A 452,348-nucleotide genomic window follows, 5' to 3' on the forward strand; every position below is an offset into this window, starting at 1 on the left:
TTTCCCCCGAAGGGCACATACGGTATTAGCCCAAGTTTCCCTGGGTTGTTCCGTACCTAAGGGCACATTCCCACGCGTTACTCACCCGTCCGCCACTGCTCCGAAGAGCCGTTCGACTTGCATGTATTAGGCCTGCCGCCAGCGTTCGCTCTGAGCCAGGATCAAACTCTCAGGTTGAGTTGACGTTCTGACTTCAGCGTAACCAGTCCCTTGCGGAACCGGCTGGCATAGTCTGCGTAGTTCTTGACGAGTTCCCACAAATCTTGGCCAGGCCAAAGCCCAGCCATATTCATGGTGTCTTCAAGAGACCGCAGTCACAGTCAGCGTCGAGATAGAGTGGTTAGCTCCATCGCCAGGACGCCGCCGCCTGCGTTTCTCTTTCCTAATCAACGATGTCAAAGACCCGACCGCCTTTCGGCGACCCCACTGTTTTTCGCCGGTGGGCGGCGGAGGCGGCTATCTAGTGACCGGCCCCTTTAGTGTCAATCGGCTTTTTCAAGCTTCTTGCGGAGCTTCTGGACCTCCGAGGAAACCCAGAAATTTGGCCGCAAGAACCGCCTCGGGCCACCCAGGGGTTTGCCCCGAAAGTCCGTAGCGATTCGATTGAGGCTCGGGAAGATACGCATTTGGAAGAGAAAATCAAGCGGCTTGTTCAGCCTCTCGCCTGCTCTTCCGCGAGGGAGAGATCCGACGCCGCAAGGCCCCGTCTCGCTCTCTCGTGCGCCCCACCCCGAGTGGGAGGCGGCTAGTTAGTGACCGCTTCCCGGGGAGTCAACCGGCCCTTTGCAGGGCTTTCGACCGATCCACGCAAGCTCCGCTTCTTCGGGTCGAACCGGCGTCGAAACCGCCTGAAAGCCTAGACCTTCAGGCCTGTTCCGGCGTCGCGGCCGGTGCTCGGTGATGTGGCGATTTTTGGACGCGATTTCAAGTGCTTAGAGACTCGATTTCGCGTCTTCGTCGCCCCGCCCCGAGCGGGAGGCGGCTATCTAGTGGCCGGCCGCCGGCCCGTCAACCGGCTTGCTGAAACTTTCGGCGGACCGCCGCTATCGGGACCTCGGGAGCGCGCCGCTTCAGCCTTCTCCAATGCGGCTCTTGGCGCCACCGAAATCACGGCTGCGACGCGCGCTTCCTTGCGCACCCAGCGCGCGCCGGTCACAACGCGCCCTACTAAGGAGGTGGCGCACGCATGCTGTCGCAGAAGGCCAAGTATGCGCTCCGGGCTCTGGTGGAGCTCGCCCGGGGCGATGGTCAGCTTTCGGCCGGGGAACTCGCCGCGCGCTCAGGCGCGCCACGCAAATTCCTGGAGGCCATCCTTCTGGAGCTGGCGCGCAACCAGGTGGTGGTCAGCCGACGCGGAAAGTTCGGGGGCTACACCCTCGCCCGCCCGGCCCCCGAGATCGCCTTCGCCGAGATCATCCGCATCATCGACGGCCCCCTGGCCCTGGCACCCTGCGTCTCGCCGCGGCTGGGCTACCGCAAATGCGCCGACTGCCAGACCCTTGAGGGTTGCACCCTGCGCGAGGCCCTGGCCCGGGCGCGCGACGCTACGGCTGACGTACTGGAGGGCTACAGCTTGGCCGACGCCGCCCGCACCGGCGAGCCCGCGCAGCCGCTCCTCGCCTGATTACCAAGGCCAGATGAAAATGGGCGAGGAAGACGCTCGGCGCCTCCTCGCCCTTTCACCGGCGGGCAGCCGGCGTCCAGCCCTCACGCAGAGGGTATCTCAGCTCGCGGCGATGTAGGCCTTCAGGCCGTCGGCCTCGGCCTCCACCTCGGAAATCTTGGACTTCACCAGGTCGCCGATCGAGACGATCCCCACCAGCCGGTCGGCCTTGCAGATCGGCAGGTGACGGATTCGCCGGTCGGTCATCCGGCCGAGCAGGCTGTCCACGGTCTCGCCCGGCTCGGCGAACAGCACATCGGCGGTCATGTAGTCGGAGACCGGGCGCTCCAGCGCCGTCGGGCCGTCCCCGGCCACCGCCCGCACCACGTCGCGCTCGGAAACGATTCCGACCACCCGCTCCGCGTCCATCACCACAAGAGCCCCCACGTTCCGGGCGCAGAGCAGCTCGGCCACAGCCGCGAGCCGCTCGGTCGGCCGCGTCGTAAAGACGCTGTCGCCCTTGGTGCGGAGAATCTGCGAGACCAGCATCGGGCCTCCTGTTCTGTTGCGCCCGCTCGCGCCCTTGGAGAACAGCGTTGCGCAGAACCGCAAGGGGCGCAACGGCGCCGACCGGCGCCTCACACACGCGTGAAATGGCCGAGCTCAGCGCCGGCGGGCGATCCAGGCGATGGGCGACATCAGCAGCACCCCGGCCGCGAAGCCGGCGATGTGCGCCTCCCAGGCGACGGCCGCACCCTGCGCACCGGGCAGCAGGCCGGATCCCAGTACGCCGATCACCGCATTGATGGCGAACCAGATCGCCCCCATGCCCAGCACAGTCCGCGAGAGGATCGGCCCCACCCGGCCGTGGCCGGCGATCAGGCGGGCCGCTGCGCCCATCAGCCCCGAGACGGCCCCAGAGGCGCCCACCAGGGCGCTCTGTTCGCCCGCATGGAGCGCTGCATAGCCCAGGCTCGAGAGCGCCCCGCATGCCAGATAGAAGCCGAGGAACAGGACTGCCCCTGGCAACCGGTCGCCGAAGTAGCGGGCCACCGGCGTGCCGAAGGCCAGGCAGAAGCCGGCGTTCATCAGGGCGTGCGGCCAGTTGCCGTGCAGGAACAGGGCCGTAAACAGCCGCTCCCAGTGGCCCTCTTCCAGAAGGGCCGGGGAGAAGGCGAAGTCCATCGCCACCGCATCCAGGGGGAACCGGCTCTGGATGGCATAGCCGCCCACCAGCACCGCGGTGAGCAGAAGCACGATCCACGGCGCGTTGAACACCGGCTCGGGCGTGCCCCGGCGGTCCGGCTGCTCGCGATAGGGCGGCAGGTGCGGACCTCCGTCCGCCGGCGCTTCGAAACGGGCGACGTGCATTGCTCCCATGTAGGCGGTCTTTTGCGGTGAGGCGAGCAGCCTTGGCCAAGCCGGTGCTTCCGCGTCGATCTTCCCGGCCGGACCTTCGCCTTGCGATGGCCACGACGGTCCGCAATGGTGGCCCCGCCTTGAAGGACTTCCCGGAACACGCCGTATGACCCGTCCCCTGCGCGCAGCTTTCGCGCTTGGCGCCGCCTTGCTGCTCGCCGCCCCGCCCGCCGTCGCCCTGCAGCCCGCCTCGCCGCCGGCCGCAGTCGGCTGGCCTCAGGCGACCTCGAATCTCAAGGCTGATCCCGCCATCCGCTTCGGCGTCCTGCCCAACGGTATGCGCTACGCCATCCGCCGCCAGTCCGTCCCGGCTGGCCAGGCCTCCCTGCGCCTGCGGATCGATGCGGGTTCGCTGATGGAGACCGACGCCCAGCAGGGCCTCGCCCACTTCCTCGAGCATATGGCCTTCAACGGCTCGAAGAACGTGAAGGAAGGCGAGATGACCAAGATGCTCGAGCGCCTGGGCCTGGCGTTCGGGCCCGACACCAACGCCTCCACCAGCTTCGGCCAGACCATCTACATGCTGGAGCTGCCGAAGACCGATGACGAGACCGTGGACACCTCGCTCATGCTGATGCGCGAGTCGGCCTCCAACCTTCTGATCGAACAGGCCGCCGTGGACCGCGAGCGCGGGGTGGTGCTGTCCGAGGAGCGGGCCCGCGACACCCCCGGCTATCGGATCGTCAAGGAGCGCCTTGGCTTCTGGCTGAAGGGCCAGCGCCTGCCCCAGCGGATGCCCATCGGCACGGTCGAGGTGCTGAAATCCGCCCCCGCCGCCGAGGTGGTCGACTTCTACCACCGTTACTATCGCCCAGAACGGACGGTGCTCGTCGCCGCGGGGGACTTCGACGTCGACGCCATGGAGGCCAAGATTCGCGCCCGGTTTTCGGACTGGCAGGGCGTTGGCCCGGCCGGCGCCGACCCGGTCCAGGGGCAGGTCCAGCCCCGCGGGACCGAAGCCCGGCTGGTCGTCGAGCCCGGCGCCCAGCTAACCTTGCAGATCGCCTGGGTGGCGCCGCCCAACCTCGCCCCCGACACCGTGGCCCGCCGCAAACGCGAGGTGATCGAGAACCTGGCCCTGGCCGTGGTGAACCGCCGCTTCTCGCGCCTGGCGCGCGGCGCCAATCCGCCGTTCATCGCGGCCTCGGCCCATGCCTTCCAGCAGGAGGACGAGGCCGACCTCGCCGTGGTCAGCGTCGCCGCCGAGCCCGACCGCTGGGCCGAGGCCCTGGCCGCCGCCGAACAGGAGCACCGCCGCGCCCTCGCCTATGGCGTCCGCCAGGACGAGCTGGACCGGGAGATCGAGGAGATGCGGGCCCTGCTGCGCACCGCCGCCGCCGGCGCCGCCACCCGACGCCCCTCCGAACTCGCCAATGAGATCGTCGCCTCCCTGGCCGACGACATGGTGGTCACCTCGCCCGCCGACGACCTCTCCCTGTTCGAGGAAACCGTGAAGGGGCTCACCGCCGAGCAGGCTTCGGCGGCGCTGAAAGACGCGTTCAAGGGATCTGGCCCGCTGGTGTTCATGGCCACGCCGCGTCCCGTTGAGGGCGGCGAGGCCACGCTGATGGCCGCCTTCGACGCCTCCCGGAAGACGCCCGTGGAGCCCCTCCCCGCCGCCGGTCAGGTGGCTTGGCCCTACGAGAGCTTCGGCCCGCCGGGCCACGTCGCCGAGCGTCACGAGATCGCCGACTTGGACGCCACCTTCGTGCGGTTCGCCAACGGCGTGCGCCTGACGGTGAAGTCCACCCGCTTCCGCGACAGCGAGGTGCTGGTTCGGGTCAATGTGGGCGACGGCCTGCTCGATCTTTCGCCCACCCGGCAGAGCCCGGGCTGGGCCGCCAACGCCTACATTGAGGGCGGCCTTAAGAAGATCGAGACCGACGACATGGAGCGCGCCCTCGCCAGCAAGGTGATTGGCGCCCGCTTCGGCCTGGGCGACGACGCCTTCGTCTTCTCGGGCTTCACCCGGCCGGAGGACCTGGCGACCCAGATGCAGGTGCTCGCCGCCTATGTGTCCGAGCCGGGCTTCCGCGAGCAGGCCTTCCTGCGCCTGAAGGCCGCCGGCAAGACCATCCACGACCAGTACGAGGCCACCGACACGGGCGTCCTGAACCGCGAACTCTCCGGCCTGCTGCACGGCGGCGACCGCCGCTGGACCTTCCCCAGCCGCGAGGAGATCGCCCAGGCCAAGCTCGACGACCTCGTAGACCAGGTGGCTCCGCATCTGGCGGACGGCGCCGTCGAGGTGGTGATCGTCGGCGACATCAGCCTCGATCAGGCCATCGCCGCCACCGCCGCCACCTTCGGCGCCCTGCCGCCCCGGCCCGAGCCTGCGCCGATCCCGGAGAGCGCCCGCAAGGTCGGCTTCCCCAAGGGCGGCGGCGAGCCGGTGGTGCTGACCCACAAGGGCCGCCAGGACCAGTCCATCGGCTATGTCGCCTGGCCCACCACCGACTACTGGGCCGATCCCCAGCGGGCGCGGGTGACCGCGGTGATGGCCGAGATTCTGAAGCTCCGGCTGCTGGAGGAGCTGCGCGAGGCCCAGGGGGCCACCTATTCGCCGAGCGTGGGCGTCAATCACAGCCTGGTCTGGAGCGGCTGGGGCTATGTGGCCGCCAGCGTCGAGGTGCCGCCCGAGAAGCTGCAGAGCTTCTTCGACGACGTGGCCAAGATCGTCGCCGACCTGAAGGCGAAGCCGCCCACCGAGGACGAGATGCAGCGGGCCAAGTCGCCTCGCATCGAACGGCTGCAGAAGGAGCGGATCACCAACCAGTACTGGCTGGCCACGCTCTCAGGCGCCCAGCGCGACCCGCGTCGCCTGGACATCGTGCGCGAGATCACTCCCGGCACCGAGAAGGTCACCGCCGAAGATGTGCAGCGCGCCGCTCAGACGTGGCTGAGGGACGAGACCGCCTTCCGCCTGATCGTCCGGCCCGAGGCGACAGCCGGCTGAGCCGGCATGGCCCGGGCGGACAGCCGCCGCTAGGCGACCGCCCGCCCGGCCTGAACGCCATAGCGCCTGGAGCGGCCTAGGCCGCCGCCTTCTCGTCGCCGTACACTGGGGCGTCCACGGCCGGCAGATAGGCCCGGCCGCGGATGGCGTCCGAGATCTTCTCGGCGATCATGATGGTCGGGGCGTTGGTGTTGCCCCCCACCAGCGTCGGCATGACCGAAGCGTCCACAACGCGCAGGCCGGCCAGGCCCTGAACCCGACATTCGCCGTCCACCACCGCCATCGGATCGCCCGCCACGCCCATCCGGCAAGTGCCGACCGGGTGGTAAATCGTCTCGGCCGCGCGGCGGATCCAGGCGTCGATCTCGGCGTCGGTCTTCACGTCCTTGCCCGGCGCATATTCGTCGCCCCGATACGGGTCGAGAGCGGACTGGGCGGCCACCTCGCGCATCATCTTCACGCCCTCGCGCATGGCCCGGCGATCCTCCTCGGCCGACAGGTAGTTGGCGAAGATTGCGGGATCGGCCAGCGGGTCGGCGCTCTTCAAGCTGACCTTGCCGCGGCTCTCCGGGCGCAGCTGGCAGACATGGAAGGTGAAGCCGTCCTTCGGCACCTGCACCTTGCCGTGATCCTGCATGATGGCCAGGACCGTGTGCACCTGCAGGTCCGGCCGGTCGAGGTCAGGCCGCGAGCGGAGGAAGGCGCCGCTCTCCAGGAAGTTCTCCCGCCCGATCCCTTTGCCGAAGAGCAGATAGTTCAGCCCCACGAAGAGCTGCTTGAGGCCCTTGCGCTGGGAATAGACCGTGATCGGCTTGGGGCACTCCCAGGACAGGCAGGCGTCCAGGTGGTCCTGCAGATTGGCGCCCACGCCCTTCAGCTCGTGAACGGCCTTGATACCGTGCATGGCGATATCGTCGGGATCGCCGATGCCCGACAGTTGCAGAATGTGCGGCGACTGCACCGCCCCGGCCGCCAGCAGCACCTCGGCCTCGGCGTAGATCGCCCGGGCCGGCTTCTTGCCTTCGACCACCTCCACGCCCACGGCCCGGCCGTTCTCCACCAGGATCCTCGTGGTGCGCGCGCCGGTCAGGCAGGTGAGGTTCGGCCGCTGCAGCACCGGATGCAGATAGGCCCGCGCGGCGCTCCACCGCTGGCCGTCGCGGATGGTCATCTGGTACGGCCCCCAGCCTTCTTGCTGGTAGCCGTTGAAGTCGCTGGTCACCGGGTGGCCGGCCTGGGCGCCCGCCTCCACCGCGGCCCGGTAGATCGGATTCGGCGAAGCCGCCCTGGACACGTGCAGAGGCCCCTCGCCCCCGTGCCAGGAATCGGCGCCGCCTTCGAAACTTTCCGAGCGCTTGAAGTACGGCAGCACGTCCGCGTAGCCCCAGCCGGTCAGCCCCATCTGCCGCCACTGGTCATAGTCCCGCGCGTGGCCGCGGATGTAGATCATGCCGTTGATCGACGAGGAGCCGCCCCAGCCCTTGCCCCGCGGCCACCACAGGCGGCGGTTGTCGAGATGCGGCTCGGGCTCGGTCCAGAAGCCCCAGTTGTACGGCCCCTGCTTGCCGATCAGCGCTCCGACGCCCGCCGGCATCCGCACCAGCAGCGAGGCGTCCTTGCCGCCAGCCTCCAGCAGCAGCACCCGGACTGCCGGATCCTCCGTCAGGCGGTTGGCCAGTACGCAGCCGGCCGACCCCGCGCCGACGATGATGTAGTCGTAGCGTTCCATCGGACGCGTCCTTCCCTTGACCCTTGTTCGTTGGGCGCAAAGGTGACGCAGGCGTCACGTTCGTGCAAGGCCGCCCCGGCGTCAGGCCGAGAGCAGGGTCACCGTCAGGACGAAGAGCACCAGGGCGAAGCCGCAGAACCACAGCAGGAACCAGGTTCGCCACAAGCCCGAGAAGAGGCCGAGGCCGTAGGCGCCCTTGAGCTGGAAATACATGTGCGCCGGAACCGCGAACGGCAGGATCGTCCAGGCCAGCCCCGAAATGGGGCCGCCAATCCGCGTGGCGATGGCCAGGACCATGCCCAGCCAGGACATGAAGGTCAGCGAATAGAGAACGAACACCCCGTGGTCGTAGAGGGTGAAGCCTCGCTTCCAGAGGAACAGCAGGGCCACGAACGGGATAGAGATCGGGATCAGCAGGAACGAGAACTTGTAGAACGCCTGCTGCAGCTTGTAGAGCGCCAGCTCCGGGTTCTTCAGCTTGTACTTGATCTTCTCGTCCAGCTTCTTGTTGCCCGTCTCGATATTGAGCTGGCTGAGTTGCTTGGCGAGGTCGGCATCGACCTCCGTTCCTGCCTTGCCGGCGGCGGCGCCAATCTTGAGACTGGCGCTCTCCACCGCCTTTTCGGCCTCGGCGATGCGGACCTGGGCCGCGGCTTTGGCCTCCGGCGTCGTCGCCGCCTCGAGGGCCGCCTCGGCGTTGGCGAGGTCGGTGTTCCGCCGCGCCAGTTCCACCGTCGCCAGGGCCTGCTCGCCCACCACATCCGAGCGGTGACTGGCCGGGAAATAGCTCAACCCCATGAACAGCACGAACATGGTGAAGAGGAACATCGCCAGCGGCGAGACGTAGCGGGTCCGCCGCCCGTGCACCCACTCCCGCGTCAGCCGCCCGGGACGGAAGATCAGCAGCGGCACGGTTCGCCAGACGCGGCTGTCGAAGTGCATCACCCCGTGCAGCACCTCCTCGCCGAGGTGTGCGAGCGTCCGGTGGACGTGGGCTGGCTGGCCGCAGTTGGCGCAAAAGCGGCCATGCACCTGCGCGCCGCAATCGAGGCAGACGTGCTGCGCCTCGCCGGCTCTGCCGGCCGGAGCCTCCACCGTAGCGCCTGCGAGCCCGCCATGGGCGGCCCCCGCCACCACGCCCGTCGCGTCAACGTCCACCATGCGCCACGTCCCCGTCGAAGCGCCGGAATGTGACGGGACTGCCGCTACGTCACAAGCCGCCGATCAGCGGCCCTTCCACTGCGGCGGCCGCTTCTGGGCGAAGGCCAGCGGCCCCTCTTTGAAGTCTTCGGAGGTGAACAGCGCGCCGATGGCCGGATACTTGTTCTGGCCGCGGATCGCCGCCTCCAGGCTGGGCTCGTCGAGCCCGCGATAGACCGCCTCCTTCGACGCCCGCACCGACATCGGCGACAGCTCGCAGATCTGCCGGGCCCACTCCCGGGCCGTGCGCATCAGGTCCTGGGGCGCAGTGACCTCCGCCACGAAGCCCAGCTCCTTGCCCTCGGCCGCCGAGACCCGGCGGGCGGTGAGGATCATGGCCATGGCCCGCTTCACCCCGATGGCGCGCGGCAGACGATGCAGCCCCCCGGCCAGGGCGGCTAGGCCCACCCGCGGCTCCGGCAGGGCGAAGGTCGCCGTCTCTGAGGCGATGATGATGTCGCAGGCCAAGGCGATCTCGAATCCGCCGCCCATGGCGACCCCGTTCACCGCCGCGATCAGCGGCTTGTTCAGGTCGAAGCGCGACGTCAGGCCGGCGAAGCCCGACGGCGGGCTCTTCATCGCCCCGCCCGAGGCCTGGTGCTTCAGGTCGTTGCCGGCCGAGAACGCCTTGTCGCCCGCTCCGGTGACGATGCCGACCCACTGCTCCGGGTCAGCGGCGAAGGCGTCGAACGCCTCATGCAGTTCGAAGTGCGCCGGCGAGTGCAGCGCGTTCATCACCTCCGGCCGATTCAAGACGAAGGTGGTGACCGGCCCGTCCCGCTCCACCTTGATGAACTCGTAGGCCATGGGCCGCCTCCCCTGTCTGTTTGTCTAGGGAGGCGATCCGACCCGGGCGCCGTGGCGTCCGTCAAGCGACGGCGGTGAGTTCCCGTCGGTAGCGCTTCCAGTTCTCCACATAGTGCTGAGCGCCGGCGGCGATCACCATGGCCTGCTGGTCGCTGATCTCGCGCACCACCTTGCCCGGCGCGCCCATGACCAGCGAGTTGTCCGGGATCTCCTTGCCCTCGGTGATCAGGCAGTTCGCGCCGATCAGGCAATTCTTCCCGATCTTCGCCCCGTTCAGGACGATCGAGCCGATGCCCACCAGGGTGTTGTCGCCGATGGTGCAGCCGTGGAGCATGACCATGTGGCCGATGGTGACATTGGCGCCGATGGTGAGAGGCGAGCCCAGATCCGTGTGCAGCACGCTGCCGTCCTGCACGTTCGAATTCTCGCCGATGATGATGGGGTCGTTGTCTCCGCGCAGCGTGGCGCCCCACCAGACCGACGCATTCTTCTTGAGAATCACATTGCCCATAACGGCGGCGGTCGGCGCGATCCAGTATTCGCCATCGCTTGGCAACTCAGGAGCCACATTGCCCAAGTTGTAGACACTCATGCACAGACCTTATTTCTTGATGCCGCCAGGGCGTTTAACGACTCGAAAACGTCGTTACGATCATTCTAGTCGGGCGATTCGGAAGTACGAAAGTGCTCTCGATCGCCGCCGCGGAGCCCCAGGCCCCGCGCCTCGCGCTGGACGGAGTTGGATGGCGCCTGGTCCATTGTCCTTCCGGGGATCGCGCCCCGGCCCCGCAGAGCCCCCGCGCCGCGCCGCGGCGCATCGGGACGCGCACCCCGCCGCCAATTTCGCCTTCATCCACCATCCGAAGGGCGCTCCCGTCTCGGGACGCCCTTTTTTCTTGCCCCTTGAGGAGGCCCTGATGAGCAAGCGAGCCCTGAAGCGACAGTTGCGCGAAGGCGCGTTCGACGCTGGTCAGTTCGACGGCGACGACAAGGTGCGCCGGCTTCCGCTCGACCGGGGCTGGTCGCCCCTCGCCCATCACAACGACGACCGCGACCAGGGCTACCTCAAGACCGTCAAGGCCAAGTCGCCCGGCCAGCAGCAGCTCATCGAGGCCATCGATTCCCGCAACCTGGTGATGGCCCTCGGCCCGGCCGGCACCGGCAAGACCTACCTCGCCATCGCCAAGGCCGTGGAAGCCCTTGAGAACGGCCGGGTCGGGCGGATCGTCCTCTCACGCCCGGCGGTGGAGGCCGGAGAGTCCATCGGCTTCCTGCCTGGTGACGCCGAGGACAAGCTCGCCCCCTATCTGCGCCCCCTCTACGACGCCCTCTCCGACCGCCTGTCGATGAAGCGGGTGCGGGCCCTGATGGCCGAGGGCGCCATCGAGATCGCCCCCGTGGGCTTCATGCGCGGCCGGACGCTGAACAACGCCTTCGTGGTCATCGACGAGGCCCAGAACTGCACCTATGTGCAGCTCAAGATGCTGCTCACACGCCTGGGCTGGCACTCCACCATGGTGGTGACGGGCGATCCCAACCAGTCCGACCTCCTGCCCGAGCTCTCCGGCCTGGGCCCTGTGGCCGAGCGGCTGGAAGCGGTGGGCAACATCGCCGTGGTCCGGCTGGACGAGCGCGACATCGTCCGCCACCCGCTGGTGGCCGAGATGCTGGGCGTCCTCTAGCCGGGCGCGGAAAATTCACGCCGCGTGAGAACGGCCACGCTTTTCTCAACCCCTGGGTGTGGTAGCTTCGCGCCCAGGGCGAGAGGGCGTCATGGCCGACTACCGGCTCTATTTCCTGGATCAGGCGAACCACATCCGTGGGGTGTTGGAGTTCGAGTGCGACGACGATCGCGCCGCCCTTGAGCACGCTGCCGCCCAGGCCGACGGTCGGCGGATGGAGCTGTGGAGCCGCGCGCGCTTCATCCGCCGCTTCGACTCCGCGGCAGACTCGGGCGCCGCGAATCCGCAGGCCGCGGCCTCCGCCGGAACCGAGCCTCAGGCGCTGTAAACCTGCGGCCGCAGGGGCTGGATCCGCACCGGCTGGCCCGCGGTCACGCCCGGCGGCAGGATCGACCCGTGGGTCTGAAGCTCCAGGAGCTGCCCCTGCACCTGGCATTCGATGCGCACGTCCGGTCCCCGGGCGGCCACCGCCCGCACCTCGGCCAGCAGACCAGGGCCGTCGGCGGGCGCGAAGGCCACCTCGTCCGGCCGGAAGAACACTTCCACGGCGCCCTGCGGCGCGCCGGCCGGCGCCGCTGTCTCCCAGGACCCGATCCGCAGCCGCTCGCCCGCGACGACGCCGGCCATCCGGCAGGCGGCGCCCAGGAAGTCGAACACGAACGGATTGGCCGGGTGCTCATACACCTCGTTCGGCGTCCCCAGTTGCACCAGCTGTCCGTCCTTCAGGATCGCCACCCTGTCGGCCAGGTCCAGGGCTTCCTCCTGGTCGTGGGTGACGAAGACAGTGGTCACGCCGGTGCGCTCGTGCAGCTCCCGCAGCCAGCGGCGCAGCTCGCGCCGCACCTGGGCGTCCAGCGCCCCGAACGGCTCGTCCAGCAGCAGCAGCCTCGGCTCGATGGCTAGGGCCCGGGCCAGGGCCACGCGCTGGCGCTGGCCGCCCGACAGCTGCGAGGGATAACGCTTCTCCAGGCCCTCCAGCTGCACCAGCGACAGGAGCTGGCGCACGCGCTCGGTGATCTCGGCCTTGGGCGGACGCTCCGAACCCTTCCGGACCGTGAGGCCGAAGGCGATGTTCTGCGCCACCGTCATGTGCCGGAACAGGGCGTAGTGCTGGAACACCATCCCGACGCGGCGCTTGCGCACCGGCAGGGCCAGGAAGTCCTCGCCCCCGAACCGCACCTCGCCAGCGTCGGGCTTCTCCAGCCCCGCCAGCACCCGCAGCAGCGTGGTCTTGCCCGAGCCCGACGGCCCGAGCAGCGCCAGGAACTCCTTGTCCCGCGCCTGCAGCGAGACGTCCCTCAGGGCCGGGAAGCGCCCGAAGGCCTTGGAGACGCCGCGGATGTCGAGGGCCAGGGCTTGGCCGGCGGCGCGGTCAGTGTCGTCGACGGGCCGAAAGTTCACCGGAATGACGCCATTCGAGGATTGTCTTGAGGACGAGGGTGACGAGTCCGAGGCCGGCCAGGATGGAGGCCGCCGCGAAGGCGCCGACGAATTCGTAGTCATTGTAGAGCACCTCGACATGCAGCGGCAAAGTCGTGGTCAGGCCCCGGACGCTGCCGGACACCACCGAGACGGCGCCAAATTCGCCCATCGCCCGGGCGTTGCAGAGCAGCACCCCGTACAGCAGGGCCCAGCGAATGTTGGGGAGGGTCACGCGCCAGAAGGTTGTCCAGCCGCCGGCGCCCAGGGTCAGCGCCGCCGCCTCCTCGTCCGAGCCCTGGTCCTGCATCAGCGGGATCAGCTCCCGGGCCACGAACGGCAGGGTCACCAGCACCGTGGCCAGCACCAGGCCCGAGGTGGCGAAGATGATCTTGATGTCGTGCTCGCGCAGCCACTCGCCGAACCAGCCCTGGGCGCCGAACAGCAGCACCCAGACGAGGCCCGAGACCACCGGCGACATCGAGAACGGCAGGTCGATGAAGGTGACCAGCAGGCTCTTGCCCTTGAACTCGAACTTGGCGATCGCCCAGGCCGCCGCCACCCCGAACACCGCGTTCAGCGGCACCGAGATCGCCGCCACCAACAGGGTCAGGCGGATCGCCGCCAGAGCGTCGGGCTCTTTCAGCGGCTCCAGATAGGCGCCCAGCCCCTGCGAGAGGGCCTGCTGGAACACCACGCCCAGCGGCAGGACGATGAGCACGCCCAGGACCGCGACGGTCAGGGCCAGGAACAGCGGGGCGAGGCCCGGGAGACGGACGGCCGGGCTCATGCGCGCCCCCGCCTGGCCAGGAACACCTGCAGGGCGTTCACCGCCAGCAGCGCCCCGAACGAGATGACCAGCATGGCCAGGCCCACGGCCGCCGCGCCGGCGTAGTCGTACTGCTCGAGCTTGATGACGATCAGCAGCGGAGCGATCTCGGACTTCAGCGGCATGTTGCCGGCGATGAAGATCACGCTGCCGTACTCGCCCACCGCCCGGGCGAACGCCAAGCTGAACCCCGAGAGCAGCGCCGGCGCAAGACCCGCCAGGACTACCCGCCAGAACCGCTGCAGGTGGGTCGCCCCCAGGGTCAGGGCCGCCTCCTCCACCTCCGCGTCCATGTCCTCCAGAACCGGCTGCACCGTCCGGACCACGAACGGCAGGCCGATGAACACCAGGGCGATGAACACGCCGATCGGATTGTAGGCCGTGCGGATTCCCAACGCGGCGAGCGGCTCGCCCAGGGTGCCCGTGGGCGCGTAGATGGCCGTCAGGGCGATGCCCGCCACGGCCGTCGGCAGGGCGAACGGCAGGTCCACAAAGGCGTCAAGCACGCGCCGGCCAGGAAATTCGTAGCGGGTCAGGGTCCAGGCGACGAGCAGGCCGAGCGGCACGTTGGCCAGGGCCGCCGCCGCGGCCGCGCCGAAGCTCAGCCGAAGCGCCGACAGCACCCGAGGCTCGGTCAGGGTCGCCCAGACGCCGTCCAGCCCCAGTTCCCAGGGCCGCAGGATCAGCGCCGCCAGCGGCAGCACCAGCAGGAGGCCGAGGTAGGTCAGCGTCCAGCCCATGGCCAGGCCGAAGCCGGGCAGGATGCTGGGCTGCTTCCAGCGGCGCCGGACCTTGGGCGGCCCGGCTACGGCGGCGATCGTCATGGCCCGGAGCGTCCTGGACCTAGCGCCGGTAGATGCGGTCGAAGACGCCGCCGTCTGCGAAGTGCGTGGCGTGCGCCTTGCGCCAGCCGCCGAACTGGCCGTCCACCGTCACCAGCGGCAGCTCGCGGAACTTGCCGCGATACTTGGCCAGCGCCTTCTCGTTCCGCGGACGGAAGTGGTTCTTGCCGATCAGGTCCTGCGCCAGCGGGCTGTAGAGGAAGTTCAGATAGGCCTGGGCCTGGAGGCGGGTCTTCTTCCGGTCGACGTTGCGGTCGACCAGCGCCACCGTCGGTTCGGCCAGGATCGAGAGGCTGGGATAGACGATGTCGAACTTCGGCCCGAACTCCGCCAGCGACAGATAGGCCTCGTTCTCCCAGGCGATCAGCACATCGCCCAGGCCGCGCTCGGCGAAGGTGGTGGTGGCGCCCCGGGCGCCGGTGTCGAGAACCGGCACGTTGCGGAACAGCTGACGCAGATAGGCCTCCGCCGACTGCGGCGAGCCGCTCGGCCGTTTCAGGGCCCAGGCATAGGCCGCCAGATAGTTCCACCGCGCCCCGCCCGAGGTTTTCGGATTTGGCGTGATGACCTTCACGTCCGGCCGCACCAGGTCGGACCAGTCCCGGATCCGCTTCGGATTGCCCTTCCGCGCCAGGAACACGATGGTCGAGGTGTAGGGAGCCGAATTATGCGGCAGGCGGCTCTGCCAGTTGGCCGGCAGCAGCTTGGCTCGGGCGGCGATCTCGTCGATGTCGTAGGCCAGCGCCAGGGTGACCACATCGGCCTCGAGGCCGTCGATCACCGACCGCGCCTGCTTGCCCGACCCGCCGTGGCTCTGGTTGATGGTCAGCGACTGGCCGGTGCGCTCGCGCCAGTAGCGGGCGAAGGCGGCGTTGATGTCCTTGTAGAGCTCGCGCGTCGGATCATAGCTGACGTTCAGCAGCGACAGTTGGCGGGCCCGAGACTGGGCCTCGGCCATCTGCGGCAGGATCAGCGCGCTGGCGCCGGCGGCGCCCGCGGCCAGCAGGCGGCGGCGGTTCAGGTCCGAGTGGGTCATGGCGTCAGGTCCTGTGGGCTCGGGCTTGGAACGCATCATGTCGCGCGGCGTCGTCGCCACGGATCTTGGTCACGTATGGCAAGTCTACCCCGCCCGCCTCGAACTTCGGATAGGTGCGCGACACGGCCCTCGTCGTCCCGCCTTGGTTACGGCGGGTTACATACGGCCCGAACTCCGATCGAGTAAGTTGGATTTGTTGCGGGGCGCGCCAGAATTTCTGCGGCCGGAACCTGGTGTGGTTCCGGCCGCAGCGCGCCTCTCGCCGGTACGCCGCTAGAACTCGGCGCGGATGGTCACGCCGTAGGTGCGGGGGTCGCCCGGCTGGCCAGCGATCAGGCCCGTGTTGCTCGGCCCCACCACCAGCACCTCGAAGTAGTCTTCGTCGAGGGCGTTGCGCACCCAGCCGAACACATTGAGGCCGTCTGGCGTGCGGAAGCCGGCCCGGAAGTTCGACAGGGCGTAGCCGTCCACCCAGGTGTAGATCGACGGCGAGGCGTTGGACGAGAAGTTCGACCGATAAGTCCCGTCGTAACCCAGGTAGAACTGGCCCTCCCTGCCCAGGAAGGCGCCCGGCGCATTGACCTCGCCGCCGAACGAGAAGCTCCACTTGGAGACGCCCGGCAGGCGTTGGCCGGAGATGTCGCAGTTGGCGGGGCTCAGCCCCCCGGGCGTGCCCGGCGCGCTGGGCGTCTGGCCCGGGCCCACCGTCGTGCCGCCGGCCAGCTCCGGCGGGCACGGGGCGTCGACGAAGCGCACGTACTTGGCGTCGGTGTAGGCGCCGTTGGCGTAGGCCTTGAACCGCTCGCTCGGCTGCACCTGGAAGTCGAACTCGACCCCCTGGCTGCGCACCTTGCCGGCGTTGGCGAGGTAGCCCCGCAGCACCCCCAGTTGTCCGTTGGTCACGGTGGCCTGGTAGTCCTTGATGTCGGTGCGGAAGGCCGAAAGGTTCAGGGTCGCGCGACGCTCCCAGAACTGGGTCTTCAGGCCGGCCTCGAAGTGGTTCACGTCCTCAGGCTTGATGGCCCCGGCCGACAGGATCGGCTGGCCGGCCGCGTCCGTGGGCAGGCCGTTCTGGTTGATGCCGCCGGTCTTGAACGTCTTGGCGTAGGTCGCATAGCCGAGAATGTCGGGCGCGAAGGCGTAGCTGGCCGTCAGGTCGTAGCTGAAGTTCCAGTCGCTGAACTCGGGCGTGCTGAGCTGCGGCGTGAAGATCGCCAGTTGAGCGACGCGGACGGCGCTGGTCTCCCCGGCCAGAACGGGCTGGCCCTGGCCATCGAAGACGCGGCGCTCGTAGTAGCCTTCCTTCTTGTCGTAGTTCAGGCGCACGCCCGGTTGCAGCGTGAAGGCGTCGGTGATCTTCCAGCTCGCCTGCCCGAAGAACGCCAGGCTCTCCGCCTTCAGGTACTGGGTGTTGATGGCCGTCAGGCCGGCCAGGACGCTGGGGTCGTTGGCCAGGGCGCTGGACGGATTGATGTTCCAGCGGCTGGAGGCCGGGCCGTGCTGCTCGGTGCCCTGGGTGTCGATCCGCTGCTTGAAGGCGAACAGGCCCGCCACAGCGTCGATGCGGTCGTTGGAGTAGTTGTACCGCAGCTCCTGCGAATACTGGTCCTGCTGCGAGGGATTCTGCGACTTCGAGACGATGGGCAGGCCCAGGTAGTCGCGGTCGTTCTCGGGCTTCCAGTCCCAGAACCGCCAGGCAGTGATCGAGGTCAGGGTTCCCGGGCCGACGTTCCAGACAACCCGCGCCGAGGCGCCGCCGATCTTGTTGCCGGCGTTCAGGCTGGCGTCCACGTCCGTCACCCGGTCGAACGGATTGGTGCTCGGCGCCGCGTAGTTCTGGGCGGCGGCCAGGGCTTCATACTGCCGGTTCAGCGGCCGCTGGGTGGCGCCGGTGCGCACATAAATCTGCGCGCAACACTCGGCGTCCTGCTTGTTGTAGTCCCCCGACAGCGTGATCTTCAGGTCGTCGTTCGGCTGGTACAGCAGCTGGCCGCGCAGGCCGAGGTTGTCCTGACCGTTCACGTACTGGTCGCTGGTGACATTGTAGATCGTGCCCCGGCGGGTGGTGGTGGTCACCGCGAAGCGCGCGGCCAAAGTCTCGGTCAGCGGGCCAGAGACCGCCGCCTTGGCCTGCTTGAAGTCGAGATTGCCGAACGTCACCTCGGCGTTGGCCTCGAAGTCGAAGGTCGGCTGATTGGTGGTGATGTTCACCGCCCCGGCGGTGGTGTTCTTGCCGTACAGCGTCCCCTGCGGCCCGCGCAGCACCTCGACCCGCGCCACGTCCAGGAAGTCGAACGTCGCCGCCGAGACCCGCGAGTTGTAGACGTCGTCCACATAGATGCCGACGCCCTGCTCGAAGCCGTCGCTGGTCAGGCCGAAGGGCACGCCTAGGCCGCGGATATTCAGCGACGTGTTCCGCGGGTTGGTCGAATAGTACTGCAGGGTGGGCGCGAGCTGCGTCAGGCGGCTGACGTTGAAGGCCCCGGTATCGGCGAGCTGCGTCCCGGCCATCACCGAGACCGCCAGCGGGATGTCCTGCACCGTCTCTTCCCGCCGGCGGGCGGTGACGATCAGCTCCTCGACGCCTACCGGCGCGGGCGCGTCCGCCACGGTGGAAACGTCCGCCGCCGCTGCGCCCGCGTCCACAGCGCCGGCCGTCTGCGCCAGGGCTGCCGGCGCAGCGCTGCAGAGAAGGCTCGCCAAGGCGAACGATCGGATCGCTCCGCTGAGCGCGCTGCGAGACATGGCTTATTCCCCCAATTCCTATCTGGTCTGGGGGATAAACACCGTTATTCCTATTGGCGCACTCTGAATAAGCTGGAGCGCGCCGCAGAAATTCTGAAAGCTACTCGGCGGCCAGCAACGCCCGGCCGGGCGTGAAGGACGTTTTCTCCGCCAGTTCCGCCTTGGCCTTCTCGTATTCCTCGGCGAGCCGCGCGATCAGATCGGCCGCCGCGGGCACGTCCTTCACCACCCCGATGCCCTGGCCGCAGCCCCAGATGTCGCGCCAAGCCTTGGACTTCTGATTGCCGCCCGAGCCGAAGTTCATCTTCGACGGGTCGCTTTCGGGCAGGTTGTCCGGATCCAGCCCCGCCGCCCGGATCGACGGCGCCAGGTAGTTGCCGTGCACGCCCGTGAACAGGTTCGAATAGACGATGTCCGTCGCGCTCGAGGCGACGATCATGTCCTTGTAGGCCTGTTCGGCGTTGGCCTCCTTGGTGGCGATGAACACCGAGCCCATGTAGGCTAGGTCCGCGCCCAGGGCCTGGGCGCCTAGGATGGCGCGGCCGCTGGCGATGGAGCCCGACAGGGCGATCGGCCCGTCGAACCACTCGCGGATCTCCTGCACCAGGGCGAAGGGCGACAGGGTGCCGGCATGGCCCCCGGCCCCGGCGGCCACCGTGATCAGGCCGTCGGCCCCCTTCTCGACCGCCTTGCGGGCGAAGCGGTCGTTGATCACGTCGTGCAGGACCACGCCGCCGTAGGAATGGACGGCCGCGTTCACATCCTCCCGGGCGCCCAGCGAGGTAATGACGATCGGCGCCTTCCACTTGGTGGAGGCCTCCAGGTCATGCTCGAGCCGGTCGTTGGTCTTGTGGACGATGTGGTTCACGGCGAACGGCGCCGAGGGGGTGTCCGGATGGTCGCGGTCCCAGGCCGCCAGTTCCTCGGTGATCCGGTGCAGCCACTCGTCCAGCAGCGAAGCCGGCCTGGCGTTCAGCGCCGGAAACGAACCCACGATCCCCGCCTTGCACTGGGCGATCACTAGGTCGGGGTTCGAGATGATGAACAGCGGGCTCGCGATCACCGGCAGACGGAGGCGGTCGCGCAGGACGGGCGGCAGGGCCATGGAGTCACCTCGAACGGTTGTTAGATTTACAGCGTATGGTCGCCACGCCCCATGGGCAACACGCATTTGTCGCTGGACTGACGCTACGGCCGCCGGAGAACTGTCGCGCCGAATTTGAGGGGAGGAACCCGTATGCCCGAAGCCCTGATCATCGACGCCTGTCGCACTCCGCGCGGCATCGGCAAGGTCGGCAAGGGCGCTCTGGCCGACCACCATCCGCAGCATCTCGCCGCCACGGTGCTCAAGGCCATCGCCGAGCGCAACAATCTCAAGACTGAGGAAGTCGACGACATCATCTGGGGCACCTCGTCCCAGCGCGGCAAGCAGGGGGGCGACCTCGGCCGGATGGCCGCCCTCGACGCCGGCTTCGACGTGCGCGCCAGCGGCGTCACCCTCGACCGCTTCTGCGGCTCCGGCATCACCGCCGTGAACCTCGCCGCCGCCCAGATCATGTCCGGCATGGAGGACCTCGTCATCGCGGGCGGCACCGAGATGATGAGCTACACCGCCGCCACCGCCAGCACCCAGGGCCCCGACGGCGGCCCGGCGCTGATCGATTCCGGCAACACCCGCCTGCGCGCCAAGCATCCGCAGTCGCACCAGGGCGTCTGCGCCGACGCCATCGCCACCATGGAGGGGATTTCCCGCGAGGCGCTGGACGAGCTTGCCTATGTCTCCCAGCAGCGCGCCGCCAAGGCCATCGCCGAAGGCGCTTTCGACCGGGCCCTGGTGCCGGTCTATCGCGAAGACGGGACCGTGGCCCTCGACCGCGAGGAGTTCCCGCGCCCGCAGACCACCCGTGAGGGCCTTGCGGCCCTTAAGCCCTCGTTCGAGGCCATGGCCCATGTGCCCCTGGACGAGCAAGGCACGACCCTCGCCGGCCTCATCAACCGGGTCTATCCCGATCTGAAGATCAAGCACTTCCACCACGCCGGGAACTCGTCGGGCGTGGTCGACGGCGCCGCCGCCGTCCTGCTGGCCTCGCCGGAGTACGCCAGGAAGAATGGCCTGAAGCCCCGCGCCCGGGTCGTCGCCATGGCCAATGTCGGCGATTCCCCGACCCTGATGCTCAACGCCCCGGTGCCGGCCGCGACGAAGGTGCTCAAGAAGGCCGGCCTGACGCCCGACGACATCGACCTGTGGGAAATCAACGAGGCCTTCGCGGTGGTGGCGGAGAAGTTCATCCGCGACCTCAACCTCGATCGCGAGAAGGTCAATGTGAACGGCGGAGCCATGGCGCTGGGCCACCCGATCGGCGCCACCGGCGCCATCCTGATCGGGACTGTCGTCGACGAACTGGAGCGCCGCGGCCTCAAGCGCGGCCTGGTCACCATGTGCGCCGCCGGCGGCATGGCTCCGGCCATCATCGTCGAACGGATCTAGGCGTTTCGCCCCGCGGGGCGGTCAGCCTGACGAACAAGGGGCCGCGCGGAGATGTCCGCGCGGCCCTTCTTCGTTTGGCCTAAGGTCAGGGCCTCGGCCCGCCCCTGGTCCACTTCTCCAGCAGCCGGGCAGCCGCCTCCCGCCCGCCGATGCCGAAGGCCAGGGCCGCGGCTACGGCCGCCGAGCCCAGGATCAGGCCGAAGGCGAGAATCACGATCTCGTCGGCGATGCCCATGAAGCGCAGGCCCATGGCGGTGGCCAGAGCGATGGTGGCCCACTTCACGATGTCCGAGGCGAAGCCGTCCGCGCCATTGGTCGACCGGTCGATCAGGCCCGACAGGAAGTTCGCGATCATCACCCCGATGGCGATGATCACCCCGCCGAAGAGCACATGGCCGGCCAGTTCCAGAATCTCGGTGAGCATCACGGCGATGGCGGCGAAGGCCAGCAGCCGGGCGGCCTCCACGGCCGAGAACAGCATGATCGCCACCAGCGCCAGCCGCGCCACCACCTTGGAGGGCGTGAGCCTCACCGGAGCGGCACCGGCCGGGATCTCTGCCTCCGCCCCGGCCTCAGCCTCGGCCGACGGTTCGGCGGGACCGACGCCGAGGGCCTGCAGGCTGCGGTCAAAGCCCAGCGAGGGCAGCAGCTGTTCCAGCAGGCTCGCCACCCAGCGGCCGATCACGAAGGCCACCGCCAGCACGATGGCCGCCGCCAGCACCCGCGGCAGGGCGTCCAGCACCGTGGCCAGCACCGCCACCGCCGGATCGGAGATGGCGCTGAGGCCCAGCTGCTGCAGGGCGGCGATGGTCACCGGGATGATGATCAGCACGAAGACCAGGGTCCCCACGGTCCGCGACAGGCCCGAGGCGCCAGTGACCCGCGACAGGCCCGCCCGCTCCAGCCAGCTGTCCATCCGGGCCGCGGCCAGGCCTGCTTCCACCACTCGCCGGGCGAGGGTCGCCACGATGAAGCCCACGAAGAAGATCACCACCGCCCCGATCAGGTTCGGGATGAAGGCGGTGACCTCGATCAGCAGGCCGTTCAGCGGCGCCACGATGGTGGTCAGCTCCAGCACGGTCAGGGCGCCGATCATCCCCACCAGCAGCACCAGCCAGTAGGCCAGCTGGCCAAGCTGGTAGCCCACTGTTTCCTTGGGATCGGCCTCGGCGTTGTGCTGCTTGGCGCCGGGCATCCGGTCGATGACGCGCGCCAGTCCCCACTGGGCCGCCTTCGCCAGGAAATGGGCGACGATGAGGATGACGATGGCCACGGCCACCCGCGGCCCCCAGTCGATCAGGATGTCCTGGGTTCGATAGTCGACGGGCATGGTGTTCCTCCCGGGCTTGATTGCCGAATTTGCGCCGAGTCGCCCGTCCTGCCGATCAAGCCTCCGTCACGCTGGGTGAACTTGACGCGCCCGCGCGTGGGGGCCCATCTGCCCCCATGTCGGACGCACGCCTCCTGGACCCCGGTTTCACCCCTGCGGGCGAGGACGCCTGGCGCGCCCTCGTCGCCAAGACCCTCGGGGACAAGCCCTTCGACAGCCTGGTGAAATCCACGGCCGAGGGCCTGGCGATCCAGCCGCTGTATCCGCAGGCCGCCAAGGCCGCCGCCTTCCCGCCCCGGCCGTTCGACGCCGAGCGCCCCTGGGACTTGCGCACGCTGACGGCCCATCCGGACCCCGCCCGCGCCAACGCCGAATTGCTGGCCGACCTGTCGGGCGGCGCGGCCTCGGTGACGGTGAAAATCGATCCCACCGGCCAGGCGGGCGTCGCCATCGGCTCGGCCGACCATCTCGCCCTGGCGCTCAAGGACGTCATCGTCGAACTGGCCCCGGTGGGCCTGGATGCGGGCTTCCTTGGCCCCAAGGCCGCCGACTGGCTCCACGCCGTCGCCAAGTCCTCACCGGGAGCCAAGCTCAATTTCAACCTCGATCCGTTGGGCGCCTTCGCCGAGACGGGCGCGAGCCCCGGGCCTATCGAGAGCCATCTGGTCAGCGCCGCCACCGTCGCCGTGCGCCTCGCCCAGCCCTATCCCAACGCCCAGCTGTTCCTGGCCTCGGGCCGCGTCGCCCACGAGGCCGGCGGCGGCGAGGCGCTGGAGGTGGCGTTCGCAGCCGCCTCCGCGATCGCCTACGCCAAGGCCCTGGTGCGGGCCGGCCTGCCCATGGCCGAGGCCTTCGCCCGCATCACCCTCGGCCTCAGCGCCGACGCCGACTACTTCCTGGTCATCGCCAAGCTGCGCGCGGCGCGGGTGGTCTGGGCCCGCATCGCCGGCGCGTGTGGGGCCGATCCCCTGGCGAGGATCGAGGCCCGCTCCTCGCGCCGGATGCTGGCGGCCAAGGACGCCTACACCAACATGATCCGGCTTACCGCCGCCGGCTTCGGGGCGGCGGTCGGCGGGGCCGATGCGGTCCAGCTCGGCGCCTTCACCGATGCGGTCGGCCTGCCCACCGCCTTCGCCCGCCGCCAGAGCCGCAACACCCAGCTCGTGCTGATGGAAGAGGCCGCCATCGGTCGCGTCGCCGACCCGGCCGCCGGCTCGGGCTATATCGAGGCCCTCACCGACGAGATCGCCCGCGCCGCCTGGGCGAGGTTCCAGGCCATCGAGGCCGCCGGCGGCCTCATCGCCGCCCTCGAGAAGGGCGACATCGCCCGTGAGGTCGAGGCCGCCAACGCCGCCCGGGGCGAGCTGAAGATCGTCGGCGTCACCGCCTTCCCGCCCGCCGAGGACGCCCCGGTCGAGGTGGAGCCGCCTGCGGCCCAGCCGGTCTCGGCCCCAGATCCCCGCCTGCCCGGTCCCGACGGCCGGTGCGTGGCCCTCAAGCCCATGCGGCTGTCCGAAAAGTACGAGGCGGCGCAATGAGCAGCTTCCCCGATTTCGCATCCCTGCCCTTCGAGGCCGAGAGTCCGACCTGCCCCGCGCCCGCCGGCGCGGCCTGGGAGACGCCCGAAGGCGTGGCGGTGAAGCCGGCCTACGGCCCGGCCGATTCCGCGGCCTTCGCCAAGCTCACCGGCTATCCGGGGCTGGCGCCCTACGTCCGCGGCCCCTACCCGACCATGTACGCCACCAACCCGTGGACCATCCGCCAGTACGCGGGCTTCTCCACGGCCGAGGACTCCAACGCCTTCTACCGCCGCAACCTGGCGGCCGGTCAGATGGGCCTGTCCATCGCCTTCGATCTCGCCACCCACCGGGGCTACGATTCCGACCACCCCCGGGTCACCGGCGATGTCGGCATGGCGGGCGTGGCCATCGACTCCATCCTCGACATGCGCACGCTGTTCGACGGCATCCCGCTCGACCGGATGAGCGTGTCCATGACTATGAACGGCGCCGTGCTGCCGATCCTGGCGCTCTACATCGTGGCGGCCGAGGAACAGGGCGTCCCGCACGAAAAGCTCACGGGCACGATCCAGAACGACATCCTCAAGGAGTTCCTGGTCCGGAACACCTACATCTATCCGCCCGGCCCCTCGATGCGGATCATCGCGGACATCTTCGCCTACACGTCGAAGGAGATGCCGCGGTTCAACTCGATCTCGATCAGCGGCTATCACATCCAGGAAGCCGGGGCGACGCTGGACCTGGAGCTCGCCTACACCCTAGCCGACGGCATCGAATACGTCCGCGCGGGCGTCGCCGCCGGCATGACGGTGGACCAGTTCGCGCCGCGCCTGTCGTTCTTCTGGAACGCCGGCATGAACGTCTTCATGGAGATCGCCAAGCAGCGGGCCGCGCGCCTGCTCTGGGCCAAGCTCATGAAGCAGGAGTTCGACCCCAAGGACCCCCGCTCGCTCTCCCTGCGCGCCCATACCCAGACCTCCGGCTGGTCCCTCGCCGCCCAGGACGTGTTCAACAACGTCGCCCGCACGGCCATCGAGGCGATGGCGGCCACCGGCGGCCAGACCCAGAGCCTGCACACCAATTCGCTGGACGAGGCCCTGGCTCTGCCCACCGACTTCTCGGCCCGCATCGCCCGCAACACCCAGCTGTTCATCCAGCTGGAGAGCGGCCAGACCCGGGTGGTCGACCCCTGGGGCGGCAGCCACTACGTCGAGGCCCTCACCGCCGCCCTCGCCGAGCGCGCGCTGGCCCACATCGCCGAGGTGGAGGCCCTGGGCGGCATGGCCAAGGCCATCGAGGACGGCTTGCCCAAGCGCCGCATCGAGGAAGCCTCGGCCCGCACCCAGGCCCGCATCGATTCCGGCCACCAGACCGTCGTCGGCGTGAACCGCTACCGGCCCGAGGTCGCCGACGAGATCCCGGTGCTGAAGGTGGACAACTCGGCCGTCCGCAACGCCCAGATCGCCAAGCTCGCCCGCCTGAAGGCCGAGCGCGATCCCGAAGCGGTCGCCGCGGCCCTCGACGCCCTTACCGCCGGCGCGGCGGGCAATGGCAACCTGCTCGAACTGTCCGTGGCCGCCGCCCGGGCCAAGGCCACGGTGGGCGAGATCTCCTACGCCCTCGAGAAGGTGTTCGGCCGGCACAAGGCCCACGCCGACGCCGTGCGGGGCGTCTATCTACGCGAGGCGGGCGATACGCCGGCCGGCCAGCGCGCCAAGGCCATGGCCGAGGCTTTCCGGCAGGCGGACGGCCGCAAGCCTCGCGTGCTGGTGGCCAAGATGGGCCAGGACGGCCACGACCGTGGCCAGAAGGTGATCGCCTCGGGCTTCGCCGACCTCGGTTTCGACGTGGATATCGGCGACCTGTTCCAGACGCCGGCCGAGACCGCCGCCCAGGCGGTGCGCGACAATGTCCATGCGGTGGGCGCAAGCTCCCTCGCCGCCGGCCACCTGACGCTCGTGCCCGAGCTGAAGGCCGAACTCGCCAAGCTGGGCCGTCCCGACATTGTGGTCTTCGTCGGCGGCGTCATTCCGCCCGAGGACTTCAAGGCCCTGGAGGAGATGGGGGTGGCGGCGATCTTCCCGCCCGGCACCGTCGTCCCCGAGGCGGCCATCGAGGTCCTGGAGCGCCTGAACGAACAGCTCGGCTACGCCCAGGAGACGGCCGCGCAGTAGACGCCGGCTCCGCCGTGGGGCGGGCGTCTCCCCCTCATCGACGCCGCCGCCTCCGGGCAGAAACGGCCCGCGCCGGCCCATGTCCCGGGCGCGCATAGCTGCGAGTCGATCTCAAGTGAAGGGAAGAGGTTTCCCTCGGAGGCGACATTGACCATTTAACCGGAACGCCTCGGCCATTCCGCGGTTGAATCGCCGACCGGCGGCATTCCTGTTCCTTTTATCAGGGGAAACCCGACATGTACGTCCTGCCCGAGCTTCCGTACGCCCATGAGGCCCTTGAGCCGGTGGTCTCCGCCGACACCCTGCGGACCCACCACGGCAAGCACCACAAGGCCTACGTCGACAAGACGAACGAACTCGCCGCCCAGGCAGGGCTTGCGGATCGCCCGCTCGAGGACGTGGTGCGCGAGGCGCGCCGGACCGGCGACCAGAAGCTGTTCAACCAGTCGGGCCAGGCCTGGAACCACGCCTTCTTCTGGCAGTGCATGACCCCCGACTACCGCGCTCCGCAGGGCGAGCTCGCCGCCGCCATCGAGGCCTTCGGCGGCCTCGCCAAGCTGAAGGAAGTCTTTGTCGCGGAGGGCGTCGGCCACTTCGCGTCGGGCTGGGCCTGGCTGCTCGCCGGTCCGGACGGCCTGAAGGTCACCTCCTACCACGACGGCGACACCGCCCTCGTCCATGAGGACGGCTTCCCGCTGCTCGTCTGCGACGTGTGGGAGCACGCCTACTATCTGGACTACAAGAACGACCGGAAGGGCTTCCTGGAGCGCTGGTTCGACGAGGCTGTGAACTGGGCCTTCGTGGAAGCCCAGTACGCCGCGGCCAAGGGCCAGGGCGAAGGCTACCGCTACCCGGCGCCGACCGCCGGCTAACGCCCGGCGCTCAGGTCGAACATCCCGAGATCGACCTGTTCATCCAGACTGCGCGAGATCAGCCCCCGGCCGTCGGGCCCGGCGCCGATCTCGCCGGTCATCGTCGGGACCTCGGCGATCCGCCGGGCCGGGCCGCTCCAGGGCTGGAGCCAGACCGCCGCCGGCCCCTTGCCCCGGGCGCGCTTGATGAAGATGCCGTCTCGCCCCACCGCCCAGGAATCCGACGGGCCCAGGGTTGCTGACGGTCCGCCGCCGTCCAGGGGGCCGGCGCTGGCGCCCCCTACGGTCTCACCGAACAACCGCCCATCCGGCCCGATCTTCAGGGCCCATACGCCGTCCTGGCCCGTAGGCATCGGCCCGCCGCGGCCGTCCGCCGCGAGTTCCATCACCCGGTAACGCCGCGCCTGGCGCTCCACATATCGGATGCGCCCGTCCGCCCCCCACACCGGGTCCAGCTTGTCACGCCCGTCCGAGGTGATGACCCGCAGCCGCGAGCCGTCCCGGCCGACGGTGTAGATCTCGGCCCGCCGCCCCTTCACGCCCACGAACACCAGGCTCTGCCCGTCCGGCGACCAGGACGGGGAATGGACGTACGAGCCGCCCATGCGGGTCAGCCGCACCGACTGGCCGTCCGGCCGGGTGACCCACAGCTCCGCCCCGCCGCTGCGGTCCGAGGCGTAGGCCACCGTCCCATCGGGCGCGGCCTCGGGATCCCAGTCGCTGCCCATGGCGTCCGTGACCGGATGGATCGCCCCGTCCGGCGCGACCGCGGCGATGTTGGTGCGGCTGCGCGGCGCCTCCACCACCAGCCGGTTGCGCCGGTCGATGGACATGCGGCTGAAGGTGACCCGGCCGACTGCCAGTCCGATCCGCTTCGGCGGTTCGTTGCGAGCGGTGTCGATGGTCCACAGGCCGAACTCGCCGCCCCGGTTCGACGAATAGAAGATGTGCCGGCTGTCCGCCGACCAAACATAGCCTGCGGCCTTCCAGCCGTCGGTGGTCAGCGCCCGCTCGCGGCCGGTCTTCAGGTCCTTGAGGTAGAGGTCGTCGGCCCCGTGCAGGAGGCTGCGGCGGAAGGCGATGTATCGCCCGTTGGGCGACACGCTCGGGTCTGCATCGCCCAGGGTGTCCACCGGCGGCGAGGTCAGGTCGCGCATCGCCCCGCTCGTCAGGTTCACCGCCCGGATGCGGTAGAGGAGATCGCCCCTGGGCCGGTCGCCGATGGCCAGGGTGTCGTCGTCCAGCCAGCCCACCCGGGTGTAGGTGGAGGATTCGCAGCGCGCCGCCACGCGCTCGGGGCCCAGCGGAACGGGCGCCACCACCAGGGCGCAGGCGCCGTCCGGATAGCTGCGCACGAACACCACCCGGTCGCCCCGCGGCGACCAGGCGCCGCTGTGGTCGTCGGCGGGGTCGGTGGTGATCCGCACCGGCGTCCCCTGGTCCACGCCCCGGATGTAGAGGTCGCGCCCCACCGTGGAGTCCGGCCGCTGGGCATAGACCAGCTGCTGGCCGTCGGGAGAAATCGCCGGGTGGGTTTCCATGCCCAACTCCGCCGTCAGCGGGCGGTAGGCCTCCGTGGTCCACGCCACCGGCCGCGGGCTCAGCGCTAGCCAGGCCGCGCCCGCGAGCACGACCAGCACCGCGCCCCCCGCCGCGATCCAGCGCCAGGGCGGGACTCGCCGCACCAGCGCAGCCTCGACCACCGCCGGGCGCGGCGCCATCGGCCCCGGTCGCGGGCGGGTCTCGTCCACCTGCAGGCGGTAGCCCACCGTGGGGATCGTATCGAGCCGGATGCACGGATTGTCCGACAGCGCCTTGCGCAGTTGCGCCACGCAGCGGTTCAGCGCCCCCTCGGTGACGATGCGCCCTTCCCAGCAAAGGTCGATCAGTTCGTCGCGGCTGACCGGCTGGCCGCGGGCGCGATGCAGCGCCACCAGCACCTTCATCACCCGCGGTTCCAGGGCGGTGACGTGGCCGTTCGTCTCCACCTCAAGGGCGGAGGGCCGCACCAGCGTGCCGGCCAGCGCGAAGGGCAGCTCGCGGGCGAGCGCCAGCTTCGGCCACAGGGCGACATGCTCGTTCATCGCGAAACCATCACGAATAAATCACGTCCGCCGCCACGCCTTCCCCGCGGCAACATCCGACAACCCGGCCGGTCTGAACACCCCAGTTCGCCCGGATTACAGGGATGTCACGTATCATCGTTCCGATTTTCGCGGGAGCCGCCATCGCCGCCCCCGCCGCCGCCCAGGACAACGCCCTCCGCTCAGCAGCCGACGCCTTCGGCGAGCGCGTGGGGGTCGAGCAGATCGGCCTCTACAACGAAGGCCAGGTCCGGGGCTTCGACCTCAACAACTCCGGCGCCTACCGGATCAACGACGCCTACTTCGCCCGGAGCGCGGGTCTGAACGACCCGGTGCTGGCGGGGGTCAGCGTGCGTGTGGGCGTCAACGTCACCCGCCTCGCCTACCCCGCGCCGTCGGGCGTGGTGAACTATCGCCTGCGCGAGCCCACGGGCGCGAACGGCTTCAGCGTCGGCGCCGGCCTGCGCGACTTCGGGACTCACACCGTCGAGTTCAACGGCTCCTGGCGCGACGAGGCCGACAGGTTCGGCCTCGCCGGCGGCCTGGTCTGGCGTCCCGTAGTCCGCTGGGCTCCGGGCACTGAGGGCAAGGCCCTGGACGGAGGGCTCGTCGGCCGCTGGCGGCTCTCGGACCGCCAGACGCTCCGCGCCTTCGCCACCGCCTATGTCCGCGACTATGACGGCGACTGGGCCGCCAAGCCCGCGGACGGCGCTACGCCGCCCAAGGTCCGCCGGCAGCACAACTATTCCCCCGACTGGGCCCGGGTGGATGCGACCAACGCCAACTTCGGCGCCCTCTACTCCGGCGCCTTCGGGCCGTGGTCGGTGGACCTGTCGGCCGTCCACTCGGTGTTCGATGTCCGCCGCAGCGACTTCACCCTCCTGGAGATCCGGGCGGACGGCTCCGCCGAGGCCACCACCTTCCTCAACCCGGCCAAGACCAACACCGCCGATTCCGCCGAGGCCCGCGTCGGCCGTGTCTTCCAGACCGGCGACTTCAGCCACCTGGTCAGCGCCTCGGTCCGGGCTCGCCGAAGTGACGTAGAACTTGCCAGCGGCCTCGCAACGCCCTTGGGCCCGCTCACCCTCGCCACCGACGTCGCGCCGTCCTCCGAGCCCGAGTGGCGCGGCGATCACGGCCGGGACGTGGTGGAGCAGGACACCGCCTCCGTCGGCTACGGCCTCGTCTGGGCCGATCGGCTGCAGGTCCGCCTGGGCGCCCACCGCACCCGCTACGACAAGCAGGTCCTCACCGTCGACGGCGTCCACACCCGCGCGATCGAGGAGAGCACGCTCTACAACGCCTCGGCCGTCTGGAGCCTTTCGCCTCGCACCAGCCTGTTCGGAAGCTGGGTGACGGGTCTCGAGGAATCCGGCGTCGCGCCCCAGAACGCCACCAACGGCAATGAGGTCCTGGCCCCTGTGGAGGCCGAGCAGTTCGAACTCGGCGTGCGCCACGCCTTTGCCGACAACCTCACCATCATCGGCGCCGTTTTCGAGGTCTCCAAGCCCACCACCGGCATGCGGCCCGACGGCTCGTTCGGCTTCGTGGGCGAGGTGCGGCACCGGGGCGTCGAGGCCTTCCTGGCCGGCCGCCTGGACGGCCGGACCAGCGTCGTCCTGGGCGCCGTGGCCTTCCAGCCGAAGGTCTCGGGCGATCTGGTGGACGCCGGCCTGGTGGGCGACCGCGCGGCGGGCGTCTCAGATTTCGTGGCCAACGCCAGCATCGAGCGGCAGCTGGGCGACGGCTGGTCGGTCGACGCCCAGCTCAGCTACGATAGCGCCCGCTGGGGCGACGTGCGTAACAGCTTCCGCACGCCCGGCCAGGCGCTCCTCAATCTGGGTGCTCGCCGGCGCTTCGAGCTCGGTGGCCGCCCGGCCCAGTTCCGGCTCCTGGCGTCCAACGTCACCGGCAGCGCGGGCTGGTGGGCCTCGCGCTCCGGCCTCTTCTATCCGGTGGCGCCGCCCACCGTGCGCGCCATGCTGACGGCGAACTTCGGCGGCTAGTCGGCGCCCGCCTGGGCCTGGAGCTTGCCGCCCTTGGCCGAGACCATCAGCTTGACCAGCTCCTCGGTGACGCGCGGCTCCAGGCCCTCGGTGTGGCCCTTGTCCATCCGCACCACGTCGGCCACCACTCGGCCGTCCTGGCACTTGTCGAAGGTCCAGGCCTGGGCGACGCCCGGCCGGGCCTTCATGCCCCACACCTTGTAGCCGGCGCGCTCATAGTCCCAGACGTGGCCCGGCTTGTCGTCGACGATGTCCTGACGCCGCACGCGCGGGCCGCAGCCGAACCGCTCCGCCAGGGGCGAGGTCTCGGGCAGGCTCTCGATCTCGTACTCGCCCACGGTGAAGATATGCGAGAAGTCGCAGGCGGGCGGCGCCTGCGGCGGCAGCGCGCCCCATGGACGCGCATCCGGCGGCGAGCCGTCGGCCTTCGGCGGACCGAACCGCGCCACGAAGGGCGCCTGCCCCACGCGGCCGCCCGACAGGCTCAGCCAGCCGTCCACCTTGTCCTTGAAGTAATCGCTGCAGACGATCCGGCTGGAGGTCATGCCCCCCTGGCTGTGGCCGGCGAGCCAGAAGGCGCGGATGTTCGACCGCCCGAAGGTCCCCAGCACCCATTCGGTGATGTTCTGCAGGTGCGCATCGTCCGCCGCCGCGTCCCACCGGCGCACGGGCGTGGTCGTGGCCGCCGTCGGGGTCGCCACCACCAGCCGGTACTTCTCCTTGTAGTCGGCCACCGGGAAGTAGTGACGCTGCCAGTTGCCCACCGATCCGGCGCCGTGGAGGTTCAGGATGAACACCACCTTCTCGCCGGGCTTCAGGTCGCAGGGATAGTCCAGCCAGAACTTGCGGCCGGTCTTCTCGTCCACGGCGTTACCGAAATTCGCCAGGTCCCCGCTCGTGACGCAGGCCTCGCCTTCGCAGCGGGCAGGCGGCGGGTTGGTGCAGGCCACGCCCGCCACATCCCCGGCCAGCGCCGGCCCGGCCCAAAGCGTGAGCGCTCCGACGGCGGCGCCCCAAACGGTCTTCGACATGGTCTTCACTCTCCAGAAACGCCGTTCGATGCGGCGCTTTGGGGAGGAAAATCGGGGCGCAACCTTGCAGACGTATTTCAGATCATTCCCACCAGTAGCGGCCACGCTTGCGATCGCCGGTCACCACCTCGTTCAGGGTCGCCGGGTCGTACAGCCGCCCGCCCAGCATCACCCGGTGGATCTTCTCCGAGTTGCGGATGTCGGCGACGGGATCGGCGTCCAGCACCACCAGGTCCGCCAGCTTCCCGGCCTCCAGCGAGCCGATGTCGGCGTCCATGCCCAGCGACCTGGCTGAGACGATGGTCCCCGCCGCCAGCGCCTCCAGCGGGCTCATCCCGCCGCGCACGAACGACCACAGCTCCCAGTGCGAGCCGATGCCGGCCTGCTGGCCATGGGCGCCGATCGAGACCAGTACGCCACGCTTGGCCAGCTTGTGGGCCTCCCGGGCGTTGTCGTCGTCCACATAGTCCTCTTCCGGGGCGATCGGGCGCCGGGCGTTGTCCGCGGCGAGCTGGGCCGGCGGAATATGGGCCTTCAGCAGCGGCTGCTCCCAGACATTGGTGTGCGCGCGCCAGTAACGGTCGCCGTCGAGGCCGCCGAAGGTGACGATCGGCGTCGGCGTGTAGTTGGTGGTGGCCTGGCTGAAGTAGCTCAGGACGTCCTCGTACAGCCGCAGCTGCGGGATGTTGTGCTCGAGGGTGGAGTTGCCATCGGCGACGATGGTCATGTCCTGGCCGAACATCGCCCCGCCCTCGGCCACCACCTGCATGTTCTCCCGGCGGGCGGCCTCCACCACCATCATCCGCTGGTCGCGGCGCGGCTGGTTGTAGTTCTTCACGCTGTGCCCGCCCTGCGCCTTCAGGCGCCGCACATGCGCGATGGCGTCGTCCAGGGTGTTGATCTCGGCATAGCCGCCCGGCGCCTTGGCCCCGTAGACCACCTCGCCGGTGGAGAAGATGCGCGGCCCCAGGATCAGCCCCGCCCGCTGCATCTGCTGGGCGGCGAACACCTCGGCGGCGCGGCTCGACGGGTCGTGGATCGTGGTGGTCCCGAGGGCCAGGTTGACCATCAGCGACCAGTTCTGCTGCGGCACCAGTTCGTCGACGCCGTACGGGCCGTGGGCATGGGCGTCCACCAGCCCCGGGATGATGGTCTTGCCCGCCAGGTCGACGGTCTTGGCGCCCGCCGGAACCTGCACCTGGCCGCGCCGCCCCACGGCGGCGATCCGGTCGCCCTGGATGACGATGACGCCGTCCTCGATAATCCCACCGTCGGGCCCGGCCATGGTGACGATCCGCGCGCCGGTGAGCGCAATCGTCCCCGTGGGCTTGTCGGCCGCCACCTCGATCGCCAGCGAGACGCCAGTCGTCGGGGGCTCGAACTTCGGCGCGTCCTCGCCGGCCGGGGCCGAGCGGAACAAGGCCGGCGTCGAGACCGTGTACACGGTCGGCCCCACGCTCCAGTGGAGCTGCCCGCCGTTCTGCGACCAGTGCATCCAGTTGGCGCCGCCGAAGCTCGCCCGGGTCACCGGCAGCGGCCCGCCCTTCTGGTCCACCGCCACCTCCTGGCCGCCCGGCATCAGCGGCATGACGTGGACCTCGTAGTTCTGCCGGAAGGCGAAGTACTGGCCGTCGGGCGAGACCGCGTAGTCGTTCACCAGCTCGCCCTGGGCGTGGACCCGCCGGGCCTCCCCGTTCAGGTCGGTGGAGACCAGCTGCTGCTTGCCCTTCTCCGAACCCACCATGAACACGCGGTCGCTCGAGGCGCCGAAGTGGGGCGAGCTCATGTCGCGAGCGATCCGCTCGGGCGTCCCGCCGCTCGCCGCGACCCGGTAGACGCCGGGGTTCTCGGACCAGGCGCGGGCGGTGAGATAGCCGCCGGCGTTCTTCTCGAAGACGATCGTCTTGCCATCCGGCGAGAACTGTGGCCGGGCGTAGTGCCCGGGCTGTTCGGTCACATCCTTGGGCGTCCCGCCCGAGGCGGCCACGGTGCGGATGCGGCCCAGCCCGGCATCGGTCCAGCTCACGAAGACGATGCTCCGCCCGTCTCGCGACCAGGCGGGCCACAGCTCGAAGCTGTCGTCATTGGTGCGGGTCAGCCGCCGCGGCGCGCCGCCGGCCATCGGCTTCACGTAGAGCTTGCCGAGGTTCTCATAGACCACCTGCCGGCCATCGGGCGAGACGGCGGCGAAGCGCGTCATGTGGGTGGTGAAGCGGTCAGCGGCGACCTCCACCTTGGGATGCGGGGCCTCGATCACGGTGCGGGTGTCGCTCACCCGAAACGGGATCACCTGCGCTCCCGTGCCATCGGCGTTCACCCGGCGGATCTTGCCGCCGGCCCAGAACACCAGGCTCTTGGAATCCGGGGTCCAGGCGAGGTTCGGATAGAGACCGATGACCGCCCAGGTCTCCTGCATGTCCGGGTCGAGGTCGGCGTAGACCTTCCGCTCCACGCCCGAGGCCAGGTCCTTGACCCACAGGGCGGACTTGGTCCGCTCCCGGCGGATGAAGGCCAAGCTCTTGCCGTCCGGCGAGGGCGCCGGCCGCACCGAGCCGCCCGCCCCGGCGGCCACGGTCGAGACCTCGCCCGTCGCAAGGTCGTAGCGCTCGATGTTGAACAGGTCGGTGTTGGAGTCCTGGGCGTATTCGAAGATCGGCCCCGGGGTGATGTTGCGGGTGTAGTAGATCGCCTTGCCGTCCGGCGCGAAGACCGGCTCGCCGAGCTCCTTCTGATGCTGCTCGTTCGGCCGCTTCACCAGCGGCACGCCGCCGCCGCCCGAGACGTGGTAGAGCCACACCTCGCCGGTGCCGAGCGAGCGGCCCGTGGTGAAGTGCTTCTTGGCGGCGATGAAACGCCCGTCCGGGCTCCAGGTGGGCTGGTTCAGGAGTCGGAAGTCCTCCTTCGTCACCTGCCGCTTGTCCGAACCGTCGAGGTTCATCACCCAGATGTTGTCGCCGCCGCCCCGGTCCGAGGTAAAGGCAATGCGCTTGCCGTCGGGGGAGAAGCGCGGCTGCACCTCCCAGGCCAGGCCCTCGGCGATCCGCGTGGGCGCGCCGCCGGTGATCGGCATCACATAGATGTCCCCCAGCAGGGCGAAGGCGATGGTGCGGCCGTCTGGGCTGACGTCCAGGTCCATCCAGGTGCCTTCGTCCACGTCGATGCGCACCTCGCGGAGGCGTGCCACCGTGGGCGGGTTGTTCACGTCCCAGCCGGCGGGCTTGGCGCTCGCCGTCGGCGCCGCCGCCGGACTGGTCGCGGGCGGCTGCTGGGCGAACGCCGGCGTGATGCCGATCGAGGCGGCGACGAACAACGCGAGCTTGGACTTCATGGGGTCCCCCTTGTGGCGGCGTCATTGGTAGCAAGCCGAGCCTTGCGCGCAACGCCCGCAAGCCCGACGGTGCCCGTCGCCAATCGGGAGAGTCGGGAAAGATGATCCGCCAGATCGCCGTCGCCGCGAGCTGTCTTGTGCTCGCCGCCTGCGCCACACAGCCCACGGCGGCCCCGCCTGCCGAAGCCGCGTCCATGGATCCGCAAGGGCGCTGGGAGCAGGGCCAGGCCGCCTATCTCGCCTGGAACGCCCGCCGCCCCGGCTGGAAGACCACCGACAGCGGCCTGCAGTACAAGGTGGTCAAGCGCGCCCGGGCGTCTGCCCCCAGGCCGGCGCCGGGGGCCACGGTCACCATCCACTACACCGGCACGTTAATCGACGGGCGGACGTTCGACTCGTCCCGCGACCGGGGCGAGCGGGCCACCTTCCCCCTCGACCGGCTCATCCCGGGCTGGCAGGAGGGCGTGCCGATGATGCGGGTGGGTGAGCGCTGGCTGTTCGCCATCCCCGCCGACCTCGCCTACGGCAATCGCAACCGGGCGCCGATCCCCAACGGCAGCGCCCTGCTCTTCGACATCGAGTTGATCGCCATCGAGGGCGAGAGCTGAGCCCTCGCGCCTTCAGCCCTTACCTGCCGCTGGGCTTGTAACCCTTGGGCGCCCGGCCGTGCGTGCCCGTGCTTTCCCAGCGGGCCTCTTCGGCCCGGTGCACGTACTGCTCGGCGACCATCCAGGCCTTCACCGGCCGCAGGGCGCCAAGGCAGCCGATGATCAGCGCCGGGAACACCACGGCGAGCTGGGCCCAGATCGGCGGCTGAGCCATCACCGCCCAGACGCCCCAGAAGGTCGTCACGATCACCGCCACGCCGCTCATCACGAAGAAGGCGGGGCCGTCCGCCGGATCGGCGAAGCTGAGGTCGAGGCCGCAGTTGTCGCAGGCGGGGGCGACCTTCAGGAAGCCTTCGAAAACCCGGCCCTCGCCGCAGCGCGGGCACCGGCACCGCAGGCCGGCGACGATGGTGGGGGGCGACGTGCGCTCCGACATGACAGGCCCTTCCATACAATCCGGATTGCAGTCCGTACAATCCGAACATAATGTATGGATCGCGGATGCCTGATACAAGCCCCACGCCTGACCGCCCTGCAGCCGAGACCTGGCTGTCCCGGGTACGGCGCGAAGGGCCGCTCTACCTCGCCATCGCCGACGCCCTTGCCGAGGCCGTGCGGAGCGGCGAACTCCAGCCCGGGGAGCGGTTGCCGCCCCAACGGACCGTCGCCGAACGCCTGGGGATCGACCTCACCACCGTCACCCGGGCCTATGCCGCCGCCCGCGACCGCGGCCTGCTGGAGGGGACCGTCGGCCGAGGCACCTTCGTCCGCGCTCGCCCCGAGGCCGACGAGGCTGGGGTGGTCGACCTCTCCATGAACCTGCCGCCCCCGCCGGAGGGGCTCGCCATCGGCCGCCTTCTCCAGGAGACCGCCGCGGCGATCCTCCAGCGTACTGATGCGGCGACGCTGATGGCCTATCACCCCGGCGCGGGCGCCCTCGGACAGCGGCTGGCGGGCGCCCGCTGGCTGGCCCCGGTCCTGGGCGAGGTTCCGGCGGACCGGGTGCTGGTCAGCCCTGGCGCCCAGGCGGCGCTGGCCGCCGTCCTCGCCTGCCTCTGCCGCCCGGGCGATACGGTGATCGCCGAGGCCCTCACCTATCCCGGCTTCCGCGCCGTGGCGGCCCAGCAGGGCCTTCGAGCCGTCCCCTTGGCGTCCGACACCGAGGGCCCTGACCTCGAGGCCCTGGGACGGCTCTGCGCCGAGCATCGGCCTGCCGCCCTGTACCTCGTCCCCACCATGCAGAACCCCACGGCCACCAGCCTGGGCCTCGATCGCCGGCGGGAAATCGTCCGCATCGCCGCCGCGGCGGGGACACGCATCATCGAGGACGACCCCTACAGCCGGCTGGGCGAGGCGCCGATGCCAGCGCTGGCCGCCCTCGCGCCGGATCAGGTGATCCATATCGCCACCCTCTCCAAGTGCCTGACCCCCGGCCTTCGCATCGCCTATGTGGTCGCCCCGCCGGACGAAGCGCCGCGGATCGCCGACGCCCTTCGGGCCGTCGCCCTGATGGCCGCCCCGCTCATGGCCGCCATCGCCACCAGCTGGATTCGTGAAGGGACCGCCGAGACAGTTCTCGCCGCGGTCCGCGCCGAGGCCCGCGCCCGTCGGGCCCTGGCCGCCGAAGCGATCCCCCAGGCCCTCGGCGCGCCCGAAAGCCTGCATGTCTGGCTGCCGCTGCCGGCCGGCGCCTCGGCCGATCGCCTGCGCGCGGCGGCGCAAGGCCGGGGCCTTGCCCTCACCACCGCCGAAGCCTTCGCCCTTTCCGACACAGCCCCCAACGGCGTGCGCATTTCCCTGGGCGGGGCGCCCCGCCGGGCGGTCCTGGCCGAGGCCCTGCGCACGGTGGGCCAGCTCGCGAATGCGCCGCCCGGGACCGGGCCCACTGTCGTCTAGGGCGGGAAGGTTTGGTGCGGGCGGCCGGGATCGAACCGGCACGAGCCTTGCGGCCCTACGGATTTTAAGTCCGTTGCGTCTACCAGTTTCGCCACGCCCGCATCGGCTGCGACGCCAGAGGCCTAGCCGACAACCTCCGGCCGGTCGATAGGCCTCAGATCGGCGGCTCTTCCGATGCGGCAGGCGCCGGCGCAGCCGATGGCCGGGCAGGCTCGGGCGCGGGCGTGGGAGCTGCGGGCGCCGACGGCGGGACGGTGATCTCGGGCGCCGGGGCAGGCGCCTCGACCGGGGCCGCCTCGGTCTTGGCCGCGGGGGCCTCGGGTTCCGCCGTCTCGGCAGGCGCTTCGGTCTCCGGCGCGGACGTCAGCGGCGCGGACGTCGGCGGCGTCGCTTCCGAGGCCGGATCTGTGGGCGCTTGCGGTGGTGGAGCCGCCGGCGGGCCCGACTCGCCCGGCCAGCGCAACTCCACGTCCCGGAACACGCCGTTCACGAAACTGCCGACCGCCAGCAGCCCCAGCACCGTCAGCGCCAAGCGTTTTGCGCGCGGATTCGCGAACCGACCGTCCACATAGCTCATGGACCGCCACCTTAAGGCTCCGGCCGCCCCCCGCAATGGGCGCCGCACCTTGACCGCAGCGCCTTAGCCTGCGACCTCGCCCCCGCGATGATCCTGACGCTTTCCTGTCCCGACCAGCCCGGCATAGTCGCCCGGGTTTCCGCCCTGCTCTTCGAGCGCGGCGCCAACATCCTCGACGCCCAGCAGTTCAACGACGCCGAGACCGGCCAGTTCTTCATGCGCGTGGTCTTCGATCCGGGAGCCTCCGACGCCGAGGCCTGGCGCGCGATCTTCGCGCCCCTTGGCGAGCAGTACGGCATGCGCTGGAGCCTGCGCGGCCGCAAGGAGCGCCGCCGGGTGATGATCCTCGCCTCGCAGCAGGACCACTGCCTGGCCGACCTCATCTGGCGCTGGCGCCAGGGCGAGTTGCAGATGGACATCACCGCCGTGGTCTCGAACCACCCGGCCTCGACCTATCCGCACACCGACCTGCACGGCATCGCCTTCCACCACCTGCCGATCACGCCCGAGACCAAGCCCCAGCAGGAGGCCCAGCTCTGGAAGCTGATCCAGGAGACGGGGACCGAGCTCGTGGTCCTCGCCCGCTACATGCAGATCCTGTCGGACGACCTGTCGCGCAAGCTCGAGGGGCGCTGCATCAACATCCACCACTCGTTCCTGCCAGGGTTCAAGGGCGCGCGCCCCTACCACCAGGCCCACGCCCGCGGCGTGAAGGTGATCGGGGCCACCGCCCACTACGTCACCGCCGACCTCGACGAGGGCCCGATCATCGAGCAGGACGTGGAGCGGATCAGCCACCGCGACACGCCGAGCGCGCTTATCCGCAAGGGCCGCGACATCGAGCGCCGGGTGCTGGCCCGGGCGGTCCGCTGGCACATCGAGGACCGCGTCCTCCTGAACGGCCGCAAGACCGTCGTCTTCACCGACTAAGGCTTTTCCCTCGGGAGGAGCCCGAACCCGGAGGGGCTGCGTCCGAGCGCTAGCCCCCGAAGGCCTCCCACAGGAGCTGAGCGCCCACCACGATCATCAGCAGATAGATGATCGTATAGAACCGGTCCGGCTTCACCCGCCGCACCAGCCAGACCCCGGCCAGGGTCGAGGCGATGGCCACCGGCGCCAGCGCCGCCGAGGTCGACAGGTTCTGCGGCGTGAACTGGCCAAGGGCGATGTAGGCCGGAACCTTCACCCAGTTCACCACCGCGAAGAAGATCGCCGTGGTCCCCACCAGGCTCGCGGGACTCAGGTTCTTGGGCAGCACCCACATCTGGAAGGGCGGCTGGCCCGCGTGGGCGATCTGGCTGGTGAAACCCGAGGCCACGCCCAGCAGCGCCCCCAGCGGCCAGGGGGCGTTCGACGGCGCCGTCACCCGCCCGCCCCGCTGGCTCCACAGCCTATGGGCGGCGAAGAGGATCGAGATGGCGCCCAAGACCGCCAGCACCACGGTCGCCGACACCTGTGCAGCCAGCAGATAGCCCAGGAAGATTCCCACCGCTGCGCTGGGCAGCATCAGCGCCAGCACGCCCCGGTCCCAGGTCTTACGGAAGGCCCAGACGCCGACAACGTCCTGCACGATCAGGATCGGCAGCAGGATGGCGGCCGCCTGCACTGGCGAGATCGCCAGGGCCAGGAGCGGCATGGCCACGGCGCCGATGCCGGCGAAGCCGCCCTTGGCCAGCCCCATCATGATCACCGCCGGAACTGCCAGGGCGTAGAAGAACGGGTCGGCGATCACGGGGCCTCTGCTCGCACGGCGCGGTGAGGGACGTCCAACGGAGCAGAGGGGCATCCGCCGCGGCGCGAGACGCTGGCGGCGCGGACCTTGAGAGATCCGCGCCGCTCCCCTGCCCCGATCGGCGGGCGATCAGAAGATCGTATAGCCGCCGTCGATGACGAAGCTGTCGCCGGTATGGAACTTCGAAGCGTCCGACGCCAGGTACACGGCGATGCCAGAGAAGTCGTCGCCCTGGCCCCAGCGCCGCATAGGCACCCGGCCGATGGCCTTCTCGTTGAAGGTGTCCCAGGCCTGCAGCCCGGCGGTCATGTCGGTGGCGATCCAGCCCGGCAGGATCGAATTGGCCCGGATGCCATAGCGGGCGTACTCCACCGCCAGGCCTCGCACCATCGCCAGCACCGCCCCCTTGGTCGAGGCATAGGCCTGGTTGCGCGGCGCCCCGTGGATGGCCGAGGTGGAGGACGTCACCACCAGCGAGCCGCCTGGATCGCCGGCCTCGGCGCGGGCGATCATGTGCTTGGCCGCCTCGCGGAAGGTCCAGAACACCGCATCGAGGTTCACCGTCGTGACCCGGCGCCACTTCTCGGTGGTCATTTCATGGAACGGCCCGCCGCCGCCGATGCCGGCGTTGGCGGCCACGAAGTCCAGCCGGCCGAACGTCTTCAGGGCCTCGGCCACGCCGTCGACAACGGCCTGCTCGTCGGCCACGTCCACCTTCTGGACCAGCACCTCGACGCCGTAGCTCTTCAGCGTCTCCTCGGCCTTGGCGTTCTTCTCCGGGTTCTGGCCCCAGATCGCCACCTTGGCCCCGGCCGCGGCCAGGCCCTCCGCCATGCCGAGGCCGATCCCTCCGTTGCCGCCGGTGACCAGCGCCACCTTGCCGGTCAGGTCGAACGGTTTGAACGCCATGCGTTGTCTCTCCCCTTGGTGTTTCCCGGCCACTTGCGCGGGCGACCCAGGGGAGGTCAAGCCGCTCCAGCCCTACTCGGCCGGCGCTCCGACGGCGTCCGGCGCCCGTCGGCGGCGCGGCAGCCGGTCCGACAGGGCCCGGCACAGCACATAGAACACCGGGGTGAAGAGCAGACCAAAACCGGTCACCCCGATCATCCCGAAGAACACCGCCGTCCCCAGCGCCTGACGCATTTCCGCCCCGGGTCCGCTGGCCACCACCAGCGGCAGCACGCCCAGGATGAAGGCGAAGGACGTCATCAGGATCGGCCGCAGGCGCGTGCGCGCCGCCTCCACCGCCGCCGCCCAGCGGTCGAGGCCGCGATCCTCGGCCTGCTTGGCGAATTCGACGATCAGGATGGCGTTCTTGGCCGCCAGGCCGATCAGCACCACGAGGCCGATCTGGGTCAGGATGTTGTTGTCCTGGCCGCGGAGGTTCACTCCGAGGATCGCCGCCAGCAGACACATGGGCACGATCAGGATGATCGCCAGGGGCAGGGTCACGCTCTCGTACTGCGCCGCTAGCACCAGGAAGACGAACACCACGGCGAGGCCGAAGGCGATGGGTCCGGTGTTGCCCGCCTCCTTCTGGGCGTAGGCGAGCTCGGTCCATTCATAGCCGAAGCCCTCGGGCAGCCGCTCGTCGGCCATCTTCTCCACCGCCGCCAGGGCCTGGCCGGACGAGGCGCCGGGCTTGGTGTCGCCCTGCAGCTCGGCGGCCGGATAGAGGTTGTAGCGGACCACTCGGTAGGGGCCGGAATCGTCCCGCACCGTCGCCACCGCCCCCAGCGGCACCATGGCCCCGCTGTTCGATCGCGTCTGCAGCCGCTGGATGTCCGAGGCCTCGTCGCGGAACGGGGCGTCGGCCTGGGCGGTCACACGGTAGGTCCGACCCAGGTAGTTGAAGTCGTTGACGAAGGCCGAGCCGAGATAGGTCGACAGGGTCTCGAACACCCGCTCGGGCGGCACACCGGCCAGTTCGGCCTTGTCCCGGTCGATCTCGGCCCACAGCCTGGGGGTGGAGGTGTTGAACAGGGTGAAGACCGAGGTCAGCTCAGGCTTCTGGTTGCCCTCCATCATCAGGTCGACGGCCACCTGCTCCAGCGCCCGGTAACCGGCCCCGGACCGGTCCTGGACGATCAGCTTCCACCCGCCGCCGGTGCCGATGCCCTGGACGGGCGGCGGCTGGATCACCAGCACATTGGCCCCGGGGATCGTCCCCAGCTTGGCCCGCAGGGCGTCGAGCACCGCCTGGTCGTCGATTCCCTCCTTGCCCCGCTCATGGAAGGGCGTCAGGCCCAGGAAGATGGTCCCGGCGTTGGGGGCGTTGGTGAAGGTCGCCCCGTCCAGGCCCGCGAAGGCCGCGGCATGCACCACGCCCTTGGTGTCCAGGGCCGCATTGGTCACCCGCCGGACGACCTCGTCGGTGCGCGCCAGGGACGAGCCCGGCGGCAGCTGCACCACGGCGATGAAGTAGCCCTGGTCCTGGGGCGGAATGAAGCCGGTGGGCGTGGCCGCGAACCGCCACACCGTCACCAGCAGCAACACCCCATAGACCACCAGCATCAGCGCCACGCGCCGCACGGTATGGGCCGTCAGCCGGCCGTAGCGGGCGCTGAGCACCTCGAAGGTGTGATTGAACCAGTGGCCGAACCGCTGGAACGGCGCGCGCCAGCCGCTGGGCGCCGGCGGATGCTCCGGATGCGGCTTCAGCAGCAGCGCCGCCATGGCCGGCGACAGGGTCAGGGAGACGATGCACGAAATCACCGTCGCGCTGGCGATGGTCAGGGCGAACTGCTTGTAGAACTGCCCGGAGATGCCGGTGATGAAGGCCGTGGGGACGAACACCGCCACCAGCACCAGGGCGATGGCGATCAGCGCCCCGCCCACCTCCTCCATGGTCTTGTAGGCGGCCTCCTTGGGCGTCATGCCGGCGGCGAGGTTCCGCTCCACGTTCTCGACCACCACGATGGCGTCGTCGACCACGATGCCGATGGCCAGGACCAGGCCGAACAGCGACAGGCTGTTCAGCGAGGCGCCGAAGCCGGCCATCACCGAGAAGGCCCCGATCAGCGACACCGGAATCGCCAGCACGGGAATGATCGCCGCCCGCCAGGTCTGCAGGAAGACCACCACCACCAGCACCACCAGCAGCACGGCCTCGAACAGGGTCTTGCGGACCTCCTTGATGTTCTCGGCCACATATTCGGTGGGGTTGTAGATCACCGTGTAGGCGAGGCCCGGCGGGAAGCTCTTGCTGGCCTCCTCCATGGTCTTCAGCACCCCGTCGGCGGTGGCCAGGGCGTTGGAGCCCGGCCGCTGAGCGATGCCGATCGCCACCGCCTTCTGGCCCCGGTCCAGATAGGCGTTGAGGTTGTAATCCTGGGCCCCGAGCTCCACGCGCGCCACGTCGCGCACGCGGACCACCCGGTCGCCCTCGGTCTTGATGACCACGTTCTCGAACTGGGCCGGCTCCACCAGGCGGCCCTGGGTGGAGACGTTCAGCTCGAAGGCTGCGCCATTGGCCGAGAACGGCGGCGCCCCGATGGAGCCGGCCGCCACCTGCACGTTCTGGTTCCGCAGGGCCTGGACGATCTCCCCGCCGGTCAGATTGTGGGCGGCGGCCTTGTCGGGGTCGAGCCACACCCGCATGGCGTAGTCCCGGGCGCCGAAAATGGTGGCGTCGCCCACGCCCGGCAGGCGGGCGATCCGGTTCCGCAGCTGCAGGGTGGCGTAGTTCGAGATGTATTCGGCGCTGCGCGAGCCGTCCGGCGAATAGAGGTGGACCACCAGCAGCAGGTCCGGCGAGGCCTTCCGGGTGACGACGCCCAGCCGGCGAACCTCCTCCGGCAGCCGGGCCTCCGCCGAGGCCACCCGATTCTGCACCAGCACCTGGGCCGCGTTCAGGTCGGTCCCCAGCTTGAAGGTGATGGTGATGGTCAGCCGCCCGTCCGAGGTCGACGACGAGGACATGTAGAGCATGTCGTCGACGCCGTTGATCTCCTGCTCCAGCGGCGTGGCCACCGTGTCGGCGATGACCTCGGCCGAGGCGCCGGGATAGACCGCATTCACGGTGATCGTGGGCGGGGCGATCTCCGGATACTGGGCGATGGGCAGGGTCGGATAGGCGAAGGCGCCCACCAGCACGATGACCACCGAGATGACCGCCGCGAAGATCGGCCGGTCGATGAAGAAGCGCGAGAAGCGCATGGGATCACTCCGCGCTGGCGGCTTGGGTGGCCTGGGCGGCGGGCGGCGTTACGACGCCGGGCGGCTTCGGGGCGGTAGGCACGGCGGGCACGATGCGGCCGGGCTGCGGGATCACCTTGTCGCCGGGACGGACATGTTGCTGGCCTTCGACGATCACCCGGTCGTTGCGCGAGAGCCCGGCGCGGATCACCCGCAGGCCGTCGACGATGGGGCCCAGCTCCACCTTGCGCTGCTGCACCGTGTTCCCGGGGCCGACCACCAGCACGATCTTGTCCGACTGGTCGGTCATCACCGCCGCGTCGGGCGCCAGCAGGGCCTCATAGGTCCCCGAGCCCAGCAGCCGCATGCGGCCGTACATGCCCGGGGTCAGAAACAGGTCCGGATTGCGCACCACCGCCCGGCCGCGGATCGTCCCCGAGCCCACGTCGAGGGCGTTGTCCACGAAGTCCATCTGGCCGCGCCAGGCGTAGTCGGTCTCGTCCTGGAGCTGGATCTCCACGGGATTGGAGGCGTAGCGCGAGCTGATCCGCGTGCCCTCGCGGTTCTGCCGCTGGTACTTCAGATAGACCCCTTCCGCGCCCGAGAAGGTGAAATGGATCGGGTCCAGCGAGACCACCGTGGTCAGCAGGGTGGGCTCGGCGCCGCCGGCGCTCACCAGGTTGCCCACGTCCACCCGCCGGTCCGAGACCCGGCCCGAGATCGGCGCGGTCACGCGGGTGAACTGCACGTCCAGCTCCCGGGCCTGTTCGGCCGCCCGGGCTGAGGCCACCGCCGCCTCGGCCGTGCGGTATTCCGCGAGCCGGGCGTCATAGGTCGCCTTCGACGCGAAGCCGCTGTTCAGCAGGGATTCGGCCCGCTCCAGCTCCAGCTTGCTGCGGGCCGCCTGGGCTTCGGCCTGACGCACCTGGGCCCGGGCCTGGGCGAGCTCAGCCTCATAGGGCCTGGGGTCGATAACGTAGAGAAGCTGCCCCGCCTTGACGATGTCGCCGTCCCGGAAATGGATCGAGCGGACATAGCCCGAGACGCGGGGGCGGACTTCCACCTCCTCCGCCGCCTCGAAGCGGCCGACGAACTCGTCCCAGTCCACCACCTGCCGGACAAGCGGCGCCGAGACCGCCACTGGAGCGGGCCCCTGGACGGGCTCCGCCTGACGCGCGCCGCAGGCGGCGAGCACGAACAACACCACGACCGCCACGGCCGACCGGACCGATCCGAGCATGCGCACTCCTAGGGTCAGGAGGATGCGCGCCCCCGCCCGACGCGGCGGCGCTCGGGCTTAGCTGGGAGCCGGGCTCCTGGGTTTCCAGACCTCGGAGCTGACGTGACGTAAATTTATCTTACATCGGTCATCGACCGATGCTCTCCGACTTCAGCCGGCGGGGACAAGGTCCTTGGCCGATCGGCCGAGATCGTCATTGGCGCTGCGCAGGGCCGGCGGCGCCACGCCCTTCAGCTGCCGCCACACATGGGTGAACAGCTCGCGCACCTCGTCGGCGGCGGAACCGCCGGGGTCCATTTCGAGCACCGAGCGGGCCTGGGCGAAGGCGGTCTGGTAGATTACCCGCGAACGCAGGGGGACCGGCGCCACGGGCAGGCTGGCGAACCTGAGCGCCTCGAAGGCCTTTAGCACCGTTGGCGGCTCGACGCCCGCCCGCGCCGGGGCGCACTGGTTGAGCACGATCAGCCCTTCGCGCCCCAGCCGCTGGATCACCGCCACCGACATCACGGCGGCGGCAAGGTCCAGATAGGTGGGCCGCGCCACCGCCAGGCACAGGTCGGCCACCTTCACCGCCTCGGCCACGTCAGCCTCCGGCGCTGCGGGAGTATCGATAATCAGCAGCTCCACGCCCGAGCGGGCGCAGGCCTGGCGCAGGGTGAACAGCTTGGCCGCGCTGGTTTCGAAAAGGACCGAGGCTGCCTCTTCCCGTCCCCGAAGCACCTCGCAGGCGCTGCGCAGCGGATCGGCGTCGGCCAGGACCGCCTTCACGCCCATGGCGCGGGCGGCCAACGTCAGGTTGACGGCGACCGTCGTCTTTCCCGCCCCGCCCTTGCGGGACATCACGGCAAGAGTCTTCAACGTCGAACGCCCCGCCCAAACCACTGGGGCGTTCCTTTAGCGGTCGCCCTCAAGCTCCGCCATTTGCGCACATCTTATCCACAGGGAAAAGAGGGCCTTTCCAAACCCTCTGAATCACCTGCGGAATTTGTAGTTTTGCCTATTGGCCGATCATCGGCCGGACGCGCTGGCTCTTTTCCAGGTTGTCGCGGTCTTCCTGTTTCCGGCGCTCCCACTCGCTCTTCGCCGCGCACACCTTCTTCGGCAGGCGCGATCCCGGAGCGGGTTCGTTCTTGCAGATGATGGGATCCTTTTCGGCCGCATCAGTCTGGGCCGACCCGGCGGCCGGCGCGCCCTGGACCATCAGCAGGCTCGCGGCCAGCATCGAGACGATCATGTGGTTCTCCCCAACAGGAACTTTGGTCGACCAACGATAGCCGAACGGAAGTTGCGTAACAAATTAACCCGTCGTCACGCGACCACTTCGTGGGCGCCGGTGATGCCCGCCGCTTCCAGCGCGGCGATCAGCTCGCCAACCACCGCCTCCACCTCGGCCGGGTCGCGCCCGCGCAGCACCAGGTTCGAGCCGTAGCCTTCGGGCGTGAAGAACGGATAGCTGCCCAGGGACATGGCGGGGTGCGCCTTGGCCACCGCCTCCAGCGGCGCGGCCAGCGCCCCTTCCCCCGAGCCTGCCACCCGGACCGTGCGCGAGATCACGGGCCGACCGCCGCGCAGCCGCGGCCCCACGTCCTCCAGCATCCCGCGCATGATCTGCGGCACCCCGGCGAGGACAAAGACATTGCCTATGGTGAAGCCGGGCGGCCCTTGCACCGGGTTCTTCACCAGGGTCCCGCCCACCGGCACCCGCGCCATCCGCCGCCGCGCCGCGTTCAACTGGTCGCCGAAGCGGGCCTCCAGCATGGCGATGATCTCCGGATGCTCCTCCAGCGACACGCCGAAGGCCGCGGCCACCGCATCGGCGGTGATGTCGTCATGGGTCGGCCCGATGCCGCCGGTGGTGATCACATAGTCGTAGCGGGTCCGCAGGGCGTTCAGCGCCTCGACGATCACGTCCAGATCGTCCGGCACCGTGCGCGCCTCGGCCACGTCCACGCCCAGGACGCCCAGGTGCCGGGCGATGTCCCGCAGGTTGGTGTCCTGGGTCCGTCCCGACAGGATCTCGTCGCCGATGATCAGCACCGCGGCGGTGACCCGCCCTTCCTCCAGCCCGCTCGCCATCCGCGCCGCCCCGTCCTACATCCGGTCCCGCATCATTCGAGAACCGGACTAAAGCCTTCCATGGACTTCCCGCAACCGCTCGTCCGCGGCCGCCTCGTGCAGCGTTACAAGCGCTTCCTCGCCGACGTGGTCCTGGACGACGGGACCGAGATCACCGCCCACTGTCCGAATCCGGGCGCCATGCTGGGCCTGAACACCCCCGGCTTCACCTGCTGGCTGTCCAGGTCCGACGATCCCAAGCGCAAGCTGCCCTATACGCTCGAACTCATGGAGGCCGACGGCGGCATGGTGGGGATCAACACCCTGCATCCCAACCGGCTGGTGGCCGAGGCCCTGGCGGCGGACGCCATTCCCGAGCTGTCCGGCTACGCCTCCCACCGCCGCGAGGTGAAGTACGGCCAGGCCAGCCGCGTCGACTTTCTGCTGGAGGCGCCCGGCCGTCCCCGCTGCTGGCTGGAGATCAAGAACGTCCACCTGATGCGCGAACCGGGCTTGGCCGAGTTCCCCGACTGCGTCGCCGCCCGCTCCACCAAACATCTGCGCGAGCTCGCCGAGATGGTCCGCCAGGGCGACCGGGCCGTGGCCTTCTTCGTCGTCCAGCGCACCGACTGCGACCGCTTCGCCACGGCGGCGGACTGCGATCCCAAGTTCCACGCCGCCCTGCAGGAGGTGGCCGGTCAGGGCGTCGAGGTCCTGGTCTACGGCTGCGACATCGACCCTGCCCGCGTCGCCCTCGCCGGCCCCATGCCCTGGCGCGACCGGCCGGTCTCGGCCTGATAGACGGCGCGATAGCCGGCGAGAGCAGCGCCCCCGCCGGCCGCCGCCCGCTACTTCACCCCCAGCTGATCCAGCAGGAAGGCGTAGTATTCCGCCGTTTCCTCGTAGCGCTGGAAGCGGCCCGACTTGCCGCCGTGGCCGGCCTCCATATTCACGCGGAAGATCAGCGGATTGCCATCGGTCTTCCGGTCCCGCAGGCGCGCCACGTACTTGGCCGGTTCAAAGTACTGCACTTGGCTGTCCCACAGGCCGGTGGCCACATACATCGCCGGATAGGCCTTCGCTTCGATCTGGTCGTACGGCGAATAGGCCAGCATGTAGCGGTAGTAGGCGGGGTCCTTCGGATTGCCCCACTCGTCAAACTCATTGGTGGTGAGCGGGATGCTCTCGTCGAGCATGGTGGTCACCACGTCCACGAACGGCACCTGGGTGATGATCGCCCGGTAGTCCTGCGGCGCCATGTTGGCCACCGCCCCCATCAGCAGCCCCCCGGCCGAGCGGCCCATGGCGGCCACCCGGTCCTTGGCGGCGTACTTCTCGGCCACCAAGTAGCGGGTCACGTCGATGAAGTCGGTGAAAGTGTTGGTCTTCTTCAGCAGCTTGCCGTCGTCGTACCAGCGCCGGCCCATCTCCTGGCCGCCGCGGATGTGGGCCAGGGCGTAGACCACGCCCCGGTCCAGCAGACTCACCGTGGCCAGGTTGAACGCTGGATCCTGTGAGATGCCGTAGCTGCCGTAGGCGTACTGGAAGAGCGGCGCGGTCCCGTCGCGCCTGAAGCCCTTTTTGTAGACGATCGAGACCGGAATCTTCGCGCCGTCCCGGGCGGGGGCCCAGACCCGCTCGGTCACGTACTGCTCGGGGTTGTAGCCGATCACCGGCGTCTGCTTGAGCAGGGTCCGCCGCCCGCTCGCCACGTCCAGTTCGTAGGTCGACAGCGGTGTCGTCAGCGACGTGTAGGTGTAGCGCAGGGCCGTCGCGTCCGCCTCGGCGTTGACGGCGAAGTCCATGGTGTAGGCCGGCTCGTCCGCCGCCACGAACGCCGAGCCGCCGTCGGCCTTCAGCACCCGCAGCCGCTTCACCCCGCCCGAGCGTTCCTCGGTGGCGGTGAACCCCCTGAACAGGCGGAAGTCCTCGATGAACACGTCGTCGCTGTGGGCGACGAAGTCGGTCCAGCGGCTCTTGTCGCCCAGCCGCCCGTCGGCGACCTGGGCGAGCCGGTAGTTGGGGGCGTTCCAGTTGGTGCGGATCACCCAGCGCCCGTCCAGGTGATCGGCCTCATAGAGGTGATCCCGCTCGCGCGGCGCCACCACCTCGAACCGGCCCGGCGCCGCCGCCGGGGTGCAGCGCTGCTCGGTGGCCGCGGTGCTCTGCAGGAAGATGCAGACATAGGCGTCCGACCGGGTGCGCAGCAGGCGCATGTAGAAGCTGTTGTCGGCCTCCTCATAGACCAGCCTGTCGGCGCCGGCCGGGGTCCCCAGCACATGCGCCTTCACCCGTTTGGACAGCAGGGTCACCGGGTCCTTCTCGATGTAGAACAGGGTCTTGCTGTCATCGGCCCAGACGATGTCCGGCTCCACGTTCTCCACCGCGTCCGACAGCACCTTGCCCGTGGCGATGTCCTTGACCCGCAGCACGTACTGGCGCCGGCCCACCGTGTCGTCCACCCAGGCCAGCAGGCGGTTGTCCGGGCTCGTCACCGCCGCCCCGACGCTGAAATAGCCCTTGCCGGCGGCCATGGCGTTCTGGTCGAGCAGCACCTCCTCTGGCGCGCTCATCTCCCCCTTGCGGCGGGCGAGGATGGGATAGTCCTGACCAGGCTCGAAGCCGGTATAATACCAGTAGCCCCGCTCGCGATACGCGACCGAGGCGTCGTCCTGCTTCACCCGGGCCACGATCTCCTTGTGCAGCGCCTCCTTCAGCGGCTTCAGCGGCGCCAGCACCGCGTCGGCATAGGTGTTCTCCGCGTTCAGATAGGCGAGCATCTCGGGGTTCTTCCGCTCGTCATCCCGGAGCCAGTAGTACTCGTCCGTCCGGCTCCCGGCCGGCGCGGTCACCTCGAACGGGCGCTTGGCCGGCCTGGGCGGAACCGGGGCCTCGGCCTGCGCGGCGGCGCCCGTCAGGAGGCTCGCCGCCACGGCGAGCGAAAGCATGCGCATCTGGATTCCCCCTTCTCGCGGCGGGGACGCTGACACGGGGCCCGCGGCGTCACAAGGCCGCTCCGGGTTGAATTTCCGTGCTAGGATCGCGACATAGGCCCCCACGCCACCCGAGTATCCGATGACCGACATTCTCGAGGCCGAGCACCGCACCGGCCAGATCAAGCTGCACACCGCCGAAGACTTCGAGGGCATGCGCCGCGCCGGCCGCTTGGCCGCCGAGTGCCTGGACATGCTGACGCCCCACGTGGTCCCGGGCGTGGTGACCGAGAAGCTGGACGATCTGGCCCGCGAGTTCATCCTCGACCACGGGGCGCTGCCCGCCTGCCTCGGCTACCGCGGCTACACCAAGACCGTCTGCATCAGCCCCAACCACATCGTCTGCCACGGCATCCCGGGCGAGCGCGTCCTGCGCGAGGGCGACATCGTCAACATCGACGTCACCGTCATCGTCGACGGCTGGCACGGCGACACCTCCCGCATGTATGGCGTCGGCGAAGTCTCCCCGCGGGCCCGACGGCTGGTGGACATCACCTACGAGGCCCTGGAGCGCGGCCTGGCGGCCACGAAGCCCGGCGCCACCACCGGCGACATTGGCTACGCCATCCAGAGCTATGTGGAGAGCATGCGCTGCTCGGTGGTCCGCGACTTCTGCGGCCACGGCCTGGGCCGCGTCTTCCACGACGCCCCCAACATCCTGCACTTCGGCCAGCCCGGCACGGGCCCGGTCCTGAAGCCCGGCATGTTCTTCACCATCGAGCCGATGGTGAACCTCGGCAAGCACCCGGTGAAGCTGCTGTCCGACGGCTGGACCGCCGTCACCCGCGACAAGTCCCTGTCGGCCCAGTGCGAGCATTCGGTGGGCGTCACCGAGGACGGGCTGGAGATCTTCACCCTCTCGCCGGCGGGCCTGTTCAAGCCGCCGATCCAGGGCGGCTGATCCCGTCGCGGTGATCGGCGCGCGCCCTAGGTTACAATTCCCTCACTTGCTACCGTAACGCGCGCGTTGCAGCCTCGTCGCCGAGGACGGGGTGGCAAATCATGCTCACGATCAAGAACCTGACGCACGTCTACGCCAACGGCGCCCGCGCCCTCGACGGCGTGGACCTTGAGATCGGCAAGGGGATGTTCGGCCTGCTCGGGCCGAACGGCGCCGGCAAGTCGACGCTGATGCGCTCCATCGCGACCCTGCAGACGCCTAGCTCAGGCGAGATCCGGTTCGGCGACATCGACGTCATCCGCGAGCCCGAGAAGCTGCGCCGCACCCTCGGCTACCTGCCCCAGGACTTCGGGGTCTATCCGCGGATTAACGCCTACGACATGCTCGACCACATGGCGGTGCTAAAGGGCGTCGCCGGCAAGGGCGAGCGCAAGGCCACGGTCGAGGCCCTGCTCCACCAGGTCAATCTCTGGGACGTGCGCAAGAAGGCGGTGGCCGGCTACTCGGGCGGCATGCGCCAGCGGTTCGGCATCGCCCAGGCGCTCATCGGCCGCCCGCAGCTGATCATCGTCGACGAGCCTACCGCCGGCCTCGACCCCGAGGAGCGCAACCGCTTCCTCAATCTCCTGGCCGAGATCGGCGAGAACGTGGTGGTCATCCTCTCCACCCACATCGTCGAGGACGTGGCCGACCTGTGCCCGCGCATGGCCATCCTCGCCAGCGGCAGGATCCTCAAGGAAGGCGCCCCGGCCCAGCTCATGGCCGAACTCGCCGGCCGCATCTGGACCAAGACCATCGACCGGCACGAGCTTGAGGCCGTGCGCCAGGCCCATCAGGTGATCTCCACCCGCCTCTCGGGCGGACGCACCGTCGTCCACGTCCTCGCCGACGCCAACCCCGGCCCGGGCTTCGCCCCCGTCGAGGGCGGCCTGGAGGACGTCTACTTCTCGACCCTCGCTGCCTCCCGGCGTGCGGCCTGACGCCCAGGGAGCCGCGCCCATGTTCGGCAAGATCGCGGCCTTCGAGCTGCGCTACCAGATCCGCCAGCCGATCTTCTGGATCGCGGGCCTGATCTTCTTCCTGCTGGTCTTCGCCTCGGTGACGATCGACCAGATCCAGATCGGCTCGGGCGGCAACGTCCACAAGAACGCGCCGCAGGCCATCGTCGAGACGGTCTTCATCATGTCGCTGTTCTTCATGTTCGTCTCGACGGCGTTCGTGGCGAACATCATCGTGCGCGACGATGAGACGGGCTACGGCCCGATCATCCGGTCGACGCCCATCCGCAAATTCGACTACCTGTTCGGGCGCTTCACCGGCGCCTACCTGGCCACGGCCCTCAGCTTCCTGTTCGTGCCCCTGGGCATCCTGGCGGGCTCGGTCATGCCCTGGGTGGACCCCGAGACGCTCGGGCAGAACAACCCGGTCTACTACGCCTACGCCTATGTCCTGATCGGCCTGCCCAGCCTGTTTCTGGTCTCGGCCATCTTCTTCTCCCTGGCCACCGCCACCCGCTCGATGATGGCCACCTATGTGGGCGTGGCGCTGTTCCTGGTCCTGTACCTGATCACCATCGGGGCCCTGCGCGATCCCGAGCGGCTACAGATCGCCGCTCTGGCCGACCCCTTCGGGGCGGCCGCCTTCGCCCTCGCCACCCGCTACTACACCGCCGCCGAGGCCAACACGCTGCTGCCCGCCTTCGAGGGGGCCCTGCTCTACAACCGGCTGATCTGGCTGGGCGTCGCCGCGGCCTGCCTCGCGATCGCCTATTTCGTCTTCCGCTTCGAGGTCCAGGGGCGCCGCGGGCGCAAGGCCGAGCGCCGGCGCGCCGACGCAGAGGCCGGGACGGCGCCCGCCTCCGCTCCCTTGCCCGCCCCTGCCTACGGTCCGGCCACAGCCTGGGCCCAGCTCGTCAAGCGCACCCGCTTCGAGATGGCCCAGGTGTTCAAGAGCCCGGCCTTCGTCGTCCTGCTGCTGCTCGGCCTCTTCAACTCCATGGGCACGCTGGTGTTGGGGGCCGAGCGGGGCGGCTCCGACATCTATCCGGTGACCACCTGGGTCATCCAGACGCTGAACGGGGCCTTCACCCTCGTCGTCATCGTCATCGCCGTCTACTACGCGGGCGAACTGGTCTGGCGCGAGCGCGAGCGCAGGACCCACGAGATCATCGACGCCACCGCCGTCCCCGACTGGGCCTTCCTGGTCCCCAAGACCCTGGCCCTGGCCCTGGTGCTGATCTCCACCCTGGCGGTCAGCGTCATCGCCGGCGTCCTCGTCCAGCTCGCCAAGGGCTACACCGATGTCCGCCTCGGCCAGTACTTCCTCTGGTACCTCGTCCCGAACGCCGTCGACTGGACCCTGCTGGCGGTGCTGGCGATCTTCTTCCAGGCCATCACCCCCCACAAGTTCGTCGGCTGGGGGCTGATGCTGCTCTACCTGATCGCCTCGATCACCCTCGGCAACATCGGGCTGGAGCACAACCTCTACAACTATGCGGGCTATCCGCCCGTGCCGCTCTCCGACATGAACGGCCAGGGCGACTACTGGAAGGCCGCGGCCTGGTTCCGGGCCTACTGGAGCGCCTTCGCCCTGGTCCTGCTGGTGCTGGCCTACGGCCTCTGGCGGCGCGGGACTGAGACGCGCCTTGCGCCGCGGCTGAAGCGCCTGCCGCGCCGCCTCGCCGGTCCCGCCGGGATCATTGGCGGCCTGGCCCTCGCGGCCTTCGCCGGCCTCGGCGGCTTCATCTACCTGAACACCAACGTCTGGAACGAGCACCGCACGGCCCAGGACGGCGAGAAGTGGCTGGCCGACTACGAGAAGGCCTTCCTCCGGTACGAGCGGCTGCCCCAGCCCTCGATCACCGACGTGGTCCTCGACCTCGACCTTGATCCCCATGCGCCGCGGCTGGTGACCCGGGGCCGCTACGCCCTGGTCAATGACGGCGACGCCCCGATCCGCGACGTTCACGTCCGCCTTGACCGGGACACCCGGGCCGAGACCCTCGCCCTCTCTGTCCCCGCCAAGGTGAAGACCGACACGCGCTTCAACTACCGCATCTTCACCCTCGCCCAGCCCCTGCAGCCGGGCGAGAGGGCGACGCTCGCCTTCACCACGGTGATGCAGCAGAAGGGCTTCCGGAACCGGGACAACACCACCCGGCTCGTGGACAATGGCGCCTTCGTGAACAACTTCGAGTTCGCGCCGGTCATCGGCATGGATCGCCAGCAGCTGCTGCGCGACCGCGCCAAGCGCCGCAAGTACGGCTTGCCCGCCGAGCTGCGCCCGCCCAAGCTCGAGGACCGCTCGGCCCAGGCGCGCAACTACCTGGTCAACGCCGACTGGGTGAACGCCGACATCACCATCACCACGGTCGCCGACCAGACGCCGGTGGCGCCTGGCTACCTGGTGTCGGACCAGACGCGCGGCAGCCGGCGCACGGTCCGCTACCGCACCGATGCGCCGGTGCTAAACTTCTTCTCCGTGCAGTCGGCCCGCTATGCGATCCGCAAGGTCGACCACAAGGGCGTGGAGCTGGCGATCTACTACGACCCGCAGCACCCCTATAACGTCGACCGGATGATCAAGGCCCTGCAGACCGGCCTCGACTACTACCAGGCCGAGTTCGGGCCCTATCAGTTCCGCCAGGCGCGGATCCTGGAGTTCCCGGGCTACGCCACCTTCGCCCAGGCCTTCGCCAACACCATGCCGTACTCCGAGGCCATCGGCTTCATCGCCGACAATCGGGACCCAGAGAAGATCGACTTCGTCACCTACGTCACCGCCCACGAGCTGGCCCACCAGTGGTGGGCCCACCAGGTGATCGGGGCCGACATGCAGGGCGCCACCATGCTCTCCGAGACCCTGGCCTCCTACTCGGCCCTGAAGGTCATGGAGAAGCTCCACGGCCCGGCCGGCATCCGCCGCTTCCTCAAGCGCGAACTCGACCAGTATCTGCGCAGCCGCGGCGGCGAGGTGATCGAGGAACTGCCCCTGATCCGAGTCGAGAACCAGCCCTACATCCACTACCAGAAGGGCGGCATCGTCATGTACCTGCTGGCCGATCGCATGGGCGAGGGCAAGGTCAACGCCGCCCTGCGCAAGCTGCTGGCCGACTACGCCTTCAAGGGCGCGCCCTATCCGCGCTCCCAGGATCTGGTGGACGCCCTGCGCGCCCAGGCAGGCGACGATCCGGCCGCCCAGGCGCTGATCACCGACCTCTTCGAGAAGATCACCGTCTACGACCTCAAGACGCGGAGCGCGGTGGCCAAGGCCCGCCCCGACGGCCGCTGGGACGTGACCCTGACGGTGGAGGCTCGCAAGCTCTACGCCGACGGCCAGGGCAAGGAGACCCCCGCCTCCCTCGATGGCCAGCTTTTCGACATGGGGGTCTTCACCGCCGAGCCGGGCAAGGCGGGCTTCTCCGCCAGGGACGTGGCCTACTTCGGCCTGACGCCCCTCAGCACCGGCAGCCAGACGATCACCGTCACGGTCGACCGCAAGCCGGCCTTCGCCGGGGTCGATCCCTACAACAAGCAGATCGACCGCAACTCCGACGACAACGCCATCCGCGTTGCCGTCGACTGAGACCAAATTTCGGGAGCCCGGGCCCGGCTGCTGCTGCGGGCGGGCCATCCTGGGACAGGCCGCGCGAGCGCGGCTCGACCGATCGTTGAAATCCTCCCGGCTTTTCTACCGGAGGCATTTCTATTCTGGTCGTAAACCCTTGGAGTCTTACTCAAACTGGGTGTTTTCCCTTAGTTTCGCTGGCGCGGAACTTGCCGGTACATCGGGAGCAACGTAATCCCACCTCGCGTTCCCGACCCAATTCGGGACGCGCCACTACCGGAGTTGGATTTGATGTCGAAGTTCGCCCGCGCCATCCCGGCTATCGCCGCGCTCGCCGCCGTCGCCGCGGCCGCCCCGGCTTTCGCCACCGAGAACGGCACGTCGGTGACCGCGACGGCCAGCCTGAACATCTCCTCGCCGCTGACGGTGAGCAAGAACTCGGACCTGGTGTTCGGCACCGTCACCCGTCCGAGCTCGGGCAACGGCCAGGTCGTGATCGACGCCCAGAACGGCAACCGGAACGTCACCGGCAACGCCACCGCCGTGACGGGCGGCGATAACCCCACGCCGACCCGCGCTCTGTTCACCGTCTACGGTGAAGCCAACCGCAACATCACGGTCACCGTGCCCAGCAACATGACCATGACCCGTCAGGGGGGCAGCGAGACCATCCCGGTCACGCTGAACTCCAGCATGGGCGGCGGTCAGGTGGGCTCGAACGGCTCCGCCACCTTCGGCGTCGGCGGCCAGCTGACCCTCAGCAGCTCGACCGTGCCCGGCGGCTACAGCGGCACCTTCCAGGTGACCGTCGCCTACAACTAAGGCGATCCCGGCGGCCGCCCGGCGCGGCCGCCACCTCTCTCCAGACTGGGCTTGCCAAACCGGAACGCATGGGGAACATTCTCTCCATGCGGCTCCAGCCCGGCATCGCGGACGCCTCTTCGCCCGACCTCTTCGCGTCGCCGGCTCCGCATTTCCTCGGACATCGTGAACGCCTGCGCGAACGCGCCCTGGCCGGCGGCCTTTCGGCCCTGCCCGACTACGAGCTGCTCGAGCTCTTCCTCTTCCGCTCCATCCCCAAGCGGGACGTCAAACCTCTGGCCAAGCAGCTGCTGGCCCGCTTCGGCTCGCTCGGCGGCGTCCTCGGGGCCACGCGCGAGGAGCTGCGCACTGTCAAGGGCGTGGGCGAGGCTGTGGCCCTCGACCTCAAGCTGCTGCATGAGGCGGCCCTGCGCACCGCCAAGGAGCAGGTGGCCCGCCGTCCGGTGATCTCCTCCTGGAGAGCCCTGCTCGCCTATGTGAAGACCGCTCTCGCCCACGAGAGTCGCGAGCAGTTCCGCATTCTCTTCCTCGACAAGAAGAACCAGCTCATCGCCGACGAGGTGATGAACCGTGGCACGGTCGACCATGCCCCGGTCTATCCCCGCGAGGTGGCCCGCCGGGCGCTAGAGCTGTCGGCCAGCGCCGTGATCCTGGTGCACAACCACCCGTCGGGCGACCCGTCGCCCTCCACCGCCGATGTGGACATGACCCGCCAGGTGGTCGAGGCCGCCCGGGCCCTGCGCATCGCCGTCCACGACCACCTCGTCGTCGGCCGCGACGGCGTCGCCAGCCTCAGGGCCCTCGGCCTGATGTGACTCTCGGCCCGGTTGACGGGATCGCCGCCGGGTCGCACGAGCCCCTGCGCCCGCCGGCTCCGCCACGGGCGCGCGCAAAGAGGAGCAAGGCGCCTGGTGCAGCCGCCCGATCATCATTCCGGCCCGGAAGGCGTCGAGCCGCAGACCCGTCGGGGGGCCATCGCGCGGCGCCTGCTCTCTCGCCGCCAGTTCCGCGAGAGCGTGGCCCTCGCCCGGCAGCCGTCCCTGATGGTCTCCTTCCTGGCCGGGCTGCAGGCGGCCCTCGCCGCCGTCGTGGCTCTGCCGCTCACGCACCTGTCGCCATGGCCGCATCTGATCGGCTTCGCCGCCCTGGGCGCTCTAGCCGCCCTGTTCGGCCGCTTCGCTCCGCCGGCGCGCCGGGGGCGTATCGTGCTCCTCAGCGGCGTCTGCCTGACCGCTGCGGTGCTCGGCATGTCTCTGGCAGGCTGGCTGGGCGCTCCGCCGCCGCTGCAGATCGCCCTGCTGGCTCTCGCCTGCGGAGTCTTCTTCCTCGTCAGCGTCCGCGGTCAGTTCGGCCCGCCCGGCGGGCTGATCTTCATCTTCGCGGCCTCGGCGGCCATGAGCCCGCCGGCGCCCCTGGGCGACGTCGCCCAGCGGGCCTGCGCCACCGCCGTGGCCGCCCTTCTGGCCTGGGCCGTCTGCCTCGCCACCGAGCCCCTCCGGCAGCGCGCCGCGGCCGCGCTCGCCCTCCCCCAGGAGTCCCCACGCCCCCTGCGGGACCAGCTGATCGCGGCCCTGCGCATGACCTTGGCCTCGGGGATCGTGGCCTTCGGCGCCTGGGTGGCCGGCGCCCCGCATCCGGGCTGGGCGGCCATGGGGGCGGTGGCCGTTCTCCAGGGCGCCCACCTCCACATCAACATGAACCGGGCGCTCCAGCGGACCGCCGGCACGATAGTCGGGGCAGCGCTCGTCTGGCTCATCCTCGCCCAGGCGCCTTCGGCCTGGACCGTCATCGGCCTGCTGCTCGTCCTGACCGTCGCCACCGAAGTCGTCATCGGCACGAACTACGGTCTTGGGCAGATCCTCGTCACGCCCATGGCCTTGCTGATGACCTATCTCGCCGCCCCTGAGCGCGCCGGTCCGGACATGGCGCCGGAACGGGCCCTCGACACCCTGGCCGGGGCGGCGGTCGGGATGCTGTTCGCGGTGATCTTCTCCACCCTCGACGACCGCCGCCATCTCGCCCGCCACCATGCGTCCGGCGATGGCGCGCCCGGCGCCCGCTAGGCCTTACGCGGCTTCCACCTCGAACGTCAGCCCCGCGTTCTGCGACAGCCGCTCCACCAGCCGCCCCTGCAGGGCCGCCCCCGGCGTCCAGATTCCACCCGCCACGTCCGGGGCGTTCACCAGCGCCAGGGCCGTCTCGGCGAGCATCTTGGAGGTGGAGCCGTAGCCCGGATCCTTGTCGCCCTTCACGCTGGTCCGCACCTGCCGGCCGTCGGCGGCGATGGCGATGAACAGCACGTCGTAGAAGCCGGCCTCCCGCTCTTCCGGGGTTGGGCCCTCACCGGGCTTCGGTCCGCCGCCCGGCATGGCCCCCAGGTCGGTGAAGGTGGCCGGACCGGCCGGACCGCCCATCACCATCTCGTCGTAGGTAAAGTCCCGCCCATAGGCATGGCCCATCAGGAAGTTCGAGCGGTGGACGTTCTTGGTGTTGATCACCGCCATCATGAACGGCGCCACCGGCCCCACGTCCGGGTCCTCTCCGGGCGCCGTCCCCTGCGGCTGCGGCGGCCCCTCGAAACCGGGCGTCAGGCCGAACGGGCTCATCATCACCGCCAGTTGCGACGGGTCCTTCTGCACGGCCTCCATCGTCGCCTTGCCGCTTGCGGCCGTACCGCCCGACAGACCTCCGCGCATGGCCCGCACCCGGCCCTTGATGCGCGGGACCGGCCCGCCCAGCTTCGCCTTGGCCGTCTCCTGGGTGAAAAACACCCCGAGCTCGAAGGGGATGGAGTCGAAACCGCACGAGAACAGGATCCGCGCCCCGCTGGCCTTGGCCGCCGCCTCGTGGGCGTCGATCATCCGGCGCATCCAGTTGGGCTCGCCGCACAGATCCAGATAGTCGGTCCCGGCCTCGGCGCAGGCCGCCACCAGGTCCGAGCCATAGAGCTGGTAGGGCCCCACCGTGGTGATCACCGCCTTGGTCCGCCGCACCAGTTCGCGCACCTGGGCCGGATCGCCGGCGTCGGCCACCACCAGAGGCGTGTCCTGCGGGGCGCCGATCTCGTCGCGCACCTGCGCCAGCTTGTCGGCCGAGCGCCCGGCCATGGCCCACTTCACCGCCCCGCCCACGCCGTAGCGCTTGGCTAGGTGCTCGGCGACGAGCCGGCCGGTGTAGCCGGTGGCGCCATAGACGATCAGGTCGAACTCGGCGTTCGGGTTCATGGGGCGCGTCCTCGTGTCTGTTGGCTGTTCTGGTTCGGCCGGCACCCTTACGAATTTACAGCGTTATCGCAACCAGGACCTTATGGTCCCGCCATGCCTGCGCCGTCCCTGGGAATCATCGAAGGCTTCTTCGGCCGCCCTTACGCCTGGACCGAGCGCGCCGATCTCGTCCGCGCCCTCGCCCCCGCCGGCTACGGCTTCTACCTCTACGCCCCCAAGGCCGACGCCTTCCTGCGCAAGCGCTGGCGCGAGCCCTACGCCGACGCGGACCTGGCCGCCCTCGGCGACTTCGCCGCCGTCTGCCGCGGCGCGGGCGTCCGCTTCGGCGTCGGCCTCAGCCTCTACGAGCTCTACCTGGACTTCGACGCGGCGGCGAAACAGGCCCTCGCCGCCAAGCTCGACCAGCTCACCGCCCTCGGCCTCGATGATCTCGGGGTGCTCTTTGACGACATGCGCGGCGACCTGCCGGACCTCGCCGCCCGGCAGACGCAGATCGTCCACTGGATCGCCGAGCGCGCCCCGAACGTGCGCCTCATGGTCTGCCCCAGCTACTATTCCGACGATCCCGTCCTCGACCGCGTGTTCGGCCGGCGCCCGCCCCGCTACCTCGAAGACCTGGGCGCCGCCCTCGACCCCGCCATCGACGTCATGTGGACCGGTGAGGAGGTGTGCAGCCTCGAGATCACCGCGGCGCACCTCGCCCGGGTCGCCGACCAGCTCGGCCGCCGACCGTTCCTCTGGGACAACTATCCGGTCAACGACGGCCCGCGCATGAGCCGCTTCCTGCACCTGCGCGCCTTCACGGGCCGCCCCGCCGCCATCGGCGAGCATCTCGCCGCCCACGGGATCAACACCGCCTCCCAGGCATGCCTCAGCCGCATCCCGGCCCTGACCCTCGCCGACAGTTACGCCCAGGGCGAGGCCTACGCCTATGCCGACAGTTTCCGCCGGGCCGCCCGCCAGGTGCTGGGCGAGGCCTTCGCCGCCCTCATCGAGCGCAATCTCCTGGCCCTGCAGGACTCCGGGCTCGACGGCATGTCAGACGAGCTGAAGGGGCGGCTGCGCGAGCGCCTGGCCGAACACGACCATCCCGCCGCCCGGGAGATGGAGGCTTGGCTGGACGGCGCCTACGCCATCGGCGCTGACGAGCTTCAGACCCAGTAGCGTCGCCGAACCCTCCGCCGCCCTTCTTCCGCCCGACGGTTGCGGTTAGAGACGGGGGGTGATCTCCCGCCGCGCCCTTGTCTCGCGCCTTGGCCTGCTCGCTGCCGGTGGGGCGGCGCTGTACCTCGTGCGTGATCGCATCCCCTGGCCGCCGCCGAAAGTCGCCTTCGCCGCAGGCGAAGCCACCCCCTGGATCCCGTTGCCGCCCGACGCCCGCCTGATCGAGATCGAGGGCGAGGCCGCCGGCCATCCGGTCCGCATCGTGGTTGATTCCGGCGCCCAGTTCTCGGCCATCGACCGGGGCCTCGCCGAACAGCTCGGCCTGCCCCAGGCCCTGACCCTGCCGATGATGGCCTATGGCGTCAGCGGCGAGCCCAGCCTCACCCACACCGTCCGCTTCGACCTGTCCCTGCCGGGCCTCTCCATCGCCGGCATGCGCGCCGCGGTGCTCGACATCGCCACGCTCTCCGCCGCCACCGGCCGCGAGTTCCAGATGCTGCTCGGCCGCAACGTGCTCCGGGGCCTGGTGCTGGACGCCGACTATCCGCGCGACCGCGTCCGCTTCCTTCTGCCAGGCGCCTTCCAGCCGCCCCGCGACGCCCGCGAAGTCCCGCTGAAGCTCGTGGGCGGCGCGCCCATGACCACCGTTCGGGTGGAGTCCGCCCCGCCGGTAGAGGTGCTGGTGGACACCGGAGCCACTGGCCTTCTCGCCCTCTCCGCCCAGGCCGCCAGGGAAGCCGGCCTCCTCGCCCCCGGGCGGCGGGTGGTCGAGGCCCATTCCGTCAGCCTCGGCGGCGTCAGCATCGATCAGATGGTCCGCGCCCGCACGGTGGAGGCCGCTGGCCTCGTCCTGCGCAACGTGGATGTCCAGATCTATTCCCCCAGCGCCGGGGGCCCCATTCCCCGTGGTCTTCTGGGCTCGGGCCTCTTCCGGCGCTACCGCATCGCCCTCGATCTCCAGGGCGGACGCCTCTTCCTGATCCCGGCCACGGCCCTGCTTGTGCGGGAACCAAGACCTTAGCGCGGCATTCCCGGGGTCCAGACCTCGGAAGGGAGACGCCGCACAATGAACCGCGCGCTACTGATCTGCGCCGCCGCCGCCTCGGCGCTGACGCTCGCTGCCTGTAACCGCCAGGAGGCCGCCACCAACGACGCCAATCCCGGCCAAAGCCAACCCGTGAACGCGGCTCAGGACGCCATGGGCGCGGCCGTGGGCACGATCTCCGCCTCGACCCTCGGCGCCAATTCCACCACGGCCTTCGTGGAAAACGCGGCCATGAGCGACATGTATGAGATCGAAGCCGGCAAGCTCGCCCAGCAGAAGGGCCAGCACGCCGACGTGAAGGCCTTCGGCAAGCAGATGGTCGCCGACCACATGGCCATGTCCAACGAGCTGAAGGCCCTGCTCCAGAAGCACAACCTCACCGCCCCGGCCGAACTCGACCAGCGCCGGAAGGGGATGCTCGACAACCTCATCGCGGCCAACGGCGCCGATTTCGACAAGGCCTACATCGCCCAGCAGGACGCCGCTCACGGCGAGGCTCACACCCTGATGACCGGCTACGCCCAGAACGGCGACAACGCCGACCTCAAGGCCCTGGCCCAGAAGGCCGCGCCCAAGATCCAGTCGCACCACGACCGGGTGAACCAGATCAAGCAGGCCCTGCAGTAGCCGCGCCTGCCCCCTGATCGCTCGAGCGCCCGCCGGTCCTCCGGCGGGCGTTTTCGCATCCGGAAGGCCGCGATCGGAAACTTTCGCCCGGGGATGGAACAGGACCCCCGCCTCGACCGTCTCCAACAGCGACCCCAACCACAGATCAAGAGGAGCCCGGACGTGTCGCTCTCAGAGACTCCATCCGCACCCGCCCGGCCGCGCGGGACGGGCGCCGCACCGTCCGGCCTGGGCGAAGCCCGAAGCTGGCTCACCGGAGAGGCCTTCCAGGCCTTCACCCACGCCCCGTCGGCGACCCTCGGCCTGCCCGGCGGCAAGCGCATCACCCTGGCCACCGACCGCGTGCGCGCCAGGCCCGCGCTCACGCCCACGCTTTCGGGCGCCCTCGGCCAGAACGCTATCGGCCTCGGCGTCTGGGGGACCTTCTTCCCCAAGAGCGTCAACCGCTTCCTGGGCATGGACGCCCATCCGTCGGTGATCCAGGCCGCCTTCGGGCTGCGCGAGTTCTACACGGGCTTCAGCCTCGTGGGCGATCCCACCCGCACCGACGTCCTCTGGACCCGGGTGGCCGGCGACGTCTTCGACCTGGCGGTGCTCAGTCGCCTCAACCGGGCCGACAATCCCAAGCGAGGCAATGTTCGTCTCGCGCTCGGCGTGGTGGCCGCCGTCACCGCCCTCGACCTCATCGCCGCCGTGCGGATGAGCACCGTCAAGCGCACCTGCGACTAGGAGGACCCGCGAATGAAAGCCATCTGCTGGCAAGGCAAGAAGGACCTCCGCTGCGAGGAGGTGCCGGATCCGATCATCGAGGATCCGAAGGACGCCATCATCCGCGTCACCACCACCTGCATCTGCGGCTCGGACCTGCACCTGATGAACGGTTTCGTTCCGACCATGTGCAAGGGTGACGTCATGGGCCACGAGCCCATGGGCGAGGTCGTCGAGGTGGGCGCCGAGGCCCGGGCGGCGGGCCTCAATGTGGGCGACCGCGTCGTGGTCCCCTTCCAGATGATCTGCGGCCAGTGCGAACAGTGCGCGGCCCAGAACTATTCCGCCTGCCAAGTCACCAACCGCAACGGCGAACTCGCCAAGGCCTTCTTCGGCGACACAGTGGCCGGCCTCTTCGGCTACTCCCACCTCACCGGGGGCTATGCGGGGGGGCAGGCCGAGTACATGCGCGTACCCTATGCGGCCACCACGGTCGTGAAGGTGCCCAAGACCGGCCGCGACGAGAAATACATCTTCCTGTCCGACATCCTGCCCACCGGCTGGCAGGCCGCCGCCCAGGCCGAGATCACGCCTGACGACACGGTCGCCGTCTGGGGCGCCGGGCCCGTGGGCCTGTTCTCCGCCTATTCGGCCGTGGTCATGGGGGCAAGGCGGGTGATCGTCATCGACGACGTCCCCGAGCGCCTGGCCCTGGCCGCCGGCCTCGGCTGCGAGGTGCTCGACCGCCGCCGCGCCAAGGTGCTCCCGACGCTGAAGGAGATGACCGGCGGCCATGGCCCCGAGGTGGTCATCGACGCCGTCGGCATCGAGGCCCACGGGCCCACCAAGGTGCTGGAGCTGATCGACCGGGTGCAGACCGCGCTGAAGCTCGAGACCGAGCGTCCGATCGCCCTGCGCGAGGCGATCATGGCCTGCAAGACTGCTGGCCGGATCTCGATCCCGGGCGTCTACGCCGGCGTGTCCAACATGATCCCCATGGGCGCCCTGATGAACAAGGGCCTTACCCTGCGCACCGGCCAGACCCACGTGAAGAAATGGACCGGCGAGCTCCTTCGCAGGATCGACGACGGCGAGATCGACCCGACCTTCCTGATCACGCACACCGCCCCGCTGGGCCAGGGGCCGGAGATGTACCGCCTGTTCCGCGACAAGCAGGACGGCTGCGTGAAGGTCCTGTTGAAGCCTTGAGCCCGCTCGCGCGTTGTTGGCGCCCGTCCCGGCGTCTTTCCGGCTCCGCGCCGGGCGCCTGAGACGATTTCAGACAGACGAACGAGGAGACGGAACATGAAGTGGTTGAACGTCATTACCCTGGCCCTGGCCATCATCGGCGGCCTCAACTGGGGCCTGGTGGCTCTGGGCGGCCCCGAACTCGACCTGGTGGCCAATCTGTTCGGCGGCCAGGACGCGGCCCTGTCACGGGTGGTTTATGGCCTCGTGGGCCTGTCGGCTCTGTGGCAGCTGATGCCCTTCTTCAAGGCCCTGCGGACGGGCGAGGTCGCGGCTGAGGCCGACCGTCCCCGGATGGCCGCCCACTAAGCCTTGCGGAATTTTTTCTCCGCACCTTCGGGGCTCCGGCGCAGGCCGGGGCCCCGTTCCTTTTCGGGTGGAGGCGATGACGTGGCGGCGCTAAGCGAACCCCATGTCCTCCGTTGAACCCCAGCCGTCCGCCCCACGGCCCGCCGCCCCCGCGGGCGCCCTGCCGGTCATGCTGCTGCTGGTGTTCCTCAGCCTGATCGGCTTCGGGGTGGTCATCCCGCTGCTGCCGTTCTTCGCCACCGTCTTCCAGGCCGAGCCCTGGCAGGTGACCTTGCTCTTCTCGGTCTTCTCCGCCGGCCAGTTCCTGGGCGAGCTCACCTGGGGCCGCCTGTCGGACAGGGTCGGCCGCCGCCCCATCCTGCTTGTCACCATCGTCGGCTCGGCCCTGGGCTATGTGGCCCTGGCTTTCGCCCCGAACATCTGGGTGGCGGTGGCCGCCCGCGCCTTCGCCGGCTTCTTCTCCGGCAACATGTCCACCATCCAGGGCTACATCGTCGACGTCTCCCCGCCCGAGCGCCTCGCCGGTCGCCTGGGCCTCGTGGGCTCGGCCTTCGGGGTCGGCTTCGTGGTCGGTCCGGCCATCGGCGGCCTGATGGCCAGGCCCGAACTGGGCGCGGCGGGCTTTCGACCGCCCCTGCTGCTGGCCGCCGGCCTGTGCGTCCTGGCGGTCATCGGAATTCTGGTCTTCGTGCGCGAGTACCGCCGCCCCGGCGTCGTCCCCGGGACGCGGCGCAACCCGCTGGCCGGCGTCAGGGAGGTGATCGGCCATCCGGTGCTGACTCGGATCTTCGCCACCATCTTCTTCGGCTTCTTCGCCAGCTCGGCCCTGTGGTCGGTGCTGGGCTTGTGGATGGACGCCCGGTTCCACTGGGGCCCGCGGGAGGTCGGCCTCGTCATGGCCCTTACCGGGGTCTCGGCCGCGCTCACCCAGGGCATGGTTGCGGGCATGATGGTCCGGCGCCTGGGCCTTGGCGCCACCATCGTCGCCGGCCTGGTGCTCGCCGCCGTGACCACCTGCGCCATGGCCGCCTCGCCCTGGGGCCTTCTCGCGGCCATATTGCTCGTGATCTCGGTGGCCGGCCACGCCGCCTGGCAGCCGGCGGCCATGGCCATCGCCTCCCGCTCATCCGCCGCCGACCGCCAGGGCGCGGTGCTGGGGGCGGCGACCGCCTCTGGCTCGCTGTCGCGCGTCCTCGGCCCGCTGCTGGGCGGGGCGCTGTTCTCGCAGATCGGCCCGTGGGCGCCGGTGTTCGCCGCCGGCGTCCTGATGCTGCCCGGGGCTTGGCTCGGCTGGAAGGCGGCGGCGGCCCTTCGCGCCTGGACCGGCGCCCGCTGAGGCCTACTGCGGCGGCGGCGCGCCCGTCGGCGCGGTCGTCATCCCGCTGGAGTCCGACGGCGGGGTCACCACCACCGCCGTGTTGGAGCCCTGGGGCGTCTCGGCCACCGCCGCCGCGCCCTCGGCCGCCGCCTTGAGCTGTTCGTCGGTCACCTGGCTCTCGGGCAGGGTCGTGGTCACCTCGGCCGTGGCCATGCCGGTGTCCGCCTCCGCCTGCCGCTTCTCGCCGCAGGCCGCCAGCAAGGCCGCCGCCGCGGCCAGGCTCACGAACACGGCCGTCGTGGTCTTCGTCATCGGTCTCTCCCGCTCTGGATCGAAGCGGGAAGCTCCCATGCAGGCGCAAGGTTCCCACATCGTGCGCACGAAAAGGGCGGCCCCGGCCAGGCCGGAGCCGCCCCTCTCAATCATCTCCCGCCGTCAGTGGGCCAGGCGGCTGTCCACCTCGTCGCGCACGCTGGAGACGCCCGCATCGGCCAGGGCCTTGGCCTTGTCCTTCAGGGTCGCGCCCTCGCCGTCCGGACCGGTCTGCCGATGCAGCTCTTCCTTCACCTGGCCGTAGGCGCGCTCCGCCACGGAGCGGGCCTCCTGCAGCGAGTTCTTCGCCAGGTCCCGGCCACGGCCCACGAGCCGGTCGCGGTGCGGGCCGATCAGGCGGTTCTCCGTGCGGGTGGACGGCAGCGAGGCGCCGATGGCCAGGCCCACGGCCAAGCCGATGGCCCCGAGGATCAGGGGCTCGGCGTCCAGCGTTTCCTGGTAGCGCGCCTGGGCCTTGTGCCCGAGCTCGCCGGCGCGGCCCTGCACCCCGCCCAGCAGGCCCGACGCGCGGCCCTTGACCGACCCGACGCCGTCGGCGGTCGACGCCCGGGCCCCGTCCACCACGCCGGCGACCTTCTCTTTGGCCGTGGAGAGGCCCGACTTGGCCGCCTGCACCGCATCACGGGCCTTGGCGCGGAGCTTCTCCTTGAGGCCCTCGCCCTCATCGTAGCCCTCGTAGGTCTCGTAGTAGCCCCGGCCCGTGTACGGGTCGTAGCCGTCCTTGTCCTTGCGCGTCTGGCTGAGGGCCAGCCAGGCGATCCCGGCGCCGATGAGCGCGATCGGGATGGGGTTTTCTTTCGCCTGCTCCACCACCGTGGTCAGGACCTTGTTGCTCGTTCCGCCCATGATCCTCGTCGCCTCGTCGAACAGTTCCTTGGGTTGCATCCTATCCTTAAGCGCCTCGACCGTGCGATCGATTTGCCCGCGCGTGGCCTCGACCTCGCGCTCAACGTCCGCCGATGACTTGGCCATTCTGTCTTCCCTTCACAAGCTGGGCGTCTTTACGGAGCTGGCGCGCCGAGCGGGTCGGCGCCAGAGAACTGGGCTTCAGGGCCTTGAGGCCGCCGCGGATCAGCAGGATGCCCGCCGCCGCCACCGCGACGCCCACGAGCAGGGCCGCGAAGGCCGGATGCATGTATTCCGCCAGCCCCGCCACCAGGGCCGCCAGCAGCACGCCCAGGGCCGCCAGCACGAAGATGCCGCCGGCCAGGATTTCGCCCGCGCCCTTGCCCAGGGCCTCGAGCTTCTCGCCCATCTCGGTGCGCACCAGTTCCGATTCCTGCCGCACGAGGGTGGCCAGGTCGGTAGTCAGCTGAGACACCAGTTCGGGCAGGGTCCGCGGGTCCGGCGACCTTGCGGTGTTCGGGCCGTCGTCCATGGCGTCAGACCCCCGTGGGGCGGCCAGGGGTGTCCAGCGAGCTCCCGGACTCGTCCACCTCAGCGTCGGTGATGTCCGCATCGGTCACCCCGATCTCCGACACCTCCGCGTCCGTTCCCTGCACGGCGAGGCTCTCGTCCAGGCCGTCCATGGGGCCGGCCGCCGCCATGCTCGGGGCTCCGGCCAGGCCCGCTGCGCCCACCTCCATATCGTCCGAACCGGCCGCATGGTGCGTGGGATAGGCCTCGCCGATGTCCGTGACGTCCTCGGTAGCCCGCACGAAGCGGCCGAGGGCGATCCCCGCCAACACCGCGCCGCCGATGAAGGCCGCGGGATGGCGCCGACCGAAGTCCCGCACCGTGTCCAGCAGTTCTTCCGGCTGCTTGCCCGCCAGACTCCGCGACAGGTTCTCCAGTCCGTCCGCCGCCTGGCCGATCAGCCGCGCCGCCGGGCTCTGGTCGCTCTGGGCCAGTTCGTCGCCCGCCCGCCGGATGGCGTTGGCGAAGTCGCCGAGGGTCCGGGTCGCCGTCTCGGCCCGTCGCTGGGCTTCGGTCCGCGCCCGCTCCTGGGCGGCGCTGGCGAAGGTCTGGGCCTCCTGCTTGATGGCCTGGCCCGCCTGGCCGATGGCCGCCTTGGCCTGGGCCTTGCGCCCCTGGCCGTCGCCCGAGGCGCCGGTGATGTCGCCGGTGGTGTCGATGTCGCTCATGAAACGCTCTCCGCAAGCCGCACGCCCGAGCAGGCGAGATTCTCCCCGCGCGCCACGCCGTTCGCCGCGCGCTCTTGCCTAACGCGCCGAACCGCCGATCGGTCCGGACGGGCGCGCCGAAAACCGCAAAAAGCCGCGCCGGTTCCGCTGCGGGAACTGTGGAAACCTGAGCCCTGCCGGTTCTATAGGTGGAGCATGAAGACGCTGATCGCCGCCGCGGCCCTCCTGGCCGCCGCCTCGCCCGCCGCCCTGGCCCACGCTCAGGGCCAGGCTTCGCCCCAATCGCAAGTCGAGGCCTTCAATCCGTCCACCGGGCCGATCTCCGCCGAGCGGATCTCCGAGATCACCCGCGAACTGGCCAGCGATCCCTACGCCGGCCGCGCCCCGGGCGGTCCGGGCGAGCAGCGCACCATCGACTACCTGGTCAGCCAGTTCAAAGCCCTGGGCCTGGAGCCCGCCGGCGACAACGGAACCTTCGTCCAGGACGTCCAGCTCTACCGCTTCCAGACCGAGGCCAACGGCGCCTACAGCCTCAAGGCGCCGGGTCTTTCCAAGACTCTTCGCACCCAGACGGACCTGCGGATCGAGACCCAGCGGCCCGTCGAGCGCGTTCAGATCAAGGACGCCCCCCTCGTGTTCGTCGGCTACGGGGTCAGCGCCCCCGAGCGCGGCTGGGACGACTTCAAGGGCGTCGACCTCAAGGGCAAGATCGCCGTCATCCTGATCAACGACCCCGACTTCGAGGCCCAGCCCGGCGAGGCCGTGGCCGGCAAGTTCGGCGGCCAGGCGGCCACCTACTACGCCCGCTGGACTTACAAGTATGAGGAGGCCGTCCGGCAAGGCGCCCTCGGGGCGCTCATCGTCCATGAGACGGCCGGCGCCGCCTATCCCTGGAGCACCGTCATCGCCGGCGGCGGCGAGAGCTACGACGTGGTCCGCGAGGATCCCGCCGCGGCCCGCCTGCTGCTGCAGGGCTGGATGCAGCGCGACCTCGCCGTCGAGCTGTTCAGGGCCTCGGGCCTCGACTTCGAGGCAGAGAAGGCTCGGGCCCGCACCGCCGCCTTCACGCCGGTGGAGCTGAAGGGCGCGACCTTCTCCGCCGACTACCGCAACACGGTGGAGAAGCTCACCAGCCGCAACGTGGTCGGCGCCATCCGCGGGACCAAGTATCCCGACGAGACGGTCATGTACTCCACCCACTGGGACGCCTACGGAATCGGCGAGCCCGACGCCGAGGGCGCCGTCATCCGTCCAGGCGCCCTCGACAGCGCCACGGGCGTGGCCGGGGTGATCGAGACCGCCCGCGCCTTCAAAGCCGGCCCCGCCCCCGAGCGGACTCTGCTGTTCGGCCTGTGGACCGGAGAGGAGCGCGGTCTCCTGGGCTCGGAATATTTCGCCGAGACCTCCCCCTATGCGGCCGGCAAGATGGTCGCCAGCATCGCCTATGACACCCTTCACCCGCTCGGCCCCACCCGCGACGTGGTGCTGATCGGCTCGGGCCAGAACCAGTTGGAGGACCGGCTGAAGGCCGCCGCCGCCCGTTACGGCCGCACGGTCACCCCGGACCCGCGCCCCGAACGCGCCCTCAACTTCCGCGCCGACCACTTCTCCTTCGGCCGCCGCGGCGTGCCCACCCTGCTGCTCATGGCCTTGGCCGGCGGTCCGGACGTGGTCGACGGCGGCCGGGCCAAGGGGGACAAGTGGGTCGAGGACTTCACCGCCCGCTGCTATCACCAGACCTGCGACCGCTGGGAAAGCTGGCACGACTACCGGGGCGCCGCCGCGGATGTGAACCTGGCCTTCGAGATCGGCCGCGACCTCGCCAATGCCCGCGACTGGCCGGACTGGAACCCAGGCTCCGAACTGCAGCCCATCCGCGCCAAGACGGCGGCCGAGCGGAAGTAGCTGCCGACGGAAACCTTACGGCGCCGTTCAGGCTGGGTTCAGGCGCAGGGGACGAGGTTTCCTCCAAGACTTGGAGGCCCGTCCCATGCGTAAGTTCCTCACCGCCTCGATCGCCGCCGTCACCGCCGCCGCCGCCGTGGCGGCCACCGCCGCTCCGGCCGAGGCCCGTCCGCATCACCGCCGGCACGACAACGACGCCGCGGCCGCCGCCGTGGTGGCCGGCGTCGCCGGCCTGGCTCTCGGCGCGGCCCTCGCCAATGGCGGCTCCAGCCGCACCTACTACGATTACGGCTACGCCCCGCGGTACGGCTACGACTATCGCCATGACCGGCCCTACGCCTACGGGCCGCATCACCGCTACCGCACCTGCGTCGCTACGGAGCGGTTCTACGACCCTTATCTGGGCCGCCATGTGAAGGTGAAGCGCCGCTACGCCTGCTAGCCGGCCCTGAGCCTCCGGACAAGTGCGCCCTCGGCCCCGCCGGGGGCGCCGCCGTTTCCAGATCGCCCGGTTCAGGCCGCTTGACGATATATCCAGTATAAACTAAACATGTATCTACTGAATACGAAGTTCTCGTCACCCGGGCGCGGGCCCGGCGCGCCCCCGCCTCCGCCCGCAGCGTCTCACACCCCTCCCCCGAGCACGCTCCTCGGCCCGGGTGACGAGTTCAGCCGAAGGTAAGTACTGCATGCGCGTCCGCTATGAGATCCGTTGGTCCCGGGTGCCCGAGACCCTCGCCCTCACCGCGTCCGCCCTGGCTCTGATCGCCGTCCTGCTGGGCGCGATCTGAGGAGAGGCCCGCTGCGGCCGGACGCCAAGACGTCCGGCCGCCCGCTTCTCCCGACTAGCCCACCGTGATCCAGCCGTCGCCGAGGCTGGAGATCTGCACGCCCACCAGCACCATCTCCCCGCCGCCGGTCATGGTGATGACGGTGTCCGCCCCCACCTGGGCGACGCTGTAGGTGGTCCCGGCGAGCAGGTTCACCCGGTCGCCCTCGGCGAAGTTGAAGTCCATCACTCGGTCGAGCCCAGCCTCGCCCCAGCTGTGGAAGATGTCCGCGCCGGCGCCGCCCCAGATGGTGTCGTCGCCGCGGTCGCCCGCCAGCCAGTCATCGCCGTCGCCGCCTTGAACCAGGTCGTTGCCCTGGCCCCCGCGGACGATGTCGTTGCCGGTCCCGCCGTCGAGGGTGTCTTCGCCCAGGTTGCCCAAGACGACGTCACCGCCCGAGTCACCGAACAACATGTCGTTGCCCTGGCCGCCGACGACCCAGTCGTCGCCGCCGCCGCCCCGGACGGTGTCCTCGCCCTGGTTGCCGTGGGCGTCGTCGAAGTCGTCGCCGCCCAGGATCAGGTCAGCGCCCTCGCCGCCGCGCAGGAAGTTCCGGCCCTCGCCGCCCACGATCTGGTCGTCGCCGGCGCCGCCGAACACGGTATCGTCGCCCTTGTCGCCGAACAGCATGTCCGCCCCACCGTCGCCGTAGAGGACGTCATTGTCCTGGCCGCCGTGCAGGGTGTCCGCGCCGTCGCCGCCCGAGAGCGTGTCGGCGCCCATGTTGCCGTGGACGAAGTCGGCGCCCGCACCGGCCATGACGCTGTCATTGCCCGCTCCGGCCTCGACCCGGTCGTCGGAGCCGCTGAGGTACAGCACATCGTCGCCCGCGGTCGGCATGGGGGAGCCTCCCCCACCGCCGCCACCACCACCGCCGCCACCACCACCGCCGCCGCCGCCGCCGGCGCCGGGGGTCTGGCCCTTGCCGTCGGTCGTCCGGTCGGCGAACTGCAGCCGCTCCACATTGCGGACCCGGGTCACGCCATCGGCATGGGTCAGCACCGTGTCGCCGCCGTCCAGGGTGATCAGGTATTCGGCGAACTCGCCGTCGAACACCGCCACGTCCAGGGCGCCGGCGCCGCCGTCGAGCGTGTCGTTGCCGACGCCGCCGATGAGGGTGTCGTTGTCGGCGCCGCCGGACAGGCTGTCGTCGCCTTCCCCACCGTCCAGGCGGTCGTTGCCGCCGGCGCCGATGAGGGTGTCGTCGCCCTCGAAGCCTTTGGCGTCGATCGACTCCTTCGAGGTCATGAGCGTGGCGTCGACCAGGTTGTCGTCCGCGGTGCCGTTGTAGTGGATGGTGTTCGGCGCCAGGCCCGTGCCGCTGAAGTCGCCCTCCAGGATCAGGCGGATCAGGGTCAGCACCAGGTCAGCCACCTGGGTCACTTCCAGGTCAGGCGTTCCATCGCCATCCAGGTCCAGCAGCAGGCGGTCGCCCGACACCGTGATCGTCGGCGTGGCCGTGGGCTCCGCCAGCGGCGGCGGGTCGTTGACCTGCAGCTCGTCGCCGCCGCCACCGCCGTTGACCGTGATCGAGCCCGTCGGATCCCGATCTGCCGACGGCGTCCACTCGAAGACGTCCTTGCCGGTCCCACCCTGGATCATTGGCTTCGGAACCCAGTTCGAATTGCCCAGGTTGTCCGCAGTGATGTTCAGGCTGCTGGTGTTCTCCAGCCGCAGGAACTCGACCCAGGCGTCGCCGCCGCCGTCCTCGTCGATCTGCACCACCGTGGCCGTCCCGTCCTGGACCAGGCCCATGTGGCCGGTCGCGAACGGGTTGTCTGTGCGCACATTGATACCGCTCAAGCGGGCGGCCAGGACATCCTCGAGTTCCAGGACATCGCCATCGGCCCCGGCCTGGAAGTCGGTGGCGATCACCACGCCGCGGGTGGCGGCGTCGAGGCGCAGGGCGTCCTTGCCGGCCCCCAGGGTGACCCGCGCCGTCTGGCCCAGGGCCGTGGCGACGCTGATCTGATCGTTGCCCGCGCCGCCGCTCAGCACCACCGAGCCTGTCCCGCCGGCGAGAGTGTCGTTATGGGCCGACCCGATCACGCCCGAGATGCCGACCCAGGTGTCGGTCCCGAGGCCGCCGGTCTGGATGTCATCATGGACGGTCCGGGCCATGTCGATGTCGACGCCGCTCGTGGCGCTGGCGTACGAAGCGATGTCCGTCCCGCCGCCGCCCACGAGGCTGTCGTCGCCGAGCCCGCCTTCGAGGATGTTGTTCCCCGCATCGCCGGTCAGGGTGTCGTTCCCCGAGCCGCCGATGACGCCTTCGATATTGACCAGCATGGTCGAGCCGAAGCTCGCCGCCCCGATGGTCACCGCGATGTCGTCCGTGCGGTCGGCGAAGGAGGCGATGTCCATGCCGTCGCCGCCATCGAGGACGTCGCTCCCGCCGCCGCCGATCAGCACATCGTCTCCGGCGCCGCCCATCAGGTGGTCGTTGCCGTCGCCGCCGTTCAGGGTGTCGTTCCCCGTCCCGCCGCTCAGGGTGTCCGCGCCGGCGCCGCCGCTCAGGCTGTCCGCGCCGGCGCCGCCGTCCAGGACGTTGGCCCCGCCGTCGCCTGTCAGGGTGTCGGCGTAGGACGAGCCGGTCAGGTTCTCGATCCCCACCAGCGTGTCCGTACCCGCGCCGGTGGCCGTCCCTGCCGCCAGGCTGGCGCTGATGGGCCCCGTGGCGTCCGCATAGCTCGCGGTGTCCACGCCGTCGCCGCCATCCAGCGAGTCGTGGCCGGCCCCGCCCAGCAGCAGGTCGTTGCCCTTGCCGCCGATCAGGGTGTCGGCGCCCGCCCCGCCGATCAGGGTGTCCGCGCCGTGCGCGACGGTGACGCCGTCGAACACGCCCTCGGCCACCGAGGTCTGCAGGACGATCTCTCCTTGGCCCTGGGCGGTCAGGTCGTACTCGCCATCGCCCACCAGGTAGTCGTCGCCGCCGCCGCCGCTCAGGCTGTCGGCGCCGCCGCCGCCGGCCAGGGTGTTGGCCCCACCGTCGCCTGTCAGGGTGTCGGCATAGGTCGTCCCCGACAGGTTCTCGAAACCGCTCAGGGTGAAGGTCGCCCCCGCGGCCGTCTGGGCGGCCACCCGCAGCAGCGACACATTGGCCCCGCTGGTCGGGACGCCGAAGGCGAAGCCCAGGGTGTCTGACCCGCCGCCGCCCCGGTAGATGCTGGTCCCGCCAGCGCCCGAGACCGCGATGAAGTCATCGCCGTCCCCGCCGTCCACGGTGTCGTTGCCGGCGTTGGGCAGGAAGAAGTTGGCCTGCGCATCACCCTGCAGGCTGTCGGCGTACTGAGAGCCCGAGACATGCTCGATGCCCATCAGGGTGTCGACGCCCCAGCCCGTGGCCTGGCCGGTCAGCAGGTTCACTGTCACCCCGTTCGGCGCGCCATAGTACGAAACCCGGTCGCCGCCGCTTCCCCCGTCGAGGCTGTCGTTGCCCGCCCCGCCGTCCAGGTAGTCGTGGCCGTCCCCGCCGAGCAGGGTGTCGTTCCCGCCCAGGCCGCGGAGGAAGTCGTTGCCGGCCAGGCCGCTCAGGCTGTCGCCGCCGTCGTCGCCCGTCAGGGTGTCGGCCCCGGCCCCGCCCTGCAGCGTCTCGCCGCCGTCCGCCGACACCACGGCGTCGGAGAACCTCAGGAACTCGACATTGGTCAGCACGTCGACGCCGTCGGTCCCGACGTTGTCCGTGACGGTGATCACGCCGCCGCTGCGGGTGATGGTGTAGTTGGCCCGCACGCCGCTGAACACGGCCGTGTCGATCCCGCCGCCGCCGTCGATGGTGTCGTTGCCCTCGCCGCCGGTGAGCGTGTCGTCGCCCGCCACGCCTGCGCTGTCGGGGAACGGCGTGGTGCTGAAGGTCTGGAGCCCGTTCAGCGGTCCAAGCTCGCCATCGCCCCACAACCGGTCATCACCCGCCCCGCCGGTCAGGCTGTCTCCGCCCGTGCCGCCGGCCAGGATGTTGGCGCCGCCATCGCCGGCGAGCGTGTCCGCCCCCGACGTGCCCGACAGGTTCTCGATGCTGGTCAGGGTCCAGTCGCCCTGGCCGGTCTCCTGCGCCGCGCCCTGAAGCGCCAGGCTGACGTTGATCGGCCCGACCGTGGCGTAGGCCGCCACCAGGGTGTCCACGCCGTTGCCGCCGTCGACCACGTGGGTCCGGCCCGCGGCGCCGGCCACCATCAGCATGTCGTCGCCGTCGCGGCCCGACAGGGTGTCGTTGCCGGCGTTGTAGCCCCACAGCCAGTTGTCGCCCGCATCCCCGGCCAGGCTGTCGTCGCCGTTGCTGCCCGACAGGTTCTCGACGCCGGTGATGGTCTTCAGGCCGCGGCCGGTTTCCTGGGCGGTGGTCACCGCCAGATCCACCGTGACGCCCGAGCCCCCGTCATGGAACGCCAGCCGGTCGATGCCGTCGCCGCCGTCGATCACGTCCGCGCCAACGCCGGCGAAGAGAAGATCAGCGCCCGCACCGCCGCTCAGGGTGTCCGACCCGGCGCCGCCGGCCAGCACATCGTCGCCCAAGCCGCCGCTCAGGCTGTCGGCGCCGTCGCCGCCCGCCAGGCTGTCCGCCCCGGCGAGGCCGCTCAGGGTGTCGCTGTTGGCGCCGCCGGTCAGGGTGTCGGGGCCCGACGTGCCGCTCTGGGTGCTGCCTTCGTGCGGGTTGAAGCCGTCAAAGTTCATCGGCCCGAAGTCGGAGCCGTCCACACCCTGGAAGGTCACCAGGGTGCGCCAGCTGAAGCCGCTGCCGTCGGCGCTGAACTGCAGCTCCACGTCCGCGCCGTTCTGCACCAGCCGCATATAGCCGGTGGAGAACGGGTTGGCGCCTTCCGTGTAGCCGGTGGCGTATTCCGCGAGGAAGTCCGCCAGCACGACATCATCGCCGCCGGCGCCCGCCACGAAGTCGGTCACGATGGCCTGGCCGTCGAACTCGTCGGTCAGGACGAGGGCGTCACGGCCCGCCCCCAGGGTGATAACGGCCGTCTGGCCGCCGCCCTGCTCCAGCAGCACGGTGTCGTCGCCGGCGCCGGCGTCGATGGAATCCGCCCCCTGGTTGGTCTCGATGATGTCGCGGTAGCCGCTGCCGGTGATGGTGTCGGCCCCGTTGCCGCCCTCGATGAAGAGGCCGACGTCGGCGCCGTCCTCCATCACCAGGCCCGACAGGTCAAAGGCCTCACCGGCTTCCGACAGCCGTACGTTCAGCTGGCCAACGCCGCGCACGGTCACGCCGTCGCCATTGAAGCTGAAGTCGAACCGCTCGGCGTCGATGGTCAGGACCGCCGGGGCCACGACGATGCTGGCGCCGTTCACCACCCCGCTGAAGCCCGGCTGGAAGATGATCCCTTCCACGTTCACCAGGTCGCCCATGAACTCGACGTCGCCGCCGACGCCCAGGTAGTCGACGCCGTCGCCGCCGTTCACGGTCACGCCGGCGAAGTTGCTCCGCACCGGCGTTCCGTTGAAGGTGAGGTTGGTGACCACCAGGGTGTCGGAGCCCGCCCCGCCGTCCAGCAGATCCGCGCTGCCGTCGCCGGTGGTCTGCAGCAGGTCGTCGCCGTCACCGCCGCGCAGTTCGTCGTCGCCCACCCCGCCTTGCAGGGTGTCATTGCCTGCGCCGCCGACGAGGGAGTCCTCGCCGCCGCCGCCGATGAGGCTGTCGGCCCCCGCGCCGCCTGACAGGCTGTCGGCGCCGTTGGCGCCGTTCAGGGTGTCATTGCCCGCCCCGCCGATCAGGGTGTCGGCGCCCTCGCCGCCCACCACCAGCTGGCCGCCGTTCGGGTCGAAGCCGTCGAGGTTGTCCGCGGTGAAATCGGCGGCCGTGGTGTTCTGGAACGTGGCCAGGGTCGTCCAGCTGTCGCCGCCGCCGTTGGCGTCGTATTGCAGCCGCGTGTCCGCCCCGCTCTGAACGAGCCGCAGGTGGCCACTGGAGAACGGGTTGGAGTCCTCGACGTAGTTGCTGGCGATCGCCTCCAGGAAATCCTCGAGGTCAAGCACGTCGCCGCCGGCCCCCGTGGCGAAGTCGGTGATCACCAGCGAGCCGCGGAAGGTCTCCGTCAGCTCGACGGTGTCCCGGCCGGCGCCCAGGGTGATGGTCAGGGTCTCGCCCGCCTGCTGGCCGGCCAGCACCTCGTCGTCGCCCGCCCCGAGGTCGACCACGTCGTTCCCCGACTTGAGGTCGAGGTAGTCGGCGTAGTCGCTGCCCGTGACGCTGTCCGCCCCCGCCGTGCCGACCACCTGGACGAAGACGTCCGCCGGATCGAAGGTCAGGCCCGACAGGTCCAGAGCCGCGTTGGCGTTGATGATCAGGGCCCCTTCGCCCGCCACCGTCACTCCGCCGCTGAACGCGGCCATATAGGTGTCGGCGTTCAGGGTCAGGATCGCCTGGCCGATCTCGATGTTGGCGTCGCTGTAGGGCTGATTGAGCTGGATCCGCTCGATGCCCGAGATCGAGCCCATGAACGGCACATTGCCGGACACCACCAGGGTGTCCGTGCCGGCCCCGCCGATCAGCTGAGCGCCCGCAAAATCGCCGGACACCTCGACGCCGTTGTACTTAAGGTTCGTCAGCGCCAAGCGGTCGTCGCCGTCGCCGCCGTCCAGGGTGTCCACCCCGGCCCCGCCCGATGTCTGCAGCAAGTCGTCGCCGGCGCCGCCAGACAGGCTGTCGTTGCCTGGGCCGCCCTGCAGGGTGTCGGCGCCCGCCTCGCCCAGCAGGGTGTCGTGGCCCAGCCCGCCGACCAGACTGTCGTCGCCATCCCCGCCCGAGATCAGGTCGTCGCCGCCGAGGCCGTCGATGGTGTCGGCGCCGGCCGTGCCGGTCAGGGTGTCGTTACCTTCGGTGGCGCCGGGAAGAGGCGCAGCGATCCGCTGGTCGGCGAACTGCAGCCATTCGACGCCGGTCAGGGTGTCCGTGCCGTCCGGGCTGCCGCCGCGGTTGTCCACCACGGTGACGACGCCGTCCGCATCGACGGTGACGGTGTAGTCCGCCCGGTCGCCCGAGAAGACCGCCACGTCCTCGCCGTCGCCGCCGGACAGGCTGTCATTGCCCAGGCCGCCCACGAGGGTGTCGTCGCCGTCCCCGCCCAGCAGGGTGTCGCCATAGGTCGGCGCGAAATTCAGCTCGGCGACCTCGCCGTAGTTGTAGTCGAGGAAGAAGGCCCCGTCCTCGTCGGGATAGATGGCCCCGTCGCCCAGCAGCAGGTCGTTCCCGGCCCCGCCCGCGAGGCTGTCCGAACCGCCCCAGCCGGCCACGATGTTGTCGCCGCCATCACCCGTCAGGGTGTCGTCGCCGCCCATGGTGCCGACGAGGTTTTCCACCTCCGAGACGGTCAGCTTCCCCTGGCCGGTCTCCTGCTCGCCCGCGATGGCCAGGGACACGCTCACCGGCCCGTCCACGCCGTCGGAGTAGTACTGCAGGGTGTCTTCGCCGGCGCCGCCGACCACGGTGTGGTCGCCCTTGCCCACCGACAGCAGGTCGTCGCCATCACCCCCATTGAGGCTGTCGTCGCCGCGCGTGCCCCACAGCCAGTTGTCGCCGTCGTCGCCGATCAGGGTGTCGTTGTGGTTCGAGCCGGTGACGTGCTCGATCGAGACGAGGGTGTCGTTACCCCAGCCGGTGTCCTGCGCATCGCTTTCCTGCAGATCCACCCGCACGCCGACCGTGGCGTCGTTGTACGAGGCCCTGTCCAGGCCGGCGCCGCCGTCGATCCGATCGTCGCCGGCCCCGCCCACCAGCAGGTCCGCGCCGTCGTCGCCGGCCAGGGTGTCCTCGCCGTCGCCGCCGCGCAGAACGTCCCAGCCGGCCCCGCCGGCCAGGACGTCGTTGCCATTGCCACCCAGCAGGGTGTCTTCCCCCAACCCGCCGACCAGACTGTCGTCGCCGTCATAGCCGTTCAGGCTGTCGGCCCCGCCCTCGCCGGCCAGCAGATTGTCGCCGGCGTTGCCGATGATGGTGTCGGCGCCGAAGCTGCCGCCGACATTCTCCACATTGGTGATGGTGTCCACGCCATGGCCGGCGTTGATGGTCTGCGGCCCGGTTTCGCCCAGGTTCACCGTGAATCCGTCGCCCCCGGGAAACAGCACCATATCGGCGCCGTCGCCGCCGTCGATGACGTCATTGCCTTCGCCGCCGATCAGGGTGTCATTGCCATTGCCGCCCAGCAGGGTGTCGTTCCCGCCGTCGCCGCTCAGCCGGTCGTCCCCAGCCAGACCCGAGATGCGGTCGTCGCCGGCAAGGCCGCTGATGGTCTCGGCGTCGGCCGTGCCCGCCAGGGTGTCGGCCCCCATGGTCGGGGTGGCGCCCTGCGGGTCGAGGCCGTCCAGGTTATGGGCCGTGAAGTCGGTCGCCGTGGTGTTCTGGAAGACGATCAGCGTCGTCCAGGCGTCGCCCCCGCCGTCGGCGTCGAACTGCAGCAGGGTGTCCGCGTCGACCTGGACCAGCCGCAGATGGCCGGTGGCGAACGGGTTCTGGCCTTCGGTATGGTTGGTGACCCGGCCGGAAAGCCCGGACAGGTCCACCCCGTCGCCGTCGTCGCCCGGGGTGAAGTCCGTGACAACCACCTCGCCGGTGAAGGTCTCGTCCAGCTCGATGACGTCCGAACCCTCACCGAGGGTCACCGTCGTGCTTCCGGCGCCCTGGGCCACCAGCACGTCGTCGCCGTCGCCGAGGTCGACTAGGTCCGACCCGCCGCCCGTGCGCACCACGTCGCTGCCGCCCGAGCCGGTCACCGTGTCGGTCCCCGAGCCCGCATGGTACAGCAAGGTGGCGTCGCCGCCGGCGTTCACCACCGCCGAGAAGCTGACGTTGCGGCCGGCGGCTCCATCGTCGGTCACCTCCAGCACGCCGGGGCCGCTGATCGTGACGCCCGAGCCAAACATCGTCTGGTAATCGTCCAGCGACAGCGCCAGCTGCGCCTCGCCGATCTCCACCGTGTCCGAGCCGTTGACGCTCGTCCCGCCTTCGCGGAACTGGATGCGCTCGATGTTCTGCAGCACGCCCTTGAAGGGCACGCGGCCGCTCACCGCGAGCGTGTCCTCGCCGTCGCCGCCGTCCACGAACGTGCCCGCGAAATCGCCCACCAGCGGCAAGCCGTTCAGCTTCAGGTTGGTGAGCGAGATCACGTCATCGCCGGCCCCGCCCAGCAGGGTGTCGGCGCTAGACGTTCCCAGCGCCTGCAGGACGTCGTCGCCCGCGCCGCCCTCCAGCAGGTTCGCCCCGGCGCCGCCCGCCAGACTGTCGTTCCCGTCGCCACCGAGCAGGGTGTCGTCGCCGGTCGCGCCGGCCAGGCTGTCGTCGCCGCCCAGGCCGGAGATGTGATCGTCGCCCGCGAGCCCGTTGATCGTGTCGGCGTCCGGCCCGCCGGTGAGCGTGTCGTTGCCGGTGGTGGCCCCCAGCGGCTCGCCGTCGATGTCGAACAGGCCGTCGGCGAACTGCAGGCGCTCGATGCTGTAGAGCGTGTCCGTCCCGTCGGGGCTGCCGTCCCGGGTGTCCTCGATGGTCACCGAGCCGTCGCCATTGGCGGTGATGGCATAGTCCGCCCGGGCGCCGGAATAGACCGCCAGGTCGAGGCCGTCGCCGCCGTGCAGGGTGTCGTTCCCCGCCCCGCCGGTCAGGGTGTCGTTCCCCGCGACGTCGTCCAGAGCGTTAAAGACAGTGATCGGACCCGTCGTGCCGAACTCGGACTCCACGTCCACGATGCCGTCGCCCAGCAGCAGGTCGTCGCCCCCGCCGCCCGACAGCACGTCGTCGCCTTCTCGGCCCGCGAGCACATTGGACAGGCCATCGCCCGTCAGGGTGTCGGCCTTCACAGAGCCCGACAGGTTCTCGAAGCCCTGGATCAGCATGGAGCCCACGCCGGTGGCCTGCCGATTGTCGGGATCCTGGTCCGCGAGCGTGACGCTGACGCCACTCTGGGCGTCCGAGAACGACAAGGTGTCGCCGGCGCCGGCCCCGCCGTCGAGGTCGTGATCGCCCGCGCCCACCACCAGCAGGTCGTCGCCGGCGCCGCCCGCCAGGCTGTCGTTGCTGATGATGCCCTCGGCCGGGGCGCCGGCCCACAGCCAGTTATCGCCGTCGTCGCCGATCAGGGTGTCGCTGTGGGCGGTGCCCGACACATGCTCGATGCCGGTGAGCAGATCCGCGCCCTGGCCGGTGTTCTGGGTCACGCCTTGCTGGTTCAGGTCGACAATGACCCCCTGGGCGGCGCCGTAGTAGCCCACGCGGTCAAGCCCGTCGCCGCCGGCGAGCACGTCATCGCCGTCGCCGCCGAGCAGATAGTCGTCACCGCTTCCACCCTCGAGGGTGTCGTTCCCGCCGTAGCCGTACAGCCCGTCGTGACCATCGCCGCCCGCCAGGCGGTTGTCGGCCTCGTCGCCGCGCAGGGCGTCGTGGCCGTCCGGACCGATCACGTTCTCGATGCCGACCAGCGTGTCTTCGTCGACGAAGCCCGAACCGTTCCAAACCTGCACCGTGCCGTTGCGCAGGTCCACGAGCACCGAGCTGCGATCGGAGTAGTCGGCGGTGTCGACGCCGTCGCCGCCGTCGAGGACGTCGTTGCCGGTCCCGCCGTTCAGGGTGTCGTCGCCGTCGCCCCCCTGCAGGGTATCGGCGCCGGCCCCGCCCGCGATGCTGTCGTTCCCGCCCAGGCCGTTGATGATGTTGGCGCCGGCGCCGCCGACGAGGGTGTCGTCACCGCTGGTGGCGCCCTCCAGCTGATCGCCGTCGATGTCGAACAGGCCGTCGGCGAAGCGCAGCCGCTCAATGCCTTCCAGGAGGTCAGTCCCGTCCGGGCTGCCGTCGCGGTCGTCGGTGACGGTGTAGGTCCCGTCACCGTTGTCCGTGATGGTGTAGTCCGCGCGCACGCCCGAGAAGACCGCCACGTCGGTCCCGCCGCCCCCCTTCAGCGTGTCGTTGCCCGCCCCGCCGGTCAGGGTGTCGTCGCCATGGACCACGCCCGGTCCGGCGATGGCGCCGACCACGACGATCTCGCCGCCGCCCGCCAGCTCGTCGCTGGGCAGCACCTCGCCATCGCCCAGCAGCACGTCGTCGCCGTCGCCGCCGCTCAGCACGTCCGCCCCGCCGCTCCCGGCCAGCAGGTTCGCGCCGTCGTCCCCGGTCAGGGTGTCGTTCAGCAGGGTGCCGGACAGGTTCTCGATGCTGGTCAGGGTGACCTCGACCGAGCCGCCGATTTCCTGCGAGCCGGCCTTGGCCAGCGAAACGTCGAAGCCCGAAGAGATGTCGGGGCCGGCGAAGCCCAGGGTGTCGCTGCCAGCGCCCCCGTTGATGGTGTTGGCCCCGGCCATCGCCGAAATGGCGATCAGGTCGTTGCCGTCGCCACCGTCAACGTCGTTATTCCCCCCGTGGAGGATGAAGTAGTTGTCGGCGTCGCTGCCGATCAGGGTGTCGTCGCCGCTCGCGCTGCCCGACACATGCTCGATGCTGATCAGCTTGTCGGAGCCCAGGCCCGTGGCCTCGCCCTCGGCCAGATTGACGTAAACCCCCGTCGCGCCGGCGCTGTAGTACGAGACCCGGTCGCCCCCGTCGCCGCCGTCCAGGGTGTCGTCCCCCGGCCCACCGTCCAGATAGTCGTTACCGGCCCCGCCGAGCAGCGAGTCGTCGCCTGCATTGCCGCGCAGGGCGTCATAGCTGTCGCCGCCCGATACGGTGTCATTGCCGTCACCGCCGAGCAGGATGTCCGAGCCGGCCCCGCCAGCGAGGCTGTCGTTGCCGTCCTGGCCAAGGATCGTGTCGTCGCCCGCGCCGCCGACCAGGGCGTCGGCGTCCGGGCTGCCCAGCCACTCGCCGGTGATTGCGTAATAGCCATCCGCGAACTGCAGGCCCTCGACCTCCCACAGGATGTCGGTCCCATCCGGGCTGCCGTCGCGGTTGTCGATGATGGTGTACGAGCCGTCTTGGTTGTCGATGATGGTGTAGTCGGCCCGGCCGCCTGAATAGACAGCCGTGTCCCAGCCGCCACCGCCCTTCAGGGTGTCGTCGCCCTCTTCGCCGCTCAGGACGTCCTCGCCCTCGCCACTCTCGATGCTGTCATTGCCTTGGCCGCCGAGCAGGGTGTCGTCACCCTCCAGGCCCTGGATATTCTCGTTGCTCGCGTCGCCGCTGAAGGAATGGTTGCCCGAGGTGCCGCCGAAATCAGCCATTTGACTATCCGCCCAAGACTAAGCGCGCGTCGGATTGCAACCAACGCGCGAAATTATTCGGGGCGAACGCCGAATTCCCCCACCAAACACGACGTTATTTTGGGCTCTCAGGTCTCGCTTCCCCCATTTGGGGGATAGGGCCGTGGATCATGGGGACGCGGCCTGTCCGTGACCGACCTGATGCTGATGCCGCGGCATTTATTTCTTGGGCGGCAGCGTATTCTTGGACCGCCACGCGTGTGTTTCGCCCCCACAACCGCGACCGTCAGATCGCCTGACGCCATCTTGAGCGCCGCCAGCGCTTGGCCCGGATTAGGTAGCCTGGCTATTGACGGGCGCCCCCTCGGTGAACATCGTTCACCGCACTTGGGGGATCAGTCAGTATGCGTAACTGGTGTGCCGCCCGCGTCTTGGGGTGGGGCGTGCGTCTTGAGGTCGTCGCATGACCGGCGGCGACGATCATCTGATGAGTGTTGCGGCCCTCTTCAGCGACGCCGCGCTCGGGGGCGACTGGGAGGCCGCCCTGGCCGGCCTTGCGAAGGCCTGCACCGCTGATAACGGGCAGCTTGTCGGCATCGGCGCCAACGCCGCCGTCCCCTTCAACTGGATCAGCAACCGCAACGGCCGCACCGACGACGAATGGCTGGCCCTGCGCGGCGGCGATCCAGCCCGCAATCCCCGGGTCAGGGTCGGTCTTTCAGCCCCGCGGCTCAAGGCTTGGCACGACCTGGACTGCTTCGATCCAGAGACCCGGGCCCGTTATGCCGAGTGCTGCGATCTCTTCATCCGCCTCGACCTGCCCTATGGGAGCCAAGCCACCCTGATCCGGGACGAGGAAATCCTGATCGGCGTCGCCACCCTCCGGGGCGCGCGCCTCGGCCAGCCCTCGCCCGAGGATCGGCGCGCCTTCGAGGCCCTCGTTCCCCACATCCGCGATGCGGTGCGCCTGCAGATGACCCTTGAGGGCCAGGGCGCAGCGGTGATGGCCGGCGCCCTGGACGCCGTAGGCGCGGCCGCCTTCATCCTCGACGGCTCCGGCCGCCTGCGGGCCGCCACCCAGGCTGGGGAAACCGCCCTGGCCTCGGGTCCCCTGCGCCTGCGCAGCCAGCGCCTCGGCGCCGCCCGGGACGACCAAAGCCGCCTGCTGGACGCGGCGGTGGAGGCGGCCCTGCAAGGGCCGGCCGGCGCCACCGACCGGCCCATGCGGACCGTGCCGCTGCGCCCGGTCGACGATCCGTCGTCCCTGGTCCTCGCCGATGTGGTGTCGCTGCCGGCCCGCGCCCACGCCCTCGGCTTCCAGCCACGGGTGCTGGTGACCCTGCGGGGCGTCTCCCGGCGCGACGCCGACCTCGCCCGCCACCTGCGGGCCGCGTTCGGCCTTACGCCCGCCGAGGCCGAGATCGCCCTGCGGCTGCTGGACGGCGACAGCCGCGAGGCCATCGCCGACGACCGCCAGGCCTCGGTGCAGACGGTCCGCAGCCAGGTGAAGAGCCTGTTCGCCAAGCTCGGGGTGCGGCGCACCGCCGAGCTGACCGCCCGCTTCGGCCGCCTGCGCTAGGCGCCCTGGCCCGCTGGCGCCGGGGCCTGCCCCCGCGCCTCCCCCCGGGCCGCGGCCTTGGCTGCCGCTCGCAGGTTCTCCTCCACCAGATGGGCGTTCTGCTCCCGCACCCGCGCCCCCTCCTCGTCATAGAGGAACGGCAGGGTGGCGTAGCGCCGCCCGCGGGTGATGGGCGAGACCTCGTGCAGCAGCGAGCATGAGAACACCACCGCCCCGCCAGTGGGCGGCCGGTAGGTCCGCGTCCCATATTCCGGGAAGCGCAGGTCGCCGCCCTCGAAGTCCTCGGCGTTCAGGTTGATGGAGCAGGCGAAGCGCCGGTGGGCCGTGCCGGGGGAGTCGTTGTCCCGGTGGGCCCGAAAGTGACCGCCCTCGCTGGCGTCATAGGCCGCCACGATGTAGCGCTCCACGCGCGTCACCTTGAAGGCGAAGGCCCGCTGGATCTCCGGGATCAGCCGCTCGCGCAGCCGCGCCCGGATGCCCGCCATCAGGCCCTCGTCCTCGATGACGGCGTCCCGCCGGCGCTTGAAGCTGTCGTCCATCACCCCCGTGGTCAGGCCGTTGACCAGGCGCATCACCCCGGACGGCTTGCCGCCCCGGACCTCGTAGTAGGCGATCAACTCCCGGCAGAAGGCCGGTTCGAACACCCGCGGCACGATCAGAACCGGCGCATGGATCTCTATCCCCGCGTGCCGCTCGGGCGGCGGCAGGCCGGCGATGATGGCGCTCAGTCGCCCAAGCTCGGCGGGCAGGTCGGTCAGTTCGCCGTGGGCCAGGGCCCGCAGGGTCGGGTCGATCAGCAGCCAGAAGGCCGCCTCGACGCCGTCCTCGGCGAGCGCGCCGTAGGGGCGCGAGATGTCCCCGCTCCCGTCCAGCACCCAGCGGACGGCCGCCCGCTCTGGCAGCTCGGCGAACAGCTCCGGATCGCGCAGGACTGCGAAGGCCACGCAGCGGCCAGGCGCAAACAGCTTCTCATTGGCCAGCAGATGGTCGGCCACCGCCCGCGCCGCCGCTCGTTCCGACGGCAGGAAGAGCAGCAGCACGAACCGCCCGCCCAGCGAGCTGAAGGCGAACTTGGGATTTCCGTGAGTGTGCGCCGAGAACCAGGGAACCGGCGCGCCGAGCGGGCGCGGATAGGCCATGGTCCTGCGCCTCAGCCGCCCGCCGCGCCCGGGGTCAGCGCCGATCCCCGGACCGCGTCGGGGGCAGGGAAGAAGAACGAGGTCAAGGGTGCTCTCCACGACTGCGGCCGTGAAATTCGACGTTGGCGTCGAAAGGCTCAATCATAAGAACGTTATAAGCAGGCCCGTTCAGGGCGGCCCCCCTCGTCCTCGGCCGCCAGCCGGTAGCCCAGGCCTGGCTCGGTGGTCACCAGCCGCGGCGAGGCCGGCTCGGCCTCCACCTTCTGGCGCAGCTGTCCCACCAGCACCCGCACGAACTGGGCGTCCACCTGGGCCCCCGGCCCCCAGACGGCGGCGATCAGCTGGCGGTGCGTCACCACCCGCCCCGCATGCCGGGCGAGCACCCGTAGCAGGTCGTACTCCCGGGGCGTCAGATGCACCTCCTCGCCCTGGATGGTCACCCGGCGCAGGGCGAAGTCGATCTCCAGGTCCCCGGCCCGCACCCGCGCCTGGGAGGCGAAGCGGCGCTCCCGTCCGCGCTGGGCGGCCCGCAGCCGGGCCAGCAGCTCGCCCACGCCCACCGGCTTGTTCACATAATCGTCGGCCCCCGCGTCCAGGGCGGCGATCTTTTCGCTCTCGAGGTCCCGGGCCGAGAGCACGATGATCGGGGCGTCCGACCATTCCCGCACCCGGGCGATCACCTCCTTGCCGTCCATATCGGGCAGGCCCAGGTCCAGCAGGATGGCGTCGCAGGGCTCTGCGGCCAGGGCGGCCAGCGCGCCCTCGCCAGTGGCCTTGGCTTCCACCGTATAGCCCGCCGCCTGCAGCGCGGGGGTCAGGGCCCGGACGATCTGCGGCTCGTCGTCCACCAGCAGCAGTCGAAGCCCGCTCATGCCGCCGCCCTCAGGCTCAGGGTCGCCACCAGGCCGCTGCGGTCGGTCCGGTTGCGCACGCCGATGCGTCCGCCCATGCCGGCCATGAGGCCGCGGCTGATGGCGAGGCCCAGGCCGGTGCCGGCCGTCCCGCGCGCCGCGCTCGACCGGTAGAACTTCTCGAAGATCCGTTCGGCCTCGGCCGGGTCCACGCCCGGCCCCTCGTCCGTGACCTCCACCACCACCTCCTGTCCGCACCCGGCCACGCGCACCGCGATCGGAGCCCCGGCCGGGGAATAGCGTAGGGCGTTCTCCACCACATTGCCGAAGGCCTGTTCGAACAGCACCGCATCCCCCTCGGCCTCGGGCGTGGCCGGGTCGATGTGCAGCTCGAAGGCCCGCTGTTCGCCCCGGTTGCGCCGGGCCACCGCCCGCTCCACCACCTCGGGAACGTTGAAGGCCGAGGTCGCCACGGTGAGTTGCCCGGCCTCCAGCCGGCTCATGCTGAGCAAGTTGGCCACCGTCGTGTCCAGCCGCTCGGCCTCCTCGCGGATGGTGTCAGCCAGGTCCAGGCGCACCGCCGCGTCGAAGCGCCCGTCGAACTCGCGCAGGCTGGTGGCCGAGGCCAGGATCGCCGCCAGGGGCGTGCGCAGGTCGTGCGAGATGGAGGACAGCAGGGCGTTGCGGAGGTCCTCCGTCCGGGCCCGCGCTTCCGCCTCGGCCTTGGCCGCCGCCAGCCGGGCGCGGGAGATGGCCGCCGCCCCGGTGTCCGCCAGGATCTCGATGAGCGTCTGCTCCTCCTCGGACAGCGACGGACCGCCCAGGGGCCGCCAGGCCGCCTCGCCGAACGCCCCGTCCCCAGCCCGCAGCGGTCGCACCCGCCACGCCGGAACCGCGCCCTTGGCCGGCGGACCGCCCACCGTATGCGAATAGGTCTCCTCGCCCCGCACCTCGGCCGCGCCGCGCGCCGCCCGGGCGATGTGGCGGGCGAGGCTGCGCCGGATCGCCGCCTCGTCCGAGGTGGCCGAGAACTCCTGGGTGGCGTCCAGCAAGGCTGCGTTGATCCGTTGCCAGGCCTTGGCCCGCGCCGCCTCGTCGCGCATCCGGCCGATCAGCAGGCCGGTCAGGCCCGCCACCGCCAGAAACAGCATCAGGACGTTGAAGTCCTCGGCCCCCCCGAAGCTCAGCTGGAAGCGGGGGTCCACCTGGAACATGTAGACAAGAAAGGCCAGGGCGGCGGCGAGGTAGGCCGGGCCTGAGCCCAGCAGGAACGCCGCCAGCAGCACCCCAGCCAAAAAGATGCTGGAGAGCCTGGCGCTGCCCGTGAGGCGGTAGAACACCTCGGCCACGCCGCTGGTCAGGGCGACGATCGGCAGGACCGCGGCATACCTCAACCCTTCCCGCACGAGGCCGCGGAGCGAACGCGCCTCGCCGGGCTCGGGGGTTGCCTGCCACATGGGGCCGAACTTCATCATCGCGCCGGGCCGGTCAATTATGTCCCCCTTATGTGACGCCCGCCCGGCGCCGGAAGCTTCACTATAAGATTCTTATACTGTCCCGCGTCTCACGCGCAGGCGATCAAGCGAGTCGAAGGCCCAGACCGTCCGGCCAAGGCGGCGGCCTCCCCCAGGCGCAAGCCCAGGCCGGCAGACGAGCCCAAAGTCCGACCGCCGTGATTTCCGCGGCGCCGCGGTCCGGCGCCTTCATCGGAAGCATCGCGGCCCCTGCCGCCCTCAACGACGAGCCATTCGAATGACGCCTATCCGCGCCCTCATGTTCGCCGCCGCCGGCGCCGCCCTGCTTGCGGGCTGCGCCAGCCGCCCGAAGGCCCCGGCCGAGGCCCCCGTGGCCGAAGCCCCGCCGCCGGCCCCGGCGCCGCAAGCGCCGCCCGCCCCGACCGGCCCGACCTACGCCACCCTGCAGGACGAACTCGCCGCCGTGGCCGGCGACCGCGTCTACTTCGCCTTCGACAGCGACGTGGTGGACGGCGAGGCCCAGGCCACCCTGCGCCGCCAGGCTGAATGGCTGCGCGCCCACCCCGACGTCCGCGCCCGCATCGCCGGCAACGCCGACGAACGCGGCACCCGCGAATACAACCTGGCCCTGGGCTCGCGCCGGGCGGCCAACGTCCGCGCCGCCCTAATCGCCCTGGGTATCGCCGCCGACCGTCTGGAGACCATCTCCTACGGCAAGGAACGTCCGATCGACCCCGCCTCCAACGAGGAAGCCTGGGCCCGCAACCGCAACGCCCAGACCGTGCTCATCGGGATCGGCGGCTAAGAGTGAATTTTTTTGGGGGGCGGCGGCTTCGGCGGCCGCCCCGCTTGTGCGGCTAGGCCAGCCAGCGGCGCGGGTGGTTAAAGCCCAGCGCCCGCACCTCGCCCTGGGCCAGGCCCAGCGTCTTCATCCGCCAGGCGCTCAGCGCCTTGACCGCCGCCACCGGCTCGATCCCGCCGATGGGACTGGTGGCCACCCTCCCCGCCATCACCGCCCGGTCCACCGCGGTCCATTCGGCCCGCGCCTGATCGGCCACGCCCACGGCGTAGTAGTGGCGCATGGGCGCACGTTCGCCCTCGACCTCGAGCATCACGGCCACGAGCCAGCCCGCGGTCACCGTCTTGGCGGAAGCATCCTGCATCGGCCCTACCTAGCCCGGGCCGCGCCCGTCGCAAGGGCGTCAGCGTGAAGCGATCGGCTGAAACGTCCGGCCTCGTCAGACCAGCTGGGGGCGCGCCGGCCAGGATCAGACCGGCGCAGCCCCTCCGAGCCCCCCGGCGCCGCCCCAGGAACATAGGCGGCGTTCCCCCCGAACAAGCTCGCCGTGCATGGCGCCATACCGCCCGGCGTCCCGCCATCCCCCATCTGGGGTAAGCGCCGATCAGAGGCCCACATCGTCTGGCTCTTAACCCTGCGGAAGCCGCGAACGACTGACCAATCCCAGCCAACACTCGCCCACGCCCCAGTCACGCCTGCGCCCGTCCTTGGCCGCAGCCCCCGCTCGACTTGCCGTTCAGGGTCGTTAACGGCAGTTAGCCACGTCTGTCAGTCATACCTTAGCTTCTGACCGCCACCTTTCCGCCGTATTCGGGCGAGGTCCCGATGGAGTTACGGCTGTGAACAGCGCCGCCGCCGGCCGCCGCCCAGAACGGGTTCTGCGCGTCCTGCATGTCGATGACGACCCCATGAACCTGCGCGTCGTGCAGGAGATCCTCACGGCATTCGGCCACACGCCGGTCATGGCCGGTTCGGGCAGCGAGGCCTTGGATCATCTCAAGGCCCAGCGCTTCGACGTGGTGCTGATGGACATCCACATGCCCGGCATGAGCGGCATCGAGGCGGTGCAGCGCCTGCGCGCCTCCGAAGGCCCCGAGCGCGCGACCCCGGTCATCGCCCTCACCGCCGACGTGGTCTCCCGTCGCCCCCAGGACTATGCGGCCCTCGGCTTCGACGACTTCGTGTCGAAGCCGATCCTGGTTTCGGGGCTGATGGCCTCCATCCGCCGCGCCGCCGGCCGGCGTCCCGCGCGCCTGTCCCGGGCGAGCTGACGGGTCCTAGTCCGCGTCGGCCTCCACCGGCGGGGCGGCGATAGGCGCCGGACCGCCAGCCAGGGCCGCGTCCAGCCGACCGCGGTCGAGCTGGCCTTCCCAGCGGCTGACCACCAGGGTCGCCACCGCATTGCCGATGAAGTTGGTCAGGGCCCGGCATTCGCTCATGAACCGGTCCACGCCCAGGATCAGCGCCATGCCCGCCACCGGCAGGCTGGGGACCACCGACAGGGTGGCCGCCAGGGTGATGAAGCCTGCCCCGGTGACGCCCGCCGCCCCCTTGGAGCTCAGCATGGCCACCGCCAGCAGCAGCAGCTGTTCGCCCAGCGTCAGGTCGATCCCCAGGGCCTGGGCGATGAACAGCGCCGCCAGGGTCATGTAGATGTTGGTGCCGTCCAGGTTGAAGCTGTAGCCGGTGGGGACCACGAGCCCGACCACCGTCTTGGGCGCCCCCGCCCGCTCCATCTTCTCCAGCAGCGAGGGCAGCGCCGCCTCCGAGGACGAGGTCCCCAGCACCAGCAGCAACTCCTCCTTCAGGTAGCGGATCAGCTTCAGGATCGAAAAGCCGTTCAGCCGTGCCACCGCCCCCAGCACCAGCAGCACGAACAGGACCGAGGTGGCGTAGAACGTCCCCACCAGGGCCGCCAGGCTGACGATGCTCTGGATGCCGTACTTGCCTACGGTGAAGGCGAACGCTCCGAAGGCGCCAATCGGGGCGGCGCGCATGAAGATCGCCACCAGCTTGAAGAACGCCTCGGCCACCGAGTTCAGCACCTTCAGCACCGGCTCGCCCCGCTCTCCGACCATGGCCAGGGCCACGCCGAACGGGATCGAGAAGAACAGCACCTGCAGGATGTTGCCGCTGGCGAAGGCCCCGATCACCGTCTCGGGGATGATGTCCAGAAGGAAGCCCTGGATGGTCAGGTCGTGCGACTTGGCCGCGTAGTCGGCCACCGCCTGGGCGTCGAGGGTCGCAGGGTCGACGTTCATCGCCGCGCCCGGCCGCACCACATTGGCGACCACCAGCCCCACCACCAGGGCGAAGCTCGACACGGCGATGAAATAGGCGAAGGCCTTGGCCGCCACCCCGCCTACCTTGCCCAGGTCGCGCATCCCGGCGATGCCCGTGGTCACCGTCAGGAAGATCACCGGGGCGATGATCATCTTCACCAGCTTGATGAAGGCGTCGCCCAGCGGCTTCAGCGAGGCGCCCAGGTCCGGCCAGAGGTGGCCGATCACCGCCCCCAGGGCGATGGCCGCCAGCACCTGCACATAGAGATGGGTCCAGAACGGCGCCCGCTGCGCCGGAACGAGCGGCGCCGCCGCAGTGTCAGGTAGTCTCGCCAACTTATGCCCCCGGGGAGTCGCGTGCGACCCTAGCCGAAGACGGCGGCGGCTGAAATCTGTGGCCACGTTTTCGAAACTCGGGAATCTTCCCGGCGAAGAACAGCATCACGGGAGGATCCGATGACCTTCAGCCGCCGCGGCCTGCTCGCCGCCGGCGCGGCCTTCGCCGCCTCGCCCGCCTTGGCTCCGATCGCCCAGGCCGCCCAGATTTCGCTGAAGCCGCCCGCGTCGGCCGGCGTCTCGCCCGCGGGCATCGCCGCCCTCAACGCCCACATGCACGCCCTCGTGGACCAGCGGAAGCTAGCCGGCGTCGTCACCCTGCTGGCCCGCCGCGGCCAGGTGGTGAACCTCGACGCCTACGGCCGCGCCGACATCTCGGCCGAGGCCCCGGTGAAGACGGACTCCATCTTCCGCATCGCCTCCATGACCAAGCCAGTGGCCGGCGTGGCCATGATGCAGCTCTACGAAAAGGGCCTGTGGAAGCTTGACGACCCCGTCGCCAGGCACATCCCGGAGTTCGCGGGCCTGAAGGTGAAGGCCGCCGACGGCTCCCTCGTTGACCAGCGCCGGCCGATGACCATGGCCCAGCTCATGAGCCACACCGCCGGCTTCGGCGTCAGCTCAGCCTACGCTACGGCGGGCCTGCGCGACAGCGACCTCCAGGGTATGGTGGACAAGCTCGCCAAGCTGCCCCTCGCCTCCCAGCCCGGCGCCGACTGGGCCTATGGCCCCGTGGTCGACCTCCAGGGTTACGTCGTCCAGAAGCTCTCGGGCCTCGACCTTGCCGACTACATGCAGCAGCACATTTTCGGCCCGCTGAAGATGGTCGACACCCAGTTCTGGGTCCCGCCGGCCAAGGCCGCCCGGGTCGTGCGCCTGCACACCTACGACGGCGGCGGGACCATCATCCCGGCCCCGGGGCCGGGCTTGCTGGCCACCGAGAAGCCCAGGTTCCTCTCGGGCAGCGGCGGCCTGTTCTCCACCACCCCGGACTACTTCCGTTTCTGCCAGGCCCTGCTCAACGGCGGCGAGCTCGACGGCGCGCGGATCCTCAAGCCCGAGACCGTGAAGCTCATGCGCACCGACGTGCTGGAGCCCGGGGTCGGCGTCGACCTCTACGGCCCGGTGCAGAAGGGCGTCGGCTTCGGCATGGACTTCGCCATCCACCGCGACCCGTCCATCAGCGGCCTGCCGCACGGCCAGGACACCTTCTGGTGGGGCGGCGCCTTCGGCACCTGGTTCTGGATCGACCCGGCCAATGAGGTGGTCTTCGTGGGCATGATCCAGAACCTGGGCGGCGCCATCCCCGGCGGCGGCACGCCGGACGTGCGGACCGACTCGGCCCGGCTGGTTTACGCCGCCCTCATCTGAGGTCGATCTCACCCGAGTCGGCCCGTTCGCCGACCACGCGGCCGTGGGTGCGCTCGGCCAGGGCAAGATCCCGCCGGGCGCGCAGTTCCTCGCGCTCGGCCTCGGCGATGTCCCGACGGGCCTGCACCTCGGGCAGGTCGGTGGTCCCGGCGATCCCGTCCGCCGGCGGTCAGCAGGCCGCCGCCGACAGCGCCGCCAGGGCGGCCGCCGCGGTCAGCGCCAAGCGGCGCAGGGCGTCTCGGGTGGGGGTCATGATCAGGTCCTTCGGCTCCGAACTCGCCCCGTCAGAATCGCCTGCGGCGACTGAACAGGGCGGCTGGCCGAACGGTTAGGCGGGGTTCACGGTTGCGGCCCCAATGCGGCGCGTTCCGGACCGTACCGCCCATTCAACTCTTGAGCGATGCGACGATTCCGCCTGTGTCGCCGGCGCCGCACGTGTCTCGCGAGACGAAACCGCCATTGACGCGGCGCCCGCCATGCTGGATTTTCGAATCTAAGCGCTGCCAATGCGCAACCGATAACCGGCTTGGGGGAACGCTCATGATTTCCAGAAAGACTTTGCTGCTGTCGTGCGTCTTCGCGACAACGACAGCCTTCGCCGGCCAGGCGTTCGCCCAGGCCGAAGCGGTCAACCAGATCCAGGAACTGGTGGTCACCGCCGAAAAGCGGGAGCAGTCCCTGCAGGACGTGCCCGTGGCCGTGTCGGCCTTCACCGATGAGCGCCGCGAGATGGTCGGCATCAACTCGGTGCAGGACCTGACGAACTTCACCCCCGGCCTCGCCTATTCGACCAACAACGACCGCATCAACATGCGGGGCATCGGCCGTTTCACGAACAACCGCTCCTCCGAGGGCGGCGTGGCCATGTACAACGACGGTGTTTACACCTCGTCGGTGACGTCCTTCGCCCGTTCGACCCTGTTCATCGAGCGGACCGAGGCGCTGCGCGGGCCGCAGGGCACCCTGTACGGCCGTAACTCCATCGGCGGCGCCCTGAACATCATCACCAAGCGCCCGACCGACGACTTCTACGCCGAAGTCCGCGGCGGCATCGGCAATTACGACACCTGGATGACCGAGGCGGCGATCTCGGGTCCCTTGGTGGGCAACATCCGCGGCCGCCTGGCCGGCGCCTACAACTCGCAGGGCAAGGGCTACTTCAAGAACATCAATCCCAACGGGAAGGATGAAGGCGGCGCCGGCGACCAGTGGCAGCTCGAAGGCCAGTTGGACGGCAGCCTCGGCGACGGCAAGCTCGAGTGGTGGCTGAAGGTCGACACCGCCGAGTGGCACAACCTCGGCCGCGGCCCCGGCGGGCGCACCACCATCACCTACGGCCTGCGCGACGTGACCTCGCCGATCACCGCGCCGCTGACGCCCAACTCGGCTCCGTTCGGCCTCTCGCCGAACCTGGCCAGCAGCGAATGCCAGATGTGCTTCGATGCCGACGACGGCAACTACATCAGCCTCGAGAACAACGGCTACGCCTTCCACGCCACGCTGCACCTCGACAACATCGATGTGAAGTACATCGGCGGCTACACCTACTACGACTACCGCCTGCAGACCGATCTCGACGGCACCTCGCGCCAGGATCCGTTCCTGCTGCCGCTGCCGGCCATCGGCGGCGCCCTGCCCCTGCCGGCGCAGAACCTTCCCTACTATCCGCGGCGCCACAACCAGTACCAGGAAGAGGTCTGGTGGTTCTCCAACGAGCTGAACTTCGCCTCGACCTATGACGGTCCGGTCCAGTGGCTGCTCGGCCTCTACCAGTTCCGCGAAGGCTCCAACTACACCCTCTCGGACGCGCGGCATCCCGATGACGCCCGCTTCGAAAACCCCACCACCCAGGCGGGCGTGCCCGTGGCGCCCAACCCTGAGCGTCGCTACGGCTACGGCAGCTCGGAAAACCGCAGCGAGTCCTACGCCGTCTTCGGCCAGGTCGACTGGCAGATGACCGAGGAATGGAAGCTGACGGCGGGCCTGCGCTACACCTACGACCGCAAGCGGTCGTTCGAGAGCGCGCGCCTGATGTGCCTCTACACCACCAGCTGCCCGGTGAGCCGCGTCACCGGCCGCCCGGTGGACATCACCGACCTCGCCGCCCCGGGGACCAGCAACGATCCGGCGGTCTATCTGCCCGCCTTCACCGATCCCACCACGGGCATCCGTCACCGCGGCCTGAAGTACGACTGGAGCGGCGTCACCGGCACCCTCGGCGTCGACTGGCAGCCTGACCGCGACACCCTGGCCTACGCCAAGTACACCCGCGGCTATAAGGCGGGCGGCTTCAACTCGGGCACCACGACCCTCGAAGCCAACGTCACCACCCAGGAAGAGACCATCGACGCCTACGAGGTCGGTCTGAAGAAGACCATCGGCGGCACCTTCCAGGCCAACGCCTCGGCCTTCCTCTACAACTACCAGGACATCCAGGTTCCGGTGGCCGGCCGCGACCCGGCGACCGACCTCAACGTGACCCGGTTCTTCAACATGCCGAAGGCCCGGATCACCGGCTTCGAGCTGGAAACCATCTGGCAGCCGATCCGCAACCTGCAGCTCCTGGCCAACTACTCCTACCTGAACGGCGAGCTGCGTGAGGCCTGCTGCTTCCAGGACCGCGAAGACCCGCGCGGCCTGCAGCCGGGCGTGGTCCTGGCCGGCAACTCGGCCGCCGACCTCGCCAATCCGGCGGCGCCGCTGAACCAGGACCTCAAGGGGGCCAAGCTGCCCTCGTCCACCCCGCACCGGGTGACGTTCAACGTCAACTACACCTGGGAGTTCGACATCGGCGACCTGTCGGCCTCGCTCACCCACGTGTGGAAGGACAAGACCTACTATTCGATCTTCAACCGCTACTACAACGAAGGGAAGGCTTGGCATCAGACCGACGCCCGCCTGCTCTGGAAGGACGTGGACGACCGCTACACGGTGATCGCCTACGTGAAGAACATCTTCGAACAGGAAGGCGTGGCCGGCGCCGACGGCACCCGGATCACCACCGGGCCGAACATCGGCTTCGTGAACCACACCGTCTCCTACGTGCCGCCGCGCACCTACGGTGTGGAGTTCCAATACCGGTTCTAGACGAGGAGAGCGTCAGGAGCCCCGAACGCCCCGGCCACCCGCCGGGGCGTTTTCTTTTGGGCGTGATCGGAAAATTGGCTGTCGGTGAGCCCCGCCTAGCGGCAGCCGGCCACCACCTTCTCCAGCTCCTCCAGCCGCTTCTGGCGCATCAGCCGGCCGGCGGCCATGAGCTGATAGCGGTCGGCGGCGCCGGGGGCGTTGCGCAGAGCCGCGTCGGTGTCGGGATAGCGCGGCGGGGGGGCCAGGGTGCGCGGCACGCAGCTGCGTCCGGCGGCCGGCCGGCCCGGCGGCTGCACATGCACCACCGGCGGCGGCTGCACATGCACCACCGGCGGCGGCGGGGCCGGCTCCACCTTGTGCAGGGCCGTGCGCGCGCCCAGGGTCTCGCAGCCGGCGAGCGCCATGCCAGCCAGGCTCAGCAGAGCCAGACGCGCCCTCCCCGTAAGCTCCGTCATTTCAGCGTCGACAGCACGGCCTGGTCGGCGCTTTCCATGCGGGCGCAGACGTCGATCCCCTCGGGCTGCTCGGTCAGCAGCCGCCGGGTGGCCTCGTGGGCGTCCCGCCCGTCGGCCGGCGGCTCGTAGGCCGCGGCGGTCAGGCCGTCGCCCCGGGCGGCATGGCAGGCGGCCAGCTGGGTTTTCCAAAGCGCCTGCGAGCGCTCCGCCTGCTCGGTGAGCTGGGTGATCCGGCGCTCCAGCGCCGTGCGTTCCGCCGTCCAGCTGCCCCAGGAGATCGCCAGCAGGACGCCCATGGTGAGCGCCGCCGTCGAAGCCGCCAGGCTGGTGATCCTGTGGGTCAGCGCCTGTTTCAGGGCGTCCCTCATGGCCCTCGCCTTCTGCGTTGCGCGGGGCCCGTCGCCCCACGCCGCCAATCCAATGCCTCTGCCGTGGCGATTTCAAGACGCAAGCCGAACGGCGCCGAAAGCTTGACCGGAACATCCGGCCTCCCCGACCATTTCCCCTGCATGGGTAAGTGGATCGCCATCCTCCTCGCCGCCATCGTCGCCCTGGCGATCGTCGGCTTTCTCGTCGACGCTGCGCGCGCAATCGCCGGCTTCCTGCTCGTCGTCTGCCTGCTCATCCTCGCAGTGCAGCTCTTCCTGAAGCGTTCACGGAAAGGGTGAACGCCCTTACCCCGCCACGTCCGGGCTCAGGGCCTTGGCCGGCAGGGTCAGTTCGCAGACCAGCCCCTCTGGCCGCCAGTCCAGCTGCGTGCCCCCGCCCAGTGTCCCGCCCAGCGCCCGGCGCAGGATCGCCGTCCCCAGCCCCCGCCGCGTCGGCGGCGCTGTGGGCGGCCCGCCCGTCTCGGTCCAGGTTAGCACCAGGGGCTCGCGCCCGCCGCCCCGCCAGCTGACGTCCACCCGCCCCTCGGGCCGGCTGAGCGCCCCGTATTTGGCGGCATTCGTGGCCAGTTCGTGCAAAGCCATGGCCAACGCCTGGGCCGCCGCCGGCGGCAGCGCCAGGTGATCGCCCCGGATCGTCACCCGCTCGGCCGCCCCGCCCAGGCTGAAGCCCAGCAGTTCTTCCTCCGCCAGCCGCAGCAGGTCCGCCCCGCGCCAGCGGGCCTCTGACAGCAGCTGGTGAGCGCGGGCAAGGGCGCTGATCCGGCCGATGATCACCTCCTTCAGGGCCTCGGGGGTGTCGGCCTGCGACAGGGACACGGTCCCCTGCACCACCGTCATCAGGTTGTTGGCTCTGTGGTCCACCTCCCGGGCCAACAGCTTCAGCCGCTCCTCGTCGGCCTTGCGCTCGGTGATGTCCATGACCACGCCCAGGGCGCTCACCGGCTCGCCCGCGGCTCCCAGGGTCAGCTCGGACCGGTTGAGCAGCCACAGCACCTTGCCGTCCTGACGCCGGTGTCGGTACTCCAGTTCGAAGAAGCGCTCGCCGCGATTAAGAGCCTCGGCCAGGGCGGCCTGCACCCGCTCCCGCTCCCCGGGCAGATAGCCGTCCAGAATCTCCTGCAGGCTGGGCTTGGCGTCCGGCGGAAAGCCCAGCAGCCGGTTCAGCTCGGGCGTCGGGATCATGGTGTCGCCCGCCTCCACCCGCCACACCGCCATCCGCCCGGCCTCCAGCGCCAGCCGCAACCGCTGTTCCGAGGCCCGCACGGCGTCCTCCGCCAGCTTGCGCTCGGTGATGTCCTGCACGGTGCCCACGTAGCGCACCGCCTCCAGGCGCCCGTCCACCTCCTCGAACACCGGCTCGCCGATAGCCCACACCCAGCGCAACCGCCCGTCGTCCTTGCGCATGATCCGGTATTCGTAGGGGCTCAGGTCGCGCACCTCCGGGTCCAGGGCCCGCTGTACCTGTCGCCAGGTCGGCCCCCGGTCGTCCCGGTGGGTGGCCGAGACGATCTGGCCACGCGTCACCGGCTTGCCCGGGGGCAAGCCCAGGATGGCCTTGGCCTGTTCCGAGACCACGATGGCGTTGGTCTTAAGGTCCCAGTCCCAGACGCCCACCCCCGCCGCCCGGGTGGCCAGGTCCAGGCGCGCCTCGCTCCGCGACAGCGCGCGCCGCTTACGGGCCAGGGTGATGGCCGCCGTCCGGTAGGCCTGGGACAGGGCGATCACCGCCCCGCCCGTGGCGGCGTAGAGCGCAAGGCTCACCGCCGCCGCCGTGGGGTCCTCCACCAGGGTCGTCCCGGTCCGGACCGCCAGCCAGCGGGTCAGCAGCCCGCCCGTCACCAGGGTGACGACCCCGGCCTCCCAGCCCGCCGCCAGGGCCGCAGCCAGCATCGCCGGATAGAGCAGGACGAACGGGGTCACCCCGGGCGCCAGCTGCTGCGTCAGCAGCTGCAGGCCGAGCGCCACCGCCGTGGCGGCCAGGGCGACGCACGCCTGCACCGGCCGGCCGGGCGCCCCTTCCCCGAGGCTCGCGAGGTCTGTCTGGCTCGGTACTCGGGACACTCTGGGATTCCGCGGTTATCCCACTGTTCGCCGCTCGCGCCGGGCGGTCAAGCTCGCGCTGGCCGCTGGCCCATCAGGCCACCGCCGCGTCGCCCTCGTCCGCCAGAGGCGCCGACCAGCTCAGGATCGCCCGCACCAGCTCCAGGGGCGCGATGGGCTTGCGCACCAGGTCCTGGAACAGGCCGTCCGCCTCGGCCTGGCGGTCGGCGGCCTCGGACGCCACGTCCGCCGAAAAAGCCAGGATCGGCGTGTCCCGGTTCGGGCCCTCGGCGCCGCGGATCACCCGGGCCGCGGCCCAGCCGTCCATGCCCGGCATCCGCAGGTCCATCAGCACCAGGTCGAAGGCCTCCACCGCGGCCGCCTCCACCGCCTGGGCGCCGCCCGTGGCCTCGGTCAGCGCCACGCCCAGGGGCGTAAGGATCGAGCGCAGGATCTCCAGGTTCTGGGCGTTGTCGTCCACCGCCAGCACCCTGAGGCCCGAAAGCGCGGACGGTTCGGGCGCGATCTCGGCCCGCGTCTCCCCCGCCGCCGCGGCCGGGGCCGGGATCTCGAACCAGAACGTGGAGCCCTCGCCCGGGCGGCTGTTCACGCCGATCCGCCCGCCCATGGCCTCCACCAGCCCCTTGGAGATGGCCAGGCCCAGGCCCGTGCCGCCATGGGCCCGCGTCGTCGTCCCGTCCACCTGGCTGAAGCGCTGGAACAGCTTCGCCTGCGCCGCCGCGTCCAGGCCCGGACCGGTGTCGCTCACCCGGCAGCTCAGCTGCCCGGTCTCCGCGTCCCACACGCAGGCCACCCGCACCCGCCCGGCCTCGGTGAACTTCACCGCATTGCCCACCAGGTTCATCAGCACCTGTCGCAGCCGGTCGGCGTCCACCAGGGCCCGCCCCCGCGCGCCGCCGGTGGACAGCTCCAGGGCCAGCCCCTTGGCCTCGGCCTGCGGCCCGAACATCTCCAGCACGTCGGCGGCGCATTCGGCCGGATCGGTGGGCCGGGGTTTGATCTCCAGCCGCCCGGCCTCCAGCTTCGAGAAGTCCAGCACGTCGTTGACGATGGCCAGGAGGGTGCGGCTGGCGCTGCCCACCTTGCGGGCGTACCGGTCGGCCGGCGGCTCAAGGTCCATCTCTTCCAGGAAGCTTGCGAAGCCCAATATCGCCGTCAGCGGCGTGCGGATTTCGTGGCTCATATTGGCCAGGAACTCCGACTTCACCCGCGCCGCCTGCTCGGCCTCGTCTAGGGCCTGGGCCAGCCGCGCCTCCAGCTCCACCCGCGCGGTCACGTCCCGGGTGACGTCGACGAACTCGACCGGCTGGCCGGTCTCGTCGCGCACCAGGGTCGGGTTGCCCTCCACCCAAACCCAGCCGCCGTCCTTGCGCCGCACCCGGTAGCGCAGCAGCGTCCCCGGCCCGCGCCGGCCGCTGATCATGTCCAGGTGCGCCTGGGCGAACTCGCCCTGATCGTCAGGGTGAACCTGTTCGAAGCAGTTGCAGCCGATCAGCTCCTCGGGCCGATAGCCGCTCGCCGCCTCCACGCTGGGGGAGACATAGGTCAGTTCGCCCGTCACCTTGGCCCGGGTCATCACGTCGCTGACCCGCTCGGCCAGCTGCCGGTACTGGGCCTTGGCCTCCAGGGCCTCGGCGGCCTGGGCCTCGGCCTCGGCCCGGGCGTGCTCCAGCTCCTCGCGGATCCGCCGCCGGTTGCGCAGCACCGCCGCCACCTGGAAGGCCATCCCCGAATTCACCAGCAGGAACAGCTGCAGCACCAGCAGCCGCGGGGTCCAGCCGCTCGCAGTGATCGCCAGGGGGCCCTGGTCGCGGAAGGTGAAGGCCATGGCCACGGCGCTCGCCATCAGCGTCGCCGTCGCCGCCCCGAACACCTCCAGGGTCAGGCAGACCATCAGGATCGCCGGGGGCACGAGGAAGGTCAGCGGCCAGGTGTCCTGCGAGAACACCAGCCCGGCCGCGGCCGCCAGGCCCGCGAGCGAGAGCGCCCCGAGGGGCGTCAGCGGCCGCTCGGCCAGGAGCCGGCGCCCGTCCATCAGCACCAGGAGGCACGGGGTCAGGATCACCAAGCCCAGGGCGTCCGCCACGGTCCACATGCCTAGGTTCAGCAGGTAGTCGGCGTCGCCCATCAGGCCCAGGTAGGCCGAAGCGATGGTGGCCGTGGCCACGGCCGCCAGCACCGCCGCACCCAGGCCGGCGAGCAGGTCCCGCGGCCGTTTCGGGTCGGCCCGCCCCTGGGTCAGACGGCGGATCAGGATCGCGCAGACCGTCACCTCGAAGGCGTTGCACAGGGACAGCCCGACGCTCAGCCAGGAACCGTAAGAGGCGAGGAAATCAGCGATCACATGGCCGGCGAACCCAGCCGTCAGCCAGGCCCACCACTGCCGGGGCGGCGCCCGCAGCAGGCAGGCCAGCACCGGGGCATTGGCCAGCCAGATCGGCGCCACACGATGGGCGTCCCGGGGCGCCATCAGCCCCACGCACCCCAGCACCGCAACGGTCGCCGCCAGGAGCAGCAGGGCGGACCAAGGGGGAAATCCCGCCGGCCTCCGGATCGTGAGCGGCGCAGCCATGCAACTGAGAGTAGCCGCCACCGCTGGGCATTCCGTTAACGCGCCGACCGGCGCCCTGCTTCAGCCGGCGCCCAGAGCCTCTTCCGGCGCGGGCCAGCCCAGGCCCCGGGCCTCGGCGCCGGCCAGGGCCGGACCGCTCAGCATCATCAGCTGCGGCGCCGGGCGCTCGGCGCGCTCGTCCGGTTGCGGCCGCAGGGCGGCGCCGGCGCTGGTTCCCAGGATCGCCGCCACGATCGCGCCCGTCAGGGCCAGGGCCGCGGGCCCCTTGATATGTCGTGCAAGCCTCATCGGCCGCCGAAACACCAAGGCCGGCGCTGCGGTTCCCGGCCCGCAAAAGGCGGGCGGCAAGCGCCAAGCATCGCGGCGCAAACGGCTGGATTATCAGGGAAAGTGGCCGGCCCCGCTTGGGTCCAGGGGATTGCGAGGGGAATGTGCGGAGCCGGCCGTTTCGACCGTCACGCGGGGGGAGTTCGTGCGGTCGCAGCGGGAAACGCCGGCGCCTGCCCCGTGTTCCCAGCCCTCCGCATTTTTTCAGACCGCCACAAAGCTCTCGAAGCCGCCAAAGATCATCCGCTTGCCGTCGAAGGGCATGTCCTCTGGCTTCATGTCCAGGCGCGGGTCGGCCATCACCTTGGCCATGGTGGCGTCCCGGGCCGCCCGGTCGGGGTAGGTAGCCCAGGCGAAGATCACCACCTCGTCGTCCCTGGCCAGCACCGCCCGGGGGAACGAGGTCAGCTCGCCATAGGGCGTGTCCTCGGCCAGGGCCTCCACATAGCTGAGCGCGCCGTGCTCCATCCACACCTCGCTCGCCTGCCGGGCCATGGCCTTGTAGCGCTCGAGGTTGGCCTTCGGCACGGCCAGTACGAACCCATCCACATATGGCATCGGGGCGTCCTCCTTCGGGTTTCCTCAAGGACGTACGGTGCGCTCGCAATCCGACAACGCCAAGGCGCCGCCCCAGCCCGCCGACTTGCCAGCCGCCGCGGCGCGCCGCCTACTCCGCCGAGAGTGAAGGGGGTGCTGGCATGAGCTGGCTCTGGTTCGTGGGTGCGGCGATGCTCGAGATCGCCGGCTGCTTCGCCGTCTGGGCCTGGGTGCGCGACGGCCGCTCGCCCCTGTGGCTGATCCCGGGGCTTGTGGCCCTCCTCGGCTTCGCCTGGCTGCTCACCCGGGCCGAGAGCGCCCACGCCGGCCGCGCCTATGCAGCCTATGGCGGGGTCTATGTGGCCAGCTCCATCGCCTGGCTGTGGCTGGTGGAGCGCCAGGCCCCCGACCACTGGGATCTCCTGGGCCTGGCCGCCTGCCTCGCCGGCTCGGCGATCATCCTCCTGCCGCGCAGCGCCTAGGCGACCATGAGCCAACCGTTCGCCGGCCGCAGGGCCGCCGGCCGGCTCACCGGGACGCGGCCTCCCATTCCAGGAACTCGGGCTGCTCAAGCAGCCGGGCCGCGTAAGCCCCCGCCCGCCCATCGTCCCCGAAATCGGTCAGCCGCACGCCGTAGGTGCGGAAGCGCGTCGCCACCGGGGTGTAGAAGGCGTCGGCGATCGACCAGTCGCCGGCCAGGAACGGCCCGCCGAACCGGTCCAGCATCGACAGCCACAGTTCCACGATCCGCCGGATGTTCTTGTGGGTGGCTTCCGACAGCTCCACCGTCCCCGGGGCCTCGTCCAGGGCCATGGGGCATTCCCCGCGCAGGCTGGCGAAGCCCGAATGCATTTCCGCCGCCGCCGCCCGCGCCAGGGCCCGGGCCACAGGGTCGGCAGGCCACAGGCCGGGAACCTTGTCGGCCAGGTATTCACAGATCGCCAGCGAGTCCCAGACCACCAGATCGCCGTCCTTTAGCGCCGGCACGAGGCCCGACGGGGAATGCGGCCGAATCTGCTTCCAGGTGAGGTCGTTCTCCTGCCGCAGCTCGATCAGGGTCTCGGTGAACGGCAGGCCCGAGCGCTTCAGCGCCAGCCACGGCCGTAGCGACCAGGTCGACCACTTCTTGGTCCCGATCACCAGCTCCAGGGTCGACATGTCGCGCCTCCGCATTCGGGGTTGAAACAATTCAGCGCTTGCCGCGCCGGCCGCGGGCCGGTCAACTCGCCGTAACGAAAAAACATAATGAGGAAACGCCGATGACCGCCGTCACCCCGGGCGTCGCCGACCCTGCTGCGCCCGCCGCCGACGCGCCGGCCATGCCCTTCTCCCCCGGCTACACGCGCTACGCCATGGGGCTGCTCCTGGGCATCTACATCGTCAATTTCCTCGACCGGCAGGTGATCAACATCCTGGCCGAGCCGATCAAGAACGACCTCGGCCTCTCCGACACCCAGCTCGGCCTGCTCAGCGGCCTGGCCTTCGCGGTGCTCTACACCGTCCTCGGCATCCCCCTGGCGCGCCTGGCCGAGCGCAAGAACCGGGCCTTCATCATTGGCGGATCCGTGGCCGTGTGGTCGGGCTTCACCGCCCTCTGCGGCCAGGCCCAGAGCTTCGTCCAGCTCGCCCTCTGCCGCGTCGGCGTCGGCATCGGCGAGGCCGGCTGTACGCCCCCCGCCCACTCCCTGATCGCCGACATGGTGCCCAAGGAGAAGCGCGCCTCGGCCCTGGCCTTCTACGCCATGGGCACGCCCCTAGGCGGCCTCCTCGGCCTGGTGCTCGGCGGCCTGGTGGCCGACGCCTACGGCTGGCGGGCGGCCTTCCTCGTCGCCGGCGCCCCGGGGATCCTCTTCGCCATCCTCGCCTTCACCACCCTGAGGGAGCCGCGCCGGTTCCTCGCCCATCACGCCGCCCGGCTGGCCGCCACCCAGGCGAGCTTCGCCGACACGGTCCGCTACCTCACCGCCCGGCCGACCTTCTGGTTCATCGCCGTGGGCGGGTCGGTGAAGGCCTTCATCGGCTACGGCCACGCCCCCTTCACCGCCTCGTTCTTCCTGCGCAACCACCCCGAGGAGATCGCCAACCTGGCCGCCGCCGTGGGCCTGAAGTCGGTGGGCTTCCTGGGCCTGACCCTCGGCATTCTCGGCGGCGTCTGCGGGGCGGCGGGCTCCTATGCCGGCGGCTGGATCGCCGACAAGGTCGGCCGCAACAACATCGGCCACCAGATGCTCACCCCGGCCGTGGCCAGCCTCGTGGCCGTGCCGGTCTACACCGCCGCCATCCTGGTGGACTCGGCGATCGTGGGCCTCGCGCTGCTCGCTTTCAACCAGTTCCTGGCCTCCACCTGGTACGGCCCGGTCTACGGCTCGGCCCAGACCATCGCCCCGCTGCACATGCGGGCTACGGCCTCGGCGGTGCTGCTGTTCATCATCAATCTGGTAGGCCTGGGGCTCGGCCCCTTAGGGGTGGGGGCGCTCTCCGACTGGTTGAACTCCGGCCTTGGCCTGGGCTCGGCCGACGGCGTCCGCTGGGCCTTGATCGTCGCCGCCCTGTTCGGGATCGTCGCCTTCGCTGGCTTCTGGCTCGCCAGCCGCACCTTCTCCCGGGACGAGACGTCTTAAGGCCCAGGGAACCCGTTCCGGATTATGTGATTTTGCCACCCTGGGTCGCTTGCACCCCTCCAGAGATACGGCGACGCTTAGTTATGGTTGAAATGCCCTGGGGGGAGCTGCCACGCCCTCCGCCTTTGGCCGCCCACTTCCTGCTGGCCCGCCTCAGCGTGGACCTGTTCATCGACATCGCGGACATTGTCCGCGATGGCCGCGACCTCATCGATTCCCTGTTCCTGTCGGCCGTGATCGAGGCCAATGTGGCCCCGATCAATCAGGACCCGGCCCTGCAGCAGCGCTACGGCGCCCTGGACACCCCGCCCCCTGACGAGCTGCGCCGTCCCGTCTCCATCAACGCTATCGCCGCCTCGCTTGGCCAGCCGTTCGAGACCACCCGGCGCCGCATCAACGACCTCGCCCGCCGCGGCGAATGCATCATCGGCCCCAAGGGCGTCATCGTGCCCACCGCCCGGCTGATGGCCGACGACTACCTCCGCGTGGCCCAGCTCCGCTACGAGCGGGTGCGCCGTCTCTACTTCGACCTGCTCGAACTCGGGGGCCTGGCCGAGATGGCGGCGGAGGCGAGCGCGGCCTGGCCCGAGGCCGATGGCCAGCTCACCGCGCAGCCGGTCCGCCTCGTCAATCGCCTGCTCTCGGAATACTACCTGCGCGCCCTAGAACTGCTAGGCCGCAGCATCGGCGACCCCCTCGCTGGCCTGGTGATGATGGGCCTCGCCCGCCTCAACCTCCAGGCGCTCACCCCCGCCCAGCGAACCGTCAACGGCTTCCTGCCGGACGAGCTGCGCCGTCCGGTGCGCCGGGCCGATCTCGCCCGCAGCATCGGCCTGCCCGCCGAGACCGTCCGTCGCCGGCTCCTGGCCCTGGAGAAGCTCGGTTACTGCCGCACGGGCCCCGAAGGGGTGGTGTTCTCCCTTACCGCGGTCGCCCAGCCCGAGGCCCAGAAGCTGTTCCACGACAACAACGTGAACCTCCTGCGGATGATGAGCCGGCTCAACCGCTACGGCGTCCTCACCTATTGGGATCGCGAGGCCCTGTCCTAGCGGCGCCTTGACCTGCGGCCCGGCTTGGCCCATAGCCCCGCCCGTGGCGCCCGAAAGGGCTCAATAGGGAATGCGGTGCGGACCCCGGTTGCGGGTCTTAGGCCGCGGCTGCCCCCGCAACTGTAAGCGGCGAGCTTCCCCCGCTTTTGGCCACTGGGACCTTCCAAGGTCCTGGGAAGGCCGGGACGGAAGCCCTGACCCGCGAGCCAGGAGACCTGCCACAGCCGTGGTCACGCGCGAGCGCGTCGGACGGGGTGTGCCGATGTGGATGGACCGCCGGGGAGGCTTCTCCCCGCTCGGCCCGTCGCTTCGCGGTGACGTTTCCACGTTCGCCGCGAGGCAACTCATGAACCGCATCTTCTCCTTCGCAGCCCTTCCGCTCGGCTTGACTCTGGGCCTGTCCGCCGCCTCCGCCCATGCCGAGGCCGCCGCCCAGCTCGACACCCTCATCGTCACCGCCAGCCGCCGCCCCACCGCCCCGGAGGAGGTCGGCTCGGCGGTCAGCGTGTTCACCGCCGACGACATCGACCGGCGCCAGCAACGCAGCCTGCCCGACGTCCTCGCCCTCTCCCCCGGCCTCAACATCGTCCAGGCGGGCGGTCGCGGAGCCCGGGCCTCGGTGTTCATCCGCGGCGCCAACGCCAATCACGCCAAGGTGCTGATCGATGGGGTCGAGGCCAACGATCCCAGCCAGGGCGGCGTCTTCGACTTCGGCGCCGTCCTCGCCGACGACATCGCTAGGGTGGAGGTCCTGCGCGGGCCCCAGTCGGGCCTCTACGGCTCCGACGCCATCGGCGGCGTGGTCAACATCATCACCGCCCCGCCCGGCGGCCCCTCGCGCCTGCGCGCCCGCCTCGAGGCCGGCGGCCATGACAGCTTCGACCAGGCCCTCGCCGCCACGGGCCAGGCCGGCGCCCTGGGCTACGCCCTCACCCTCTCCCACGCCCACACCGGCGAGAGCGACACCACCCCGCTCGCCCTCGTCCCCGACGGCCGCCCGGTTCTGGCCGACGACTATGAGGCCCTCGCCCTCACCGCCCGCCTCGTCGCGCGCCCCGCCGAGCGCCTCGAGCTGAACGGGACGGTCCGCCTCTCGGACAGCCGCCTCGACTTCGTGGCCGACGAGGGCTTTCCCTCGGCCCCCGCCGCCGAGCATTCCCGCCAGGACGCCCGCGGCCTCACCGCCCGCGGCGAAGCCCGCCTCGACCTAGCGCCCCAGCGTCTGTCGGCCCGGGCGGGCCTCTCCGTCACCGACTACCGCACCAGGATCGTCTCCCCCGGGGGGGCGCTCACCCGCAACGCGGGCGATGCTCTCAAGGCCGACGTGCGCCTCGATTACGCCCTGCCCGCCGGCCACACCCTGGTGATCGGCGCCGAGGCCGGCCGCCAGCGCCTCACCGACCAGCCGACGCCCTATGACACGGACACCCTGGCCGCCTTCGCCGAAGCCCAGACCCGCCCCGGCGCCCCGGTGGCCCTCACCGCCTCGGCCCGCCTCGATGACAACGACCGCTTCGGCTCCAAGGCCACCTTCCGCCTGGCCGCCGCCCACACCCTCGCCCCCACGGGCACGGTGCTGCGCGCCGCCTACGGCACGGGCTTCAAGGCCCCCAGCCTCACCCAGCTCTTCGTCAGCTTCCCGGAGTTCGGCTTCTACGCGAACCCCGACCTGCGCCCCGAGACCAGCCGCGGCCTCGACCTCGGCTTCGAACAGCCCCTGGGCGACCGCGTCCGCCTCGGCGCCACCTGGTTCGACCAGCGGATCCGCAACCTGATCGTCACCAACGCCACCTTCGATTCCTACGCCAACGTCGGCCGCGCCCGGGCCCGGGGCATCGAGGGCTTCGCCGAGGTCGAGGTCTCCCCGAACCTCCTCGCCCGTCTCGACTACACCCGCACCGACGCCAAGGACCGCGACACCGGCCTTCTCCTCCTGCGCCGGCCGAAGCACCGCCTCACCGCCGCCGCCGACTGGTCGCCCACCGAGGCCCTGACCCTCTCGGCCACCCTCGTCCATGTGGGCGGCTGGATCGACGGTGACCGCAGCTTCACCGTCCAGCGCCTCAAGGCCGAGCCCTACACCGTGGCCCACCTCGCCGCCCGCTACCGCCTCAGCGAGCGCCTCACGGTCTTCGGCCGGATCGAGAACGTCACCGACGAGACCTACGAAACCCCGGTCGGCTTCCGCCGCCCCGCCCGCGCCGCCTTCGCCGGCCTCCGCCTCACCCTCGACTAAGGCCAGGAGCCAGCCCCTCCCCCTCAGGCGAGGTGACCCGAAGGGCTGGAGGGGGCAGCCCATAACCTCCGGCCCTCTCACCTCGTGAAACGCCCCTTCCCCACCGCCCCCGAACCCGCCTAACCTTCGGCTCAAACGCCCGTTCGAGGCGTCGTGGATATGATCGGGGAAGGAGCGCAGCGCAGATGGCCAGCAGCAAGGTCCAGGCCCCGCCGGGGCCCGCCGCCTCCCCCGCAGGCGCCGTGGCGGGCGAGCCGCACTTCTCGGCCGGCTACAAGTCGGCGGTCCTGTGGCTGCTGGTGATCGCCTATACCTTCAACTTCATCGACCGCACGATCATCTCGACGATCGGCCAGGCGATCAAAGAGGACCTCAAGCTCACCGACCAGCAGCTGGGCTGGCTGGGCGGCCTGTCGTTCGCCCTGCTCTACACCGCCCTCGGCATCCCCATCGCGCGCCTGGCCGAGCGGCGGAACCGGGTGAACATCATCACCATCGCCATCGTCATCTGGTCGGGCTTCACCGCCCTGTGCGGCACGGCCACGAGCTATCTGCAGCTCCTGCTCTTCCGGGTGGGGGTGGGCGTGGGCGAGGCGGGCCTGTCGCCGCCGGCCCACAGCCTGATCAGCGACTACTACGAGCCCAAGCGGCGAGCCTCGGCCCTGTCGATCTATTCCTTCGGCATTCCGGCCGGGACCATGTTCGGCGCCATCGCCGGCGGCTGGATCGCCCAGAACGTCAGCTGGCAGGCGGCCTTCATGCTGGTGGGCCTGCCGGGGATTCTGGTGGCCGTGGCCATCAAGCTGCTGATCAAGGAGCCGCCGCGCGGCTGGGCCGACCGCCAGGCCGCGGCCGAGGCGGCCGCCCTCGCCGCCGAGACGCCCGGGGCCCTGGGCCGGGAAGCCTCCGAGGCCGGCGCCCCCAACGAGGCCCAGGCGGAGAAGGCCGAGGCCGGGCCCGCCCCCTCGATCCTCGACGTCACCAAGCGGCTTTTCGGCTCCTGGGGCATGTTCCACATGGCCGCGGGCCTGACCCTGGCGAGCTTCGCCGGCTATGGCGCAGGGGCCTATGTGCCGCCGCTGTTCATCCGTCACTACGGCATGGACCTGGCCACCGTAGGCCTGGTGGTGGGCCTGGTGGCCGGGGTGGCCAACGGGGCCGGGACGCTGCTGGGCGGCTTCCTCACCGACTGGGCCGGCAAGCGGGGCGCGCGCTGGTACGCCCTGGTGCCGGCGGTGGGGCTGCTGATCGCCACGCCGCTCTACCTCATCGGCTTCACCCGCGAGACGCTGCCGGTGACCATCGCTTTCTGGTCAGTGGCGGGCATCCTTCACTACACCTACCTCGGCCCCACGTTCGGGGTGGTGCAGAACGCCATGGACGCCCGCAGCCGGGCGACGGCGGTGGCGGTGCTGTTCTTCGTGCTGAACCTGATCGCCCTGGGATTCGGCCCGCCCTTCACCGGCTGGCTGATCGACCACTTCGCGCAGGGCGCCTGGGCGGCCGGCGGCGGAGCGGGGGCCTTCACGGCGGCCTGTCCGGGCGGGCTGGGGCCTGATGGGGCGCCGGCGGCGGTGGATGCGGCCTGCCGGGCGGCGATGGCGGACGGCACCCGCACCGGCGTCCTGGGCGTGACCTTCATCTACGCCTGGGCCGGGCTGCACTACTTCCTGGCCGCCCTCACCCTCCCCCGCGACCTCGCCCGGGCCAAGGCCGCCGCCGCGGCCTGACGGCCGGCGGCGCCTTTCCTTGAGGGGTATGGGCACTGGGGATTTGACTCTCGGCCCCGACGCCGGGATATCCCCCGCCCATGATCCCCCGCTACACCCGCAAGGAAGCCGCCCAGATCTGGGAGCCGCAGACGCGCTTCAAGATCATGTTCGAGATCGAAGCCCACGCCGCCGACAAGATGGCGGACCTGGGGGTCATTCCGAAGGAGGCCGCGCGGGTCATCTGGGACAAGGGCCGCGACGCGGTCTGGAACGCCGACCGCATCGACGAGATCGAGCGCGAGGTGAAGCACGACGTCATCGCCTTCCTCACCCACGTCACCGAGGTCGTCGGCCCCGAGGCGCGCTTCCTGCACCAGGGCATGACCTCGTCCGACGTCAACGACACCACCCTGGCCGTGCAGCTGTCCCGCGCCACCGACATCCTCATCGAGGATGTCGACCTCGTGCTCGCGGCCCTCAAGCGCCGGGCCTTCGAGCACCGGATGACGCCCTGCGTCGGCCGCAGCCACGGCATCCACGCCGAGCCCACCACCTTCGGCCTCAAGCTCGCCGGCCACTACGCGGAGTTCCAGCGCGCCAAGGAGCGGCTGGCCATGGCGAAGTTCGAGATCGCCACCTGCGCCATTTCCGGGGCCGTGGGCACCTTCGCCAACGTCGCCCCCGAGGTGGAGGCCTATGTGGCCGAGAAGATGGGCCTGGCGGTGGAGCCCGTCTCGACGCAGGTGATCCCGCGCGACCGCCATGCGGCCTATTTCGCGGCCCTGGCCGTGGTGGCCAGCTCCATCGAGCGCCTCGCCGTAGAGATCCGCCATCTGCAGCGGACCGAGGTGCTGGAGGCGGAGGAGCCGTTCGACCCGGGCCAGAAGGGCTCGAGCGCCATGCCGCACAAGCGCAACCCGATTCTCACCGAGAACCTGACCGGCCTCGCCCGGCTGGTGCGCTCGGCCGTGGTGCCCGCCATGGAAAACGTGGCCCTCTGGCACGAGCGGGACATCAGCCACTCGTCGGTGGAGCGCGGCATCTGCCCAGACGCCACCGTCCATCTCGACTTCGCCCTGCGCCGTCTGGCCGGCGTGGTCGAGCGACTGGTGGTCTATCCGGAGAACATGGCCAGGAACCTCGACCGTCTCGGCGGCCTCGTGCATTCGCAGCGCGTGCTCCTGGCCCTCACCCAGAAGGGCCTCAGCCGCGAGGCCAGCTACGCCGCGGTTCAGCGCAACGCCATGAAGGTGTGGCGCGGCGAGGGGAACTTCCTCGATTTCCTCAAGGCCGATCCCGAGGTCACCCTCTCGGACGCCGAACTCAGCGAGCTGTTCGACCTCGGCTACCACTTCAAGAACGTGGACGTGATCTTCGGCCGCGTCTTCGGCGAGGACGCCGCACAGGCCGCCTAGGTCCATCGCCCGGTCAGGGGCCTGCGCCGGTCTGCTCCGGCGTACAGGCCCTTGACCGACGCGGCGTCATCTAATCGCCTCTTCCCCCTACGGGAGGACGCGAACAATGGACATGCAAGGCATCCTGGCTCGCCAGAAGGCGGCCCATCTGCGGGACGGCGCGCCATCGGCCCGGGTGCGGATCGAACGTATCGACCGCTGCATCCGGCTGCTCATCGACAACCGCAAGGCCATCGAGGACGCGCTGAACGCCGACTTCGGCTCCCGCTCCCGGGAAGCCACGGCCTTCACCGACATTTCGGGCTCCATCGGGCCGCTGAAACACGCCAAGGCCAATCTCGCCAAATGGATGCGCCCCGAGAAGCGCCGCACCAGCCCGGCCATCCTCGGCCTGTTCGGCGCCAAGGCTGAGATTCGCTACCAGCCCAAGGGCGTGGTCGGGGTCATCAGCCCCTGGAACTTTCCGGTGAACCTCACCTTCGCCCCCCTCGCCGGCATCCTGGCGGCGGGCAACCGGGCGATGATCAAGCCCTCGGAGTACACCCCGGCGACCTCCGAACTGCTGCGGACCATGATCGGCTCGGCCTTCTCGGAAGAGGAGATCGCCGTGGTCACCGGCGGCCCGGAGGTGGGCGAAGCCTTCTCGCGCCTGCCCTTCGACCATCTGATCTTCACCGGCGCCACCGGCATCGCGCGCCACGTGATGCGGGCCGCGGCCGAGAATCTCGTCCCGCTCACCCTCGAGCTGGGCGGCAAGAGCCCGGTGATTCTGAGCCGAAGCGCCGATCTCGAGGTCGCCGCGGCTCGGGTGATGAACGGCAAGACGCTCAACGCCGGCCAGATCTGCCTCGCTCCCGACTATGTGCTGGCTCCGGAGGACAAGCTGGAGGGCTTCGTGGACGCCGCGCGCCGTGCGGTGACCAGGATGTTCCCCACCATCAAGGACAACCCGGACTACACCTCCATCGTCGCCCAGCGGCACTACGAGCGGATCATGGGCTATGTGGACGACGCCCGGGCCAAGGGCGCGCGCATCGTCGAGCTGAAGCCGGACGGCGAGGATCTCACTCAACAGGAGCATCGCAAGATCGCCCCCACGCTGATCCTCGAGCCCACCGACGACATGAAGGTGATGCAGGAGGAAATCTTCGGCCCGGTGCTGCCTGTGAAGACGTACCGCACGGTGGACGACGCCATCGCCTATGTGAATCGCGGCGACCGGCCGTTGGGCCTCTACTACTTCGGCGCGGACGAAACCGAGCGGGAAAAGGTGCTGGCCTCCACCACCTCGGGCGGCGTCACGGTCAATGATGTCATCTTCCACGTGGCCCAGGAGGAACTGCCGTTCGGCGGCATCGGCCCGTCGGGAATGGGCAGCTACCACGGCGTCGATGGCTTCCGCGAGTTCAGCCACCGGAAGGCCATCTACACCCAGATCAAGAAGGACATCGGGCCGCTGCAGGCCATGCGCCCGCCCTATGGGCCGGCGATCCGCAAGTACCTCGACGCCCAGATCAAGGCGTGAGGCCCCGGTAAAGCAAAAGGGCGCGCCAAGCGGCGCGCCCTTCCTGATTCGGCGGTGGCGTTGAGCTAGTTGCCGCTCTTCACGCTCTCGCGGGCCTGGGCGAGGAGTTCGGCCATCTTCATGCGCACCTCGCCTTCGGTCGTGGCCACGCCAGCGCCCTTGAGGTCCTCAAAGACCTTGCGGAACACGTCCTCGTCGCCAGGCAGTTCGAGGTCCGACTTCACGACCGCCTTCACGTACTCATCGACGTTCTGCAGCCCCATGAGGCCGGCCGCCCACTGCCCCAGCGCCTTGTTCCGCCGCGCGTGAGCCTTGAACTCCTGCTCTTCGTCCAGGGCGAACTTCTTCTCGAAGCCCCGCTCGCGGTCGTCGAAGGTGGTCATTTGGGTCTTAAGATCCGTAGTTCGAAGCGGGCGTTCCCATAGCCCGCGGCGCGCGCCCCCGCAATCGAAACAGGCAGGGCGTCGGCCACGTTTGCGTGGGCACGCAGCATCCGCTAATTTCGCGCCGCCTGAATTGGGCGAGCCCCCTGAGTCGGAGCCGCGCGCGAGAATCAGCCGCGCGCGTTTTCGTTTCCACCGACCAGTTAGCCCTCGCCATGGAGAAGGCCTGTCGATGAGCCGCCGTAAGAAGATCTACGAAGGCAAGGCGAAGATTCTCTACGAAGGTCCCGAGCCCGGCACGTTGATCCAGTACTTCAAGGATGACACCACCGCCTTCGACGCCACCAAGAAGGCGGTGCTTGAAGGCAAGGGGGTCATCAACAACCGGATCTCCGAGTACATCATGACCAAGCTGAACTCGATCGGAGTTCAGAACCATTTCATCAAGCGGCTGAACCTGCGCGAACAGCTCATTCGTGAGGTCGAGATCATCCCGCTCGAGGTGGTCTGCCGGAACGTGGCGGCAGGCTCCCTGTCCAAGCGCTTTGGCATTCCCGAGGGTCAGGCGCTGCCGCGCTCGATCATCGAGTTCTACCTGAAGGACGACAAGCTCCACGACCCGATGGTCGCGGAAGAGCACATCACCGCCTTCAACTGGGCCACCACCCAGGAGATCGACGACATGATGGCGCTCACCCTGCGGGTGAACGACTTCCTCACCGGCCTCTTCCAGGGCGTCGGCATCACCCTCGTCGACTTCAAGATCGAGTTCGGCCGCATCTGGGAGAACGACTTCTCCCGCATCATCCTGGCCGACGAGATCAGCCCCGACAGCTGCCGTCTGTGGGATAGCCAGACCAACGAGAAGCTGGACAAGGACCGCTTCCGTCGCGACCTGGGCAATGTGATCGAGAGCTACACCGAGGTGGCTCGCCGTCTGGGCATCATGAAGGAGATGCCCACCGTCATCCAAGGGGGCCTCCACTAGTGCGCGCCAAAGTCCACGTGTTCCTCAAGCCGGGCGTCCTCGACGTTCAGGGCAAGGCCGTCGAACAGGCGCTGCACGGGCTGGGCTGGACCGGCGTCGAGCACGTGCGGGTCGGCCGGACGATCGAGTTCGACTTGAAGGCCACCGATGCGTCGGCCGCCGAAGCCGAGGTGAAGGCCATGTGCGAGAAGCTCCTGGCCAACACCGTCATCGAAAGCTACCGGGTGGAGGTGGCGTGAGGGCCGCGGCGGCCGCCGCGATGGTGGCCGCGCTCAGCCTGTCCGCCTGCAAGCGCCCTCAGCCTTCGGACCAAACCGACACGCCCGCCGCGCCGACGCCGCCATCCGCCTCGGCGCCCGCCGGGCCGGCCCCGACGCCGGCCTGGATCGAATGGAATTCCAACAGGGACGGAAGTCCCCGATCCTATCAGGCCGGGCCCTTCACCGTGACCTTGGCCAAGGCCGAGCACGATGGGGTGCTGCGGCCGGTGTTCACCATCTCCGATGGACAGGGCGCGCCTCTCACCCTCGCTGGCGCCGAGGGCGTGATGGGCATGGCGCAGGCTGAGTTCACCCTCGCCCCCCTCGATCGCCGCGCTACAGGGCCTCAGCTCCTGGTTCGCACCTTCACCTACGGGGCCCACTGCTGCTTCGAATACAGGCTGGTGGAGCGCCGCGCCGACAGATGGCTCGTCCGCGACCTTGGCCAGTACGACGCGGCCGGAATGCCCGACCCGCGGGACGTGGACGGCGACGGATCGCTTGAGCTTCTTGGCGGCGATCAGCGCTTCCTGTACGCCTTCAACGCCTATGCCTTCAGCGGCGTCGCGCCTCAAATTCAGAAAGTGGTGGACGGCGAACTCGTCGATGTCTCGGCCGATCCGCGCTATCGTCCGGCCTACGAGGCAGACGAGCCCGAGGCCCGGCGGGCCTGCGCGGAGAATCGCGATCCCGGCGTCTGCATCCCCTATGCGGCGACCATGGCTCGTCTGGGCCGGTTGGCCGAAGCCTGGCCCCTGGTCGAGGCGGCCGATCCCTCGGCGAAGGGAGAGGACGCAACCACCGACTGCTGGGGCGCGCGCACCTACTGCGACGGTGATCGGAAGGTGCGGGTGAAGTCCTTCCGCCAGAAGGTGGAACTGGCGCTCACCGACATGGGCTACCTGCCCCGCCGGGAGGCGGGAAGATGAGGCGCGCCCTGCGGCTTTCTGTCCTGCCGCTGCTCGCCGCCTGCGCCGATCCGGCCGAGGCGCCTCCGACCTATGCCGCGCCCGATTGCGCCCAGTCCTTCGCGTCCCAGGTGGCCGCCCTTGTCGCCCAGCCGCAGCTGATCCCGGCCCCCAAGGACCCAGCCGAGCCGTACCGCTTCTACTCCAGCGCCGATGGCCGCACGTCCTATCTGATCACCGAACCGGGCGCCCCCGGCCACCCCGCGATCATGATGCAGCAGGCCAGGAACGCGGACGTCGTGACCACGGGTTGCCCGTATGGGGACCGGGCCGGCTACGACGAACTTCACGCCTATCTCGACAGCCTCAAACACTGGCGGCGCAAATGAGCACGCTTGACGCGAGGCTGCGGCTCGACCACCTGAGGCGCCCATGACCAAAGCCGCCGTCATCGTCTTTCCCGGTTCCAACTGTGATCGCGACTGCAAGGTCGCCGTCGAACGCGCCACGGGCGCCCATGTCGACATGGTCTGGCATGGGGACACCGAACTGCCCCAGGGGGTGGACCTGATCGTCCTGCCCGGCGGCTTCTCGTACGGCGACTATCTGCGATGCGGCGCCATGGCCTCGCTCTCGCCGATCATGAGCGAGGTGAAGGCCGCGGCCGAGCGCGGCGTCGCCACTGTCGGCATCTGCAACGGCTTCCAGATCCTCTGCGAGGCGGGCCTGCTGCCCGGCGCCCTGCTCCGCAACGAAAAGCTGAAGTACGTCTGCAAGCCGGTCGAGCTTGAGGTCACCAACGCCCAGACCCGCTTCACCGCCGGCTACGCCGGTCGCCGGCAGGTGACGATGACGGTGGGCAACGGCGAGGGCAACTTCTTCGCCGACGAGGAGACCCTCGACCGTCTCGAGGGCGAGGGCCAGGTGGTCTTCCGCTATCTGCAGAACCCCAACGGTTCGGCCCGCGACATCGCCGGGATCGTCAACGCCCGCGGCAATGTCCTGGGCATGATGCCCCACCCTGACCGCGCCTTCGAGGCCGAGCTCGGGTCGGCCGACGGCGCCATCCTCTTCCAGAGCGCTCTGGCCAGCGCCTGACCGTCGTCGCGGCGCTTGCGCGCCGCGCTCGCTCTTCTAGGGTCTGCCCCACCTTGTTTCGTGGGGATGGTCATGACCTTCAAAGCCTTCTTGCGCGCGGCCGTCGCTTGCGCCGTGATCGCCTTGCCGGCGCGGGCGCAGACGCCGCCCATGACGCCGGACATTCCCGCGACGTTCACGCCGCCGAAGATCGGCTACGACTATGAGCGGCGCGAGGTGATGATCCCCATGCGCGATGGGGTGAAGCTCTACACGGTGATCATTGTGCCAAGGGGCGCCAAGGACGCCCCGATCCTCCTGACGCGGACGCCCTACAACGCCAAGACGCCGAGCAAGCGGTTCAACTCGCCCTACGCCTCGGCCACCGGCGCCCAGATGGACGAGGATTTCCTCGCTGATGGCTACATCCGCGTCTACCAGGACGTCCGGGGCAAGTACGGCTCGGAGGGCGATTATGTCCTGACGCGGCCTCTGCGCGGGCCGCTCAACAACACGCCCATCGACCACTCCACCGACGCCTATGACACTATCGACTGGCTGGTAAGGAACCTGCCGGAGAGCAACGGCCGCGTCGGCATTACGGGTTCGTCCTACCCCGGCTTCACCTCGGCCATGGCCCTGATCGATCCGCATCCGGCGCTCAAGGCCGCCGTGCCGCAGAGTCCCATGATCGACGGCTGGATGGGCGACGACTGGTTCCAGAACGGCGCCTTCCGCCAGACCATGCTGGACTGGTTCATGCGCCAGATGACCGCCAAGGGCATGGGCGAGGGCCTTCCGCGTGAAAGCCTCGACGACTACGAGAACTTTCTCCGCGCCGGCAGCGTGTGGGCCTTCGCCAAGCACGTGGGCCTCGATCAGATTCCGGCCTTCCGCAAGATCATCGAGCACCCGGCCTACGACGCCTTCTGGCAGGAGCAGGCCCTGGACAAGCAACTCGCCAAGCGGCCGCTGAAGGTGCCCACCCTCTGGGTGGGGTCCCTCTACGACCAGGAAGACATCTATGGCGCAGTTCACGCCTACAAGGCCGTCGAGCCGAAGGACACTGCCAACGACATGAACTTCCTGGCGCTCGGCGCCTGGCGCCACTCCGGCGTGAACTATGAGCAGCGCCAGCTCGGCCCGGTGAAGATGCCCGGCGACACCGCCACCGAGTTTCGCCGGAACGTGATGAAGCCGTTCCTGGACCAGCATCTCAAGACCGGCGCGCCCCGGGCCGACATCGCCCCGGTGACCATCTTCGAGACCGGCACGCTGGAGTGGAAGCGCTACGACCGCTGGCCCCAGGCCGACCGCCTGACGCCGCTCTACCTTCAGGCGGGCTTCAACCTCGGCTTCGAACCGCCCAAGGCCAGGGGCTATGACGAATATGTCTCCGACCCGGCCAAGCCGGTTCCGTTCGTTCCCCAGCCGTTCCGGTCGGACAATCCCGACCAGTGGCGCTACTGGCTCGCCTCGGATCAGCGGCACGCGGCCAGCCGTCCGGATGTTCTTGTCTATGTCTCAGAACCTCTGACCGCCCCCGTCAGAATCGCCGGCGAGCCCGTGGTGAACCTGTTCGCCTCCACCAGCGGCGCCGACTCGGACTGGGTGGTGAAGCTCATCGACGTGCAGCCCGACTTCGTCGCCTCCGACCTCGACCTCAGCGGCTATCAGCTGCCCATCGCCATGGAGATCTTCCGCGGCCGCTATCGCGACAGTTTCGAAAAACCGTCCCCGATCCCCGCCGGCAAGGTGCAGAAGTACCGCTTTGAACTGCCGACGACGAACCATGTGTTCCTGCCGGGACACCGGATCATGGTCCAGGTCCAGTCGAGCTGGTTCCCACTCTACGATCGCAACCCGCAGACCTATGTGGAAAATATCTTCCTCGCCGAGCCGGAGGCCTATCGGAAAGCGACCCAGCGGGTGTTCCACGCCCCTGACGCCCCCTCGTCCATCGAGCTTCCGCTCGTCCCGGCCGGCTAGAGACAGAACGCCGCGGCCCTCCTCATGCCAGAAGGGGGCCGCTTCGCTCTTCGATCAGCGGCCGTCAGATGATCCATCCCTCCGGCAGGTCGGCTAGCCTTACGCCTTCCAGCACCATCTCGCTGCCGCCGGCCACGCGGACCACGGTATCGGCCCCGATCTGGACGACCGTGTAGGAGGTCCCGGCTTCCACGATCACCCGGTCGCCCTCGCGCCAGTCGAAGTCGAGCACTCGGTCATCCCCGGCCCCGCGGTGCGTGTAGAACTGGTCGGCCCCATCGCCGCCGACGAGGGTGTCATTCCCCTTGTCGCCCCAGATCGAGTCGTCACCGGCTCCGCCGTAGATCAGGTCGTCGGCCTTTCCGCCGCGCAGCAGGTCGGCGCCGGCGCCGCCGTCCAGCGTGTCGTTCCCCGCATTGCCGTCGAGCGTGTCAGCGCCGGCCTGGCCGAACAGGAGGTCATGCCCCTGGTCGCCGGCCACGAGATCATCGCCCGCGCCGCCCGCGGCGGTGTCGTCGCCCGCTTCACCGTCGATGTCATCGAAACCCGAGCCGCCCTGAATCCAATCGTCCCCCTTGCCGCCGCGCAGATGGTTTGAACCACCCGGATCACGGATCACGTCCGCCTTCTTGGTGCCGGTGATGTGGTCATCCCCGACCCCGCCCACGAGATCGCCCGGCCCGGCGGGCGGAAACGGATCAGGCGTCGGCTCGGGGTTGGGCTCAGGAGTGGGCTCAGGAGTGGGCTCGGGGGTGGGTTCAGGCGCGGGCTCCGGCGCCGGATCAGGAGTCGGATCAGGCGTCGGATCAGGCGTCGGATCAGGCGTCGGGTTCGGCTCCTGCCCCGATCCGCCGCCAGCCGGCACATCGGTCAGGGCGATCCTCACACCGTCTGCGAAGGCCACCTGCTCGACCCCTTTCAGCACGGCGTTCTGATCGAGGCCGCTGGCCTCGCTCAGCCGAACGCTGCCGTCCGCGAGCCTTTCGATGGTGTATTGGTCAGCCCGGCCCAGGACGTGGACAGTGTCCATCCCGGCTCCGCCTTCGACCGCGATAGGGTTGGCCGCCGTGCCGACGGCACGCGCCGCCAGGGCCGCGTTCCACGCCGAAGCGTCGAACGCGGTATCGCCGCCCGCCCCGGCCCGCCCGGCCAAAGCCACGCCATTCACGGTAACCCCGTGGACGTAGATGTTGCCTCCGTCGGTGGGCGCAACGCGCAACTGGTCGATCTGCGTCAGCCCTGTCAGCTCGACGACGAAAGTCTGGGTGTGGGTGAAATGCACGCCCTGCGGATCCACGTAGCCGCTGTCGAGGGGCTTCAGCGCGACCGTCCCACGTTCCACACCATTGACCCAGACGCCGATTGTGGGGGCTTTGCCGCCCGCGATGGCCCCGGTGACATCCACCGTCACGGTCGTGGCCAGGCTGTCGGCAAGGCTGTGCGCGTGCGACGCCTCGGGATCGTAGAGGAACAGCTGGTCGGCGCCTGCGCTTCCCGCGAGGGTCGAGTCGCCCGATCCGCCCCCGATCACCGTCTCGCCGCCAAACCAGGCGGTCACCACGGTTTCGGCCAGCTTGCCGTCGATGTTGTAGTTCTGCTCGTAGTAGTCGCCGAGGCGCCCCGGATCGTTGTTGATCAGCCAGAGGCCCTGCAGCCAGGCCGGCGGGTCAACGGCCCAGGTCTCGAAGAAGGCCTGCCACCAGTCGGCCTGCTCGGCTTGGTCCGTGCCGCGCACGCCCGCCCCGATAAATCCATCGGAAGTCGCGATCCGATCCGACGCGCCGTCGAAACTGGGCAAGCCGGTCTCAGTGAAGACCACCGGCTTGCCCACGTGGGCCGCCATGCGGTTCAGGAAGTCCACGTAGTCCTGCTGCCGACCAAACACCTCATGGTCTCGCCAGCCGGCCTTAAGTTCCTCGACCGTCGGGTCGGTATTGGTGGTCAGGCTCGGGAAGACATCAAAACCGGCGAAGTCCAGCCGGTCCCAGAAGCCCACCTGGGTGATCTCGTTGACCGGCGCGTCTACCGCCACGGGCGCCAAGGCCGCGTAGGTCAGCTGACCGTCATAAACATCCCGTACGGCGTCGATGATGTCATTCCAGTAGGCCGTGTATTCCGGCTTCGTGGCGGCCACCATCTCGTTGCCGATAGCCAGCACATCCGCGCCCTGAGCCTGAGCCAGCTTGGCCCACTCGAGGATGTGCGACTTGTAGGCGGCGAAGAAGGCCTTGGGGTTCTGAATCTTCAGGTCCGGATTGACCAGGTTGATCCAGGAGGCGCTGTTGTACTGGTCGAACGCCGGGTCATGGGCGACCAGCTGCGGCTTCAGCACCACCGACAGGCCTTCCGCCTTGGCAGCGGCCACGGCCCGCGCCACGTCAGCCAGGCTGGCTGTCTGGTTCTGGCCGTTCTCGATCACCTCGCCGATGGCGCCGGTCTTCAGGTCGGTGAGAGAGACGTTGCCGAACACCACATGGGTGGCGCCGTTCTGGGCGGCGCGTTCGATCAGTTCGACGACCTGCGAGTCGGCATAGCCGCCGGCGCTATAGGTCGAAAGCGAGATACCCTGGACGTTGAAGGACTGCGGCACTGCGGGCTCCGTCAGACGCGTGCAGGCGGTCCCGCTGGGGCCGTCACGGCTCCGCGGGAGGCGCAGGCGCGCTCTCGTTGGGGGGATGCGCCCGGTCCGGACGCGTATGAACGGGCCGGGTGGTCGGGTCGAAATCGGGCATGAAAGTGGCAAGATCGGCCCGGATCGCGCGGCGTGCCGCCGCACGCGCGGGTCTGCCGCATGGGTCGCACCCGCCTTGCGAAGCGCGTCTTCCCCCTATCGCCCTACGAGGAGAGTCCCGCTATTAGGCGCGCCATGAGCGCCCAGCCTGCAAAAACCATGGCCGAGAAGGCCGCCGAGTACGGCCTGAAGCCCGAGGAATATGACCTCATCGTCAAGCGCCTGAACCGCGAGCCGAACGACGTCGAGCTGGGCGTCTTCTCGGTAATGTGGTCCGAGCACTGCTCCTACAAGAGCTCACGCAAGCACCTCGTAAAGTTCCCCACCAAGGGGCCCAAGGTGATCCAGGGACCAGGGGAGAACGCCGGCGTCATCGACATCGGCGACGGGCAAGCGTGCGTGTTCAAGATGGAGAGCCACAACCACCCGTCCTACATCGAGCCGTACCAGGGGGCGGCCACGGGCGTGGGCGGGATCATGCGCGACGTGTTCACCATGGGCGCGCGGCCGGTGGCCCTGCTGAACGCCCTGCGGTTCGGGGACCCCAGCCATCCCAAGACCCGCCGGCTGGTGGCCGGGGTGGTGGCCGGCATCGGCGGCTACGGCAACTGCGTGGGCGTGCCCACCGTGGCGGGCGAGACCAACTTCCACCGCGGCTATGACGGCAACATCCTGGTCAACGCCATGTGCGTGGGCTTGGCCGACGCGGACAAGATCTTCTACTCGGCCGCCCCCGCCGCGGGCCTGCCGGTGGTCTATTTCGGCTCCAAGACCGGCCGCGACGGCATCCACGGCGCCACCATGGCCAGCGCCGAGTTCAGCGAGGACGCCGAGGAGAAGCGCCCCACCGTCCAGGTGGGCGACCCCTTCGCCGAGAAGCTGCTGATCGAGGCCACCCTCGAGCTGATGGCCACCGGCGCCGTCGCCGCCATCCAGGACATGGGCGCCGCCGGCCTCACCTCCTCGTCGGTGGAGATGGCCGGCAAGGGCGGGGTCGGCATCGAGCTCGACCTCGACGCCGTGCCCCAGCGCGAAGAGGGCATGACCGCCTATGAGATGATGCTCTCGGAGAGCCAGGAGCGCATGCTGGCGATCCTGAAGCCCGGCCGCGAGCGCGACGGCCACGCCATCTTCGAGAAGTGGGGCCTGGACGCGGCCATCATCGGCCGCACCACCGACACCGGCCGCATCGTCCTGAAACACAAGGGCGAGGTCGTCTGCGACGTGCCCCTGGCCCCGCTCAGCGACGACGCCCCGCTCTACGACCGCCCGTGGGTCGCCCCCGCCGTCGAGCCGCGCCTCGACCCGGCCGCGGTCCCGGCCCCCGAGGACTGGAAGGGCGCGGTGCTCACCCTGATGAGCGCCCCCGACATGGCCTCCAAGCGCTGGATCTGGGAGCAGTACGACCGCCACGTCATGGCCGACACCCTGGAGGATTCGGCCACCGGCGCCGACGCCGGCCTGGTGCGCGTCCACGGCTCCCGCAAGGCCCTGGCGGTGACCTCGGACTGCACCCCCCGCTATGTGCAGAACGACCCCTACGAGGGCGGCAAGCAGGCGGTGGCCGAGGCCTGGCGCAACCTGACGGCCGTGGGCGCCGAGCCCATCGCCATCACCGACAACCTCAACTTCGGCAATCCCGAGCGCCCCGAGATCATGGGCCAGATCGTCCGCGCCATCGACGGCATGGCCGAGGCCTGCCGGGCGCTCGACTTCCCCGTCGTCTCGGGCAACGTCAGCCTCTACAACGAGACCAACGGGGCGGCCATTCCGCCGACCCCCACGGTCGGCGGCGTCGGCCTGATCACCGACTACGCCCGCCACGCCGACTTCTCGAACCTCAAGCCCGGCGAGAGCCTGGTGCTGATCGGCGAGACCCGGGGCGAGCTCGGCGCCTCCATGTACCTGCGCGAATGCCTGGGCCGCGAGGATGGCGCCCCGCCGCCGGTGGACCTCGCCGTGGAGCGCCGCAACGGCGAGCTGGTGCGCAGCCTGATCGCCGGCGGCAAGACCGCCACGGTCCACGACCTGTCGGACGGCGGCCTGGTGGCCGCAGCGGCCGAGATGGCCCTGGCCTCCAATGTGGGCGTGCGCCTGAACGTCGACCCCGGCCCCACGGCCCACGCCGAGCTGTTTGGCGAGGATCAGGCCCGCTACCTGGTGGCGGTGGAGGACCCGGGCGAGGTGCTGGCCGCCGCCGCCGCGGCGGGCGTGCCGGCCAAGGTGATCGGCGTCGCCGGCGGCAAGGCCCTGGCCTGCCCCGGCCTGTTCGACCTGCCCCTGGCCGAGCTGCGCCAGGCCCACGAGGGCTGGATGCCGGCCTATATGGGCGAATAGGCATGGGCGAATAGGGGCGGCTGACGCCCGCCCCGGCGCCGCCTCGCCTTACGCTCTCCTAGCGGCGGGCCGCGCCTGCCCCGCGCCCGACCCTGCCCCAGCGGCTCCCGTCCGGGCCGGCGCCGACCTGGGGAAGCAGGCGTCGCGGTTCTCGAACTCGATCAGGACGTGGACGTAGGTGGTGTCGCCGCCGTGGGCCTGGCCCGACAGGGTGACGTGGCGCACCCGGTCGGGATTGGGCTTCAGCTCCAGCCAATAGCGGGCGAGGCGTCGCTCCTTCCTGGCGAGCGCCATGGCGTACTCGTCGGGCCCGGTCCAGATCGCCCCCGGCTCCAGTTCGTCGTAGGCGGAGGCGGGCTTGCCGTACCTCGCCTCCAGGAACGCCGCCGTCCGCTGCATCTGGCCGCGGACCCTGGCCCCATCCCGGTCGCCCAGATTGTCCTTCAGGACCACCAGCTGCGCGCAGACCCCGCCCTGCGGGGTGGCGACGAGGATGTAGTGGTCGGCCTCGGGATGACCTCCCCGCAGGGTCCAGGTCCGGTACTGGTTGGGCTTTTCCAGCGGCTGGACGAAGTGCTTCTCCACCGGATCACCCATGTCCACCCCGAACGGGCCGGCGACGGCCGGGCCGGACGCGGCGCCCGCGGCGATTCCCAGGGCCATGAGCCGCCCGAGGCGGCGGGCGGGTTTCCAGGATCTGCGGGGTCTCATGGTCAGCCTCCGGCGGCGAGCTTGGCCTTGAGGCGTTGAAGCCCCGTGGCGGCGGCCGCGCCGCGTCAGATGGGCATGTCCTTTGGTTGGGGAACGCTCGCCTCCCCCGGCCAGGCTTTTTCCCGGGCGATGGGCCGCAGCAGCGGGCGCCAGGCGGGGCGGCGGGCCTCCACCAGGCTGCGGAGGCGCTCGCTCTGCAGGACCCCGGCCACGAACAGCAGATAGTCGGTCTCATAGGCCCCGCGGTTGCGGATCAGATAGGGGATCGACTCCCCGCCGTCGTTGCGCACGAGGTGGTCCTCGAGGGCGTTCTGCCAGCCCAGCAGGAAGTCGAGCCGCCGGCGGTCGCGGCCGAGCAGCGGCCAGCGCCGGGGCCAGCGCCGCCGCAGCCAGATGAAGGCCTCCTCCAGGACGTGGTGCTTCAGGGTCATGCGCGCCCAGGTGAGTTCGCGCCGCTGGGCCTCGGAGAGCGCCTCGGTGTCGAGGCACAGCAGGTCGATGGTCTTGAGGAGATAGTCCTTGAAGAGGCCGTGCATGTGCTGGTCGGCGGTGGCGCGGACCTCGCGGCGATAGGTGATCACCGCCACGATCACCGCCGCCATGGCCACGGTGAGCGAACAGGCGGTGGCGATGTCCGCCGCCACGCTCCACCGCTCCGCATCCAGGATCGCTTGCGCCTCCGCGCCCATGGCGCCCCCTCCTCTCGGCCCGCCGCACGGCCAGGCAGGCTAGGGGCGCAGAGCCCGGGGCGCTTGGTCAGATGATGGGACGCGGGTGGGCGTTGGGGGCGGCCGCGATCGGCGGGTCAGGCGCCGGCCCGCCGCAGCCCGAAATGCGTAACGACAGTCTGTCGGAGCCGCTAAGCGACTGGTAAAGCTTGGGATTGGGGGAAACCGATGAACAGCAAGCTCACCATTTCAGCCAACATCGCGCACAAGGTCACCTTCGCCTCTCATCAGAACAGCGCGCCAATCCTGCTCGATCTCAAGATCGAGAACCCAAGCGAGATCGCTTTTGAAGGCCTCATCGTCGAGCTGAGTGCAGAGCCCGGATTCCTGACCCCTCGGACTTGGCGCATCGACCGTCTCGACCCCGGGGCGAACATCCACATCCTAGACCGCAAGATCGACCTCAACGCCGGCCTGCTCTTTGAGACCGCCGAAGCGATGACGGCGGAGATCACCATCCGCCTCCTGCGCGAAGACGAGGTCTTGGCCTCTACTCGCTACCCGGTCGAAGTGCTGGCGCGTAACGAATGGGGCGGCGCCGCCCACATGCCGGAGCTCCTGGCTGCGTTTGTCACGCCAAACGATCCGGCGGTCGATCAACTCCTGAAGCGCGCCGCGCAGGTGCTCCAGAGGGCAGGCAAACCCGATGGCCTGAACGGCTACGAGAGCCGCTCCAGTCGACGTGTCTGGGAAATGATCTCGGCGCTCTGGTCGGCGGTTGCGTCCCTCCGCCTGACCTACGCGTTGCCGCCTGCGAGCTTTGAAACGAACGGCCAGAAGATCCGCCCCCCCGGCGCCGTGCTGGAGGGCGGCGTCGCAACCTGCCTCGACACCGCTCTGATGTTCGCGGCCGCCTTGGAGCAGATGGGCCTCAACCCCATTGTTCTCCTGACCAAAGGCCACGCCTTCGTGGGATGCTGGCTGATCCCACAAGAGTTCGGGACGCTGATCTCGGACGATGTGGTGGCGGTGCGAAAGCGCATAGCGCTTGGCGAACTCGTCGTTTTCGAAACGACCCTGGTCACCAACAAGCCGCCGCCGTCGTTCAGCCAGGCCGTGGAGGAAGGCGCGCGGCAGATCGCTCCTGAACGGGAACAGGACTTCATCCTGGCGCTCGACTTGCGTCGTGCGCGCATGCAGCGCTTACGACCGCTGGCGCTTCAGCCTGCTTCGACAGATGCAGACGATGTCGAATCGGAAGCTCTCACCGTTGAAAGTCTTGAGGAGGCCCCGAACCTTCCGGACTTCGACGCCCCCGTCGACACGCCGCAACTCACCCCCCAAGGGAGAGTCGACCAGTGGCGGCGCAAACTCCTGGACCTCACCGTCCGGAATCGTCTGCTTCACGCCAAGCCGAACGCCACCAACCTCAAGCTGATCTGCCCCGATATCGCGCGGCTGGAAGACCTGCTCTCCCAGGGGCAAAAGATCCGCATCAAGCCGATCCCCGCCCTTGAGGGCTTCGGCGCAGGCGGACGCGACGCCGAGCTCCATCATGCGCGAACGGGCGAGGATATCGCCAAGGCGCACGCCCAGCAGGCGCTCGACGCGGGCGAAGTGCTTTCGCCCCTGCCCGCCGAGCAACTCGACGCGCATCTCGTCGAACTCTACCGCAAGGCCAGACTCGATCTGCAGGAAGGCGGGGCGAACACCCTCTTCCTGGCCTTGGGTTTCCTGAACTGGAAACGCTCGGAGTCCGACCCGCGCACCTACAGCGCGCCGCTGATCCTGTTGCCGGTGACACTGGAGCGAAAGAGCGCGCGGTCTGGCGTCGTCCTGTCGGCGCATGAGGACGAACCTCGTTTCAACATGACCTTGCTCGAGCTGCTGCGGCACGACTTCGAGCTGACCATCCCAGAACTTGAAGGCGACTTGCCTGTCGACGAGCACGGCGTCGACGTGCGTTCCGTCTGGACAGTGGTGCGCAGGGCCGTTCGGGACGTCCCCGGCTTCGAGGTCGTGGAAGAACTGAGCCTCGGGGTCTTCTCCTTCGCCAAATACCTGATGTGGAAGGACCTCACGGACCGGGCGGAGCAGCTGAAAGCGAGCCCGGTGGTTCGGCACCTCATCGAGACTCCTCGGGAGCCGTTTCAGGGACCCGCCGGCGACTTCCCCACGCCGGATCGGCTGGACGCAGAAATCCCCACCGCCGAGCTTTTCGCGCCTCTCCCTGCGGACTCCTCGCAGCTCTCGGCAGTGGTGGCTTCCGGCCGCGGTTGCAATTTCGTGCTGGATGGTCCCCCCGGCACGGGCAAGTCGCAGACGATCGCCAACATGATCGCGCACAACCTCGCGCTGGGCCGCAAGGTTCTATTCGTAGCCGAGAAGATGGCGGCGCTGGAGGTCGTCTACCGACGCCTTGCGGAACGCGGCCTCGACGCGTTCTGTCTCGAACTGCACTCCAACAAGGCCAACAAGGCGGGCGTTATCCAACAGCTGGGACGAGCCTGGGACACCCGCGATGCGATCGCCGAGAAGGAGTGGAATGAACAGACGGGTAAGCTCGCCAAGCTGCGTCAGGAACTGAACGATCTCGTCGCACTGCTGCACCGTCGACACGACAATGGCCTGACGCTGTTCGAAGCCATTGGTCGGGTCATCCGCGACGCCGACGCACGTACGCCGGACCTGGGATGGCCCACCACGACACAGCATGGTCGAGACCGCCTCGAACGCATGCGCGAAGCCTGCCGCGCCCTCGATCGGCAGTTCGAGCCCGTGCGCCACCTCGACAGCGAAGCGTTCGGCCTCATCGCCGCCGATGATTTCACCGGCGCGTGGCAGAACGAGATGATTGCGGCGACGACCGCATTGGCCCGGGCGGGCGAGGCCGCGCTGGAATGCCGCCGCGCGCTTCTGAACTGCCTGAAGATCGCCGACACCCCCGGCAATCGGGCCGGCTTGGCCGCGCTGACCGACCTATCCGAGGCGATCGACCAAGCGCACGGCCTCGACCTGGCCTTTGCTTTCCAGCCCGATGCGCCAGCCGTCATTGAAGCACTGGAACGGGCGCAGGAGCATCTCAGCGCCTATCGTTCGGCCGAACGACAGCTGTCACAACCCTACCCGGCGGAAGCCTGTCGTCGCGTCCCCATTGCGGCCCTGCGCGAACGGCTGGCCAAGGCGGACAAGGCCATCTGGCCCCTCAGCGCCATCGGCAGGGCGGGCGTCAACTCGGCGCTCAAGGCCGCCGGCGGCCTCCCCGCCAAGCCGGACGCGCGAGCCGACCTGCCGCTCTTGCAGGCCCAACTCGACGAACTGGAGAAGCTGGACGGCCTAGCCGCGCAGGCAGGTCGCGCTTCGGTCTGGACCGGGCTAACGACGGACGAGACGCGCCTGGAGCGCACCCTCGCCGTGGCCCGCCGCCTGCGAGAGGCGACCTCCAAGCTCGCGCCGAGCGCCGAGGCGCTGGTAGAGCTTCGCGCCGGCGTCCGCCAGGCCACGGTGGAAGGGAACGAACTGCGCGGCGAGGCCATGCCTATCCGCCAGGCGACGAAGGCCTGGCGGGACGTTCACGCCGCCCTTGAGGCCGCGATTGAGCGCTTCTGCGAAGCGGCGCGCTGTGAAGCCCCCCTAGACGCCCCAGACCTCCTGAGCCGCATCGCCGGATTGGCGCGGGCTGTCTTGGACAACCAGCCGCGGCTGCGGGACTGGAGCCTGTGGCGCAAGGCCCGACGGGAAGCGTTGGACGTCGAGCTGGACGCCATCGTTGCGGGCCTAGAGGCCGGGCGTCTGCAACCAGGCGAGTGCCTGACCCAGTTCGAAACCGCCTACGCTCGCTGGTGGGCGGCCGGGCAGATCGACAGCGATGACCGGCTGCGGTTCTTCACGCCCAGCGAGGAGAGCGACCGTATCGCCGCCTTCCGCGCCCTCGACGACAAGGTGGCGGACCTCACCGTGCGCTACATCCGCGCCAAGATCTCCGGCCAGATCCCCGACCGGAACAGCGTGCCGAAGGCGTCGGGCTACGGCGTCCTGCGCCATCAGCTGACGCTCCAGAAGCCGCGCAAGTCCATCCGGAGCCTGCTCACCGAAATGGGAGCCGACTTCACGACACTTGCCCCCTGCATGCTCATGAGCCCGCTGTCGGTGGCGCAATATCTGCCGGCAGAGACCCAGCTGTTCGACCTGGTGATCCTCGACGAGGCCAGCCAGATCACCACGTGGGACGCGATCGGCAGCCTGGCGCGCGGACGTCAGGTGGTTATCGCGGGGGATCCGAGGCAGATGCCCCCGACCAACTTCTTCCAACGCGGCCCCGGGGCGCCCGCGGACGAGGAGATCGACGACAGCGTCGAGGAGGACCTGGAAAGCATCCTGGACGAATGTCTATCGGCGGGGCTGCCGCGCCACACGCTCGAATGGCACTACCGATCGCGCCACGAGAGTCTGATCTCGTTCTCCAACCACCGCTACTACGAAAGCCGGCTGGTCACCTTCCCCTCGGCGGTGACGCGGGACACCATGGTGAGCCTGCGCCGTGTCGCCGGCGTTTACGCTAAGGGCAAGGCGAGGACGAACGCGATCGAGGCCAAGGCCCTCGTCGAGGAGGCCGTTCGTCGGCTGAGAGACCCCGAGTTCGGCGGCAGGGGCAAGTCGCTGGCGATCATCACGCTGAACTCCGAGCAACAGCGTCTGGTCGAAGACCTCCTGGACAAGGAACGCGCGCGACACCCCGCTCTGGAGCGCTTCTTCGGCGACAACTGTCTGGAGCCGGTTGTCGTGAAGAATCTGGAGACCGTGCAGGGTGACGAACGCGACCTGATCCTGCTTGGGATCGGCTACGGCCCCGAGACGCCCGGCGCGCCGACGATGAGCATGAATTTTGGCCCCCTCAACCGCGCCGGCGGCTGGCGGCGACTGAACGTGGCCGTCACACGGGCGCGGGAAGAGATGGTCATCTTCGCCTCCTTCGGGCCTGAGATGATCGATCTCAACCGGACCTCGGCAGAGGCGGTGCGGGATCTCAAGCATCTCCTGGAATTCGCCGAACGGGGGCCCCGAGCGCTGGCCGAGGCGGTCCGGGGCTCGATCGGCGGCTTTGAATCGCCTTTCGAGGAGGCTGTCGCTCGAGGGCTGCGCGAAAAGGGCTGGACGGTCGTGCCGCAGATCGGCGTGTCACGGTTCCGGATCGACCTCGGCGTCGTGCACCCCGACTACCCCGGCGTCTATCTGGCTGGCGTCGAATGTGACGGCGCCGCCTATCACAGCGCCGCGACGGCGAGGGATCGCGACAAGGTGCGTGGAGCGATCCTCAAAGGCCTCGGCTGGGAACTGGTGCGGGTCTGGTCCACGGCCTGGTGGCACGATCCAGTCGACGCCCTGGAGCGGCTGGACGCGGAGCTGCACCGACTTCTGGAGGCGGATCGGGCCCGTCGTGCGACGACCGTCACGGAACCCAAGGAACCGGAGCAGGCCTCGGCCTCGGAGGACCGGGCGACCATGCCGTTGGAGCCGGCTCCCCTCGACCTTCCTGCCTTCGCGGTGGAATCAACGCGCTCGGCCGAATTCGCGCGCGCACCCTCGTCGCCCGCCGCGCCGCGCAGAACGAGCGAGGTCTATCGAGCGACCGATCTGTCGGACGAGACCGGCCTGCGCCCCGATCTGTTCCAGCAGGAAGATTACCGCCCGACGCTGGAGCGGCTGCTGCGCCGAGTGGTGGACCAGGAGGCGCCGTTACGGCTCGACATTCTCGTCTCACGGATCGCCAGCGCCCACGGTTTTGGGCGCGCAGGGCGCCTCATTCGGGAACGGGTGGAAAGTCTGACCCGGGCCTTGTTCCCGGTGCTGGACGACCGCGAGGGACTGAGCTTCGTCTGGGCCGACTGGACGATGGTGGAAACCTGGTCGCAGGCGCGCCCGCCAGCGTCCGAGAAAGACATCCGCTTTATCGACGAAATCCCGATGGCCGAACTCGCCGCCATGGCGCGGCAGGTGCAAAGCGCAGACCCTGTGGTCGAGGTGGCGCGGCGCTTCGGCGTACGGCGAGTGTCGGCGGCGGCGCGGCGGAGGATCGAGACCGCCATCGCCGACCTTCACGAGGCCGCGGACCTGGCTGATCAGCAGGCTTCCTAGGGCTCGGGCCTCTCGGTCGCCCCCTCCGGCCCTGCGGGGCGCCTCTCCCAAAGGGCGGAGGATCCCTGGAGGCCTCAACCTCGCGCGGCGGGTGCGGATGTGTCAGCTTGGCGGCATGAGCGAGCGGATGGGCGCGCGGCCGCATCTGGAGCGGGCGACGGCGATGGTGGGGCGGCCGGGATCGCGGGCAGCGATTCCGACGCCGGCGGCGGTGCTGGACCTGGACGCCTTCAAGGCGAACCTGGCGCGGATGGCCGGGCGGGCGCGGGATGCGGGCCTGGCGCTGCGCCCCCACGCCAAGTCGCACAAATGCGCCTGGGTGGCGCGGCGGCAGCTGGAGGCCGGGGCGGTGGGGATCTGCTGCGCCAAGCTGGCCGAGGCCGAGGCCATGGCGGCGGCGGGGATCGGCGCCATCCTGGTCACCTCGCCCATCGCCGGCGAGGCGCCGGCGACGCGGGCGGCCGCCCTGGGCGGACGGCTCGCGGACTTCCGCATCGTGCTGGACCATGTGGACGGTGCGGCCGAGCTGGCGGCGGCAGCCGGGCGCGCAGGGCTGGCCGAGCCGATCCGGGTGCTGGTGGATGTGGACGTGGGGCTCGGCCGCACGGGGGTGCGCGACGTGGCCCAGGCGCGCGAGGTCGCCCGCGCGGTGGCGGCGGAGCCGCGGCTGCGGCTGATTGGGGTGCAGGGCTATGGCGGCCACTGGCAGCATATGACGGGCGCCGCGGCCCGCGCGGCGGCGGTGGCCGAGGGCATGCAGCGCCTGAGCGCCGCGGCCGAAGCCCTGCGCGCCGACGGCCACGCCATCGAGGTGATCACCGGCGGAGGCACGGGCACCTTCGGCGCCGATGCGGCCCTGCGGGTGCTGACCGAGGTGCAGCCGGGCTCCTACGCCTTCATGGACCGGGAATACCGCGAGGCCCTGGGGGACGACCCCGAGGGCGCCTACGCCCAGAGCCTGACCATCGCCACGACGGTGATCAGCGTGAACCACCCCGAATGGGTGACGGTGGACGCCGGGCTGAAGGCGTTCTCCACCGACGGCCCCCTGCCTCAGGCGGTGACGCCGGGGTTCGAGGGCTGCGCCTACCGCTTCTTCGGCGATGAGCACGGGCGGCTGATGCGGCCTGCGGGGCGCAGCGTGGCCCGGGGCGAGCGCGTGGCCTTTGCGCCCGGGCACATCGACCCGACCCTCGACCGCCATGACGTGCTGCATCTGGTGCGCGGGGACGTTCTGGAGGCCATCGTCCCGATCGAGGCGCGGGGGGCGAGCCAGTAGCCGCATGAGCACTGATGATCCCGACCGCGCCCTGAAGGTGCGCCTGGCCGCCCACGAGGTGCTGCTGCGGCGGCTGCTGGCCGAGGTGGAGGCCGAGATGCCGGGGACGCTGGACCGGCTGGCCGGGCCCTATGAAACCGCCGGGCGGCCCCCGGAGGCGTTCCAGGCCTTCGTGGCCGAGGTGGACGACCATGTGAGCCTGATCCTGTCGCAGGTGCGGGCGGACCTGAAGGGCGACTAGGACTCCAGGGCCCGCTGGAGCAGGCCGAGGGCGGCGGCGGCGAAGGCCTGCATGTTGGCGGCGCGGTCGGCCTCGCCGGTCTCGATGGTGACCACCGCCTCCATGGGGCCGGAGACGGCGACGCAGGTATGGCCGGCGGCGTCGCCGTAAGGATTGCCGGCGGGGCCGGCGGCGCCGATCTCGGAGAGTCCCCAGGTGGCGCCGAAGCGCTCGCGGGCGGTGCGGGCCAGGAGCAGGGCGTAGGGCTCGCTGGCCGAGCGCATTCCCGCCACCGCCTCGCGGGGAATGTCCATGAGCAGCACCCGGGCCCTCGGCGTATAGACCACCGCTCCGCCCAGGTAATATTTCGAGGCCCCGGGCACGGCGAGCAGGGCCGCCGAGACGAGCCCCCCGGACGAGCTCTCGGCCACGGCCACGGTCTGGCCCGCGGCCACGAGGCGGTCGGCGATCGCCGCCGCCAGGGCGTTCAAGTCGGTCATTGCTCCCCTCCGGCTTCCGCGCCCATGATGGCCGCTTTCGAACCAGAACAATATTCCCGGGGAGATTTCGATGGACGCCCATTCTCAGTGGACGGGGCTGGACGCGGGCCGCCTGGAGCGGATCGGCGATCACCTGCAGCGCTACTATGTGGAGCCTGGCAAGATCGCCGGCTGCCAGGTGGCGGTGGCCCGCCACGGGCACCTCGCCTATTCGCGCGCCTTCGGACTGATGGACATCGAGCGGGGCAAGCCCGCCCGGGACGACACCATCTACCGCATCTATTCCATGACCAAGCCCATCGCCTCGGTGGCGCTGATGACGCTGTACGAGCAGGGCCTGTTCCAGCTGAACGATCCGGTGGAGCGCTACGCCCCCTCGTGGCGGAACCATCGGGTGTGGGTGTCTGGCGAAGGCGAGGAGATGGTGACCGAGGCGCCCGCGCGACCCGTCACCTTCCGGGACGTGCTCACCCACACCGCCGGCTTCACCTATGGCGGCGGCCTGCCGGGGGTGGGCATCCAGCACCCCATCGACAAGGTGTACCGGGCCCTGAAGATCCGCTCGTTCGGCGGCGCCGACACCATGGAAAGCTTCCTGGACAAGATGGGTCAGGCGCCCCTGCGCTTCCAGCCGGGAACGGCCTGGATGTACTCCCTCGCCACCGACGTGGTGGGGGCGCTGGTGGAGGTGATCTCGGGCAAGCCCCTCGACCAGTACCTTTCCGAAACGATCTTCGAGCCCCTGGGCATGAAGGACACCGCCTTCCAGGTGGCGCCCGAGAAGAAGGACCGCTTCGCCGCCAACTACCGCCGCGGGCCCGACAAGCGGCTGGAGCTGATCGACGACCCCGAGACCTCGGCCTATCTGCAGAAACCGGGCTTCCTGTCGGGGGGCGGCGGCCTGACCGGCACCACCGCCGACTATCTGCGCTTCTGCGAGATGCTGCGCCGGGGCGGCGAGCTGGACGGCCACCGGGTGCTGGGGCCGCGCACCATCGAGCTGATGCACATGAACCACCTGCCCGGCGGGCGCAGCCTGACCGAGCTGGCCATCGGGGCCTTCTCAGAGACGGCCTATGACGGGGTGGGCTTCGGCCTGGGCTTCGCCTCCACCCTCGGCCAGTTGCAGAGCGGCGGCTACGGCCAGGGCGACTACTACTGGGGCGGGGCCGCCTCGACGATCTTCTGGGTCGACCCCAAGGAAGACCTGAGCGTCGTCTTCATGACCCAGCTGATGCCTTCGGCGACCTTCAACTTCCGGGGCCAGCTGAAGAACATCATCTATTCGGCGATCATCGACTAGGCCGGCGGGCGGGGGTAGAACCCCCGCCATGCCCATGGCCCTCGAAGACTTGGAAGCCGCCCTGCGCGAAGGCTTCCCCGACGCCGACATCCAGATCCAGGACCTGGCCGGCGACGGCGATCACTACCGCGCCCGCATCGTCTCCAAGGCGTTCGCCGGCCTGCCCCGGGTGCGCCAGCACCAGCTCGTCTACGCCGCCCTGAAGGGCAAGATGGGCGGCGAGCTGCACGCCCTGGCCCTCGAGACGTCCGCCCCCGCGTGAGCCGGGCGGCATGAGCAGCCTGGCGCAGCGGCTCTCGCCGTGGCGCGCGGCGCCGGTGCTGCTGGCGCTGACGGTGCTGTTCTGGGCGGGCAACTCCATCGCCGGACGAGCCATGGCCGGAGCGATCTCGCCCCTGGCGCTGTCGTTCCTGCGCTGGAGCACGGCGCTCTTGCTGGTGACGCCCTTCGCCTGGCGGGGGCTGAAGGCCGATGCGCCCGAGCTGCTGCGCCGCTGGCGGACGGTGCTCGCCCTGTCGCTGACCGGGGTCACGAGCTTCGGCGTCCTGCTCTACTTCGGCCTGCACACCACCACGGCCCTGAACAGCATCCTCCTGCAGGCGGCGATCCCGCCCCTGGTGATGCTGATGGCCTGGGCGGCCTTCGGCGAGCGCACCGGGCGGGCCGAGGTCGTGGGCGTCGCCCTCTCGCTGCTGGGGGTGGTGGCGGTGATCACGCGCGGCCGGCCCTGGGACCTCGTCCGCCTCGCGCTCAACCCCGGCGACGGGCTGATCCTGATCGGGGTGGTGCTCTATGCGGTCTATTCGCTGCTGCTGCGCCGCAGGCCGGCGGTGGCGCCCCTGAGCCTCCTCTGGGCCACCTTCGCGGTGAGCGCCCTGGTCCTCGCCCCCGCCTATCTGGCCGACCTCGCCTTCGGCCATCCGCCGCCGTTCTCGGCCAGGGCGGCGGCCGGGGTGGCCTATGTGGCGATCTTCCCCTCGTTCCTGGCCTACCTCTTCTATAACCGGGGGATCGAGCTGATCGGCGCAGGCCGGGCCAGCCAGTTCCTGCACCTTCAGCCGGTGTTCGGCGCGCTCCTGGCCGTGCTGCTGCTGGGCGAGAGGTTCCAGCCCTTCCACGCCGCCGGCTTCGCCCTGATCGGCGCGGGCATCGGCCTCAGCGCCTGGGCCGCCAGGACGGCGGCGGCCTGAAATCCTCCACGCGCGCCTGTCGGGATCGCCGGGCCACGCACGTCCTTGGGACGCACACGGCATCAACCGGAGGACCTTCCATGGCTGGCGACCGCATCAAGGGCCCGGCGTCCTATTTCCCCTCGATCGAGCGGACCTACGGCCGCCCCGTGGCCGAATGGCAGGCCCTGGTGAGGGCCGCCGCCCCCGCCCGGCACATGGACCTCGTGGCCATGCTGAAGACCGAACACGGCCTCGGCCACGGCCACGCCAACGCCATCGTCGCCGCCACCCTGGCGGAGGACCGGGGGTAGCGGCGGTCCGCCAGCCGCCCCCTATTCTGCCCGGACGGCCACCTGGTCGAGGGCGGCGGCGAGGCGAGCCACGGCGGCGGGGACATCGGCAAGCTTGTCGAGGCCGAAGAGGCCAAGGCGGAAGGTGCGGAAGTCGGGGCCTTCGTCCACCATCAGCGGCACGCCCGCGGCGATCTGGACGCCGGCGGCGACGAAGCGGCGGCCGGCCTGGATCTCGGGATCGTCGGTATAGGCGACCACCACACCGGGGGCGCCGAAGCCCTCGGCGGCCACCGAGGCGATCTGGCGTTCGGCCAGCAGGGCGCGGACCCGGCGGCCGAGGTCCCACTGGGCCGCTCGCAGGGCGTCAAAGCCCATGGCCCGGGCCTCGAGCATGGCGTCCCGCAGGGTGCGCAGGGCGTCGGTGGGCATGGTGGCGTGATAGGCATGGCCGCCGGCCAGATAGGCCTCGGTGATGGTCAGCCACTTGCCGAGATCGACGGCGAAGCTGGTGGACCTGGCCGCGCGGCAGGCCTCCAGCGCCGCTGCGCGCATCATCACCAGGCCCGCCGAGGGCGGCGCGGACCAGACCTTCTGCGGAGCCGAGACCAGGACGTCCACGCCGAGGGCCTCCATGTCCACCCAGATGCAGCCCGAGGCCACGCCGTCCAGCACGAAGAGGCCGCCCACGGCGTGGGTCGCCTCGGCGAGGGCGGTCACATAGGCGTCGGGCAGGATGATCCCCGAGGCCGTCTCCACATGAGGGGCGAACACCACCTCGGGCCGCCGCTCGCGGATGGCGGCGACAACCTCCTCGATCGGCGGCGGGGCGTAGGGCGCCGCGGCCCCTTCGCCCTGGCGGCGGGCCTTCAGCACGGTCTCCTCGGCGGGGATGGCCCCGGCCTCGAAGATCTGGCTCCAGCGGTAGGAGAACAGGCCGTTGCGGACCACCAGAACCCGGCGCCCGGTGGCGAACTGCCGGGCGACGGCCTCCATGGCGTAGGTGCCCCCGCCCGGGACGATCACCGCCCGCTCGGCCTTGTGGACCTCGCAGAGCACCTGATGGATGTCGCGCATGACCGTCTGGAACGCCGCGCTCATGTGGTTGAGCGAGCGGTCGGTGAACACCACCGAGAACTCCAGCAGGCCATCGGGGTCGATGTCGGGGCGCAGGCCGGGCATGGGGATCTCCGAAGCTGGCGTCCGGGCGGGCCGGACGAAAGGCCCCGGCTGAGCAGGAAAGCGCCCGCGCCGCAAGCACCCTCGATCACCCCACGAGCGCAACGGGCCTCCCGGGGATCGCTCCCCAGGAGGCCCGCCGACCGGGCTTTCCTGGACCTAGAACTCGGTGGAAAGGGTGAACTGCACCGTCCGCCGGGGGCCGGGCCGGAAGGTGGCCGGGGTGTTGGTGGTGGTGGAGATGGTGCCGAGGTAGTCCTCGTCCAGCAGGTTGTCGACGTTCACCCGGGCCTTGACGTTCTTGAGGTAGCCCCAGTCCACGCCGTCTCCGAGGTCGAGGTAGGCGGCGAGGATCGTGTAGCCGTCGGTCTTCTCGCTGTTCACGAAGTTGGTGTAGCGGTCCGAGATCGTCCGGGCCGACAGGTTGAAGATCACTCCCTCCGTGGGCTCGATGGTGACGCCACCCTGGAACACCCATTTCGGGAAATCGGGCACGCGGTTGCCGGCGATCATGAACGTCGAGAAATTGTCCTTAAATTCCGAGACGTTGTACGACAGGTTGGCGTTGAAATAGAGCTTGCCGCCAAGCAGCTCGGGCTTCCACTGGCCGCTGAACTCGGCGCCGTGGGCCTCCACCGCCCCGACGTTCTGGAAGAACGTCTCGGTGGTGGTGCTGCCCGGCACCGGCGAAGCGTAGGACTGCAGCCGGTTGGTGAACCGGGTGAAGTAGGCCACCAGCGAAGCGTTGAACGTGGGCTGATTGGTCCGCACGCCCAGCTCATAGTTCTTGGCCTTCTCCGCATCGGGGCCCGGAGCGGCGGGGCTGGCCAGGGCGAAGATGTCGTCCGCCCCGCGCGGCAGGGCCATGTTCTCGGAATAGGACGCGAAGATCTGCTCGCGGCCGGTGATCGACCAGACCGCGCCCACCTGGGGCAGGAAATAGTCCTTCCAGTTGTCGGTGATGGCGGGCTGGCGCTGGGCGATGAAGTCCGCCGGGTTCCGGTAGCCCCTGATCTCGTAGTCGATGTCGAGGCCCTTGAAGCCCACGTCCAGCTTCAGGGCGTTGTCCAGCAGGCTGATCGTGTCCTTGAGGAAGACCTGGGTGGTCTTGCGGTTGGACTTGAAGTTGCGCTGCAGGTGGACCGGCTCGTTGAACAGCGGCGCGCCGTCCGGGTGGCCGTTCTCGACGTTATAACGCTGCTGGGTGCGGTGGTAGTCGTCGTCCTCGAACCAGGCGCCGGCCTGAACGGTGTGGGCGCCGAAGCGCCAGGTGAGCGAGCCGTTCACCCCCTGACGCGCGCCGTCGATGGTGGAGAGGCCGTACTGGATGCCCCGGGGCGCGACGACGCCGGGCACGATCCCCACCTGGGTGGCGTGGCTCGAGAGCGAGGTGGAATAGGCCTCGGGCGAGACGCCGTAGCCTTCCTTGTCCTCGTAGTAGGCGGTGAGCGACAGCTCGAGGTTCTCGGCCAGGGCGCTCTTCAGGGTGAGGGCGTAGAGGTGGTCCTCACGGCTGTTGATGGCGAACTTGTAGTACTGGTTGTAGGCGGTGTTCGAATAGGGCGGCGCCGTGGCGCTGGCGATCGGCAGGGACGTGGCCGTGGCGGGCGAGCCGAAGGCCCCCGGCTGCGGGATGTAGCCCAGATAGGCGAAGCTGCGGCCCGCACGGCCGAAGATGTCTCCCGCCGTCCCCTCGTACTGGGCCTTGTTGATCGAGGGGCTGTCGTAGTCGAAGTACGTGTTGTGCACCGTCTGGAAGGTGAGCGAGCCGGCGCTCCAGCGGTAGCGGCCCTGGGCCTCGTAGTGGTCGCGGTCGATGGAGCCCGGGCCGCGCCACAGTTCGCCCGACACGGTGGAGGCGCTGACGAAGGCGGAGAAGCCGTTGTGCTCGCCGGTGTCGATGCGGCCGAAGGCGCGCAGCAACTCGTCCGAGCCGCGGGTCAGGCTGGCCCGGCCGCCGAAGGTCTCGGCCGGGCCGCGGCTGATGTAGCTGACGATGGGGCCCAGGGAGGCGTAGCTGGCCAGGGAGACGTCGCCGGCCCCCGACGAGGCCGTCACCCGGGCGAGGTTCTCGTTGTCCACGTAGCGGTAGATGGGCGAGCCGCCGAACTGGTCGGAGCGGCCCATGGGCACGTCGTCCAGCAGGAATCCGATCTGCTGGAAGTTGAAGGCGCGCACCGAAACCGAGTTGCCGAACTCGTACATGCCCAGGGCGTCATTGGCCTGGACGTTGAAGCCCGGCAGGCTCTCCAGCATCTTCAGGCCGGTGATCCCGGCCGGCGCCGACAGCAAGGCGTCGCTGGTGATCGAGATGGTGGCGGTGGGCTCGTCGGCGCCGATGGCGATGGTGGCCTCGGTAAGGCGAGAGCCGGTGACCACCAGCTCCTCCACCGCAGCGGGCTGGTCATCGGCCAGGGCCGGCGTGGCGAGCATGGTGGCGGCGAGCAGCGCGGACTTCAGCGCATGGGCCGCGGGCAGGCGGACGCCTTTGACAGTCATGTTGATCCCCAATCCCCTTTGTCTTTGCGACGGCGCGGGCGGCCGCCTGAGACGAAGCTGGCGCTGGAACGGCGATACGCCACCGCCCGAGCGGCGGACGGGGCGCAGTTGTGCTGCGGCGCCCAAGCGTACGGCGCCGCGCGTGCTGCATCGCACAACGAGTGAACTTCGGTCGGCGACCGTCGGAATGTCGCAAGCCCTAGGCGTCGCCGGGCGGGGAAGCTATGGAGCCGCGACCTTGCTGGCTGGGACTAAAGACCTGTGCGCATCGCCATCGCTTCCGACCACGCCGCCGTCGACCTGAAGGCGGAGCTGCGCGAATATCTGATCGGCCTTGGCCACGAGGTGGCCGACCTCGGCCCGGAGACCGCCGACCGGGTGGACTATCCCGACTATGGCTACAAGCTGGCCTCGGTGGTGGCCGAGGGGATCGCCGAACGGGGCGTGGTCCTGTGCGGCTCGGGGATCGGCATCTCCATCGCCGTGAACCGCCATCCGGCCTGCCGCTGCGCCCTGGTTTCCGAGCCCCTGTCGGCCGCCCTGGCCCGGGAGCACAACGACGCCAACGTTCTGGCCATGGGCGCGCGCCTGACCGGCGTGGACATGGCCAAGGCCTGCCTCGATGCGTTCCTCGCCACCGACTTCGGCGGCGGCCGCCACGGCCCCCGGGTGGACAAGCTCTCCAACCCCGAGTTCTGAGCCGCCAGGACGGCGGCGAGGGCTCCTCCCTTGGGGGAGGTGGCCTGAAGGGCCGGAAAAGGGCTCGCCCCCCGACGCCTCCGCATCACCCTCCCCCCTTCCGCGCGGGGCTCCCCAAAGGGGGAAGCATCTGGGCATCTTCGGAGTGACGGGCCGGGCGAATGGCGGCAAGAAGAGGGCCGCGAGGCAAGGAGGGCCCTCTGGAACAGATCGTCATCGTCCTGATCATGCTGGCCGCGGTGGTGGTCAGCGGCATCCTGGCGCGCTGGACCGGCATCGCCCTGCCGATCATGCAGATTCTGTTCGGCGCCGGGATTGCGCTCTCGCCCATCGAGACGGTGGTGCTGGACCCCGAGCTGTTCTTCGTCCTCTTCCTGCCGCCGCTGCTGTTCCTCGACGGCTGGCGGATCCCCAAGAGCGAACTGTTCCGCGACAAGGTGATCATCATCGAGCTCGCCCTGGGCCTGGTGATCCTCACCGTGGCCGGGGTGGGCCTGCTGATCCACTGGATGATCCCGGCCATGCCCCTGGCCGTGGCCTTCGCCCTGGCGGCCATCGTCTCGCCCACCGACCCCATCGCCGTGCAGGCGGTGGCGGCGCGCACGCCGATCCCCCGCCGGATGATGCACATCCTCGAAGGGGAATCCCTGCTGAACGACGCCTCGGGCCTGGTGTGCATGCGCTTCGCCGTGGCCGCCATGCTGACCGGCGCCTTCTCCCTGACGGCGGCCATCGGGACCTTCTTCTGGCTGGCCATCGGCGGCCTCGCCATCGGGGTGGCCACCGCCTATCTGATCAGCAAGGCCAAGGGCTTCGCCGCCGCGCATCTGGGCGAGGACAGCGGCGCGCAGATCATCATCAGCCTGCTGATCCCTTTCACGGCCTATCTGATCGCCGAGCACCTGCACTGCTCGGGCATCCTGGCGGCCGTCGCCGCCGGCATCACCATGACCTTCGCCGAGACGGGCGCCCTGGCGGTGACGCGGGTGCGGCGCACGGCGGTGTGGGACACGGTGCAGTTCGCCGCCAGCGGCGCCATCTTCGTCCTGCTGGGCGAGCAGTTGCCGAGCATCGCCACGAGCGCCGCCGAGACTGTGCGCCTGACCGGCCACAGCGAGCCCTGGTGGCTGGCCGTTTATGTGCTGGCCATCGTAGCGGCCCTGGGCGTCCTGCGGTTCGCCTGGGTGTGGGGCTCGCTGCGCCTGACTTGGTTCCGGGCCCGGCTGCGCGGCGAACGGAATCCGAAGGTGAGCCGGCGACTGGTGCTGGCCATGTCCCTGGCCGGGGTGCGCGGGGCCATCACCCTGGCCGGCATCCTGACCCTGCCGCTGACCCTGCGCGACGGCTCGCCCTTCCCTGCCCGGGACCTGGCCATCTTCCTGGCCGCGGGGGTGATCATCGTCACCCTGCTGATCGCCACCTTCGCCCTGCCCCCGATCCTGAAGGGCCTGGAGCTGCCCCCTGACCCGTCGGCCCAGGCCCAGGAGGAAGCCGCGCGGATCGCCGCCGCCGAGGCCGCCCTGCGGGCCATCGACGCCGAGCAGCACCGGCTCGCCGCCGGCCGGGCCGACGCCGACCTATACGCCGACGCCGCGACCCGGGTGATGGAGCTGTACCGCCTGCGGATAGACGGCCGGGGCCTGGACGCCGAGAGCCGCCTGCAGCGACGGCGGCTGGAGGAGATCGAACGCGCCCTGCGGCTGGCGGGCCTCAAGGCCGAGCGCGCCCGGCTCTACGCCGCCGGCCGGGCCGGGGAGCTGCCCGAGGACGCCGTCCGCCGCCTGGTCAGGGAGATCGATCTCCTGGAAGCCCGCTACAGCTCGACCCCGGCGCACTGATGGCGCGAGGCCAGGTCCGCCGGGCGCAGGCGTCCGGCGCCGCTTGACCCCGCGCGCCCCCGTCCCTAGCTCTGGGGCGACTGTGAAGGGACTCCCGGGCGCGACCCGGGGCTGACGACTATCCGCCGAAAGGGCGACCGATGACCGACGCTGTGACCGCCAACCCCGTCCACAACTGGATCGCCCAGGCGGTGGCGGACCATCCGGTGATCCTGTTCATGAAGGGCGTGCCGGAACAGCCCCGCTGCGGCTTCTCGGCCGTGGTGGTGCAGATCCTGGATCACCTGGGCGTCGACTTCACCGGCGTCGACGTGCTGCAGAACGAGCAGCTGCGCGAGGGCATCAAGACCTTCTCCGACTGGCCGACCATCCCGCAGCTCTATGTGAAGGGCGAGTTCATCGGCGGCGCCGACATCGTCCGCGAGATGTTCCAATCGGGCGAGCTGAAGACCTTCCTCGCGGAAAAGGGCGTGCTGGAAGCGTGACCGCCCTGCTCGAGCCGCCGGAGGGCCGGCAGGTCTTCCGCCTGACGTTCGAGCCCACGCCAGACGACATCGACGAGAACGGCCACGTGAACAACGTGGTCTATCTGCGCTGGGCCCAGGACATGGGCACGGCCCACTGGCGCAGCCGCGCCTCGGCCGAGGACCAGGCCACCTGGGCCTGGGTGGCCCTGCGCCACGAGGTGGACTATCGCCGCGCCCTGTTGCCCGGGGAGATCGCCCACGGGCGCACCTGGGTCTCGGACCAGGCGCAGGGGCCGCGCTTCGACCGCTTCATCCGCATCGACGGCCCCGACGGCCAGATGTGCGCCCAGGTGAAGACCACCTGGGTGCTGATCGAACAAGCCACCGGTCGGCCCCGACGGGTGCCGCCGCACATGGTGCAGATGTTCATCTAGCGAGGCGTCGACGGCGCGGGGGATGAACCCTGCCGCCGTTCGGGGGTTGGACTCTGCACTGGGGCCAACTTCCACGGACGCTCATGACGCTTTCCACCCTCGCCCAAGACGTGGCCGCGCGCCTCACCTGGCTGCCGGCCTGGGTGGTGGGCCTGGTCTTCATCGCCGCCGCCCTGGCGGCCGCCCTGGTGCTGCACGGCCTGCTGGTGCGGGCCATCCGCCGGGGCCTGCGCAAGCGCAGCGAGTTCACCCGCTCCCTGGCCATCCGCACCCGCGGCCCCGGCCGCCTGGCGCTGATGTTCCTGGCGGCGAGCTGGTCGGTGCGGGTGAGCCCCATCTCGGGGAAGGAGGCGGCCTTTATCCAGCATGCGCTGCTGGTGTCGTTCATCATCCTGGTGGGCTGGGCGGTGTTGACCGCCGTGGACATCGGGGCGGCGCTCTACATGAAGCGCTACCGGATCGACGTGGCCGACAACCTGCTGGCCCGCAAGCACCTGACCCAGGTGCGCATCCTGCGCCGGGCCATCACCGTGCTGGTGATCCTGCTCACCGCCGCCTTCGCCCTGATGACCATCCCGGCGGTGCGGCAGCTGGGGGTCAGCCTGCTGGCGGCGGGCGGCGCGGCGGGGATCATCGTGGGCCTGGCCCTGCAGCCGGTGCTGTCGAACATCATGGCGGGGATCCAGATCGCCCTTACCCAGCCGATCCGCATCGACGATGCGGTGATCGTCGAGGGCGAGTGGGGCGTGGTGGAGGAGATCACCTCGGCCTATGTGGTGATCCGCATCTGGGACAAGCGGCGGCTGATCGTGCCGCTGAAATACTTCCTGGAGACGCCGTTCCAGAACTGGACCCGGACCACCGCCGACCTGCTGGGGGTGGTGCTGCTCTATCTCGACTATTCCACCCCGCTGGAGCCGCTCAGGGCGCGGCTGAAGGAGATCGTGGAGGCCTCGCCCCTCTGGGACCGGCAGGTGGTGGTGCTGCAGGTGACCGATGCCCGCGAGCGCACAATGGAGGTCCGCTGCCTGGTGGGGGCGCGTTCGGCGGGGGAAGCCTTCGACCTGCGCTGCCTGGTGCGCGAGAAGCTGATCGCCTTCCTGCAGGCCAGCTATCCGCACGCCCTGCCCCGGGACCGGCTGGAGCTGCACCCGGCGGAGGCCGAGACGGCCTCAGCCGGCCAGCGGATTCAGTAGGCGCACCTCGATCCCGCGCGGGAGACCGAGCTCGGCCCAGCTGAAGACGAGGTCGACCTGGCCGCCCGGGCTGCGGCAGACGTCGAGGGCCTTGCGGGCGAAGGCGAGGCGGGCCGTGCGCCCGTCCCGCTCCACATAGAAGGTCCAGTCGGCCTTTGCCGTGCACCCCCGGGACGTGACCCGGATGACCAGCCCCTCGGCCGTGGGCCAGGCCAGGATCAGGGGCTCCAGCTCTTCCAGGGGCTCGGCGGGCTTGACGAGGCGCGGCGGCGGCAGGGTGGCGCACCCGGCCAGCCCCATCAGTCCCGCCAAGACCCAGCGCCGATTCATCGTCCGAGCCTAACCGCCAACGCGACGAACGCCACGCAAAGCAAAAGGCCCCGGATTGCTCCGGGGCCTTCGCGTTTCTTGCGAATTCGGCGTCGGCTTACGACGCGTAGAATTCCACGACCAGGTTCGGCTCCATCTTCACCGGATACGGCACTTCGGCCAGCTCCGGCGCGCGGACGAAGGTGGCGCTCATCGCCTTGACGTCCACGGTGATGTAGTCGGGCGTGTCACGCTCCGACGACTGCAGGGCTTCCAGCACCAGGGCCATGTTACGCGAACGCTCGCGCACCGAGACCACGTCGCCCGGCTTCACCCGGTACGAGGCGATGTTCACGCGCTTGCCGTTCACCAGCACGTGGCCGTGGTTGACGAACTGCCGGGCGGCGAACGGGGTCGGCACGAACTTGGCGCGATAGACCACCGCGTCCAGGCGCGATTCGAGCAGCGCGATCAGGTTTTCCGAGGTGTTGCCCTTGCGGCGCGCAGCTTCCGTGTAGATGCGGACGAACTGCTTCTCGGTGATGTTGCCGTAGTAGCCCTTCAGCTTCTGCTTGGCGCGGAGCTGCAGGCCGAAGTCCGAGACCTTGCTCTTGCGGCGCTGGCCGTGCTGGCCCGGGCCGTAGGCGCGGCTGTTGATCGGAGACTTCGGACGACCCCAGACGTTTTCGCCCATCCGGCGGTCGAGCTTGTACTTGGCGCTATGGCGCTTGGACATATTCCACTCTCTTCGACACGGGCCGGCTGTCCCCTCATGGGACCGCGATCTCAACGGCGGCGGCGCATCAATCCGTCATAGACTTCCGGGCCGGCCGGGCGGACCCGGCGGCGGAAGAGGCGCGGATATGCCGACGAAGGGCGGCGGAGTCAAGTTTGCCCCCGTCAGGCCTCGCCGGCCGGCTTCCCCTTCGTGCGGGCGATCTTCTCCAGCACCTTGCCGCGTCCGCGCGAGAGGGCGGTGACCACGCCGCGCAGGGTGCGGACCTCCTGGTCGGTGAAGCGGGCCTTGCCCAGGGCCGCGCGCAGGTTCTGCACCATGTTGGGCGTCTTCTCGGGCGGATGGAAGAAGCCCGCGACCTCCAGCTCGCGCTCGAGGTGCTGGTAGAGGCCGAGGAGCGCCTCGGCGGTGGCGGGGGGCGGGCCTTCCCGGAAGTTGGGCGGCGGCCGGTCGCCCTCGGCCGCCTGCCACTCATAGGCGTTGATGGCCACCGCCTGGGCGAGGTTCAGGGACCGGAAGCGCGGGTCGATGGGGATGGTGACCACCGCCTGGGTCAGGGCGATGTCCTGGGTCTCGAGCCCCGCACGCTCGCCGCCGAACAAGAGGCCGGTACGTTCGCCCCGGGACGAAGCCGCGCGCAGTTCGGCCGCCGCCTGGCGCGGGGTGATCACCGGCAGGGTCAGCTCCCGCGGGCGGGCGGTGGTGGCGAAGACCAGGGTGAGGTCCGCGAGGGCCTCGGCCACGCTGTCGAACACCCGCGCCCCGTTCAGCGGCCAGTCGGCGCCGGAGGCCGAGGCCCAGGCCCGTTCCTGGGGCCAGCCGTCGCGAGGATTCACCAGCCGCAGCTCGGCCAGGCCGAAGTTCGCCATCACCCGCGCAACGGAGCCGATGTTCTCCGCGAGCTGTGGCGCGTTCAGGATGACGACAGGCTTGGGAGACGAAACTTCGGACATGGCGCGTTTAGAGAAGGCCCCGACCGTGAACGCAACCCTCAGCCGCCGAAGCGTGCTGGCGATGGGCGCAGCCCTGCCCCTCGCCGGCTGCGGCGCAGGCGAGCCGCTGACCGCCTCGCGCACCCCGCGCCTGGACATGGATCGACTCAACCGGGAGACCGCCCGGATCGCCGAGGCCATCGCCCCGGCCCGGCTGGGCATGGGGCTGATGAACCTGGAGAGCGGCGAGCATTTCAGCTTCGCCGGCGACCAGCGATTCCCCCTGGCCGGGACCGTCGTCCTGCCCCTGGCCGCCGCTGTGCTGGCCGAGGTCGAGGCGGGACGGCTCACGGGCAAGGAGCGGCTGACGCTGGACGAGGGGCAGCTCTCGCCGCCGCCATCGAAGATCTCGGCGGCCTGGCCGGCCCGGCGCGACTACGCGGTGGACGAACTGCTGGCCGCCGCCGTCCTCGGCGACAGCACGGCGGCGGACGTGCTGATGAAGCGGATCGGCGGCCCCGGGGCGGTCACCGCCTGGCTGGACGCCAAGCGCGTGGACGGGGTCCGCGTGGACCGCTACGCCCGGGAGCTGCTGGTGGAACGGCACGGCTTACCTTCGTTCCGGCCTGCCTGGCGCACCGAGGGCGTCTTTGCCGAGGCCATCGCCCGCCAGCCGCAGGGGACCCGGCTGGCCGCCCTGAAGCGCTACATGGCCGATCCCCGGGACACCGCCACGCCCTCCGGGATGCTGGAGTTCCTGAGCCTGCTGGGCGGCGGCCAGCTCATCGCCCGGCCCACGGCCCGGGACCTGTTGCGGACCCTGCGCCGGGAGAACGGGCGGGCGCATATCCTCTCCATCGCCCGGCCTGACCTTGGCCTGACACCCGCCATGGCCGACGTCGGCGTCTTCATCCTGCCCGAGCGGCGGGCCTACGCCCTGGCGGTGTTCGTCACCGGCGCGAGCCTCGACGGCGCCGGGCGCGGGCGCCTGATGAGCGACCTGACGGCCCTTGCACGGAGCAGCGTGGGCTAGTTCGCGCCCCCAAGCCTTCACCTGCGCGCCTTCGACCGCTATACGGCGACCCCATATCGATTACCGTCCGGAGCGTCTGCCCCACATGGCCAAGATCAAAGTCGCCAACCCCGTCGTGGATCTCGACGGGGACGAGATGACCCGCATCATCTGGAAGCTCATCAAGGACAAGCTGATCTTCCCGTTCGTCGACGTGCCGGTCGAGTACTACGACCTGGGCATCGAGAACCGTGATGCGACGGACGACAAGGTGACCGTGGAGGCCGCCGAGGCGATCAAGAAGCACGGCGTCGGCATCAAGTGCGCCACCATCACGCCGGACGAAGCGCGCGTGAAGGAATTCAACCTCAAGAAGATGTGGAAGTCGCCGAACGGCACGATCCGCAACATCCTGGGGGGCGTCGTCTTCCGCGAGCCGATCATCTGCAAGAACGTGCCGCGGCTGATCCCCGGCTGGACCCAGCCGATCATCGTCGGCCGTCACGCCTTCGGCGACCAGTACCGGGCCACCGACTTCCGCGTCCCGGGCAAGGGCAAGCTGAAGATCTCGTGGGAAGGCGAGAACGGCGAGAAGATCGAGCACGAGGTGTTCGACTTCCCGGGCGGCGGCGTCGCCATGGGCATGTACAACCTCGACGAAAGCATCCGCGAGTTCGCCCAGGCCTGCCTGTCCTACGGCCTGAACCGCAACTACCCGGTCTATCTGTCCACGAAGAACACCATCCTCAAGGCCTATGACGGCCGCTTCAAGGACATCTTCGCCGAGGTCTACGAGACCGAGTTCGCCGAGAAGTACAAAGCCGCGGGCCTGACCTACGAGCACCGCCTGATCGACGACATGGTGGCCTCGGCCCTGAAGTGGTCGGGCGCCTTCATCTGGGCGTGCAAGAACTACGACGGCGACGTGCAGTCGGACCAGGTGGCCCAGGGCTTCGGCTCGCTCGGCCTGATGACCTCGGTGCTGGTCACGCCGGATGGCAAGACCATGGAGGCCGAGGCCGCCCACGGCACCGTCACCCGCCACTACCGCCAGCATCAGCGCGGCGAGAGCACCTCGACCAACTCGATCGCCTCGATCTTCGCCTGGACCCGGGGCCTGGAGCACCGCGCCAAGCTCGACGGCAACGAGGACCTGGCCAAGTTCGCCCAGACGCTGGAGCAGGTCTGCATCTCCACCGTCGAGAGCGGCTCGATGACCAAGGACCTGGCCCTGCTGGTGGGCGACACCCAGGGCTGGCTGACCACCGAGGGCTTCATCGACAAGGTCGCCGACAACCTGGACAAGGCCCTGGCCGCCGCCTAAGGCCGCCAGCCCATCGAAACGACGAGGGCCCCCGCCGACGGCGGGGGCCCTTTTCGTTTGAGCCTCAAGGGACGGCCACCGCCGGCGCGGCGCCGCCCCGAAGCGATCAGCCGGCGATGGCGGCCTTGATGGCGGCGAGACCCGCCTCGGCCTTGGAGCCGTCGGGGGCGCCGCCCTGGGCGAAGTCGGGACGGCCGCCCGCACCCTGCCCGCCCATGGCCAGCACCGCCGCCTTGGCGAGCTCGCCGGCGTTGAAGCGGGACGTCGCCGAGCCGGTGATGGCCACGGTGACGGCGGCCTTGCCATCGGCCACGCCGACGAGGGCGATGACGCCGTCGGGGAGCTGCTTCTTGAACTCCTCGGCGATGGGCCGCAGGTCCTTGCCGCCGACCCCGTCCATGACCCGGGCCACCACCTGCACGCCGCCGATGTCCTCAGGCCCGGCCGCGGCCCCGCCGCCGCCCATGGCCAGCTGACGCTTGGCGTCGGCCAGCTCCTTCTCCAGCTTGCGGGCCTGGGCCTGCAGGGCCTCGACGCGGGCGGCGACCTCGGACACCGGCACCTTGAACTGCTCGGCCAGGGCCTTGGAGACGGCGGCCTGCTCCAGCAGCCAGCGGCGGGCGGCCTCGCCGGTCAGGGCCTCGATCCGGCGCACCCCGGCGGCGATGCCCTGCTCGGACACCACCTTGAAGAGGGCGATGTCGCCGGTGCGGGCCACGTGGGTGCCGCCGCACAGCTCCACCGAATAGTCGCCCTGGCCGTCCAGGGCCTTGCCGAGGGTCAGCACCCGCACGGTCTCGCCGTACTTCTCGCCGAACAGGGCCATGGCCCCGGCCTCGATGGCCTCCTGCGGGCGCATGTTCTTGGTCTCGGCGGCGAGGTTCTGGCGCACCACGGCGTTCACCTCGGCCTCGATCCGGTCGATCTCCTCGGCGGTGAGCGGCTGGCCGTGGCTGAAGTCGAAGCGGATCCGCTCGCCGTCCACCATCTGGCCCTTCTGGGTGACGTGCTTGCCGAGCACGTTGCGCAGGGCCGCATGCAGCAGGTGGGTGGCCGAGTGGTTGGCGCGGGTGGCGGCGCGGACGTCCGGGTCCACCGCCAGACGCACCCGGGCGCCGGGGACGAGCTCGCCCTCGGTGATCTCCACCTCATGGACGTGCAGGTCGCCGGCCTGCTTCTGGACGTCGAGCACCCGGGCCTTGCCACCCTCCCACTCGATCTCGCCCTTGTCGCCAGCCTGGCCGCCGCTCTCGGCGTAGAAGGGCGTGCGGTCCACCAGCACCTGCACGGTCTGGCCGGCGCCGGCGCGGTCGGCCTCCTGGCCGTCCACCACCACGGCCAGCACCTCGCCCGTCCCCTCGACGGTGTCGTAGCCGATGAAGTCCGTGGGCCCCAGGCGGTCGCGGATGGCGAACCATTCGGCGGCGGCCGCCACCTGGCCCGAGCCCACCCAGTTCTCCCGCGCCATCTCGCGCTGGCGGGCCATGGCCGCGTCGAACTCGTCGAGGTTGACGGTCAGCCCCTTGGCCCGGACCGCGTCCTGGGTGAGGTCGAGAGGGAAGCCGTAGGTGTCATAGAGCTTGAAGGCGGTCTCGCCCGAGAGCACGTCGCCGGGCTTCAGGCCCTCGGCGGCCTCTTCCAGCAGGGCCATGCCGCGGCCGAGGGTGCGGCGGAACCGCTCCTCCTCCTGACGCAGGGTCTCGACGATGGCGGGTTCGGCCCGGCGCAGCTCGGGATAGGCGTCGCCCATCAGCTTCACCAGGGTGGGCGCCACCCGGTGCATCAGGGGCTCCTCGGCGCCCAGCAGGTGGGCGTGGCGCATGGCCCGGCGCATGATCCGGCGCAGGACGTAGCCGCGGCCCTCGTTCGAGGGCAGGACGCCGTCGGCGATCAGGAAGCTCGACGAGCGCAGGTGGTCGGCGATGACCCGGTGCGAGGGGGTGGTCTCGCTGTCGGGCGCCCCCAGCTCGACCTTGGTGGCGGCCATCAGGTCGACGAACAGGTCGACGTCATAGTTGTCGTGCACGCCCTGCAGCACGGCGGCCACCCGCTCCAGGCCCGCGCCGGTGTCGATGGAGGGCTTGGGCAGGGCCGTGCGCGTGCCATCGGCGAACTGCTCGAACTGCATGAAGACCAGGTTCCAGATTTCCACGAAGCGGTCGCCGTCCTCGTCCGGGCTGCCGGGCGGGCCGCCGGGGATGTGGGCGCCGTGGTCGTAGAAGATCTCCGAGCAGGGGCCGCAGGGGCCGGTGTCGCCCATGGACCAGAAGTTGTCGGAGGTGGCGATGCGGATGATCATCTCGTCCGGCAGGCCGGCGATCTTCTTCCAGAGGTCCGCGGCCTCGTCGTCGGTGTGATAGACGGTGACCAGCAGCTTCTCGACGGGCAGCCCCCAGACCTTGGTGAGCAGCTCCCAGGCGTGGCTGATGGCGTCTTCCTTGAAGTAGTCGCCGAACGAGAAGTTGCCCAGCATCTCGAAGAAGGTGTGATGCCGGGCGGTGTAGCCGACGTTGTCGAGGTCGTTGTGCTTGCCGCCGGCGCGCACGGCCTTCTGCGAGCTGGCCGCGCGCGGATAGGGCGGGGTCTCGGCGCCCGTGAAGTAGTTCTTGAACGGCACCATGCCCGCGTTGACGAACAGCAGCGTCGGGTCGTTCTGCGGCACCAGCGGCGCCGAGGGGACGACGGCGTGGCCCTTGCTCCGGAAGAACTCCAGGAACTGCGCGCGAATCTCGTTCAGGGTCGGCTTGGACGACGTCGTCATGGAATCTCGTCTTCGGGAACAGGCGCTCTCGCCCCCTCTATGTGGGAGCGGGCTCCGTTTACGCGAAGACGGGGGCAAAGGGAAAGCACGCGGGACGGGTGCGGCCTCTTGGCCGAGTTGCCGAGGCCGCGCGTCTTCCGGCGCGGGCGGAATGGCACGCTGAAGGCGCCGACGCAGACCGGCCTGGGCGAGCGGGCATGACTCGGCGCGGCCCCGTGAAGGCGCAGGTCCGAAGGGCGGCGCGGCGGGCGGCGGCGGTCTGCCCCTCGCTTTCGCGGGGGGATGAGAGGAAAAGTGAACGAGCCAGTCGAGGTCGACCAGGATGTAGTCATGACCGCCCCTGCCCTGCCCTTCACGATCCGCCCTTATGCCCCTGCCGACGCCGGGGAGATGGGGCGGGTGTATTTCGAGGCGGCGCGGGCGCTGGGGGCGCGGCGGTATTCGGCCGAGCAGGTGGCGGCCTGGGCGCCGGAACCGACGCCCACGGAGGCGGTGCACGCTCGGGCGGAGGACGGGCGGCGGACCTGGGTGGCGGAGGGCGCCGACGGGAGCCTGCTGGGCTATTGCGACCTGGAGGCGGACGGGCACGTGGACCATCTCTACTGCCGGCCCCAGGCGGCGGGGACGGGTGTGGCCTCGGCCCTGTTGGACGACCTGCTGGCGCACGCCCGGGCGGCGGGGATGCGGCGGCTCTACGTAGAGGCCAGCGAGCTGGCGCGGGGGCTGTTCGCGCGCAAGGGCTTCGCCCTGGTCGCCCGGCGCGACTTCGCCGTGCGCGGGGTGGCGATCCACAACTACGCCATGGAGCTGCGGCTGTAGGGCGCCCGTGGATAAGGAAGGACGCCCGGGGCGTGGGCCCCGGGCGTCATCCGCCGTCGCGAAAGCCGCGCGCAGGGTGGGCGGCGGCGGGCCGGGTTGGCGGGGAGGCCCGACGCCGGCGCGGCGCACGACGGTGGAGGTGGCGAATGCCCTTCGGGCCACCTCCCCCCGGAGGGGGAGGACTAGAGGGAGCCGTCGGGTTCGTTGGCGTCGTCGGTGGGGCCGACGAGGAGCTCCTCCTCGATGGCCGACTTGGCGCCGCGGACCTTGGCCTCGATCTGGGCGGCGATGTCCGGGTTCTGCTTGAGGAACTCGCGGACGTTGTCGCGGCCCTGGCCGATGCGCTGGGAGTTGAAGGAGAACCAGGAGCCGGACTTCTCGACCACCCCGGCCTTGACGCCGAGGTCGATGATTTCACCCAGCTTGGAGATCCCCTCGCCGTACATGATGTCGAACTCGACCTCGCGGAACGGCGGGGCGACCTTGTTCTTGACCACCTTCACCCGGACGTTGTTGCCGACGATCTCGTCGCGGACCTTCACCGAGCCGGTGCGGCGGATGTCGAGGCGCACCGAGGCGTAGAACTTGAGCGCATTGCCGCCCGTGGTGGTCTCGGGGCTGCCGTACATGACGCCGATCTTCATGCGGATCTGGTTGATGAAGATCACCAGCGTCTTGGCCTTGGAGATCGAGGCCGTGAGCTTGCGCAGGGCCTGGCTCATCAGGCGGGCCTGAAGGCCCGGCAGGCTGTCGCCCATCTCGCCCTCGATCTCGGCCCGGGGCGTGAGGGCGGCCACCGAGTCGACGACGATGACGTCGACGGCGTTGGAGCGGACCAGGGTGTCGGTGATCTCGAGCGCCTGTTCGCCGGTGTCGGGCTGGGCCACCAGCAGGTCGTCCAGATTGACGCCCAGCTTGTGGGCGTAGGACGGATCGAGCGCGTGCTCGGCGTCGACGAAGGCGGCGGTGCCGCCCGACTTCTGGACCTCGGCCACCACGTGCAGGGCGAGAGTCGTCTTGCCCGAGCTTTCCGGGCCGTAGATCTCGATGATCCGGCCCTTGGGCAGGCCGCCGATGCCCAGGGCCATGTCGAGGCCCAGGGAGCCGGTGGACACGGCCTCGATCTCCACGACCTTGCCCTTGTCGCCCAGCTTCATCACCGAGCCCTTGCCGAAGGCCCGATCGATCTGCGCCAGCGCCGCCTCTAGAGCGCGCTGCTTTTCACCGTCTTCCTTGCCCACGAGCCTCAACGCCGACTGAGTCATTTCCGAGCCTCTCTATCCCACGATTCCGCCAACCCGGCCGGTCGAACTCGTGCCAGAGCCGAGGACTCATGCGTACCGCCTTTGTTCGCGGTTCGCAAGATGTTCTCCTCGGCCCGGGAGGGTCCGGGGCCGCGCCGGGAACACCGCGTTCCCGACGAGGAAGACTCTGACGGACGGCTGCGTCAGAAACGGTCGTAGGTCTCCCGGCGCTCAGGCCGTGATGGAGCGGCGCGCCAGGGTGCGGGTGACGCCGAGGACGATCAGCAGCTGGCCGCCGAAATAGGTGATCCACACGGCCGCCCCGACCCACGGCCGGCCGGCGAGCGGGCCGAGGCGGGCGAAGATCAGAAGGTCGGAGATCACGAACAGCAGGGCGCCGAGGCCGGTGAGCGCCCGGGGGAAGCGGCTTTCCCAGGCGCAGGCCGCCATGAGCGCGAGCCCGGCGGTGTAGAGCCCCACCGGCAGGGCGGCGGCTGGATCGCCCGGCAGCCAAGCGGCCAGAGCCACCACCGCCGCCACGAACAGCAACGCCCCGGCGAGGACGGCCGGGGTCAGGGGCCGGCGGGCGTTGCGCCGGTAGAGGATCACCGCCACCACATGGCCGGCGAGGAACGCCAGGGCGCCGGTGGAAAGCCCCGCCGCCGCCAGTAGCACATCGCCCAGCATGCCGAGCAGCATGACGAGGGCGATCAGCCAGCCATCCAACTCCTTCGCCAGCAGCGCGGCGTAGATGGCCAGGAAGCCGACGCCCGTCCCCTTCACGGCGGTGACCACCGGGGCCGAAGCCGGCCTGTCCCAGATCAGCATGTAGGCGAGCGCGCCGATGACGGCGGCCGCCAGGGCCCCCATGGGCGCGAGGTCCTGCGGTTTCATCTGATTGCCCTCCCCGTTCGGTCCTTGGCCGACTCTCGTTCGACCAAAGGCCTAGCACGACTGCGGATTGACGGCGCGGGCGGCGCACGCTTCGGTCGTCGCCAGGTTTCGAGCTGGGGGATCCCGAAGGATGCTGTCGCGTGCGTTGCTGGCCAGTGCGGCCGTCGCTGTCCTGATGTCCACGGGCGCGCTGGCCCCGGGCGCGCTTGCCCAGGGCGTGGAGCGGCGCGAGGAAGGCCAGATCGTCTATGAGGGCGTGCCGGCCACGCCCCCGGCCCTGAAGGCGGCCATCGCCCCCTACTACAACGCCCGCTCGGCGGTGTTCGAGGACTGGCTGCCGGACGGCTCGATGCTGATCGCCACCCGGTTCGGCGAGACCGACCAGATCCACCGGGTGGCCGCGCCCGGGGCGGCGCGCACGCAACTGACCTTCGCGGCCGAGCCGATCAGCAGCGCCATCGTCCAGCCGGGCACGGAGCGGTTCCTCTATCCGATCGACGTGGGCGGGGCCGAATACTACCAGGCGTTCCTGCGCGACCTGGCCGGCCACGAGGTGCAGCTGACCGCGCCGAAGACCCGCAACCAGAGCTTCAAGTTCTCGAAGGACGGCAAGCTGGTGGCCTGGGCCCAGGTGACCCCGGGCGATCCCAACTACGACATCGTGGCGGCCGACCCGTCGAACCCGGAGAGTCGCCGGGTGGTGCACAAGGGGACCGGGGCGATCTCGCCGCAGGACATCAGCGCCGACGGCGCGAAGATCCTGGCGGCCCGCTACAACTCCATCGAACACACCGAGCTGTTCGTGCTGGACGTGGCCAGCGGCGCCCTGACCCCGGTGAGGCCGAAGGGGCGCAAGGCGGCCTACCAGGGCGCGGCCTTCGTGGACGGCGGCCGCGGCGTGCTGACCCTGTCGGACGACGGCGCCGAGGTTACCCGGCCGGTGGTGATCGACCTCCCCACGGGCAAGGTCCGCGACCTGGAGCCCGGGGCCAAGTGGGGGGCCGAGGACTTCACCCTCTCGCCCGACGGACGCACGGTGGCCTATGCGGTGAATGAGGAAGGCTATTCCAAGGTCGTGCTGCGCGACGTGGCCAGCGGCCGGCAGCTGCCCGGGCCGAAGCTGCCGCCGGGCGTGCTGACGGCGCTGAAGTTCTCGCCGGACGGGACGAAGCTCGGCCTGTCGCTCTCGACCTCCACCAGCTCGGGGGACGTGTGGAGCTACGACTTGGCCAGGGACGAGCTGGTGCGGTGGACGCACAGCGAGCTGGGCGGCCTCGATGCGGCCAAGCTCGTGGAGCCGACCCTGTTCCGTTATCCCACCTTCGACAAGCGGACGATCCCGGCCTTCATCTACCGCCCGAAGACGGCCCGGCCCGGGGAAAAGCTGCCGGTGGTGATCCAGATCCACGGCGGGCCCGAGAGCCAGGAGCTGCCCAACTTCAACCCGCGCCGGCAGTCGTGGGTGAACGAGCTGGGAGCGGCGGTGATCATCCCCAACGTGCGCGGCTCGTCGGGCTACGGCAAGACCTACCTGTCCCTCGACAACGCCGAGAAGCGCGAGGACTCAGTGAAGGACATCGGCGCCCTGCTGGACTGGGTGGCCAGGCAGCCTGACCTGGACGCCAGCCGCGTGGCGGTGGTGGGCCAGTCGTACGGCGGCTACATGGTGCTGGCGGTGGCCGGCCACTACAACGACCGCATCGCCGGGGTCATCGACCTTTACGGCATCTCGGACTTCATCACCTTCCTCGAGAACACCGAGGGCTACCGCCGGGACCTGCGCCGGGCCGAATACGGCGACGAGCGCGACCCGAAGATGCGGGCGGTGTTCGAGAAGATCGCGCCGGTGAAGATGAGCCCCAAGATGAAGAAGCCGATGATGGTCTTCCAGGGCGCCAACGACCCGCGCGTGCCGCGCTCGGAGTCCGAGCAGATGGTGGCCAGCCTGCGGGCCCAGGGCACCGAGGTCTGGTACGTCCTCGCCAAGGACGAGGGCCACGGCATCTACAAGAAGGCCAATCAGGAGGCCGTGCGGACGGTGGAGGTCCAGTTCCTGAAGAAGGTGCTGGGCGTCCAGTAAGGCCCGGGCTAGCCGAGGGCGGCCTCGGTCGCCTCGATCTCGTCCTTGATCCAGTCGTGGCCGCTGGTGACGAGGACGCCCTCGATGGCCGAGATGTGGCCGCGCAGCCGCTCGCGGATGTCGGGCGGCACGTCCTGGCGCGTGGCGATCCAGCGGGCGATCTGGTGGACGGCGAACGCCGAGTGCAGCGCGAGCCGGTCGCGGTCCTCTTCGGAGAGCTTCATGCGGGCGGCCTCCCTGTTTGCCGAGGGAAGAACGCGCGAGCGGCCGATCGGCTCAGCCGCGGGGCGCAAGCATCGGTTCAGGCGCACGAGGGACCGCAGATGCGTTAGCCTGCCGGCGGGGACGCTGGGCGGGCCCCCTGGGAGGCGAGGCGCCATGGGCCGATTGATCGTGTGGACCTACGACTGGGTTCCGGAAGGGCCGCGGGGCTTCGTGCGGGACCTGCGGCTGCGCTGGGCCTGCGAGGAGGCGGGGCTGGACTATGAGGTCCGCACCGTGGCCTTCGACGGCCGGGAGACCAACCACCTGGACCGCCAGCCCTTCGGTCAGGTCCCCTATCTCGACGACGGCGAGGTGAAGCTGTTCGAGAGCGGCGCGGCGCTCCTGCACCTGGCCCGCCGGAGCGAGCGGCTGATGCCCCGCGACCCCGTGGGCGAGGCCGAGACCCTGCAATGGACCATCGCGGCCCTGAACTCGGTGGAGATGGCCAGCGTGCCCTGGTGGTTCCTGAACATCTGCGGCGAGCCGGAGAATGGCCTGACCGGCTGGCTGGCCCAGCGGCTGGCGCACATGGAGCGGGTGCTGTCCGAGCGGGAATGGCTGGCGGCCGGACGCTTCACCGTGGCCGACATCCTGATGGCCGACGCCCTGCGCGCGCCCCTGGTGCGGGCCTTCGGCGAGCGGCCGGCGAGCGAGGCCTATGTGGCGCGGGCCACCGCCCGCCCCGCCTTCCGCAAGGCCGAGGCCGACCAGATCCGCCAGTTCGAGGCGGCCGACGCGGCGCGGGCCGCGGGGGCCTGAGCCGGAGGCCGCCGGAGCCATCGGCGCGGCCCGGCGTTGAGCGCGCGAGGCAAGGGAGCGCGCGCCCATGGCAAGCCCGGTGTGGAGATCGTCCTGGACCCGGTGGGCCGCGGCCCTGGGGTTCGCCCTGGGCGGGTTCTTCGACGGGGTGCTGCTGCACCAGATCCTGCAGTGGCACCACCTGCTGAGCCTGGCGGCGGCGGTGTCCGACCTGCGGCTGCAGGTGCTGTGGGACGGCTATTTCCACGGCCTGATGTACGTCATCGCCGTGGCGGCGCTGTGGGGCCTGTGGCGGGCGCAGCGGCGCGGCGAAGACCTTGAGGGGCGCGTCCTGGCCGGGACGCTGCTGACAGGCTTCGGCGCCTGGCACGTCATCGACGCGGTGGCCTCGCACTGGCTGCTGGGCCTGCACCGGGTCAATCTCCAGAGCCCCAATCCGCTGATGTGGGACCTGATCTGGCTGGGGGCGTTCGGCCTGCTGCCGCTGGCCGCTGGCGCCCTGCTCGTGCGCCGGGGCGGGGGCGGACGCCCGGGACGAAGGGCTTCGGTCACGGCCCTGGGGGCGCTGATCGGGCTGATCGGGATCGCCGGCGCCTGGGCGCTGCGGCCGCCGGCGGAGCAGCCGTTCACCACGGTGGTCTTCGCCCCCGGCGTCGAGCCGCGGCAGGCCCTGGCCGCGGTGGCGGACGCCGACGCCCGGCTGGTGTGGACGGACGCCGGCCTGGGCGTGGTGGTGGTCGAGGCGGACGCGGCCGAGCGCTGGCGGTTCTACCGGCGCGGGGCGCTGCTGGTCAGCGGCGCGGGCCTGCCCGCCGGCTGCTTCGCCTGGAGCCGGGCCTGAGTCCCCTCAGGCGGGACGTAGGCGAGGCGGTCGGACCTAGACGAAGCCCCGGGCGTCCAGCCATTCGCCCACCGCCCCCGTGGCCCGGGGCAGGAGGTCTGGGCGCTCGGCGTAGTAGTGGTCGGCGCCCTCGATGTGGATGATGGACTTGTCGGCCGAGGCCGTGGCGTCGAACAGGCGCTGGGCGTGGCTGGGGGTGCAGGCAAGATCGGCCGTGTTGTTCACCACCAGCACCGGGCAGGAGATGCGGCCGGCGTTGATCTCGCCGTTGGCGCGGCTCTCGTCATAGCTCCACTGGGAGAGCCAGGAGCGCAGGGTGGTGAAGCGGCCAAGGCCCACCGGCCCGTCGTTCACGATCCTCGGGTCGCCCAGGTAGCAGGCGTAGGGCCGTCGGTCGGACGGGTCCTGCGTGGGATCGGTCCAGCGCAGGTCGCACATGGTGCCCTGGACGACGAAGCAGCGCTCGGCGTCAGGGGCGCCCTCGGCGCGGAGCTTGGCGAGCTCGGCCTTGGCCCAGGCGGTGATCCGGCGGTTGCGGGCGATCTGGGCCGCGCGGAAGCGGGCCACGAACTCGTCCGAATAGGGCGGCCGTTCGGGACAGTCGGGGTCGTAGATGTTGAGCGACCGGTCACGGTCGAAGGGCCGGCGCTCGTCCAGGATCGAGGGATCGAGCCATTCGGTCATGGTCACCGAGCGGCTGATGTGGGCCGCCAGCAGCAGGATCCCGTCGGCCGGCTGGAGCCCGGCCCCCACGAGGTCCACCGGGTCGCCCGCCGGAGTCTCGGTGATGGTCGGGTGCTCGGCCTGGTCCTGGTAGAACAGCGACAGGGACCCGCCCCCGGACCAGCCGCCGAGGATCACCTTCTCATAGCCGAAGCGCTGCTTGAGGTCGGCGATGCAGGCGCCGAGATCGAGGACGCACTTCTCGAGGATCAGGGCCGTGTCGTTCCCCCGGTAGCGGGGATTGCAGTAGATGACGTGCCGCCCGGCCCGGGCCAGAGCCGTGACCAGGGGCAGGAAGGCGCCGCCGCCCACCGGGTGGCTGAACAGGATCACCGTCCTGGACGAGCCGGTATCGGGGCGGATGCGCATGCATTCGACGAAAACCTGGCCGGTGGGCCCGCCATAGACCTCCTTCAGCCGGCTGTTGTCCGCATGGACGAAGCCATAGGGCTCGCGCACCACCGCCATGACCACCCTCCCCTCGAACGCGCCCGGCTTGAGGAACGCCGGTTTTTCTGACTACAAAATCAGGAACGCTGATTAGCGAGTCAATCATGGCGAACGCCCCCGACTGGCCGAACACGCCCAAGGGCGAGGCGACCGCCGCCCGCATCCGCGAGACGGCCCTGGACCAGTTCTCGCGGCTGGGATTCGAGCGGGTGACCATGGCGGGGATCGCCAAGGCGGCGAAGGTCTCGCAGCCGGCCCTGCACTACCACTTCCAGGACAAGGCCCAGCTCTGGCGCAGCGCCATGCTCGCCCTCGGCGCGGTGATCGCCGAGGAGGAGCGACTGATGGACGCCGCCCGGGATCTGCCGGCGGTGACCCAGCTGCGGATGGCCATGCGGCTGTTCCTGCAGGTGAGCCGCAACCACCCGGCCCTCGGGCGGATCGTGGCGCTGGAGGGCATGGCCGGAGGCGAGCGCCTGGCATGGCTGGACCGGCATCTGATCGGACCGCGCAACCGCCGGCTGGCCGAACTGGCGCGGCGGGCCATGGCTGACGGCGACCTCAGGCCCTGCCCGCCCGAGCTGCTGATCGTGACCCTGCAGGCCGCGGCGGCGGGGGCGATCAACCTTGCTCCCCTGCTGCGCGAGGGGCTGGACTTCGATCCCGACACCCCGGCGGCCCGGGCCGCCCACGAACAGATGATCCTGGAGGCCGTGCTCGGCGGCGTCCTGACCGAAAAAGGCCGAGCGAGGGAGACCGCCCGATGACCTCACGCGCGTCCGCGGGGCCGCAGCCCACCGGCGTCCACCACCTCGCGGTGATGGCCGCCGACATCAAGAGCCACATCGAATTCTTTAGCCAGGTGATGGGCTGTCCTCTGGTGGCGATCTTCGACATGCACGGCGTACCCGGGGCCCTGCACGCCTTCCTGAAGCTGAACGACCACAGCTATTTCTCGATCGTGCAGATGCCGGCGGTGAAGGACATCGCCATCGAGGTGGGCAAGACCCACGCAGGCTCGGGCGCCCTGCCCAGCGCGGCGGGGACGATGCAGCACCTGGCCTTCGGGGTGGAGAGCGAGGCCCAGCTGCTGGCCATGCGCGACCGCATCCGCAGCCACGGGGTCAATGTCATCGGCCCCATCGACCACGGCATGTGCAAGTCGATCTACTTCGCCGGCCCCGACCAGCTGACCCTGGAGGTGGCCACGTCGCAGGCGGCGATCGACCCGGCGGCCTGGATCGACCCCCAGGCCCTGGCCAGGGCCGGGATCTCGGCTGAGGAGGCCGAACGCTACAAGGCCCCGCCGGCCTATGCGGGCCCCAGCCCCGTGCCGCAGCCGCCGTACGACCCGGCCAAGCCGCACATGGTCTATCCCGAGCAGATGTACCAGGCGCTGCTGGCGACGCCCGACGAGGTGCTGACCGCCCGGGCCTCCTACGCCGAGCCGCCCGTCAGGCCCGTCACCCCTGCAGAGGCGTGAGGCCGCGGCTCAGGCCGGCGAACGGCGCAGCCACAGGCTCATGAGCCCCACCCGGCTGTGGACGCCGTACTTGCGATAAAGGCGGAGCACGTGCTCGTGCACTGTCGAGGCGGCGAGGCCCAGCTGGCCGGCGACCTCCTTCTCGGAGGCCTCGGTGAGCAGGAGGTGCAAGACGCGTTGCTCGGCCGGGGTCAGGGGGGCCGAGGCCGCCAGCAGGCCGTGGGACAGCATCAGCCGCCGGTGGAACCACTTGAGCCCGCGAGAGACCAGGGCCAGCCGGGCGATGGCCGCCTCGGGGATTGGCCGGCCCGAGAAGACCCCGAGGTGGGACTCGCAGTCCGCATTCACCGGGAAGGCCACAAAGGCGGCGTCATGGACCCCGGCGGCGGCGTAGTGGGTGCGGTAGAACGCGCCCGAGAACCAGGCTTTCGGCAGGTCGCGCCGAAAGGAATAGGTGCGAAAGCCGCCCACGTCCCGCATGGGCAGAAGGAACGAGGGATCGAGCTTGCGCCGATCCCAGGCGCCCAGGATCTCGGCATATTCCGGCGCTGCGCCCTCCGCGGCCTCGCTCGGGGGGCGCAGGGCCTGCATCCGCGCCACGCGCCAGCCCTGGAGAGGATCTTCAGGATCAGCGTCCATGCGCACGGCCCCGGCCCAGGTGACGTTCTCCACGCCAACGAGGGCCGCCAGTTGCTCGAGGAGCCAGGCGGCTGCCTGGCCGCTCTCGCTGGCCTCGAAATCGGAAAGGCCGTCCCACAGCCTGAAGACGTCGTCGTCGAGGCCGGGACTGCGGCCCCCAACGAGGCCGGACGCGAAATCCGAACGCACCATGGCCAAGCTTGTTGCCCCACTCGTCGCCGGGCGTCGAGCCCTCCCCCGCCGTCACCCCCTCTATTCAGACGGATAGCCAAGCGCGGGCGGGAGCCTTAGCAGCACTTTCGGCGGCGTCCGCGTCGCCTCGGGGGAATCGGGCAGGCGCGCACAGGGTGCGAAGGCGCGCAGGAGGGGGCCTTATGCCAATCGCTACGAGCGGATCCGTCAGCATCTCCGTCGACGAAGCCATCATTGGAAACACCGCGCCGGGCGCGATGACGATCACCGGGCCTGAGACCTGGACGAGGTCATTCTTATTGACCATCGGCAACGAGAGCGTGGGAACCCTGACCTTGGATGGGGCGGGCGTGTTCGCCGCGGTCAACGGCTCCGGCGTGACCAATCTCGGCTACGAAGGAGGCTCCGGCACGCTCATCATCACCAACGGCGCGCACTTCACGAACTTCATCACCTTCGTCGGAGTGGGCGGCGGGTCAGGGGTGCTCGAACTGTCGGGCGCCGGCTCCGTCATGACGCTCCAACGCCTGGACCGGGATAGCGGCAGCGCCAGCGTCACCGTGGATGGCGGCACATTCAGACTTCTCAACGCCACCGCCGACATCTTCACCCAGATCGGGACCGTGACCCTGGAAGCCGGCGGCGGGGTCTTCGAAACCGACAACACCGACCGCTTCACGGCGACGAGCTTCGTGGGGGCCGGCGGGCTCACCAAGCAGGGCGCGGGAACTCTCACCCTGTCGGGCGCCAGCACCTATGCGGGCGCCACCACCATCAAGGCCGGGGCGATCAATGTCCGCTCGGCCGGCGCCCTGGGCGACGCCGCCGGGACGACCACCGTGCAGGCCGGGGCGGCGCTGGAGGTGCAGGGCGGGACCACCCTGGCCGAGGCCATCTCCCTGAACGGGACCGGCGTCTCGGACGGCGGCGCCCTGCGCAATGTCTCGGGCGACAACATCCTCTCGGGGACCGTGACCCTGGAGGCGAACACCCGGGTGGCGGTGGACGCCGGCAAGCTGACCCTGAGCGGCCCGATCGCCGGGACCGGCGCCCTGACCAAGGCCGGAGGCGGCGCGCTGGCCCTGACGGGGATCAACAACAACAGCGGCTCCATTACGGTGGAGGCGGGGGTGCTGTCGGTCAGCGCCAGCTACACGCTGGACGGCATTTCCACGACCGTGCTCTCCGGCGGGACGCTCGAGCTCCTGGGCGCGAACGACGGCGCCCTCAGCCTGACCGGCAGCGGCGCCGGCGGCGCCGGGGCGCTGCGCACCGGTGGTTCAAACGCGGCCCAGACAGGGGACGTCACCCTGAACGGCGATGTCCACATAAACGCCGACGGCGTCCACCTGGGGATCGAGGGCGCCATCTCCGGGACCGGAGGGCTGGTGAAGATCGGCTCCGGGACCCTGTTGCTGGAAGGCGCGAACAGCTTCACCGGCGATGTGACAATCAATCAGGGCGCGGTGTTCATCAGTGGCGGCGAAGCCGTGTCCGACGGGGCGGCCGTGTCGATCGCCGCCGGAGCCTCGCTCCAGGTCGCCGACGACGAAACGGTTGGGGTGATCACAGGCGGCGGCGGCATCGTCGCAGAGGCCGTCCTGACCACCACCTTCTCGGGCAGCGCCACCTTCTCCGGCGTCATCACCGGCGCCGGCGGGCTGAGCAAGGCCGGGACGGGGAGCCTGACCCTGACGGGCGCCAACACCTACACCGGCGACACCACCGTCCAGGGCGGGATACTGACGGTGAACGGCTCGCTCGCCGCCGCCTCGGCGGTGACGGTGGCCACGGACGGCGCCCCGGGGCGGGACGGGGACGGTGGGGGCCGTCACCGTGAACGGGACCCTGGCGCCGGGGAACTCGCCGGGAACCCTCCACACCGGGAACCTCGCCTTCACCGGGGCGGGCAAGCTGGCGGTGGAGATCGCCGGGACGAACGTGGCCGATCACGACCGGGTGCAGGTCACCGGGACGGTGGACCTGGGCGGCGTCGGCCTGGAGATCAGCTTCCTGGGCGGCTTCACGGCGGCCACCGGCGACAGCTTCATCATCATCGACAACGACGGGGTCGATGCGGTGACCGGGACCTTCGACGGCCTGGCCGAGGGGGCGACCTTCACCCGGGCCGGGCGCGCCTGGTCCATCAGCTACATCGGCGGCGACGGCAACGACGTGGTGCTGACCGTCCAGCCGACGCCGTCCAGCGAACCGGTCTCCCCGGCCCCGACCCCGCCGCCGCAGCCTTCGACGGACGGCAATGACGTGGCCCTGCTGCTGCCGGGCCAGACCTATTACGACGCCCGACCGGGCGACGACTATGTGGCGGCGGGACCGTCCAGCACGACCATCTACGGCGGCCCGGGTGCCGACACCCTCCTCGGCGGGGCCGGCGACGACATCGTCCGCGGCGGCCAGGGGAACGACCTCGTTCAGGGGGGCGACGGGAACGACTGGCTGGCCGGAGACCGGGGCGACGACACCATCATCGGCGGCGCCGGGGCCGACATTTTCCACAGCTGGGGCGGGGCCGGCCTCGACCTGGTGCTGGACTTCAACGCCGCCGAGGGCGACCGGGTGAACCTGCTGCCCGGGACCATCTACACCGTCGAACAGGCGGAAGCGGACACGGTGATCAGCATGGACGGCGGCGGCCGGCTCGTCCTGCAGAACGTCCAGCTCGCCGCCCTGCCCGAGGGCTGGATCTACGTAGGCTGAGCCCCGCGCGGACCTATTCCGAGCGCCGGAGCAGGTCCGCCAACTCGTCCTGCCAGAGGACGGCCCAGGTGTGGCTGCCGTGACCGCGGGTCCGCTCCGAAACCGGCAGCAGGATGAAGCGGGTGGTGGGCATGCGCGCGGCGGCCGCCTCGGCGAGGCCGAGCTCGGGCGGATTGATGAAGTCGTCCGCCGAGTTCACCCAGGTCATGGGAGCGGTGATCTTCTCAAGGTCCCGCGAGGGGTCGTAGGTGCGCGAGGCGGCCACCTGCCAGATGAAGTCGTTGGCGTCCATGGTGGCGACCCTGCGGGGAATTTCGGCCGCCACCCAGGCGTCGGCGACCGCGGCGGTGGGCATCTGCTGCCGCCACGGGATCGGCGAGGAGCCGGCCAAGGCCAGCAGCATGGCCGCGGCCCGCAGCCCCTGCTCGGGCTGGGCCGCGTAGTTCCCGCCCTGGTAGGCCGGGTCGGAGGTGATGGCGCTCATGGCCATCTGCCGCCAGACGCGGTTGCGGCCGGCGATCTCCACCGGTTGGCAGGCCATGGGCATCAGGGCCTTGGCGCCCGCCGGCCACTGGGTGGCCCACATGAAGCCGTGCATGCAGCCCATGGACGTGCCCATGATGAGGCGGAGCTGCTTCACCCCCAGCTTCTCGGTGACGAGGCGGTGCTGGGCCTCGACCATGTCGGCGTAGTCGTAGCGGGGGAAGCCGGCCTTGAGGCCGTCCGAGGGTTTGGACGAACCGCCGTGGCCGATGTTGTCGGGCAGGATGATGAAGTACTTCGCCGGGTCCAGGAGACCGCCCGGCCGGAACAGCACGTCGGCGAACTGCGGGGCGAGGAATTGCCGGCCCGACCCGCCGGTGCCGTGCAGGATGAGGACCGCGTTGTCGATCTCGCCCGCGGCGTTGCGATGGGGCGCGCCGAGGGTGTGATAGCGCAGGCGCAGCTCGGGCAGGGTCTCGCCGGTGCGGAAGCGGAAGTCGCGGATCACATAGTCCTGCGTCGCCGGTTCGGGGGCGGCGACGGCGGAGGCGGCGGCCGAGAGAGCGAGGGCCAGGCCGGCGAGGATCGCGGGAAGCTTCATGTGTGAGACTCAGGACACCGCGGCTGGAGGGGTGAAACCGTCGTGGCAGGCGGCCACGCGAGACTGGAACCAGGCGACCCCTGCCTCGTGGCGGGGCGAGAGCACGCCAGGCCGATAGACGCCGGCCGCCAGGTTGCGCTGGACCATCTCGCAGATGTCCTTGTCCTGGGCCGTGACGCGGTCGGAGACGGCGAACATCTGGGCCAGCTTTGCCTGTTTCGACGGGTCGAAGACGTAGAAGTAGTCGAGGCGGGTGCTCTCGGGGCCCGTCGCCGTCATCCGCTCGACCATGTAGCCGTGCCGGTAGACGTTGATGGCGAGGTTCGGCCACAGCCAGGCCCAGAGGCCCGCATTGACGCCGCCGTCCCGGGCCGGGGCGGCGTGGAAGCAGAGGTCGCCGTCGATCTCCACGGAATAGTCGGCGACCACGATGTCCTCGTCGAACTCGGGGTGGACCATGGGCAGGTGATAGCCCTCGAGATAGTTCTCGACGTAGGTCTTCCAGTTGCAGGCGATGTGGTGGGTGCGGCGCTCCGTCAGGCCGTGGGCCGGCAGGTCGGCGGCCCAGCGGCGCTCGAGCGGGGCCAGGCTTCCGGCCAGGGGCTCGGCGGCCATGTCGAGATTGACGAAGACGAGGCCGCGCCAGGTCTCCACCCGAGCCGGATAGAGGCCGAAGTTCCGGGGATCGAAGCCCTCGGCAGGGCCGAAGTCGACGGCGGCGCGCAGGCGCCCGTCCAGCCGGTAGCGCCAGCCGTGGTAGCGGCAGACGAACTCTGCGCCGCAGTTGCCGGTCCCGTCGGGCACGAGGCCGCCGGCGCGGTGGCGGCAGACGTTGTGGAAGGCCCGGAGCGTCTGGCCGTCGCGGACCACCACCACGGGGGCGCCGCCGATGACGTCGGCGATGTAGTCGCCGGGCGAACCCAGCATGGAGACCAGGCCGACGAACTGCCAGGTGCGGCGCAGGATGCGGGCGCGATCGGCGGCCAGCATGCCCTCGCCGCGGTAGAACTCCACGGGCAGCATCATCGCACGGCCCTCCCCCGCCTCGTCCCAGGCGCCACGGCCGTTTTCTAGCGGCGCCGGAGCGCGAGATACAGGCCCGCCCCCGCGACGAGGGGGACGAGGCTGTAGGCGAGCTCGATGGGCCGGGCGGTGGCCACAAGCCCCAGGGAGCAGGCGATGGCGAGCCCCCCGGTGAGCGCCGCGGCCGCCCGGGTCCCGCCGCCTTCGAGGCCCCGGGAAAGGCGGATCAGGGAGGCGCCGGCGAGGATGTAGGCGTAGAGGGCCAGCAGGGCCGCCACATTGATGAGGACGCCGAACTGCTCGCCAAGGGTCGGGGCGACGGTGGCCACGGCGGCGATGGTCATCAGGACGCCGATGACCAGCAGATTGACCGCCGGCATCCGCCCCCCGCGGCTGGCGAAGCGTGCCGGGAAGGCCCCCTCGTCGGCGGCGCCCCGGGTGGTCTCGGCCGAGAACAGGATCCAGGCGGTGACGCAGCCCGAGGTGCGGGCCAGGGCGCAGATGGCGATGAAGGCGCCTCCGCCCACGCCCAGGGCGACCTTGGCGGCGTCGGCGAAGGGGGCGGTGGACGCCGCGAGCCGGGTCGCCGGCAGCAGGCCCATGAGCACGACGCAGGCGGCGATATAGACGGCGGCCGTGGCGACCACGCCAAGGATGGTGGCCCGAGGGACGTTGCGGGCGGGATCGCGAACCACCAGGGCGACGGCGGCCGCGCCCTCAAGGCCGAGGAAGGCCCAGAAGGCGTTGAGGCCGCTGTCCCGGACGGCCTCGCCGACGCCCAGGCCCTTGGGGTTCCAGGAGGCCAGGAAGACGGCGGGGTCGAACCAGAACCAGCCGAGCAGAGCCGCCGCCAGCACCGGCAGCAGGCCTAGCGCCAGGGTCCAGGCTTCCACCCGGGCCACAACCCGCGGGCCGATCCAGCAGGCGAAGAGGCCGAGCCACAGGACGACGATGGTGGCGATCAGGCGCGGGCCGGTCCCCTGGAGGGCGGGGACGAGGTAGCCGGCGTAGCCGGCCACGGCCAGGGCGATGGCCACGGCCCCGAACCAGCAGGAGCACCAGTAGGCGAGCGTGGTCTGGACGCCGAGGAAGCGGCCGAGCCCGGCCTGGACATAGCCCGCCAGCCCCGCGGCCTGCGGGACCATCGGCCCCAGCCAGGCGAACACCCCGGCCACCGCCAGGGCGGCGGCGGTGGCGGCCAGCCAGCCGAGGATGGAGATGGAGCCCACGGCCCCGAAGGTCGCCGGCAGGAGATAGACCCCCGAGCCGATCATGGCCCCCATGACCAGGGCCGTGGCCCCCAGGAGCCCGATGCGTCCCTGGGGCTTGGTGACGTCTGCGCTCATGGGCCCTCCCGACGGGGACGCTAGGCCCATCGGCGGATTTCGTCATCCTGGCTGATCACGGAGGGGAACACGGAGCGCTGCTCTACGAGGGCGCACCCCGCCTCGGCGGGGGCGGGACGCGGACCCGTGGCTCCAGGCCGTTTGGAGACCCATGTCACGGGCGCTGGTCACGTCCTATTTCCACAGCTACAACATCCGAACGGCTCGTCGCGTGGATTGGCCGGGCGTCCCCCCGCGGGGCGGCGCGAGACTTCTATCGGTTAGGTTACGGCGAATGGCGAGCGGCACGGTCAAGTGGTTCAATACCGCTAAGGGCTTTGGTTTCATCCAACCGGACGACGGCGGACAGGACGTCTTCGTTCACATCTCGGCAGTGGCGCAGGCGGGGCTCGACGCCCTGAACGAAGGCGACCAGGTCGAATACGAACTCGAACAGGATCGGCGCTCGGGCAAGCTGGCCGCCACCGGCATCGTGGTCACGGCGCAGGGCGCGCCGGCCCCGCGCCGGTCGGCCGGTTTCGACCGTGACCGCGGCGGCTTCGGCGGCGGCGGCTATGGCGGCGGCGGGTTCGGCGGCGGCGGCCGCGGCTTCGGCGGCGAGCGTCCGCGCGGCGCCCTGATGGGCTCGGGCAACGGCGTCGTGAAGTGGTTCAACCCCACCAAGGGCTTCGGCTTCATCCGTCCCGACGGCGGCGGCCAGGACATCTTCGTGCACATTTCGGCGGTCGAGCAGGCCGGCCTGTCGGGCCTCAACGAAGGCCAGACGGTGGAGTTCGACCTCGAACAGGACCGCCGCTCGGGCAAGACCTCGGCGACCAACCTGAAGGTCACCGGCTAAGCGCCCCGCCCCATCCGGGGCGGACGAGCTGACGAAGGGGACTGGAGGCCGCGCTAGGCGGCCGCCAGTCCCCTTTTTGCTGCGCGCGACATCCGGCCAAGCTGGAACGGCCCGCCCTCCCCGGCGGCTCCCGCTCCGGCGCCCTAGGTCCAGGGAATCTGGAAGGGTTCGGCCGGCAGCCGGCCGGCGAGCACGTCCTCCAGGAGATGAGCGAGGCCCGGCGGGAAGACCCGGTCGGTGGTGGTGAGCAGTTCCTGGCGCCGCCACCAGCGGATGTCGTCGATCAGATCGCGCTCGTGGGGATGCCAGCCCTCGCGGTCCGGCTCGCCGCCCTCGCAGCGAGCGAGGAAGTACCATTCGGTAAGCAGGGTCGGCTCGGGCAGGTGCATGACGCCCTCCCGCCGCCACAGGACCGGACCCAGCTCCACATCGAGCAGGCCGGTCTCCTCGCGCACTTCGCGCACAGCGGCCTCGGCCGGGGTCTCGCCCGGCTCCACCCCGCCCCCGACGGTGAACCAGGCCCCAGCCCCCTGCGGCGCGGTGGGCAGGCGGCCCTTCATCAGCAGCACCCGGTCGCGCCGGTCGAGCAGGACGACCCGGGCGGTGGGCCGCACGGGCAGGTCGCTCATGCCCTGCCTCCCCGCCCGCCGGCCGAGCGGCGATATGGAAGCCTTAACAAGTGGGCGCGCAGCATCGGCGCGATCTAAGCGCAAGCCAGGGACTGACGCCAGAGATGCCCGAGGACATCCGCACCGCCGGTCGCGCGAGCCGTCGGGACCTGGTGTCCCGGGTCGCGACGCTGGAGCTGCTGGTGGCCGACCTGGTGGAGATTCTCTGGCGGGTCGATCCGAAGGCCATGGAGGCGCTGTCCCGGGATGCAGCCCAGGACCTGGCGATCCAGCACAACCGCGCGCCCCTGCCCGCTGGCGAGCACCAGCGCGAACGGCTCTATGCGGTGCTGAAGGACCGCGAGCGGCTGCTGACGGCCCGGCGCAGCAAGACGCCGGCCTGATCCCGGAGCGAGCGGGCCCGGGGCGGGCGCGTCAACCTTCCGTCAACCACGCGCCGCAACGACGGCTTAAGCTGTGAATACCTAGGGTTGAGTCATGTCGCCTAGGATTCCGCCTTGGAGCTGATCTCGCACCGCATGCTCGGCTTCGCCTTCGCGGGCGCGGACCTCCTGCTGGAGATCGGCGGGGACGGGCGGATCATCTTCGCCCTGGGCGCGGGCGAAGCCCTGGCCGGGGAGCCGGAGACGGCCCTGGCGGGGCGGCCCTGGCGCGAGGTGGTGGCCCCCTGCGATCACGCCATGGTCACCGCCCTGTTCATGGGGCTGGAGGCCGGGGCGCGGGCCGGGCCGATCCATGTGCGACTGGCGAACCGGTCGCCGGGCGCCGCGGACGGCAAGCCGACGCGACGGGCCAGCCTGTCGGCCTTCCGCCTGCCGCAGAACGGCGGGGCCATCTCCTGCGCCCTGGCCCGGGCCGGCGCCGGCGGCGCCGAGGGCCTGCTCAGCCGGGCCGAGTTCGAGGCCATGGCCGCGCGGCTGGCGGACGATCCCGAGCTGGAGCTGGCCCTGGTGGAGCTGGCCGGCCTCACCGAGGCCCTGAACGCGGCCGACGAGGACGCCCGGGCCGGGCTCACCGACCAGCTGACCGGGGTGCTGCGCGCCCTGGCCCACCGCGGGGAGGCCGCCGCCGACCTGGGCGAGGACCGCTTCGCCCTCGTGCGCGCCCGGGGCGAGGACGCCCGCGCCCTGCAGGCGCGGCTGCGCAAGCTGATCCCCCTGCCGGTGACGCCCGAGACCGGCGTGATGGCCATGGGCGAGATGAGCGAGCCGAGGCAGGCGATCCGCGCCCTGCGCTTCGCCCTGAACAGCTTCGTGGAGGCGGGACTGACCGATGGCCGCCCCGAGAGCCTGTCGGCGGTGCTGGACCAGGTGCTGGAGGGGGCCCTGGACGACGCCCGGGCGCTCGGGGCGACGATCCGCGACCGGGACTTCCGCCTCACCTACCAGCCGGTGGTGCGGCTGATGGACGGGCGGGTGAGCCACCACGAGGTGCTGGTGCGGTTCGGCGAGGAAGAGAGCCCCTATCCGACCATCCGGGCGGCGGAGGAGATGGACCTCATCGAACCCCTGGACCTTGCGATCCTGGAGAAGGCCCTGGACGTGCTGCAGGCCCAGCCGAAGACGGCCCTGGCGGTGAACATCTCGGGCCGCTCGATCGCATCGGACGCCTTCGTGGCCCGGGCCGAGGCGCTGATGAAGGCGCGGCCCGACACCCGGGACCGGCTGATCCTGGAGATCACCGAGAGCGCGGCCATCGACGACCTCGCCGCCGCCGACCGGCGGCTCCAGGCCCTGAGGGCGGCGGGCTGCGAGGTGTGCCTGGACGACTTTGGGGCGGGCGCGGCGTCCCTGGCCTATCTGCAGCAGCTGACCGTGGACATCCTGAAGATCGACGGCCGCTACATCCGCGACCTGCAGCACGGCGGGCGGGAAAGCGCCTTCCTCCGGCACCTGGTGAACCTGTGCCGGGAGCTAAACGTGAAGACCCTGGCCGAGATGGTGGAGACCGCCGACGCCGAACGCGCCGTGCGGCTGGCGGGCGTGGACTACGCCCAGGGCTGGTACTACGGCGCCGCCTCCGACCGGCCGGAGACGAAGGTGCGCCCGCCCCGCATGCGTCCGGCCTTGGCGCGGTAGGGCTCAGGCGTCATCCGGGAGGGCCTACGGTCGTCCGGAAGGAAGACCGTTCACGAATTCGGGAACGGCGTTCGGCGGGCGTGAGGCGTAGGGTTTTCCCATCGGGCGGCGTCGGCCGGCCCACTAGAGCGCCGTCGGCCGCCCTTCATCGCGCCCTGGAGACAGGACGCCAGCGATGCTGGGAGAAACGACCATGGCAATCCAGGAAAAGGGGTCCGTTCGGGCGCTCGCGCTCGTGGGCCCCACAAGCGCCGGCAAGACCGCCCTGATGGAGGCTCTGCTGCACGTCACCGGCGCCGCCGACCGGCGCGGCGAGGTGGGCGACACCAGCCCCGAGGCCAAGGCCTGGGGCCATTCGGTGGAGCTGAACCTGGCGGGTTTCGACTTCATGGGCGACCGTTATGTGGTGGTCGACTGCCCCGGGTCGCTTGAGTTCTGCGCCGAGCTGGACGCCGCCCTGCCGGCCGTGGACCTGGCGGTGGTGGTGGCCGAGCCCGACCCGGCCAAGGCGGTGCTGCTGCAGCCGACCCTGCGCGAGCTGGAGCGGCTGGGCGTGCCGCACGCCCTGTTCATCAACAAGATGGACCAGGCCCGGGGCAGCCTGCAGGAGCTGCTGGAGGCCCTCGCGCCCGTCTCGTCGGCGCCGCTGGTGGCCCGGCAGATCCCCACCTGGGACGGAGACAAGGTCTCGGGCTTCATCGACCTCGCCCTCGAGCGCTGCTTCGTCTATCGGCCCGGGCGGCCATCGGAGCAGGTGGACATCCCCGGCGACCTCGCCGACGCCGAGGCCCAGGCGCGCTTCCACATGCTGGAGCAGATCGCCGACTTCGACGACGCGCTGCTGGAACAGCTGCTCACGGACGTGACGCCCAGCCGGGACGCGGTGTTCGCCGACCTGGTGCGGGAGATGAACGAAGGGCTGATCGCCCCGGTGTTCTTCGGCTCGGCCCAGAACGGCTTTGGGGTGCGCCGGCTGCTGAAGGCCCTTCGCCACGAAACGCCGCCGCCCGCCCGGGCCGCCGCGCGGCTGGCGATCTCCCAGGGCGCCTATGTGCTCAAGACGGCCTACGCCGGCCAGTCGGGCAAGCTCGCCTACGCCCGGGTGTTCGGGGCCGCCCTGGCGGACGGCGCCGAGTTCGTCCTGGCCGACGGCCAGCGACGGCGCGCCGGGGGGCTGTTCTCGGTGCAGGGGGCTGCGCTGAAGAAGATCGCCCAGGCGCCGGTGGGCGACATCTGCGCCATCGGCAAGGTGGAGGAAGCCCTGGCCGGCCAGGTGCTGTCCACCAGCGGCGAGCCCCAGAGCGTGACGGCCGCGGCGCGGCCCAGGCGGCCCCTGTTCGCCGTGGCCCTGGTGGCCAGGAACCGCAATGACGACGTGCGCCTCTCCGGCGCCCTGTCGAAGCTGGTCGAGGAGGATCCCGGCCTGTTCCTGACCCACGACGCCGAGGCCCGGCAGGTGCTGCTGGCGGGCCAGGGCGAGGGCCATGTGCGCTTGGCCCTGGAGCGGCTGAAGCGGCGCTACGGGGTGGAGATCGACACCCGGGAGCCGAAGACGCCCTACCGCGAGACCCTGCGCCAGGCGGTGACCCAGCGGGCCCGGCACAAGAAGCAGTCGGGCGGCCACGGGCAGTTCGCCGACGTGACCATCGAGGCCAGGCCCCTGCCCCGCGGCTCGGGCTTCGTCTTCGTCTCGAAGATCGTCGGCGGGGCGGTGCCCAGGCAGTGGATTCCGGCGGTGGAGGACGGGGTGCGCGACGGGCTCGCCAGGGGCCTGTCGGGCTATCCGGTGACGGACGTGGAGGTGACCCTGCTGGACGGCCAGACCCACAGCGTCGACTCCTCGGAAATGGCCTTCCGCACCGCCGGGCGGCTGGCCATTGAGGAGGCGATGAAGGCGGCCGGGACCATCCTCCTGGAGCCGATCGAGAAGCTGGTGGTCTATTCGCCCTCGCCGGCGGCCTCGAACGTGACTTCGGCGCTGACTGCCCGGCGCGGCCAGATCCTGGGCCTGGGCCCGCGGGAGGACTGGCGCGGATGGGAGCGCATCGAGGCCTATCTGCCGCAGAGCGAGCGCCAGGACCTGATCGCCGAACTGCGCGGCCTGACCCAGGGGCTCGGGGCCTTCGAGGCCGACTTCGACCACATGAGCGAGCTGCACGGGCGGCTGGCCGAGGACGTGGGCCGGCTGGCGCGCGAAGGGGCGTGAGGCTGTGTGGCTTCCCTCTTGGGGGAGCCGCTCCGGAGGACTGAGGGGGTGATGCGGGCACTTCGGCGCGCCACCCCCTCCGGCGCTTAGCGCCACCTCCCCCGAGGGGGATCCGGGGCCGTGCGGCTATTCCGCCGGCTCAGGCGCGGGCTGCATCTGGGCGGCCAGAGCGTCGTCGATCTCGCTGGCGCGGCGGCTGGCGGGACGGGCGTCGCAGCGGGCGGTGTAGGCCTCGAACACGGCCCGCTTCTCCAGCGTACCGAACTCCATGCCCCACCACAGGTGCGAGGCGATGTAGAGGTCCGCCCCCGTGAAGCTGTCGCCGACCAGATATTCGCGGCCGGTCAGGGCGTCTTCCAGGGTGTCGAGCACGTCGCCCATGCTGCCGAAGCCGAGGGCGATGCGCTGCTCGTCGGTGGGCTCTACGCCCAGGCTGCGGACGCCCGCCGCCTGTTCGATGGGGCCGGCCCCGAAGAACAGCCAGCGATAATAGGCGCCGCGCAGCTTCGACCCCGGCGGCGGGGCGAGGTTCGCCTGCGGGAAGGCGTCGGCCAGGTAGGCGATGATGGCCGCGCATTCGGTGACCACCACATCGCCGTGGACGATGGCCGGGACCTTGCCCATGGGATTGATCGCCAGATAGTCAGCCTTGCGGGTCTCGCCCCAGTCGAGGGCGCGGGTGGTGTAGGGCTGCCCCACCTCCTCCAGCATCCAGCGGATGATCCGGCCCCGGGACATGGGGTGGGTGTAGAAGACGAGTTCGTCCGACATGTGCGGAGCTCCTGCTTTGATCGCCAGACCCGTACGCGATCCTACGCCCGGCTGCTGACAGGGTTTGTCAGCAGCGACCGACGTTCGCCATTCCGTCGGAGGTAGAGTTCGGCGAGCAGCAGATTGGGCGCCCAGGGCAGCCAGGCGACCGCCACATAGGTCTCAGTGAAGCCGAAGCCCCGGAGGGCCCCCGCCGGCAGGTAGAGGCGCAGGAGGCCATCGAGGAGGTGCGCTGGCGGCGCGGGGCGTGCGCGGCGCGGCTGACGGGCAGGCTCACCGTCCCCGTCAGCCGAAGCCAGGCGCCGGCCCTGAAGGCGGCGGGCTGGCGCTGCGCCTCAGGCCCGGGCCGCCGCCCAGTCGCGGATGCGCCGCTCCAGCACGGTCATCGGCATGTTGCCGTACAGCAGGGCCGCATCGTGGAAGTCGGCCACGTCGAACTTCGGACCCAGGGTCTTGCGGGCCTCCTCGCGCAGGCGAACCCAGACCGTGTGGCCGACCTTGTAGCTGTTCGCCTGGCCGGGGCTGATGAAGTAGCGCTCGACCTCGCGCTGGGAGCGAGCCGCGGTGTTGCCGACGGTGTCCACCATATACCGGGTGGCCTGAGCCAGGGTCCAGCGCTTGGCGTGAATGCCGGTGTCCACCACCAGGCGCGCGGCGCGGAACAGCATGGACTGGAGGTAGCCCGCCCGGCCCAGGGGATCATTGGCGTAGGCGCCCATCTCGTCGGCCACCTGCTCGGCGTAGAGGCCCCAGCCCTCGGAGAAGGCGGAGTTGCCGAAGCCCGTGCGCCGCAGGATCGGAATCTGCGGGTTCTCCTGGGCGATGGCGATCTGCATGTGATGGCCCGGCGCCGCCTCGTGATAGGTGAGCGTCGGCAGGTTGTAGCGGGGCCAGTCGGCGGTGGTCTTGAGGTTGATGTAGAAGGCTCCCGGCCGGGAGCCGTCGAGGGCCGGCGACTGGTAGTAGCCGTTGGACGCCCCGTCCTGGATGAACACCGGCACCCGGCGAACCTCCACCGGCGCCTTGGGCATGGTGCGGAAGGCCTTCGGCAGGTCCTTGTAGATGTCGGCGATCTGGCGGTTCAGGTCGGCGAGGATCTGGGCCCGGCCCTCCTCGGTGTCCGGGTACATCTGCTTCGGATCGGCGTTGAGCGCGGCGAGGCGCTGGCCGACGGTCCCTTGCGTCAGGCCCTGGGACTTCAGGATGGCGTCGAGCCGGGCGGTGATGTCGCGCACCTGCTCCAGGCCCATCTGGTGGACCTCTTCGGGTGTGTAGTTGGTGGTGGTCGAGTTCTTCACCGCATCGGCGTAGTAGGCCTCACCGTCCGGCAGGGCCCAGGCGCCCGTGTCGGGCTTGGCCTTGGCCTTCAGGGCCTCCATGGCGGCGATCTGCCGATCGAGGGCCGGGAACACCTCGGTCTCGACGATCCTGGTCGCCCGGCCGGCCCAGTCGCCGGGAAGGTTCGCGGCCTGCGCCTTCTTGGCGAGGGAGGTGACGAGGACGGTCTGGGCGGCCGGCTGGTCGCGCAGGGCGCGCATCTGGCCGAGGGCGAGCGGCACGGCGAAGGCCGGCAGGACCGCGCCGAGGGCCACGTCGTGGTTCATCCGCTCCAGATCCTGGTCCATCTGCACGGCGAAGGCGCGGATGCGCTCCAGATTGGCCTCGGCGTCGGCGGCGGTCGCCACCTTGTGCTGGCTGTCGAGGAAGTCGGGGATGTCCTGATAGGAGCCGGTGCGCTGGCTGATGACGAAGGGGCTGTAGTTGCGGCCCACGTCGCCGAACTTGTAGCGGTCGCCGGAATAGACCGCCCGCTCCTGCACATAGAGGACGGTGTCGAGGTCGATCTTCGAGCCCTGGGACAGGCGCTCGCGGTCGATGGCCTTGAGCGCCCTCATCCACTCGCGCGAGCGCTCCAGGCGGCGGGCCTTGGCGGCCAGGGAGTTGTCGTCGAGCCGGGCCTTCATGTCCGCCCGGCGGTCCTTGTCGAGGCCGAGGGCGGTGGCGAACTCGGGGCTGTCGTCCACCAGCGCCTCGAACATGGCGTCTAGCTGGGCGCGCAGGCGGGCGTCCTCGGAGCCCTGGGCGTGGCCGAGGGCCGGGGCGGCCCCGGCGAGGGCGGCGGCGGCCGTGGTGGCGAGGAAGCTGCGGCGGTCGAGGTGGGCGGTCATGCGGGTCTCCCCCATTTTCCCATGGCCCTTCAGCCCCGGACGCCGCACGGCGCCCGGGCCGATGGGGTGGATCAGGCCTTCGAGGCGGCGATGTAGCGGTCGACGACGCTTTCCAGGACCGTCAGCGGCATGGCGCCGGACAGCAGGGCCGCGTCGTGGAAGCGGCGGATGTCGAAGCGCGGGCCGAGAGCCGCCTTGGCCTTCTCCCGCAGGCGCAGCCAGGTGAGCTTGCCGACCATGTAGCTGCAGGCCTGGCCCGGCCAGACGCAGTAGCGCTCGATCTCGGTGGCGGCCGAGCTTTCGGGCGAGCCGTCGATGGCGGTCATGGCGGCGATGGCCTTCTCGCGGCTCCAGCGCAGGTCGTGGAGGCCGGTGTCGACCACCAGGCGCGCGGCGCGGAACAGCGAGGCCTGGATCTGGCCGAGCTCGCCCAGCGGGTCGTCCCGATAGACGCCCATCTCCAGGGCCACCTGTTCGGAATAGAGCGCCCAGCCCTCGGAGAAGGGCGAGAAGCCGGCGATGCGGCGCAGCATCGGCAGGTCGGCCTCCTGCTGCAGGGAGCGCTGCAGGTGATGGCCCGGGATCGCCTCGTGATAGGTCAGGGTCTTGAGCGTCCAGCGCGGGTTCTCGGCGGAATCGCGCAGGTTGATCCAGTAGATGCCCGGACGGGAGCCATCGAGGGCGGGCCGGTTGTAGTAGCCGCCGGGCGCGCCGGCCTCGATGAACTTGGGCACCCGGCGGATCTCCACCGACGCCTTCGGCAGGGCGCCGAACATCTCGGGCAGGCGGGGCTGCATGTCGCGGACCATCTGGTTGAGGTGGGCGATGAGCTGTTCCTTGGCCTCGTCGGTGTCGGGATAGAGCTGGGCCGGGTCCTTGAAGAGGTGCTGGATGCGCTCGCCCACCGAGCCCTGGGTCAGGCCCCGGCCGCGCAGGATCACCTCGGCGCGGGCCGACAGGGCCTTGGCCTGCTCCAGACCGAGTTCGTGGATTTCCCTGGGGGTGAGGGTGGTGGTGGTCGAGCTCTTCAGGGCGTCACGGTAGTAGGCCTCGCCGTCGGGCAGGCGCCAGCAGCCGGCGTCGTGGACGGCCTTGGGCTGCAGCGAGCGGAGCAGCTCGATCTGGCGGTCGAGGGCCGGGACCACCTTCTCGGCGTAGATCTTCGCCGCCTGGGCCGCATAGTCGCCGGGGATGCCCTTTTCGGCGGCGCGCGTGGCGACGGAAGTAACGAGGGGCGAGGCGGCCGGGTCGACCTTGAGATTGGCCATCTGGGTCAGGGCCCGCTCCAGCACGAAGTCGGGCGGGATGACGCCCAGGCCCACGTCCCGGCGGGCCCGCTCGGTCTCCTGGTCCATGACCTCGGCGAAGGCGGCCAGGCGCGAGAGATAGGCGTCGGCGTCGTCCTTGGTCTCGATGCTGTGCTGGGTCCCGAGGAAGTCCGGGGTGTCCTGATAGGAGCCGGTGAGCTGCGAGAGGACGTAGGGCTGCCCCGCGCCGCCGTTGCCATAGACGTAGCGGCGGTTGGCCTCGTCGTCGGCCTGGGCGGTGAACAGGACCGCCTCGTAGTGCGGAACCTCGGACGGGCTCAGCTTGGCCGGGTCGATGGCCTTGAGGAACTGGAGGTTGCGGGCGTTGCGGGCCCGCTGGGCCTCCAGGGCGCCGATGGACTCGGCGTCGAGCTGCGCCTTCTGGGCCATGCGCGCGCCCTTGTGCAGGCCGAGGCGAGTCACCGACTGGGGCGAGTGGTCGAGGGTCTCCTCGAACATGGCGTCGAACAGGGCGCGGAGCCTGGCGTCCTCGTCCGTGCGCGGCTGGGCGGCGGCGAGGCCGGGCGCCAGGGCGGCGAGCGCGGCGGAGCCGGCGAGGAAGTGGCGGCGGTGGATGGTCATGGGGTCACATGCTCCTCAGCGCGTCATCCCGGGCGCCGCAGGCGGTCGGCCTGAGCGGCGTGCGGCCGGGATGACGGCGCGTCTTCAGGCCTGGGTCTCGCGGGCGATGTAGAGGTCGACGACGTTCTCCAGGGCGGTCAGCGGCATGGAGCCGGAGAGCAGGATGGCGTCGTGGAACTTGCGCGGGTCGAACCGGGGGCCGAGGGCGGCCTTGGCCTTTTCGCGCAGGCGCAGGATGGTCACCTTGCCGACCATGTAGCTGCACGCCTGGCCCGGCCAGACCGAGTAGCGCTCGATCTCCTGGGCGGCGAGCGGCTCGGGGTCGCCCTCGATGGCGCGCATCTCGGCGATGGCCTTCTCCCGGCTCCAGCGCAGGTCGTGCAGGCCGGTGTCGCAGACGAGGCGCGCCGAGCGCAGCAGGGCGTCGTGGATGTAGCCCAGCTCGTTGAGCGGCTGGCCCTCGTAGACGCCCATCTCCTGGACCACCTGTTCGGAGTACAGCGCCCAGCCCTCGGCATAGGCGCCAAAGCCCATCACCCGGCGGATCATCGGCAGGTCGGCCTCGAGTTGCAGGGCGATCTGCATGTGATGGCCCGGCAATCCCTCGTGATAGGTGGTGGTGGGCAGGAACCAGTACGGGCTTTCGGCCGTGTCGCGCAGGTTCAGCCAGTAGACGCCGGGGCGCGAGCCATCGAGGCTGGGGCCCTCGTAGTGGGTGGAGGCGCCGCCCTCGGTGGCGGCCGGGATGCGGCGGATCTCCAGGGGCGCCTTGGGCAGAGTCCCGAACTGCTCCGGCAGGCGGGCGGTGATCTTCCGCACCTCCTCGTTGAGGTCGGCGATGATCCGGGCCTTGCCCTCGTCGGTGTTGGGATAGACGCCGGTCTTGGCCTCGTAGAGGGCGATGAAGCGCTCGCCCACGGTGCCTTTGGTGTAGCCCAGCTGCTTGAAGAGGACGTCGGCCCGGGCCCACAGCTCGGCCGTGACGTCGCGGCCCATCTTGTGAACCTCGGCCGGGCTGAGGGTCGAGGTGGTCTGGGCCCGCAGCATGTGGGCGTAGTAGGCGGCGCCATCGGGCAGGCGCCAGCAGCCGGCGTCGTGGACGGCCCGGGGCTTCAGGCTCTCCAGCAGGGCCATCTGCCGGTCGAGGGCCGGGACCACCTTGGACTCGTAGACCTTGGCGGCGGCCGCCTGCCAGTCGCCCGCGAGGCCGGCCTTGCGGGCCTTGTCCGCCAGGGCGGTGACGAGGGTGGAGCTGTCCGCGGGCTGGCGCAGCACCTTCATGCCGGCAAGAGCGCCCTCGATGGCGAAGTCGGGCGGGACGACGCCCAGGCCCACGTCGCGGCGCACGCGCTCGATCTCGGCGTCCATGTTGGCGGCGAAGACCTCAAGGCGGGCGAGATAGGCCTCGGCGTCCTCGCGGGTCTCGACCCCGTGCTGGCTGTCGAGGAAGTCCGGGACCTCCTGCCAGGAGCCGGTGATCTGGGCCAGGACATAGGGGCTGCCGTTGGAGGGATAGGCGAAGCGGCGATTACCCTCGTCGGTGGTCTCCAGCTCGAACAGCATGGTGTCGTAGTTGACCGCCGCCATGCCCGAGAGCCGGCGCCGGTCGATGGCCTTCAGCCGGCGCAGCTGGTCGGCGGTGCGGGCCTTGCGCGCCTCTTCGCCGGCCAGGGAGGCGTCATGGAGCCGGGCCTTGGCGGCCGCGCGCTCGCCCTTGTCGAGGCCCAGGGAGGTGACGAGCTCGGGGCTGTCGTCGAGGGCCTCCTTGAAGACCTGGTCGAGGAATTGAGCGAGCTGGGCCTCCGCGCCGCTGGCAGGCTGGGCCCAGGAGCCGGTGGCGGCGAGCGCGGCGAGGCCCCCCGCGGCGATCATGAGCTGGCGTCGGTTGTGCACGCGCCGGTCCCCCTTGTCGGTTGTGTGGACGAAGGCTTAGAGGCCGGGGCGCGGGCGCGGCAAGCAGGCGCGCACGATTGCGGTCATTAAATCCGAGTAATGCGCCCCATCCCCGCGGGCGGCCTAGGAAAAGGCGGTGGGATCGGCTGATATGCGCGCCGCTCGCAGGCAAGGATTCCATGACGATGTTACGCGTTTCAGGGCTGGCGCTGGCCGCTGTTCTTTCCCTCTCGCTGACCACGGGCGCCCTCGCCCAGGTGAGCCCCGCCCAGGCGGACCGCACGATCCAGCAGGTCCGGGCCTCTGCGGGCTTCAAGGCGGCGATGGCGCGGCTGGACGCCGAGCATGAGCGCATCGTCGCCGACACCATCACCCTGACCGAGATCGAGGCGCCGCCCTTCAAGGAGGAGAAGCGGGCCCGGGCCTATATGGAGATGCTGAAGGCCCACGGGCTGACCGACGTGGAGATGGACGCCGAAGGCAATGTCATGGGCCTGCGGCGCGGGACCGGGCCGGCCGGCGGGCCGGTGGTGGTGATCGCCGCCCACCTGGACACCGTCTTCCCCGAGGGCACCAATGTGAAGGTGCGGCGCGAAGGCACGAAGCTGTACGCCCCGGGCGTCGGCGACGACACCCACGCCCTGGCGGTGCTGCTGGGCTACATCCGCGCCCTGGACGCCGGGAAGGTGAAGACCAAGCGCGACATCCTGTTCGTGGGCAATGTGGGCGAGGAAGGCCCGGGCGACCTGCGCGGCGTGCGGCACATCTTCACCAAGGGCAAGTACAAGGACCGGATCGCCGCCTTCTTCTCCATGGACGGCACCAGCGCCGACCGCATCGTCTCGGGCGCGGTGGGCTCGAAGCGCTACCGGGTGACCTTCAACGGGCCGGGCGGGCACAGCTATGGCGCCTTCGGCATCGTCAATCCCATGGCCGCCATGGGCAATGCGGTGGTGGCCATGAACAAGCTGGAGACGCCCCGGAGCCCCAAAACCACCTACGCCACCAGCGTGGTGGGCGGCGGCACCAGCGTGAACTCGATCCCCGAGTCCATCTGGCTCGAGGTGGACATGCGCTCGGAAAGCCCCGAGGAGCTGGCCAAGATCGACGCCCGATTCAAGCAGATCGTCGAGGAGGCGGTGGCCGCCGAGAACGCGGCTCGCAACACCGGCCCCGGCAAGATCACCGCCGAGGTGAAGCAGATCGGCGACCGGCCCACCGGCAACACCCGGGAGGACGCCGAGATCGTGCAGCTGACCGCCGCGGCGGCGCGGGCGGCGGGCTACCAGCCGATCCTGGGGGCCAGCTCCACGGACTCGAACATGCCCATCAGCCTGGGCATTCCCGCGGTGACCATCGGCTCGGGCGGCACGAGCGGCCGGGCCCATGCGCCGGACGAATGGATCGACGTGGCCAAGCCCGAAAGCGTGCGCGGCATGGCCGTGGGCCTTGCGGCGCTGATCGCCATGGCCAACCGCTAGGGCCGTGGCGCCCCGCAGCGTCGCGATCATCGGGGCGGGGCCCGCCGGGCTGTTCGCCGCCGAGCGGCTGGCCGACGCCGGCCTGACGGTGACCGTGTACGAGCGGATGCCGTCGCCGGCGCGCAAGTTCCTGATGGCCGGGCGCGGCGGGCTGAATCTCACCCATTCCGAGCCCTTCGAGGCCTTCGTCGGTCGCTATGGCGCGGCGGGCGACTGGCTGCGGCCGCACCTGGAGCGGTTCCCGCCCGCAGCCCTGACGGCCTGGGCCGAGGGGCTGGGCCAGCCGACCTTCGTGGGCTCGTCGGGCCGGGTGTTCCCCAAGTCGCTCAAGGCCTCGCCGCTGCTGCGGGCCTGGCTTGCGCGGCTGGCGGAGCTGAAGGTCGGGCTGCGCCTGCGACACGCGTGGCGGGGCTGGAGCCCGGACGGCGAGCTCGTCTTCCGCACGCCCGAGGGCGAGACGAGGCTTCGGGCCGACGCCGTGGTGCTGGCCCTGGGCGGCGCCTCCTGGCCGAAGCTCGGGACCGACGGGGCCTGGGCCGCCCACTTGCCGGACGCGGTCGTCCCGTTCCGCCCCGCCAACATGGGCGTGGACGTGGCCTGGAGCCCGGTGATTCAGGGCTTCGCCGGAACGCCCCTGAAGGGCATCGCCCTCACCCACGACGGCCGCACAGTCCGCGGCGAGGCGGTGGTGAGTCGCTATGGCCTGGAAGGCGGGGCGATCTATGCGATCTCGGCGGCCCTGCGCGAGGCGATCGCCGCCGAGGGCGGAACGGTGCTGAAGGTGGACTTGCGGCCGGACATGGACGCGGCCGACCTCGCCCGCCGGCTGGCGAAACCCCGGGGCGGCCAGAGCCTTTCCAACCACCTGCGCCGGACCCTGAAGCTGTCGCCGGTGGAGACCAACCTGCTGCGCGAGGCGCACGGCAAGGACCTGCCCGCGGACCCGGCCGCCCTGGCCCGGGCCATCAAGGCCGCGCCCCTGCGCCTGACCGGCGTGCAGGACCTCGGGCGGGCCATCTCCTCGGCCGGCGGCGTGCGGCTGGAGGCGGTGGACCGCGACCTGATGCTGAAGGACCGGCCGGGCGTGTTCGTGGCCGGGGAGATGCTGGACTGGGAGGCGCCCACCGGGGGCTACCTCCTGCAGGCCAGTTTCGCCACGGGCCTCGCGGCGGCGGAGGGCGTGCTGCGCCGCCTCGGCGACTGATCTGCTCCGGCTACTCCGCGGCCACCGCCTGGGCGGCGGGCCAGGGATCGACGGTGACCCGGCGCATGTGCCGGCGCTGGCCCGGATAGTCGTTGAGCGCGAAGTGCCAGACCGAGCGGTTGTCCCAGAAGGCCACCGCCCCCTTGGTCCACTGGAAGCGGCAGGTGAAGCCCTCGTAGCGGGAGTGCTCGAAGAGGTAGTCCAGGAGAGCCTTGGACTCGCGGGCCTTCCAGCCCTCGATGCGCAGGGTGAAGGCCGGATTGACGTAGAGCGCCTTGCGGCCCGTCTCCGGGTGGACCAGCACCATGGGGTGGACATACTCGCCCACATAGCCGTCGGCCTCGGCCACCTTCATGGAGGTGCGCTTCTGCGCCGAGTGGCCCTGGGAGGAATATTCGCGGCTGGCCGAATGGACGGCGTTCAGGCCCTCCAGGGTCTTCTGCAGACCGGGCGACAGGGCCTCAAAGGCGGCGGCCTGGCTGGCGAACAGGGTATCGCCGCCGAACTCGGGGATCTCCACCGCATAGAGGATCGAGCCGATGGAGGGACGCTCCAGGAAGCTCATGTCCGAATGCCAGCCGCCGCCGAAGTTCACCTTGTCGGAGGGCTCCTTGATGATCTCCATCACCTCGGGCTGGCCATCCATCCCCGCCACGAACGGGTGGACGTTGAGCGGGCCGAAGCGGCGGCCGAAGGCCACCTGCTGGGCCGGGGTGAGGTCCTGGTCGCGGAAGAAGATCACCTGGTGCTCGACCAGGGCCTGGCGGATCTGGGCGATGGTCTCGTCGGGCAGATGCTGGAAGAGGTCGACGCCGGAGATCTCGGCGCCGAGGGCGCCGGCGACGCGGCGAATCTTGAGGGCTTGGCTCATGGGCGGCTCCTTGCTCGCCTCACGCTACCCCGACCAGCAGTCCGCGCCAGGGCCCAAGAGCTGAACCCGCTTTCAGCCGGGCTGAAGGCTTACCTTGCGTCGAGGGCCGCCCGGACCTCGGCGATCACGCCGGCCCAGTCGCTGTCGCGAGGCTGACGGAAGACGCGGACCGAGGGATACCAGGGGCTCTCGGTCCCCTGCCGCATCCAGCGCCAGTCGGCCGGCCTGGCCGTCAGCAACCACACCGGCTTGCCCATGGCGCCGGCGAGGTGGGCGACGGCGGTGTCGACGGTGATGACCAGCTCAAGGTCCTCGATGATCCGGCGCGTGTCCTCGAAGTCGCGGACGCCGGTGTCCTCGGGCTGGAGGCTGCGCACGCCCGGCCAGGCGAGCACCTCGCGCTGCAGGGGCTCAGGCAGCGAGCGCCAGCGGTCGCGGACGTGGTTGGGATTGCCGCGCACGCCGACGCCGATCCCCTGGCCGCCCGACCGCGACGGCAGATAGGGCTCGGCCGGCACGTCCTTCGGCTCCTTGACGCCCATGCGCCACGGGAGCGCCGAGAAGATCGTCCAGGCGTCGTGGCGTTCGATCTGAACGTCGCCCTCGGCGGGCAGCACCCGCGCGCCGAGGCCGGAAAACAACCGCACGAGGGCCGGGGCGCAGTAGACGGTCACCGCCACCCCTTGCCGGACCAGGATCGCCACGAAACGCGCGAACTGGATTTGGTCGCCCATCCCCTGATCGGGCAGCACCAGAAGCGAGCGCACCGGCTCGCCCTGCCACTCGGGGAAGCTCAGGCTCGGCCGCCAGCGCTCGCGCGTCTCCTGATGATGATAGAGCGGCCAGCCCTCGGCGTAGGCGCCGCGGGAGAGGAGAGACAGTCCCAGGAACAGCGCCGTGAGCCGGTCCTCGGGCCAGCGCTCCCGAGCCTCGCGCAGCAGCTGCTCGGCCTCGACGTAGCGCCCCTGCCGCTCGAGCACGACGAAGAGGTTGCGGTACACGTCCGGCGCGGGTCCGTCCCGCATCAGAATCCGGTAGAGGCGCTCGGCCTCCTCCAGCCGCCCCTCATCCGACGCCCGGCGCGCCAGTTCGAACAGCTTCACCAGGCTGATGCGGAGCTCGGTCGGGACGGCGGACATTCGGGACGGCACCTGGGGTCGAAGAAGGCAGCGATCTTTGGCGGCGCCCGGGGCGGGGCGCAAGCGTCAAGCCGCCTTCTGGAGCTCCTGCTTCACCCGTTCGGCGAGGGTCTTGATGTCGATGGGCTTGGGCAGGAACGAGACGTTGCGCTCACCCTCCAGCAGGTCGGAGAACTCGCTCTCGGCGTAGCCCGAGATGAACATCACCGGGGCCGCGCCCAGGTAGGGCCGGGCCTGCTTGAGAAGTTCGGGCCCCTGCATCCCCGGCATGACCACGTCGGAGATCATCAGGTCGATCTCGCCGGCGTGGCCCTCGGCCAGCTCCAGGGCCTCCTCGCCGCTGGAGGCCTCGATGACCTCGTAGCCGCGGGCCCGCAGCAGCTTGGCGGCGACGCCGCGCACGGCGTCCTCATCCTCGACGAAGAGAATGCGGCCGGCGCCGGACAGATCGCGGGCGGCGGGACGCTTGGGCTTGGCCACCGCCTCGGGCGCCGGCGCCACCTCCACCGCCGGGGCGTGGACCGGCAGGAAGATGCGGAAAGCCGCCCCCTCGCCCGGCCGACTCTCCACCGAGATCCAGCCGTCGGACTGCTTGACGATGCCGTAGACGGTGGCGAGGCCGAGCCCCGTCCCCTCGCCCACCGGCTTGGTGGTGAAGAAGGGATCGAAGATCTTGTCCAAGGCCTCGGGCGGGATGCCGGGGCCGTCGTCCGAGACCTGGATCAGGGCCTGGTCGCCCTGGGCGCTGGGATAGCCCAGGTGGCGCGCCTCCTCCTGGGTGACGCGGCCGGTGCGGATCTTGATGCGGCTGCCGCCGTGGGAGCGGATGGCGTCCCGGGCGTTGACCACCAGGTTCATGATGGCCGTGTCGAGCTGGCCGCGGTCGGCCCGGACATGCGGCAGGTTCCGGCCATAGTCGGTGACCAGCTTGATGTCCTCGGGCAGCAGGCGGCGCAGGAGCACCTCGGACTCGGAGATCATCTCGCCGATGTCGAGGATCTCGCGCTGGACCGTCTGCTTGCGCGAGAAGGCCAGGAGCTTGCGCACGAGATCGGCGGCCCGCATCGAGGTCTGCTTGATCTCGTTCAGCCCCTCGTAGGAGGGGTCGCCGACGGGGTGCCGGGTGGCCAGCACGTCGAGCTGCATCAGGATGGCGGTGAGCAGGTTGTTGAAGTCGTGGGCCACGCCCCCGGCCAGCTGGCCGATGGCCTGCATCTTCTGGCTCTGGGAGAGCTGCTGCTCGATCTGCTTCTGCTCGGAGACGTCCACCAGATAGGCCACCCAGCGGCCTTCCGACCTGGACAGGTAGAGCTGAGCCACCCGGCTGGGATCATGGGCCAGCTTGACCTCGAGCGGAGCCTTGCCCTCGCCCAGGCGCTGGGCCGCATCGGCCCGGCTCGTGGCCTCGATCAGCTCGCCGAACACCTGGCCCGCCTCGCCGCCGCCGGCCACGGCCTTGAGGGCGGGGTTGGCCTCGATGATCACCGCCAGGAACGGGTCCTCGCCCTCCAGCAGGGCGGCGCCGAACGGCGAGGCGGCGGCGAAGGCGTCCAGAACCTTGGGCGGCGGGGCCTTGGCGCGGGCCACGGCGTTCAACACCTCCATGGCCGCGGACGGCAGGGCCAGCACCCCGCTGGAGCCGGTCAGCCGCACCAGATAGCGGCGCGGGCCGACGGGCGAGACCAGCGCCTTGCGCTCCTCGCCGCCCACCTTGAGCACGGCCCGGCCCATCTCGCCCCGGCGGGCGGCCGCCAGGGCGCCGAACAGGCTGGAGGCGGCCGCGCCGCTCTTGGGCAGGCGCATGCCCGGTCCCATGGCCTCGCGCCAGGCGGCGTTGGCGGCGGTCAGCTTGCCGTCCGGAGCGGCGATGGCCGCGGGCTCGTCCAGGGCCTGGAGAAAGGTCTCCGCGCCAAGGTCGCTCTCGGCGGGGGGCTCCCCGCCGGTGCGCAGGACGAACAGGCCCAGGCACGAGACGCCGGCCAGGCCGATCAGCAGCATCATGCTGGCGAGGGTGGCGGGCCCGGCGTCGAGCGCGGGCGCTGCGGCGAAGGCCACGGCAAGCAGGAAGAAGGCCACCGCGGCCCCCGTCAGGGGATCGAAGCGGCCCTTCGGTTGGGACGTCGGCTCGGCCATGGCTCCCTGCGACGATTCGGGGGACGATTCGGTCGCTTGCATTGTGTCACAGGCCCCCTGCGGCCGCACCGCGACGCCGCATCACAGCGGGCGCGCCGGCGCCAGGCGACGGTTCTGGGCGGCGTTGAGAATGAAGCCGATGATCTTGGCCACGGCCTCGTAGTGGGCGGGCGGGATCATGTCATCCACCTCCACCGCAGCGTAGAGGGCGCGGGCCAGGGGCGGATCCTCGATCACCGGCACCCCGGCCTCCTCGGCGATGGCGCGGATCTTCAGGGCGAGGCTGTCGAGACCCTTGGCCACGCACAGGGGGGCGGCGGTCTCCTCGGCGTCGTACTTGAGGGCCACGGCGTAGTGGGTGGGGTTCATGATCACCACCGTGGCGTCGGGCACCGCCTGCATCATCCGCTGCTTGGCGCGGGTGAACTGGATTTGCTTCTGGCGGGCCTTGATGTGCGGGTCGCCCTCGGTCTGCTTGTAGTCGTCCTTCACCTCGGTGCGGCTCATGCGCATCCGCTTCATGAAGCGCTGGCGCTGCCACAGCCAGTCGGCGCCGGCGATGACCAGGGCCAGGGCGGCCACGGAGAAGACCAGCCGCTTCAGGATCTCCACGGCGAAGGGCAGCAGGGCCATCGGATCGACGGCGGGCAGGTTGGCGAGCTTGGGAAGATAGGGCTGGAGGATCACCCAGCCGAGAACGCCGGTGAGCGCCACCTTCACCAGCGACTTGACGAACTGCATCAGGCCGTCGGGGCCGAACACCCGCTTCAGCCCGGCCAGGGGCGAGAGTTTCTTGAGGTCCGGCTTCAGCTTCTCGGCGGTGAACATGAAGCCGGTCTGGGAGAGGTTGCCGGCTAGGCCGGAGAGCATGGCGACCCCGAACACCACCGCCAGCACAGGGGCGGCGGCGAAAACCGCGGCGCGCAGCACGCCCACGCCGCCGTGGCCGTCCACGGCGATGTCGTGGGGATGGGCGAGGTAGGGGATCAGCGCCTCGGTGAGGCCCCGGGCGAGCCATTCGCCACCGAACAGCACCGCCGCCGAGACCCCGGTGAGGATGGCGAACGGCGACAGGTCGGGCGTCTTGGGAACATCGCCCTTCTCCCGCGCCTGACTGAGTTTTCGCGGTGTCGGGTCTTCTGTCTTGGAGGCGGCGTCTTCACTCATCCGAGGAAGGCCCCCACAAGCTCACGGTAGCGGCCCACCCAGACGAGGCCGATGGTCCCCAGGCTGAGGGCGAAAATCGTCAGGCCCAGCAGCACGATCAGCGGGGTGGCGACGAAGAACACTTGGAACTGCGGCATCACCCGGCCGACCAGGCCGACAGCCACGTTGAACACCAGGGAGAAGACAAGCACCGGGGCGGCCAGCTGCAGGCCCAGGGCGAAGGCCCGGCCAAGGGTCTGGATGGCCAGCTGGCCCGCATCGCCCACAGGCGCCTCCCGGCCGAAGGGAAACAGGCTGTAGGAGCGCACCATGGCCGCCAGGAACATGTGGTGCAGGTCGGTGGCCATGATCAGGACGACGCCCATCAGGCCGAGGAATGTGGCCAGGGTCGGGGTCGGCTGGGCCTGCATGGGATTGGCCGTCTGGGCGAAGGAGAGCGTGGTCCCCAGGGACACCAGCTCGCCCGCCGTGGACAGCGACAGCATGAACATCCGCAGGATGGCGCCGATCATCAGGCCGATGAACACCTCGCGCAGCACCTCGCCGACCATGGCGCCGGTGGTGACGGGAAGCGCCGGGGCGGCCGGGCCCAGCACCGGGAACATCATCAGCGCCAGGGCCAGGCCGAAGGACAGGCGCACCCGGGCGGGGATGTAGGTCTCGCCGAGGCCCGGGATCAGCAGGATGATGGCCCCGAGCCGCGCGAAGACGAGGCCGGCGGCGAAGACCTGCTGGGCTGTGGCGTAGGATTCCATAGGGGCGACGCGCCCCGCCTCACATGGCGGCGATGCGGGCGGCGATGTGGCGCATGAAGCCGCTCATCAGAGCCCCCATCAGCGGCAGGAAGATCAGCAGCGAGATGAAGATCGCCACGATCTTGGGCGCATAGACCAGGGTGGCCTCCTGGATCTGGGTGAGGGCCTGCAGGAGGCCGATGCCGACGCCGACCACGAGACCGACGATGAGGATCGGGGCCGAGAGCTGGATGGTGAGCCAGATGGCTTCGCGTCCGACGTCCAGAACCTCGGCGCCGTTCATGGGATCCCCTGCCAAATACGCTGGAAAGCCGCGGAGAATCCGCTGCCGGCAGGTTCGGCGGCTATGGTTAACGAAGCGCTACCAGTGGGCAGGAATTGCCTAGTCCCCGGAGGGCGGCGGGGGCGCGCCGGACAGGCCCGCGGCCGACGCATCGCGGTTCGCCATTCACCGGATGGGCGCTGGCGCGTTAAGAGGGACGTTCCCGTTCCATCAGGAGTGCTCCATGTCCCGAATGCTCGCCGTCCTCGCCGCCGCCGCGGTCGCCGCCTCCGGCGCAGCCCAGGCCGAGACCCTGACCGCCGACCTGAAGAACGGCGAAGGCCAGACCATCGGCACGGTCACCCTGACCGAGGCCCCCAAGGGCGTGCTGATGCGGGTCGAGGCCAAGGGCCTGACGCCCGGCTGGCACGGCCTGCACTTTCACGAGAAGGCCGACTGCTCGAAGGCCGACTTCACCAGCGCCGGCGCCCACACCCGCCACGGCGACGCCAAGGCCGTCCACGGCCTGCTGAACCCCGAGGCCAATGAGACGGGCGACCTGCCCAACATCCACGCCGGCGCCGACGGCTCGGCGGCGGCCGAGGTCTTCACCGCCCTGACCACCCTGGCGGCCCTGCGCGACGCGGACGGCTCGGCGGTGCTGGTCCACGCCAACGCCGACGACCACAAGACCCAGCCCATCGGCGGGGCCGGGGCGCGGGTGGCCTGCGCGGTGGTGAAGTAGGCGGCGGTCTCAGAGGGGGTGGATGGCCCCCTCACCCGCTTCGCGGGAGCTCCCCCAGAGGGGGCGCATCAGATCGGCATGCGCATGATTTCCTGATAGGCGCTGATCACCTGGTCGCGGACGGCCATGACCGTCTCCAGGCTGGCCTCGGCGGCGGAGATGGCGGTGACCACGTCGATCAGTTCGGCCTTGCCCTGGACCTGGGCGGCGATCTGGGTCTCGGCGTGGCGGGACGCCGCGACGGTGTCGCTCATGGTCGCCTTGAGGATGTCGGCGAAGCCGGGGCCGGCGGCCGGCGCGGCGCCGCTGCTTTCCGAACCCGGATCGATCGAGACGCCCTTCTGGGCGGCGGCGTAGGCCTTTGCGGCGGCAAGGGCGGTGATCACGGCTTAATGTCCCTACTTCTTCAGCAGGTCGAGGGTGCGCGTCTCCATGGCGCGCGCGGTCTCGATGACGTTGAGGTTGGCCTCGTAGGCGCGCTGGGCCTCGCGCATGTCCATCGCCTCGACCAGCGAATTGACGTTGGGCAGCTTCACATAGCCCTGGGCGTCGGCCGACGGGTGGCCGGGGTTGTATTCGGTGCGGAACTCGCTGCGGTCGGGCTCGACCCGGGCCATCTTGACGCCCTGGCCGCCCTGGGCGGTGCGGGCGGGCTCGAACACCGGGGCCTGCCGGCGGTAGGGGTCGCCGCCCGGCGTGCGCGAGGTGGAATTCGCATTGGCCAGGTTCTCGGCGATGATCCGCATCCGCGCCTGCTGGGCCCGCAGGGCGGAGGCGGCGATCGCCTGGGCCACGCCCGCCGTCGACCGTTCAGCCATCGCTCAAGCTCTCCTCAGCCCCGCCCTGGCGCGCGCGCGGCCAGGCGGATCATGGACATGGACTTCTGGTAGAAGCCGATGGCGGCGTCGTAGCTCATGCGCGCCTCGGACATCTTCAGCATCTCCTCCTCCAGCACCACGGCGTTGCCGTTGAGCGTGGTCTCGGAGTCGGGGGACTTGACCACCTTCACCCCGGCGGCGGCGGCGCGCTGCTGGGACGCGGGCAGCATGTGGCCCGCCTGGGTGGCGGCCATCACCGTCGGGCGGGCGGCGGACTGGGCCTGGAGCTGGGCCTGGAAGGGCTTGAGGTCCTGGGCCACGTAGCCCGGGGTGTCGGCGTTGGCCACGTTCTGGGCGATCACCCGCTGGCGCTCCGACAGATAGCCGAGCCGGTCGCGCAGCATCGCAAAGAGCGGAATCTCGGCCAGGTTCATGGGCAAGAGGGTGAATAAACAGGGTTAATCGGCTCTTAAGAGACTCAGGGCCGGATGGGCGGCACAGGACCTCCGCAGAAGCGCCCATGGATTTCGTCGACCTGCTGCGAGCCGTATTTGCGCTCGCCCTCACCCTCGGACTGGTCGGCCTGGGGGCGATCGCCCTGCGGCGCTACGGCCCCGACGCCCTCGCCCGCTTCGGCCAGGCCCAGCGCAAGGAGCGCCGCCTGAAGGTGGTCGAGACCCTGGTCCTCGACCCCGCCCGCCGGCTGCTGATCGTGGAGTGCGACGGCGAGGAGCGCCTGCTGCTCCTGGGCGAGGGCCGGATGCTGGGCGAGATTCGCCCCAAGACGGACGCCCGCTGATGTTCCTCCGCGACCTCGTGAGCGCCCTGCGCGCCCTGCCGGCCGAGGATTGGCGCAAGGCGGCGCTGATCTCGGCCATCACCACCTGCGCCGCCCTGGTGTTCCCGGCCGCGGCGGCCGCCCAGGCGATCAATGTCGACCTCGGCACCGGCGCGGGCCTCACCGAGCGGGTGGTGCAACTGGTCGGCCTGCTGACCGTCCTGTCGCTGGCGCCGTCGATCGTCATCATGACCACCTCGTTCGTGCGGATCGTTGTGGTGCTGTCCCTGCTGCGCACGGCGCTCGGCCTGCAGCAGAGCCCGCCCAATGCGGTGATCATCTCGCTGTCGCTGTTCCTGACGGCCATCGTCATGGGGCCGACCTTCGAGCGCAGCTATCAGGAGGGGGTGAAGCCGCTCCTCGACCAGCAGATGGAGCTGCCGGCCGCCTTCGACGCGGCGGGCGCGCCGGTGAAGACCTTCATGCTGAGCCAGGTGGACGAGGAGGACCTCGGCCTGTTCATCCGCCTCTCGCGGATTCCCAAGCCGGCCAACGCCGAGGCCGTGCCGCTGCGGGTGGTGACCCCGGCGTTCATGATCTCGGAGCTGAAGCGCGCCTTCGAGATCGGTTTCCTGCTGTTCGTGCCCTTCCTGGTGATCGACCTGGTGGTGGCTAGCGTGCTGATGAGCATGGGCATGATGATGCTGCCGCCGGCGGTGGTCAGCCTGCCGTTCAAGCTGATCTTCTTCGTCCTGGTGGACGGTTGGCGGCTGGTCTGCGGCAGCCTGGTGGAAAGCTTCCAGCGCGGCGCGGGCGGATAGCCCGGTCAATCAGTTGCTGGCGGCGCGGGTGGAGGCCGGCGCCTTGCCGGCGGGAGCCTTGCCGCCGGACGCCGGGCTGGTCGGCGACGGGCGGGTCCTGAAGCGCTCCTTCATGCGGGCGACCCAGCCGGCGAAGGCTTCGTTGTCGGCCGTGACCCGGCCGAAGTCGCCGACGCTGAGCCGGCCCGACGGGACGCCCGACAGGGCGATGCGCAGGGCCTCGGGATTGGCCGCCTTGTCGTAGAAGTGGGCGTACTGCCGCTCCAGCCGCCGAAGGGCGGCCTCGTCGCCGGCCAGGCTGTAGGCGACGCCGGCGCGGAGCAGGCGGCCCTCCTCCTCGGCGGTGAGCGCCTCGGGGTTCTTCCAGCGATCGCCCAGGGCCTTCTCGAACAGGGGGCCGGCGGCGGCCCAGTTCTTCTGCTTCCAGGTGATCTCGGCCCGGAGTTCCTGGGCCTCCCTGGAGGCGTCGCGCTCGATGATCTCCAGGGCGCTGTCGAAGCGGCCCACGGCGGCCCAGGCGCGGGCCTCGATGAGGCGGCGCTCGTTGTTGAGGGCGGTGGGCAGGACGGTGGTCCGCGAGGCGTTGATCGCCTGAATGGCGGCCTCGGGCTTGCGGTCCATCAGATAGATCAGGGCGAGGTCGGTGGAGACCTGGGCCTTGGCCACGCCCTCCAGGCGGTTGTCGGCCTGGTACTTCAGGAGTTCGGCGGCCTGGGGCAGGAGGTCGACGTCGACCAGCCGCCGGACGAGGCGGCGCACCATCAGATCGCCGTCGGCGCCGATGGGCGTGAGTTCCTTGAAGTCGTAGAACAGGGCAAGCGCCTGGACCGGCTCCAGCCCGTCGGCCATGCCGTCGAGGAACAGGGCCCGGAAGGCGGCCGACAGGTCGGCCTGGAGCTGAAGGGCCTCGGGCAGGTCGGGCAGGCGCCCGCCGGCGGTGCGCAGGGCCTCCAGCGCCTCGCGGTAGCGGCCCTGCCCCAGATAGAGGTTGCCGAGGGCGCGGATCGTCTCGAGCTCGGTGGCGTCGCCGCGCCAGCGGTAGCGCAGGTTGTCGAAGACCGTGGCCGCCTGCAGGGGCGTGAGCTTGCCGGTCTCCAGCTTGATCTGAGTGGCCCGCAGCAGGGCCGGAGCGGCGATGGAGTCCCGCGGGGCCTTGGCGATGGCGGTGTAGATCCGCAGGGCCCGGTCCTTGTGGCCCTGAAGTTCGAGGATGCGGGCCTGGACGAGTCGGCTCTGCAGCTCCTCCGCCGCGCCGGCCTTTTCCTGGAGGGCGAGACGGATGCGGGCCTCGGCGCCTACCAGGTCGCCCTGGTAGAGCGAGGCCTGGGCCTCCGCCCGGGCGAAGCGCGCCTTCCAGACCGGCGAGAACAGGGCGAAGGACTCGGCGCCCTTGGTGAACTGGGCCCGGGCCTCGGGCCAGTGGGCGAGCTGGGTGGAGACGTAGGAGCGCCACATGGCGCTGGACGGGTCGTCCGCCAGGGCCGGCGACGACAGATCGGCCTCGGCCTCCTTGTAGCGCCGGGCCAGCACCCGGGCGACGCCGCGCAGGCCGCGGAACTCGGGATCGTCCAGCATCTCCGGATGCTCGCGGGCCAGGGCGTTGAGCACGCCGATGGCCTCGAACGACAGCTCCGAACCGACCAGGAAGCGGGCCAGGGCCATGCGCGCGGCCACCGGCGCCTGGCGGTCCTTGTTGGCCCCCTCGGCGGCGGCGGCGGCCATGAGGGCGTTGTAGCGGGCGAGGAAGCCGCCGGGGCCGGTCTGAGCCCAGTCCTCGGAGATCAGGGCGGGCATGACCGCCGGGCGCGGCGCGCCGAGCTCGGCCTGTTCGCGCTCGCGAGTGGCCCAGGCGGGCGAGAGCGTCAGGCCGCCGGGACGGCCGATGCGGACGATGTCGCCCTCGCGGCGAACCTCGAGGTCGTCGACGAAGCTTTCCAGCGCCAGGCCCTGGATCGAGGGCAGCAGGGCCATCTGGACATAGTCGCGGCGGCTGGGAACGCCCTTGGGCGGGCCGAGGGCGGTGACCACGGTGACGACGTCGCCCACCACCGGGTCGGCGAAGCGGACGACGCGGGTGGCGCCGGCCACCGGCGCCTTGATGACCGGCGGCCCGCCGGCGGCGTCACGCCCCAGGCGCACGATGCCCGGCTGGGACTGACCGCCGGGGCCGAAGGCGATGGTCCAGGTGTTGCCGACGGCGGTGGTGAAGATCGGGGTGTCGGCCGGGGTCTCGATGCGCAGGGCCGCGTGGTCGCGCCCCTGGAACGCCTGGATGGGGCCGAGCTGCTTCAGGCCCTTGGGGGCGGCCGAGACGTCCAGCCTGGCCGGGGCGTCGAACACCACCCACGCCGCCCCGCCGCGGCGGAAGACGGCGGCGCCGGCGGGATTGGCCCAGTCGAAGGAAAGCTGCGCCTGGCCGCCGGCCAGGTTGACGGCCATCTTGACCACACCGCCGGGCGGCAGCGGATTGGGCCGCGGCGGCTCGGGCTCGGCCTGGGCGAGTTCGGCGGCCGGCGCCTCGGGCGCAGGCGGCTTCTCGAAGACATTGACGTAGGCGGCGCCGTCGGCCGAGCCCACCCGGGCGTCGGCGTCGTCGGCGAGGGTGATGCGCAGCTGCAGCCGGCCGCCGACGCGGCGCTTCTCGGCGGTCTTGATCCAGCGCGGCGGCGAGGTGCGCAGGCGCGAGATGTCGGGGTCGGCGTCGCGGCCGAAGGTGAGCACCAGCACCTGGCCCTCCCGGGCCGAGGAGACCGGGGCGGCCTTGCCCTTCCAGTGGAACTCCAGGCGGGAGAAGGTCTCGGCCTGGGCCACCCGCACGTCCAGCGGCCCCTTGGCCAGCGCCTCGGCCGTCGGCGCGGCGACGCCGGCCGGCGCCGCCACGGAGGCGATGCAGGCGGCGGCGACGCCGGAACGCAGGGCTTGGCGCAGGCGCATCGGAGCTATTCGGCCTTGGCCGGCGGGGCGGCCTTGCGGGGCGGCGCCTGGCGGCGCGGCTGGGCCTTCGCCGCCGGGGGCGCGGCGGTATTCTCGGCCACCTGCTGGGCGCGGAGAGCGGCGGCCTGCGCGTCGGTGAAGCGGCGGGCGAGGCCTTCCGTCAGCTTCTTGGCCTCGGCCGCGGGCATGGCGGCGACAATGGCCGAGAGCGAGCGCTCCTTCATGCGGGCGGCGATGGTCAGGCGCACGCCGTCGTCGAGGGCGGCGAGACGCGGGGCGGCGTCCTTGGCCTTCATGCCCTCGAACACCTTCACCAGGCGGTCGATCTCCTCCTGCTCCTTGGCGTCGGCCTGGGACAACAGGACCTGCACCTCGCCCTTTAGGCCGTCGAGGGCCTTGAGCTTGGCGTCCAGCTTGGCCTCGGCGGCGGCCAGGAGGGCGAGCTGGGTGTTGAGGTCGTTCTCGCGGGCGTCGAGCTGGCCACGGCGCTCGCCCAGGCTCTGCAGGACCTGGAGCTCGGCGGGAGACAGGCCTGCGGCCTTGGCCAGTTCGGCGGCGGTGGGGGCGCAGACCGCCTTGGGCTGGAGGGTCGGCGGCGGCAGGCCGGCCAGGGCGGCGTCCTTGGCCTCGCCAGTGGGGGCCTTCTCGTCCTTGGCCTTGGCCTCGGCCTTGGGCTCGCCCTTCACGGCCTCCTCGGCGAACGCCCGGGCGCCGGAGAGCAGCTCGGGCAGGTCGCGGGCGCCCGCCAGGGCGTTGATGGCCAGGACGCCGCCGGCGGCGACGCCCACCAGCGGCAGGATGCGGGGCATGGATTTCACCGGCGGCCTCCGAAGGCGTCCAGGGTCAGGGGCTCGTCCACGAAGAGGTCGGCGTCGGGATCGAGGGCGGCGGGCCGGCGGGCCGGACGTGGGGCGGCCTTGGGCGGCTCACGGCCCGGCCGCTCGGGCTTGGCGCGGGCCTCGCGGGCGGCGGCCAGGAGGGCGCCCAGGCGGCGCTCGTCCTCACGCTCGGAGTCGCGGCCGGCGTCGGGGACGGTGCGGACGTGGTCCGGCGCCTGGCCGATCAGCCGCTCCAGCCTGGCGGCCAGGGCCCGGCCCTTCTCGATGCGGTCGGACAGGGCGTCGGTGGCCTCGTCGGTGGCGGCGCGCAAGTCGGCCAGCCCCTGCTCGGCGCGCTGGGCCGCGGCGTTCAGCTCGGCCACGGCGACGGCGAAGCCCTCCTGACTCTCACGCAGGGCCTTCAGGCGGCGGTTGAGCCGCAGCCCCAGGGCCAGAGCCGCCAGCAGCAGGCCGGCGAGGACCAGGTTCATGATCAGGCCGATGGCGCTCATGGCATCCTCGCAACGGCTTGGCGGGCGTTCGGATTGAGAGGCGCCTCGACCCGGACGGCGATGTGATGGTTGCGCCGGCCCATGCGGCCGCGGGTGAGCGGGATCTGGCCGGCCCGCAGCTCGATCAGGCTGTCGGGCGTGGCGTTGAGCATCAGGGTGTCGCCGACCTTCAGGTCGAGCACGCGCTGGAGGCTGACCTGCTGCTCGTCGAGGACTGCGCGGACCTCCAGGTTGGTGGTCCAGAGTTCGGTGGCCAGGTGGCTTTCCCAGATGTTGTCGCGGCCGAACTTCTCACCCATGAACTGCTGCAGCAGCATCTTCCGGATGGGTTCGAGGGTGGCGTAGGGCAGCAGCAGCTCGATGCGGCCGCCGCGGTCCTCCATGTCGATCCGCAGCTTCACCAGGATGGCGGCGTTGGCCGGCCGGGCGATGGCGGCGAAGCGGGGATTGGTCTCCAGGCGATCGAGGGTGAAGGTGACGGGCGTCAGCGGCTCGAAGGCCTCGCGGGCGTCGGCCAGGACCACCTCGACCATCCGCTGCACCAGGACCCGCTCGATGGTGGTGTAGGGACGGCCCTCGATGCGCATGGCCGCGGTGCCGCGCCGGCCGCCGAGCAGCACGTCGACGATCGAGTAGATCAGGTTCGAGTCGACTGTCAGCAGGCCGTAGTTGTTCAGCTCCTCGGCCCGGAACACCGACAGGATGGCCGGCAGCGGGATCGAGTTCAGATAGTCACCGAAGCGGATCGAGCTAATGTTGTCGAGGCTGACCTCGACGTTGTCGGAGGTGAAGTTGCGCAGGGAGGTGGTCATCAGCCGCACGAGGCGGTCGAAGACGATCTCCAGCATCGGCAGGCGCTCGTAGGAGACGAGCGCGGAATTGATGATGGCGCGGATGCCGGTCCGCTCGGACACCTCGTCGTCGGAGAGATCGAAGCCCAGCAGGCTGTCGATCTCGTCCTGATTGAGGATGCGCTCCGAGCCGATCAGAGCCTCGGACGTGGTCTTGGGCGCGGACCAGCCGGGCTCGCCGCCGGGCGTCTCGATGTTCGGGGGAAGGTCTGCGTCTTCGCTCATGACTTGCGCGCACCAGCCGGGGCCAAGGCCCTAGTTGATGAGCATCTCCTCGATCAGGACGGCGTTGGCCTTGGACGGGGCGATCACCAGGTTCACCCGGCGCAGGATCTCGGTGCGGAGCTGATAGCTGCCCTGGCTGCCGGCCAGGTCCTCGGGGCGCAGCTCGCGCAGGAAACTCTGGAACATGTCCTGGAGCCGGGGCAGGCTCGGATCGAGGACCTCGACCGCCTCGTGGTCGGGCAGCTCCAGGGTGAGCTTGAGCTTCAGGAAGGTGGGCCGCCCCTCGGCGGTCTGCATGTTCACCACCACGTCGGGCAGGGTGTAGAAGACCACCCCGTCGGGCCCCTCGCGGACCTGGGCGCCTTCGCCCTCCTTGCCCTTGCCCTTCTCTTCCTTGCCCTTCTTCTCCTTGGCCTTCCTGGCCTTGCCCTCGGCCTGGGCGGCCGGGTCGGCCTTGCCCCCCAGGAACATGAAGGCGGCGGTCCCGCCCCCGCCCAGCACCAGCACGGCGGCCACGCCGGCGATGATCAGGACCTTGAGCGGCAGCTTCTTCCGGGCGGACGCGGCGCCGTCCTCGCCCTCGCCGGGCGCCTCGGCGTCGGAGGCTTCCTTGACCTTGTCCTTGGCCACGCGCGCGTTCCTTAGAATCTATGGCGTCCACGCGTAGGCGCGTTTGGTTAAGAACCGGTTTTTAACGGACATTAACGGCGGCCAAGCCTGCCCGGCACTTTTCGCCGATGGGTGCCCGTTAACTTTATTATCCCTTGAATTTTCTTGACCTTTTCGGTTGGCCCGATCCTTGCAGAGAGGTCGGCCAGTCACTGGTTTCGCCAAGGCCGCCCGTTAAGATGGACAACGCCGCCTACATCGGACTGTCGCGCCAGATGGTGCTCCGTCGCGAGATGGACATCATCGCGAACAACATCGCCAACCTCGACACCACCGGCTTCAAGGTGGAGTCGCTGATGCACAAGACCGACGCCCAGGCGCCGGCGATGACGCTGGGCGGGCCCAAGCCGGTGAAGTTCGTCACGGCCGACGGGGTGGCCCGCGACTTCGGACAGGGCGGCCTGCGCCAGACCGGCGGGCCGCTGGACCTGGCTATCGAGGGCCAGGGCTTCTTCCGCGTCATGGCCGACGACGGGGAGCGTTACACCCGCGACGGCCGCTTCCGCACCGACGACCTTGGCCGACTGGTGACCCAGCAGGGCCATCCGGTGATGGACGAAGGCGGCGGCGAGATCATGGTCGATCCCGAGCGCGGCCCCCTGTCCATCGCCCGCGACGGCACGGTGAGCCAAGGCGACGAGCGGATCGGCAAGATCGGCCTCTTCACCTTCGAGAGCCTCGCCGCCCTCGAGAAGACCGGCGACAACCAGTACCGCAACACCTCCAACCTCCAGCCGCAGCCGGCGGAGGGCGCAGTCCTGCGCCAGGGGATGCTCGAAGGCTCCAACGTCCAGGCGATCCTGGAGATCACCCGGATGATCGAGGTGAGCCGCGCCTACGAGACCACCGCCAAGATGATCGATTCCGAAGCCGACCTCTCGCGCCGCTCCGTCGAGCGCCTGGGCCGGGTCCAGTAAGGGGATAGCGACCGATGCAAGCGCTCCGCACCGCGGCTACCGGCATGGCCGCGCAGCAGCTCAACGTCGAGGTCATCTCGAACAACATCGCCAACATGAACACGGTGGCGTTCAAGCGTCAGCGCGCCGAGTTCCAGGACCTGCTCTACCAGACCTTCGAGGCCGCTGGGGTGCAGTCCTCGGACCAGGGCACCATCGTGCCGACGGGGGTGCAGGTGGGCGCGGGCGTGAAGGCCGGCAGCGTCTACCGGATCGAGACCCAGGGCGTCCTCACCCGCACCGACAACATGCTGGACATCGCCATCAACGGCCGCGGCTACCTGCAGGTGCTGCTGCCCTCGGGCGAGACGGCCTACACCCGGGCCGGCAATCTGGCGGTGAACGACCAGGGCCAGCTGGTCACCCAGGACGGCTACCAGATCCAGCCGGGCATCACGATCCCGCAGGACGCGGTGGACGTGTCCATCTCCAAGAGCGGCCAGGTGCAGGTCACCCAGGCGGGCCAGACGGAGCCGCAGGTGGTGGGCCAGCTCGAGCTCGCCACCTTCCTCAACGAGGGCGGCCTGCAGGCCCAGGGCTCGAACCTGTTCCTCGAGACCGCCGCCTCGGGCGCGCCCACCGTCGGCGTGCCGGGCGAGAACGGCGTCGGCCAGCTGATCCAGAAGTACACCGAAGCCTCGAACGTGGACGCGGTGGCCGAGATCACCGCCCTGATCGTCGCCCAACGGGCCTATGAGATGAACTCGAAGGTCATCTCCACCGCCGACAACATGCTGGCCACGGCCAATCAGGTGAAGGCGTGATGAGGGCCCTGGCCATCGCCGCCACGCTGGCGCTGAGCGCGGGCCCCGCCCTCGCCGGTACGCCGGTGACCCTGAAGGCCGAGATCGTCGACGCCGACGGGGTCGTCACCCTGGGCGATCTGTTCGACGGCGCCGGGGCGGCCGCCAAGGTTCCCGTGGCCGCCCGCACGGGCCAGACGCTGCTGCTGAACGCCGTGGCTGTGCAGACCGCCGCCCGCCGGGCCGGGCTCGACTGGGCCAACGCCCAGGGCCTGCGCCAGATCGTAGTGCGGGGCGGGGCGGCCGGCGGCGCCGTCGCCCAGCGGGGCAATGTCGAGGTCCTGACCTGGGCCCGCAACATCATGGCCGGCGAGACCATCCAGCCCACCGACCTCGTCTGGGGCAAGGCGGCCCTCGCCCCCGCCGACGCGCCGAACGACCCCGAGGCGGTGATCGGCCTGGCGGCCAAGCGGCCCCTGCGCATGGGCGCGGCGGTGGCCGGCCGCGACGTGGCCGCCGCGGAGGTGGTGAAGGCCGGAGAGATCATCACCCTCTCCTACGAGGCTGACGGCGTCTCGCTGGCGCTGCAGGCCAAGGCCGTCACCGGCGGCGGGGTGGGCGAGCTGATCAACGTCCAGAACGTCTCGTCCAGGAAGGTCGTCCAGGCGGTGGTCACCGGCCCCGGCCAGGCCGCCGTCGGCCCCGTCGCCGACCAGCTCAAGCTCCTCAACCGCTCCACCCGCGTCGCGCTCCGCTGAAGGAAGCCCCCATGCGTCTCCGCCCCCTCGCCTTCGCCGCTCTCCTGGCTCCCCTCGCCGCCTGCTCAACCGTGAGCGAAGCCGTGCGCGGCCCCGAACTGGCCCCGGTGGGCTATCCGGCCGCCCTGGTGCCGCGCGAACAGCAGGTGCTGCCCCTGGCGGGCGCCCGCGAGCCGCTGCCGACCCCGGCCAGCGCCAACTCCCTGTGGCGGGCGGGGGCGCGCACCTTCTTCGCCGACCAGCGGGCCGCCCGAGTGGGCGACATCCTGACGGTGCAGATCGACATCGACGACAGCGCCAAGACCATCAACTCCACCACCACCTCGCGCAGCTCGGGAGCCAGTGCGGGCATCCCGCACCTGCTGGGCCTGGAGAGCAGCCTGGGCCGCATGCTGCCCGGCGAGTACGACCCGGCCAACGCCATCTCCACCAACTCCAAGTTCGCCAACGCGGGCTCAGGGGCGGTGAACCGGGCCGAGAAGATCAGCCTGACCATCGCCGCGGTGGTCACCGGCGTGCTGCCCAACGGCAACATGACCATCCAGGGCACCCAGGAGGTGCGCACCAACACCGACATCCGCCAGCTGACCGTGGCCGGCATCGTGCGCCCCGAAGACATCAGCGCCGCCAACACCATCCGCCACACCCAGATCGCCGAGGCGCGCATCAGCTACGGCGGCCGCGGCGACATCAGCCGCGTGCAGAAGACCCCGGCCGGCCAGTCCCTGCTGGAGCGCTTCAGCCCGTTCTAGATCGAAGACCGCCGTTGCGCGGGATCAATGCGGCGGCGCCGGCGTTAACCTCTCAGAGGGAGCGTCATGCGCCGCCGTAGTCTTTTCAGCCTGTTTTCCGCCGTCGCCGTGGCGGCTTGCGCGCATCCCATGACGCCCACGGCGCCCGGGCCGGAGATGAGCTGGTCGCTCACCGAGGCCGAGGGCGAGGGCGCCAAGCTCGCCTATGGCGAACCCCAGACCGACAATGTGCTGCTGATGCTCTCGTGCGAGCCCCGTTCGGGCGAGGTGTGGGTGTCGATGACCGCCCCCGAGGGCACGGGCGCCAAGGCCGTTCGGTTGAGCTCGGGCGGTCGTTCCACCCGGCTCCCGGGCGAGAGCGCGCCCAGCGGCTTCGGCGACGGCCTGCTGGTGGAGGCTCCGGCGCGGGCCGACGATCCGGTGCTGACCCGCTTCGCCGAGGGCGGCGAACTGGCGGTGGCCGTAGGCGCCCGCCGCGCCACCCTGCCCGCCGATCCGGACAAGAGCCGCCGCTTCGTGGAGAGCTGTCGAGGGGCTTGATCCTCCCCCGGGGGAGGTGGTCCGAAGGGCAGGCGGTCAGCCGCGGCGCTGATCGCCCTGCGCGATACCCCTCAGTCGCTTCGCGACAGCTCCCCCGAGGAGGAGCATCCGGCGCGCTAGGCCCGGCGGCCGGCGGCGGAAGCGTTGTCGACGCCGAGGGCCGAGAGGGCGGCGCGGACGATGCCGTCGGCGTCGAGACCGGCCTGGGCGTACATGGCCTCGGGCTTGTCCTGGTCCTGGAAGATGTCGGGCAGGGTCAGGGTGCGGACCCGCAGGCCGCGGTCCAGGACGCCGTGCTCGGCCAGGGCGTGGAGCACGAAGGCCCCGAAGCCGCCCATGGCGCCCTCCTCCACCGTGATCAGGCACTCGTGCTCGCGGGCCAGCCGCAGCAGGAGGTCGACATCGAGGGGCTTGGCGAAGCGGGCGTCGGCGACAGTGGCCGACAGGCCCCGGGCGGCCAGGAGGTCGGCGGCGCGGAGGCTTTCGGCCAGGCGCGTGCCGAGGGACAGGATGGCCACGGCCGAGCCTTCGCGGACGATGCGGCCCTTGCCGATCTCCAGCGGGTCGGCCTGGGCCGGGATCTCGACGCCGACGCCCTCGCCGCGCGGATAGCGGAAGGCGGACGGGCGGTCGTCGATGGCGACGGCGGTGGCCACGGCGCGGGCCAGCTCGGCCTCGTCGGATGGCGCCATCAGCACCATGCCCGGAAGCTGGCCGAGGAAGCCCACGTCAAAGGAGCCCGCGTGGGTGGGGCCGTCGGCGCCCACGAGGCCGGCGCGGTCGATGGCGAAGCGGACCGGCAAGCCCTGGATGGCCACGTCATGGACCACCTGGTCGTAGCCGCGCTGCAGGAAGGTTGAATAGATGGCGCAGAACGGCTTCATGCCATCGGCGGCGAGGCCGGCGGCGAAGGTCACCGCATGCTGCTCGGCGATACCCACGTCGAAGGTGCGGGCCGGGAACTTCTCGCCGAACAGGTCAAGGCCGGTGCCCGAGGGCATGGCGGCGGTGATAGCCACGATCCGCTCGTCGCGCTCAGCGTGCTTGATCAGCTCCTGGGCGAAGACCTTGGTGTAGCTGGGCGCCCGCGCCTGAGACTTGGCCTGGGCGCCGGTGACCACGTCGAACTTGACCACGCCGTGGTACTTGTCGGCGGCCTTCTCGGCCGGGGCGTAGCCCTTGCCCTTCTGGGTGACGACATGGACCAGGACGGGCTTGTCGTCGATCTTGCGGGCGTTCTGCAGGACGTGGACCAGGGCGTCCATGTCGTGGCCATCGATGGGGCCGACATAGTAGAAGCCCAGCTCCTCGAAGAAGGTGCCGCCGGTGACCATGCCGCGGGCGAATTCCTCGGCCTTGCGGGCGGCCTCCTGGATCGGGCGCGGGAAGGCCTTGGCCACCGCCTTGCCCACATTGCGCAGCGACTGATAGCCGCCCCCGGACACCAGCCGGGCCATGTAGGCGCTCATCCCGCCCACCGGGGGCGCGATGGACATGTCGTTGTCGTTGAGGATGACGGTGAGCTGCCTGGTGGTGTCGTAGGCGTTGTTCATGGCCTCGTAGGCCATGCCGGCGCTCATGGAGCCGTCGCCGATGACGGCCACCACCTTGTTGTCCCGGCCGGCGGCGTCGCGGGCCGCGCAGAAGCCGAGGGCCGCCGAGATCGAGGTGGAGGCGTGAGCCGCGCCGAACGGGTCGTATTCGCTCTCGGCGCGCTTGGTGAAGCCCGACAGGCCCCCGCCCTGGCGCAGGGTGCGGATGCGGTCGCGGCGGCCGGTGAGAATCTTGTGCGGATAGGCCTGGTGGCCGACGTCCCAGATCAGGATGTCCTTGGGCGTCTCATAGACGTGGTGCAGGGCCACGGTGAGCTCGACCACGCCGAGGCCGGCGCCGAGGTGGCCCCCGGTCTGGGAGACCGCGTCGATGGTTTCCGCGCGCACTTCGTCCGCGAGCTGGCGCAGCTGCGCGATGGTGAAGCCGCGCATGTCGGCGGGCGTGCGGACGGTGTCGAGAAGCGGCGTTGCAGGCGGCATGGGGAACGCAGGCACGTTTTTCCGGGCTATTGCCGGCGCTCTAACACGAAATCGACGCTGGCCCGCAGGAAATCGGCCCGCGCGCCAAAAGGATCCAGGTGGGATTTGGTCTGCTTCTCGAGCAGGCCGAGCCGTTCGCGGGCCGCCTCCACCCCCAGCAGGGTGACGAAGTTGGCCTTGCCCTTCTCGGCGTCCTTGCGAGCCGCCTTGCCCATGGCGCCCTCGTCGCCCTCGGCGTCCAGCAGGTCGTCGACGATCTGGTAGGCGAGGCCGAGGTCGTTGGCGAAGGCCATCAGGGCGTGGCGCTCGGCGTCCTTGGCCCGGGCAAGCACCAGCGGCAGCTCGAAGGCGCAGGCGATGAGGGCGCCGGTCTTCAGCCGCTGCATGCGGGCGACGCCGCCGAGGTCGCCACGGACGCCCAGGATGTCGATCATCTGCCCCCCGGCCATGCCCCGGGCCCCGGCAGCCTGGGCCAGGCGCGCCACCAGCTCGGCCCGGATGGCGCCGTCGGGGTGGGTGTCGGGATGGGCGAGGATCTCGAAGGCGGCGGTCTGCAGCGCATCGCCGGCGAGGACGGCGGTGGCCTCGTCATAGGCCTTGTGCACCGTCGGCTGGCCGCGGCGCATGTCGTCGTCGTCCATACACGGCAGGTCGTCGTGGACGAGGCTGTAGGCGTGGATGCACTCCAGGGCGCAGGCCGAGCGCAGAACGGGGCGCTCGTCCAGGTCGAACATCCGGCCGGTCTCGAGGGCGAAGAAGGTGCGCAGGCGCTTGCCCGGCCCGAGGGCGGCATAGCGCATGGCCTCGGTCAGGCGGCTTTCCGGCCCTTCGGCGCGAGGCAACAGCTCGTCGAGCGCCACCGTCACCAGGTCGGCGGCCTCGGCGACACGGCGGGCGAGGTCCATCAGCCGAACTCGGCGGGCTCGGCCGAAGGCTGACCGCCGGCGCCCATGACGATCTTCTCCACGCGCAGGCGGGCCGATTCCAGGCGAGCCTCGCAGTGGGCCTTCAGGGCCGCGCCCCGCTCGTACATGCGGATCGAATCCTCAAGCGGGGCCTGGCCGGATTCGAGGCGCGCGACGATCTGTTCCAGCTCGGCCAGGGCCTGCTCGAAGGTCATGGCGGCGATGTCGGCGGACTCGGACATGGATTCCTCTTTACGCAGGCGTGGTCGAACCTAGAACTGGCGCCATCCGCGGTCCACCGTGCTCGCCGGGGACCTCAGGCGGCCTGTCACGATCCTGCAATGAAGGGCGGATAGCCCGCGGGGAAAAGGGGTGCAATTCCGAAGATGATGTCCGTCAGCCGTCGCAGTTTCCTGGCCATGGCCGCCACCTCCGCCGCCTTCGGCGGCCTGTCCCGGGCCAACGCCCAGGACGTTGGCGACTACAAGAACGACATCCCCGGCTACGGGCCGCTGCGCCCGGACCCGAACGGCGTCTTCGACCTGCCTGAAGGCTTCTCGTATCGGATCGTCTCCCAGGTCGGGCAGCCCATGGACGACGGCCTGCTGACCCCGGGCAAGTGCGACGGCATGGCCTGCTTCGCCGACGCCGCGGACCCGAACAGGGTGATCCTGGTGCGCAACCACGAGCAGCGCCCCACCGAGCCCGGCCGCTCGGCCTATGGCAAGGACGGAGCCCTGGCCGCCAAGGTCGGTCCGGGCCAGGCCTATGACCGCATCCCCTCGGGCGTGCCCATGGACGGCGGCGCCTCCACCCTCGTCTGGGACCTGAAGCAGCAGCGGCTGGTCACCCACCACCTCAGCCTGGCCGGCACGGCGGTGAACTGCGCCGGCGGGCACACGCCCCGGCGCACCTGGCTCACCTGCGAGGAGACCGAGATCAAGGCCGGCGAAGGCGGCGCCAAGGACCACGGCTGGGTCTTCGAGGTGCCGGCCGACCTGCGCGGCTTGGCCGACCCGACGCCGATCACCGGCATGGGCCGCTTCAAGCACGAGGCCACCGCCACCGACCCGCGGACGGGCATCGTCTATCTGACCGAGGACGCCCCCGACGGCTTCTGCCTGTTCTACCGCTACCTGCCCAACGACCCGGCCAGGCTGCTGGCCGGCGGCCGCCTGCAGGCCCTGGGCTTCCGCGGCGAGCGCGACGCCGACCCGCGCAACTGGAAGCAGACCTTCTGGAAGCCCGGCGAGCGCCGCAAGGTGGTGTGGATCGACCTCGACGGCGTCGAGAACCCCGATAACGACCTGCGCCACCGGGGCCACGACAAGGGGGCGGCCTATTTCGCCCGCGGCGAGGGCATCTACTTCGGCGACGGCGAGCTGTTCTTCACCTGCACCAGCGGCGGTCCGGGCCGGGACGGCCAGATCGTCCGCTACCGGCCGAGCCCCCATGAAGGCCAGCCCGGCGAGGCCGATCAGCCGGGCGAGATCGAGCTGTTCCTCGAGAGCACCGACAAACAGCGGCTGTGGATGCCGGACAACCTGGCGATCGCCCCCAACGGCCACCTGTTCGTCTGCGAGGACAAGTACAACGGCCACAACATGCTGAGGGCGATCACGCCGAAGGGGCAGGTCTATACGGTGGGCCGCAACGCCCAGCGCCCGGCCCTGCCGACCGCGCCGAACAGCGAGCTGGCCGGGGTGTGCTTCTCGCCCGACGGCTCGACCTGCTTCGTGAACCTCTATTTCCCCGGGACGACCCTGGCGATCACCGGGCCCTGGGCCTCGCTGAAGGCCTGACGATCACGGCTCCGGCGTCCCGGACGGCCACAGGGCCGGTCCGGGGCGGCCGCAGGCGGTCTGGGGCGGCCTGCGGGCCGAGCCTCAGTTCCGCTCGAAGCGGCGCATGGACCAGTACTTGTAGCCCTCGCTGGCCACCAGCTTCCAGCCGAGCTTGCGCAGGCTGCGGCCGATCATGAAATTGAAGAAGCCGTGGGCGAGGACCACGACGTTCTCGCCGCCGGCGGCCAGGCCGATCAGCATGGCGGCGGCCCGGTCGGCGCGCTCCTCGGCCTGGGAGCGGGTCTCCTGCCCCTCGTGATGGTCGAAGAACCACCACCAGACCCGGGCGATGAAGCCCCAGATGGAGGGCGGGAGGCGAATCCACCGCGGCCAGTTGGGCGGCGGCAGCGGCGCCTCGATCAGAATCTCGTGGCGCTCGAACTCGCGGTCGCGGGCCAGGGCCTGGGCGCTTTCGATGGACCGCAGGCGGGTCGAGGAGACCAGGCGCCCGCAGGTCTCGACGAACTGGACCAGCTGCTTGGGCGGCGTCTGGCCCGGCAGGATGCCGAGGATCTCGTAGGTAGCCCAGAACTCGCGGTACTCGGCCGCATTGAGTCGCACCTTGCGCGACAGCGCCGGCTCGCCGTGGCGGGCCAGGATGATCGCGCCATGGCGCACTGCGGCGGACGTCGCCGGGGCCTTCTCCATAAGGGCCTCGTCCATCAGATCCGCACGCCTTTGCCGTTGGCGCCAACGCGCACCGAAGCCCTCACCCGTCCGCCAGGGCCCTGACATGCGCAAGCGCAGAACGGCCCAGAGCTTCGAGGTCGTACCCGCCCTCGAGCGAGGACACAACCCGACCCTTGGCCCGGGCCCGCGCCACCGAGACGATGGCCCGGGTCGCCCAGGCGAAGTCCGCCTCCTCAAGGTTCTGTTCGGCCCCGCCGATGGGGTCGCGCCGATGGGCGTCGAACCCGGCGGAGACGAGGATCAGATCGGGCCGGAAGGCGTCCACCTGGTCCATCAGCGCCTCGAACGCCGCCCGCCAGACCGCGGCCGGGGCGCCGGGCGGGGAGATGGCGTTGGCGATGTTCCCGGGGAGATTCTCGTCGGGACGGCCGCTGTTGGGCCACATGGGCCACTGCTGGATGGAGGCCAGGAACAGGCCCGGCTGGCGGGCGAAGGCGGCCTGGGTGCCGTTGCCGTGGTGGATGTCGAAATCCACCACCGCCACGCGCCGCAGCCCCGCGGCCTGGGCGGCCTTCGCGGCGATGGCCACGTTGGAGAAAATGCAGAAGCCCATGGGCAGGCCGGGCTCCGCATGATGGCCCGGGGGACGGACGGCGCAGAACGCCCGCTCGCTCTCGCCGCGGGCCACGTCGCGGACCGCCTTGACCACCGCCCCGGCGGCCCGGCGGGCGGCCGTGAGGCTGCCCGGGGACATGCGGGTGTCCTCGTCGAGCACGTGGAGGCCGTGGCTGGGCGGAAGGCCGAAGATTCGCTCAAGGTGGGCCGGGCTGTGAACCCGGGCGAGGTCACGCTCCTCGGCCAGCGGCGCATCGTTGAGGATCAGGGACAGGTCGGTGGCGTCGTCGAGGGCGTCGATGACCGCCCGCAGCCGCTCGGGCCGTTCGGGATGGCCCTCGCCTGGACGGTGGTCCAGCATGTCCTCATGGGTATAAAGCGCCACGTCCATGGCCCCATCCTAGCGCATGCCGGCGTTGCGCCGGAATCGCGCCGGCGACGGGCCGCGAGCGCTGGAGCCCCATGAACGACGCCGTCATCCGCCGCGCCGGCCCGGCCGACGCCGAAACCCTCTCCGCCCTCGGGGCGCGCACCTTCACCGAGACCTTCGGCCACCTTTATCCGCCCCAGGACCTGGCCGCCTATCTGGCCGAGGCCTATGACCTCGAACGCACCCGCGCGGACCTGGCCGACCCGCAGAAGGCCTCGTGGCTGGTGGAGGCGGATGGCGCGGCGGTGGGCTACGCCCTGGCCGGTCCCTGCAACCTGCCCCACCCCGAAGTAACCCCGGCGTGCGGGGAGCTGAAGCGGATCTATTTCCTGAAGGACTACCAGGGCGCAGGCCTCGGCCTGAGGCTCTTTGGCGAGGTGATGGCCTGGCTCCAGGCGAATGGGCCGCGAACGGTGTGGATCGGCGTCTGGTCCGAAAACTACGGGGCCCAGCGGTTCTACGCCCGCCAGGGTTTCGAGAAGGTCGGCGGCTACGGCTTTCACGTGGGCGATACGGTGGACGACGAGTTCATCCTCCGGCGCAGCGCGGAGAGTTTCGCCGCGAACCCGCCCAAATTCCAGATCGCGTAACGCCAATACTCGAAATCCGCCGTGAACGCGGGTCTTTTATTGCCGAGATTTAACCTGCCGGCGCCTTCACTTCCGGAAGCGGTTCTGGGACTCTTCAGGGACGAGTGAGAGTTCCCGGGGAGGCCGGCGCGGCATGCTCAAGATCGGCTATGTTCGGCTGGGCGATGAGGATCTGGATCAGCAGATTGCGGCGCTGGAAGCCCTGGGGTGCCAAGTGATCCGCTCCGAAGAGCGCTTCGGCCTGGGCGCGGTCTCGCCGGTGCTCAATTCCATCCTCGACTTCATCGGCGAGGGCGACCAGCTCGTGGTCGGCAAGCTTGCGCACCTGGCCCGCACCAGCCATGAGCTGCTGGACGTGGTCTCCCGCCTGGAGGCCCGGGGCGCGAGCCTCTATGTGGCCGACGCCCAGATCAGCAGCCAGGGCGAGAGCGGCCGCGCGCTGCGGGCGGTGCTGCAGGCGGTGGGCGCCCTGGACCAGGCCGGACCGCGGCGGCGCCGGGGCGTGACCGCCGAGGCGCAGCAGATCCGCGCTTTGCGGCGGGCCGGCATGGGCCCGGTGGAGATCGCCCGGCGCCTCGGCGTCTCGCGCATGACCGTCTGGCGCAAGCTGCGCGAGATCGAGGCTCAGGCCTAGGCGCCTGTCCCCTGCCCGGCCGCGCCGCGGCGGCTGGCCTGCACGAAGTCCACGAAGGCCCTGAGCGGCGAAGGCAGGGCCCGCCGGCTGGGATAGTAGAGGAAGGGTCCGGGGAAGACGTCGGACCAGTCTTCCAGAACCTCCACCAGCCGCCCGTCGTCGAGATAGGGCTGGGCGTAGCCGTCGAAGGTGAGCAGGAAGCCGAGCCCCGCCAGGGCGGCCTGCATCTGGAGTTGAGGGTTGTTGGAGACCAGCGGCCCCTGTGGGACGAGGCGCACGGTCTCGCCGCCCCGCGAGAACTCCCACGGCAGGTCGGCCCCGCTGGGGAAGCGGCCGCGCAGGCAGGGCCGGCTCAGGAGGTCGCGGGGATGCTCAGGCCGCCCGACCCGCCGCAAGAGGTCGGGCGTGGCGACCGCCACATAGCGCTGCGGCGGCCCCAGGGAGACGGCCACCATGTCCTGGGCCAGGCTCTCCCCCCAGCGGACGCCGGCGTCATAGCCCTCGGCCACGATGTCCACGAAGGCGCTCTCGACCATCACCTCCACCTGCACGGCGGGATAGGCGGCGAGGAAGCGGGCCAGCAGCGGCCCCAGTACAAGGTCCGCCGCCGGCTGCGGGGCGTTGATGCGCAGGGCGCCCGAAGGTTCGGCCTGGGCGGAGCGGGCCTCCGACACCGCCTCGCGGATCTCGGCCAGGGCCGGCTGCAGGCGCGCCAGCAGGGCGGCGCCCGCGTCGGTGAGGGCGACGCTGCGGGTGGTGCGGTTGAGAAGCCGCACGCCCAGACGGCTTTCGAGATCACGCAGGGTGGCGCTGAGGGTGGAGGCCGACACGCCCCGCTCCACCGCCGCCCGGCGGAAATTGCGATGCCGGGCGATGGCCGCGAAGGCGGCCAGGGCCTCCAGGTCAAGCCGATCCACAGGTCCGGTCATTGTTCGAATTTCCGCACAGTCCGTGAGGAACAATGCTGATTATCGGAAGCAAAGCCCAGTTCTAGCTTTTGGCCAGCAGATGCGAGGAGCGAACGATGCAGACGCGCAAGCTTGGCAAGACCGGCCCCGAGGTCTCGGCCCTGGGCCTGGGGTGCATGGGCATGTCGGACATGTATGGGCCCGCGGACCGGGCCGAGAGCCTGGCCACCATCGACGCGGCGGTAGAAGCGGGGATCACCCTGCTCGACACGGGCGACTTCTACGGCATGGGCCACAACGAAATGCTGATCGGCGAGGCGCTGAAGCGCCACCGCCGGGAAGACCTGGTGCTGAGCGTGAAGTACGGCGCCCTGAGGTCCGCGGACGGGACGTTCCTGGGCTATGACGCCCGGCCGATCGCCACCAAGAGCGCCATCGCCTATTCCCTGCAGCGGCTGAGGGTCGACCATATCGACATCTACCGGCCCGCGCGCCTGGACCCGGCGGTCCCCATCGAGGACACAATCGGGGCCATCGCCGAGCTGGTGCAGGCGGGTTATGTGCGCCATATCGGCCTGTCGGAGGTGGGCTCGGAAACCATCCGCCGGGCCGCGGCGGTTCATCCCATCAGCGACCTGCAGATCGAATACAGTCTGCTGTCGCGGGGCATCGAGGGCGGCGTGCTCGACACGTGCCGAGAGCTGGGCATCGGCGTCACCGCCTATGGCGTCCTCTCCCGCGGCCTGATCGGCGGGCACATGACCACGGCGCCCTCCGGGCGGGACTTCCGCGCCGCCGCCCCGCGGTTCCAGGGGGAGAACCTGGCGAAGAACCTCAAGCTGGCCGAGGCCCTGAGGGCGGCGGCGCAGGCGGCGGGGGTGACCCCGGCCCAGGCCGCCATCGCCTGGGTCGCCTCGCGCGGGGAGGATATCGTCCCCCTGATCGGCGCCCGGCGGCGGGACCGGCTGGCGGAAGCCCTAGGGGCGCTGGAGGCCGACCTCGGGCCCGACGCCCTGGCCGCCTTCGAGGCCGCCGTACCCAAGGGCGCGGCCGCCGGCGACCGCTACGCCAGCCCCATGATGGCGATGCTGGACAGCGAGAAAGGCTGACCGCGTTCGGCGTACTGGACATCGGGGATCAGGGGCCGCATCCTTCGCGTTCAAACGGACGTTCGAGAGCCCGCCCCGATGTTCATGCGCTTCTTCACCGAACTCCGCGAAGCCCGGGTTCCGGTGACGCTGAAGGAGTACCTCGCCCTGATGGAGGGCCTGGACAAGGCCGTCATCGACCGGTCGGTGGACGACTTCTACTACCTGTCCCGCGCCGCCCTGGTGAAGGACGAGAAGAACCTCGACAAGTTCGACCGGGTGTTCGGCCATGTGTTCAAGGGCCTGGAGCGGGTCGAGGGCGAGGACCTGGCCGCCGACATCCCCGCCGAATGGCTGCGCAAGCTGTCGGAGAAGTTCCTCACCGAGGAAGAGAAGGCCCAGATCGAGGCCATGGGCGGCTTCGACAAGCTGATGGAGGCGCTGGCCGAGCGCATCCGCGAGCAGAAGAAGCGCCACGAGGGCGGCAACAAGATGATCGGCACCGGCGGCACCTCGCCGTTCGGCGCCAACGGCTACAACCCCGAGGGCGTGCGCATCGGCCAGGACAAGAGCCGCCACGGCAAGGCGGTGAAGGTCTGGGACAAGCGCGAGTACAAGAACCTGGACGACCAGGTCGAGCTCGGCACCCGCAACATCAAGGTGGCCCTGCGCCGGCTGCGGCGGTGGGTGCGCGACGGCGCCCCCGAGGAGCTGGACCTGGACGGCACCATCAAGGGGACGGCCGAGAAGGGCTATCTCGACATCCACCTGCGCCCCGAGCGCCGCAACAAGATCAGCGTGCTGATCTTCTTCGACATCGGCGGCTCGATGGACAGCCACATCAAGGTCTGCGAGGAGCTGTTCAGCGCCGCCCGGGCCGAGTTCAAGAACATGGAGTTCTACTACTTCCACAACTGCCTCTACGAGGCCGTGTGGAAGGACAACCGCCGCCGGCACACCGAGAAGATCCCGACCTGGGACGTGCTCCACAAGTTCCCGCACGACTACAAGGTCATCTTCGTCGGCGACGCCACCATGAGCCCCTACGAGATCACCTATCCGGGCGGCTCGGTGGAGCACTGGAACGAGGAGCCGGGGGCCGTCTGGCTCGACCGGGTGACCCAGATCTACGAGCACGTGGTGTGGCTGAACCCCACGGCCGAGCGGCACTGGGACTACACGCCCTCGATCGGCGTCATCAAACAGCTGGTGGGCGACCGCATGTTCCCGCTGACCATCGAGGGCCTGGAGAAGGCCATGAAGGAGCTGGCGCGCTAGGAGCGCGCCCAAAGGCCGGGGGTGGGCGGTTGAACCGGATCAGCCTAGGCTGCGGGAATGTTTAAGGGATTCCCATGACCGATCCCCTGATCCAGGACGCGCCCGAGACCGAGGAGACACAGGCCGCCACCAAGGCCGCGGTGTTCAATGCGGCAGAGCGGCTGTTCGCCCTGAACGGGTTCCAGAACGTCTCGGTGCGGGACATCACCGCCGAGGCGGGAGTGAATCTCGCCAGCGTGAACTATCACTTCGGCTCGAAGGACGCCCTGCTCTTCGAGATCTTCAGGCGGCGGACGGCCGAGCTGAACCGCGAGCGCGCCCGGCTGCTGCACGAGGCCAACGCCCGGCATGACGGCAAGCCGCCGGTGCGGGAGATCCTCGAGGCCTATTTCGCCCCGCCGCTGCGCTGGTCGGCGCCGGACAACGACCGCCGCATCTCCATCCAGTTCATTATCCGCGCCCGCTCCGAGGGGACCGAGGAGATGAAGGAGGTGCTGCGCAACGACGTCAGCCACCTCGCCCGCTTCGCCGACGCCCTGCTGGCGGCGCGGCCCGACCTGCCGAAGGAAGACGTCTACTGGCGGCTGCACTTCGTGCTGGGCATGGTCCACAACAACCGCTTCGCCGAGTTCGACCGCCTGCACCACCTGTCGGGCGGCCTCACCCGCGAGGGCGACGTGCAGGCCCTGCTGACCCGGATGCTGGACTTCGCCGAGGCGGGGTTCCTGGCCTAGGGCCGCACCCCACCAATCCGGACAAAGATCGCGTGATCCGCGCCGGGCCTCTGGCGCGGAAAACAAGCTCCGCCATATGGCGGGCCATGCCGAAGATCATCACCGACGCCAAGAGCTTCACCGCCGACCACGCCTGGGGCGCGCGGGACCTCGCCCTGGTCGAGGGCGCCAGCGTGCGCCTGCACTGGACCGACCAGCCGTACGACTGGCACGTCAACGACGGGGCGGAGGTGTTCCTGGTGCTCGAGGGCGAGGTGGAGATGCGCTACCGCCAGGACGGCGCCGAGCGGTCGGTGCGCCTCGGTCCCGCCGACATGTTCATCGCCGAGGCGGGCGACGCCCACGTGGCCCACCCGATCGGGGCCGCCCGGGTGCTGGTGATCGAGAAGGAAGGCTCGATCTAGGCCCGCCCGACAGGCTCGCGCCTCAGCCGGCGAGCGACCAGGCGAAGCGCAGGTCCTCCACGAACAGGGCGTAGGCCCTCGCCTTGGCCTCGGCGTCGGGGACGCGGAGCAGATAGGACGGGTGGTAGGTGACCACGCCCTGGCCCTGGTCAGGCAGCTGAAGCGCCTGCTGGCGGAATTTGGCGATGGGCGTGGGCTTTCCGAATACGGCGAGGCCCGCGGTGGCGCCCAGGGCCACCACCACCCGCGGGCGGACGAGGCGCCGCTCGGCGTCCAGCCACCAGCGGCAGGCAGAGACCTCGGCGGTGTTGGGGGTCTGGTGGATGCGCCTCTTGCCGCGCAGCTCGTGCTTGAAGTGCTTCACCGCATTGGTGACGTAGGTCTCGGCCCGGGGCACCCTGGCCTCGCCAAGAGCGCGGTCGAGCATCTGGCCCGCGGGGCCGACGAAGGGACGGCCGGCGAGGTCCTCCTGGTCGCCCGGCTGCTCCCCGACGAACATCAGCCTCGCGCTGCTGGGCCCCTCCCCCGGCACGCCCTGGGTGGCCTCGCGCCACAGGTCGCAGCGCCGGCACAGCTGCACCCCGGCGGCGACCTCCTCGAGGCTGGCCGCGGGCCGGCCGTCATAGGGCGCGTCGCGGTTGGCGCGCAGGGCGGCCCGGACGATGCGGCGCTCGGGTTCTGAAGGGGCCTGGCGGACCATCTCGCTCGTCCTCGCCTCGGCTTGGGCGATCAGTTCGGGAATGAGCCCCGCTTCCGGCAGGTTCCGCCAGTAGCGCTTGGGCATCTCCTTCTGCATGGCCGCGACCTTCAGCCGGGCCGGGTTGAAGATCGAGGCGTAGTAGGTGCGCCAGTAATCCTCCAAAGCGTCGGCGCTGGGCGCGTCGGCAGGGTCGGCGCCTGGGGTGAAGACCAGTTCCTTCAGGTCCCAGTGAGCGCAGACGTCGGGGGTCAGGATCGACCAGCGCATGTTGGCGAAGCGCCGGACGAAGAAGGGCGCCGCCGCCTCGGTGACCCTGTGGGCCGGCTCGAACCAGGCGACGAAGGTCTCACCCTCGGAAGACTCGGCGTCCTCCACCCGCCGGAAGCGGACGAAGGCCTTCATCTTGTGGGCCGCCTTGGAGACCGCCTGGGCGTAGAGGCGGGCCCGAGCCACGCCCGGGTCGGGGCTGATGCGCAGCAGGCTCGGCTCGTCCTGCAGCCGCCAGAGCAGCCGGTACAGGAGAGCGAAGCGCTCGTCCGAGCGGTGCAGGATCACTTGGGCGGCGAGGTCCACGAACTCGCGGGGGACGGTGAAGGCCGCCCCGCCGTCGGCCGGCTCGGGCGCGTCCTGCCCCGGCGCGAACAGGCTGGCGTCGCCATCGACGGTCCAGAGCGTCGCCTCGGGCGGGATGTGGGCGGCGCGCAGGCGCCGGGCCGCCGCCCGCCAGCCGGAGAAGTCGGTCTCGGAGGCGAGGCGGACCACCTGCATCAGAACAGCTCCAGCTGCCGGGGCGGCGGAGACAGGCGGGCCTTGAGGTCGGCGGCGTCGGTGAGCCCGCCGGGCCGCCAGTCGTCGGTGACGACGAAGGGCTTGAGCCGGGCGATCCCCCGGGAAAGCCGCTTCAGGTCATCGAGGGTGATCCGCTTGTGGCGGCGCAGGTCGAGGATGCGGTCGCAGGCCCTGACGCCCAGCCCCGGCACCCGCAGCAGCCGTTCGCGGTCGGCGGCGTTGAGATCGACGGGAAAGTCGCCGCGGTTGCGGAGCGCCCAGGCGAGCTTGGGATCCACCAACAGATCCAGGTCCTCGCCCTCGGCGACGATCTCGGCCCGGGAGAAACCGTAGAAGCGCATCAGCCAGTCGGCCTGATAGAGCCGGTGCTCGCGCACCAGCGGCGGCCGCTGGAGCGGCAGGCGGGCGGTGGAATCCGGGATGGGCGAGAAGGCCGAGTAATAGACCCGCCGCAGCCGGTAGGCGCCGTAGAGAGTCTCGGAACGCTTGAGGATCTCGCCATCGGAGGCCCCGTCGGCGCCGACGATCATCTGGGTGGACTGGCCGGCCGGAGCAAAGCGCGGCGGCCTGGTCCTGCGGGCTGGCTCCTTGGCCGCCTCAACCCCCACCCGCACGGCGCCCATGGCCTTCTTGATGCCGGCGAGGTCCTTCTCGGGAGCGAACCTGGCCAGGCTCTCGTCCTTGGGCAGCTCGATGTTGATCGACAGACGGTCGGCATAGAGCCCCGCCTCGTTGACCAGGGCGGGCGAGGCCTCGGGGATCACCTTCAGGTGTATGTAGCCGCGGAAGTCGTGGACCTCGCGCAGCAGCTTCGCCACCCGCACCATCTGCTCCATGGTGTAGTCGGCGCTGCGGATGATGCCCGAGGAGAGGAACAGCCCTTCGATGTAGTTGCGCTTGTAAAAGCCCAGGGTGAGGTCGACGACCTCCTCGGCGGTGAAGCGGGCCCTTTGCGTGTTCGAGCTGACCCGGTTCACGCAATAGGCGCAGTCGTAGATGCAGAAGTTGGTCAGCAGGATCTTCAGGAGGCTGATGCAGCGGCCGTCGGGCGCATAGGCGTGACAGATGCCCATGCCGCCGTCGGTGGAGCCCACGCCTTTCCCCCCGGCGGAGTCGCGCTTCACGCTCCCCGATGAGGCGCAGGAGGCGTCGTACTTGGCCGCGTCGGAGAGAATGGCGAGCTTGCGCTTGAGGTCGAGAACCGCCATAGGCACACCCTAAAGTTCTGCTTTTGTTCCGTCGAGGCGCATTCGGCGGAACCGGCCTGCGACAGATTGGTTCCGCCCCCATGGTCAGGCTGCGCATCCGTCACGAGACGCTCTACACCTACGAACGGCCCGTGGGCTTTGCGCCCCATCGTATGCTCCTGCGCCCACGGGACAGCCACGCGATCCGGGTGGCGGCGGCGGTGATGACCGTCTCGCCTCCAGGCGACACCCGCTGGCTCTACGACGCCCTGGGCAATTCGGTGTGCAGCTTCACGCCCACCGGCGAGAGCACCGCCCTGTCGATCATCAGCGAGCTGGTCATCGAGCGCTATCCGGCGCCCCTGGCGGACCTTCCTATCCGCGATCCCCAGACGGCCACGCCCATCGTCTACGCCCCCACTGACCGCTCGGTGCTGTCGCCGTTCGTGGAGCCGGTGACCGAGGACCCGGACGGGGTGCTGCTGAAATGGCTTCGCGCCCGGGTGGGCAGCCCGCACGAGCCGGCCCTGGACTTCCTGATGCGGCTCAACCGCTCCATCCGGGACGAGTTCGACTACCTGGCCCGGGACCTCGGGGCCGCCCAGGACCCGGCCTTCACCGTGCAGACCGGCTCGGGCACCTGCCGCGACTTCGCCTGGCTGATGGTCGAGGCGCTGCGGCGGCTGGGCTATGCGGCCAGGTTCGTCACCGGCTACCTCTACTCGCCAGGCCACGACGACATCCGCGGGGCCGGGGCGACCCACGCCTGGTGCGAAGTGTTCCTGCCCGACCTCGGCTGGACCGAGTTCGACCCCACCAACGGCCTGGCCGAGAGCGAAGACCTGATCCCGGTGGCGGTGGCCCGCACGCCCGCGGAGGCGACGCCGATCTCGGGGGCGATCGTCGGCGACGGCGGCGAGGCGCGGCTGACCGTTCACGTGGATGTGCGGCCGGACGATTCGCCTCCCGAGGCCGCCTGGAGTCATGCTGAGGGGCGCAGAGACGGAGGTCCCCATGACGCACGGCCTTCCCCAGCAGAACACCCTGACCGGCTTCACCATCCCGAAGGCGGCGACGAGTCCGCAGCACGGCCAGAAGCCCGCCCCGCCGCAGCAGCGGCCGCGCGAGCCCCGCAGCTCCACGTCCCGGCAAGCCCATTGACCGCCGGGGCGCGACAGGGCGCGCCCGGACTGTTGTCGGGACTGGCGGCTCCCGTTCGTCCTGCGGACGCCAACACGCCCCAAAGGAGGCCGCCCCGATGCGGATGATCTTCGTGAACCTGCCGGTGAAGGACCTGGAAGCGACGAAGCGCTTCTACACGGGGCTCGGCTTTCCGCTGAACCCGCAGTTCACCAGCGACCAGAGCGCCGCCGTGGAGATCGAGGAGAACATCGTCTTCATGATGCTGACCCACGACCACTTCAGCCAGTTCGTGCGGGGCGGCATCGCCGACGTGACCCGAGACAAGGAGACGCTGATCTGCCTGTCGGCCGCCGACCGCGCCGAGGTGGACGCCTTCCTGCAGAAGGCCCTGGCGAACGGCGGCTCGGAATGGATGCCGCCCCAGGACCACGGGTTCATGTACGGGGTCAGCTTCCAGGACCCAGACGGCCACGTCCTGGAAGTGATGTGGATGGACTCCGCCGCCATCGCCCAGGGCGCGCACATGGAGATCGAGACGGCCTAGCCCCGCCCCGGCCCGACTTACGCGGCCGCGCGGGCTCCGGAGGGGCCGGCGATGCGGGCGCGGGCGATCTCATTGGCCACCTCGTGGGTGGGCCGCCGTTCGCGGGCGGCCTGCTCCAGCACCTCGTCGAGGGTCCGGGAAAGGCGATCCAGCTTGGCGTCCACCCAGGCCGGATCGAAGGCCTCGCCGCGCTCCAGGGCGCGGATCTCGCCGGCGACATTGATGATGCCGCCGCCGTTGATCACGTAGTCGGGGGCGTAGAGCAGGCCTTTCTCGAAGATCATCCGGCCGGTGTCGGCGTCGGCCAGCTGGTTGTTGGCGGCGCCGGCGATGATCCGCGCCTGCAGCCGCGCCAGGGTGTCGAGGTTCAGCGCCCCGCCCATGGCGCAGGGCGCGAAGACGTCGGCGGGGGCGTCGAAGATGGCCGAGGGGGCAGCCACCTGGGCGCCGGTGGCGGCGGCGATGCGCTCGACCGCCTCGCGGTTCACGTCGGCGATGATCAGCCGGGCCCCAGCCGCATGCAGCTTCTGGGCGAGGTAGCCGCCCACATGGCCGACGCCCTGGATGGCGACGGTGACGCCGTCGAGGTCGCGGTTCAGCGCCCGGCGCACGCACAGGCGCACGCCCCGGAACACGCCCTCGGCGGTGACCGGGCTGGGATCGCCCGAGGCGGCCGGATGGCCCTCAAGGCCGGCCACATAGCGGGTGTGCTTGCGGGCGTGCATCAGGTCGGCGGGCGAGACGCCCACGTCCTCGGCGGTCCAGTACCGGCCGCCCACCGCCTCCACGGCCCGGCCGAACGCCTCGAACAGGGCCGGCGTCTTCTGGGTGCGGGCGTCGCCCATGATGACGCTCTTGCCGCCGCCCAGCTCCAGGTCGGCCATGGCGTTCTTGTAGGACATGGCCCGGGACAGCTTCAGGGCGTCAGCGAGGGCGTCCTCGGCGGTGGGATAGTCCCACATGCGGCAGCCGCCGGCGGCCGGGCCGCGGGCGGTGGAATGGACGGCGATGATGGTCTTGAGGCCGGTTTTCGCATCATAGAAGGCATGGACGCCTTCATGTCCCTCGAAAGCCGGAGAATCGAACAAGGTCATGCCGCACTCTTCGCCGTGAGAAGCAATGTTTTCGCCCCAAGCTCTACGCCCTGGGGACACACGTCACAACCCCGCTGACCGCCGTTCGGCTCCATCACGGCTCTTCGCGGTCGGGATCGGTGGAGCGCCCGACGGCAGGGGAGCGTCCTTGTCCCTGAGGAAGGCAAGCACATCCGCCCAGACCGCCGGCCCCTGCAGGTCGCGGGTCAGCAGGTGATAGCCGCGGGCGTAGTAGGCGCTGCGCTGGCCCGGCCGCAGGCGGGAGGCCGCCCGGAAGGCGGCGTGCTTGGGGATGATCTGGTCGTTGGCGCCGTAGAGGTAGAGGGTCGGCACGCCGATGCGGCCGATGCTGTCGGCGCCGTCGTCCATCAGGTCCACGAGGCCGTAGAGCGCATCACTCCGGGCGCCCCAGATCATCAGCGGGTCCCTGCCCATGGCGATCAGCTCGGCGTCGTTGTCGGTGGGCCTGACCCGGGCGGTGAGCCAGCGGGGCGGCGTATAGACCTTCGAGGCGGTGAAGTTGGCCGCCAGCCACAGCAGGGTCTTGTTGGGCAGGGCCTGATCGCGCCAGCCCCAGACGGCCGGCGCCAGCAGCACCAGCCGGTCGGCGGCGGGCGGTCGGTCCGAGGCGAAGGCGGCGGCGGCCACGGCTCCGCCCATGCTCTCGCCCGCCACCACGATCAGGGCCTCGGGGTGCTTCGCCCGGGCCAGGGCGACGACGGTGCGCAGGTCCTCCACCATGAGATCGCGGCCGGCCCAGACGCCGCGGCCGGGCGAGCGGCCGAAGCCGCGCTGGTCGTAGGCGTAGGTGGTCACGCCCTGCCCGGCCCACCAGGGCGCGGCCAAGTGGAAGGCGTTGGCGTAGTCGTTCATGCCGTGGAGGGCGACGATCACCGCCCAGGGCCGCCCCGCATACTGGCCCGTGGCCTCCCACTTCGAGAGGCCCAGCAGCGCGCCGTCGAAGCTCGCCACCACCTCGTCGCCAATGTAGGGCCCGCGGTAGCCGGCCGGCGGCTGGGCCGGCGCCTGCACGGCCATGGTGGTGCAGGCGCCCAGCAGGAGAAGCGAGACCAGCAGGGCGGCGAGGCGCGCCACGGCCCGCTCCGCCTTTACTCGGCCTCAGCCGCCACGGGCGGCGGATCGCCCTCCAGCGGCAGGCGCATCCGCCAGACCCCTTTGAACTTCTCGGGGTCGGCGGGCTTGTTGTGGCGCAGGATCACCAGCCGTCCGGCGCGGGCGAGGCCCACCGCCACCGGCCGGACCTTGCCCAGCTCGCGCCGCCAGCCGGCGGCGTCCACGGCCTTGGCCACGTCCTCGGGCGAAACGGACTTGCCCGGCGGGACCTTGGCCAGAAGGTCGAAGATGGCGTCCTCGACGGCCTGGCTCATCCTCAGCCGCCCCGCTTCATGGTCTCGCGGGCGATGATCACCTGCTGGATCTGGCTGGTGCCCTCGTAGATCCGGAAGATGCGCACGTCGCGGTAGAAGCGCTCGATGCCGTACTCGGTGATGTAGCCGGCGCCGCCGAAGATCTGCACGGCCTTGTCGGCCACGCGGCCCACCATCTCGGAGGCGAAGTACTTGGCCGCCGCCCCTTCCATGGTGACGTTCTCGCCGGCGTCGCGCTTGCGGGCGGTCTCCAGCGTCAGCGCCCGGGCCGCCAGGGCCTCGGTCTTGCAGTCGGCGATCATGCCCTGGACGAGCTGGAAGGCGGACAGCGGCTGGCCGAACTGCTTGCGCTCGGCGGCATAGGCCACGCAGTCGGCGATCAGGCGCTCGGCCACGCCCACGCACAGGGCCGAAATGTGCAGCCGGCCCTTGTCCAGCACCTGCATGGCCACCTTGAAGCCCTCGCCCTCGGCGCCAATCAGGTTCTCGGCCGGGACGCGGACGTTGTCGAAGATGACGTCGCAGACGTGGGCGCCCTGCTGGCCCATCTTCTTCTCGGGCTTGCCCACCGACAGGCCGGGGGCGTCCCGCGGCACCAGGAAGGCCGAGACGCCGCCGGCGCCGGGCTTCGAGGGGTCGGTGCGGGCCATGACGGTGAAGAGGTGGGCCTTGTTGGCGTTGGTGATGAACCGCTTGGAGCCGTTCAGCACATAGTGGTCGCCGTCGCGCACCGCCCGGGTCTGGACCGAGGCGGAGTCCGAACCGGCCTCGGGCTCGGTCAGGGCGAAGGAGGTGATGATCTCGCCCGAGGCGATACCGGGCAGGTACTTGGCCTTCTGGGCCTCGGTGCCGAACATCACCAGGGCCTGGGAGCCGATGCCGACATTGGTGCCGAAGGTGGAGCGGAAGGCCGGGCTGGTGCGGCCCATCTCGATGACCACCAGGCACTCATCCTCCATGGACAGGCCCAGGCCGCCGTACTCCTCGGGGATCGAAAGGCCGAAGAGGCCGAGGCCCTTCATCTCCTCAACGACGTCGTCCGGCATGGCGTCCTCTTCCGCCACCTTGGCCTCCAGCGGGCGCAGGCGTTCGCTGACGAAGCGACGGACGGTGTCGATGAGCTGGTCGCGGGTTTCGGCGTCGAGCGCCATGCGGATATCCCCTTCGTCTCTTAGGAGCAGGCTTTGGTTGCGACCGCTTCCCTGAAGCGGCCGAGGCCCACGGCCACCACAGGCCGAGGCCAACTCTCGGTATGAACGCTGCGCGGCGGCACGGAGCAGCCTGGCGGCAGCGCAACGCCAGCCAGAACACCATCTCCACGCTGCTTCACAAACTGGATGGCGCGGTAGTCCAGCGGTTTGGAAGTGCGGTTCCAGATCTTCAGCACCGCGACGCGCTTTTCGGCCGAGGCATCAAGGGCGGCGGCGATCTGGCCATCCGGGGGCGGACCGAATGGCCGTATCGCCGCGCCAGGGGGATGCGCCTCGGCAAGCTGCCCGTTCTCGACCTTGAGCAGCACCGGCAGGCCCTTGTCGTCGAGCCGGAAAAGAGCCCTCTGGCCGAGCACGATCTGCAGCCTCTCACCATCGACCCGCGTCTCGGACTTGAGCGGGATGGAGAGTCTTGCGGCCGGAGCGGCCGGCGCCTTGGGGGCGGTGGCCACGGGCGCGGCGGGCGGCGCAGCCAGCGCTAAGAGAACGGACAGCATCATCATGCTCATGGGCCACCCTCCGGCGGCGAACATGTGACCTCGTTGGTGGCCCGGAAGCGGAGCTGCGAGATCTCCACGGCCTCAGCGCCGGCGGGCCACTGCTCGTAGTTGGCCATCAGCGGCAGGGCCGTGCAAACCCGGGCCGGCGTCCGGCGCCCGCCGGTGATCAGCTCGCCCCGATAGTCGAAGGCCCTGGACACGCCGCTCTCCAGCTTCAGGTGCAGCCGATCGCCTTCGCGCCCGAGGATCAGGACGAGCGTCCCTTCCGGCGGATCGGCGAAACGGCCCTGCCCCGGCCTCGGCGGCGCAGCCTCGGCTTCGGACACGGCCTCGACGGTCGTCGCGCCGGGACGCCCGTCGGGGGTGATGGCGACGGTGACCTTCTGGCCGAGCCCCACGCGGATCACCCCGTCCTCGGCGGCGGCCGGCGTGGCGACGAGGATCGCCGCAGCAAGCGCGGCCGCCCGCCCGATCATGCCTTGGCGAGCGCCAGGGCCGAGCCCTGGCCGACCCCCACGCACATGGTGGCCAGGGCGCGCTCGCCGCCGCGTTCCTTCAGCGCCCGGGCGGCGGTGATGGCCAGACGCGCGCCCGAGGCGCCCAGGGGGTGGCCGATGGCGATGGCGCCGCCATGCGGGTTCACATGCTCGGCGTCGTCCGGCAGGCCCCAGGCGCGGGTGCAGGCCAGGGCCTGGGCGGCGAAGGCCTCGTTCAGTTCGATCACGTCGAAGTCCCGGGCGGTAATGCCCAGGCGGCCGGTGAGCCGCTCCACCGCCGGCACGGGGCCGACGCCCATGATCCGCGGGGCGACGCCGCCCGAAGCCCCGCCCTCGATGCGGGCGATAGGCTCCAGGCCGTACTTCTTCACCGCCTCTTCCGAGGCCAGCACCAGGGCGGCGGCGCCGTCGTTGACGCCCGAGGCGTTGCCGGCGGTCACCGTGCCGTCGGGACGGACGATGGGCTTCAGGCCCTTCAGCGCCTCAAGCGTCGTATCGGGGCGGGGATGCTCGTCCTGGGCCACCACTGTCTCGCCCTTACGGTCCTTGATGGTGATGGGGGCGATCTCGCCGTCGAAGAAGCCGCGCTCGCGGGCCTTGCCGACCCGCTGCTGGCTGCGGTGGGCGAAGGCGTCCTGGGCCTCGCGCTCGATCTGGTAGTCGGAGGCCACGTTCTCGGCGGTCTCCGGCATGGAGTCGACGCCGTAGTCCTTCTGCATCTTGGGATTCACGAACCGCCAGCCGATGGTGGTGTCGAAGATCTCGGCGCTGCGCGAGAAAGCGCTCTCGGCCTTGCCCATGACGAACGGCGAGCGGGTCATGCTCTCGACGCCGCCGGTGATGACGAGATCGGCTTCGCCCACGGCGATCTGCCGGGCGCCGGCGATGGTGGCGTCCAGGCCCGAGGCGCAGAGGCGGTTGACGGTGATGCCCGGGGTGCGCGGCGGCAGGCCGGCCAGCAGCAGGGCCATGCGGGCGACGTTGCGGTTGTCCTCGCCGGCCTGGTTGACGCAGCCGTAGATCACCTCGTCCACGGCCTCCCAGTCCACGTTCGGCAGGCGCTCCATCAGCACCTTCAGCGGATGAGCCGCCAGATCGTCCGCGCGCACCTTGGCCAGCGCCCCGCCGTAGCGGCCGATCGGGGTGCGAACGCCCGTGCAGAGATAGACGGTCCGGCCTTGCATCTTGGCTCCTCGCTAGGCTTTTTGGCGGGCGGGCAAACTAGTGTTCGAATCCGCGGAGGGCAAACCCCAAGGGCGCCTATCGCGCGGGTGTTATTCGCGAGGAACGATGGACGGCGGCGACGAGCAGCAGGGCTACGAGTCTCACCTGACCCAGGTCACCGAAGGCGAATGGGCCGGCTGGTCGTACTATCCGGGCGGCGATCCCTATGAGGACCTGGCCGGCCCGTTCTACATCCAGGAGCGCCCCGAGGGCGTGGTCTGCGCCTTCCGGGCCGAGACCAAGCACATGAACGGCGGAATGTTCATGCACGGCGGCTGCATGATGACCTTCGCCGACTTCTGCCTGTTCGCCATCGCCCGGGACGCGCTGAAAGGCAGCCGGGCGGTGACCGCCACCTTCAACGGCGAACTGGTGGGCTCCGCCGCGGTGGGCGACCTCGTGGAATGCACCGGCGAAGTGGTGAAGGCCGGGCGCAGCATGGTCTTCGTCCGCGGCCTGATCGTGAACGCCAGCCGCGGCGGCGAGCCGATGATGAGCTTCTCGTCCGTCCTGAAGAAGGTGGGGCCCCGCTAGGCGGGCGAGCGGCATGGCGGTGCTCTCCCCGCTCAGCTCGGCCGACATCCCCGAGGTCATGCGCCTGGAGCGGCTGCCCGGATACGAGACCTTCATCGGCCAGTTCACGGCCGAGGAACACGCGGCCGAATTCGCCTCGGCCGACAGCCGCTACTTCGGCGTCCGCGCGGACGAGCGCCTGGCCGGCTTCGTGATCTTCCAGGAGCTCAGCGCCCCGGTCGTCCTCCTGCGGCGCATCGCGGTGGCCGAACCGGGCGGCGGACTCGGGACGGCCATGCTGCGCGAGGCCATGGACTGGGTGTTCCAGGAGACGCCCGCCGAGGGCCTGAAGCTGGATGTCGTGCGGGACAACCCCCGCGCCCGGCGGGTGTACGAGCGCGAGGGCTTCGAGCACTACGACGTCGACGAGACGCACTACTTCCTCAGCATCTCGCGCACGCGCTGGGAGATGCTTCGGGGTCGTGGCGGCTAGACCGCGTCAGGCGGCCTTCTGCGGCATGCCGGCGGCGGCGGCCGGCCGGGCGGCCATGGCGGCGTGCCAGCGGCGGACATTGGCGAGCTCCTCCGGCGGCTTCACCCGGATCATCCGGCCGAAGTCGAGGCCGGTGAAGGCGATGATGTCGGCGATGGTGAGGCGGTCGGCCGCCAGCCACTCGCGCCCCTCCAGCCGGCGATCCAGCACCTTCAAGGCCTTCAGCGCCGACTGCAGCGAATGCTGGCCGACCTCGGGGTTCTGCTTCTCCAGGGCGGCCATGGCCGGATGGGTGTGGCGCACCCCCATCATCAGCGGCGTGGCCACCAGCATCTCGGCCCGGCGCATCCACATCTCGATCACCGCCGTCTCCTCGGGCGTGCGGCCCATGAGGTTCGGCTCGGGATAGACGCTTTCCAGATAGCGGCAGATGGCGACGGACTCGGTGATGCAGGTCCCGTTGTCCAGTTCGAGCATCGGCACGTTCGGCAGGCCGGCCTTGGCCAGATATTCCGGCGTCTTGTGCTGGGCCTCCATGAGGTTGAGCACCACGATCTCGATGTCGTCGATGCCCTTCTCGGCCATGAACCAGCGGACCCGGCGCGGATTGGGCGCGAGCGGAGTGTCGTAGAGTTTCATGACCGGCCTCCCTTCCTGATCAGAAGGAAAGCGTACGCCCGGTCACTTCCGGGTCAAGCGGCGTCGCGTTCAGCCGAACAGGCCGATGGGCAGCAGGCCCACCACCGAAGCCGTCAGGCAGGTGGCCAGGAAGCCGGCGACCATGGCCTTCCAGACCATGCCCACCACCTCGTTGCGCCGCTCGGGCACCAGCACCGTGTAGCCGGCGAGGTTGATGCCCACCGAGGCGACATTGGCGAAGCCGCAGAGGGCGTAGGTCATCAACACGCGCGAGCGCTCGTCCATGGCCTCAAGCGGGATACCGCCCATGCGGATGAAGGCGGTGAACTCGGTGAGCACCAACTTGACGCCCAGCAACGAGCCGGCGGCCGGGGCGTCGTGCCAGGGCACGCCGATGGCCCAGGCGAGCGGGGCGAAGACCCAGCCCAGGGCCCGCTCCACCGACAGGGGCGCGCCCCCCACGTCGGGCAGCGCGCCGAGCATCAGGTTCACCATGGCCACCAGGGCCACGAAGACGATCAGCGTGGCGGCGACGTTGAGGACGATCTGCAGGCCGTCGGTGGTGCCCTTGATGAGGGCGTCGATAGAGCTTTCGTAGCGCTTGGAGGCGGCGGGATCGTAGGCCTGGGCCTGCTCCACATCAGGATCGCGGGGCACGACGATCCGGGCCAGCAGCACCCCGGCGGGCGCTGAGATGATCGAGGCCGTCAGCACATGGGCGGCGGCGTTGGGCAGGACGTCCTTCAGGATGGTGGCGTAGGCCACCATGGTCGAGCCCGAGACGCAGGCCATGCCGACGGCGATCAGCAGGAACAGCTCCGAGCGCGACAGGCCGGCCAGGTAGCTGCGGATGAAGATCGGGCCTTCCACCTGCCCCATGAAGACGGTGGCGGCGGTGGCCAGGGCCGGCGGGCCGCGCAGGCCCATGGCCCGCTCGAAGACCACCCCGAAGGCGCGGGTCACCCAGACCAGGATCCGCCAGTGCCAGAGCAGGGCCGCCAGGGCGCAGACCACCAGGATCACCGGCAGCACGCGGAAGGCGAAGACGAACATGGAGCCGGGGTCGGTCAGCGGATAGGGCTGATTCGACGTCCCGGCGAGAAAGCCGAAGACGAAGGCCACGCCCGCCTGGGTGGAGGCGGCCAGGCCGTCCACCACCTGGCCGACGCCTTGCAGGGCCACCCGCAGCGCCGGGAGGCCGAAGAGCGCCAGGACCAGGACGCCCTGAACGAGGATGGCGCCTATGGCGAGCTTCCAGGGAAATCTGCGCCGGTTCTCCGACATGGCCCAGCACAGCCCGAGGACCACGAGGACGCCGACGAGGCTCTGGGCATTGGCGAGACTGAACATTCATCCCCCGATGCGCCGCCCCGGACCTCGTCCGAGTCAGGCGGCCCATCGGGCGATAGAAGGCGCCAGACGCCCCGGCAGGCAAGCGCTAGAGGTTGACCATGGCCAGGCCGCGGGCGTCATAGCGGGCGCCCTCCACGGCCGTCTCGGGAACCGCCGCGGCGATGGCGGCGAGGTCCTCGGGCGTCAGCTCGATGTCCACGGCCCCTACGTTCTCCTCGACACGGGCGGGGTTGGTGGTCCCGGGGATCGGCACGATGTCCGGCCCCTGCGCAAGCAGCCAGGCGAGGGCCAGCTGGGCCGGGGTGCGACCTTTCGCCCGGGCCAGGGCGGTGAGGGTCTCCACCAGCGGCAGGTTCTTCTCCAGGGCCCCGTCCTGGAACCTCGGCACGAAGCGCCGGAAGTCGTTGTCGGCGAGGGAGCCCTTGCCCCGGACCGCCCCGGCCAGGAAGCCGCGGCCGAGGGGGCTGTAGGGCACGAAGCCGATGCCGAGCTCGCGCAAGGTGGGCAGGACCGTGGTCTCGGGATCACGCGTCCAGAGGGAATATTCCGACTGCAGGGCGCTGACCGGATGGACGGCGTGGGCCCGGCGGATGGTGTCTGCGCCTGCCTCGGAGAGGCCAAAATAGCGGACCTTGCCCGCCTTCACGAGGTCGCCCACCGTCCCGGCCACGTCCTCGATCGGCACATTGGGGTCGACCCGGTGCTGGTAGAAAAGATCGATCACCTCGACGCCCAGGCGCTTGAGCGAGGCGTCGGCCACGGCGCGGATGTTCTCCGGCCGGCTGTTGACGCCGGTGGGGCGGCCCGCCGCCCGGGCGGCCTCCAGGTCGAAGCCGAACTTGGTGGCGATGCGAAGCCGATGGCGGGCCTCGCCCAGCCCCTTGGACACCAGCACCTCGTTGGTGGTCATGCCGTAGATCTCGGCGGTGTCGAAGAAGGTGATCCCCGCCTCCACGGCCTTCTGCAGCACGGCCGTGGCGCGGCCCTCGTCCAGCGGGGCGTTGTAGACTCCGGACAGGCCCATGCAGCCGAAGCCGATGGCCGACACTTCCAGTCCCTGGGTTCCGAGCTTGCGCGTCTTCATGGGAGGCCTCCTTCCGCCGCCATGACATCTGGGCGTGCGGGCGCGGCGGCACAATGCCGCGCCGGGCGGGCCAGCGCATTACGAAGGTTTAATCGCCCCGTCCGCATCCGCTCGCGGCGCCGGCCGCCTCTTTCCGGGTGAAGCGCGATCCGATCGCGCCAAGCTTGGGAAGGGCGTTCTCGCCATGTCGTTGGCCTTGGCCACATTGATCCATGAGTGGCGCCGCTACACCGCCGCGGTGGTGGCGCTCGCGTTCTCGGGCCTGTTGATCCTGGCCCAGGTCGGGATGTTCGTCGGCATCGTGAAGGGGGTGACGGCGACGCTCGAGCGCAGCCGCGCCGACCTGATGATCCTGCCGGCCAAGATGGAGAGCCTGATCAACTCGGGCGGCGGCGCCCTGCCCGCCCGCCTCCAGCCGCAGATGTACCTGCACCCCGAGGTCGTCGAGGTGGCGGCCTGGGACATCGAGGGCGGCCGCTGGGTGAACCAGCCGAAGGACGGCGGCAAGGCCGTCACCACCTGGGTCGACGTCAACATGGTGGACACCCGCCCGGGCGCGGTGACCCTGCCCGTGGACTATACCGAAGCGACCCGCCAGGCGCTGATGGAGCCCTATGCGGTGGCCATCGACCGCAGCCAGCTGAAGCGCCTGGGCGTGCAGCTGGGCGACAGCGCCACCCTCAACGGCAAGACCGTGCGGGTGCGGGCGATCCTCGACGGCTATCCCAACATCAACAACGCCGCGGTGGTGGCCTCGCGCGACACCATCCGCCTACTGGGCTTCAACCGGGACACCTCAAAGACCGGGCCGCTGATGGTGCGGCTCCAGGACCCGTCCCGAGCGCTTATCGTCCGAGACCAGCTGAACGCCACCGCCAAGGGCGCCTATCGCGCCTGGACCCGGGAGGAGTTGCGCAAGGCCAACGAGGGGGCGCTGATGAGCGAGCAGATCATCGGCATCTTCATCGGCTTCTCGGTCTTCCTGGGCTTCCTGATCGGGGTCGGCATCACGTCCCAGACCCTGCGCGGGGCGATCCTGTCGTCGATCAAGGAGTTCGCCAGCCTGCGGGCCCTGGGCGTCTCCATGGGCGCCCTGCGGCTGATCGTGATGGAGCTGTCGGTGTGGGTGGGGGTCGTGGGCCTGGCGGCCACCGGCCTCTTCACCTCCGGCGTCTATCTGCTGGCGCGCAACGGCGGCATGCCCATGGGCTTCCCCGCGCCGTGGGTGATCGGCGTCTCGGTTCTCCTGCTCGTCATCTCGGGCGCGTCCGGCCTGCTGGCCCTGGGCGTCCTGAAGAAGAGCCAACCTGCGGACCTGCTGCGATGAGCTCGAACCCCACCGCCATCGAGGCGTACGGCGTCTACAAGCGCTTCAAGACCGGCCGCACGCACATCGAGGTGCTCAAGCGCGTCGACTTCGACGCCCGCCACGGCGAGGTGACCATGGTCATGGGGCCTTCCGGCTCCGGCAAGTCGACCCTGGTGGCCGCCCTGTCCGGCCTGCTGAGGCCCGACGAGGGCGGGGTCAGGGCCCTGGACACCGACATCTGGAAGCTGCGCCCCAGTAAGCTGGACCGCTTCCGGCTCGACCACTGCGGCTTCATCTTCCAGGGCTTCAACCTGTTCTCGGCCCTCACCGCCCTGCAGCAGGTGGAGATCATCCTGAAACACCAGGGCCACTCCAAGTCGGCGGCCCGGGAAAAGGCCGCCCAGGCCCTGGAGGAGGTCGGCCTCGGCAAGCGCCTGAATTCGCGGCCCGCGGAAATGTCGGGCGGCGAGAAGCAGCGGGTGGCCATCGCCCGGGCCCTGGCCAAGGACCCGCGGCTGGTGTTCGCCGACGAGCCCACCTCGGCCCTCGACGGCGAGAACGGCCAGATCGTCATCCGCCTGTTGCAGCGGGCGGCCAAGCAGCACGGCGCGGCGGTGATCTGCGTGACCCACGACCCGCGCCTGGAAGCCTTCGCCGACCGCGTGATCCACCTGGAGGACGGCGAGATCCGCGAGGACCGCCGCCCGCTCCCGCCGGTCGCCGCCTCGGCCGTCGCCCTACACCACGCCCAAACCGAGCTCGTCGGAGCCTAGAGACCCATGCCCGCCATCTTCCGTAACCGCTTCGTCTGGATCGTCGCCCTCGTCCTGGTGCTGGGCGGCGGCGGCGTCATGCTCATGTCCGGCCAGGCCAAGGCCAGGAAAGAGGCCGAAGCCAAGGCCGCCGCCGAGGTGAAGCCCAGCCCCTACGCCGCCGTGGCCAACGGCAAGGCCGATGTGGAGGGCGGCATCATCCAGGTGGCCGCCCGTCGGGCGGGCGTGGTGCGCGAGGTGCTGGTCCAGGAGGGCGACGATGTGGTGAAGGGGCAGATCCTCGCCCGCCTCGAGGACGACGAGCCGCGCCTGCAGGCCGCTCGCGCCGCCGCCGAGGTGCGCGAGGCCCGGGCCGCCCTCGCCCTGCTGGAGGTGCAGCTCTCGGCCGCCGAGCGCGAGGAGCGGCGGCTGCAGGGCCTGGCCCCCTCCAACTTCGTCGCCGCCCAGAAGCTCGACCAGGCCCGGGACGCCGTGCGTGAGGCCCAGGCCAAGATCCTGGCCCAGAAGGCGGTGGTGGCCACGGCCGAGGCCCGCCTGAGCGAGGCCCGCTACGACCAGGAGCTCAGCATCATCCGCGCCCCGGCGGACGGGCGGGTGGTGCGCCGCTACGCCAACCCCGGCGCGGGGGCGTCGACGCTCAACGTCTCCAACATGTTCGACCTGGAGCCCAAGGCCGGGCGCATCGTCCGGGCCGAGATCGCCGAGGGCGCCCTGCCCTATGTGACCGTGGGCCAGAGCGTGAAGATGTCCCCCGAGAGCGACCCCACCAAGACCTTCGACGGCCGCGTGTTGCGCCGGGCGGCGGTGTTCGGCGCCCGCAAGCTGCAGTCGGACGACCCGAACGAGCGCACCGACGACCGCGTGGTCGAGGTGGTGGTGGACAGCTCGAGCGCCCCGTTCCTGATCGGCCAGCGCGTGCTCGTGAAGTTCGTCCGCCAGCAGCAGGCCGAGGCCGAGCCATCCGCCCCCTCAGCGCCGCAGGGCTAGGGTTTCCCCAAGCACCCGAACCTTGCGCGCCCGCCTCCCCCGTCGATCCTGGCGACGGGGGAGGCCCCCTCATCGGCCGCCCTGCCCTCGCGTCAGCTTGACGCACCTTTCGCCGCGCCGCACAACGCGGCGGCTTTTCCGAACACCTGTTCAAGAGGGACATGCACATGGCGGACATCCGCTTCGACGGCAAAGTGGCGATCGTCACCGGCGCGGGCGGGGGCCTGGGCCGCCAGCACGCCCTGGAGCTGGCCCGGCGCGGGGCCAAGGTCGTGGTCAACGACCTGGGCGGCTCGGTTGACGGCTCGGGCGGCGGCTCCGACGCGGCCAACAAGGTCGTGGAAGAGATCAAGGCCTTCGGCGGCGAAGCCATCGCCAACGGCAGCTCGGTGACCGACGACGCCGGCGTCGCCCGGATGGTCAAGGACGCCATGGACGCCTGGGGCCGGATCGACATCCTGGTCGCCAACGCCGGCATCCTGCGCGACAAGACCTTCGCCAAGATGGAGCTCGCCGACTTCCAGGTGGTGGTCGACGTCCACCTGATGGGCACCGTGAAGCCGGCCAAGGCCGTCTGGGAGATCATGCGCCAGCAGAACTACGGGCGCATCGTCGTCACCACCTCGTCCACGGGCCTCTATGGCAACTTCGGCCAGTCGAACTACGGCGCCGCCAAGCTCGGCCTCGTGGGCTTCATGAACACCCTCAAGCTCGAGGGCCAGAAGAACAACATCCATGTCAACGCCATCAGCCCGGTGGCCGCCACGCGGATGACCGAGAACCTGATGCCGCCCCAGGTGCTGGAGCAGCTGAAGCCCGAATACGTGACCCCCGGCGTGGTGTTCCTGTGCTCGGAAGAGGCCCCCACCGGCACGGTCCTGACCGCCGGCGCCGGCGCCTTCGCCGTGGCCCGCATCGTCGAGACCGAGGGCGTGTACCTGGGCCCGGACGCCACCGTTGAGGCCGTGCGCGACAACTTCGCCAAGATCGCCGACGCCGCGGGCGCCCAGGCCTATGTCAACGGCGGCGAACAGACCGCCAAGTTCTTCCGCAAGATGCAGGGCGGCTGAGCCGCCTGACCGTCCGGTCGCGAAGGGCCCTTCCCGGCGACGGGGAGGGCCCTTTGTTTTGGCGCCACATCCGCGTCCGTTTCGGCGCCGCAATCTCTTTGCGCTTGCGCCGGCCCATGTGATCGCGCGTAACCTAGGAACGGGCGCCCGCCAGAGGCGCGATCGAGTGGAGGGTTTGAGCGTGGCGACGGCGAAGTCTGGAACTGCGGCTGGTCACCTCTCAACCTTCCACGTCCTCGCCTTCGCCAGCGCCAGCATCCCGATCCAGGCGCTGGTCCTGGCCATCAGCGTCCACCTGCCCCGCTACTTCGCCAGCCACATCGGCCTGGAGCTCGCCGTGGTGGGGGCGGCCTTCGCCATGGTCCGGCTGATCGACATCCCGATCGACGTCGGCCTCGGCATGGCCATGGACCGCACCCGCACCCGCTTCGGGCGCTACCGCGTCTGGCTGGCGCTCGGGACGCCGGTGATGATGGCGGGCCTGTGGTTCGTGCTTCAGGCCGGTCCCTCGACCTCGCAGCTCGGCCTGAGCGGCATCCTGCTGTTCCTCTATATCGGCTATTCGATGGTCTACCTCTCGCACCTGGCCTGGGGCGGGGTGCTGGGGCCGACCTATGAACAGCGCAACCGCGTGTTCGGGGCGATCATCGGCCTCGGGGTCGCCGGCTCGGTCGCCGTCCTGCTGATCCCGGTGGTGATGCAGCAGCTGGGGGCCACCGAGGGCGAGGGCGTCCAGGCCATGGTGTGGTTCATCATCCTGGCCCTGCCGGTCACGGCGCTGATGGTGCTGGGCTTCACCCGCGAGCCGATCACCCGCGATCACAAAACCCAGTTCGGCCTGCGCGACTACCTCACCCTGCTGAAGCACGGGAACGTGGTCCGCCTGCTGGTGGCCGACCTGTGCGCCACCCTCGGGCCGGGGTGGATGGCGACCCTGTATCTCTTCTACTTCAACGACAGCCGCGGCTTCGACACCGCCCAGGCGAACCTGCTGCTGATGATCTACATCGCCGCCGGCTTCGCGGGCGCGCCGTTCATGGCCTGGCTGGGCAACCGCATCGGCAAGCACCGCAGCCTGATGGTCGGCACCACCATCTATTCCATCGGCCTGATGATCGTGCCGTTCCTGCCGGCCGGAAACTTCCTGGCCTTCGCGCCGGGGATGTTCATCGTCGGCGCCATGGCGGCGGGCTTCCTGGTGATGATCCGCGCCCTCACCGGCGACATCGCCGACGAGATGCGGCTGGCGCACGGGCGCGAATACATGGGCCTGATGTACGCCCTGACCATCGGCACCTCGAAGATCGCCTCGGGCCTCTCGGCCCTGACCTTCGTGCTGCTGGCGGCGATCGGCTACCAGGCCCGGGCCGGGGCGGTGAACACGCCCGAGGCGATCCAGGCCCTGGAGCTGGTCTATATCGTCGGGCCGATCTTCTTCGTGATGCTCGCGGGCGCGAGCTTCATCGGCTACAAGCTGACCCCCGAGCGGCACGCCGAGATCCGCCGTCAGCTGGACGAGCGCGATGCGACCTACGCCGAGGCGCCCTCGCTCGGCACCCTCACTGGCGACGACATGATCGTGCCCCCGGGCGAGGCTCCGTCGAAACCCTAGCGGCCAGGCCCCTAAGGCGCCCGATCAGGGCTTGAGCGCCTCGGCCATCTGCAGGAAGGCCCGGGAGGCGGCCGCGTCCGGCGTCGTGGCCACCAGCGGACGGCCCTCGTCCCCACCCTGGCGCAGGGCGACCTCGATGGGCACCTGGGCCAGCAGCGGCACGCCGAGCCGCCTTGCCTCCTCGGCCGCGCCGCCCTCGCCGAAGATGGCGGTGCGCGAGCCGTCGGCCCCTTCGAACCAGGCCATGTTCTCGACCACGCCCAGGATCGGCGTCCCGGTCTTGCCAAACATGGTCGCCGCCCGGCGGGCGTCGATCAGGGCGATCTCCTGGGGCGTCGAGACGATGACCACCCCGTCCAGCTTCAGCCGCTGGACCAGGGTGAGCTGGATGTCGCCGGTGCCGGGGGGCAGGTCCACCACCAGCACGTCCAGGGGCGCCTCGGCCGTCCCCCAGTTGGAATTCATCAGGCTACGGAGCGCCGACGAGGCCATGGGCCCGCGCCAGATGCTGGCCTGGCCGGGCTCGACGATGAAGCCGATGGACATGACCTTCACGCCCCAGGCCTCCAGCGGATTGAGGCGCTTGTCGGCGTCGAAGGTGGGCTCGCCGTCCACCCCCAGCATGTGGGGCGCCGAGGGGCCGTAGATATCGGCGTCCAGAAGGCCGGCGCGCAGGCCGAGCCGCGCGAAGGCGGCCGCCAGGTTCACCGAGACCGTCGACTTGCCCACGCCGCCCTTGCCGCTGGCCACGGCGATGACCTTGCGCACATGGGGCGGGCGCTCGGCTTCCGGCATGGGAGCCAGGCGCGCCTGCGGGTCCTCGCTCACCCGGGCCCGGCGGCCGGCGGCGCTGGGCGCCGTGCGCAGCTGCGGCGCCTCGGTCTCGGCGGTGAGCACCACCTGGGCGGTCTCCACCCCCGGCGCGGCGGCCAGGGCCTGCTCGGCGGCGTCCCGCACCGGCCGGTAGAGCTCGATGTCGGCGGGCGGAACCTCCAGCATGAAGGCCGCCCGGGTCCCGCGCAGCACGAGGCCCCGCACCAGGCCGGCCTCGGCCAGGCCGCGCCCCGACTTGGGGTCGCGCACCGCATCCAGCGCCCTGAGGACGACCGCTCTGTCCGGACCCGCCGGTTGGATCATGCCGCTTTGTCTTGCTTTGGTTGGGAAGGGGTCTCATATCCGGCTGACAGCGTCGGTTTACAAGTCCGCTGGTTTACAAGCCGGCTCCGGGCTTTAAGCAGAAGACCGACACGCGATCCCCCAAGCCCTTCAACCGAGTACGTGAACCCCGGCTGATGCCCTGGAATGACAACGCCAATCCCGGCCCATGGGGCTCCCCCCCGTCCGGCGACGGCGACCGCAACACCCCGCCGCCCAGGCGGCCCCGAAACGGCGGCGGCGGCCGCGGGCCGAACGGCCCCGACTTCAACGCCAGCTTCGAGCGGCTCGCGCAGCGCCTGCGCGACTTCCTCGGCGGCCCGGGCGGCGGCGGCGTACGCCCTGGCGCGGTGGCCGCCGCGGTGGGCGCGGCCTTCGGCCTGTGGGCTCTGTCGGGCATCTACATCGTCCAGCCGAACGAGGAGGCCGTGGTCACCACCTTCGGCGCCTATTCGCGCAACGAAGGCCCGGGCCTGAACTACCACCTGCCGGCGCCGATCGAGCGCGTGCAGAAGGTGCCGGTCACCAGCCTCCAGCGCCTCGACGTGGGCGGCGGCGCGCCGGGATCGGCGCCCGAGGAGAGCCTGATGCTCACGGGCGATGAGAACATCATCGACCTGCAGTTCAGCGTTACCTGGCGGGTGGCCGACGCCGACCAGTTCGTCTTCACCATCCGCGACCCCGAAGGCTCGGTGAAGGCCGTGGCCGAGGCGGCCATGCGCGAGGTGGTGGGGCGCACCCCCCTGCTCGACATCCTCACCACGGGCCGTGGCCGCGTGCAGCTCCAGGCCGCCGAACAGATGCAGAAGGTGCTCGACACCTGGGGCGCGGGCGTCCGCATCGACGAAGTCCAGATCCGTTCGGCCAACCCGCCGCAGCAGGTGCGGGCCGCCTTCCTCGACGTGGTCAGCGCCCAGCAGGACCAGGAGTCGGCGGTCAACGAGGCCAACGGCTACCGGAACCGGGTCATCAACGAGGCCAAGGGCGACGCCGCGCGCATCATCCAGTCGGCCGAGGCCTATCGCGAACAGGCCGTGCGGGAAGCCGTCGGCGACGCCTCGCGCTTCAACGCGGTGCTGAACGAATACCGTCGCGCGCCCGGCGCCACCCGCGACCGGATCTACATCGAGACCATGCAGCGCGTGCTGCAGCGCTCGAACAAGGTGATCATCGACAGCAACGGGGCCAGCGCCCCGGTGATCCTGCCGCCCGATATCTTCCGCCCGCGCACCCAGGCCCAGGGCGCGCCCGCGCCCGACGTGGTCGTGACGCCGCCGCAGGCCGGGAGGACCCCGCAATGAGCCGTCGTCTCTGGACCTATCTGATCCTGGCCATCGGCGCCGTCGTGCTGCTCGGCAACACGCTCTATGTGGTCGACCAGCGCGAACAGGCCATCGTCCTGCGCTTCGGCGAGCCCGTGCGCGTGGTGAACGCCCCCGGCAAGCCCGGCGCGGGCCTGAACCTGAAATTCCCCTTCTGGGAGAACGTCATCAAGTTCGACCGGCGCAACCTCGCCCTGGAAAGCCAGCAGGAAGAAATCCTCACCGCCGACCAGCAGCGGCTCGTGGTGGACGCCTTCGTGCGCTACCGCATCTCCGACCCCCTGGCCTTCTACCGGAGCCTGCGTGACGAGCGCACGGCCACCGACCGGATCGAGCGGCTGGTGAACTCGTCGCTGCGCCAGGTCCTGGGTTCGGCGCCTCAGGCCGACATCATCTCGGGCCGCCGCTCGCAGCTGATGCAGCAGGCCCGGGACGACGTGGCCCGCCGGGCCGAGGCCTCGCGCTTCGGCATCCAGGTGATCGACGTGCGGATCCGCCGGGCCGACCTGCCCGAGGAAAACCAGCCGAACGTCTTCCGCCGGATGGAGACCTCGCGTCAGCAGGACGCCGCGCGCATCCGCGCCGAGGGCGAACAGCAGAAGCGCGAGATCATTGCCCAGGCCGACCGGGAGGTGACCATCACCCTCGCCCAGGCCCAGGAACAGGGGGAGACCATCCGCGGTCAGGGCGACGCCGAGCGGACGCGCATCTTCGCCCAGAGCTTCGGCCGCGATCCGTCGTTCGCCGCCTTCTGGCGCTCGATGCAGGCCTATGAGGCGAGCCTTGGCCAGGGCGACACCACCATGGTGCTCTCCCCGGACAGCGCTTTCTTCCGCTACTTCGAGAAAGGCCCGTCCGGCAGCCGCTGACGGCCGGGACCACAGTCCAAGCCCCCTTCCGCCCCGCGGGAGGGGGCTTCTTCATGTGAGCAGTTCGCGGACCTCGTGCAGGTCGCGGGCGATGCGGAGGCAGAGGCTCCGCATCTCCTCATTGGGGTCCAGCATGTCGGGGACCATGATGGTCATCATGCCGGCGGCGCAGGCCGCGCGGACGCCGTTGTGGCTGTCCTCCAGGGCCAGGCATTCGGCCGGATCGACCCCCAGCCGGGCGGCCGCCATGAGGTACGGGTCGGGATTGGGCTTCGGCCGCGGATAGTCGCCGTTGGCGAGGATGGCGTGGAACCGGTCCAGCAGGCCGTGGCCGCCGATGTGATGCTCCACCGCCTCGCGACGCGACGAGGTGGCGATGGCCCGGGGCAGGCCCAGCTCGTCCAGGCGGTCCAGCATCTCCACCACGCCCGCCTTCAGCGCCACCTCGGCGTCGATCAGCTCGTGAAAGCGTCGGGTCGCGCCCGTGCGCAGGGCCTCGGTGTCGAAGCCGGGGCCGAAATGCTCCACCAGCACCCGGGCCCCGTTTATCCAGACGTGGCCGATCATCCGCTTCAGGACCTCGAGCGGCAGCTCGTGGCCCATGTGGGCGGCCTCGGCGATCAGCGCCTCGCAATAGACCGTCTCGGTGTCGACGAGCAGACCGTCCATGTCGAACACGACGGCCCGGACGGGGCGCGGCCAGGTCATCGGGGGCGGCCCATCAGTCGGTGACGAACTCGTCGGCCGTGTAGCCCTGGAAGTGGAGCAGCGCGGTGAGGTCGGCGTGGTCCACCTTGGCGTCCGCCTGGGCCGCGACGATCGGCTTGGCGCGGTAGGCGACGCCGAGGCCGGCGGCCTCGATCATGGCCAGGTCGTTGGCGCCGTCGCCGATGGCCAGGGCCTCCGAGAGCGGCGCGCCGAGGGCGGCGGCTTCTTCCTTCAGGGCGGCCAGCTTGGCCTCGCGCCCGAGGATCGGCTCGCCGACGCCGCCGGTGAGCGCCCCGTCCGCCTCCAGCAGGGTGTTGGCGCGATTGGCGTGGAAGCCCGCGGCCTCGGCCACCCGGCTGGTGAAGAAGGTGAAGCCCCCCGACACCAGCACGCAGCGGGCGCCATGGGCGGCCATGGTGCGGACCAGGGTGCGGGCGCCGGGGTTCAGGCGCACCCGCTCCTCATAGGCCTGCTGCAGGGCGGCGGTGGAGAGGCCCTTCAGCATACCCACCCGCTCGCGCAGGGCCCCCTCGAACTCCAGTTCGCCACGCATGGCCCGTTCGGTGATGGCGGCGATCTCGGCCTTCTTGCCGGCGAAGTCGGCCAGTTCGTCCAGACACTCGACATTGATGATGGTGGAGTCCATATCCGCCACCAGTAGGCGCTTGCGGCGCCCCGCCGTCGGCTGGACGCACCAGTCGAACGGCGCCTGCGCGAACGCCCGGGCCAGGGCTTCCCGGACTTCGCCGAGGCTGGCAGCCTCGAAGACGAGGTCGGAGGCCTGGGGCGAGAGCATCACCGAGTCGGTGATCTTCACGTCGAGGCCCGCGAACGCGTCGGCGTAACCGATGGAGAGGGATCCGGCCTGGGCCGGCATGACGGTGGTGAGGACAAGCTCCATGACGCCCCGCATCTGGCTGATCGCCGGCCCCACGGCAAGCGGCAAGTCGGCGCTGGCCCTGCGGCTGGCCGAGGCCACAGGCGCCGAGATCGTCAACGCCGACTCCATGCAGCTCTACGCCGGCCTGCGGGTGATCACCGCCGGGCCCGGGCCAGACGATCTGGCGCGGGCGCCGCACCACCTGTTCGGGACCGTCGATCCCGCCGATGGCTGGTCGGTGGGCCGCTGGCTGCGAGCGGCGAGCGAGGTGCTGGCGCAGATCGCGGCCCGCGGGCTCCCGGCGGTGGTGGTGGGCGGCACGGGCCTCTACTTCCGCGCCCTCACCCAGGGCCTGGCCGAAATTCCCGAGGTGGCGCCCGAGGTCCGGGCCGCGGCGGCGGCCGACTACGAGCGACTGGGGGAAGCGGCGTTCCGGGCCCGGCTGGCGCAGGCCGACCCCGCCGCCGCCGCCCGGATCGCCCCAGGCGACCGCCAGCGTCTGTGCCGCGCCTGGGAGGTGTTCGCCGCCACGGGCCGGGCGCTCTCGGAATTGCAGAAGAGCGGCGAGCCGGCGATCCGGGACTGGCGGGCCGTCGCCCTGGAGCCGCCGCGCGAGGCGCTCTACGCCCGCTGCGATGCGCGCCTGCACGCGATGGTCGACGACGGCGCGCTGGAGGAAGTTCGGGCGCTCATGGCCCGCGAGCTCGACCCCGCCCTGCCCGCCATGAAGGCCGTGGGGGTGCGCGAACTGGCCGCGCACCTGGCGGGCGAGGCCACCCTGGAGGCGGCGGTGGCGGCCGCCCAGCAGGAGACCCGTCGCTACGCCAAGCGCCAGCTGACCTGGCTGCGCGGGCAGATGGCGGACTGGCCGCGCATCCACGAGGCCGCCCCTGAGGGACAGTGGAGGCAGTTTCTTGCGCTGGACCCGGCCTTGACGGCCTGAACCCGGCATGTCATTTCCCTCAGCACTCTCTCCAGGGTGGTTACGTGCGCAACGAAATCCTTGTACTCACCGGGCGGCCGACAACGGACTGACGAAGGCGTCAGCACCGACCGGTCGCTCGTTCCAGGCCCCTCGCGGGCCTTTTTTGTTGTTCCGATCCCCCCGAACCGAAACCAGGGCCCCTTCCGAAAGAGTTCCTCCGATGACCGCCCACCAGACGATCGAAGCTGAAGCCGACACCATTTCAGGCGCCGAGATGGTGGTGCGGGCCCTTATCGATCAGGGCGTAGAGGTGCTGTTCGGCTATCCCGGCGGAGCGGTCCTGCCGATCTATGACGCGCTGTTCAACGAGCCGCGGCTGCAGCACGTGTTGGTCCGCCACGAGCAGGGCGCCACCCATGCGGCCGAAGGCTATGCGCGGTCCACGGGCAAGCCGGGCGTGGTGCTGGTCACCTCCGGCCCCGGCGCCACCAACGCCATCACCGGCATCGTCGACGCCCTGATGGACTCCATTCCGCTGGTGGTGATCACCGGCCAGGTGGCCACCCACCTGATCGGCACCGACGCCTTCCAGGAATGCGACACCATCGGCATCACCCGCCCCTGCACCAAGCACAACTACCTGGTGAAGTCGGTGGAGGAGTTGCCGCGGATCATCCATGAGGCGTTCCACATCGCCACCTCGGGCCGCCCGGGCCCGGTGGTCATCGACATCCCCAAGGACGTCCAGTTCGCCAAGGCGGTCTACAAGGGCCCCAAGGACGTGGTCCACGCCCACAACTACGCCCCGCGCACCAAGGCCGACCCGGCCCGGATCGCCGAGGCGGTGGCGCTGATCGCCCAGGCCCGCAAGCCGATCCTCTACACCGGCGGCGGCGTCATCAACGCCGGCCCCCGGGCCTCGGCCCTGCTGCGCGAGTTCGCCGAACTGACCGGCGCCCCCGTGACCTCCACCCTGATGGGCCTGGGCGCCTTCCCGGCGTCGGATTCCAAGTGGCTGGGCATGGTGGGCATGCACGGCAGCTTCGAGAGCAACAACGCCATGCACGACTGCGACGTGATGGTGGCGATCGGCGCGCGCTTCGACGACCGGGTGACCGGCCGGCTGGACGCCTTCTCGCCGACCTCGAAGAAGATCCACATCGACATCGACCCGTCCTCGATCGGCAAGAACGTCCGCGCCGACGTCGGGATCGTGGGCGACGCCGCCAGCGTGCTGGAGGACCTGATCGCCGCCTGGAAGCAGCGCAACCTCTCCACCGACAAGGCGGCGCTGGCGGCCTGGTGGGCGCAGATCGACGCCTGGCGGGCGCGCAATTCGTTCGGCTACCGGCCCGACGACAAGCTCATCAAGCCGCAGTACGCCATCGAGCGGCTCTATGAGCTGACCAAGGACCGGGACACCTACATCACCACCGAGGTCGGCCAGCACCAGATGTGGGCGGCCCAGTTCTACAAGTTCGAGGAGCCGAACCGCTGGATGACCTCGGGCGGCCTCGGGACCATGGGCTATGGCCTCCCCGCCGCTGTGGGCGTGCAGATGGCCCACCCCGACGCCCTGGTCATCGACATCGGCGGCGACGCCAGCGTGCAGATGACCATGCAAGAGATCTCCACGGCGGTGCAGTACGACCTGCCGATCAAGATCTTCATCCTCAACAACGAGTGGATGGGCATGGTGCGCCAGTGGCAGCAGCTGCTGCACGGCGAGCGCTATTCGCACTCCTATTCCGCCAGCCTGCCCGACTTCGTGAAGCTGGCCGAGGCCTATGGCGGCGTGGGCCTGCGGGCCGAGACGCCGGACGAGCTGGACGCCAAGATCCTGGAGATGATCAACGTCCGCAAGCCGGTGATCTTCGACTGCCGGGTCACCAAGGTCGAGAACTGCTTCCCGATGATCCCCTCTGGCAAGGCCCACAACGAGATGATCATGGCCGAGGAGGCCCGCGACCTGGGCTCGATCATCGACGACGCCGGCAAGCGGCTGGTCTAGAGGTCCGCGCTTGAGCCGCACGACCCCGGCCACGCTCGCCCTGACCCGCGCGGGCGTGGCCTTCGACCTGGCCGCCTACGACTACGACCCGAACGCCGAACGCGTCGGGCTGCAGGCCGCCGAAGCCCTGGGCGCGCCGCCCGACGAGGTGCTGAAGACGCTGATGGTGCTGGTTGACGGCAAGCCGGCCTGCGTCGTCCTGGCCTCGGACCGCGAAGTCTCAATGAAGAAGCTCGCCGCCGCCCTGGGCGGCAAGTCGGCCGAGATGATGAAGCCCGCCGACGCCGAGCGGATCACCGGCTACAAGGTCGGCGGCGTCAGCCCCTTCGGCCAGAAGCGCCGCGTGCGCACGGTCCTGGACGCCGCGGCCACGGTCAAGCCGGCCGTCTTCGTCAATGGCGGCCAGCGCGGCCTGCAGGCGAGGCTCGCCCCGGCGGACCTGGTCCGTGTGCTGGACGCCGTGGTGGCCGAGGTCGCCGCCTGAGGCTCAGTGCCGGGCGCCGACCCGCGCCATCACCTCGGCCGGAATGTCGTAGCGGCGCACCAGGTCCTCGTGATCGGTGCAGTCGCAGGCCTCATGCTGGACGAACAGGGCCCAGACCGCATCGGCCGCCGCATCCAGCAGCCGGTTCCGCAGGTCGGGATCGGCGCCTTGCTCGCCGTCGTGCCGCCGCAGGTCCGCCAGCGCGGCCTGCACGCGGTCGGTGTTGCGTTTGACGCCGGCGTCGATGTCTTCGAGCAGCTTGAACCTCAGGACCGCCTCGCCGCTGTCGAAGTGCGGAGGGTCGGCGAGGTGCTGAGGCATCCGGAGCGGGGACATGCAGCCTCCTTTGGCTCTCGGGTCTGACGCCCTCACTGTACCACCCTCGCCGAACAGGAGTCGGCGCTCGCGGCTATTTTACTCCCAGCCGGCTCAGCACCTCGCGCGGGACGCCGTACTCGGCCACCACGGCCGCGCGGTCGCGAAGGCCCAGGACCTCGCGCTGCACGAGCAAGGCCCAGACCGCGTCGGCGGCGGCCTTGAGGGCCTCGGCCCGGCCCTCACCCTGCGTCCCGGCCAGGGCGGCGAGCGCCTGTTCCACCCGCGCCCCGGCGCGGCCGAGGCTGTAAGCCTGTTCCTCAAGCAGCTCGTAGGCCAGCACCGGCTCACCGGTGTCCCGGCAAAGGTCCTGGCCGAGGGATCTCGGCGGGCGCAGCGCCATGACGGCGATGTTGGCGCCCCCGCCGCCGGGCGCAAGCGTGGCGGCGGGGGCAGGGCCTCAGGCTTCGCCGAACGCCTCGGCGAGCTCCTCCTCCACTGGCCAGAAGCGGTAGCCCCGGCCGACGTCCTCGCGCAGCAGCCGGTCGAGCTGCCAGCCCGAGCGCCCCACGTGCACGCCCATCAGCGCCAGTTCGCCCACGAGCGCGTCTCGGATCCCCTCGGGGACCGGGCCATTGTCGGCGGTCCGCGCCTGGTCCAGCCGCCAGCCGAAGACATGGTCGCGGCTGATCTCGACGATGACGCCGGGCGGGCCGGCCCACTCGTAAAAGACCGACCAACCGGCGGCGGCATGGGGCGTGCGCTCGGCCAGGCAGTTGCGGTAACGGCGGGCCGCGTCGCGGATCGCCGCCTTGCTGGCGAGGGGCCGCAGACGACCGGTCCCCGGATGCGGCGGGGGCGGCGGCTCAGGCGTCAGGTCGTCCCGCACCCGGGCGAAGAGCGACCGCAACGAGCCCGCCCGCGCCCAGCCGGCGGCGGCCGCCTCGGCGGCGGCGCGGCCGGCCCGCAGCGCCAGGGCGTCATAGGCCTCCCGCAGCACGGCCAGGGTCTCGGGCGTCAGGTCCCGGGCCAGGCGCACCGCCTGCTCCATGGGCTCGGGCAGGCCAGCCAGCCGGTGGATCAGGGCCGTATCCACCGCCTCGGCATGGCGCAGTACCTTTGCCGGCGCGGGGCGCCCCAGAAGCCGGACCAGAAGCCGGTAGCTCTCGGCGTCGAGGGCCACCTCGCCCAGGCGGCTCAGCAGCCGCTCCAGGCCGGGCGGCGGCGCAGCGATCAGGGCCGGGATGGCGTGCCGCAGACGCGCGCCCAGCACCGCCGCCGCCAGCGGCGCAAGGTCCACGCCCAGGGCCAGGCCCAGGCACGCCAGATGCCGCCGGGCCGCGGGAGCCGACAGGAACGGCCCATGCGGCTCGGGCCAGAGCTCGGCGATGCGCGGCGCAAATTCGCCGGCCACCAGCTTCAGGAGAGAGGTCGGGGCGGCGGTCCGTTTCGCAACCGGGACTGCGCCCGTCAGGGGAAGGAACATCGGAGAGGCTCCGGGAGGTCTTCAGCGGACCTCCGGTTCGGAGCGTCCGCGCGTCAGGCGATGAGCAGGATCGGGGAGATCGGTGCGCCCGGATCCGAACCGGCGCGCACGTCAGCGTCCGACACCCCGGCCCAGGGGCGGGTGCGGCTCTCGCTGGCTGTATAGGCGCACATCGTCATTCGGCGACTCGCGTTCGGAGTTGGCGTTGCTCTCTCACAATCCGAGGGCGGCGGGCAAGGCCGAGGCGGCCCGCGGATGCGCGATGGTTAACGGCTGTGGCGCACAGGCCACGGCGGTTGCGGCGACCCGCGTCCTGTGACACCTCCTGATCACGAAGGAGCCAGATCCGATGTCCGACCCCAAGCCCGCTTCCGTGTATGACCTCGCCCATGAGGAGACACCAGAGAGCTCGGCGACCTTCGCCGTGCTGGTGGACAATGAGCCTGGCGTGCTGCACCGCGTGGTCGGGCTGTTTGCGGCCCGGGGCTACAACATCGAGAGCCTGACGGTGGCCGAGACCGACGGCAGCGCCCACACCAGCCGGATCACCATCGTCACCCGCGGCACCCCGCAGGTGCTGGCCCAGATCGAGGCCCAGCTCCAGAAGATGGTCTCGACCCGCCACGTGCAGGACATCACCCGCGATCCCAACGGTCTGGAACGCGAGCTGGCGCTGGTTAAGGTGAAGGGCGTCGGCGCCGACCGGGTGGAGGCCCTGCGGGTCGCGGACATCTTCCGCGCCAAGGTGATCGACACCACCCACGAGAGCTTCGTGTTCGAACTGACCGGCGCGCCGTCGAAGATCGACAAGTTCGTCGACCTCATGCGCCCCCTCGGCCTGGTGGAGGTCTCGCGGACCGGCGTGCTCTCCATCTCCCGGGGCGTCGACGTTTTCTGAGGGGCGCGCCCTGGGGAACGCCTTCCGGGGAACGGGCGGGACCTGTAGGGTCTTTGGACGGCGGGGGCGTGAGCAGGAGATGCGCCGCTTGCCCGCGATCCACCGCGTGATCCCCGCCCTGCTGGCGCTGGCCCTGGCTACGCCGGCGGACGCCCAGCTGATCTTCCCCATCCCGCTGCGCAAGGCCAAGCCGCAGGTGATCGGCCCGCCCGAAGGGACGCCGCCCTACGAAGCCGACATCTGGCCGTTCCCGCCGCCCGACCCACAAAGCTGGTGGGACGAGAAGTGGCCCAAGGCCGGCGAGGAGGCCGACCCGTTCGGCGGCCGTCGCCTGCGCCGGGGCGAGCGCCTGCCCACAATCGACAACGGCGTCGACGCCTCCACCTACCGCCTGTGGGGCCTGATGCCCCTGCAGTGGCAGCTGCTGCGGGGGGACGAGATGATCCTCGAGGTCTGGACGCGGCCCACGGCCAGCGTGCGCCAGACGGTGACCCGGGTCTCGGTCCGCGGCGATGACCGCGTGTTCGTCCAGGCCCGGGCCGGACTGGCCTGCTGCGAAGCCGGCATCGCCCGGCGGCTCGGCTTCGACGTGGAGCTGCCGGCCGGCTCGGCCGACCGGTTCCGGGCGCTGCGCGAGCACTGGGTCTGGAAGTCGCCCCGCGACGTGCGGGTGGCCGAGGCGGGCGCGGCCGAGGCCGTGTGCGTCGAGGGCGTGGCCTATGACCTGACGCTGCTCACCTCTCGCGGCGCCCGCACGGTGCGCCGGGCCTGCGACCTCGCCGAGGTGGGCGAAGGCGCGGAGGTGCTGGAGGCGGTGATCGGGGCCAGCCTCGGCCAGGACCCGCGCTACGACCTGATCTTCCGCAACGGCGCCGATTTCGGCGCCGCCCGCACGGCCTATCGCCAGCTGATCGAGAGCGGCGGGCAGCTGAAGCCCGATCCGCGGTCCCGCTACCGCCCGCGCGGCCTGGAGCCCGAGCCCGTTCCCGAGCCCGCTCCTGAGCCGGAGCCGCCTACGCCGCCTCCGCCGACGATGCAGCCTGGGCCCCGGACTGAAGCCCCGCCTGGACCCGCTCCGCCATGATCCTGGCCTTCACGACCGTGCGAATGGTGAGGAACTGGATGGCGAATAGCCCGAGCTTGGAGCCCAGGGGAAAGACCGCGCTGTAGAGCGGCCAGGCCTGCGGGAACCGGATGGCGATGATCAGGTTCGCTGCGGCGGTCACCAGCATGAGCCCGGCCCAGACGTAGCCGAAGGCGATCATCAGCCGCGCGCCGTGTTCCGCCGCCACCGGGGGCAGGTAGCGCAGCATCCAGCCGCGCTTCAGCATCACCGCGGCGATCACGAGGTAGACCAGCGTCGGCTTGACCATCAGGAAGCGCGGGTCATCGGTGACGAAGGCCGCCGCGCCGAACAGCACCACCAGCCCGACGCTCGCCCACTGCAACGGCGCGATCGGTCGCCTCAAGATCAGCCACAGGCCCACATGGGAGAGGCCGAACCCGACGGCGACCACCGTGGCGACCTGGGCGTCGAGGCCGGCGATGAGCAGAAGGGCGAAGAAGAGGCTCGAGGCCAGGTCATTGGCCAGCGGGCAGATGGCGTAGGCGAGGTTGCGCATCGGGAAACTCCGGCAAATTCCGATGCGTGGGAGGCTATCGACGGGCCTCGTCCACCCCCTAGGCCGCTGGCGAAGCCTTGGCGGCGATCCACGAAATCGCGCCGTCCGTCTGCGCTTCGTGAACGGCGGGCGCTTTGAATCCCCGCCCACAGCCCCTATATTCGAAGGGTCGGGCTTGCCCGACTATGGGGATAAACGCGCGCGCAATAAGCGGACTGGACCCGGGTGCGATTCCCGGCGGCTCCACCAATCTTCCTCCGGGTTATCGCCGGACAAGTGCGGGGCCGATCAGCATCGACAGACGTGTAAAGGCGTTGCTTTCTCCCGGCCTGACCCACCGTTTCGGGTCATTAAACTAAATGCGAACGATAACTTCGCTGAGGAAGTCCGCCTGGCCGCGTAATGCGGTCCGGTAGAAATCCGACCTAAGCCCTAGGGGTTCAGATCCTTAGGCGGGGCCCGGGAGGAGCCTGGCAACAGAATCCTCCCACTTCCCTGGCTTTCACGCCGCCTGCGTCGGGCTCGCCAAGGCCGCGCTACGATCCACGACAATTCCGGGGGATAGGGCCGCTTCGCGCCTTGCTTCGCCCCCGCCAGACGCTACTTTTCCCGAAAGCAAGTATTCGCGCGTTGGAGACCGCATGGCCCAGGAGCCGCCGGCCCAGGATCTGATGAACTACGAGGCCCTTGCGCAGGACGCGCTCCGGGGCGTCGTCAAGGCCGCGCTGAAACGCGCCGCCGCGCCGGGCGGCCTGCCCGGGGCGCATCACTTCTACATCACCTTCAAGACGGACGCCGCGGGCGTCTCGGGGCCTCCGGACCTTCTGTCCAAGTACCCGGACGAGATGACCATCGTCCTGCAGCACCAGTACTGGGACCTCGCCCCCGGCGAGACCTTCTTCTCGGTGACCCTGCAGTTCGGCGGCCAGCCCAAGCGGCTCAGCATCCCCTATGCGGCGGTGACCCGCTTCTACGACCCGTCCGTGCAGTTCCTGCTGCAGTTCGAGCCGCCCCCGGCCGCGCCGGCCGAAGCCAAGGCGGCGGCTCCGGCGGCGGACGAGGCCAAGGCGCCCGACGCCGCTCCGGCGGCCACGGGCGAGGCCAAGATCGTGTCCCTTGATCAGTTCAGGAAGAAGTAGCGGGATGAGCGACGTCGCCAGCGCCGAAGCTGAGGTTCTCACCGACGAGGCCATCCTCCAGCGCTTCCTGCGTTCCAAGAACCAGCCCACCGGCTCCCAGACCCTGGGGTTCAAGATGGTGGCGGTCTGCCAGGCCGAGCGCACCGTCGAGGTGGAGTTCGAAGCCCGGGCGGAGCTGCTGCTCAACCCCATGCGCCAGATCCAGGGCGGCTATCTCTGCGCCATGCTCGATGAATGCATGAGCGTGGCCTGCATGGTCGCCTCGGGCATGACCGCGGTGGCCCCGACCCTGGAGATGAAGACCAGCTTCCTGCGCCCGGCCATGCCCGGGAAGATCCGCGGGATCGGGCGGGTGGTGAAGTGGGGCCGGCAGGTGGCCTTCACTGAAGGCGAGCTCTACGATCCGGAGGGCCGGCTGCTCGCCAAGGCTACAGGCACGGCGATCCCGACGCCCTTCGCCAAGTACAAGAAGTAAAATGCCCGCGGCGGCCCGTTTGATCATCGCGATCACGGGTCTGCTGCTGGCGCTTTCGGCCGCGCCCGCCTTCGCCCGCGGCTTCGAGGACTGGTCGGCGGTGGTGATCGCCGGCGACTGGCGCGGCTCCGGGGGCGGCCCCACCGAGGCCTTCGACAACGCGCGGCGCGACGTGGCCCAGGCCCTGGGCCGGATGGGCTTCCAGGCCCGCAACCTGCGCCAGTTCTCCACCCGCCCTGAACGCTATCGCGACACGAGCCCCGCCAAGGCCGAGCTCGAGACGATCTATGCGGCTATGCAGGAGCTGACGCCGAAGACGCCCGGCGGCTGCCTCCTCTACATCACCAGCCACGGCACGCCGGACGGGGCGCTGGTGGACAAGCGCATCCTGCCGCCCGGGGTGCTGGCGGCCATGCTCGACCAGACCTGCGGCCGTCGGCCGACGGTGGTGGTGATCTCGGCCTGCTTCTCGGGGATCTTCATCGCGCCCCTGGCCGCGCCCAACCGGATGGTGCTCACCGCAGCCCGCCCCGACCGCACATCCTTCGGCTGCGGAGAGGCCGACAAGTACCCCTATTTCGACGACTGCTTCCTGAGCACCATCGGCCAGAGCGCCGACTTCCAGGCCCTCGCCCTGGCCACCCGCGAGTGCGTGCGGCAGCGGGAACTGGCTGAGAAGGTGAGCCCGCCGTCCGAGCCGCAGCTCTTCGTCGGCCCCGAACTGCGGCCCATCCTGCCGCTGTACGGCTTCCCCCGCGGCTCCGGCCCCGTCGCCACGCCGACGGGAAACGTCACGGCGCCGCTTTGAGGGACTCAAGCTTCCAACCTACAACCTGGACGGGCCGGGGGCGCGAGCGTGGGGCGGTTGCGATGGGAACCGGTTTGAAGGCCGTCTTGGCGGCGCTCATGACCCTGATGTGGGCGCCGGCGGTGGCCCAAGAGGCGAGCCCCCCGCCCGCCGCCACCCTGCCGAACGCGCCGATTCCGTACGCCCAGATCCAGCCCAAGCGGCCGGCGGCTCCCGCCCGGCCCGCCGCTCAGGCCACGGCCCAGACGCCCGCCGCCCCGACGCCAGCGGCCGCGGCTCCGAGCCAGCCCCCCGGCGCACGCCTGGCGAGCGACCAGCCGATCCCCAGAGCCGAACTCGAAGCCTTCGTCGACGGCTGGGTGAAGGACGCCATGGCGCGGGAGCACGTGGCCGGGGCCGCGGTGGCCGTCGTCCAGGGCGGACAGGTGGCGCTGAAGAAGGGCTACGGCTTCGCCGACCTGTCGCCGCCCCGTCCGGTGGATCCCGACCGGACGCTCTTCCGCATCGGGTCGATCTCCAAGACATTCACCTGGATTCTGGCCATGAGGGAGGTCGAGAAGGGCCGCATGGCCCTGGACCGGCCGATCAACACCTATCTTCCCGAGCGCGTGCAGGTGCGCGACCAGGGCTACCGGCGCCCGGTCACGCTCCGGACGCTGATGGACCATTCGCCCGGCTTCGAGGACCGGGCGCTCGGCCAGCTGTTCGAACGGGACGCGAACCGGGTCCGCCCCCTCGACCTCTACCTGCGCCAGGAGCGGCCCGACCGGGTGCGGGCCGCTGGCGTGCGCTCCAGCTATTCCAACTACGGCACGGCCCTGGCGGGACTCGCCGTGGCCAATCTCAACGGCAAGCCGTTCGAGGACCTCGTGGAGGCCGAGATCACCGGCCCGCTGGGCATGACCCACACCACCTTCCGCGAGGCCCGGTCCGACCGCCGCGGCCTGCCGGACGCCATGCCCGCCGCCCTGCGCGAGGATGTCGCCAAGGGCTGGTGGTGGCGGGGCGACCGCTTCGTGGCCCGGCCTTACGAATACATCGGCCAGATCGGCCCGGCCGGCTCGGCCTCGTCCACCTCTGCCGACATGGCCCGCTACATGCTGATGATGCTGGGCGACGGGACCCTGGACGGGGTCAGCATCTACGGCCCGAAGGCCGCGCGGGCCTTTCGCCAGCCAATCCAGGCCACCGCGCCCGGAATCAACGGCTGGGCCCACGGGCTGATGATCTACCACCTGCCGGGGGGCCTGCGCGGCTATGGCCACGACGGGGCGACCATCTCGTTCCATTCCAGCCTGGTGGTGATTCCGGACCTGGACCTGGGCGTCTTCATCACCACCAACGGCGACACCGGCCGGGCGCTGAGCAGCCGTTTCGCCGACGCCCTGGTGCGGCAGTTCTATGCACCGCCCGTGACCTTCCCGCGGCTCGGCTCGCGCGACCTGCTCCAGGCCGCCGACGCCTTCACCGGCTACTACATGACCAGCCGCCGCGCCCACGGCGGGCTGGAAGGCTTTGCGGGCCTGCTGGTCGGCGGCGTGCAGGTGTCGGTCACGCCGGAAGGCCGGCTCGTCACCCGCGGCCAGGACGGCGTGCGCGTCTGGGTTCCCGACGGCCCGGTCCGAGAGGGGCGCTTCATCGCCGCCGACGGCGACCAGCGGCTGGCCTTCCGCATGAAGAACGGCCGGGCCACGGGCTTCCAGGACGGCTTCAACGCCGACCGCAAGGAACGCGCCCCTTTCTGGATGCATCCGCTGCTGCTGATCGCCCTGGCCGCGCTCACCGCCCTGGCCGCCGTCGCCACCCTGCTCGGCGCCCTGCTGCGAAACCGTCGGGACCTGCGCGAGAACCAGACCCAGGGCCGCGCCTCCCTGACCCAGAACATCCAGGCCGGCCTGTGGCTGGCGGCCATGGCTCTGGTGGCGGCGTGGGCCGCGCAGGCGGCGGACGTGGCGACGATGTTCTACGGCTGGCCGGGCCCGCTGCTGATCACAGCCTCGGCCTGCGCCCTGGTGGCCGGGGCGCTGACGGTGGTCACCCTGCTGGCGCTGCCGGCGGTCTGGCAGGGCGGCCGGCGGGTCGATTCGTGGTCGGGCCGGCGCAAGGCCGCGTTCACGATCACGGTCCTGATCTACGCCGCCTTCACCGTGCTTCTGGCCGTCTGGGGCCTGCTTTCCCCTTGGAGCGCCTGAGGCGCGTTAGGGAACCTTAAGGCCGCGTTTACCATCAACTGGGTAATTCCTGCCTAGCTGAGGGCGGGATCTGCAGGCCGCGTCCCCTCAGAGGTTTCGGAAGGGGCGCCCGCGTTGAACCAGCTGCTCGCGGCAATCCAAAAGTTCGGTATCGGCCGCCTGGCGGCCATCCTGGGCATCGGCGCCGGCGTCGCCGCCGTGCTGGTCGCCCTGACCATGAACCTCGGGGAGCCCAAGGCCCTGCTCTACGCCAACCTGGACCTGAAGGAAGCCGGGTCGATCACCCAGGCCCTCGACCAGGCCGGGGTGAAGTACGAGGTGAAGGGCGACGGCTCCACCATCCTGGTGCCCCGCGACCAGGTGGCCTCAACCCGCCTGATGCTGTCGTCCAAGGGCCTGCCGACCGCCGGCTCGGTGGGCTACGAGATCTTCGACGAGGCCAATTCGCTGGGCCAGACCGACTTCGTCCAGCAGCTCAACCGCCAGCGCGCCCTCGAAGGCGAGCTGGCCCGCACCATCCGCAGCCTGGACGGAATCGTTTCGGCCCGGGTCCACCTCGTCCTGCCCAAGCGCCAGCTGTTCGAGGAGGAGGCAGAACAGCCCTCCGCCTCGGTGAACATCAGCGTCGGCGGCCGCGAGCCCACCCCGGAGCAGGTCCGCGCCCTGCAGAATCTGGTGGCCGGCGCCGTCCCCAACATGCGTCCCGACCGTGTCACCGTGGTGGACCAGCACGCCCGGACCCTGTCGGGCGGCGAGACCGGCATCGCCGCCGAGGCCGATGGCCGCAAGTCGGAGGTCGAGGCCCGCATCGCCAAGCAGGTGAAGGCCCTGGTGGAAGGCATCGTCGGCCCCGGCAAGGCGCGGGTGAACGTCACCGCCGACCTGGAGCTGGCCCGCGTCACCGTTCAGCAGGAGACCTTCGACCCGGAAGGTCAGGTGGTCCGCTCGGAATCCACCACCGACGAGAACAGCCGGGAGAGCCAGGACGGGGCCGACCAGCAGGCGGGCGTGGCCGGCAACATCCCGGGCGCCGCGCCCATCGGCGCCGGCCTCGGCATGGGCTCGCAGAGCGGCCGGCAGGAATCGACCACCAACTACGAGATCTCCAAGACCATCCGCACCGAGGTGCAGGAGCCCGGCCAGGTGAAGCGCCTGTCGGTGGCGGTGGCGGTGGACGGCGTGACCCCCGTGGGCGCCGACGGCAAGCCCGGCGAGTACCAGCCCCGCAGCGCCGAGGAGATGCAGCGCATCGAACAGCTGGTCCGCACCGCCGTGGGCTTCAACCAGGACCGCGGCGACCAGGTGAGCGTCATCAACGTGCGCTTCCCCGCTCCGCTCGACGCCGGCGGCGTCGAGGCCGCCAACCCCCTGATGGGCTTTGACAAGAACGACATCATGCGCGCCGCCGAGATCGCGGTCATGGCGCTGGTGGGCGTGCTGATGCTGATCTTCGTGGCCCGGCCGCTGCTGAAGACCGCCACCGGCTCCGGCGGCGGCCTGCCCATGGCGATGACCATGGCCGGCGGCCCGCAGGTCACTCGGCTCGCCACCACCACCGACGGTCAGGCCATGCAGCTGCCGGCCGGCGACAGCCAGCTCGCCCTGCCGAGCCCGACCAACAGCGAGCTGGAGGCCAAGATCGACATCGCCCGCATCGAGGGGCAGGTGAAGGCCAGCTCGGTGAAGCGCGTGTCGGAGTTTGTCGAGAAGCATCCGGAAGAGTCGGTGTCGATCCTCCGCGGCTGGCTGCACGAGACGACCTGACGCCATGATCCGTTCGAAAGCCAAAGGCGTGACCGATCCGGCCAAGCTCACCGGCCCTGAAAAGGCGGCCGTGGTGCTGCTCGCCCTCGGCGAGGATCACGCCCAGATCTGGCAGCAGCTGGACGACGACGAGATCAAGGAGATCTCCCAGGCCATGGCCAGCCTGGGCACGGTCCAGGCCTCGGTGGTCGAGGACCTGCTGGTGGAGTTCGTGTCGGGGATGTCCTCCACCGGCGCGATCATGGGCTCGTTCGAGCAGACCCAGCGCCTGCTCGCCTCGATCATGCCGCCCGACAAGGTCGAGCAGCTCATGGAGGAAATCCGCGGGCCCGCCGGCCGGACCATGTGGGACAAGCTCGGCAACGTGAACGAGGCCGTGCTCGCCAACTACCTCAAGAACGAATACCCGCAGACGGTCGCGGTGGTGCTCTCGAAGATCAAGTCCGAGCACGCCGCCCGGGTGCTGGCCGCCCTGCCCGAGGACTTCGCCCTGGAATGCGTCATGCGCATGCTGCGCATGGAGCCGGTGCAGCGGGAAATCCTCGACAAGATCGAGCAGACCCTGCGGACCGAGTTCATGTCGAACCTGGCGCGCACCTCCAAGCGCGACAGCCACGAGATGATGGCGGACATCTTCAACGCCTTCGACCGGCAGACCGAGGCCCGGTTCCTCACCGCTCTGGAGGAGCGCAACCGCGAGGCCGCCGAGCGTATCCGCGCCCTGATGTTCGTCTTCGAGGACCTGGCCAAGCTCGATCCCGGCGGCGTCCAGACCCTGCTGCGGTCGGTGGAGAAGGACCAGCTCGCCCTGGCCCTCAAGGGCGCCTCGGACAGCCTGCGGGAAATGTTCTTCTCCAACATGTCCGAGCGGGCGGCCAAGATCATGCGCGAGGACATGGAGACCATGGGTCCCGTGCGCCTGCGCGACGTGGACCAGGCGCAGATGGCCATCGTGCAGGTGGCCAAGGACCTCGCCAACAAGGGCGAGATCATGCTGGCCGGCGCCGGCGGCGACGATGAGCTCGTGTACTGATGGCCGGCCTGCAGAAATTCACCTTCGACACCGAGTTCGACGCCGCCGGCGACATCGCCTATGCGGCGCCGCGGCCCAAGCGCACGTTCACCGCCGAGGAGGCCGAGGCCCTGCGCCAACAGGCCTTCGCCGAGGGCCACGCCCAGGCCATGGCGAGTATCGCCGCCCAGCAGGCTCAGGCCCTGTCGGCCATCGCGGCCGCCTGCGCCCAGGCCCTGCCGAAACTGGCGGAGGTCGCCCACGAGCACCGCACCCAATCGGCGGTCCTCGCCCTCGCCTGCGGGCGAGCGATCGCCGATGCGGCCCTGGACCGCTTCCCCGAGGCCCCGGCGCAGGCGGCCCTGGCCGCCCTGGCGCGGGAGATCGAGGCCCAGCCGCGGCTCACCGTCACCGCCGAGCCCGAACTGTGCGAGCGGCTGCAGACGGAGCTGGACGCCGTCGCCCGGTCCATCGGCTTCGACGGCGCCATCCAGATCAAGGCCGAGCCCGGCTTCGGCCGCCACGCCTTCACCCTCGATTTCGGCGACGGGGCGGCGACGTTCGACCCGGCCCGCGCGACGCTTCGCGTGACCGAGGCCCTCGAGGCCGCCCTGGCGGCGGAGGGCCTGCACGCCGAACCCCTGATCCCCGGCAGCGAAAGCTAGACCCATGGCGGCAGACGATCTGAAGCTCGACGAGTTCGGTCCCGAGGAGGGCGCCCTGCCCGAGCCCGGCGCCGTGGAGGACAAGACCGCCGGCGACCTCGCCCCGGTCTTCGACGTTCCGGTGAGCATCTCGGCGGTTCTGGGCCGCTCGACCCTCTCGGTCGCCCAGCTCCTGCAGCTCGGCCAGGGCAGCGTCCTGGAGCTCGACCGGAAGGTCGGCGAGGCCATCGACATCTATGTGAACAACCGCCTGGTGGCCCGCGGCGAGGTCGTGATCGTCGACGAGCGCCTCGGCGTGACCATGACGGAAATCATCAAGGACGGTGACGCCGCGGCCTGAGGCCGCCGGTGCGTGAAGGAGATTCCCGATGCGGCTTCTGGTCGTCGGAAAACTGAGCGGACAGCTCTCCACCGCCGTGAAGATGGCGATGAGCGCGGGCGCGAAGGTCAGCCACGTGGAGACCATCGCGGCCGCCACCCACGCCCTGCGCGCCGGCCAGGGCGCCGACCTCCTGATGGTGGACTACGAGCTCGACATCGCCGGCCTGATCGAGGCCAACGAGGCCGAGCGGATTCGGGTGCCGGTGGTGGCCTGCGGCGTCGGGGCCGACCCCAAGCGCGCCGCCGAGGCGATCCGCGCCGGGGCCAAGGAGTTCATTCCCCTGCCGCCCGAGGCCGAGCTGATCGCCGCGGTGCTGTCGGCAGTGTCCGACGACAACCGGCCGATGATCGTGCGCGACCCGTCCATGCAGCAGGTCATCCAGCTTGCCGACCAGGTGGCGGGCTCGGACGCCTCGATCCTGATCACCGGGGAGAGCGGCGTCGGTAAGGAAGTGATCGCCCGCTACGTCCACCAGAAGTCGCGCCGTGCGGCCAAGCCGTTCATCTCGGTCAACTGCGCGGCCATCCCTGAGAACCTGCTGGAGAGCGAGCTGTTCGGCCATGAGAAGGGCGCCTTCACCGGCGCCGTGGCCCGCCGCATCGGCAAGTTCGAGGAAGCCAACGGCGGCACCCTGCTGCTGGACGAAATCTCCGAGATGGACGCCCGCCTGCAGGCCAAGCTGCTGCGCGCCCTGCAGGAGCGCGAGATCGACCGCGTCGGCGGCGCCAAGCCCGTGAAGGTGGACATCCGCATCCTCGCCACCTCCAACCGCGACCTCGCCCAGGCCGTGAAGGACGGAACCTTCCGGGAGGACCTGCTGTACCGCCTGAACGTCGTGAACCTGCGCCTGCCGCCGCTGCGCGAGCGTCCGGGCGACGTGATCGCCCTCGCCGAGTTCTTCGTGAAGAAGTACGCCGCGGCCAACGGCATGCCTGAAAGGCCCCTGTCGGCCGAGGCCAAGCGCCGGCTGGCCGCCCACCGCTGGCCGGGCAACGTCCGCGAGCTGGAGAACGCCATCCACCGGGCCGTACTCCTGGCCGTTGGCCCCGAGATCGACGAGAACGCCATCCGCCTGCCCGACGGCCAGCCGCTGGCCCCCGCCGACCCGCATGTTCGCACGGCCCAGGCCGCCTCCATGGCCGCGGAGACCGCCCAGCGCTCGTTCGTCGGCCAGACCGTGGCGGCGATGGAGCAGCAGCTGATCCTCGACACCCTGGAGCACTGCCTGGGCAACCGCACCCATGCGGCCAACATCCTGGGCATCTCCATCCGCACCCTGCGCAACAAGCTGAAGGAATACGCCGAGGCAGGCGTGGCGGTGCCGGCGCCGCAGATGGGCGCGAGCGCGGCGTGAGCTGCACGGCCCGCCAGGCCGTTTCCCGGCGCGCGGCCCTGACGGGCGGCGTGGCCGTGGCCCTGGGCGCAGCTGCGCCCGCCCTCGGCGCGGCCGATAGCTTCGAAGCCCTGGAGAAGCGCCTGGGCGGCGGGCGGCTGGGCGTCTTCGCCACCAACGGGACGGCGAGCCTGGGCCACCGGGCCGACCAACGCTTCCCCATGTGCTCCACCTTCAAGGCGCTGCTCGCCGGCCAGATCCTGGCGCGGGTGGACGCAGGGGAGGAGCGCCTCGACCGCATGGTCGCCTACGGCCCGGCGGACATGGTTCCCCATGCGCCCGTCACCGGCGCCCACCTGCAGGCCGGCGCGCTCAGCGTCGAGATCCTGTGCCAGGCCATCGTCGAGGTGAGCGACAATCCCGCCGCCAACCTGCTGCTGAAGACCGTGGGCGGCCCCTCGGGCTTCACCGCCTGGCTGCGCGCCATCGGCGATCAGACCACGCGCCTCGACCGCTGGGAGACCGAGCTCAACGAGGCGCGCCCGGGCGATGCCCGCGACACGACCACCCCGCGGGCCATGGCCGAGAGCCTTGGGCGCCTGTTCGACGGCCAAGTGCTGGGCCCGGCGTCCCTGGGCCGCCTGCAAGCCTGGCTGCAGGGCTCGGCCACGGGCCTTGAGCGCCTGCGCAAGGACCTGCCGGCCGGCTGGCGCGCCGGCGACAAGACCGGCACGGGCGACCGCGGCTCCGCCAACGACGTGGCCGTCTTCTGGCCGCCCGCCGGGCCGCGCCTCTACTTGGCCTGCTACATCACCGGAACCGAGGTCCCGATGGACGTCCGCAACGCCGCGCACGCCGAAGTCGGCCGCATCGCCCGCGCGAGGCTCGCCTGATGTCGGATACGGGCATGCCCGGACGGTTCGCCTCGGCCCCTTCGCCGAAAGAGATGTGGGGCTGGCTGGCCCGCGGCGAGGTGGGCCTGGCGCTCGCCATCGTCGGCGTCGTCGTCCTGCTGATCCTGCCGATCCCGGCCTTCATGCTGGACATGCTGCTGGCCATCTCGATCACCTCGGCGGTGCTCATCCTGATGACGGCCCTGCTCATCAAGAAGCCGCTGGAGTTCACGGCCTTTCCGACCGTGCTGCTGGTCACCACCCTCTTCCGGCTGGGCCTCAACATCGCGTCCACCCGGCTGATCCTCAGTCACGGCCACGAGGGCGCCCACGGCGCCGGGGCGGTCATCGAGACCTTCGGCCGCCTGATGATGGGCGGCAACTTCGTCATCGGGGTGATCGTCTTCGCCATCCTGGTGCTGGTGAACTTCGTGGTCATCACCAAGGGCTCTGGGCGGATCGCCGAGGTGTCGGCCCGCTTCACCCTGGACTCCATGCCCGGCAAGCAGATGGCCATCGACGCCGACCTGTCGGCGGGGCTGATCGACCAGGACGAGGCCAAGCTTCGCCGTAAGGAGCTGGAGCAGGAGAGCACCTTCTTCGGAGCCATGGACGGCGCCTCGAAGTTCGTGCGCGGGGACGCCATCGCCGGCCTGATTATCGTCGCCATCAATGTGATCGGCGGCATCCTGATCGGGGTGATGCAGCACAAGGCGCCCCTGGGCCAGGCGGCCTCCAGCTACACCATCATGACCATCGGCGACGGCCTGGTCAGCCAGATCCCCGCCCTGATCATCTCCATCGCCGCCGGCCTGCTGGTCTCCAAGGCGGGGGTCGAGGGCGCGGCCGACAAGGCCCTGGTCGCCCAGCTGGCCATGAACCCGGTGAGCCTGGGCATGGTCTCGGCGGCGGCGGGCGTGATCGCCTTCATCCCCGGCATGCCGATGATCCCCTTCGCCCTGATCTCCACCGGGGCCGGGGTCCTGGCCTGGCGGCGCTCGCACAAGGCCGCCGAGCCCGCGCCCGTCGAGATCGCCCCCGACCTGCCGGCGGACGAGGAGGAGCCGATCTCCCAGACCCTCGCCATCGACGAGATCAAGATCGAGCTGGGCTACGGGCTCCTGGGCCTGATCAACGACCTGGAAGGCCGCCGCCTCACCGACCAGATCAAGGCCCTGCGCAAGACCTTGGCGGCGGACTTCGGCTTCGTGATGCCGTCGGTGCGCATCCTCGACAACATGCGCCTGCCCTCCCAGGGCTACGCCATCCGCATCAAGGAGATGGAGTGCGGCTCGGGCGAGGTGCGCCTCGGCCAGCTCATGGCCATGGACCCGCGCGGCGGCCAGGTGGAGCTGCCCGGCGAGCATGTGAAGGAGCCGGCCTTCGGCCTGCCGGCCACCTGGATCGACGACAGCCTGCGCGAGGAAGCCACCTTCCGCGGCTACACCATCGTCGACCCGGCCACGGTGCTGACCACGCACCTGACCGAGATCCTCAAGGACAACATGCCCGACCTGCTGTCCTACGCCGAGGTCCAGAAGCTGCTGGCCGACCTGCCCCAACACCAGAAGAAGCTCGTCGAGGATCTGGTGCCGTCGGTGGTCACCACCACCACCATCCAGCGCGTGCTGCAGGCGCTGCTGCGCGAGCGGGTCTCGATCCGCGACCTCGGCGCCATCCTCGAGGGTATCGGCGAGGCCGCCCCGCACACCGGCTCCATCACCATGCTGGTGGAACAGGTCCGCGCGCGCCTGGCCCGCCAGCTCTGCTACGCCTACCGCGGCGACGATGGCGCCCTGCCCATCGTCACCCTGTCGGCCGAGTGGGAGAACGCCTTCGCCGAGGCCCTGGTCGGCCAGGGCGAGGAGCGCCAGCTGGCCCTCGCCCCCTCGCGCCTGCAGGACTTCATCCGCGGGGTGCGCGAGACCTTCGAGCGCGCGGCCCTCGCGGGCGACTCGCCGGTGCTGCTCACCAGCCCGGCCATCCGGCCCTACGTCCGCTCGATCATCGAGCGTTTCCGCGGCCAGACGCCGGTCATGAGCCAGAACGAAATCCACGCCCGCGCCCGCCTGCGGACGGTCGGCGCGATCTAGCGCCGCACGGTCTGCCGTTGCAGCCCGGGCCGGGCGCTGATAGCGGTTCACGCCAGTCTCAAGGACTTTCAGGTTTCGGATGCGGTCTCCTCTCGAACGACCCCAAGGCTCGGGCCCGCGGTTCCTCTGGGACCTGCTGACCTTCGAGCGGCTGATGACCAGCCAGGTGATCCACCTGGTCTACTGGGCGGGCCTCGGGGTGATCGCCGTCATGGCCTTCGGCGTCCTGGGCGCCACCGTCGGCGTCGCCATCCGCGAAGGGAGCATCCTGGGCATTCTGCTGGCCCTGGCGGTGCTGGGCGTGGGGCTGCTGGGCGTGGGCGCAGCCGTGCTGCTGTGGCGCTCGTTCTGCGAGTTCTACGTGGCGATCTTTCGGATCGGCGAAGACCTCTCGGTCCTGCGGCGCGACGTCGAGGAAGAACGCGCCCGTCAGGGCCGCTCCTGACGCCTGCGCGCTAGCGGGCCTTGCGCAGGCCCAGTTCATCCAGGGCCGCCGTCTCCCGGCGGCCGGCTTCCCGCAACTCCAGCACCCGGGCGGACTCGGCCACGTGCTCGTACTTCTTCTGGGTCTCGAAGGCCTCGGCCAGGGCGTCCCGCGCCCCGGCTTCCTCGGCCAGCAGGGCGTCGATCTCCGCCTGCACGGCCGCCTTCCGCAGCCGCAGGCCGTCGAGATAGGCCGACAGGCTGAGGGCGGCGTCCCGGTCCGCCGCAGCGTTGGCGATCTCGGCCTGCGCCTCGGCCTCCAGCCGCGCGAGCCGCTGCTCGGCCGCCGCCCGGCGATCCGCCACCTCGGTGAGCCGCTTCTGCAGGGTCTCCACCTCGTAGGAGGCGAGCTTCACAAGGGATTGGGCCCAGCGGCTCATGCGGCGACCTCGGCGCCGGCGCCCAGGATCATGGCCAGGCCGGCGAAGCTCTCCTCAAGGCCGGTGGCGTCGTGCGGGTCCTGGCTGAGGAACGCCTCCAGGGACGGCATCAGCTCGATGGCCCGGTCGATCAGCGGATCGGCCCCGGCGCGGTAGGCGCCGATGCGGATCAGTTCTTCCATGTTGGCGTAGGCCGACAGGGCCTGGCGGGCCATGCGCACCACCTCGCGCTCGTGCGGCTGCTGGCAGCCCGGCATGGTCCGGCTGATGGACTTCAGCACATTGATCGCCGGGAAGCGGCCGCGCTCGGCGATGGCCCGCTCCATGACGATGTGGCCGTCGAGAATGCCGCGGACGGCGTCGGCGATGGGCTCGTTGTGGTCGTCCCCGTCCACCAGCACGGTGAAGAGGCCGGTGATCGGCCCGGCGCGGCTGCCGTCGGCGCGGATCGGCCCGGGCCCGGCCCGCTCCAGGAGCTTGGGCAGTTCGGTGAAGACAGTGGGCGTATAGCCCTTGGTGGTTGGCGGCTCGCCGGCGGCCAGGCCGATCTCCCGCTGGGCCATGGCGAAGCGGGTGACGCTGTCCATCAGGCACAGCACTTCCAGGTCCTGGTCGCGCAGGTACTCGGCGATGGCCATGGTCATGTAGGCGGCCTGGCGGCGCTTCAGGGCCGGCTCGTCCGAGGTGGCGACCACCACGATGGCGCGCTTCAGCCCCTCCTCGCCCAGCGTCTCCTCGATGAATTCGCGGACCTCGCGGCCCCGCTCGCCGATCAGGCCCACCACCACCGCGTCGCAGTCGGCGTTCTTGGCCAGCATGGAGAGCAGCACCGACTTGCCGACGCCGGAGCCCGCAAAGACCCCCAGGCGCTGGCCGCGGCAGCAGGTGGTGAAGACGTTCATGGCCCGCACGCCCAGATCCAGCCGCTCGCCCACCCGGGCCCGGGCGTGGGCGGGCGGCGGCGAGGCGCGCAGCGGATAGGCCACGAGGCCCTGAGGCAGCGGCCCCTTGCCGTCGATGGGGTTGCCGAAGGCGTCGACGATACGGCCGAGCCACGCCCTCGTGGGGCGCACGGCCGAGCCGTGGGGCTCGATGCGGATCTCGGCCCCCGGGGCGACGCCTTCCACGGCGCCGAACGGCATCAGGAGGGCGCGGGTGTCGCGGAAGCCCACCACCTCGGCGGCCAGCGGCTCATGGCCGTAACGCATGATCTCGGCCCGGGCGCCGACGGCCAGGCGCGTGAGGCCGCCACGCGCCTCGATCAGGAGGCCGTTCACGGCAGCCACGCGGCCTGACACAGTCAGGGGATCCAGCCGCTCAACGGCGGCGATAAAACTCTGCACGCAAGCCCCTCAGCCCAGCGGGAGGAGAGTCGGTGCTTCGTCGTTAAGAGGAAATGAAGAATACCGCCGGTTGGCCGGGCCGGCGCGGGATTTTGGTAACCTTTACGACCGCGAAAGGGCCGCTGTTCCGGCGCGCTCAGCGCCGCTTCCGCGGCAGCTTCTCGCGCAGGGCTTCGCCCCGGGCCATGGCGCCATCGAGCAGGGGCTGGGCCCGGGCGCGGGCGTCGTCAAGGAGCGGTCGGCTGCGCTCGGCGATGCGCTCGCGGTTGCGCCAGGCAAGCACCCCGGCCACGCCCAGAGCCACCGCGCCTAGCAGCAGCACCGGATTTCTGGGCACGTAGCGCATGGCCGGCCTCAGCACGGGCGCTGCGGCGGTGACGCGCTTGAGGTTCTCGCGGCTCCAGAGCGGCGTACGGCCGTCCGTAAGGGGCGTTTCGGGGGCGTCCTGCATCGGTCCTCGCTTCGGTTCCCCTGAAAAACCGACGAGCGGCGGCGCCGTTCCCGCAGGTGGCGAATCCCCTCGGGGCCGCCTGCGCTCCGCGCCGTCAATCACGAAAGATTCAACGAAGGTGCGACCGACGGTCCGCCACGCGGCGCTTGAGTCCGATTCTCAAATCAGATTAACGATTCGGTCAGACGGGCCAGTTCCATTAACCAGTCTTAAATTAACTCGCTGGCAAGATAACGGCGAGGCTCGGGGCGGATTCTGAGAATTCGCGAGGGGTTTGCGGGTAGTCGTTAGGAGAGGCGAATGCGCGTACTGTTGATCGAGGACGACAGCGCCACCGCGCAAAGCATCGAGCTGATGCTGAAGTCCGAGGGCTTCAATGTCTATACCACCGACCTCGGTGAGGAAGGCGTCGACCTCGGCAAAATCTACGACTACGACCTGATCCTGCTCGACCTGAACCTGCCCGACATGAGCGGCATGGATGTGCTCCGCAACCTCCGGGTCGGCAAGATCAACACCCCCATCATGATCCTGTCCGGCACCGCCGAGATCGAGACGAAGGTGAAGACCTTCTCCGGCGGCGCCGACGACTACATGACCAAGCCGTTCCACAAGGATGAGCTGGTCGCCCGCATCCACGCCGTGGTCCGCCGCTCCAAGGGCCACGCCCAGTCGGTGATCAAGACCGGCGACATCGTGGTCAACCTGGACGCCAAGACGGTCGAGGTGAACGGCATCCGCGTCCACCTGACCGGCAAGGAATACCAGATGCTGGAGCTGCTCTCGCTTCGTAAGGGCACCACCCTGACGAAGGAGATGTTCCTGAACCACCTGTACGGCGGCATGGACGAGCCGGAGCTGAAGATCATCGACGTCTTCATCTGCAAGCTACGGAAGAAGCTGGCCGCCGCCGCCGACGGCAAGCACCACATCGAGACCGTCTGGGGCCGCGGCTATGTGCTGCGCGACCCGATGGAAGGCGTCGCCGCCGCCTAGAGTTCGCTCCGAGGAGAGTTATCGAGCGCCCGCCTTGTCCGGCGGGCGTTTTCGTTTTGGGATGCCCCGCGCTAGCCTGACCGAAACATCACGTCGGGAGGGACGGGCATGGGCAGGCTGATCGCGCTCATTGTGGCGCTGGCCCTGGGCATCGTCGTCGCCTGGCGGGCGGAACAGACGCCGGAGCCGAAGGGTCTGGACGCTCCGCCCACCGAGTTCTCCGCCCTGCGCGCCATGCCCGACGTGGAAGCCATGGCCCGCGCCCCACACCCGGTCGGCTCGCCCGAGAACCGCCGCGTCCGGGACTATCTGATCGGCCGCATGGCCGAGCTTGGCCTGTCGCCGCAGGTGCGCCCCGGCGTCGGGGTCCAGGCGCGGGGCGAGCGCATCATCGGCGGGCCCGTGGAGAACCTTGTGGGCGTTCTGCCGGGCCGTGACCGCAACGCCCCGGCCCTGGCGCTGATGGCCCACTATGACAGCGCGCCCGGCTCGCCCGGCGCGGCGGATGACGCGGCCGGAACCGCCGCAGCCCTGGAGATCGTGCGCGCCCTCAAGGCCCGGGGCGTCCCCGAGCGCGATGTCATGATCGTCATCACCGACGGCGAGGAGGCGGGCCTGCTGGGGGCCAACCACTTCTTCCGGCGCGATCCGCTGGCCAGGCGCATCGGCCTCGTCCTCAACATGGAGACGCGGGGCGCCGGCGGCCGGGTTCAGATGTTCCAGACCAGCCCCGACAACGGCGAATTGATCGACCTCCTGCGGCGGACGGCCCCGCGACCGGCCACCTCTTCGCTGACGGTGTTCGTCTATGAGCGGATGCCCAACGACACCGACCTGACCGAGACCCTGGCGGCGGGCGCGCCCGGGATGAACTTCGCCTTCGTGGGGCGACAGTTCCAGTACCACTCGCCCAATTCCACGCCCGAGCGCCTCGAGAAGGGCAGCCTGCAGGACATGGGCGCCCAGGTCCTCGCCCTCGCCCTCGCGGCGGCCTTCGACAAGGCCCTGCCAGGCAAGCGGCCGTCCGTGGTCCACAGCCAGGTGTTCGGCGACCTCGTGATCGCCTATCCCCCCTGGGTCGGCTGGGCGCTGCTGGCGATCGCCCTCGGCCTGACCGCCCTGGCCCTGCGCCGCGCGCGCCGGGCTGATCCCTTCGCCTGGACGGACCTCGCCCGCGGCGCGGGCGCCCTGGTGTTCGCGGCCCTGTCCGTGGCCGTGGTGCTGATGTTCGCCCGGGACGCCACGGGCGCCGGCTTCGGCTTCCTGCAGCAGCGCTTCCTCCTGGCCCAGGTGAGCCGCTGGGAAGCCGCTGTGGTGCTCATCGGCCTCGGGGTGGTGCTGGCCGCCGCCGCCGAACTGGCCCGCGGCCGGCGGATCGTCGCCTTCGTGCCGCTGCTCGCCGGCCTCGGCTGCTCGGCCTTCGGAGGCTTTGATCCCATCGCGCTGGCGGTGGGCTGCGCGGCCGCTGTTGTGGGAGGCCTGGCCTACGGTCGCCCCGTGAGCCGCCCCGCCGGGTGGGGCGGCGTCCTGCTGGCCGGCCTCCTGCTGGGCGCCGTCGTCCAGGCGATCGCCCCGCCGGCGGCCCATGTCTTCGCCTGGCCGCTGCTGGTCGCCGCCGTCGCCGCGGCCGCCACAGACCTGGGGGGCCGCCGAGGCTATGCGGCCCTGGCCGTCCTGACCCTCGCGGCCGCCCTCATCCTGGGCTGGCTGGGCGCCCTCGCCCACGGCGCCTTCCTCAGCATGGACCTGATGCCGCTGCTGGCCCTTCCAGCCCTGCTGGCGGCCCTGGCGCTGTGGCCCCTCGCCCAGCCCGCCGACGGCGCTCCGCCCGGCCGCGGCCTCGGCGCGCTCCTGGTGGTGGCGGGCCTAGCCGTGACCGGCTGGGTGCGCTTCGCCGATCCGTATGACGCGGCCAATCCCGAGGCGGCCCAGGTGGTCTATCAGGTCGACCAAGACGCCCGCCGCGGCTACCTGGTCAGCATGACGCCGGACAAGGTCGCCTGGGCCGAGACCGCCCTCGCCGCGAGCGGCCCGGTGAGCGATCGCCGCCACTGGTGCTGGAGCTTCCCCGTCCGCGCCGCCCCGGCGCCCTTCGTGGACCAGCCCGGCCCGGCGCTGGCCCTGAGCCCCCGCGACGATGGGGCCCTGACGCTCATGGCCACGCCCCCGCCCGGCGCCCGCGTGCTGGTCCTGCGGCTGACGCCCGAGGCTGACGTCGCCCTCGCCGGGGTCGCCGGGATCGCCCAGGACGGGCGTCTGGCGGCCGGCAAGGCCACCACGCTCTACTGGTCGTCGGGCGAGCCCGTGGAACTGGTCCTGCGCCCCGAAAAGGCAGGTGCGCTCCAGGTCCAGGCCGCCGCCGTCCTGCCCGACTGGCCGGCCGGCGCAAGGCCGCTGCCGCCGATGCCTGACGATGTCATGCCGTGGGGTTTTTCGGGGTCGACGATCATCACCGCGAGCCGGCGGCTGGCTTGGTGATCCTGCGCCCGATGGGCTATCGGAAGCGCCCATGAGCGACGTCACCATCTATCACAACCCCGCCTGCGGCACGTCCCGCAACACCCTGGCCCTGCTCCGCGAGAAGGGGGTCGAGCCCACGGTGGTCGAGTACCTGAAGACCGGCTGGACCAAGGAACAGCTGCAGGACCTGCTCAAGCGCATGGGAGCCTCGGCCCACGACATCCTGCGGGTGAAGGGCACGCGCGCCGACGAACTCGGGCTGACGGACCCCACCGCCTCGGACGAAGCGCTGATCGCCGCCATGATCATCGAGCCAGCGCTGGTGAATCGCCCTATCGTTGTTACGCCAAAGGGAGCTGCGCTCTGCCGCCCGGCGGAGCTGGTTCTCGGTTTGCTCTAAACACCCGCGTCAGGAGGGCATTGGGCAAAGGTCCGTGACAAATCGGCCGGTGGCGCTCGGCCGATTTTCCGGTATTCATGCGCCCGGGGAGCGGCCCTCACTGAGGTGCTCGCCGGGGGAACGCTGACAGTTTTGTGGCTTTGCGTAGCAGCGCCTTAACCTCGCGCGGCTAGTACGGGGGCGTAATGGCAGAATTCGACCCGCGACGGTTCTCGTTCCGGATTGCCCCGCGCGTACTGGCCGGGGGCGGAGCCCTGATGGCCCTGTTCGTGGCGTGGAAGCTCACCGACACCACCAGCGCCCCCTCCGCACCGCCGCTGGCGCCTGAGGCTGTCGCGGCCCTGCAGCACGCCGCCTTCACCCAGAGCGCCATGATCCAGCCGGAATGGGACCGGCCCGAGAACGTGCCTCTGAAGGTGCAGCGCGGGGAAACCCTCGAACAGGCCGTCCAGCGGGCCGGCGTCACCCGGGAAGAGGCCCGCCAGGCCGTGGCCGCCCTGGGCCAGGCCATGGACACGGTCCACATCAAGGCCGGCATGGCCTTCGACGCCGCCATCGCCAGGCCTCGCGCCGAACGCGGACCGGCCCGGCTGATCGGCCTGTCCATGCGCACGGGCCCGGCCACGGCCATCACCCTTTCCCGCAGCTTCGACGGCGCCCTGCGCCTGCGGGCCCTGGAAGAGGAGGTCCGTCAGGACGTCACCGTGGCCGACGGCGAGATCCGCGGCTCACTCTACCAGAGCGCCGCCAAGCTGGGGGCCACGCCCGAGATCGTGGCCCAGGTGGCCAAGCTGTTCGCCCACAAGATCGACTTCCGCGAGATGCAGCCGGGCGACGACTTCAAGCTGGTCTTCGGCCGCAAGGTCACCGAGAGCGGCCGCACCGTGGCTGTCGGCGAGCTGGAATACGCCGAGCTGAAGGGCGTGAAGTTCTACCGCTTCGAGCGCTCCGACGGCGGGGTCGACTACTTCGACGAGAACGGCAAGAACATCAAAGGCTTCCTCCTGCGCACGCCCATCGACGGGGCGCGGATGACCTCCAATTTCGGCCTGCGTCGTCACCCGGTGCTGGGCTACGCCCGGGCGCACCAGGGCGTGGACTTCGGCGCCGGCCACGGCACGCCGATCCTCGCCGCCGGCGATGGCGTCGTGGTCAAGGCCAGCCGCTGGGGCGGCTATGGCAACTATGTCCAGATCCGCCACTCGGGCGGCTGGGAGACGGGCTACGCCCACGTCTCGCGATACGCCAAGGGCATCAAGCCCGGCGCGAAGGTCCGCCAGGGCCAGGTGATCGCCTATGTGGGCTCCACCGGCCTCTCCACGGGCCCGCACCTGCACTACGAGGTCTGGCAGCGCGGCAAGCGCGTCAATCCGGTGGGCGTGAAGGTGCCGCAGGGCACGGTCCTGGCCGGCGCCGAACTCGCGCGGTTCAAGGCCCAGAAAGAACGCATCCACCGCCTGCTCGCCAACAGCGGCTCCGAGCCGTCCCAGCAGTTCGCCGCTGCGGAATAGCGGTCCAACCGCAACCAAGGCCAAGCTTGCGACGTTGATTTCCCGACGCGCCGGGCGTTCCATGTCCGGCAGGGGGGAGACGTCGATGGGCAGACTGACCTCGGCGACGGCGGATCGCGTACGCGCGATGGTGGCGGGCTGGCCGGCCGAGCCCGACCCACACCAGCTCAACGAGCTTCTGCGGCTGCTCGGCTTCTGGCGTCAGCAGATGCTGGTGAACACCTTCTTCCAGCACCACGAGCCGCACGTGCTGAACGGACCGTTCGCGGGCATGGCCTATGTGGGACGGGCGGCCGAGGGCGCGCTGATGCCACGGCTGCTGGGCACCTACGAGGCCGAACTCCACCCCTATCTGGAAGCCTTCCGCCGGGAGGGCGTCGACTGCGTGATCGACGTCGGCTGCGCCGAGGGCTTCTATGCGGTGGGCCTCGCGCGGCTGATGCCCGAGGCCACCGTCCACGCCTTCGACATCGCGGCCGGGGCGCGGGCGGCCTGCGCGGAGCTTGCAGCCCGCAACGGCGTCGCCGAGCGGGTGATCATCGGCGAAGCCTTCGCCCCCGGGGACTTCGAGCTCTTCGCCGGACGACGGGCGCTGGTGATCATGGACGTGGAGGGCGCCGAGACCGAGCTCCTGCGCCCCGACCTCGCCCCGGCCCTGGCCGACATGCGGCTGATCGTCGAGACCCACAGTCCCGAGGCCCTGCGGATCGTGGGCGAACGGTTCGCGCCCACCCACGAAATCCGCCGCGTCGACACCGGCGGCAAGGCCTTCCGGATGCCCGACTGGATGAAGGCGCTGGCCCACCTCGACCAGCTGCTGGCGGTGTGGGAATGGCGAGGCATCCCCACACCGTGGCTGGTGATGCGGCCGAAGCGGCCCTAGGCGTCGAAGACGATCACCGAACGGGCGATCGAGCCGGTCTTCATCTCGGCGAAGGCCTCGTTCACCTGTTCCAGCTTCAGGCGACGGGAGATCATGTCGTCCAGCTTCAGCTTGCCGGCCATGTACATGTCCACCAGGCGCGGCATGTCCACCGGGAAGCGATTGGAGCCCATGAGCGAGCCCTGGATGCGCTTCTCGCCGAGGAAGGCCGCCCCCATCAGGCTGATGCTCTGCCCCACCGGGATCATGCCGATGATGTTGGCGGTGCCGCCCCGGGCCAGCATGTTGAAGGCCTGCTCGGCGGTCTTGGTCATGCCGAGGGCCTCGAAGCTGTGCTCGACGCCGCCCTTGGTCATCTCGATCACCGCCTGCACGGGATCGACCTCGGACGCGTTGACGAAGTCGGTCGCCCCAAAGGCGCGGGCGTAGTTTTCCTTACCGGCCACCACGTCGATGGCGATGATCCGGCCCGCACCCGCAATGGCCGCGCCGTTGATCGCGGACAGGCCGACGCCGCCGCAGCCGATGACCGCCACGGTGTCGCCTGGACGCACGTTGGAGGTGTGCATCACCGCGCCCACGCCGGTCATCACCGAACAGCCGATCAGGGCCGCGCGGTCGAGGGGCATGTCCTTGCGGACGGCCACGCAGGCATGCTCGTGGATCAGCATCTGCTCGGCGAAGGACGACAGGTTCAGATACTGCATCATCGGGCCGTTCGCCGTGGTCAGGCGCGGCTCGTCGTCCTTGCCCCGCTTGGTGTCGGGCGAGACGCACAAGCTCATGTGGCCGGTGAGGCAGTGGTTGCAGTGACCGCAGAAGGCCGACAGGCAGGTGATCACGTGGTCGCCCGGCTTCACCGTCCGCACTTCCGACCCCACCGCCTCGACGATGCCCGCGCTCTCGTGGCCGAGGACGGCCGGCAGCGGGTGCGGATAGGAGCCTTCCACGAAATGCAGATCCGAGTGGCAGACGCCCGCGGCGGCGGTGCGGATCAGCACCTCATGCGGGCCGGGCTTGCTGATCTGCACGTCCTCGATCTGAAGCGGCTTGCCCACTTCACGCAGCACGGCGGCCTTCATTGGCGTCTCCCCTTTTCATACAGGCGTTTCATAGAGACTTATCGCTGTTCAGCAGGTCCAGGGAAGCGTCTTTCTCGAAACGGGTCGACAGCAGGCCCCGACCCTTCCATCTAGGAAGCGATGGACGCCGCAGCGCCCCCCAAGACCGTCACCCCGCTCGACGTGTTCCTGGCCTTCCTTAGGCAGGGGCTCACGGCGTTCGGCGGACCGGTGGCGCACCTGGGCTACTTCCGGCGCGAGTTCGTCGAGCGGCGCGGCTGGATCTCGGAGGCGGCCTATGCCGACCTCCTGGCCCTGGCCCACTTCCTGCCTGGGCCGGCGTCCAGCCAGGTTGGGATGGCCATCGGACTGCGGCAGGCCGGACTGGCGGGTGCCCTGGCCGCCTTCGCCGGTTTCACCCTCCCTGCGGCGACGGTGATGATCGTCTTCGCCGCCCTGGCCCCGAACCTTGAGACCGCGTTCGGCTCGGGCTGGATCCACGGCCTGAAGATCGCCGCAGCCGCCGTGGTCCTGCAGGCGCTGGTCGGGATGGCCCGCACCCTCGCCCGCGGCCCGATCCGGGCCGGCATGGCCATCGGGGCGGCCGCGGGCCTGATGGTGTCCCAGGGCCCCGTCGCCCAGGTGGGCGCCATCCTGGCAGGCGCAGCATTCGGCATCGCCCTGCTGCGCGAGGCGCCGGCGCCCGACGAACCCGACGCTCTGCCGCCGGTGGATCCAGGCAGCGCGGCGATCGCCCTCACCCTGTTCGCCGGCCTGCTGCTGGCCCTGCCGCTGCTCGCCACGCTGCTGCAGAATCCGGGCCTCGGCCTCGCCGCCGTCTTCTACCGCACCGGTGCCCTCGTGTTCGGCGGCGCCCATGTGGTGCTGCCGCTGCTGGAGCGTGAGGTGGTGGAGCGCGGCTGGATGGCTGCGGACACTTTCCTGGCCGGCTATGGCCTGGTGCAGGCCCTGCCCGGCCCGCTCTTCAGCTTCGCCGGCTTCGTGGGCGCGGCCCAGTCGTTCGGCCCGCGCGGGATCGTGGGGGGCCTGATCGCTCTCTTCGCCATCTTCCTGCCGAGCCTGCTGCTCGTGGTGGGCGTGCTGCCCTTCTGGGACCGGCTGAAACGCGAGCCCTGGGCGCGCGGCGCCCTGGCGGGCGTCGGGGCCGTGGTGGTGGGCCTGCTGGCCGCGGCGCTGTGGGACCCGGTGCTGTCGACCACCATCGGGCCGCGGTCGGACTGGGCGCTGCTGGCGGCGGCCTTCGTGTTCCTGCACGTGGCGCAGGCGCCGCCGTGGCTGGTGGTGATCGGCTTCGCCCTGGCGACGGGAGTCCTGCTCGGCTAGGCCGCGGCCGGACGCCCGGCCCGAGAGCCCATCCCGGCCTTGGCGCCAGCAGCCCGGACCTGGGCCACAACGCCCTCGGGGCGCAGCAACCGCGCAGGCCAAAGATCGGGCAGCCGGGGCCAGCGGAAGGTCCAGGCGGCCTTCTCAGGAATGCACGACTCCAGGGCCGCGATCAGCTCCTCGGCCGGGCCGTCATTGAGGAAATGGTTGGCGCCTTCGGTGCGGACGACCCGGATCGGGCGCCGCGTCACAGTCTCGGCGGCGAGCCGTTCGGCCACCTCCAGCGGCGCGAAGTCGTCCTTGTCGCCGTGGATGATGTGGATGGGGACGTTCACCCGGGCCAGCGCCCGGCGGGCGTGACGCAGCTGCGGCCTTTGTCCGGTCACCTCGATGACGGCGTTGCGGAGGTCACGAGGGATCACCTTCAGGGCCTTGGCGCCCACGTCCAGCAGCCACCGCGCCGTCGGGCCGGCCTCGCCGAAGAAGCCGGACAGCAGTACGAGGCCCGCCACCTTGCCTGGGTTCTGGTCGGCCATGATCGAGGCGATCGCCGCCCCATAGCTCTGGCCCACGAGCAGCACCTTCTGCCCACGCGGGGCCTTCAGCACCGGAGCCAGGGCCTCGGCCTGGACACGGATGTCGGTCACCGGATGCAGCGGCTCGGAGCCGGCGTAGCCCGGCCGGTCCACCACCACCATCTCCCGGTCCTCGGGAAGCTCGGCCAGGGTTTCGGCCCAGTATTCGGCCCAGGACGGCGCGCCCGTGATGACCACGATTTTCCAGGGCGCGGGCGTCTCGCGGGGGGTCTCCAGCGCCGAGATGCGCCAGCCATGGCCGCCCCCCGCGGTGAAGCTGGTGCGGCGCACCAGGTTGTCGGGATAGCAGGAGGAAGTCGGCGCATGCTCGGTGCGGCCCGTGGCGGCCGCCTCGATGCAGGCCCATCCCATGGCCAGCACGCCTCTGGGCCGTTTACGCGCCACGTCGACACCTCCTCGGAACCTCATCGTCACCTAGAGGCAAACGCGCGGTTCAGGCGTGGGTTCTAAGTTTCCACCCACGGGAGGACCGCTGTGGCGCGTGCGTCACAGGGCGCGACGCACCGTCCGTCAGGGGGCGGGCGCTGGAGCCTGGTAGACGGTCTGGCCATCCTTCAGCACCAGCCCCACGCGCGAGAAGGCGGTGACGTCCTGCGCAGGATCGGCGTCCAGCAGGACGAGGTCGGCGACCGCCCCCGGCTCCACGCGTCCCGTCTCCCCCGCCCGGCCCAGCCGCGCCGCGGGCGCCGTGGTCAGGGCGGCCAGGACGCCCCGCCAGTCCATGACGTCGCCCAGAAGGCGAAGCTCCAGGGTGGTGTCGTACTCATCCATGAAGCCGGCGTCCGTGCCGAACAGGATGTCGCCGCCCGCGGCCCGCAGGGCGGCCACCTGCTGCTGCGACGTCGCCACGGGCGTGCTCGGATGCGGGTGGAGAGCGAACAGGGCCAGGGTCGGCACGAGCGCCACCTTTCGCTCGGCGAGGTCGAGGGCGAACACTTCCGACCAGGGGCCCATGAGGGCGGCCGAATGGGCGAGCACGTCCGCACCACCCTCAACGGCCCGGGCGAGGCCCTCGGCGTTGGTCGGATGGGCGAACACCGGCAATCCGCGGGCATGGGCCGCCTCGCTCAGCGCCCGGGTCACGTCCAGCGGCATGGGCAGGACTTCGGTTTCGCCGACAATCGCGCCGGTGAACAGCTTGATGCCGTCAATCCCTTCCGCGGCCTGGGTGCCGACCCGGTCCGCGCCGGCCTCGGGCGAGGCCACCTCCGGCAGCGGCAGGCCATACTGCGCATAGATGGGACGGGCATAGATCGGCGTCCCGCCCTGCGGGAAGAAGGGCGCGCCCACGGTCCGGATCCTAGGTCCCCTGACCCGACCGCTCTCGACGCGGGCCCGGACGCCCGTGGCGCTCTCGGTGGTCGACGCCAGATCGAACACGGTGGTGAACCCCCACCGCAGAAACTTGTCCGTCAGCTCCTGTGACACGGCCGCGTCGGACGCCTCGGCGTGATCCATCAGCACCGGCGTGAGCAGGTGGACGTGGCTATTCCAGAAGCCGGCGACCAGCACCTTGCCGCCCGCGTCCACCGAAGGACATCCGGGGGGCGCGGCGCGCCCGTCGGGGTGCACCGCCGAGATCCGGCCGTCGACGATCTCCACTGTCGACCGCGCCACAGGCGCAGCTTCCGGCGAGGCGTAGAGGCGGGCGCCGACAATGGCCAGATCACACGCCGCGGCCGCACCCGCGGAGCCGACCAGGGTGAGGCTGCCCAGGGCGAGGCCGACCAGTTTTCCGACAGTGCGCCTCACGCCGCCATCCTCGCCTTGAAGACGCCGTCCGGGAGACGGGCGGCCTTGGTGGGGTGAATGAAGAAATAGTCCTTCCAGGGCAGGCCTTCCACGAGCGCGGTCCGCTCTTCCAGTCGGCCGTCGGCGTCGAGGGCGAACATTCGGTAGCCACGGCTGCGGAAGACCTCGAGCACCTCCTCCGCCGAACCGCCGAAGCGGGCCTCCAGCATCGGCGGGTGGATCTCGATGAGGACGTGGGGACGGTCCCGGTCGAGGATGCCGGCGGCGCCCTGGAGCGCCTTCAGCTCGGCGCCCTCGATGTCCATGCGGATGAAGTCGACCCGGGTGACGCCATGCTCGGCGCAGAAGCCGTCCAGGGTGACGACTGGCGTGGGCTGCACCTGCATGCCCTGGTCCTGCAGGTCTGGCCGCGCCGGCCCTTCCGGCGGCGCCGAAGCGACATAGGCATAGGCCCGCCCCATCCGGCCGGAGGTCTTCTTGGGGGTCACCAGCAGCAGTTCGCCGGGCTGGTCGGCGACGGCGGCGTGGATCGGCGTGACCCTGTCGCGGATGCGGTGCCAGGCGCAGGCGACCTTCAGCACCTCGTAGGCGAAGGCCGAGGGCTCGAAGGCGTAGATCCTCGCCTTGGGCGCCACCTGAGTCATGACATAGGAGTGGCGGCCGTCGCTCGCGCCCACGTGCAGACAGACCGGCGAGCCTGACAAGAGGTCGGCCAGATACGGCGTTTCAGGCTCGTGCTTGGCCCAGCGCAGATTGCGGCGCCAGGCGCGGAAGGCGTGCCCCAGCACGCGCAGCGATGGCATCCCTACTCCTTAAGGCTCCCCCGAGCCCTCCCGTTGGCCCAAGCGCCCACTAAGCCGCGTCGCGGACGACCGTCATCATGTAGTTGACGTCCGTATCGGTGGATTCGCTCCAGCGCCCAGTCAGCGGATTGAACACGACGCCATAAGGCCCGTCCACGGTCACCGGCTCGCCCGCGAGGAATCCCCGGATCTCGTCCGGCTTGAGGAACTTCTTCCAGTCGTGGGTGCCCGCAGGCAGCCAGCGCAGGACGTATTCGGCGCCCACCACCGCCAGGGCCAGGGCCTTCATGGTGCGGTTGAGGGTGGCGACGATCATCAGCCCGCCTGGCTTCAGCAGCCGCGCGCAGCTGCGCAGATACTCGCCCGGATCGGCCACATGCTCGATCACCTCCATGTTGAGGATGACGTCGAACGGCGGCTCGCCGGCCTCCAGCAGGGCCTCGGCGGTGGAGCAGCGGAAGTCGATGGCCAGCCCCTGTTCGGCGGCGTGGGTGGAGGCGGTGGCGATGTTCCGCTCCGAGGCGTCCACCGCCGTCACCGAGAACCCCAGCCGGGCCATGGGCTCGGAAAGCAGGCCGCCGCCGCAGCCGATGTCGAGCAGACGCAGCCCCTCGAACGGGCGCCGCTGAGCGCCGTCACGGCCGAAACGGTGCAGGGCACGGTCACGGATGAAGGCCAACCGCACAGGGTTGAATTTGTGCAGCGGCGCAAATTTCCCGTTGGGGTCCCACCATTCGGCGGCGATGCGCGAGAACCGCTCGACCTCGGCAGGATCGATGCTCGAACGGGCGGACGTTTGGGAAGTCATGCCCCCTTCTATCGCCCAGCCCCCTCAAAGCGGAAGACTCTTGCCGTTGCGGCCCCTGGGAAGCGCCGCTAGAAGGCGGCCCTTCCCGCAGCGGAACAGTTCTCAAGGGGGCGACGGGCGCAGGCGCATGTCCCGGCTGGTGATGAAATTCGGCGGCACGTCGGTGGCCGATCTCGAGCGGATCCGCCGCGTGGCGCGGCTCGTGGCCGCCGAGGTCAAGGCGGGCCATCAGGTGGCCGTCGTGGTGTCGGCCATGGCCGGCAAGACCAACGAACTCGTGGCCTGGACGGACGGCGCGGGCGCGGCCGCCCCGGGCCTGACGCCTTCGGACGACGAATATGACGTGGTGGTGGCCTCCGGCGAGCAGGTGACGGCCGGCCTGCTGGCCATGACCCTGCGCAACATGGGGCTGCCCGCACGCTCGTGGCTGGGCTGGCAGGTGCCGATCATCGCGGACGACGCCCACGGCAAGGCGCGGATCGACGACATCCCGCCCGAGAAGCTGGCGGCGGCGCTGGACGCCGGCGAGGTGGCCGTGATCGCCGGCTTCCAGGGCGTGACCCGGGACGGGCGCATCGCCACCCTGGGCCGCGGCGGTTCCGACACCAGCGCCGTGGCGGTGGCCGCCGCCCTGGGCGCGGCCTGCGACATCTACACCGACGTGGACGGGGTCTACACCACCGATCCGCGCATCGAATCCAAGGCTAAGAAGCTGGCCAAGATCTCCTACGAGGAGATGCTCGAAATGGCCTCGCTTGGGGCCAAGGTCCTGCAGACCCGGTCGGTCGAGCTGGCCATGGCCTATCATGTGCCCGTCAGGGTGCTTTCCAGTTTTGTCGAGCCCGGCGAGGCGCCCGGGCAGGGCACTATCGTCTGCGACGAGGAGGAGATCGTGGAGAAGCGGATCGTGAGCGGCGTGGCCTACAGCCGCGACGAGGCGAAGATCAGCCTCTTCGGCCTGCCTGACCATCCCGGCGTGTCGTCGTCCATCTTCGGCGCCCTGGCCGACGCGAACGTGAATGTGGACATGATCGTCCAGAGCCACGCGCGGATGGCCGAGACCGCCAACATGGAGTTCACCGTCGGCAAGCGCGACGCGCAGCGGGCGGTCGAGATCGTCCGCAGCATGAAGGACAAGGTTGGCTTCGAGGACGTGGCCGTCAACGAGGACGTGGCCAAGGTCTCGGTCATCGGCGTCGGCATGCGCAGCCACGCCGGCGTCGCCAAGAGCATGTTCCAGGCGCTGGCCGACAAGGGCGTGAACATCCAGGTGATCTCCACCTCGGAGATCAAGATCAGCGTGCTGATCGACGCCGCCTACACCGAGCTCGCGGTGCGGGCCCTGCACGCCGCCTACGGCCTGGACCAGCTCTAGGCCGTCTCGGCGCCCCCGGTCAGCCGGAAGGCGCCCCAGGCGCCCGCCAGGGCGAGCGGGATCACCGCCACAAACACCCAGACCGAGGTGGCGCGGGCGCTGGCGTCCGTGAGCCCGCCCGAGAAGCCGGCCAGGTTGGCGGCGACGCCTGACAGGGCCGCGCCGGCCGCCGCCCCCGCCTGGCGCACGGCCATGATCGCCGAGGAGCCGATGGCCTTGTCCTCCTCCGAGAGGGCCGCCAGCACGCGCCGGCTCATGAAGGCCCAGGAGAAGCCGAAGGCCGCCCCCATCAGCGCCCCGCCGACCAGGACGAATGCCAGGGGGCCATCGGCCAGGGTGAGCGGCAGGATGACTAGGCTGGCGATCAGCAGCACCGCCCCGACGCGGATCCAGCGGGCGTCCCAGACCCCGCTCGCCCCCGCCACCGCCAGGGCCGCGAAGGTCCAGGACAGGGACTCCACCCCGATCACATAGCCGGCCCAGAGCGGCGTGAAGCCGCGCAGCTGCTGGAGGATCGGCGGGCCATAGATGGCGAAGCCCATGGAGGCCGCCGTCAGGGCGAACATGGCGAAATAGCCCGAGCCGCAGACCGTCCGCAGATCGCCCGCCCGGTGCGGCAGGAGCCGCACGCGCGCCCGCTGATCGATGGCCACCACAAGGGCGAGGACGGCGAGCCCTGCCAGCACCAGGCCGATGGAGAGCGCGGGGATATGGATTACGTCAGCCACGGCGATGGCCGCGACGCCGAGGCCGAGGACGACGAGCTGGCGCCAGGGCACGCCCGGCCCGCCGGCGCCCTTGGCCGCGCCCTTGAGCAGGAACAGGGCCGCGCCGCTGAACACCGCCGACTGCGCCGCGAACAGCCAGAAGACGTCGCGCCAGTGGCCGTGCTCCACCACCAGGCCGCCGAACAGGGGCCCAAGGACGGTGGCGACGCCCCAGATGAAAGTCACGGCCGCGAACACCCGGGCGAGGTGCCGCTCGGGAAACAGGAGGGCGATGGCCACCATGGCGAAGCCGGAAATCCAGCCCGACCCCAGGCCCTGCACCAGCCGTCCGGCCAGGAAGAGCTCCACGTTGGGAGCCGCGGCGCTGAGGGCGCAGCCGGCGACCATCACAAGCCCCGCCAGGGCCGTGGCGCTGCGCAGGCCGAACAGTTCGGACAGGCGGCCCGAACTGGCCCCGGCGAGGATCGCGCCGACGAGGAAGCCGGCCGTGGCCCAGGAGAAATAGGCGTAGCCTCCGAGGTCGGCGCCGACGCTGGGCATGATGGTGGCGGTGACCAGGCTGTCGGCCGCGTTGAGCCAGACGCCCAGGCAGATGAGGGCGAACTGAGGCCACCGGCCCTCGGCCAGAAGATCGATCCAGCCGGTCCGGCCCTCGCTAGTCGCAGACGCCACTCACGCCCCCCATTCTACAAAACGGCGCCTCACATAGGCTTTGCCCACGCCGACCGCTACGCCTCGCGATTTCGTCACCTATCTAGGGGCTGAGGGGACGCTGATCGCCGCCAACTGCTCTTCCCGTCTCGGAACGGAAGGATAAAGCTGGTAGTCAGCGCCAAGACGGGAGGACAGAAGGCCCACATGCCGGCGCCGAACATGGCCATCAGAGGACAGCGGAGCCTGCTCCGGCAGATTCGCGAGGCGCTGGCGGGCGGCGGCCCGGCCCAGGCTCGCCTCGACATGGTCGTGCGCATCATCGCCCTGTCAATGGTGGCCGAGGTGTGCTCCATCTATCTGCGGCGGGCCACCGGCGAGATGGAGCTGTTCGCCACCGAGGGCCTTGATCCCGGCGCCGTCCACGTCACCCGCATGAAGCCCGGCGAGGGCCTGGTCGGCGAGATCATGCGCCTTGGCCGGCCGCTGAACCTGGCCGACGCGCCGTCGCACCCGGCCTTCTCGTACCGGCCGGAGACCGGCGAAGACCCCTACCACGCCTTCCTCGGCGTGCCCCTGCTGCGCGGCGGCCGAGCCATCGGGGTGCTGGTCGTGCAGAACCGCACCGCCCGGGTCTACACCGAGGACGAGGTCGAGGACCTGCAGATCATCGCCATGGTCCTGGCCGAGATGGTCTCCTCGGGCGAGCTGATCTCGGTCGAGGAGATGAAGGGCGTCGAGCTGGCGCCCCACCGGCCGGATCGGCTGAAAGGCAGCAAGTTCGCCGACGGCCTGGCCTATGGCGTGGCGGTGCTGCACGAGCCGCCCGTGGCGCCCTCGCAGCTGCTGTCCGACGATGTGGCCGCCGAGGAGGCCCGCCTGGCCTCCGCCCTCGCCGCCCTGCAGCAACAGATCGACCACATGCTGGAGGGCCAGCACGGCCTCGTGGACGCCTCGTACGAGGTGCTCGAGACCTACCGCATGTTCGCCCACGACCGGGGCTGGAACCGCAGCCTGCAGGATGCGGTGAAGAACGGCCTGACCGCTGAGGCGGCGGTGGAGCGGGTGCGCTCCGAGCACCGGGCGCGGCTGGGGCAGGCCCGCGATCCCTATCTGCGCGAGCGCCTGCACGACCTCGAGGACCTGAACGACCGGCTGCTGCGGCACCTGGCAGGCGATGGCCACGTGGCCCGGGAGCTGCCCGAGAACGCCATCCTCATCGCCCGCAACCTCGGTCCTGCGGACCTGCTGGAATACGACCGCACCAAGCTGCGGGGCCTCCTGCTGGAGGAGGGCTCCTCGGCGAGCCATGCCGCCATTGTGGCCCGGGCCCTGGACATCCCCTGCGTGGGCCGCCTCGCCGGCCTGCGCGACCGGGTGTCGGAGGGTGATCCGGTGATCGTCGACGCCGAAACGGCCGAGGCCTATCTGCGGCCGCGCCCCGACGTAGTGAAAGCCATCCAGGCCCGCATCGACGTGCGCCGGCAGCGGCAGGCGGCCTTCGCCAAGCTGCGCGACACCCCCGCCTTCACCCGCGACGGGGTGAAGATCACCCTGCTGATGAACGCCGGCCTCGACGTGGACCTGGAGGCCATGGACGAGGCGGGCGCCGAAGGCATCGGCCTGTTCCGCACCGAGTTCCAGTTCATGGTCTCGGAGGAAATGCCGCGGCTGACGGCCCAGACCCAGCTCTACGAGCGGGTGATGGACGCGGCGGGCGACCGGCCGGTGACCTTCCGCACCCTCGACCTGGGCGGCGACAAGGTGCTGCCGTACCTGGAGGCCGAGCGGGAGGACAATCCGGCCCTCGGCTGGCGGGCGATCCGCATGGGCCTCGACCGCCCTGCCCTGCTGCGCATGCAGCTTCGCGCCCTGATCGCCGCCGCCCGCGGCCGGCCGCTCAGGATCATGTTCCCGCTGGTGGCCAACTGCGATGAGTTCCGCGCCGCCCGGGCCCTGGTGGACACCGAGATCGCCTGGGCCCTGCGCCGGGGCCGGCCGGCGCCGTCGCGCCTGGACGTGGGGGCGATGATCGAGGCGCCTTCGCTGATCTGGCACCTGGACGCCCTGCTGCCGATGACCGACTTCGTCAGCGTCGGCACCAACGACCTGATGCAGTACCTGTTCGCCGCCGACCGCGGGAACCCGCGGGTGGCGGACCGCTACGACATGCTCTCGCCGCCGGCCCTGCGGGCGCTGGAGGCGATCCAGCGGGCCTGCGCCGAGACCGGGACGCCGGTGAGCGTGTGCGGCGAACTGGCCGGCCGACCGCTGGAGGCCTTCACCCTGGTGGCCCTGGGCTTCGAGCGGCTGTCCATGTCGCCCGCCGGCATCGGGCCGGTGAAGCAGATGGTGCTGTCCTGCGACCGCGAAGCCGCCCGCCGCGGGGTGTCCGCCCTGCTTAAGTCCAGCGCCGGTTCGGTCCGCAATGAGATCGAAACCTTGGCGCGTAAACTGTACTTGGCCGTCTAGGCGAATCGTCGCCCCGGCGTGACCCAAGAACGCATTGGCGGTATCCGGCTCGCGTGTCACGCTCGTCCCGAGTCATCCCCTTCCGACGCCGGCGCAAGCCGGACGCAGGAGCCGCCATGCCGCTCGACACGGCCGGGTTCGCCGAGTTCGACGGAAGCGCGACGCCGCCCAACGGCGATCCGCTGCAGGCGCATGCCTCCATCGGCCAGGCGCTGCGGGCGCTCCGGCTTGAGCGCGGCCTGACCATCGACGAGCTGGCCGAGAAGACCCGGGTGCGCCGGGCCTATCTCGAGGCGCTTGAGGAGATGCGGCTGGCGGATCTGCCCTCCCGGCCCTTCACCATCGGCTACATCCGCGCCTACGCCCTGGCCCTGCAGCTCGACCCCGAGGCGGCGGTGGAGCGCTTCAAGACCGAGGAGCCGGTGCTGGACGAGCCGCTCCGGGCGCCCGTCGGCCTCCCCGAGGCGCGGGACCCGCGCAAGGCCGCGTTCATTGTCGGGGCCATCGTCATCATCGCCGCCATCGTGCTGTGGAACGTGGCCCAGCGGGCCATGAACGCCAGCGCCCCCCCGCCGCCCAAGGCCTCGGAAGAGGTGGCCCGACGGCTGCTGGCCGAGGAGAAGCCGGGTCCGGTGGTGCTGGGCGAACCTCTGCCGGCGCCAGTGGAATCGACGACGCCGCCGCTCTACGAGACCCCGGGGCTGGCCGACGCCGGGCCTGACGGCCGAGGCAACCTCGCCCCGCCGGCCAACATCAATCAGATGCCGGACGAATTCCCGGTGGACCTCGCGACCCTGCCGCCGACCTTCCAGCCCAAGGGCAAGGTCTATGACGGGGGCGATCCGAGGCTGGACTCCGGCGTCATCCTCCAGGCCCTGAAAGGGGCGGCCCTGATCATCCGCGGCGCCGACGGCTCGGTCTATTTCGCCCGGCAGCTGGCGGCCGGCGAGGCCTACAAGGTCCCGAGCCTGCCCGGCCTGACCATCGACGTCTCGGTCCCCTACGACTTCCAGGTGTTCGTGAGAGGCCAGTCCAAGGGCCTGCTGCCGGCCCGGCAGGTGCTGGCCTCGAAACTCGCCGCCGCCCCGAGCGCCGCCCCGGTGGTCACCGCGCCGCGCCCGCCGCCCGCGGCGACGCCGGCGCCGGCCGCTCCGGCCACGCCCGCTCCCACGCCTCAGGCCGCCCCTCCCGCTCCGACGCCCGGTGGCGCTGCGGGATGACGCAGGGGGTTGGGCGCCGGCGGCGAAGGGCCTATTTTCCGCCGCCATGAGCGCAGACCCGACCCATCACCGGCCCTGGCGGGCGATCCACCGCCGCCCCTCGCGGAAGATCCGCGTCGGTTCGGTCGAGGTCGGCGGCGATGCGCCGATCACGGTCCAGTCCATGACCAACACGGTGACCGCCGACGCGGCGGCCACCCTCGACCAGATTCGCCGCCTGGAAGAGGCCGGCGCCGACATCGTCCGCGTCTCGTGCCCGGACGAGGAGTCCACCGCCGCCTTCCGCACGATCGCCCGCGAGGCGAAGGTCCCGCTGGTGGCCGACATCCACTTCCACTACCGGCGGGGTATCGAGGCCGCCGAGGCCGGCGCCGCCTGCCTGCGCATCAATCCGGGCAACATCGGCTCGCCCGACCGGGTGCGGGAGGTGATCCAGGCGGCCCGGGACCACGGCTGCTCTATGCGGATCGGGGTCAACGCCGGCTCGCTGGAGCGAGACCTGCTGGAGAAGTACGGCGAGCCCTGCCCCGACGCCATGGTGGAGAGCGCGCTGAACCACGCCCGCATCCTCCAGGACCACGACTTCCACGAGTTCAAGATCAGCGTGAAGGCGTCGGACCCGTTCATGACGGCGGCCGCCTACCAGCAGCTCGCTGAGGCCATCGACTGCCCCCTGCACCTGGGCGTGACCGAGGCCGGCGCCCTGCGCACGGGGACGGTGAAGAGCGCCATCGGCATCGGCTCGCTGCTGTGGGCCGGGATCGGCGACACCATCCGGGTGAGCCTGGCGGCCGATCCGGTGGAAGAGGTGAAGGTCGGCTTCGACATCCTGAAGTCCCTGGGCCTTCGCCACCGGGGCGTGAACATCATCGCCTGCCCCTCCTGCGCCCGGCAGGGCTTCAATGTCATCGAGACGGTGGAGAAGCTGGAGCAGCGCCTGGCGCACATCTCCACCTCCATGAGCCTGTCGATCATCGGCTGCGTGGTGAACGGTCCCGGCGAGGCGCTGATGACCGACGTGGGCTTCACCGGCGGCGGCAAGGGCTCGGGGATGGTCTATCTGGCCGGCAAGCCCGACCACAAGATGGACAACGATCGGATGGTCGACCACATCGTCGAGCTCGTGGAGGCCCGGGCCGCCGAGATCGAGGCCGCGAAGAACGCGCCCTTGGCCGCGGAATAGGCGCGCGCATTTACATTCGCTTGAGCAGGAGCGCCATTCCGGCGTTTTGTGTGCGGGATGCAGCAGGATACCGCGCCGGAACTTACCCCCTGGCCGGCCGGCGACGACGAGATGTCGAGCCGGATGCGCGGCTTCGACTGGGGGCAGACCGCGCTGGGGCCGCCTTCGGCCTGGCCGCAGCCCCTGAAGAGCGCCGTCGAATTCATCCTGCCCGTCGGCTTCCCCATGATCATCCTGTGGGGCCGCGACCTGATCCAGATCTACAATGACGCCTACCGCCGCCTGATGGGCGCCAAACACCCGGGCGGGCTCGGGAAACCCACCCAGCTCTGCTGGTCCGAAGTCTGGCACATCACCGAGCCCATCTACGAACGGGTGAAGCGGGGCGAGACGGTGACCCTGGAGGATGGCCGCTTTCCCCTGCTCCGGGGCGAGGAGGTCGAGGACGCCTGGTTCACCGCCAGCTACAGCCCCCTGCGGGACGAAGCCGGGGCCGTCGCCGGGGTGCTGGTCGCTCTGTTCGAGACGACCGAACGCGTGCAGGCGGAGGCCGCCCGCCTGCGAATCCAGTCCCGCCAGGCCTTCCTCCTGCGGCTCAGCGACGCCCTGCGTCCCCTGGGCGATCCGCGGGAGGTGCAGGCGGCCGCCTGCCGCCTCGCGGCCGAACACCTGAAGGGCGACCGCGGCTACTACGCCCAGCTCGACCATGAGCGGCAGCTTTTCATCGTCGAGCAGGACCATGTGGTGGACGGCGCGTACAGCGTGGTGGGAACTCACGCCTTCGCCGACTTCCCGCAGGCCATGGAGGCTCTGAACCGCGGCCGGGTGGTCGTGTGCGAGGACACCGAGGCCTGGCCGGACCTGTCGCCCGCCCTGCGCAAGGCCTATGAGCTTCTGAGAATCCGCGCCTTCGTGACGGCGCCGCTGATCAAGGACGGCAGGCCGGTGGCGTCCATGACCGTCGCCAGCGCCACGCCAAAGGCGTGGGCGCGGGATGCGGCCCAGGACCTTCAGGAAATCGGCGAACGGACCTGGGAGGCGGTGGAGCGGGCCCGCAGCGAAGCGGCCCTGCGCGAGAAGGAGCATCATCAGGAACTGCTGCTGGCCGAGCTGCAGCATCGGACCCGCAACATGCTCGCGATCATCCGCAGCATCGCCTCGCGCACGGCCGAGACCCGCGACGACATCGACACCTTCATGGCCCACTTCCAGGGGCGGCTCTCGGCCATGGCCCGAACCCAGACCGCGCTCAGCCGCAGCTCGGACGTGTCGGTGAGCCTGACCGAAATCCTCCACGACGAGTTCCTCGCCGTCGCGGCTCACGAGGACCAGGTGGAGATCGACGGGCCGGAGGTGCGGCTGCAGGGCAAGGCCGCCGAGACCTTGACCCTTGGCCTGCATGAGCTGGCCACCAACGCCCTCAAGTACGGCGCCCTGACCACGCCCCGGGGCCGGGTGTCGGTACGGTGGCAGGTCATCGACGAGCCCCGGCCGACCCTTGCTCTGCAATGGCGGGAAAGCGGGGTGCCCACCCTGGACCTCACGCCCAAGCGGATCGGCTTTGGCCGGCGGTTGATCGAGAACGCCCTGCCCTATGAACTGGGCGCGGAGACCGCCCTGCGCTTCGCCCCCGGGGGCGTCATCGCCGAAATCCGCCTGCCGCTCTCAACGCAAGGCTAGGTTGCAGACTCGCCTTACTAAAAGTGCTGCGTTTTAACTTATGTACGGAACGGCGCGGCTAACCCCATGCTTAGATGCCGTTCAGTTTCCTTGTGCGTGGAGGATGACTCCGCCTTGATGACCGCCGCAAAGCCCGCGTGCGCGCCCCCGGAACTCCTTACACGACGTCTGACAAGCTTTCGGCCGCTGTCGGCCGACGACCTGCAGCCATTGGCGAGGCTTGCCGCCGAGGAACAGACCCACGCGGCGGGCAGCGAACTCGTTCTTGCCGCATCCGAGGCCCGGCTCGTCACGGCAGGGCTGATCGGCGAATCCCGCCTGCTTAATGACGGCCGCCGGCAGATCGTGGCCCTGCGCCTGCCGGGCGATGTGCTTCGCGGCACGCACGGCGCGAACCATGTGGTGACCGCCACGGCCGCTTCACGCACTCTCGACGCCTCGGCCGTGGTCGCTGAGCTGGAAGACGCCCATCGCTGGCCCGCCGCCCACCGCGCCTGGAACGCGGCCCTCGGGCTGGAGCAGCGCTCCGTCCTGGATCATGTGGTGCGCCTGGGCCGGTTCTCGGCCTACGAGCGCACCGCCCACCTGCTACTGGAGCTGCATGAACGGCTGCTGCGGGTGAAGCTGGCCAACGCCCACGGCTTTCAGCTGCCCATCACCCAGGAAATTCTGGCCGACCTCCTGGGCCTTTCGATCGTGCATGTGAACCGGACGCTGCAGCAGCTTCGGCGCGACGGCCTCCTCACCTATCGCGCCGGCGCCATCGGCCTGCCCGACCCGGTTCGCCTCGCAGATATCGCAGGCTATCCGCTGCTGTTCCCCACGGCGGCGGAGCCCGCCCGGCGACGGGCCATCTGATGGGCGAAGCCTTGGGGGTGCTGACAGGGCGGCGCATCCTGCTGGTGGAGGACGAGTACTTCATCGCCGAGGACATGCTGCGCCGCCTCGAAGAGGCCGGAGCGCAGGTGGTCGGTCCCTGCGCCACAGTGCCGTTGGCGCTGGAGCTTCTGGAGCGGGAAGTCGGCGAGATCCATCTCGCCCTGGTGGATGTGAACGTCGCCGGCCAGACATCCTACGCCCTGGTGGACCGGCTGCTGGAGTTGGCGATTCCCGTCGCCCTGGCTACCGGCTACGACTCCCCGGCCGTCGCCGCCGAATACCGGGACCTGCCGACGTTCCAGAAGCCGGTCTCCGGCCCGCACCTCACCCGGACCCTCGCCGAGCTGGCGAACGGCCAGACGAAATCACAAAGTTGACGCCTGAGTCACTCTTGCCCGCGGCGATCAGACGCGGTTAGGTGACTCTCCATATTCCTTGGGAGGGACACCAATGTCCGCGGACGGCAACTGGAAAATCACGATCAACACGCCGATGGGCCCGCAGGAGGTGAACGCGACGATCACCACCAGCGGCGACACCTTCACCGGCAAGACCGAGGGCCGCATGGGCTCCCAGGAAATCACCGGCAAGGTGGACGGGAATACCCTGACCTGGAGCGCCAACATCACCAGCCCGATGCCGATGCAGCTCGACTTCAACGCCACCGTCGACGGCGACAAGATGAGCGGCAACGTCAAGCTGGGCGCCTTCGGCAACGCCCCGCTGTCTGGCGTGCGCGTCTAGGCCCAGGCCTCAATCACGACACACGAAAGCCCCGGCCTCGCGGCCGGGGCTTTTTTGTTGATCCCGCTTGGTCGGGCCTAGTTGGCCACGTTCCGGGCGGCGTCGCCGACGCTGTCCGCGGCGCTGCTCGCGCTGTCGGCCACGGTTGAGGCCGCGCCGGTCACCGCATCGGTGCGCATGGCGTCGTTGCGGCTCGACTGCAGCAGGAAGAACGCCACGATGGCCACCAGGGCCAGGACCGCGATCCCGACGATCACGCCGCCAATCCCTGAACCGCCGCGGTCCACATAGGTCGTCCCGCCGCCATCACGTTCGACCACCCGCTCCCGGACCACGCCGTCGCTGCTTTCGGTGACTCGTTCGATCGCCATTTCATCGTCTCCTCAGGCCACGGCCCCCAAACGGACGGGTGAAGCCCGCGTTCCGCCCGCCGGCGCCGTTTGGCTTCCGCGCAGGCCTCCGCTACAGAGACGGCCCTTCGGATTTGGGACATTCCAGCGGTGCGACTTCCCCAGGCCAGGCTCGACCAAGTTCTCGATCGCTTCCGCGAGATCGAGGCGCGCATGGGCGCGGCCTCGGACGGAGCCGAGATCGTCCGGCTGTCCAAGGAGCACGCCGAGCTGAAGCCGGTGGCCGAGGCAGTGCAGGCGCTGGAGCGCGCGCGCGCGGAGATGCCCGAGCTGGAGGAGATGGCCGCCTCGGGCGACGCCGAGATGTCCGCCCTGGCCCGGGACGAGCTGGCCGCGCTGAAGGAGCGCCTGCCCGAACTCGAGCGGCAGGTGGCCCTGCTCCTCGCGCCCAAGGACAAGGACGAGAACGCCTCGGCCATCCTGGAGGTGCGGGCCGGCACCGGCGGCGACGAGGCGGCGCTGTTCGCGGGCGATCTCTTCCGCATGTACCAGCGCTATGCCCAGAACCGCGGCTGGCGCGTGGAGATCGACTCGATCTCGGAAGGCGACGCCGGCGGTTACAAGGAAATCATCGCTTCGATCACCGGCGAGGGCGTGTTCGGCCGGCTGAAGTTCGAGAGCGGCGTGCACCGGGTGCAGCGGGTGCCCGCCACCGAGGCCCAGGGCCGCATCCACACCTCGGCCGCCACCGTGGCCGTGCTGCCCGAGGCCGAGGACGTGGAGATCGAGATCCGCGAGCAGGATCTGCGGATCGACACCTACCGCTCGTCGGGCGCCGGCGGCCAGCACGTCAACAAGACCGACTCCGCCGTGCGGATCACCCACCTGCCCACCGGGATCGTGGTGACGAGCTCGGAGAAGTCGCAGCACCAGAACCGGGCCCGGGCGATGAAGGTGCTGAAGGCCCGCCTCTACGAGATGCAGCGCGAGGCCCTGGATTCGGCCCGCGCCGAGAGCCGCAAGAGCCAGGTGGGCTCGGGGGACCGCTCCGAACGCATCCGCACCTACAACTTCCCGCAGGGGCGGGTGACCGACCATCGGATCAACCTGACGCTCTACAACCTGCCGAAGATCATGGAGGGCGAGGCGCTCGACGACGTGATCGAGCCGCTGATCGCCGAAGATCAGGCCGCGCGACTGGCGGCCCTCGAGGATGAACTGGGCTAGGACGCCCCTCGCCCCCGCCGCAGCAGCTCCGTCGCCTTGCGCCGGACGCCGCCCAGGAGCAGGCGCGCCCCCCTGCGCACCCCGATGAACGGCAGCCCCACGCTGTCGGCCATGGCCGCGCCGCGCTCGCCCATGGGCCGGGCGGCCCCGACCGTCGAGTCCAGGGCCGTCTGGTGCTCGATCTCCGCGTTCAGCTCGGCCCCGGCCAGGACGATCAGCACCGAGAACCAGACCCACAGCATGAAGCCGATGACCGCCCCAAGGGAGCCGTAGGTGACCTGCACGTGGGCGACGTTGTTCACGTACCAGGAGAACCCCGCCGAGCCGGCCATCCAGACGAAGGCTGCGAACACCGCGCCGGGATAAACCCAGGACCAGCGCGCCCGTCGACGGCAGGGCCCGTACCGGTAGGCGCAGGCGAAGGAGCCCGCGACCACCGCGAAGAGCAGCGCCCAGCGCACCGCCAGCACCCAGTCCGGCAGGCCCATCGCCCGGGCCACGATGGGCAGGGCGACCATGATGGCGGTGACCAGGCTGAGGAAGGTCAGGAAGGCGAAGGTGAAGCCGTAGGTCAGGGCCGTGCGGTAGAAGAAGTTGCGCTTCTCCACCTCGTCGTAGGCGACGTTGAGGCCCTGGAAGAGGGCCTTCATCCCGGCGTTGGCGGTCCAGACCGAGACCACCAGGCTGATCAGGAAGGCGGCCGAGAGATTGAACGACCGCTCGGTCGCCAGGCGCATCATCTGCTCGCCAAGCAGCCGCACGACCTCGGGCGGGAAGACGATGGCCAGCTGCGCCATCTGCTGGCGCACCACCGCCACGTCGGCGATCAGGCCATAGAGCGAAACGAACACCCCGAGGGCCGGGAAGATGGCCAGCAGGGTGAAGAAGGTGATGCCGCCGGCGACGGTCAGCAGGTTATCCGCCTGGAACTCCTGATAGGTGCGCCAGAGCACATCCTTCCAGCCGGTCCAGGGAATGTGGTGCGGGGCAGGCGCGGCACGGCCCCGGCAGGGCTCGAGCGCCTCGAAATGCTCGGGCGTGGCGACGACGGGTTCGCTGAGGCCCGGGGGCGGTTCCTGCTCGGGGGCCGGCGGAGGCCCCGGCGGTGGCGGCAGGCGGCGCGGCTGGGTGGACAGCCAGGCCACGGCCATGGCGGCGGTCACCGCCCAGGGCGCCAGGGCGGTGGCCAGGCGGGTCACGCGCCGGCCCTTGATCGGGGTCTGGCTCTGGGTGTGGGCCAAGATCACAACTTCCTCCGCCGGCTAGCCAAGCCTGAGCACGCAGGCTGAACACGGGGGATGCGACGCCGTTCCGCTTGTCAGGCCGCAGGCTTGTGGCCACAAGACGCCATGACCGGCCAAGTCGCGGCGATCTATCGCCACCCCGTGAAGGGCTTCACGCCCGAGCGTCTGGATCACGTCGACCTCGCTCCGGGCGCAGGCGTTCCCTTCGATCGTCGCTACGCGGTGGAAAACGGCCCCTCCGGGTACGACCCGGCCGCGCCGGCCTTCCTGCCCAAGACGAAGTTCACCGTCCTGATGACCCTTCCCAAGGTGGCCGCCGCGCGCACGCGCTTCGACGCCGAGACGGGCGCCCTGCATGCCGAAGCCGAGGGACGGCCCGCCTTTGCGGGCGCCCTCAATACGGCCGAGGGGCGCACCGCCTTCGCCGCCTGGCTGGGGGAATTGCTGGGGGATGAGGCGCGAGGGCCGTTGAGCGTGGTGGAGGCCACGGGCGGCTTCCGCTTCTTCGACCATCCCCGGGGCGAGGTTTCGATCATCAACCTCGCCAGCGTGCGGGATCTTTCGCGCAGGATGGGGGCCGAGATCGACCCGCTGCGGTTCCGGGCCAACCTCTATGTGGAGGGCTGGCCGGCCTGGGCCGAAAACGGGTGGACGGGCCAGCAGCTGACTCTGGGCGGGGCGCGGGCCGAGGTGTTCAAGCCGATCGTGCGCTGCGCCGCCACCCACGTGAATCCGACGACGGCCGAGCGCAACCTGGACATTGTCAAGGCGCTCTTCGACCACTACGGCCACATGAACTGCGGCGTCTATGTGCACGTGACCGCGCCCGGCCGGGTGGCCGAGGGTGATGCGGCCAGCGGGCCCGCCGCCGAGAACCCCGCACGGAAACCGGAATGGGCATGAACCTCGTCCAGGCCTGGGGCCAGGCCAAGAAGCGTCTTGAGGCCGCCGGCCTCTCCGGGCCGGTGATCGACGCGCGTCTCCTGGTGGAGGCCGCCGCCGACGCCACCCGCACCGACATCGTCACCGATCCCTACCGCCCGCTGACGCCCGAGCAGGAGGCGAAGCTGGAGGACTATCTGGCCCGCCGGGTGAAGCGCGAGCCGGTAAGCCACATCCTGGGCCGCAAGGGCTTCTGGAAGATCATGCTGCGGGTCACCCGGGACGTGCTGACGCCCCGCCCCGACACCGAGACCGTGGTGGAGGTGGCCCTGCGCGACTTCCCTGAGAACGCCCCGTGGTCGATCCTGGACCTGGGCGTGGGCTCGGGGGCGATCCTGCTGGCCCTGCTGGCCGAGCGGCCAGCCGCCAAGGGCCTTGGGATCGACGCCTCCGAGGAGGCCCTGGCGGTGGCCCGGGACAACGCCGCGGCCCTGGGGCTGGCCGGACGGACGGCCCTGCTGCGCGGCGACTGGACGGCGGGCCTCGCCGACGCAGCCTTCGACCTCGTGGTCTCCAACCCACCCTACATCGCCACCGACGTCCTGGAGACGCTGGAGCCCGAGGTGAAGGACTATGAGCCGCGCCTGGCGCTCGAAGGCGGCCCGGACGGGCTCGACGCCTACCGCATCCTGGCGCCGGAAATCCTCCGTGTTCTGAAGCCGGGCGGCCGGTTCGCGGTGGAGATCGGCTATGATCAGAAGGAGGCGGTCGAGGCGCTGTTCCGCGCCGCCGGCGCCGAGGATGTCCGCACGATCCGCGATCTGGCGGATCGGGACAGGGTTGTCGCAGGCGCGAAGAAAGCCCTTGGAAACTAGAAACCGACTCGCTACATCGTTGGACGTCTCCACCCAAATCGCCGGTGTTAAGGCAGACGCGTTCTCACGAAGGACGCCCGCCCGCCCCGGCAGGCGCGACGCTTCGCAAAAGGCCTCTCGCTGAAAGCTCCCGGGCGGAAGACGGGGAAAACAGCGTCATCAACACTCGAGCCGGGCGGATGCCCGTTTCCGAAGGCCAAGGCCGACGAGGGCGCTCAAGGAAGAGCCGAACGGTTTCGACATGAGAGATTTCAAGGGTATGAAGCGTCAACGCGGGCGGAACCGCGGCGGCGGCGGTGGCAACAAGCCGCAGAACGCCAATCGGGCGTTCGACTCCAACGGCCCCGACGGCGTGAAGGTGCGGGGCAACGCCCAGCATGTCTTCGAGAAGTACCAGCAGCTGGCGCGCGACGCCGCTTCGGCCGGCGACCGGGTCCTGGCCGAGAACTACCTCCAGCACGCCGAACACTATTTCCGCCTCCTGCGCGCCCTTCAGCCCCAGCGCCCGGCCGCCGAGATCCTCGGCCGCGACCAGTTCGCCTCGGGCTACGACATCGACTTCGAGGACGAAGGCCAGCTGGCCCAGGCCGAGGCGGCCGACGAGGCCGAGAACCAGAGCGAAGGTGAAGGCCGCGATCGCAATCGCGACCGGGACGGCGCCCGCGAGCGGGACCGGGACCGCGGCGAATGGCAGGGCCGCGACCGGGATCGCGGCGAGCGCAATGATCGGGGCAACGACCGCGGCAATGACCGCGACGGCGAGCGCCGCGAAGGCGAAGGCGGCCGCCGTCGCGACCGCTGGCGTGACCGGCGCGACCGGGACGACCGTCCCCGGGCCGAGGGCGAAGGCGAAGGCCGCCGCGACCGTGACGACCGCCGCGAGCGGAGCGATCGGGGCGAGCGCAACGACCGCGGCGAGCGCGCCGAGCGCGCCGAGCGCGATCCGCTGGCGGTGATCGAACCCCAGGGCGAGACGCCGCGGGAAGAGCGTGGTCCAGTGCTGCGCGACGCCGACGGCGGCGAGAGCCAGGCCCCGGCCTTCCTGCAGGCCCGCGCCGAACCGCGTCCTGAATGCTCCGACGGCGAGGAGCGTCCGGCCCGTCGCCGCCGCCGTCCTCGCACCTTCGAGAGCGGCGAAGCCCCGGGCGGCGAAACCGAAGACGCGTAAGCTTTGGTCGCCCCCTTCGCGGGGCGGGCCGACACGGCAAAGACAATCCCTCCCCTTCGCAGGGGAGGGATTTTTTGTGGCCGGCTAGAAGCGGTAGCCCGCGCCGATCCGCAGGTTGCGGCCGGGCATCGGGGCGATGTCCTTCAGGAACGAGGCGTGCTCGCGGGCCTCGACGTTGGTCAGGTTGCGCCCTTCCACGAAGACCTTGAAACCCGGGTCCTTGAGCGGCCGGAAGGTCAGCTGGGCGTTGAGCAGGGTGTGACCGTCGGTGGGCAGCTCAAAGGCGGCCACGCGGTCCTGAGAGGCCACCCGGCGCACCTCCAGCTGGCCCGTCCACCAGCCGCCATCGAAGATGGCCCGGCCAGCCGCCGACCACGGCGGCACGCGGGCCGGCGGGCCGAGGTCGGTCTTGCCATGGACGTAGTCAGCGGTCCCCTCAAGCCGGAAGCTGCGGGCGCCGTCCTGCCAGAGACGGTACGAGCCTTCGATCTCGGCGCCGTAGAAGGTGGCGTCGGTCTGCACGAACTGATGGATCGGCAGGTGGGAGTCCCCGTCCTCCTCGCCCGTGGGCACGAGGTCGATGAAGCCCTCGTAGCGGGCGGCGAACAGGTGGGCGTCCACCCGCCACGGCCCGCCGCCGTAGTGACCGGTCAGATCCACCGAATACGAGACCTCGGAGCCGAGATCGGCATCGCCGCGCTCATAGGAACGTGTGGCCGGGTGCGGCCCGTCGGCGAACAGCTCCTCCTGCGACGGCGCCCGCTCGGTGCGCGAGCCGCTGAGGGAGAAGAACCACCCCTCGGCGGGACGGATGAAGCCGCCCAGGGAGCCCGAAACGGCGGTGAAGTCGCGCCGGCCGGCGCGGCTGTCGAGCTCGCGGGTCTCGAGCCGCAGGCCGCCCTCCACGCCCCAGGCGTCGCGGTCGTAGCGCTGCAGGGTGAAGACGCCCCACTCCGTGGTCTTGGTCGGCGGCACGAAGGCCTCGTCGCCGACGGCCTCGAAGTCGCGCTTCAGGCCCTGGACGCCCACCGCGCCCTGCCAGCCGTGGCGGTCCGGCTGGATCAGCTCAAGGCGCCCTTCCCAGCCTTCGGAGAAGAAGCGGGTGCCGACCACGCCGCCTTCCAGCTCCTTGTGGGTGTAGTCGGCATAGCCGCCCGCGAAGCGGACCTTCTCGAACGGGCCAAGGTCGATCCGATATTCGCCGCGCAGGTCGTAGCGGGTCTGCTTCAGGTCGATGGCGACCGCACCCTCTTCGCCCCCGTGATCATGATCGTCATGGTCGTGGTCGTCGTGGTCATGACCGTGATCGTGGTCATGGTCGTCATCGCCATGCACATGGGCGTGGCCGGGGACGCCGTAACGGCTCTCGCTGCGCTTCACCGAAACGCCCAGGTAGCCCTGCTCGCCCACATAGGAGAGGCCGACCCCATAGGCCTTCAGGTCGGTGAAGGTGTTCTCCACCGAGCCGCCCACCGGCCCGGCCCACGCCTCGCCGTCCGCCTCGGCCTGCCGACGGGATTCCGGGGAGGTGGGCACGTCGTAGTCGTCGGTCTCCCGGCGCACGGCGTCCAGGCTGAGCACGAAGCCGCCGAGCCCCGCGCGCAGCGCCGCGGCGCCCTGCCAGCCGTCGTCGACCGTGGAGCCCGACGCGCTCACCCGGCCGTGGACGCCCTGCACCGGCGAGGTCGCGATCCGGTCGTCGATGATGTTGACCACGCCGCCGATGGCCGAACCGCCATAGGCCAGGGCCGAAGGGCCGCGCAGCACTTCGATGCGCTCGGCTTCCTGCGGGTCGGTGGCCACCGCATGGTCCGGAGAGAGCGCGCTGGCGTCCACCTGGCCGAGGCCATTGGACAGCACCAGCACGCGCGGCCCGGAGAGGCCGCGGATCACGGGCCGGCTGGAGCCGGGGCCGAAGGCGCTGGAGCGCACGCCAGCCACGCCGGCCAGCACATCGCCCAGGCCGCCCGCCGGCGCCTGGTCAAGTTCATCACGCTTGAGGATGTCGACGCTGGTGGTGGCCGAGTCCATGGTCACCGCATAGGGCGCCGCCGTGACCACCACCTCCCGCACTTCCCGGTCTTGAGCCGAGGCTGGAACCGTCGACAGGGCCGCCGTGGCCGCAGCGGCGAAGAGGACGATACGCGACATGTCAAATCCCGGACTTGCAACAAGGTGGATGTGTTATGAAATAACATAACGGACCGTCAAGCCGTTGCCGGGCCATAGGAACCGGGTTAGGCCAAGACACCATGTCGCATCACTGCCAGCATCACGGCGAAGCAGCCCATGGCGGTTTATCAGGCGCCGCGCTGCGCCAGGCTCTGGGCGCGGCCGAGGCCCGCTGCCTTGAAACACAGGAACGGCTGACCCCGCCGCGCCGCCGGGTGCTGGAGCTGCTGCTGGGGGCCGAGGCGCCGCTCAAGGCCTATGACCTGATCGCCGCTTTCGGCGAGGACGGCGAACCCGCCAAGCCGCCCACCGTCTATCGCGCCCTGGAGTTCCTGGAGCGCCTGGGCTTCGCCCACCGGATCGAAAGCCTGAACGCCTATGTGCCGTGCCGCATCGAGGGCGGGCATGCGGCGGCTTTCCTGATCTGCGAATGCTGCGGCGCGGCCGAGGAGTTCGACCCCGACTTCGGTCCTCAGCTCGAGGCCGCGGACAAGGCGGGCTATGCAGTGCGGGCGGTGACGCTGGAGGCACGCGGCCTCTGCCCCGCCTGCCGGGAACACTAGCCGCCGCCGCGCGCGTTCAAAGACCGGATGCGCAAGCAGATCTATCTGGACTGCGACGGAGTTCTCGCCGACTTCGACAAGGGCGCCGAGGCGGTGCTCGGCATGCCGCCCCAGGAGTTCGAGCGGCGCTACAATCCAGGCCTCTTCTGGAACCGGCTGGCGCAGGCGCCCGACTTCTTTGCGCGGCTGGAGCCGATGCCCGACGCCTTCGAGCTCTACGAGGCGGTGAAGGACCGGACCCCCATCATCCTCACCGGCCTGCCGCGCGGGACCTGGGCCGAGCCGCAGAAGCGCCGCTGGGCGGCGCGCTGGTTCCCGGGCGTGCCAGTGATCACCACCCTGGCGGCCCTGAAGCGCGAGCACTGCCACCCAGGCGACGTACTGGTGGACGACCGGGACAAGCACCGGCGTCTCTGGGAGGCGGCCGGCGGCCGGTTCGTCCATCACAGGAACGCCCGGAGCTCGATCGCCGAGCTCCGGGCGCTGGGATACCTCTAGACGGCCGGCCTCACCAGAAGACCATCCGGACCACCTGGACGATGCGGCCGCTGAACCGGTCGACCAGCAGGACGTCGGGACCGTTGCGCACCCAGTCGAAGCCCGGCGGCGGCCAGGGCAGGCCGTAGTCCCACCAGTCATCCAGCCGATAGTTCGGGCCGTACCAGCCCCAGGGCAGGTAGTCGCCCATGGACCAGGTGCGGAAATAGAAGCCGGGCGGGGCGACCCAGGCAGGGCCGCGGTAGCGCCGCGCGCTGGAATAGCTGAAGGGGTAGCGGCCCTGGCTCCAGTACGGCCGATCGCCCCGCCGCCGGTCCCGGTCGCGGTCGTTACGATCCCAGCGGTCGCGGTCTGCCCGGCTCCAGCGGTTGTCCCAGCCCCGGCGGTCGCCGTCCCACCGGCCGGCGCGCGCCCGGTCGCCGGAACCGCGCCGGTCCCGGTCGTTGTCACGCCAGCCGTCCGGCCGCTCGCCGCCCAGGCGGGCCCGGTCCGGCGCACGATCGGGACGAACCTCGCCGCGCTGCCGGTCGCTGCGCCACATGTCGGGGCGATCCTGATCCACCGCACGGGCGCGAGGCGCCTCGGGCGCGCGCACCGCCCGGGGCGCCTGGGGAGCCGCCTGGGCCGCGGGCCGGGCCTCGGGCGCGCGGGCCGGCGGCTCGCCCAGGGATCGGCGCTCGCCGCCATCCTGACGGGCGCGCTCAGGTCCCCGTTGGAAACTGCGCTCCGGCGCCCGCGCGGCTGAGCCGCGATCCGCACCGCGGTCCTGGCGGAACTCGGCCCGGGCGCCGCCCCGGTCGCGGCCGCCACGGTCGCCGCGCTCCTGCGCCGCCGCCGGCAGGCTGGCCGCCGCCAGCAGCACCACCGCCAGGGCGGTCATCGTCCTTGTCTTCATCACGAACCACTCTTGGCGACCGCGCAAAGGACGGCCGCCGGACTTCCCTCGCCATCCAGAACGCGCCTCGCAGGCTGAACCGCGCTTGAACGAACGCCGCCTTCGGCTCCACTGTTCTGGCCTTCGCCACGGGAGGACAGGGCCTTGGTCGCAACGCCGCAGGACGTCATCGGCTTCTGGCGCCAGGCGGGGCCTGGCAAGTGGTTCCATGGCGGCGCCGCCTTCGACGAGGCGATCCGGCTGAAGTTCGAGCCGACCCACCACGCGGCGGCGCGCGGGCAGTACGACGCCTGGGCCGAGACAGCCGAGGGAGCCCTCGCCCTGCTGATCCTGCTCGATCAGTTTCCCCGCAACCTCTACCGCGGATCGGCCCACGCCTTCGCCACCGACGGCAAGGCCCGCGCCATCGCCCGCGGGGCGGCGGCCAAGCGCTTCCACCGCGAGGTGGAGCCGCCCATGGGCCAGTTCTTCATGCTGCCCTTCGAACATTCCGAGGATCTGGCCGACCAGGACCTGGCCGTGGCCCTGGCCGAGGAACTGGGCGATGCGGAAACCCTGCGCTGGGCCCGGATTCACCGGGATATCATCGTCCAGTTCGGCCGCTTCCCGCACCGCAACCCCATGCTCGGCCGCAAGACCACGCCCAAGGAGCAGGCCTTTCTCGACGACGGCGGCTTCGCCGGATGATCCACACCTGCGGCGATCCACCTGTGGATAGCCGAATCAGCGTTCATTCAGAGCCCTGAAGAATCGGGCAGGGTGGTTGTCGATGAACGCCCACGTCTCCATCGCCGAACACTGCGGGGCCGACGCCAATCACCCCGAGCGGCAGTACCTCGCGCTGCTGGCCGACATCCTGGCCAACGGCGCCCAGCGAGGCGACCGGACGGGCACCGGGACCCTGGGCGTCTTCGGCCGGCAGATGCGCTTCGATCTGGCGAAGGGCTTCCCGCTCCTCACCACCAAGAAGCTGCACCGCAAGTCGATCATCCTGGAGCTGCTCTGGTTCCTGCGCGGCGACACCAACGTCCGCTGGCTGCAGGAGCGCGGGGTGACCATCTGGGACGAATGGGCGGACGAGACCGGCGAACTCGGCCCGGTCTATGGCAAGCAGTGGCGCAGCTGGGCCGCGCCGGACGGGCGCGTGATCGACCAGATCGCCGGGGTGGTGCATAGCCTGAAGACCAATCCCGACAGCCGCCGCCACATCGTCTCGGCCTGGAACCCGGCCGAGGTGGAGGACATGGCCCTGCCGCCCTGCCACTGCCTGTTCCAGTTCTTCGTGGCGCCCGACAGGGACGGGGTGCGCCGCCTCTCCTGCCAGCTCTACCAGCGCTCGGCGGACGTCTTCCTGGGCGTCCCGTTCAACATCGCCAGCTACGCCCTGCTGACCCTGATGATGGCCAGGGTGACCGGCTATGAGCCCGGCGAGTTTGTGCACACGCTGGGCGATGCGCACCTCTATCTGAACCACCTGGACCAGGCCCGGCTGCAGCTGGAGCGCGAGCCCTTCCCGCTGCCGCGCATGGTCATCGCCGACAAGTCGGACCTGTTCGACTTCGCCTACGAGGACTTCAAGCTGGAAGGTTACCAGGCGCACCCGTCCATCGCCGCCCCGATCGCGGTGTGACCATGAGCGAGCGGCTGACCCTCGCGGAGGTTTCCGAGGCGGCGGCCCGAATCTCGGACATCTACGCCGGCAAGTACGCCATCGACCGCGACGACGACTGGTTCCTCCTGAAGCTGCAGGAGGAACTGGGGGAACTGGCGCAGGCCCACCTGCGCCTGTCGAGCCGCGGCCGGGGCGAGGCCAGCGAGCAGGACCGCGCCGACGAGGCCGCCGACGTCCTGTGCATGCTGCTGCTCTACTGCCGCCGCTTCGGCATCGACCCGGATCAGGCGGTGCGGCGCAAGTGGCTCAAGTGGCTGGAGCCAGTGGGGTAAGCCTCCCGCCGGCTACTGCGCCGCCCGCGGCGCAGCGGCGAAGGCCCGGGCCTCGGCGATCACCGCCTTGGCGGGGGCCACCACGTGGCGGTCGGACTCCTCGCGGAAGCGACGGTCGAGGTGGGCCTGGTCGTCGTAGTCGGCCTTGAGCTGCGGGAACCAGGTGCTCTCTTCCTCGAAGATGTGGTGCAGGACCGCACCACGGATGTGCTCCAGCTTGTCGGTCCAGGCCTTGGTGGTGGGATCGATCCGCTCCAGCTCGGCCATCTGCATCTTGGCGGTGGTCTGTTCGGTGTAGGCGAGGCCCGTGGCCGGCTTGTGCCCCGCCTTGGCGAAGGCCGGGTAGAGGACCACCTCCTCGGCCAGGGAATGGCCGTTCAGCACCAGGGCCAGGGCCTGCATGGCCTTGGTTCGCATGGGGCCGGTGCGGGCCTTGCGGCAGGCCTCGAACCCCGCGCGGATCTCGTCGTGATGGTCCAGCGCCAGGGATAGCCAGTCGCCAGGCTGGGCCAGGGCGCGGGCTTCGGCCGTGGCCTTGGCGCGGGCCTTGTCGCTCTCGGGCGGCGTCACCGCGCCCAGAGCCTTGTCAATGATGGACATGCGTCTTCCTCCGCTCGGGCCCTGCCCGCATCGGGAGGCCGCCTGCGCCAACACGCCTGACGCCGGCGGGGTTCCGCGAACCGAGGGTCAGGGCCCTATGATCCGAGCGGGCGGGCCAAGCGCCATTCTTCGAAATCGCCCCGTTGGCCGCCGGCGCAGGCGACGCTAAGACCTCAGCCATGTCGCGGATCATCCTCTCGGCCGGCCCTATCGCTCGCGCCAGGAACGGCGTGATCGGCAAGGACGGCGCCCTGCCCTGGCGGCTGAAATCGGACCTGGCCCTCTTCAAGCAGGCGACCCTCGGCAAGCCCGTCATCATGGGCCGCAAGACCTGGGAGAGCCTCCCCCGCAAGCCCCTGCCGGGACGCACCAACATCGTGCTGACGCGCGACCAGAGCTATGAGGCGACGGGCGCGCTGGTGGTCGATGACTTCTCGGAAGCCGTGCAGATCGCCCGGGAACAGGCGGCGGACGACGGCGTCGGCGAGGTCTGCGTGATCGGCGGGGCCTCGCTGTTCGAACTGGCCCTGGCCCGAGCCAGCCGGCTCTACCTCAGCGAAGTGGACGCCGAGGTGGAGGGCGACGTCACCCTGCCGCCGATCGACGAGAGCCGGTGGCGGGAGGTCTCGCGCCAGGCTTTCGCGGCCTCGGACGCGGACGAACACCCCTTCACCTGGCGGGTGCTCGAGCGCCTGTAGCCCCCCGAAAAAAGAGAGCCGGGACGCCCGAAGGCGGTCCCGGCGTTCAGGGGAGGAACCAGAAACTCCGACGCTTAGAAATTGTAGGTCAGCGAGGCCCCGTAGGTCCGCGGCTGGCCCGGGAAGCGGACCACGACGTTCGCGTTGCTGCTGACGGCGGTCCAGTAATACTCGTTGGTCAGGTTGCGCCCCCAGACCTGGAACCGCCAGCGGTCGTCCAGGCTTTGCACGCCGACGCTGGCGTTGAGCAGGCCGTAGGCGTCGACCTTGAAGCGCGGATCGCCTTCCAGGTCGGCATGGGTGTCGTCCTGCCAGCGCGCGTTCACCGCCACCTGCAGGCCGAGGTCGGCGCTGAGCTCGCGGTTATAGAGCGCGGTGAGCGAGCCGGACTTCTTCGGACTGTAGAGGAACGGCCGGCCGTCGAAGTCCTGGGGCTGACCGGCGGCGTTGGTGCCGAGGTAGTCCTGGACCTCCGTGTGCAGCAGGGTGCCGGCGGCGATCAGGGTGAACTCGGGCGTGAGCCGCCAGGTGATCTCGCCGTCCACCCCGTAGGCCTCGCCCTTGGGCACGTTCTGCAGGCGCGACAGGGCGGTGTAGATCGGGTCGGCGAAATAGACGCTGAGCTGCTTGTCCTTGTAGTCGTAGTAGAAGGCGCTGACGTTCGCCTGCATCCGCCGCTCCAGCAGGCTGGCCTTGAAGCCCACCTCATAGGCGGTGAGCAGCTCCTGCTTGGCCGGGGCGTTCTGCGTCGCGATGTTGGCGGCGTTGACCGGCGTGGCGCCGGCCTTGGCGCCCTTGGACACCGAGGCGAAGACCAGGACGTCGTCATTGGGCGTCCAGTCAAGGGCCAGCCGCCAGGCGAGGTTGTCCTCGTCCAGCTGCGAGACGACCATGCCGAACGTGCCGGTGGCCGGATCGAAGGTGTTGCAGGCGTTGGCCGCGATCTCGGGCGCGATGACGCCGTAGGTCTGGAAGTACAGGGCCCGGTTCACGACGTTCACGTTCGGCAGCATGCTGCCGTTGAAGTCGCGCGAGCACCCCGCGTAGTCCTGCTTGTCCTCGGTGTAGCGGATGCCGGCGGTGATCTTCAGGACCTCGCTCAGGCGGTAGTCGCCGTTGGCGAAGAGCGACCAGGTCTTGGTCGTCATGTCCCCGCGGTCGATGTAGGTCCGGAAGGCCTGCGACATCTGCAGAGCCGTGTAGCCGCCGGTGTTGAACGGGCTGGTCAGCAGCCCGGAGCCCGCATACCGGATCAGGCCCACATTGGCGTTCTGGCCCAGCAGGGTGCGGTTGGCGTCGACGATCTCGTCCTTGGCGTAGTAGGCGCCCACCAGCCAATTGGCGCGGTCGTCGCCGCCTTCCAGGCGCAACTCCTGGGAGAAGGACTCGATGTCGCCCTCGGCCCGCTGCAGCAGGATTTCGTAGGGTGCGCCGCTCCAGTCCGAGAGCGCCCGACGCTTCAGGTCGTTGTACCCCGTCAGCGAGACCAGGCGGACGTTGTCGCTGAGCTCGTAGCCCATATGCAGCTTCAGGCCGAGGAAGGTGTTGTCCTCGCGCAGCGGCCCCTTCAGGCCCGGCCCGATGCCGGCGTCGGCGCCCCGAACGGACTCCGGCGCCCAATCGGCGTGCCTGGCCTTGGTCGGCTGGTTGGCCGCGATGTAGTCGGCGATACCCGGGGCCAGGAACGGGCTGACGGCGGTGGCGGGCGTGAAGCCGATCCCCTGGGCGACCACCGTGTCGGACTGGTTTTCCCAATAGGTCACGGACAGGTCGGCGGAGAAGCGGTCGGTGGGCTCGAAAGCCAGCGAGCCGCGGATGGCCCAGCGGTCGACCTCGCCCTGACGCTCGCCGCGGGTGTTGGAGACCTGCCAGCCCTTGCCAGCGTTCTCGGAGCGGAAGGCCAGGCGGCCGGCGAGACCCTCGGCGATCCGGCCGCTGACGAAGCCCTCGACGTTCAGGGTTTCGTAGTTGCCGACCTCGGCGGTGACCGAGCCCTCGAAGTCCTCGGTGGGCTTGCGGGTAACGAAGTTGATGAGGCCGGCGGTGGTGTTGCGGCCGTACAGGGTGCCCTGCGGCCCCTTCAGCACCTCGACCCGCTCCAGGTCGAGCATGGGGCCCGTCATCATGAACGGATAGGCATAGGCCACCTCGTCCACATAGGTCCCGACGGTAGAGGTGGCCGAAAGGTTGATCGTGTTGAAGCCGATCCCACGCATCGTATAGGTCGGCACGCCCTGGTAGCTTTGGGACACGGTGAAGCTCGGCGCAAAGGCGCTGAGGTCGCGGGTGTCGGTGACGTGCAGTTGATCCAGCAGTTCGCCGCGGACGGCCTGGATGCTCATGCCCACGTCATTGAGGCTTTCCTCGCGGCGCTGGGCGGTCACCACGATGGCGTCGAGCGCGGTCGGCGGCGGAGGCGGCTCCTGGGCGAGGGCGCTCGTCGCCCCGAGCAGGGCGAAGGCCGAAGCGCCCAGCGTCAGCCGCGCGCGATTGTGGAATCGAAGCATCAGGTTCCCTCCTCTGGGCGCGCCTCTTGCGGGCGCGTCTCCCGGCGGCCGCGGATCGGCCGACGCGCCGGGAACGTGAGGTCTTCACCAGGTCACTTCAAGCTATCGAAAATGATAGGTGAAGTATCCAAGCCTCACGCAGCGGTAGTTTTGGAATTCCGCAAGAATTCGAACTGACGTCGCGTCAGGACATCTTACGTCGCGTCACCAGCCGTTTCAGGCTTCACGCGCCGAGGCTCCTTGCGGCTATAGTCGCGGCAAAACAGCGGGAGGATGAGAATGGACATCGAGCTGATCGCCGACGGACTGGAGTTCCCCGAAGGGCCGATCGCCATGGCGGACGGGTCTGTGATCCTCACCGAGATCAAGGGCCGGCGCCTGACGCGGGTGACGCCCGACGGCCGCAAGGAGATGGTGGTGGAGACCGGCGGCGGCCCTAACGGCGCGGCCATCGGCCCAGACGGCGCGATCTGGATCACCAACAATGGCGGCTCGTTCGTCTGGCTTGAGCGCGACGGCCTGACCATCCCCGGCCCGACCCCGCCCGAACACAGCGGCGGCATGATCCAGCGCTACGACCTGAAGTCCGGCAAGCTGGAGACGGTGTACGAGGCCTGCGACGGCAAGCGGCTGGTGGGGCCGAACGACCTCGTCTTCGACAAGTCCGGCGGCTTCTGGTTCAGCGACCACGGCTGCTCCACGCCCGACGGGCGCAAGTTCGGCGGCGTCTACTACGCCAAGACCGACGGCTCGCACATCAGCCGCCAGCGCGACCATCTCGTCTCGCCCAACGGCATCGGCCTCTCGCCCGACGAGAAGACGGTCTATCTCGCCGACACCACCCTGGGCCGCCTCTGGGCCTTCGACGTAGCGGAGACCGGCGTCCTCGCCGCTGGCGAGGGCCTCGCTCCGGGCCGGGTGGTGGCCAACCTGCCCGGCTACCAGCTGCTGGACAGCCTCGCCGTGGAAGCCTCGGGCAAGGTCTGCGTCGCCACCATCATCAACGGCGGGATCACCGTCTTCGACCCGGCAGGAACCACCGAGCACATCGCCATCCCGGACCTCGTGGTGACCAACATCTGCTTCGGCGGCCCGGACATGCGGACCGCCTGGATCACCGCCTCGTCGACGGGCAAGCTCTACAAGGCTACCTGGCCCCGGCCGGGCCTGAAGCTGAACTTCAACGCCTGACAGCAGCCCCTCCCCTCACCGGGAGGGAAAGCTGCGCCGCAAAGATGACGCCCCCGTCATCTTCCGTTGACTCCTCCGCGCTTAGGGATCATCGTTCACTCAGAGAAGCCGCGGGCGCCGCATGACCCGCAGCCAGGAGGAGCCAACATGGACGACGCCTCGATCGACCTGCAGCGCGCCGCGCGCGAGGCGGCCTATTCGATGCCGCTGGAAGAGATCAATCCGGGCGACCCGGAACTGTTCCGCACCGACACCATGTGGCCCTACTTCGAGCGGCTGCGGAAGGAGGACCCGGTGCACTGGGCCGTGTCGTCCTATGACGACGTGGGCGGTTACTGGTCGGTGACCAAGTACAACGACATCATGGCCGTGGACACGAACCACGAAGTGTTCTCGTCCGAGCCGACCATCGTCCTGCCCGACCCGGCCGACGATTTCCGGCTGCCGATGTTCATCGCCATGGACCAGCCGAAGCACGACGTGCAACGCAAGACGGTCCAGCCGATCGTGGCGCCCAATCACCTGGCCTATCTCGAGCCGATCATCCGCGAACGCGCCGGCAAGATCCTCGACGACCTGCCGATCGGCGAGGAGATCGACTGGGTCGACAAGGTGTCTATCGAGCTCACCACCATGACCCTGGCGACGCTCTTCGACTTCCCGTGGGAGGACCGCCGCAAGCTGACCTTCTGGTCCGACGTGGCCACCTCGGCGCCGGAGAGCGGCATCCTCGGCACCACTGATCGCGAAGAGCACGAGCAGCGGCGTCGCCAGACCCTGTTCGAGTGCGTCGACTACTTCATGCGGCTGTGGAACGAGCGGGTGAACGCCCCGCCGCGGCCGGACCTGATCTCGATGCTGGCCCATGGCGAGTCCACGCGGAACATGGACCGCATGGAGTACCTGGGGAACCTGATCCTGCTGATCGTCGGCGGCAACGACACCACCCGCAACACGATCTCCGGCTCGATCCTGGCCCTGCACCAGAACCCCGATCAGGACCGCCTTCTGCGGTCCGATCCCAGCCTGATCCCCAACATGGTCTCCGAGACCATCCGCTGGCAGACGCCGCTGGCCTACATGCGCCGGACCGCCAAGCAGGACTTCGAGCTGGGCGGCAAGACCATCAAGGCCGGCGACAAGGTGGCCATGTGGTACGTTTCGGGCAACCGCGACGAGGAAGTCATCGAGCGGCCCAACGACTACTGGATCCAGCGGCCGAACGTGCGCCGGCACCTGTCGTTCGGCTTCGGCATCCACCGCTGCGTCGGCAACCGCTTGGCCGAGCTGCAGCTGAAGATCATCTGGGAAGAGATCCTCGCCCGCTTCCCGCGGATCGAGGTGGTGGGGCCGCCCAAGCGGGTCTACTCGTCCTTCGTGAAGGGCTACGAGCACCTGCCGGTGGTGATCCCCACCCGAAACTGACCCTCGGGCTTTGGCCGGCGGCCCCCCGCCGCCGGCTCGCCGCGATTGACGGGTCGTTCGCCGAGGGCTTCCATCCCCCCCGCCTTTGAGGCGGAGGAAACCCCATGACCAAGACACCCATTTTCGCCCTTGCAGCCGCGGTCGCGGCCCTGGGCGCGTCGGCCCATGCGGCGGAAAGCCTGTCGGCCCACCTGACCGGCGCCGGGAAGGACCCGGACGGCCAGGGGCACGCCACCTTCCAGATCGATCCCGCCAAGAGCGAGGTCTGCTACACCCTGATGGTGGAGAACATCGCCGTCGCCACCGCCGCCCACATCCACAAGGGCGCTGAGGGCGAGAACGGCCCGCCGGTGGTCCCGCTGACCAAGCCGGACGCCGACGGCCGCAGTTCAGGCTGCGCCACGGCCGACAAGGCGGTGGTGGACGCCATCCTGGCGAACCCGGCGGGCTACTACGTCAATGTCCACAACGCCGAGTTCCCGCCCGGCGCCATCCGCGGTCAGCTCTCGAGATAGCGCGCGCCATCAGATCCGGCGCACCAGCTTCTGGGTCTGGGCGAGTTCGACCCCCACCTGTTCAGCAAACCTCAGGGCGTCGGCGACGATCGGAAATGTCGCCGCCGCCGGCGTGGCGATGCCGGCATACCGCACATCGACTGTAGGGAGGTTCACCTGCACCAGCGAGCCGGCGGCGAGATAGGGCTCGGCCTCGAACGCCGGCAGCCGGATCGTCGCCCGCCCCGCCAGCACCAGGGGCATGAACGGCTCGTAGTCGCTGAGCTCATAGCGCGGCCCCTGGGCCGAGACCGCCACCGCGCCAAAGCGGGCCTGGCCGGTGAAGTAGGCGTTGCGCGGTCCGGCGTTGGCGAACTGCAGGAAGAGCTCAGGCGTGACCGCCGCCTCCTTGGCCAGCGGGTGGTGAGGCGCGGCCACGGCGACGCCGAATGTGGTGAGGGCCGGCGCGACCACCTGGCCGTCGCTGGCCACAGCATCGTCCGCGACACAGAAGATCACGTCGAGTTCGCGGGCGCGGAGGGCGGGCAGGAGCCGGTGGCGATCGCCGACCTCGAGCCGGATGTTGAGCTGCGGTCGGTCGCCGACAAGGGCGGCGAGCAGGCGGGGGGCAAAGGCGCGCTTCAGTTCCGGCCCGCAGCCGATCCGCAGCAGGCTCGAAGGGCCGCCGGCCGCCAGCTGCGCGGCCTGTTCGAGGATGTCGGCCTGTTCGATCACCCGGCGCGCCTGGTCGACGACAAGCTGGCCAAAGGGCGTCAGCTGGGCGCCCCCGGCGGTGCGGAAGAAGATGCGCCCCCGCAGTTCATCCTCCAGGCGCGCAATGTTCTTGGAGAGATTGGGCTGCGACACGCCCAAAGCCCGCGCCGCCCGCGCGAAACTGCCGTGTTCGCCAATGGCGAGTACCTGACGGAGCGTCCGGATGTTCACGGCGGCTGATAACCAGCAGTTATCGCGGCGTGCAATCCTGCGACGCTTCTCGCGAGAACGCCGCTCACCCAAAATGGTGAACGGCAAGACGGGCGTCAACGCCAGACGCCCGCGGGGGAATGAGGCCGTCCTTGCACGAGTTCATCACTGGTGAGCAGATCCGCGCCGCCCGGGCGCTGGTGCGTCTGGAGCAGGCCGAACTCGCCCGGCGCACCGGGCTCAGCCTTGAGACCATAAAGCGGCTGGAACGCACCCGGGGCCGGGTGGAAGCCCATGCAAGCACCCTGCGCGCCCTGCGGGAGACCTTCGAGGGCCTGGGCGTGCGGCTGATCTGGCGCTTCGACGGCGCCGTGGGCGTGGGCCTGGCGCCGCCCCCCGGCACGGCGCGGCCCGCCTTCGCGCCGGCGGGCGTCTGACCCCGGAACCGCCTTCTTCAGGGCGACGACACCCGCGTCAGGGCCGCCACAAGTTCGTCGAGGACAATGGGCTTGGCGATGAGGCCGTCCATACCGGCCTGGACATACTCCTCGGACTGATGAGCCATGGCGTTGGCGGTCAGGGCGTAGATAGGCGTGCGCCCAGCCCCTTCCTGAGCCTCGCGGGCGCGGATCATGGACGTGGCGGTGGGACCGTCGACGCCGGGCATCTGGACGTCCATGAGGATCAGGTCGAACGGCTCTTCGGACCAGCGCTCCACCGCCGCCGCGCCGTCAGACACCACCACCGGCTGCACGCCGAGCTGATCCAGGATCGTACGGATCACGAGCTGATTGGTGGGATTATCCTCCGCCACCAGGACACGCAGGGGCGGCAGCGCCGAGCCGTCGACCTGAGGGGCCTCCTCGGGCGCGGGGGCCTGGGCGGCGATGCGCGGCAGCGGAAGCTCCAGGCTGAACCGCGTGCCCTGCCCCAAGACGCTTTCCACCGTGATGTCGCCCCCCATCATCCGGGCCAGGTTCTGGGAGATCGATAGCCCCAGGCCGGTGCCGCCGAACTGGCGGGTGGTGGTGGCGTCGGCCTGTTCAAACGGGCGGAAGATGTTCGCGAGCTTCTCCGGCGGGATGCCGACGCCGGTATCGTCCACCGCCACCTTAAGGCGCGACCCGCTCCGCCGGACGGTGATCTCCACCGCCCCGGCGTTCGTGAACTTGATGGCGTTGGAGATCAGGTTGTTGAGGATCTGCCGGATGCGCAGGGCGTCGCCCCGGTAGCGACCCTGGGCCCGCTCGTCGATGTGCAGCCGGAACTCCAGGCCCTTCTGCAGCGCCAAGGCCCCAAAGGTGCGATGGACGGCGCCCACCACATCCTCGAGATCGAACTCGGCGTCCTCCAGGACCATGCGGCCCGCCTCGATCTTTGAGAGGTCGAGGAGGTCGTTGAGGATGGCCAGCAGGGCCTCGCCCGACTCCCGGATGACCGCCAGTCGCTCCTTCTGCTTGGGCGGCAACTCGTCGGCGGCCATGGCCTGGGCCATGCCGAGGACGCCGTTTAGCGGCGTGCGGATCTCGTGGCTCATGGCGGCGAGGAAACCGCTCTTGGCGAGGTTGGCGGCGTTCGCCTCGGCCAGCGCCTGCGCCAGGGCCGCCTCGGTGCGGCGATGCTCGGAGACATCGCGCACGATGGCGGTGAAGAGCAGGCCCCGCGGCGAGATCAGCTTGGAGAGCCCGACCTCCAGCGTGACCAACTCGCCGTCCTTGCGCCGCCCCTCCACAGGGCCGCGCCCCAGCATCCGGCGGCTCACCTGGCGGCCCGCGGCGAACTTGGCCACGTGGGCGCGGTGCGCCTCGTGGGCCTCCTGGGGGATCAGGACGTCGAGCGTACGGCCGACGATCTCGCCAGCGGTGTAGCCGAAGATGGCCTCGGCGCCCTTGGAGAAGACCAGGATGCGCAGGTCGGCGTCCGCGACGATCACCCCTTCCGAGGAGATGTTGAGGATGCTGGTGAGAATGTCCTCCAGCCGGTCCGGCAGGCCGGCCTTGAGAGCGATGGAGCGGCGCAGGACGGCGCGGGCGCTCGACAGCCGCGCCGCCGCAACGTCCCGCAGGGTGGTCCGCAGACGCGGCCGGCTTGAGACGGTCACGACGACAGGCCCTCAGAACGCGTATCAGCCGCGCGCCGGGCGCTGGCCGCACAGAGGGTGTCGCGGCAGGCGGCGGCGAGCGAGCAGGCGCCGCCCGCCGGACCGCGCCGCGCCCGCGGCGGAAAGGCCTGGAGATCACGCATGATACACAGGAGCCCGAGGGCGCCCGAGACGGTGAGCCGTTCCGGGTGGAAGCCGTCCTTCAGCGCCGGCTCCTCGGCCAGGGCCTCGTCATCGGCGGCGAACCGGCCGCAGCATAGGGTCCAATCACGGAACTGCCGGGCCGCGACGGGCCGGCTCTCGATGACCCTCAAGGCTTCGTGGCGGGGATCGCTGCTGATGGCGCCATAGATCTGCTGCACCGCCGGCTTCGGCCCCTCCAGCGCCTGAAGGAAGGCGCCTTCGCAGGCGAAAAGCGCGCCGGTGACGCCCAGCGCATCATTCTGGCGGGCGGAGAGTGCGATGTTGTCCAGCAGCGGCTTCATCCGGTCCGCGACCGAGGCCTTCACCCGGCTCGCATAGATCAGGCGGTGCAGCGGCGCCCCGCCGGCGCCGACCGGCGAGGCGGGCGCACGGGCTGACACGGGCGCGGGCGGCGGCCCGTGAGCGCGGCCCTGCGCCCGGCAGATTCCCACCGCTCCGTCCTCGCCCACGTCGAAAGTGACGCCGAACCCGGCGAAAGCAGTGAGGATCGCGTCCATGGTCCGGCCCTTGGCGTCCACCTCGCCGCGGATCCGTTCAAGCCGCTTGATGGTCTCCACGCTGAGGCCGCTGGCCTGGGCGAGCTCGGTCTGCTCGATGCGCGCCAACGCCCGCGCCGCCCGGATTTGCTCGCCGGTCAGACGAAGCGAATGAAGCGGCATCTTTCCTCCAATCAACGCCAATACACTCTAGGCCAAAAACAACCCCTCAGGCGCACCAAGGCTCTCATTGTAGGGTATTATTGAACCTCGTGGCCGGTAGAGTTATTCAACTTTCAGGCAACTCATCTCCAAACGCCAAAACAGATAACGTCGATATAGAGTTGTTAACCTGATTCATCAGATCAAGTATTTCATCTGCACTACCTGCCCGACATCCGGTCGTGAAGGGCGCAGAGCGGGCGAGCCGAAGGCTCGAAGGGCTCAGGGAGGACGGCTTGTCGATTGCGTCCGCGGCGCCTTACCGCGCCCCGCAGGCGAAGATCATGGTCGTCGACGACTCCGCGGTGGTCCGTGGACTGATCGCCCGCCAGATCTCGGAGGACAGCCGGTTCGAGGTGGTCGCCACCGCCTCCAATGGCGAGATCGCCCTGCGCGAACTCGACCGTCGCCACATCGACCTCGTGGTGCTCGATGTCGAGATGCCGGTGATGGACGGCCTTGCCGCCCTGAAGGAGATGATCGCCCGCCGGCCGGACCTGCGGGTGGTGATGGTCTCCACGCTCACCCGCCGCAACGCGGAGATCAGTCTGAAGGCCCTGCAGCTCGGCGCCGCGGACTATGTGACCAAGCCCGAGACCGGGATCGCGGGCGCCGAGGCCTTCCGCCGGGAACTGCTCGCCAAGCTCGAAAGCCTGATTTCCACCGCGCCGCCGCCCCGGGCCGCGCGCCCGGCCCCCCGCACAGTTCCGCCGCCGCGGCGAGCCAGCCTTCGGGCCAGGCCTCAGGTCCTGGCCATCGGCGCCTCAACCGGCGGCCCGCCCGCCCTGCTGCAGCTGTTCGAGACGCTCAAGGGCTCGGCCCCCCAGCCGATCCTCCTGACCCAGCACATGCCGGCCACCTTCACGGCGCTGCTCGCCGAGCAGCTGAGCCGGGCGGGCGACCGCCCTTGCGCAGAGGCCCGTGACGGCGCGCCCATCGAGCCGGGCCGCTGCTATGTGGCTCCAGGCGGCTGGCATATGACGGTCGCTCGGGACGGCGCCTTGTCGGTGATCCGCCTGAACCAGGACCCGCCCGAGAACTTCTGCCGTCCCGCCGTGGACCCGATGCTGCGCAGCGCCGCCGAGGTCTATGGCGCCGGCGTGCTGGCGGTGATCCTCACCGGCATGGGCGCCGATGGCGCGGCCGGCTGCGAGGCGGTGGCTCGGGCCGGCGGGCGCTTCATCGTTCAGGACGAGGCGACCAGCGTGGTTTGGGGCATGCCCGGCGCCGCCGCCGCCACCGGCCTTGCCGAAGCGGTCCTGCCCCTGCCGGAGATCGGCCCCTGGCTGCGGCGGGTGACGGAGGGCGGTGCATGACCCCTGCAGACTTCGAGCACTTCCGCGCCCTGGTGCGTCGCCGCTCGGGCCTCGCCCTCACCGCCGACAAGGACTACCTGGTGAGCAGCCGGCTGGCCCCCATCGCCCGCGCCGAGGGCCTGGACGTGGGCGGCCTGCTGGCCCGCCTGCGTCTCGGCGCGTCTGAAGGCCTGATCCGGCGGTGCGTGAACGCGATGGCGACGCACGAGTCCTTCTTCTTCCGCGACGGCACGCCCTTCGACCTGCTGTCGCGAGAGGTCCTGCCCCAACTGCTGAACGCCCGGGCCGCGCGGCGGACCTTACGCATCTGGTGCGCGGCCTGCTCGAGCGGCCAGGAGCCCTACTCCGTCGCCATGGTGCTGCAGGAGCACGGCGCCCAGCTCGCGGGCTGGAATGTGCAGATCATCGCCACGGACATGTCCGAGGAGATCCTCGCCAAGGCCCGGGCCGGCCTCTACAGCGAGTTCGAGGTGCGGCGGGGCCTGTCGGAACAGCGCCTCAACCGCTGGTTCACGGCGGAAGGCCGCGGCTGGCGCATCTCGCCGACCCTCCAGCAGATGGTGGAGTTCCGGCCGCACAATCTGCTGCACGGCGCGGGCGGGCTCGGCGTCTTCGACGTGATCTTCTGCCGGAATGTGCTGATCTACTTCGAGGTGGAGCAGAAACGGGCGATCCTCACGGACCTCGCCCGGGCCCTGACGAGCGACGGGGCGCTGTTCCTCGGCAGCGCCGAGACGGTGCTGGGCGTCACCGAGGCGTTCCAGCTGACGCCGGGCGTCGCGGGCCTCTTCCGCCCGGTCCGCGGCGGCGAGCCGCTGGCGCGCAGCGCCTAGCCCAAAACGAAACGCCCCGCCGGGCGGCGCCGCCCGGCGGGGCCTCGAGGCCTGGCGCGCCCCCCCGGCTCACGCCTTCATGAAGGCCTCGATCTCCGCGCGCAGGGCGTCCAATTGCGCCGCCTTTTCAGCCAGGGCGTTGGTGGCCTGCAGCATCTCGGCGGCGGCCTGGGAGTTCTCGGCCGCCGCCTGGGTGACCCCGGAAATGTTCGAGGAGACCTCCCGCGTGCCGCCCGCCGCCTCCTGGACGTTGCGGGTGATCTCCTGGGTCGCGGCCCCTTGCTCCTCCACCGCGCTGGCGATGGCCGAGGAGGCCTCGTTGGCCTGCTCGATGGTGCGGCGAATGCTTTCGATGGCCGAAACCGCGGCTTGGCTGGCCTTCTGGATCGAGCCGATCTGATCGGCGATCTGCTTGGTCGCCTTGGCGGTCTGGTCGGCCAGGTTCTTCACTTCCGAGGCCACCACCGCGAAGCCCTTGCCGGCCTCGCCCGCGCGGGCGGACTCGATGGTGGCGTTGAGGGCCAGCAGCTTGGTCTGGGAAGCGATCTCCTGGATCAGCCCCACGACCTCACCGACCCGTTCGGCGGAATCGGCCAGCCCCCGCATGGTTTCGTCGGTGGCCAGCGCCTCCTCCACCGCCTGACGAGCGATCTGCGAGGACTGCTCCACCTGACGGGTGATCTCCTGGATAGAGGCCGACAGCTCCTCGGCGGCCGAGGCCACCGTCTGGACGTTGGAGGACGCCTCGTCGGACGCCGCCGCCACGGCGGCCGCCTGGTTGGAGGTCTGCTCGGAGCTGGCGGCCATGGCGTTGGCCATGCCGCGCATGCGTTCGGCCGACTGGGCCACCTCCTGGCTGAAGACGTTGACCCGGCCAATGAAGCGCATCTGCTCGGTGATGACATTCCAGCTCAGCATGACGCCGAGGTAGTCGCCGGCGCGGTTGCGCAACGCCTGGACATTGAGGTCGAGGATCTCGTCCCCCAGCTGAATGGACGCCCGGTGCGGCAGGTTGTTCGGATCGGCGAGCAGCCGCCGCTGCATGGACGGGTTCTTGTGGAAGACGTCGATGCTCTCGCCCACCAGGCGGTCGGCAGACACCGGCAGCAGGTGCTGGAGCCCGCGGAGGGTCTCCACGGTGCGGCTGTTCACATAGGTGATGCGGAAGTCGACCGGATCACAGACCAGGACATTGAACGGCGCCTGGTCGAGGACGCGGGTCAGGCGTTCGTTCTCCTGCTCCCGACGCACCTGTTCGGTGATGTCGGTGGCGTACTTGACCACCTTCACCGGCCGCTGGTGGCGATCGAGGATCGGATTGTAGCTGGCGTGTATCCAGACCTCGCGGCCGTCCCTGCCGATCCGCCGGTAGCGCCCAGCGTCAAATTCCCCGCGGCCGAGCCGGTCCCAGAACGCGCGATACTCCGGGCCTGGCCGCTCGTCCGGATGGACGAACATGCTGTGGTGGCGGCCCTGGATCTCGTCGAGGCGATAACCCAGGGCGGTCAGGAAATTCTCGTTGGCCGTGATGATCGTGCCGTCGAGCTCGAACTGGATCACCGCCTGGACGCGGTCGATGGCTGCGAGCTGCCCCCGCAGTTCGTCCAGTTCGGCGTCCGAGATCTGCGGCGTAGGCAAGGCGTGGGCGACGTTGGTGCGGGTCATGGCGGCCTCTGGATTTGGCTGAGATGCGGATGGGCCGGCGGCGACGCCCGCCCGGCGGCCGAGCACGTCCTGGCGCGCGGACTCGGCGAGCGCGCCGGCCTCGGCGATGTCGGCTTCGTCGGCGCCCAGTTCGCGCAGGGTCTCGGCCAGATGACGCACTACGGCGTCGAAATGGACGTCATCGAGCCCGACCCGCACAAGACGGCCGTGGCTGGCGGTCAGACCGGGGCCGGAATAGGCGTTCGGCCAGCCCATCAGCATGGTCAGGAAGGCGGTCTGGGCCCGGCTCTGCCGCTGGATGTCGACGCCCTCGAAGAACCGGACCACCAGCGGGTCGGCAAGCAGCTTGCGGTAGAAGATGTCCACCGCCGTCTCGACAGCGGGCGCCCCGCCCAGGCGTTCGAAGAGGCTGGCGTCCCGTGATCGGCGCGCGGCCGTGCTTTTGCCCATGATCATTCCCCCTGCGCGACTTCGTGACGGTTGGTCGGCTCGACCTCGGCGAGGGCGCCGCGAGCGGGGGTGTGGCGACCGAGCGCCAGGACCTCCTCGATCTGCAGGACCAGCAACAGCTCGCTTTCGAGACGGTAGAGCCCGCTGCACAGGCCGCGCCAGGCCGGCGAGAGCGTGGCCGGCGGCCCCTCGTGGAGCGTGGCTGGCAGCCAGAGGACGTCGCCCACATCGTCCACGACCAGGGCGTAGAGCTCGCTGCGCCACTCGACGATGACGCACATGAAAGGCTCGCCCGGGGCGCGCGCCGCCATGCCGAGGCGGCGGCGCATGTCGATGGCGGTGACGATGCGCCCCCGCAGATTGAGCGAGCCTGCGACGTCGGGCGGCGCCAGGGGGATGCGGTGGATGGCGGTCTCGGCGATCACGTCCTGGACCTGCAGGACCGGAATGCCGAAGCCCTGGGTTCCGATGCGGACGGAGACCAGGCCTTCCGCGGCTCCGGCGCCATTGGTGCGAATGCTCATGCCGCGCCCCTCACCGGCCCAAGCGCCGCCTCCACGGCGGCCAGCAGGGACGAGCCCTCGGCCGCGCCGCCGCCGGCCCCGAGGGCGAGGCTGAGGAGCGGCGTGTCGCGCCAGGCTTCGGCCCGGCTCATGACCCTGGCGAAGGCGCGCGGATCGGCTTCTGCCCCGCCGATGTCGGCCAGGATCAGGTGGTAACGCTCGCCGGCCTCATGCCGCGCCAGGGCCGCCTCGGCGTGCTCCGCCACCGCCACCTCGTAGCCCGCCCGGGTCAGCAGGGGCGCGAGCAGCAGCTTGGAGAACGGGCTTGGGTCGATGATCAGCAGGCGCTGGGCGGGAAGCGCCTCCAGCAGAGATGATCCCGCCTGCCCTTGCCCGGGCTCATCGTCGTTGGCGGCGCGTCGCCAGAAGTAGTCCACGTCGATGAGTTCGGTGGCCCGCTCGCCCAGGATCAGGCTGCCGAGGGCCCCGTCGCGCCCCGCTCCGAGATCAGCGGTCATGTCGCCGTCGACGATGTCGACGATCTCGTCCACCAGCAGGCCGGCGACCCGGTCATCACGCGCGAAGACCAGCAGCGGGCGTCGGCCCGGCCCTTCCCAGGCCTCCACAGGCCGGCCGTCGACGCCCACCACCGGCATCAGGCGGCCGCGGCACTGGATGACCGTACGGCCATCGACCCGCTCCAGCTGGTCGGCGGAGATGTCCTCGATGCGCGAAACGGCGCCCAGGCGGGCGGCCTTGGGCGAACCGCTGGCCGCGCGAAACACCAGGAGCGCCTCTTGGGCGCCGGTCTCCCGGACCGCGCCAGCCGCCTCCATCGCCTGAGTTCCGGCGCCCTGCCCCGCCACAGCCTCCTGGGAGATGCCCTTGGGATCGAGGATCAGGATGACCGCCCCGTCGCCGAGGATGGTGGCGCCGGAATAGAGCTTGAGGTGGCGCAGCACCGTGGCCACCGGCTTGACCACGATCTCCTCGGTGTCGAACACCCGGTCGACGATCACCCCGAACTCGAAGGCGCCCACCCGGGCGACGACGATGCAGGGCTCGCCCGCGGCCTCGTCCACGGGCTCGAGCTGAAGCAGCTGCTGGAGCGAGACGAGGGGCAGGAGGCGATCCCGCAGCCGGAGCACCGCCGCCCCGTCGATATGCTCGATGGCCCGCCCCGAGGCGCCGCTGGCGCTGACCAGCTCCACGAGGGCCGATTGCGGCAGGGCGAAGCGCTCACCGCAGCATTCCACGATCAGGGCCGAGACGATGGTCAGGGTCAGCGGGATGCGGATCACGAACCGCGAGCCCTGCCCTTCCACCGAGGAGACCTCGATGGAGCCGCCGATCTTCTCGATGTTGGTGCGGACCACGTCCATGCCGACGCCGCGGCCGGAGACGTTGGTGACCTCGGCGGCCGTGGAGAAGCCCGGCAAGAAGATCAGCTGGCGGGCCTCGGCGTCGCTCATCTGCTCGCCTGGGCCGCCGTGATCAGGCCCGACGCCAAGGCCTTGGCGCGAATCTTCTCCGAGGAGAGGCCGCGACCGTCGTCGGCGACCTCGATGACGATGGCTCCGCCTTCATGCCGGGCGTGGAGGGAGATGGTCCCCACCTCGGGCTTGCCCGCGGCGCAGCGGACGTCCGGGGGCTCCAGGCCATGGTCCGCGGCGTTGCGGATCATGTGGGTGAGCGGGTCCTTGATGAGCTCCAGCACCTGCCGGTCGAGTTCGGTCTCCTGCCCGGACATGGACAGCTCGATGCGCTTGCCCAGCTCCTGGGCGAGGTCGCGCACCAGGCGCGGCAGCTTGGCCCAGGCCCCGCTGATCGGCTGCATGCGGGTGGTCATCACCCCTTCCTGCAGCTCGCTCGTCACCTGATTGAGCCGGTTGAGCGGTGCGGCGAAGGGGCTCTCCGGCTCCAGCCTGAGGGTCTGGATGAGCTGGTTGCGGATGAGCACCAGCTCGCTCACCACGGTCATCAGGTGTTCCAGGACGTCCACCGACACGCGGATCGTCTGGGGCGCGGCCTCCACGCTGACGGGCTCCGTCGGGGCTGACGTCTGGACGATCGCGGGCGCCGCCGCCTCCTGCGCGACGGGCTCGGGCGCCTCGGCCGCGGGCGCCGGTCGAAGCGCCGCCTGGCGGAGGGCCTCGACGGCGGCAGCCGGCGCGTCCAGCTGGACCAGGGCCTCGGCGACCCGGTCGAAACAGGCCGCAGCCCAGGCGACATCCTGGCCCGCCTCGCCCAGGACACAGGCGAAGGGCTCGGCGGCCTCGCCCCTGCGAGCGAGCGCCACGAGGCCGTCGCGGACGGCGCCGTGCAGCCTGTCCCACTCCTGGCCCGAAAGCGCCGGTTCGGCGAGCAGGCCCGGCAGGACCATCTCCACCGCCGCATCGACGGCCGCCTCGCCGCCCAGTTGCTGAAGGAGCGACGCGCCTGCGGTGATCGGCTCCGGATCATCCGCCGGGGGCTGTTCGGTCGGGCCGCCCGCGCCCTGGTCCCGGCCGGCCAGCACGGCCTCCAGCCGGGCGATCAGGGCCGTATCGTCGCCGTCGGGTTCGGCTCCGGTGGCGGCGAGGCCGTCGGTCAGGGCGCGGATCACATCGACCGTTTCGAGGATCGCGGACACCGCCTCGGGCGTCACCGCCAGCTCCCCGTCGCGGAAGGCGCCCAGCACGTTCTCCGCGGCGTGGGCCAGGCCCTGGAGACGAGAGAGGCCCAGGAAGCCGCACGTCCCCTTGATGGTGTGGACCAGGCGGAAGATGCCGCTCAGGACTTCGGGATCATCAGGTCGCTGCTCGAAGCGAACCAGCTCGCTGTCGAGCGCTTCCAGCCCCTCGCGCGTCTCGGCGATGAAGTCGCCCACCAGGTCGTCCACGGCTTCGCTCGGCCCGCTTAGTGACTGTGCTTCGACCTGAAGTTCTAGATGTAATGGTTAATCAGTCGATAATTTCAGAACGCTTCCACCTCCACACTTGGATCAACCATTGCCGACATTTTGACTAACTCGATCAATTATCCGTCAGAGATTTTATCTTACACATTTGGATGCAGCTCAAAACACCCAACGTGCATTTTCATAAACAAATTACACTTCATGCATACTCCAGACCACTTGCGCCAAGTTACGCTTTGTTAGCCAAGTCGCCATGATCCCTTAAGCCGCGCAACCGTCTGCGTTGCGCGCAGGGGGGAAGAGATGGCGGTCGACAAGTCGATGAACGTCTTGGTCGTCGACGACTACAAGACGATGGTGCGGATCGTACGCGGGCTCCTGGGAGAGCTCGGCTTCAGGAACATCGACGACGCCACGGATGGGCCGTCGGCGCTGAACCTGATCCGGTCAAAGGACTACGGGCTCATCCTTTCCGACTGGAACATGTCGCCGATGACCGGCCTGGACCTTCTCAAGGCGGTGCGGGCCGATCCCCGCACCCGGGCTACGCCCTTCGTCATGGTGACCGCCGAGGCCAAGACCGAGAACGTCATGGCGGCCCGGCAGGCCGGGGTGAACAACTACATCATCAAGCCCTTCAACCTCGCCGTGCTGCGCCAGAAGCTCACCTCCGTCCTGGGGGAGCTCTAGGCATGGGCGCCGGCGAACCGCGCCAGATCATCGCCGGCATGCGCCGGGACATCGAGATGGCCGCCGAGGCCCTGCTCACCGCCGCCGAACACGGGCTGCAGGACGTGAAGGCCGCCCGCGACGGCAGCCCCGCCGCGCTGGATCGCCTGGAAGCCAAGCTCTGCGCCATCCTGGAAGCCTGCGCGTTCCAGGATCTGGTGGGGCAGCGGCTCAGCCAGCTGGAGGCGGCGCTGGGCGCGGCCGCGGGCGGGCCGCCGCTGCAGCTGGACGGCGGCCTGCTGAACGGCCCCGCCCCGCCCGGCCAGGGGCTGGACCAGGCCGCCATCGACGCCCTGCTCGGGCCGGGGGACTAGCGCCTGGGGACCCGCCCGATGCTCAGCTCTCCGCACCGGATCGATCTGCGCAACACGCGGGTGCTCGTCGTTGACGACAATGCCCAGTCGCTCGAGCTCATCTCGCAGATCCTGATGGGGTTCAGCGTCAACCAGATCGTCAGCTGTCGCTCGCCCGCCGAGGGCTGGGCCGAGGTCACCAGCCGCCGCTACGACCTGATCCTGATCGACCACGACATGCCGGACGAGGACGGCGTCTCACTGACCCGGCGGATCCGCCGCGACGGCGAGCACGCCAATGTCACGGCGCCCGTCATCCTGCTGAGCGGCCATACGCCCGTAGAGTGGGTGAACGAGGCCCGCGACGCCGGGGCGAACCTGGTGGTGAAGAAGCCCATCGCGCCGGCGGTCCTGCTGGCCCGGATCGTCTGGCTGGCCCGCACCTCCCGGGAGTTCGTCACCAGCGCCAGCTACTGCGGCCCGGACCGGCGGTTCCGCCGGGGCCCGCCGCCAGCGGACATCGGCGAGCGCCGGGCGCCGCTGCGGGCTGTGGCCGACACCCCGGAACGCACCATGTCGCAGGACGATGTCGACGCCCTGTTCGGATAGGAAGAGACCGCCATGAGCGCCCGCGTGTTCACGCCCGAGAACCGGCTGGCCAAGGTGCTGGCCTCGCTGGAGGGCAAGACCGAGGCCGAACTGGTGGGGGCGGCGGAAGCGCGCGTCGCCCGGCTGGAGGCCGTCATCCACGACTATGTGAAGGAGAAGCTGGCCCGGCTGCTGGACTATGCGCGGATGGGGGAAGAGGCCCTGTTCGCCGAGTGCCGCGACCTGGGAGCCCAGGCCAACGACATCGCCGAGGTCGCCAGCGCCGCCGGCCTCACCGCCATCGGCGAGGTGGCCCGCGGCATCGGCGCCATGGTGGACAGCCTGATCCGCCGGGGCGTCTGGCACACCGACGCCCTGCGCCTGCACCTCGACGCCCTGGTCCTGCTCAACCAGCGCTCAGGCGCCAATGACGCTGACGACGCCATCATGCTGGAGCGCCTGCGCGGCATGCGCAGCGCCATCGGCGCGCTCGAGTGACCGACTAGGGCGTCAGAGCCCCAGCACCATCTTGGCCATGATGTTGTGCTGGATCTCGTTGGACCCGGCGTAGATCGAGGTCTTGCGGTAGTTGAAGTACTGCGGCGCCACCGTGCCGGCGTAGTCGGGACCGGCCCGGAAGACGTTGGTGTCGCCGTTCAGGTGGGCCCAGGTGTCGCGCACGAAGGGCTGGGCGTAGATGCCGGCGGCCTCCAGGGCGAGCTCGGTGATCGCCTGCTGCATCTGGCTGCCTTCCAACTTCAGCATGGACGAGACGGCGCCCATGGCCTCGCCATTGGCGCGGCCGGCGAAGATGCGCAGCTCGGTGGCGTTGAGGGCCTCCACCTTGATCTCCACCTCGGCGAGCTTTCGCCGAAAGTCCGGGTCGCTCATCATTGAGCCCCCGCGGTCGGAGCGTTCCAGGCTGGCGATCTTGCGCACCTTGCGCAGCTGGTTCTGCAGGCCCGGGGCGTAGGCGTTGCCGCGCTCGAACTGCAGCAGGTACTTGGCGTAGGTCCAGCCCTCGCCCTCCTTGCCGATCCGGTTGGCCACCGGCACGCGGACATTGTCGAAGAAGGTCTCGTTGATCTCCTGCTCGCCCTCGGCGGGGCCATCGAGCGTGGGGATCGGCCGGATGGTGATGCCCGGCGTCTTCATGTCGATCAGCAGGAAGCTGATGCCCTTCTGCCGGATTTCCTCGTTGGACGTTCGCACCAGACAGAACATCCAGTCGGCCCACTGGGCCAGGGTCGTCCAGGTCTTGGAGCCGTTCAGCACATAGTAGTCGCCGTCGCGCTCGGCCTTCAGCGACAGCGAGGCGAGGTCCGATCCCGAGCCCGGCTCGGAATAGCCCTGGCACCACCACACGTCGGTGGTGAGAATCTTCGGCAGGTGCTGCTTCTTCTGCTCCTCGGTGCCGAAGGCCATGACCACGGGGGCGCACATCTTCAGCCCCATGTTCGAGGTCGAAGGCGCGCCGGCCAGGGCCATCTCCATGTCGAAGATGTACTTCTTGCTGAGGCTCCAGCCGGTGCCGCCGTACTCCACCGGCCAGTCGGGGGCGATCCAGCCCTTGGCGCCCAACCGCTTCAGCCAGCGGACCTGGCTTTCCTTGTCGAGGTAGCCGTTCTTGGACTGCGCCATTCGGGCGCGCATGTCCTCGTCATAGGCCTCGGCGATGAACGCGCGGACCTCCTCGCGGAAGGCGAGGTCCTCGGGGGAGAAATCCAGGTCCATGGCTTCAGGTCACTCCACGCCGTCGAGGTATTCGAGCTCCGGGCGGCCGGCCAGGAACGTGGCGAACTTCGCCCCCGCGGCCTTGAAATACTCGGTCCCGCCGTGATGGGTCAGGGCGTCCTGATCCTTGTAGAGCTCCAGGACCTTGTAGACGTTCGGCTCGGTCCGGCTCTTGGTGAGCTGATAGGCGATGTTGCCCGGCTCGTTGGCGCGCACCTGCTTGGCCAGTTCGGTGAAGAAGGCCTCGAACTCGGGGCCCTTGCCTTCCTGGATAGGCAGTTTCGCGATCACGCCGATGGTCATAGGAGCTCCTCCCAACACTTGTTTGAATCGACGGTAGGCGTCGCAGGCCGCCCGGGCAAGGCCCACGTCAGTCCAGCAGGCGCGCCAAGGCGGGGGTGACGGTCTCGGACCAGCCCCCTGGCGTCCGACGCACGATGAGCGCCGCAATCCCGTGGGCCTCGGCGAAGGCCTCGGCGCGGGCGCCCAGCACCATCAGCGCCGTGCAGAGCGCATCGGCATGCATGCATGAGGCGTGCAGCACGCTCACCGCCGCCATCTCCTCCGGAACCGGCCCCCCGGAGGTCGGGTCCAGGGTGTGACTGTACTTGCGGTCCTCGACGGTGAAGCTGCGCCGCCAGTCTCCGGAGGTCGCGACGGACAGGCCATGCAGGGCCACCAGCACCGGCGGCTCAGGAAGGTCAGCGCCCGGCGGACGCTCGATCTCGACCCACCAGGGCTCGCCGTCGCCCTTTACCCCGCCGCCGCGCAGCTCCCCGCCGATCTCCAGCAGGATGTCGCGCACGCCCAGGCCCTGAAGCGCCTCGAACGCAAGGTCGACGCCATAGCCCTTGGCGATGCCCGAGAAGTCGAGACAGACGCCCCCGGGCTGGAAGAGGCGTCCGCCCTCCAGGCGCAAGGCCCGCCAGTCCGCCCTGGCCCCGGCGAGGGCGGCGGCGGGGGGCGGGGCGTCCACCGCGCCCGGCGGACCAAAGCCCCACAGGTCCACCAGCCGGCCCACCGTGGGATCGAAGGCGCCGTCGCTGGCCGCGGCAAGCTCGAGGGCTGCGCGCATGACTGTGGCGAACTCTGGCGGAATCTCCGCCCAGCCGCCCGCCGGGGCGCGGTTGAAGCGGCAGAGGTCGCTATCGGGCTCCCAGGTGCTCATCTGGGCGACGACGCGGTCGCAGGCGTCCTGAACGGCCGCGCGGGCGGCGGCGTCGCTGACCTCCGCGGGCAGCCGGGCCGTCAGGGTCCAGGCGACGCCCATGGTCGGCCCGCTCAGCCGCACGAGACGGCCCTCGCGCGGACGGGCGCTCTCGGGGGTGAGCCCGAGCGGGACGGCGACCCGGCGCATCTCGCCCTTAGTCGGGCAGCACCTCGAGGGTGGCCACATAGCCGGCGCTGCGGCGGCCGCCCGCGGCGTCCTGGCCCTGGGCCGAGGCTTCCAGCCAGTAGAGGCCGGGCTCGGGCCAGCTGATCTGGAAGACGCCGTCCGCGCCGGTCTTCACCTTCAGCTCGACCCCCTTGTCGCGGTAGCGGGTGTCGCCCAGCACCACCTCGACCTCCACATCCGCAGCAGGCTTGCCGTCGTGGAGCAGGCGGAACTTCGCCGGCTCGCTGGCCACCAGGTCGTTGGGATGGGTGATCGGCTCCAGCTCAAGGCCCCGGCCGGTGGGCTTCAGAGCCTCGGTGTTCGGCGCGCCGGCCGTGACGAAGGTCTCCACCCGACGGACATTGTGCGTGATCTGGACGTCGGCGGCCTCCTTCGGGATCGCCGTGGCGATCTCGTCGGCCCGGCCGCGCCAGCGCTTGGTTTCACCGCCCAGCTTGTAGGACGCCGAGGCGCCTTCGGAGACGTTGGCGATCTTGTAGGTGCCGGGCTTGGCGAGTTGCACGTCGAAGGTCGAACGGTAGCGCCCGGTCGAGCCGTTCTTGATCTCCACCGGCTGGCCATCCGGGCCTACGACGGAGACGCCGTCGAGCCGCATGGCCACGTGGTCGGCGTAGAACAGGGTGTTGGAGACAGCTCCGTCCACGGTGACCCAGGGATCCTGCCCGGACAGAACCGTGGCCGACGGCGCCAGCCAGGAGCGGTGGGCCTGGGCGGCCGGGGCGGCGGCCAAGGTGATCAGAACGGCGGCGGCGAGCGCGCGGAAGGGTTTCGACATCAGGCGATCTCCGACGATCAGGGCTTGGCGGTGACGACGACGGCGCCCAGCTCGGACGAGCCGGAGGCCGAGGCGGACTTCGGGCCGCCCTTGGCGGGCCAGGCGAACGGCACGCGGACGACCTCGCGGCCGCCCACCTCGCGGGCGGCTTCGACCACCAGCGAATACTGGCCGGGGCCGATCCCGTTCATCTGCGCTGCGCCGAAGGACACCTGATGCTTGCCCGGAGCCTTGGTGGGTCCGCTCACGCCGTCGGCCGGCAGGTTGAGGCTGCGGCCGGCCTTACGCCACCAGGTGCGCATGTCCTTCAGCCAGGTGGCGCCCTCGTGCTTGGGCTTCTTGACGTCGTACCAGACCGCCAGGGTCTTCACCGCGGCCTGATCAGGCCCCTCGATCCACAGGGCCACGTAGGGGCGGTGGTACTCGGCCACGTCGAGGCGCGGAATCTCCACATTGACCGTCAGCTCGGCCGCATTGGCCACGGCCGGAGCGGCGGCGGCTCCGGTGAAGGCGGCGAACAGGGTGGGATACCTGGCGCGCATGCGCTCTCCTCAGTGGATCAGGAACAGGGCGAGAAGGACGGGGACCAGCAGGCCCAGGCCGACCAGCGGCCAGGTGGACTTGCGGGCGTGGGCGTGCAGCTGAAGCAGCAGAAGGCCGGTGATCGAGAACACCACGCAGGCGATGGCGAAGACGTCGATGAACCAGAACCAGGCCTTGCCGGTGTTACGCCCCTTGTGGAGGTCGTTGAGGTAGGCGATCCAGCCGCGGCTGGTCCGCTCATAGGCGACGGCGCCGGTCTCGGTCTCGAGCGTCACCCAGGCGTCCGAGCCCGGGCCGGGCATGCCCACATAGGCTTCCCCCGCCGACCATTCGACCGGACCAGCCGGGGCGTTCACCTTCATCTCGGACGACAGCCACTTGCGGATCGGAGCCGGCAGTTCGCCCTCCGCCGCCTCGGCGGCCTTGAGCGCCGGCAGCAGCTCGGCCGGCAGCTCGCCTTCACGGGAGACGGTCTCGGGGTGGGCCTTGATGTCGCCGGCGTGGTTCAGGGTGATGCCGGTGACCGCGAACAGCAGCATGCCCACCAGGGACACGGCGGCGCTGATCCAGTGCCACTGCACGACCTGACGCAGGAAGGCTGCGCGCTTCTGGGCGCGCTTCTTGGCCCGGGCGCGTTCGGCGGCGGCGGCCTCAGCTGAGGCGACGTCCGGAGGCAGGGTGGCGTTCAACTCTGAAAACCGCGGGGCGCTGCTAATTAAGAACGCCTCGCATTATCATGGCTCGCGCCGGTGGCAAGGACGGAAGCTTTGCCGAGCTGAAATATGGGAGGCCGCGGTCGGCGGCGCGGAGCCTCAGGACCGCTCGTTCCACCCGTAGGCGACCCAGTGATGGCCGCCCAGATGCTTGGCCTCGATCACGCCATTGTCAGCCCGGCGCCGGGCCCGGGCGCGGCGCGCGCGCAGAGCAAGGCCGGTGAAGGCCAGGAGGGCCGAGGTCATCACCGCGATCACCGCCACGGTGGCGGCGGCGAACACCGCCAGGACCGCGCCCACGACAACCGCCGCGGCGGTGGCGAGCATCGCGCCCAGGGCGGCGAGGCTGTTCAGGGCGGAGCCATTCTTGGCGAAGCTGTTCACCATCGACCTTCCTCTCCGGCCACGGGGAGCATGCTCCCACGGGCCGCACAAACTATCTCGGCCCTGAGGTTCCCTGCGTCAACCTCAACGCAGGCTGAACAACGGGGTTCAGGGGCATTATGCCGCCCCCTCAAGCCGCATCGCCTTCCGATCACGCACAATCTCGTCATAGGCGGCGTTGATCTGCGCCGCCTTGGCCTCGGCCACCTCGATGAACTCGGTCGGCAGGCCCCGGGCGCGGGCGCGGTCGGGATGGGCTTCGGACAGCTGCGCGCGCCAGGCGCGACGTATCTCCTCGTCGGAGGCGTCGGCGGCCACGCCCAGGATGACGTAGGGATCGTCGTTGGCCGCCCCCAGGTGGGTCGCCTTCAGCCTGCGGAAGGTGAGCGGCGACAGGCCGAAGAGCTCGGACACCCGCTCCAGATAGGCCAGCTCGTCGTTGGTGACGACGCCGTCCGAGGCGGCGATGTGGAACAGGCCGTCGAGCACATCTTCCAGCAGCTGGGGGCAGCTGCCATAGCGCTTCTTCAGGCGCCGCGCGTAGCTCTCGAAGCCGCGGGTCGTCTGGCGGGCTAGGTGATAGAGGCGCCGGATGTTGCCTTCGCTGCCGGGCTCGGCCTGAAAGACTGTGGAGAAGACGTCATATTCTCCGGCCTGAGCCTGGCCGTCGGCCTTGGCGAGCTTGGCGCCAAGCGCCGTCACCGCCGTGGAGAAGGCGGGGTCTTCGCCGGGCAGGCCGGGCGGGCATTGATCGCATTCCGCCTCGTCGATCCGGCGGACGGCGAGCCCAGCTATCTTGCGCCAGAAGCTCATGTCTCTAAGCGAAAGGCTTAGGACTATGGCCGCGCCATGACAATGAGCGCCGAGGTTAAGTTTTGGACATGCGTTTCAGCTTCTGGATCGACCGCGGCGGCACCTTCACCGACGTCATCGGCCGCGCCGAGGACGGAACGGAGACCTCGCTGAAGCTGCTCTCCGCCTCGCCGGCCTATCCGGACGCGGCGGTGGAGGCCATGCGCCGCATCCTGGGCGCGGAGCCGGGCGCGCCCTTCCCCGCCCACCGGGTGACGGCGATCAAGATGGGCACCACCGTGGCCACCAACGCCCTCCTGGAACGCCGAGGCGCCAGGACGCTGCTCGTCACCACCCGCGGCTTTGCGGACGCCCTGGCCATCGGCGACCAGGCCCGCCCCGACCTCTTCGCCCTGGTGGTGGAAAAGCCCGCCCCGCTCTACGCCGGGGTGGTCGAGGCGGACGAGCGCCTGGCCGCCGACGGCGCCGTGGTCACTCCGCTGGACGCCGACGCCCTTCGCGCCGCCCTGGAGCGGGCGGTGGCGGACGGCTTCACCTCGGCGGCGATCGCGTTCCTGCATTCCGACCTCAATCCCGCCCACGAGAAGCTGGCGGGCGAGATCGCCAGGGCGGCCGGCTTCGGCTTCGTGGCCCTGAGCCATGAGGTCTCGCCCCTGCCGCGCTTCATCCCGCGGGCGGAAACCACCGTGGCCGACGCCTATCTCACGCCGGTCCTGCAGGCCTATGTGCGGCGGGTGGCCGAGGCGACTGCCGGCGCACCGCTCTACTTTATGACCTCGGCCGGCGGCCTCGTGCGGGCCGAAGCCTTCCGGGGCCGGGACGCGGTGGTTTCGGGGCCTGCCGGCGGGGTAGTGGGCGTGGCGCGGACAGCCCGATCGGCCGATGTGGAAGCCGTGCTGGGCTTCGATATGGGTGGCACCTCCACGGACGTCTGCCGTTTCGCCGGGACGCTGGAGCGGCGGGACACGGCCCGGGTGGCCGGGGCGCGCCTGCGGGCGCCCATGCTGGACGTGGAGACGGTGGCCGCTGGCGGGGGGTCGGTGCTGACCTTCGACGGCATGCGCGCCCGGGCGGGTCCGGCCAGCGCCGGCGCCGATCCCGGCCCGGCCTGTTACGGCCGCGGCGGCCCGGCCGCCGTCACTGACGCCAATCTCGTCCTCGGCCGCATCGACCCGCGCGCCTTCCCCCATGTCTTCGGCCCCAACGGCGACGGCCCGCTGGACCCCGCAGCCGCCAGCGCCCGTCTCGCCGAACTGGCGCAGGCCATGGGCGCAGAGAGCGTCGAGGCGGCCGCCGAGGGCTTCGTGGCCGTCGCGGTGGAACAGATGGCCCAAGCCGTGCGCCGGATCTCCACGGAGCGGGGCTTCGATCCGCGCGACCATGCCCTGGTGGCGTTCGGCGGCGCGGCGGGCCAGGTGGCCTGCCAGACGGCCGAGGCCCTGGATGTCGCCGAAGTGCTCTGCCCGAAGTACGGAAGCGTGCTTTCCGCCTGGGGGATCGGCCAGGCCGAGGTGACGGCCCTGCGCCAGGCCGGGCTGGAGGCGCCGCTCGGCCCCGAGGGCCTAGCCCGGGCCGAAGGCCTGCTGGCCGAGGCCGAGGCCGCCGCCCGCCAGGACCTTGCCGCCCAGGGCGCGGAAGCGGCCACCGTTCGGCGGACCCTGCGCCTGCGTTACGATGGAGCCGACGCCGAACTGCCCGTCTCCCTCGCCGATCCGAAGGCCGAATTCGAAGCCGCCCACCAGCGCCTGTTCGGCTTCGTGGAGCCTTCGCGGACCATCCTGATCTCCGCAGTGGAGGCCGAAGCCACGAGCGCCGCATCCGCTCCTGCGCAGGACGAGCCCGCGGAGCGCGAAGCCCCCCGGGCCGGCCATCACGGCGATGAAATCGCGTCTCTTTCAGCCGAGACGGTGCGCCTCTACGCCCACGGCGCCTGGCACGATGCGCCGGTGATCGCGGCCGAGGCGCTGAGCTCTGTGGATGGGCCGGCGCTCGTGGTCCGCGCCGACACCCAGATCGCCGTCCTGCCGGGCTGGCGGGCTGTGGGCGAGCCCGAGGGGCTGATCCGCCTCACGCGCATCGGCGCGGCGCGCCGGCAGGCCATCGCCCTCGACCGGCCCGATCCGGTCACCCTGGAGCTGTTCAATCGCCGCTTCATGGGGGTGGCCGAGGCCATGGGCGCGGCCCTGGAACGCACGGCCCACTCGGTGAACATCAAGGAGCGGCTGGACTTCTCCTGCGCCCTGTTCGACGCCGACGGCGGGCTTGTGGCGAACGCGCCGCACATGCCCGTCCACCTGGGCTCCATGGGCGCCAGCGTGCGGGCCGTTCGCGACCGGCATCCCCGCCTGAAGCCCGGCGACGCTTTCGCCCTAAACAATCCCTATGCCGGCGGAACGCACCTGCCGGACATCACGGTGGTGATGCCGGTGTTCATGGCGGAGACGGACGCCCAGCCCGCCTTCTACGTGGCCGCCCGAGGGCACCACGCCGACGTGGGCGGGGTCCAGCCCGGCTCGATGCCGCCCTTCTCCCGGACCATCGAGGAGGAAGGCGTGCTGCTGGACGCCCTGCCGATCATGACCGGCGGGCGCTTCCTGGAGGCCGAGGTGCGGGCGGCCCTGACCGCCGGCCGCTGGCCTGCCCGGGCGCCGGACCGCAACCTCGCCGACCTGAAGGCCCAGGTCGCCGCCTGCCAGGCCGGGGCCGCCGCCGTCGCCGGCATGATCCATGCTTTCGGGGCCGAGGCGGTGGCCCGCTACATGACGTTCGTTCAGGCCAACGCCGCCGAGGCGGTGCGCCGGGCCATCGGCCGGCTGAAGGACGGCTTCGCCCGCACGCCCATGGACGGCGGCGGGGAGATCGTGGTGCGCACCACCGTCGACGCGGAGGCCCGCACGGCGACCCTCGACTTCACCGAAAGCGCCGACCAGCTGGCCTCCAACTTCAACGCCCCGTCCGCGATCGTGGACGCGGCCGCGCTCTATGTCTTCCGCACCCTGGTGGATGACGACATTCCGCTGAACGCCGGCTGCCTGGAGCCTCTGGAAATCCGCACCCGTCCCGGGTCGATGCTGGCCCCGCGCCCGCCGGCGGCGGTGGTCGCGGGCAATGTGGAGACCAGCCAGCATGTGGTCGATGCGCTCTACGCGGCGCTCGGCGTGATGGCCAACGCCCAGGGCTCCATGAACAACTTCACCTTCGGCGACGAGACGCGCCAGTACTACGAGACCATCTGCGGCGGAGCCGGCGCCACGGCCGACGCCGATGGCGCGAGCGCGGTCCACACCCACATGACCAACTCGCGCCTCACCGACCCGGAGATCCTGGAGCGCCGTTTCCCAGTGCGGGTGGAGCGGTTCGGCGTTCGTCACGGCTCAGGCGGCGCGGGCGCCCGCCGGGGCGGCGACGGGGCGGTGCGCCGCATCCGTTTCCTCGCGCCCATGGATGTGGCCCTGCTCTCGTCCCGCCGCGAGCATGCGCCCCAGGGTCTGGCGGGCGGCGAGCCTGGCCTGCCCGGCGGGCAACGTTTGATCACCGCTTCTGGCGAGGTTAGTGAACTTCCGGGCTGCTTCTCCGTTACGGTGAAGCTTGGCGACACGATCGAGATCGAAACCCCGGGGGGCGGAGGTCACGGCGCTCCGGCCCGATCGGCGCGAAGCTGACAAGATTCACGACCACAAGGTTCCGCATGATTCCGCTTGCCATCGCCCTCGCCGTCTTCGCCCAGGACGTCCAGGCCGACGCTCCGACCGCCACCGCCCCGGCCCCCGCGACGGCCGGACAGGCCGACGCCGCCGACGACCGCTGGCCCACCGGCGCGCCGCGCGATGACTATCAGTTCGTGGCCTGGTGCTACGGCGCCCTGCGGGGCTACCTCGACATGCACGACGAGATGATCCCCGAGGTCACGCGCATCGAGAAGCAGTTCCGCAAGCCCGGCACCCGTCTCGAAGACGACATGAAGGTCTATGCCGACATGCAGAAGGACGGCCGCCGCAAGCTGGCGCAGTTCCAGTCGGCCCTGACCGCCGCCGAGAAGGCTTCGGTCCGGCCCATCAGCGCCATCGGCGCCGAGGCCGTGAAGCAGGGCCGCCGCATCTGGGTGGCGGGTCCGGAAGTCACCAAGGCCCGCAAGGCCCAGGAATGGATGAGCTGGGCCCTGCCGGCCAAGTGCGAAACCACCGCCGCGGCCCTCGAAAAGCGCTCGCTGCTGGCCGCCGCCGCCCTCAAGGCGGGCGACGAGGCGGAAACGTCCGAGCGCTGAGGTCGGCTGACGGCTGGGTTTTGTTAGGAATGGCGCGCTAGGCGGCGTTGCATGCTCGCCTGGATCGCCGCCGTCAGCCTCGTCGCATTTTTCGCCTTCCGGGCGGACAAGCAGGCGGCGATCAGGGGGGAACGCCGGACGCCGGAAGCCACCCTGCTGCTGCTGGCGGCGGCGGGCGGCTCGCCCGGAGCGATCGCCGCCCAGCAGCTGTTCCGCCATAAGACCCGGAAAGAGCCGTTCCGCAGCCTGCTCTGGTCCATCGCCACGGCCCAGGCCGCCGCGGCCGCATGGATTCACCTGGCGAGGTAGCGGACCAGCCGCTCAAGCCCGGCGGCGTTCTTCTCCGGCCGCGCCGCGAAGCACCAGCGCAGCCAGCCCTCGCCCTCCGGGCCGAAGGCGACCCCCGGCGCGAGCCCCAGGCCGACCTCGGCGATCAGGTCCTTGGCCAGGGCGACGGAGTCCTCGCAGCCCTCAAGCCGGAAGAAGGCGTACATGCCGCCCTCGGGTTCAGGCGCCTCGACGCCCGACAGGGCGCGCAGGCCGGCCAGCACCTGATCGCGCGCTGCGGCAAGTTCCGCCCGGAGCGCCGCCACATGGGGCTCGCCCTCCCGCAGAGCCTTGGCCGCAGCAGTCTGCAGGAAGTCCGGCGCGCACGAGGTGTTGTATTCCAGGAGCACGGCGAGGCGTTCGGCCATGGCCGGCGGAATCACCATCCAGCCCAGCCGCCAGCCGGTCATCCGCCAGGCCTTGGAGAAGCTGTTGACGCCGATCAGCCGGTCCTCGGGCGCCGCCAGCGGCAGGAACGAGGGGGCGGAGCGGCCCGGGCCGAAATTCAGGCGCTCGTAGACGTCGTCACAGATCAGCCAGATCCCGAGGCGGCGGCAGTGCTCGAGGATCGGCCCTCGCGCCTCCGGCGGCAGGGTCCAGCCCGTGGGGTTGTTCGGTGAATTGAGGATGAGCGCGCGGGTGTCCGGCGTGAGGGCGTCCAGCAGGCGGTCGAGATCGAGGCGCCAGCGTCCGCCGCTGGGCTCCAGGGGCACGATCTCGACCTGCGCCGACAGGACCCGCGGCGCCTCCGGCACATTGGGCCAGATCGGTCCGACCACCACCACACGATCACCCGGCGAGACCACCAGTTGGGTCGCGAGCATGATGGCGCTCACCCCGGAGCTGGTCACCGCCAGCCGGCCCTCGTCCATGGGCGCGCCATGCAGGTCGGCCAGATAGGCCGCAAGCGTGCTCCGCAGTTCGGCCGTGCCGAGATTGTGGGTGTAGAAGGTCCGCCCGTCGACGAGCGCCTGGGCCGCCGCCTCCCGGATGAAGGCCGGCGTAGGCTGGTCGGATTCGCCGAACCAGAACGCCAGGACGTCCGGCCGTCCGAAGCCCGCGTTGGCCACGTCTCGGATCTTTGAGCTGCGAAGGCCCTGAACTTCGGGGCGGGCGATGGGCGGGAACATGCGCCGCTCCCTAAGCGCCTGCGGGCTCAGGTGTCTTGGGATCGTCCCGGGCCAGGATGGCGGTCACCGCCATGTCGCCGGTGACGTTGCCGAGGGTCCGGAAGATGTCCGGAGCCACCTCCACCGCCAGCAGGATCGGCAGGATGTCGATCGGCAGGCCCAGGGCCAGGCAGATCGGCCCGACACTGATGATGAACGACACCTGCCCGGGCAGGCCCACCGAGCCGACGCTCACGGCCAGGGCCACAAGCAGGGCGCCGACGTACTGCAGGGTCGTCGGCTCAAGGCCGTAGACGTGGGCGACGAAGACCGCCACGGCCAGGTTCATCACCGGGCTGGTCAGGCGGAACACGGCGACGGCCAGCGGCAGGACCAGGCCGGCGATCCGTTGCGACACGCCCAGGTCGTCGCGGCTGCGCTCGATCATCGCGGGCAGGCAGGCCAGGGACGACTGGGTGGCGAAGGCCGTGGCCAGCACCGGCCCGGTGGCCCGGGCCCAGCGGCCGAGCGGCACGCGGCCCACGGTCACCGCCAGGGCATAGCCGATGAGGGTGATGCCGAGGCCGATCAGCGACACCACGGCGATGTAGTGGCCGAGGATCCCGGCCGCGCCGACGCCGGCGCGCAGGCCCACGCCGAGGCCGAGACAGAACACGCCGATCGGGCCGGCCAGCAGCACCCAGCGGACGATGACGATCATGGCGTCGCCGACCGCCTGGAAGATGTCCACCAGCGGCCGCCCGCGCTCCGGCGGCAGGCGGGTCAGGGCGAAGCCGGTGAAGACGGCGAAGACCACCAGCGGCAGGACAGCGTCCTCGGCGGCGGCCTTCACCGGGTTCGAGGGGGCAAGGCTCCGCACCCAGGCCACGAAGTCCGGCGTCGCCGACTCCACCGACGTCCCGGGCGCGCCGGCCCGCAGAGCCATGGCGCCCTCAGGCGAAACCGGCCAGAGGGCCAGGAGGCCGTTGGTGAAGACGATGCTGTAGAGCGAACCCACGGCCAGCAGGGCGAGGAACCAGCCCATGGCCCGGATCGCCAGCTTGCCGGTGGCGGCCGCATCCGAGACCTGGGCGATGCCGGTGACCAGGACGGCGAAGATCAGCGGGATGACGGTCATCCGCAGGGCGTTGAGCCAGAGGCCGCCGAAGGCCTCGAGCCCCTCCACCACCCGCGCCACGCCCGGATCGCCGCCCGCCGCCGCCAGGGCCCCGATCACGAGGCCCAGGACCAGGCCCAGCAGGACCCGCACGCTCAAGGACTTGAAGAACCGCAACCCCTACCCTCCAGAAGACGTGCGATCTGGCCCAGATCGCAGCGGCGCCGCAAGCGGCTTCAGTCCTCCAGCACCCGCCGCGCCGCGTCCTGTATGGCCGCGTAGCATTCGCAGGCGCAGGCTTCGAGGGCGTCCCGCTGCAGGATGCGGATGCGGCCTCTGGCGTAGCGGATCGCCCCGCGGGCCTGGAGCTGGGAGGCGATCCCCGTCACCGTGGTCCGCTGCACGCCCAGCATGATCGACAGGTGCTCCTGGGTCAGGGGCACGAGGTCGGAGTCCAGGCGGTCCTGGGTCATCAGCAGCCAGCGGCACAGACGCTTCTCGGCGGGGTGGAGCGCGTTGCAGGCCGCCGCCCGCGCCGCCTGGAGGGAGCTTGCCTGGGCGTGCTGGACGATGGCCCGGGTCAGGGGCGGGCTCTCGGCGGCCGCAGCCTGCAGGGCGGCCACCGGCAGGCGCCAGGCGTCCCCGGCCACCTGCACCAGCATGGTTTCGTAGGCTACCCGCGAGCCCAGGGCGTGGAGCAGGCCGTACCCGCTCTCGCGGCCGATGGTGCGGCTCTCGATCTGGGCGCCGTCCCGCATGGCGGTGACCACCGAGAGGATGCAGTCGATCGGCAGGTAGACATGGGGCACCGCGGCCCCGGTCCGGGTCAGCACCGTGTCGCGCTCCAGGGTCACCCGCTCCAGGTCGGGCTCCAGGCGGGCGAGGTCCTGGGCGGCGAGGCTGTCGAGGAAGCGGTTCGTCCGGCTCACCTGTGCAGGAACGCCGGCAGGCTTGACCGGTTCACGTCACGCCTGGCGGCGGCGTTCGTACCGCATGGAGAGGGCCGCCGGCTGGGAGGCGTCGGCGTCGCGGAGGCGGTAGGCCACCTCGTTCAGCGCCTGATTCTGGGCCGGGAAGCGGGCCAGCTCCTGCCCGTTCCGGATGACGACCCATTCGTCGGCGGTCTGAACCACTTCGAACCTCATACAGCGCCGCTTAACCCTACCGCCCCGGTAAGGACAACCGGACGGAGAGTCGCAGGGGCGGGACCTACCCTCGCTAGTCGGCGAGGCGGGCGGGAAGATCCAGGTCGCAGACGGTGAAGGCTGCGCCCTTCTCCGCCTTGAGGGCCGCAATGCGGGCCGCGAAGGCCGGGCCGCGCTCGTCCAGCACCTCGACCTTCGGCCGCTCGGCGGACGGCAGGTCCGCGGCCACCCTCGCCTTCAGCATCAGGTCGGGAACCTTGGGCGGCTCGCCCACGGCCAGGGCCTGGATCGCCTCGGCGCCCCACACCACCCGGCCCCAGACGGCGTATTCGTGGTCCAGCCGCCGGGCGGGGGCGCGCATGAAGAAAATCTCGGAATTGGCGGTTCCGGGATCGGCCTGGCGCCCCATGCCGACGACGCCCGAGCAGTGGGCGCCCCAGCCTCTTAGGCGCCCGTCCGGCTGGCGCACCCCGGCGAAGGGCGTGGCGCCCACCAGCCCCTCGATCCCGTCGCTGCGCGCCACCGCCACCTGCGCCGCCTCGGCCGGGATGCGGAACTGGAACTCGGGCGGCAGGTCCGGATGCCGGGACGCCCCGCCGTCGCGGTTGTTCGGGTTGCCGGTCTGGGCGACGAAGCCGTCGATCACCCGGTGGAACTGGAGGCCGTCATAGACGCCCTCCCGCGCCAGCAGCTTCACCCGCTCCACCGCCCGGGGCGCCATCTCAGGCCGCATCTCCACCACCACCCGGCCCTTGGTCGTCTCGATGACCAGGGTGTTCTCCGGGTCCAGGGGCCGGAAGTCGGACGCGGCCAGGGCCGCCGCCAGCGCCAGAGCGATCATTCCACCCGCCTCCCCGTCATCCTGAACCGGGCGTAGCGGAGACGAGCATGTCGCCACTCTCCTGTCAGCAGGCCTGTGCGCTAAGGTGGCGGACCGGTCCCCAGACACCTACGTTCAGGCCATGCCCAAAGCCCCAGTTCCCGCCGGCGTTTCCGACATGTCGGGGGCGTTCGACTACGACGAGAACACCATGCCCCTGCTCTGGAAGCCGCACCGTCCGGAGCGGCCGCAGAAGAGCGAGGGGGGCCGGAAGTTCAAGCTCGTCTCCAACTATCAGCCGGCGGGCGATCAGCCGCAGGCGATCCGCGAGTTGGTGGCGGGCCTGGAGGGGCGCGAGCACGACCAGGTGCTGCTGGGCGTGACCGGCTCGGGCAAGACCTTCACCATGGCCAAGGTCATCGAGGAGACCCAGCGGCCGGCCCTGATCCTGGCGCCGAACAAGACCCTCGCCGCCCAGCTCTATTCGGAGTTCAAGAGCTTCTTCCCCGACAACGCGGTGGAGTTCTTCGTCTCCTACTACGACTACTACCAGCCCGAGGCCTACGTCCCGCGGACCGACACCTACATCGAGAAGGACAGCTCGATTAACGAGCAGATCGACCGGATGCGCCACTCGGCCACCCGGGCGATCCTGGAGCGGGACGACGTCATCGTCGTGGCCTCGGTCTCCTGCATCTACGGCATCGGCTCAGTCGAGACCTACTCGGCCATGACCTTCCAGCTGAAGCCGGGCGACCGGATCGACGAGAAGAAGCTGATGGGGGACCTGGTGGCCCTCCAGTACAAGCGCAACGACCAGGCCTTCGAGCGCGGGACCTTCCGGCGGCGGGGCGACACCATCGAGATCTTCCCCGCCCACTACGAGGACCGGGCCTGGCGCATCAGCCTGTTCGGCGACGAGATCGAGGCCATCGTCGAGTTCGACCCGCTCACCGGCAAGAAGACCGCCGATCTGGAGGGCATCAAGGTCTACGCCAACAGCCACTATGTGACGCCGCGCCCGACGCTCCGGCAGGCGATCAACCAGATCAAGGTGGAGCTGAAGGAGCGCCTCGACTGGCTGGTGGCCAACGGCAAGTTGCTGGAGGCCCAGCGGCTCGAGCAGCGCACCACCTTCGACCTGGAGATGATCGAGGCCACGGGGAGCTGCGCCGGGATCGAGAACTACTCCCGCTACCTCACCGGCCGCCGGCCGGGCGAGCCGCCGCCGACCTTCTTTGAATATATTCCGGACAACGCCCTGCTGTTCGTGGACGAGAGCCACCAGACGATCCCGCAGATCGGGGCCATGTACCGGGGCGACTACCGCCGCAAGTGGACCCTGGCCGAGTACGGCTTCCGCCTGCCCTCCTGCATCGACAACCGCCCGCTCAAGTTCGAGGAGTGGGACGCCATGCGGCCGGACACCATCCACGTCTCGGCCACGCCCGGGCCGTGGGAGATGGAGAAGACCGGCGGGGTGTTCGCCGAGCAGGTCATCCGCCCGACGGGCCTCATCGACCCGCCGGTTGAGGTGCGGCCGGTGGCCAAGGACGGCTTCAGCCAGGTGGACGACGTCATCGACATGGTCCGCCAGACCACGGCCAAGGGCTACCGCAGCCTGGTCACGGTGCTGACCAAGAAGATGGCCGAGGACCTCACCGAGTTCATGCACGAGCAGGGCCTGCGCGTGCGCTACATGCACTCGGACGTGGACACCCTGGAGCGCATCGAGATCATCCGGGACCTTAGGCTCGGCGCCTTCGACTGCCTGGTGGGGATCAACCTGCTGCGCGAGGGCCTGGACATCCCCGAGTGCGGCTTCGTGGGCATCCTCGACGCCGACAAGGAGGGCTTCCTCCGCTCGGAGACCAGCCTGATCCAGACCATCGGCCGGGCGGCGCGGAACGTGGAGGGCCAGGTGGTGCTCTACGCCGACACCATCACCGGCTCCATGGAACGGGCCATGGCCGAGACCAAGCGCCGGCGGGAGAAGCAGGAGGCCTACAACCGCGAGCACGGCATCACCCCGGAGAGCGTGAAGAGCCAGATCAAGGACATCCTCGCCAGCCCCTACGAGAAGGACCGGGTCACCGTGCCGGCGGGCGTCGCCGAGGACGGCAAGCCGTTCATGGGCGACAACTTCAAGACCACCCTGCGCGACCTGGAGAACCGGATGCGGGAAGCGGCCTCGAACCTGGAGTTCGAGGAGGCCGCCCGGCTGCGCGACGAGATCAAGCGGCTCAAGCTGCTCGACCTGGAGTTCGCCGCGGACGCCCTGGCCGGCGAGGGCGAGCGCGGGGACAAGGAGGTGGTCAAGAAGGTCCGCGCCGAGGCCCGGGCCGAGAAGGCCGAGGCCTTCCGCAAGGGGCGCGGACGGCGGTAGGCGCCCTTAGCGGCCGGGATGACGGAGAGGACCGCCTTCTCCAGCAGCGGAGACGATGGCGGGCGGAGCCTGACGGATGAGGAGGCTTGCCGACCTGCCAGAACCTGCGGGCCGGATGCGCGCTTCTGTTCGCAGCGGCCCGCGCCGCACGCCCCCTCATCCGGCCTGCTGGGCAGGCCCCCTTCTCCCGCAAGGCGAGAAGGGCCCACGATGGAGCATCCGATGGACCAGGCCTTCACCGGCGGCTGCCTCTGCGGCGCCGTCCGCCTCACCGCCCGGGGCCGGCCGAACCGGGTGGGGATCTGCCACTGCCTGGACTGCCGCAAGCACCACGGCGCCCTGTTCTACGCCGCCGCCATCTTCCCCAAGGACGCCGTGACCGTGACCGGCAAGACGCGCCACTGGAACGGCCGCCACTTCTGCCCAACCTGTGGCGCCTCGGTCTTCGCCCGGGGCGGCGATGAGGTGGAGGTGCACCTCGGCGCCCTCGACGCCCCCGACCAGCTCACCCCGACCTATGAGAACTGGACGATCCGCCGGGAAGGCTGGCTCCCGGCGTTCCCGCTCGCGCGGAGCTATGAGCGGGACCGGGAGGGGTAATGGGGCGAAGGCGGGCGCGAGCTCGCGTCTCCAGCCCCCGCCCCTTAACCACGCACCGTGGCGGGGAATCCCCACTCGCCGGATGAACAGCCTTAACCGGCGGCGTTCATGCGGGAGACAGGGAACCTGTGCTGTCTCAGGGCGTAAGTCTGAGGCAGCCTGGGTCGGAGGACCTCGCCAGCGGCCCGAGGTCGGGTCGCGGGTCCTCCGGGAACCTAGGTTGGGGATTTGAGGTAACGAGGATGTCACCGTCTCTCAGTGTGGTCGCGGACAACGACCTGAAGCTCAGTAGCCCTGCCGTCTCCCCCAAGACGGAAACCGTCGCCCAGCGCGTGAAGCGCCTGCAGGCCGAGGCCAAGCAGCTGGCCAAGGACCACATCAAGGCCCTGGCCGCCCAGATCATCGCCGTCGAGGAGATGGCCGCCGAGATCGCCGAGGGCGGCGAGGCCTATCCGCCGGGCGTGCGCGACCTGGCCCGCCGGTTGGTCGAGGACATGGACAGCCGCGTCCAGACCCTGGAAGCCATCGTCGCCCGCTCGTAAGGCGCGGCGGACGCGAGCTTGAGTTTCGAGGCGGCCCGGGCAGGGGGCCGGCCTCCAAGGCCGGGCGGGACGCCGTCCTAGCCAGGCGCAGCCGGCCGCAGCCGGCCGTTAACCCCGATTGTCAGGATTAACCTGTGACGCCCCGCGAAGTGGGGATGATCCGGAAGCGTCGAGGGTGACCCCTCCAGCCCTTTTGGGCCGCCTCCTCCAGAGGGGAAGGATTTTCGTCGCCAACCCCGCCCCCGCCTCAGTTGACCAGGTCGCGGAAGTCGGAGGAGCGGCGCAGCCACATGGAGGCGTAGCCGCAGATGGGGGTGATGGTGAGGCCCTGGGCGCGGGCGTGGGCGCCGATGGCGCGCATCAGCCGGTCGGACGCGCCCGTGCCGCGCAGGGCCGGCGGGGCGAACACATAGTCGATGTAGAGGACGTCGCCCTGGCGGCGGTAGTCGGCGTAGGCCGTCAGGCCCTGTTCGTCGATCTCGTAGCGGTCGCCGGTGTCGCGCAATTCGGCCATGGCGGCCTCCTTTCCGGGGCTGTGGCGGGCGTATCGGGGCCCGCTTTAAGCTCGGAACGCACGGAAGCATCCGCAAGACCCCGCCGAACCGGCCGGCGGGGCTCTGTACGAAAACCTAGCGGGTGAACTTCTGGAACTTGATCCGGTGGGGGATCAGGCTGTCGGCGCCCAGGCGCCGCTTCTTGTCCTCTTCGTAGGACTCGAAGTTGCCCTCGAACCATTCCACGTGGCTGTCGCCCTCGAAGGCCAGGATGTGGGTGGCCAGACGGTCGAGGAAGAAGCGGTCGTGGCTGATGACCACAGCGCAGCCCGGGAAGTCCTCCAGGGCGCTTTCCAGGGCGGCCAGGGTCTCCACGTCGAGGTCGTTGGTGGGCTCGTCGAGCAGGATGACGTTGCCGCCCGAGGCCAGGGTCTTGGCTAGGTGGACGCGGTTGCGCTCGCCGCCCGAGAGCAGGCCGACCTTCTTCTGCTGGTCGGCGCCCTTGAAGTTGAAGGTGCCCACATAGGCGCGGCTGGGCACCTCGGTGTTACCCACCTTCATCACGTCGAGGCCGCCGGAGATCTCCTCCCAGACCGTCTTGTTGGGATCGAGGGCGTCGCGGCTCTGGTCCACGTAGGACAGCTTCACCGTCTCGCCGATGCGGATGACGCCGGCGTCGGGCTGCTCCTGGCCGGTGATGATCTTGAACAGGGTCGACTTGCCGGCGCCGTTGGGGCCGATGACGCCGACGATGCCGCCCGGCGGCAGCTTGAACGACAGGTCCTTGAACAGCAGCTTGTCGCCGAAGGCCTTCTCCAGCCCCTCGGCCTCGATGACCACATTGCCCAGGCGCGGGCCCGGCGGGATCTGGATCTGGGCGAAGGTCTGCTTCTGGCGCTCGGCCTGGTTGACCAGCTCCTCGAAGGCGGCGAGGCGGGCCTTGGACTTGGATCGGCGGGCCGAGGGCGAGGAGCGCACCCACTCCAGTTCGCGCTCGATGGTGCGCTTGCGGCCGGCCTCCTCGCGCTCTTCCTGGGCGACGCGCTTGGCCTTCTGCTCCAGCCAGGACGAGTAGTTGCCCTCGTAGGGGATGCCCTTGCCGCGGTCGAGCTCGAGGGTCCACTTGGTGACCTGGTCGAGGAAGTAGCGGTCGTGGGTGACGAGGATGACGCAGCCCGGGAACTGCTCCAGGTGGTGCTGCAGCCAAGCCACGCTCTCGGCGTCGAGGTGGTTGGTGGGCTCGTCCAGCAGCAGCATGTCGGGCTTCGACAGCAGCAGGCGCGCCAGGGCCACCCGCCGCCGCTCGCCGCCCGACAGCTTGTCCACCGGCCAGTCGTTGGGCGGGCAGCGCAGGGCGTCCATGGCCATCTCGATGCGGGAATCGATGTCCCACAGGTCGCCGGCGTCGAGCTGCTCCTGGAGCTTGGTCATCTCCTCCATGAGCTCGTCGGAGTAGTCCTCGCCCAGCTTGGCGGCCACGGCGTTGTACTGGTCGAAGATCTTCTTCTCTTCGCACCAGGCGATGACGTTGCCCCAGACGTCCAGGTTCGGGTCGAGCTGCGGCTCCTGCTCCAGGTAGCCGCGCTTGACGCCGTCGGCGGCGAAGGCCTCGCCCGAGAACTCGTTGTCGAGGCCGGCCATGATCTTGAGCAGGGTGGACTTACCTGCCCCGTTGACGCCGACCACGCCGATCTTGGCGTCGGGATAGAACGACAGCCAGATGTTCTCGAAGACCTTCTTGCCGCCGGGATAGGCCTTGGTCAGGCCCTGCATCTGGAAGATGTACTGCTGCGCCATGGGGCGTCCGCCGCTCTCGCTCTGAATGTCGGGAAGTCGCGGCAGCAGATAGCCGCCCGCGCCCGTCGGCGCAACGCCGGGGGCCTATTCGCGGCGCGTCAGGGACGGCTCAGTTGGACCGGCCGGCCCAGCGGCTGAGGAGACGGCTGTGGTGGCGCAGCGTGATCACCCGGCCAGGATATTCCCGGGTGGCGGCGTAATAGGCCGCATAGCCGATGGCGGCGCTGAGGCTGACGGCCAGCACCTGGTCCACCGCCGCGCCCGCCGCGTCCCACACCTCCACCTTGTACGGAAAATCCTCATGGGCCGCCGGGAACCCGCCCGGGGCGCTCCGCATTCCACCGCCTTGGCCGGTGGGGTCGTCGTCGGGGGGACTGAGCTGGTGCGCGACCAGGGACATGATAGGCCTCCGCGGACTTGTGATCGATCCTTCGGCCCCGGGGACGCCGTGTCAACCACGGGGCGAAACCGCTTCGCCCGCTATCGGCCGGAGCCTACTCTGACCCCATGGCGACCGTGACCCAGGCCGGCTTCCCCCCGCAGAGCCTCACCCATCTGGTGGACTCCCTCACCGAGTACGCCATCTACATGCTCGAGCCGGACGGGCGGGTCTCCAGCTGGAGCGCCGGCGCCGAGCGCCAGCTGGGCCATACGGCCGACGAGGCCCTGGGCCTGCCGTTCAGCGCCTTCTTCACCCCCGAGGACCGCAAGGCTCGCCTGCCCCAGCGCCTGCTGACCCAGGCCGCCGAGCGGGGCAGCCTCAAGACCGAGGGCTGGCGCCAGCGCAAGGACGGCGATCGCTTCTGGGCCGAGGGCGTGCTGCACGCCGTGTTCGGCCAGAACGGCCAGCTCACGGGCTTCGCCAAGATCAGCCGCGACATGAGCGGCGAACAGGCCGCCCGGGAGGCCCTGGCCAACAGCGAGCGCCGCTTCCGGCGGCTGGTGGAGAGCGTCGTCGACTATTCGATCTTCATGCTCGACGAGAACGGCATGGTGACCAACTGGAACGCCGGCGCCGAACGGATCAAGGGCTACCGGGCCGAAGAGATCGTCGGCGCCCACTTCAGCCGCTTCTACACCTCCGAGGACCGGCAGTCCGGCCTGCCCGCCCGGGCCCTGGAGATCGCCCGCCGGGAGGGCCGCTACGAGGCCGAGGGCTGGCGCCAGCGCAAGGACGGCAGCCGCTTCTGGGCCCTGGTGGTCATGGACGCCGTGCATGACGACGACGGTCGGCTGATCGGCTTCGCCAAGATCACCCGCGACATCAGCGAGCGGAAGGCGGCCGAGGACGCCCTGGCCGAGAGCGAGCGGCAGTTCCGGCTGCTGGTGGCCGGGGTGGTGGACTACGCCCTCTACATGCTCGACCCGAACGGCGTGGTGTCGAGCTGGAACGCGGGCGCCCAGCACATCAAGGGCTACATGGCCGAGGAGATCATCGGCCATCACGTGAGCCGCTTCTACACCGAGGCCGACCGCGCCGCCGGGGCCCCCGCCCGGGCCCTGCAGGCGGCCGCCGAGCTCGGCCGCCACGAGGCCGAGGGCTGGCGCCTGCGCAAGGACGGCAGCCTGTTCTGGGCCAGCGTGGTCATCGACGCCATCCGCGACGAGGACGGAACCCTCGTGGGCTTCGCCAAGATCACCCGGGACATCACCGAGAAGCGCAACGCCCAGCTGGAGCTCCAGCGCGCCCACGAACAGCTGTCCCAGGCCCAGAAGCTGGAGGCCCTGGGCAAGCTCACCGGCGGGGTGGCCCACGATTTCAACAACCTGCTGATGGTGGTCTCGGGCCAGGCCCAGCTGCTGCGCCGGCGGGTGGCCGAGGATCCCCGGGCCCTGCGCGCCCTGGACGCCATAGAGGCCTCGGCCAAGCGCGGCGAGGACCTGACGCGCCACCTGCTGGCGTTCTCGCGCCGCCAGCGGCTGCAGCCCATGTCGGTCTCCCTGTCCGAGCGGCTGACCGACCTGCGCGACCTGATCGCCACCAGCCTGCCGGCCTCGGTGAACCTGGACATCGAACTGCCGGACGACCTGTGGCCGGTGAAGGTGGACCCCAGCGAGCTGGAGCTGTCGCTGCTGAACCTGGCGGTGAACGCCCGGGACGCCATGCCAAGCGGCGGCTCCCTTTCGGTCCGGGCCGCCAATGTGCGCCTCAACGAGGGCCAGGACGGGCTGAACGGCGAGTTCGTGGCGCTGGCCGTGGCGGACACCGGCATGGGCATCCCGCCCGACATCCTGCCGCGGATCTTCGATCCCTTCTTCACCACCAAGGAGGTGAGCAAGGGCACGGGACTGGGCCTGTCGCAGGTGTACGGCTTCGTCCAGCAGTCGGGAGGCCGGGTGGACGTGGACAGCCGGCTGGGCGACGGCACCCGCTTCACCCTCTTCCTGCCGCACAGCGGCGCCGCCGCCGAGCCCGCGCCCGACGAGGGCGACGCCCTGCCGGCCGAGAGCGCCGCGGTGCTGCTGGTGGAGGACAATCCCGAGGTGGCGGAGGTGGCGGCGGCCATGCTGGAGCAACTCGGCCACACGGTGCAGGTGGCGGGCTCGGCGGCGGCGGCCCTGGCCATGCTTGAGGCCGGCGCGACGCCCGACCTGGTGTTCAGCGACATCGTCATGGCCGGCGAACTGGACGGCCTGGGCCTGGCCCGCCGCATCCGGGCCGAGGCCCCGGCGGTGCCGGTGCTGCTGGCCACCGGCTACAGCAAGGCCGCCGAGGGACTCGGCGACGAATTCCCGATCCTGCGCAAGCCCTACAAGCTGGCGGACCTGAGCCGGGCCATCGGCGCCCTCCTCGGCCCCGGGGGGGATCCCGGCAAGGCGAGCGCCGACGGTAAGCTTGTCGACCTGCAGGCGGCCCGTGACCGTCGAGCCCGGCGGGACCGCTAGGGCCGGGTACTTCCTTCAGCCCGGGGTCATCTCCGGGCGGTCTGGATCGTCACCGCGCCGCGGTTGCAGGCGCGAATCTGGCCGGCCGTGAGCTCGCGACCGCCGCTGCTGTAGCTGGCGACCGGGCCGATCACAGCGGCCACCCGCCGGCATTCCTTGACCAGGCCGTCGGCGCCCGAGCGCCGGACCGCGCCGGCGCACCGCGCGCCCTCGCAGCGCCAGGCGACGCCATCCACCACGGCCTCCGCAGCGGACGCGGGCGCGGCCAGGACGGCCTGGCTCCCGGCCGCGGGGGGTTCGGCATAGGCCGTCGCCGAGACGAACGCGGCCGCCGCGATCGCCCCCAAGATCCTGAAACTTTGCATCATCGTGATCCTTCGGCTAGAAAAGAGCACGACCGGTCGCCAGCAGGAAAGCGCACGATCGGTCACTTTTTGTCAAGCGTGGAGGCGGCGCGGTTGCGCAAGGGCGAGGCGACGCGAATCCGGATCGTCGAGGAGGCGGCCCGCCAGGCGGCGCTCCGAGGCCTCGCGGCGGTCAGCCTGGCCGACGTCGCCGAGGCCGTCGGCCTCTCCAAGAGCGGCCTCTTCAAGCACTTCGACTCCAAGGAGGCGATGGAGCTGGAGGTGGTCGACTACGTCACCCTGCTGTTCACCGAGTTCGTCTGGCGCCCGGCCGAGCACCTGCCCACCGCCCGGGAGCGCCTCGCCCGCACCTTCGAGCTGTGGCTGGACTGGGAGGAGAAGCGCTGGGTCCAGGGCGGCTGCCCGCTGGTGGCCTTCAGCGTCGAGCTGGACGACCAGCCGGGGCCGGTCCGCGACCTGCTGCAGAAGCGCCTGCAGCAGTGGAAGAACACCATGGTCCGCCAGTTCCAGCAGCTGCGCGACCCGCCGCTGCCCGAGGTGGAGGCCCGGTCGGCCTACTTCCAGATGAAGAGCTTCGCCCTCGGCCACCTGGACGCCCGCCGGATCATGGGCGACGCCGACGCCCGGCGCTCGGCCCAGGCCGCCTTCTCCGCCCTCCTCGACCGCACCGAACAGGCCGCCCGGGGCTGAAGCCCTTCGGAACAAAGACGCCGCCGCCGCCTTCTCCCCTGGCGTAACCACCGAGGAGAAGATCATGCACCGCGACGAGATGAAGGGCGCCGGCAAGGACATGAAGGGCGCCGTCAAGCAGACCGCCGGGCGCGTCACGGGCGACGAGCGCCTGGAAGCCGAAGGGACCGCCGACCGCGTGGAAGGCAAGGTGCAGAAGGGCGTGGGCTCGCTGAAGGAAGCCGCCCGCGACGTCCTGAAGCGCTAGGTCCGTAGCCGCCCGGAGTTGGCGCCGGCGTTTCCGGCGCTATCTCCGGGACATGAGCATTGTCGAACATCCCCGCGGCCCCCGCCTCGGACCGGGAGTCGCCGTGGGGATCACCGAGGCGGTGATCCGCACCCAGGTCCACACCTTCTACGCCCGCGTCCGGGAGGACGGGGTGCTGGGGCCGATCTTCAACGGCGCCATCGACGACTGGGACGAGCACCTGGCCAAGCTCTGTGACTTCTGGTCCTCGGTGCTGCTGGCCACCGGCCGCTTCAAGGGCGCCCCCATGGTCGCCCACGCCCGCACCCCGGGCGTCGAGCCTGAACATTTCCCCCGCTGGCTGGACCTGTGGCGCGACACCGCCCGCAAGGTCTGCCGCCTCGAGGCCGCCGACCTCTTCATCGCCAAGGCGGAGATGATCGGCGAGAGCCTCAAGCTGGGCCTCGCCGTGGCCCGCGGACAGATCCCGGAATACATCCCGCGCCACGAGCGCTGAGCCCCCTGGCGGAACGCGAGGCCAAGGGCTGCGCGAACCTTGGCCATTGGCTTCATCTCGTCGCACCGCGCCGCTTGTTAGGTTGACGCTAAGGCCGAACGCCGCATCTTCAGGCCCACCCGTTCGCCGGCCTGGAGGCGCCCCCAATGCCCACCCTCGTCCGACGCGGAGTGCTGAGCCTCGCCGGCGCTCTCGGTCTTTCCACCTTCGCCGTCCCCGCCTGGGCCCGCAGCCTCTCGCCCGAGGCCCCGCGCCGCGCGGCCCTGAAGAACCTGCACACCGGGGACGCCTTCAGCGGCGTCTATTTCGAGAACGGCCGCTACCTGCCCGACGCCCTGGCCGAGGCGCAGCGGGTGCTCCGCGACTGGCGCACGGGCGACGAGCACTTCATGGACCCGGGCCTGTTCGACGCCCTGCACGCGATCGGGGGCAAGCTGGAGACGCGCCGCCCCTTCCAGATCATCTCGGGCTACCGCTCCCCCAGGACCAACGCGATGCTGCACAAGAAGAGCTCGGGCGTGGCCTCCAACAGCCAGCATACCCAGGGCAAGGCGGTGGACGTGCGGATCGAGGGCGTAGACCTCACCCACCTGCACAAGGCGGCCCTGGCCGTGGGCGCTGGCGGCGTCGGCTTCTACCCGGTCTCCAACTTCGTCCACGTGGACACGGGCAGGGTGCGCCAGTGGCGAGGCTCCTGAGTCCCGGCTGATCCTGCTAATTCGGCGCCTGGGCCACGGGCGCCTCGGGCGCCGGTTCGGGCTCGATGGTGGTCAGGCCCACCGCAGCGGCGTCTTCCTCCACCTGCAGTTCGTCGGGCGTCCGGGCGATCGGGGCCGTCGGCTGCGGCGCCGGCCGGGTGTCGGCGGCGGGCTTGGCCGCCTCCTCCGCCGCCGGGGCGGCCTGCGTCGGCGCCTGGGCCTTGGGCTCCCCCGAGGTGAATTCCAAGCCGCGGCTGATCGCCAGCGCCGCCAGCAGTACCGCGCAGCCCAGCGCCAGCCACAGAACCTTCTTCAGCATCGTCCCTAAGCCTTCGTCGCCTGGCCCACCACGCCGACCTTGGTCAGCAGCAGGCGGTCCCAATTATACGGGTCGCTGCGGAAGTGCATCTGCCCGTCCGCCCCGGCGAAGGCGGTCCAGTAGAGGATCATCACCGGCGTCGGCTCCGCCAGCCGGACCCGCTGGGTCTTGGAGCCGTCGCCCAGGGCCGCGTCCAGGGCTTCCGGGGCGGCCCAGGCCGGATCGGCGGCCAGCAGCGCCTCGGCCAGCTTGCGCGGCTTTTCGATCCGCACGCAGCCATGGCTGGCCTGGCGGGCGTAAAGGTCGAAGCCGCCCTTCGACGGCGTGTCGTGCAGATAGACCGCGAACGGATTGTCGAAGTCGAACTTGAAACGGCCGAGGGCGCTGGAATCCCCCGACTTCTGTTGGAGCCGGGGCTCGGCGCCCTCCACCTTGATGACCCGGTAGCCGTTGGCGGCCAGGTAGCCGGGACGGGCCCGCTCCTTGGGCCACAGCTCCTCCCGGGCGATGCGGGCCGGCACGTTCCACGGCGGATTGATGACCACCGAGTGGATGGCCGAGATGAGCATGGGGGTTTCGTCGCCCGGCTTGCCCGAGACCGCCTTCATGGACAGCACCGGCTTGTCGTCCCGGAACAGGGTGACGATGGCCGCCCCCGAGTTCACCTGCACCCGGGTGGCCGGCATGGTGGCCGGCAGCCAACGCCAGCGCTCCATGTTGGCGATGATCTGCAGCACCCGCTGGCCGACCGGCTGGTTGAGGTAGGCGAGCGTGCCCGGCCCGACCACGCCGTCGGGCTTTAGGCCGTAGCGCTTCTGGGCCCGCACCACCGCGTCCTGCAGGGCCTGGTCGAAGGTGGCCGAGCCCGTGGCCTCGGTCTGTGGGTCCTCCACCGCCAGGCGCTTGCGCAGGGCCGGCACCCGCGGGTCGGTGGACCCGAGGCCCATGGGGGGCCCGGCGGGGATGGTTTCCCAGCCTCCGGCCGCGGCGATCTCCCGGTAGCGGACCAGGCCCCGCTTCAGGGCCACATAGCCGGCGTAGCGGGGCGCGAGGCCGTCGAGCCAGGCCTGCAGCCGGTCCTCGGCCAGGGCGCGGGCGAGCTCGGGGGCCGGGTCGTAGGCCGCCGGGCGGATGGCCCACAGGTCGGGGAAGTCGGCGGGGGCCAGGCGCCCGACCTTCACGTCCCGGGCGTAGCGCAGCAGCCCCTTCATCAGGGCCGCGGAATCCTCGGGATCGGCGGGCAGGTAGTCCTGGGGCCGCAGGCCGTGCAGATGGGCGGCCTGGAGCGCCTTGAGCGCCGTCTCGGCCTGGGCGGGGGTGAGCCCTTCCGGGGCGGGGAGCGCGAGCGGCGGCGCCGCGGCGGCGGGCGCGGGCGACGGGGGCGTGATTACCGGCGGTTCCTGAGCCACGGCCACGGCGCTGGCGAGCACCATCGGGACCGCCGCCATCCATCCCCAACGCATTGAAATCCTGTCCCCTTGAACGCCTCGTCGGCTACTCAACGCACGAGCCAGCAATTTAGCGCCACGATGCTGAACTGGGCTTTGACGCCGATCAGTCCCGGCCCGGCCCGTCTCCGACGGGCGGATAGACGTGGCGGCGGCCCTGCGGGTCCTCGACCTCGCCGTCGCGCACATAGTTGGGACCGATGGGCGCCTTGCCGTGGCCGCCCGGGATGTCCAGCACATAGGTGGGCTGGGCGAGGCCCGAGAGCCGGCCGCGCAGGTCCCGCATCACCGCCTGCCCCGCCGCGATGGTGGTGCGGAAGTGGCCGGTGCCGGGGGCGAGGTCCCCGTGGTGGAGGTAGTAGGGCTTGATCCGCGTCTCCACGAAACCGCGCATCAGGGCCTCGAGCACCGCCGGATCGTCATTGATCCCCTTCAGCAGCACCGTCTGGCTGACCATGGGAACGCCGGCGTCGATGATCCGGGCGCAGGCGGCGCGCGCCTCAGGGGTCAGCTCGTCGGGATGGTTGGCGTGGACGGCCACCCACACGGTCTTGCCCGCGGTCTTCAGGGCCTCGACCAGCTCGCCCGTCACCCTGGCCGGATCGACAATCGGCACGCGGCTGTGGAAGCGCACGACCTTCACATGGGGGATCTTCGCCAGGCGGGAGCCGATGTCGGCCAGCCGCCGGGGCGAGAGGATCAGCGGATCGCCCCCGGTGACGATGACCTCCCAGATCTCGGGCCGCCCGGCCACATAGGCGATGGCTGCGTCCAGCTGAGCCGGAGACAGGGGCCGCACCCCGTCCGGCCCCACCATCTCCCGCCGGAAGCAGAAGCGGCAGTAGACGGCGCAGGCGTGGTTGGCCTTGAGCAACACCCGGTCGGGGTAGCGGTGGACGATGCCCTCCACCGGCGAGAAGGCGTCGTCGCCGATGGGGTCGGGGCGCTCGTCGGGGGTGGTCGCCAGTTCCTCGGCGGAAGGCACGAACTGCCGCGCCACGCCTTCGCAGGACAGGGCGAGCTCGGCCATGGGCGGGGTGACGGCCACGGCGTAGCGTTCGGCCACCCGCGCCAGCTCCGGCAGGGCCGCCTCAGGCGCCAGGCCCGCGGCGACCAGGTCTTCGGCGGTGCGGAGGGGGCGGGTCATGGTGGCGCGCATATGGCCCATCGCCCGCCCCCGGACAACTCTCGCCAGGGTCGCGGCGGCGCGGGCGACAACCCGGCTACTCGGCCACCGGGGTCCAGAGGACGTCCTCGATGCGGCGGGCGCCCGTGGCCAGGATCACCAGACGGTCGAAGCCGAGGGCGCCGCCGCTGGCCTCGGGCATGTGGGCCAGGGCGGCCAGGAAGTCCTCGTCGATGGGATAGCGCTCGCCGTACACGCGCTGCTTCTCGGCCATCTCGGCCTCGAACCGCGCGCGCTGCTCGGCCGGATCGGTGAGCTCGCCGAAGCAGTTGGCCAGCTCCACCCCGCAGGCATAGAGCTCGAAGCGTTCGGCCACCCGCGGATCGCCGGCCTTGGGCCGGGCCAGGGCCGCCTCGCTCACCGGATATTCGCAGAGGATGGTGGGCCGCCCGAAGCCCAGGTTCGGCTCCACCTTCTCGACGATGATCTTGGAAAAGACGTCGGCCCAGACGTCGTCGTCGGCCACCCGCATGCCCTGCGCCCGGGCCTGGGCCGGCAGGTCGCCGAACAGGTCCACCCCCGCGTAACGGTCGAAGGCCTCGGCCACGGTGAGCCGCTCGGGCTCCACGAAGGGATCGCAGGTCGCCCCGCGCCAGGTGAGCTCGCGCGCCCCCGCCGCCTCGGCCGCCCGACGCATGAGGGCGGCGCAGTCGGCCATGATCGCCTCGTAGGGATCGCCCGCCCGGTACCACTCCAACATGGTGAACTCGGGATGGTGCAGCGGCCCGCGCTCGCGGTTGCGCCACACCTTGCCCAGGCTGACAATCCGCCGCTCGCCCGCCGCCAGCAGGCTCTTGCAGGCGAACTCGGGCGAGGTGTGCAGATAGAGCGGCCGGGCCGCGCCGTCGATGGTCAGGGCCTCGGTGGCGAAGGCGTGCAGATGGGCCTCGTTGCCGGGGGAGACCTGCAGGGCGGCCGTCTCCACCTCGATGAACCCCTGGGCCTCGAACCAGGCCCGCAAGGCGCGGGTGATCGCTCCCCGGCCGATGAGGAACGGGCGCCGGTCGGCGTGGCGCTCAGGCGCCCACCAGGGCGAAGATCGACGGTCGGGCACGGGGTGCGGCCTTGAAAAGCTGGCGATTTCGGCGGAGCCCGCTATACGAGCGCGCCAAGAACTCGCAAAGCATCTCGAGGACCTGCAACTTGAAGGTTTCCGCCAGCTCCCTCCGCAAGGGCAACGTCGTCGACATCGAAGGCAAGCTCTACGTCGTCCTCAGCGCCCAGAACATCCACCCCGGCAAGGGCACGCCGGTCACCCAGCTCGACATGCGCCGCATCTCCGACGGGGTGAAGGTGTCGGAGCGCTACCGCACCACCGAGACCGTCGAGCGCGCCACCGTCGACGAGCGGGACTACACCTTCCTCTACGAGGACGGCGAAGGGTTCCACTTCATGAACCCCGAGAACTACGAGCAGGTCACCGCCTCGGCCGAGATGATCGGCGACGCCAAGTACTATCTGACCGACGGCTGCACGGTGAAGCTCTCGACCCACGAGGGCGTTCCGATCGCCATCGAACTGCCGCGCCTGGCCACCTTCGAGGTGGTGGACACCGAGCCGACCGTGAAGGGCCAGACGGCCTCCTCGTCCTACAAGCCGGCGGTGCTGTCCAACGGCCTGCGCACCATGATCCCGCCGTACATCACCGTGGGCACCAAGATCGTCGTCCTCACCGAGGACGGCTCCTATCAGGAACGCGCCAAGGACTAAGGCGCGCCGCCCGCCGATCGCGTCCCTCCCCGGCCGCCGGGGAGGGATTTTTTTTGGCCGTAGCGCCCACCTTCCCTCACCGCGCCATCAGCATAACTGGCTGGCCGGGGGAGAAGCTTGGCCTTAAGCGGCGCGGCGATGGTTTCGGATTTCTGGCTTTTCGCCGCCGTCGGCTTCGCGGCCCAGATCGTGGACGGTGCCCTGGGCATGGCCTACGGCGTCGTCTCCACCTCGGTCCTCCTGTCGGCGGGCGTGCCGCCGGCCAGCGCCTCGGCGAGCGTCCATGCGGCCAAGGTCTTCACCGGCGCCGCCTCGGGCCTGTCGCACCTGCTGCACGGCAATGTGGACAAGCGGCTCCTGGCCCTGCTCGCCTCGGGCGGGGTGCTGGGCGGTGTGCTGGGCGCCTATGTGGTCACCTCCCTGCCGGGCAAGGTGGTGAAGCCCTTCGTGGTGGCCTGGCTGGCCCTGATGGGCCTGGTGATCCTCTACCGGGCCTGGAAGCAGGTGCGGCCCAAGGTGTTCTCCTGGAAGCAGCCCCTGCCCCTGGGCCTCGTGGGCGGCTTCTTCGACGCCATCGGCGGCGGCGGCTGGGGCCCGGTGGTGACCAGCTCCCTGATCGGCGGCGGGGCCGACACCCGCAAGGCCATCGGCACCACCAACGCCGCCGAGATGTTCGTGGCCATCGCCACCTCCTCGGCCTTCCTGGTCAGCCTCGTCACCGGCCACTGGAAGAGCGCGGGCCTCGACGGCCTGGCCTGGGCCCTGGCCGGGCTTATCGCCGGGGGCGTCGTGGCCGCCCCCATCGCCGGCTGGATGACCAAGATCCTGCCCCTGCGGCTGCTCACCTGGGTGGTGGGCCTGCTGGTGGTGGGCCTCGCCGCCTGGCAGGCCATTGGCCTGTTCTAGCGCCCGCACGGCGGAAGCTGAGCAACCTCTGGGGCGCTGCGGGGTTATGGCCGGACGGCCAACCCGGAGAGAGCCCATGCGCATCGGCGAGATCATGTCCCGCGAGGTCGCGGTCGCCCGCCCTGACGACACCCTGCTGCAGGTCGCCCGCCAGATGCGCGACATCGACGCCGGCTCGATCCCGGTGTGCGAGGGGAAAGAGGTCCGCGGCATGGTCACCGACCGGGACATCGTGATCCGCGCGGTGAGCGAGGCGCGCAGCTTCGATACTCCGGCGGCCGAGGTGATGACCTCCGGAATCGAGTATTGCTACGCGGACGATGACATCGCTGTGGCCGCCGATAAGATGGCCGAGCTTCAGGTCCGGCGCCTGATCGTGCTGGACCAGGATCACCATCTGGTCGGTATCGTATCCCTCGGCGACATCGCCCAGCAGGGAAAGGACAGGACCACTGGCCAAGCTCTGGAGGAGATCAGCGAGCCGACCCGGCGTTAGCCGCGTGCGCGATGGCGGCCGTGACCGTTCGGCCGCCCTGTTCATCGCCGCCTCGAAGAGCATCCACGACGGAAAGGCCGTTCGCGTGTCCGAAGCCGCCGCCCTCCGACTGGCGGAGAAGGTGCGTCCCGCCGTCGAGGCCGCGCCGCCGCGCCCGCCCGCCGCTGACGGCGAGGCCGGCTTCCACCTGCTCGACACCACCATGATGTACGCCCCCAAGTCGGGGGGCGTGAAACGCTACCTGATGGCCAAGCGCGCCTGGCTGGAAAGGCGTCGGCCGGACATCCGCCACTCGCTGGTGGTGCCGGGCGCCCGCACCCAGGCCGACGCCTCGGGGATCGTCACCGTGGCCGCCGCTCGACTGCCGTTCGGCAACGGTTACCGGATGCCCGCGAGCCTCGCCAAGTGGGAGACCATTCTCACCCTCCTTCGGCCCGACATCATCGAGGCCGGCGACGTGTTCGTGCCCGGCCATGCGGCGCTTGAGGCCGGGGAGCTGCTGGGCGCGCCGGTGGTCGGCTTCTGCCACACCGACGCCGCGGCCCTGGCGGCCCTGCACTTCGGTGAATGGGCCGAGGCCCCCACCTTCAACTTCTGGGCCCAGGCCTATCAGCGCTTCGACCATGTGGTGGCCCCCTCGCGGCACATGGCCTCGCGCCTGGCGGACGCGGGGGTGACCCGCCTGTCGATCCAGCAACTCGGGGTGGACACCGAGCTGTTCCACCCGGCCCGGGGCGACCGGGCCCGGCTGTTCCGGCGCCTCGGCCTGCCGCCCGAGACCCGGCTGCTGGTGTTCGCTGGCCGCCCGGCCCGGGAGAAGAACATTGACTCCATGGTCGAGGCGGTGGAGCGCCTGGGCGCGCCCTACACCCTGCTGCTGGTGGGGGCCGGCAAGGACGTGGCGCCGTCCGACCGGGTGATCTGCCTCGACTACGAGCGCGACCCGGTGAAGCTCGCCGGGATCATCGCCAGCTGCGACGCCTGCCTGCACGCGAATGAGAACGAGATCTTCGGCCTGGTGGTGCTGGAAGCCATGGCCGCCGGCCTGCCGGTGGTGGGCTCTCGCCGGGGCGGAGTGGGCGAGCTGATCGACGAGGCCGTGGGCCAGCCGGCCGACACCGTCGACGCCAAGGGGCTGGCGGCGGCCATCGAGGCCCTGTTCGCCCGGGACCTTGGCGAAATCGCCCGGGCCGCCCGGCTGCGGGCCGAGACCCGCCACGGCTGGGAAGCCACCTTCGCGGCGCTCACTCGCCTCTACAGCAGCCTGATCGAGGGCCGCGCTCGGCCGCCCCTGGCGCTCACCGCCTGAGCCCTACTGGGGATCGCCGGCTGGCCCGGCGCCGCGCCTTGTGGGTGCAGCGCCTGGACCGCCTGCAAGGCGCGCCCGACGAGCCTAGTGCCCCGTCGGCAGGTCCTTGAAAGGGATGTCCTTGTCCACCCGGATGTCGCCGGGCAGGCCGAGGACGCGCTCGGCGATGATGTTCTTCAGGATCTCGTCCGTGCCGCCGGCGATCCGCAGGCCCGGGGCGTACAGCACCGAGGCGTGGAAGGCGCCCTTCAGCGGGCTCAGCTCGGGATCGTTGATGACCCCGTAGTGGTCGAGCATCTCCACCGCCGCATTGGCCAGCTCCTGCAGCTGCAGGGCCGAGACCACCTTGCCGATCGAGCTTTCCGGCCCCGGGGTCTGACCGCGGGACAGGGCCGTGATGGTGCGGTTGCGGGTGTGCTTCAGGCCCTCGGTCTGCACGTACCAGTCGGCCAGCTTCTCGCGCAGGGCCTGGTCCTTGATGGCCGGCGCCCCATCGAGGCCGGCGACGGCGCGGGCCGCCTCCATGAACTGCGGCCACTGGGTCCCCGAGGGGCCGCCCACCGCCAGGCGCTCGTTCATCAGGGTGACGAGGCTCACGCGCCAGCCGTCGTTCACCGCGCCCAGCCGCTGGCTGTCCTTCACGCGGACATTGGTGAAGAACACCTCGTTGAAGCCCGAGCCGCCCGACATCTGGTGGATCGGCCGCACCTCGATGCCCGGGTCCTTCATGTCGACCCAGAACATGGTCAGGCCCTTGTGCTTGGGCGCGTCAGGATCGGTCCGGGTGACCACGATGCCGAAGTCCGAGAACTGGGCGCCGGTCGTCCACACCTTCTGGCCATTGATGATCCAGTCGCCGGAGCCGTCGTCGGCCCGCACCGCCCGGGTGCGCGCCGCGGCCACGTCCGAGCCGCCCGAGGGTTCGGAGAACAGCTGGCACCAGATCTCCTCGCCGCGCAGGGCCGGGCCCACGAAGCGCTTCTTGGTCTCCTCGTCGGCGAAGGTCATCACCGTCGGCACGCACATGCCGAGGCCGATCTGGAAGGGGTTTGGCGGGATCGGGTACTTGGCCTCTTCCTGGTTGAAGATGACCTGCTGGATCGGCGTGCCACCGGGGCCGCCCCACTCCTTGGGCCAGGTGATCTGGGCGTAGCCCGCCGCCGCCTTCTTGGCCTGCCAGGCCTTGGAGGCGGCCATGGTGTCGCCGCCTTCGGGATCGCCGGAAACGCCGCGCTTGGGGGCGTTCTCCTTCAGCCAGGCCTGCACCTGGGCGCGGTAGGCGGCTTCTTCGGGCGTGTCGTTGAAGTCCATCTCGTGTTCTCCGTCATCCCGGACGGCGGGGCGCCTGGAGCGCGCGGGCCTGGCCGGGAGTCATGTCCATCCGCTGCGGGCCTTAGGCCGCGTTCCGACGCTCGAGCTGGCTGACCAGCCGCTCCTTCCAGACCCGGGGGGCGCCCGCGACGAGGGAGAGCTGGCGCGAGCGGCGGTAGTAGAGGTGGGCGTCCACCTCCCAGGTGAAGCCGATGCCGCCGTGGGTCTGGATGTTCTCCTTGGAGCCGAACCAGAAGGCCTCGGAGGCGGCGATCCGCGCCGCGCTGGCCGCCACCGGCAGTTCGGGGGCGTTGGTGTTGAGCGCCCAGGCCCCGTAGTAGGCGTTGGAGCGGGCCAGCTCGTTCTTCACGTACATGTCGGCCAGCTTGTGCTTGATCGCCTGGTAGCTGGCGATCGTGCGCCCGAAGGCGTAGCGCTCCAGGGCGTAGGCCTTGGCCATCTCAAGGCAGCGGTCGGCGCCGCCGCACTGCTCGAAGGCGATCAGCACCGCCGCCCGGTCCAGCACCTGCTCCAGCAGGGCCAGGCCCTCGCCCGCCGGGCCGAGCCGGTCGGCCGCGGCGCCGTCGAAGACGAGCTTGGCCGCATCGCGGGTGGGATCGAGGGTCTTCAGCGTCTCGCGGGTCACGCCGCCGGCGTTGAGGTCCACGAGGTAGAGGCTGGGCTTGCCGCCCTCCTTGGCGAGGACCACCGCATGGGTGGCGATGTCGCCGTCGGTCACGGGGATCTTGGTCCCCGAGAGCTTGCCGCCCGAGACGCCGGCCTGGACGGTCGCCGCCGTCACCGGCCCCGGACCTTCCGACGTGGCCAGGGCGCCGATCACCTCGCCGGCGGCGATCTTCGGCAGCAGGGCTTTCTTCTGTTCCTCGGAGCCGGCCAGCATCACCGCCTCGGCCAGGAAATAGACCGTCGAGGCGAACGGGATCGGGGCCAGCGACCGGCCCAGTTCCTCGGCGATGGCGCACAGCTCCACATGGCCAAGGCCCAGGCCGCCGTATTCCTCGGGAATGGCCGCGCCCAGCCAGCCCTGTTCGGCCACCTGCTTCCACAGCGCCTCGTCATAGGCCTTGGCGTCGTCGTCGAGCACCTTGCGCACCCGCGACGTCGGGCAATTGGCCTCGAGGAACTTGCGCGCCTCGGACTTCAGGAACTTCTGGTCGTCGGAAAAATCGAAATTCATCTGGGCCCCATCGCGCCGGCTTGCCCGGCTCGGTTTCCTCTCTATGGAGGGCGAGCATACGCTTGGCGAAGCCCCTGAAAAGTATGACCTCGCGTCACCTGCGCGCTCCTCACGCGAGGTCAGCTCACCCCGCGTCAGGAGGCGTCGCGGCTGAATTCGCCCAGGCGCGAGAAGCGGCCCACGATCCGGCCGCCGCACCACAGCTCGCAGGCGCCCTGCCCTCGCAACTTGCGGGCCGCCGCGATCGCCGCCTCGTCGTCCTCGGCGTCGAAGCGCTCGCCCCGGGTCAGCCGGCCCAGGCCGTCGAGACGGTAGATCTGGTAGTTGGCCACGACGCCCCCAAATGCCCCCGCGGCCGCACAGCAACGCGAGGGCCGGCCGCCGCCGTCCCGACCCCCGTCCTGGAAAACCCTCGGAACCTGCGCGCCCCGCGGCGGGTTCGCCCCGTCAAATGACGGCCGCCGCGTCGGCCAACCACATCCACGAGGGGCCGGCCGCCTTGGCGCCGCGACGCCCAAGCGCCTAGATGGTCCCCATGCGTACCGAGAGCCCCCAGCCGATCCGCCTCGCCGACTACCGGCCGCCCGCCTTCCTCGTGGACGAGGTCTTCCTTTCCTTCGACCTCAAGCCCAACGCCACCCGCGTGAAGGCCCGGCTGCAGGTGCGGCGCAACGGCGACCATGCCGAGCCCCTGCGGTTCAACGGCGAGCGGCTGAAGCCGATCTCGGTGGCCGTCGACGGGCGCGTGCTCTCGCCGGCCGAGCACCAGATCGACACCGAGTGGCTGACGATCGCCGCCGTGCCCGACGCCTTCGTCCTGGAGACCGAGGTCGAGATCGATCCCGAGAACAACAAGGCCCTCTCGGGCCTCTACATGTCGGGCGGACGCTTCTGCACCCAGTGCGAGGCCGAGGGCTTCCGCACCATCACCTTCTGGCCCGACCGCCCGGACGTGCTGTCGCGCTTCACCGTGCGCATGGAGGCCGACAAGGCCTTCGCCCGGCTGCTGTCCAACGGCAACCTGGTCGAACAGGGCGACCTGCCGGGCGGGCGCCACTACGCGGTCTGGAACGACCCCTTCCCGAAGCCGAGCTACCTGTTCGCCCTGGTGGCGGGCGAGTTGGATGTCCTGGAGGACAAGCTCGTCACCATGAGCGGCCGGACCGTGGACCTGCGCATCTATGTGGACCCCGGCATGGCCCCCCGGGCAGCCTACGCCATGGACGCCCTCAAGCGGTCGATGAAGTGGGACGAGGAAGCCTTCGGCCGCGAGTACGACCTCGACCTGTTCATGATCGTGGCCGTGCGCGACTTCAACTTCGGGGCCATGGAGAACAAGGGACTGAACATCTTCAACAGCTCCCTGCTGCTGGCCGATCCAGCCACGGCGACGGACCTCGACTACGAGCGCATCGAGAGCGTCGTGGCCCACGAGTACTTCCACAACTGGACCGGCGACCGCATCACCTGCCGCGACTGGTTCCAGCTGTGCCTGAAGGAAGGGCTGACCGTCTTCCGCGACCAGAGCTTCTCGGCCGACATGCGCGGCCACGCCGTCCAGCGGATCAAGGACGTGAAGGCCCTGCGGGCGCGGCAGTTCCCCGAGGACCAGGGGCCGCTGGCCCACCCGGTGCGGCCGTCCAGCTACCTGAAGATCGACAACTTCTACACGGCGACCATCTACGAGAAGGGCGCCGAGGTCATCCGGATGCTCAAGACCCTGATCGGCCCTGAGGCCTTCCAGGCGGGCATGGACCTCTATTTCGAGCGCTGGGACGGCCACGCCACCACCGTGGAGGAGTTCATCCGCTGCTTCGAGGAGGCCGCCGGCCGCGACCTGTCCGGCTTCTTCACCTGGTACGAGCAGGCGGGCACTCCGCGGGTGAACCTGGAAAGCCGCTATAACGCGACGGCCCGCACCCTGACCCTGGAGCTGTCCCAGGAGACGCCGCCCACCCCCGGCCAGCCTGCCAAGGCGCCGCTGCCGATTCCGGTGACCGTGGGCCTGCTGGACCTCGACGGCCGCGTCCAGGCCTTCGAGCGCGACGGCAAGGCGATGGACGAGACAGTGATTGTCCTCGACAAGCCGAAGATGAGCGTCACCCTCACCGGCGTGGACCGCGATCCGGTGGTGTCGGCCCTGCGCGGCTTCTCGGCGCCCGTGGTGCTGACGACGGACGCCCCGCCCAAGGACCGCTATGTCCAACTCGCCGCCGACCCCGACCTGTTCAACCGCTGGGAAGCCGGCCAGGACCTCGCCGCCGACCTGATCCTGCGCCGCGCCGGGGGCCATCCTGACGATGTGAACGAGGAGCGCTACGCCGAGGCGGTGGGCCGGGCCCTGGCCGACCAGGCCTCGGATGCGGCCTTCAAGGCCCTGCTGCTGGCCCTGCCCTCGGAAACCGACCTCGCCCTGCGGATGAGCCCGGCCGACCCGGCCGCCATCCACACCGCCCGGGAGGCCCTGCGCGAACGGCTGGCGGTGCATCTGGAACACGAGCTGAAGCGGCTGCATACGGGGCTGCAGGACCTGGGCGAATTCTCTCCCGACGCCGCCGGCGCCGGCCGCCGGGCCCTGCGCAACGCCGCCCTGGAGCTGCTGGCCGCCAATCCCCGCAGCGACATCGCCGACCTGGCCCTCGGCCACTACCATGCGGCCAGCAACATGACCGACGCCATGGGCGGGCTCAGCGCCCTGGTGCAGATCGGCGGCCCGGCGCTGGAGGAGGCCCTGGCCGACTTCTACGCCCGCTGGCAGGCCGAACCCCTGGTCATCGACAAGTGGTTCGCCGCCCAGGCGCGCGATCCGTCCGAGGGCGCCCTCGGCCGCGTCCTGGGGCTGACCGCCCACCCGGCCTTCGACGCCAAGAACCCCAACCGCCTGCGGGCCCTGGTCTCGACCTTCGCCAACTTCAACCCGGCCCGCTTCCACGACCCGAGCGGGGCAGGCTACCGCTTCCTGGCCGACCAGATCCTGGCGGTGGACGGCTACAATCCGATGACCGCCGCCCGCTTGGTCGATCCGCTGGGCGGCTGGCGGCGCTACACGCCGGAACTGGCGGCGCTGATGAAGGCCGAGCTGGAGCGGATCGTCGCCGCCGAGGGTCTGTCGAAGAACGTTTACGAACTGGCCAGCCGCGCTCTCGGCGAGTGAGACCCCGAGGGACGTTGCGCCACGGTTACGCGGCGAGTCGACTTCGCTTAGACTCCTGATTTGCGTCGGGTCTCGCCGACGCGGGGAGGGAGCTGCGAGCCTTGTCCAGCGGGGGGCGGAAGCGAGCACAAGGGCGGTCGGCCCCGCTCGAGCCCGTGCGCCCGCCGACCCAGCGGTTCACCCGCATCGGCGTGCTCTCCGCGCTGTTGATCCTGGCCCTCTACACCCTGGCCGCCGTCGTCCGGCTGGCGGCGGGGCCGCTGGGGGCGGCCGAGCAGCTGCTGTGGCTCATCGCGCCCCTGGTTATCGCCTTCGGCCTGGGCGTCCTGCTGTTCCTGGAGAGCGGCCGGGTGGAGCGGGCCCACGCCGCCTTCACCGATTCCGAGCAGCGCTTCCGCATGGCCGTGGAGGCCGCCCGCTGCGGCATCTGGGAATGGGACCTGGCCACCGACCGCATCTTCATGTCCGAGGTCACCGCCGCCCTGTTCGGGTGGCGCGGCGGGGTGGTGGACGGCCAGGCGGTGCTCGACCGGGTCTCCCCCGGCCACCGGGACGGCCTGCGCGAGGCCCTGGCCACCGCCGCCATTCGCGGGGACTTCGACGTCAGCTTCCGCGTGCCCAGCTTGGCGGGCGGCCGGCCGGTCTGGATCGACGCCCGGGGCCGCGGCTTCGGCGAGGCGCCCGAGGGCGGTTACGCCCGGATCATCGGCGTCGCCCTGGACGTCACCGAGGAGCGCCTAGCCCAGGCCCGGGCCCAGCAGGCCGAGAGCCGCCTGCGCGACGCCATCGAGAGCGTGTCCGAGGCCTTCGTCCTGTGGGACCGGCACGGCCGGCTGCTGATGTGCAACCACAACTACCGAGACTATTTCCAGGTGGACCCCATCCTGCTGAACACCGGCGTCGGCCGCGAGCAGGTGGAGCGCGCGGCGCGCCGGGCGATCCGGCGGGAGTATCCCGCCCCGGGCGGCCGTCCCGGGGTGCGCGAGGCGGAGCTGGCCGACGGCCGCTGGGTGCAGATCTCGGAACGCCCAACCGCCGAGGGCGGCCTCGTGGTCACCGCCGCCGACATCACCGTGCTCAAGGCCCAGGAGGAGGCCCAGCGGCTCAAGGAGGAGGAGCTGCGCCGGGTGGTCGAGACCCTGGAGCGCAGCCAGGAGCAGCTTTCGGAACTGGCCCGCAAGTACGAGGCCGAGAAGATTCGCGCGGAAGGGGCGAGCCAGGCCAAGTCCGAGTTCCTGGCCAATATGAGCCACGAGCTGCGGACGCCTCTGAACGCCATCAACGGCTTCTCCGAGATCATGGTGGGCGAGATGTACGGCCCCCTGGGCGATCCCCGCTACCGCGACTACGCCCGGGATATCCTGAGCTCGGGCCAGCACCTGCTGGCGCTGATCAACGACATTCTCGACATGTCGAAGATCGAGGCCGGCAAGATGACCTTGCGGTTCGAGCCCTGCTCGCTGGAGGAGATCGCCGAGGACGCCCTGCGCCTGGTCCGCAACCGCGCCGAGAGCGCCGGCCTGACCCTGGTGATGGACTTCGTGGAACTGCCGGACGTGGAGGCCGACTACCGGGCGGTGAAGCAGGTGCTGCTGAACCTGCTCTCCAACGCCATCAAGTTTACCCCCCGCGGCGGCCGGGTGACGGTGCGGGCCGAGCGCCGGGACGATCCCCTGGGCGAGCGGGTGCGGATCAGCGTCATCGACACCGGCATCGGCATCTCCCCCGACGACCTGGAGCGCCTGGCCCGGCCGTTCGAACAGGTGGAGACCCAGCACGCCAAGACCCAGCAGGGCACGGGCCTGGGCCTCGCCCTCACCAAGGCCTTCGTGGAGATGCACGGCGGGCTGCTCGACCTGAAGAGCGCCGGCATCGGCGAGGGCACGACGGCCAGCTTCAGCCTCCCCCTCCGCCAGAGCCAGGCCGCCCGGGCGGCCTGAGGCCGGCGGCTCAGGGCCGCACCACCGCCTCGTAGGCCTTGCGCGCCCGGGCCTGGGCGTCGGCCAGCTTCTTCTTCAGGCTGCGGAACTCGCGCACGCCCCCCGCCCGGGCGAGCAGGGCCCGGTAGGCCTTGGGCTCGTCGCTTGGGTCGGCGTTGTCCTCCAGCGCCACCTTGAGGAGCTGGGTGAGGTCCTGCTGCAGGCGCCAGGCGGCCAGCAGCGCCTCCACCGGCTCGGCCTCGGCCAGGCCCGCCGCCCGGAAGGCCGCCAGGGCGTCGGCGGTGTTGGGCGACAACGGGCCGCCCGCCGCCGCGTGGCAGAGCTGGAGGAACTGGGCGGCGAACTCGATGTCCACCAGGCCGCCGGGGCTGAGCTTGAGGTCCCAGTCGCCCTTGGGCGGCCGCTCGCGCTCCATCAGGGCCCGCATCTCGCGCACGTCCCGGGCGGTGGCCGCCCGGTCGCGCGGCCGGCGCAGGGCCGCCTCGATGGCCGCCTCGGCCTTGGCGCGGAAGGCCTCCGAGCTGGCCCACACCACCCGGGCCCGGGTCAGGGCCAGAAGCTCCCAGGTTTCGGCCTCGCCCTGGTAATACGGCTCGAAGGCCGCCATGGACACGGCCACCGGCCCCTTGGTCCCCGAGGGGCGCAGCTGCATGTCCACCTCATAGAGGGTCCCCTCGGCGGTGGGCGAGGACAGGGCCGCGATCAGTCGCTGGGTGAAGCGGCCGTAGAAGGTGGAGGCGTCCCAGCCCTTCACCGCGCTCATCCCCGCCGGATCGGCTGCCCGATAGAGGGTCATGAGGTCGAGGTCGGAGCTGGCGCTCATCTCCCGCGAGCCGCACTTGCCCAGGGCCACCACCGCCACCTCGCCCTCGAAGGCGCCGCCCAGCCGCTCGGCCTCGGCCAGGGACGGCGGGGCCAGGGCCCGGATGCAGACGTCCGCCAGGTCGGCGAAGGCCTTGCCGGCCACCTCGGCGCTGGCCGTGCCGCTCATCACCTGCACCCCCACGCGGAAGGCCTGCTCGCGATGGATGCGGCGCACCACGTCCATGGCCGCCTCGAAGCCGCCCGCCCGCCCCACGGCCTCGGTCATCAGGGCCTCGTCCTCGGCCACGTCGATGGGGGCGAAGAAGGCCGGGTCCAGCATGGCGTCGATGGCTGCCGGCCGCCGGGCGAGGGTGGCGGCCAGCCGCGGCGCGAAGGCCATGACCTGGACGATCAGCTCGAACAGCCGCGGCTGGGCCAGGAACAGGGACTGCAGCTGGACGCCCGTGGAGAGGCCGGCGAAGAAGTCCGAGAAGCGGTTGAAGGCCGGGTCCGGCGCCCCCGTCGCCTGGGCCGCCTCCAGGAGCTTGGGCGCAAGGCGCGTGAACAGCTCCCGCCCCCGCTCCGTCCGGGTGGCGGGGATGGTGCCGTGGTGCCAGCTGCGGATGGTCTGCGACACCCGCGCGGGGTTGGAGAAGCCCATCCGCTGGAGCGTGGCCAGGGTCTCGGGATCGTCGTCCACGCCGGTGAACACCAGGCTGCCGAACCGGGACGACAGCGGCTCTTCCTCGGCGAACAGCTCGCCGTAGCGGGCGTTCACGCCCTTGAGCACCCGGGTGATGGCCGCATCGAAGCTCTGCAGGCGCTCATAGCCCGACAGGGCCGCCACCCGCCGCCGTTCGGGATCGCTCTCGGGCAGGCGGTGCGTCTGCTCGTCGGCCAGCATCTGGATGCGGTGCTCGACGCCGCGCAGGAGGCGATAGGACTCGGTAAGCTGGGCCGCCGCCTCGGCGGTCACATGGCCCGCATCGCGCAGGGCCGCCAGGGCGTCCAGGGTGCGCGGGCTGCGCAGCTCGGGGTGGCGCCCGCCGAGGATCAGCTGCTGGGTCTGGACGTAGAACTCGATCTCGCGGATGCCGCCGCGGCCCAGCTTGAGGTCCACCCCCTTGGCCGAGACCCGCTCGTCGACCTTGTGGGCGTGGATCTGCCGCTTGATGGAATGGATGTCGGCGATGGCGGCGAAGTCGAGGTTCTTGCGCCAGATGTAGGGGACCAGCTCGCGCAGGAAGGCGCGGGCCGCGGGCAGGTCGCCGGCGCACGGCCTAGCCTTGATGAAGGCCGCCCGCTCCCAGTTCTGGCCCACAGTCTCGTAGTACTCCAGGGCCGCCGGCACCGGCACGGCGGGCGGGGTGGACGACGGGTCGGGCCGCAGGCGCAGGTCCATGCGGAAGACGTAGCCGTCGGCGGTGCGCGCCTGCATCAGGTCGGACACCCGGTGGGTCAGCCGCACCGCGAAGGCCTGGGGCTCCACGTCGGGGGCCAGCACCTCGGCCAGGGGCTCGGGATCGAAGAAGACCGAGACGTCGATGTCGCTGGAATAGTTCAGCTCGAAGGCGCCCTGCTTGCCCATGGCGATGCAGAACCAGCCGGGGACCGGCCCCGTCTCGCCCCCGGCCCCGCCCTCCGCCGCGCCCAGCCGCGTGAGCCGCCCGGCCGCCAGCTCGCCCCGGGCCGCCGACCACAGGGTCGCAGAGACCGAGGCGTCGGCGAAGCGCGTGAGGGCGCCGGTCACCTGGTCGAGATCCCAGACTCCGCCCAGATCGGCCAGGGCGGTGAGGAGGTGCAGCTCCTGCTTCAGCAGCCGCAGGGGCTCGGCCGCCTGTTCCGGGGCGAGTTCGGCCACCGCCGCCGTGCGCGCCAGGAGGTCGTCCAGTCGGGCGTCCGGGTCGCTGTCGAGCAGGGCCGCCAGCCGCCTGGGGTCGCGCCGGGCGAGGCCCGCGAGGTAGGGGGCGGCCCCGAACACGGGCGCGAGCGCCGGCCAGGCCGCTTCCAGCGCCGGGGTCCAGACGGCGTCGGCGATAATCTCCCGCGCCCGCTCGGCCGCCTTGGCGTCGGCGATGGGTCCGCACGGCGTCAGCCGATCGCTCAGTTTCTCGGTCTTGCCCGCGGTCATCCGACGCCCAACATCCATCACATCACGAGGGGGGAAGACATGACCATCGCAAGCTGGCTCGCCCTGCCGCAACTGTCTCGGGGCGCCGACGCCGCCCTGCTGCTCACCCGCGTCACGGTGGGGGCGTTCCTCATCTGGGGCGTCTCCGACAACATCCTGAGTGCTGAGGACATGGCCAAGTTCGCGGCCTTCCTCAAGCAGTACGGCTTTCCGGCGCCCGAGCTGATGGCGCCGCTGGGTGTCGCCGTGCAGGCCCTGTGCGGGGCGCTGTTCGTGGCCGGCCTCGCCACCCGCTGGGCGGGCCTGCTGTGCGCCCTGAACTTCGTCATCGCGATCGTCATGGTGGACCAGCACCTGGGGGTGCGCGGCGCCTATCCGGCCTGGTCGCTGGTGCTGATCGGCCTGATCCTGGCCACGGTCGGCCCGGGCCGCTACGCCCTCGACGCCCGGATCAGACCCGCGGCAGAATGAGGGCCACCCGAAGGCCCGGGCCCATGTCGCCCACCTTGCCCGGACCTTCGTCCAGCTCCAGCCGTCCGCCGTGGGCCTCGGCCACCGCCGCCACCAGCGACAGGCCCAGGCCCGCCCCCGGCTCGTTGCGGCTGTTCTCCAGGCGCACGAAGCGCTGGATCACCCGCTCGCGGTCGGCGTCGGGCACGCCCGGCCCGGTGTCGGTGACCGAGAACTCCACCTCGCCCGACGAGCGGCGGCGTACGCGCAGCATGATCGCCCCACCCTCCGGGGTGTATTTCACAGCGTTGTCGAGGATGTTGGCCAGGGCCTGGGCCAGGAACTCCCGGTTGCCGCGCACGGTCAGGCCCTTGGCGAACTCGGCGTCGAAATCCAGGCCCTTGTCCTCGCACAGGGGCTCGTACAGCTCGGCGATGTCGGCCCCGAGCTCGGCGGGGTCGAACACCACCGGGTCCGGCGCCTGGCCGGCGGCCTGCAGCCGGGCGATGGACAGCACCGCCCCGAAGGTCTTCAGCACCCCGTCGGTGTCGGTGAGCGCCTGGGCCAGGGCCTCGCGCGGATCGCCCTTGCCCGCCTCCGCGTCGAGATAGGCCGCCTCCAGCCGGGCTCGCAGCCGGGTGAGCGGCGAGCGCAGGTCGTGGGCGATGGCGTCGCCGGCGTGCCGGTGGCCGGCCATGGAGCGCTCCAGCCGGTCGAGCATCTCGTTCACGCCCTGGGCCAGTTCGTCGAACTCGTCCCGGGTGCCGCGGACATGGGCCCGAGCGCCCAGCTCGCCGTTGCGGACCCGGTCGACCACGTCGTTGAGGCTCTGCATCGCCCGCGAGACGTTGCGGCTCACCAGGATGCCGCCGGCGAGGCCGAGGATGACCACCAGCACCACCGCGCCCCAGAGGGCGTTGACGATCTTGCCCACATAGGCCTCGTCCGCCGCCACGTCGGCGCCGACGAACAGGATTTCACCGCCGCCCAGGCGCTGCTGCAGGCCCCGGGCGGGATGCTTCACCTCGCGCCCCTGACCGTCGAGATCGGTGACCTGGAAGGTCGCCCAGGCCGGCGCGCCGGTGAAATCCTCGATCGGGCTTTCCTCGATCGAACCCGAGATGCGCCGCTGGTCGCGGTCCATCAGCAGATAGAGGAACGGCCGCTCGCTGGCGGCCCGCTCGATCAGGGACTGGTTCACCGCATCCACGCCCGCCCGGTCATAGACGTCGGTGAGCGAGCGCATCTCGCGCCGGATCTCCTGATCCGTGCGGCGGGTCGCCTCGCCGGCGGTGGCCACATAGATGTAGGCGAGGAAGGCCGAGGCCGCGCTGGCGAACAGCGCCAGGAACAGCAACGTCAGCCGGAACGGCGTGGTCCGGAAGATGCGCGGCAGGCGCATCGGCGCCTCAGGCGTCCAGCCGGTAGCCCGCGCCCCGCACGGTCTGCAGCATCGGGCGGTCGAAGCCCTTGTCGATCTTCGAGCGCAGCCGCGAGATGTGGACGTCGATGACGTTGGTCTGCGGGTCGAAGTGGTAGTGCCAGACCTTCTCCAGCAGCATGGTGCGCGTCACCGACTGGCCGGCGTGGCGCATCATGAACTCGAGGAGCTGGAACTCCCGGGGCTGGAGGTCGATCTCCTTGCCCTGGCGGTGGACGGTGCGGGCGATGAGGTCCATCTCCAGCTCGCCCACCCGCAGCAGGGTCTGGACCGAGCCGGTCTCCCGGCGACGGGCCAGGGCCTCGACCCGGGCGATCAGCTCGGCGAAGGCGTAGGGCTTGACCAGATAGTCGTCGGCGCCGGCCTGCAGGCCGTCCACCCGGTCGGTCACCTCGCCGAGGGCCGAGAGGAACAGGACCGGCGTGTGGTCCCCCTCCCGGCGCAGGGTCTCGACGAGCTGCACCCCGTCCATCTTGGGCATCATGCGGTCGACGATCATCACGTCGAACCCGCCGTCGGCCTTGCGGGCCTCGGCCAGGCCCTGCTCGCCGTCGGCCGCCGTCACGCAGTCGTGGCCGGCCTCGGTGAGGCCGCGGGCCATGACGCCCGCCGCCTCGAGGTCGTCTTCGACGATCAGGATTCGCATGTGATTCCCGCCCCCAGAGCTTTCGGACAGACTATTCCGAAACCTTCAGCGGCAGGAAGGACGTGCGGCCGTTGCGGAAGACCCCGACCAGCACGCTGGTGCGGCCGGCCTTCTTGGCGGCGTCCACCACGGCGACGAGGTCCGCGGCGCTGGTCACCGCCCGGTCGTTGGCGCGCGTGATGACGTCGCCCCGGCGCAGGCCCTTGGCCCCGGCGTCCGACCCCTGCTCGACGCTCTCGACGAGGGCGCCGCGCACGCCGGCCGGCAGGTTCAGGCGCTGGCGGGCGGTATCGTCCAGGACGCCCAGCTTCATGCCCAGCACCGGAGCCGCAGCCGCCGGGCCGCCCGGCGCGCCGGGAACGCGCGAGCCGCCGAGGTTGTCGTTGGCCGCCAGGTCACGCTCCGACGGACGCACGCCCGAGCGGACGGTCAGCGACTGGCGGCGGCCCTCGCGGATGATGTCCAGGCGCAGGTTGTCGCCGGGCTTGGCCCGGGCCACCTGGCGGGTCAGTTCGGACGAGGAGCGCACCGCCTGGCCGTTGATGGCGGTGACGATGTCGCCCACCTGCAGGCCGGCCCGCTGCGAGGGACCGCCCGGCGCCAGGTCGGCGACGATGGCGCCCTTCTGGTTGCCCAGCCCCGCGGCCTCGGCCATCTCGGTGGTGAAGTTCTGGATCGTGGCGCCGATGTAGCCGCGCTCGATCTTGCCGCCGCTCATCAGCTGCTTGACGACGCCGTCGGCCACCTCGGCCGGGATGGCGAAGCCGATGCCCACCGAACCGCCCGTGGGCGAGAAGATCGCCGTGTTCACGCCGATCACCCGGCCATAGACGTCGAAGGTCGGGCCGCCCGAGTTGCCCCGGTTGATGGGGGCGTCGATCTGGATGAAGTCGACGAAGGTCTCGCCGATGTCGCGGCCGTAGGCCGAGACGATGCCGGCTGTGGCGGTGCCGCCCAGGCCGAACGGGTTGCCCACGGTGATCACCCAGTCGCCCACCCGCGGACGGGCGGCGTTCTCGAAGTTCACGAACGGGAACGGGCCCTTGCCGGCCGGGACCTTGATCACCGCCAGGTCCGTGGCCTCGTCGCGGCCGACCACCTTGGCCTCGAGCTCGGTCTCGTCCTTGAGGACGACCGTGATCTTCTCGGCGTTCTCGACCACGTGGTTGTTGGTGACGATGTAGCCGTCGGCCGAGACGAAGAAGCCCGAGCCGGCCGACTGCTGGGTCGGCAGGCGCGGCTGGCCGCGCTCGGTCTGGCCGCCGGATTCGTCGTCATCGCCGCCCGGCTGGCGCGGGATGATGTTGAAAGGGAAGCCCGGGATCTGGCGCAGCGAATCGGCGCTGACCCGGCTGGTTACGTTGATCGACACCACCGCCGGCGAAACGCGGTCGAAGATGTCGGCGAACGACATGGGAGCGCCCGGCGGGGGCGCGAAGATGGGCGCGGTGGACGCCTTGATCAGCCCGCCCGCCTCCATCTGGTCAGCGCGCGCCTCAGGCATCCGCATTCCAGCGCCGGCCACAGCCGCCGCCATCACACCGGCGCCGGCGACCGCGCCCAGCAGGTAACCCGTCTTCTTGGAAGTCATCAGCGTCACATTTTCCCTGGTGCGTCCCGCAGGCCGCGGGCGCGCCCGAACAACCTAGGTCGGATGCACGAGAGTGCAACGGCCCTCAAGTTACGTTTAGGCAAACCTGCGCTCAGGATCGCGTCTGATCTTTGGCGCAAACATGTCAGCGGATTTCAGGGTCCGCGATCTTTTCCAAACGACGGGCCTCCTCTTCCGAGAGTTCCACCTCGGGCTGGGGCGTGCGCAGGCGGCGCAGGAACAGGGCCATGCCCGCCAGGACAACCACGAACGGGCCGATCCACAGGGCGAGGTTCCAAGCGTTGAACGAGGGCGTCATCAGCACGAACTCGCCGTAGCGGTCGGTGAGGAAGCGCTTCACCTCGGCCTTGCTCTTGCCGGCCGCCACCTGCTCGCGGACGATCGCCCGCAGGTCCCTGGCCAGATCGGCCTCCGAATCGTCGATGGACTCGTTCTGGCAGACGAGGCAGCGCACATCCCGGAAGATCTCCCGGGCCAGGGCCTCCTGCTGCGGGTCCTGCAGCCGCTCGGCCGGGTCGGACGCCGCCGCAATGGACAGGGCGCCGAAGGCCGCCGCGATCAGCGTCTTGAGCTTCACGCCTTCGTCTCCTCCTCCTTCCGCCGGGCGACCCCCAGGCGCAGGCGCCGGTCGGAGAGGGACACCAGGCCGCCCAGGGCCATGATCGCCGGCCCCACGAAGATCAGCGTCGCCCACGGGTTCCAGTAGGCCCGCACGAGCCAGACGGGCTGGTCCGCCGCCTCCCGGCGCTCGCCGAGCACTAGGTAGATGTGGCTGAGGCCGCGGTAGCACAGGCCCACCTCGCTGGTGGTCTGGCCGCCGGCCGAATAGAGCCGCCGCTCGGGCTTGGCCCGGCATACGACCTGGCCGCCCTTGGTCACGGTCACCGCCCCGCGCTCGGCCTCGTAGTTCGGCCCGGGCGCGGGGGCGATGGACTCCAGCACGACGTGGTAGGCGCCCACGTCCAGGGAGCCGCCCACCGGCAGCGCCTCGGCGGCCTCCACCTTCCAGGTGGTCTCGAACACCGCCCCCAGGACGAAGACGCCCAGGCCCAGGTGCGCCAGGGTCATGCCCCAGGCGCCCCGCGGCAGGCCCCACAGCCGCCGCCAGCTTTCCCCGCCTGGAGCCCGGAACAGGCGGATTCGCTCGAAGATCTCGGCCAGGGCCCCGGCGATCAGCCACACGCCCATGGCCACCCCCGCCGCGCCGAGGCCGTGGCGCGGGGCCACGGCGGCGAACACCACCCAGCCCACGGCCACCGCCACGGCGAAGGCCCACCACAGCCGCTTGACCCCGGCCCTGGCGTCGCCCCGCTTCCAGGCCAGCAGCGGGCCGACGGGGAGCAGGATCATCAGCGCCGTCATCAGGGGCGTGAAGGTGAGGTTGAAGTAGGGCGGGCCCACCGAGATCGCCTCGCCCGTGGCCGCCTCGCGGATCAGCGGGAACAGGGTGCCGAGCAGGACCGTGGCCGTGGCCGCGGTGAGCAGGATGTTGTTCAGCACCAGGGCGCTCTCGCGGCTTACCGGAGCGAACACCCCGCCCTGCTGCAGGCTCGGGGCGCGCCAGGCGAAGAGGGTGAAGCCCAACCCCGCCGTCAGGCCCAGGATGATCAGCAGCAGTACGCCGCGGGTGGGATCCACGGCGAAGGCGTGGACGCTGGTGAGCACGCCTGAGCGCACCAGGAAGGCGCCCAGCATGGAGAAGGTGAAGGCGGCCAGGGCCAGGAACACCGTCCAGCCGGGAAGCGCACCTCGCTTCTCGGTGACCACGGCCGAATGCAGCAGGGCCGCGGCGATCAGCCAGGGCATGAAGCTGGCGTTCTCCACCGGATCCCAGAACCACCAGCCGCCCCAGCCCAGTTCGTAATAGGCCCAGAAGGCGCCGAGGGTGATGCCCACCGTGAGGAACGCCCAGGCGGCCAGGGTCCAGGGCCGCACCCAGCGGGCCCAGGCGGCGTCCACCCGGCCCTCCACCAGGGCCGCCACGGCGAACGAGAACACCACCGACATGCCCACATAGCCCGCATAGAGGAACGGCGGGTGGACGGCGAGGGCCGGGTCCTGGAGCAACGGGTTAAGCGAACGGCCTTCCACCGGCGCCTGCGCCAGGCGGGTGAGCGGGTTCGAGGCGAAGACGGTGTACGCCAGGAAGACCACGCCCAGCAGCCCCTGCGTCCCCACGGTGACGGCCCGAAGGCCCCGGGGCAGGCTACGTCCCAGGCCGGCCGCCGCCGCGCCGAAGCCGGTGAGGGCCAGGCACCACAGCAGCATCGAGCCCTCGTGGCTACCCCACGTCCCGGCCACGCGGTAGAGCAGCGGCTTCTCGGAATGGGAGTTGGCGGCCACATTGGCCACCGAGAAGTCCGAGGTGACGAAGGCGTGCATCAGGGCCGCGAAGGCCACGGCCACGGACAGGAAGGCCGCCAGGGCCGCCCCCTCGCCACCGCCCGCCAGCACCGCCGACCGGCGCCAGCGCGCCGCCCACGACAGCGCCGCCTGGGCGATGGACAGCGCCAGCGCCAGGATGAGCGCGAAGCTCCCGATCTCGGCGATCACTCTGCGGCCCCGCTCCCCTTGGACACATGCTCGGGCCGCTGGCCGTCGCCGTACCACTCGCCCTGATCCTTCAGGGCCTTCTCCACCTCGCGCGGCATGTAGCGCTCGTCGTGCTTGGCCAGCACCCGCTTGGCCTCGAACACCCCGTCGGCCCGGAAGGCGCCGATGGCCACCACCCCCTGCCCTTCACGGAACAGGTCCGGCAGGTCGCCCTGGAAGACCACGCGGTCGCTGGCCTGCTGGTCGGTGACCGTGAACTCCACCCTGCCGTCCGGGTGCTTGACCACCGAGCCGGCGGCCACGAGGCCGCCCAGCTGGATCGACCGGCCCGGTTCGGGCTTGGCCGCCTCGGCCTGGCTCGGGGTGTAGAAGAACGAGATCGAGTCCGAGAGGCCCCACAGGGTCAGGCCCACGGCCAGGGCCAGGACCGGCGCGATGGCGGCCACCAGGGTCAGGCGGCGGCGGGCCTTGGGCGACTTGGGCAACCAGCTCATGGGAGAAAGCTCACTGCATGGGGGCCGCGCGGGCGGCCTCGTCCAACTGCCGGAGAATATCGGCCCGGCCGGCGAACCGCGCCTTGGCCTTGCTCAAGGCCGCGTCGCGCTCGGCGATCTGGCCCAGCACCGAATAGGAGCGCACCAGGCGCACCCAGCCCTCAGGATCGTCCGGCTGCTCCTCCAGCTTGGCGGCCAGGCTCGCCACCATGCCGCGGATGGCGTCCAGCTCGGGCGAAGGCTCGCGACTAGGGACGAACCGGCCCTCGGCCCGGGCGATGGCGGCTTCCACATAGGGGCGGCGCTCGTCCCCGGCCGGCAGGTCGGCCAGCAGGGCCCGCAGGTCGGCCGCCGCCTCGGCGCCCTGGCCGTCCTCGGCCTTGGCCTGGGCCAGGTAGAAACGGGCCGAGGCGTCCTTGGGATCGCGGCGCAGCAGTTCGCGGAACACGGCCCGGGCGTCGGCCTCCACCTTGCCGCCGGCCTGCATCACTAGGGCCTCGCCCAGCATCTGACGCAGCTCGGGGCGCTCGGGGGCGATGGCCACGGCCCGCCGCAGAGCGCTGACGGCGGCCGGCATGTTGCCGGATTCGGATTCCACGATGGCCAGCATCCGGTAGCCCTCGGCGTCGTCGCCGCGGCTCTTCAGCACGTCGCGCAGCACGGCGCCGATCTCGGGCGCGGTGAGGGTCTGAAGTTCCTGCTGACGCCAGGCGGCCAGGCGCTTGGCGTAGGGCTGGTCGGGGAAGCCCGGAGCGCCCAGCACCAGATAGAGGCCCAGGGTCAGGGCGGGGACGGCGGCCACCGCCAGCAGCACGCGCCTGCGCGCCCTGGGCTCGGCGCCCCAGGCCTCGGCCTTGGCGTCGGTGGCGGCCAGCAGACGGCGGGCGGCCTCGGCATGGGCGCTCTTGCGCTCGGCCTCGCCCATCAGGCCGCGGTCGGCCAGCTCGTCGATCTCGGCCAGCTGCCGACGGTAGAGGGCGGCGGCGGGATCGCCCGTCGATTCGGGAGCGCCGGCGCGGGCGGCGCGCATCAGGATCAGGGCTGCGGCGGCGGCCGTCAGCGCACCGGCTGCGACCCAGAACACGATCATGCGGGGGCTTTAGCCGAAACTTCCGGAGGGAGCGAGCGCCACGTCTCACCTCGCCCTGCGTCGTGGCGTCTTCCGACGGGCGGCCGTCAGCCCCAGCGTTCGGCGGGCGGGTCTGGGGGCTCGTCGTCCAGGAGCTGCGGGGCTTCGGGGTTGACGGCGCCAGCGGCGCGGCGGCGCACCAGTTCGGCGGCCTTTTCCCCGCGGATCAGCAGGCTGAGGCCGGCGGCCACCTCGAGGAACGCCAGGGCGACGGCCTCGTCCTCGGCGTCGCCGGTCTTCAGAAGGTCGACCACCTCGTCGACGTAGCTGTCGATGTGCTCGCCGACGGCCTCCAGCATCTTGCCACGGGCCGCGGCGAAGCCGCCGTAGTTGGCGCTGGTGCGCACCTCCTGCACGAAGGTCAGGAGGGTCGTGGCCCGGCGGATGATCCGGGCGTCGGGCGATACGCCAAGGCAGGGCAGCGGACGGCGGATGCGCTTCAGGCGGGCGCGTTCGGTGGGCAGGGCCTGGATCGCGTACTTCTCGGCCTCGCGGATGCGGCCCTCCACCACTCCCGCCAGGGACGCCTTCTGCTTGGCGATGAGGCGGCCCCAGCCGCGCTCCTTGGCGAGATCCACATAGGTCTCGAGCTCGGTGATCTGCAGGGTGATCAGCTCCACCCGCCGGCCGGCCTCCCGGGCCGCCTCCGGACCGCCGTCCGCGTCCAGCCGGGCGATGGCCCGGAGCGAGGCGTCGATCTCGTCCATCAGGCGCTCGCCGAAGCCCGCCATCTCGGAGTCGGCCAGGTAGCGCTCGTTGGGCTTGTCCATCACCTCGCAGATGATCCGCAGGACCATCCACGGATGCTCCATCTGGGCGGCCAGCATCTCGAAGAAGCGTGGCCCCGCGTCCTCGGAGACGGCCACGGCGTCCTTGTAGGCGAGGCGCGCGGCGGCGGCCGAACCGCCGCTGAACGAGGCCAGCCATTCGGGGATGCGCGGAATGGCCCGCCGCAGCACCGGCGACAGGTCGAGGCAGGCGGCCAGCTCCTCTCCACCGCCGGGCCGGGCCGCGTCGGCCAGCTCCGCCGCCTCGCGGAACAGCGGGTACTGCCGCGAGCGCAGGCCATAGGCGGCGATCCGGGCCAGCTGGTCGAAGACCTCGGCCGACATCTCCTCGTCGAAGAACTCGCCGAAGGCCGTCTCGGCCTCACGCACCTCCTCGGCGGCGGTTGCGCGCAGCCCCCGCCAGATCAGCGGCAGGACGCCGGCCGGAAAGGTCAGCGACCGCTCCGAGCGCCCGTCGCCGACGCACATGGGGGCGATGGCCTGAAGCACCGTGTTGCGCAGGCGGCGCTCGCCCACCTCCATGTCTACCAGCCGGCGCACGCTGCCGAGGGCGGAGCCCTCGCTCGTCTCGGCCAGGGCGAGTTGCAGCCCGCCCACGATCTTGTCGGGGGCCGACTCCACCAGGCTCCGGACGATGTCGATCTTGCGCTGCGACAGCGCGGTCATGGGCCGGGACTCCAGCGAACACCGGTTCGCGAGTTCAGGGTGCACGAGGCCGAGTTAAGGGAGTCCGAAGCCGCGGCTTGAGGACGCGCTCAGGCCGCCGCGCGGGGCAGGCGGATGGTGAGCATCAGGCCGCCCAGCCGGGAATCGCCCAGCTCCAGCGTGCCGCGATAGGCCCGGGCCAGTTCGTCGATGATCGACAGCCCCAGGCCCGAGCCCGGGGCGCTCTCGTCCAGGCGGGCGCCGCGCTTGACCACCTCCTCGCGCCGATCGGGCGGCAGGCCGGGGCCGTCGTCCTCGATGGTGAGGACCATCCGCTCCTCGCCGTCCGGCGCGGCCCTCACCCGCACCCGGCGGCGGCCCCACTTGCCGGCGTTCTCCATGCCGTTGCCGGCGATCTCCATGAAGTCCTGGCGCTCGCCCAGGAAGAACAGGTCGTCGGGGGCGTCCCAGTCGATTTCCAGCCCCTTGTCCTGGAAGATGCGCTCCAGGGTGCGGGCGAGTTCGTCCAGCACCTCGGAAACATCGGTGCGTTCGCCTGGCCCCTGCGTCCTGGCCGCCGCTCGGGCCCGGCGCAGGTGGTGGTCCACCTGCTGGCGCATGGCCGCGGTCTGGCGGGTGACCACCTCGGCCAGAGGCCCCGGATGCAGCTCGGCCTCGGCCAGCATCACCGAGATCGGGGTCTTCAGGGCGTGGGCCAGATTGCCCACATGGGTGCGCTGGCGCTCCACAGTCTCCTGGTTGTGGCGCACCAGGGCGTTCAGCTCCTCGGCCAGAGGCTCAAGTTCGGTGGGATAATCGTCGCTGAGCTTCTCGGCCTTGCCCCGGCGCACGTCGGCCACTTCGCGCTGCAGGCGGTACAGGGGGCGCAGGCCCACCTGCACCTGCAGCACCACGGCCAGGATCAGGCCCGCGCTCAGCAGGGCGAAGGCCGCCGCCGTGGCGACCATGAAGTTGCGCACGTCGCGGTCGATGGGCCGGCGGTCCTCGGCGGCCATGAAGATCACCGGCTGCTCGTGGCCGTAGAAGGTGGTCCAGCGGGCCAGCACCCGCACGCGCTCGCCCGGCTGCGGCCCCTGGGCGTCGAACGCTACGGGCCTGCCCGGATCGGCCCGTAGCCGCGCCACCACCTCGGGCGGGGTCTCCAGCTCGGCGTCGAACAGCGAGCGGGAGGTCAGGCCCTCGATGGCCTCGGCCGTGCCGTCGGGCATCGGCTGGGCCACCTGCCAGTAGCGCCCGGAGAGCGCCCGCAGGGCCCGAAGGTCGGTGAGCGCCGGGGCCACCACCTGGCCATCCTCGATAGTCGAGCCGGCGATCAGATTGTCGATCAGGTCGGAGAGGCTGGCGTCGAACCTGCGCAGGGCCGCCTGCTGGAACAGCAGCGCCAGCACCACCGCCACGATGACCAGGGCCGCGAAGCTCCAGCCCACGGCCAGCAGCACCAGCCGCCGGGCGAGCGACGGGCGGCGGAGCGCGGCGGGAAGCGCCCGCGTGAGGCTCAAGGCCGGATCACGCCGTCTCGCCCGCCCCGAGCTCCTCCTCGGGGCAGATCAGCCGGTAGCCCAGGCCACGGACGGTCTCGATGCGCTCTGGGCCGATCTTCTTGCGGACCCGGCCGATGAACACCTCGATGGTGTTGGAATCGCGGTCGAAGTCCTGGTCGTACAGGTGCTCCACCAGTTCGGTGCGGCTGATCACCCGACCCTGGTGCATCATCAGATAGTGCAGCAGCCGGTACTCCAGCGAGGTCAGCCGGAGCGGCTCGCCGTTGACGCTGGCCCGGGCCGCGCGCGGGTCGAGGCGCAGGCCGCCACAGGCGAGGTTCGGCGTGGCGTGGCCCGCCGAGCGCCGCAGCAGGGCGCGCAGCCGCGCCAGCAGCTCCTCGGTGTGGAAGGGCTTGGTGAGATAGTCGTCGGCGCCGGCGTCGAAGCCCGCCACCTTCTCGCTCCAGGCGCCCCGGGCGGTGAGGATCAGCACCGGCGTGGTCATGTTCTCGCGCCGCCAGCGCTCCAGCACCGACACCCCGTCCACCTTCGGCAGGCCGAGGTCGAGGATGATGGCGTCGTAGGGCTCGGTCTCGCCCAGGAACTGCGCCTCCTCGCCGTCTGGGGCGTGGTCCACCGCATAGCCGGCGTCGGCCAGGGCGAGCTTCAGCTGCCGCGACAGGTCCGGATCGTCTTCGACAAGCAGGATGCGCAAGGTCCGCGTCCTTCCTTCTTCTTGTTTCCGTCAGCCCCGATCAGCCGCCCTGCCGGCCGATGATCTGGCCCGACTCGGCGTCCACCACGAAGACCACCACCCGGCCGTTCGGCAACTGCCACTGGACGAAGTAGGCGGGCCGCCCCCCGGAATCGCCCTGCATGGTGTTCAGGTGACGTCCCCCGTTGCGGGAGGCGATCATCCCCAGAACGCGCGAAAGCGGGACCTGGCGTCCGGAGCGCACGCCCTCCCGGGCCTGTTCCTGGTCCCCCCGGCCGGCGCCGAAAACCGGGCGGCCCATGTCCTGGGCCGAGGCGGCCGCCGGGACCGCCACGGGGGCCACGGCGCCGGCGAGCAGGACAGCGATGGCGAAGAGGCGCTTCATGGAAACTCTTCTAGGCGCCCGGGACTGAACCCGGGCTGAACGCCACCCTTAACTCAGGTTCGGCGGCGGGGCGAATACGGCCTGGCTTTGCGCATGTCCTGGGCCAGGATCTCCAGCGCCGGGTCAGGCTCCTCCGGCAGGGTGACCACCAAGCGGGCGAAGAGGTCGCCGCGATTGCCCCTGGCGTCGGACAGGCCCCTGCCCTTCAGCCGAAGCTTGGACCCGGAGTTGGCGCCCTTGGGAATGGTCAGGGTCACCGGCCCGTCGGGGGTCGGCGCCTCGACCTTCCCGCCGAGGACGGCGTCGTAGAGCGTCACCGGCAGGTCCATGACCAGCACCTCCCCCTCGCGCTTGAAGATGGGGTGCGGCGCGATGGAAAGTTCGATGAAAGCGTCCCCCGGCCCGGACCGGCCCGGCTGGCCCTGCCCCTTCAGGCGAAGGGTCTGGCCGTCCTGAGCGCCCTTGGGGATCGAGACGTCGATGGTGCGGCCGTCCGAGAAGGCGATCCGCCGCTTGCCGCCGAGGATGGCGTCGGTGAGGTCGATCTCCAGCTTGGCCCGGACATCCGCGCCGCGCTGGGAGAAGCCGCCGAAGCCGCCGCCGCGCCCGCCCCGGGCGCCGCCCGCCCCGCCGAACATCTCGCCCAGGATGTCGCCCAGGTCGACGCCCTCGAAGGTCTCGGACCGATAGGTGCGACCGCCGCCGAAGCCGCCCGACGGCCCTGCGCCGCCCCACGGGCCGCCCCCGCCGCCGAAGCCGCGGAAGGTCTCGCGCCCGTCGGCGTCGATTTCGCCGGCGTCGTACTTCCGGCGTTTCTCGGGATCACCCAGGATGTCGAAGGCGGCGCTGACGCGCTTGAAGCGCTCCTCGGCCTCCTTGTTGTTGGGGTTGGTGTCCGGATGGTTGGCCTTGGCCAGCTTGCGGAAGGCCTTGCGGATCTCGTCCGCCGAAGCGCTCCGGGATACGCCCAGCTCCTGATAGGGGTCGCGCGCCAAGCTCTTAAGAACCTCTGCCTCTGGAAACCTGTTTCGGTGCGACTTCTAGATTGGGCGAGCCTCACCGTCACGCAAGGCCGACTGTGGCAATTTTACCACAGGACTGTCCCGGCCCGGTCGCGCTAGGGACAGGCCATGGTCAATCGACCCGACAAGCCCTCCTGGACCCGTTTGTTCTCCTTCCGCGGCCGCGCCGGGCGCGGCGAATACTGGCGCCTGCTGGGCCTGTCCGTGCTGGCCGGCGTCGGCATTTCGGCCCTCGCCCTGGTTCCGGGCGGGCAGGTGATCGGCGTGCCCCTGAGCCTGGCCGCCAATGTAGTGCAGTGGGCGGTGATCGCCCGCCGCCTGCACGACCTCGGCCGCTCGGGCTGGTGGCAGGTTCCGGCCACGGCCCTGGGCATGGCCGCGGCGGTCAACATCCTGTCCATGGGGCCGGAGGGCATCGAGAAGAACACCGGCATGGCCAGCGCCATGCTGCTGTCGATGACGCTCTATTTCGCCTTCCTCGGCGTGATGGGCGCCGTGCGCGGCGATCCGGGCGCCAACCGCTGGGGCGAGCCGCCGGCCGGGGCCCCTCGCCCCTAGTCGTCGCCCCGCTCGTCCACCAGGTCCCAGGCGGCGAAGTCCAGGGCGTCCTCCGGATCGGACAGGGCGGCCTCGCTCACCGTCTGCCCGCGCACCGACACCCCCGCGCGATGGACGCTCTCGGGATCGCCCGAGATCAGCGGATGCCAGTCGGCCAGGTCCCGCCCCTCGTGCAGGCGCCGGTAGGCGCAGCTCTTGGGCATCCACTCCAGCGCCTCGATGTTGTGCGGCGTCAGCTTGATGCAGTCGGGCACATGGGCCTTGCGGTTGGCGTAGTCGCTGCAGCGGCAGACCTCGGGATCGAACAGCTTGCAGTGGACCCGGGTGGGGATGACCTCGCCGGTCTCCTCGTCCTCGAACCGCACCAGGCAGCAGAGGCCGCAGCCGTCGCAGAGGCTCTCCCACTCGGCCACGGTCATTTCTTCGAGCGTCTTGCGTCGCCAGAAGGGGTCGCGGGAGGGTTCGCCAGCCATCGCGCCCAAATAGGCCGCTGCGCCCGCCAACCCAAGCGCGACGTGTGGTCCTTCCCCCCGGCGCGCCGAACCTCTATCTCCCCGCCCCCATGAGAGCGCCCATCCTCGCCCTGAAGGACGTCCGCCTGGCCGACGGCCCCCGCATGCTGTTCGACGGGGTGGACATCGGCCTGGAGCCGCGGGTGCGCGCCTGCCTGGTGGGCCGCAACGGGGCGGGCAAGTCGACCCTGATGCGGATCATCGCCGGGCTCATCGAGGCCGACAGCGGCGAACGGGTGATCACGCCCGGCACGCGGGTGGCCATGGTGCTGCAGGAGCCCGAGATCACCGGCGCCACCCTGCTGGACTACGCCATGGCCGGCGGCGCCCCCGCCCACCGGGCCGAGGCCGAGCTGGAAGCCTTCGGCCTCGATCCCCAGAAAGCGGCCCAGGGCCTCTCGGGCGGCGAGACCCGACGGGCGGCCCTGGCCCGGGCCTTCGCCGAGGAGCCGGACGTCCTGCTGCTGGACGAGCCCACAAACCACCTCGACATCCTGGCCATCGAGACCCTGGAGCAGGCCATCGCCGAGAGCCGGGCGGCCATGCTGATCGTCAGCCACGACCGCGCCTTCCTGGAGCGCGTCACCGGCCGCTGCTTCTGGCTCGAGCACCGCCAGGTCCGGCGCCTCGACCGCGGCTTCAGGGAGTTCGACGGTTGGGTCGAGAAGATCGAGGCCCAGGAGGCCGAGGAAGCCCGCCGCCTCGACAAGGCCATTGAGCGCGAGCGCCACTGGCTGGCCCGGGGCGTCACCGCCCGCCGCGCCCGCAACGAAGGCCGCCGCCGGCGCCTGATCGCCATGCGCGAGGCCAAGGCCGAACGGCTGAAGGAAGCGCGAGGCAGTCTCAACATGGGCCTGGCGAGTTCGGGGGTGTCGGGCCAGCGGGTGGTGGAGGCCAAGGGCCTCTCCAAGGCCTTCGGCGAGCGGGTGATCCTCAAGCACTTCTCCACCCGCATCATCCGCGGCGACCGGGTGGCCATCGTCGGCCCTAACGGGGCGGGCAAGACCACCCTCGTGAAGCTGCTGCTGGGCGAGATTCCGGCCGACTCCGGCGAGGTGAAGCTCGGCGCCAACCTCACCGTCTCCTACATCGACCAGGCCCGGGCCGGGCTGAAGGACGACATGACTGTCCGCGACGTGCTCACGCCCCATGGCGGCGACCAGGTGATGGTGCGCGGGACGCCCAAGCACGTGAACGGCTACGCCAAGGACTTCCTGTTCACCGAGCTGCAACTGCGCCAGCCGGTGAAGAGCCTGTCCGGGGGCGAACGCAACCGCCTGCTGCTAGCCCGCGCCCTGGCCAATCCGGCCAATGTCATGGTCCTGGACGAGCCCACCAACGACCTCGACATGGACACCCTCGACCTGCTCGAGGACCTGCTGGCCGACTACGACGGCACCCTTATCCTGGTGAGCCACGACCGCGATTTCATCGACCGTCTGGCCACCTCCACCATCGGCCTCGACGGGACGGGACGGGCCGTGGAGACCCCCGGCGGCTGGCAGGACTTCATGAGCCAGAACCCGGGCTTCTTCGGGCGGGTGGCCCCGCCGCCTCCGCCGAAGGCCGAACCGAAGCCCGAGCCGAAGGCCGCGGCCCCGCGCCCGGCCGCGCCGGCCAAGCTGAGCTTCAAGGAGCAGCGGCGGCTCGCCGAGCTGGACGCCCTGATCCAAGATCTCCCCGGCAAGATCGCCACCCTGGAGACCGCCCTCGCCGATCCCGAGCTCTATTCCAAGGACCCGTCGGCCTTCGATCGCTACAGCCGCGCCCTGGAGGCCGCCCGCACCCAGCTGGCCGCCGCCGAGGAGGAGTGGCTGGCGCTGGAAGAACGGCGCGAGGCGCTGGAGGCGGGGCGCTAGCGGCTTTCTGTGGACGGTCACAAGCCGTTGAAAACGCAACCTTAGGGGCGCGTTTTCCCGCGGTTGTTAACAAGTCTTTCACGGATTCTTGACGCCCGGCGCACCCGGGGCGGCTTTCGAGCGCTTGCGTCATACAGGGCTTGGGCGCACCGTCAACTCGCCGACAGGAACTGCGGCGCAGATGGACGGAGACGCTGGCGACAGCAGACCCGGAAATCAGGCGGGCAGAGTGTCCCAAGGACTGACGGAACCGGGGCGACCCGGAACCCCAGACCCCGAACGGATACCGGCTGCGAGGGAAAACCACGGCGAACCCGCAAGGGGGACCCGGAACCGAACTCGCGGACGACCTCGACGGCGCAGATCCCCCAACGGATCTGGATGAGAGGGCGACGCCCCGGGCGACCGGAGCGCCGCCCTCTTGCTATGGGCCTCCCGTCCGGACCGCGGATATCTTGGCCTTCACAAGCTCGGCCCTCGCGCCCTACCTTCGCGCCCATGAAAGCCCTGCGCTCGCTCGCCATCGCCCTGACCGCGCTCCTGGCCGCCTGTTCGGGCCAGAGGGAACAGGCCGCCTCGCCGGCCGACGGCCGCACCGCCATCCGCTTCGCCACCGACTGGCGCGCCCAGGCCGAGCACGGCGGGTTCTACCAGGCCCTGGCCTCGGGGGAGTACGCCCGCCGCGGCCTCGACGTGACCATCGTCCAGGGCGGCCCGGGGGTGAACGTGCCCCAGCTGCTGGCCGCCGGCGCCGTCGACCTCGGCATGGGCTCCAACAGCTTCATCGTCATGAACCTGGCCAACGAGGGCGTGCCGGCCAGGGCGGTGGCCGCCTTCATGCAGAAGGACCCGCAGGTCCTCATGGCCCACCCTGAGCCGGGCGTGGAGCGCATCGCCGACCTGAAGGGCCGTCCGATCCTGCTGGCGGACGCCTCGGTCACCGCCTTCTGGGTGTGGCTGAAGGCCAAGTACGGCTTCACCGACGACCAGGTGCGCAAATACACCTTCAATCCCGGCCCGTTCATCGCCGACAAGCGGGCCGTGCAGCAGGGTTACATCACCTCCGAGCCCTACACGATCGAGAAACAGGCCGGCTTCGCCCCCAAGGTCTTCCTCCTCGCCGACGAGGGCTACCCGGGCTACGCCACCATGGTGCTGGCCACCGACGCCCTGATCCAGAAGAACCCTGCCGCCGTGCAGGCCTTCGTGGAGGCCACCGCCAAGGGCTGGCGCGACTACCTCTACGGCGACCCGTCCGCCGCCGACGCCCTGATCCGCAAGGACAATCCCGAGATGACCCAGGACGTCCTCGACCAGGCCCGGGAGAAGATGAAGGCCTATCGCATCGTCGAGGGCGACGAGGGCCTGCCGGTGGGGGCCATGACCGACGCCCGCTGGACCGCCTTCGCCGACATCGCCAAGGCCCAGGGCGTCTATCCGGCCAGTCTCGACCCCAAGCGCGCCTACACGCTCCAGTTCGTCCCCAAGTGACGGTCGCCGCCCTTAGCAAGGTCGAGGTCCGCTATCCCCGCGGCCCGGCCCTCGGCCCCCTGGACCTCGCCATCGGCGAGGGCGAGGTCGTGGCCCTGGTCGGCCCCTCGGGATGCGGCAAGTCCACGGCCCTGCGGCTGCTGGCGGGCCTTGAGGCGCCCACGGCGGGCGAGGTCGTCCGCGCCCCTCGCCGGGGCGAGACCGCCGTGGTCTTCCAGGCGCCGACCCTGGCTCCCTGGCTCTCGGCCCGGGCCAATGTCGCCCTGCCCCTGGAGCTGGCGGGCGTCCCCGCCGCCGAGGCCCGCAAACGGGCCGACGCCGCCCTCGACCGGGTAGGCCTTGCTGGCGCCGAGGCGGCCCGGCCGGCGCAGCTGTCGGGGGGCATGGCCATGCGGGTGTCCCTCGCCCGGGCCCTGGTCACCGAGCCGCGCCTGCTGCTGCTGGACGAGCCTTTCGCCGCCCTCGACGAGATCACCCGCCGGGCCCTGGCCGACGACGTGCTGGGCCTGTGGGCCGCCACCCGTCCGGCCATCGTCTTCGTGACCCACAATGTGGAGGAGGCCGCCTACATGGCCTCGCGCGTGGTGGTGCTGACCCGCGGCCCCGGGCGCATCGCCGGCGAGTTCGCCATCGAGGGCGACCTGCCCCGGCCCGCGGGCTTTCGCCTGACGCCCGGCTTTCGCCAGGCCGCCGAGGCGGTCTCGGCAGCCCTCGCCGAGGGGATCGGCGCATGAGGCGGCTGGCCTACCACCTCGCGCCCTTCGCGCTCACGGCGGTGCTGCTGCTGGCCTGGGAGATCGCCTGCCGCGCCCTGGACGTGCCGGCCTATTTCCTGCCGCCGCCCTCCGCCGTGGCCGTGGCCCTGGCCGAGCACTTCCCGACCCTGCTGGCGGCCGCCTGGCGCACCCTTTCCACCGCCCTGATCGCCCTCGTCCTCGCCAGCCTCGTGGCCCAGGCCCTGGCCCTGCTGACGGCCCTGAGCCCCCTGCTCGACCGGGCCATTCGGCCCCTGGCGTCCGTGGTCCAGGTGACGCCGGTGATCGCCCTCGCGCCCCTGGTGCTGATCTGGGCGGGCCTCGACCACCCTGAGCGCGCCCTCGTGGCCCTGGCGCTGGTGGTGGCCTTCTTCCCGATCTTCTCGGGAGCGGCGGCGGGGCTGCGCTCGGCCGATCCGGACCTGGAGCGCCTGTTCGACCTCTATGGCGCGAGCCCCTGGCGGCGAGTGTTGCGGCTGCGCCTGCCGGCCGCCGTCCCGTTCCTGCTGGAGGGCCACAAGGTGGGGGCGGGCCTCGCCCTCATCGGCGCCGTGGTGGCCGAGTTCGGCGCCGGCTCGGGCCAGGTGACGGGCCTCGCCTGGCAGATCCTCGACGCCGGCAACAAGCTGCAGACCGCGCGGATGATCGCCGCCCTGGTGGTGCTGGGCGTCATGGGCGTGGCCCTGCACGCCGCCCTGGAGCGGCTGGAGCGCGTCGGCCTGAAGTGGTGGCGGGGGCGGTAGGCCTGCCCCTCCGGCGCCCTAACGGGACGCCTGGTTCACCGGCTTGAGGTCGTAGCGCACGGGCACCCGCACCTTGGCCCCCACGGTCGGCAGGCCTTCGGCCGACCACGGCTCCACCTTGAACTTGGAGGCCAGCGCCAGCACGCCCTCGCCGAAGCCCTGGCCCGCCGGCTCCTCGCGGTCCACCGTGCAGCCGGTCAGCGAACCGCCCGCCAGAACGTCGCACACCAACACCACCCGGATCGCATTTGGGCCGTCCTCGTGCTTGGGAATGGTGGCCTGGAAGTCGCTGGGGGCGGGCATGGCGGCCCACTTCGGCGTCTTCGCCGTAAAGCCCGGCTGCAGCACCCCAGGGGCGAAGCTCACCGGCACGCGCACCTCGCTGCCCAGGGCCGCGCCGGTCACCTTCATGCTGCGGGCCAACTGGCGGGCGGCCTGGCCGAAGCCTTCGCCGCGGGGCGCCTCGCCAAGCACGGCGCAGTCCTTCAGCCGTCCGGCCGGGGCGACGGTGCAGCTCAGGTCCACGGCGCCCGACAGGCCCGCCGCCTTGGCCTTGGCGGGATAGGCGGCGGCCACCTGCTCCACCGAGGGCGCCTCCACGAAGGTCGCCGGGACCTGGGCTGCCGCGGCGCCGGCCGCGAGCGCCCCGCCCCCGGCGATCAGGATGAACAGCTTGCGCATGGGTCGATCCTCCACGGCCGGCAGCATGGCGCCGCCGCCGGAGTTGCGAAAGAACGAAAGTATCCGAATCCGCGACCCCGTTCGCCGCGCCTAGTCGGGCAGCCGCACCGCAACGCCGCCCAGTCGCGCCAGGGCCTCGACGGCCAGGACGCTCAGGGAGCGCAGGCCGTGCTCGCCGAACACGTCCAGGGCCGCCTCCAGGGCGAGGACCGCCGACGCCCGCTCGCCGCGGTCGACGCCGGTCATGGTCATGCGGGTCTCGTACAGCCGGGCCAGGTGCAGCTGGGCGAGGGCCCAGCCCACGGGATCGCGCCGGGCCGACTTGGCCGCCAGCTCCATCTTCATGGCCGCCTGGGCCGCGTCCAGCACCGCCAGGTCGCCGGTGAGCTCCGCCGAACGGGCCAGACACACCGCCCGGGCGCTGGCCGCCGCGCCGCGCAGCGGCAGTCCCGGAACATCCTGCAGCACGAGGCCGGCCCGGTCGTAGCAGCTCACCGCCTGTTCGAAGGGGCGCACGTCGCCGGCCGCCTCGCCCAGGGCCTGCAGCGCCTGGGCCAGGGCCGCCTGGGCGCGGGCCCAGTCCAGCGGGCTGTGGTCGCGGGTCAGGTCGTTGGCGGCGTCGGCGAGGCGGGCCGCCCCTGCGCCGATCAGATCGATGTCGCCGGTGATCTCGCCCAGGAGGGCCAGGGCCTGGCCGTGGGCCGCCTCGGCCCGGGCCCAGGTCAGGGGCTCATAGGCCGGGTCCACCCGCCCCGCTGCGGCGGCGGAGTCCTCGATGGCCTGGCGCAGCAGGGCCTCGTCCTTCAGCCGCGCGCCCCAGCCGCACAGGAGGTCCACCCGCACCAGCCGCGCCTCGGCGGCCAGGGGACGCACCGTGGTGGCCCGGCGGGCCACGGCGTCCAGGGCGTGGATCGGTCCGCGGAAGCTCTCGGCCAGCCGCCGGGCCTCGGCGGCGTCGGCGCTCGCCAGGCTGCGGCGCGCCTCGATGGCGGCCAGGCCCGTCTCGGCCAGGGCCGCGGCCACGCCGCCACGCACCAGGGTCCGCACCTCGCGGAAGGCCACTTCGGCGGCGGCGTCCAGGCCAGGGTCGCCGAACAGCTCGGCCCCCAGGAGGGCGCAGAAGGCCTGTTCGCAGCGCGAACGCGCCCAACCCTCGTTGCGGCGCTCGGCCTCGAAGCCGGCGGCGGCGGTCTCGGCGATGGCGGCGGCCTTGCGCAGAGCCGCAGCGTCCCCCGTGCGGCGGGCGACCTCGCGCCAGGCCACGGCGGCCTCCAGCCGGCGGACGGGCTTGTCCTTGGCGCCCAGGCGCCCGGCCGCCACGTCGGCGGCGCGGGCCTCCTCGGTGAGAAGCGTCAGGTCCAGGAGCTCCAGCAGGGCGGCGTCGCCCCGCGCGAGGGTGTCGACGGGCCTGGCGCCTACCGCGAACAGCCGCTTCAGCTCGCGTCCCAGCTCGAACATCGCCCCGCTCCGACCCCGCCGCCGTTCCACCATGGAACGGCCCGCCTGGGCCTTGAACGGAGACAGCAAAGCCGGAGCCGACAGCTTTAACAAGTCATTAACTTCTGCGGTATGGTTAACGGAACGTCGCCATCCACAGTAAGCCGCCCGGCGGGCGGGGGTTCCTCACGGCCGGGAACGCGGGCTTTCCGACTCAGGCCCGTTCCTTGGCCCGGTGGAAGACGACCTTCGGATACCGCTCGGCCACATAGCCGATCTCCCAGGCCGACTTGCCCAGGAACACCGGCTGTTCGTCGATATCGGTGGCCATGGCCGAGCGGTGCTTGCCCGCGAAATCCTCCAGGTCGGCCTTCTCGCCGCTGATCCAGCGGGCTTCGGCGTAGGGGCTGGGCTCGAAGATCACCTCCAGCTGGTATTCGTTCTTCAGGCGGTCGGCCATGACCTCGAACTGCAGCTGGCCCACCGCGCCGACGATGAAGTCGGCGCCCATGTTCGGCCGGAAGAGCTGGGTGACGCCCTCCTCGGCCAAGCTCTCCAGGGCCTTCTTCAGGTGCTTGGCCTTCAGGGGATCCTTCACCCGCACCCGCTGGAGGATTTCCGGCGCGAAGTTCGGCAGGCCGGCGAAGCGCAGGGCGCCGCTTTCCGACAGGCTGTCGCCCACCCGCAGGACCCCGTGGTTGGGAATGCCGATCACGTCGCCCGCGTAGGCGTCCTCGGCCAGCTCCCGGTCCGAGGCGAAGAACATGGTCGGCGCGTTCACGCTCAGCTGCTTGCCGGTGTTCTGGACCTTCAGCTTCATGCCCCGCTGGAACCGGCCCGAGCACAGCTTCAGGAAGGCGATCCGGTCGCGGTGGTTGGGGTCCATGTTCGCCTGGACCTTGAAGACGAAGCCGCTGACCTCCTTGTCGCCCGGCTCCACCTTGGCCTCGGCCCCGCCCCGGGTGGCGGGCACCGCCTTGGGCGGCGGGGCGTATTCACCGATCACGGCCAGCAGCTCGGCGACCCCGAAGTGGCGCAGGGCCGAGCCGAAGATCACCGGCGTCATGTGGCCTTCGAGGAACGACTGCCGGTCGAAGGGCTTGGAGGCCTCCATCACCAGGGCCGCCCCCTCCTCCAGCTCGGCGAGTTCGGACGCATCGAGGAAGGCCGACACCGCGTCCCCGTCCAGGGGCGCCGGATCGGGATGGCCCTCCTGCTGGTCGCTGGGCTTGGAGAAGGGCAGGAAGCGCCGGCCCGCCAGATCCATCATGCCCTTGAACCGCCCGCCCGAGCCGGCGGGCCAGTAGAGCGGCGCCGGGTCCAGGGCCAGCTTGGAGGCGATCTCGTCCAGCAGCTCGATGGGGTCCTGGGCCTCGCGGTCCATCTTGTTGATGAACGTGACGATGGGGATGTCGCGCAGGCGGCAGACCTCGAACAGCTTCAGGGTCTGGGGCTCGATGCCCTTGGCCGCGTCCAGCACCATCACCGCCGCATCGGCAGCGGTCAGCGTCCGGTAGGTGTCCTCCGAGAAGTCCTCGTGCCCCGGCGTGTCCAGGAGGTTGAACATCTTGCCGTCGTGGTCGAACGTCATAACCGAGGCCGAGACGGAGATCCCCCGCTCGCGCTCGATCTTCATCCAGTCCGACCGGGTGCGCCGGTTCTCGCCGCGGGCGCGGACGGCCCCCGCCGCGCGGATGGCGCCGCCCGCCAGCAGCAGGTGCTCGGTCAGGGTCGTCTTACCGGCGTCCGGGTGGGAGATGATCGCGAAGGTGCGTCGGCGCGCGGCCTCGGCGGCGAGGGAGGTGCTCATGGGGGCGCGCTTATAGCCGCCGTCTCGCCACTTTGCAGGAATTTCAACGTCGCGCCTTGAAAGCGCCACCATCGACCCCAGATTTGATCCTGCGGGCCGGGCCCCTCTGACGATCGCTCCCGAGGCGATCGTGATGTCGGACCGCATCGGGTGTGCTCGATGTCGCTGGGTCCGGTCGCCCCCCCAACCGCCCCGCATCGAGCCCCCGACCAACACCCCAAGCAGCCCTACTACGGGGCGGCAGCTCCCCCCTGCCGCCCCGTTTCTTGTCCACCGCCTCCCGGCGGCGGGCGGATCTGCTCGCAGGTGCACTGGCGCGGCGACTTGTCGGGCCGCCAGCGGACGAGCCGCGTCCCGTGCCGGAAGCGGCCGCCGGTCACCTGGTCGTAGCGCACCTCCACCACCAGCTCCGGCTTCAGCGGGACCCAGGCGCCCGTCCGCTCGGTGCTCCAGCGGCTCGGGCCGCCGGGAGCATCCCCCGTGAACCCTTCGCCCTTCAGCGCCTCCAGCCGCCGGGTCAGGGCCGGGCGTTCGGCGCGGGAGATGGTCGAGGTGAAGCCCACATGGTGCAGCCGCCCGTCCGGGCCGTAGAGCCCGAGCAGCAGCGAGCCCACGTCGGCCGCGCCCTGGGCGTAGCGGAAGCCGCCCACCACGCAGTCGGCGGTGCGGATCTTCTTGATCTTCAGCATCGCCCGCTCGCCGGGCGCGTAGGGCCCGTCCGCCCGCTTGGCCACCACGCCGTCGAGCGCGGAGCCGGCCGCCTCGAGCCAGCGGCAGGCCTGATCCCGCTCCTCGGTCCAGGGCGACAGGCGCGCCACGTCCTGCTGCCCGAACCGCGCGAACAGCGCCTCCAGTTCGGCCCGGCGCGCCGAGAGGGGGGCGGCCAGCAGCGAGCGCCCGCGCCCGTCCAGCAGACAGTCGAACAGGGTCAGCCGCGCCGGCTGTTCGGCGGCCAGCCGGCGCACCCGGCTCTCGGCCGGATGCAGCCGCATCTGCAGGGCCTCGAACGCCGGCCGCCCCTCCACCTCGATCACCAGTTCGCCGTCGAGGACGAAGCGGTCCGCCGGCAGGGCTTTCAGCGCCGCCGCCACGTCGGGGAAGAACCGGTCCAGCGGCTTGCCGGACTTGGCCCGCAACGCCACCTCCCCGCCCGCCCGGAAGGCCAGGCAGCGGAAGCCGTCCCACTTGGGCTCGAAGCGCCAGCCAGGCTCGCGGGGAACCTCCTCCACGAGCTTCGCCTCCATGGGCGACAGGTCCAGCGGTACGGGCAGGTCGGCGAGCTTGATCACGCCGGAGGGAGCGTCAGGCCCGCTCCACCGGTTCCACAAGGAAGTGGCGGCCCTCGCGGTCCTCGATCTCCACCACCCAGATGTCGGGGTCGATGCGGACGGCCCGCTCGATGTAGCGGTCGAGGTCGGCCTCCTGCTCGGAGGCGGCCGGCTGCATCCACACCCGCTCGCCATCGCCCCGGGTGGCCTCGGAATAGAGGCGGGCTGTGCCGTCGCTGCGGTTCAGCACCTTGACCAGGACCGCCCCGGCCCGCGGGTCGCCCTTGCGGACGACCACGGCGAAACCGCCGCCGATCTCGACGCGGCGGATGAGGGCGCCGACCCAGATGTCGGTGGACAGCAGCATGGCCGGGACCATGCCCCGGCCGCTAACCGAACTTCAACACCCCTCGGCTATCCGTCCACGCCCAGGCTCCGGCGCTGACCGGAGCGCAAGGAAAGTCGGTGGATGCGGGACACGCGCGACAAGGCGCGGCCGGCGTCTCGGTGGTTGGGGTTGGTTGGGGCGGCCCTGGTCGCGGCGCCCGGCGTCGCCCATGCAGGGGCCGCCGACCTCTACTTCGAGCGCACGGTGCTGCTGGCGGCGGATGAACGCTGCGACCTCCTGGCTCCCGAGGCCGGGGCGGCCCTGGCCGCGGGCGCGGCCCAGGCCCGGGGCGCGGCCCTGCGCGAGGGGCTGAGCGAACGGGCGGTGAAGTCGGTGGAGGCCCGCGCCCGGGCCGAGGCGAGCCGGCTGGCGTGCGATGCGCCCGAACTTGCCCGCGCCGCCCGCCGGGCCGCGGACGCCTACCGCGGCTTCACCCACATCGTCCGCATGACCTATCCGGGTGACCAAGCGGTCTGGCGCGCCGACCGCGCCGTCGCCCGCAACATCCGCTGGCGGCTGGCCCAGGACGCCGCCTTCGGCCGCGACCGGATGATCTTCGGCCTCGCCGGCAAGGACGCGCCCGGGGCGCTGATGGCGGTGGCCGCTTTCCATGACGGAGCCAGGCCCTACGGCGCCCGGCTCGTCCTGCGGGACACCGGCCGCACGCTCGGCCCGCATCTGCCCGACAGCGCCAAGGCCCTGTCGGCGCGGCTGCCGCCCGAACCGCGTCGTCGCGCCTATCTCGCCGAGGCCCGCAGCCCGGCCGGCGCCGACCTCCTTCCCCGGGACGCCCGGTCGGGCTGGGCCTTCCGCTTCCCCGCCGAGGCGGTGAGCGCCCTGGAAGGCCTCGATCCGCGGGAGGCCGTGGCGGTGCAGTTCCTGTTCACCGGCGACCGGGTGCGCACGGCCTATGTGGAGGTGGGCGACTTCGCCGCCGCCCGGGCCTTCGTGCAGATGGCGGGCCGCTAGGCCTCGGCGGCCGGGGCCACGGGCGCCTCCAGGGGCTCCAGACCCAGCACCGGCATTCGCACCGTCACCACCGTGCCGTCGCCCACGGCGCTCTCGATCACCATCTCGCCGCCGTGCAGAGCCGCGAAGGCGCGCACCAGCGACAGGCCGAGGCCCGATCCCGCCGCCCGCTGCTCGGCGTCGCCCGCCTGCTCGAAGGGGCGGCCCAGGCGTTCCAGATCGGCCGGGGCGATGCCGACGCCGGAGTCGGTGACGATCAGCTCCAGCACGTCGCCCGCCGCCTGGGCGGTCACCGTCACCGCGCCGCCCTTGGGCGTGAACTTCAGGGCGTTGGAAATCAGGTTCAGGATGATCTGCTTGATCGCCCGCCGGTCGGCGTCGGCCTCCAAGGGCGCGTCCGGCAGCACCGCGCGCAGCACGACGCCGGCCCGGTCGGCCTGGCCGCGCATCAGCCTCACCACGGCGTTCACAGCGTCGCGGACGTCGAACTCCTCGCGCGCCAGCTCGAACCGCTCGGCCTCGATCTTCGACATGTCGAGGACGTCGTTGATCAGCTCCAGCAGGTGGCTGCCGCTCTCGTGGATCAGCTCGGCGTACTCGGTGTAGCGGTCGGCCATGGGGCCGAACAGGCGCTGCCGCATGATGTCCGAGAAGCCCATGATGGCGTTCAGCGGCGTGCGCAGCTCGTGGCTCATGTTGGCCAGGAAGCGCGACTTGCCGGCGTTCTGCTGCTCGGCCGAGGCCCGGGCCTCTTCCAGCTCGCGCTCGCGGGCGCGCTGCGGCCGGGCGTCCCGGACGGCGCCGGCGAGCCGGCCTTCGGCGAGCCGCTTGAGGGTCAGCTCGAGCCAGCCGTTCGGGTCGTGGGCGGGCACGAAGAACACTGCCGCCGAGCCGTCCTGCGCCGCGGCGTTCAGCGCCTGACCCACGGCCGCGCGGTGGGCCTCGGCCACCAGATCGCCCAGGTGGCGATCCTTCAGGCGGCGCACCTCTTCGCCCAGCAGGTCGGCGCCATAGGCGGCGAGGATCTGGCCGCCGGGATAGAGCGAGAGCAGCAGCTGCGGCTGGTGGTCGAGGGCCTCGCGCAGCTCCAGCTCCACCGCATCGCGGGCCCGCCGCTCGCGCACCGCCGCGGTCTGCAGGGCCACGAGGCCGGCGGCGAGGCCGAGGGCGGTGGTGACGAGGGCGGTCAGGTTGAGCCAGCCGGCGACGGCCGGCGCCACCTGCGGCAGGGGCAGCAGGGCGTCGCCCAGGGCCGCCACGGCCGCCGCGGCCACGGCGGCGGCCGCGCCCAGGGCCAGAAGGTCGGTCCGGCGGAAGGCCACGGCGGCGGCCATAGGCGTCAGGCACCAGGCGGCGAGCGGGCCGCCCGCTCCGCCGGTGATCTGGGCCGCCGCGGCCCCGGCCACGGCCCACAGCAGCACCGCGATGGTCCCGCCCGAGGCGCCCAGGCCCGCCAGCAGCGCCCCGAAGGCGGCGGCGGCCACGATGACCGCCAGGGCCGCCGTCTCCAGGCCCGGCGCCAGCACGCCCAGGCTCACGAGGCCCGCCCCCACGCCGCCCACGGCCAGGGCGAACAGGGCGTGCCAGGCGAAGGCGAACCGCACGCCGGCGGTCCCGGGGCGGCGGCCCAAGCGCCGGGGGCGCTTCGCGGCGGATATGGAACGAAGGTACGGCACGGGCGGTAAGCTTCAGACCTTTCCCGATGGACGTGAATCTAACCTTATCTCCGGGCGCCCAACCCGGATAGGCCGCTCGCGTCCGGCGGGAACGGGCGGCCTGATACGGGCCGGATAAGGAAATCGTAAGCGCAAGGCCGCACTTTGGCGGTCCCTCAAGCCCCGGCCCGCGGCCTTCCCATGCCCCAACCTGCCCGTCTTCGCCCCGCAGCCCCGCGCGCGCCAGAACGCCGGGAGCCGGCGTCCGACGAGCGGAAGCGGTCGTTCCTGCGGATGGCCAGCCACGAGCTGCGCACGCCTCTCAATTCGATCATCGGCTTTTCCGAGATCCTGTCGGCCGAACTCTACGGGCCGCTCGGCGCGCCGCAGTACAAGGAATATGCGCAGATCGTCCGCGACAGCGGGAAGAAGCTGCTGAAACTTGTGAATCAGGTGTTGGAGATCGCCCGGCTTGAGGCCCAGAGTATGGACTTCGACCTGCGTCCCGAGCCCCTGGAAGCCGCCGTCGACGACGTGCTGGCGATGCTGGACGAGGAGCTCGCCGGCCTGACGGTGGAGGTGACCGGCCGCGGCGACCTGCCCCCCGTGACCGCCGACCCGCGGGGCCTGCGCACGGTCCTCTTTCACCTGCTGCACAACGCCGCCGTCTTCTCGCCGAAGGGCGGGACCATCTTCATCAGCGCCCAGCGGCTCGCCGCAGGCGTACAGATCGTCATCCGCGACCAGGGGTGCGGCGTCGACCCGGCCGAACTGCCGCGGCTCATCGCCCCGTTCGAGCAGGGCGAGAACGCCCTCGCCCGCCACGGGGAGGGCGCGGGCCTAGGCCTCTCCATCGCCGACCTCACCTGCAAGGCCATGGGCGGAAGCCTCACCCTGGCCTCTCGGCCGGGCAAGGGTCTGACCGCCGGCGTGCGCCTGCCCGCGGCCTGATGCCGGTTGCGCCCGGGCGCAGCGGTCCTTAAGTGCCCCTCGCCATGGCCGCCATCCAAGACGCGCTCGCCGAACTCAAGGACGAGTTCGAACTCCTCGGGGATTGGGAGGAGCGCTATCGCTATGTGATCGAGCTGGGCAAGGAGCTGGCGCCGCTCACCGAGGCCGAGCGCTCCGAGCCCAACAAGGTCCGCGGCTGCGCGAGCCAGGTGTGGCTGGTGACCGAGCCCCGCCCCGACGGAACCCTGGCCTTCCGGGGCGATTCCGACGCCCACATCGTCCGCGGCCTGATCGCCGTGTTGCTCCGGCTCTATTCCGAGCGGCGGCCCGAGGAGATTCTCGCCTTCGACGCCAAGGCGGCGTTCGAGCAGCTGGGCCTTTCCGGCGCGCTCTCGTCGCAGCGGTCCAACGGCTTGGCCTCGATGGTGGCGCGCATCCGGCGCGATGCGGAGCTGGCGACGGCGGCCTGAACCGCCTCGGGCATCCCCTTGAGCGCTGAGCCCCGCGCTCAGGCGGCGCGGATGCCCGTGGGCATGGCGCTGAGGCCCACCACCGCGTCGTAGCCCAGGATCATGTCCACGTCCGCGCCGTTGGAGGCCAGCGGCAGGCGCAGCCAGACCACCGACAGGTGCGAGGCGCCCCGCCAGGCGAGGTTGTGGACGCCCACCGCCGGCCGGCGCTCGGCCACCACCCGGCCCAGCTCGTGACGCCAGTAGTCGGCGGCGGCGGAATTGTAGACTTCGCCCAGCCCGCGGCCGGTGATCTCCCGGCCATAGACATTGTAGAGCGCGGTGCCCGCCAGGCGGATGCGGTAGTCGGGAGCCCGGCCCGGTCCCTGGGGAATGACGTCGATGAGGCTGACGGTGGGGAGCAGGCGCTTGAAGCCGCCGGGGTGGATGTCGGCGCGCGCGGGCAGGCCGCCGCCCCGGCGCCGGGAACTCCAGTACGCGAAGAGCTCTTCGTGCGCGCGGATCGCCGCCGCCGGAGCTCCGATCTGCGCCGCCATGAATAGATTCCTTAACAGGACCTTGGAATCACGCCGAATCACTTATCGCCTGATGCGCGAATCGGCGGCAAGGCCAAATCATGGCCGCGGCTAAAGAAAAACGTTGAAATTAGACTGCAAAAGAAAACGCCCGCCGTGAGGCGGGCGTTCCTTTATCTAGATCAGAGGCGTCAGCCCGCTCCTGCGGGACGGGCCTTACCGCTTCTTGCGCGGCGCCTGGCGGCCGCCTTGGCCCAGGCCCATCTGCTTGGCCAGGTCCGAACGGGCCTTGGCGTAGTTGGGGGCGACCATAGGATAGTCCTTCGGCAGGCCCCACTTCGCCCGGTACTCCTCCGGGCTCATGTTGTACTTGGTGCGCAGGTGCCGCTTCAGCGACTTGAACTTGCGACCGTCCTCCAGGCAGACGAGGTAATCCGGGGTGATCGAGCGACGGATCGGCACCGCCGGCTCCTTCGGCTGGGCCTCCACCGGCTCGGCGCCCGAGGAGACGCTGGCCAGGGCCCGGTGCACGCTCTGGATCAGACCGGGCAGGTCGGCGGCGGCGACCGTATTGTTGCCCACATAGGCGGAAACGATGTCCGCCGTCATCTCGATGACTTCCGTTTTCTCGTCCATTTTCTCGTTCCGCGAAATCCGCGCCAATGCAGGCGACCGAATTGACTCACTAGAAATTTTAGCCGTCAATATCCGGAAGCCTCGCTTCGGACAATACGGAAATAGAGTTTCCGGCGCCGGCACATATCAAAATTGATGAATCGACCGGCTCATCAGTGCTGGATATCGCGGATCGAGTAAGGACAAAAACTGTAACTGGACAGTGACGCAGCAGACGCCGGAACCCGCAATTCCGGCGCCGCATCTTGCGGATCGCAGCGCCGGAAAACCGCGGTTATTCTAAGAAATACCAGATATTAGCTGAACTTAGGCGCCTCCCAATGCGGCCACACGTCCGGCAGATCGGTCGAGACCCGGTCCGGATAGCGCGGCGGCCGCTTCTCCAGGAACGAGGTCACGCCCTCCCGCGCATCGCCCGACCGGCCGCGCGCCTGGATGGCCCGGCTGTCCGCCCTGTGGGCCTCCATAGGATGAGAGGCGCCCGCCATCCGCCAGATCAATTGACGGGTCAGGGCCACGGAAACCGGGGCGGCGTTGTCGACGATCTCCCGGGCCAGGGCCTTGGCGGCGGGCAGCAGCTCGTCCGGCGCATGAACCGAGCGGACAAGGCCCCGGTCCAGCGCCTCCTGGGCGGGGAAGATGCGGCCGCTGTAGCACCACTCCAGGGCGGTCTGGACGCCCACCAGCCGGGGCAGAAACCAGGAGGAGCAGGCCTCGGGGGTGATGCCGCGCCGGGCGAAGACGAAGCCGTAGCGGGCCTCGGTGGAGGCCAGGCGGATGTCCATGGCCAGCTGCATGGTCACGCCCACGCCCACGGCCGCGCCGTTGCAGGCCGAGATCACCGGCTTGAGGCTGTCGAAGATCCGCAGGGTGACGAGGCCGCCGCCGTCACGGTGGACGCCGTCCTGCTGCCGGGCGCTGGCGTCCTCGCCGCCGCGGGCCTCGTAGTTGAAGGTCTGGGCGCCGGCGGACAGGTCGGCGCCGGCGCAGAAGGCCCGGCCGGCGCCGGTGATGATCACCGCCTTCACCGCATCGTCGCCGTCGGTCTCATCGAAGGCGGCGATCAGCTCCTTCATCATGGTGGTGTTGAAGGCGTTCAGCTTGTCGGGCCGGTTCAAGGTGATGACGGCCACGCCGTCCTCGACGGCATAGTCCAGGGTCTCGAAGGCGGGCTTGGGCATGACGCTCCCTTTTCTTGCACTTGGATTGTTGGGCTGAATAACGGCCATTCCCCCAGCTTGACGGACCGTAGGTCAAGGTCCGCAATCCTTCGGCGCAGAGAAGCATTCGGCGGGCTCAACCCGCCCTGGGGAGCGAAACGATGCATCCGGCGCACCACGCCAAGACCCAGCCTGATCGGGCCGCCTATGTCATGGCCGGCAGCGGCGAGACGGTGACCTACCGCCAGCTGGAGGACCGCTCGAACCAGGCGGCGCAGCTCTTCCGGTCGCTGGGCCTCAAGACCGGCGACGTCATCGGCGTCTTCATGGACAACAATCCCCGCTACTTCGAGATCGCCTGGGCCGCCCAGCGCTCGGGCCTCTACTTCACCTGCATCTCGTCCAAGCTCACCGCCGGCGAGGTGCAGTACATCGTCGAGGACTGCGGGGCGAAGCTGCTCATCGCCTCCCCCGGCGTCGGCCCCGTGGTCGACGAGCTGCCGGGCGTGCTGAGGGACGTGAAGCTCTACATGGCCGCCGGCCCCGCCCGCGGCCCCTACGAAAGCTACGAGGCGGCGCGGGACGCCATGCCGGCCGAGCGCATCGCCGACGAGACGTCGGGCTCGGACATGCTTTATTCGTCGGGCACCACCGGTCGGCCCAAGGGGGTGAAGCCGGCCCTTACCGGCCTGCCCATCGACGCCCCCAACGCCCTGCAGATGATGGCCCAGGGCCTGTTCGGCTTCCAGGAAGGCTGGACGTACCTCTCGCCCGCGCCGCTCTACCACGCCGCGCCCCTGCGCTGGTGCATGACCATGCACAAGCTGGGCGGCACGGTGATCGTGATGGAAAAGTTCGATCCCGAGCACGCCCTGCAGCTGATCGAGAAATACCGCTGCGACTGCGGCCAGTTCGTGCCGACCCACTTCGTGCGGATGCTGAAGCTGCCCGAGGAGGTGCGGGCCAGGTACGATGTCTCGTCCATGAAGTCGGCGGTCCATGCCGCCGCGCCCTGCCCGATCCCGGTGAAGGAGCAGATGATCGCCTGGTGGGGCCCAGTGATCTACGAGTACTACGCCGGCACCGAGGGCAACGGCTTCTGCTTCATCACCTCAGAGGAGTGGCTCACCCACAAGGGCTCGGTGGGCAAGGCCGTCCTGGGCGAGCTGAAGATCTGCGGCGAGGACGGCGAGGAGCTGCCGCCCCGCACCGAGGGCGTCGTCCACTTCGCCAACGGCCCGCCGCTGTCCTACCACAACGCGCCGGAGAAGGTGGCCGAGGGCACCAACCGCTACGGCTGGACGACCCTGGGCGACGTGGGCTGGGCCGACGAGGAGGGCTACCTCTATCTGACCGACCGCAAGAGCTTCATGATCATCTCCGGCGGGGTGAACATCTATCCGCAGGAGATTGAGAACCTGCTGATCGGCCACCCCAAGGTCGCCGACGTGGCCGTGGTCGGGGCGCCGCACGAGGAGATGGGCGAGCAGGTGGTGGCGGTGGTCCAGCCGGCTGACTGGTCCGAGGCGGGCGAGACCCTGCGCGAGGAGCTGCTGGCCTTCGCCCGCGCCAACCTCAGCCATGTGAAGGCGCCGCGGAAGCTGGACTTCATGCAGGAGCTGCCCCGCCACCCCACCGGCAAGCTCTACAAGCGCCTCATCCGCGACGCCTATTGGGGCAAGGAAGGCTCGCGCATCGTCTGAGCCGTGCTAGACGCTCGGCCGTAAACATTCAGAGGGAGCAGCGTATGAACCCCGTCGAGATCAAGGACCTGCCCGGCCTCGTCGGCCAGGAGGTGGGCGTTTCGGACTGGCTCGAGATCACCCAGGACCGGGTGAACCAGTTCGCCGACGCCACCGGCGACCACCAGTGGATCCACGTGGACGTCGAGCGCGCCACGAAGGAAATCGGCGGCCCGATCGCCCACGGCTATCTGACGCTGTCGCTGATCCCGTTCCTCAGCCAGGGCCTGCTGCCGATCAAGGGCGTGACCCGCGGCATCAACTACGGCTCGGACAAGGTGCGCTTCACCAACATGGTCCGCGTCGGCTCGCGCGTGCGCCTGCGCCAGAAGCTGATCGGCGCCGAGCCGAAGGCCGGCGGCATGCAGATCAAGAACGAGTGCACCATCGAGATCGAAGGCCAGGAGCGCCCAGCCTGCGTCGCCGAGACCATCAGCGTCGTCTACGGCTCGTAAGACCGGGGCTCCCCCTCTCGGGGAGCGCACAGGGATCGCGGGGGTCGTCCGGGAGGCCGGGCGGCCCCTTCGACGTTTCAGAGACCCGCGCGGAGCCGCTAGTTCCGCGCCGCCTCCTCGGCCGAGGCCGCCTGGGCGCCCGCTACAGCGCCGGCCACGGGGCCCGCCTCGGCGACGACGGCGGACGGCGCAAGCGGATCGGCCAGGAGGCTGATCGTCTCGCGGATGTACTTGGCGTGGGTGACGATGCCGATCTCCAGCCGCTCGGAGTTCAGCTCCACCTGCTGGGTCAGGAGACCGGCGATGAAACCGGCCTGCGCCGCATCGCCGGGCCCCGTCTCGCCCCGGTCCGAGACCTGGGTCAGGCCGCCCCCCGGCTGGCGCGCACGGCTCACGAACACCGGCCCGCCCGAGTTTCCGGGGAAGACCGAGAAGTCCAGCAGGAAGGTCGGGAAGACGCTGGCCGGGGCCACCGGATAGGACGCCACCTTGCCCGCCCGCAGGATCGGAAAGCCCGCCTGATTGGCGGAGAGGCCGCGCGGGAAGCCCAGGGCCATCATCTCGTCGCCGGCGGTGACGTTATAGCTGGTGAAGGTCTCGTCGGCGGCCAGGTAGTTCAGCGGGATCGCGGCCTTGGCGAAGGCTTCGGGCGCCTTGATCTCCATCACCGCCACGTCGCGCGTCGGGTGATGGGTCCACAGCTCGCGGCCCTTGTCGTCGCGGATCTTCAGCTGCTGGGGCGTGTAGCGCCACGAGCCGTCGGCGTTGGCCACGCGATAGCCGATGCGGGCGTTGGCGCTCGGCATCTTCTGAAGCACGTGATTGGCGGTGACGAGGATGGTCCGCGGCTGGCCATCGGCGGCGGGGGCCGAGACCAGGAAGCCGGTCCCCACGGTCCGCGTCCCGTCTCCCAGTGGCTGTTCGAGCTGCACGGTCGCGTGGATCAGCTCGACCGCAAGATCCATGACCATGGCGGTCCCCGACTACTCTGAAACTCTGAAGCACCCCGTCGCGTCTTCGCGCGATCTCGATGTTGCGAATACTGAATCAGAGTCAGCGGTGGGCGCCAAGCGAACATCCCCGTGATCGGCCGCGCCAGAACGCCGCGACTTGGCCATTACGCCGCCCCGCCATGGGGGGACCGGCGCCGCACGGTCCTTGAGCGCGCCGCCGCGCCGTCGCATCTAGCGGGCATGAGCCTTCCCACCCCGCCCATCGCCCCGAAGCGCCCGCAGACCATCGAACAGCTCGGCCGCACCCGCACCGACGACTACGCCTGGATGAAGGACGAGGGCTGGCAGCAGGTGCTGCGCGATCCCAAGGCCCTGCGCGCCGACATCCGCCAGCACCTCGAGGCCGAGAACGCCTACACCCAGGCGGTGCTGGCCGGGACCGAGGACCTGCAGGCCCGGCTGTTCGCCGAGATGAAGGGGCGCATCAAGGAGGACGACAGCTCGGTCCCAGCCCCCGACGGCCCGTTCGACTACTACGTCCGCTACGACGTCGGCGCCGAGCATCCGGTTCACGCCCGGCGCCCGCGCGGCGGCGGACCCGAGGAGGTGCTGCTGGACGAGACCCGGCTCGCCGCCGGCAAGGCCTTCTTCCAGGTGGGCGCGGCCCATCACAGCCCCGACCATGCCCTCTTCGCCTGGGCCGCCGACGAGCAGGGCAGCGAGTACTACCGCATCCATGTGAAGGACCTGGCCGCCGGCGAGGAGGTGGGCGCTCCCATCGAGAGCGCCTATGGCGATTTCACCTTCTCTCCGGACAGCCAGTGGATCTTCTGGATCTGGCGGGACGAGAACGCCCGCCCCTCCAAGGTCTTTCGCCGCCCCGCTCGCGGCGGCGAGGACGTGCTGGTCTATGAGGAGACGGACGAGGGCATGTTCCTCGGCGTCGGGACCACGTCCGACGACAGCCACATCCTGATCCATGTGGGCAACCAGGAGACCACCGAGCTGTGGCTGATCCCGGCCGCGGACCCCACCGCCGCGCCCGTGGTGGCCGAGCCCCGCCGCACCGGGGTGAAGTACGAGCTGGACCACTGGACCGACCGCTGGGTGATCCGCACCAACGACGACGGCGCCGTGGACTTCAAGCTGATGACCGCCGAGGCGGCGGTCCCCGCCCGGAGCGCCTGGCGCGACTGGGTGGCCCATGAGCCCGGCCGCTACATCACCGGTTTCGCCGCCTATGCGGACCATCTGGTGCGGGCCGAACGGGTGAACGCCCTCGACCGCCTGGTGGTCATGGACCGGGCCGGGGGGGAGCATGTGATCGCCTTCGACGAGGAGGCCTACGCCCTGCACCTGGAGACCGGGTTCGAGTACGCCACCACGGTCACGCGTTTCGTCTACCAGTCGCCCACCACGCCCCGGCAGTGGTTCGACTACGACATGACCAGTCGCGAGCGGACCCTGCGCAAGACCCAGGAGGTGCCGTCCGGCCACGACCCGGCCCGCTACGTGGCCCGCCGCCTCTACGCCACGGCGCCAGATGGCGAGCAGGTGCCGATCACCCTCCTGATGCTGAAGGACACGCCGCGCGACGGCTCGGCCCCGGTGCTGCTCTACGGCTACGGCTCCTACGGCCACGCCATCGAGCCCAGCTTCTCCATCCGCAGTCTCAGCCTCGTGGACCGGGGCTGGATCTGGGCCACGGCCCACATCCGCGGCGGCTCCGACAAGGGCTGGGGCTGGTTCCTGGACGGGCGCAAGGAGAAGAAGCCCAACACCTTCACCGACTTCATCGCCTGCGCCGAGCACCTGATCGCCGAAGGGTATGCGACCAAGGGCAAGATCGCGGCCTACGGCGGCTCGGCCGGGGGCATGCTGATGGGGGCGGTGGCCAATCTTCGGCCGGACCTCTGGGGGGCGATCATCGCCGCTGTGCCGTTCGTGGACGTGCTGAACACCATGAGCGACACGTCCCTGCCGCTCACCCCGCCCGAGTGGCCCGAATGGGGCAATCCCATCGAGGATTCGGCCGCCTATGACCTGATCGCCAGCTACAGCCCCTATGACCAGGTGAAGGCCCAGGCCTATCCGCCGGTCCTGGCCACCGGCGGCCTGTCGGACCCCCGCGTCACCTACTGGGAGCCGGCCAAGTGGGTGGCCAAGCTGCGCGACCACACGACAGGCGATGCGCCGATCCTGCTCAAGATCAACATGGAAGCCGGTCACGGCGGCGCCTCCGGCCGTTTCGACTTCCTCAAGGAGATCGCCCTGGACTACGCCTTCGCCATCTGGGCGATCGAGGAGCGCTGGAAGAGCGAATGATCATCCGACCCGCGGGCCCCGAGGACGCCGAGGCCCTGGCCGCCATCTACGGCCATCACGTGCGCGAAGGCTTCGGCACCTTCGAGGAGACGCCGCCGAACGCCGCCGAGATGGAGCGCCGCCGCGCGGCCATCGCCGGCCGCGGCCTGCCCTATCTGGTGGCCGCCCTCGGCCCGCGGATCCTGGGCTACGCCTACGCCGGACCGTTCCGCCCGCGCCAGGCTTATCGCTACACGGTGGAGGACAGCGTCTATGTCTCCCCCGACGCCATCGGCCGCGGCGTCGGTCGGGCGGTGCTGGCGGCGGTGCTCGACCAGTGCGAGGCTCTCGGCGTGCGCCAGGTGGTGGCGGTGATCGGCGATTCCGGCAACGCGGCCTCCATCGGCCTGCACAAGACCCTGGGCTTCGAGCCCGCCGGGGTCGGTCGCGGCCTCGGCTTCAAGCACGGCCGCTGGGTCGACATCGTCTGGATGCAGAAGGCGCTGAACGGCGGCCAGGACGGCGCGCCGCAGGGGCCCGGCATCCGCCTGGACTGAGCCGACACGGCAGGGCCCGGCCCGTCTCAGGCGGCCCGCGCCGAGGGGCATAGAAAGCCTCAATGGAGCGGAGTTAGCAAAATCAATTTGCTTATGGCTGTGGAGGGACTACCTCAGAAGCCCTCAACCCTGGGACTTCAACTGGGAGCAGCCATGTCTCTGATCAACACCGAGGTGAAGCCGTTCACCGCCCAAGCCTACAAGGAAGGCAAGTTCGTTTCCGTCAGCGAAGCCGACCTCAAGGGCAAGTGGTCGGTCGTCTTCTTCTACCCCGCCGACTTCACCTTCGTCTGCCCGACCGAGCTGGAGGACCTGGCCGACAACTACGCCGAGTTCCAGAAGCTGGGCGTCGAAATCTACTCGGTGTCGACCGACACGCACTTCTCGCACAAGGCCTGGGCCGACACCTCGCCGGCCATCAGCAAGATCAAGTTCACCATGGTGGGCGACCCCTCGGGCGTCATCACCAACAACTTCGGCGTGATGCGTGAAGGCCAGGGCCTGGCCGACCGCGGCACCTTCCTGGTCGACCCGGACGGCGTCATCCAGTTCATGGAAATCACCGCCGAAGGCATCGGCCGTAACGCCGCCGAGCTGCTGCGCAAGGTCAAGGCCGCCCAGTACGTCCGCAACCACCCGGGCGAAGTCTGCCCGGCGAAGTGGGAAGAAGGCGAGAAGACCCTCGCCCCGTCGCTGGACCTGGTCGGCAAGATCTAAGCCTGACTGTCCCGGAACCGGCGCCGTCCTCGCGGCGGCGCCGGCCTCCCCAACTTCCGCCCCCCTGGAATTCTGTAGCCCCCGGAGCTTGCATGCTGGACGCCAACCTGAAAGGCCAACTGAAGGCCTACCTGGAGAACATCCGCGAGCCGGTGGAGCTTGTCGCCTCGCTCGACGAGGGGCCGAAGTCCAAGGAGCTGCTGGAGCTCCTCGAAGAGATCGTTTCGGTGTCGGACAAGGTGAGCCTGACGCGTCGCGATGACGACGCCCGCAAGCCGTCCTTCGCCATCACCCGCCCTGGCACGGACATCTCGGTGCGTTTCGCCGGGATCCCCCTGGGCCACGAGTTCACCTCGCTGGTTCTGACCCTGCTGTGGGTGGGTGGCCATCCGCCGAAGGTGGAGCCCGAGGTGATCGAGCAGGTGAAGGCGCTCGACGGCGACTTCCTGTTCGAGACCTACTTCTCGCTCTCCTGCCAGAACTGCCCCGACGTGGTGCAGGCGCTCAATCTGATGAGCGTCCTGAATCCGCGCATCAAGGCGGTCTCCATCGACGGCGCCCTGTTCAAGGACGAGGTCGAGGCGCGCCAGGTCATGGCCGTGCCCACCGTGCTGCTGAACGGCGAGCCCTTCGCCCAGGGCCGCATGGAGCTGGAGCAGATCCTGGCCAAGATCGACGTCGGCGCGGTCGCCCGCGCGGCCGAGAAGATCAAGGGCAAGGACGCCTTCGACGTGCTGGTGGTGGGCGGCGGCCCGGCCGGCGCGGCGGCGGCGATCTACGCCGCGCGCAAGGGCATTCGCACCGGCGTGGTGGCCGAACGCTTCGGCGGCCAGGTGCTCGACACCATGGCCATCGAGAACTTCATCTCGGTGCCGCACACCGAAGGCCCCAAACTGGCCGCCGGCCTCGAGCAGCACGTCAAGAGCTACGACGTGGACGTGATGAACCTGCAGCGCGCGTCCCGGCTGGTCCCGGCGCCCGCCGAGGGCGGCCTGATCACCGTCGAGCTGGAGAGCGGCGCTTCGCTGAAGTCCCGCACCGTCATCCTGGCCACCGGCGCCCGCTGGCGGCAGATGAACGTCCCCGGCGAGGACGAATACCGCAACAAGGGCGTGGCCTACTGCCCCCACTGCGACGGCCCGCTGTTCAAGGGCAAGCGCGTGGCGGTGATCGGCGGCGGCAACTCGGGCGTCGAGGCGGCCATCGACCTGGCCGGCATCGTGGCCCATGTGACCCTGATCGAGTTCGACAGCCAGCTCCGCGCCGACGCGGTGCTGCAGCGCAAGCTGGCCAGCCTGCCGAACGTGCGCATCGTCACCTCGGCCATGACCACCGAGGTCAAGGGCGACGGCCAGAAGGTCACCGGCCTGGTCTACAAGGACCGAAACTCCGGCGAGGTCCACAACGTCGACCTGGAGGGCGTGTTCGTGCAGATCGGCCTGGTGCCCAATACCGAATGGCTGAAGGACACGGTGGCGCTCACCAACCGCGGCGAGATCGAAGTCGACGTGCGCGGCGCCACCTCGATCCCCGGCGTGTTCGCCGCTGGCGATGCGACCACGACGCCCTACAAGCAGATCGTCATCGCCATGGGCGAAGGCTCCAAGGCCGCCCTGTCGGCCTTCGACTACCTGATCCGCCTGCCGGCCCAGGCCCCGGCCGAAGCGGCCTGACCGCCGCCAGAGCCTCAAGACCCTGAAACGGCCCCGGGGACCTCTCCGGGGCCGTCTTCGTTTGGGCGTCGTCTTTTCAGGATCGCCCCCCCCGGATCGCGCGGGCCGGAGGCCGAATCGATGGTTCCGCCCCAACGCCGCTCGCCAGGCGCCGCGCGGCCGGCTAGGCTTGGAGAACGTCGTTCTGGAGACTCCCCGCATGGAACGCATCGACATCGCCGAGAAGCTTGGCCGAATCACCGAGCCCTGGCGGCCGGGAATCATCGCCGAGCTGAACGGCCAGGAGCTGAAGGCCGTGAAGATCCGGGGCGAATTCCCCTGGCGTCGCCACGACGACGCCGACGAGATGTTTCTCGGCTGGAAGGGGCGATTCCGAATCGAATTCCGCGACCGCACTGTGGAGGTCGGCCCGGCCAGTGCGTCGTTGTGCCGCGGGGCGTGGAGCACCGCCCCGTCGCCGAGGAGGAGGCCGAGATCCTGCTCTTCGAATCGGCCGGGGTCCGCAACACCGGCAATGTGGTCGACGCCCGGTTCACCGCCCCGCAGGGCGTCCGAATCTAGGCCGGAAGGCCGCTTCCCGATTCACCCTCGTCGCGGCGCGTCAGGGCCGCCGAAACGGGCCCTCGACCGCTCATGAGGCGGATGGCCGCCAGGCCGGCGGACGCGGCCCCTCACGGGCCGCCGCGTTCGTCTCTGAAGAGGGAGGAAGTGGCTGGGGAACTAGGACTCGAACCTAGAATAACGGTACCAAAAACCGCTGTGTTACCATTACACCATTCCCCAGCAGGAACGGCGTCGAGGCGTGTCCCTCGCGGAGGCGGTGAGATAGCGCAGCAGCCCTGCGGATGCAACGCCCACAAACATCGATTTCGTCGGCTTGCAGCGACGCGGCGGCTCCTCTATAAGGCGCCCTCCTCGAGTTCGGAGTGTGGCTCAGTCTGGTAGAGCACTGCGTTCGGGACGCAGGGGTCGCAGGTTCAAATCCTGCCACTCCGACCATCTCTTCTCCCTGAACCAGACAGGGAAAATTCCTCGGAAAGCCGGCCGGAAAGGCGCCTGAGTTTCGCGGGCGCACGACGCCCCTGCGGGGCCTGTGGCCCTCAGGCGTCAGGCGATCCCCGCCGCCAGACGACATTGGCCTCGGCGTCGGCCGACCACACGCTGCGGAACACCTGCCGGCTCCGGTTGAAGCGGATCAGAGCCCCGCCAGGGAAGGCCGCCAGGGCCCGCAGCCCGGCCACGGGCGAGGCGTTCTGAACCCCTTCGCGCACGCGCTGCGTCAGCTCCTCCACGACCCGCGACCTGGCCACCTCGCCATGCTCGTCCACCAGGGTCAGGCGGTGCAGGGCGTAGAGGCCGAGGCCGGCCGAGATCAGGAAGTAGAAGTCCCAGTGGCTGAGCTGGAAGGTGAGCAGCTGATGCAGCCCCCGGGGCTCCTGCCAGGTGAGCTGCAGGCCCAGCTGCCGGGCGGCAAAGAAGTCGGCGAACATGCCGCCGATGATCGGCGCGACGCCGGCCGCCGCCGCGCCGAGCAGCGCGCTGGCCGCGCCATAGGCCGTGGCCGCGCCCTTGGGGGCGAGCTTCATGGTCAGGGCCCCCGAGGCGACGCCGACGCCGGCCGAGGCTGCGCCCATCACCACATGCAGCAGGAGCAGGAAGGCCAGCCGCAGCATCGGCTCGGTGATCTGGGACGCCAGCGCCATGGCGGCGATGCAGGCCAGGAACACCGGCGCCGCCAGGCCCAGGGCCGTCTTGTTGGAGAACCGGTCCGAGATCCGCCCCCAGCTGCGCAGCACGACCATGTTGGCGATCTGGCTGACCACCGAGAACAGCATCACGAAGCCGATGGAGATGCCCAGCCGCTGCACGAAGTAGACGGTGAAGAAGGGCGTGGCGGCGTTCACCGCGAACTGCCAGCTGGCCAGGAAGATGATCACCCGCCGGAAATTCCGGTCGCGCAGCGGGGCGCGCATCAGCCGGCGGATGTTGAGCTTCTGCTCCACCGGCGGCATCGGCGGCTCCGGCACCCGCGAAAGGTGCCAGGTGGAGGCCATGCCGGCCAGGAAACCCACCCCATAGAGGGCGATGAAGGCCGGGCTTGGGCCGCCGTCGCCGGCGTGCTCCAGGGCGAAGGCGGCGGCGAGGCTGCCGACAAGGCCGATGGCCGTGGCCCAGATCGTGCGCCGCGCGAAGAAGCGGCCCAGCCGGGCCTCGGGCACGAGGTCGCGGATCCAGGAGTTCCAGCTGCACGCGGCTACCGCGTTCAGCGCGCAGTGCACCGTCTCGGCCACCACCAGCAGGGTGAGCGCCACCGCCGTATTGGGGATCAGCGACAGCACCGCCATCACCGGCAAGGCGAGACGGGCGACGAACAGGGAGGCGATCGAGATCAGCCGGCGCCGCCGCACCCGCTCCACGAGGATCACCGCCGGCGCCTGCAGGAGCTGGGTCAGCAGCGGAATGGCGGCCAGGATGCCGATCACCTGGTTCGAGGCGCCGAAGTAGAGGGCGTAGGCCACCAGCACCACGCCCGAGTTCAGCGACCCCACCGCCGTGGCGAAGGCGGCGTCCCAGAACAGGCTGCGCAGCGGATCGCGCTCAGCTCGCGTCCGGGACGGCCGGGACCGCGGGGGGCGCATCAGCCGGGGCCGGTGGAAAAGGCGCCGCGGGCGCGCACGGCGGCCGCGTGGCGGGCGATAGCGTCCTTCAGCGGGGGCAGAATCCGCCCGTGCCGCGAGGCCAGGGCCGCCCGCCGGGGCCGCGGCGCGGGCCAGCCAAAGCTGGCGGCGGGCGCAGGCCGCAGCAGCCCCTCGTCCAGGTCCAGCGCCCGGGCGAGGTCCTGGGCGAACTCGAACCAGCTGCAGGCGCCGTCGTTGGCCAGGTGCCGCACGCCGGTCTCCCCGTCGATCATCAGGTCCAGGGCCGCATGCACCAGGTCGGGCACATAGGTGGGCGAGACGATCAGGTCGTCCGCCGCGGCCAGGGCGCGGCCGGCGCTCAGTTCCCGCTGGACCAGGGCGGCGAAGTTGTAGGGATCGTGCGGCGAGAAGAACGCCGCGGTGCGGATGATCAGGGGCCGCCCGCCGCAGGCCAGCACCTGCCGCTCAGCCTCGGCCTTGCTGGCGCCATAGACGTTGCAGGGAGACGGCGCGTCCGTCTCCACATAGGGTTCGGCCGCATCGCCGGCGAACACCAGGTCGCTGGAGAAGGTCATGAACGGCAGGTCCCGGGCCGCGCAGACGCCCGCCAACCGCGCCGCCCCCGCCGCATTCGCCCCGTGGCAGGCGTCGGGATCGGCCTCGGCCTCGTCCACCCGCACCCAGCCGGCGGCGTTGATCACGCCCCAGGCGTCGAGCTCGTCCAACAGCTCGGCGGCCCGCGCCCCATCCTCGATGGGCAGGCAGGCGCGGTCGGTCAGTTCATAGGCGAGCCCCCTGAGCTCGCAGGCCCGGGCTAAGGCTTGGCCGAGGGTTCCTGTGGCCCCGGCGATCAGCAGCGGCCGCGCCGCCCGGGCCGCAGGGGGCCTCCAGGTCCGGCGGGTCGGCTGCGGCGTCTCGGCGGCCGCCGGCCGGTGCTCCAGACGGATGTCCCGTCGCCACCATCCTGGGCCCTCGACGGCGGGATGCGGCGGGGCGCGGCTTCCTGCCAGCCGGCGCAGTTCGGCGGCGATGGCTGTCGGCCGGGGCGCGCCCCCGCGCACGTCGAATGCGCCGGGTTCGTAGAGGTCGCCGTCGCAGGTCAGCAGCCGGCACCAGTCGTGCGAGCCCAGCAGCGCCCAAGCGGTGAAAGCCCGCAGGTCCACGCCCCGGCGGCGCAGGCGCTGGCAGGTCTCCCACCCCTCGCGCAGCCAGCGCACCTGCTCCTCGCGGGTGCAGCCATTGTGACTCTCGGTGACGGCGAGCGGGCGGCGGTAGCGCGCCCAGGCCTCCTCCAGCGCGCCCTCCAGCCCGCCGGGCGCCGGCACGGCCACCCGGATGGCGGCCACGTCGGCATAGGCGATCGCGCCGTTCCCGCCCCGCGCCGCCTCGGGATAGGCGAGGATGTCGTCGTCCAGGAACCGGTCGCTGGTCAGGTAGTGGTTCACGCCCAGGAGGTCGGCCGGACACGGCGCCTCGGCCAGCCGCCGAAGCTGCGCCTCGAGGCCCAAGGCGGTCACGCGCTCCCACAGCTCATGGCCCGGGACCACCCGGCCCTCCAGCAGGTCCCAGGTCATCCAGCGGCGGGCGTTGTCATGGGCCGCCTGTTCGAGCGTGGCGGCGCGGCCATAGGTGCGGCCAAGGTCCTCGGTCTGCACCAGCTCGGCCTGCGGGATCACCGCCCGGATCTCCGCCATGGCCCGCTGCACGCCTTCGATCTGGTTCAGCAGCGCCCGCCAGAACAGGCCCTCGTCCCGGCCGTGCGGGAACCACAGGCCGTAGAGAGCGGCGAACCGCGCCGTGGTCAGCGGCTCGTTGATCGGGGTCCAGGCGCGCACCCAGGGATAGCGCTCCGCCGCGGCCCGGGCGTAGCGGGCGAACTTGGCCGGGAAGGCCTCGTCCACCAGGCTCGTGTAGGCGGGGCCGCTGCCGTGGTGCAGCAGGCCCACGATCGGCCGCATACCAAGCTCGGCGATGCGCGCCAGCCGGGCGTCGCTCCAGCGCCAGTCGAACACCTTCGGATCGTCAGGCGCCACCCGCTCCCACAGGACGGGATAGCGGAGCGCCTGCAGCCCCAGGGCGGCGAACCGGTCGAGATCGTCGGGGCGATGCTCATGGCCCGAGCGGACCGTCTGGTCGCGCCAGAGGTCGCCTACGCGGTTCACCGTGCACTCGTGTCCGCCCCAAAGCTCCAGCATTCACCACCCGCGTCCATGCGTCGGGTAGCGAACATGTAGATTGCCATTCTGTTGCACCGCTTATCTTTAGATAAATCGGAATAGTACAGCTTATTTCAAATATTTTCCAACCAGCAGACAAACGAAAGTCCAACGGAACACTTTAGATGTTCTTGACTTATCTCCCCCATGGAACGGGAGATTCCGCGCGCCGCGCCTCGGGCGGGCGACGCATACGTCAGCTTGGCCCGCGCACGACCGCCCACGCGTCCGCCGTGAGGGCTCAGGCCCCAGCCGCGTCTGCATCCCGACCAGCGGCCTTTGCCCCCCCTCCTCCCGTTTGCCGGGCGTGAAGCCCGCCGCCCTCCCCGAAAGGACGCCAAGTGCCCCCCTCGCGCGCCGACGTGCTGATCTGCTTCTCTCACCTGCGCTGGGACTTCGTCTTCCAGCGGCCCCAGCATCTGATGAGCCGCTTCGCCCGGGAGCGACGGGTGGTGTTCTGGGAGGAGCCGCTGCCAGCCGCCCCTGGAACCCCGCCGGTGCTGGAGGTGAGGACCTGCGGCCAGAGCGGGGTGCTGGTGGCCACGCCCCGCCTGCCCGACGACCTGCCGGCGGACGCCCGCGAGGAGGCGTTGCGCAGCCTTCTGGACGAGCTCCTCTCGGCCGAGCCGGGAAGCCGCATCTGCTGGTACTACACGCCGATGATGCTGCCCTTCTCGCGGCATCTGGAGCGGGCGTGCACCGTCTATGACTGCATGGACGAGCTGGCCAACTTCCGGTTCGCCCCGCCCGAGCTGATCCCCCTGGAACGCGAACTGCTCGCCCAGGCCGATGTGGTGTTCACCGGCGGCTACAGCCTGTGGGAAGCCAAGCGCGAGCAGCATCCCAACATCCATCCGTTCCCGTCGAGCGTGGACCGCGCCCACTTCGCCGGCGCGCGCAGCGGCGACGCCTCTCCGCCCGATCAGGCCGCCATCCCAGGGCCACGGCTGGGCTTCTACGGCGTGGTGGACGAGCGCATGGACCTCGACCTCCTGGCCGCGGTGGCGGACGCGCGACCGGGCTGGAGCCTGGTGATCGTCGGGCCGGTTGTGAAGATCGACCCCGCCGACCTGCCCCGGCGCGCCAACCTGCATTTCCTTGGCGGCCGCAGCTACGGCGAGCTGCCGCAGTACCTGTCCGGCTGGGACGTGGCCCTGATGCCGTTCGCGGTGAACGAAGCCACCCGATTCATCAGCCCCACCAAGACCCCGGAGTACCTCAGCGGGGGCCGGCCGGTGGTCTCCACCCCGATCACCGACGTGATCCGCCACTACGGGGACCTCGAGGCCGTGAAAATCGCCGACGCCGCCCCCGCCTTTGTGGACGCCTGCGAGATGGCCCTGCGGCTTCCCGGCGGCGACGACGCCTGGCTCGAGGCGGCCGACGGCCTGCTTTCGGCCATGTCCTGGGACGCCACCTTCAAGGGCATGGAAGCGCAGATCGGCAAGGTGCTGAACGCCCGGGCCGCGGCCCTGCAGGCGATCAGCGCGCCCGCGGTGCGTCCGGCCGACCGGCGCAAGCCGTTCGACTATCTGATCGTCGGGGCGGGCCTTGCGGGCTCGGTGTTGGCCGAGCGCCTGACCAGCCAGCTGGGCAAGCGCGTCCTGCTCGTGGACCGCCGGCCCCATGTCGGCGGCAACGCCTATGACGAGATCGACGCCGCGGGCGTCCTGATGCACCGCTACGGGCCGCACATCTTCCACACCAATTCAGAGGACGTGTTCGCCTATCTGTCTCAGTTCACCGCCTGGCGGCCCTATGAGCATCGCGTGCTCGCCGCCGTCCGCGGACTCGAGACGCCGATCCCAATCAACCGCACGACCCTCAACATGCTCTTCGGCGCGGGCCTGAAGGACGACGCCGAGGCGGAGGCCTTCCTCAAGGCCCGGGCCGAGCCCGTGGCCCGGATCCGCACCTCCGAGGACGTGGTCATCTCCCAAGTCGGGCGCGAGCTCTACGAGACGTTCTTCCGGGGCTACACCCGCAAGCAGTGGGGCATGGACCCGTCCGAGCTCGACAAGTCGGTGACCGCCCGGGTGCCCACGCGGGTCAACACCGACGACCGCTACTTCACCGACCGGTTCCAGGCCATGCCCGCCGCCGGCTACACGCGAATGTTCGAGGCCATGCTGGATCAGCCGGGCCTCACCGTGGAGACGGGCGTGGAGTTCGCCGACGTGCGCGGCGAGGCCGTCTTCGACCACCTGATCTTCACCGGCCCGGTGGACGAGTATTTCGACCATCGCTTCGGCCCGCTGCCCTACCGCAGCCTTGCCTTCCGGCACGAGACGCTCGACCAGGAGTGGTTCCAGTCCGTCGGCACGATGAATTATCCGGACGAGGCGGTCCCCTACACCCGCATCACCGAATACAAGCACCTCACCGGCCAATCCGCCGCCCGGACCACCATCACCTACGAATATCCCCGGGCGGACGGGGATCCCTACTACCCGGTGCCCCGGCCCGAGAACCAGGCGCTCTACAAGCGCTACGAGGCCCTGGCCCTGGCCGAGCCCAACGTGAGCTTCGTCGGCCGTCTCGCCACCTACCGCTACTACAACATGGACCAGGTGGTGGGTCAGGCCCAGGCCACGTTCCGGCGCATCGCCGAGCGGGACGGCCGGCGCATCGAGGCCGAGGTCCGGGCGCAGGCCGCCCGGCTGGCGTCCTGAGGCGTCAGCGGCTGGGGGCGCGCAGCAGGGCCGGCAGCTTGTCCGGATCGCGCGGCCCCGGCAGGCCCTTCACATAGGCCCAGGTGTCGGCGACCTCCTGGTCGGTCATCAGCGTCGGCCCATACGCCGGCATGACCGAGCGCGGCTTGCGCAGCTGCTGGTGATAGGCGGGAAGGGTCATGGAGGTGGCGGCCAGGGTCGGCCCCGGCCCGCCGCCCTGCCCCACCGAGCCGTGACAGGCATGGCAGCCGTTCTCCAGGTAGGTCTTCCGCCCGGCGACGGGATCGCCCTTCAGCTGGGCCACCGCCGCCGCGCCCGCGGCCCCCTTGGGCGCGGCGAGGGACTTCAGATAGGCGTAGATGTCAGCCGCCTCCTGGTCGGTCAGCACCCGCGCGTCATAGGCCGGCATGGTCCCCCGCGGCCTGCGCAGCTGGCCGTGGTAGGCGGACCAGTCCAGGGCCGTCCCCGCCACCGCCGCGCCGGCGGGCGAGCCTTCTCCGCTGAGGCCATGACAGGAGGCGCAGCCCTTGTCGGCATAGGCCTGGCGGCCGGCGGCGACGTTCCCCTGTGGAGCGGCCGGAGCGGCGGCGATGAGCGCCGGAGCGGCGGCGCAGAGGGCGAGGCCGAGCAGGCCCGCGAGAGGCTTGAAGGACATGGGCGTACTCACCGGGGTTCGCAGATGGCGTCGATCAGCGCCGGCTCGCCGCGCTTCACCACCGCCAGGGCGCGCTTGATCGCCGGCCCGAGGTCGCGCGGGTTCGAGATCGGGCCTTCGGCATAGACGCCCATGGACCGCGCCATCATGGCGAAGTCGATGTTGGGGTTGGTCAGGGTCGTGCCGATGGTGGTGTTCTTCATGCCGCGGCCCAGGCGTCCGGCCATCCGCTGCACGTACATCACCTCCTGGTGGTAGGCCCGGTTGTTGTACATCAGGTAGAGGATCGGGATCTTGTGGTGCGCGGCGGTCCAGAGGGTGCCGGGCACGAACATCAGGTCGCCGTCGCCCTGGAAGGCGACGCTGATCCGTCCGTGGTCTCGGTTGGCCAGGGCCGAGCCCAGGGCCGCCGGGGCGAAATAGCCCAGGCCCCAGCCGCCCGAACCGCCGTTGTAGCGATAGTAGCGGTCGGCGGGCCACAGACGCTTCCAGCCCGGCATCAGGCCGTCGCCCACCAGCGACCAGTCCTCGTCCTTGATCTGGTTCCACAGCTCCATGGTCAGCCGGGCCGTGGTGATCGGGCTGTTGTCCCAGCCGATGCTGGCGTCCACCCGCATCCGCTGCAGCATGGCCGCCTGGGCCTCGCCCATGGCCTTGAGCTTGGCGGGATCGGGCTTGCGCCCGCCCAGGGCCTTGCGCACCGCCTCGGTCAGGTACGGCAGCGAGGTCTGGGCGTCGCCCGTGATGATCAGGTCCATCTCCTGGTAGCGGCCGAAGTCCTGGAAGTTGGCCTTGATGAACAGGTCCTTGGCGCCCAGGGCCACCACCTTGGTCCCCGGCTTCAGCACCGGGTCGTCATAGCGGTGGATGCGGTCGATGGAATTGTGCAGGGCCGCGTAAGGCTCGTTGACTTCCAGGGCCAGCACCAGGTCCGCCTGGGCCAGCAGCGCCCGCCCGCGGAAGCTCTGGTTGAGCGGGTGATGCGAGGGGAAGTTGGTCCGCGCGCCCTGGTCGATGATGGGCGTGTTCAGGGTCTCGGCGAACTCCACCAGCCGGTCCATGCCGGTCTGGTTGCGGGCCACGCGCCCGGCGATGACCACCGGCTTCTCGGCCTTGGCCAGCATCTGGGCCAGCTCGTCCAGGGCCCCGGTGTCGGCGTGCGGATAGACCAGCCTGGGCATCCGCACCATCTTCGGATCGCCGTGGATCGGCTGCTCCTGCAGCTCGGTGTCCACCGACAGCAACACCGGCCCGCTCGGCGGCGTCATGGCGATCTGATAGGCCCGGGCCAGGGACTCGCCGAAGCCCTGCAGGGTGTAGGGCTGGTCGTCCCACTTCACGAAGTCGCGGACCATGGCGCCGGGGTCCTGGGCCGAGTGCACCCACTCCGCCCGCTGGCGCATCTCGGCGTTCAGGGTGTTGCCGCCCAGCAGCAGCACCGGCGCCCGGTCGCAGTAGGCGTTGTAGAGCGCCATGGAGGCGTGCTGGATGCCCACCGTCCCGTGCACCATCACCGCCAGGGGCTTGTCGGCGATCTTGGCGTAGCCGTGGGCCATGGCCACGCCGATCTCCTCGTGCGTCACCGTCAGCAGCTCCGGCGCCTTGTTGCCGCCGTGGTTGACCAGGGCCTCGTGCAGGCCCCGGAAGCTCGAAGCCGGGTTGGTGATCACATAGTCGAGGCCGAGCGCCTTGATGGCGTCGGTCATGAAATCGCCGCCGCAGTTGGCCTGTTCGACCGCGTCATGATCGTCGGGCGGCGGCAGGCTCTCGGCGATCTCGTTCGGCCGCGGCAGCACCCGCGCCGCCTGGCCTGCCGCCGGCGCCTCCTGGGCCTTGGCTGCGCCGCCGGCGCTCGCCCCGACCGCCGCCGCGCCCACGGCCGCGCCCTTCAGGAACCGCCGCCGGGCCTCGTCAGCCTGATCCTTCCGCTTCGCCATAGCCCACGCACCCCTACGCAAAGACGCGCCGAGCTTCACTGAACGACCAGAGGTGTCCAACGCTGATTTCTCATGCGGTCATACGCATCGTTCATCGGAACCTTGAGGCCGCTGAGCGGTTCGGAACGGCAGAGCTGGACCGGAGGCGAGGATGCACGGAACGGGCCCGCGGCCGCCTGCTTTTGCGGCGCCGGCGATCAAGGCGCTGGCTGTCGTCCTGGCCCTCCTGGGCCTGGTCCTGGCCGTCGGCGGCGTGGCGCTGATCGCCCTGGGCGGCTCGCCCTACTACCTCGTTGCTGGGCTCGCGCTCATCGCCTCGGGCCTGCTGCTCTTCCGGCTGATGGCCGCCGGCGCCTGGCTCTACCTCGCCACCGTGCTCGCCACCCTGGCCTGGGCGGTCTGGGAAGTGGGGCTGAACGGCTGGGCCCTCGTCCCGCGGGTGGTGGCGCCGCTGGTGCTCGCTGTCCCGGTGCTGCTCGCCCTGATGGCGCTGAGCGGCGCCCGCGCCCGGAGCACCCTCGCCGCCCTCGGGGTCTTCGCCGGCGTGATCGTCATCGGCGGCCTCGCCGTGGGCCTCGCCGCCCGCGCCCCCGCCCCCGGCAAGTCGCCCGCGCCCCTGGCGGGCATGGCCGAGCCCGCCCTGCGCGACGTCGGCGCCGACTGGCCGGCCTATGGCGGAACCTACAGCGCCCGCCGCTACTCGCCCCTCGGCCAGATCGACCGCACCAACGTCCGGCGCCTGGAACGGGCCTGGACCTTCCGCACCGGCGACCTGCCGGACGAAAAATGGGGGGCCGAGACCACGCCCCTCAAAGTCGGCTCCACCCTGTACCTTTGCACCGCCCGCAGCCGGGCCATCGCCCTCGACGCCGCCACCGGCCGCGAGCTGTGGCGCTTCGATCCCAAGGTCGCGGACGAATACATCCCCTACACCGCCGCCTGCCGCGGCGTGGCCTATTACGACGTCCCGGGCGTCTCCCCGACCGAGGCCTGCGCGGCGCGGATCATCTACGGCACGCTCGACGGGCGGCTCATCGCCCTGGACGCCCGCACCGGCCGGGCCTGCGCCGACTTCGGCCAGGGCGGCGCCGTCGACATCAAGGTCGGCATGGGCGAGGTCATCCCGGGCATGGTCTCCATCACCTCGGCGCCCACCATCGTGCGCGGCGTGGTGGTCACCGGCCACCAGGTCCTGGACGGCCAGTACCTGGAAGCCCCATCGGGCGTGATCCAGGGATTCGACGCCGTCACCGGCGAACTGCGCTGGGCCTGGGACATGGCCCGCCCCGACCTCACCGGCTATCCGCCGCCGGGCGACTCCTTCACCCGCGGCACCCCCAACATGTGGACCACCGCTACCGGCGACGAGCGCCTGGGGCTCGTCTACCTGCCCATGGGCAATGCGGCCGCCGACTATCTCTCGTCCCACCGCACCCCGGCCGAGGACCAGTTCTCCACCGCCCTGGTGGCCATCGACGTGACCACGGGAACGCCCCGCTGGTCGTTTCAGACCGTCCGCAAGGACGTCTGGGATTATGACCTCGGCTCCCAGGCGACGCTGATCGACTTCCCCACCGCCGGCGGGCCCGTCCCGGCCCTGATCCTGCCCAGCAAGCAGGGCGACATCTACGTCCTCGACCGCCGCACCGGCGCGCCGCTCACGCCGGTGGGCGAGATCCGCGCGCCCCAGGGCGGGGTCGAGCCAGACCAGCGGGCGGCCACCCAGCCCATCTCCCGCTACCATACCCTGCGCAAGGCCGATCTGACCGAGCGCGACATGTGGGGCATGTCGCCCATCGACCAGATGCTCTGCCGCATCGGCTTCCGGCGGGCCACCTACGAGGGCTTCTACACCCCGCCCACCACCCGCACCCACTGGATCCAGTACCCCGGCTACAACGGCGGCTCGGACTGGGGCGGCGTGGCGGTGGATCCCCGTCGCGGCCTGATTATCGCCAACTACAACGACATGCCGAACCACAACCGCCTGGTGCCCCGGGCCGAGGCGGACCGGCGCGGCTGGTTCCCGCGCGGCGATCCCCGCGAGAAGACCGGCGCCGGCGGGGCCGAGGGCGCGGGCGATCCCCAGGCCGGCGCGCCCTACGCCATCGACGTGAACCCCGGCTGGCGCATGAAGTTCACCGGCCTGCTCTGCAAGCAGCCCCCCTATGGCGGCATCCGGGCCATCGAGCTCGCCACCGGCCGCACCGTCTGGGACCGCCCCTTCGGGACGGCCCGCAACAACGGCCCGTTCAAGATCCCCTCGCGCCTGCCCCTGGACATCGGCACGCCCAACAACGGCGGGCCCGCCGTCACCGCGGGCGGCCTCGTCTTCATCGCTGCGGCCACCGACGACCTGATCCGGGCCATCGACACCGAGACCGGCAAGACCCTCTGGTCCGATGTCCTGCCGGCCGGGGGCCAGGCGACGCCCATGGTCTATGAGGCGGGCGGCCGGCAGTACCTCGTCATCATGGCCGGCGGGCATCACTTCATGGAAACCCGCAGGGGCGACTGGGTCATCGCCTACGCCCTGCCCCAGCGATGAGCCCGCGGCGATGACCGGCCTGCCCGTCTGGACGCCCTACTGCGGGGTCGGCGCGACGCCGGCGGACGTGCTGGCGCGCTGGAACACCGACCCGGTGCTGCTCGCCGCCCTGACCCTCGTGGCGGCGGGCCTCTGGCGGGTGCGGGCGCCGCCCGCCGGCTGGGCCGCCTGGGGCCTCGCCGTCATGCTGTTCGTCTCGCCCCTGTGCGCCCTGTCCTCGGCCCTGTTCGCCGCCCGGACGGTTCACCATGTCCTGCTGGTCGCGGCCCTGGCGCCCCTTGCCGCCTGGGCCCTGCCGCCCTTGCGCGCGCCGGGTCTCGGCCTCGTCACGCTGGCGGCCACGGCGGTGTTCTGGGCCTGGCACGCCCCCGCCGCCTACGCCCTGGCCATGAGCCACGACGGCGCCTACTGGCTGATGCAGGCGAGCCTCTTCGCGGTCGCCCTCTGGTTCTGGATCGCGGTCCGCGCCGCCCGCCCCCTCGCCGCCGTGGCCGCCCTCTTGGTTTCCACGGTGCAGATGGGCCTCCTCGGCGCCCTGCTCACCGTCGCCGACCGGGCGGTCTACGCCCCCCATGCGGCCACCACTCTCGCCTGGGGCCTGACGCCGCTTCAGGACCAGCAGGCGGCGGGCCTGATCATGTGGGCGCCGGCCGCGGCCATCTACCTGGCCGTGGCCATGGTCCTGCTCGGCCGCCAGCTTGCGCCCCGCGGCGCCGCCGCATGATCGACCGGCTGCTGCTCAATCTTCTGGAATGGGCGGCGGGCCACGCCGACGAAGGCCGCTATTCCCCGGTGGCCATCGTCTTCCACTGGACCATGGCCAGCCTGGTGTTCTTCCAGCTCGGCCTCGGCTGGTGGATGGGCCGCCGGCCCGTCGGCGGCGGCAAGGTGGCGGCCTACGACCTGCACTATGCCGTGGGCGTGCTGATGCTGGTGCTGATTCTGGGGCGCGGCGCCTGGCGCGCCTTCGCCCCCCGCCCGGTGAACGACGCCCATAAGCCGGGCTGGGAGGGCATCGCCGCCCATGTCACCCACTACGCCTTCTACGCCTGCCTGTTCGGCCTGCCCCTGTCCGGCTGGTTGATGATCTCGGCCTCGGCCCGGGAGACGGACCTCGCCCTCGTCGGCCTCGTCCCGTGGCCGCTGCTGCCCCTGCACGGCCTCGACAATGCGCGCCTGTGGGCCATCGAGGCGGCGTCCGAATGGCTGCACTGGGGCCTCGTCGTCGCCCTCCTGCTGCTGATCCCGATCCATGTGGGCGGGGCGCTCAAGCACCAGTTCGTGGATCGGGACGATGTGATGCACGGGATGCTGCCGGTGCTTCCGAAGCCGCGGAAGCGGCCGACACGCTGGCGGCGGCGCTACCTGGCCGTGGAGCGGCGGACAGTCCGGATAGCCAGGTCGCTATGGCCGCTGCGTCCGCCGCGGAAAGCCCCGCCGCGGCCGTCCGCATGACCCCGCGCGGATCGTTGCGCCGCTCGCTCCGGCGCCATCTGCGCAGCTGGTCCGCCAGATAGGCCGCCGGCTGACCCGCCAGGGCCGGCCCCGCCGCCCCCGCGCCCTCGCCCCACGGCCCGTGGCAGGCGATGCAGGCGTCATAGGCGATGGGTGCGGGCGGAGCCGCCGCGAAGACCGCCCTGGGCGGCAGGCCCGCGTACCAGGCCGCCACCGCCGCCCGGGCCTTGGGCGTCAGGTTTCGGGCGACCTCGCCCATCACGTCGTGCCGCCGCAGGCCCGAGGCGTAGTCCTCCAGCTGCTTGTGCAGATAGCCCGCGTCCAGCCCGGCCAGGCGCGGTGCGGCGTCCCCGTCGCCGGCCCCGTCCAGGCCATGACAGGTGAAGCAGGCGTTGGCCGCGCCGCCGTCGCCGCCGCTCATGGCCACCAGCTGCCCGGTCCGACTGAACGCCTCGTCGGTCGCACGCGAAATCTCGCCGCAGGCGGCGAGCCCAAGACCGGCGGACAGGATCGCAAGGACGAGGCGCACCTGCTTCCAACCCCGCGCCACGGCCGAGGTTCCGGGAACTGCCAAGCTGCACGCGGGTTTGCACCCTGATGCCGGAGGGGATCGATGCGGCCGTGGGACTGGATGCGCGCCCAGCAAGCCTGCGTAAGGGGATCGTGGCGATGACCCTCGCCGCGGCGGCCCTGGGCGTATTAGGCGCCTGCGCCGACAAGTCCGGCCTGCCGCGCGAGCTGGCCGGGGCCGATCCGGCCGAGGGCCGCCGGCTCATCGAGCACGCCGCCTGCGCCGCCTGCCATGAAATTCCCGGCGTCGCCTGGCCCCAGGGCCGGGTGGGCGCGCCGCTGGCGGGCTTCGGCAAGCGCCCGCTGATCGCCGGCCGCCTTCCCAACCAGCCCGCCGTCCTGGTCCGCTGGCTGATGGACGCCCCTTCGCTGGCCCCGGACACCGGCATGCCGCCCCAGCCGCTCACGCCGGAGGAGGCCCGCCACGTGGCTGCCTACCTCTACACCCTCCGATGAGCGGGCTCGGCGACATGTTCGCGGGCTGGCCGCCGCCCGTGCTGGAGCCGGGCGGGCCCTTCGCAGGACCGGTGACGGTGCTGGCCTGGGCCCTGTTCGCCATGGCCGGGATCGTCCTGGCCATCGTCCTCGGCGTCACCGCGGCGGCGCTGTTCGGTCCTCGCCGCTGGCGCGCGCGCCTGGCCCATGAGCGGCTGATCCTGATCGGCGGCTTCGCCTTTCCGGTGGTGGTGCTGAGCGCGCTGCTGCTCTGGGGCCTCACCCTCACCCGCGACCTCTCGGCCGAGCCGCGCCCGGGCGAGGTGCGCATCCGGGTGACCGGCGAGATGTGGTGGTGGCGGGTGGCCTATCTCGATCCCGCCGGCCGCGAGGCCGTGCAGGACGCCAACGAGATCCACATCCCCATCGGCCGGCCGGTCACCCTGGAGCTGGAGGCCGCGGACGTGATCCACAGCCTCTGGATCCCGCGCCTATCGGGCAAGGTCGACATGATCCCCGGCCGCCGCAACCTCATGCGCGTCCAGGCCGAGAAGCCCGGCGTCTATCCGGCCCAGTGCGCCGAGTTCTGCGGCGGGCCGCACGCCCTGATGGGCCTCGTGGTGGTCGCCCACGCCCCCGACGCGTTCGAGGCGGTCCGCGTCCGGCTCGCCCGGCCGGCCGAGGCGCCGGGAGGCCCCGGCGCCGACGGCTTCCTGGCCGCCGGCTGCGGAGCCTGCCACACGGTCCGCGGCAGCCCCGCCAACGGCCTCGCCGGCCCGGACCTCACCCATGTGGGCTCGCGCCGCACCCTGGGCGCCGGCATCCTGCCCAATCACCAGGGAACCCTCGCCGCCTGGATCGCCGACAGCCAGGCCATCAAGCCGGGCAACCGGATGCCCGCCTATCCGGTGCTCTCCGGGGCCGAGGTCCGGGCCATCGCCGCCTGGCTCGAGGCCCTGAAATGAGTTCGGAGACCGGCTTCGACCGGCGGCTCTACGACCGCTTCCCCACCCGCGGCGCGCGCCCGCCCGGCGAGCTGGAGGCCCTGAAGGAAGCCTGGTGCGCCCCCCGCGGCTGGCAGTGGCTCACCGTCATCAACAACAACTTCGTGGGCGTCTACTACGTCGGCGCGGCGATGCTGTTCTTCGTGCTCGCCGGGATCCTGGCGCTGCTGATGCGCACCCAGCTCGCCCTGCCGCTCAACGGCTTCCTGCCCCAGGAGACCTACAACCAGCTCTTCACCATGCACGGGACCATGATGATGTTCCTGTTCGCGGTGCCGGCGGTGGAGGCCCTGGGCGTGCTCCTCCTGCCGCAGATGCTGGGCGCCCGCGACCTGCCGTTCCCGCGCCTGTCGGCCTATGCCTTCTGGGCCTATCTGATCGGCGGCCTGGCGTTCTTCTGCTCGCTGTTCTTCGGCCTCGCCCCCAACGGCGGCTGGTTCATGTATCCCCCGCTCACCAGCACGACCTGGTCGCCGGGCATCAACGCCGACTTCTGGCTCCTGGGCATCGGCTTCATCGAGATTTCCGCCATCGCCGGGGCCGTCGAGATCATCGTCGGCGTCCTGCGCACCCGCGCCCCGGGCATGACCCTGGACAAGCTGCCGATCTTCGCCTGGGCCATGCTGATCTTCGCCGGGATGATCATCATCGCCTTCCCGTCGGTGATCCTCGCCACCCTGCTGCTCGAACTGGAGCGGGCGTTCGGCTGGCCCTTCTTCGACAGCGTGAAGGGGGGCGATCCGCTCCTGTGGCAGCACCTGTTCTGGTTCTTCGGCCACCCCGAGGTCTACATCATCTTCCTGCCGGCGGCGGGGGCCATGTCGACCATCATCCCGGCCATCGCCCGGGCGCCGCTGGTGGGCTATCGGCTGGTGGTCCTGGCCATGTTGGCCACCGGCTTCATCTCCTTCGGCGTCTGGGCCCACCACATGTTCACCGTGGGCATGCCGACCATGTCGGTGAACGTCTTCTCCGCTGCTTCCATGGCCGTCAGCGTGCCGGCGGGGGTGCAGGTGTTCGCCTGGATCGCCACCCTCGCCGCAGGCCGGATGCGGTTCAGCGCGCCCGGGCTCTTCGCCGTGGGCGGCCTCGTCATCTTCGTCATGGGCGGCCTGACCGGGGTGATGGTGGCCATGGTCCCCTTCGACTGGCAGGCCCACGACACCTACTTCGTGGTCGCCCACCTCCACTATGTCCTGATCGGCGGCATGGTCTTCCCGCTGTTCGCCGCCATCTACTACTGGACGCCGCTGATCAGCCGCCGGGCGCTCAGCGAACGCCTGGGCCGTTGGGTGTTCTGGCTGATGTTCGCCGGCATGCACCTGACCTTCCTGCCCATGCACCTCACCGGCCTGATGGGCATGCCGCGCCGGGTCTACACCTACCTGCCGGGCCGCGACTGGGAGGCCACCAACCTCCTCTCCACCGCCGGGGCCTTCCTCTTCGCCGCGGCGGTGCTGCTGTGGGTCATCGACATGGCCCGCAACTTCCGCCCGTTCGGGGCCGGGAATGCGGGCAACGTCCACGACGGCCCGGGCCTGGAGTGGCTGCCCAACGACCTCTATTCGGTGCGTTCCATCCCGGTGGTCCGCAGCCTCTATCCCCTGTGGGACCAGCCCGACCTCGCCCGCGACGTGGAAGCCGGCCGCTACCTGCTGCCGAACAATCCCACCGGCGGGCGCGAGACCCTCGTCACCAGCGTCATGAACGCCGAGCCGCAGTACCTGCTGCGCATGCCCAGGCCCTCGCCCTGGCACGTCTGGGCGGCGGTGTTCACGGCCGCCTTCTTCCTGCTGCTGACCGTCCAGGCCTACGCCGCCGCCGCGGTGTTCGCCCTGCTCGCGGTCTGGACGATCCTGCAGTGGTGCTGGCTCCTGGACCGGCCCATGGAGCGGCCCGAGGTGGACATCGGCGCGGGGATCCGGGTCCCCAGCTACGCCAGCGGCGTGCGCAGCCACGGCTGGTGGGCCATGGCCATCACCCTGATCGTCGGCGGCATGGTCGCCCTTCTGGCGGGGTTCTCCTACGTCTTCCTGTGGAGCAGCCGGCCCGACCTCTGGGGGCCGCCGCCCAAGGATTCCCTGCTCCTGATCCTCGGCCTCCAGGCCGCCGCCGCCCTCCTAGCCGCCGGCGGGGTGAAGACCCTCGCCCGCGGCGGCGCCCGCGCCCCTGCCGCGGCCACTCTCATGCTCGCCGCCGCCGCCCTCCTTGTCGCTGCGGCCTGGGGCCTCGACCTGCGCGGCTGGGCGGCCGGCGGGCTTCAGCCGTCCCAGTCGCCCCAGGGCGCCGCCGTCGCCGCCCTGCTCTCTTGGCAGGGGCTGTTCGTCCTCACCGCCGCGTTCATGGGCCTCTACGCCCTGCTCCGCCTCGCCTGGGGCTATGTGCGCCCGGGCCAGCCGGCCACCTTCGAGGTCATCGGCCTGTTCCTCGCCTACGCCGCCGGCCAGGGCGCCTTCGCCGCCGCCCTGCCGCGGCTGTTCCCGGGGGCCTGAGATGGGCCGGTGGGCCTATGGGCTGGGCGGCCTCTTCGCCTGGGGCCTGCACTTCGTCGGGGTCTACGCCTTCGCCAGCCTCGACGCCCAGACGCCCGCCGACGACCGCCGGCTCTGGCAGCTGGCCGCCGTCCTCCTCAGCCTCGCCTGCGCCGGCGCCTGCGCGGGGCTCGCGGCCCTGGCCCTGCGGCGAATGAAGGCCCGCCGCGAGGCCGCCCCGGCCCTGATGGACCAGTTCGCCGCCCTCGGCGCCGCGGCCGGTCTGGTGGGCGTCGCCTGGCAGGCCCTCGCCGCCCTGATCGTCTAGGCCCGCCGCGGCGCGCAGGACGCTGGTCCGACGCGGGATTTCGTGCGAGAGCCGGGACTGGGTTTCAGGATTTCGATGACGACATGAAGCAGTTTCTGATCACCGCGGCGGGCGTGTTCGCCGGGCTGATGATCTTCCTCGTGGGCGTCCCCTTCGTCCTGATCTCCCTGGCGGTCAGCGCCGCCGGCTCCTCGCCGACGCCCGCCCGGGCGGTGCTCGAGCTGGACCTGCGCGATCCTCTCACCGACCAGGCGCCGCACAGCCCCTTCGCCAGCTTCGGCCGCAACACCACGGCGGTTATGACCGTGATCGAGGGCCTGCGCCGGGCCGAGAAGGACGACCGCATCAAGGGCCTGCTGATCCGCCTGCCCGAGGGCGGCGTCGAGCCCGCCATGGCCGACGAGCTGCGCCAGGCGCTGCTGCGTTTCCGGGCCACGGGCAAGCCGGTGATCGCCCACAGCCAGGGCCTCTACCCCGGCGGCATCACCTCCTCGACCTACATGCTGGGCGCGGCCTCCGGGAACTTCTGGATGCAGCCGGGCGCCTCGCTGCAGGCCACGGGCCTCGCCACCGAGGACATCTTCCTCAAGCGCTTCTTCGACAAGTACGGCGTCAGCCCGCAGTTCGAGCAGCGGCAGGAGTACAAGAACGCCGTCAACGCCTACACCCAGAGCGACTACACCCCCGCCCACCGCGAGGCGACGCTGTCCTGGATGACCTCGGTGTACGAGACGACCCTGGCCGCCGCCGCCGGCGACCGGAAGCTCGACGCCGCCGAGCTGCGCCGCACCCTGGAGGCCGGGCCCTACCTCGCCGAGGACGCCCTGCGCCTGCGCCTGATCGACCGCGTGGGCCAGGTGCGCGAGGCCCGCCAGACCCTGCTCGACAAGGCCGGCGAGGACGCCAAGACCCTCGACTTCCGCGACTACGGCCAGGGCGACGTCAGCCGCCGGGAACGTGCAGGCGACACCGTGGCCGTGATCGAGGCCGAGGGGCCGATCGTCACCGGCCGCGACGCCGGCGCCAGCCCCTTCGCCGCCACCGGCATGATCTATTCCGACAACCTGGCCGACGCGATCCTGCGGGCCGCCCGCACCAAGACGGTGAAGGCCATCGTCCTGCGGGTGAACTCGCCGGGCGGCTCCGACACCGCCTCGGAACAGATCCTCGACGCCATCCGCGAGGCCAAGGCCAAGGGCAAGCCGGTGGTGGTGTCCATGAGCACCTACGCCGCCTCGGGCGGCTACTGGATCGCCTCGGGCGCCTCGGCCATCGTCGCCCAGCCCACGACCCTCACCGGCTCCATCGGCGTGTTCGGCGGCAAGTTCGCCCTCGGCGAGGCCCTCGCCCGGTTCGGCGTCGACGTGCGCGAGACCGAGATCGGCGGCGACTACGCCGGCGCCTTCAGCCTCGGCCGGCCCTTCACCCCGGCCCAGCGGGCCGCCTTCGCCGGCTGGATGGACCGCATCTACGACAACTTCATCACCCGCGTGGCCGACGGCCGCCGCCTGCCGCCGGAGCGCGTCCGCGAGATCGCCAAGGGCCGCGTCTGGACGGGCGTCCAGGCCCGCCAGCTCGGCCTCGTGGACGAGCTGGGCGGCTTCTACCAGGCCGTGGAGAAGGCCAAGGCCCTCGCCGGCCTGAAGGGCGACGTGCCCCTGCGCCGGATGACCCCCACCGAAGGTCCGCTGGAGGCCCTGCAGCGGGCCCTGGGCGTCTCGGCCGTCTCGGCCCGGACCCTGGCCGCCGCCGCCTGGGTGCTGGGCGATCCCCGGGCCGAGGCGATCATCGAGCGGGCCGCCGAGGGCCGCCTCCGCGCCCAGGGCGCCACGGTCCTGGCGCCTTCGCCGCTGCCCTAGGGAGCCGACGCCGTGGCTGCGCTGGATCACCGCCTGGCCTACGAGCTGCTCAACCGCGGAGACGTGGAGGGCGCCCTGCGCTTCACGGCCCAGTTGCTCGCCGCCCCCCTGCCCACCTCGGGAGCCTACGCCGCCCGGGCCCGGGCGCTGAAGGCCGCCGGCCGGGCCCAGGAGGCCCTGGCGGTCAATCGCGAGGCCGTCCGCCGCTATCCGGCCAGCGGCGCCAGCTGGCACAACCTCGCCGCCACCCTGGGCGACCTGGGCCACGGGGCCGAGGCCGCCGAGGCCGCCCGCCGGGCCATCAGCCTCGGCATCGCCGCCCCCGAGACCCGCCTGGTCCTGGCCCGGGCGCTCCAGTCCGAGCAGCGCTACGACGAGGCCGAGGCCGCCTTCGCCGAGGCCCTGCGCCTGCGGCCGGACTATGAGGAGGCCAACACCGAGCTCGCCCAGCTCATCTGGATGCGCACCGGCGACGCCGACCTCGCCCTCGGGCCGCTGCGCCGGGCGGTGGCGCTCAACCCGTCCCACCCGGGCCTGGTCTTCTCCCTGGCCATGGCCCAGCAGTTCACAGACCGCCGCCTCGAGGCCCGGGCCACGGTGGAGCAGGGCCTCGCCCGCCTGCCCCAGGACCGGCGGCTGATGAACTTCGCCATCGAGCTCTACTGCAAGCTGGGCGACGCCCCCGCCGCGGTGCGCCTCGCCGAGTCGGTGCGGGGGGACGATCCGGTGGCCAACGTGATCCGCGCCCAGGCCTGGCTGGCCTCAGGCGACGCCCCCGCCGCCGCGGCCGCCGCCGAGGCGGCCGTGCGCCAGCAGCCGTTCCACCAGTATTCCATCGCCCTCCTCGCCACCGCCTGGCGGATGACGGGCGATCCCCGCTACCACAAGGCCTACGACTACGACCGGCTGGTGGCCACCGACGACATCATCGACCCGGACACCGCCGAGGGCGCGGCCTTTCTGGAGGAGCTGCGGGCGGCCCTGCGGCGGCTGCATCGCTTCACCACCCATCCCTTCGGCCAGTCGGTGCGCCAGGGCAGCCAGGCCCCCCTGCGGCTGGACGGCTCGCACGAGCCGGCCATCGAGCGGCTGCTGGAATTGCTGCGCCAGGCCGTGGCCCGCCGGGTGGACGCCGTCGGCCCCGGCCCCGGCTTCTTCGAGCAGCGCAACACCGGGGCGGCCAACTTCTCGGGCGCCTGGTCGATCCGGCTGATGGGGGCGCAGGGCCATCACACCGACCACATCCACCCCATGGGCTGGATCTCCTCGGCCTTCTACGTCTCGGTCCCCGACGACGTGGCCGACGAGACGGGCAAGCCCGGCTGGATCAAGTTCGGAGAGCCGGGCGTCGCCACGGCGATCCCCCTGGCCGCCGAGCGTTTCGTGCGGCCAAGGCCCGGACGGCTGGTGATGTTCCCGTCCTACATGTGGCACGGCACGGTGCCCTACGAGAGTCCCGCCGAACGGATGACGGTGGCCTTCGACGCCGTCCCCCGGGTCGGCTGACGCCCCAGGACAGACCGCGAACCATCTGACGCCCTCGGCCCCAGGCCGGCGGGCGCGCCGTCGCGCGTCCGTCGCCCGCGCCTCCCACGGCGGCCTTCCGCGCAAAGAAAAAGGGCGGCGACCGAAATCGCCGCCCTCGTCCTTGAGGCTATCGCTAGGACTTAGAAGTCCGCGCGCAGACCCACGAACAGGTACCGGCCCAGAGAGTCGTAGGTCTGGGGATAGGTGTTCCCGTTGCAGGGCCCGGTCGGGCAGTTCGACTGGCTGACCAGCGGCGGCTCGTTGTCGAACACGTTGTTCACGCCGAAGCGGAACGTCATGTTGTCACGGACCGCCCAGGTGCCGGCGATGTCGAAGTAGTTCTTGTCGGTCAGCTTGGCGTCACGTTCCGTCCCGCGGGTCGCACCGCCCAGGTAGGCGTCCGACGTCACGCTCGACACGTAGCGCCAGGTGGTCGACAGCTCCAGGTCCCAAGGCGTGCGCCAGGCGGCGCGCAGCTTGTGACGCCATTCCGGCATCGGGGCCGAGGCCGGAACCGCCGAGCCCGTGCAGACGCCGCCGTAGTAGCCGGCGCAGTTGAACGGAGTGTCGCCCGGCAGGGTGGTGACCAGGTACTTGTCGAGCCACGAACCCTGGAAGTTGAACGACATGCCGCCGAACTGATCCAGGCCGCGGGTCAGGCCGAAGTCGCCGAAGTCGAAGCGGTAGTTGGCTTCGACGTCGATGCCTTCGACTTCCAGGGCGCCGGTGTTGAAGGTGGTGTCGACGATGTAGCCGTTCTGCGACAGCCACAGCGAACCGGTGCCCGGGGCGCGTTGGATGAGATCGCAGAAGAACGCATCGCCGGTCGTGGCGCAGCGCTCGAGCGTCACGTCCTGACCGATCTGACCGATCCGGTCCTTCAGCTTGATGTTGAACCAGTCGACCGACGCCGAGAAGCCCGGGATGAAGGTCGGGGTGAACACGAAGCCCACCGAGTAGGTGTCGGCGGTTTCCGGATCCAGGTTCGGGTTACCACCGGTCTGGCCGTTGTACTGCTCGGCGCCGTTGGCGGCGATGTTGCCGTACTGGGCGGCGGTCACGCCGGTGCGGGCGCACTGCTCGGCGGTCCAGTCCGGGGTGGCCCCGGCGCACGGATCGGTCGAGCCGTTCAGCACCACGTTCAGGGTCGAGAAGAGTTCGACCACGTTCGGGGCGCGGACGGCGCGGTTGTAGCCGGCGCGGATACGGAAGTCGTCGTTGATCGACCAGTCGCCGGCGATCTTGTACGTGTCCGTCGAGAAGCCCAGCGAGTAGTCGGACCAGCGGTAACCGACTTCGGCCGACAGGTTCTTGAAGAACGGCTGGTCGGAGATGAGCGGGATCCGCGCTTCACCGAACAGTTCGTACACGTCGTAGGCGCCGGCCGACGGAAGCGTCGCGCCGCCCTGACCGGCCAGGTCGCCGGTTTGGTAGGCCAGGTCCGTGTTGAAGTCGAGGCGCTCGCGACGGTACTCGGTGCCGATGGCGAAGCCGATGCCTTCCGAAGCCCAGGGCAGCTTCACGTTGTACTGGCCGAGGTCGCCGGTCAGCGAGGCCGACACGACGGTCTGGGCGTATTCACCGTTCGAGAAGCCCGGGGTCTGCAGGTAGTCGATCGACTCCTGCGACGGGCCGTTCGACGAGAAGATGTCGTACGGACGGCAGGCCGGGTCGACGTTCGTGCCGGCGAGCGAGGTGGCCGAACGGCAGGCCGGTTGACCGGTGGCCGGATCGATCACGACGTCGAGGGCGCGGGCCGAGCGGACCAGCGAGAAGTCGTTGAAGTAGATGTTGCTGTACACCACGACGCCGTGCTGGGCGTACACGTCGTACTGGAAGCCGTTGTCCAGCGAACCGCGCATGCCGATCACGCCGCGGTAGTCGGTGTGACGGATGTCCGACACACGGCCGCCGCCTTCGACGTTACGACGCAGCACCGCCACCGAGGCCTGACGGCCGGGGGTGATCGGGTCGGCGTCGTCGTTGATGCCGATGGTGTTCGGGAAGTTCGGGTCGTCCGGCAGCTGGTCGATGGTGGGGGCGCAGAACGCCGTCACCATGTCAGCCGACAGGAACGGGTTGTTTTCGCAGTTGATGTTCATGTTCTGGCCGAAGATGCCCGAGGGGGCGATCTGGGCGGCCGTGTGGTCATCCATGAACATCAGCTGGGTGTAGAGCTCGGCCTTTTCGCTGAACTGGTAGTTCGCGAAGGCGCCCAGCACGTACCGGGTGTCCGGACGCTGATAGTAGTTGTAGGGCGCGAAGTTGAAGGCGTCGCGCGAGCCGACGTAGCTGCGCAGGCCGCGACCACCCGGAGCGTTCGGATCCAGGGTGAAGTCGCCGCCGCCGCCGCCGCCGCCGTTCAGGAAGCGGGCCGGAGCCGTGGTGCCCGAACCCGAGCAGCTGAAGCCCGACGGGTCGGTGGCCGAGTTGGCCAGGGTACAGGCCGAGTAGTCACGGTTGTTCTGGGTGACGGGCTGGACGTTCCGGTAGCCGGCGTAGGCGGTGACGTTGCCCTTGCCGTCCGGCGAGTTGACGCCGACCACGATGTTCAGGTCGGTCGTGCCGCCGTCCCAGACGTCCTTTTCCGGCAGCGCGAAGGCGGCCGGGTTCAGGGCGGTGGAGCCGCGACGGGTCACCAGGTCCTGGATGCGGTCGTTGTTGTTGGTGTGCTGATACCCCGAGTACTGCGCGTCGATCCGCACGCCCTCGAAGTTCTTCTGCATGATGAAGTTCACGACGCCGGCCACGGCGTCGGCGCCGTACACGGCCGAGGCGCCGCCGGTCACGACTTCAACGCGCTCGATCAGCGAGGCGGGGATGAAGTTCAGGTCGGGGGCGGTGTTGGTGGCGCCGGCGGCCGGGGTGCCCGGCTGCAGGCGGCGGCCGTCGATCAGCACCAGGGTGCGGTTGGCGCCGAGGCCGCGCAGGTCGACGGTGGCGGTGCCGGTGGCGCCGTTGGCGTAGCTCGAACCCTGAGCGGCGAACACCTGCGGCAGCTGGTTCACCAGGTCTTCCGAGCGGGTCACGCCGCGCGTCACCACGTCCTGGGCGCCGACGACGGTCACCGGGCTGGCGCTGGTCAGGTTCGGCTGCGGAATACGCGAACCGGTGACCACGACTTCGGCGACTTCATCCTGAGCCATGGCCGGAGTGGCGGACAGGCCGATAAGGGCCGCACCACAGATCATCGAAGACGCCAGAAGGCGTTCTCGCACGGAATTGAATTTCACGGTCTGGATCCTCCAGCGGAACTGCCGAGACGGCAGCCGCTCCCCACAAAAGAGATCGATCCCGGAGGCGGGGTCGCTTCCGGTTACGGTCGAGTTACGTGGCTAAGGGAGAAACGGTCAACGAACATTAGGTTCTGGAAATGTCATGGGCGCCAACCTGTCGCATTATGGTCACAGATCGCCCGCGCATGGTTGCGGCGAGCACGATTGTTGCAGAGGATGACCGCTGATCGGCCCATTCGCGCCAAAACGTCCTCCGGGCTACAAGACGGCAAGATCGCGAGGAATCGCCCTCAGGAGCCGCCCGATGACCCGCCTGCGCCCTGCCCTTCTCACCGTCTCCGTCTGCGCCTTCGCCGCCACGTCCGTGGCCGGCCCGGCGGCGGCCCAACCCAAGGTCGAGGGGCGCGCCGCGCTCCTGCAGCAGCTCGCCGACTGCCGGAAGCTCACCGACGACGCCGCCCGGCTCGGCTGCTATGATTCCGCCACCGCCGCCCTGGAGCAGGCCGAGGCCAAGGGCGACATCGTGGTGGTCGACCGCGAGCAGGCCCGCACCGTCCGCCGCGAGGCTTTCGGCTTCAGCCTGCCCTCGCTGTCGGTGTTCGAGCGCGGCGAGGACAAGGACAAGATCGACAACATCACCGGCAAGATCGCCTCGGCCCGCCAGGACGGCGCCGGCAAGTGGGTGCTGCGTCTGGAGGACGGCGCGGTCTGGCAGCAGATCGACGTGCAGGAGCTGTCGCTCTACCCCAAGGCCGGCCAGTCGGTGACCATCCGCAAGGCCACCCTCGGCAGCTTCCTGGCCAGCGTCGAGGGCCGCCGCGCCTTCCGCGTCCGGCGGGTCGAATAGGCTTCAGCCGCCCGCAAAGAACCGGTTGCGGGCCACCATCATGGTCTTGATCAGCTCGCGCTCGCCCGCCTCCAGGAACGGGTTCCACACGTCGAAGATCAGGATCACGCGCAGCTGGTCCGAATCGTTCCAGGCCTCGTGCTCGATGGTGTCGTCGAACACCCAGGCCTGACCCATCTTCCATTCCCGCGTCTCGTTGCCCACCCGGAACCGCGCCGGGCCGGGCAGGATCAGCGGCAGGTGGGTGAGCAGGCGGGTGTTGGTCGAGCCGGTGTGCGGCGGGATGTGCGTGTGGGCGTCCAGGGCCGAGAACATGGCCGTGGGCGCGAACTCCGGCTGGTCGGCCATGGGCAGGCTCGCCAGCAGCTCCGCCGTCCGCGGGCAGCGGGCGCAGACCGCCTCCTGACGCTCGCCGTCCTTCCAGAGAAACAGCGAGCTCCAGCGGGGCGAGTGGTTCAGCTCCTCCCACTGGTTCACCGGCACGTCGGGCGGGAAGGCGATGTAGGGAGCGAAGTCCTGCATGTTCCCCGCCAGCAGGGCCTGCAGCTCCTCGAGGATCACCGGCGTCGCCGCCTCCAGCTCGGGCAGCCAGGGGAACAGCTCGCGCGGATAATAGGGAATGGCCGGCAGCCGCGGGTAGTGCAGCAGCAGCGGCTCGTTCTGATAGACCTTCTTGCGGCCCGAATAGACGCCGATCGCCTCGTCCACCCGGGCGATGGCCAGTTCCGATCCGGCGCTGTCCACCGGTCCCATCTGCTCGCGCAGGAAGGCCTCCATGGCCGCCTGGGTGCGGGCCACCACCTCTCGGGCGCGCTCCACGGGCGCCTTCAGCGCCGGCGGCAGCTGGTCGTCGGGCGGGGCGAGCTTCAGGGCGTTCTGATAGACCCGGGCGGCGATCCGCTCGCCCGAGACCTTCTCCACCAGGGCCCCCTTCGAGAGCAGGGCCAGGAAGTTGTACGGATCGAGCGCCAGGGCCTCGTCCAGGGCGGCGATGGCGGCCGGGAAAGCGCCCGACATCCGCAGCGCCAGGGCCCGCTGCATCTTGATCTGCGGATCGTGCGGCTGGGCGGCCTCGGCCCGGCCGATGGCGGCCAGGGCGGCGGCCACGTCCCCGCGCCGCAGGGCGTCGGCCGCGTCGGCGAGAAGCTGCTCGGGCGAGGGAATGGGGCCGGCGTTCATCACCTGTCCTTCAGGTCTTGGGGCGTCGCGCAGGCCATCGCCGCAGTGATCACCGGGACATGCGCGGGGATCGTGGCCGGTCGGCGGCCGATCAAGCGAACCATGGTCACCTTGCGGGCGGGACGTTGCGAAACTTCCACCCGCCCCCGATGATGTCAACGAAGGGTCCCCTGCCAGAACCGAGAGTTCCGATGTCCGACTTCCGACGCGTCACCGACGACTTCACCACGTCCCCGCAGATCAGCGTGACCGACGTGCAGGAGGCCGCCCGCCAGGGCTTCCGGACCATCATCAACAACCGCCCCGACGGCGAGTCGCCGGACCAGCCCTCCAGCCAGGAGATCGAGGCCGCCGCCCGGGCCGCGGGGCTCGCCTACCACCACATCCCCGTCGTCGGCGGCCCGACGCCCGACCAGGTGGCGCAGATGCAGGCCGTGCTCGCCGAGGCCGAGGCGCCGGTCCTGGCCTTCTGCCGCTCGGGCACCCGCTCCATCGTCACCTGGTCCCTCAGCCAGGCCCTCTCCGGGGCGCGGCCGCGGGACGAGCTGGTGCAACTGGGCCGGGCCGCCGGCTACGACCTTTCCGGCGTGCTGGGCGGATGATCCCCTACGTCCGCGAGATCGACGTCGAGTACGGCCGCTGCGATCAGGTTTCGCCCCTGATCCGGCGGGTGATCGCCAACAACCCGAGCCCGTTCACCTACGTCGGCACCGGCACCTACATCGTCGGCCGTGGCGAGGTGGCGGTGATCGACCCCGGCCCCGACGATCCGGCGCACCTAGCGGCGATCCTGGCGGCCATCGCCGGCGAGCGGGTGACCCAGATCCTCATCACCCACCACCACTCCGACCACTCGCCCCTGGCCCGGCCGCTGCAGGCGGCGACCGGGGCGCCCATCGTAGGCTGCCCGGCCCCCACGGCCGACGCCGAGGACGAGGGCGAGGTGAAGATGGAGGCCGGTCACGACGCCGCCTTCCGGCCCGACGTCAACGTCTGCGGCGGCGGGACGATCTCGGGCCCCGGCTGGACCTTCGAGGCGATCCCGACCCCGGGCCACACCTCGAACCACATCTGCTACGCCCTGAAGGAGGAGAACTGCCTGTTCTCCGGCGACCACATCATGGGCTGGTCGACCACGGTGATCACGCCCCCGGACGGGGACATGACCGCCTATCTGAAGAGCCTCGACCTGATCCAGGCCCGGGGCTTCTCCACCCTCTGGCCGACCCACGGCCCGCCGATCCGCGACGTGGCGCCCTTCATCGACGCCTACCGGGCGCACCGGCAGGAGCGGATCGACCAGATCCTGCGCGCCCTGGAGGCCGGCCCCGGCACCGTGGCCGAGCTGACCCCCAGGCTCTACGCCGATGTGGATCCGCGCCTGTGGCCGGCGGCCTCACGCTCCATGCTGGCGGCGATCATCCACCTGGAGCGCGAGGGCAAGGTGACGGCGGGCGAGGACGGAGCCTACCGCCTCGCCTAAGCCTGGACCGGCTGCTGGGCGGTGGGCAGGACGTAGTCCTTCATCCGCTCGCGGATCAGCTTCTTGTCGATCTTGCCGGTGGCGCCGAGCGGGATCTCGTCCACGAACACCACGTCGTCGGGCATCCACCACTTGGCGATCTTGCCGTCTAGGAAGGACAGGAACTCGGCCTTCTCGGCCGTTTCGCCCTCCTTCAGCTTCACCAGCAGCACCGGCCGCTCGTCCCACTTGGGGTGGGCCGCGCCGATCACCGCGCAGAGGGCGGCCTTCGGATGGCCGACGGCCAGGTTCTCGATCTCGATGGAGCTGATCCACTCGCCGCCCGACTTGATCACGTCCTTGGCGCGGTCGGTGATCTGCATGAAGCCATGCTCGTCGATGGTGGCCACGTCGCCGGTGTCGAAGTAGCCCTCCTCGTCGAGGATGTCGCCGCCCTCGCCCTTGAAGTAGCGGCCCACCACGAACGGCCCGGACACCTTCAGGCGGCCGAAGGTGGTCCCGTCCTGCGGCAGGCGCCGGCCCTCGTCGTCGGTGAGCTTCATCTGGATGCCCAGCGGGGCGCGGCCCTGCTTCAGCTTGAAGCGCAGCTGCTCTTCATCGCTCATCTGGGCGATCTTGGCGTTGGGCGTGGCCTGGGTGCCGAGCGGGGAGGTCTCGGTCATGCCCCAGGCGTGGGTCACGTCCACCCCGAACTCGTCGCGGAAGCCGCGGACGATGGCCTCGGGCACCGCCGAGCCGCCGATCACCACCCGCTTCAGGGTGGTCAGCGAGCCCTTGGTCTCCCGCAGGTGGGTGAGCAGCATCTGCCAGACGGTGGGCACCGCCGCCGAGAAGGTCACGCCCTCGGTCTCTAGCAGCTCATGCACCGAGGCGCCGTCCAGCTTCTGGCCCGGCATCACCAGCTTCGAGCCCACCGCCGGCGCCGAAAAGGCGATGCCCCAGGCGTTGGCGTGGAACATCGGCACCACGGGCAGCACCACGTCCTTGGCGGTGATGCCCAGCACGTCCGCCCCCAGGGTCACCAGGGTGTGCAGGAAGTTGGAGCGGTGCGAATAGAGCACGCCTTTCGGATTGCCCGTGGTCCCCGAGGTGTAGCAGAGGCCGGCCGCGGTGTTCTCGTCGAAGCCGCCCCACACGCAGTCGGGCGAGTGCTGCTCCACCAGTTCCTCGAAGCAGAGCGCGCCCGGCAGGTCGACGCCCTTCATCCCCTCGCGGTCGGTCATGACCACGATGTGCTCCACCGTCGGCAGGTTCGCCCGCTGCTGGGCCAGCACCGGCACGAAGGTCAGGTCGGTGAAGATGATCTTATCTTCGGCGTGATTGATGATGTAGCAGAGCTGCTCGACGAACAGCCGCGGGTTCAGGGTGTGGCAGATGGCCCCGATCCCCATGATCCCGTACCAGGCCTCGAGGTGGCGGGCGGTGTTCCAGGCCAGGGTCGCCACCCGGTCGCCCCGCTGCACCCCGAGGGCCTTCAGGGCGTTGGACAGCCGCTTGGCCCGCTCGTGGGCCTGGGCGTAGGTGGTCCGCACGATGGGGCCTTCCACCGAGCGGCTGACGATCTCGCGGTCGCCATGCCAGTCCCGGGCATGATCGAGGATCTTGTCGACCGTCAGCGGCCAATCCTGCATGAGGCCCAGCATCTGTGCGCTTCTCCCAACTGAACGCTTGTTAGTTGGGTTTACGCTTAGTGACGCGCCGTCATTTAGGCAACGGCGTGCGGCGAAATCACGCCGCCCGGGTCTCAGCCCATGCCCGGGCCGCGGCCTCGGGCGAGACCGAGGTGTCGAGCCGCCGCCAGGGGATGGCCGGGTCGAGCGCCTCGAACTGTCCGCGCAGGACCTCCACCGTGGCGTCGGAGGCGTCGCCCTTGCGGGCCGCGACCCGGCTTTCCAGCACCGCCAGGGGCGCCTCCAGCCAGACGCCCTCGAAGTCGACGCCCGCCTCCGCCGCCAGGGCCTCGGCCCGGGCCCGCATGGCGGGGTTGGTGAAGGTGGCGTCCAGCACCACCGCCCGCCCGGCCGCCAGCAGGGCGCGGGCGTCGGCGAACAGGGTCTCGTAGGTCCGCGCGTGCAGCTCGGGCGTATAGGCCGCCCGGGAGACGGCCTGGGTCGGGGGCACCCCCAGCAGGCGCTTGCGCACCTCGTCGGTGCGCAGGACCACCGCCCCGGGCGCGGCCCCCAGCGCCGGCGCCGCGGCGCGGGCGAAGGTGGACTTGCCCGAGCCTGAGAGGCCGCCCACCGCCAGCAGGGCCGGCGGGGTCGGGGCGAGGTGGCGGATGGCCGCCTCCACATAGGCCCGGGCGATCTCGTCGCGGCCGCTGTGGGCCTCCACATGGGCGCGGACGGCGGCGCGCACCGCCAGCATCAGGGGCAGGGTCGCCAGACCCTCCCAGATCCCTTCGCCAAAGGTCCGGGCGGCCTCGTCCACATAGGCTGACAGCACCCGCACCGCCGCGTCCCGCCGGTCGCGGAAGTCCAGGTCCATGAGCAGGAAGCCGAGGTCGTAGAGGACGTCCAGGTCCGACAGCAGGTCGTTGAAGTCGATGCAGTCGAACAGGATCGGCCGGCCGCCCTCCATCAGGATGTTGCCCAGGTGCAGGTCCCCGTGGCAGCGGCGGGCGAAGCCCGAGGCGGCGCGGCGCGCCAGCAGCGGCGTCTGCCGCTCCAGCTCGGCCTCGGTAAGGGCGATCATCCGCTCGACCCGCTCCGGATCGAGCCCCGGGCAGGTCTCCCGCAGCAGTTGGGCGTTGGAGCCGACGGTGAAGGCGATGGGCGCCAGGCCGCCCTCGGGCCGCAGAGGGGCGGCGGCGTGGAAGCCGGCGATGGCTCGCCCCAGGGCCTCGGCCAGCTCCCCGTCCACTGTCTCGGGTTGGGCCGAAAGCACCCCGCCCTCGTCGAAGCGGCGCATCTCCAGCACATGTTCCACCACCTCGCCCCGGCCCTCGATCGCCAGGCTGCCGTCGGCCTCGCGGGTGATGGCGCGCACGGCGCGGTAGACGTCGGGGGCGGACGCCCGGTTGAACTCCAGCTCGCGCCCCAGGGCCCACCGCCGGAGCTCGGCGGTGGAGAAGTTGGCGTAGCCCAGATCCACGCGCCGCTTGATCTTCCAGGCGGTGTCGCCCGCCAGGAACACATGGGCGCAGGCGGTGTCGATCCGCCGCTCCGTGCGGGCCTCCAGGAAGGCGATCACCTCGGCCTCGCTGACGCCCACGGCCAGGGCTTCGCTCAAGGGAACAGCCTGTGCGTGGCCCAGCCCTCGCCCGAGCGGGTGAAGACCAGCCGCTCGTGCAGGCGGAACGGCCGGTCCCGCCAGAACTCGATGCGCTCGGGCGTCACGCGGAAGCCCGACCAGTGCGGAGGGCGCGGCACCTTGCCCAGGCCGAAGCGCAGACCCACCTCGGCGATCCGCTTCTCCAGGGCCATGCGGTCGGGCAGCGGCCGCGACTGCTCCGAGGCCCAGGCCCCGATCTGCGCCGGGCGCGCCCGGGTGGCGAAATAGGCGTCGGCCTCCTCGGGCGTCACCGGGCTCACCGTCCCACGCACCCGCACCTGCCGGCGCAGGGACTTCCAGTGGAACAGCAGCGCCGCCTTGGGCTGGGCGGCCAGTTGCCGGCCCTTGGCGCTCTCCAGGTTGGTGTAGAAGACGAAGCCCCGCTCATCGACGTCCTTGAGCAACACCATCCGCACGTCCGGCATGCCGGTCTCGTCCACCGTGGCCACGGCCATGGCGTTGGCGTCGTTGGGCTCCTTGGCCACCGCGTCCTTCAGCCAGGCGCGGAACAGCTCGTAAGGGTCGGTCTCGGCCAGCAGCGGCGGCGGCTCGGCGGCGGCCACCTGGCGGACATAGTCGTCCTCGGACGGAGACGGCGGGATCAGGCTCTTGTCGGTCACGGGCCCGCATATACGCCCCCGTGGCGCGGGCGGCGAGATTTAACCCCGCCTTTAACCCTGTCCGGCAAGGCTGTCGGAACCATGGCCCGGCCCCGTTCCGAGATGACGCTGAAGATGGCGCGCGAGGTGCTGGGCGTCAGTTCGCTCTCCACCCCGTCGGAAATCCGCGCCGCCTTCCGCGAGGCCGCCAAGCGCGCCCACCCCGACGCCGGCGGCAGCGACGGGGCCTTCCGCCAGGTGGTCGAGGCCTATCGACGCCTGCGCAACCCGCTCGTGGACGACGGCCTGGCTCCGCCGCCCGCGCATCGGCCGCCGCCGACGCCCGCGGCCCAGCTCGTCATCCCGCCGCAGACCGCCCTCCTGGGCGGGACCGTCGAACATCGCACGGCCGATGGGCGCACCCTGCGCATCACCCTGCCCGCCGGTCTGCGCACCGGCGACAAGGTCCGGGCCGGCGGGACGCAGCTCGAGGTCTATGTCCGGGCCGAGGACGGGGTCCTGGTCCGCGGCCACGACCTCTGGATGACCGCACACGTCAGCCCCGCCACGCTCCGGAAGGGCGGCCGGGTCAGCCTCGATACGCCCCTGGGCAAGCGCATCGTCTGGATCACCCGCAAGGCCGGCGAGCGCGGCCTCGTGCGGCTCGAGGGCCAGGGTCTCCCGGCCCGGGGCCGCCATCCCCGCGGCCATCTCTTCATCCGCCTCGCCCAGACCTCGGGCGCCGCCGACAGCGCCGCCCTCTCCCTGCTCCGCCGTTTCGCCGCCGCCTGGGCGGCTTGAGCGGCGGCGTTTGGTGAACCGGCGGGCCTTGGGCTAGAGACGCCGCGACATGTCGCACAACACCTTCGGCCACCTCTTCCGCGTGACCACCTGGGGCGAAAGCCACGGCCCGGCCCTGGGCTGCGTGGTGGACGGCTGCCCGCCCGGCGTGCCGCTCACCGAGGCCGACATCCAGCCGTGGCTGGACCGCCGCCGCCCCGGCCAGGGCAAGTTCGTCACCCAGCGCCAGGAGCCCGACGCCGTCCGCATCCTCTCGGGCGTGTTCCAGGACGAGCGCACCGACGGCCAGGTCACCACCGGCGCGCCGATCTCCCTGCTGATCGAGAACACCGACCAGCGCTCCAAGGACTATTCCGAGATCGCCCAGGCCTTTCGACCGGGCCATGCCGACTATGCCTATTTCGCCAAGTACGGGGTGCGCGACTACCGCGGCGGCGGCCGGGCCTCGGCCCGGGAGACGGCCGCCCGGGTGGCGGCCGGGGCCATCGCCCGCAAGCTGCTGCCGGGGGTGACCATCCGTGGCGCCGTGGTGCAGATCGGCCCCCACGCCGTCGATCCTGAGCGGATCGACTTTGGCGTCACCGGCGAGAACCCCTTCTGGGCCCCCGATCCCGAGATCGTGCCGGTCTGGGAAGAGCACCTGGAAAAGGTCCGCAAGTCCGGCTCCTCCACCGGCGCGGTGGTGGCCGTGGAGGCCCTGGGCGTGCCCGCCGGCTGGGGCGCCCCCCTCTATGGCAAGCTCGACGCCGAACTGGCCGCGGCCCTGATGTCCATCAACGCCGCCAAGGGCGTGGAGATCGGCGCAGGCTTTGCGTCCGCCGCCCTCTCGGGCGAGGAGAACGCCGACGAGATGCGGATGGGCGCCGACGGCCCCGTCTTCCTGTCCAACAAGGCCGGCGGGGTGCTGGGGGGCATCTCCACGGGCCAGCCGGTGACCGCGCGGGTGGCCTTCAAGCCCACCTCCTCGATCCTCACCCCGCGCCGCAGCGTGGACGAGGCCGGGCGCGAGATCGACCTGCGCACCAGGGGCCGCCACGACCCCTGCGTGGGCATCCGCGCCGTGCCGGTGGTGGAGGCCATGGTCGCCTGCGTCCTCGCCGACGCCTGGCTGCGGCACCGGGCCCAGACCGGCGGCGGCGCCCACGTCCCCGGCGCCTGAGGCCGCCCGGCGGGCCAAGCCTCGCCATTGACCGGGATCGGCGGCATACCTATTGAGCGCGCGCCGTCGTCGCCACGGGAGGCAGGCGTCGGCTGCGGAGGGGACGTTCGGTCAGCCGTTGCGGTACGACCTGCTCAGGATTCTGCTCGTCGACGACAACCACCACATGCGGGTGCTGTTGGCCGAGATCCTGCGCGCCATCGGCGTCACCCAGATCTACGAGGCGAACGACGGGGCCGAAGGGCTCCAGATGATGCGCAACCATCCCATCGACATCGTCATGACCGACCTGTCGATGCAGCCCCTGGACGGCATCGACTTCGTCCGCCTGCTGCGCAATTCGCCCGACAGTCCCAACCAGCTCTGCCCGGTGATCATGATCACCGGCCACTCCACCTTCGCCCGGGTCAATGAGGCCCGCGACGCCGGGGTGAACGAGTTCCTGGCCAAGCCGCTCACCGCCCGGGGGGTGGTGGAGCGCATCCATCAGGTGGTGGAGAACCCGCGGCCCTTCGTGCGCACCGCCGACTATTTCGGCCCCGACCGGCGCCGCCGGAACGAGCCCGAATACGCCGGACCCTGGCGCCGCGCCACCGACCCCGGCGTCGCGGCCCGGAAGTAAGTTCTGAAGTCAGCCGGCCCGGTCAGCCCTCCAGGCGGCCGGGTCAGGCCACCTGCATGGCGCAGCTCTCGCCGATGGTCGGGCGCGAGACCACCACCCGCGACAGGCCGGGGAACGGGCCCTTCAGCCGCTCTGCGAAATACATGCAAAGGTGCTCCAGGGTCGGGCGCTCCAGCCCCGGCTTCTCGTTGAGCAGGCAGTGGTCCAGCTCGGCCGCCACCGCCTTCAGCGCCCCGTCGAGGTCGGCGAGGTCCGCCACCCAGCCGACCGGCTCCTGGGCGTTCCCGCGCACCGTGGCCTCCACCTTGAAGGAGTGGCCGTGGAGGCGCGAATAGGGCCGGTGCTGCGGCCCGTCCTCCAGGTAGTGCGCCGCATCGAAGGTCGCGGCCTTGGTGATCTCGAAGACTGGCTGGCTCATCAAACAATCAAGGTGCGGCCGCCCGGCGACAGGCCTAGGCGATGCCGAGGTATTTGTGGGTTTGCACGCTTAAACGCCAGCGAGGGTGCGCGAGGCAATAGGCGATGGCCGCCTGCGTATTCTGGACGCGGTCCGGCCCGTCCATGGGCTGCAGCAGGAAACGCTCGAAATCGAGGTGCTCGAACCGCTCGGGCGGCGCCTTCTCCTGCGGGAACACCAGCTTCAGCTCCTGGCCGGAGGTCTGCACCACCTGGGCGTCGGCCTTCGGGCTCACGCAGATCCAGTCGATGCCCTCCGGAACCGGCAGGGTGCCGTTGGTCTCCAGGGCGATGGAGAATCCCCGGCCGTGCAGCGCCGCGATCAGGGGCGGGTCCACCTGCAGCAGCGGCTCGCCTCCGGTCAGCACCACCAGGCGGTGGTCCGGCCCGCCGACCCAGGCGGCCTCCACCGCGGCGGCCAGGGCCTCGGCGTCGGCGAAGCGCCCGCCCCCCGGCCCGTCCATGCCCACGAAGTCGGTGTCGCAGAAGGTGCAGACCGCCTTCTCCCGGTCCTCCTCCCGGCCGCTCCACAGGTTGCAGCCGGCGAAGCGGCAGAACACCGCCGGCCGGCCGGCTTGGCCGCCCTCGCCCTGCAGGGTGAGGAAGATCTCCTTGACGGCGTAGCTCATGCGGCGAGCGCCGGCCGGCCTCCCGCCGCCCATTCCTCGAAGCCCCGGGCCCGCAGCTCGCAGGCCGGGCAGGTCCCGCAGCCATGGCCCCAGGGATGCAGCACCCCGCGCTGCCCGGCGTAGCAGGTGTGGCTGGCCTCCACGACCAGGGTCACCAGGGCCTCGCCGCCCAGCTGCTTGGCCAGCGCCCAGGTCTCGGCCTTGGTGAGATGCATCAGGGGCGTCTCGATGCGGAAGTCCTGCGCCATGCCCAGGTTCAGCGCCGCCTGCATGGCGTCGATCGCCTCCCGGCGGCAGTCGGGGTAGCCCGAATAGTCGGTCTCGCACATGCCGCCCACCAGCACCGGGACGCCCCGCCGGTCGGCCAGGGCGGCGGCGTAGGTCAGGAACACCAGGTTGCGGCCGGGCACATATGTGTTGGGCAGCCCTTTCTCGGTGATCTCGAACGCCCGGGCCTCGGTCATGGCCGTGCCGCCGATGGCGCCGAAGCCGCGCATCTCCAGCATGTGGTCCTCGCCGAGCCGCGCCGCCCACTCGGGGAAGGCCTCGGCCATCCGGGCGCGCACCTCCTGCCGGGCCTCAAGCTCCACGGCGTGCCGCTGGCCATAGTCGAAGCCCACCGTCTCCACCCGCGCGTAGCGGGACAGCGCCCAGGCCAGGCAGACGGTGGAATCCTGGCCGCCGGAGAACAGGACAAGGGCCGCGCCACGGCCCGCGGAAGGGTCGGTCATCGGCCCCATATGGGCCGGAACGCCCTCGAGGGGAAGCGACGTAGGGGAAAGTTGGTTGGCGCCGGCGCCACACTGTTGGGCGAACGCGCATATTTGAACACGAGGCGCCCGCTAGCCTTCGTTGACACGGGCGTCATCGAGAGCCAGCCTCATGGTCAAGTTGCCGGGGGGCACGCCGCACTCCCCGCAACGCATTTCTGCGGCGATCAGGCGAGAAGGGCCGAAAAGAGCCCGCGCCTCTGGGAGGAAAACTGATGAAAAGTGCAAGCCTTCGCGGCGTGCTGGCTGCTGGCGTGTCGTTCGGCGTGATGTGCGCCTTTGCGGGAACGGCCTCGGCCCAGACCGCCGGCGCCAACGTCATCGAGGAACTGGTCGTCACCGCGCAGAAGCGCGCCGAAGCGCTTCAGGACGTGCCCATCGCCGTCTCCGCCTTCGACCAGAACGCCCTTGAGAAGTCCAAGATCGACGGCGGCCCGAACCTGGTGCTGGCCGTGCCGAACGTGAACTTCTCCAAGGGGAACTTCACCGGCTACAACTTCCAGATCCGCGGCATCGGCTCCAAGCTGGTCTCCGCCTCGGGCGACGCCGGCACGGGCATCCACCTGAACAACGCCCCGCTGATCGCCAACAACCTGTTCGAGACCGAATTCTACGACATGGAGCGCGTCGAAGTGCTCCGCGGTCCGCAGGGCACCCTCTACGGGCGCAACGCCACGGGCGGCGTGGTCAACCTCATCACCGCCAAGCCGGTGGACACCTTCCAGGCCAACGCCCGGGCCGAGTACGGCAACTACGACTCGATCAAGCTGCGGGGCATGGTGAACATGCCGCTCGGCGACACGTTCGCGGTCCGCCTGGCCGGCAACTATCTGAAGCGCGACGGCTACGGCACCAACCTGGCCACCGGCAACGACGCCGACGACCGCGATCTGTGGGGCGCCCGGGCGACCATCTCCTTCAACCCCTCCGACCGCTTCCGCGCCTGGCTGCTCTACGATCACTTCGAAGAGCACGACAACCGCTCGCGGATCGGCAAGCAGTTCTGCACCAAGGACCCGGGCCCGGACAACATCGGCGGCCTCGCCTATTCGGCGATCCCGGCGGTGGCCGACATTCAGCGCGGCTTCTTCGTCCAGGGCTGTCTGCCGACCTCGCTGTACGACCCCAGCGCCCTCGGCACGGTGAACTCCCAGGGCACCCTGGGCGGTCTGTTCGCCGCCCTCGGCGGCTTCCAGACCGGCGACGCCTACGCCGGCAAGATGCAGACCAAGGACGTCCGGGACATCGAGTCGCTGTTCGACCCGATCTACAAGTCCAAGACCGACATCTACGAGTTCAACGCCGAGTTCGACCTCACCGACAACCTGACGGTGAACTGGCTCAGCGCCTTCACCTTCTACAAGCTCTACACGCGCCAGGACTACAACCGGTACCTGCCGTCGAGCCTCTTCAACACCACGCCCAATCCGGTGAACGCCTTCGCCTCCGCCCCCATCCCGGGCGGCTACGCGGCGGTCTACAACCTGCTGTTCCCGGGCGGCGTCATCAACGACCCGCAGAACGGGGCGCAGAACCGCTTCACCACCAGCGACATCTCCTCGGCCAACGCCGAGCAGTGGAGCCACGAGCTGCGGCTGCAGTCCGACTTTGACGGGCCGTTCAACTACAACATTGGCGGGATGCTCACGAAGTTCGAGACCGAGACCGACTACTTCGTGATGTTCAACACCGGCACCGGCTACATCCAGATCAACAACCTGCTGTCGGCCGGCGACGCCAACTGCGTGGGCGCCGCCCCCTGCATCAGCGTCGACCCCAGCGCCGACCCGACCCGCCAGGGCCACAACTACTACGACAACTACACGCCGTACTCCCTGAAGTCCTACGCCGCCTTCGGCGAGCTCTACTGGGAGATGACCGACACCTTCAAATGGACGCTCGGCCTCCGCTACACGGTGGACGACAAGAAGGTGCAGGCCAATTCGGTGGCCCTGAACACGCCCGGCGTCGGCCCGATCCCGATCGGCACCCAGAAGGTCAAGTTCAAGGAGACCACGGGCCGCTTCGGCTTCGACTGGAAGCCCGAGCTGGACTTCACCAACGACACCCTGGTCTACGCCTTCTACTCGCGGGGTTATAAGGCCGGCGGCGTGAACCCGCCGTTCAGCCCGGGCGTCGGCGTGGTGCCGGTGTCGCCGATCTTCCAGCCGGAGTTCATCAACTCCTACGAAATCGGCACCAAGAACACCCTGGCCAACGGCACCCTGCAGCTGAACCTCACCGGGTTCTACTACGACTACAAGGACTATCAGGTCTCGAAGATCGTCAACCGGACCTCGGTCAACGAGAACATCGACGCCGAGGTCAAGGGGCTCGAGTTCGAGTCCATCTGGCAGCCCCTGGACGGCCTGCGGTTCAACGCCGCCATCGGCTGGCTCGACACCAAGATCAAGGGTGGCGACTCCATCGACACCTTCAACCGGACGCAGAGCGATCCGCGTCTGACCCTGATCAAGTCGAGCGCGGCGGCCAACTGCGTGGTCTCCACCGCCGACGCCCAGACGGCGCTGGCCATCTCCAACGGCCAGGTGCCGGGCTTCACGCCCAACCCGTTCAACCTGCTCGGGGTCTGCACCCTGGTCAGCGAGGCCGGGGCCGGCTCGAACATCGCCGGCACGGGCGCCATCGCGGCGGGCACCAACGCCTTCGGCGGCCTGGTCTCGGAAGGCGTTCCGGTCAGCCTGGACGGCAACAAGCTGCCGAACTCGCCGGAATGGACCATCTCGCTGGGGGCCCAGTACACCTGGAACCTGGGCGACTGGGAGGCCACCCTGCGGGGCGACTACTACAAGCAGACCAAGACGTTCGCCCGAATCTACAATTCGGACGCCGATCGCATCCGGTCGTGGGACAACGTCAACCTGACCCTGACGGTAAGCAATCCGGACCTGGGCGTCGAACTGGGCGCCTTCGTCAAGAACGCCACCGACGAGGAGGCGATCACCGACTTCTACCTCACCGACGACAGCTCGGGCATGTTCCGCAACGTGTTCTACACCGAGCCGCGCACCTACGGGATCTGGATCTCCAAGTCGTTCTAAGACCGAAGTTCCATCCCAGAAGCCTTCGGGGGCGGCGGAGCAATCCGCCGCCCTTTCTTCATGCCCGCCGCAGGGTCCGCCCAGCCCGCCTCAGGGTGCTCGCCAAGGCCGCGCCGGCTCCACCAATCCCCGCCCGTTTTGAGTCGAAGGTACGGCGACTGGCCGTGCGCCGCCTCCACCGGCCCTTTGGCACAAGGGATTCGAAAACCATTGTTCACTTTTGTGCATCCGATTTGAAAGTGCGGTACTTCCGCAACAGGCCCGCAAAACCGTCGCTGAATCGTCTTAAGTTATCGACGTACAGTTGACGTCTCGGGGCTCCGCGCCAGAGGGTCCGCCACAGGCGCCTCCCCGCGCCTCACCAACCAACAAACCAATGAGGCCGCGGCCCGTAACCGCGCGCCCAGGGAGGACATTGATGTCGCAAACCGCTCACGCGCGGAGTCTGCTCGCTGCGAGCGCTTCGGCCCTGGCCCTCGTCGCCGTCGCCGCCCCGGCCATGGCGCAGGACGCCGCCTCGCAAGGCGCCCTCCTCGACGAACTGGTCATCACCGCCGAAAAGCGCGAGCAGTCCCTCCAGGACGTGCCGGTGGCGGTGTCGGCCTTCACCTCCGAGAAGCGCGATATCGCCGGCATCACCGGCATCCAGGACTTCGTGAACTTCACGCCCGGCATGAACTATTCGGGCACCGACCGGGTCAGCCTGCGCGGCGCCGGCCGCAACACCTACTACATCGGCAACGACCCGGGCGTGGCCTCCTACTCGGACGGCTTCTACTCGGCCTCCTCGTCCGAGCTGTTCAAGACCCCGCTGTTCGTGGAGCGCACCGAGATCCTGCGCGGCCCGCAGGGCACCCTCTACGGCCGGAACGCCATCGGCGGCGCGGTCAACCAGATCTCCAAGCGCCCGAGCCACGAGTACAGCGGCGAGATCCGCGGCCTGGTGGGCAACTACGACCGCTACCGGATCGAGGGCGCGGTCTCCCTGCCCGTGGCCGACAACCTGCGCTTCAAGATCGGCGCGAGCCACGACGACCAGGGCAAGGGCTTCATCAAGAACATCGGCCCGGCCAACGACGGCGCCTTCATCAAGCGCAGCTACTACGAGGCGCAGATGGAGTTCGAGCCCACCGACCGGCTCGACATCTTCGTCCGCTACAACCGCTCGGTCTGGGACGACACCATGGGCGTGGGCGACCGCCTCGCCAACCTGACCACGCCCTACGACACCACCCGCGTCTTCGGCCCCATCGGCCAGCTGCAGGTGAACCCGCAGTTCGGCTACACCAAGCCGAACCCGGGCGTCGCCGACCCGTACGTGATGGACACCAACACGGACGGCTACGGCCAGCTGCGCGGCAACCACGTGGCCATGACCACGATCACCTACGACCTGGGCTTCGCCGACCTGAAGTATATCGGCGGCTTCCAGAAGTATAATTACCAGACGGGTGGCGACTACGATAACACCAGCCGCACCGACCCCATCCTCGGTGTGCTGGCGGTCCCGTATTTCCCGACCCAGACCACCGATTTCGACGAGCACAAGTGGTACTATTCCAACGAGGTCAACCTGACCTCGAATGGCGACGGGCCCTTCCGCTGGATCCTCGGCGTCTATCAGTACCATGAGAAGTACCGTCAGCGGATCCAGCTGGCGAACCCCAACCAGGTCCAGCTCGCCACGCCGTTCACCCTGGCGGGCGACCTCGCCGCGCCGAACCCCGAGCGCAACTTCGTCGACAGCCAGTCGGCCCTGAAGTCCAAGGCCTGGGCCGTGTTCGGCCAGGGCGCCTACGAGTTCAACGACGAGTTCGCCCTCACCGTCGGCCTGCGCTACACCAAGGACAAGAAGTCAGGCGATGAGTACCAGCGCCTGATCCTGCAATCGCCCTCCGTCATGAACGGCGCGATCGCGGTGGACGTCTCCAGCGACATGGACCCGAACGCCCCCGGCGTTCAGAACTACCGCAGCCTGTCCGACAGCTGGGATGCGGTCACGGGCGTCCTCAACCTCGACTGGACCCCCGACGCCGACACCCTGGTCTACGGCAAGTACAGCCGCGGCTATAAGTCGGGCGGCTTCCTGCTCGGCACCCTGGCGCCCGATCCGGAGGCCGACGAGGAGAAGGTCGACGCCTTCGAAGTGGGCCTGAAGAAGACCTTCGCCGGCCGCTTCCAGCTGAACGCGGCGGCCTTCTACAACGACTACGAAGGCCTGCAGCTCAACCTGTCGCAGCTGAACGCCGCCGGCACCTCGGCCTCGAACAACTTCGTCAACGTCGACGCCGAGGCCTACGGCCTTGAGCTCGAAGCCATCTGGCGGCCGATCGAGAACCTCGACCTGTCGGCCAGCTACGGCTACCTGCACACCGAGATCACCGACGGCTGCTGCTTCTACGACCCGGCCGACCCGGGCGCCCTCGACCCGCGGGCGACCCCGGCCGGCGGCTCGGCCAACTCCAACGGCGCCCCGCTGGTGTTCCAGACCCTCAAGGGCTCGCGGATCTACCAGTCGCCGAAGCACAAGTTCGCCGGCAACGCGAACTACACCTTCAACTTCGACGCGGGCGACCTGATCCTGTCGGCCACCTACACCTGGACCGACAAGACCTACTACCAGCCGTTCAAGAGCGAGGCGAACCGGGTCAAGGCCTACGACGTCACCGACCTGCGCGTCCTCTGGAACGACGGCCAGGACCGCTACACGGTCATCGGCTTCGTGAAGAACGTGTTCGACAACAAGGGCTTCACCTCCAACGGCTCGAACGCCCCGTCGGCCATCTACGACGTCCCGCCGAACCCGCAGGCCGGTCTGCTCACCCAGACCCGCACGGCGATCACCCGCGGCCTCATCCAGCCGCGGACCTACGGCGTGGAGCTGCAGTACCGCTTCTAGTTTCTCGGCGCGTTTCCTCCCAGTTGCGCCACTGGCGGCAGGCCCCCGGCCTGCCGCCATTTTTTACCCGCCGGCCGACCGCGCTCCGCGACCCTCGGTTGCGGGATTTAACCTATGTGCAAGCCGCCGCGGCCAAAGTGTCCGGGCCCAGTCCTCGAGAGCCGTCCGGCGCCATGTCCCTACCAGAGTACTTCTTCGAGCGTGTGAGCGCGGACTTCCGCCAGCAGCTTGAGGGCGTGCAGGCCCTGGCCGAGCGGCTGACCGACCGCCGCCTCGCCCCTGACGCCCAAGCCTGCGTGGAGGGCATCGCCGAGGCCGCCGTGGGCCTGCGCCGCCTGCTGGACAGCGCCCTCGACCTGCGCGCCGCCGCCCGCGAGACGCCCAGCCTCACCCTCGCCCCGGTGCGCCTGCGCGAACTGGCCGATGCGGTGCAGGAAACCTGGGCCCGCCGGGCCGGCCCCGCCGGCGTCACCCTGCTCGTCTCCTACGACGGCGATCCCGAGGCCTGCGCCCTGGCCGACCGCGACCGGCTCCTGCAGGTGTTCGACGGCCTCATCGGCGAAGCCGTCGGGGCCCGCAGCCGCACCGCCGTCGAGGTCACCCTGCGGACCATCGCCGCCGCCTCCGGCGTCCGACTGGAAGGCCGCGTGCGCGGCGCCCGCCACGGGGATGTCGTCCCTCTCGCCCTGGACGGCCACAACCTGGAAGGCCGCATCCGCGCCATCGACGCGCGCCTGGGCCTGGAGGCCGCCCTCTCGGCCATGCTGGCCCGCACCGTGCTCGAGGCCATGGGCGGGCGGCTGACACGGGAGACCTGCGCCGGCGCCTCCGAGACCCTCGCCTTCACCCTGGACCTCGCCCCGGCGCCGGCCGCCGAGCCCGAGGTCCACCCCTCGGCCCCGCGCCCGGCCCATGTGCTGGTGGTGGACGACAACGCCACCAACCGCATGGTCGCCCAGAGCCTGGTGGAGATGTTCGACTGCACCTCAGAGGCCGCCGAGGACGGCATGGAGGCCGTGGAGGCCGTCCGCAGCGGCCGCTTCGACCTGGTGCTCATGGACATCCGCATGCCGCGCATGGACGGGGTCGCCGCCACCCGGGCGATCCGCAGCCTGCCCCTGCCCGGCGGCGCCATCCCGATCATCGCCCTCACCGCCAACGCCGACCCCGACGACGCCGACCGCTACCTGGCCGCCGGCATGAACGCCGTGGTCGAAAAGCCCATGAAGCCGGAACAGCTGCTCCAGGCCCTGCACCAGGCCCTGGCCCCGGCGAAGGACGCCGCCTGATCCGCCCCGCCTGAAGCCTTCGCTAGACCGGCCGGTCGATGGCCGGTTGGGGCGGCGTGAACCAGGCCGCCCCGTCCTCGGTGACGTGGAAGTGGTCCTCCAGCCGGACCCCGAAGCGGCCCGGCACGACGATCATCGGCTCGTTGGAGAAGCACATCCCCGGCTGCAGCGGGGTCTTGTCGCCGCGCACGAGGTAGGGCGCCTCGTGGATCGACAGGCCGATCCCGTGGCCGGTGCGGTGGGGCAGGCCAGGCAGGCGGTAGTCCGGGCCGAAGCCCTCGGCCTCCAGCGCCCGCCGGGCCACGGCGTCGATCTCCTCGCAAAGCACGCCCGGCCGCACGGCGGCGAAGGCCGCCGCCTGGGCCCGCTTCTCCACCTCCCAGACCCGCAGGACCTCGGGGCTCGGCTCGCCGAAGACATAGGTGCGGGTGATGTCCGAGTTGTAGCCCTGCACCTGGCAGCCGGTGTCGATCAGCACGAGGTCGCCCTCGCTCAGGCGCTGCTCCCCCGGCACGCCGTGCGGATAGGCCGAGGCCTCGCCGAACTGCACCGCACAGAACGACGAGCCGTCGTCGGCGCCCAGGGCCCGGTGCGCCTGGTCGATGAAGCGCCGCACCTCCCCCGTGGTGATCCCCTCGCGCAGGATGCGGGCCGTCCGGCGATGGACCTCCAGGGTCATGGCCTTGGCCTGGGCCATCAGGGCGAGTTCGGCCGGCGACTTGGTCATCCGGCAGCCGTCGATCACCGCCGCCCCGCTGGTGGTCTCGATGTCCGGGGCGGCGCTCCGCAGGCCGTCGAACATGAAGAAGGCCAGGGCCGGATCGATGGCCAGACGCCGCGCCCCAAGGTCGCGCAGCACCTTCGCTGCCAGGGCGTACGGGCTCTCATGCTCCTCCCAGAGCGCCAGGGCCGCCTCGATCCCCAGGGAGGCCTTCAGCGAGCCCTCCTCGAAGGCCGGGCAGATCATCACCGGCGCGCCCGAGCGCGGCAGCAGCATGGCCACCAGCCGCTCGGCGGCGCCCCAGCCGACGCCCGCGAAATAACGCAGCGAGGCGCCCGCCCCGACGATCAGGGCGTCCGCCCCCAGCTCTGCCATCAGCCCCTGGGCCTTGGCCAGCCGCGCCTCGCGCTCCTGCCGGGTGATGGCCGGCGCCGGGCTGGGCCAGGGCGTCAGCTCCGCCAGTTCCCGCTCGATGGTCGATCCGCCGATGAAGCCCATGGTTCCGTCCTTCCGCGCCGGTCCGCCTCCATAGGCTCCGCCGCGTCCCGGGTGAAGCGCACGGCTTGCGCGAGGCGGGCGGCTCGCGGTCTATGGGGCCGACAGCTTGGGGGAGAGCATGGCCGGCAGCCAGGATTTCGCCGCCGATCCGCGCAACGCGGACCTGAAGATCTACGTCAACGGCGACCTGGTCCCGCGGGCCGAGGCCAAGGTCTCCATCTTCGACGCCGGCTTCGTCCTCGGCGACGGCGTCTGGGAAGGCCTGCGGCTGCACAAGGGCCGGCTGCTGTTCCTGGAGGCCCACCTCGACCGCCTCTACCGCGGCCTGAAGGACATCGCCCTCGACATCGGCCTCCCCCCCGACGAGCTCACCGCCGAGATCCGCCGCACCCTCGAGGCCAACGGCATGGAGGACGGGGCGCACCTTCGCCTGATGGTCACCCGGGGCGAGAAGGCGGCCGTGAACCAGGACCCGCGCAACTGGCTGGGCCGGCCCACCATCGTCATCACCGCCGAGTACAAGCAGCCGTCCGCCGAGATCGTCACCCGGGGGCTGGCCCTGGCCACCTCGTCCATCGTCTGCACCCCGGCCGAGATGTTCGACATGCGGCTGAACTCCCACAGCCGCCTCAACCTGATCCGCGCCCTGATCGACGTCATGGACCGGGGCGGCGACGAGGCCCTGATGCTGGACCCGCACGGCTACGTGTCCAGCTGCAACGCCACCAACTTCTTCTGGGTGCGCGACGGCGAGGTGCGGACGTCCAGGGGGGACTACTGCTTCAATGGCGTCACCCGGGCCAATGTCATCGCCCTCTGCCGCGAGGAGGGCCTGCCCCTGGTGCTCGGCGACTTCCCCGTGGAGGACGCCCGGGCCGCCGACGAGGCCTTCGTCACCGGCACCTTCGGCGGCCTCACCCCCGTGCGCGAGATCGACGGGCGGACCTTGCCGGAGGCCCTGCCCGGGCCCGTCACCACCCGCCTGCGCGCCGCCTATGAGCGCCTCAAGGACCGGGACGCGGGCCTGCTATGACCGTCCGGATCGCCATGTGGTCGGGGCCGCGGAACATCTCCACGGCCATGATGCGCAGCTTCGAGAACCGGCCCGACTGCCAGGTGGTGGATGAGCCCTTCTACGCCGCCTACCTGGCCGCCACCGGCCTCGACCATCCCATGCGTGACGAGGTGCTGACCGCCCAGCCCACCGACTGGCGCGAGGTGGTCCGCGGCCTCGACGCCCTGGAGGCTCCGGTCGTCTACGAAAAGCAGATGGCCCACCACATGCTGGACGGCTTCGGCCTCGATTGGACCGGCGGGCGGGTGAACGCCTTCCTGATCCGCGACCCGGCCGAGGTCCTGGCCTCCTATATCCAGAAGCGCGGGACCGTGACGCTCGACGACATCGGGGTGGTGCGCCAGCGCGAGATCTTCGAGCGCGAGGCCGACCGCCTCGGCCGCCCCCCGCCCGTGGTCCGCGGCGCCGATGTCCTGGCCGACCCGTCCCGGGTCCTGGGCGCCCTCTGCGCGGCCCTGGGGATCGCCTTCGATCCGGCCATGCTCAGCTGGCCGCTCGGCCGCCGGGCCAGCGACGGGGTCTGGGCCCCGGCCTGGTACGACAGCGTCGAGCGCTCCACGGGCTTTGCGAAGCCCGTCCGCGCCGACTATCCGCCCCTGCCCGACGCGCTGCGCCGCATCGCCGACGCGGCCCGGCCGCACTACGAGGCCCTGGCCCGCCACGCCCTCGGCTGAGGATCGCCGCCGGCCTGGGCGCCTGCGGCCCGCAACTTTATTGCGGCCATCCGGGCTATTGCGCGTGCGCCCGCGATGACCTAACCGGCTGACCTTCGTTTCGGGGGTAAATTATGGCCGGCACGGCGAAACCAGCGGCGTCCGCTCCGACACTGGACGAGGTGCGCCAGCGCATCGACGCCATCGACGCCGACCTGCTGCGCCTGCTGGACGAGCGCGCCGGCCTCGCCCGGGCGGTGGCGGCGGCCAAGGCGGCGGCGGGCGACGCGGGCAAGTTCGGCCTGCGCCCCGGCCGCGAAGCCCAGATCGTCCGCAAGCTGGTGTCCGCCCCCCGGGCCGCCGCCACCCCCAGCCTGGTGGTGCGCGTCTGGCGTGAGCTGATGGCGGAGAGCCTGGCCCTGCAGGGCCCGTTCCAAGTCAGCGTCTGGGGCGGCAAGGACCCGGCCCGCACGGCCGAGCTCGCCCGCCTGCGCTTCGGCGCCGCCCCGCCCATCCGCTACGTAGACAAGCCCGAGGAGGCCATCGCCGACGCCAAGGTGGTGGGCGGCGTCGCCGTCCTCGCCCTGCCCCGCGACAGTTCCTGGTGGGGCCGCCTCCTGGCCGAGCCGCGGCTCAAGGTGTTCGCCGCCCTGCCGTGCCTGGCCGCCTGGGGCCCCATGGGCGCCCTGGCCGTGGCCGAGGTGGATGTGGAGCCCACCGGCGGGGACGTGACCTTCTGGGTCACCGACGCCCCCGGGTCTGCGGCGGCCATCGAGGAGGCCCTGGGCCGCGACGGGGTGGCGGCTGAACTGCTGCGCGAGAGCGGCGGACTGAAGCTCTTCTCCCTGGCCGGCTACTACCAGCCCAATGACGAGCGCCTGGCCCGGGCGCCGGGCCGCCTGACGGGCGTCATCGGGGCTGCGCCGGGGCCGCTGGACGTGTAAGACGCGGCCGCCATGGCCGACTCCAACACTCCCGCCGCCGACACCACCGACGAGCGCGCCCGCGCCTCCCGCCCCCTGCCCAAGGCCGGGATCATGGACATCCACGCCTATGTGCCGGGCAAGGCCAAGGCCGAGGGCGTCGCCAATCCGGTCAAGCTGTCGGCCAACGAGAACATCCTGGGCTCCAGCCCCAAGGCGCGGGAGGCCTACGCCGGCGCCGTCGACCAGCTCCACGTCTATCCCGACAGCCGCACCAACCTCCTGCGCGCCGCGGTGGCCGAGGACTTCGGCCTGGAGCCCGAGCGGCTGATTTTCGGCCAGGGCTCGGACGAGGTGTTCCAGCTCCTGAACCAGGTGTTCCTCGAGCCCGGCGACAACATCGTCCAGGGGGAATACGGCTTCGCCGCCTACGCCATCGGCGCCCGCGCCTGCCAGGCCGAGGTCCGCACGGCCAAGGAGCCCAACTACCGCATCGACGTGGACGAGGTGCTGAAGGTCGTCGACGCGCGGACCCGCCTCGTCTTCATCGCCAACCCGGCCAATCCCACCGGCACCTGGATCCCGTTCGACGAGGTGGTGCGCCTGCACCAGGCCCTGCCGCCCAGCGTGGTGCTGGTGCTGGACGGCGCCTATGCCGAATTCTGCAAGGATCCGACCTTCTCGGACGGCCTCGACTACGCCCGCACCCAGGCCAATGTCGTGGTCACCCGCACCTTCTCCAAGCTGCATGGCCTGGCGGCCCTGCGCGTGGGCTGGGCCTACGCCCCCGAGGAGATCGCCGCGGCCATGGATCGCATCCGCCTGCCGTTCAACATCTCCATCCCCGGCCAGCTCGCCGCCGTCGCCGCCCTGCGCGACGTGGAGTTCCAAGAGCGCTCCATCGCCCATGTGGAGCAGTGGCGCCCCTGGCTCGCCCAGCAGCTCGGCGGCCTGGGCCTGGAGGTGGTGCTGCCGTCGGCGGCCAACTTCCTGCTGGTGGGCTTCCCCGACACGCCCGGCCGCACGGCCAGGGACGCCGAGGCCTTCCTGGCCGCCCGGGGGCTGCTGGTGCGCGGGGTCGGCAACTACGGCCTGCCCGGCCACATCCGCATCACCATCGGCCTCGAGGAGCACAACCGCGCCGTGGTGGAGGGCCTGCAGGCGTTCTTCGCCCAGGCCTGACTTCGCCCAGGCCTGACTTCCCTTAGGCTGAGCCGGCCGCCCGGCTCTCAGGCCTGCTTGTCGCGGGAGGCCGCCACCTGGTCGAGCAGGCTGCGGGCCTGGTCGACGAAGGCCTGCACCACCTGAGGCGCGAAGGGGTTCTGGGTCTGGATGGCCGTGAACAGCTCGAAGGTGTCCGCCCCGATCAGGCCGCACAGGTCCAGGAGATGCTGGTACGACTGGGTCGCCAGCCGCTCGTCCGGGATGCCCAGGTTCACGAGGCTGCGGCCGATCAGGTGGGTCAGCGCCTGGACATAGGCCATCTCCCGATCGTGCTCCTCGGGCGTGGTCACCGTCACCGCCAGCC

The 452,348-nt window shown here is 70.5% G+C and carries 402 protein-coding genes, 3 tRNA genes, 1 rRNA gene, 1 other RNA gene, 3 pseudogenes and 1 riboswitch (1 of these 411 running past the window's edge); of the genes and pseudogenes, 212 read left to right on the forward strand and 198 right to left on the reverse strand.

Annotation, left to right across the window (positions count from 1 at the left end):
• Positions 1-177: ribosomal RNA gene (locus BO64_RS06445) — 16S ribosomal RNA — on the reverse strand; the annotation flags it as partial.
• Positions 178-1,186: 1,009 nt separating this feature from the next.
• Here BO64_RS06445 and BO64_RS06450 point away from each other — a divergent pair.
• Positions 1,187-1,624, forward strand: a complete 438-nt coding sequence (locus tag BO64_RS06450) for an RrF2 family transcriptional regulator (protein WP_496402462.1) — start codon at positions 1,187-1,189, stop codon at positions 1,622-1,624.
• A gap of 99 nt (positions 1,625-1,723) precedes the next feature.
• Here the strand turns inward: BO64_RS06450 and BO64_RS06455 are convergent, their stop codons facing one another.
• Together BO64_RS06455 and BO64_RS06460 are read right to left on the reverse strand one after the other, a co-directional pair.
• Positions 1,724-2,152 (reverse strand): CBS domain-containing protein, encoded by a 429-nt coding sequence (locus BO64_RS06455; protein WP_496402463.1) that lies wholly within the window; start codon positions 2,150-2,152, stop codon positions 1,724-1,726.
• Positions 2,153-2,266: 114 nt separating this feature from the next.
• Positions 2,267-2,974, reverse strand: coding sequence for a rhomboid family intramembrane serine protease (locus BO64_RS06460; protein ID WP_496402464.1), 708 nt, complete (start codon positions 2,972-2,974; stop codon positions 2,267-2,269).
• A 154-nt stretch (positions 2,975-3,128) separates the two neighbouring features.
• Between BO64_RS06460 and BO64_RS06465 the strand changes: the two genes are divergently transcribed.
• Positions 3,129-5,978, forward strand: a complete 2,850-nt coding sequence (locus tag BO64_RS06465) for a M16 family metallopeptidase (RefSeq protein WP_496402465.1) — start codon at positions 3,129-3,131, stop codon at positions 5,976-5,978.
• Between the two features lie 76 nt (positions 5,979-6,054).
• On the opposite strand, the gene BO64_RS06470 is transcribed toward BO64_RS06465, so the two are convergent.
• From BO64_RS06470 to BO64_RS06485, 4 genes are all read right to left on the reverse strand, one after another.
• Positions 6,055-7,707 carry a choline dehydrogenase gene (locus tag BO64_RS06470; protein WP_496402466.1) on the reverse strand — a complete coding sequence of 551 codons (1,653 nt, stop codon included), beginning with the start codon at positions 7,705-7,707 and terminating at the stop codon, positions 6,055-6,057.
• Positions 7,708-7,788: 81 nt separating this feature from the next.
• Positions 7,789-8,868, reverse strand: a complete 1,080-nt coding sequence (locus tag BO64_RS06475; protein WP_496402467.1) for a DUF3667 domain-containing protein — start codon at positions 8,866-8,868, stop codon at positions 7,789-7,791.
• A gap of 63 nt (positions 8,869-8,931) precedes the next feature.
• Positions 8,932-9,714: an enoyl-CoA hydratase-related protein gene (locus BO64_RS06480; RefSeq protein ID WP_496402468.1), complete on the reverse strand. Its 783-nt coding sequence runs from the start codon at positions 9,712-9,714 to the stop codon at positions 8,932-8,934.
• A gap of 61 nt (positions 9,715-9,775) precedes the next feature.
• Positions 9,776-10,306 carry a gamma carbonic anhydrase family protein gene (locus tag BO64_RS06485; protein ID WP_496402469.1) on the reverse strand — a complete coding sequence of 177 codons (531 nt, stop codon included), beginning with the start codon at positions 10,304-10,306 and terminating at the stop codon, positions 9,776-9,778.
• A 325-nt stretch (positions 10,307-10,631) separates the two neighbouring features.
• On the opposite strand from BO64_RS06485, the gene BO64_RS06490 reads away from it, so the two are divergent.
• Positions 10,632-11,396 carry a PhoH family protein gene (locus BO64_RS06490; RefSeq protein ID WP_496402470.1) on the forward strand — a complete coding sequence of 255 codons (765 nt, stop codon included), beginning with the start codon at positions 10,632-10,634 and terminating at the stop codon, positions 11,394-11,396.
• Positions 11,397-11,487: 91 nt separating this feature from the next.
• Positions 11,488-11,724: a hypothetical protein gene (locus BO64_RS06495; protein ID WP_496402471.1), complete on the forward strand. Its 237-nt coding sequence runs from the start codon at positions 11,488-11,490 to the stop codon at positions 11,722-11,724.
• Here BO64_RS06495 and BO64_RS06500 read toward each other — a convergent pair.
• From BO64_RS06500 to BO64_RS06525, 6 genes are all read right to left on the reverse strand, one after another.
• Positions 11,712-12,797, reverse strand: a complete 1,086-nt coding sequence (locus BO64_RS06500; protein WP_496402472.1) for a sulfate/molybdate ABC transporter ATP-binding protein — start codon at positions 12,795-12,797, stop codon at positions 11,712-11,714. The genes BO64_RS06495 and BO64_RS06500 overlap by 13 nt on opposite strands.
• On the reverse strand, positions 12,769-13,605 hold the full coding sequence (cysW, locus tag BO64_RS06505; RefSeq protein ID WP_496402473.1) for a sulfate ABC transporter permease subunit CysW: 837 nt from the start codon (positions 13,603-13,605) through the stop codon (positions 12,769-12,771). Before cysW ends, BO64_RS06500 begins: the two co-directional genes overlap by 29 nt.
• Positions 13,602-14,468, reverse strand: coding sequence for a sulfate ABC transporter permease subunit CysT (gene cysT, locus BO64_RS06510; RefSeq protein ID WP_496402474.1), 867 nt, complete (start codon positions 14,466-14,468; stop codon positions 13,602-13,604). Before cysT ends, cysW begins: the two co-directional genes overlap by 4 nt.
• A 19-nt stretch (positions 14,469-14,487) precedes the next feature.
• A complete protein-coding gene (locus BO64_RS06515; protein ID WP_496402886.1) occupies positions 14,488-15,522 on the reverse strand; it encodes a sulfate ABC transporter substrate-binding protein in 1,035 nt (344 codons plus the stop codon).
• A 273-nt stretch (positions 15,523-15,795) separates the two neighbouring features.
• Positions 15,796-18,267: a TonB-dependent receptor gene (locus BO64_RS06520; protein WP_496402475.1), complete on the reverse strand. Its 2,472-nt coding sequence runs from the start codon at positions 18,265-18,267 to the stop codon at positions 15,796-15,798.
• Positions 18,268-18,367: 100 nt separating this feature from the next.
• Positions 18,368-19,372 carry an NAD(P)H-dependent flavin oxidoreductase gene (locus tag BO64_RS06525; RefSeq protein WP_496402476.1) on the reverse strand — a complete coding sequence of 335 codons (1,005 nt, stop codon included), beginning with the start codon at positions 19,370-19,372 and terminating at the stop codon, positions 18,368-18,370.
• Positions 19,373-19,504: 132 nt separating this feature from the next.
• Here BO64_RS06525 and BO64_RS06530 point away from each other — a divergent pair, with 132 nt between their 5' ends.
• Positions 19,505-20,755 (forward strand): acetyl-CoA C-acetyltransferase, encoded by a 1,251-nt coding sequence (locus BO64_RS06530; RefSeq protein ID WP_496402477.1) that lies wholly within the window; start codon positions 19,505-19,507, stop codon positions 20,753-20,755.
• 85 nt (positions 20,756-20,840) lie between these two features.
• Here the strand turns inward: BO64_RS06530 and BO64_RS06535 are convergent, their stop codons facing one another.
• Positions 20,841-22,085 (reverse strand): mechanosensitive ion channel, encoded by a 1,245-nt coding sequence (locus tag BO64_RS06535; RefSeq protein ID WP_496402478.1) that lies wholly within the window; start codon positions 22,083-22,085, stop codon positions 20,841-20,843.
• Between the two features lie 116 nt (positions 22,086-22,201).
• On the opposite strand from BO64_RS06535, the gene BO64_RS06540 reads away from it, so the two are divergent.
• From BO64_RS06540 to BO64_RS06550, 3 genes are all read left to right on the forward strand, one after another.
• Positions 22,202-23,623 (forward strand): methylmalonyl-CoA mutase family protein, encoded by a 1,422-nt coding sequence (locus BO64_RS06540; protein ID WP_496402479.1) that lies wholly within the window; start codon positions 22,202-22,204, stop codon positions 23,621-23,623.
• Complete coding sequence (gene scpA, locus BO64_RS06545) at positions 23,620-25,779, forward strand: methylmalonyl-CoA mutase (RefSeq protein WP_496402480.1); 2,160 nt, start codon at positions 23,620-23,622, stop codon at positions 25,777-25,779. Before BO64_RS06540 ends, scpA begins: the two co-directional genes overlap by 4 nt.
• Before the next feature lie 236 nt (positions 25,780-26,015).
• Positions 26,016-26,651 carry a superoxide dismutase gene (locus BO64_RS06550; RefSeq protein WP_496402481.1) on the forward strand — a complete coding sequence of 212 codons (636 nt, stop codon included), beginning with the start codon at positions 26,016-26,018 and terminating at the stop codon, positions 26,649-26,651.
• Here the strand turns inward: BO64_RS06550 and BO64_RS06555 are convergent.
• Positions 26,648-28,735 (reverse strand): winged helix-turn-helix domain-containing protein, encoded by a 2,088-nt coding sequence (locus BO64_RS06555; RefSeq protein WP_496402482.1) that lies wholly within the window; start codon positions 28,733-28,735, stop codon positions 26,648-26,650. The genes BO64_RS06550 and BO64_RS06555 overlap by 4 nt on opposite strands.
• Positions 28,736-28,839: 104 nt before the next feature.
• Here BO64_RS06555 and BO64_RS06560 point away from each other — a divergent pair, with 104 nt between their 5' ends.
• Positions 28,840-30,741 (forward strand): TonB-dependent siderophore receptor, encoded by a 1,902-nt coding sequence (locus BO64_RS06560; RefSeq protein ID WP_496402483.1) that lies wholly within the window; start codon positions 28,840-28,842, stop codon positions 30,739-30,741.
• On the opposite strand, the gene BO64_RS06565 is transcribed toward BO64_RS06560, so the two are convergent.
• A complete protein-coding gene (locus BO64_RS06565) occupies positions 30,738-31,772 on the reverse strand; it encodes a hypothetical protein (RefSeq protein WP_496402484.1) in 1,035 nt (344 codons plus the stop codon). The two genes, BO64_RS06560 and BO64_RS06565, sit on opposite strands and share 4 nt — an antisense overlap.
• 82 nt (positions 31,773-31,854) lie before the next feature.
• Positions 31,855-35,100: an amidohydrolase family protein gene (locus tag BO64_RS06570; RefSeq protein ID WP_496402485.1), complete on the reverse strand. Its 3,246-nt coding sequence runs from the start codon at positions 35,098-35,100 to the stop codon at positions 31,855-31,857.
• Positions 35,101-35,201: 101 nt separating this feature from the next.
• Between BO64_RS06570 and BO64_RS06575 the strand changes: the two genes are divergently transcribed.
• On the forward strand, positions 35,202-35,708 hold the full coding sequence (locus BO64_RS06575) for an FKBP-type peptidyl-prolyl cis-trans isomerase (RefSeq protein WP_496402486.1): 507 nt from the start codon (positions 35,202-35,204) through the stop codon (positions 35,706-35,708).
• Positions 35,709-35,727: 19 nt separating this feature from the next.
• Here the strand turns inward: BO64_RS06575 and BO64_RS06580 are convergent, their stop codons facing one another.
• Positions 35,728-36,144 carry a DUF983 domain-containing protein gene (locus tag BO64_RS06580; protein ID WP_496402487.1) on the reverse strand — a complete coding sequence of 139 codons (417 nt, stop codon included), beginning with the start codon at positions 36,142-36,144 and terminating at the stop codon, positions 35,728-35,730.
• Positions 36,145-36,209: 65 nt separating this feature from the next.
• Here BO64_RS06580 and BO64_RS06585 point away from each other — a divergent pair, with 65 nt between their 5' ends.
• The gene (locus tag BO64_RS06585; protein WP_496402488.1) at positions 36,210-37,604 is read left to right on the forward strand and encodes an aminotransferase-like domain-containing protein; all 1,395 of its coding nucleotides are present in this window, start codon (positions 36,210-36,212) and stop codon (positions 37,602-37,604) included.
• A gap of 12 nt (positions 37,605-37,616) precedes the next feature.
• Here BO64_RS06585 and BO64_RS06590 read toward each other — a convergent pair.
• Together BO64_RS06590 and BO64_RS06595 are read right to left on the reverse strand one after the other, a co-directional pair.
• Positions 37,617-37,705: transfer RNA gene (locus BO64_RS06590), tRNA-Leu, on the reverse strand.
• 53 nt (positions 37,706-37,758) lie between these two features.
• Entirely contained in the window at positions 37,759-38,181 is a 423-nt protein-coding gene (locus BO64_RS06595; protein WP_496402489.1) for a hypothetical protein, read from the reverse strand.
• A gap of 87 nt (positions 38,182-38,268) precedes the next feature.
• On the opposite strand from BO64_RS06595, the gene purU reads away from it, so the two are divergent.
• Entirely contained in the window at positions 38,269-39,111 is an 843-nt protein-coding gene (purU, locus tag BO64_RS06600; protein WP_496402490.1) for a formyltetrahydrofolate deformylase, read from the forward strand.
• Positions 39,112-39,160: 49 nt separating this feature from the next.
• Here purU and BO64_RS06605 read toward each other — a convergent pair whose 3' ends face one another.
• From BO64_RS06605 to BO64_RS06635, 7 genes are all read right to left on the reverse strand, one after another.
• A complete protein-coding gene (locus BO64_RS06605) occupies positions 39,161-39,913 on the reverse strand; it encodes a sulfite exporter TauE/SafE family protein (protein ID WP_496402491.1) in 753 nt (250 codons plus the stop codon).
• Positions 39,914-40,042: 129 nt separating this feature from the next.
• On the reverse strand, positions 40,043-40,822 hold the full coding sequence (locus BO64_RS06610) for an SDR family NAD(P)-dependent oxidoreductase (protein WP_496402492.1): 780 nt from the start codon (positions 40,820-40,822) through the stop codon (positions 40,043-40,045).
• Positions 40,823-40,894: 72 nt separating this feature from the next.
• Positions 40,895-44,071 carry an efflux RND transporter permease subunit gene (locus BO64_RS06615; protein WP_496402493.1) on the reverse strand — a complete coding sequence of 1,059 codons (3,177 nt, stop codon included), beginning with the start codon at positions 44,069-44,071 and terminating at the stop codon, positions 40,895-40,897.
• Positions 44,072-44,075: 4 nt separating this feature from the next.
• Positions 44,076-45,290 carry an efflux RND transporter periplasmic adaptor subunit gene (locus BO64_RS06620; protein WP_496402494.1) on the reverse strand — a complete coding sequence of 405 codons (1,215 nt, stop codon included), beginning with the start codon at positions 45,288-45,290 and terminating at the stop codon, positions 44,076-44,078.
• Positions 45,291-45,440: 150 nt separating this feature from the next.
• Complete coding sequence (locus tag BO64_RS06625) at positions 45,441-46,133, reverse strand: nucleotide-binding protein (RefSeq protein ID WP_496402495.1); 693 nt, start codon at positions 46,131-46,133, stop codon at positions 45,441-45,443.
• Between the two features lie 154 nt (positions 46,134-46,287).
• Positions 46,288-46,524 carry a hypothetical protein gene (locus tag BO64_RS06630; RefSeq protein WP_496402496.1) on the reverse strand — a complete coding sequence of 79 codons (237 nt, stop codon included), beginning with the start codon at positions 46,522-46,524 and terminating at the stop codon, positions 46,288-46,290.
• 74 nt (positions 46,525-46,598) lie between these two features.
• Entirely contained in the window at positions 46,599-47,366 is a 768-nt protein-coding gene (locus BO64_RS06635) for a competence/damage-inducible protein A (RefSeq protein ID WP_496402497.1), read from the reverse strand.
• A gap of 60 nt (positions 47,367-47,426) precedes the next feature.
• Here BO64_RS06635 and sfsA point away from each other — a divergent pair, with 60 nt between their 5' ends.
• Positions 47,427-48,143 (forward strand): DNA/RNA nuclease SfsA, encoded by a 717-nt coding sequence (sfsA, locus tag BO64_RS06640; protein ID WP_496402498.1) that lies wholly within the window; start codon positions 47,427-47,429, stop codon positions 48,141-48,143.
• Between the two features lie 50 nt (positions 48,144-48,193).
• Here the strand turns inward: sfsA and BO64_RS06645 are convergent, their stop codons facing one another.
• Positions 48,194-50,299 carry a S9 family peptidase gene (locus BO64_RS06645; protein WP_496402499.1) on the reverse strand — a complete coding sequence of 702 codons (2,106 nt, stop codon included), beginning with the start codon at positions 50,297-50,299 and terminating at the stop codon, positions 48,194-48,196.
• A gap of 121 nt (positions 50,300-50,420) precedes the next feature.
• Here BO64_RS06645 and map point away from each other — a divergent pair, with 121 nt between their 5' ends.
• The 6 genes from map (at position 50,421) to BO64_RS06675 (ending at position 58,690) form a co-directional block, all read left to right on the forward strand.
• Positions 50,421-51,239, forward strand: a complete 819-nt coding sequence (gene map / locus BO64_RS06650) for a type I methionyl aminopeptidase (protein ID WP_496402500.1) — start codon at positions 50,421-50,423, stop codon at positions 51,237-51,239.
• Between the two features lie 101 nt (positions 51,240-51,340).
• The gene (locus tag BO64_RS06655; RefSeq protein ID WP_496402501.1) at positions 51,341-52,219 is read left to right on the forward strand and encodes an ABC transporter ATP-binding protein; all 879 of its coding nucleotides are present in this window, start codon (positions 51,341-51,343) and stop codon (positions 52,217-52,219) included.
• A gap of 19 nt (positions 52,220-52,238) precedes the next feature.
• Positions 52,239-55,823 carry an ABC transporter permease/M1 family aminopeptidase gene (locus BO64_RS06660; RefSeq protein ID WP_496402502.1) on the forward strand — a complete coding sequence of 1,195 codons (3,585 nt, stop codon included), beginning with the start codon at positions 52,239-52,241 and terminating at the stop codon, positions 55,821-55,823.
• A 273-nt stretch (positions 55,824-56,096) separates the two neighbouring features.
• Positions 56,097-56,627 (forward strand): DUF4402 domain-containing protein, encoded by a 531-nt coding sequence (locus tag BO64_RS06665; RefSeq protein ID WP_496402503.1) that lies wholly within the window; start codon positions 56,097-56,099, stop codon positions 56,625-56,627.
• An 86-nt stretch (positions 56,628-56,713) separates the two neighbouring features.
• Positions 56,714-57,442 (forward strand): RadC family protein, encoded by a 729-nt coding sequence (gene radC, locus BO64_RS06670; RefSeq protein ID WP_496402504.1) that lies wholly within the window; start codon positions 56,714-56,716, stop codon positions 57,440-57,442.
• A gap of 96 nt (positions 57,443-57,538) precedes the next feature.
• Positions 57,539-58,690, forward strand: a complete 1,152-nt coding sequence (locus tag BO64_RS06675; protein ID WP_496402505.1) for an FUSC family protein — start codon at positions 57,539-57,541, stop codon at positions 58,688-58,690.
• 3 nt (positions 58,691-58,693) lie between these two features.
• On the opposite strand, the gene BO64_RS06680 is transcribed toward BO64_RS06675, so the two are convergent.
• Positions 58,694-59,851, reverse strand: a complete 1,158-nt coding sequence (locus tag BO64_RS06680; protein ID WP_496402506.1) for a saccharopine dehydrogenase family protein — start codon at positions 59,849-59,851, stop codon at positions 58,694-58,696.
• A 93-nt stretch (positions 59,852-59,944) separates the two neighbouring features.
• Between BO64_RS06680 and BO64_RS06685 the strand changes: the two genes are divergently transcribed.
• The 7 genes from BO64_RS06685 to BO64_RS06715 all read left to right on the forward strand — a co-directional run bounded on the left by BO64_RS06685 (position 59,945) and on the right by BO64_RS06715 (position 66,288).
• Positions 59,945-61,015: a beta-N-acetylglucosaminidase domain-containing protein gene (locus BO64_RS06685; protein WP_496402507.1), complete on the forward strand. Its 1,071-nt coding sequence runs from the start codon at positions 59,945-59,947 to the stop codon at positions 61,013-61,015.
• A gap of 58 nt (positions 61,016-61,073) precedes the next feature.
• On the forward strand, positions 61,074-62,036 hold the full coding sequence (locus BO64_RS06690) for an aspartyl protease family protein (protein ID WP_496402508.1): 963 nt from the start codon (positions 61,074-61,076) through the stop codon (positions 62,034-62,036).
• A gap of 45 nt (positions 62,037-62,081) precedes the next feature.
• A complete protein-coding gene (locus BO64_RS06695) occupies positions 62,082-62,687 on the forward strand; it encodes a DUF4142 domain-containing protein (RefSeq protein ID WP_496402509.1) in 606 nt (201 codons plus the stop codon).
• Positions 62,688-62,849: 162 nt separating this feature from the next.
• Positions 62,850-63,416, forward strand: a complete 567-nt coding sequence (locus tag BO64_RS06700) for a hypothetical protein (protein WP_496402510.1) — start codon at positions 62,850-62,852, stop codon at positions 63,414-63,416.
• 12 nt (positions 63,417-63,428) lie between these two features.
• Entirely contained in the window at positions 63,429-64,604 is a 1,176-nt protein-coding gene (locus BO64_RS06705; RefSeq protein ID WP_496402511.1) for a zinc-dependent alcohol dehydrogenase, read from the forward strand.
• 96 nt (positions 64,605-64,700) lie between these two features.
• Entirely contained in the window at positions 64,701-64,952 is a 252-nt protein-coding gene (locus BO64_RS06710) for a DUF378 domain-containing protein (RefSeq protein WP_496402512.1), read from the forward strand.
• 103 nt (positions 64,953-65,055) lie between these two features.
• On the forward strand, positions 65,056-66,288 hold the full coding sequence (locus BO64_RS06715) for an MFS transporter (protein ID WP_496402513.1): 1,233 nt from the start codon (positions 65,056-65,058) through the stop codon (positions 66,286-66,288).
• Between the two features lie 3 nt (positions 66,289-66,291).
• Here the strand turns inward: BO64_RS06715 and BO64_RS06720 are convergent, their stop codons facing one another.
• The 5 genes and pseudogenes from BO64_RS06720 to BO64_RS06740 all read right to left on the reverse strand — a co-directional run bounded on the left by BO64_RS06720 (position 66,292) and on the right by BO64_RS06740 (position 68,687).
• Positions 66,292-66,582, reverse strand: coding sequence for a hypothetical protein (locus tag BO64_RS06720; protein ID WP_496402514.1), 291 nt, complete (start codon positions 66,580-66,582; stop codon positions 66,292-66,294).
• Positions 66,583-66,705: 123 nt separating this feature from the next.
• Entirely contained in the window at positions 66,706-67,488 is a 783-nt protein-coding gene (locus BO64_RS06725) for a hypothetical protein (RefSeq protein WP_496402896.1), read from the reverse strand.
• Between the two features lie 15 nt (positions 67,489-67,503).
• Positions 67,504-67,575: pseudogene (locus BO64_RS06730) on the reverse strand (hypothetical protein); the annotation flags it as partial.
• On the reverse strand, positions 67,550-67,981 hold the full coding sequence (locus tag BO64_RS06735) for a phage holin family protein (RefSeq protein ID WP_496402515.1): 432 nt from the start codon (positions 67,979-67,981) through the stop codon (positions 67,550-67,552). The gene BO64_RS06735 and the pseudogene BO64_RS06730, both read right to left, overlap by 26 nt.
• 4 nt (positions 67,982-67,985) lie before the next feature.
• Entirely contained in the window at positions 67,986-68,687 is a 702-nt protein-coding gene (locus BO64_RS06740) for a hypothetical protein (RefSeq protein ID WP_496402516.1), read from the reverse strand.
• Between the two features lie 195 nt (positions 68,688-68,882).
• Here BO64_RS06740 and BO64_RS06745 point away from each other — a divergent pair, with 195 nt between their 5' ends.
• Together BO64_RS06745 and BO64_RS06750 are read left to right on the forward strand one after the other, a co-directional pair.
• The gene (locus tag BO64_RS06745) at positions 68,883-70,592 is read left to right on the forward strand and encodes a M28 family metallopeptidase (RefSeq protein WP_496402517.1); all 1,710 of its coding nucleotides are present in this window, start codon (positions 68,883-68,885) and stop codon (positions 70,590-70,592) included.
• 85 nt (positions 70,593-70,677) lie between these two features.
• Complete coding sequence (locus BO64_RS06750) at positions 70,678-71,034, forward strand: hypothetical protein (protein WP_496402518.1); 357 nt, start codon at positions 70,678-70,680, stop codon at positions 71,032-71,034.
• Positions 71,035-71,437: 403 nt separating this feature from the next.
• Here BO64_RS06750 and BO64_RS06755 read toward each other — a convergent pair whose 3' ends face one another.
• Positions 71,438-83,566 (reverse strand): calcium-binding protein, encoded by a 12,129-nt coding sequence (locus tag BO64_RS06755; RefSeq protein WP_496402519.1) that lies wholly within the window; start codon positions 83,564-83,566, stop codon positions 71,438-71,440.
• A gap of 442 nt (positions 83,567-84,008) precedes the next feature.
• Here BO64_RS06755 and BO64_RS06760 point away from each other — a divergent pair, with 442 nt between their 5' ends.
• Complete coding sequence (locus BO64_RS06760; RefSeq protein ID WP_496402520.1) at positions 84,009-85,124, forward strand: helix-turn-helix transcriptional regulator; 1,116 nt, start codon at positions 84,009-84,011, stop codon at positions 85,122-85,124.
• Here the strand turns inward: BO64_RS06760 and BO64_RS06765 are convergent.
• From BO64_RS06765 to BO64_RS06775, 3 genes are all read right to left on the reverse strand, one after another.
• Entirely contained in the window at positions 85,121-86,263 is a 1,143-nt protein-coding gene (locus BO64_RS06765; protein WP_496402521.1) for a 2OG-Fe(II) oxygenase family protein, read from the reverse strand. The two genes, BO64_RS06760 and BO64_RS06765, sit on opposite strands and share 4 nt — an antisense overlap.
• Before the next feature lie 152 nt (positions 86,264-86,415).
• Positions 86,416-87,135 carry a response regulator gene (locus BO64_RS06770; RefSeq protein ID WP_496402522.1) on the reverse strand — a complete coding sequence of 240 codons (720 nt, stop codon included), beginning with the start codon at positions 87,133-87,135 and terminating at the stop codon, positions 86,416-86,418.
• Positions 87,132-88,571 (reverse strand): sensor histidine kinase, encoded by a 1,440-nt coding sequence (locus BO64_RS06775; protein ID WP_496402523.1) that lies wholly within the window; start codon positions 88,569-88,571, stop codon positions 87,132-87,134. The genes BO64_RS06770 and BO64_RS06775 overlap by 4 nt, the downstream gene beginning before the upstream one ends.
• Before the next feature lie 295 nt (positions 88,572-88,866).
• Here BO64_RS06775 and pal point away from each other — a divergent pair, with 295 nt between their 5' ends.
• Complete coding sequence (pal, locus tag BO64_RS06780) at positions 88,867-89,394, forward strand: peptidoglycan-associated lipoprotein Pal (protein ID WP_496402524.1); 528 nt, start codon at positions 88,867-88,869, stop codon at positions 89,392-89,394.
• Positions 89,395-89,446: 52 nt separating this feature from the next.
• On the opposite strand, the gene BO64_RS06785 is transcribed toward pal, so the two are convergent.
• Positions 89,447-89,752, reverse strand: a complete 306-nt coding sequence (locus BO64_RS06785; RefSeq protein WP_496402525.1) for a hypothetical protein — start codon at positions 89,750-89,752, stop codon at positions 89,447-89,449.
• A 475-nt stretch (positions 89,753-90,227) separates the two neighbouring features.
• Between BO64_RS06785 and BO64_RS06790 the strand changes: the two genes are divergently transcribed.
• Positions 90,228-90,659 carry a response regulator gene (locus tag BO64_RS06790; protein ID WP_496402526.1) on the forward strand — a complete coding sequence of 144 codons (432 nt, stop codon included), beginning with the start codon at positions 90,228-90,230 and terminating at the stop codon, positions 90,657-90,659.
• A 6-nt stretch (positions 90,660-90,665) separates the two neighbouring features.
• Here BO64_RS06790 and BO64_RS06795 read toward each other — a convergent pair whose 3' ends face one another.
• Positions 90,666-92,006, reverse strand: a complete 1,341-nt coding sequence (locus BO64_RS06795) for a dicarboxylate/amino acid:cation symporter (RefSeq protein WP_496402527.1) — start codon at positions 92,004-92,006, stop codon at positions 90,666-90,668.
• A gap of 120 nt (positions 92,007-92,126) precedes the next feature.
• On the opposite strand from BO64_RS06795, the gene BO64_RS06800 reads away from it, so the two are divergent.
• Positions 92,127-93,377, forward strand: a complete 1,251-nt coding sequence (locus BO64_RS06800) for a serine hydrolase domain-containing protein (RefSeq protein ID WP_496402528.1) — start codon at positions 92,127-92,129, stop codon at positions 93,375-93,377.
• On the opposite strand, the gene BO64_RS06805 is transcribed toward BO64_RS06800, so the two are convergent.
• The gene (locus BO64_RS06805; protein ID WP_496402529.1) at positions 93,370-93,504 is read right to left on the reverse strand and encodes a hypothetical protein; all 135 of its coding nucleotides are present in this window, start codon (positions 93,502-93,504) and stop codon (positions 93,370-93,372) included. The two genes, BO64_RS06800 and BO64_RS06805, sit on opposite strands and share 8 nt — an antisense overlap.
• A gap of 413 nt (positions 93,505-93,917) precedes the next feature.
• Here BO64_RS06805 and BO64_RS06810 point away from each other — a divergent pair, with 413 nt between their 5' ends.
• Complete coding sequence (locus BO64_RS06810) at positions 93,918-96,464, forward strand: TonB-dependent receptor (protein ID WP_496402530.1); 2,547 nt, start codon at positions 93,918-93,920, stop codon at positions 96,462-96,464.
• Positions 96,465-96,559: 95 nt separating this feature from the next.
• On the opposite strand, the gene BO64_RS06815 is transcribed toward BO64_RS06810, so the two are convergent.
• Together BO64_RS06815 and BO64_RS06820 are read right to left on the reverse strand one after the other, a co-directional pair.
• Entirely contained in the window at positions 96,560-96,868 is a 309-nt protein-coding gene (locus BO64_RS06815; protein WP_496402531.1) for a hypothetical protein, read from the reverse strand.
• A 47-nt stretch (positions 96,869-96,915) separates the two neighbouring features.
• On the reverse strand, positions 96,916-97,287 hold the full coding sequence (locus BO64_RS06820) for a hypothetical protein (protein WP_496402532.1): 372 nt from the start codon (positions 97,285-97,287) through the stop codon (positions 96,916-96,918).
• Between the two features lie 141 nt (positions 97,288-97,428).
• Here BO64_RS06820 and BO64_RS06825 point away from each other — a divergent pair, with 141 nt between their 5' ends.
• Positions 97,429-97,587 (forward strand): hypothetical protein, encoded by a 159-nt coding sequence (locus BO64_RS06825; protein WP_496402533.1) that lies wholly within the window; start codon positions 97,429-97,431, stop codon positions 97,585-97,587.
• Between the two features lie 6 nt (positions 97,588-97,593).
• Here BO64_RS06825 and BO64_RS06830 read toward each other — a convergent pair whose 3' ends face one another.
• The 4 genes from BO64_RS06830 to BO64_RS06845 form a co-directional block, all read right to left on the reverse strand.
• Complete coding sequence (locus tag BO64_RS06830) at positions 97,594-99,369, reverse strand: PAS domain-containing HWE histidine kinase family protein (RefSeq protein ID WP_496402534.1); 1,776 nt, start codon at positions 99,367-99,369, stop codon at positions 97,594-97,596.
• A 73-nt stretch (positions 99,370-99,442) separates the two neighbouring features.
• Positions 99,443-101,941, reverse strand: a complete 2,499-nt coding sequence (locus tag BO64_RS06835) for an ATP-binding protein (protein ID WP_496402535.1) — start codon at positions 101,939-101,941, stop codon at positions 99,443-99,445.
• A 60-nt stretch (positions 101,942-102,001) separates the two neighbouring features.
• Positions 102,002-102,229, reverse strand: a complete 228-nt coding sequence (locus BO64_RS06840) for a hypothetical protein (protein ID WP_496402536.1) — start codon at positions 102,227-102,229, stop codon at positions 102,002-102,004.
• A gap of 243 nt (positions 102,230-102,472) precedes the next feature.
• Complete coding sequence (locus BO64_RS06845) at positions 102,473-102,826, reverse strand: DUF1428 domain-containing protein (protein WP_496402537.1); 354 nt, start codon at positions 102,824-102,826, stop codon at positions 102,473-102,475.
• A gap of 140 nt (positions 102,827-102,966) precedes the next feature.
• On the opposite strand from BO64_RS06845, the gene BO64_RS06850 reads away from it, so the two are divergent.
• Positions 102,967-103,287, forward strand: coding sequence for a YnfA family protein (locus BO64_RS06850; RefSeq protein WP_496402538.1), 321 nt, complete (start codon positions 102,967-102,969; stop codon positions 103,285-103,287).
• Positions 103,288-103,333: 46 nt separating this feature from the next.
• On the opposite strand, the gene BO64_RS06855 is transcribed toward BO64_RS06850, so the two are convergent.
• The gene (locus BO64_RS06855; RefSeq protein WP_496402887.1) at positions 103,334-103,954 is read right to left on the reverse strand and encodes a glutathione S-transferase family protein; all 621 of its coding nucleotides are present in this window, start codon (positions 103,952-103,954) and stop codon (positions 103,334-103,336) included.
• 110 nt (positions 103,955-104,064) lie between these two features.
• On the opposite strand from BO64_RS06855, the gene BO64_RS06860 reads away from it, so the two are divergent.
• The 6 genes from BO64_RS06860 (at position 104,065) to BO64_RS06885 (ending at position 113,363) form a co-directional block, all read left to right on the forward strand.
• Positions 104,065-105,426, forward strand: coding sequence for a spinster family MFS transporter (locus BO64_RS06860; protein ID WP_496402539.1), 1,362 nt, complete (start codon positions 104,065-104,067; stop codon positions 105,424-105,426).
• Between the two features lie 125 nt (positions 105,427-105,551).
• Positions 105,552-106,475, forward strand: coding sequence for a hypothetical protein (locus tag BO64_RS06865; protein WP_496402540.1), 924 nt, complete (start codon positions 105,552-105,554; stop codon positions 106,473-106,475).
• Between the two features lie 27 nt (positions 106,476-106,502).
• Positions 106,503-106,712: riboswitch (cobalamin riboswitch) on the forward strand.
• A gap of 109 nt (positions 106,713-106,821) precedes the next feature.
• Complete coding sequence (locus BO64_RS06870; protein WP_496402541.1) at positions 106,822-108,711, forward strand: TonB-dependent receptor plug domain-containing protein; 1,890 nt, start codon at positions 106,822-106,824, stop codon at positions 108,709-108,711.
• Positions 108,712-108,896: 185 nt separating this feature from the next.
• On the forward strand, positions 108,897-110,441 hold the full coding sequence (locus BO64_RS06875; protein ID WP_496402542.1) for a spinster family MFS transporter: 1,545 nt from the start codon (positions 108,897-108,899) through the stop codon (positions 110,439-110,441).
• A gap of 80 nt (positions 110,442-110,521) precedes the next feature.
• Positions 110,522-111,838, forward strand: coding sequence for an adenylosuccinate lyase (gene purB, locus BO64_RS06880; protein WP_496402543.1), 1,317 nt, complete (start codon positions 110,522-110,524; stop codon positions 111,836-111,838).
• Positions 111,839-111,944: 106 nt separating this feature from the next.
• Complete coding sequence (locus BO64_RS06885; RefSeq protein WP_496402544.1) at positions 111,945-113,363, forward strand: coniferyl aldehyde dehydrogenase; 1,419 nt, start codon at positions 111,945-111,947, stop codon at positions 113,361-113,363.
• 65 nt (positions 113,364-113,428) lie between these two features.
• Here BO64_RS06885 and BO64_RS06890 read toward each other — a convergent pair whose 3' ends face one another.
• Positions 113,429-113,746: a DUF1476 domain-containing protein gene (locus BO64_RS06890; protein ID WP_496402545.1), complete on the reverse strand. Its 318-nt coding sequence runs from the start codon at positions 113,744-113,746 to the stop codon at positions 113,429-113,431.
• A 232-nt stretch (positions 113,747-113,978) separates the two neighbouring features.
• Between BO64_RS06890 and purC the strand changes: the two genes are divergently transcribed.
• The 6 genes from purC (at position 113,979) to BO64_RS06920 (ending at position 118,968) form a co-directional block, all read left to right on the forward strand.
• Positions 113,979-114,734 (forward strand): phosphoribosylaminoimidazolesuccinocarboxamide synthase, encoded by a 756-nt coding sequence (gene purC, locus BO64_RS06895; RefSeq protein ID WP_496402546.1) that lies wholly within the window; start codon positions 113,979-113,981, stop codon positions 114,732-114,734.
• On the forward strand, positions 114,734-114,973 hold the full coding sequence (purS, locus tag BO64_RS06900) for a phosphoribosylformylglycinamidine synthase subunit PurS (protein ID WP_496402547.1): 240 nt from the start codon (positions 114,734-114,736) through the stop codon (positions 114,971-114,973). Before purC ends, purS begins: the two co-directional genes overlap by 1 nt.
• A 206-nt stretch (positions 114,974-115,179) precedes the next feature.
• Complete coding sequence (locus BO64_RS06905; RefSeq protein WP_496402548.1) at positions 115,180-115,923, forward strand: hypothetical protein; 744 nt, start codon at positions 115,180-115,182, stop codon at positions 115,921-115,923.
• A complete protein-coding gene (locus tag BO64_RS06910; RefSeq protein WP_496402549.1) occupies positions 115,920-116,291 on the forward strand; it encodes a hypothetical protein in 372 nt (123 codons plus the stop codon). Before BO64_RS06905 ends, BO64_RS06910 begins: the two co-directional genes overlap by 4 nt.
• Positions 116,292-116,334: 43 nt before the next feature.
• The gene (gene purQ / locus BO64_RS06915; protein WP_496402550.1) at positions 116,335-117,000 is read left to right on the forward strand and encodes a phosphoribosylformylglycinamidine synthase subunit PurQ; all 666 of its coding nucleotides are present in this window, start codon (positions 116,335-116,337) and stop codon (positions 116,998-117,000) included.
• A gap of 72 nt (positions 117,001-117,072) precedes the next feature.
• A complete protein-coding gene (locus BO64_RS06920; RefSeq protein ID WP_496402551.1) occupies positions 117,073-118,968 on the forward strand; it encodes a CocE/NonD family hydrolase in 1,896 nt (631 codons plus the stop codon).
• A 64-nt stretch (positions 118,969-119,032) separates the two neighbouring features.
• Here the strand turns inward: BO64_RS06920 and BO64_RS06925 are convergent, their stop codons facing one another.
• Entirely contained in the window at positions 119,033-121,558 is a 2,526-nt protein-coding gene (locus BO64_RS06925) for a glycoside hydrolase family 113 (RefSeq protein WP_496402552.1), read from the reverse strand.
• Positions 121,559-121,834: 276 nt separating this feature from the next.
• On the opposite strand from BO64_RS06925, the gene purL reads away from it, so the two are divergent.
• The gene (gene purL, locus BO64_RS06930) at positions 121,835-124,036 is read left to right on the forward strand and encodes a phosphoribosylformylglycinamidine synthase subunit PurL (RefSeq protein ID WP_496402553.1); all 2,202 of its coding nucleotides are present in this window, start codon (positions 121,835-121,837) and stop codon (positions 124,034-124,036) included.
• Between the two features lie 48 nt (positions 124,037-124,084).
• Here the strand turns inward: purL and BO64_RS06935 are convergent, their stop codons facing one another.
• Both BO64_RS06935 and BO64_RS06940 read right to left on the reverse strand, forming a co-directional pair.
• Positions 124,085-124,747: a hypothetical protein gene (locus BO64_RS06935; protein ID WP_496402554.1), complete on the reverse strand. Its 663-nt coding sequence runs from the start codon at positions 124,745-124,747 to the stop codon at positions 124,085-124,087.
• A gap of 65 nt (positions 124,748-124,812) precedes the next feature.
• Positions 124,813-125,436, reverse strand: coding sequence for a hypothetical protein (locus tag BO64_RS06940; RefSeq protein WP_496402555.1), 624 nt, complete (start codon positions 125,434-125,436; stop codon positions 124,813-124,815).
• A gap of 207 nt (positions 125,437-125,643) precedes the next feature.
• Between BO64_RS06940 and proA the strand changes: the two genes are divergently transcribed.
• The 3 genes from proA to BO64_RS06955 all read left to right on the forward strand — a co-directional run bounded on the left by proA (position 125,644) and on the right by BO64_RS06955 (position 133,070).
• Positions 125,644-131,550: an anti-phage protein ProA gene (gene proA / locus BO64_RS06945; protein ID WP_496402556.1), complete on the forward strand. Its 5,907-nt coding sequence runs from the start codon at positions 125,644-125,646 to the stop codon at positions 131,548-131,550.
• A 115-nt stretch (positions 131,551-131,665) separates the two neighbouring features.
• On the forward strand, positions 131,666-132,829 hold the full coding sequence (locus BO64_RS06950) for an alanine racemase (protein WP_496402557.1): 1,164 nt from the start codon (positions 131,666-131,668) through the stop codon (positions 132,827-132,829).
• Between the two features lie 4 nt (positions 132,830-132,833).
• Positions 132,834-133,070 carry a hypothetical protein gene (locus BO64_RS06955; protein WP_496402558.1) on the forward strand — a complete coding sequence of 79 codons (237 nt, stop codon included), beginning with the start codon at positions 132,834-132,836 and terminating at the stop codon, positions 133,068-133,070.
• Here the strand turns inward: BO64_RS06955 and BO64_RS06960 are convergent.
• On the reverse strand, positions 133,067-133,549 hold the full coding sequence (locus BO64_RS06960; protein ID WP_496402559.1) for a CinA family protein: 483 nt from the start codon (positions 133,547-133,549) through the stop codon (positions 133,067-133,069). The genes BO64_RS06955 and BO64_RS06960 overlap by 4 nt on opposite strands.
• Before the next feature lie 70 nt (positions 133,550-133,619).
• On the opposite strand from BO64_RS06960, the gene BO64_RS06965 reads away from it, so the two are divergent.
• From BO64_RS06965 to BO64_RS06980, 4 genes are all read left to right on the forward strand, one after another.
• Positions 133,620-134,852, forward strand: a complete 1,233-nt coding sequence (locus BO64_RS06965) for a serine hydrolase domain-containing protein (protein WP_496402560.1) — start codon at positions 133,620-133,622, stop codon at positions 134,850-134,852.
• A gap of 28 nt (positions 134,853-134,880) precedes the next feature.
• Entirely contained in the window at positions 134,881-135,114 is a 234-nt protein-coding gene (locus BO64_RS06970) for a BolA/IbaG family iron-sulfur metabolism protein (RefSeq protein WP_496402561.1), read from the forward strand.
• 10 nt (positions 135,115-135,124) lie between these two features.
• Positions 135,125-136,042 (forward strand): DMT family transporter, encoded by a 918-nt coding sequence (locus BO64_RS06975; protein WP_496402562.1) that lies wholly within the window; start codon positions 135,125-135,127, stop codon positions 136,040-136,042.
• Between the two features lie 80 nt (positions 136,043-136,122).
• Positions 136,123-136,335, forward strand: coding sequence for a DUF4287 domain-containing protein (locus BO64_RS06980; RefSeq protein ID WP_496402563.1), 213 nt, complete (start codon positions 136,123-136,125; stop codon positions 136,333-136,335).
• A 21-nt stretch (positions 136,336-136,356) separates the two neighbouring features.
• Here the strand turns inward: BO64_RS06980 and BO64_RS06985 are convergent, their stop codons facing one another.
• Both BO64_RS06985 and BO64_RS06990 read right to left on the reverse strand, forming a co-directional pair.
• Positions 136,357-137,496 (reverse strand): aminotransferase class V-fold PLP-dependent enzyme, encoded by a 1,140-nt coding sequence (locus BO64_RS06985; RefSeq protein ID WP_496402564.1) that lies wholly within the window; start codon positions 137,494-137,496, stop codon positions 136,357-136,359.
• 156 nt (positions 137,497-137,652) lie between these two features.
• Complete coding sequence (locus BO64_RS06990) at positions 137,653-139,992, reverse strand: TonB-dependent receptor domain-containing protein (protein ID WP_496402565.1); 2,340 nt, start codon at positions 139,990-139,992, stop codon at positions 137,653-137,655.
• Positions 139,993-140,253: 261 nt separating this feature from the next.
• Here BO64_RS06990 and rpiB point away from each other — a divergent pair, with 261 nt between their 5' ends.
• The 5 genes from rpiB to BO64_RS07015 all read left to right on the forward strand — a co-directional run bounded on the left by rpiB (position 140,254) and on the right by BO64_RS07015 (position 144,626).
• The gene (gene rpiB / locus BO64_RS06995) at positions 140,254-140,691 is read left to right on the forward strand and encodes a ribose 5-phosphate isomerase B (RefSeq protein WP_496402566.1); all 438 of its coding nucleotides are present in this window, start codon (positions 140,254-140,256) and stop codon (positions 140,689-140,691) included.
• Positions 140,692-140,852: 161 nt separating this feature from the next.
• Positions 140,853-142,529 (forward strand): Na+/H+ antiporter, encoded by a 1,677-nt coding sequence (locus BO64_RS07000; RefSeq protein WP_496402567.1) that lies wholly within the window; start codon positions 140,853-140,855, stop codon positions 142,527-142,529.
• A 140-nt stretch (positions 142,530-142,669) separates the two neighbouring features.
• Complete coding sequence (gene grxD / locus BO64_RS07005) at positions 142,670-143,014, forward strand: Grx4 family monothiol glutaredoxin (protein ID WP_496402568.1); 345 nt, start codon at positions 142,670-142,672, stop codon at positions 143,012-143,014.
• On the forward strand, positions 143,011-143,430 hold the full coding sequence (locus tag BO64_RS07010; protein ID WP_496402569.1) for an acyl-CoA thioesterase: 420 nt from the start codon (positions 143,011-143,013) through the stop codon (positions 143,428-143,430). Before grxD ends, BO64_RS07010 begins: the two co-directional genes overlap by 4 nt.
• Positions 143,431-143,513: 83 nt before the next feature.
• A complete protein-coding gene (locus BO64_RS07015; protein WP_496402570.1) occupies positions 143,514-144,626 on the forward strand; it encodes a mechanosensitive ion channel family protein in 1,113 nt (370 codons plus the stop codon).
• On the opposite strand, the gene BO64_RS07020 is transcribed toward BO64_RS07015, so the two are convergent.
• The 3 genes from BO64_RS07020 to BO64_RS07030 all read right to left on the reverse strand — a co-directional run bounded on the left by BO64_RS07020 (position 144,603) and on the right by BO64_RS07030 (position 146,624).
• Positions 144,603-144,926, reverse strand: coding sequence for a hypothetical protein (locus BO64_RS07020; RefSeq protein ID WP_496402571.1), 324 nt, complete (start codon positions 144,924-144,926; stop codon positions 144,603-144,605). The genes BO64_RS07015 and BO64_RS07020 overlap by 24 nt on opposite strands.
• 127 nt (positions 144,927-145,053) lie before the next feature.
• Positions 145,054-145,671 carry a 30S ribosomal protein S4 gene (gene rpsD, locus BO64_RS07025; protein WP_496402572.1) on the reverse strand — a complete coding sequence of 206 codons (618 nt, stop codon included), beginning with the start codon at positions 145,669-145,671 and terminating at the stop codon, positions 145,054-145,056.
• A gap of 164 nt (positions 145,672-145,835) precedes the next feature.
• A complete protein-coding gene (locus tag BO64_RS07030; protein WP_496402573.1) occupies positions 145,836-146,624 on the reverse strand; it encodes an RNA methyltransferase in 789 nt (262 codons plus the stop codon).
• Positions 146,625-146,649: 25 nt separating this feature from the next.
• On the opposite strand from BO64_RS07030, the gene BO64_RS07035 reads away from it, so the two are divergent.
• Together BO64_RS07035 and BO64_RS07040 are read left to right on the forward strand one after the other, a co-directional pair.
• Entirely contained in the window at positions 146,650-147,636 is a 987-nt protein-coding gene (locus BO64_RS07035; RefSeq protein WP_496402574.1) for a serine hydrolase, read from the forward strand.
• Positions 147,637-147,721: 85 nt separating this feature from the next.
• On the forward strand, positions 147,722-148,939 hold the full coding sequence (locus tag BO64_RS07040; protein ID WP_496402575.1) for an NADP-dependent isocitrate dehydrogenase: 1,218 nt from the start codon (positions 147,722-147,724) through the stop codon (positions 148,937-148,939).
• A 106-nt stretch (positions 148,940-149,045) separates the two neighbouring features.
• On the opposite strand, the gene alaS is transcribed toward BO64_RS07040, so the two are convergent.
• Positions 149,046-151,700 (reverse strand): alanine--tRNA ligase, encoded by a 2,655-nt coding sequence (gene alaS / locus BO64_RS07045; protein ID WP_496402576.1) that lies wholly within the window; start codon positions 151,698-151,700, stop codon positions 149,046-149,048.
• A 294-nt stretch (positions 151,701-151,994) separates the two neighbouring features.
• Here alaS and BO64_RS07050 point away from each other — a divergent pair, with 294 nt between their 5' ends.
• Positions 151,995-152,519, forward strand: a complete 525-nt coding sequence (locus tag BO64_RS07050; protein ID WP_496402577.1) for a GNAT family N-acetyltransferase — start codon at positions 151,995-151,997, stop codon at positions 152,517-152,519.
• 182 nt (positions 152,520-152,701) lie between these two features.
• Here BO64_RS07050 and recA read toward each other — a convergent pair whose 3' ends face one another.
• On the reverse strand, positions 152,702-153,784 hold the full coding sequence (recA, locus tag BO64_RS07055) for a recombinase RecA (RefSeq protein WP_496402578.1): 1,083 nt from the start codon (positions 153,782-153,784) through the stop codon (positions 152,702-152,704).
• 210 nt (positions 153,785-153,994) lie between these two features.
• A complete protein-coding gene (locus tag BO64_RS07060) occupies positions 153,995-154,657 on the reverse strand; it encodes a lysoplasmalogenase family protein (RefSeq protein WP_496402579.1) in 663 nt (220 codons plus the stop codon).
• 130 nt (positions 154,658-154,787) lie between these two features.
• Here BO64_RS07060 and BO64_RS07065 point away from each other — a divergent pair, with 130 nt between their 5' ends.
• Complete coding sequence (locus BO64_RS07065; protein ID WP_496402580.1) at positions 154,788-156,737, forward strand: S9 family peptidase; 1,950 nt, start codon at positions 154,788-154,790, stop codon at positions 156,735-156,737.
• Positions 156,738-156,745: 8 nt separating this feature from the next.
• Here the strand turns inward: BO64_RS07065 and BO64_RS07070 are convergent, their stop codons facing one another.
• A complete protein-coding gene (locus tag BO64_RS07070) occupies positions 156,746-156,961 on the reverse strand; it encodes an RING finger protein (protein WP_496402581.1) in 216 nt (71 codons plus the stop codon).
• A gap of 154 nt (positions 156,962-157,115) precedes the next feature.
• Between BO64_RS07070 and BO64_RS07075 the strand changes: the two genes are divergently transcribed.
• Both BO64_RS07075 and BO64_RS07080 read left to right on the forward strand, forming a co-directional pair.
• On the forward strand, positions 157,116-157,760 hold the full coding sequence (locus tag BO64_RS07075; RefSeq protein WP_496402582.1) for a glutathione S-transferase family protein: 645 nt from the start codon (positions 157,116-157,118) through the stop codon (positions 157,758-157,760).
• 67 nt (positions 157,761-157,827) lie between these two features.
• Positions 157,828-158,601, forward strand: coding sequence for a DUF2243 domain-containing protein (locus BO64_RS07080; protein WP_496402583.1), 774 nt, complete (start codon positions 157,828-157,830; stop codon positions 158,599-158,601).
• A 36-nt stretch (positions 158,602-158,637) separates the two neighbouring features.
• Here BO64_RS07080 and BO64_RS07085 read toward each other — a convergent pair whose 3' ends face one another.
• Complete coding sequence (locus BO64_RS07085; protein WP_496402584.1) at positions 158,638-159,792, reverse strand: alpha/beta hydrolase; 1,155 nt, start codon at positions 159,790-159,792, stop codon at positions 158,638-158,640.
• A gap of 86 nt (positions 159,793-159,878) precedes the next feature.
• On the opposite strand from BO64_RS07085, the gene BO64_RS07090 reads away from it, so the two are divergent.
• Positions 159,879-160,541 (forward strand): TetR/AcrR family transcriptional regulator, encoded by a 663-nt coding sequence (locus BO64_RS07090; protein ID WP_496402585.1) that lies wholly within the window; start codon positions 159,879-159,881, stop codon positions 160,539-160,541.
• Entirely contained in the window at positions 160,538-161,257 is a 720-nt protein-coding gene (locus tag BO64_RS07095) for a VOC family protein (protein WP_496402586.1), read from the forward strand. Before BO64_RS07090 ends, BO64_RS07095 begins: the two co-directional genes overlap by 4 nt.
• 9 nt (positions 161,258-161,266) lie before the next feature.
• Here the strand turns inward: BO64_RS07095 and BO64_RS07100 are convergent, their stop codons facing one another.
• Positions 161,267-162,088, reverse strand: a complete 822-nt coding sequence (locus tag BO64_RS07100; protein ID WP_496402587.1) for a helix-turn-helix transcriptional regulator — start codon at positions 162,086-162,088, stop codon at positions 161,267-161,269.
• A gap of 299 nt (positions 162,089-162,387) precedes the next feature.
• Here BO64_RS07100 and BO64_RS07105 point away from each other — a divergent pair, with 299 nt between their 5' ends.
• The gene (locus tag BO64_RS07105) at positions 162,388-164,352 is read left to right on the forward strand and encodes an autotransporter-associated beta strand repeat-containing protein (RefSeq protein ID WP_496402588.1); all 1,965 of its coding nucleotides are present in this window, start codon (positions 162,388-162,390) and stop codon (positions 164,350-164,352) included.
• Position 164,353: 1 nt separating this feature from the next.
• Positions 164,354-164,806: a calcium-binding protein gene (locus BO64_RS07110; RefSeq protein WP_496402589.1), complete on the forward strand. Its 453-nt coding sequence runs from the start codon at positions 164,354-164,356 to the stop codon at positions 164,804-164,806.
• A gap of 13 nt (positions 164,807-164,819) precedes the next feature.
• Here the strand turns inward: BO64_RS07110 and BO64_RS07115 are convergent, their stop codons facing one another.
• Genes BO64_RS07115 through BO64_RS07125 form a run of 3 tightly spaced genes read right to left on the reverse strand, consistent with a single transcriptional unit; the run spans position 164,820 to position 168,259 of the window.
• On the reverse strand, positions 164,820-165,890 hold the full coding sequence (locus BO64_RS07115; protein ID WP_496402590.1) for an alpha/beta fold hydrolase: 1,071 nt from the start codon (positions 165,888-165,890) through the stop codon (positions 164,820-164,822).
• Between the two features lie 9 nt (positions 165,891-165,899).
• Positions 165,900-166,916, reverse strand: coding sequence for an aromatic ring-hydroxylating oxygenase subunit alpha (locus BO64_RS07120; RefSeq protein ID WP_496402591.1), 1,017 nt, complete (start codon positions 166,914-166,916; stop codon positions 165,900-165,902).
• 44 nt (positions 166,917-166,960) lie between these two features.
• A complete protein-coding gene (locus BO64_RS07125; RefSeq protein WP_496402592.1) occupies positions 166,961-168,259 on the reverse strand; it encodes an amino acid permease in 1,299 nt (432 codons plus the stop codon).
• 274 nt (positions 168,260-168,533) lie between these two features.
• On the opposite strand from BO64_RS07125, the pseudogene BO64_RS07130 reads away from it, so the two are divergent.
• Positions 168,534-168,722 (forward strand): annotated as a pseudogene (locus tag BO64_RS07130) (cold-shock protein); the annotation flags it as partial.
• 156 nt (positions 168,723-168,878) lie between these two features.
• The gene (locus BO64_RS07135; protein WP_496402888.1) at positions 168,879-169,097 is read left to right on the forward strand and encodes a cold-shock protein; all 219 of its coding nucleotides are present in this window, start codon (positions 168,879-168,881) and stop codon (positions 169,095-169,097) included.
• 143 nt (positions 169,098-169,240) lie between these two features.
• Here the strand turns inward: BO64_RS07135 and BO64_RS07140 are convergent, their stop codons facing one another.
• Positions 169,241-169,726 carry an NUDIX hydrolase gene (locus BO64_RS07140; protein WP_496402593.1) on the reverse strand — a complete coding sequence of 162 codons (486 nt, stop codon included), beginning with the start codon at positions 169,724-169,726 and terminating at the stop codon, positions 169,241-169,243.
• A gap of 104 nt (positions 169,727-169,830) precedes the next feature.
• Here BO64_RS07140 and BO64_RS07145 point away from each other — a divergent pair, with 104 nt between their 5' ends.
• The 3 genes from BO64_RS07145 to BO64_RS07155 all read left to right on the forward strand — a co-directional run bounded on the left by BO64_RS07145 (position 169,831) and on the right by BO64_RS07155 (position 174,010).
• Positions 169,831-170,109 carry a hypothetical protein gene (locus tag BO64_RS07145; protein WP_496402594.1) on the forward strand — a complete coding sequence of 93 codons (279 nt, stop codon included), beginning with the start codon at positions 169,831-169,833 and terminating at the stop codon, positions 170,107-170,109.
• 114 nt (positions 170,110-170,223) lie between these two features.
• On the forward strand, positions 170,224-171,804 hold the full coding sequence (locus BO64_RS07150; protein ID WP_496402595.1) for an EAL domain-containing protein: 1,581 nt from the start codon (positions 170,224-170,226) through the stop codon (positions 171,802-171,804).
• A 193-nt stretch (positions 171,805-171,997) separates the two neighbouring features.
• Positions 171,998-174,010, forward strand: a complete 2,013-nt coding sequence (locus BO64_RS07155; protein ID WP_496402596.1) for an elongation factor G — start codon at positions 171,998-172,000, stop codon at positions 174,008-174,010.
• A 126-nt stretch (positions 174,011-174,136) separates the two neighbouring features.
• On the opposite strand, the gene BO64_RS07160 is transcribed toward BO64_RS07155, so the two are convergent.
• From BO64_RS07160 to BO64_RS07175, 4 genes are all read right to left on the reverse strand, one after another.
• Positions 174,137-174,781 carry a glutathione S-transferase family protein gene (locus BO64_RS07160; protein WP_496402597.1) on the reverse strand — a complete coding sequence of 215 codons (645 nt, stop codon included), beginning with the start codon at positions 174,779-174,781 and terminating at the stop codon, positions 174,137-174,139.
• 335 nt (positions 174,782-175,116) lie between these two features.
• Positions 175,117-176,949 carry a DUF885 domain-containing protein gene (locus tag BO64_RS07165; protein ID WP_496402598.1) on the reverse strand — a complete coding sequence of 611 codons (1,833 nt, stop codon included), beginning with the start codon at positions 176,947-176,949 and terminating at the stop codon, positions 175,117-175,119.
• Between the two features lie 71 nt (positions 176,950-177,020).
• Positions 177,021-178,838: a DUF885 domain-containing protein gene (locus BO64_RS07170; RefSeq protein ID WP_496402599.1), complete on the reverse strand. Its 1,818-nt coding sequence runs from the start codon at positions 178,836-178,838 to the stop codon at positions 177,021-177,023.
• An 84-nt stretch (positions 178,839-178,922) separates the two neighbouring features.
• Complete coding sequence (locus BO64_RS07175) at positions 178,923-180,710, reverse strand: DUF885 domain-containing protein (protein WP_496402889.1); 1,788 nt, start codon at positions 180,708-180,710, stop codon at positions 178,923-178,925.
• A gap of 200 nt (positions 180,711-180,910) precedes the next feature.
• On the opposite strand from BO64_RS07175, the gene BO64_RS07180 reads away from it, so the two are divergent.
• Both BO64_RS07180 and BO64_RS07185 read left to right on the forward strand, forming a co-directional pair.
• The gene (locus tag BO64_RS07180; protein WP_496402600.1) at positions 180,911-182,212 is read left to right on the forward strand and encodes a M20/M25/M40 family metallo-hydrolase; all 1,302 of its coding nucleotides are present in this window, start codon (positions 180,911-180,913) and stop codon (positions 182,210-182,212) included.
• Between the two features lie 4 nt (positions 182,213-182,216).
• On the forward strand, positions 182,217-183,416 hold the full coding sequence (locus BO64_RS07185; protein ID WP_496402601.1) for a BaiN/RdsA family NAD(P)/FAD-dependent oxidoreductase: 1,200 nt from the start codon (positions 182,217-182,219) through the stop codon (positions 183,414-183,416).
• A 10-nt stretch (positions 183,417-183,426) separates the two neighbouring features.
• Here BO64_RS07185 and BO64_RS07190 read toward each other — a convergent pair whose 3' ends face one another.
• The 6 genes from BO64_RS07190 to fliQ form a co-directional block, all read right to left on the reverse strand.
• Entirely contained in the window at positions 183,427-184,287 is an 861-nt protein-coding gene (locus BO64_RS07190; RefSeq protein WP_496402602.1) for a TauD/TfdA dioxygenase family protein, read from the reverse strand.
• Between the two features lie 89 nt (positions 184,288-184,376).
• Positions 184,377-185,426 carry a tetratricopeptide repeat protein gene (locus BO64_RS07195; RefSeq protein WP_496402603.1) on the reverse strand — a complete coding sequence of 350 codons (1,050 nt, stop codon included), beginning with the start codon at positions 185,424-185,426 and terminating at the stop codon, positions 184,377-184,379.
• A 66-nt stretch (positions 185,427-185,492) separates the two neighbouring features.
• Positions 185,493-187,559: a cell cycle histidine kinase CckA gene (cckA, locus tag BO64_RS07200; protein ID WP_496402604.1), complete on the reverse strand. Its 2,067-nt coding sequence runs from the start codon at positions 187,557-187,559 to the stop codon at positions 185,493-185,495.
• Positions 187,560-187,640: 81 nt separating this feature from the next.
• Entirely contained in the window at positions 187,641-188,726 is a 1,086-nt protein-coding gene (gene flhB / locus BO64_RS07205; protein ID WP_496402605.1) for a flagellar biosynthesis protein FlhB, read from the reverse strand.
• Entirely contained in the window at positions 188,723-189,481 is a 759-nt protein-coding gene (gene fliR / locus BO64_RS07210; RefSeq protein WP_496402606.1) for a flagellar biosynthetic protein FliR, read from the reverse strand. Before fliR ends, flhB begins: the two co-directional genes overlap by 4 nt.
• A gap of 19 nt (positions 189,482-189,500) precedes the next feature.
• Positions 189,501-189,764, reverse strand: coding sequence for a flagellar biosynthesis protein FliQ (fliQ, locus tag BO64_RS07215; RefSeq protein WP_496402607.1), 264 nt, complete (start codon positions 189,762-189,764; stop codon positions 189,501-189,503).
• Between the two features lie 223 nt (positions 189,765-189,987).
• Between fliQ and BO64_RS07220 the strand changes: the two genes are divergently transcribed.
• Positions 189,988-190,488, forward strand: coding sequence for a superoxide dismutase family protein (locus tag BO64_RS07220; RefSeq protein WP_496402608.1), 501 nt, complete (start codon positions 189,988-189,990; stop codon positions 190,486-190,488).
• A 68-nt stretch (positions 190,489-190,556) separates the two neighbouring features.
• Here BO64_RS07220 and fliE read toward each other — a convergent pair whose 3' ends face one another.
• The 3 genes from fliE to flgB are packed head-to-tail and all read right to left on the reverse strand — an operon-like array spanning position 190,557 to position 191,740.
• Positions 190,557-190,874: a flagellar hook-basal body complex protein FliE gene (fliE, locus tag BO64_RS07225; protein WP_496402609.1), complete on the reverse strand. Its 318-nt coding sequence runs from the start codon at positions 190,872-190,874 to the stop codon at positions 190,557-190,559.
• Positions 190,875-190,886: 12 nt separating this feature from the next.
• Positions 190,887-191,306, reverse strand: coding sequence for a flagellar basal body rod protein FlgC (gene flgC / locus BO64_RS07230; RefSeq protein ID WP_496402610.1), 420 nt, complete (start codon positions 191,304-191,306; stop codon positions 190,887-190,889).
• 14 nt (positions 191,307-191,320) lie between these two features.
• Positions 191,321-191,740: a flagellar basal body rod protein FlgB gene (gene flgB / locus BO64_RS07235; protein ID WP_496402890.1), complete on the reverse strand. Its 420-nt coding sequence runs from the start codon at positions 191,738-191,740 to the stop codon at positions 191,321-191,323.
• An 86-nt stretch (positions 191,741-191,826) separates the two neighbouring features.
• On the opposite strand from flgB, the gene BO64_RS07240 reads away from it, so the two are divergent.
• Positions 191,827-192,105 carry a flagellar biosynthetic protein FliO gene (locus tag BO64_RS07240; protein ID WP_496402611.1) on the forward strand — a complete coding sequence of 93 codons (279 nt, stop codon included), beginning with the start codon at positions 191,827-191,829 and terminating at the stop codon, positions 192,103-192,105.
• A complete protein-coding gene (gene fliP, locus BO64_RS07245) occupies positions 192,105-192,905 on the forward strand; it encodes a flagellar type III secretion system pore protein FliP (RefSeq protein ID WP_496402612.1) in 801 nt (266 codons plus the stop codon). Before BO64_RS07240 ends, fliP begins: the two co-directional genes overlap by 1 nt.
• Positions 192,906-192,914: 9 nt before the next feature.
• Here the strand turns inward: fliP and BO64_RS07250 are convergent, their stop codons facing one another.
• From BO64_RS07250 to BO64_RS07270, 5 genes are read right to left on the reverse strand one after another with little or no spacing between them, the layout of a single operon-like run.
• Positions 192,915-195,839: a tetratricopeptide repeat protein gene (locus tag BO64_RS07250; protein WP_496402613.1), complete on the reverse strand. Its 2,925-nt coding sequence runs from the start codon at positions 195,837-195,839 to the stop codon at positions 192,915-192,917.
• Positions 195,840-195,844: 5 nt separating this feature from the next.
• Entirely contained in the window at positions 195,845-196,648 is an 804-nt protein-coding gene (locus BO64_RS07255) for a MotE family protein (RefSeq protein WP_496402891.1), read from the reverse strand.
• A gap of 5 nt (positions 196,649-196,653) precedes the next feature.
• Positions 196,654-197,169 (reverse strand): DUF6468 domain-containing protein, encoded by a 516-nt coding sequence (locus BO64_RS07260; protein WP_496402614.1) that lies wholly within the window; start codon positions 197,167-197,169, stop codon positions 196,654-196,656.
• Positions 197,166-198,245: a flagellar motor switch protein FliM gene (gene fliM, locus BO64_RS07265; RefSeq protein WP_496402615.1), complete on the reverse strand. Its 1,080-nt coding sequence runs from the start codon at positions 198,243-198,245 to the stop codon at positions 197,166-197,168. The genes BO64_RS07260 and fliM overlap by 4 nt, the downstream gene beginning before the upstream one ends.
• Positions 198,246-198,275: 30 nt before the next feature.
• Positions 198,276-198,875, reverse strand: a complete 600-nt coding sequence (locus tag BO64_RS07270) for a flagellar basal body-associated FliL family protein (RefSeq protein WP_496402616.1) — start codon at positions 198,873-198,875, stop codon at positions 198,276-198,278.
• Positions 198,876-199,093: 218 nt separating this feature from the next.
• Between BO64_RS07270 and flgF the strand changes: the two genes are divergently transcribed.
• The 5 genes from flgF to BO64_RS07295 all read left to right on the forward strand — a co-directional run bounded on the left by flgF (position 199,094) and on the right by BO64_RS07295 (position 202,663).
• Positions 199,094-199,831, forward strand: coding sequence for a flagellar basal-body rod protein FlgF (flgF, locus tag BO64_RS07275; protein WP_496402617.1), 738 nt, complete (start codon positions 199,094-199,096; stop codon positions 199,829-199,831).
• A 14-nt stretch (positions 199,832-199,845) separates the two neighbouring features.
• Entirely contained in the window at positions 199,846-200,634 is a 789-nt protein-coding gene (flgG, locus tag BO64_RS07280) for a flagellar basal-body rod protein FlgG (protein ID WP_496402618.1), read from the forward strand.
• Positions 200,634-201,371, forward strand: coding sequence for a flagellar basal body P-ring formation chaperone FlgA (gene flgA / locus BO64_RS07285; RefSeq protein ID WP_496402619.1), 738 nt, complete (start codon positions 200,634-200,636; stop codon positions 201,369-201,371). Before flgG ends, flgA begins: the two co-directional genes overlap by 1 nt.
• A gap of 11 nt (positions 201,372-201,382) precedes the next feature.
• The gene (gene flgH / locus BO64_RS07290; RefSeq protein ID WP_496402620.1) at positions 201,383-202,123 is read left to right on the forward strand and encodes a flagellar basal body L-ring protein FlgH; all 741 of its coding nucleotides are present in this window, start codon (positions 201,383-201,385) and stop codon (positions 202,121-202,123) included.
• Between the two features lie 66 nt (positions 202,124-202,189).
• Complete coding sequence (locus BO64_RS07295) at positions 202,190-202,663, forward strand: hypothetical protein (RefSeq protein ID WP_496402621.1); 474 nt, start codon at positions 202,190-202,192, stop codon at positions 202,661-202,663.
• 116 nt (positions 202,664-202,779) lie between these two features.
• Here the strand turns inward: BO64_RS07295 and dxs are convergent, their stop codons facing one another.
• The 3 genes from dxs to BO64_RS07310 are packed head-to-tail and all read right to left on the reverse strand — an operon-like array spanning position 202,780 to position 205,843.
• Positions 202,780-204,696 carry a 1-deoxy-D-xylulose-5-phosphate synthase gene (gene dxs, locus BO64_RS07300; protein WP_496402622.1) on the reverse strand — a complete coding sequence of 639 codons (1,917 nt, stop codon included), beginning with the start codon at positions 204,694-204,696 and terminating at the stop codon, positions 202,780-202,782.
• Between the two features lie 26 nt (positions 204,697-204,722).
• The gene (locus BO64_RS07305; protein ID WP_496402892.1) at positions 204,723-205,604 is read right to left on the reverse strand and encodes a polyprenyl synthetase family protein; all 882 of its coding nucleotides are present in this window, start codon (positions 205,602-205,604) and stop codon (positions 204,723-204,725) included.
• Entirely contained in the window at positions 205,601-205,843 is a 243-nt protein-coding gene (locus tag BO64_RS07310) for an exodeoxyribonuclease VII small subunit (protein ID WP_496402623.1), read from the reverse strand. The genes BO64_RS07305 and BO64_RS07310 overlap by 4 nt, the downstream gene beginning before the upstream one ends.
• 147 nt (positions 205,844-205,990) lie before the next feature.
• Between BO64_RS07310 and BO64_RS07315 the strand changes: the two genes are divergently transcribed.
• Positions 205,991-207,403: an alkaline phosphatase PhoX gene (locus BO64_RS07315; RefSeq protein ID WP_496402624.1), complete on the forward strand. Its 1,413-nt coding sequence runs from the start codon at positions 205,991-205,993 to the stop codon at positions 207,401-207,403.
• 84 nt (positions 207,404-207,487) lie between these two features.
• On the opposite strand, the gene BO64_RS07320 is transcribed toward BO64_RS07315, so the two are convergent.
• Both BO64_RS07320 and BO64_RS07325 read right to left on the reverse strand, forming a co-directional pair.
• The gene (locus BO64_RS07320) at positions 207,488-208,108 is read right to left on the reverse strand and encodes a histidine phosphatase family protein (RefSeq protein WP_496402625.1); all 621 of its coding nucleotides are present in this window, start codon (positions 208,106-208,108) and stop codon (positions 207,488-207,490) included.
• A gap of 46 nt (positions 208,109-208,154) precedes the next feature.
• Complete coding sequence (locus BO64_RS07325) at positions 208,155-209,081, reverse strand: histone deacetylase family protein (protein WP_496402626.1); 927 nt, start codon at positions 209,079-209,081, stop codon at positions 208,155-208,157.
• A gap of 71 nt (positions 209,082-209,152) precedes the next feature.
• On the opposite strand from BO64_RS07325, the gene BO64_RS07330 reads away from it, so the two are divergent.
• The gene (locus tag BO64_RS07330) at positions 209,153-209,710 is read left to right on the forward strand and encodes a GNAT family N-acetyltransferase (protein ID WP_496402627.1); all 558 of its coding nucleotides are present in this window, start codon (positions 209,153-209,155) and stop codon (positions 209,708-209,710) included.
• Between the two features lie 133 nt (positions 209,711-209,843).
• Positions 209,844-210,344: a recombinase family protein gene (locus BO64_RS07335; protein ID WP_496402628.1), complete on the forward strand. Its 501-nt coding sequence runs from the start codon at positions 209,844-209,846 to the stop codon at positions 210,342-210,344.
• Here the strand turns inward: BO64_RS07335 and BO64_RS07340 are convergent.
• On the reverse strand, positions 210,341-211,273 hold the full coding sequence (locus tag BO64_RS07340; protein ID WP_496402629.1) for a LysR family transcriptional regulator: 933 nt from the start codon (positions 211,271-211,273) through the stop codon (positions 210,341-210,343). The two genes, BO64_RS07335 and BO64_RS07340, sit on opposite strands and share 4 nt — an antisense overlap.
• 95 nt (positions 211,274-211,368) lie before the next feature.
• On the opposite strand from BO64_RS07340, the gene BO64_RS07345 reads away from it, so the two are divergent.
• The 4 genes from BO64_RS07345 to BO64_RS07360 all read left to right on the forward strand — a co-directional run bounded on the left by BO64_RS07345 (position 211,369) and on the right by BO64_RS07360 (position 214,756).
• Positions 211,369-212,361, forward strand: coding sequence for an aldo/keto reductase (locus BO64_RS07345; RefSeq protein WP_496402630.1), 993 nt, complete (start codon positions 211,369-211,371; stop codon positions 212,359-212,361).
• Between the two features lie 78 nt (positions 212,362-212,439).
• Complete coding sequence (locus tag BO64_RS07350; RefSeq protein ID WP_496402631.1) at positions 212,440-213,618, forward strand: vWA domain-containing protein; 1,179 nt, start codon at positions 212,440-212,442, stop codon at positions 213,616-213,618.
• Between the two features lie 74 nt (positions 213,619-213,692).
• Positions 213,693-214,352: a TetR/AcrR family transcriptional regulator gene (locus BO64_RS07355; RefSeq protein ID WP_496402632.1), complete on the forward strand. Its 660-nt coding sequence runs from the start codon at positions 213,693-213,695 to the stop codon at positions 214,350-214,352.
• An 86-nt stretch (positions 214,353-214,438) separates the two neighbouring features.
• Positions 214,439-214,756, forward strand: coding sequence for a cupin domain-containing protein (locus tag BO64_RS07360; RefSeq protein WP_496402633.1), 318 nt, complete (start codon positions 214,439-214,441; stop codon positions 214,754-214,756).
• A gap of 22 nt (positions 214,757-214,778) precedes the next feature.
• Here the strand turns inward: BO64_RS07360 and BO64_RS07365 are convergent, their stop codons facing one another.
• Together BO64_RS07365 and BO64_RS07370 are read right to left on the reverse strand one after the other, a co-directional pair.
• A complete protein-coding gene (locus BO64_RS07365) occupies positions 214,779-216,224 on the reverse strand; it encodes a UdgX family uracil-DNA binding protein (RefSeq protein WP_496402634.1) in 1,446 nt (481 codons plus the stop codon).
• Positions 216,224-217,453 carry a putative DNA modification/repair radical SAM protein gene (locus BO64_RS07370; RefSeq protein ID WP_496402635.1) on the reverse strand — a complete coding sequence of 410 codons (1,230 nt, stop codon included), beginning with the start codon at positions 217,451-217,453 and terminating at the stop codon, positions 216,224-216,226. Before BO64_RS07370 ends, BO64_RS07365 begins: the two co-directional genes overlap by 1 nt.
• Positions 217,454-217,533: 80 nt before the next feature.
• Here BO64_RS07370 and BO64_RS07375 point away from each other — a divergent pair, with 80 nt between their 5' ends.
• Both BO64_RS07375 and BO64_RS07380 read left to right on the forward strand, forming a co-directional pair.
• On the forward strand, positions 217,534-218,700 hold the full coding sequence (locus BO64_RS07375) for a transglutaminase family protein (protein ID WP_496402636.1): 1,167 nt from the start codon (positions 217,534-217,536) through the stop codon (positions 218,698-218,700).
• Positions 218,691-219,119 (forward strand): VOC family protein, encoded by a 429-nt coding sequence (locus BO64_RS07380; protein WP_496402637.1) that lies wholly within the window; start codon positions 218,691-218,693, stop codon positions 219,117-219,119. Before BO64_RS07375 ends, BO64_RS07380 begins: the two co-directional genes overlap by 10 nt.
• A 17-nt stretch (positions 219,120-219,136) precedes the next feature.
• Here the strand turns inward: BO64_RS07380 and BO64_RS07385 are convergent, their stop codons facing one another.
• The 7 genes from BO64_RS07385 to pcaF all read right to left on the reverse strand — a co-directional run bounded on the left by BO64_RS07385 (position 219,137) and on the right by pcaF (position 224,993).
• Complete coding sequence (locus tag BO64_RS07385) at positions 219,137-220,213, reverse strand: Leu/Phe/Val dehydrogenase (protein WP_496402638.1); 1,077 nt, start codon at positions 220,211-220,213, stop codon at positions 219,137-219,139.
• Between the two features lie 63 nt (positions 220,214-220,276).
• Entirely contained in the window at positions 220,277-221,308 is a 1,032-nt protein-coding gene (locus BO64_RS07390; RefSeq protein ID WP_496402639.1) for an alpha/beta fold hydrolase, read from the reverse strand.
• A 14-nt stretch (positions 221,309-221,322) separates the two neighbouring features.
• Positions 221,323-221,601: a DUF3253 domain-containing protein gene (locus tag BO64_RS07395; protein WP_496402640.1), complete on the reverse strand. Its 279-nt coding sequence runs from the start codon at positions 221,599-221,601 to the stop codon at positions 221,323-221,325.
• Positions 221,602-221,603: 2 nt separating this feature from the next.
• Complete coding sequence (locus tag BO64_RS07400) at positions 221,604-222,752, reverse strand: acyl-CoA dehydrogenase family protein (RefSeq protein ID WP_496402641.1); 1,149 nt, start codon at positions 222,750-222,752, stop codon at positions 221,604-221,606.
• Positions 222,753-222,772: 20 nt separating this feature from the next.
• On the reverse strand, positions 222,773-223,321 hold the full coding sequence (locus tag BO64_RS07405; protein WP_496402642.1) for a hypothetical protein: 549 nt from the start codon (positions 223,319-223,321) through the stop codon (positions 222,773-222,775).
• Positions 223,318-223,788 carry a hypothetical protein gene (locus BO64_RS07410; RefSeq protein WP_496402643.1) on the reverse strand — a complete coding sequence of 157 codons (471 nt, stop codon included), beginning with the start codon at positions 223,786-223,788 and terminating at the stop codon, positions 223,318-223,320. The genes BO64_RS07405 and BO64_RS07410 overlap by 4 nt, the downstream gene beginning before the upstream one ends.
• Positions 223,785-224,993, reverse strand: a complete 1,209-nt coding sequence (gene pcaF, locus BO64_RS07415; RefSeq protein ID WP_496402644.1) for a 3-oxoadipyl-CoA thiolase — start codon at positions 224,991-224,993, stop codon at positions 223,785-223,787. The genes BO64_RS07410 and pcaF overlap by 4 nt, the downstream gene beginning before the upstream one ends.
• Before the next feature lie 106 nt (positions 224,994-225,099).
• On the opposite strand from pcaF, the gene BO64_RS07420 reads away from it, so the two are divergent.
• On the forward strand, positions 225,100-225,567 hold the full coding sequence (locus BO64_RS07420) for a PaaI family thioesterase (RefSeq protein ID WP_496402645.1): 468 nt from the start codon (positions 225,100-225,102) through the stop codon (positions 225,565-225,567).
• Between the two features lie 13 nt (positions 225,568-225,580).
• A complete protein-coding gene (locus BO64_RS07425) occupies positions 225,581-226,039 on the forward strand; it encodes a GNAT family N-acetyltransferase (RefSeq protein ID WP_496402646.1) in 459 nt (152 codons plus the stop codon).
• 6 nt (positions 226,040-226,045) lie between these two features.
• Here the strand turns inward: BO64_RS07425 and BO64_RS07430 are convergent, their stop codons facing one another.
• From BO64_RS07430 to BO64_RS07440, 3 genes are all read right to left on the reverse strand, one after another.
• On the reverse strand, positions 226,046-226,678 hold the full coding sequence (locus tag BO64_RS07430) for a glutathione S-transferase family protein (RefSeq protein ID WP_496402647.1): 633 nt from the start codon (positions 226,676-226,678) through the stop codon (positions 226,046-226,048).
• 69 nt (positions 226,679-226,747) lie between these two features.
• Positions 226,748-228,028, reverse strand: a complete 1,281-nt coding sequence (locus tag BO64_RS07435; protein ID WP_496402648.1) for a NupC/NupG family nucleoside CNT transporter — start codon at positions 228,026-228,028, stop codon at positions 226,748-226,750.
• Between the two features lie 88 nt (positions 228,029-228,116).
• Positions 228,117-229,115: an aldo/keto reductase gene (locus BO64_RS07440; protein ID WP_496402649.1), complete on the reverse strand. Its 999-nt coding sequence runs from the start codon at positions 229,113-229,115 to the stop codon at positions 228,117-228,119.
• A gap of 184 nt (positions 229,116-229,299) precedes the next feature.
• Here BO64_RS07440 and BO64_RS07445 point away from each other — a divergent pair, with 184 nt between their 5' ends.
• The 5 genes from BO64_RS07445 to BO64_RS07465 all read left to right on the forward strand — a co-directional run bounded on the left by BO64_RS07445 (position 229,300) and on the right by BO64_RS07465 (position 234,866).
• Positions 229,300-230,442 carry an ABC transporter permease gene (locus BO64_RS07445; protein ID WP_496402650.1) on the forward strand — a complete coding sequence of 381 codons (1,143 nt, stop codon included), beginning with the start codon at positions 229,300-229,302 and terminating at the stop codon, positions 230,440-230,442.
• A complete protein-coding gene (locus BO64_RS07450) occupies positions 230,439-231,197 on the forward strand; it encodes an ABC transporter ATP-binding protein (RefSeq protein ID WP_496402651.1) in 759 nt (252 codons plus the stop codon). Before BO64_RS07445 ends, BO64_RS07450 begins: the two co-directional genes overlap by 4 nt.
• Positions 231,198-231,203: 6 nt before the next feature.
• The gene (locus tag BO64_RS07455) at positions 231,204-232,184 is read left to right on the forward strand and encodes an efflux RND transporter periplasmic adaptor subunit (protein ID WP_496402652.1); all 981 of its coding nucleotides are present in this window, start codon (positions 231,204-231,206) and stop codon (positions 232,182-232,184) included.
• Positions 232,185-232,351: 167 nt separating this feature from the next.
• On the forward strand, positions 232,352-233,254 hold the full coding sequence (locus tag BO64_RS07460; RefSeq protein ID WP_496402653.1) for an SDR family NAD(P)-dependent oxidoreductase: 903 nt from the start codon (positions 232,352-232,354) through the stop codon (positions 233,252-233,254).
• A 181-nt stretch (positions 233,255-233,435) separates the two neighbouring features.
• Complete coding sequence (locus BO64_RS07465) at positions 233,436-234,866, forward strand: MFS transporter (RefSeq protein WP_496402654.1); 1,431 nt, start codon at positions 233,436-233,438, stop codon at positions 234,864-234,866.
• 24 nt (positions 234,867-234,890) lie between these two features.
• Here BO64_RS07465 and BO64_RS07470 read toward each other — a convergent pair whose 3' ends face one another.
• The gene (locus BO64_RS07470; protein WP_496402655.1) at positions 234,891-236,003 is read right to left on the reverse strand and encodes an Mrp/NBP35 family ATP-binding protein; all 1,113 of its coding nucleotides are present in this window, start codon (positions 236,001-236,003) and stop codon (positions 234,891-234,893) included.
• Between the two features lie 155 nt (positions 236,004-236,158).
• On the opposite strand from BO64_RS07470, the gene hflK reads away from it, so the two are divergent.
• Together hflK and hflC are read left to right on the forward strand one after the other, a co-directional pair.
• Complete coding sequence (gene hflK / locus BO64_RS07475) at positions 236,159-237,322, forward strand: FtsH protease activity modulator HflK (RefSeq protein ID WP_496402656.1); 1,164 nt, start codon at positions 236,159-236,161, stop codon at positions 237,320-237,322.
• Positions 237,319-238,212: a protease modulator HflC gene (gene hflC, locus BO64_RS07480; RefSeq protein ID WP_496402657.1), complete on the forward strand. Its 894-nt coding sequence runs from the start codon at positions 237,319-237,321 to the stop codon at positions 238,210-238,212. The genes hflK and hflC overlap by 4 nt, the downstream gene beginning before the upstream one ends.
• Positions 238,213-238,263: 51 nt before the next feature.
• Here the strand turns inward: hflC and BO64_RS07485 are convergent, their stop codons facing one another.
• Together BO64_RS07485 and serB are read right to left on the reverse strand one after the other, a co-directional pair.
• Positions 238,264-238,920, reverse strand: a complete 657-nt coding sequence (locus tag BO64_RS07485; RefSeq protein WP_496402658.1) for an HAD family hydrolase — start codon at positions 238,918-238,920, stop codon at positions 238,264-238,266.
• Between the two features lie 13 nt (positions 238,921-238,933).
• The gene (gene serB, locus BO64_RS07490; protein WP_496402659.1) at positions 238,934-239,821 is read right to left on the reverse strand and encodes a phosphoserine phosphatase SerB; all 888 of its coding nucleotides are present in this window, start codon (positions 239,819-239,821) and stop codon (positions 238,934-238,936) included.
• Between serB and miaA the strand changes: the two genes are divergently transcribed.
• The 3 genes from miaA to ybaK all read left to right on the forward strand — a co-directional run bounded on the left by miaA (position 239,820) and on the right by ybaK (position 243,220).
• Entirely contained in the window at positions 239,820-240,743 is a 924-nt protein-coding gene (gene miaA, locus BO64_RS07495; RefSeq protein ID WP_496402660.1) for a tRNA (adenosine(37)-N6)-dimethylallyltransferase MiaA, read from the forward strand. The two genes, serB and miaA, sit on opposite strands and share 2 nt — an antisense overlap.
• A gap of 202 nt (positions 240,744-240,945) precedes the next feature.
• Positions 240,946-242,736, forward strand: a complete 1,791-nt coding sequence (locus BO64_RS07500) for an acetolactate synthase 3 large subunit (RefSeq protein WP_496402661.1) — start codon at positions 240,946-240,948, stop codon at positions 242,734-242,736.
• A 10-nt stretch (positions 242,737-242,746) separates the two neighbouring features.
• Positions 242,747-243,220 carry a Cys-tRNA(Pro) deacylase gene (gene ybaK, locus BO64_RS07505; protein WP_496402662.1) on the forward strand — a complete coding sequence of 158 codons (474 nt, stop codon included), beginning with the start codon at positions 242,747-242,749 and terminating at the stop codon, positions 243,218-243,220.
• Positions 243,221-243,223: 3 nt separating this feature from the next.
• On the opposite strand, the gene BO64_RS07510 is transcribed toward ybaK, so the two are convergent.
• The 4 genes from BO64_RS07510 to BO64_RS07525 form a co-directional block, all read right to left on the reverse strand.
• The gene (locus BO64_RS07510) at positions 243,224-243,556 is read right to left on the reverse strand and encodes a DUF6665 family protein (protein WP_496402663.1); all 333 of its coding nucleotides are present in this window, start codon (positions 243,554-243,556) and stop codon (positions 243,224-243,226) included.
• Positions 243,557-243,629: 73 nt separating this feature from the next.
• Positions 243,630-243,938: a DUF6665 family protein gene (locus BO64_RS07515; protein WP_496402664.1), complete on the reverse strand. Its 309-nt coding sequence runs from the start codon at positions 243,936-243,938 to the stop codon at positions 243,630-243,632.
• Between the two features lie 57 nt (positions 243,939-243,995).
• On the reverse strand, positions 243,996-245,021 hold the full coding sequence (locus BO64_RS07520) for a hypothetical protein (RefSeq protein ID WP_496402665.1): 1,026 nt from the start codon (positions 245,019-245,021) through the stop codon (positions 243,996-243,998).
• A gap of 53 nt (positions 245,022-245,074) precedes the next feature.
• The gene (locus tag BO64_RS07525; RefSeq protein WP_496402666.1) at positions 245,075-245,200 is read right to left on the reverse strand and encodes a hypothetical protein; all 126 of its coding nucleotides are present in this window, start codon (positions 245,198-245,200) and stop codon (positions 245,075-245,077) included.
• 170 nt (positions 245,201-245,370) lie between these two features.
• On the opposite strand from BO64_RS07525, the gene ilvN reads away from it, so the two are divergent.
• Both ilvN and BO64_RS07535 read left to right on the forward strand, forming a co-directional pair.
• Positions 245,371-245,919 (forward strand): acetolactate synthase small subunit, encoded by a 549-nt coding sequence (ilvN, locus tag BO64_RS07530; protein WP_496402667.1) that lies wholly within the window; start codon positions 245,371-245,373, stop codon positions 245,917-245,919.
• A gap of 79 nt (positions 245,920-245,998) precedes the next feature.
• Complete coding sequence (locus BO64_RS07535; protein WP_496402668.1) at positions 245,999-247,003, forward strand: hypothetical protein; 1,005 nt, start codon at positions 245,999-246,001, stop codon at positions 247,001-247,003.
• On the opposite strand, the gene BO64_RS07540 is transcribed toward BO64_RS07535, so the two are convergent.
• Complete coding sequence (locus BO64_RS07540; protein ID WP_496402669.1) at positions 246,933-247,541, reverse strand: septation protein IspZ; 609 nt, start codon at positions 247,539-247,541, stop codon at positions 246,933-246,935. The genes BO64_RS07535 and BO64_RS07540 overlap by 71 nt on opposite strands.
• A 129-nt stretch (positions 247,542-247,670) precedes the next feature.
• On the opposite strand from BO64_RS07540, the gene ssrA reads away from it, so the two are divergent.
• From ssrA to BO64_RS07605, 13 genes are all read left to right on the forward strand, one after another.
• Positions 247,671-248,033, forward strand: a transfer-messenger RNA (tmRNA) gene (ssrA, locus tag BO64_RS07545).
• A 149-nt stretch (positions 248,034-248,182) separates the two neighbouring features.
• Positions 248,183-248,680 carry an SspB family protein gene (locus tag BO64_RS07550; RefSeq protein WP_496402670.1) on the forward strand — a complete coding sequence of 166 codons (498 nt, stop codon included), beginning with the start codon at positions 248,183-248,185 and terminating at the stop codon, positions 248,678-248,680.
• 4 nt (positions 248,681-248,684) lie between these two features.
• A complete protein-coding gene (locus BO64_RS07555; RefSeq protein WP_496402671.1) occupies positions 248,685-249,155 on the forward strand; it encodes a PaaI family thioesterase in 471 nt (156 codons plus the stop codon).
• 19 nt (positions 249,156-249,174) lie between these two features.
• Positions 249,175-249,963 (forward strand): C13 family peptidase, encoded by a 789-nt coding sequence (locus BO64_RS07560; RefSeq protein ID WP_496402672.1) that lies wholly within the window; start codon positions 249,175-249,177, stop codon positions 249,961-249,963.
• Positions 249,964-250,049: 86 nt separating this feature from the next.
• Positions 250,050-252,155, forward strand: a complete 2,106-nt coding sequence (locus BO64_RS07565) for a serine hydrolase domain-containing protein (protein WP_496402673.1) — start codon at positions 250,050-250,052, stop codon at positions 252,153-252,155.
• A gap of 114 nt (positions 252,156-252,269) precedes the next feature.
• Positions 252,270-253,919, forward strand: a complete 1,650-nt coding sequence (fliF, locus tag BO64_RS07570) for a flagellar basal-body MS-ring/collar protein FliF (protein WP_496402674.1) — start codon at positions 252,270-252,272, stop codon at positions 253,917-253,919.
• 4 nt (positions 253,920-253,923) lie between these two features.
• Positions 253,924-254,952: a flagellar motor switch protein FliG gene (gene fliG / locus BO64_RS07575; RefSeq protein WP_496402675.1), complete on the forward strand. Its 1,029-nt coding sequence runs from the start codon at positions 253,924-253,926 to the stop codon at positions 254,950-254,952.
• Complete coding sequence (locus tag BO64_RS07580) at positions 254,952-255,596, forward strand: FliH/SctL family protein (RefSeq protein ID WP_496402676.1); 645 nt, start codon at positions 254,952-254,954, stop codon at positions 255,594-255,596. Before fliG ends, BO64_RS07580 begins: the two co-directional genes overlap by 1 nt.
• A 4-nt stretch (positions 255,597-255,600) precedes the next feature.
• Positions 255,601-255,936 carry a flagellar motor switch protein FliN gene (gene fliN, locus BO64_RS07585; protein WP_496402677.1) on the forward strand — a complete coding sequence of 112 codons (336 nt, stop codon included), beginning with the start codon at positions 255,601-255,603 and terminating at the stop codon, positions 255,934-255,936.
• Between the two features lie 28 nt (positions 255,937-255,964).
• Positions 255,965-257,332 (forward strand): sigma-54-dependent transcriptional regulator FlbD, encoded by a 1,368-nt coding sequence (gene flbD, locus BO64_RS07590; protein ID WP_496402678.1) that lies wholly within the window; start codon positions 255,965-255,967, stop codon positions 257,330-257,332.
• Positions 257,329-258,204 (forward strand): class A beta-lactamase, encoded by an 876-nt coding sequence (gene bla / locus BO64_RS07595; RefSeq protein WP_496402679.1) that lies wholly within the window; start codon positions 257,329-257,331, stop codon positions 258,202-258,204. The genes flbD and bla overlap by 4 nt, the downstream gene beginning before the upstream one ends.
• Positions 258,204-260,297: a flagellar biosynthesis protein FlhA gene (gene flhA / locus BO64_RS07600; protein ID WP_496402680.1), complete on the forward strand. Its 2,094-nt coding sequence runs from the start codon at positions 258,204-258,206 to the stop codon at positions 260,295-260,297. Before bla ends, flhA begins: the two co-directional genes overlap by 1 nt.
• Positions 260,298-260,376: 79 nt before the next feature.
• Complete coding sequence (locus BO64_RS07605; RefSeq protein ID WP_496402681.1) at positions 260,377-260,742, forward strand: DUF4282 domain-containing protein; 366 nt, start codon at positions 260,377-260,379, stop codon at positions 260,740-260,742.
• A 10-nt stretch (positions 260,743-260,752) separates the two neighbouring features.
• Here BO64_RS07605 and BO64_RS07610 read toward each other — a convergent pair whose 3' ends face one another.
• From BO64_RS07610 to BO64_RS07620, 3 genes are all read right to left on the reverse strand, one after another.
• Entirely contained in the window at positions 260,753-261,160 is a 408-nt protein-coding gene (locus BO64_RS07610; RefSeq protein WP_496402682.1) for a flagellar export protein FliJ, read from the reverse strand.
• Positions 261,157-262,503 (reverse strand): flagellar protein export ATPase FliI, encoded by a 1,347-nt coding sequence (fliI, locus tag BO64_RS07615; RefSeq protein WP_496402683.1) that lies wholly within the window; start codon positions 262,501-262,503, stop codon positions 261,157-261,159. The genes BO64_RS07610 and fliI overlap by 4 nt, the downstream gene beginning before the upstream one ends.
• 136 nt (positions 262,504-262,639) lie before the next feature.
• Positions 262,640-262,954 (reverse strand): hypothetical protein, encoded by a 315-nt coding sequence (locus BO64_RS07620; RefSeq protein WP_496402684.1) that lies wholly within the window; start codon positions 262,952-262,954, stop codon positions 262,640-262,642.
• Positions 262,955-263,254: 300 nt separating this feature from the next.
• Between BO64_RS07620 and ctrA the strand changes: the two genes are divergently transcribed.
• The 5 genes from ctrA (at position 263,255) to BO64_RS07645 (ending at position 269,204) form a co-directional block, all read left to right on the forward strand.
• Positions 263,255-263,950, forward strand: coding sequence for a response regulator transcription factor CtrA (gene ctrA, locus BO64_RS07625; protein ID WP_496402685.1), 696 nt, complete (start codon positions 263,255-263,257; stop codon positions 263,948-263,950).
• Positions 263,951-264,058: 108 nt separating this feature from the next.
• Positions 264,059-266,428: a M20/M25/M40 family metallo-hydrolase gene (locus BO64_RS07630; protein ID WP_496402686.1), complete on the forward strand. Its 2,370-nt coding sequence runs from the start codon at positions 264,059-264,061 to the stop codon at positions 266,426-266,428.
• A 31-nt stretch (positions 266,429-266,459) separates the two neighbouring features.
• On the forward strand, positions 266,460-266,810 hold the full coding sequence (gene arsC / locus BO64_RS07635) for an arsenate reductase (glutaredoxin) (protein WP_496402687.1): 351 nt from the start codon (positions 266,460-266,462) through the stop codon (positions 266,808-266,810).
• 185 nt (positions 266,811-266,995) lie between these two features.
• The gene (locus BO64_RS07640) at positions 266,996-268,321 is read left to right on the forward strand and encodes a M23 family metallopeptidase (protein WP_496402688.1); all 1,326 of its coding nucleotides are present in this window, start codon (positions 266,996-266,998) and stop codon (positions 268,319-268,321) included.
• 85 nt (positions 268,322-268,406) lie between these two features.
• Positions 268,407-269,204, forward strand: coding sequence for a hypothetical protein (locus BO64_RS07645; protein WP_496402689.1), 798 nt, complete (start codon positions 268,407-268,409; stop codon positions 269,202-269,204).
• Here BO64_RS07645 and BO64_RS07650 read toward each other — a convergent pair.
• Complete coding sequence (locus tag BO64_RS07650; protein ID WP_496402690.1) at positions 269,201-270,286, reverse strand: Zn-dependent alcohol dehydrogenase; 1,086 nt, start codon at positions 270,284-270,286, stop codon at positions 269,201-269,203. The genes BO64_RS07645 and BO64_RS07650 overlap by 4 nt on opposite strands.
• 120 nt (positions 270,287-270,406) lie before the next feature.
• Between BO64_RS07650 and chrA the strand changes: the two genes are divergently transcribed.
• Positions 270,407-271,609 (forward strand): chromate efflux transporter, encoded by a 1,203-nt coding sequence (chrA, locus tag BO64_RS07655; protein ID WP_496402691.1) that lies wholly within the window; start codon positions 270,407-270,409, stop codon positions 271,607-271,609.
• On the opposite strand, the gene BO64_RS07660 is transcribed toward chrA, so the two are convergent.
• The 4 genes from BO64_RS07660 to ubiG all read right to left on the reverse strand — a co-directional run bounded on the left by BO64_RS07660 (position 271,606) and on the right by ubiG (position 275,568).
• The gene (locus BO64_RS07660; protein WP_496402692.1) at positions 271,606-272,589 is read right to left on the reverse strand and encodes an alpha/beta fold hydrolase; all 984 of its coding nucleotides are present in this window, start codon (positions 272,587-272,589) and stop codon (positions 271,606-271,608) included. The genes chrA and BO64_RS07660 overlap by 4 nt on opposite strands.
• A 126-nt stretch (positions 272,590-272,715) precedes the next feature.
• Positions 272,716-273,957, reverse strand: a complete 1,242-nt coding sequence (locus BO64_RS07665) for an amidohydrolase family protein (RefSeq protein ID WP_496402693.1) — start codon at positions 273,955-273,957, stop codon at positions 272,716-272,718.
• On the reverse strand, positions 273,954-274,760 hold the full coding sequence (locus BO64_RS07670; protein WP_496402694.1) for an FkbM family methyltransferase: 807 nt from the start codon (positions 274,758-274,760) through the stop codon (positions 273,954-273,956). The genes BO64_RS07665 and BO64_RS07670 overlap by 4 nt, the downstream gene beginning before the upstream one ends.
• A 49-nt stretch (positions 274,761-274,809) precedes the next feature.
• A complete protein-coding gene (gene ubiG, locus BO64_RS07675) occupies positions 274,810-275,568 on the reverse strand; it encodes a bifunctional 2-polyprenyl-6-hydroxyphenol methylase/3-demethylubiquinol 3-O-methyltransferase UbiG (RefSeq protein ID WP_496402695.1) in 759 nt (252 codons plus the stop codon).
• A gap of 127 nt (positions 275,569-275,695) precedes the next feature.
• Here ubiG and BO64_RS07680 point away from each other — a divergent pair, with 127 nt between their 5' ends.
• A complete protein-coding gene (locus tag BO64_RS07680) occupies positions 275,696-276,943 on the forward strand; it encodes an aspartate kinase (protein ID WP_496402696.1) in 1,248 nt (415 codons plus the stop codon).
• Here BO64_RS07680 and BO64_RS07685 read toward each other — a convergent pair.
• Positions 276,940-278,343, reverse strand: a complete 1,404-nt coding sequence (locus BO64_RS07685) for an MFS transporter (protein WP_496402697.1) — start codon at positions 278,341-278,343, stop codon at positions 276,940-276,942. The two genes, BO64_RS07680 and BO64_RS07685, sit on opposite strands and share 4 nt — an antisense overlap.
• Positions 278,344-278,529: 186 nt before the next feature.
• Between BO64_RS07685 and ptsP the strand changes: the two genes are divergently transcribed.
• The 7 genes from ptsP (at position 278,530) to BO64_RS07720 (ending at position 286,500) form a co-directional block, all read left to right on the forward strand.
• Complete coding sequence (gene ptsP / locus BO64_RS07690; RefSeq protein WP_496402698.1) at positions 278,530-280,794, forward strand: phosphoenolpyruvate--protein phosphotransferase; 2,265 nt, start codon at positions 278,530-278,532, stop codon at positions 280,792-280,794.
• Positions 280,795-280,910: 116 nt separating this feature from the next.
• A complete protein-coding gene (locus BO64_RS07695; protein ID WP_496402699.1) occupies positions 280,911-282,014 on the forward strand; it encodes a helix-turn-helix domain-containing protein in 1,104 nt (367 codons plus the stop codon).
• 46 nt (positions 282,015-282,060) lie between these two features.
• Positions 282,061-283,197 carry a flavodoxin-dependent (E)-4-hydroxy-3-methylbut-2-enyl-diphosphate synthase gene (ispG, locus tag BO64_RS07700; protein ID WP_496402700.1) on the forward strand — a complete coding sequence of 379 codons (1,137 nt, stop codon included), beginning with the start codon at positions 282,061-282,063 and terminating at the stop codon, positions 283,195-283,197.
• Positions 283,198-283,254: 57 nt separating this feature from the next.
• Positions 283,255-284,877 (forward strand): sensor histidine kinase, encoded by a 1,623-nt coding sequence (locus BO64_RS07705; protein WP_496402701.1) that lies wholly within the window; start codon positions 283,255-283,257, stop codon positions 284,875-284,877.
• A gap of 210 nt (positions 284,878-285,087) precedes the next feature.
• The gene (locus BO64_RS07710) at positions 285,088-285,735 is read left to right on the forward strand and encodes a Crp/Fnr family transcriptional regulator (protein WP_496402702.1); all 648 of its coding nucleotides are present in this window, start codon (positions 285,088-285,090) and stop codon (positions 285,733-285,735) included.
• Complete coding sequence (locus BO64_RS07715) at positions 285,735-286,133, forward strand: response regulator (protein ID WP_496402703.1); 399 nt, start codon at positions 285,735-285,737, stop codon at positions 286,131-286,133. The genes BO64_RS07710 and BO64_RS07715 overlap by 1 nt, the downstream gene beginning before the upstream one ends.
• 73 nt (positions 286,134-286,206) lie before the next feature.
• A complete protein-coding gene (locus tag BO64_RS07720; protein ID WP_496402704.1) occupies positions 286,207-286,500 on the forward strand; it encodes a hypothetical protein in 294 nt (97 codons plus the stop codon).
• A 77-nt stretch (positions 286,501-286,577) separates the two neighbouring features.
• On the opposite strand, the gene BO64_RS07725 is transcribed toward BO64_RS07720, so the two are convergent.
• Complete coding sequence (locus BO64_RS07725; protein ID WP_496402705.1) at positions 286,578-286,871, reverse strand: hypothetical protein; 294 nt, start codon at positions 286,869-286,871, stop codon at positions 286,578-286,580.
• A gap of 129 nt (positions 286,872-287,000) precedes the next feature.
• Between BO64_RS07725 and prfA the strand changes: the two genes are divergently transcribed.
• Positions 287,001-288,077 (forward strand): peptide chain release factor 1, encoded by a 1,077-nt coding sequence (gene prfA, locus BO64_RS07730; RefSeq protein WP_496402706.1) that lies wholly within the window; start codon positions 287,001-287,003, stop codon positions 288,075-288,077.
• On the opposite strand, the gene BO64_RS07735 is transcribed toward prfA, so the two are convergent.
• Positions 288,074-289,324: a YihY/virulence factor BrkB family protein gene (locus BO64_RS07735; RefSeq protein ID WP_496402707.1), complete on the reverse strand. Its 1,251-nt coding sequence runs from the start codon at positions 289,322-289,324 to the stop codon at positions 288,074-288,076. The genes prfA and BO64_RS07735 overlap by 4 nt on opposite strands.
• Positions 289,325-289,426: 102 nt before the next feature.
• Here BO64_RS07735 and BO64_RS07740 point away from each other — a divergent pair, with 102 nt between their 5' ends.
• From BO64_RS07740 to BO64_RS07750, 3 genes are all read left to right on the forward strand, one after another.
• Positions 289,427-290,224: an MOSC domain-containing protein gene (locus BO64_RS07740; RefSeq protein ID WP_496402708.1), complete on the forward strand. Its 798-nt coding sequence runs from the start codon at positions 289,427-289,429 to the stop codon at positions 290,222-290,224.
• A complete protein-coding gene (gene prmC, locus BO64_RS07745; RefSeq protein ID WP_496402709.1) occupies positions 290,215-291,078 on the forward strand; it encodes a peptide chain release factor N(5)-glutamine methyltransferase in 864 nt (287 codons plus the stop codon). The genes BO64_RS07740 and prmC overlap by 10 nt, the downstream gene beginning before the upstream one ends.
• 259 nt (positions 291,079-291,337) lie before the next feature.
• Entirely contained in the window at positions 291,338-292,246 is a 909-nt protein-coding gene (locus tag BO64_RS07750; RefSeq protein WP_496402710.1) for a DUF4167 domain-containing protein, read from the forward strand.
• 84 nt (positions 292,247-292,330) lie between these two features.
• Here BO64_RS07750 and BO64_RS07755 read toward each other — a convergent pair whose 3' ends face one another.
• Positions 292,331-294,397, reverse strand: a complete 2,067-nt coding sequence (locus BO64_RS07755; RefSeq protein ID WP_496402711.1) for a TonB-dependent receptor — start codon at positions 294,395-294,397, stop codon at positions 292,331-292,333.
• Positions 294,398-294,498: 101 nt separating this feature from the next.
• Between BO64_RS07755 and BO64_RS07760 the strand changes: the two genes are divergently transcribed.
• On the forward strand, positions 294,499-294,981 hold the full coding sequence (locus BO64_RS07760; RefSeq protein WP_496402712.1) for a Fur family transcriptional regulator: 483 nt from the start codon (positions 294,499-294,501) through the stop codon (positions 294,979-294,981).
• Positions 294,982-295,008: 27 nt separating this feature from the next.
• Positions 295,009-295,479, forward strand: a complete 471-nt coding sequence (locus tag BO64_RS07765) for a 5' nucleotidase, NT5C type (RefSeq protein WP_496402713.1) — start codon at positions 295,009-295,011, stop codon at positions 295,477-295,479.
• A 10-nt stretch (positions 295,480-295,489) separates the two neighbouring features.
• Here BO64_RS07765 and BO64_RS07770 read toward each other — a convergent pair whose 3' ends face one another.
• Complete coding sequence (locus tag BO64_RS07770) at positions 295,490-296,374, reverse strand: RcnB family protein (RefSeq protein WP_496402714.1); 885 nt, start codon at positions 296,372-296,374, stop codon at positions 295,490-295,492.
• 144 nt (positions 296,375-296,518) lie between these two features.
• Here BO64_RS07770 and BO64_RS07775 point away from each other — a divergent pair, with 144 nt between their 5' ends.
• The 3 genes from BO64_RS07775 (at position 296,519) to BO64_RS07785 (ending at position 298,318) form a co-directional block, all read left to right on the forward strand.
• Positions 296,519-297,061, forward strand: coding sequence for a DUF924 family protein (locus tag BO64_RS07775; RefSeq protein WP_496402715.1), 543 nt, complete (start codon positions 296,519-296,521; stop codon positions 297,059-297,061).
• 82 nt (positions 297,062-297,143) lie between these two features.
• Positions 297,144-298,004, forward strand: a complete 861-nt coding sequence (locus tag BO64_RS07780) for a thymidylate synthase (RefSeq protein WP_496402716.1) — start codon at positions 297,144-297,146, stop codon at positions 298,002-298,004.
• A gap of 2 nt (positions 298,005-298,006) precedes the next feature.
• Positions 298,007-298,318: a pyrophosphohydrolase domain-containing protein gene (locus tag BO64_RS07785; protein WP_496402717.1), complete on the forward strand. Its 312-nt coding sequence runs from the start codon at positions 298,007-298,009 to the stop codon at positions 298,316-298,318.
• Between the two features lie 12 nt (positions 298,319-298,330).
• On the opposite strand, the gene BO64_RS07790 is transcribed toward BO64_RS07785, so the two are convergent.
• Complete coding sequence (locus BO64_RS07790) at positions 298,331-298,918, reverse strand: hemerythrin domain-containing protein (protein WP_496402718.1); 588 nt, start codon at positions 298,916-298,918, stop codon at positions 298,331-298,333.
• 179 nt (positions 298,919-299,097) lie between these two features.
• Between BO64_RS07790 and BO64_RS07795 the strand changes: the two genes are divergently transcribed.
• Positions 299,098-299,616, forward strand: coding sequence for a dihydrofolate reductase (locus BO64_RS07795; RefSeq protein ID WP_496402719.1), 519 nt, complete (start codon positions 299,098-299,100; stop codon positions 299,614-299,616).
• A gap of 74 nt (positions 299,617-299,690) precedes the next feature.
• On the opposite strand, the gene BO64_RS07800 is transcribed toward BO64_RS07795, so the two are convergent.
• The gene (locus tag BO64_RS07800; RefSeq protein ID WP_496402720.1) at positions 299,691-302,123 is read right to left on the reverse strand and encodes a TonB-dependent receptor; all 2,433 of its coding nucleotides are present in this window, start codon (positions 302,121-302,123) and stop codon (positions 299,691-299,693) included.
• A gap of 279 nt (positions 302,124-302,402) precedes the next feature.
• Between BO64_RS07800 and BO64_RS07805 the strand changes: the two genes are divergently transcribed.
• The 3 genes from BO64_RS07805 (at position 302,403) to BO64_RS07815 (ending at position 305,254) form a co-directional block, all read left to right on the forward strand.
• A complete protein-coding gene (locus BO64_RS07805) occupies positions 302,403-303,314 on the forward strand; it encodes an SMP-30/gluconolactonase/LRE family protein (RefSeq protein WP_496402721.1) in 912 nt (303 codons plus the stop codon).
• Between the two features lie 147 nt (positions 303,315-303,461).
• Entirely contained in the window at positions 303,462-304,739 is a 1,278-nt protein-coding gene (locus BO64_RS07810; protein WP_496402722.1) for a cytochrome P450, read from the forward strand.
• A 104-nt stretch (positions 304,740-304,843) separates the two neighbouring features.
• Positions 304,844-305,254, forward strand: coding sequence for a CHRD domain-containing protein (locus BO64_RS07815; RefSeq protein WP_496402723.1), 411 nt, complete (start codon positions 304,844-304,846; stop codon positions 305,252-305,254).
• Between the two features lie 9 nt (positions 305,255-305,263).
• On the opposite strand, the gene BO64_RS07820 is transcribed toward BO64_RS07815, so the two are convergent.
• A complete protein-coding gene (locus tag BO64_RS07820) occupies positions 305,264-306,178 on the reverse strand; it encodes a LysR family transcriptional regulator (RefSeq protein ID WP_496402724.1) in 915 nt (304 codons plus the stop codon).
• A 131-nt stretch (positions 306,179-306,309) separates the two neighbouring features.
• On the opposite strand from BO64_RS07820, the gene BO64_RS07825 reads away from it, so the two are divergent.
• On the forward strand, positions 306,310-306,594 hold the full coding sequence (locus BO64_RS07825) for a helix-turn-helix domain-containing protein (RefSeq protein ID WP_496402725.1): 285 nt from the start codon (positions 306,310-306,312) through the stop codon (positions 306,592-306,594).
• Positions 306,595-306,611: 17 nt separating this feature from the next.
• Here the strand turns inward: BO64_RS07825 and BO64_RS07830 are convergent, their stop codons facing one another.
• Both BO64_RS07830 and BO64_RS07835 read right to left on the reverse strand, forming a co-directional pair.
• Complete coding sequence (locus tag BO64_RS07830) at positions 306,612-308,258, reverse strand: ATP-binding protein (protein WP_496402726.1); 1,647 nt, start codon at positions 308,256-308,258, stop codon at positions 306,612-306,614.
• The gene (locus tag BO64_RS07835; protein ID WP_496402727.1) at positions 308,255-309,121 is read right to left on the reverse strand and encodes a BLUF domain-containing protein; all 867 of its coding nucleotides are present in this window, start codon (positions 309,119-309,121) and stop codon (positions 308,255-308,257) included. The genes BO64_RS07830 and BO64_RS07835 overlap by 4 nt, the downstream gene beginning before the upstream one ends.
• Before the next feature lie 275 nt (positions 309,122-309,396).
• On the opposite strand from BO64_RS07835, the gene BO64_RS07840 reads away from it, so the two are divergent.
• Positions 309,397-310,476 (forward strand): protein-glutamate methylesterase/protein-glutamine glutaminase, encoded by a 1,080-nt coding sequence (locus tag BO64_RS07840; RefSeq protein ID WP_496402728.1) that lies wholly within the window; start codon positions 309,397-309,399, stop codon positions 310,474-310,476.
• Positions 310,473-311,309 (forward strand): CheR family methyltransferase, encoded by an 837-nt coding sequence (locus BO64_RS07845; protein ID WP_496402729.1) that lies wholly within the window; start codon positions 310,473-310,475, stop codon positions 311,307-311,309. Before BO64_RS07840 ends, BO64_RS07845 begins: the two co-directional genes overlap by 4 nt.
• A gap of 69 nt (positions 311,310-311,378) precedes the next feature.
• Here BO64_RS07845 and BO64_RS07850 read toward each other — a convergent pair whose 3' ends face one another.
• The 4 genes from BO64_RS07850 to BO64_RS07865 are packed head-to-tail and all read right to left on the reverse strand — an operon-like array spanning position 311,379 to position 316,808.
• Complete coding sequence (locus BO64_RS07850; RefSeq protein ID WP_496402730.1) at positions 311,379-313,424, reverse strand: methyl-accepting chemotaxis protein; 2,046 nt, start codon at positions 313,422-313,424, stop codon at positions 311,379-311,381.
• Positions 313,425-313,426: 2 nt separating this feature from the next.
• Entirely contained in the window at positions 313,427-313,948 is a 522-nt protein-coding gene (locus tag BO64_RS07855) for a chemotaxis protein CheW (RefSeq protein WP_496402731.1), read from the reverse strand.
• A complete protein-coding gene (locus BO64_RS07860; RefSeq protein ID WP_496402732.1) occupies positions 313,945-315,399 on the reverse strand; it encodes a chemotaxis protein CheW in 1,455 nt (484 codons plus the stop codon). The genes BO64_RS07855 and BO64_RS07860 overlap by 4 nt, the downstream gene beginning before the upstream one ends.
• Complete coding sequence (locus BO64_RS07865; protein ID WP_496402733.1) at positions 315,396-316,808, reverse strand: chemotaxis protein CheA; 1,413 nt, start codon at positions 316,806-316,808, stop codon at positions 315,396-315,398. The genes BO64_RS07860 and BO64_RS07865 overlap by 4 nt, the downstream gene beginning before the upstream one ends.
• A 321-nt stretch (positions 316,809-317,129) precedes the next feature.
• Between BO64_RS07865 and BO64_RS07870 the strand changes: the two genes are divergently transcribed.
• Genes BO64_RS07870 through BO64_RS07885 form a run of 4 tightly spaced genes read left to right on the forward strand, consistent with a single transcriptional unit; the run spans position 317,130 to position 318,934 of the window.
• Positions 317,130-317,516, forward strand: coding sequence for a response regulator (locus BO64_RS07870; RefSeq protein WP_496402734.1), 387 nt, complete (start codon positions 317,130-317,132; stop codon positions 317,514-317,516).
• 2 nt (positions 317,517-317,518) lie between these two features.
• Positions 317,519-317,869, forward strand: coding sequence for a hypothetical protein (locus tag BO64_RS07875; protein WP_496402735.1), 351 nt, complete (start codon positions 317,519-317,521; stop codon positions 317,867-317,869).
• 18 nt (positions 317,870-317,887) lie between these two features.
• Positions 317,888-318,457 (forward strand): response regulator, encoded by a 570-nt coding sequence (locus BO64_RS07880; RefSeq protein ID WP_496402736.1) that lies wholly within the window; start codon positions 317,888-317,890, stop codon positions 318,455-318,457.
• A 12-nt stretch (positions 318,458-318,469) separates the two neighbouring features.
• Positions 318,470-318,934, forward strand: coding sequence for a hypothetical protein (locus BO64_RS07885; RefSeq protein ID WP_496402737.1), 465 nt, complete (start codon positions 318,470-318,472; stop codon positions 318,932-318,934).
• Positions 318,935-318,946: 12 nt separating this feature from the next.
• Here the strand turns inward: BO64_RS07885 and BO64_RS07890 are convergent, their stop codons facing one another.
• From BO64_RS07890 to BO64_RS07925, 8 genes are all read right to left on the reverse strand, one after another.
• A complete protein-coding gene (locus tag BO64_RS07890; protein ID WP_496402738.1) occupies positions 318,947-320,170 on the reverse strand; it encodes an acyl-CoA dehydrogenase family protein in 1,224 nt (407 codons plus the stop codon).
• Between the two features lie 9 nt (positions 320,171-320,179).
• The gene (locus BO64_RS07895) at positions 320,180-320,473 is read right to left on the reverse strand and encodes a putative quinol monooxygenase (RefSeq protein WP_496402739.1); all 294 of its coding nucleotides are present in this window, start codon (positions 320,471-320,473) and stop codon (positions 320,180-320,182) included.
• A 67-nt stretch (positions 320,474-320,540) separates the two neighbouring features.
• On the reverse strand, positions 320,541-321,527 hold the full coding sequence (locus tag BO64_RS07900) for an FAD:protein FMN transferase (protein ID WP_496402740.1): 987 nt from the start codon (positions 321,525-321,527) through the stop codon (positions 320,541-320,543).
• A gap of 7 nt (positions 321,528-321,534) precedes the next feature.
• On the reverse strand, positions 321,535-322,341 hold the full coding sequence (locus tag BO64_RS07905; RefSeq protein ID WP_496402741.1) for a DUF4198 domain-containing protein: 807 nt from the start codon (positions 322,339-322,341) through the stop codon (positions 321,535-321,537).
• Positions 322,342-322,358: 17 nt separating this feature from the next.
• Positions 322,359-322,883 (reverse strand): DUF2271 domain-containing protein, encoded by a 525-nt coding sequence (locus BO64_RS07910; RefSeq protein WP_496402742.1) that lies wholly within the window; start codon positions 322,881-322,883, stop codon positions 322,359-322,361.
• A 9-nt stretch (positions 322,884-322,892) separates the two neighbouring features.
• The gene (locus tag BO64_RS07915; protein ID WP_496402743.1) at positions 322,893-323,573 is read right to left on the reverse strand and encodes a PepSY-associated TM helix domain-containing protein; all 681 of its coding nucleotides are present in this window, start codon (positions 323,571-323,573) and stop codon (positions 322,893-322,895) included.
• A 123-nt stretch (positions 323,574-323,696) separates the two neighbouring features.
• Positions 323,697-323,984, reverse strand: a complete 288-nt coding sequence (locus BO64_RS07920; protein WP_496402744.1) for a hypothetical protein — start codon at positions 323,982-323,984, stop codon at positions 323,697-323,699.
• A gap of 114 nt (positions 323,985-324,098) precedes the next feature.
• The gene (locus tag BO64_RS07925) at positions 324,099-324,794 is read right to left on the reverse strand and encodes a TerB family tellurite resistance protein (RefSeq protein WP_496402745.1); all 696 of its coding nucleotides are present in this window, start codon (positions 324,792-324,794) and stop codon (positions 324,099-324,101) included.
• A gap of 68 nt (positions 324,795-324,862) precedes the next feature.
• On the opposite strand from BO64_RS07925, the gene BO64_RS07930 reads away from it, so the two are divergent.
• The 3 genes from BO64_RS07930 to BO64_RS07940 are packed head-to-tail and all read left to right on the forward strand — an operon-like array spanning position 324,863 to position 329,367.
• Positions 324,863-328,456, forward strand: a complete 3,594-nt coding sequence (locus BO64_RS07930) for a hydantoinase B/oxoprolinase family protein (protein ID WP_496402746.1) — start codon at positions 324,863-324,865, stop codon at positions 328,454-328,456.
• Positions 328,457-328,482: 26 nt separating this feature from the next.
• A complete protein-coding gene (locus tag BO64_RS07935; RefSeq protein WP_496402747.1) occupies positions 328,483-329,058 on the forward strand; it encodes a hypothetical protein in 576 nt (191 codons plus the stop codon).
• Positions 329,059-329,109: 51 nt separating this feature from the next.
• Entirely contained in the window at positions 329,110-329,367 is a 258-nt protein-coding gene (locus BO64_RS07940; protein WP_496402748.1) for a DUF1294 domain-containing protein, read from the forward strand.
• Here the strand turns inward: BO64_RS07940 and BO64_RS07945 are convergent.
• The 5 genes from BO64_RS07945 to BO64_RS07965 form a co-directional block, all read right to left on the reverse strand.
• The gene (locus BO64_RS07945) at positions 329,352-330,515 is read right to left on the reverse strand and encodes a pyridoxal phosphate-dependent aminotransferase (RefSeq protein WP_496402749.1); all 1,164 of its coding nucleotides are present in this window, start codon (positions 330,513-330,515) and stop codon (positions 329,352-329,354) included. The genes BO64_RS07940 and BO64_RS07945 overlap by 16 nt on opposite strands.
• Positions 330,516-330,525: 10 nt before the next feature.
• Positions 330,526-331,788, reverse strand: coding sequence for a dicarboxylate/amino acid:cation symporter (locus tag BO64_RS07950; RefSeq protein WP_496402750.1), 1,263 nt, complete (start codon positions 331,786-331,788; stop codon positions 330,526-330,528).
• Between the two features lie 59 nt (positions 331,789-331,847).
• Positions 331,848-332,540, reverse strand: a complete 693-nt coding sequence (locus BO64_RS07955) for a Crp/Fnr family transcriptional regulator (RefSeq protein WP_496402751.1) — start codon at positions 332,538-332,540, stop codon at positions 331,848-331,850.
• Positions 332,541-332,576: 36 nt separating this feature from the next.
• On the reverse strand, positions 332,577-332,756 hold the full coding sequence (locus BO64_RS07960) for a hypothetical protein (protein ID WP_496402752.1): 180 nt from the start codon (positions 332,754-332,756) through the stop codon (positions 332,577-332,579).
• Between the two features lie 73 nt (positions 332,757-332,829).
• Positions 332,830-333,597 (reverse strand): peptidylprolyl isomerase, encoded by a 768-nt coding sequence (locus tag BO64_RS07965; RefSeq protein WP_496402753.1) that lies wholly within the window; start codon positions 333,595-333,597, stop codon positions 332,830-332,832.
• 121 nt (positions 333,598-333,718) lie between these two features.
• On the opposite strand from BO64_RS07965, the gene uvrB reads away from it, so the two are divergent.
• The 3 genes from uvrB (at position 333,719) to BO64_RS07980 (ending at position 337,104) form a co-directional block, all read left to right on the forward strand.
• Entirely contained in the window at positions 333,719-335,962 is a 2,244-nt protein-coding gene (gene uvrB / locus BO64_RS07970) for an excinuclease ABC subunit UvrB (RefSeq protein ID WP_496402754.1), read from the forward strand.
• Positions 335,963-336,172: 210 nt separating this feature from the next.
• The gene (locus tag BO64_RS07975; RefSeq protein WP_496402755.1) at positions 336,173-336,562 is read left to right on the forward strand and encodes a GFA family protein; all 390 of its coding nucleotides are present in this window, start codon (positions 336,173-336,175) and stop codon (positions 336,560-336,562) included.
• 242 nt (positions 336,563-336,804) lie between these two features.
• Complete coding sequence (locus BO64_RS07980; RefSeq protein WP_496402756.1) at positions 336,805-337,104, forward strand: hypothetical protein; 300 nt, start codon at positions 336,805-336,807, stop codon at positions 337,102-337,104.
• Between the two features lie 247 nt (positions 337,105-337,351).
• On the opposite strand, the gene BO64_RS07985 is transcribed toward BO64_RS07980, so the two are convergent.
• The 3 genes from BO64_RS07985 to BO64_RS07995 form a co-directional block, all read right to left on the reverse strand.
• Positions 337,352-337,618 carry a GNAT family N-acetyltransferase gene (locus BO64_RS07985; protein ID WP_496402757.1) on the reverse strand — a complete coding sequence of 89 codons (267 nt, stop codon included), beginning with the start codon at positions 337,616-337,618 and terminating at the stop codon, positions 337,352-337,354.
• 115 nt (positions 337,619-337,733) lie between these two features.
• On the reverse strand, positions 337,734-339,395 hold the full coding sequence (ettA, locus tag BO64_RS07990) for an energy-dependent translational throttle protein EttA (protein ID WP_496402758.1): 1,662 nt from the start codon (positions 339,393-339,395) through the stop codon (positions 337,734-337,736).
• A 109-nt stretch (positions 339,396-339,504) separates the two neighbouring features.
• Entirely contained in the window at positions 339,505-339,795 is a 291-nt protein-coding gene (locus tag BO64_RS07995) for a hypothetical protein (protein WP_496402759.1), read from the reverse strand.
• A gap of 107 nt (positions 339,796-339,902) precedes the next feature.
• Here BO64_RS07995 and BO64_RS08000 point away from each other — a divergent pair, with 107 nt between their 5' ends.
• Entirely contained in the window at positions 339,903-342,281 is a 2,379-nt protein-coding gene (locus tag BO64_RS08000; protein WP_496402760.1) for a PAS domain S-box protein, read from the forward strand.
• A 26-nt stretch (positions 342,282-342,307) separates the two neighbouring features.
• Here the strand turns inward: BO64_RS08000 and BO64_RS08005 are convergent, their stop codons facing one another.
• Entirely contained in the window at positions 342,308-342,649 is a 342-nt protein-coding gene (locus tag BO64_RS08005; RefSeq protein ID WP_496402761.1) for a DUF8200 family protein, read from the reverse strand.
• Positions 342,650-342,739: 90 nt separating this feature from the next.
• On the opposite strand from BO64_RS08005, the gene BO64_RS08010 reads away from it, so the two are divergent.
• From BO64_RS08010 to mepK, 4 genes are all read left to right on the forward strand, one after another.
• The gene (locus tag BO64_RS08010) at positions 342,740-343,336 is read left to right on the forward strand and encodes a TetR/AcrR family transcriptional regulator (RefSeq protein ID WP_496402762.1); all 597 of its coding nucleotides are present in this window, start codon (positions 342,740-342,742) and stop codon (positions 343,334-343,336) included.
• 64 nt (positions 343,337-343,400) lie between these two features.
• Entirely contained in the window at positions 343,401-343,583 is a 183-nt protein-coding gene (locus tag BO64_RS08015) for a CsbD family protein (RefSeq protein WP_496402763.1), read from the forward strand.
• A gap of 52 nt (positions 343,584-343,635) precedes the next feature.
• A complete protein-coding gene (locus tag BO64_RS08020) occupies positions 343,636-344,079 on the forward strand; it encodes a group III truncated hemoglobin (protein WP_496402764.1) in 444 nt (147 codons plus the stop codon).
• 146 nt (positions 344,080-344,225) lie between these two features.
• A complete protein-coding gene (gene mepK / locus BO64_RS08025; RefSeq protein WP_496402765.1) occupies positions 344,226-344,777 on the forward strand; it encodes a peptidoglycan L,D-endopeptidase MepK in 552 nt (183 codons plus the stop codon).
• Between the two features lie 16 nt (positions 344,778-344,793).
• Here mepK and BO64_RS08030 read toward each other — a convergent pair whose 3' ends face one another.
• The 4 genes from BO64_RS08030 to epmA form a co-directional block, all read right to left on the reverse strand.
• Positions 344,794-345,096, reverse strand: a complete 303-nt coding sequence (locus tag BO64_RS08030; RefSeq protein WP_496402766.1) for a hypothetical protein — start codon at positions 345,094-345,096, stop codon at positions 344,794-344,796.
• A gap of 5 nt (positions 345,097-345,101) precedes the next feature.
• A complete protein-coding gene (locus BO64_RS08035) occupies positions 345,102-346,544 on the reverse strand; it encodes a L,D-transpeptidase family protein (protein WP_496402767.1) in 1,443 nt (480 codons plus the stop codon).
• A 106-nt stretch (positions 346,545-346,650) separates the two neighbouring features.
• Positions 346,651-347,691, reverse strand: coding sequence for a lysine-2,3-aminomutase-like protein (locus tag BO64_RS08040; protein WP_496402768.1), 1,041 nt, complete (start codon positions 347,689-347,691; stop codon positions 346,651-346,653).
• A 76-nt stretch (positions 347,692-347,767) separates the two neighbouring features.
• Positions 347,768-348,784 (reverse strand): EF-P lysine aminoacylase EpmA, encoded by a 1,017-nt coding sequence (gene epmA, locus BO64_RS08045; RefSeq protein ID WP_496402769.1) that lies wholly within the window; start codon positions 348,782-348,784, stop codon positions 347,768-347,770.
• 89 nt (positions 348,785-348,873) lie between these two features.
• Between epmA and efp the strand changes: the two genes are divergently transcribed.
• From efp to BO64_RS08065, 4 genes are all read left to right on the forward strand, one after another.
• On the forward strand, positions 348,874-349,440 hold the full coding sequence (efp, locus tag BO64_RS08050) for an elongation factor P (protein WP_496402770.1): 567 nt from the start codon (positions 348,874-348,876) through the stop codon (positions 349,438-349,440).
• 138 nt (positions 349,441-349,578) lie between these two features.
• Positions 349,579-350,346, forward strand: a complete 768-nt coding sequence (locus tag BO64_RS08055) for a sulfite exporter TauE/SafE family protein (RefSeq protein WP_496402771.1) — start codon at positions 349,579-349,581, stop codon at positions 350,344-350,346.
• A 76-nt stretch (positions 350,347-350,422) separates the two neighbouring features.
• Positions 350,423-350,842, forward strand: coding sequence for a CBS domain-containing protein (locus BO64_RS08060; protein WP_496402772.1), 420 nt, complete (start codon positions 350,423-350,425; stop codon positions 350,840-350,842).
• Between the two features lie 4 nt (positions 350,843-350,846).
• The gene (locus BO64_RS08065; protein WP_496402773.1) at positions 350,847-352,151 is read left to right on the forward strand and encodes a glycosyltransferase; all 1,305 of its coding nucleotides are present in this window, start codon (positions 350,847-350,849) and stop codon (positions 352,149-352,151) included.
• An 84-nt stretch (positions 352,152-352,235) separates the two neighbouring features.
• On the opposite strand, the gene BO64_RS08070 is transcribed toward BO64_RS08065, so the two are convergent.
• The 3 genes from BO64_RS08070 to BO64_RS08080 form a co-directional block, all read right to left on the reverse strand.
• Positions 352,236-353,462: an acyl-CoA dehydrogenase family protein gene (locus BO64_RS08070; protein WP_496402774.1), complete on the reverse strand. Its 1,227-nt coding sequence runs from the start codon at positions 353,460-353,462 to the stop codon at positions 352,236-352,238.
• Positions 353,463-353,544: 82 nt separating this feature from the next.
• Positions 353,545-354,660 carry an acyl-CoA dehydrogenase family protein gene (locus tag BO64_RS08075; RefSeq protein ID WP_496402775.1) on the reverse strand — a complete coding sequence of 372 codons (1,116 nt, stop codon included), beginning with the start codon at positions 354,658-354,660 and terminating at the stop codon, positions 353,545-353,547.
• 134 nt (positions 354,661-354,794) lie between these two features.
• Positions 354,795-354,992 (reverse strand): hypothetical protein, encoded by a 198-nt coding sequence (locus tag BO64_RS08080; RefSeq protein WP_496402776.1) that lies wholly within the window; start codon positions 354,990-354,992, stop codon positions 354,795-354,797.
• A gap of 203 nt (positions 354,993-355,195) precedes the next feature.
• On the opposite strand from BO64_RS08080, the gene pepN reads away from it, so the two are divergent.
• Together pepN and BO64_RS08090 are read left to right on the forward strand one after the other, a co-directional pair.
• The gene (gene pepN, locus BO64_RS08085) at positions 355,196-357,814 is read left to right on the forward strand and encodes an aminopeptidase N (protein WP_496402777.1); all 2,619 of its coding nucleotides are present in this window, start codon (positions 355,196-355,198) and stop codon (positions 357,812-357,814) included.
• A 155-nt stretch (positions 357,815-357,969) separates the two neighbouring features.
• Positions 357,970-359,754: a sensor histidine kinase gene (locus BO64_RS08090; protein ID WP_496402778.1), complete on the forward strand. Its 1,785-nt coding sequence runs from the start codon at positions 357,970-357,972 to the stop codon at positions 359,752-359,754.
• A 10-nt stretch (positions 359,755-359,764) separates the two neighbouring features.
• Here BO64_RS08090 and BO64_RS08095 read toward each other — a convergent pair whose 3' ends face one another.
• Entirely contained in the window at positions 359,765-362,707 is a 2,943-nt protein-coding gene (locus BO64_RS08095; RefSeq protein ID WP_496402779.1) for a bifunctional [glutamine synthetase] adenylyltransferase/[glutamine synthetase]-adenylyl-L-tyrosine phosphorylase, read from the reverse strand.
• Between the two features lie 21 nt (positions 362,708-362,728).
• Here BO64_RS08095 and BO64_RS08100 point away from each other — a divergent pair, with 21 nt between their 5' ends.
• Entirely contained in the window at positions 362,729-363,160 is a 432-nt protein-coding gene (locus tag BO64_RS08100; RefSeq protein ID WP_496402780.1) for a DoxX family protein, read from the forward strand.
• Here BO64_RS08100 and BO64_RS08105 read toward each other — a convergent pair.
• The 12 genes from BO64_RS08105 to BO64_RS08160 all read right to left on the reverse strand — a co-directional run bounded on the left by BO64_RS08105 (position 363,141) and on the right by BO64_RS08160 (position 376,044).
• Entirely contained in the window at positions 363,141-364,541 is a 1,401-nt protein-coding gene (locus tag BO64_RS08105; protein WP_496402781.1) for a sensor histidine kinase, read from the reverse strand. The two genes, BO64_RS08100 and BO64_RS08105, sit on opposite strands and share 20 nt — an antisense overlap.
• 7 nt (positions 364,542-364,548) lie before the next feature.
• Positions 364,549-365,226 (reverse strand): response regulator transcription factor, encoded by a 678-nt coding sequence (locus BO64_RS08110; RefSeq protein WP_496402782.1) that lies wholly within the window; start codon positions 365,224-365,226, stop codon positions 364,549-364,551.
• Positions 365,227-365,257: 31 nt separating this feature from the next.
• Positions 365,258-366,817 (reverse strand): Do family serine endopeptidase, encoded by a 1,560-nt coding sequence (locus BO64_RS08115; protein ID WP_496402783.1) that lies wholly within the window; start codon positions 366,815-366,817, stop codon positions 365,258-365,260.
• A 145-nt stretch (positions 366,818-366,962) separates the two neighbouring features.
• A complete protein-coding gene (locus BO64_RS08120) occupies positions 366,963-367,415 on the reverse strand; it encodes a cytochrome c-type biogenesis protein (RefSeq protein WP_496402784.1) in 453 nt (150 codons plus the stop codon).
• On the reverse strand, positions 367,412-369,391 hold the full coding sequence (locus BO64_RS08125) for a heme lyase CcmF/NrfE family subunit (RefSeq protein WP_496402785.1): 1,980 nt from the start codon (positions 369,389-369,391) through the stop codon (positions 367,412-367,414). Before BO64_RS08125 ends, BO64_RS08120 begins: the two co-directional genes overlap by 4 nt.
• A complete protein-coding gene (ccmE, locus tag BO64_RS08130; RefSeq protein ID WP_496402786.1) occupies positions 369,388-369,885 on the reverse strand; it encodes a cytochrome c maturation protein CcmE in 498 nt (165 codons plus the stop codon). Before ccmE ends, BO64_RS08125 begins: the two co-directional genes overlap by 4 nt.
• A 10-nt stretch (positions 369,886-369,895) precedes the next feature.
• The gene (ccmI, locus tag BO64_RS08135) at positions 369,896-370,975 is read right to left on the reverse strand and encodes a c-type cytochrome biogenesis protein CcmI (protein WP_496402787.1); all 1,080 of its coding nucleotides are present in this window, start codon (positions 370,973-370,975) and stop codon (positions 369,896-369,898) included.
• 86 nt (positions 370,976-371,061) lie between these two features.
• Positions 371,062-372,468, reverse strand: a complete 1,407-nt coding sequence (locus BO64_RS08140) for a hypothetical protein (protein ID WP_496402788.1) — start codon at positions 372,466-372,468, stop codon at positions 371,062-371,064.
• 89 nt (positions 372,469-372,557) lie between these two features.
• Complete coding sequence (locus BO64_RS08145; protein ID WP_496402789.1) at positions 372,558-373,967, reverse strand: sensor histidine kinase; 1,410 nt, start codon at positions 373,965-373,967, stop codon at positions 372,558-372,560.
• A 7-nt stretch (positions 373,968-373,974) separates the two neighbouring features.
• Entirely contained in the window at positions 373,975-374,664 is a 690-nt protein-coding gene (locus BO64_RS08150) for a response regulator transcription factor (RefSeq protein WP_496402790.1), read from the reverse strand.
• Positions 374,665-374,704: 40 nt separating this feature from the next.
• The gene (locus BO64_RS08155) at positions 374,705-375,049 is read right to left on the reverse strand and encodes a PepSY domain-containing protein (protein WP_496402791.1); all 345 of its coding nucleotides are present in this window, start codon (positions 375,047-375,049) and stop codon (positions 374,705-374,707) included.
• Positions 375,050-375,102: 53 nt separating this feature from the next.
• Positions 375,103-376,044: a DnaJ C-terminal domain-containing protein gene (locus BO64_RS08160; protein WP_496402792.1), complete on the reverse strand. Its 942-nt coding sequence runs from the start codon at positions 376,042-376,044 to the stop codon at positions 375,103-375,105.
• A 135-nt stretch (positions 376,045-376,179) separates the two neighbouring features.
• Here BO64_RS08160 and BO64_RS08165 point away from each other — a divergent pair, with 135 nt between their 5' ends.
• The gene (locus tag BO64_RS08165) at positions 376,180-376,629 is read left to right on the forward strand and encodes a DUF805 domain-containing protein (protein WP_496402793.1); all 450 of its coding nucleotides are present in this window, start codon (positions 376,180-376,182) and stop codon (positions 376,627-376,629) included.
• On the opposite strand, the gene BO64_RS08170 is transcribed toward BO64_RS08165, so the two are convergent.
• A complete protein-coding gene (locus BO64_RS08170; protein WP_496402794.1) occupies positions 376,626-377,102 on the reverse strand; it encodes a YcgN family cysteine cluster protein in 477 nt (158 codons plus the stop codon). The genes BO64_RS08165 and BO64_RS08170 overlap by 4 nt on opposite strands.
• An 89-nt stretch (positions 377,103-377,191) precedes the next feature.
• Here BO64_RS08170 and BO64_RS08175 point away from each other — a divergent pair, with 89 nt between their 5' ends.
• The 4 genes from BO64_RS08175 to BO64_RS08190 all read left to right on the forward strand — a co-directional run bounded on the left by BO64_RS08175 (position 377,192) and on the right by BO64_RS08190 (position 381,989).
• A complete protein-coding gene (locus BO64_RS08175; protein WP_496402893.1) occupies positions 377,192-379,000 on the forward strand; it encodes an ABC-F family ATP-binding cassette domain-containing protein in 1,809 nt (602 codons plus the stop codon).
• Positions 379,001-379,498: 498 nt separating this feature from the next.
• On the forward strand, positions 379,499-380,491 hold the full coding sequence (locus BO64_RS08180) for an ABC transporter substrate-binding protein (protein ID WP_496402795.1): 993 nt from the start codon (positions 379,499-379,501) through the stop codon (positions 380,489-380,491).
• Positions 380,488-381,225 carry an ABC transporter ATP-binding protein gene (locus BO64_RS08185; RefSeq protein ID WP_496402796.1) on the forward strand — a complete coding sequence of 246 codons (738 nt, stop codon included), beginning with the start codon at positions 380,488-380,490 and terminating at the stop codon, positions 381,223-381,225. The genes BO64_RS08180 and BO64_RS08185 overlap by 4 nt, the downstream gene beginning before the upstream one ends.
• The gene (locus BO64_RS08190; protein WP_496402797.1) at positions 381,222-381,989 is read left to right on the forward strand and encodes an ABC transporter permease; all 768 of its coding nucleotides are present in this window, start codon (positions 381,222-381,224) and stop codon (positions 381,987-381,989) included. Before BO64_RS08185 ends, BO64_RS08190 begins: the two co-directional genes overlap by 4 nt.
• 18 nt (positions 381,990-382,007) lie before the next feature.
• Here the strand turns inward: BO64_RS08190 and BO64_RS08195 are convergent, their stop codons facing one another.
• From BO64_RS08195 to BO64_RS08215, 5 genes are all read right to left on the reverse strand, one after another.
• Positions 382,008-382,670, reverse strand: a complete 663-nt coding sequence (locus tag BO64_RS08195; RefSeq protein ID WP_496402798.1) for an energy transducer TonB family protein — start codon at positions 382,668-382,670, stop codon at positions 382,008-382,010.
• Between the two features lie 90 nt (positions 382,671-382,760).
• Positions 382,761-384,128: a hypothetical protein gene (locus BO64_RS08200; protein WP_496402799.1), complete on the reverse strand. Its 1,368-nt coding sequence runs from the start codon at positions 384,126-384,128 to the stop codon at positions 382,761-382,763.
• 193 nt (positions 384,129-384,321) lie between these two features.
• The gene (locus BO64_RS08205) at positions 384,322-385,917 is read right to left on the reverse strand and encodes a peptide chain release factor 3 (RefSeq protein ID WP_496402800.1); all 1,596 of its coding nucleotides are present in this window, start codon (positions 385,915-385,917) and stop codon (positions 384,322-384,324) included.
• A 230-nt stretch (positions 385,918-386,147) separates the two neighbouring features.
• Positions 386,148-387,206 carry an ATP-dependent DNA ligase gene (locus BO64_RS08210; protein ID WP_496402801.1) on the reverse strand — a complete coding sequence of 353 codons (1,059 nt, stop codon included), beginning with the start codon at positions 387,204-387,206 and terminating at the stop codon, positions 386,148-386,150.
• A 13-nt stretch (positions 387,207-387,219) separates the two neighbouring features.
• Entirely contained in the window at positions 387,220-387,552 is a 333-nt protein-coding gene (locus tag BO64_RS08215; RefSeq protein WP_496402894.1) for a DUF1491 family protein, read from the reverse strand.
• Between the two features lie 102 nt (positions 387,553-387,654).
• Between BO64_RS08215 and BO64_RS08220 the strand changes: the two genes are divergently transcribed.
• The gene (locus BO64_RS08220) at positions 387,655-388,542 is read left to right on the forward strand and encodes a hypothetical protein (protein ID WP_496402802.1); all 888 of its coding nucleotides are present in this window, start codon (positions 387,655-387,657) and stop codon (positions 388,540-388,542) included.
• On the opposite strand, the gene BO64_RS08225 is transcribed toward BO64_RS08220, so the two are convergent.
• The gene (locus BO64_RS08225) at positions 388,539-390,173 is read right to left on the reverse strand and encodes a sensor histidine kinase (protein ID WP_496402803.1); all 1,635 of its coding nucleotides are present in this window, start codon (positions 390,171-390,173) and stop codon (positions 388,539-388,541) included. The genes BO64_RS08220 and BO64_RS08225 overlap by 4 nt on opposite strands.
• 225 nt (positions 390,174-390,398) lie before the next feature.
• Here BO64_RS08225 and BO64_RS08230 point away from each other — a divergent pair, with 225 nt between their 5' ends.
• Entirely contained in the window at positions 390,399-391,148 is a 750-nt protein-coding gene (locus BO64_RS08230; RefSeq protein WP_496402804.1) for a sensor histidine kinase, read from the forward strand.
• Between the two features lie 44 nt (positions 391,149-391,192).
• On the forward strand, positions 391,193-391,618 hold the full coding sequence (locus BO64_RS08235; protein WP_496402805.1) for a SufE family protein: 426 nt from the start codon (positions 391,193-391,195) through the stop codon (positions 391,616-391,618).
• A gap of 38 nt (positions 391,619-391,656) precedes the next feature.
• Here the strand turns inward: BO64_RS08235 and mopJ are convergent, their stop codons facing one another.
• From mopJ to BO64_RS08250, 3 genes are all read right to left on the reverse strand, one after another.
• Positions 391,657-392,154, reverse strand: coding sequence for a motility/cell cycle regulatory protein MopJ (gene mopJ / locus BO64_RS08240; RefSeq protein WP_496402806.1), 498 nt, complete (start codon positions 392,152-392,154; stop codon positions 391,657-391,659).
• 195 nt (positions 392,155-392,349) lie between these two features.
• Positions 392,350-392,769 (reverse strand): Ros/MucR family transcriptional regulator, encoded by a 420-nt coding sequence (locus BO64_RS08245; protein ID WP_496402807.1) that lies wholly within the window; start codon positions 392,767-392,769, stop codon positions 392,350-392,352.
• A 296-nt stretch (positions 392,770-393,065) separates the two neighbouring features.
• Entirely contained in the window at positions 393,066-393,950 is an 885-nt protein-coding gene (locus BO64_RS08250) for a crotonase/enoyl-CoA hydratase family protein (protein ID WP_496402808.1), read from the reverse strand.
• 140 nt (positions 393,951-394,090) lie between these two features.
• Here BO64_RS08250 and BO64_RS08255 point away from each other — a divergent pair, with 140 nt between their 5' ends.
• Entirely contained in the window at positions 394,091-395,632 is a 1,542-nt protein-coding gene (locus BO64_RS08255; RefSeq protein WP_496402809.1) for an acyl-CoA synthetase, read from the forward strand.
• 44 nt (positions 395,633-395,676) lie between these two features.
• Complete coding sequence (locus BO64_RS08260; RefSeq protein ID WP_496402810.1) at positions 395,677-396,126, forward strand: MaoC family dehydratase; 450 nt, start codon at positions 395,677-395,679, stop codon at positions 396,124-396,126.
• Between the two features lie 98 nt (positions 396,127-396,224).
• Here the strand turns inward: BO64_RS08260 and BO64_RS08265 are convergent, their stop codons facing one another.
• Positions 396,225-397,097, reverse strand: a complete 873-nt coding sequence (locus BO64_RS08265) for a S1 family peptidase (protein ID WP_496402811.1) — start codon at positions 397,095-397,097, stop codon at positions 396,225-396,227.
• Positions 397,098-397,319: 222 nt separating this feature from the next.
• Here BO64_RS08265 and BO64_RS08270 point away from each other — a divergent pair, with 222 nt between their 5' ends.
• From BO64_RS08270 to BO64_RS08290, 5 genes are all read left to right on the forward strand, one after another.
• On the forward strand, positions 397,320-399,404 hold the full coding sequence (locus BO64_RS08270) for a S9 family peptidase (RefSeq protein ID WP_496402812.1): 2,085 nt from the start codon (positions 397,320-397,322) through the stop codon (positions 399,402-399,404).
• Positions 399,401-399,940, forward strand: a complete 540-nt coding sequence (locus BO64_RS08275; RefSeq protein ID WP_496402813.1) for a GNAT family N-acetyltransferase — start codon at positions 399,401-399,403, stop codon at positions 399,938-399,940. The genes BO64_RS08270 and BO64_RS08275 overlap by 4 nt, the downstream gene beginning before the upstream one ends.
• Positions 399,941-400,093: 153 nt before the next feature.
• On the forward strand, positions 400,094-400,657 hold the full coding sequence (ahpC, locus tag BO64_RS08280; RefSeq protein WP_496402814.1) for an alkyl hydroperoxide reductase subunit C: 564 nt from the start codon (positions 400,094-400,096) through the stop codon (positions 400,655-400,657).
• A gap of 92 nt (positions 400,658-400,749) precedes the next feature.
• Positions 400,750-402,330, forward strand: coding sequence for an alkyl hydroperoxide reductase subunit F (ahpF, locus tag BO64_RS08285; protein WP_496402815.1), 1,581 nt, complete (start codon positions 400,750-400,752; stop codon positions 402,328-402,330).
• A gap of 438 nt (positions 402,331-402,768) precedes the next feature.
• On the forward strand, positions 402,769-402,891 hold the full coding sequence (locus tag BO64_RS08290; RefSeq protein ID WP_496402816.1) for a hypothetical protein: 123 nt from the start codon (positions 402,769-402,771) through the stop codon (positions 402,889-402,891).
• 148 nt (positions 402,892-403,039) lie between these two features.
• On the opposite strand, the gene BO64_RS08295 is transcribed toward BO64_RS08290, so the two are convergent.
• A tRNA-Gln gene (locus BO64_RS08295) sits at positions 403,040-403,113 on the reverse strand.
• A gap of 139 nt (positions 403,114-403,252) precedes the next feature.
• Here BO64_RS08295 and BO64_RS08300 point away from each other — a divergent pair.
• Positions 403,253-403,329, forward strand: a tRNA-Pro gene (locus BO64_RS08300).
• A gap of 101 nt (positions 403,330-403,430) precedes the next feature.
• On the opposite strand, the gene BO64_RS08305 is transcribed toward BO64_RS08300, so the two are convergent.
• Both BO64_RS08305 and BO64_RS08310 read right to left on the reverse strand, forming a co-directional pair.
• A complete protein-coding gene (locus BO64_RS08305) occupies positions 403,431-404,969 on the reverse strand; it encodes an MFS transporter (protein ID WP_496402817.1) in 1,539 nt (512 codons plus the stop codon).
• Positions 404,969-407,164 (reverse strand): family 1 glycosylhydrolase, encoded by a 2,196-nt coding sequence (locus tag BO64_RS08310; protein WP_496402818.1) that lies wholly within the window; start codon positions 407,162-407,164, stop codon positions 404,969-404,971. The genes BO64_RS08305 and BO64_RS08310 overlap by 1 nt, the downstream gene beginning before the upstream one ends.
• Positions 407,165-407,526: 362 nt before the next feature.
• On the opposite strand from BO64_RS08310, the gene glf reads away from it, so the two are divergent.
• On the forward strand, positions 407,527-409,857 hold the full coding sequence (gene glf, locus BO64_RS08315; RefSeq protein ID WP_496402819.1) for a UDP-galactopyranose mutase: 2,331 nt from the start codon (positions 407,527-407,529) through the stop codon (positions 409,855-409,857).
• Positions 409,858-409,861: 4 nt separating this feature from the next.
• Here the strand turns inward: glf and BO64_RS08320 are convergent, their stop codons facing one another.
• Both BO64_RS08320 and BO64_RS08325 read right to left on the reverse strand, forming a co-directional pair.
• Positions 409,862-410,512: a c-type cytochrome gene (locus tag BO64_RS08320; protein WP_496402820.1), complete on the reverse strand. Its 651-nt coding sequence runs from the start codon at positions 410,510-410,512 to the stop codon at positions 409,862-409,864.
• A gap of 8 nt (positions 410,513-410,520) precedes the next feature.
• Entirely contained in the window at positions 410,521-412,449 is a 1,929-nt protein-coding gene (locus BO64_RS08325) for a thiamine pyrophosphate-binding protein (protein ID WP_496402821.1), read from the reverse strand.
• 151 nt (positions 412,450-412,600) lie between these two features.
• Here BO64_RS08325 and BO64_RS08330 point away from each other — a divergent pair, with 151 nt between their 5' ends.
• From BO64_RS08330 to BO64_RS08340, 3 genes are read left to right on the forward strand one after another with little or no spacing between them, the layout of a single operon-like run.
• Positions 412,601-414,997, forward strand: coding sequence for a membrane-bound PQQ-dependent dehydrogenase, glucose/quinate/shikimate family (locus BO64_RS08330; RefSeq protein ID WP_496402822.1), 2,397 nt, complete (start codon positions 412,601-412,603; stop codon positions 414,995-414,997).
• A 10-nt stretch (positions 414,998-415,007) separates the two neighbouring features.
• Positions 415,008-415,721: a cytochrome c oxidase assembly protein gene (locus BO64_RS08335; RefSeq protein WP_496402823.1), complete on the forward strand. Its 714-nt coding sequence runs from the start codon at positions 415,008-415,010 to the stop codon at positions 415,719-415,721.
• Entirely contained in the window at positions 415,718-416,452 is a 735-nt protein-coding gene (locus BO64_RS08340) for a cytochrome b (RefSeq protein WP_496402824.1), read from the forward strand. The genes BO64_RS08335 and BO64_RS08340 overlap by 4 nt, the downstream gene beginning before the upstream one ends.
• Here BO64_RS08340 and BO64_RS08345 read toward each other — a convergent pair.
• A pseudogene (locus BO64_RS08345) lies at positions 416,409-416,873 on the reverse strand (c-type cytochrome); the annotation flags it as partial. The gene BO64_RS08340 and the pseudogene BO64_RS08345 overlap by 44 nt on opposite strands.
• A 176-nt stretch (positions 416,874-417,049) precedes the next feature.
• Between BO64_RS08345 and BO64_RS08350 the strand changes: the two are divergent.
• The 6 genes from BO64_RS08350 (at position 417,050) to BO64_RS08375 (ending at position 424,625) form a co-directional block, all read left to right on the forward strand.
• The gene (locus tag BO64_RS08350; RefSeq protein ID WP_496402825.1) at positions 417,050-417,478 is read left to right on the forward strand and encodes a c-type cytochrome; all 429 of its coding nucleotides are present in this window, start codon (positions 417,050-417,052) and stop codon (positions 417,476-417,478) included.
• The gene (locus tag BO64_RS08355; RefSeq protein WP_496402826.1) at positions 417,475-418,422 is read left to right on the forward strand and encodes a cytochrome c oxidase subunit II; all 948 of its coding nucleotides are present in this window, start codon (positions 417,475-417,477) and stop codon (positions 418,420-418,422) included. The genes BO64_RS08350 and BO64_RS08355 overlap by 4 nt, the downstream gene beginning before the upstream one ends.
• The gene (locus BO64_RS08360; protein WP_496402827.1) at positions 418,419-420,953 is read left to right on the forward strand and encodes a cbb3-type cytochrome c oxidase subunit I; all 2,535 of its coding nucleotides are present in this window, start codon (positions 418,419-418,421) and stop codon (positions 420,951-420,953) included. Before BO64_RS08355 ends, BO64_RS08360 begins: the two co-directional genes overlap by 4 nt.
• Position 420,954: 1 nt before the next feature.
• Positions 420,955-421,260, forward strand: a complete 306-nt coding sequence (locus BO64_RS08365) for a hypothetical protein (protein ID WP_496402828.1) — start codon at positions 420,955-420,957, stop codon at positions 421,258-421,260.
• Between the two features lie 83 nt (positions 421,261-421,343).
• On the forward strand, positions 421,344-423,119 hold the full coding sequence (gene sppA / locus BO64_RS08370) for a signal peptide peptidase SppA (RefSeq protein WP_496402829.1): 1,776 nt from the start codon (positions 421,344-421,346) through the stop codon (positions 423,117-423,119).
• Positions 423,120-423,131: 12 nt separating this feature from the next.
• Positions 423,132-424,625 (forward strand): 2OG-Fe(II) oxygenase family protein, encoded by a 1,494-nt coding sequence (locus BO64_RS08375; protein WP_496402830.1) that lies wholly within the window; start codon positions 423,132-423,134, stop codon positions 424,623-424,625.
• Between the two features lie 161 nt (positions 424,626-424,786).
• Here the strand turns inward: BO64_RS08375 and BO64_RS08380 are convergent, their stop codons facing one another.
• A complete protein-coding gene (locus tag BO64_RS08380) occupies positions 424,787-427,879 on the reverse strand; it encodes a TonB-dependent receptor plug domain-containing protein (protein WP_496402831.1) in 3,093 nt (1,030 codons plus the stop codon).
• A 307-nt stretch (positions 427,880-428,186) separates the two neighbouring features.
• Between BO64_RS08380 and BO64_RS08385 the strand changes: the two genes are divergently transcribed.
• Positions 428,187-428,729, forward strand: a complete 543-nt coding sequence (locus BO64_RS08385) for a hypothetical protein (RefSeq protein WP_496402832.1) — start codon at positions 428,187-428,189, stop codon at positions 428,727-428,729.
• 3 nt (positions 428,730-428,732) lie between these two features.
• Here BO64_RS08385 and BO64_RS08390 read toward each other — a convergent pair whose 3' ends face one another.
• On the reverse strand, positions 428,733-429,908 hold the full coding sequence (locus BO64_RS08390) for an aspartyl/asparaginyl beta-hydroxylase domain-containing protein (RefSeq protein WP_496402833.1): 1,176 nt from the start codon (positions 429,906-429,908) through the stop codon (positions 428,733-428,735).
• Between the two features lie 191 nt (positions 429,909-430,099).
• Here BO64_RS08390 and BO64_RS08395 point away from each other — a divergent pair, with 191 nt between their 5' ends.
• Positions 430,100-430,510 (forward strand): TIGR01244 family sulfur transferase, encoded by a 411-nt coding sequence (locus tag BO64_RS08395; RefSeq protein ID WP_496402834.1) that lies wholly within the window; start codon positions 430,100-430,102, stop codon positions 430,508-430,510.
• Positions 430,507-431,391: an MBL fold metallo-hydrolase gene (locus BO64_RS08400; protein WP_496402835.1), complete on the forward strand. Its 885-nt coding sequence runs from the start codon at positions 430,507-430,509 to the stop codon at positions 431,389-431,391. Before BO64_RS08395 ends, BO64_RS08400 begins: the two co-directional genes overlap by 4 nt.
• On the opposite strand, the gene BO64_RS08405 is transcribed toward BO64_RS08400, so the two are convergent.
• From BO64_RS08405 to pdxH, 3 genes are all read right to left on the reverse strand, one after another.
• Positions 431,388-433,034: a long-chain-fatty-acid--CoA ligase gene (locus BO64_RS08405; protein WP_496402836.1), complete on the reverse strand. Its 1,647-nt coding sequence runs from the start codon at positions 433,032-433,034 to the stop codon at positions 431,388-431,390. The genes BO64_RS08400 and BO64_RS08405 overlap by 4 nt on opposite strands.
• Before the next feature lie 85 nt (positions 433,035-433,119).
• Complete coding sequence (locus tag BO64_RS08410) at positions 433,120-434,622, reverse strand: bifunctional aminoglycoside phosphotransferase/ATP-binding protein (RefSeq protein ID WP_496402837.1); 1,503 nt, start codon at positions 434,620-434,622, stop codon at positions 433,120-433,122.
• Entirely contained in the window at positions 434,619-435,284 is a 666-nt protein-coding gene (gene pdxH / locus BO64_RS08415; protein WP_496402838.1) for a pyridoxamine 5'-phosphate oxidase, read from the reverse strand. The genes BO64_RS08410 and pdxH overlap by 4 nt, the downstream gene beginning before the upstream one ends.
• Before the next feature lie 81 nt (positions 435,285-435,365).
• Between pdxH and BO64_RS08420 the strand changes: the two genes are divergently transcribed.
• The 3 genes from BO64_RS08420 (at position 435,366) to BO64_RS08430 (ending at position 437,845) form a co-directional block, all read left to right on the forward strand.
• A complete protein-coding gene (locus BO64_RS08420) occupies positions 435,366-436,064 on the forward strand; it encodes a J domain-containing protein (RefSeq protein ID WP_496402839.1) in 699 nt (232 codons plus the stop codon).
• A 49-nt stretch (positions 436,065-436,113) separates the two neighbouring features.
• Positions 436,114-437,223 (forward strand): chorismate synthase, encoded by a 1,110-nt coding sequence (gene aroC / locus BO64_RS08425; protein WP_496402840.1) that lies wholly within the window; start codon positions 436,114-436,116, stop codon positions 437,221-437,223.
• Between the two features lie 118 nt (positions 437,224-437,341).
• Positions 437,342-437,845 (forward strand): response regulator, encoded by a 504-nt coding sequence (locus tag BO64_RS08430; protein ID WP_496402841.1) that lies wholly within the window; start codon positions 437,342-437,344, stop codon positions 437,843-437,845.
• Between the two features lie 43 nt (positions 437,846-437,888).
• Here the strand turns inward: BO64_RS08430 and BO64_RS08435 are convergent, their stop codons facing one another.
• From BO64_RS08435 to queC, 3 genes are read right to left on the reverse strand one after another with little or no spacing between them, the layout of a single operon-like run.
• Complete coding sequence (locus BO64_RS08435) at positions 437,889-438,263, reverse strand: 6-pyruvoyl trahydropterin synthase family protein (protein ID WP_496402842.1); 375 nt, start codon at positions 438,261-438,263, stop codon at positions 437,889-437,891.
• Positions 438,264-438,297: 34 nt separating this feature from the next.
• On the reverse strand, positions 438,298-438,930 hold the full coding sequence (queE, locus tag BO64_RS08440) for a 7-carboxy-7-deazaguanine synthase (protein ID WP_496402843.1): 633 nt from the start codon (positions 438,928-438,930) through the stop codon (positions 438,298-438,300).
• Entirely contained in the window at positions 438,927-439,661 is a 735-nt protein-coding gene (gene queC / locus BO64_RS08445; protein ID WP_496402844.1) for a 7-cyano-7-deazaguanine synthase QueC, read from the reverse strand. The genes queE and queC overlap by 4 nt, the downstream gene beginning before the upstream one ends.
• 254 nt (positions 439,662-439,915) lie before the next feature.
• Between queC and BO64_RS08450 the strand changes: the two genes are divergently transcribed.
• From BO64_RS08450 to BO64_RS08460, 3 genes are all read left to right on the forward strand, one after another.
• Complete coding sequence (locus tag BO64_RS08450; protein WP_496402845.1) at positions 439,916-442,762, forward strand: TonB-dependent receptor; 2,847 nt, start codon at positions 439,916-439,918, stop codon at positions 442,760-442,762.
• Between the two features lie 418 nt (positions 442,763-443,180).
• Positions 443,181-445,661, forward strand: coding sequence for a TonB-dependent receptor (locus BO64_RS08455; RefSeq protein WP_496402846.1), 2,481 nt, complete (start codon positions 443,181-443,183; stop codon positions 445,659-445,661).
• A gap of 173 nt (positions 445,662-445,834) precedes the next feature.
• Complete coding sequence (locus BO64_RS08460) at positions 445,835-446,950, forward strand: response regulator (RefSeq protein WP_496402847.1); 1,116 nt, start codon at positions 445,835-445,837, stop codon at positions 446,948-446,950.
• A gap of 22 nt (positions 446,951-446,972) precedes the next feature.
• On the opposite strand, the gene BO64_RS08465 is transcribed toward BO64_RS08460, so the two are convergent.
• Positions 446,973-448,169 (reverse strand): M24 family metallopeptidase, encoded by a 1,197-nt coding sequence (locus tag BO64_RS08465; protein WP_496402848.1) that lies wholly within the window; start codon positions 448,167-448,169, stop codon positions 446,973-446,975.
• A 118-nt stretch (positions 448,170-448,287) separates the two neighbouring features.
• Between BO64_RS08465 and BO64_RS08470 the strand changes: the two genes are divergently transcribed.
• The 4 genes from BO64_RS08470 (at position 448,288) to hisC (ending at position 452,002) form a co-directional block, all read left to right on the forward strand.
• Positions 448,288-449,202, forward strand: a complete 915-nt coding sequence (locus BO64_RS08470; protein ID WP_496402849.1) for an aminotransferase class IV — start codon at positions 448,288-448,290, stop codon at positions 449,200-449,202.
• Complete coding sequence (locus BO64_RS08475) at positions 449,199-449,918, forward strand: sulfotransferase-like domain-containing protein (protein ID WP_496402850.1); 720 nt, start codon at positions 449,199-449,201, stop codon at positions 449,916-449,918. The genes BO64_RS08470 and BO64_RS08475 overlap by 4 nt, the downstream gene beginning before the upstream one ends.
• Positions 449,919-450,031: 113 nt before the next feature.
• The gene (locus BO64_RS08480; RefSeq protein WP_496402851.1) at positions 450,032-450,841 is read left to right on the forward strand and encodes a chorismate mutase; all 810 of its coding nucleotides are present in this window, start codon (positions 450,032-450,034) and stop codon (positions 450,839-450,841) included.
• 12 nt (positions 450,842-450,853) lie between these two features.
• On the forward strand, positions 450,854-452,002 hold the full coding sequence (hisC, locus tag BO64_RS08485) for a histidinol-phosphate transaminase (RefSeq protein WP_496402852.1): 1,149 nt from the start codon (positions 450,854-450,856) through the stop codon (positions 452,000-452,002).
• 47 nt (positions 452,003-452,049) lie between these two features.
• Here hisC and BO64_RS08490 read toward each other — a convergent pair whose 3' ends face one another.
• A protein-coding gene (locus BO64_RS08490) for a prephenate dehydrogenase/arogenate dehydrogenase family protein (RefSeq protein ID WP_496402853.1) crosses the window boundary here: on the reverse strand, positions 452,050-452,348 show its 3' portion. Its footprint extends 451 nt past the window's final position; the window shows 299 of its 750 coding nt (coding positions 452-750); its start codon lies beyond the right edge, outside the window; it ends in the stop codon at positions 452,050-452,052.

This window comes from Phenylobacterium composti DSM 19425 (assembly GCF_059568645.1).

Excerpts from the sequence above, each read along its gene's own strand:
- BO64_RS07975 (WP_496402755.1), top strand. The coding sequence starts at position 336,173 with ATGGAGCATCCGATGGACCAGGCCTTCACCGGCGGCTGCCTCTGCGGC.
- BO64_RS07845 (WP_496402729.1), top strand. The coding sequence starts at position 310,473 with ATGACCCCTGCAGACTTCGAGCACTTCCGCGCCCTGGTGCGTCGCCGC.
- BO64_RS07740 (WP_496402708.1), top strand. The coding sequence starts at position 289,427 with ATGACCGGCCAAGTCGCGGCGATCTATCGCCACCCCGTGAAGGGCTTC.
- pal (WP_496402524.1), top strand. The coding sequence starts at position 88,867 with ATGACGCCTATCCGCGCCCTCATGTTCGCCGCCGCCGGCGCCGCCCTG.
- BO64_RS07680 (WP_496402696.1), top strand. The coding sequence starts at position 275,696 with ATGTCCCGGCTGGTGATGAAATTCGGCGGCACGTCGGTGGCCGATCTC.
- BO64_RS08100 (WP_496402780.1), top strand. The coding sequence starts at position 362,729 with ATGACCATCGCAAGCTGGCTCGCCCTGCCGCAACTGTCTCGGGGCGCC.
- BO64_RS07980 (WP_496402756.1), top strand. The coding sequence starts at position 336,805 with ATGTCACCGTCTCTCAGTGTGGTCGCGGACAACGACCTGAAGCTCAGT.
- BO64_RS06460 (WP_496402464.1), bottom strand. The coding sequence starts at position 2,974 with ATGCACGTCGCCCGTTTCGAAGCGCCGGCGGACGGAGGTCCGCACCTG.
- BO64_RS07965 (WP_496402753.1), bottom strand. The coding sequence starts at position 333,597 with ATGATCGCTCTGGCGCTGGCGGCGGCCCTGGCCGCGTCCGACTTCCGG.
- BO64_RS07405 (WP_496402642.1), bottom strand. The coding sequence starts at position 223,321 with ATGAGCATGATGATGCTGTCCGTTCTCTTAGCGCTGGCTGCGCCGCCC.
- BO64_RS07030 (WP_496402573.1), bottom strand. The coding sequence starts at position 146,624 with ATGTCCGAAGTTTCGTCTCCCAAGCCTGTCGTCATCCTGAACGCGCCA.
- BO64_RS07540 (WP_496402669.1), bottom strand. The coding sequence starts at position 247,541 with ATGCGCAACCTCGCCTACGCCATCTGCCCGCTGGCCAATGACCTGGCC.
- BO64_RS07440 (WP_496402649.1), bottom strand. The coding sequence starts at position 229,115 with ATGAAGACGCGCAAGCTCGGAACCCAGGGACTGGAAGTGTCGGCCATC.
- fliN (WP_496402677.1), top strand. The coding sequence starts at position 255,601 with ATGGCGGCAGACGATCTGAAGCTCGACGAGTTCGGTCCCGAGGAGGGC.
- BO64_RS06760 (WP_496402520.1), top strand. The coding sequence starts at position 84,009 with ATGACCGGCGGCGACGATCATCTGATGAGTGTTGCGGCCCTCTTCAGC.
- BO64_RS06960 (WP_496402559.1), bottom strand. The coding sequence starts at position 133,549 with ATGACCGACTTGAACGCCCTGGCGGCGGCGATCGCCGACCGCCTCGTG.
- chrA (WP_496402691.1), top strand. The coding sequence starts at position 270,407 with ATGGACGCCGCAGCGCCCCCCAAGACCGTCACCCCGCTCGACGTGTTC.
- BO64_RS07295 (WP_496402621.1), top strand. The coding sequence starts at position 202,190 with ATGCGCCGCCGTAGTCTTTTCAGCCTGTTTTCCGCCGTCGCCGTGGCG.
- BO64_RS06910 (WP_496402549.1), top strand. The coding sequence starts at position 115,920 with ATGAGGCGCGCCCTGCGGCTTTCTGTCCTGCCGCTGCTCGCCGCCTGC.
- BO64_RS06970 (WP_496402561.1), top strand. The coding sequence starts at position 134,881 with ATGCCCATGGCCCTCGAAGACTTGGAAGCCGCCCTGCGCGAAGGCTTC.
- BO64_RS08455 (WP_496402846.1), top strand. The coding sequence starts at position 443,181 with ATGTCGCAAACCGCTCACGCGCGGAGTCTGCTCGCTGCGAGCGCTTCG.
- hflC (WP_496402657.1), top strand. The coding sequence starts at position 237,319 with ATGAGCCGTCGTCTCTGGACCTATCTGATCCTGGCCATCGGCGCCGTC.
- BO64_RS07240 (WP_496402611.1), top strand. The coding sequence starts at position 191,827 with ATGGATTTCGTCGACCTGCTGCGAGCCGTATTTGCGCTCGCCCTCACC.
- BO64_RS07885 (WP_496402737.1), top strand. The coding sequence starts at position 318,470 with ATGAGCGCCCGCGTGTTCACGCCCGAGAACCGGCTGGCCAAGGTGCTG.
- BO64_RS07650 (WP_496402690.1), bottom strand. The coding sequence starts at position 270,286 with ATGAAGGCCGCCGTGCTGCGTGAAGTGGGCAAGCCGCTTCAGATCGAG.
- BO64_RS06715 (WP_496402513.1), top strand. The coding sequence starts at position 65,056 with ATGTCCTCCGTTGAACCCCAGCCGTCCGCCCCACGGCCCGCCGCCCCC.
- BO64_RS08365 (WP_496402828.1), top strand. The coding sequence starts at position 420,955 with ATGGGCCGGTGGGCCTATGGGCTGGGCGGCCTCTTCGCCTGGGGCCTG.
- BO64_RS06615 (WP_496402493.1), bottom strand. The coding sequence starts at position 44,071 with ATGCGCTTCTCGCGCTTCTTCATCGACCGGCCGATCTTCGCGGCGGTC.
- BO64_RS06660 (WP_496402502.1), top strand. The coding sequence starts at position 52,239 with ATGTTCGGCAAGATCGCGGCCTTCGAGCTGCGCTACCAGATCCGCCAG.
- BO64_RS07175 (WP_496402889.1), bottom strand. The coding sequence starts at position 180,710 with ATGATCGCCGCGGGGGGCCTCGCCGCGCTCGCCGCCACCGGCTCCTGG.
- BO64_RS07220 (WP_496402608.1), top strand. The coding sequence starts at position 189,988 with ATGTCCCGAATGCTCGCCGTCCTCGCCGCCGCCGCGGTCGCCGCCTCC.
- fliP (WP_496402612.1), top strand. The coding sequence starts at position 192,105 with ATGTTCCTCCGCGACCTCGTGAGCGCCCTGCGCGCCCTGCCGGCCGAG.
- BO64_RS07115 (WP_496402590.1), bottom strand. The coding sequence starts at position 165,890 with ATGAAGCTTCCCGCGATCCTCGCCGGCCTGGCCCTCGCTCTCTCGGCC.
- BO64_RS08075 (WP_496402775.1), bottom strand. The coding sequence starts at position 354,660 with ATGAATTTCGATTTTTCCGACGACCAGAAGTTCCTGAAGTCCGAGGCG.
- ettA (WP_496402758.1), bottom strand. The coding sequence starts at position 339,395 with ATGGCGCAGCAGTACATCTTCCAGATGCAGGGCCTGACCAAGGCCTAT.
- BO64_RS07260 (WP_496402614.1), bottom strand. The coding sequence starts at position 197,169 with ATGAGCGCCATCGGCCTGATCATGAACCTGGTCCTCGCCGGCCTGCTG.
- BO64_RS07620 (WP_496402684.1), bottom strand. The coding sequence starts at position 262,954 with ATGCAGGACGCCCCCGAAACGCCCCTTACGGACGGCCGTACGCCGCTC.
- BO64_RS08175 (WP_496402893.1), top strand. The coding sequence starts at position 377,192 with ATGAGAGCGCCCATCCTCGCCCTGAAGGACGTCCGCCTGGCCGACGGC.
- BO64_RS06935 (WP_496402554.1), bottom strand. The coding sequence starts at position 124,747 with ATGAGACCCCGCAGATCCTGGAAACCCGCCCGCCGCCTCGGGCGGCTC.
- grxD (WP_496402568.1), top strand. The coding sequence starts at position 142,670 with ATGACCGACGCTGTGACCGCCAACCCCGTCCACAACTGGATCGCCCAG.
- BO64_RS07310 (WP_496402623.1), bottom strand. The coding sequence starts at position 205,843 with ATGTCCGAGTCCGCCGACATCGCCGCCATGACCTTCGAGCAGGCCCTG.
- BO64_RS07165 (WP_496402598.1), bottom strand. The coding sequence starts at position 176,949 with ATGACCGCCCACCTCGACCGCCGCAGCTTCCTCGCCACCACGGCCGCC.
- pcaF (WP_496402644.1), bottom strand. The coding sequence starts at position 224,993 with ATGCAAGGCCGGACCGTCTATCTCTGCACGGGCGTTCGCACCCCGATC.
- radC (WP_496402504.1), top strand. The coding sequence starts at position 56,714 with ATGCGGCTCCAGCCCGGCATCGCGGACGCCTCTTCGCCCGACCTCTTC.
- BO64_RS06775 (WP_496402523.1), bottom strand. The coding sequence starts at position 88,571 with ATGTGGCAGGCAACCCCCGAGCCCGGCGAGGCGCGTTCGCTCCGCGGC.
- BO64_RS07360 (WP_496402633.1), top strand. The coding sequence starts at position 214,439 with ATGCCGAAGATCATCACCGACGCCAAGAGCTTCACCGCCGACCACGCC.
- BO64_RS07780 (WP_496402716.1), top strand. The coding sequence starts at position 297,144 with ATGAACGCCCACGTCTCCATCGCCGAACACTGCGGGGCCGACGCCAAT.
- BO64_RS07645 (WP_496402689.1), top strand. The coding sequence starts at position 268,407 with ATGGGCAGACTGACCTCGGCGACGGCGGATCGCGTACGCGCGATGGTG.
- BO64_RS08360 (WP_496402827.1), top strand. The coding sequence starts at position 418,419 with ATGAGTTCGGAGACCGGCTTCGACCGGCGGCTCTACGACCGCTTCCCC.
- BO64_RS07630 (WP_496402686.1), top strand. The coding sequence starts at position 264,059 with ATGGGCAGGCTGATCGCGCTCATTGTGGCGCTGGCCCTGGGCATCGTC.
- BO64_RS08420 (WP_496402839.1), top strand. The coding sequence starts at position 435,366 with ATGGCCCGGCCCCGTTCCGAGATGACGCTGAAGATGGCGCGCGAGGTG.
- BO64_RS07795 (WP_496402719.1), top strand. The coding sequence starts at position 299,098 with ATGTCGCGGATCATCCTCTCGGCCGGCCCTATCGCTCGCGCCAGGAAC.
- BO64_RS06465 (WP_496402465.1), top strand. The coding sequence starts at position 3,129 with ATGACCCGTCCCCTGCGCGCAGCTTTCGCGCTTGGCGCCGCCTTGCTG.
- queE (WP_496402843.1), bottom strand. The coding sequence starts at position 438,930 with ATGAGCTACGCCGTCAAGGAGATCTTCCTCACCCTGCAGGGCGAGGGC.
- hflK (WP_496402656.1), top strand. The coding sequence starts at position 236,159 with ATGCCCTGGAATGACAACGCCAATCCCGGCCCATGGGGCTCCCCCCCG.
- BO64_RS07000 (WP_496402567.1), top strand. The coding sequence starts at position 140,853 with ATGGCGGCAAGAAGAGGGCCGCGAGGCAAGGAGGGCCCTCTGGAACAG.
- BO64_RS07855 (WP_496402731.1), bottom strand. The coding sequence starts at position 313,948 with ATGAGCATTCGCACCAATGGCGCCGGAGCCGCGGAAGGCCTGGTCTCC.
- BO64_RS08035 (WP_496402767.1), bottom strand. The coding sequence starts at position 346,544 with ATGGCGGCGGTCCCGATGGTGCTCGCCAGCGCCGTGGCCGTGGCTCAG.
- BO64_RS07195 (WP_496402603.1), bottom strand. The coding sequence starts at position 185,426 with ATGTCCGCCGTCCCGACCGAGCTCCGCATCAGCCTGGTGAAGCTGTTC.
- BO64_RS06540 (WP_496402479.1), top strand. The coding sequence starts at position 22,202 with ATGTCGGACGCACGCCTCCTGGACCCCGGTTTCACCCCTGCGGGCGAG.
- BO64_RS07365 (WP_496402634.1), bottom strand. The coding sequence starts at position 216,224 with ATGCAGGTGGTCCGCCTCGCCTCCGAGACCGACTTCTCCGGCTGGCGG.
- fliR (WP_496402606.1), bottom strand. The coding sequence starts at position 189,481 with ATGGAATCCTACGCCACAGCCCAGCAGGTCTTCGCCGCCGGCCTCGTC.
- BO64_RS08220 (WP_496402802.1), top strand. The coding sequence starts at position 387,655 with ATGCGGGACACGCGCGACAAGGCGCGGCCGGCGTCTCGGTGGTTGGGG.
- serB (WP_496402659.1), bottom strand. The coding sequence starts at position 239,821 with ATGGAGCTTGTCCTCACCACCGTCATGCCGGCCCAGGCCGGATCCCTC.
- BO64_RS08450 (WP_496402845.1), top strand. The coding sequence starts at position 439,916 with ATGAAAAGTGCAAGCCTTCGCGGCGTGCTGGCTGCTGGCGTGTCGTTC.
- BO64_RS08355 (WP_496402826.1), top strand. The coding sequence starts at position 417,475 with ATGAGCGGGCTCGGCGACATGTTCGCGGGCTGGCCGCCGCCCGTGCTG.
- BO64_RS08325 (WP_496402821.1), bottom strand. The coding sequence starts at position 412,449 with ATGGCGAAGCGGAAGGATCAGGCTGACGAGGCCCGGCGGCGGTTCCTG.
- fliM (WP_496402615.1), bottom strand. The coding sequence starts at position 198,245 with ATGAGCGAAGACGCAGACCTTCCCCCGAACATCGAGACGCCCGGCGGC.
- BO64_RS07065 (WP_496402580.1), top strand. The coding sequence starts at position 154,788 with ATGCTGTCGCGTGCGTTGCTGGCCAGTGCGGCCGTCGCTGTCCTGATG.
- BO64_RS07375 (WP_496402636.1), top strand. The coding sequence starts at position 217,534 with ATGGTCAGGCTGCGCATCCGTCACGAGACGCTCTACACCTACGAACGG.
- BO64_RS07905 (WP_496402741.1), bottom strand. The coding sequence starts at position 322,341 with ATGTCGAAACCCTTCCGCGCGCTCGCCGCCGCCGTTCTGATCACCTTG.
- BO64_RS06705 (WP_496402511.1), top strand. The coding sequence starts at position 63,429 with ATGAAAGCCATCTGCTGGCAAGGCAAGAAGGACCTCCGCTGCGAGGAG.
- BO64_RS07070 (WP_496402581.1), bottom strand. The coding sequence starts at position 156,961 with ATGAAGCTCTCCGAAGAGGACCGCGACCGGCTCGCGCTGCACTCGGCG.
- BO64_RS06875 (WP_496402542.1), top strand. The coding sequence starts at position 108,897 with ATGGCCAGCAGCAAGGTCCAGGCCCCGCCGGGGCCCGCCGCCTCCCCC.
- BO64_RS08200 (WP_496402799.1), bottom strand. The coding sequence starts at position 384,128 with ATGTTCGAGCTGGGACGCGAGCTGAAGCGGCTGTTCGCGGTAGGCGCC.
- BO64_RS06645 (WP_496402499.1), bottom strand. The coding sequence starts at position 50,299 with ATGCGCATGCTTTCGCTCGCCGTGGCGGCGAGCCTCCTGACGGGCGCC.
- BO64_RS07125 (WP_496402592.1), bottom strand. The coding sequence starts at position 168,259 with ATGAGCGCAGACGTCACCAAGCCCCAGGGACGCATCGGGCTCCTGGGG.
- alaS (WP_496402576.1), bottom strand. The coding sequence starts at position 151,700 with ATGACGACGTCGTCCAAGCCGACCCTGAACGAGATTCGCGCGCAGTTC.
- BO64_RS06785 (WP_496402525.1), bottom strand. The coding sequence starts at position 89,752 with ATGCAGGATGCTTCCGCCAAGACGGTGACCGCGGGCTGGCTCGTGGCC.
- flhA (WP_496402680.1), top strand. The coding sequence starts at position 258,204 with ATGTCGGATACGGGCATGCCCGGACGGTTCGCCTCGGCCCCTTCGCCG.
- BO64_RS07085 (WP_496402584.1), bottom strand. The coding sequence starts at position 159,792 with ATGGCGGTGGTGCGCGAGCCCTATGGCTTCGTCCATGCGGACAACAGC.
- BO64_RS07720 (WP_496402704.1), top strand. The coding sequence starts at position 286,207 with ATGTCCGCGGACGGCAACTGGAAAATCACGATCAACACGCCGATGGGC.
- BO64_RS06550 (WP_496402481.1), top strand. The coding sequence starts at position 26,016 with ATGTACGTCCTGCCCGAGCTTCCGTACGCCCATGAGGCCCTTGAGCCG.
- BO64_RS06515 (WP_496402886.1), bottom strand. The coding sequence starts at position 15,522 with ATGACCCACTCGGACCTGAACCGCCGCCGCCTGCTGGCCGCGGGCGCC.
- BO64_RS07080 (WP_496402583.1), top strand. The coding sequence starts at position 157,828 with ATGGCAAGCCCGGTGTGGAGATCGTCCTGGACCCGGTGGGCCGCGGCC.
- BO64_RS07550 (WP_496402670.1), top strand. The coding sequence starts at position 248,183 with ATGGCCCAGGAGCCGCCGGCCCAGGATCTGATGAACTACGAGGCCCTT.
- BO64_RS07910 (WP_496402742.1), bottom strand. The coding sequence starts at position 322,883 with ATGCGCGCCAGGTATCCCACCCTGTTCGCCGCCTTCACCGGAGCCGCC.
- BO64_RS07325 (WP_496402626.1), bottom strand. The coding sequence starts at position 209,081 with ATGGACGTGGCGCTTTATACCCATGAGGACATGCTGGACCACCGTCCA.
- mopJ (WP_496402806.1), bottom strand. The coding sequence starts at position 392,154 with ATGGCGGCGCAGATCGGAGCTCCGGCGGCGGCGATCCGCGCGCACGAA.
- cckA (WP_496402604.1), bottom strand. The coding sequence starts at position 187,559 with ATGGCCGAGCCGACGTCCCAACCGAAGGGCCGCTTCGATCCCCTGACG.
- BO64_RS07750 (WP_496402710.1), top strand. The coding sequence starts at position 291,338 with ATGAAGCGTCAACGCGGGCGGAACCGCGGCGGCGGCGGTGGCAACAAG.
- dxs (WP_496402622.1), bottom strand. The coding sequence starts at position 204,696 with ATGCCGCCTGCAACGCCGCTTCTCGACACCGTCCGCACGCCCGCCGAC.
- BO64_RS07895 (WP_496402739.1), bottom strand. The coding sequence starts at position 320,473 with ATGACCATCGGCGTGATCGCGAAACTGCCTATCCAGGAAGGCAAGGGC.
- ahpC (WP_496402814.1), top strand. The coding sequence starts at position 400,094 with ATGTCTCTGATCAACACCGAGGTGAAGCCGTTCACCGCCCAAGCCTAC.
- BO64_RS07900 (WP_496402740.1), bottom strand. The coding sequence starts at position 321,527 with ATGCGCCGGGTCGCCGTCCCGCTCGGGCTCACCCCCGAGAGCGCCCGT.
- BO64_RS06495 (WP_496402471.1), top strand. The coding sequence starts at position 11,488 with ATGGCCGACTACCGGCTCTATTTCCTGGATCAGGCGAACCACATCCGT.
- BO64_RS06525 (WP_496402476.1), bottom strand. The coding sequence starts at position 19,372 with ATGGCCCTGCCGCCCGTCCTGCGCGACCGCCTCCGTCTGCCGGTGATC.
- BO64_RS07610 (WP_496402682.1), bottom strand. The coding sequence starts at position 261,160 with ATGAGCCGCTGGGCCCAATCCCTTGTGAAGCTCGCCTCCTACGAGGTG.
- BO64_RS06520 (WP_496402475.1), bottom strand. The coding sequence starts at position 18,267 with ATGTCTCGCAGCGCGCTCAGCGGAGCGATCCGATCGTTCGCCTTGGCG.
- flgC (WP_496402610.1), bottom strand. The coding sequence starts at position 191,306 with ATGGCTGAACGGTCGACGGCGGGCGTGGCCCAGGCGATCGCCGCCTCC.
- BO64_RS07770 (WP_496402714.1), bottom strand. The coding sequence starts at position 296,374 with ATGAAGACAAGGACGATGACCGCCCTGGCGGTGGTGCTGCTGGCGGCG.
- BO64_RS07640 (WP_496402688.1), top strand. The coding sequence starts at position 266,996 with ATGGCAGAATTCGACCCGCGACGGTTCTCGTTCCGGATTGCCCCGCGC.
- BO64_RS07870 (WP_496402734.1), top strand. The coding sequence starts at position 317,130 with ATGGCGGTCGACAAGTCGATGAACGTCTTGGTCGTCGACGACTACAAG.
- BO64_RS08070 (WP_496402774.1), bottom strand. The coding sequence starts at position 353,462 with ATGGACTTCAACGACACGCCCGAAGAAGCCGCCTACCGCGCCCAGGTG.
- BO64_RS07155 (WP_496402596.1), top strand. The coding sequence starts at position 171,998 with ATGGCAATCCAGGAAAAGGGGTCCGTTCGGGCGCTCGCGCTCGTGGGC.
- rpsD (WP_496402572.1), bottom strand. The coding sequence starts at position 145,671 with ATGTCCAAGCGCCATAGCGCCAAGTACAAGCTCGACCGCCGGATGGGC.
- BO64_RS06755 (WP_496402519.1), bottom strand. The coding sequence starts at position 83,566 with ATGGCTGATTTCGGCGGCACCTCGGGCAACCATTCCTTCAGCGGCGAC.
- flgH (WP_496402620.1), top strand. The coding sequence starts at position 201,383 with ATGCGTCTCCGCCCCCTCGCCTTCGCCGCTCTCCTGGCTCCCCTCGCC.
- BO64_RS07040 (WP_496402575.1), top strand. The coding sequence starts at position 147,722 with ATGGCCAAGATCAAAGTCGCCAACCCCGTCGTGGATCTCGACGGGGAC.
- BO64_RS07015 (WP_496402570.1), top strand. The coding sequence starts at position 143,514 with ATGACGCTTTCCACCCTCGCCCAAGACGTGGCCGCGCGCCTCACCTGG.
- BO64_RS06680 (WP_496402506.1), bottom strand. The coding sequence starts at position 59,851 with ATGAACCCGAACGCCGAGTTCGACCTGATCGTCTATGGCGCCACCGGC.
- BO64_RS07180 (WP_496402600.1), top strand. The coding sequence starts at position 180,911 with ATGACGATGTTACGCGTTTCAGGGCTGGCGCTGGCCGCTGTTCTTTCC.
- BO64_RS06720 (WP_496402514.1), bottom strand. The coding sequence starts at position 66,582 with ATGACGAAGACCACGACGGCCGTGTTCGTGAGCCTGGCCGCGGCGGCG.
- BO64_RS06870 (WP_496402541.1), top strand. The coding sequence starts at position 106,822 with ATGAACCGCATCTTCTCCTTCGCAGCCCTTCCGCTCGGCTTGACTCTG.
- BO64_RS06820 (WP_496402532.1), bottom strand. The coding sequence starts at position 97,287 with ATGAGGGACGCCCTGAAACAGGCGCTGACCCACAGGATCACCAGCCTG.
- BO64_RS07860 (WP_496402732.1), bottom strand. The coding sequence starts at position 315,399 with ATGAGCGACGCCGAGGCCCGCCAGCTGATCTTCTTGCCGGGCTTCTCC.
- BO64_RS07090 (WP_496402585.1), top strand. The coding sequence starts at position 159,879 with ATGGCGAACGCCCCCGACTGGCCGAACACGCCCAAGGGCGAGGCGACC.
- mepK (WP_496402765.1), top strand. The coding sequence starts at position 344,226 with ATGCCCACCCTCGTCCGACGCGGAGTGCTGAGCCTCGCCGGCGCTCTC.
- BO64_RS07765 (WP_496402713.1), top strand. The coding sequence starts at position 295,009 with ATGCGCAAGCAGATCTATCTGGACTGCGACGGAGTTCTCGCCGACTTC.
- BO64_RS06685 (WP_496402507.1), top strand. The coding sequence starts at position 59,945 with ATGCCTGCGCCGTCCCTGGGAATCATCGAAGGCTTCTTCGGCCGCCCT.
- BO64_RS08305 (WP_496402817.1), bottom strand. The coding sequence starts at position 404,969 with ATGCGCCCCCCGCGGTCCCGGCCGTCCCGGACGCGAGCTGAGCGCGAT.
- BO64_RS07370 (WP_496402635.1), bottom strand. The coding sequence starts at position 217,453 with ATGGCGGTTCTCGACCTCAAGCGCAAGCTCGCCATTCTCTCCGACGCG.
- BO64_RS08195 (WP_496402798.1), bottom strand. The coding sequence starts at position 382,670 with ATGCGCAAGCTGTTCATCCTGATCGCCGGGGGCGGGGCGCTCGCGGCC.
- BO64_RS07920 (WP_496402744.1), bottom strand. The coding sequence starts at position 323,984 with ATGGTGAACAGCTTCGCCAAGAATGGCTCCGCCCTGAACAGCCTCGCC.
- BO64_RS07170 (WP_496402599.1), bottom strand. The coding sequence starts at position 178,838 with ATGACCATCCACCGCCGCCACTTCCTCGCCGGCTCCGCCGCGCTCGCC.
- BO64_RS07020 (WP_496402571.1), bottom strand. The coding sequence starts at position 144,926 with ATGGGGCTGGCCGGGTGCGCCACCCTGCCGCCGCCGCGCCTCGTCAAG.
- aroC (WP_496402840.1), top strand. The coding sequence starts at position 436,114 with ATGTCGCACAACACCTTCGGCCACCTCTTCCGCGTGACCACCTGGGGC.
- BO64_RS08190 (WP_496402797.1), top strand. The coding sequence starts at position 381,222 with ATGAGGCGGCTGGCCTACCACCTCGCGCCCTTCGCGCTCACGGCGGTG.
- BO64_RS06530 (WP_496402477.1), top strand. The coding sequence starts at position 19,505 with ATGCCCGAAGCCCTGATCATCGACGCCTGTCGCACTCCGCGCGGCATC.
- BO64_RS08470 (WP_496402849.1), top strand. The coding sequence starts at position 448,288 with ATGGCCGGCAGCCAGGATTTCGCCGCCGATCCGCGCAACGCGGACCTG.
- BO64_RS08405 (WP_496402836.1), bottom strand. The coding sequence starts at position 433,034 with ATGCTGGGCCTCATGCAGGATTGGCCGCTGACGGTCGACAAGATCCTC.
- BO64_RS07395 (WP_496402640.1), bottom strand. The coding sequence starts at position 221,601 with ATGAGCCAGGCCGTCGAGGACGCCATCTTCGACCTTCTGGCCAAGGTC.
- BO64_RS06610 (WP_496402492.1), bottom strand. The coding sequence starts at position 40,822 with ATGGCGTTCAAACCGTTCGACCTGACCGGCAAGGTGGCGCTGGTCACC.
- BO64_RS06725 (WP_496402896.1), bottom strand. The coding sequence starts at position 67,488 with ATGCAACCCAAGGAACTGTTCGACGAGGCGACGAGGATCATGGGCGGA.
- flgG (WP_496402618.1), top strand. The coding sequence starts at position 199,846 with ATGCAAGCGCTCCGCACCGCGGCTACCGGCATGGCCGCGCAGCAGCTC.
- BO64_RS06735 (WP_496402515.1), bottom strand. The coding sequence starts at position 67,981 with ATGGACGACGGCCCGAACACCGCAAGGTCGCCGGACCCGCGGACCCTG.
- BO64_RS07460 (WP_496402653.1), top strand. The coding sequence starts at position 232,352 with ATGGCGGACATCCGCTTCGACGGCAAAGTGGCGATCGTCACCGGCGCG.
- ahpF (WP_496402815.1), top strand. The coding sequence starts at position 400,750 with ATGCTGGACGCCAACCTGAAAGGCCAACTGAAGGCCTACCTGGAGAAC.
- BO64_RS07520 (WP_496402665.1), bottom strand. The coding sequence starts at position 245,021 with ATGTTCCTTCCCCTGACGGGCGCAGTCCCGGTTGCGAAACGGACCGCC.
- scpA (WP_496402480.1), top strand. The coding sequence starts at position 23,620 with ATGAGCAGCTTCCCCGATTTCGCATCCCTGCCCTTCGAGGCCGAGAGT.
- BO64_RS07800 (WP_496402720.1), bottom strand. The coding sequence starts at position 302,123 with ATGCTTCGATTCCACAATCGCGCGCGGCTGACGCTGGGCGCTTCGGCC.
- BO64_RS07420 (WP_496402645.1), top strand. The coding sequence starts at position 225,100 with ATGGACGGCGGCGACGAGCAGCAGGGCTACGAGTCTCACCTGACCCAG.
- BO64_RS07605 (WP_496402681.1), top strand. The coding sequence starts at position 260,377 with ATGCGGTCTCCTCTCGAACGACCCCAAGGCTCGGGCCCGCGGTTCCTC.
- BO64_RS07345 (WP_496402630.1), top strand. The coding sequence starts at position 211,369 with ATGCAGACGCGCAAGCTTGGCAAGACCGGCCCCGAGGTCTCGGCCCTG.
- BO64_RS07450 (WP_496402651.1), top strand. The coding sequence starts at position 230,439 with ATGAGCTCGAACCCCACCGCCATCGAGGCGTACGGCGTCTACAAGCGC.
- BO64_RS08030 (WP_496402766.1), bottom strand. The coding sequence starts at position 345,096 with ATGCTGAAGAAGGTTCTGTGGCTGGCGCTGGGCTGCGCGGTACTGCTG.
- BO64_RS06595 (WP_496402489.1), bottom strand. The coding sequence starts at position 38,181 with ATGAGCTATGTGGACGGTCGGTTCGCGAATCCGCGCGCAAAACGCTTG.
- purB (WP_496402543.1), top strand. The coding sequence starts at position 110,522 with ATGATCCCCCGCTACACCCGCAAGGAAGCCGCCCAGATCTGGGAGCCG.
- BO64_RS06940 (WP_496402555.1), bottom strand. The coding sequence starts at position 125,436 with ATGGGCGCGGAGGCGCAAGCGATCCTGGATGCGGAGCGGTGGAGCGTG.
- BO64_RS07755 (WP_496402711.1), bottom strand. The coding sequence starts at position 294,397 with ATGTCGCGTATCGTCCTCTTCGCCGCTGCGGCCACGGCGGCCCTGTCG.
- BO64_RS06485 (WP_496402469.1), bottom strand. The coding sequence starts at position 10,306 with ATGAGTGTCTACAACTTGGGCAATGTGGCTCCTGAGTTGCCAAGCGAT.
- BO64_RS07985 (WP_496402757.1), bottom strand. The coding sequence starts at position 337,618 with ATGGCCGAATTGCGCGACACCGGCGACCGCTACGAGATCGACGAACAG.
- BO64_RS07880 (WP_496402736.1), top strand. The coding sequence starts at position 317,888 with ATGCTCAGCTCTCCGCACCGGATCGATCTGCGCAACACGCGGGTGCTC.
- BO64_RS08255 (WP_496402809.1), top strand. The coding sequence starts at position 394,091 with ATGCATCCGGCGCACCACGCCAAGACCCAGCCTGATCGGGCCGCCTAT.
- BO64_RS08000 (WP_496402760.1), top strand. The coding sequence starts at position 339,903 with ATGGCGACCGTGACCCAGGCCGGCTTCCCCCCGCAGAGCCTCACCCAT.
- flgB (WP_496402890.1), bottom strand. The coding sequence starts at position 191,740 with ATGAACCTGGCCGAGATTCCGCTCTTTGCGATGCTGCGCGACCGGCTC.
- BO64_RS07695 (WP_496402699.1), top strand. The coding sequence starts at position 280,911 with ATGCCGCTCGACACGGCCGGGTTCGCCGAGTTCGACGGAAGCGCGACG.
- BO64_RS08005 (WP_496402761.1), bottom strand. The coding sequence starts at position 342,649 with ATGATGCAAAGTTTCAGGATCTTGGGGGCGATCGCGGCGGCCGCGTTC.
- cysT (WP_496402474.1), bottom strand. The coding sequence starts at position 14,468 with ATGACGATCGCCGCCGTAGCCGGGCCGCCCAAGGTCCGGCGCCGCTGG.
- BO64_RS07470 (WP_496402655.1), bottom strand. The coding sequence starts at position 236,003 with ATGATCCAACCGGCGGGTCCGGACAGAGCGGTCGTCCTCAGGGCGCTG.
- BO64_RS06480 (WP_496402468.1), bottom strand. The coding sequence starts at position 9,714 with ATGGCCTACGAGTTCATCAAGGTGGAGCGGGACGGGCCGGTCACCACC.
- BO64_RS07430 (WP_496402647.1), bottom strand. The coding sequence starts at position 226,678 with ATGAAACTCTACGACACTCCGCTCGCGCCCAATCCGCGCCGGGTCCGC.
- BO64_RS07455 (WP_496402652.1), top strand. The coding sequence starts at position 231,204 with ATGCCCGCCATCTTCCGTAACCGCTTCGTCTGGATCGTCGCCCTCGTC.
- flbD (WP_496402678.1), top strand. The coding sequence starts at position 255,965 with ATGCGGCTTCTGGTCGTCGGAAAACTGAGCGGACAGCTCTCCACCGCC.
- BO64_RS06835 (WP_496402535.1), bottom strand. The coding sequence starts at position 101,941 with ATGGCTGCGCCGCTCACGATCCGGAGGCCGGCGGGATTTCCCCCTTGG.
- BO64_RS07385 (WP_496402638.1), bottom strand. The coding sequence starts at position 220,213 with ATGACCTTGTTCGATTCTCCGGCTTTCGAGGGACATGAAGGCGTCCAT.
- BO64_RS07075 (WP_496402582.1), top strand. The coding sequence starts at position 157,116 with ATGGGCCGATTGATCGTGTGGACCTACGACTGGGTTCCGGAAGGGCCG.
- BO64_RS07960 (WP_496402752.1), bottom strand. The coding sequence starts at position 332,756 with ATGAGGTTCGAAGTGGTTCAGACCGCCGACGAATGGGTCGTCATCCGG.
- BO64_RS07805 (WP_496402721.1), top strand. The coding sequence starts at position 302,403 with ATGGACATCGAGCTGATCGCCGACGGACTGGAGTTCCCCGAAGGGCCG.
- BO64_RS06990 (WP_496402565.1), bottom strand. The coding sequence starts at position 139,992 with ATGACTGTCAAAGGCGTCCGCCTGCCCGCGGCCCATGCGCTGAAGTCC.
- BO64_RS08475 (WP_496402850.1), top strand. The coding sequence starts at position 449,199 with ATGACCGTCCGGATCGCCATGTGGTCGGGGCCGCGGAACATCTCCACG.
- ubiG (WP_496402695.1), bottom strand. The coding sequence starts at position 275,568 with ATGACTTCCCAAACGTCCGCCCGTTCGAGCATCGATCCTGCCGAGGTC.
- BO64_RS08170 (WP_496402794.1), bottom strand. The coding sequence starts at position 377,102 with ATGGCTGGCGAACCCTCCCGCGACCCCTTCTGGCGACGCAAGACGCTC.
- prmC (WP_496402709.1), top strand. The coding sequence starts at position 290,215 with ATGGGCATGAACCTCGTCCAGGCCTGGGGCCAGGCCAAGAAGCGTCTT.
- BO64_RS07320 (WP_496402625.1), bottom strand. The coding sequence starts at position 208,108 with ATGGACGAGGCCCTTATGGAGAAGGCCCCGGCGACGTCCGCCGCAGTG.
- BO64_RS06810 (WP_496402530.1), top strand. The coding sequence starts at position 93,918 with ATGATTTCCAGAAAGACTTTGCTGCTGTCGTGCGTCTTCGCGACAACG.
- recA (WP_496402578.1), bottom strand. The coding sequence starts at position 153,784 with ATGACTCAGTCGGCGTTGAGGCTCGTGGGCAAGGAAGACGGTGAAAAG.
- pepN (WP_496402777.1), top strand. The coding sequence starts at position 355,196 with ATGCGTACCGAGAGCCCCCAGCCGATCCGCCTCGCCGACTACCGGCCG.
- BO64_RS07315 (WP_496402624.1), top strand. The coding sequence starts at position 205,991 with ATGTCCGTCAGCCGTCGCAGTTTCCTGGCCATGGCCGCCACCTCCGCC.
- BO64_RS06740 (WP_496402516.1), bottom strand. The coding sequence starts at position 68,687 with ATGAGCGACATCGACACCACCGGCGACATCACCGGCGCCTCGGGCGAC.
- BO64_RS08395 (WP_496402834.1), top strand. The coding sequence starts at position 430,100 with ATGTCCGACTTCCGACGCGTCACCGACGACTTCACCACGTCCCCGCAG.
- BO64_RS06655 (WP_496402501.1), top strand. The coding sequence starts at position 51,341 with ATGCTCACGATCAAGAACCTGACGCACGTCTACGCCAACGGCGCCCGC.
- BO64_RS08235 (WP_496402805.1), top strand. The coding sequence starts at position 391,193 with ATGGCCGCCATCCAAGACGCGCTCGCCGAACTCAAGGACGAGTTCGAA.
- ccmE (WP_496402786.1), bottom strand. The coding sequence starts at position 369,885 with ATGAGCTGGTTGCCCAAGTCGCCCAAGGCCCGCCGCCGCCTGACCCTG.
- BO64_RS06750 (WP_496402518.1), top strand. The coding sequence starts at position 70,678 with ATGCGTAAGTTCCTCACCGCCTCGATCGCCGCCGTCACCGCCGCCGCC.
- BO64_RS08310 (WP_496402818.1), bottom strand. The coding sequence starts at position 407,164 with ATGCTGGAGCTTTGGGGCGGACACGAGTGCACGGTGAACCGCGTAGGC.
- BO64_RS07995 (WP_496402759.1), bottom strand. The coding sequence starts at position 339,795 with ATGTCCCTGGTCGCGCACCAGCTCAGTCCCCCCGACGACGACCCCACC.
- BO64_RS06470 (WP_496402466.1), bottom strand. The coding sequence starts at position 7,707 with ATGGAACGCTACGACTACATCATCGTCGGCGCGGGGTCGGCCGGCTGC.
- BO64_RS06745 (WP_496402517.1), top strand. The coding sequence starts at position 68,883 with ATGAAGACGCTGATCGCCGCCGCGGCCCTCCTGGCCGCCGCCTCGCCC.
- BO64_RS07925 (WP_496402745.1), bottom strand. The coding sequence starts at position 324,794 with ATGAGCTTCTGGCGCAAGATAGCTGGGCTCGCCGTCCGCCGGATCGAC.
- BO64_RS07850 (WP_496402730.1), bottom strand. The coding sequence starts at position 313,424 with ATGGGCAAAAGCACGGCCGCGCGCCGATCACGGGACGCCAGCCTCTTC.
- BO64_RS08320 (WP_496402820.1), bottom strand. The coding sequence starts at position 410,512 with ATGTCCTTCAAGCCTCTCGCGGGCCTGCTCGGCCTCGCCCTCTGCGCC.
- miaA (WP_496402660.1), top strand. The coding sequence starts at position 239,820 with ATGACGCCCCGCATCTGGCTGATCGCCGGCCCCACGGCAAGCGGCAAG.
- BO64_RS07350 (WP_496402631.1), top strand. The coding sequence starts at position 212,440 with ATGTTCATGCGCTTCTTCACCGAACTCCGCGAAGCCCGGGTTCCGGTG.
- BO64_RS06620 (WP_496402494.1), bottom strand. The coding sequence starts at position 45,290 with ATGCTCGGATCGGTCCGGTCGGCCGTGGCGGTCGTGGTGTTGTTCGTG.
- BO64_RS07445 (WP_496402650.1), top strand. The coding sequence starts at position 229,300 with ATGTCGTTGGCCTTGGCCACATTGATCCATGAGTGGCGCCGCTACACC.
- BO64_RS07425 (WP_496402646.1), top strand. The coding sequence starts at position 225,581 with ATGGCGGTGCTCTCCCCGCTCAGCTCGGCCGACATCCCCGAGGTCATG.
- uvrB (WP_496402754.1), top strand. The coding sequence starts at position 333,719 with ATGCCCAAAGCCCCAGTTCCCGCCGGCGTTTCCGACATGTCGGGGGCG.
- BO64_RS07095 (WP_496402586.1), top strand. The coding sequence starts at position 160,538 with ATGACCTCACGCGCGTCCGCGGGGCCGCAGCCCACCGGCGTCCACCAC.
- BO64_RS07060 (WP_496402579.1), bottom strand. The coding sequence starts at position 154,657 with ATGAAACCGCAGGACCTCGCGCCCATGGGGGCCCTGGCGGCCGCCGTC.
- BO64_RS08165 (WP_496402793.1), top strand. The coding sequence starts at position 376,180 with ATGGTCAATCGACCCGACAAGCCCTCCTGGACCCGTTTGTTCTCCTTC.
- BO64_RS06985 (WP_496402564.1), bottom strand. The coding sequence starts at position 137,496 with ATGCCCGGCCTGCGCCCCGACATCGACCCCGATGGCCTGCTGGAGTTC.
- BO64_RS06455 (WP_496402463.1), bottom strand. The coding sequence starts at position 2,152 with ATGCTGGTCTCGCAGATTCTCCGCACCAAGGGCGACAGCGTCTTTACG.
- BO64_RS06845 (WP_496402537.1), bottom strand. The coding sequence starts at position 102,826 with ATGCCATATGTGGATGGGTTCGTACTGGCCGTGCCGAAGGCCAACCTC.
- BO64_RS08460 (WP_496402847.1), top strand. The coding sequence starts at position 445,835 with ATGTCCCTACCAGAGTACTTCTTCGAGCGTGTGAGCGCGGACTTCCGC.
- BO64_RS08110 (WP_496402782.1), bottom strand. The coding sequence starts at position 365,226 with ATGCGAATCCTGATCGTCGAAGACGACCTCGAGGCGGCGGGCGTCATG.
- BO64_RS07190 (WP_496402602.1), bottom strand. The coding sequence starts at position 184,287 with ATGAGCCAAGCCCTCAAGATTCGCCGCGTCGCCGGCGCCCTCGGCGCC.
- BO64_RS08400 (WP_496402835.1), top strand. The coding sequence starts at position 430,507 with ATGATCCCCTACGTCCGCGAGATCGACGTCGAGTACGGCCGCTGCGAT.
- fliQ (WP_496402607.1), bottom strand. The coding sequence starts at position 189,764 with ATGAACGGCGCCGAGGTTCTGGACGTCGGACGCGAAGCCATCTGGCTC.
- BO64_RS08040 (WP_496402768.1), bottom strand. The coding sequence starts at position 347,691 with ATGACCCGCCCCCTCCGCACCGCCGAAGACCTGGTCGCCGCGGGCCTG.
- BO64_RS08260 (WP_496402810.1), top strand. The coding sequence starts at position 395,677 with ATGAACCCCGTCGAGATCAAGGACCTGCCCGGCCTCGTCGGCCAGGAG.
- flhB (WP_496402605.1), bottom strand. The coding sequence starts at position 188,726 with ATGAGTGAAGACGCCGCCTCCAAGACAGAAGACCCGACACCGCGAAAA.
- BO64_RS07100 (WP_496402587.1), bottom strand. The coding sequence starts at position 162,088 with ATGGTGCGTTCGGATTTCGCGTCCGGCCTCGTTGGGGGCCGCAGTCCC.
- BO64_RS06695 (WP_496402509.1), top strand. The coding sequence starts at position 62,082 with ATGAACCGCGCGCTACTGATCTGCGCCGCCGCCGCCTCGGCGCTGACG.
- BO64_RS06770 (WP_496402522.1), bottom strand. The coding sequence starts at position 87,135 with ATGAGCGGGCTTCGACTGCTGCTGGTGGACGACGAGCCGCAGATCGTC.
- BO64_RS08390 (WP_496402833.1), bottom strand. The coding sequence starts at position 429,908 with ATGAACGCCGGCCCCATTCCCTCGCCCGAGCAGCTTCTCGCCGACGCG.
- BO64_RS08245 (WP_496402807.1), bottom strand. The coding sequence starts at position 392,769 with ATGGACGAGAAAACGGAAGTCATCGAGATGACGGCGGACATCGTTTCC.
- BO64_RS06490 (WP_496402470.1), top strand. The coding sequence starts at position 10,632 with ATGAGCAAGCGAGCCCTGAAGCGACAGTTGCGCGAAGGCGCGTTCGAC.
- queC (WP_496402844.1), bottom strand. The coding sequence starts at position 439,661 with ATGACCGACCCTTCCGCGGGCCGTGGCGCGGCCCTTGTCCTGTTCTCC.
- BO64_RS06840 (WP_496402536.1), bottom strand. The coding sequence starts at position 102,229 with ATGAGGCTTGCACGACATATCAAGGGGCCCGCGGCCCTGGCCCTGACG.
- BO64_RS07255 (WP_496402891.1), bottom strand. The coding sequence starts at position 196,648 with ATGCCCCGCATCCTGCCGCTGGTGGGCGTCGCCGCCGGCGGCGTCCTG.
- BO64_RS07790 (WP_496402718.1), bottom strand. The coding sequence starts at position 298,918 with ATGTCCATCATTGACAAGGCTCTGGGCGCGGTGACGCCGCCCGAGAGC.
- BO64_RS08180 (WP_496402795.1), top strand. The coding sequence starts at position 379,499 with ATGAAAGCCCTGCGCTCGCTCGCCATCGCCCTGACCGCGCTCCTGGCC.
- BO64_RS08340 (WP_496402824.1), top strand. The coding sequence starts at position 415,718 with ATGATCGACCGGCTGCTGCTCAATCTTCTGGAATGGGCGGCGGGCCAC.
- BO64_RS08480 (WP_496402851.1), top strand. The coding sequence starts at position 450,032 with ATGGCCGGCACGGCGAAACCAGCGGCGTCCGCTCCGACACTGGACGAG.
- BO64_RS06555 (WP_496402482.1), bottom strand. The coding sequence starts at position 28,735 with ATGAACGAGCATGTCGCCCTGTGGCCGAAGCTGGCGCTCGCCCGCGAG.
- BO64_RS07875 (WP_496402735.1), top strand. The coding sequence starts at position 317,519 with ATGGGCGCCGGCGAACCGCGCCAGATCATCGCCGGCATGCGCCGGGAC.
- BO64_RS06630 (WP_496402496.1), bottom strand. The coding sequence starts at position 46,524 with ATGATCGTCTCGATGCTGGCCGCGAGCCTGCTGATGGTCCAGGGCGCG.
- BO64_RS07135 (WP_496402888.1), top strand. The coding sequence starts at position 168,879 with ATGGGCTCGGGCAACGGCGTCGTGAAGTGGTTCAACCCCACCAAGGGC.
- BO64_RS08435 (WP_496402842.1), bottom strand. The coding sequence starts at position 438,263 with ATGAGCCAGCCAGTCTTCGAGATCACCAAGGCCGCGACCTTCGATGCG.
- purL (WP_496402553.1), top strand. The coding sequence starts at position 121,835 with ATGAGCGCCCAGCCTGCAAAAACCATGGCCGAGAAGGCCGCCGAGTAC.
- ccmI (WP_496402787.1), bottom strand. The coding sequence starts at position 370,975 with ATGATCGTGTTCTGGGTCGCAGCCGGTGCGCTGACGGCCGCCGCCGCA.
- BO64_RS07525 (WP_496402666.1), bottom strand. The coding sequence starts at position 245,200 with ATGACGATGTGCGCCTATACAGCCAGCGAGAGCCGCACCCGCCCCTGG.
- BO64_RS07355 (WP_496402632.1), top strand. The coding sequence starts at position 213,693 with ATGACCGATCCCCTGATCCAGGACGCGCCCGAGACCGAGGAGACACAG.
- BO64_RS07945 (WP_496402749.1), bottom strand. The coding sequence starts at position 330,515 with ATGTTCCCGCCCATCGCCCGCCCCGAAGTTCAGGGCCTTCGCAGCTCA.
- BO64_RS07400 (WP_496402641.1), bottom strand. The coding sequence starts at position 222,752 with ATGGCGCTCGACGCCGAAACCCGCGACCAGCTCATCGACACCGTCCGT.
- BO64_RS06560 (WP_496402483.1), top strand. The coding sequence starts at position 28,840 with ATGTCACGTATCATCGTTCCGATTTTCGCGGGAGCCGCCATCGCCGCC.
- ilvN (WP_496402667.1), top strand. The coding sequence starts at position 245,371 with ATGTCCGACCCCAAGCCCGCTTCCGTGTATGACCTCGCCCATGAGGAG.
- BO64_RS08095 (WP_496402779.1), bottom strand. The coding sequence starts at position 362,707 with ATGGATGTTGGGCGTCGGATGACCGCGGGCAAGACCGAGAAACTGAGC.
- BO64_RS06565 (WP_496402484.1), bottom strand. The coding sequence starts at position 31,772 with ATGTCGAAGACCGTTTGGGGCGCCGCCGTCGGAGCGCTCACGCTTTGG.
- BO64_RS06575 (WP_496402486.1), top strand. The coding sequence starts at position 35,202 with ATGATCCGCCAGATCGCCGTCGCCGCGAGCTGTCTTGTGCTCGCCGCC.
- BO64_RS07555 (WP_496402671.1), top strand. The coding sequence starts at position 248,685 with ATGAGCGACGTCGCCAGCGCCGAAGCTGAGGTTCTCACCGACGAGGCC.
- BO64_RS06665 (WP_496402503.1), top strand. The coding sequence starts at position 56,097 with ATGTCGAAGTTCGCCCGCGCCATCCCGGCTATCGCCGCGCTCGCCGCC.
- BO64_RS07835 (WP_496402727.1), bottom strand. The coding sequence starts at position 309,121 with ATGCCGCTTCATTCGCTTCGTCTGACCGGCGAGCAAATCCGGGCGGCG.
- BO64_RS06950 (WP_496402557.1), top strand. The coding sequence starts at position 131,666 with ATGAGCGAGCGGATGGGCGCGCGGCCGCATCTGGAGCGGGCGACGGCG.
- BO64_RS07485 (WP_496402658.1), bottom strand. The coding sequence starts at position 238,920 with ATGACCTGGCCGCGCCCCGTCCGGGCCGTCGTGTTCGACATGGACGGT.
- BO64_RS08385 (WP_496402832.1), top strand. The coding sequence starts at position 428,187 with ATGACCCGCCTGCGCCCTGCCCTTCTCACCGTCTCCGTCTGCGCCTTC.
- BO64_RS08265 (WP_496402811.1), bottom strand. The coding sequence starts at position 397,097 with ATGGTCATGGATCTTGCGGTCGAGCTGATCCACGCGACCGTGCAGCTC.
- BO64_RS07435 (WP_496402648.1), bottom strand. The coding sequence starts at position 228,028 with ATGTTCAGTCTCGCCAATGCCCAGAGCCTCGTCGGCGTCCTCGTGGTC.
- BO64_RS08105 (WP_496402781.1), bottom strand. The coding sequence starts at position 364,541 with ATGCGCCTGCCGCGCATCTTCCGGACCACGCCGTTCCGGCTGACGTTG.
- ptsP (WP_496402698.1), top strand. The coding sequence starts at position 278,530 with ATGCCGGCGCCGAACATGGCCATCAGAGGACAGCGGAGCCTGCTCCGG.
- BO64_RS07140 (WP_496402593.1), bottom strand. The coding sequence starts at position 169,726 with ATGAGCGACCTGCCCGTGCGGCCCACCGCCCGGGTCGTCCTGCTCGAC.
- BO64_RS06570 (WP_496402485.1), bottom strand. The coding sequence starts at position 35,100 with ATGAAGTCCAAGCTCGCGTTGTTCGTCGCCGCCTCGATCGGCATCACG.
- flgF (WP_496402617.1), top strand. The coding sequence starts at position 199,094 with ATGGACAACGCCGCCTACATCGGACTGTCGCGCCAGATGGTGCTCCGT.
- BO64_RS07145 (WP_496402594.1), top strand. The coding sequence starts at position 169,831 with ATGCCCGAGGACATCCGCACCGCCGGTCGCGCGAGCCGTCGGGACCTG.
- BO64_RS06815 (WP_496402531.1), bottom strand. The coding sequence starts at position 96,868 with ATGGCGCTCGCCGGCTGCGAGACCCTGGGCGCGCGCACGGCCCTGCAC.
- BO64_RS08060 (WP_496402772.1), top strand. The coding sequence starts at position 350,423 with ATGCGCATCGGCGAGATCATGTCCCGCGAGGTCGCGGTCGCCCGCCCT.
- fliG (WP_496402675.1), top strand. The coding sequence starts at position 253,924 with ATGATCCGTTCGAAAGCCAAAGGCGTGACCGATCCGGCCAAGCTCACC.
- flgA (WP_496402619.1), top strand. The coding sequence starts at position 200,634 with ATGAGGGCCCTGGCCATCGCCGCCACGCTGGCGCTGAGCGCGGGCCCC.
- BO64_RS06535 (WP_496402478.1), bottom strand. The coding sequence starts at position 22,085 with ATGCCCGTCGACTATCGAACCCAGGACATCCTGATCGACTGGGGGCCG.
- BO64_RS08350 (WP_496402825.1), top strand. The coding sequence starts at position 417,050 with ATGCCGGAGGGGATCGATGCGGCCGTGGGACTGGATGCGCGCCCAGCA.
- BO64_RS06860 (WP_496402539.1), top strand. The coding sequence starts at position 104,065 with ATGACCGCCGTCACCCCGGGCGTCGCCGACCCTGCTGCGCCCGCCGCC.
- BO64_RS06825 (WP_496402533.1), top strand. The coding sequence starts at position 97,429 with ATGGGTAAGTGGATCGCCATCCTCCTCGCCGCCATCGTCGCCCTGGCG.
- BO64_RS06450 (WP_496402462.1), top strand. The coding sequence starts at position 1,187 with ATGCTGTCGCAGAAGGCCAAGTATGCGCTCCGGGCTCTGGTGGAGCTC.
- BO64_RS07785 (WP_496402717.1), top strand. The coding sequence starts at position 298,007 with ATGAGCGAGCGGCTGACCCTCGCGGAGGTTTCCGAGGCGGCGGCCCGA.
- sfsA (WP_496402498.1), top strand. The coding sequence starts at position 47,427 with ATGGACTTCCCGCAACCGCTCGTCCGCGGCCGCCTCGTGCAGCGTTAC.
- BO64_RS08055 (WP_496402771.1), top strand. The coding sequence starts at position 349,579 with ATGGTTTCGGATTTCTGGCTTTTCGCCGCCGTCGGCTTCGCGGCCCAG.
- BO64_RS07725 (WP_496402705.1), bottom strand. The coding sequence starts at position 286,871 with ATGGCGATCGAACGAGTCACCGAAAGCAGCGACGGCGTGGTCCGGGAG.
- BO64_RS07250 (WP_496402613.1), bottom strand. The coding sequence starts at position 195,839 with ATGCGCCTGCGCCAAGCCCTGCGTTCCGGCGTCGCCGCCGCCTGCATC.
- BO64_RS06580 (WP_496402487.1), bottom strand. The coding sequence starts at position 36,144 with ATGTCGGAGCGCACGTCGCCCCCCACCATCGTCGCCGGCCTGCGGTGC.
- purQ (WP_496402550.1), top strand. The coding sequence starts at position 116,335 with ATGACCAAAGCCGCCGTCATCGTCTTTCCCGGTTCCAACTGTGATCGC.
- BO64_RS08140 (WP_496402788.1), bottom strand. The coding sequence starts at position 372,468 with ATGACCGCGCTGTCGCAGCGCAAGATCGACATCGTCCGGAGCCTGGTG.
- BO64_RS06980 (WP_496402563.1), top strand. The coding sequence starts at position 136,123 with ATGGCTGGCGACCGCATCAAGGGCCCGGCGTCCTATTTCCCCTCGATC.
- BO64_RS08330 (WP_496402822.1), top strand. The coding sequence starts at position 412,601 with ATGCACGGAACGGGCCCGCGGCCGCCTGCTTTTGCGGCGCCGGCGATC.
- BO64_RS07160 (WP_496402597.1), bottom strand. The coding sequence starts at position 174,781 with ATGTCGGACGAACTCGTCTTCTACACCCACCCCATGTCCCGGGGCCGG.
- BO64_RS08015 (WP_496402763.1), top strand. The coding sequence starts at position 343,401 with ATGCACCGCGACGAGATGAAGGGCGCCGGCAAGGACATGAAGGGCGCC.
- BO64_RS07335 (WP_496402628.1), top strand. The coding sequence starts at position 209,844 with ATGCTCAAGATCGGCTATGTTCGGCTGGGCGATGAGGATCTGGATCAG.
- BO64_RS08275 (WP_496402813.1), top strand. The coding sequence starts at position 399,401 with ATGATCATCCGACCCGCGGGCCCCGAGGACGCCGAGGCCCTGGCCGCC.
- BO64_RS08230 (WP_496402804.1), top strand. The coding sequence starts at position 390,399 with ATGCCCCAACCTGCCCGTCTTCGCCCCGCAGCCCCGCGCGCGCCAGAA.
- proA (WP_496402556.1), top strand. The coding sequence starts at position 125,644 with ATGAACAGCAAGCTCACCATTTCAGCCAACATCGCGCACAAGGTCACC.
- BO64_RS06965 (WP_496402560.1), top strand. The coding sequence starts at position 133,620 with ATGGACGCCCATTCTCAGTGGACGGGGCTGGACGCGGGCCGCCTGGAG.
- BO64_RS06920 (WP_496402551.1), top strand. The coding sequence starts at position 117,073 with ATGACCTTCAAAGCCTTCTTGCGCGCGGCCGTCGCTTGCGCCGTGATC.
- BO64_RS07580 (WP_496402676.1), top strand. The coding sequence starts at position 254,952 with ATGGCCGGCCTGCAGAAATTCACCTTCGACACCGAGTTCGACGCCGCC.
- BO64_RS07810 (WP_496402722.1), top strand. The coding sequence starts at position 303,462 with ATGGACGACGCCTCGATCGACCTGCAGCGCGCCGCGCGCGAGGCGGCC.
- BO64_RS08270 (WP_496402812.1), top strand. The coding sequence starts at position 397,320 with ATGAGCCTTCCCACCCCGCCCATCGCCCCGAAGCGCCCGCAGACCATC.
- purC (WP_496402546.1), top strand. The coding sequence starts at position 113,979 with ATGAGCCGCCGTAAGAAGATCTACGAAGGCAAGGCGAAGATTCTCTAC.
- BO64_RS06585 (WP_496402488.1), top strand. The coding sequence starts at position 36,210 with ATGCCTGATACAAGCCCCACGCCTGACCGCCCTGCAGCCGAGACCTGG.
- purU (WP_496402490.1), top strand. The coding sequence starts at position 38,269 with ATGATCCTGACGCTTTCCTGTCCCGACCAGCCCGGCATAGTCGCCCGG.
- cysW (WP_496402473.1), bottom strand. The coding sequence starts at position 13,605 with ATGAGCCCGGCCGTCCGTCTCCCGGGCCTCGCCCCGCTGTTCCTGGCC.
- ispG (WP_496402700.1), top strand. The coding sequence starts at position 282,061 with ATGAGCGCAGACCCGACCCATCACCGGCCCTGGCGGGCGATCCACCGC.
- BO64_RS06890 (WP_496402545.1), bottom strand. The coding sequence starts at position 113,746 with ATGACCACCTTCGACGACCGCGAGCGGGGCTTCGAGAAGAAGTTCGCC.
- BO64_RS06765 (WP_496402521.1), bottom strand. The coding sequence starts at position 86,263 with ATGGCCTATCCGCGCCCGCTCGGCGCGCCGGTTCCCTGGTTCTCGGCG.
- BO64_RS06850 (WP_496402538.1), top strand. The coding sequence starts at position 102,967 with ATGAGCTGGCTCTGGTTCGTGGGTGCGGCGATGCTCGAGATCGCCGGC.
- BO64_RS07760 (WP_496402712.1), top strand. The coding sequence starts at position 294,499 with ATGTCGCATCACTGCCAGCATCACGGCGAAGCAGCCCATGGCGGTTTA.
- BO64_RS08020 (WP_496402764.1), top strand. The coding sequence starts at position 343,636 with ATGAGCATTGTCGAACATCCCCGCGGCCCCCGCCTCGGACCGGGAGTC.
- BO64_RS07510 (WP_496402663.1), bottom strand. The coding sequence starts at position 243,556 with ATGTCCCCGCTCCGGATGCCTCAGCACCTCGCCGACCCTCCGCACTTC.
- BO64_RS08250 (WP_496402808.1), bottom strand. The coding sequence starts at position 393,950 with ATGCCCAAGCCCGCCTTCGAGACCCTGGACTATGCCGTCGAGGACGGC.
- BO64_RS07500 (WP_496402661.1), top strand. The coding sequence starts at position 240,946 with ATGACCGCCCACCAGACGATCGAAGCTGAAGCCGACACCATTTCAGGC.
- BO64_RS06710 (WP_496402512.1), top strand. The coding sequence starts at position 64,701 with ATGAAGTGGTTGAACGTCATTACCCTGGCCCTGGCCATCATCGGCGGC.
- BO64_RS07715 (WP_496402703.1), top strand. The coding sequence starts at position 285,735 with ATGGGCGAAGCCTTGGGGGTGCTGACAGGGCGGCGCATCCTGCTGGTG.
- hisC (WP_496402852.1), top strand. The coding sequence starts at position 450,854 with ATGGCCGACTCCAACACTCCCGCCGCCGACACCACCGACGAGCGCGCC.
- BO64_RS07410 (WP_496402643.1), bottom strand. The coding sequence starts at position 223,788 with ATGATCGGGCGGGCGGCCGCGCTTGCTGCGGCGATCCTCGTCGCCACG.
- BO64_RS07340 (WP_496402629.1), bottom strand. The coding sequence starts at position 211,273 with ATGACCGGACCTGTGGATCGGCTTGACCTGGAGGCCCTGGCCGCCTTC.
- BO64_RS07515 (WP_496402664.1), bottom strand. The coding sequence starts at position 243,938 with ATGGCGCTGCGCCCGCCGAGATCCCTCGGCCAGGACCTTTGCCGGGAC.
- BO64_RS06635 (WP_496402497.1), bottom strand. The coding sequence starts at position 47,366 with ATGGCGAGCGGGCTGGAGGAAGGGCGGGTCACCGCCGCGGTGCTGATC.
- BO64_RS06955 (WP_496402558.1), top strand. The coding sequence starts at position 132,834 with ATGAGCACTGATGATCCCGACCGCGCCCTGAAGGTGCGCCTGGCCGCC.
- BO64_RS07815 (WP_496402723.1), top strand. The coding sequence starts at position 304,844 with ATGACCAAGACACCCATTTTCGCCCTTGCAGCCGCGGTCGCGGCCCTG.
- BO64_RS06885 (WP_496402544.1), top strand. The coding sequence starts at position 111,945 with ATGGACATGCAAGGCATCCTGGCTCGCCAGAAGGCGGCCCATCTGCGG.
- BO64_RS07930 (WP_496402746.1), top strand. The coding sequence starts at position 324,863 with ATGCGTTTCAGCTTCTGGATCGACCGCGGCGGCACCTTCACCGACGTC.
- BO64_RS07535 (WP_496402668.1), top strand. The coding sequence starts at position 245,999 with ATGCGCCGCTTGCCCGCGATCCACCGCGTGATCCCCGCCCTGCTGGCG.
- BO64_RS06800 (WP_496402528.1), top strand. The coding sequence starts at position 92,127 with ATGACCTTCAGCCGCCGCGGCCTGCTCGCCGCCGGCGCGGCCTTCGCC.
- BO64_RS07380 (WP_496402637.1), top strand. The coding sequence starts at position 218,691 with ATGCGGATGATCTTCGTGAACCTGCCGGTGAAGGACCTGGAAGCGACG.
- BO64_RS07705 (WP_496402701.1), top strand. The coding sequence starts at position 283,255 with ATGCAGCAGGATACCGCGCCGGAACTTACCCCCTGGCCGGCCGGCGAC.
- BO64_RS07670 (WP_496402694.1), bottom strand. The coding sequence starts at position 274,760 with ATGCCATCGCTGCGCGTGCTGGGGCACGCCTTCCGCGCCTGGCGCCGC.
- BO64_RS07940 (WP_496402748.1), top strand. The coding sequence starts at position 329,110 with ATGCTCGCCTGGATCGCCGCCGTCAGCCTCGTCGCATTTTTCGCCTTC.
- BO64_RS08205 (WP_496402800.1), bottom strand. The coding sequence starts at position 385,917 with ATGAGCACCTCCCTCGCCGCCGAGGCCGCGCGCCGACGCACCTTCGCG.
- BO64_RS08215 (WP_496402894.1), bottom strand. The coding sequence starts at position 387,552 with ATGCTGCTGTCCACCGACATCTGGGTCGGCGCCCTCATCCGCCGCGTC.
- BO64_RS07120 (WP_496402591.1), bottom strand. The coding sequence starts at position 166,916 with ATGATGCTGCCCGTGGAGTTCTACCGCGGCGAGGGCATGCTGGCCGCC.
- arsC (WP_496402687.1), top strand. The coding sequence starts at position 266,460 with ATGAGCGACGTCACCATCTATCACAACCCCGCCTGCGGCACGTCCCGC.
- BO64_RS07935 (WP_496402747.1), top strand. The coding sequence starts at position 328,483 with ATGATTCCGCTTGCCATCGCCCTCGCCGTCTTCGCCCAGGACGTCCAG.
- BO64_RS06975 (WP_496402562.1), top strand. The coding sequence starts at position 135,125 with ATGAGCAGCCTGGCGCAGCGGCTCTCGCCGTGGCGCGCGGCGCCGGTG.
- map (WP_496402500.1), top strand. The coding sequence starts at position 50,421 with ATGACCGACATTCTCGAGGCCGAGCACCGCACCGGCCAGATCAAGCTG.
- BO64_RS08155 (WP_496402791.1), bottom strand. The coding sequence starts at position 375,049 with ATGAAGCGCCTCTTCGCCATCGCTGTCCTGCTCGCCGGCGCCGTGGCC.
- BO64_RS08465 (WP_496402848.1), bottom strand. The coding sequence starts at position 448,169 with ATGGGCTTCATCGGCGGATCGACCATCGAGCGGGAACTGGCGGAGCTG.
- BO64_RS08335 (WP_496402823.1), top strand. The coding sequence starts at position 415,008 with ATGACCGGCCTGCCCGTCTGGACGCCCTACTGCGGGGTCGGCGCGACG.
- BO64_RS07330 (WP_496402627.1), top strand. The coding sequence starts at position 209,153 with ATGAACGACGCCGTCATCCGCCGCGCCGGCCCGGCCGACGCCGAAACC.
- sppA (WP_496402829.1), top strand. The coding sequence starts at position 421,344 with ATGAAGCAGTTTCTGATCACCGCGGCGGGCGTGTTCGCCGGGCTGATG.
- ctrA (WP_496402685.1), top strand. The coding sequence starts at position 263,255 with ATGCGCGTACTGTTGATCGAGGACGACAGCGCCACCGCGCAAAGCATC.
- BO64_RS06475 (WP_496402467.1), bottom strand. The coding sequence starts at position 8,868 with ATGGTGGACGTTGACGCGACGGGCGTGGTGGCGGGGGCCGCCCATGGC.
- BO64_RS07890 (WP_496402738.1), bottom strand. The coding sequence starts at position 320,170 with ATGGACCTGGATTTCTCCCCCGAGGACCTCGCCTTCCGCGAGGAGGTC.
- BO64_RS08115 (WP_496402783.1), bottom strand. The coding sequence starts at position 366,817 with ATGACTTCCAAGAAGACGGGTTACCTGCTGGGCGCGGTCGCCGGCGCC.